This window comes from Leptospira kobayashii, from assembly GCF_003114835.2.
In the GTDB taxonomy this organism is placed as follows: Bacteria; Spirochaetota; Leptospiria; order Leptospirales; family Leptospiraceae; genus Leptospira_A; species Leptospira_A kobayashii.
This window is the reverse complement of the sequence record NZ_AP025028.1, coordinates 2,310,417-2,771,789: the sequence shown is the minus strand read 5'-3', so window position 1 is coordinate 2,771,789 and position 461,373 is coordinate 2,310,417. Positions and strand designations below refer to the sequence as shown.

Below are 461,373 nucleotides of genomic sequence, written 5' to 3'. Positions count from 1 at the left end.
TTGGTAGAAAAACAGGTGTTAGTTTGAAATTTTTGGCTTTGCTCAGTGCAATCATCCTTTCGTAAGCAGCAATAGTGACATTCGGTAGAGGGGGTAATGATTCGGGAGGAGAGGGTTTGTCCGTGCACGGAAATTCACTTGCAAGACTTGGCTCCGGACAGATTTGATTTTCGGTCTCCGATTTTGTCAGGTCGCAGATCGGTTTTTTGGGAGTTCTGGAAAAGGATTCTTTTATATATTGGAGAGGATTTGTGAATAAGGATTGGATTTCCGTTCGGGCGGATGTTTGGGAAATAGCGATCTGGACTTTGGTTTGTTCGTATCCCAACTTCAATGCTTGGAGAAAAAACGAGATTCGGGTAGCTTCGAATTGGATGTGGAAATTTCTTTTCCAAACCAAATCGTTTTCATGAAGTGCATCCGTTTCATCATCGGGAAGAATTCCCTGGTTGCGTAATACTTCCGGCATGGTGAAATCATTCGGTGAAATGAAAAATAAGACTTCTTTAACATTTGTTAATTGGTTTGTCATGTCTTCCAAACGTTTTGCCGCTCCCAGCGAACCGTAAGCATCCACACCTATATTGAGCGCTTGGTATTTTTCGCCGGAGAGTTCCAATTCGTCCAATTGGGAACAAAACGTATCTTCATCGGAGACTCCGAATCCCATGACCATACTGTCTCCCAAACAAAGAAGTTTCGAAGCATTGGGATCGGGTTCTTTTTTGCCTCTTTGTCCCAGAGAGTTTGTAGTGAATCTGCCTTCCCAGGCTCCTGAATAATGCCGGACAAATCTGCTTTCATTCGGCTGTAAACTCACTCCATAATCCGGATGGTAGGCGTGTAATAACTTTACATCTCTATAATACTGTAGGGCGGGAGGGTTGAAAAATCGAAGTGCAAATTCGACGAGGAGAAGGCTTGCGGCGGAAACCAAAAAAAATACCGCAGCACGACGAAAAAACGAATTCATCCCTCTAGAGTTCAATTTTAAGTTCTGGAAGCAAGCATTTCTAAGGTTGTTTCTTTCCCTTAAAATGTTCCGCCATCTTCAACGCAAAATTTTTTTTTCGTTCATGATTCTTTCTTCCGCAAGCCAGGGAAAAAAGAGAATGATCGCTAATAGAAGAAAAACCGTTAGGGAAGATAAGAATATCTTCTTCAAAAGATTTTTTCTATCACCAAATAGGAAATGGCAAGACTACCTGTATATTGAATCATAATCAAAGCCGCCATACCTATTTGGATGATATACGGTCCTCCGGAAAATCCCTGGTATGCCAGATAGCTTACCACACCCAAGATCATTTCAGGAACAAGCACATACAATGCTACATGGCCGATCATCTTTACATTTTGAGCATACCAGGAAGATAGAATCCACATAGTTGCTTCCGATGCACCAAAAATAGCTAAAGATAAAAATGCCACCCATAAGCAGGTTCCTAGTATGGAAACGGACTTTTCTTCCAATTTGATTCCGGTATATACTAATATAAAGAGGGGAATCACCCAAAGTCCTGCCATATAACCGGCGACAGTTCCTATTTTCGGAAATCCGTCTTCAGGAAATACCAAAACACCTAATACTTCGGATAAGAACCAATCCGGTAAAACCATAAGAATGGAAAGAGGCAATAAAAACTTCCAAATTTGAAAAGGTATGTGCCAACGTAACGGTTTCGTCAAAGAAAGGAAACTGATATGAAAGAAAATCGTAAGGGAAAATAATTTCCAACCCGGGCTTAAATCGGTAAAAACCAGGACAGAGCCTGCGACGATGGAATAAATAATAAAATAGAGTACCAGTAAGGATTCTTCTTGAGGCAGTCGGTTCTTCATATGATCCGCTATAATCTAATTTATGATTTTTAGAATGCAATCTTTATCCTTATGGGAGTAAGGATTTTTTTATGTGTCTGCAAATATAAAAACGAATTCATCACCTGTCCCAGGGCGGTCGAAATTTGATAATCCGAACTATTTTGGATTTAAACATTGAAATAATTAAAAAGTGATTGCATTTTGCAAGTGGATTTATGCGAATATTACTTGTATATTGAAAGTAATATAGTGGGCGCCAGAAAAATGAAACAAACAATTCTAGTAACAGGGGCATCTTCCGGTATTGGACTCCTTATCGCAGGCAGGCTGCATAAAAATGGTTATCATGTAATTGGTACGAGCCGTGATCCGAAAAAATACCAATCCCAGTTGCCTTTCAAATTATTACCGTTGGACATTTCCGATGACAACTCGATTGAATCTTTCGGCAAGCAACTATTCAGCCAAATCGATCGACTCGATGTGCTCATCAATAATGCCGGCTATTTGGTAACAGGGCTTGCCGAAGAGACCTCAGTTGCATTGGGAAAACAGCAGTTGGAAACAAACTTTTGGGGAACAGTCAAGCTCACAAATGAGTTATTGCCTTATTTCAGAAAACAAAGACAAGGAAAAATCATCACAATCGGTTCTTTCTTAGGTTTAATCGGTCTTCCTAATGTCGCTTACTACTCTGCCTCTAAACATGCTTTGGAAGGATATTTTAAAGCACTCAGATTTGAATTGAATCAATTTAACATCAAGGTGTGTATGGTGGAGCCGATGGGTTTCAAAACCAATATTGGTGAAAATGCAGCTAGAGCAACCGGGAGCATAAATGAATACGATTTATACCGACAAAAGATTTCAGCATTCACGAAAAGGGAATTCGATAAAGCCCCAGGTCCTGAACCTGTCGTAGACAAGGTAATGAATATCGTTGGCAAAAGAACGCCTAAATTCAGTTATCCTGTAGGAAAAGGTGCATCGATTTTTCTGGCGCTACAACAGTATGCCTATAATATTTTTGAAGGCGCAATTTTGAAGAGAGTGAACCAAACGTAAATAAAACTAAAATGCCATATCTATTCGCTGACCAATCGTAACCTTTGCGTTTGGTCAGCAAATATTGGACATGGTTTGCTTAAAGGTCACGTCCGCTCTAATTCTTTGGTCATTGCTTTGATGAACCCGGGCTTGTCCTTCTTCACCTCTTTCAACATCGCTTTTCTATCTGCGGGTATGGATGAATATTTTTCAGCCCATAGGTTTATTTCAATCAGTATGGGAAGCAAATCTATTCCTTTTCGAGTTAACTTATATAACACTTTTGCTTTGCTATCGGGATGATCATGTTTCTCTATGATCTTATTTTCTTCCAACGTCTGTAATCTTGACGCTAAAATGTTGGTGGCTATTCCTTCCTCTGATTTTAGGAAATCGCCATAGGTACATTCTTTTGCAAACATCAGGTCCCTGACGATCAATAGGGACCACTTGTCTCCCCACATATCGAGGGAGCAACTAATCGGGCAATCTGATCTTTTTTTTATTTGGGTCATAAAAAACTTCTTTATTACTTGCATTTTGCAAGTCTTTTAGTGTAGTGTTACTTGCATTTTACAATCAAAATTTAGCCCCAAGAATGTGAACTAAAAAAAACAGTAACAGCAAACATATTTTAGTATTAAGGAAAATTAAATGAAAGCACAGATTGTCGGTCATTACGGAAAGAAAACACGATTGAAATCGATTGAAATACCGGATCCGGAGATGCAAGAAGACGAAGTATTGATTCGGGTTGCGGCCGCCGGAGTCAATCTTCTGGATTCCAAAATTCGAAACGGAGAGTTCAAACTCATTTTGTCTTATAAAACACCGTTTGTATTGGGCCATGACGTGGCAGGAGTTGTGCTTAAAGTAGGATCCAGTGTAACACAATTTAAAGTGGGGGACGAGATTTATGGACGACCAGCTGACTATAGAATCGGTGCTTTTGCAGAGTTAATTGCAATGAAAGAGCAGGACCTTGCTATTAAACCTAGAGCACTCACTATGGAAGAAGCAGCTTCCATACCTCTGGTTGGTTTGACCGCCTGGCAAGCGCTAGTTGAAAAAGCTAATTTACAGAAAGGACAAAAAGTTTTCATTCAGGCGGGCTCTGGCGGTGTAGGAACATTTGCGATTCAATTGGCAAAACATTTGGGCGCAACCGTAGCAACAACGACAAGTACCCCCAATATGGATTTGGTAAAGAGCCTCGGAGCAGATGTTGTGATCGACTACAAGAAAGATGATTTCGAAAAAGTTCTGAGTCATTACGATGTTGTTTTGAATAGCCAAGACGGAAAGACTCTTGAAAAATCTATAAGAGTACTGAAGTCGGGAGGAAAGCTTATCTCTATCTCCGGACCGCCTGATCCGGATTTTGCGGAAGAAATTCAGGCGCCGTGGTTGGTGAGATTGATTATGCGACTTTTGAGTTTTAGTGTCAGGAAAAAGGCAAAAAGATTTAACATACACTATTCCTTTCTCTTTATGAGAGCAAACGGAAATCAATTGCGTGAGATCACTTCTCTCATCAATTCCGGTATTATACGTCCGGTTATAGATAAGGTATTTCCATTCGAAGCAACGAATGAAGCTATGGCTTATGTTGAAAGCGGACGTGCAAAAGGAAAGGTCGTCGTTAAAATTAGGTGAGAAGTTCTGGTCGTTCCGCTAGGCCAAAGCGGACAAATAAATACCGAGTTTTTGTAGCATTCCTGGGTAGTAGTAAATGTCTTTTTTTGCAGGTGATGCCACAGAAGCCCTTAAGGACGATGGAATTCCAGCACAGAATTAAATTAGCGATAAAGAAGCAGTGCATAATGAACGGTTTATGCCGCGGGAAGTTCACGAAATTCCTTTTAGTACTGCTCTTGCTGTGCCTATGGGACGACTTGCTCAACATGACTCCGAGCAAGATCTTGTTGTCGGAAGCTGTAGCCGACTACTGATTGTTAGATTTGGATTAGGATAAAAAAATGCAGCTGGGCAAACAGGGGGATGAAATGTAAAGTGAACGGGAAGGTACTTTACAAAATCATTTGGGAGATACTGGGATCGAACCAGCGACCTCTACCATGTCAAGGTAGCGCTCTAACCAGCTGAGCTAATCCCCCGAATGTTTTACCATTTCCCCATAGGAAAGGGAGGCGTAAAGCGCCTTTTGTTCTTGTATCGGCCTTCGGAAAATAACGGAATAGTTCGTCTTCCAGTCCTTTTTTAGATTCGGATTTTTCTTTTCCGAGGAGGATGAGTTTGTCTTTTGCACGGGAAAGAGCAACGTATAAGATTCTTCTTTCCTCTTCCATATCGTTTTCATCGGATTCTCCTGTTAGGTTCCAGCCGGAGCTGATATCCGTGATGACCGTTCCGAATTCAAGCCCTTTGGATGCATGGATTGTCAGCACCTTGTCCGGGGAAATTCCCGATTCGATCCATTCTCTTCTTCTGAAATTGGATCTGACGAGCAGAACTGTTTCCGGGTCGGTATCAAAAAAGGTTTTGAGTTTTTCTTTAATGATCTGCCGATCCCTTTTGGGATGTTCCATCACAAGAGATAGATAAAACATCTCTCCTTGTCTGTGAGAGATCACTTCTTTTGTGATTTTGTTTTTATTTCTTAGGATGGGTAAAACGGAAAGGTCGATGATTCCTTTTAAGGAACGATAGTTTTTGCATAATTGAAATACTTTCGTATCGGGAAAATGTTCAGGAAAAGATAAGAATGGTTCCGGTGTAGCTCCCCGAAATCCGTATATCGCCTGCCAGTCGTCGCCAACGATCGTCATATTTTCTATATTCATTTTTTTTAATATTCTTAATTGAAACCAGTCCGTGTCCTGAAACTCATCAACAATTACGGAATCGAATTCATTTGTCAGTTCCTTGGTCCAGCTCTCTCCGGATTCCAATTCCGATAGAACCGTAGTAATCAAATCGTCAAATTCGAATTTTTGTTCTTTTTGTTTGTATTCCAGTAATTCGTTTTGATAGCTTTCATAGACTTCGGGAAATTCCTTTTTGAATAATTTTCCGTTTCGGCTGAACAAAATGGAAAAAGGAATCCCTCCTATCTTGAATTTATGTTTGTTGAGGATATCTCTGGAAAGTTTGTCTTTTTCGACGTCGGTTAAAATCAGGATTCCTCTTTCTTTGAAATGAGGGTGAAGTCTTCGGAGCGATTGAAAACAGAACGCATGGAAAGTGGAAATTCTATATTCGTTTGACAAATGTTTTGTGATTGTTCGATCTCTGAACTCGTCGGTTGCTTTGTTTGTAAAGGTAACGATCAAAGTTCTTTGGGGTAGGATGGTCCTTCTTCTTTCTTGTTCTTCCAAAAGTCCGATCATGGTAGATGTTTTGCCCGAACCTGCCGCTGCGATTACTTGTTTTCTATTTGCTTTGGACTCGATGATTGCCAGTTGTTCTTCGTTCCACATGGAAAAGAAAGGTCGGTTTGACCCTAAATTGGCCCTTAAAAAGATGGTCTCTGGAGAAAAAAATGAATTGGATCGTGTTAATCCTGGCCGGAGTATTTGAAATAGGTTGGCCTTTGGGAATCAAACTTTCGGAATCGAGTGAATATAAAATCCCTTGGATCGGATTTTCCATTTTTTCCATGATCATCAGTGTGTTTTTGCTTTGGTACGCTCAAAAAACAATTCCGATGGGAACGGCTTACGCAGTATGGACCGGAATCGGTGCCACAGGAGCTTTTTTGTTGGGCATTATCGTATTCGGTGAATCTTCCAGTCTTTGGAGGGTATTGTCAGTCAGTTTGATTGTAATCGGTGTTATGGGATTAAAGCTTACGGGAGAGCATTAGAAACCGGACACGGCGCCATATATTCGTTAACGTTTTGTTATACTATCCTGCTAAGAATTTTGCATTTTATTCTTAGCAGGAAAATATCGGGATTAAATTTTTTCCAAATATTTAAGTATTTTTCTGGCGTTCTGATTTTCCGGATCGAGTTCCAATGCTTTCTCCGAAAGAACCTTTGCCTCCTCGTAATTTCCAGTTAGGCGATTTAGGTCGGATAAGTTGACCAGGTTGTTTATATTCTCCGGATGCAATTGGTAAACTCGTTTGGATGCTTCCAGAGAGGATAAATACCTTCCCATCTTCTTTTGAGACAAAGATAAATAATACCACATCTCTTCCGTATCCGGATCCATTTGCAAGTAATGATTGATTACTTCCACAGCAGTTGCATAATCCTTTCCTTTGAAACTCATAAGTCCGAACAATTTGTTCAACTTTTGATTATTCGGTTCAACGGAATGAGCTTTTGTCAGAACTGTGAGAGCTTCATTCACCTGTCCTTCGCGGTACAATTGTTTGCTTCTTCGATATACTTCGGTAATGTCCAGAAGTGCGTCTTCATCCTCTCTGATTTCGAGTTCCTGTTCTTCGAATTTGGAAGAGACAGGTTGTTCTTGAATGTTTTGAATTTCTTCCCGGGTCTCCTGGCCTTGAAAATCAATTCGTAGAAAAGACAAGTCATCCGTGATGTCTCCGATCTCTTTCAATGCTCCTTCGATTTCGAAAATATTTCCCTTTGTTTTTTCGATAATTCTGAGAATTGCAAATTCATCTTCATTGATCGTTCTTGTTCCCGAATTCGGCGTTAGGTCTATATCGTCGCGCCCGTCGGAACCGAGAATGATTATATCTCCGGGTTCCAACTGATATCTATACACTTGGAAACTGAATTCGGATTCCTGGCCTAATTTTCTTAAAAGTAACTCTTGTTCTATGAAACTCGCCTTTCCGTCCCGGTAGAGAATGCTGGCTGGGTGTTCCGCATTGAAATACAACATCTCTCCCGATTTTTCTTCGATGAGCAAAACAGTCGCGGAAATCACCATAGTTCCGTTAAACGATTTGAATACTGAATTTACTTCGTTATAAATATCTGTGAGCCATTCTTCCGGCTTCATGTCCAAAACTTTTTTATTGGATGCGGAGCGGGACATGATTGCATTGAATACAACACCCATTACCAATGCTCCGCCGGCTCCTTGCATGGATTTCCCCATTGCATCTCCGTTTAAGGCCATGATGTAGGTTTTGTAATCGTCCGGTTTTCCGAATTTTAACGTTCCTGTGATACAGATATCTCCACCCAAATCTGCGGTTTTGCTTTTGAATTCGAATTTCTTTTTTTGATGAATCACGAATTCGGTAGGAACTAACTTCGATTTATTGGCATTGAAAAATAAAGGTTTGGCGAGTAGGGAGGTAAGAAAGTAATCACCGTCCTGCTGAATTTTCAACTTTTGGACTTCGTCCATTTTTTCCTGGACTTCTTTGGTTCTGTCTTTCACCTTTTCTTCGAGATTGACTGCATAGTCTTCCAAATCTTTTCTTGCTTCTTTTATGGAGCTTACCATCGAATTGAAAGACCCGGCAAGGTAGCCGATTTCATCCTGAACTTTGATAGGAACTTGAATATCCAGATTGCCTTCGTTCACTTTGGTGACACCGGAAAGCAGGTCGTTCAGAGGTTTGACAAGACTGGAATGAAAAAATCTCGGGAAAATAATCAGAATGAGGAGTGAGGTTGAGAATATGATGTATATCAGTTTAACGGTATTTTTATGCGTGTGTTTCCGATATTCATCGTATGAAAATCCAACTTCGTATTTTGCGTTTTTCGTTATAAGGTCGAAATGTGTATAACGTTTGTCAGCTGTTCTGTAAAGGCGGTTTAAATTGATCTGCGAAGAACTATTCAGGTTCTTATAGGCCCTAGTTTTGCTGAAGCGAGACAAAGCTTCGTCTTCTTCCTCGGGAGTGGGGATATCTTTTTTTAGATTGCGACCGTTCTTTTTCAAAATCTCAGTCAGTAATTCCTTGAGAGTGAAATTTCTGACTTTTTTTTGTTCCGATAATACTTTATCAATGTTCAGTTGATCCGGATGACGATTGAATTCGATTTTTAAGTTTTCGTTAAATGGATCCGCATCTACCGGCTTGCGAATGATGTATTCGATGTCTTCGGCGATTTGATCATACTGTTTGTTCAATATAAAAGGTTTGGAACCTAAAATTTCCGCCCGCTTCTGAGTATCATATTCTTCTTCGCTGAGAGAAAGTGTGATATTGCCCACAAACCCAAGGACAAGAAGAACTGTTACGAGACTCACTCCGACCAATTTCACCATAAACGTAGTAGGTTCGGGAGAATTGTTGAGGTAAGTGATTACAAAGTAAAAGCAGATAATGAGTGTTATATTTGCAAACCCGAATGCATATAAATCGTATGTAACAAGGCCGGATTTATTCAATACGTTTAGGACAGCGATGAATAGAAAGATGATGATCGCTTTTGCAAAACTTTTGCAAGCTTTCGCATCTTCTCCTTTCGGATTTATGAACTTGATCCAGCCGACACAAAACCTGGAGAAAAGAAACATCGGATATTCCGAAAGAGATTTCGGTTTGGAAAGCCATTTTGAAAAAAATCCGCCGTAAGTAGAATATCGGATTGTTTTGCGGATGAGTATGGTTAGGGGAAATATTTGAGTCAAAAGCAATACGACTGCGTGCTGTGCACCGTAATCGAAAGTATAAAAATGTGCTGTGAAATTGTAGATGATGTCCAGCCGGGCTCCGGTATAGACAAGATCGGTAAAGGCAATCAAAAGTATTGTCAATGAGAGAGGTATCGCAATTTTAGCTTCTTTCGGTTGATCAAGTCTTGGAAACGTATAGACGAATCCGATCATTCCCGCATTTCCGAACATAGCGCAGCTGGTAAAAAACCGATGGTATGCGCCCCAGCTCGCATTTACGGAATATGCCAGGACATACCCGAATAGCATAAAGTTATAACCTAAGAACATCGCTGCAAGCCACCAAGTCGTAGGTGTTTTATTTTTTTTGCTTAATAGAAAAATAGCGAGTATCGCACAGATTAGATTTGCTGCAAAAACTCCGACAGAATGATAAGACCAAGCCAACCAATTTAAATCCATTTCGATGAACCCTATATACTTGATATATAGAGACAATCTAAAATGATATTTTCCTGCTAAAATTTACAGATTATCCTAAGGATACCGGATTCGTTCAAGCAAAGGATATGCAATTCATGTTACTCTATAGTTCGGGTGTTTCGAAACTTACTGATTCAAACGGTAGACAGGTATTAATGAGAAAAATATTGACCATGAAAAAAGGGGGACCGGAAGTTCCCAAGACCGAAGAGGGATCGGATCTTTTCCCTGCTTTGGGGGAAGTACGAATTCCAGTCAAGGCAACCGGCTTGAACTTTGCCGATATCATGATTCTGCATGGGTGTAATCGATCTATCGATTACCGAAACCAAAACCGGAAAGACGAATTGATGAAATGAACCGAATTGATTTAAAAAAATTAGGATAAAGAGAATGAAAAAAACGAGCATTATATTAACGGTAATTTGCCTCTCCGGTTTAACGATCTGGGTAACATCGGCACCTCCTTCTTATTACGAGCCGACGGGTCCGCGTTTCATGGAAAAAATTCCCGAGGAATTGACGAAAGCGGATATAGGAGATGTTATTTCTTCGGACGTCATCAGCCTTGTTCGCGAAATACCGGGCCATGATGAAATTTTACCGCTGAAGGGTTCCGACAAAATACTTGTTAGTGCTAGAGATGAATGGATTTGGCTCGTTGATTTAAAAACGGAGAAGGCCGAAAAATTGGCGAAGTCACCTGTTTCACCTACAGGGGCGCATATTGTTCCCGGCAAAGACGATCAGGTTTATTTTTGTATGGCTCGTCTCGATTATAACAGTTATGAGAAAGGTCCCGGATTGTACAGTCTGGACCTTGGCACCAAAAAATTTTCAGAAGTGGTAACTCGTGTTCCGCTAACTGGAATTATGCGTGAAGATGGTCTGGAAATTCCTAATTCAGTAGGCAATGATCGGGTAATCGTATACCCCGAGCCGTTCAAAGAAACAAAAGTAACGGATCTAACGGGAGACGGCAGTCGCCAACTTCAGTTCTGTAACGATCTGGCGGTTTCTAAAGACGGACGTCATGTATATATCACCGAACCGTTCAGTAATCCCAAAGCTTCTTCCGGTCTCGGAGCATTTGCCGAGGGAATTACATTGGCCCGAAACGGCAGAGTCTGGCGTTATGATACCATTTCCAAAAGTATCGGTCTTGTTGTTGAAAATATCATTTTCGCAGACGGAATCCTGATCGAATACGATAAGCAAGGAACAGAAGTTAGTTTGCTTATCAGCGAGACTGTTAATTTTCGGATTGGTCGCGCGCATCTTTCCGGTCCGACTTCGGGAAGTTACGATGTACTTTGGGACAATCTTCCCGGTTTGCCGGATGGATTGGATAGAGATTCATCGGGGCGAATATGGGTTGCATTGATTAAGGATCGCACGGGACTAATGACTTGGATGCATGCAAATCCCTGGATCAAACCGGCAATTCTTCGTATTCCTGCAAAATGGCTACCTAAATCCAAGGGTACAGGATTTTTCGCTTTGTCACCTGATGCGAGTAAAGTGATCGCATTTAGTCATCATAACGGTTCCAAAGTTCTCGATATATCCGTGGTCGTCCCGGGAGGGAACAAATTGTTTTTGCCGAGTTTTTATAAAGACAACACCGGTATTCATTACTTGCCGATTGACTCGGTTATTTCAAAATCGAATGTAGCAAATACAGGAGCCGGATCAAAATGAAAAAGTTTTCAATTATAATAATTATTTTAGTCGCTATTGTCTCTGTTTGGTGGGGAATTACCGCTTCACAAAGTGATTATCATGCGATAGAGAATTCCGATTTTTCTTATGCAACGGTGATCATAAACAGCCCCGATCCTGAGCGTCTTTCCGATTTCTATCGGAATGTTTTCGGAGCCGAAAAAATAAAATCAGGATACGAATGGAATCTGGTAGGTTCGGAAAAAGATTTCATATCTCTGAAAACACCTGGATACAGGGAAGGAGGACCACTCATTACGATTGGAAAGATAGATAAATCGGATGCAAAGCCGCCTTTGGCAAATGATTTGGGTTATGCGCATATTTGTTTTGAAAGTGATAATATCCCCGGTCTCATCAAACAAATCTTAAAGAATGGGGGGAAAATACTCAGCACCTTTGAAGATTTGGAAAAAGTTCCTGCAGCGTATGCAACCGACCCAGACGGGAATGTATTCGAGATACATCTGCCGTTTCCAACTCCTTTGACTCCGAAAACGATTTACCGTAGTTTGAATTCTCTCATACGCACCAACTTCAAGTTATCTCCACCGGAAACAGACATGATTCGTTTTTTACACGTTAACATAAATTCGGCGGATTGGAGCAAAACGGTTGTTTTTTATACCAAAATACTAAGCACGTCTGCGACCGGATTTGAGCGGGATTATAAAGGGGATTTTATAGAGAGACTAACTGGTGTAAGTGGAGCTAAAGTGCGTGGTAGACATGTCACGTTACCAGGTTATAGTGAGGGCGGTCCTACTTTCGAAGTTTTCACTTACAATCAATTTTCTTCCAAGGGACCGCTTAACAAGTCTGAGAAGGGAAGGGTTGCAACGGGTTTTCTGGTTCGAGATTTGAATGCAGCGGTGAATAAGGTTGTGCAAGAGGGAGGAATTCTTATCAGTCAAAACGGAAATCAAACAGCGTTACTCAAAGATATTGATGGTAACTTGCTCGTGTTTGCAGAGAAAAAGTGAATTTTTTGAGAATGAACCGATGAAATACAATGTTCCCATCAAAATGAAAGCACTACACCAACTAGGTCCATTGCCGGAAGACGCAATTTCCAATCCGGACGAAATCAAAAAATATATAAAACTCACCGAAATAGATGTTCCTAAGCCTGGTCCCGGTCAAGTTCTTGTAAAAGTTAACAGGGGTTTGGTGAATTCGGATATTACGTTAATTCCCTTTCTCTTCTTTCCTGATTCCGGTTGTCCAGGGAAGTGATCGGTAACGTGAATGGAATGTTCAAACCAAAGATCCAACGTCTATTCGATTTGACACAAGCTGCGGAAGCCTACGCTTATTACAGTCAACATATGACTGATGGTAAGATACAAATTATCGTGAATGATAACGGATGATTTGTTCCCGTCTTTCCCTCTTTTTTTGTTGATAAAGCCGCTTTCCATCCCAGAATCATTGTTTCGGAACCGAAAGGATTTTTTCTCGCCGAAACAATGGAAGCATAATTGGATTCAAAGAATTTTTTACCTCATAAGGACATCCTTTATCTTTGGAATAGCCGTGTGATCTACGCGACAAACGCGATGCAAACCGATTTTCACGAACATTATGCCGCTACCTTAGCAATTTCTTTGGACAAAAATATCAGTATCGAAACGAAAAAAGGGAAAGAAGAATACCGTGTTGCCTTGGTCGGTCCGAATACCTATCATCGAACCGTTTCTCCCGGTGTAAGAATGATTTCATTGTTGATTGATCCGGAAACATATGAATACGGATCGATCTCCGATTTTGCAAAAATGGGGGAAGTGAAACGTTTGGAAGTTTCAAACTTTCTTCCTTTGATGGAAAGATTATGGGATTTGTATTATGGAAACTTGAGCGATAGTGAAGCTTGGGAATTGCATTTGGAATTACTGCAATGCGTACGCCCTTTTCAAAACTTGGAAAAAAACATAGACCAAAGAATCCGAAAGATCGCACATAAAATCAGAACGGAACTTCCCGATAGCATTCGCATGAAAGAGATAGGAAAAGATTTTTCCATTTCGGAGGATAGATTGATCCGTCTCTTCAAAGAAAATTTGGGAATCCCACTCAGACGGTATCTATTATGGGTCAGGATCTTAAATGCAGTGAAACATCTAAAGGAAGGAGCTAATTTAACAGAAGTTGCTCATGCCAGCGGGTTTTCCGACTCTGCCCATTTTTCCCGCACATTTAAGGAAAATTTCGGATTCACGCCATCCGTTTTTTTCGGTCGTATCAAATCAATTGAAGTTAGGTTTTGCGAATCAGATTGATACTTTTTTTTTGAAATTTTTTAAAAATACCGGATTCATTCAATCTAAAGAACTTCGATACTGCTATTCTTTCTCTATTCAAACCTAGGGAAGAATTTATGCCAATACAAACACAAAGAGGATTCTTATCCAAACTCTCTTCAAAGATTTCAAGATACAGTTCCGAATCAATCAAGACTCCCAGTGAAGAAGAGAAAGCTGGTTTTCTAAAAGCACAGAGACTTGCTTACCGATGTGTTACCGAGATTGAAAAGGAAATGCGGGAAGGATGGACGGAATACCAGACCGCCAAACGTATGGATATGTTCTTAAGGGATCATGGAGTGAAGGTGTTCCTACATCGCCCCTTTGCCTGGTTCGGCGAACATGCCAGGTTTGACGGATACAAACGATTCACTCAGTTTCATCCCGGCAAAAAAAGATTAACCGAAGACGAATCCTTTATCTTAGATGTATCTCCCGTAGTTGACGGATATATCGGAGATATAGGTTATTCCTCCTCTTTGAAGAGAAATCCTGAATTGGATTTCGGGATGGAATATCTTTTGAAACTTAGGAAACAGATTCCCGAGTATTTCGCATCATCTTTGAGTGCTTCTGAGATTTGGTGGAAGATAGATCGGGAGGCCAAAGAAAACGGTTTCGATAATGTGCATTCCTTATACCCCTTTGCTGTGTTAGGTCATCGTGTGTATAAAGTGCATCTACCTAAAGTCCCGTTTCCGTTATTGCCTGTTAGTTTTGCCAGTTGGTTCAGTCTGCAAGGATCTTTTGAATTTCTCACGCATAAGGTTTTGCCTGAACTTTTGACTCCGGATCATGAAGGAGACAAAACCGGTCTTTGGGCGGTTGAACCTCATTTGGGTAGGGGAAAAACAGGGTTTAAGTTCGAAGAGATTTTGGTAGTGGAAAAAGATAGAGCATATTGGTTGGATGAAGAAGTTCCTCATGTAAAGAGAGGAAGGAAACTCGCTGTAGAAGTAATGTAAAAACGAATTTAAAATATTCGAATTTATTTTTATTGCAATAAAAATAAAAATTTTCTCATTCAAAATACTAACTTTTTTTAAATAAATCTCATTAAATTGGTTGAAAGTTCAACCCGGAAAAGTATCTATCAGATATTACGCGTTTTGCGGTGTTTTTGTATTAGAATAAATATAGATTAGTGGTGAGTTTCCAGCCAGGCTGCTAAGACCAGTAAGGTGTAGGATATGCTTTCCATTAAAATGAAGAGTTTAAGATAGATTCTGTTTTTTTCTCCGAGGAATATGGATTTTACTCCTAAAGGAATGCCTGTGATTCCGGTTAGGATTGCCAAGATTTCTGCGGAATAGTGGTAACGGGAAAATAATCCCATGGTCAGAATCTTCGGGATGATTTGGATGAGTGAAAGGATTCCGAATCCACCGAAGGTTAGGATCGTAAAAAACCATGCCTTGGTATTGATCACCAAGATTTCCAGAAAGGAAGAACTGTCGCTAATTAACATGATGCCTGAAACCCGTTACTGTTCAATGGTAGGGTACTTTTCTGAATACGAAATCGAATACAATTAAGTTTGAATACTTCAAAATTATCAAAGGCATTGCATTTTTTATTTTTCTTTTGCTGTTCTCCTGTATAGCACAATCCAAACCCGATCCTTCTTTGGCGTTGTTAATGCCTTGGGAATATGGCGATATGATTTTCCCTGCTCCTCCGGCAGAAGTTGCCAATCAAAATTCTAACAGGGAAGGAGTGGAAGAAGACGTTTGGACAACTTCGAATCCGTTGGCGAAGGGGTATTTGATCAATTGGCTTTTGTTTACTCCTCCTGAGGAAGATGAAACTAGAAGTGAAATGAAAATTGAAAACCTGAAACAATCGGACGCAGTTCAAGTGGATGCATCCAGGCCGATCCCTATGCCTCTGTCTCCAGCCGAAACCTTACAATTGAGAGATCAGGTCCACCAGGATAATTTAAGCAAAGAAATCATCAAACAAGATCCAGCCGAACCGGGAGTCTATCATGCCAGGATTTTTATTTCCAGTTCCATCGAGCTTCAGTATCTGAAAGAATTGATGATACCATACTCTCCATTCCCTTATTTTAAAGAACCATCTTTGAATTACAATCCTGCGGCATCGGATATGGTCGGTTACACTGACTTTTCCGAATACAAGGAAGGCGCTTTCTTCTATGTAATTATGTCGGGATATCATTATAATTTTCTAATTCAAAACGGAATTTTTCAGGCAGTACAGAATATTAGAAAATTGGAATATGATGAATTGGCCATGATAAATTTCAATCTAAGCCTTAGCCCTACAGAGCTGGATCGATATACAGACCAACTCAATATGGATGCGAATGAATTGAAAAAAAGAGATCCTGATTCTCATGCCAAATTGGAAAGATTCCATTCTTTACAGTCAAATTACCAATTTGCAATTTTCGGTATTCTGGCTAACGGGCTGACTCGTATTTTTGCCAATGTTTGGAATGTGGTAAGAGCAGCCGTTATTCGGGCAACAGCTCATGTCATTTCCCATATTAATTTTGATCCGGCCCGATTGAACATTCCTCAAAGCCTTAGAGATAGAATGAAATTCAAACCTGAGGATTTTATTCGAAATGCTTTTACCCCACCGAAGTGGCTTCAAGATAGACTGAAGCCACCAAAATGGTTGACCGATAGGCTTGGGCTAACAGATCACAAACCCTTGCGAGGTATCATCGAAATCTTAGATGGGAATGGGGGAGTTCTGAATTTTAAAAGAAAAGACCGCAAAATGACTTTGGATTTTACTCCGATCACTCTTCTTGGCCCTTCCCTTGCAGGGATTACTCCTTTGCGAGAAGGAACAAGCACATATATGAACGGTTATTTCGATACAACCGTGATGAATAAAGCATTGGGACTTTTTATCAGTTACGATGTTTGTTTTACTTTGGACAATTCATATTCCTTTGTAACTAACAATGGTATTTTGCCTGTTAGTGTATGCAATGGTGCCTTTAGCCCAAGAGAAATACCGCATTATATCCAGGTAAAGAATGTATATGCATTAACTTCCGCAATGACTCAGTATGCTCACGTAGAAGCGATTCATAAGCTTGGAATTGTAACTAAAAAGGCAAGGATTTTCCAAGGTGGTGCCAGCTTAGCAGAATGGCCAAAGCCAGGTGGAAGATTCGGTGCCTTTGCTCCTTGTGGGCAAATTCGCAATCTTCATCCATCCCACCAGCAGGTATTTCTTCATTCCCTGGGGTTATTGGGTGAGTTGCTTGATTATGATATATACCTTCAAAAGACAGAAAATTTTCTAACAGTAGTTCACGAATATTCTCATATAGTGCATTGTTCTTTGATTGGAGATAATAAATACAAGGAACAAATACAAGCATATGCGAATGATATTGTTAGCGGGCAAGAGCCTAGGAATGGGGAGTTTGGTGCTTTGCACGAGGGAGTTGCCAACTATTTTGAGTTCATTATCAATGCAGCCATGGACTATTGCAAAGGATGTAAAAATATAGAAGAGAACATTCATACTGGTTATGTGAGCGGTTTTCATCTCAGTGAGAGTACCGCACTTGGCCCAGAAACAGATTATAATATTTTTGGTGGTCAAAATTTGATAAGATATTATAAGACTATATTATTTAACGACGATCACTCAACGTTTTCGAGTAATAGAGTGGCAGCAGTTGCTAGTTTTCTTTACGATCTGGAAGATAGCTGTCAGGACAATTTTTTAGATGTCGTTAACTTTTCTGATAATGTATATGATTTTGATCGGGTTGCTATGGGAAGAAGTGCGGTGATTAATTCCATCGCAACTCTTCCTTATCCTGCTAAGGTGAGAGACTTAAATGCGCAAGCGTATGCGAGAGGAGTAAGTGTAGCTGATTATTTGGAATTGGTAAATATGCATGGATTGAATCATCTGTCAGCAGGATTAAAAAGTGATGTTAATCTTACTCCAGGACTTTATTGGTTTGAACTTGATTCTTATAATATTCGATTGAGGCCCTATTTTGATTGTTTAGATCAAACGGAAAATACTATTCATCAAAATCTAGCAAGTGCTTCCAATATTAGATCGTTGGGGATTACATCTTCCTATCGTACGGAACGTACTTCTGTTATGGAAATAGATAAATCAAAAAGTTTGTCCAGCGTGATGCAACAGGTAATTCCGCAAGGAGCCATTGCCCCTTCTTGGAAAAAGGAAGGTGGTGACAGTCAAGAAGTTCCAAACTGGATTTCTTTAGGTGCTAATCTTTATTCGACAAACCCAATCACCTGGACTTCCGAATTCGGGATCACATTGCAGGAGTTTATGGAGGAATCGGTTCCTATGAATTCTACAAGTGTAACTTGGGCTCCTATCGGAAAAGAAAATAAAAATATGGGTTATACGAGTTATACTCAGGTAGAAAATTATATTTCTCCCGAAATTGAGCATTATTTTTTTACGAGCCTGGTTCCCGAGTATGCTGCCAATAACGTAAATTTTTATCCCGAATTTCAAGACCAAATCAGTCCGGAAGGATGTCAGAATCGAAATTGGATTCCTATCGGAAAACAACCGCAGGTGATGGGGCTTGAGTGTTGGACGGCTGTTGGATATTGGGGAGTTCCTATTTATGAAGACCATTGCACTCCGGAGCCGATAGAAATCGACCAAAGGGGAAATGTGCAAAAACATCCGGTTCATATCAACGATCACTTCAAACACTTGTATGATGTGAGGAAAGGAAAACTTTCTTGCGATTTTCATATTCCAAGCTACAGTGATTTGATGGAAGTAGACCAGTATGCAGGATTTGGTCTTCCGGGCGGTGCCTATGGCAAAGTCTGGAATCATCTCTATTATCAGAAAGACGGTAAGATTCAATTTTCTAATTCTGGAGATAATACTAGCTTTATCACAAGATCCGGCAATACCGAAGCCAATCTAACATCACAAAAGGAGAAAGGATATTTTGAATACCTTATCGAAAATCTATAAATTTATTGTCTTGGGGATTTTTTCTGTCTTCTTGTTAAATGCCAAATGTGAAACGGATGATAAAGAAAGAAACGGTAAAGAAAAGATTCTTGTCCTTTTATTCAGTGTAGAGGAAGCGAAACAGAGAAATAGAATTTTGTATGAACCAAATAACGATCTTAGCTCTGCCAAATGTGTTACCAAGGGCTTCGAAAGTTATGTGTATCCAAAAGACGATATTGATTTTTACACTTTTACTTTATCTTCCGGTTCTTTGAAACTTTATATTTCCAGCCATGAAACATTAGGAACTCAGAAAAATTTAGGGATGCAAGTCTATGATGATCAGGGGGCTTTGGTTTACGATTTGAACCAAAGAAGTTTTGATGGAACAAATTCGGTTATTCTTGTTAACCGCAACATGAGTCAAAGTGAATGTTCTATAGCAGCTTGTAACGGTTTAGAAAAGTATAGATATATAGAATTTAGTCCTTCCAAACTTAAATTCTATATCAAAATTTATTCATTGAATCAGGAAGTCTATTCTGAAGGCCAACAACTTGACTCGGTTTCGATGCATTCTTCTTACAATCCAACTAATTTAAAGAATCCTGTTCCGGTTTTCCTGCAGGGAGATTTTCAGACTTGTCCTTGATCGTATCTGAGATTTCATTTGTTAGTTTCAAGCTATCACTTATCTTAACAAAAAGAGAAAGGGTATTTTGGATATTTTATTAAAAATTAAAAAAATTCTAATATTCGTTTTTAGTTTCGTATTTTTCGTCAATGGACACTGCAATCCTCCTACGACCAAAGTATCGAAAGAAGTTATTCTTGGTTCGATTATTATCGAAGGTCAAGAAAAGGAAAGACGACAAAATTTGGACGAACCGAATAATGATTTTAGTTCGGCAAAATGTATAGATAAGAGCTTTGCAAATTACATTTATCCAAAGAATGATTTGGATTTTTATCAATTTAGTTTAAAGTCGGGAAACCTAAAAGTATATATTTTGGATTATGAAACATTAGGAAGTCAATACAACATAGGGTTTCAAATTTTCGATGATCAAAGCAATTTGATTTATGACTTAAATCAACGAAGCTTCGATTCGGTAAACTCAGTATTGTCAGTTAATCGAAATTTAAATTCTAATGAATGTTTAATGGAATTATGTCCTGGATTAGAGCGGTATCGGTATATTGGGTTCACTCAGACTAAACTTAAATTTTATATTAAATTTTACGCTTTGAATGAAGTTAACTATAAGGAAAGTTTCCGTAATATTTCAGCGGACAAGATAACAAATCCTACAAACCAGACCTCTTTTTTTAACTTAACCCTGCAAGGAGACTTCGCCGCTTGTCTTTAAAATTTAAAAAACTCAGAACTATATGGGCAAGATGGAAGCAGATGCCCAAAAGAATTATCATCATCTGCCTGTTTTGCATAATTTCTCCCATTGCGAATTTCTTACATCTTTTGTCTCCCTACGGGCTGCATAGGATAAACTGGAATATAATTTATAAGGTGCTTTTCCCTGTTAAGATCTTTTTGCTTATTTTTCCTTTGGTGCTGGCTTACGGTATTTACAAAAGGAGGCTTTTGTCCTTCTACTTATTGCTGTTTTACGGTTGTTTTCTTTTTGCAAACAATTTATATACTACGTCTCAAAATTTCAATTATACAAATCTTTCTATAATTTTTCAAACTGTTCTTTTGTTTGGAATTGTTCCGCTCCTTCTTTATAAGGATCTTCGATCTCCTTTTTTCTCGGAGGACACGAAGCGGGGATGGAGAAGAAAAAAAAGATTCCCTTCTTCGTTTTTGTTTCGGTTGGATGAAGGAGCATTGATCAAATCAATCAATGTTTCCGAATTGGGAATGCTTTTTATAAAACCACCTGATATTGATTTTCAAAAGGAACAAAACATCAGTTTGGTAATGGAAAACGGTTCCGAAAAGAGAAAGATCTCAGGAAGGATAACTCGAATTCATAACGGAAGTTTTGCTGTGGCCATCCCTTCGGAAGATGGTAAATTTTTGATTCAGGAAATCGTTTCGAAATGAAATATCTTTTTTCTTTCTCCGTTTTGTTGAATGTGTTTTTGTTTGTTTTTATTTTCAAAACTCATCTTTTCCCTCGCGATTCGCACGAATCGAATATCATGGAAAACAGAGGCTCCGGCGATTGTTCCGAGACTGGGACCACTTCCGAAAAAAATATTATAAAATATTCCAAACCTGTAAAACAGGAAGTCGCCAAACTTTCCAGAGTATATTTGCTTCCTCATCCTCCCGATTTTTTGGAAGGTAAATATATAAATATTCAAAAATTCGAAAAAATTAACATTGAAGGTAAGATTTTCTGGAGACTGGAAGAAGTAACGGACAATGGAAAGGTTAAATCGTGGGAAGTTGAAGAATCTTCCGTTAGGTGGAAATAGTGGAATATCGATTTATTTTTTTATTTATTTTTGTTTTTGGAAATCTAAATGCCACGGATATCCCGGGTGGTGGTAAGGAATATCAAAAGGGAGTGATTCTTTACGAGGGGAAAAAAATGATCCGGGGTGATTATTTTTTTGCTTCGGATGATAAATTGTTCATCCGAGATGAACAATTTGGAAGATTTATTTCTAAAAGTAAATCGGAAGGGATTGTTAGTGAAGACTACGTGGAATCCATTCGTTCCAAAGAAAGGTGGCAGGCGGTTTCTGAATCGTTTTATTTGTTTTCTTCGGGAAACAAGTATCAGTCGGGCGCATTACAAATATCACCTGACGAAGAAATGTGGACTAGAATTGCAAAAATATCTTTGGTTTTGATCACTGGATATTATTATCAGTCAGCTGTTCGTGCCAATGAACAATTGAGTCATTCTTTCTACGGATTGAATTCCGATCAAAAAAGATCTTTATTTGAAAGAGAAAATACGAAATTTCAATTGAGTTTGGTAGCTACAGTTCTTACTTTTTTAGGCTCTGGTTTTTTTGCCTACTACCGATACGATAGGGACTTGCATTTTAACCAGCTGAATATTCGGGAAAGAGAATTTGTTCCCGTCGAATCAATTCCTGTTTCTTGGAATTTACCTCAGAAAGGTGCGAAAATTGAACTTGGTTACAGCAAAAATTTCTAAAACCAAAAGTTTTGTATTCAGGGTTTTGTTCTTTTCAAAGTTTGCAGTTTATTTTTGCGGATGTTTGCAGGCAAATGTGTCCGATCCGGTTTTTATAACTTCATTATTATTGTTATCGGAACCTGCTAAAGAGGAGCATAGTAATCCGAAAGGTTGGAATGGTTGTAATGCTCGGATCGTAAAAGGTGATCGATTCTACGGAGCTATCTGTTTAGTTGATACTTATGATGATTGCAGTTCTTCTACATTTAATGATATTGTAACAGATACGCAGCGTTTGGATTTTGTTTTCAATTTGGATATTCACGAATTGGCTTATCCCGAGTGTAAGGCTCCTATTTTCGTTCTTCGGAATATTTATTCTGGTACATCGGCACCCATGTCTTTTTTTGCCAACCATATCTTTTCAGAAACCGGCTTGAAAGCAACTGCGATTTCATTCTATTCTTCCTGCGACAATCTACCCTGGGATAAAAACGAACCCAAATCTAAAGATTTGATATTAGTAAAATCATATCGATTAATAATGAATAAATGGCAAGTTCATCTTGCGATTACCGACGGGGTTTCCGCTTCTTGTCTTAGCAGTCTGAATTTGAATACGGAAGAAATGGAGCTAGTGAATTCCTTGAAAGCGAAGAGAAAGGTTATAGGAAAAAAATGTATCTATGATCTTTCCCTCAATGGTTTAAGATGCGAAAATTAGTTTTAGCATTATTCCTTCTGATTCATTTTCAATGCGATATGAAAAAAAACGATGGAGAGGATTCTCTTTCCTTACTGTATCTTCTGACAGTGAGAAATGCCTCCGGTTTTAAAGACTGTAACTTTAGAAGTTTAAAAGCCGGTGAAATTGCCGTCGATTCGGAAAATGATGTTAAAGTATTATCCGGAAACAAAACCTTAACTGCCGTAGAAAGTTATAAGGACATTAAACGATTCGATTGGAGCGTGGACGGATCCTTTTTTTATTCGAATCTTGTTTTAGTCGGTTTTCCGATTCAAGGAATTCCCGTTATTACACCGAAATCAACGGCAGATGTCACAAATGAATATCTTATCGAAGTGAATGATGGAAACAATATATATAAAATTTCCTCCAGAAGAGATTCTTTCCAAGATCTGACTTATTGGCTGCCTACCGGAAATAAAGCGGTTGTTTATATTAACACAAAACAAACCTTTTACTGCGATTTCCCTCTCATCTCTCAAAGTAAGATTTCAATTCAGTGTGATAAATTCCTTCTTCCGTTCTCTACAAATGAAAATATTTTGGTCCGAGCTTATTCTACACATCAGGAACAAACCGACACTTTCCAAGATTGTCTATAAAATCCTAAAATCTTCTTAAAACCGGATTTCCATAAGGGTATTTGGTCCGCAAGTGCTGAATGAATCCTTCGTAACTGAACCATCCCTCCTTACCCTTGTCAGTTGGTGATCTTTCTATATGCATTTCCTGGGCCGGCATAAAACTGAAACCGATAAGATAGAGTTTTTGATTTTTGTATTTTGCTTCGTCCAGAATCATGGAAACATGGCCGATCCCTCCCGTTTCATTTTGTACGAATAAATCTCCCGGTTGTAAATTTTCTTTTGTAACCGGAATGGCTCCTTTTTTTAAAGAATAGGAATTGGAGGAGGCGAATGCATTTCTTAAAAAGCGATTATAATCCTTTTTCGAATCTTTGTAATATCGTTTTTTCCCGGGATAATCGAACAGATACAATTTGTCCAATCTTCCCGATTCTTTGTGGTAATCCGCCCAAAGCCGCATGGAAAAATCAGCGCATTGTTCCAGATCATCCTGAAATAACAATGGTTTGTTGATTACGGCAATCATATCATACCAATCGCTCAGATCTTTTTTTTGGTAAGACAGCACTTTGGCTTCTTTTTTTAAAGGAAGGTTTTGTAAATAATCGGCAAAAGAATTTTTAGGAAAATCAATTCTCTGAAAACCTTCGGGAACAGGTATTTCTTTTACTATGTTCGGAAAAGAATAAAGACAAAGATTGAACGTTATAAATATAAAAACAAATCGAATGTTCATTTTATAGTTTTTAAATATTCCTCAGGACTCAGTCCAATCGTATTTTTAAAGTCTTTGATAAAATGGGCCTGATCATAATAACCAAGATCCAAAGCGAGTTCTGCAAAATTCACCTTCTCCGTTTTTTCTATTTTTTCGGCAACCTCATGAAGTCTGTATCTTTGAATCACCCATTTGGGACTGACTCCCACATATTCTTTGAATAATCTTTGCAAACTTCTTTTTCCGATGGAAAAAAGTTTCACGATTTTGTCTACCGATCGAATCTCACGATCTTCTTTTATTTTATCTATGATGGAATTGATATAAGAAATGTTCGGATCTTTTTCGGGGATATGATTTTTCAACCAGGACTCTACGATCTGAATTCGATCTTCATCATCTTCTTTTTTGAAAATTTCATTTTCCAACCTGGATACGTTTATAGGAAAAACTTGATCGATCTCCAAAGTCTTATCGGTCAATAAGGAGACATTTTTTTTAAAAAAAGGATAAAATGCTCCCGGACGAAACTTGATTCCGAATACGGAACCTTTGTCTTTCAATAAATAGGAAAATCTACCTTTAGTGATTCCGTAGATTTTGGAACCGCTCCGGTCAAATACGATATGAATGCTCGGATAGGGAAGTGTCTCTGCAAGGTAAGGATCTTTGTCACTCAAGTCCCATCTAACAGTCCAATAATGTTCTATGAAAAAATCCAAGTCTTTGTTTGCAAAATACCTTGCATGTTCCGCCTCCAATTCCGCTTTGTTTTGGCGCAAAACTCCTCTTGTCGGTTTTCCTTTTTTTTCCACCACGGATATGATTTTGCATTTTGTCGTGTTTTTACAATCCAAATCTTTCTACTTGGTATATCCTTATGTAGGAGCGAAAGATGAACCAAATCAGCCTAAATCATAATTTAAAACTCAGTATGGAAAAACGAATCAAAGCAAGTCAGGAAACTGTTTGGGAAATTCTCACTAGTCCCAAATACATAAAGGAATATCTGTACGGGACTGATGCGATTTCCGATTGGAAAAAAGGGAGTTCACTTATCTTCAAAGGGGAATGGGAAGGAAAAGCTTACGAAGAGAAAGGAGTGATTCTGGAATTTGAAAAACCTTACATATTCAAATATACTTATTTCACTGCGTTTTTCGAACTTCCCGAATTGCCGGAAAATTATGCAATCATTGAAAACAAGCTAACAACCGCAGGTGAAATAGTTACGATTAATCTGACTCAGTCGGGATTTACCTCCGAGGAAAAACTAAAACATTCCGAAGACAGTTGGAATCATTGTCTGGAAATCATTAAAAAAATTGCGGAGACGATATGACAACCGTTACATTTTGAAAATATCCGAGTCGTCCTCTTCTTCCTTCAAGTCGTAATAACCGTAAATAAAGGAAGGACTCGCCTTCACTTCCATTCCGTAGAAGTATTCCGAAATCCTTCCTGATTTGACAACGTCCAGCTTGTATTCTTCCGCGAGAAATTTCATTTTATCGAGAGATATCTTTTCGTTGATTTTAGGACCGAATCCGGATTCCGTTTTCGCCCAATCCACAATGAACAATCTCCCTCCTTGTTTCATGGAACGAATGAGTCCGTCCATGGCAAGACCCGGATTCGGGAATGTGGAAAGAGATAGGGAAGCAAATATGATTTCAGGGACGGGAATCCAAGTGGGAAGAAGAGGGTGATCGGATTGGTCGATGTAGAAAGGAGTTAGCTTTTCCAATCCTTCCAAAAGTTTTCTTCGCAAAATCATATCGATGATTTCTTGTTGGCATTCCCCCGCCCAAACCCAAACATGAGGAAACCATTTTCTAAATTCGTTGAAGTAAAATCCAAGCCCAGAACCGAAATCCACAAGATTTTGCAATCCCTTCCAATTGAAAAAAGCAAAGACATCATCGGGAGAACAGACCTCTCTTCTATGGCTGGAGATCAAATATTCGTGATATTCAAGGGATCTGTAGTATTCCGTGTCCGACATAATTCCAATTTTAACAGATTCTATTTGAGAGTACAATAGAAAAATTCAATTCCATACGCCGGGAAACCGAAAATGAGACTATGGTGGTCTCATCTAAAAAATGGATTTTGGGAGGTTTATTATTTCTCTCCTTTTTTCCTTTGGCAACCCAAACTATTTTTGAAGAAGGGCGTTATCCATCCAGTGCGCGTGTTCTCAGGGCCAATGTTCTGTCCGATAGGAAGTCTACCTTTCTGGCCTGGGAACCTCCTAAAGAAGAAGGGGAAGTGATCGTCGCCCGCGCCAATACAGTGATCGATACTCCCGACAAATTGTATGTGGCAGATTCTCTCGGTCGCTATAAGACCGGTGGTGCAAGTTCCATCAAAACTTTTTACGATTATAATTTGAAACCGGGAACTTATTATTACGCGGTCGTACTCGTCGGAGATATTCGCAAAAGAGAAGTTAAATTATTTCCGAATCAAAATTATACTGTTATTCCTGTTACTATCGAAGATCCCGACGGAACCGTAACCAATCCCGGATTTCCCAGCTTTCCGGATGATCAAGGGATAGGAAGACTTCCGAGTCATGTTTCCAATATTCATGCAGCATTAGAAAAAAAGAATGTACGAATTGATTGGCAAGCACCACCCGGAGTTGTTTCCGGAAGAACGATCTATACTATATACAGATCTTTGAGTCCGATGACCAGTTTACCATTGATGCAAAAAGCGCAAAAATTGGCAGAAGTAAGTCATCCTACTGTCAGTTTTTTGGATCAGGGATTGGAAAAATCCCAAACGGTTTACTACGGAGTTTCCATCAAAGAACCCAATGGAGAAGAAGGCCTTCCTTTGGAAGATAAAAAATCCTCCATCCGCATATTCTATGTTAAAGATAACGGTAAGAATACTGCGGAAGTGATTGCCGACGATTCCGTTCCTGCTTCTCCAAAAAATAAACCGCAGCAATCCATCGCTCCTCCCGATCCGCAAGGCACCTTACATGTTCGAGGTGTCGGTTATGAAAGAGTAGGGAAAGGTGTTGTGATGAGTTGGCTTGCGCCCGAAGGAGTCGATGATTCTTCGATATATTCCGTTTATGCATCTACCAAACCGTTCAACCAAGGGCTTACTTCTTTCGGGGCGGGTGTTGCCGTAAAGGTAGCGACTGTCAATCATCCTAAAACGAATTTTTATATCAAAGAGTTGAAAGAGATCCCGGAATTGTATTTCGGAGTTACGGTTAAGTCGGGTGTGATTTCGGAAGATTTTAATTTGAAAGAGAATGTTTCTTTTTTCAGATATGACTTTAACAAGGATCTGGATAAGCCGGAAGAAATAAAACCTACGTCGGAACAAACCGTTCAAACGACTCAAACTCCTGCAAAGGTGGATACCGCAGTCAATGAGCACAGTGTGGTACCTCCCGAGATCAGACCTCTTTCCGGAAAAGAAGACGGCCTAATAGATGAAAGTGATGAAAATACTCTTTCGACTGTGGGTTATAACCTTTCCGAAACCGATCTCAATCGGATTTTGAAAGAGACAGTGTTGAAACGCAAATTTGAACTTGCGATCGATCGTTTGGAAAAATATCTGGAACGGGAGAAAAACACACATTTGGTGGGTAAGGCGTATTTTTATTTAGGGATTAGTCACCTAAAATCGGGGGAGTATAAAAAAGCTCTCCGATATTTTATGAAGAGAGATGCTAAAAGTTTCTCTCCTGATCGTACAGAATTTTGGACCAACCAGACTCTTGAAAAGCTGGGCAGAGGTAAATCATGAATCGTTCCATCGTTGCATTGGCTGGCTTTTTGTTTATTTGTGCCGGAATCATCACTGCATTTTATCATACTACAATTTATTCCAAAGAAGATCAAAATCAAGTCGTCTTGGAAAGAATTGCGGAAGGCGAAGAATACTTAAAACAAACAAGTGAGAATAGCAAAGAAAAAGCTGTTTCCATTTTCTCCGAACTTGCCGGTAAAAAAGGCCTAGAGAATTACGAATTCAGAATCAAATACAACCAAGCCCGCGCTCTGGAAAAAAACGGGGATCATTATCTTGCATTGGATATTTACAAAGGTTTGAGAAACAAATCCAACCTTACATCGGAAGAAAGAGACAGCCTTTCCTATTCTTTGGGAAATCTTCTTTTGAAATTGGATCAGGAAGTGGAAGGAAAGGGTCATTTGGAATCAGTACTTCGTTCATCCAATAATGCAAAACTCAGATCGAAAGTATTACAATCATTAGCTGATTATAGCTATAATCACAAACTGCTGGAACCTGCTCGCAAAAATTACGTATTGGCTTTGCAGGAAGACAATACGAATACGGAAGCAAGAATCGGTTGGGGAAGAACTCTCCGCAAACAAGGAAAGGATTGGGCTTCTTTCGATGTGTTTGACGAATACATCGAGACGGAAAATCAACTCAGCGGTGCAAACGGCAAGGTTGTGGATGAATACAAAGATTCCGTTTTTGCGGAAGCGAAATCCCTTTATACCAAAAAGACATATTGGAAATCCATTGAACTTTTTCAAAAAGCGTTAACTTTGAATCCTAGTCCGCAAGTGGAAGAAAATTCTTATTTTTATATTGCTTCCGCCTACGATGCGTTAGGGAAACAAAAAGAATCCTTGGAATATTTGAACAAAACTTTGAATAACAGCAATTATTCTTTGGATCAGGCATCCTTATATAAAAAAGGAACGATTTATTTCAGACAAGGTAAGTTTGAAGAAGCAGCTTCCGTATTTCAAACGATTGTAGATAAGTATCCTAAAAACCATATCACAGACAAAGCACTTGCTTGGAAAAAAGAATCTTTGGATCAGTTCAAAGACAATGATGATTTGGATGATGCCGGCAAAGAGGAAAAAATCGGCCGGTTGAACATTGATGCTTTGAATCAGGAAAGAAAGGGAAGCGTATCTCCTTTGATGGAAAAGAAAAAAGAAACAAGTTCCTCAAATGATTTTGGAAACGACTTGGATTTTTAATCCAAGTCTAATTCGGAAAAAACTCATTATGAGCCAAATTTTCCAAAGCCTCATCCAATCCGAACTTTTTGTAAATAATAGGTACTATATCTTTTAAGGAATGAATGTTCTCCGAATATTCTTCTGCGTCTTTTCCATAAAGAATGGTCGCTACCGGATTTTCGGTATGATTTTTTTGGCTTAGATCTTCCATATTTCCATGATCACTCACAACGATGAGTAGATCTTTTTCCGGATCAATCGACTCCAGGATTCCGTAAAAAAAAGCTTCCAAGGTATGAATGATCTTTTCCGCTTTTTCCCAATCCTGTGCATGTCCCACTTTGTCGGTTAAAAAATATTCGTAAATCGTCAGTCCATAGTCGCCAAACATAGAAAATACGGAATTACCCAGAGTTTTGGGATCTCTCAGTTGCAAAAGAGGATCATCTTTCGGTAAACTCTCGGCGGCAAAATCGCGTAGAATTTCATGAGTAAGATCCATATACAGACCTTTTCCGTTTCTGAGGTCATCCATCGTTTTTAACGGTCTATCGCTTGCTAGTTGGATGAGAGTGGAGGCGGAAACCAGTTTCGGTTTTTCCTGGACATGCCTGAGGTAATGGTCCGTGAAACAATTCAGAAAATCAGCTTTGATATTGTTTTCCGAAAGAATCTTGATCATGGAATATTTTGCGATGATCTTCCGCAAAGTGATCGTAGGAAATCCGCTTACATGACGCCCCAAAGTCCCCGGTCCGTTCACACCGGTCCAAAGTGCCGTTTGTCCCGTAGCGGATTGGGGAAGTCCGGGAATTCCCATATGTGCATCCGTTCTTACATAATGCAGAGTATTTGCCAGTTTGGGGAGTTTGGCATCCGTTTGCGATTTGCCGCCTAGGGGGGAAAGAAATCCTTCCGCGAACTTAGAGAACGGATTTGTCTCCGGGTCGTATTTCCCAAGGCCGATTCCATCTAAAAATGTATAAAATATCATCTGTACCTTGGACTAGAGTCGAATTTCAAAAAATGCCACCGATAATAGTAAAGATGATTCGGAAATTCGGACAAGCCTCTATTCTTCTGGGAATCCTATTTTTTTCCGTTTTTTTAGGTTCCGTATTTTTGGTTTGGGAGAGTCTTTCCGACGGATTCTCCCGAAAAGAAAAATTTTTAGAAGCTCTCGCTATTCATCATTCAGCTACCAAACAGGAATACTTAAAACATCTGGAATTCAATCTAAGAGAAGGTGAACTTCCGTATTATGGAAGTTTGGTGGGAAAGAAGATCAAAGACAGATTGAATATAAGTTCTGTCAAAGTCTATGATGAGTCATTGAGACTTGTTTATTCGGATAAAGAAACGAAAGAAGTGTTTCAAAACGAGCTTCGCCACGATGCGAATCCCCTGGAAAAGGGGATGGCCAGGAGTCTCGCGAACGGAGAGATCGCCTACAGATCCAAAGACGGTAAATTTTTTATCACATTTCCGTTACCTTATATGGCAAAACCGAATTTATCAAATCCTAATCTGGAGTTTGGGTATAATTTTTGGGTATTTGATGAAGTAGTGGGAACGATTTATTATACCAATGATGTTTCCGTTTTGAATGGAGATAGAACGGAAGAGGAGCTCCTCCGAACCTTCCAAGGCAAAGAAGGGAAAAAGATTTCCTGGAAAATCGGAGGAGAAGAAGGAATACTTAATAAATACAAATTCAAAGAATATTCCGTTTATATCATTGAAGATGCAAGTCTGTTTTCCAAATGGATTGTATCCCGATTTCTATTGATAATAAGCGTTAGTATTTCTTTTTGCTTTCTTGCACGCATTACATATCTTTCATTAAAAGGAAAACCTTTGGAATTATCCAATTCCAAACTCATCGGAATCATATCTTATCTGATACTAATCACCTTTTACCAAACTTCCTTTTCCATTTTTCCTGATTTTCGTTATTATATTCCTTGGGCAAATATGCGATTGGAACAAGTTGAAAACGAATTGACTATACTTGAAAAAAACGTATTGGATCAGTTTTCTTCCGGCAAAAACAAACGTGAAGATTTCAGGAATTTTCATTATGATTCGGTAGTGAATGATGTTTATACCTGGTCGGACGGAGAAAACTTCAGATCCATTACGGATAGGTTCGGGTTGGGGATTGTAAATCATTTAACGGAAGTTTACTTGGAAAAATCTTCCCGATTATTGCAAAACGAAAAAGAATATATTTTTATCATTCCTATCAATGAAGAAAACAAAAAGTCCACTTTGGTGGTCTTGGCGTTGAACGGGATTTCCTTTTCCGCTAAAAAAGAGAAAGATAGAGACGAATATTATTATCCTGATGTTAGTTTACGGATTTCAAAAGACAGAAACAACGAATCGTTTTTGCTTCATCCCAAACTTTGGGAGGAAGAATTAGTTTCCGGTAGCAAACATACCGAGTCAGGAGTCAGTTCTTTTTCCATATTGAAAGTTCTGTTTCGTTCCTATTATGTATCCGCACCTACCGAAACCAAAGGTCATTTGGACGGACTTTTTATATTCAAAACGGAAGGTGTTTTATCCCTTGTTACCGTTTGGTCTTATATAACTTTCGTACCCTTGCTTTTGGTTTTCGGTTTTTTCAAATTTCAAATCTTCACGAAAAAAGAGAGCGAGGAAGAAGAGCTACTTTCTCTACCTGAAGAAGATAAAACAGAAGATGAGAGTATTCCCGAAGTTACAAATCCGAGCGCGGGGACAGAGGAATCGAAAGAGTTTGTTCCCTTGGAAATCGATCTGACAAAAGACCATGTTATAATGGAAGAGGTAAAGGAAAATAGAGTGGAATCGGCTGTTTCGAATTTGGAAAATACAATCCCTAAAAAAGAAGCGATTGCAGAGTTACCGACTTCTTTCTATTCTGGGAAAGAAACTGTGAAAAAACAAATCCATCAATACATTCCTCCGGTTTTATGGAAAAACAGAAAAGAGTCTTTCGCACCGGAGATTCAGAAAAAAAGAGAATCCATTTTCAATCCTGAGTTGAAGGATCTTGTTCAGAAAGTCACGTCTCAAGAGACCACGGAAGAGGTCTTCAAACAACCTAACGAAGCGCAGTCGTTGAATTGGCCCATCCCGGAAGAAAAAAAATTCGAATACTCTCTTTTGGATCGGGTTTACCGGGGAGACGGAATTTCATTGGACGGTATAGTCGAATACACTCGAAATTTTATCAGCAGGCTGGGTTCCCCCCGATTCTCATTTTTGTTTTTGAACGATACCATCGGATCCTATCATAGTCAGATTTCTTTCGGTCTGGATTACAATACCAGATCCAATATGATTTTTCTTCATAATGATTCTTTTTTCAATTATGATGAAACAGGATATTCCTGGGTGGATATCGATGAAAAGGTAAGACAGGATAAGTTTATCTCCAAAAAATTTTCGTGGGAAATACTTGCTCAAATCGAAACGATTGTTTCTTTCAAGTTGGATTCCTTCGGATTTCCCGGACTATTTCTCGTTCTTTTGAATAAGTCGGAAAAGGAAAAATTTTTGGATTCGCATAGAAGGATGATCGGCGAAAAGTTAAAACAACTGATTCCTGCATTGAATACTCTATTGGAAAAAGAAGAAAAGACTCCGGATCTGTTTGAAGACAGTTTGTCTTGGATGGTTCGTTCCTTCTTACAGGCGACTTTGGGAGGGAAAAGAGTTGCTCATATATCTCGTGTTATATGGGAAAATTATCATCCTTCTACCGCAAATGAAACGAAAAAAGCGTCTCTTTTGGCAAAGGTTGCCGACGTTTTGCAAAGCAATGATCGGGTCATAGAAAGTTCTCCCAATTCTTTTTTGATCATCAGCGAAGCAAATATGAAAGATACTTTGGAGAAATTGCTCCATTTGTATCCGTTCCCTTACGAATGTAAGTTTATGAAATACCCGGATGACGGTGAAAACTACTATCTATATCTTTAGATTGTTTTTAGGTTTCTTGATTTTCGCGGAAGTCTTGTTTGCCGCTCCTTCCAAACGCAAAGAAGAAACCACTATTCTGAAAAAACAAATCTTCGAATACCATCGGTCCGATGAAGAAACGAAATCCATTCCTTATTTGGAAAAATACCTAACTATCAGCCCGAACGAATTGTACTTCAAATTGGTATATGCCAAAGCATTATTATATCGAACCGATTTGGAAGTTCCCAGAAACGATGAAAATATAGAATCGAGAATCAACAAAACCAGAGCCATCCAAACCAATTATAATCGGGCGTCCAAAATATTTCAAGAGAACGTATTGCATTTGGAAAAGGTGCGTCCCAGAGATCCCAATTTAGGCAGATGGTATTATCTTTGGGCTTTCAGCGAATGGTTTTCGGATAACAAGGAAAAGTCGATTAAATTGTTCCAGAAAGCGGTGAAGTTGGATTACAGGCTTACCGAATGTTATTATAATATTGCGGCACTCTACGAATCTCTCGGGCAATGGAAGGATGCCGAATTGTTTTGGAGAAAGTATGAGAAGGCGGAGAAAGAACTGGAGGAAGAGGAATAATGGCAAAGATAGACAAACGATTCCAAATTCTTTTTTCCGAAGAAGAAATTTTGCTTTTGAAAAATGAAGCCGACAAAAGAGGGATTTCGCAAGGAGAGCTGCTCCGACTTGCGCTTCGGAACGAAATCACCCAAAAATCGGACTTCACCCGAATCAAAGCGCTTCGAACGATTACGGAGTTATTGAATTGAAAATTTACATCTCGTCCACAGTTTGGAAGGCACTTCTATGGAATGAGGATAATAAAAAAATACTTCCTATACTCGAGTCCTATATCCATGAACGCCATCAATTGTATACTTCCGTATATTCGGTGTTAAACGTGTTTTCCGAATTTCCGAAAGATAAAAAAGAAAAGGAAAGAAGTTTCCTTCATTTGGTAAACGAAATCGTAGAGGAAATACTTTCCTTTAGTAGGGAAACTTTGGAAGTTTTGGCAGGCAACGCGGATACTGCAAATGCGAACCCGACTTTGCATTTGCTTTCCGTCGAGTCTTCTATCGCGCTGCTTTCCGGGATGGAAGAGGTTTTGTATTTTGAGAGGGCGAATGCGGATCTTCCCGAATCCAAGCTACCTTTGAGAAACCTCTTTGGGGAAATGAACTGAAATCGGACCGGAGAGACCGCTTTTCTGGTCTCTTCCTTCCCATTCGTCGTGATAACGGTTGTAAGCTGAAATTTTGAAATAATAAGAAATCCCCGATTGAAATAAAGCTCCTCGCCTTTCTCTGTTCGCGGTAAATTTCGGATCTTCCAGTGTTTTGCTGAGAGAAGGAGCATCCGATTCGGAGATATAAATATTGGAAAGTAGGGTGCTTTCGTCCGCACAGAATTTCAGGTTTTTATAATCGTTCTCTTCGGTCTTCCCATCAATGGATTTCAAACCTTCCGTTTGAGAGTTTTTGACAAATAAGGTTCCGATCATTCGGCTCGGTTCCACTCCGTAATGGATCATATAACCTCCTCCGTTTTGAACTTCTCTTTCATGATTGGAGTTCCAAGCAAAACAAATCTTTTTATCCAAAGGTGAAAATTCGGAAATTCGAAATCCTGTGGGTATATTGGGAGGAATGATTTCTTTCAGTTTATATTGGAATGCATGGAATGAGGGAGAAGCGGTTCCTTCCGGATCGGATCGCAACCAAACTTTCCATTGGTGGAAACGGAATTTTTCCAAGTTCGCTGGAATTTTATTTCCATCTTCGATTCGAGTCCAAGGAACGTGAGTTTGTGACTCTGAAAATTTGCGATTGCTACCTCTGAAATATACGTTTACCTGAGAATCCTTAGGTTTTTCGAAAGAAGCTTCAAATTGCATTAGGCTTGCGAAACTATGCTCCGTCATATAGATCGGGGAAATGATCCAACTACCATTTTGACTTGCCAGTTTGGTTTCATCGGAATAAGTCACTCTTGCAAATCGGGAGTAATCTTTGTTTTCCATCGGCTCACCTTTGTGGATATGAACCGCATCCATATTTCCAAAGAAAGATTTACCTATGACCAAATTCGTGGAATCATGTTCCGGAAAACTAACTCCGATTATATTGGAAACGTTTCCTTCGAAACTTGCCGTTTCATAACCGTTTTGGTACAGACTGAACTTCATTTCATTTACATCGAAATAGATGGAGATGACATGCCATTCTTTTCTGGGAATGGAGATATTCGATCTGACTTCTGCGCTCTTTGTTGATCCGTTGGAAGTTTGAAACAAGTTGTTGGCATAAAACACCGGTTTGTTTTCTTCTATTTCCAAACTGAACCCGTATTTTTTCCCTTTGATAAAAACGGTTCTGTCCAGAACGACTGAGCTTGCACCTTGTTCGCTGATAAGCAGGGGAACCGTTATGGAAAAAGATTCGGGATTTGTACCGAAAAGCGGTGAGCCGGATACGGAAACATGGATTTGATTTCTTTTTCCGGAAAAATATGCGGATCTTTTCCCAAAGAAAGAATGTTTTTCATCTATAATGTATGAGGAAGATAGGATGGAAACCGATTTGGGAGATTTGAAATTGGAGCTGGAAAATACTTCTTCTTTTCCTTCGGGAGAACTTACTTCTCCTTCAAAGTCCAAAAACAATTCTTTGTTTTTCGGTGTATTTTCACTTGCGCGAATGATTTCTTTTTTGCCGGGTTTGGTTTCGATGATTGCATCAATCCGTTTCCAATCCGATAATGGAGTTTGTGTTAGGCGGACGATTTCTTTGGCATCCAGATTGAATGCCAAAAATAATAAAGTGATTAGGGTTTTTGTTCTTCGATCAAACCTAGTCTCCGTTCGTGACGGCCGCCCTCGAAATCTGTATCTATCCATTTTTGTACAATCCGAAGAGCCAGATCTGTTCCCAAAACCCTACCTCCCAAAACGATTACATTTGCATCATTATGTCGGCGGGACATTTCAGCAGTGAATTCGTCATGGCAGAGTGCCGCTCTGATTCCCGGAATTCGGTTTGCCGCAATCGAGGCGCCGATTCCTGTTCCGCAGAGGGCGATGAGTCTGGGCACTTCCCCCGCCAAAACTTTTCGGCAGGCATCCCCGATGATGGTCGGGTAATCAACAGAAGCTTCGCTCTTTGTACCATAATCGACCACTTCAAAACTTTCCTCCAGGCTTTTCCTTAGGAATTCTTTTAGGGTAAATCCTCCGTGGTCGGACGCGATTCCTAACTTGGGTTTCATAATGAATTCTCCGTAAATTTTGCTAAATAATTAAGGTAAGATGCTCTGGATTCAATGGAAAGGCTAAACAGGAATTTTTCTCTTTCCCGAACCAAACTTCCGTAACGAGCCCGGATTTCTTCTTCCAGATTCCCTTTTTTGTTTTCCCAATCTTTGTCTGAGTACATTAGACCGTCTCTTGTGAGGTTTCTGATTCCCTCCACAAGCTGGCCTCTCGTTTCGGTCCAATCTTTCACGGACTTCATTTCGATCGGGGTAAGTGGAAAATCCCGTTCGGTAGAAGTGAGAATTCTAAGCTCCAGACGGAATAGATGGTCTTCCCGGGAAATGCCGAATTCATAACCGGATAAGATGGCGTTTTTGTCCGATTCTTTTTTGATGAGCCCCCGCAAACAGGCCAAAGACGACAAACGGAGGTTTGCCGATTCTTTGGCGAAATTTTGAAAGGAATTGGATTCCAATTCATAACTGTTTTTGGAAAGCATTCCTATTCCCCAGTCTTTCAGGGGTTTGTAACAGGATTTTGCTTCCTTTCCCAGTTCCAATTCTTCGGGAATCCAAACGGAACTGGAACTGAGGGAGCTTACCCACAAAGAAAAAATAAATAAGAAAGATACGTTTTTGATTTTCAAAACTAACCTTTGGATCTTTCGAATTCTTTCATATAGGAGATAAGTGTTTCTATACCCGACTTAGGCATTGCGTTGTAAATGGAAGCTCTGAATCCACCTACATCTCTGTATCCTTTGAGCCCTGCAAGTCCTGCAGCTTCCGTTCCTTCTAAAAATTTAGAATCAAGAGAATCGTCTTTCAAACGGAAGACAACATTCATCGCGGAACGGTTTTTTACGGGGACGGGTGCATAATAAAGGGAAGAGGAATCGATCGTATCATAAAGGAGTTTTGCTTTCTCTTCGTTTTCCTTCTCCATCACTTCGACTCCTCCTTTTTCTATCAGCCATTCGAAGACAAGTCCTGCCATATAAATGGAGTAAGTCGGAGGTGTGTTGTAGAGCGATCCGTTTTTTTCCATCAATTCGAAATTCATAAGATTGGGAATAGGATGGTTTTGTTTCGGAAGTTTTTCTTTGTCGTAGATAACAAGTGTTAATCCGGATGGACCTATGTTTTTCTGAGCGCCTGCAAAAATAACGCTGAAATCTTCTATGTTCAACTTACGACTTAAAAGATCACTCGTCATGTCTGCAATGAGAGGGGCCTTTTTCAATTTGGGTAACGTTTTGTAACGGGTTCCGTAAATCGTATTATTGGAAGTGATATAAACATATTTTGCATCATCGGAAATCAGTTCATCCGTAAGTTCGGGGATTTCCGTATATTTGGAATCCTTTCCGTCGAAGATGGTTTTTACATTCGGATAGAATTTTTTAGCCTCTTCTCTGGCTTTCACAGCCCAGACTCCGGTAAGTGCAAAGTCTGCGGATTCCCCTTCTTTCAAATAATTGAGGGGAATCGCTGAGAATTGAAGTGTAGCTCCACCGGGATAATAGACGACTCCGTAACGATCGGGAATGGAGAGAAGAGAACGCAAATAGTGAATCGATCGGTCCAGGATGTCTTGGAAGGGTTTTGCCCTGTGACTCATCTCCATTACAGACATTCCTGTCCCTTGGTAGTTCAGGAATTCTCTTTGGGCTTTTTCCATCACTTCCGTAGGAAGCATGGCAGGCCCTGCGTTGAAATTGTGGATTCTTGAAGTAAATTTTCCCATTCCCTTCCCAGATTTGTTCCATGAGACAAGGGGTAAATATCTTTTTAAATGAGGGAAAACTTGCTTTTCAGATTCCATTCCTTCCTTTAAAATAGCGCTATTCTTTAAAAAAAAATTAAGAGGGTGAAATGAGATTATTTCGCGCGACCGCTATCTTTTTGTTTGTTGTTGTAACAGGAGTTTCCGCACAATCCAAGGCACCGCTTGGGGAATCGGAAATCAAGGGAGCAAAGAAGATTGAGTTTATCAATCGCTCTTTAAAAAAAGCAAACCCTGATATCCTTCAGGAAAATGCCGAAACCGGTAAAAAATTAGCTACTGCACTCAGCAAATCCGACAGTGCTTCCGTCAGCGGAGTTACCGTGCAAAGAATTCAACCGGGCGGGGATGGAAAACTGGGAGCCGATATTTTTTCCATTAGCGAATCTCAATCTTTCGATCACGTAAATTCGATCGTAAGGATCGTAGCTGCATACCTCGAAAGTTCCTTTCAATACAAGGCCGGCGGTGCCGACACTCTCGCACAATATGTGTTATACTACAATGCGGCTCATAGAAAAGATCTCAAATTCGTTACCGGCAAATATACGGAAGAAGTTGTTAAAGCGGTAACGGCTGACAAAATCGGGATTGATACGAATTATAAAAATTGGTCCGGCAAAACCCAACTGATCATTCCGATTGAAAAGAACATTCTTAAGGACAGCGGTAAGGATGTTACTACGGATGAGTTGGAAAAAGATGTCAATAAAATCGTAAAAGACAAAGAGAAAGATCCTGCTACAAAACAAAAGATGCAGGATGAAGCCAAAAAAATGGACAAACTTCAAGATGATAAAATCAAAGAAGAAAAGAAAATTGTCCAAGATAAAAAACAAGAAGTAGCCAAAGAACAAAAACAAGTTGCCGAGAAAAAAGAAGAGCTGGCAAAAAAAGAAGCTACCACCGTTGCCAACCTCAACGAATTGAAAAAAGATCCGGTTAAAAATAAAGCCGAGATCGAGAAAAAAACGGAAGAAGTAAAACAAATCCAACAAGAACAAAAAGCTACCGAAGTCAAAGAAGCCGCTCTGGAACAAAAGAAAGAAGAGCTTGTTAAAAAAGAAGAGCAAGTCGCAGCGAAAGAAGAAGCCAGAAAAGAAGATGGTAAAACCGAAACCGCCACTGCGGAACCTGCAAAAACAACGGAAGCTGTGAAGGCAGCGGAAGAGAAAGTGCAGGAAGTTCAAAAAGAACTTTCTCAAGTCAAAGACGAACTTAAGAAAAAAGAAGAACAAAGTGATAATGTGATCAATAATAAAATCCTTTTCATGAAGTTCATCAAGTATGATGCGGACGGTCACTACTCAAACGAACTTTGGGCGATCGATACAAAAAAAGACGATGCGCTTTTCAAAAGTCCTTACAATAACATCTGTTCCAAGGAATTCAAGGAGATTCCGAACCAAGGAGTTCTTGTTTTGGGTTACGATGGAGAAAAAATCGAAACCAGAAAACACAAATTGGTTTTACTCGATCCGGACAAATTGGGTGTTAAAAAATCCAGTGAAAATGCGGATATCTTCTGGAGAACTCCTATTGTTCCGAGAGAAGACAAAATCTACGTGGTAGAAAAATTCCAAGACAAATACTATGTAGCTCGTTTCAAATCCGATCTAACTTTTGAAGCACGATCTTCCGAAGCAATTGAAGAAAATTCGGAACTAACTTTTTTCAGTGAAAAAATTTATGTAACAGGAAAGCCGAAAGAAGGGGACAAGACGACGATCAAGATTTTCAAAAAAGAAGATCTAACATTGGTTAAAACAATCGCTCCTTAATTTTTAGAATTTTCCGTATAGGGAAAAAGACCGAGCTGAAAGGCTTGGTCTTTTTTTTTGGTAGGGAAGGGGGAAGGAGATCGAAGGTATACCATCCCCGCCCTATAGGCATTGGGTGGGGTTAACCACCCGCCACCCAATGCCTTTCCTTTACCACAAACTCATTGCAAAATCAATCCTATCTTCGAAATTCATTTTTTTAATTTGGAAAAGTTCGCCTTTTTGTCTTAGAGAGGAATTGATTCGAATTCATATCTTTGGTATATTGGGTTCCAAATGAAAAACGGATTCGGCGACCAACTCAGGGAATGGAGAAAGCTTCGTAAAAAAAGCCAATTGGAACTTGCTTTGGATGCGGAAATTTCCAGCAAACATATCAGCTTTTTGGAAACCGGAAGGGCCAATCCCAGCAAAGAAATGATCCATCGGCTTTCCGATGTTTTGGATATTCCTTTTCGGGAAAGAAATTTATTAATGTTAGGTGCCGGTCTTTCCCCTCTTTATTCCGATCAAAAAATAGACGACCCCGCAATGAAATCCGTCTCCGACGCGATTCATTTCATTTTAAAGCAACAGGAACCGTATCCCGCTATACTAACAAATGGTAGTTGGGATGTGCTTCGTGTGAATTCTGCCGCCGGATTTTTATTCGGGCTTTTGTTTCCGGGCTCTCCCGTCATCGGCCAAAATCTCATGGAATTGTTATTTCATCCGGATGGATTTCGAAAATATATCCTTAACTGGGATGAAGTTTGTCCTTTTTTATTGGGAAGGTTGAAGCAGGAAGCTCGTTTAGGAAAAAGAGAAAGTTTTGAATTGTATGAAAGGATTTCTAAATTTTTGCCCAAAGATCAAGTTGAGTTTTTACCGAAGGAAAACCTACCTCTCATTTCGGTTGATATTTCTTTTGAAGGGAAAGTTCTGTCTTTTTTATCCGTTATTTCCGCATTCGGAACACCTTTGGATGTCGGATTACAAGAGTTAAAGATAGAGACTTTTTTTCCCAATGATAAACAAACAGCGGAAACAATGGCATATCTTGCTTCCACTGTTAAAAATTAGATTCGTTTAGTTTGTTTGTGTTTCTATGTTTCGAATTCCCTTAAATTCAAAAATAGCAAATCCCAAAACGGCGAGACCTACTGCGCTGGCAAATGCAAATCCGAAGATATGTATGTTTTCAAAAAAAGCCGAAAGTAGTCCAATCGTTCCCAAAACCCATACCACATCCATGTAGAATATGATATGAGAAATCGTAAGATTCGGTTTTTCTTTCTTTCCGATAAAAAACACAAATCCTCCGAAAAGGACAAGTCCTCCTCCCAATAATGCCGGATAAATACTCGGAAGGTTTCCGTAAAGAGTAGATAAATAATCTGCCAAAATCAAGCAGATGACTCCGGTCGCTCCGGAAAGAAATCCATTGATTAGAAATGTGTTTTTTAAAAGGGAATAGGGTTGGTTCATATACTGTTCTCCAATGAGTAACAGTATAATACGGGAAGAGAGGCGGGTCGATTACCTGAGAGGTAATATTTACATATATTACCTTCGGTTAAAAAATAAAATCGACTTAAACGTTTATTTCACAATCCTCTTCCTTATCAAAAGACGTGACTAAAGTTAACAAATGTTTGTTCATCTTCTCTGGATTTAGCATAGTCAATCATGATGATTGTCGCTTGGTTCCAAGCGATTCGCAGCCCGATCCCTCGTGAATATTTATAACCTTTCCAGCCGATCTTATGTTCGTCGTCCCAAACACGCCCGTAGTCCATAAAAGGAACCAGGTTAAATACAAAATACTCGCTTCCGATTTTTGTCTCTGCGAATTTCCAACGGACTTCCGAGTTTCCCCAACCCATGGTTCTACCCACAAAACGATCTTGTTTGAATCCCCTGAGAGTTCGAAGTCCCCCGAGCCCGCCCATCATACCTTCCGTACCCCAAAGGTTTCTGTATTCGAAAAAGGGAACATCTCCGTCGGTAAGTCCCATAGCAAATCGATTGGCGATGACTAACTTATCAAATAGTTTCGGAAACGGACTCCAGAAAAATTTTCCCTGAACGAAATACTTTTGAAAATTGAAGTCGGAACCCATTGCTTTCGAGTTTTTCTCGTAAGTGGCTTCTAAAAATACTCCGCTATTCGGATCCGGTTCATAGTCTCTTGTATCGTAAACGAGACCAACTCGTAGCGAATTCACATAGCCACCGTTATATCCGCGTAGCTTGCCTGCCTCATTGTCTTCAGTAAGTCTTGTCTTTCCGTTCGGAACTTCGGCTCCGTAATTGAGCGGATCTCCTCCGAGTAAGGGATCTTTTCCCTGAATCAGTTTTCCGTCGTAAGTATGGACGATGTTATTCGAAAATTTTAACCCGGTTACCAAACGGACTGTTCCGCCCACATAGGATCTTTCCGCGCTGGCAGTCGCCATGGGAGTTTCTATCTGATAACGATTGTACATCCGATCCGTTACAAGATAACCTTGGCCGCTGGGAATCCCCGAATAGTTTCGTCCGCCGAACATCACTGAGTCGGAAGGCATGCCTGGTCGGAAGTAGGTCAAATTTCTTTCCTGATCCATATAGCTTGCGTTCTGAATCAATCTTCCGTCCGATTGGTTTCGGTCCAGATAGGACAGAGGTTTTAAACTGTTTTCCCCCAATCCGAAATAGAGAGTAGTCGGTGTGATCGTTAAAAATGCATCCGCACGCAATCTCCATTTGGTATCTGCGATAAAAGGCATATCCAGACTCAATTGGTGGTATTGTGCGTTTTTGTTTGTATTGAAATATTGGGCGAAAAATCGCAATCGGTAAGGGGTATACTCAAATAAGGGATCGGCTTTTTTGCCGTTATTGTACATATAAGCCCGAACCCCATAACCAATCCCTTCGTTAGGGTCCGAGTTGATCAATGGTAAGCCGGTCGGATACCAACCCTCGTTTTTTTGTTCCAGATCCTTTTTACAAAGCTGCTTCGAGGCATCCATGGGAAAGGGGAGGTCTTTTCTCGGTGCCGGCTTTTCACATCCGTCCGAGGGTGCGAATTCTTGTGCTTTCAGTTCGTGACCAGTGAAATATAATGTACAGATAGTACATAGAAAAAAGCTCAGTTGTTTGTGCATCATCGATGTCTCTAAGGTAAAGCTGTCCTAGAGATCATCTTAAAATGGATTTAGTCAATATTAAAAAGTTCTAAAACGGGAGGATCTTTAATCTTTTAGATATTCGATTCTTTCTCGGATGCTTTCGTTGGATGGAATTTTTTTAGCAAGGTCTTCTAACATTTTGATGGCTTGAACTTTTTTGCCCATCAGATCCCAGAGATCGGAGAGTTCGAGAGCCGGTCTAGGATCATTTGGTGATTTGGCCAATAGGTTGACGTAGATTTCTTCCGCCTTGTCCAAGTCTCCGATCAATTTCAGAGCGGCAGCCTTTCCCAAAAGTGCAAAATAATCATCCCCGCTCGCCAGAATTTTATTAAAGCATTCCAAGGCTTTATCGTATTTACCGAGACCTCTGAGAGAGTCCGCATAACGATTGATAATTAATTTATTTTCCGGATCGAATTCCAGAATTTTTTCCCAATAGAGAATCGCAGTTTCAAAATCCTTTTTGCCGCGATAGGATTCCGCAAGTCCGTATAAGGCGAAAAAGTTGCGTCCGTCCAATTCTTTGGCGCGCTCGTAATAAATGATCGCTTTGTCGAAGTCTTTGATCTTGCGGTAACTGTTACCGATTTCCGTCAGAATCTTGATATTGTTCGGTTGTGTGGATAAAAGTTTTTCCCACCATTGGATCGCTTCCGCATAACGTTGGCAGGCAAAAAACAAATGACCCAGTCCTACGATCACATACTGATCGTTCGGATTGATCTGCAACGCCTCCATATAATAAACTTCCGATTCTTTGAAGTTTTTCAATTTGCGATGGGCGTCCGCCACTCGGGAGAGTATACTTGCGTCTGTAATTGTTATATGATGAAATTCTTCCGCAACTTCTATGATTTTTTTCAGGCTGTTCAAATCACGGTAACAATTCATAAGTCCCATCAGGGAAAATTTATTTGTTGAATCTTGCGCTAAACATTTGCGATAATAAATAATTGCTTCGGCAGGTTGTTTTGTTTTGGCATAATAATCGCCTAAGCCCACCAGTCCGTAAGTGTTGGATGGATCTTCTTCCAATAGGATTTCCAGACGTTCTTTCGCCTCTCGAAACCTTCCTTGGTCTAAGAACCGATACGCTTCCTTGGCTAAAGATTTTATTTTTGAAAATTTTTCATCTTCTTGGGGTTTTTCTATTTCTGTTTTGTCCATCGGATAGGCTCAATATCTAGGTTCAAAATTTGGACAGCAAAAATCGAGTTAAAAACGAGAGAACATTGACTTAATGCCCTTTTTTGCAGAAATGGTATTGGGGGAAAACATGACTACAAATACCGAAGCTATCTCAGGTGCCAGATTGATGGTCGAACTCTTGGAAGAGGCGGGTGTGGAAATCGTGTTTGGTTATCCCGGCGGCGCCATCCTTCCTTTTTACGATGAGCTCTATCACAGCAAAAAAATCCGACACATTCTTGTCCGCCATGAGCAGGGTGCCATACATATGGCAGAAGGGTACGCGCGTTCCACCGGAAAACTAGGTGTTTGCATCGCCACTTCCGGTCCTGGTGCCACAAACCTGATTACTGGACTCACCGATGCCAAGATGGATTCCATTCCTATCTTAGCCATTACAGGACAAGTGGCAACCGCAGATATAGGAACCGATGCTTTCCAGGAAGCGGATATTTACGGAATTACAATTCCGATTACGAAATACAATGCTCTCATCAAATCTCCTGACGATCTTGCCCGCCATTTTGAAGAAGCGATGAAAATCGCCATGGGAGGAAGGCCTGGACCTGTGTTACTTGATTTTCCAAAAGATGTACAAATCGGGAAAACTACAGTTCGTAAAGCTCCCTCTCTCAAAATCGCAACTCATCATTATGAACGCCAAAAAGTAAAAGGCGATGCACAGGAATTTGCAGAAGTTCTGAATACAGCAAAACGACCGTTACTTTATGTAGGAGGAGGAGCGATCAATTCGTTCGCTTCGGCCGAAATCAAAGCACTTGCGGAAAAAGCAAATGCACCGGTTACAACAACCTTGATGGGGATCGGGGCATTTCCCGCCACTCATCCTCTCAGCGTCGGGATGCTCGGGATGCATGGAACAGCTTACGCAAATAAGGCGGTTCTTGAATGCGATTATATTTTAAATTTGGGTGCCCGCTTTGACGACCGCGTTGCCAAAAAATACGATTTTGCTCCGAGTGCCATCAGAGCTCATATCGATATAGATGCGGCAGAATTCAACAAACGTGTGAATGTCGATCATGTACTTCACGGGGATTTGAAAGATGCCGTTCGTGAAATTCTACCATATATTAAAACAACAGACAGATCCGAATGGATCGGCAGAATTGCTCAGTTGAAAAAAGATCATCCTTTGGATTTTGATAATTCCAGTGACGTGATCAAACCTCAGGATTTTTTAAAACGGGTCTATGAAAAGACAAACGGTAAGGCGATTGTTTCTACGGATGTAGGCCAACATCAGATGTGGGCCGCGCAGTATTATTTATTTGATGAACCGAACACTTGGCTGACTTCCGGCGGGCTTGGTACTATGGGTTACGGTTTGCCTGCTGCCATCGGGGCAAAATTCGGAAATCCCGATAAGACTGTAATTTGTGTGACAGGAGACGGATCGTTTCAGATGTGCATTCAGGAATTGGCAACGATCGCCCAGTCAAAGTTAGGTGTCAAAATCCTGCTCTTTAATAATAATTTTCTCGGAATGGTCCGTCAGTGGCAGGAATTGTTTTATGAAGAAAGATTCAGTGAGTCGCAATGGACATACAATCCGAATTTTGTGAAACTCGCCGAATCCTATGACATTCCCGGAATGAGGATTGAGAAAAAATCCGAAATTCAAAAAGGGATCGATTTTTTTCTCAATGACGAAGGTTCCGCTCTCATCGAAGTGATGATTCCTGCGGAAGAAAAAGTTTTTCCGATGATCCCTGCCGGCAAATCCCAGAAAGACCTACTTGAATTTAAGGACTTGGCAAAGTTAAAGAAATGAAATATACACTCAGCATTTTAGTGAACAATCATCATGGAGTGATGAGCCATGTTTCCGGTCTTTTCACAAGAAGAGCATATAACATCGATTCGATTGCGGTAGGTGTTACCGACAATCCTGAGATTTCTTCGATGACCATTGTGTTAAACGGAGATGATTTTACAGTGGGTCAGGTGAAAAATCAATTATTGAAATTGCCCGATGTTTTGAAAGTCCAAGACATGGCTTATGCAAGTTCCGTGCAAAGGGAATTGGTTCTTATCTCCGTAACGATCACCGAATCCAACCGAACAGAGGCACTTACCGTCTGTGATGGGTTTGGTGCGAAGGTTTTGGAAATCACGGAAGACTCCCTTCTTTTGGAATTTTCAGGAAACTCAAGACAAGTGGGGAATATGATTTCTCTTATGAAACAATTCGGAATCAGAGAGATTTCCCGCACCGGCCAAATCGCAATCGCATATAGAAATCAAAATTCTTTTTAGAACCTACTTGACTTTTGTTTTAATGTCGAAATCATATCGGCGTTTGGACAAAGGATCAGTATGTTTCAAAAAAAGCCCGTTTTCTTATTTATTTTTGTCATAAATTTATTTCCTGTTTTCGCCCAAGACCCCGGCAGGGTTCGTGTGCCTTACCTCCAGGGAACCAACCGGACCGAGATCTCCCGCTACCAATGGGGCGCTTCCGCTCCCACCCGATTTGAAGATATTTCCGGAATTACCATTCCACAAATTGGTGAACTACGTCTAAAATTTCCTTCCAACACTCCTTCCTTCTATTCAGGACCGGACGGAGGTGAAGTTTATCTTTGGAAAAAAGACAATTACAGATGGAAAAGGACGGATGGGAGCGTACTTACGGAATGGGAAAACGGGACTTGGAAATTGGAGATGCAAGACGGTTCCCAGTTTACTTCCTTCGGGGCGGCGGGATCGTGTAGCGGTTGTTTGCCGAAAATTCAATTGGACTGGAAGGATGGTTCCAGACTGATCCGGGACTGGGTTCCTCACAGAAAGGAATTCGCGTGGGTATTTCAAAAAAGCAACGTATCGCCTGCATTAAATTGGCAATTGATCGATCCTTCCAAAGCGAAACCGGGTCGTTTTTTAGTTTCCAAATATAGTTTTTATCATTCTTCGGATTGGGATTTATACTTACAGGCGTTAAAAGAAAATTTTCCCTCTAACGAATTTTTCGCTTTTGCTAAGAAAGAATTCGATATGGAAAACGTAGGTCAGGTTCCCGTATTATTATTTGATAAAAACGGAGAGATGTCCGCTTACCAAGGAAAGGATTTGCCCGGCGGCTCCGAAGAAGGGGGGTTTGGCGGTCAGAATTCAATTACTATGTGTTGCGGGGAAAAACAAGCAAAGCCGACGGGGAATTCCGTTTTGGACGAGGATGCGAAAAAGAGGGCCTTTCTGGGTACTTTTTACCATGAAGCGGTTCATAACTTGGAACAAATGACTTGTCTTTCTTATAAAGCCGGCCTAGCCAACTTACCGAAAGAAAATCTTCCCGATCCATGGTTTGATGAAGGAATTGCCAATTATATTGCCGCTCAATTTTCCATTTCGAAAAAATACTATATCTACGAAGAATTGGACAAAAGAATCCAAGCAGGCAAAATTCCTACCGGCTATGCTGCATTACTCAAGCAAGGGTATCAGGATTTACTTCCTTATTCTCTGGGCGCATATATGGTCGAGTATATGCATAAAAACTATGGCAGCAAAACGGTTGTTAAATACAATAAGGATACTTGTTTGGGAACGGACTCCGCTCTCGCTTTGGAAAAGGCAACGGGTGTTTCCGCCGATCAATTTATCTCTCTTACTGTAGCCGACTTCCAATCTAAAAAATCCGTCTTACTTTCCGATTCTAAAAAGAAAATTTTGAAAGGCTCTACTGTGATGATGCCGGTGAATGCTAGTATCTATCAGAGTTTTTTAGAGAAAGGTTTTCCTTTGCCTACTTCTCCTTTTGACATTCAGAATTATGAGGATATTCCTTCCGTTCGGGAAACCTTCCTCGCTTCTGTGGAACCGTTTCTAAAAAAAATAGAAGGGGACTTCGATGGTCCGGGAGAATCCACTTTTTTCTTATGGAAATCCGGAATTTACAAATGGCAGGGAAAAACTTGGGAAGCGACTTACTTTCCGGGAAATCAAACTATTTTCAAAAAAGACGGCTGGACTATCATTGAATGGGATGATGGAAAAAGAAGAATGGTTTCTTCGGATGGAACATCTGTTATGTTTTGGACAAAGGACCAAAAAGGGTATTTTGATTCTTCCGGGAAACAAATCAAAAGATAAAAAAAAGGTTAGAATCTTGTGACGAAATTATCGTCACTTCTCTAACCTTTTCGGTTTCAATCGATGTTTCGATTTGGCTTATAACTTACAATTGCAGGTTTTTAGTGACCTTCCAACCATTTCTCCGCTTCCAATGCCGCCATACAACCGCTACCTGCCGCAGTGATCGCCTGTCTGTAGGTTTTGTCCTGTACATCTCCCGCAGCAAAAACACCTTCTATATTCGTCTGAGTCGTTCCCGGTTTTGTAATGATATATCCCGTTTCGTCCAAGTTCAATTGACCTTGGAATACTTGTGTGTTGGGAACATGTCCAATCGCGTAGAAAAGTCCGCCCACTTGCAAATCGGTCACAGCTTTGTTGACCGTGTCTTCCAGTGTAATAGCTGTTAGGCCATTGTTTGCACCCTTCGCTTCAACGATGGTTTTATTCCAAAGGATTTCGATTTTCGGGTGGGAGAGTGCTCGTTTTTGCATGATTTGCGAGGCACGAAGCTGATCCCTTCTATGAACCAAATAAACCTTGGAAGCAAATTTGGTCAGATGGTTTGCCTCTTCCACTGCAGAGTCCCCGCCGCCGATCACAGCAAGTTCTTTGCCACGGTAAATGGGAAGTGCTCCGTCACAAACGGCACAAGCAGAGATTCCTCTTTGCCAAAATAGGTCTTCTCCTTTTACATGCATACGTTTGGCAGTGGCCCCTGTGGCGATGATAACTGACTCCGCTTCGATTTTTTCATCATCAGACCAAAGCACGAAAGGACGTTTGGAAAAATCCACTTTGGTGATGGTTTGTGTGTGGATGGTGGTTCCGTATTTTGTGGATTGTTTTCGAAAAAGTTGTGTGAGTTCGGTTCCGTCGATCCCGTCAGGAAAACCTGGGAAATTTTCCACTTCCGTTGTGGTTGTCAATTGTCCGCCTGCGGCAACTCCACCCGCCATAAAGCCTTCATACATAACCGGACTCAGATTGGCTCTCGCCGCGTAAATAGCAGCAGTGTGTCCTGCCGGTCCCGATCCAATAATAACGACTTTATGTGCCATGTTGTTCTCCAATTTAAAATGATTCTAATTCTTAGACGCTTAAACCGTAAATCGTAAAAAAATCTCAGATTTTGGCCTCGCAGGCCCGCACCCAGGGAGCGTAATAAGGATCCCCGGAAAGGGGGCTTATCTCCAGGAGCTTAAGATAATCTTTTTGTTTGTAGTTTCTTGTCAAACAAAGGTAGGTGGATTCAAAAAAATCCACGATTTCCTTTTTTCCTTCAAAGCGCATTTCTTCCAGGATCTGTAAGGCTTCCTTTTCATAGCCCGTCGTGAGAAGTAAGCGGAATAGTTCCCTTTGGATTTCAGGGTCGTCTTTGTGGGTTTTGTAATATTTTTCCAAATAGAATAGGGATGTGGCGACCGACCGGGGGGACTCGGCGAGGAGCAGTCCCATTCTTTTGAGGACAGGTTCGTAATCCGGATTTTCCCGGAGAGATTGTTCGTAAAAATAAAGCGCTTTTGTCTTTTCTCCCTGAGCTTCCCAGGATTTGCCTTCTTGGAATAGGGCCTTTTCCTTTCCTCCGCAGGAGGCAACTAACAAAGCGATAAGTGCAATTTGGAAAAATTTCATAAAAACGATGACCCTTTCTCCTTTTTTCTCGTAAGTAGCTAATGTGGCAAAAAAAATAATAAGTCTCTTTAGCATTTTTGTCCGACCCTTTAAGTAACTTAAGAGAGTCACAATGGGTTCCAAATTGCCAAGTTCTCAAAATCAGCTATTGCAAACATTCCAAGAATACCTTTCCGTTGAAAAAGGGTTAAGCGATAATTCGATCTATTCCTACGGTTATGATCTCAATAAATTTGCGATCTTTCTGGAAAAACAACATATCAATTTTCTAGAAGTAAAAGCCAACGATATTATGCGCTTTTTGGAAGAAGAGAGAGAACGTAAAATCTCTGCTAAAACCTTGGCACGTGAAGTGGTTGCTATCAGGCAGTTTTATAAATACCTTCGTGATGAAAAACGACTGGATTCGAACCCGACGGAGAAAATCGAAACTCCGGAAGTGGCGAGAACCATTCCTGATTATCTGACTCAATCAGAGATTGATGAACTTTTCAGAAACATAAAAGAAGACAATCTTTATGAATTGAGAGACAAATGCATTTTTGAACTTTTATACTCTTCCGGGCTTCGTATTTCGGAAGCGTGTAACCTTCGCATAGGCGATGTCGATATGGACAATATGGCGATCACTGTGGAAGGCAAAGGCGGAAGGCAAAGGCTTGTTCCTTTTGGTGAAAAATCTTTGGAGATCCTGAAAAAGTATCTGCAGGAAAGCCGCCCTGAAATCTTAAAAAAACGGGTTTGCGAATTCGTATTTGTTTCCAAAAAAGGATCATATATCAACCGTAAGTCGGTTTGGAGACTTTTGAATCATTATATCAAAAGAACAAAGATCAAAAAGAAAGTCACTCCGCATACTCTCAGACATTCTTTTGCAACTCATCTTTTGGAAAACCATGCAGATTTGAAATCTGTACAAGAGCTTCTTGGTCATATTGATATTTCTACAACTCAGATTTATACTCATATGGCGAATAAAACTCTTAAGGAAGTCCATAAGAAGTTTCATCCGCGTGGTTGATGGCTTCCAATTCTCCTAAAAAGGCGGACTATGGAAAACTAGTCCGCTTACAAATACCTTCTCATCCCCGATACATTTCCTATACCCGCAATTATTTTTTTAACCTAGCCTTGGATCATGGTTTCACTCTTTATGAAGCGGTGGATTTAAAACTGATTCTAGGTGAAGCCATCAGTAATGTCATTAAACACGCGTACGCCGGTCATACGGACAAACCGATTTTTATAGATTTTTTGTTCGAAAGGGAAAAGGTTCAGGTAAAAATCCGGGACTACGGAATCAAAACAAAATCCAGAGATTTGAAAAGTTCGGATCTAAGCGACTATCGGGAATCCGGAATCGGATTGTTTCTGATCAAACAACTTACGGATTATTATTTTCTGGACGAGTCCTTCGAAGTCGGAAATCAAATCGTTTTGATCAAAAAGAAGTAAAAAGGCGAACTTATTTTCTAAAAATTATTCAAATTCGGGAAAGGATTTGTCTTTTGCCCCAAACAATGGTAAAGGGAAATCATTGGGCGGCGGGTGGTTTTCCCCACCCAGTCTCAATAGGGCGGGGATAGTATACCTTCGATTCCTGCTCAACCTTCCCGACCGACTAACCATGATCCTAATCATTCACGCCAAACCGAATTCCAAAAAACCGGGAATTGAAAAACTCACCGAAACGGAATGGGTTGTTCGCATCAAATCTCTGCCGGTAGAAGGCAAAGCCAACGAGGAGTTGATTCGAAGGATCGCAGAGGAACTGGATACTTCTCCCTCAAAGGTGCAAATCCTCCAAGGGGGGACGGGAAAGAAAAAGAAAATTCTCGTAGATATCTAGAAAGAATCCGGATCCATTTTCCTCGACAATCTTCGTCACTTAAAGATTATATCCTTATATGGAAGCCATACATGCGACCACGATATTGAGTGTCCGAAAGGACGGAAAAGTAGCCATGGGCGGAGACGGCCAGGTTTCAATGGGCCAAACCGTGATGAAACACACTGCACGTAAAGTGCGGAGATTGCATGGTGGAAAAGTGCTCGCAGGATTTGCGGGATCTGCGGCAGATGCGTTCACTTTATTCGAGTTATTTGAAAAAAAACTAGGAGAACATGGCGGATCTGTTTCCCGTGCAGCGGTGGAGCTCGCCCGGGAATGGAGAATGGATCGAATGCTTCGCCGCTTGGAAGCTTTGTTGATCGTATGCGATGCCACCGAATCCTTTTTGATTTCAGGAACAGGAGATGTGATTTCTCCCGATGACGGAGTTCTTGCTATCGGTTCGGGTGGAAATTACGCACTGTCCGCCGCACGCGCATTATCCGAAAACACTTCTTTTAGCCCGTCGGAAATCATCCAAAAAGCAATGAAGATCACTGCAGATATTTGCATTTATACTAACCATAATTTGGTGCTCGAAGAGTTATAGGAGAATGATGGAACCGAAAGAAATTTTAGCGGAAGTTGTTCCTAATCCTGAAGAGGAAAGTTTTAATTTTGATTTAACACCTAAAGAAATTGTTACTCGTTTGGATGAATACATTGTAGGGCAGTCGAAAGCAAAAAGAGCGGTTGCTGTCGCGCTTCGCAATCGGTCCCGACGCAGAAAACTTCCGGAAGAATTAAGAGAAGAAGTTTATCCTAAAAATATCATTATGATCGGACCGACAGGAGTCGGAAAAACCGAAATAGCTCGCCGTTTATCGAAGTTATGTGGCGCACCTTTTTTGAAAATCGAAGCTACCAAATATACGGAAGTCGGTTACGTTGGTAGAGATGTGGAATCCATGATTCGTGACCTGGCGACAATCTCTCTCAACCTGGTTAAAAATGAATTTAGAGACAGGGTGAAAGAGAAAGCATTCGAAAAAGCGGAAGAAACCATTCTGGATATCATTCTTCCTCCTATTTTTTATAAAAAAGAAGAGGAACTCACCTTGGAAGAAAAAGAACGTTTCGCAAGTTACAAACTTTCTCGCGAAAAGTTCAGAGAAAAACTCCGGGCAGGAAAACTGGATGACCAGGAAATCGAAATCGATATTCCAAAGCCTTCTGCACCTGCAGGCATTCCCATGTTACAGGTATTTGGTGCCGGAAATATGGAGGAAATGGACAATCAGCTTCAAAATATCTTAGGTGATCTGATGCCTAAAAAACAAGGCAAAAGAAAGATCAAGATCTCCGAGGCAAAAAAACTGGTCAGCGAATCCGAAGCCGAAAAATTAATCGATTCGGAAAAGATGCAATCGGAAGCAGTGCGTCGCGCCGAAGAAATGGGAATTATCTTTTTGGATGAAATCGACAAGATCGCAGGAAGGGAAGGAAGACAAGGAGCTGATGTATCCAGAGAAGGAGTGCAAAGGGATCTACTTCCTATCGTGGAAGGATCTACAGTATCTACAAAAATCGGTCCATTGAGAACGGATCATATTTTGTTTATCGCTGCCGGGGCATTTCATATGTCCAAACCATCCGATTTGATTCCTGAGTTACAGGGACGTTTTCCGATTCGTGTTGAGTTGGATACTTTGTCCAGAGAGGATTTTGTAAAAATTCTTTCTACTCCGAAGTCTTCTCTCACCAAACAATACGAAGCCTTACTTGCAACGGAAGGAGTTCAATTGTCTTTTACCGAAGATGGAATCCATGAAATTGCGAATCTTGCTTTTGAAATGAATGAAAAAAACGAAAACATCGGTGCTCGTCGACTGAATACGATCATGGAAAAGTTACTCGAAGAAACCAGTTTTGAAGCACCCGACCTTGCGGAAGATAAAAAGAAAATCGAAGTGAACCGGAATTTTGTAGAGTCCATTCTGAAAGGAATCATCGAAGACAAAGATCTGAGCAGATATATTTTATAAATCTGCTTACATCTTTATTCAATTCGTTCGAATCATTCCCAAGGCCTGATTTTTACCCGTTCCAGTCCTCTGAGTGAGTTTCCTGCGAGCACATAATCGGAGTTAATCAGGTCGTTCGGAAAACAATCGGTTTCTTTCACCCAACCTTTGGAAATCAATTTTTCCCTAAGAGTTCCGGCAAGTCCCCCCGATCGAAGTGTCGGGGTAAACCACTGATTTTCTTTCCGGAAAAATAGATTTCTTACACATGTTTCCGATACAGTTCCGTCTTCTGCTAATAGAATCGCATCTTCACATCCGAATTCCTGCGCTTCCTTAAGCGATTCCGAATAAAAATCCCTAATCGTTGTTTTGTGATAAAAAAACGGATCGGAACTTGGAATTTTCTTTGTTGCCCAGGTTAAACTGATTTTCCTTCTCTTATCCGTTCTAGTATAAGCATAAGTTTCAGCTTTAAATTCTCCTTTCGCATTCAAAAGGAGTCTCACCCGCAAAAGTCCCGAAGCGACATGAGACAATGAGTCCAAGGATTCCCGCGCCTTTACAGGATCAAACGGATATCCGAAACGGGATGCAGACCGTGCCATTCGATTCAAATGCAAATTCAAAAACCGAAATCTTCCGTTGAAAAATCTAATCGTTTCCAGAATTTCAAAATCGGGAATACTTTCCTTTGTCAAAAAGGATAATTTGGATTGGCACTCTTCGTATTCGGTTTCCGGGTCAGACAGCACAGTGATCCCACTTCCAATAGAGTAACTACCGTTATATCCATTTTGTTCTTTTTTTAATTGCACCGTTCGGATTGACACATTCGCAAGTGATTCCAAATTGCCTTCCGTATTTTCCAAACTAAACAAGGAACCGGTATAAATCCCTCTTTCCCTTTTTTCTATATCTTTGATGATTTCCAGCGAACGTATTTTAGGTGCTCCGCTTACGGAACCCGACGGAAAGAGGGTTGTTATCATTTCGGAAAAGGAAATTTCGGGAAGTAGTTCCGATTCTATTTCGGAAGTCATTTGCCATACCGAATCAAGTGCTTCCGTTTCAAATAGAGAAGGTACTTCTACGGTTCCTATTTTTGAGATTTTTCCCAGATCATTTCGAAAGAGATCGGTAATCATCACGTTTTCCGCTCTTTCTTTTTCAGAGGTTTGCAATTGATTTCTAAGATTCAGATCTTCTTCATAGCTGATTCCCCGTTTGGCAGTGCCTTTCATCGGCTTTGTTGTGATTTTGCCGCGACTGACTGACCAAAACAATTCTGGAGAAAGGCTTAGTATGATATCTTCACCTAGCGGAAAGTATACGGAATATTTTGTTTTCTGTTTTCTTTTTAGTTTTTGAAAGAATAAAAAAGGATCGCTATTCAGTTTGAAGTTTGTTTCAAAACTGATATTGAGCTCGTAACTGTTTCCTTCTTGCAGATGATCTTGTGCATTTTTGATTTGGGAAAGATAAGTCTCTTTGGAAATGGGTTGTGAGAGTTCTTCGATCCCTCCTGTGCCTAAAAAAGGCAAATTCGGAGTTTGATAGGAAATCTTTTTTTTGGAACCGAAAACCTGAATAGAGAGTAAAATCGCACCACTCGATATATCTTTTGTTAAATGGTGTAAACTCGGTTCTAAAAAATATCCGGCTTCAAAAAACAAAGCACCGGTTACAAATAGATTTTCTTTGGAATAATTTTCGGCTGTTTGGGTTGCTTTCAGTAACTCGGAACGTATAAAATCAGGATCGGGATTTGAATTAGTAATTTGAATTTGTGCAACCGGATTTTGATACCAATCCGTGTTTGTAAATCCGGGAGAGGAGAGGCAGTCTTCAAAAAGAACTCCCCCCTCCTTCCTGTATTCGTTTAGAAACTCTTGCCAGGAGAGTAATTTATTCGTAGTTAAAACTCCATTTTTTGCAATGCTTCGATCGGATAACTCAAATAAACGGAAGTGGCATGTTTACTGGTTTGGATGCTAAAACATTCCAACGGATCCAATCCCAAATTGTAAAAACCTTCATCCACCATCGCGATTCCGAATCCTGCACTTTCTTTTTCATCTAAAAAGTCGGGACGAAAGAACTCGGCGGATTTTCCTTCTTTGGCAAGCTCGGCATGCAACTGTCTGCTTTTTTGAATTCTGGACAAATCCATTCCCATAATCGGTGAATCATTCCTGATTCGGATATAAAGTTCGGTTTCCCTTATTTCAATTTTCATAGAAATCTTGAGATTGTATTTTTTGGATTTTTCACGAACGAGTTCCAGAAATTCCTGATCTTGCGGAGACAGGTTGATTTTTTTCGTTCTTTTTTTATCCTGCAGAGTCAGAATCTTTTGAACATTTTTTTTGATCTTGTCCGGGACAATGTAACGTTGCATAGCATCGCGTAAAGGTTCCGTTTCAAGAATCGTATCCAATAATTCTTCTGCTTCCTGTTCGGGAGTTTGGCCGGATGATTGCAATTTTGATAAAAGCTCGTCCTTGAAAATCACAAAACGAGTGTTACCTTTTACCGCATTTAGAAGCGCTTCCATTAGTCCGCTGAATAAATGAAAAGAGGTCAAAGGGTTGGCCCCGATTTTATCTAAGATCCTTTGGACTACTTCGTTTACTACATCTCTGGTTGATTTGGTTAGACCCTTTAATTCGAAATGAAAATGGTCTCTTGTTAAGATAGAATCAAGGTTTTCTATGATTTCTTGACCCTTATATTTGATTTTCTCGTTTCCCATAAGGCTCATCAGAACTTTTATGTTAAAAAACTAGGGAAAGTGGTATTTGTAAACCAGTTTTCCTAGAGAAGAGGGTTTATGAGTGATAAAGATTTTTTTCTTAAAACTCCCGATTTAGGTGATACGGAAAAAATAGAACTCATTCAATGGTTATGTAATCAGGGTGATCAAGTTTCCAAAGGACAAGAGTTGATTGAATTGGTTACGGACAAAGCAGCCTTCCCCGTTGAATCTCCTTATGCCGGGCTTTTGAAAGAAGTTCGAGTGAAGGCGGGTTCTGTAGTGAAAAAAGGGGAAATACTCGGAGTTCTTGAAATTATAGAATGAAAATCGTTCATATCTCGGATCTACATTTTCCGACTAAGATTCCTTTTTTCTCGTTAAGAGGAAAATCCATCATAGGATATTTGAATTACGCCGCGCGTAGGCAAAAAAAATATCCGCCTCTTTTGATCGAAACTTTAATTCAAACCATTAAAAAATTAGAATACGATGCATTGGTAATATCCGGAGATTTAACAAACGTATCCCATCCTGCTGAGTTTCCCCAAGCCAAAGAGTGGTTGAAACCGATCTTAGACGATCGTACTTTTATCATTCCCGGCAATCATGATCGTTACAAGACCGAATCCGTACAACCTGTACTCTTATTCGAAAAGGAATTTTTACCGTTTTTAGGTGAAGAAGCTTCGAAAACGAATTATTTGAGAAAAAAGGAAATAGGTGGATTTACTTTGGTTGGCTGGGATTCCAACCGACCCCTCCCTGTCGCAAAAGCAAACGGAGTTGTAAAACCTGAAATCATCTCCGAAACAAATTCGATTGTAAACAAACCTTATATACTGGTTTGTCATCATCCTCTTTGGAATCCCAAATTCCAAGAGGAATCAAGCGGCCATAAGATGGTAAACCGAAAGGAAGTTGCATCGCTTTTGAAAGAAAAACCTCCCGTTTTGTATCTTCACGGGCATACTCATACGAATTGGATCAAAAGGCCCGGGGAAAAAGCTCCGTTTTACATTATTAATTCGGCATCTAGTACCCGTTTATCGGATTCGAAGCATATTTCCGGATTTCATATCATAGATCTGGAAAAAAACGGAAACGCGACTTTTCGGAGATTCGGTTATCATACGGAAACAAATCAATTTTTAGAAAGCCCACTTCTTATTTACGATGAAGAAGATGGTGTGATTTAATCGTTAGCAATTTAATTGGATTAGGAAAAACAAATGGCAAATTCTAAAGCGGATCTTTCCGCAGTGCAAAGACAACTGATGCAAGTAAAACATCCTGAACTCAAGAAGGATATCGTTAGTTTGGGAATGGTTGCAAAAGTGGATAATGGTGAAGAAGGAATTGATATCCTGATCAAAACACCAAACAACGACAGGCGATTGCAAATCGGTTTGGAAGCGCAAGCGAGACAGCTGATATCCAAAATCGAAGGAATCGGAAAAGTAAAAATCAAATTCGAAGTGGATCAATCCATGAAGATGGAAGACGGAAACAAAATCTTCGGTGTCAAAAAAGTCATCGCAGTAGGTTCCGGAAAAGGGGGGGTAGGTAAGTCTACCGTAACTGCAAATCTTGCTGCTGCCTTACTTAAAACTGGCAAGAAAGTGGGCATTTTGGATGCGGATATTTACGGTCCTTCTTTGGGTAAAATGTTCGGAGTGAACGGTCGCGTTGCATTGAAATCGGAAGAAGACAAAATTTATCCTTTGGAAAAACACGGTTTGAAATTGATTTCTTTCGCTTTTTTAGTAGCCGATGACCAACCAGTTGTTTGGCGGGGGCCTATGCTTGGAAAAGCCGTTGAACAGTTCTTATATGATGTTGTTTGGGGAGAATTGGACTACCTACTCATCGACTTACCTCCCGGTACGGGAGATGTTCAATTATCCTTAGCTCAGCTCATAGATTTGGACGGGGCTATCATCGTGACTACTCCCCAGGAAGTGGCGGTGCTCGATGCGGGAAGAGCTGCGGCCATGTTCAAACAGGTAAAAGTTCCGATACTCGGAATCGTAGAGAATATGTCCGGGTTTGCTTGCCCTTCTTGCGGTCATGTAACGGACCTATTTTCCAAAGGGGGAGGGGGGAAGTTGGCCGCCCAATTATCCGTTCCTCAGTTAGGCCAGGTTCCACTCACCGTCGAGGTAATGAAATCCGGTGAATCGGGAATTCCGGCCGTTTTGGGCGATGGAAATAAAGCATTAATTGAGTCCTATTCTAACATAGTGAAGAATCTAGAAAGTCAATTAGCCCTCTGGGAAGATTAAAAATCACTTGTTCCCTGGAGTGGTTCCAGCAGTCTAATTAAGGAATCATTATGAATTTTGAAAGAGGCTCAAAACCGAATCCGACCGGCAACCTGATTGCCTATTGTCATGTGTTTGGAGAAAACCCGATTGCTCCGGGAGGCAAAATCATTGCCTCCAATGTGGTTGTGAGTTTTCTAAAAATCGGAGACAATTACCCGGTTGTGACTTTTCCTCCTGTGGCACTTTCTTCCAAAGAGGAATTGTTAAAAATTCTAACTGAAAACATACATCTTTACGATGTGGTCCAATTGCCTGATTTTCAAATGCCTGATGATAAAGACCAATCCAATCAATACATTCAGGAAAGAATGGAACAGTTCAATTCGATGGTTATGCGTTATGTTGAATATTGTAAAGCCAAGGAAAAAAAACAGGCAACAGGCGAGAATGAAAAATTAGAAGGTTTCAGCCAACCTTTGGAAACTCTTGCCAATCTGTCTTTGGAATTCAGAAGTTCTTCCGGAATTGCAAAAGAAGCGACTCGTTTGAAGATGGATCGTATTGTTGATTATTTTCTGAACCATCACCCTCAGCTGGACATTGATAATTTTCAGAAAGCACTGGCGTTTCCCGGAAAACTAGGAGATGAACTAGTGAGTCTTTACATTCAAAAATTCAACGCGATTCAAATCGAGAATTATGAAGGTGCATCGGATTTACGCCGCAGGATTCTCGCCATTGAATCCATGTCTCCCCAAGCTTAAATAGAAAGAATTGTCAAAAATTTATTGACAATTCTTTTTTTCGGAATCATACTGTTATGCCCCTGTCTTTTCCTGTATCTGTTGAAAAAAATGAATCCTTGAGGAAAAGAATGTCCGCTTTGGACTTACTCGAATCGGATTTGGAAGAGTCCTTTATCAAGTCCGGCGGTAAAGGCGGACAGAATGTAAATAAAGTTTCTACAGCAGTTTATTTATTACATAAACCGACCGGGACGGATGTGAAGTGTTCCGTATACCGAACTCAAGGACTAAACCGTTATAAGGCGAGAGTATTACTTTGCGAAAAAATTGAAATTTTAAATCATCCCAAATCGTCTTCTAAGGAAACGGAACGCTTAAAAATAATTAAACGGAAAAAAGATAAGCTGCGTAAAACAAAGAAGTTAAAAATAGCAGATTTAAAAAACAAAGAATTTGCGGATTCGATTCAGAACGATCATCTCACTTTAGAAGAATGAAAGGGAAGATTACATGAACTTTATAACTTTCTTTAAAAAAGAGAACCTATATTTTCTTGGATTTATTTTTGTTTTGTTGTCTTGTCATCCTCTTGAGAAAACAAGAATCATCGAAGATTGGCGTTTCGGTTGGGAAATGCGTTGGTTGGAGATGGAAGAAATCGATCGTTTTTCCGTCTCGGAGGAGAATCAATCAAAATCCTATCTACCCTATCGGATTCCCTATATATCCATCACACAACCGCATAACAAAATACTTGTGGCAAGACGTAAATGGGAGAAACTTCAGGGAATCGAATCGCCTTCTCTTTTTTTGAGAGGAGGAGTTAGGTTACTTGGTATTTTCTCGGGAAATCAGTTGGTAGCCAGGCAGTTTTATTTTTCTTCGGAAGGAACCGAAACGGAAGGTAAAAAGAAATTGGAATTCGATCCCAATTTTTTCCCGATTGTACATTTGCCTAAGGAAAATGCGGGAGAATACATATATGTGTTATTTCTATCCGAACGAAATTTTCCCATAGGATTCAATGAAACTCCGGTTTATTCCGATCTGATTTCTAATCATAAGATGATGACGAATAGAAATCAATCTTTCGCCGGGCTTGGTTTTTTCTTTATATCTCTCGGCGTTTTTTCGAGTTACTTGTATTGGAGAAGAAAAAAAAGAGCGATCGTCGGTTTTACCATATTTTCCGTGTTATCTGGTCTTCACTTTATGTCACAGATCGGATTCTGGGGATTTTTCTGGTATGATTCCTTTGCCGTTGATTTTTATATTTTTATCATAACATTGTTTTCCATTCCTATTTCCGGATTGTATTTCTTCGATAAACTGTTCGGTATTGGGCGGTGGAATATAATACGAATGATGTGGCAGTTCCATCTTTTGTTCAGTATCGTTATTTTGACTTTGGCTTTTTTTGATGTGATTCCTTTTGCGCTTGCTTTGATTACATTTGCATGGGTGACATTGCCGTCTTTGGTTTTGCAAGTATTGATTTCCTGGGGAGAAATTGCCGCAGGCAAACCGAAGGCATGGATATTGGCTTTGGGTAGTGTGTTTTTACTGATATTCAACGGTCATGATATTTTGGTCGCTATGAATGTATTACAATCCATTACAAAATTAGCACCTTGGGGTTTTTTCCTATTTGTCGTTTTATTGTCATTATACGGAGAAAATTTATTCAGAGATTCCGAAGTTAAGTTCGTATCTTTGCAAAAAGAGATTGTAACGGCCGCTAGAATTCAAAATGCGATTTTACCACCCAGTCCCCCTAAATGGGAAAATATAAATATATCCGTTTATTATCAGCCGTCTCAGGAAGTAGGCGGGGACTTTTACGATTTTCAGGCATTGGGGAATAAAAAATACGGATTACTGATTGCCGATGTCGTTGGGCATGGGTTAGGTGCCTCGATCGTTGCGTCTTTATCGAAATTTTCCTTTTTTCAGAATCATAATTATTGGGAAAACCCTTCTTTTTTGCTTTCATCGATGAACGATGATTTGGTGAAAAGATCGCAAGGTCGTTTTACCACAGCTTCTTATTTTTATTTGGATCGGGAAAGAAAACGATTTATCGTTGCGAGTGCCGGCCATCCTTCTTTTTTTCATTTGGCCAAAAAAGACGGATCTATCAATGAAATCAAACCGAAAGGAAAACCTTTGGGAATACTCGAAAATCTTACCTTCGTTGAAGAAGAATACAATTTCGAGCCGGGAGATCGTTTTTTATTTTATACGGACGGTTTGACGGAAGAGACCGGCAAAGGTGAGGAAGAGTTTGGAATCCAAAATTTGAAAATCCTATTCAATCAATTTTCAAATCTCCTCCCTGACTTAGCTGTTGCTAAAATGGTCGCGGAGTTTAAATCCACTATGAAATTGCAAGGTCTTCCGCATGATGATATCACTTTGATTGTTTTGGAAGTTTGCTGATTTTTGCGCCAAAGGCGATGTTTTTTTACCTACTTAAGGTATGAGAGAATTCACAAAACGGACTTTCGTTCGAAAGGGGAAAGTTCACCGAACACGACTTATCTCTGCTCTGCAAAACAAATCGGGAAAGATGCCTGTAATGTTTCTTATTCCTACGCATTCGGAAAAACATCTGAACAAATTATTGTTCCGAAAGACTTTCCGGCAAGTTTTGCATGAATTATTGATTCAGTATTCCGAGTTTATCGTTTTTTCCCATTGGAATACCAGTGCTTCTGTTTCGAAGAAATACCAAAGCAAGGGTTTGGCTCTCGTTCGGATCGGGGCTAAGGTTCAGTTGGAAGATTTATTGGAATTGAAGGCGATCGCGAATGGTTTGGGGGTTTCTTACTGTTTGCTTTTTTCAAGGATGCTGGAATTGGATGAGTTGGGATGGGGCAAGGAATTGAGGGAGGCGGGGGTGGTTAGAACTCTACCTCACCACCCCCGCCTACTACTCAAAACCCAATTCCTACCCCTTAACCAAATAGAAATGGTCTACCGGATATAAAAAAAAGGCCCGAAGAATTCTCTTCGAGCCTCTTGTTTTCCAAAGAAAAGCCTGGAAAGAATGAATTACATCATTCCGCCCATGCCTCCCATTCCACCCATACCGCCCGGCATTCCGCCGCCGCCTGCGTCTTTTGGTTCCGGTTTGTCAGTGATAGTCACTTCGGTAGTGAGGATCATTGCACCGATGGAAGCTGCGTTTTGAAGTGCAGAACGAACCACTTTTGCCGGATCTACTACGCCCGCTTTGATCAAATCTTCCCAAACCATAGTAAGCGCGTTAAATCCTTCGTTTCCGGATTTAGCTCTTGCTTGCTCTACGATTACGGAACCTTCCAGACCTGCGTTGGAAGTGATCATTCGGATCGGTTCTTCCAAAGCACGAAGGATGATGTTAGCACCTGTTTGTTCGTCGCCTGTTAATTTTAATGCTTTTACCGCATCTTGAGCACGAAGTAGAGTGAGCCCGCCACCTGGAACAATTCCTTCTTCCACAGCTGCGCGAGTTGCAGATAATGCATCTTCTACGCGGGCTTTTTTCTCTTTCATTTCCACTTCAGTCGCCGCACCAACGTGAATCACTGCAACACCACCGGCAAGTTTTGCCAGACGTTCTTGTAGTTTTTCGCGATCGTAATCGGAAGTAGTGTCTTCGATTTGTTTTTTGATTTGGCTCACGCGGCCTTGGATGTCTTTGGAAGAACCTGCACCTTCGATCACTGTAGTATTTTCTTTATCTACTACGATTTTTTTTGCACGACCTAACATTTTTACGTCGGCGTTTTCCAATTTCATACCTAGGTCTTCGGAGATCACTTGACCACCGGTAAGCACTGCGATGTCTTCCAACATTGCTTTTCTTCTGTCACCAAATCCCGGTGCCTTTACAGCCACACATTGAATGGTTTTGCGAAGAGTGTTTACTACGATAGTTGCAAGAGCTTCCCCTTCCACTTCTTCCGCGATGATCACAAGAGGGCGACCCGCTTGAGCTACTTTTTCAAGTACAGGAAGAAGATCTTTCATAGAAGAGATTTTTTTATCGTAAATTAAAATGAAAGGATCTGCAAAAGTTGCAATCATTGCTTCCGGATCAGTCACCATATAAGGTGAAATGTATCCTCGGTCGAATTGCATACCTTCTACGATATCAAGTGTTGTTTCGATTGATTTTGCTTCATCAACTGTAATTACACCTTCTTTACCAACTTTATCAAAAGCTTGTGCAATCAGATTTCCGATTTCTTTATCGTTGTTTGCAGAGATGGTTGCAACGTTTGCGTATTCCGCTTTGCTGTTGATTTTAATGGATCTTTTTTTGATTTCTTCAACGGCAGCGATCACTGCTTTGTCGATACCATGTTTAAGAGCCATAGGGTTTGCACCGGCAGTTACGTTTTTCAAACCTTCGTTTACGATTGCTTGAGCAAGGATTGTTGCAGTAGTTGTTCCGTCACCGGCAATGTCGTTCGTCTTGGTGGAAACTTCTTTCACCATTTGAGCGCCCATATTTTCAATTGCATCTTCCAATTCGATTTCTTTTGCAACTGTTACACCGTCTTTGGTGATGGTTGGAGATCCGAATTTTTTATCGATAACTACGTTTCTTCCTTTTGGTCCGAGAGTAACTTTAACTGCGTTAGCGAGTTTGTTAACTCCGGCTAAAAGTTTTCTACGGGCTGTTTCATCAAATTCTATTGTTTTTGCCATAAATGATTTCCTCTGTTTTATGATTAGTTAACGACTGCTAAAATGTCGCTTTCACGGATGATAAGGTAGTCTTTGCCACCTTGTTTGATTTCAGTTCCGGAATATTTTCCGTAAAGAACCGTATCACCGACTTTCACTTCCAACGGAACAAGTTTCCCGTCTTCGTAACGTCCTTGTCCGACTGCTGTTACTTTTCCTTCTTGAGGTTTTTCTTTTGCAGTATCAGGTACGATAATGGATCCGATTTTTTCTTCACCCTCGGTTTTGGGTTCAACTACGACTCTATCTCCCAGTGGTTTGATCGATGCCATAAGGTTCTATCTCCTTTTGAATTTTTTGATTTGGATGGTTTTTTGTTAGCACAATCTTTGGGGGAGTGCTAAATCCTAATACATATCTTTTTGAACGGCCCTTTTTTGTCAAGCACTTGAGGGTCGAGAGTGCTAACGTTGTTCCAATCAGGAGGAATTATGCAATATTGGTGGCAAACGACAACTATCTATCAAATCTACCCTCGGTCATTCGCAGACTCAAATGGTGATGGGATCGGAGATATTTTAGGAATGATTTCCAAGTTGGATGAAATTCAGGAGCTAGGATTTGAAACCATTTGGGTGTCTCCATTCTATAAAAGCCCCGGTAGGGATCATGGATATGACGTAAGTGATTATTTGGATGTTGATCCGATGATGGGAACTTTGGAAGATGCGAAACTTCTAATCAATGAAGTTCACAAAAGAAAAATGAAGATTCTTTTCGATATGGTACTAAATCATACTTCGGAGGAACATCCTTGGTTTAAAGAATCCAGATCATCGGTTGATAATCCCAAAAGAGATTGGTATCTTTGGGCGAAGGAAAAAAATAATTGGATCTCGATGGTAGGAAAACCCGGATGGAATTTTGACCCTCTAACAAAAGAATATTATTATACTAATTTTTTGTTTTTCCAGCCTGATTTGAACTTCAATCATCCCGAAGTCAAAAAATCAATGTTCGATGCTATGAGGTTTTGGCTCGGTTTGGGAGTAGATGGCTTTCGATTGGATATATTCAATAGCATATTTAAAGACGAATCCAAAAGAGACAATCCATTCGTATTTCGATATTTTCCTACTCCGGATAACAATGACGAGGTGTTCTTTCAGAAAAAAATATATACTTTAAATCATCCTAAAAATTTTGAATTGGCGAAAGAAGTTAAAAAATTAACGGAAGAATTCGGACAGGACCGTTGTCTACTCGGAGAAGTGAGTGGCAATGATTCTGTGTTGAAAAAATTCCTCGGAGAGCCGTCGAAAGATGCTACAGATGGGCTTAACTTGGTATTTCAATTCGAACTTATTCATTATGTTTGGAGCGCTTCTTTTTTTAAAGATCTTCTCGTCAAAAATGAAACAGTTTATCCAAAGCCTTATCTTCCTACATATGTTTTCGGAAATCATGATCAACCCAGAAGTATTGAGAGGATCAACGGTGATTTGGAAAAAGCAAAAATATTAGCGTTATTCCAACTTACCGCAAGAGGAGTTCCTGTAGTATATTATGGAGAGGAGATCGGACTTAGAGGAGGAGATTTCTCTCCGAGAGAATCAACTGATCCGTTGGCGAAAGATCTGGATTGGGCTCCGAAATGGCTATTGAAACTATTGGATGTATTTGTAACCAGAGATGATGCCAGAACTCCTATGCAATGGGACTCTACTTCAACCTCGGGGTTTACTTCCCCACAAACAAAACCTTGGCTTCCGTTTACTGGAGAAAAGGAATTCAGAAATGTTGAATACCAAAAGAAAAATCCGAATTCTATCTGGAATACCTATAAGACATTGATTTCTCTCCGTAAAAGGGAACCGGTCCTTCACACAGGAGGATTGAAGGTATTGGAGACCGGAAATTACGGACTTCTGGGCTATATACGTTTCATCCCCAACGCGCCGGAATTAGGTATTTTTATCAATTTTTCGAATCAACCGATTGATGTAAGCAAGTTCACTCAAAACGGGAAGCAAGTTTATTCAACTAACCAATTGATTGTGAATGAGAGCGGAAACTATTTATCTCAAAATTCCGGAATGATTTGGAAATATGAAGAAAAATAAAAGATCCTATCTCGTTTGATAATCAGATTAATCAAGAGATTCTGTTTTTGCCGGAGAATTTCGATTTGTACATCGCTTTGTCTGCCTTGAGGACCAAATCATCCAAGGTGAGGGAATCCTCCGGGTAGGAGGAAATTCCTCCCGAAAAAGACAGGCTCTTTTTTCCTAAGGTCTCTTTATTGAATTCGATTCGGATTTTTTCGGCAACTGTCATCGCACCCGGAGCGGAGGTATCCGATAGTAACAGAGTGAATTCTTCTCCTCCCGTTCTGCAGGCGATGTCTTCTTTTCTGATATTACTAAGTATGATTTTGCCTAAGTTTTTTAAAACCTCATCTCCCATGGGATGACCGAACTCATCGTTGATTTTTTTAAAATCGTCAATATCGATTACTACAACGGAAAAAATTCGATTATGCCTTCTTGCCTGATTGAAGATTCGAAAAGATGCTTCGTCGAAATATCTTTTATTGTAAAGTCCCGTTAGGTGGTCTACGACCGTCATCCTTTCCTGTTCCAAATAAAGTTTGATCTCAATGACTTTGGGATTGTTCATCCTTTTGTCCTTGCTTAACAATATGTCAAGCAAGGCAACACGGAAATCCACGGGTCTTCCCAAGGATTCGATCAGTTTGGAAGTCAGTTCAAAACTTCTTTTCAAAATATCCCTGGATTCTTCCGCAGGAAAGTTAATATTTGTTAACAGATACAAAAGATGCGAAATCAGAACATCATCTTCCGCAGTGGGCTCTTTCGTAAAAATCGCAGGTAATTCTTTTTCGTTTAACAGCTCATTTAAAATAACATCTAATAAAGCTGTGGCATCTTGAATTTCTTTTTCATATTTCATAATTTTTCAGTTGGTACGTAGAATCTGACGGATAAACGTTTTGCTTAAAGTCCGAAAAGGCCCGTTTTTTTTCTACGTGTTTTTTTCGTGGTGGAAACTCCTAACATTCCTAAAAGACCTCTGGTAACTTCTTTTGCCACCGTTCTTCCCACGTCTCTTGCAAGAGGATTTTTGGAAAGTTGTTCTATAAAACCAGGATCTTCTTTTTGTTTTTTCCGTTTTTCTTCTTTCGGCGAATTTCCTTTCGTTTCTTTTTCTTCCTCTTCTTCGGATTCCGCATAGGACTGTAATTTTTTTTCTAAAATTTCATACGCGGACTCTCTATCCAAATCCTTGGAATATTTTTTTACAAGAGGGGAATCATCGATGATTTTGTCGATTTCGCCTTTGGTTAAAACATCCATTCTGGAACTAGGTGGCAAAAGAAACGTGCGAACGAGAGGTGTAGGAACTCCCTTAGGGCTAAGAGCTGTGATAAATGCTTCTCCGATTCCCATTTTGGTTATCTCTTCATCAATGTCGTAAAATTCGGTGATAGGATAATTTTCGGACGCTTCTTTGATCGCTTTTCGATCGTTAGCGGTAAACGCTCGTAATGCGTGTTGCACTTTCAAACCGAGCTGCGCGAGGATGGGAGAAGGGACATCTGTCGGAGATTGCGTGCAGAAAAACACTCCTACTCCTTTCGAACGGATCAGTCTGACTATACTTTCTATCTGATCGACCAATGTTTTGGAAGCCTCGTCAAAAACCAGATGGGCTTCGTCGATAAAAATGGCGAGTTTCGGTTTTTCCAAATCTCCTTCTTCTGGAAAATTTCCGTAAATCTCCGTTAGAAGGGATAACATAAAAGTGGAAAACAATCTAGGCTTTGATTGAATGTCTGTTAAGCGGATGATATTGATTTTTCCTCTGCCTTTTCCGTCTTTTGCAAGCAAGTCCTCCACATCGAAAGAAGTTTCTCCAAAAAAGATCTCTCCTCCCTGGCCTTCCAGTTCGATGATTTTGCGAAGAATGGTGGAGGCGGAACTGGAAGAGATGGCACCGTATTCTTTTTCTATTTCTTCCTTTCCTTCATTGGTCAGGTATTGAAGTGCCTTTTTTATATCCTTTAAATCGAGAAGTGGAATTCCCAAATCATCGCAGTATTTGAAAATTAAAGAAATAACGCCTGTTTGTGTATCATTGAGGCTTAAGATTCTTGAAAATAAAACGGGACCGAATTCTGTCACTGTTGCCCGTAGTTTTGCCCCCGGTTCGGAGGATAAAGTTAGAAACTCTACGGAGAATCCTTCCTCTTTCCATGTAGCGCCGATTTCTTTCGCTCTTTTTTCAACAGACTCTTTCTTTTCTCCTTCCGCAGCAATTCCGGAAAGGTCCCCTTTGATATCCATAAGTAATACCGGAACTCCGGCGCGGGATAAACCTTCTGCAAGCAATTGTAAGGTTTTTGTTTTTCCCGTTCCTGTTGCACCTGCAATGAGTCCATGTCTGTTTAAAGTTGAGAGTGGAATGGAGACATGTGCTTCGGAGGCAATTTTCTCTTCAAACATACCGCTTCCTAAAAAAATGGACTTTTCTTTGTCCGGGTATCCCGATTGAATCGAATCGATAAATTCTTTGTTATTCTTTTTTGCCATTTGTAATCCTTGCGATTCTCAAAACTTGAAACAATGAGCTGGAATCGGCAAGCAAAGATCAGATTTAGGAATCAGAAATGAATCGAACTATTCCGTATTTCCTGCTGTTTTTATTTTAAAAAGATGTGCTTTTGTATTTTTTCCTTTTATCTTACCAATTACGGGACTGCGGAATCCTGGTTCGGTCCGTTTTTGAAAACAAGTATACTTTCTCTGCAAAAATCAGAGTCGGATGAATCATCGAACGTAATGTTCCTTTCGAAAATTTTTCGAATTACGATTGTTTGGTTTTTGAAATCTTTGCTTTTGAAAAAAAGTTTGTCTGGCTTCGGAAGCTTCCTGATTATTTTTTTCCTTCTTAGTCTTACCTTTCACATTGAAGATTATAAAACATACGTTTATTTCGATTCGGAAAGAAATTTCCAGGACGAGGGAAATTTACCAGGTTCGGAAATATTTTAAAAACTTGCTCGCAGAGGAAAAAAATGTTCTATTCCTGCGCAAATAGGTTTGTATTTACCCGCACTGGATTTAAATGATGATGTACTACACCGCCAAAATGTTAAAAAAGACTGCTCTCATTTACTTCCCATTCCTGACGGAAACATTGAAATCGTTTTGGACGGTGATTCTTTTTCTTTGCAAACGGGAATCGGATCTTTCTCCCGGTAAGCTGCATCTTCTTCTTCTGAATTTTCGGGAAAAGGAGGGCTTTCCGCAGGCGCCGGAGCAAGTTCCGGTAGTTCGGGAGGAGGTTCGTCTTCAAGCGACGGGGGAGGCGGTTGGTGGCTTTACCAACTTACTCAAGTTATGTTTTTCTTTTTCCATTCTCGTTTCCTTTCTTTTCCTGAACTCATGTAAAAAAGACAACGGGATCGTAGTTACCACGATTAAGCCAAAAGGCGGAGTTCTGGATCTAAGAGGACTCGATCTGACCAAATTGGAACCATTTCCTTTGGCAGGAGAGTGGGATGCATTTCCGGGCAAACTCCCCAAATCGGAGAGCGAATTTCTTTCCTTGGAGAAAGAAAAGCCGAAGGCACTTGCTATTCCCGGTTACTGGGTCAATCAAAACCTTCCTGCCCATGGTTTCGTAACTTACCGTTTGAGGATACTGGTGGATGAACCCGGTGGACTCATGGTTTATTTGAGAGAGGCGTCCTCCGCATATAAATTATTTTCCTGGAATCCAGGGCTCGGGCTCAGTGAGTTGGGCAGCGCAGGAAAACTCTCAACTAACAAAGAAGATAGCATCGGTTATTATACGGAAAGTGCGCGTGCCTTTCGGGTCCAGGAAGGCACAGTTCTTTATTTGTTAGTGTCCAATTACCTTTATTCCAGAGGAGGACCTTACTACAGTCCGGTTTTGGGAAGCTCCGGCAAAACGCTTGTTTGGTTGAGATTCAAGGAGAGAAAAAAACTTTTTTTCGTAGGGGTTTTCTTCTTACTCGCACTTTATCATTTCGTTCTATTTTTTCACAGATCCAAGGAAAGATATACGTTTTGGTATGCCTTACTTTGTTTCTCCTGGCTCATTCGTATTTTATTGTTCGAAAGGATTACCAGGGACTGGTTCGAGCCCAGTGATTTTATGGAGATGTTACAGATTCGACTGGAATATCTGGCATTTATTTCCGCACAATTATTTTCGGTCTTATTCTTTTTCGATTTTTTTGCGGCCTTTCTTCGTAGTAAGGTGCGCAATTTATACCTGATTCCGATCGCATTTTTCGGAATCGTAATCAGTTTGGCACCTTATCAGTATTATACGAAACTGCTTCAGGTGACGCAAGCCTATATGGTCATCATACTTTTATCGTCCCTTTATGCTGCGGTAAAATCCATTCAAAATAAGGACACCAGATACACCGGATTCGTGTTTTTGATAGGATCTTTTGTGATTCTTTTCACAACGATTTTCGATTCCATCGTTTTTCTGAAAAGATGGGATCTTCCTTTTTTAACGGACTTCGGGTTTAGTATTTATTCCATCTGTCTTGCCGTTATTATTTCCAGCAGAAATTCATACGCCTGGGAAACCGCAGAATATCTAACATTGAATTTGCGAAAAGAAGTCGATTGGAAAACGATCGAACTTCGTCGTGAAAAGGAAAGGGCGGAAAAAGCAAGTGAAATGAAAGACAAATTCATCTCCATCGTTTCGCATGATATCCGTTCGCCTCTTTTCGGGATTTCTTCCGTAGTCAATCTTCTTACGGAAACTCCTCCCAGCCTTTCTCCCGAAAATACCAAACAGGTATTGGGAGACGCCTCCTCCGGGTTGAAAAACCTGCTTTCCATGGTGGAGGAATTGATCCAGTATTCCCGGTTTCAAAATGCGACGGTATTTCCCGATTATCAACTGTTTGACTATTATGTTCTGGCGGAATCTCTTTTGGAAAAGGCGAAACCGCTCGCGGATGCAAAAAAAATCATTCTGACTACGGATGTTTCGGAATCTTCCGTAGGGATAGGAGATCCGAACCTAATCGAACATCTTCTTTGGAATCTGATTTCCAATTCCATCAAATTTACCCACAACGGAGGTTCCATCCGTTTGAGCCTCTCGGAAGAAGATAAAGTTTGGTGTTTTTCCGTTGAGGATTCGGGGATTGGGATTCCCGAAGTTTGGCTTTCTACTATTTTTGATTCCGGATTTAACTATCTCAGAAAAGGAACCAACGATGAGATCGGAGCGGGAGTGGGGCTTGCTTTCTGTAAGGAAGTGACGGATCGTCATGGAGGAAGGCTGGAAGCTTTGTCTCAAAATGAAAAAGGTTCCACTTTTAAATTCTATCTTCCCAATTATGAAAAAGTAGTTCTTTTGTTAGATGATAATCCAGGATACAGGAACCAACTTAGAAAAATACTAAAGGGCCTTCCTTGTATTGTTTGGGAAGAAGAGTTTCCCGATCATGCGATTCGTTCCATTGGGAAATTGAAACCGGATTTGATCATAGTGGATTATGCAATGCCTGACAAAACAGGCATTCAGTTTTTGCAGGAGTTGTATTCTGATAACGATATGGTGGAGATACGTTCTCTTTTATTGTCCAGCTCTCAAACGGACCCGAACACAGGCAAAAAATTGGAAGAAGATGTAATTGCCATCGGAGGAGATGCTTTCTTGAAAAAGACTGTCTCTGACGAAAGACTCTTAAGTGAAATCAAGAAACTCCTTTCTTTAAATTAACATCTGTTCTTTGGCTCGCCCGATCAGCTCGGCAACGGTTTTGGAATTAAAACGATCTTTTAAGCGGCCTACGTGATATTCTACGGTTCGTTTTGATAAGCCGATTTCAGTTCCTATCTCCTGGTAAGTTTTTCCCTGGCCGAGTAAGGTTAGAATTTGTTTTTCTTTTTTATTTGCAACTTTCCCGTCTTGCGGTTTACGGTTGAAGATAAGTTTTAGATTTTTTGAATATACTGTTTTTCCGGAAGCAATATCGGTCAGGTTTTTGGTAAGACTGCCTAGATCGTCCGATTTTAAAAGATAACCGTCTACCCCTGCCTCAATGGCAGAATGAACGATCGGTTGTTCATCTAACATTGTTAAAGTGACAACTTTCAGGTTTGGAAATTCTTTTTTCCAATCCTTTACCATATTCAGGACATTCTCACCGGGGATTCGTAAATCAAGTAACAGGAAGTCAGGGTCTTTTTCTTTTAAGAGAGACGCAATTTGAGAGGAATGTTCCGCTTCTCCTACAACTTCAAAATCCGGCGAGGAATTTACTACGTGTTTCACCCCAACCCTTGTGACAGCGTGGTCTTCTACAAGGATCACTTTCTTCTTTTGGCTCATTCTTCCCTCGTTTTTTTCGTTTTCCTGTCTAGTTTCTACAAAATCCATATTTTTTACATATTTTTATAGTACTTCTCCGCTTGGCAGTAACTAAAATTCCTAGTATATTAAATATAGAGTTTAGTTCCATCGGTTCTAGACTTTAAGCCTATTCTATGTTTCCACTTAAAATTCCCGCATTTCCCATGTGGGATTTTTTTTATATAGAAAGAGACGTCGGTAATGCCAATTTTCTCTTGCCAAATTGAGAAAATATCCACTTCATCAGGAAATCTAGGAGTTTTCATGAATCCCAAAGTTGAGAGTTTAAAAAAAATATACCTCTTTCACACCCTAAACCAAGACGAAGTTCTTCATATTGCTGAAAAAATTCACGAAATTCACCTACCTCCCAGAAATGTTCTCTACGATATAGGAGAAGAAGCTGAGTCTATGTACATTGTAAAATACGGAACTTTGCAAATTTCCACCTCTACAAGCCAAGGGGACGACGTTCAGCTGGTTACGATCGGAGAGGGGGATCATTTCGGTGAGTTGCCTTTTTTTGATGGAGAAAAACGTGTAGCGAAAGTGGAAGCAAAGGAAAATTCCGAACTTTATGAACTCCGTTACAAGGATTTGCACGATATGTTTGCCAAAAGTAGGGAAATGGAGACCAAATTCTACAAAGAAGTGACCCATTATTATATCAAACGCCTCCGCAAATTGACAAATGATTTGGCTTATGCGCGGGAGTTGCGAAAACGATTTGCTTAATCGGAGTAAATCGAATAAAAAAGACAAAACGGCTAAGGAATGGATATTGGTGTCCGATAATTAGGTGTAGGCAGGGAGAAGGAATGCATGGTGGACCCCGAAATCCTAACCGAGAAGATCGTTACACAGAATAAGACCTTCCTGGTGGATTTAAAGAAAAACCAAGCTGGCTTTTACCTGAAGGTTTCGGAATGGTCGAATAGCAAAAAGTCTTCGATTTTTCTTCCTGCTGAAGGAATCGATCGAATGATCGAAATCTTGCATAAATTCAAAAGCCAAATATCCGATACTGATAATACGAAAGACCCGGAGTTAGGAGCCTTTTAGGAGTGAGTTTCATGGGGAAATTAGGAATGACCAAACTTATGTTAGGCCTCTTCCTTTCAATAGGAATGTTGTATGCACAAGCCGATACCGGTGCGGGCCAACAAGCGGCAGTAAATGATGATGATAGTCCTCTCAAAAAAGTCGTTTTAGATGATTTTGAAGAGGCGGAAGACTGGAGAGTTAAATCAACAACTCCTCTTGGGGAAACCAAAACACTAAAATTAGTGCAACGTGGACTCATTAAGGACGTGTTTGACGAAAAAACTGTTCCGGATGGTGGCGGTGACAAGCTTGAAAAAAACCATATCCTCGGCGTGAAGACACGTTTCGAGAGCAAAGGTTTCGATCGGGTTGAGCTCATGCCTCCGCACGAATTTATAATCAAAGGTAAAGTTCGCCAAATCTCCATTTGGGTTTTGGGAAGAAAATACCGTCACACTCTTTTCGCTAAATTTCGCGATTATAAAGATACTACGCATAATGTTCGTTTAGGGAAATTGGATTTTTTCGGTTGGAGAAAACTAACCGCAACGATTCCCGGTTTCATTCCACAAAGCACAAGGTTTGCTCTTTTGGATAAAAACTTACATTTTGTATCATTATTTGTAACTTCAGATGTTCATGAGGTTGCGGGAGATTTTTACTTCTATGTTGACGATTTACAAGTTCGTACAGATCGTTCGGAAGCAAAATACCCTGGATCCGAGATCAAGGACAACTGGTAGTAGGGCGGTATCATGATGGAAAATAATAAAAAATTAACAGCCATAGCTCTTTCCACAATTACGGGAATTTTTCTAATTGGGTTTGCACAAGCCCAATACAAAATCTCCGGTGGAGTGGCTACATCTATTGGAAATGATATCACTTCCATGGAATTGAAAGCGATCACCATCGAATCCTGGGATGCTCCTACAGGTGCTGCACCTTACGGTTGGGAAGCATTCACGGACAAAGACGGTGTGAATAAAGACGGATCGGGAGATATTAAGTATGATGAGAATAATAAATACTCTCCTTCCTTAAACGATCCTGTTAAGTCGCCTCTGGTAATTCGTGAAGTGAAATTGGTTCCCGGTAAACCGGGAGACGTGAAGAACGTGGATGCAGGTAATGCAAAAGTATTGGGTGTAAAGTTTCAATTCACTTACCCTGGGTACAATGTTGTTACCGTTCGTCCTCCTCGTATTCCTGAATATGAGATCACTCGTGCAAGACCGTATATCGATGAAAACAACCAAAAGAAATTCGAAAAAGTTTACGGGATCGAAACTCCCGGTAACGTAAAAGCGGTTTCGGTTTGGGTACTTGGTCGTGGTAATGAATATCTTTTGGAAGGCTGGATTGAAGACTATACAGGCAACAACCATATCTTTCAATTCGGTTCTCTCGACTTCGTAGGTTGGAGACCGCTTCAAATCGATATTCCTTCTGCGATCCCGCAAGAAGCGAATGCTTTCCCGGCGACAAGAAACCTGATCTTCAAACAATTCAAAATTCGATCCACTCCTCAAACCGGAGGGGAAATGGTTTATCTTTTCTTTGATGAACTGAGAGTTTTGGCAGATACGTTTGAAGTTCATTTTGACGGTGCAAACCTGGACTTCGATGACGAAGATTGCAAAAACAAGGTTAAGCTAGAGCAAATGCTCCAAAAATCCGGTGCTATTTCTACAGGCTCGAAGGTTCGTGACTGTGGCGGTGGACAAGGAAAATAAGTTAGAATCCCCATTCTCCGAAGAAAAACCCAGCTCTACGGCTGGGTTTTTTGTACTTTACAAGAACAAGACTATGCTGGATTCTTACTTATAGGACTGTTCTTTTTGCGTACTCATCGCTAAAAATACCGTAACAACGTTAGAACATTAACCACCCTTTATTGGAAATACGAAGAGGGAGATTCTTCTCATGCCCGAGACTATTACTGAAGACAAAACGAACAAAACAGCCGATTCTGATAAACTGACAGCGCTATTCAACGAAGAGATTTATGTACGCGCGGATGCTAGTTCTGTTCCTGCTTCCAAATTCAAAATCTATGATGATATTATTGAGGCTTACAAAGCCGAAGATAAGCTAGCAGTAGCAAAACAAAAAATAGAAGACCATTTCAAAGAACATCCGGAATCCATTTCAGCAAAATATATGCTGATGATTTTGTCGTTCATGGAAGACCCCATGGGCGATGCGAACTTAGTTAAGAATATTTTAGATTCCTTTAAGGCCCACGGAAAATGGACCATTATCGAATACATCACTGATTCTATCTTGAAGTTCGGTGATCATAGACTTGCCCTTCGCGTGAAAGCGGAAGCTCTTGATAAACTGAAAAAGAATAAAGAACTCAAAGTGGTTCTGGAAAAATTAGCAAAACAAGATAAAAAGAATCCGGAGATCGCTAAAAAATACGCCCTCACCATTATGGAAGAGGACAGACCGAAAGCGATTTCTTATCTCAAACAAGCTGCAGAGATCTTTGCGAAAAATAAAGATTATGCGCAGATGGAAGAGATTTGGCCTATACTCGTTACCAATAATTACGAAGACGTTTCTTTCTTTGATAAGATCGAACGGATTTTATTATCACAACGCGAAAAAACAAGGTTAGTTGGTCTTTTATATCCTATCGTCGAACCATTCAAACAAATGGAAGAATGGGACAAGGTTATCTACTTTCTTAAAAAGATTCTGGAACACGAGCCTGCTTCCCAAAAAGCAAGAAACGAGCTGATCCGTTCTTATAAACAAAAATACGCAAATCACTCGTTACTCGAAGACTTCCTCAAGATGAGTGAACTAGGCAACAACCGCAAACCGGTTAAAGTTTGTATCACCAACTTCGAGAGAAATATCGTATTTGATACGGACAATTACGTAATGCATAGAAACTGGGGAGTAGGTAAGATTACTTCTATTTCCCAAACGGGTGATTCCATCTTCGTTGATTTTGCAGAAAAGAAAGAACATAAACTTTCCATTCAAATGGCGATCACTTCTCTCAAACCTTTGAAGAAAGATCATATTTGGGTGCAACATTACGAAAACAAAGCGGGAGTGATTTCGCTTTTCCAAGACAACTTGGCCGAGTTCCTGACTCAATTATTGAAATCTTATGATAATAAGATGTTAGTTGCTGACATGAAGAACGAACTCATCGGTACTTTTTTGAAAGCGGAAGATTGGTCCAAATGGTGGGCTAAAGTTAAATCCGTTCTGAAAAAAGAAGCTAACATCGGTATGAATCCTAAAAAGAAGGATGAAGTGGTTTACCATGAAAAGGCGATCACTCATTCCGAAACATTGACTCAAAAATTCCAAGCTACTTCCGACGTGAATAAAAAATTGGAAATTGCAATGGAAGCCGTACGTGATGCGGATGAAGCCAACGAAGCAGGTGAATTTTTTATCTCCCATTATGTGGATGAAGAAAACGCAAGGGATTCCGTTCGAAGACTTTCCGCTTATCTTTACTTGGAAGAAGCTGCGAAAGCTTGGCCTACTGAGGAATTCTCTCACAAAATAAGAGAAGCCGAATTGCAATCCTTGATCCAAGGACTTTCCAAAGAGGAAGCTCTCAAGATTTCCAAGTCATTGGAAAACACGGACATCAAAAAAGGATTCAAAGATTTGATCCGGGCGCATCACCCGGAATCGATCAATATTCTGATCGGTTTGTTATTCGAAGTTCCGGTAAAGGTAAACCGTTCCGTTTTCCAAAACCTTGTTTCGGATGAAAAATACGCAGAGTTAAATCTATTCATTGAAACAGTTTCCAATAAATCGAAAGAACATCCCGAGGTTTTCCTTTGGGTGGCAAAATCCATCCTATCTCATACTTGGAAATTCGATTGGATGAATGTTTCCGAAGAAAGTCTGGTCATCAGAGTTTTCCGTATCTTGAAACCTTTGGCTAAAATCGAAGACAAGGGAACCAAGCTCAAAAACCAAGCGATGGATATTCTTTTCGGAAAAGACAATACTCTTTTGAAAGATATTTTGCAAAATGCGGATGACGAGTATGTTCGCAAACTTTATGCACTTTTCAGAGAAGTAACGTATGTTACCGATTTGGAAAAAGACCAATTGTTTTCTCTTATCAATGAGCTCAAACCGAACTTGGTTTGGGATGAATATGAAGGTGAAGACGAGGCAGATGATGATCCACTTTCCAATCTTCCGTCCGATGTGGTGCTTGTAACCCGTCAGGCATTCAACGCCAAAAAAGGAGAATTCGAACATCTCGTAAACGTAGAAATGTTGGAAAACTCCCGCGATATCGGAGAGGCGCAAGAGAAAGGGGACTTAAGAGAAAACGCGGAATACAAAGCTGCGATGGAAAAACAAGTCCAGTTGCAAGCTGCCATTAAAAAGTTGGAAGCGGAACTTAAGAGTGCCCGAATTCTGGACCTTTCCGAAGTAAAATCGGAAAAAGTCGGAATTGGAAATACGGTTAAACTTAAGAACAAAAAAACAGGAGAAGTCGTCACTTACTCCATCTTAGGTGCTTGGGATGCGGATACGGAAAAGAATATAATTTCTTATCAGTCTCCGCTCGCAAAATCCTTATTTGGAAAACATGTAGGTAGCGAAGCCACTCTCGTATTCGGATCGACAGAGACTACTTATGAGGTTTTGGAGATCTCCCGTTATTCGCTTTCGGGACAAGAAGCATAAACGTCGTTTTTCCAACCGGAAGTAACGATTAAATCGGTAAAAGGCGGGGAAATATTTCCCGCAAAATCGAAAGCCCTGACTTCCAAAAGAAGGTAGGGCTTTTCTTTGTACAGGCTTTTCGGAAGAGTCACTTTGATCGCTTTTCTGTCGGGATCATATTCGTAAGGATATGATTGTCCGTCTAACAAAAGATCTACTGTGGTTTTGAACCCTGTTCCCACATCATTCAATGCATAATATCTGTTTTCAAAACATCCGGAACGAATCTCCGGCAATTCTATATGTCGGGCGAGGCTCGTCATAGGAGTGATGGAAGGCGGAGACATATCTTCCAAAACCATCAGGTAACCCAGTTTGGACAGAGCGAAAGAAAAGCCGTTCGCCTTTCTTTTCCCGGAAACCGAAGAAAACTTTTTAATGGAAATATCCCAGAAAAAAAGAGAATCTTTGTTAGTTGGCGGTAAAGGTAAAATCAACTCTCCCTGTCCGTCTCCTTTCCATGTGAAATTGACAGATTCGATTTTATAAATTTTACTTTTTAAAATAAGTCCTTTGGGAATGGAAAAAGGAAGATCAGTCGCATCCTTTTTTTCTTCGATTTCTATTTTTCCGTTTCCGGTGGATTCGTTTTTGGATACGTCAAAACTAAGGGTTCTGTCGGAAGAACTTACTTTTTTGCCAAAATGAGTAGTTGCCTGCGAGACAATAAAACCGTTAGGAGATTCGTTTTTGATCAGGATCTTGATATAAGATCTGTTAAGGGAGGCATCTCTGAGTCCCGCCTCCAAAATATGCCCGCTCGAGGACGGTTCTTTATTCAGATCAAATGAAAACCCTTCTTCTTTCCAATCTTTGGGCTGTTCGTACATATGATAAAAATAAACGGGAGGAGAGAGGGAAGATCTGTTGATATCGTAGAATTGGTGTTTTTTCGCGCCTTCCTCAAAGGATAAATAGGAAAAATCCCTTCTGAAAATTTCCTTTCCGTTTAAAAACAAATCCATTCCGTACACATTGTTCTTATTGCGGGAACGGATGATATCGTATCCGCTCAATCTGACTTTGACTTTTCCGGTTAAGGAAAGTTCTTTGATTTGATTGCCTGTTTCATCAAACAAAGAATAGATTCCTTTTTCCGTTTCTTTCGCTTCCAAAATCAAAGGTTTCGGCAATCCTCCTCCTTCTATGAAGAGAGAACTTATGGTAGGAGGTGTATTATCTTTTTGGTGCAGGTCGGGGAAAAATAAAGGATTGATGATTCCTTTTTCGGTTCTAAATTCCAAATGCAAATGGGAAATCCCAGATCCCGACTCTCCCGTTTTTCCAATCGGGTTTCCTTTTTTAGATGAGAAAAGTCCTTGCGGGAGTTTGACTTGAAAACCTTCTTTTTCTCCCATCATAAGAAGAGCTCTTCTCAAATTTTCCAAATCGGCAAATCCCCCGCCAAACGAGTGTAAATGAGCATATTTGGATTTGATTTTATATTTAGGACTGTAAAAATTCAAAGAAAGCCCGTATCCCAATTTGGAATAACTGATTTCGTCCACATAACCGTCAAAAGTCGCCAAAATACTATGCCCGTTGAGTCCGTAAGACTTGAAATCGGAACCAAGGTGCAAATTATGATTTCTGATTTCCGCGAAAGTCCCTGTAACAGGAGAATAATAGGGAAGGGGAAAACCTACGTCTTCTTTGGGAATCTCAGGGATCGGATGAGGCTCGGAACCAAGAGAAAAATCCGGGCGCAAAAATAAAATTCCCGAAATTAGTAAAAATAAAATGCGAATCATAGAAGGCTCTCCGCAGAATGCGGAAATACTACGGTTCTCGCAAGGAAAAAGAGAAATCCCCGCTCACCCATTCACAAAATTCGAATCCATCCCCAAAACCTTTGACAGAAAAAGAAACTGACCTAAAATGGTAGGGGTTCTCCTTAAATTAGAATATGATGCGACTTTCCCCACTCATCCTTTTGGCAGCTTTGATTACCATGCTGATGGGTTGTGCTACGGAACCGGGAAGGCCGCCGAAGATTGACGGAGTTCCCGTACCAGATATAAAACGAACTCTTTACATCCAAAACGTCAGAAACAATACATATTCGGCAGGCACTCACACAAGGTTGACTCAGATGATTATCGAAGAGATAGACCGGAGAGGAAGATTCTTAGGAACCAGAGACAAATCCAAGGCAACTTACCGGCTCTACTCCGAGATCGTCCACTACCAGGCAGTGGGGGATTTGATGGATCTAGCGGATCAGCAAATCACCACGGAGCTATTTGTAGTCACTAGAATTGAGCTTGTAGAGGCGGAGTCCGGTCGGAAATTACCTTTGGAACGGAATGAAATTCCGGGTAGAGCATTTTATTCTACCCAGATCGGATACAGGGAATCGGAAGTGGAAGCCCAGAATCGACTTCTCAGGATCATGGCTTTGCGGATTGCCGAAGAAGCGGAAAGATCTTGGTACTATTCACTTTCCGGAAAAATCAATTGATATTTACTATAAGTAGGGAGAACGACATTGTCTGAGGAAGAATCGCTTACAGAAGACACTATGAAAGAGATGCAGGCCTTCGAAGAATACTTGAAGGAGAAAGGTTTAAAAATTACAAACCAACGTCTGCTCGTTGCTCAAAAAATTTTTTCATCTCATAATCATTTTACCGCGGAAGGTCTTTTGGATGAACTAAAGGACAATCGGGACCGGATTTCCAAAGCAACCATTTATAGAATCCTATCCATTATGGTGGAAGCGGGCCTTTTGGAAGAACATGATTTTGGGAAAGATTACAAATATTACGAACACATCATCGGACACGCTCATCACGATCATATCATCTGCATCCAATGCGGAAAGATAGTAGAGTTTGTGGATGATCGAATTGAAGAATTGCAAACCAATGCTGCCAAACAAAACGGATTCGTCATCACCGGTCATAGTTTGAATATTTTCGGAATTTGCGAAGCTTGCCAAAATAAAAAGAAATAGTGCCCCTTTCTTTCATTCAAACTTCTAAGGACCCGAACTCCTTCGCGCGCGGAGGAATACTCACTCTGGGCGGAGTAGAAGTGGAGACCCCTGTGTTTATGCCGGTAGGCACCAGGGGATCCGTCAAAGCGCTCTCTTCGGAAGATATATTAGAACTCGGTTATAAATTAATTCTCGGAAATACTTATCATCTCTATTTGAAACCCGGCAAAGAGGTAATGGAAACCTTTGGCGGTTTGAAAAAATTTATGGCTTATCCGAATGCCCTGCTCACTGATTCGGGCGGATTTCAGGTATTCAGTCTTTCTGGATTATTCAAATTCGAGGAAGATGGGGTAAGGTTTCAGTCTCATATCGACGGAAGTCATCATAAATTCACTCCTGAGTCTGTGATCGATATGCAAAGAGCCATCGGTTCCGACATCATGATGGTTTTGGACGATTGTGCACCTTACGGAAGTTCGACGGAAAGATTGAAAGAATCCTTGGAGCGAACTCATCGTTGGGCCAAACAATCTGTTGAGTATTGGCAAAAAAATCCGAATGACCAAAATTTATTCTGTATCGTTCAAGGCGGTGTCAATGAGGCACTTCGCCTGGAAAGCCTACAAACATTGCAAAATATGGACTTCCCGGGGATTGCACTAGGCGGACTTTCCGTTGGAGAGCCGAGAGAAGAGTATGTTCGAATACTGGAATGTCTTTCTCCCCATCTGGACCCAAAAAGGCCCCGATATCTTATGGGTGTAGGGACGGTTGTGGACATTTTGGATGGCGTTAAAAATGGAATTGATATGTTTGATTGCGTTTTGCCTACAAGAAACGCACGAAATGGCCAGGTTTTTACCTCAAAAGGTAAGATCAATTTGAGAAATGAATCTCACAGACTTTCCACAGAGCCAATAGATCCCCTGTGCCAATGCAAGGTATGCAAGACCTATAGTTTAGGCTACCTAAGACATCTTCACAAGGTGAAGGAAATCTTGGCTTTCTCACTCTCCACCTATCACAACTTATATTTTATGAAACAATTCATGGACAATCTTCGAAAATCCATTGAAAAAGGTGAGTTTCAAACTTATTACGACCATTGGAAAAAATTATATGCTCCCTAAAATTATTAGGTTGACGTATCTGATTTTTTTTCATGCAATTGTACCGTCATTTCTACATTGATTGTAGCTTCACTGAGGAGTCTCTAGACACACATGGAAATCACTAGAAGGGAAAAAGATAAAATCGTAATCCTCGACATTAACGGGGAAATCGACCTTTACAACGCGCCAGAAATCAAGGATGTGATAGCAAAATTGATTGAAGAGCAAAAATACTGCATCGTCATTAACCTAGAGAAAGTTTCTTACATCGATTCTTCTGGAATCGGAGCTTTGATTTCAAGTTTATCCAACTTGAAAAAGTACCAAGGTGGATTAAAAATCATTAATGTTGCAGGTTCTGTTCGTAAAGTTTTCGAGTTAACTAAACTGACCTCTTTCTTCGAAATCTTCGATAGCGAAGACGAAGCCACCGCTGCATTTAAATAGAAAAGGAAGCAATTTGCTTTCTTTTCTATCAAAATTCCCAAGAATTAAGGAGTCCCAAATGGTGCAAAAGGAAAAGACAATAGTCTTTCTTTTGGCAGTGCTATTTTCTCTGACAGGTTTTATCAACTGCGGTCAGGAATTGCCTCTGAAAGAATTGCAACTTGCCAAAGAACAAGTAAGTCGTGCGGAAAATTTACAAGCCGAAAGTTATGCTCCGGAAGAATTTGCGGAAGCAAAAAGAAGTTTGAATGAAGCAAATGAATTTGCTTCACAAGAGAAAGCTTCCGATTCCAAAAAGAATGCTGATTATGCTATTTCAAAAGCTTATGATGCTTTGGAAAAAACACTTCCAAAGTTAGTAGCTAAAACCCGCGAAGAAGCGGTAAGTTTGATTGATGCAGCCGACGAAGCAAATGCGGCCGAATACTCTCCCGAAGAATTTAAAAAAGCAAACACTTTGAAAGAAGAAGGGGATGCAAAATTGGCCTCTGCCGATTCATCACTTGCTTCTTATTTGAGAGAAGAAAAAGACGAAGCCAGCAAAGAAACAAAACGTACTCTCGCTTTGAATGAATACGAAGCTTCTTATAATCTATTCAAAGATGCAAAACAAGCAGGGACTGACGCTAAAGTAGTTGCTCTTGAAAAATCAGATGTACTCAGACAATCCGCGGAAGAAATCGAATCCAATCTTGACAAAGCTTCCAAATATACCAACGGAACCAATCCTGCGGTAGAAGAAGAGAAAGCAAGAGTTGCATCCGCATTGGAAGATATTGATGCGGGAAAACTGAAATCCGCCGACGAAAAAATCAAAACTTCAAAAGCGGCTTCGTCAGCACTACTTGCAGGTGTGGTGAAAGATCATGCCAAGGCGAGAAACAGTCAGGCACGTGATGTTGTGGAAGATGCTAATTCCCGTTTTTCAGAGTTAAACTCCGATAGCTTGATCAAGTCTTCCCAATCCAAAGATGCATACGGAAGCGCACAAGAAAACTTGGGTGCTGCCAATGAATCCTTAAGAGCTTCTTCCACTTTGTTGGAACAGGAAAAATACGAAGATTCCATCGGACAATCGGAAGAATCCATTCGTTTGGCTGAAATCTCCATTGATCAAGTTGCAAACCTAAAATCTCCCAAAACGAATTTGGCTGACAAAGGCAAAGATCGCGGAACAAATGTTAAAGTTGATGGAGAGTCTGATAACGGAACCAAAACAACCGATTCTACTCCTCCGACATCTGATGCTGAAGGCGATGAAACGGGTGCAGGTTCTAAAATCATTTCTTTAGGAAAAGGCTGGAAACAATACACTGTTGAAAAACGTGTCCCTGCCGATTGCCTCTGGAGAATTGCTAAAAACAAAGAAGTCTATAACGACTCCAAACTTTGGCCGAGAATTTTCCAAGCAAACAAAGGAAAGATCAGAAACAAAGATTTGATTTTCCCAAAACAAAAAATCAACATTCCTCCGAAAGAAGGAAAAGTGGGAAAACCACCTAAGAAATAGGTCTTTTGTTTTTTGAAAGAAAGGAAAAGCTGTCGTTAAGACAGCTTTTTTTTTGTCTATTTAGAAGGTGATATGACGCACAGAGGCTATACAGAACCGGTTGTTTCGATAGAACCGGATGATTTTTCTTCCCTAGTGGATCTTGCCTGGAATGAGGACCTTCCCTCGGGGGATATTACTACTGATTCTTTGTTCCGCGATTCGGAAAAAACAAAAGCTACCTTACTTGCCAAAGATCCGGGAATTCTCTGTGGAATAGACGTCATCACTTGCCTTCTTAAAAAAACAAATCATACGATCCATTACACTCCCTTTTTGAAAGACGGTGCCCGTTTGGAGAAAGGAAGTAAGATCGGTGAACTTTCCGGTAGTTTATCCTCCATTTTGAAAACGGAAAGGATTCTGTTGAATTTTATTCAGTATCTTTCCGGAATAGCAACTAATGCGGATTTGGTTGTAAGAAAATATCCGAATCTGGTGATCTTGGATACCAGAAAAACTTTGCCCGGTTATAGAAAATTGGCCAAATACGCAGTTCATACCGGGGGCGGCTGGAATCATCGGATCAATCTTTCCGACATGGCGATGTTAAAAGACAATCATATCGCCAAAGCGGGCTCCATCGAAACTGCAGTTTCCTTGATTCGAAATCAACATCCGAATCATCGGATCGAATTGGAAGTCGATCATTTAACACAACTTAAAGAAGCCATTAATGCAATGCCGGATATCATTTTGTTGGACAATTTTTCGGAAGAAGATACAAAAACGGCAATTAGTCTTTTGAAAAAGGAGGCACCGAAAATTTTGATTGAGTGTTCCGGAGGAATCACTCCTGAAAAATTGGAATTTCTTTCCCGTTTTCAAGGAATCGGAGTGAGTATGGGATACCTGACTCATACGGTTCGTTTTCTGGACATCAGTCTGGAGATTGAATAATGGGAATTTACCAAGATATCAAAGACAAGTCTGAATTATTCGAAGCTGTCGACAAAAGATTGGGTCCGGACAAAGGGGACTTGATCAAAAAAGCATTTAGCGTTGCGGATAGAATGCATGACGGACAAAAAAGATTGTCAGGTGAGCCTTATATCATTCATCCCTTGAATGTTGCCTCCATTCTCGACGAACTAGGATTAGACGAAAGGGCGATTGCCGCAGGTCTTCTCCATGACGTAGTCGAAGATACCGAATACTCGAAAGACGATATGGCCGGTGAATTCGGTGATGATATCGCCGATCTTGTGGAAGGGGTAACAAAAATCTCCGAAATCAAATCCCAATCCAAAGAAACGGAGGCTGCAGATAATATTAGAAAGATGTTGCTTGCTACCATTAAAGATGTGCGGGTAATGCTGATCAAACTTGCGGATAAGACCCATAATGTCCGTACACTTAAATTTCAACCTGTAGAAAAACAGAAACGAATTGCAAAGGAAGTCTTGTCTCTTTACGCACCGATTGCCGGAAGGTTGGGGGTGTATAAGGTAAAATTCGAATTGGAAGATTTGTCCTTTCAGTCGCTTCATCCCGAAGAATATCAGGAAATAAAAAAAAGAGTAGCTGCTAAAAAATCGGAAAGAGACGAATACATCGAAAAGATCAAAATCATCTTAAAACAGAGATTAGCCGAGATCAATATAGACGCAAAAATCGACGGCAGAGCCAAACATTTTTATTCCATTTACAGAAAGATGGTTACGAAAGAAAAAACTTTCTCGGAGATCTTTGACTTACGGGCGGTTCGGATCATTACGAATGAAATCAAGGATTGTTACGGTGTTCTTGGAATCGTACATACTCTTTGGACACCCATTCCGGGTAGATTTAAAGATTATATAGCAACTCCCAAAACGAATTTATACCAATCTCTACATACTACAGTATTCGGGCCAGACGGTAGACCGATGGAAGTCCAAATTCGTACGAAAGATATGAATGCGATTGCAGAGAATGGAATCGCAGCTCATTGGGCATATAAGGAATCCGCAAATATTTCCAGAACCAGTGCGATCTTACAACAAGGTGTTGAAAACGCATTCAGAATGAAATGGCTCGAAGTTCTTAAATCCTGGCAGGATCCGAATTTGGATTCGAAAGAATTTATGGAAGAACTTCAGTACGATTTGCACGAAGACGAAGTATTTGTTTTCACCCCTAAAGGAGAAATCGTTGAAATGCCTAAGGGTGCAACGGTTTTGGATTATGCCTTTCGTATCCACACGGATGTCGGACTTCATGCCCGTGGAGGTAAGATCAACGGAAGGATGGTAACTCTTCGCACCGAACTTAAGTCAGGTGATCAAGTGGAGATCATTACGGAAAAAAATTCGAAACCTTCTCCTATTTGGCTTCGAATCGTCAAAACACCTTCCGCCAGACAGAAGTTACGTGCCTATTTCAGAAGAATTCAGGAAGAATCCCAGAAGGAAACGATTGCTTCCGTATTGGAAAACAGCACTCCGGTTATCGATGAAAACACTTTAAAAGAAATTAAAAAAGTTAAAATCAAAAAACCCGCTTCCAAAACATCGGTGGCAAACAAACCGGAATCGAAAGAATTCGGTGTTTCCGTTGCCGGTTGGAACGATGTTCCCGTTCGGATTGCGAGTTGTTGTACTCCTATCCCGGGAGATGAAATCATTGGATTTATCACTCGTGGGAGAGGCGTGAGTGTTCATAAGAAGGATTGTTCGACAGCGGAGAAACAAAAGGAATGGATGAAAACAATTCCTGTCCGTTGGGACGGACCTGGTGAGCCGATTCCGCTTCAGATCGAGGTGCGTGCCAAAGATGTTCAAGGAATTTATCTTTCCATGGTTGAGTCGATTTCCAACACAGAGACGAATATTCTGGAAGCAGGTGCAAGTTCCCATCCTAATGGAACTCTAACCGCCAAATTTATGTTAGAGGTTGATCATCTGGATCAATTGAAGGAAATTTTGGAAAACTTAAGAATGATTCAAGGCGTTGTGTTTGCGGAAAGAGTTAAAAAATAAACCATTGGGATTGTTTGGGATTTAGCCTAAAAAACATCCCTTCCTGTTCTATTTCCGATTCCGGTATTTGAAATATTTCTCCGCTCACTTGGTCCCTTAGAAATTCCCTATAATATTCTTTCATGGGGACTTCGATTCTACCTGAGACAGGGAAGGTTTCCGGGTTCCAGATCAATAGTTCTTTTGCGGTTTCATATTCCAAGATATAACAAATTATCGAAACGGAAACAAACATTCGTAAGGCTGGTATGGTTCTTTCGATTTTCCCTTTCCTTTTTCGAATGATTTCAAAAGCTCTTGTATAAAAATCTTTTATATGAAGTGAACCGGCTTCTTTTTCCATTCTGCCCAATTGCACCGGGACTTTTTTCGTGTAACCTAAATCCTGTTTTGCGTAATAGAGAATGATTCCCGGTAAAAAACTTAAAATTGCAAAATAATCGCATGATGAATTTCCAAAATGATGGAAAGCTCTTTCTTCATCGTGATTTTCCAGGAAACGAATGGATTTGTTTTGGTAGTGCAGGTCAGCTTGCAAATGTTTCAAAACTTCGACCCCGGAGTTTTCTGAAAATCTGTCATACAAAGTTTTGTCGTAAGTACCTTCAAATCCCAAACATTGCAATTCGTATTCTTTATTCCAATAGGCTTCCGCGTAGAATTTGAAATCTGGATAGGCCGACTTGATTTTATCGATCACTCTTTGCCAATAAGGAAGTGATCGGATTCCGTGAGTTCTTTCAAAAACCTCCGGTAGAACTAACATTGCCATATCGCATCTGACTCCATCGCATAGAGATGCAATCTCCATTAGAATGTTTTCATGCAACCTTATCGTTTCTTCTTTTGAAAAGTCCCATTGAACCGTATCCGTCCAACCGTTGAAAAAGGGATCTCTTCCGTGAACATATCTATTTCCGTTCGGATGGAGAAACGAGTTATGATCGTTTTTCTCGGTTTTTAAGAAGCAATTTGGAAAACGATCGATATAGTTCGAATCAACGGAAACATGATTCGGAACAAAATCCAAAATCAGTTTCTTTTTTTTCGAATGAAGTTCTTTCCTAAAGGAAATGAGTCCTTGTTTTGAACTTACATCGGGATTCGGTTCGTAAGAAAAAATCGCATAGGGAGATCCGATAACGTCGGCCTCCTGGAAATCATCCAATGCCTTGCAGTATTCTTTTTGTAAGCCAGGGTGAGTGCTCGCAATCTTTCGGGAAGCGGGGCTATTTTTCCAAACCCCCATAGGCCAGATTTCATCCGCAGTAAGAACGGAAGGATTTTCCCAGAAAGAATTGGGCATTTGGTCCAGTTTACACTTATGTTCTCTACAAAAAATCCTTGAGTGGAACTCGTACAACCAGGTTTGATGGAAGGGGTGTTTCATAAGAGACGACCTAAATTCTTCTAGAAGGAAAATAAATGCGCAAGCCCCTTTTGGTTTCAAAAATATTCGCAGTAGCGTTTCTGTTCGCAACCGTTTTTGTCCATTGTTCTGACTCTGACTCGGATTCTCCCGGTGGAAAGATTGCCAAACTCCAGGAAATTCCTTGGACCGGAGATTTAAATTCCATTCCTCCACTTCTCCAGGCAGCCAATCCTGCTGCAAGCCTGGATGCTAAAAAAGGGGGAAGGATCAGTATCTATTCCCACCAATTTCCCAAGTCTTTGAATTATTATTTGGATCAATTCACCACGACCGCCAGGATATTTACTTCCATGTTCGAATCTTTGGTGATTTATCATCCTTTGACTCTTGAGCCTTATCCTAATTTGGCGAAATCTTGGAAGATATCGACTGACAAGCGTAAGTTTACGTTTTACTTGGATCAAAATGCAAAATGGTCGGATGGAAAATCAGTCACAGCGGATGATGTGATATTTACCTATGATACGATTATGAATCCAGCGAACGCAACAGCAGTATTTCGCATTTCTTTATCGCGATTTGCAAAACCTGTTAAGGAAGACGAATTTACGGTTAGTTTCGAAGCGAAAGAAGTGCACTGGAACAATTTTAATGATTTGGCATCTTCGATTTTGATTTTACCGAAACATCATTTCGAAGGAAAGGATTTCAATAAAGAAAACTTCGAGTTTCCGATTGTATCCGGTCCTTACAAATTGGTTGAGTCCAAAAAAGGAAGATATGTCAAGTTGGAAAGAAGAACGGATTGGTGGAAAAGAGCTTATCCGTTTCATAAAACCACAAATAACTTCGATCAGGTGGTTTATAAGGTTTATAACGAAGAAACAGTCGCCTTACAAGCATTCAAAAAAGGAGATATCGACGTTTATCCAGTGTACAAAGCTTCGGTTTGGGTAGAGGAAGCGAAGGGTGAAGTATTTGATAAAAATTGGATTGCAAAACAGCGTTTTTTCAACTTAAAACCGATCGGGTTTCAAGGCTGGGCGATGAACACCAGAAGGGATATCTTTAAAGACAAACGTGTAAGAGAAGCTATGGCAGTTCTTGTCGACAGAAAGCTCATGATCGACAAACTCGCGTATGGTGAATATGATCCTACGAATAGTTATTATCCCGATTATTATTTCGGCGGTGAAAAAAATCCCAATACTCCCGTCGAATTCAATGTCGAAAAAGCTAGAAAATTACTTTCTGAAGCGGGATGGAAACCGAATGCGAAAGGTTTGTTGGAAAAAGACGGAAGACCTTTCAAATTTACTATCTTGGATAGGGATAAAAGTACGGAAAAATATTTTACTGTCTTTTTGGAAAAAGCCAAAGAAGTGGGAATAGATGCTAACATTGAAACTACGGACTTAGCTGCATGGAGTGCCCGTGTAGACAAATACGATTTTGATATGACTTGGGCTGCTTGGGGTTCGGGAGTTTTCAAAGATCCGGAAGCGCAATGGCATTCCAAATATGCGAGTGAAGAAGGACAACCCAATCTGCCCGGTTTGAAAATTCCTGCGGTCGATGCATTGATCGAAAAACAAAAGGCTGAATTCGATTTGAACAAAAGAAATTCGATCGTAAAAGAAATCGATAAGATCATTTATAAGGAATATCCTTATGTTCTTTTGTGGCATTTGCCTAGTACTCGTATTTTGTATTGGAGAAAATTCTCCGCGCCAACTCTTCCTTTGGGAAAATACGGAACGGAAGATTTTGTTACCGACTACTGGTGGTTTGACGAAACTGCGGATTCCCAATTAAAAGAAGCAATGTCTTCTAAAAAAGCTTTGGGAGAATACAAAGCAGTCATTCCTTGGACTAAGTAGATGCCGGAGGGAGAAAGCCGTTTCAAAACGATAAAAGACAAGGTATTCTCCCTTTGGAATCAATACCCCAAGTGGGGAAAGATTCCTCAGTTTTTGGAGTTATTGGAAAAGGGCCTGGATAAGGAACTTTTCCATGATCCTGAAAAACAAGCGATTCCCATTCCCATCGAAGACCTTCCTGTTGACGAGGTCTTGCGACAATCGGGCCCTCTTCGAAAGTTTTACGAGTGGGCTTTTCCCGTATCCCATGTATTCAGAATCACACACCGATATAACAGGGAGTATTTGGACAATTTTCTTCCTCTATCCCAACATGACTATATAGGAAGGGGTTCTTATAAATTTGTTTATAAACTTCCCTGGAATCAGGTAGTCAAAATCGGAAAATCGAAACTTCCCTCGGACGCACTGTTCGGTTCCCTTTTCAAACAAGTAGGAAGAAACATGGATCAGTTTCTGAAGAAAGAGGAAATTGATTTAAAAAACTATCTTCAGAAACAAACCATCTTCGAATCCAACCGGGACGAGATCGAATTCAAATTCAAACGTTTGGGATTGGAAAGATTGCACTACTGGAAATTAAAATCTTTAATCCCCGATTTGGTGATTCCCACTCGTTTTTTTATGGGGCTTCGCATTCGAAATACTCCCTGGAAAGTTCCGTCGATCACTCTGACTCCTTGCGACCAGCAGACTTTATTGCCCGGAAAACATCTGAAAGAATTTACCATCAGGAATGAAAAGTTGGATCAGAATGCAATCTTGGATAAATTTTTTCCCAAATGGAAACTGAACTTCGATACGCATCGCTTTGGGATCATTTCCAGATCCAAGTTGAAGAAGATTGCTGTGGATTTTAATCGGGTGATTGAAGTAACAAAGTTTCTCGCGGAAGAAGAGAAATTGATATTTGATGTGCATGCTGAGAATATAATCATAACACTTCCCGATTTTGAATTGAAAATATTCGACTTCCACTTGTTTGATGACTTCCTTTACGAACCTTCCGAAGAAAACCCGAATCCTGAAATGGATCATATCAACCTTATTGAAGAATTTATCCGTTCCTTCGAACTGGATAAATAAATCGTTCCCTCATTATGAAATTGAAAATTTTGTTCGCAAAATACTCATTTGTTATCTTATCCGCAGCAAGCATCTTATTTGCTATTTATAAATCGTATTTTTTGCGTTGGCTTTGCGATGATGCATTTATCAGTTTTGTATATGCTAGGAACTTTGCGGAAGGAGCTGGGCTTGTATTTCAATCGGGGGAGAAAGTCGAAGGGTACAGCAATTTTCTTTGGACGATTTTGCTTTCTTTGGGAATCAAATTTTCCTTTTCTTCTCTAAACACTTCCGTCTTTTTCGGTATCTTATCTTTCTTCGGACTACTTACTTATTTTTCCTTCCAAGAGAAAAAAAAATATCCTTCTCTGATCTTTCCTATTTTCACACTCCACCTTTCTTTATTTTATCATAATTGGATCTTTGCAACTTCCGGTTTGGAGACCATGTGTTTCACGTTTTTTCTAAGTGTTGCTTTGCGGGAATGGGAGAAAGATTCAAAATATGCAAGTCTCCTTTTTGCAATTGCGAGTTTGCTCCGCCCGGAAGGTGCTTTATTTTTCGGAATTCATTTCTTATCCCGCTTCCATGAGATCAAATCCATAGTACAATTCAAACAGACATTGTCCAACTATCTTCTGTTACCTCTCGGAGTTCTTGTAGGAATGGAGCTCTTGCGTATTGATTATTACGGAGAGATTTTGCCGAATACATTTTATGCAAAAGCGAATCATCCGGGTTATTTTTCGCAAGGGACGAGTTATCTTTTATATTGGTTTCGGGTTTATCCTGTTTATGCATTGATTTTTACTTTTGCTCTTTATTTGTTGGGAAGAAATCTTTTCTTTCGTGAAAGAAAAAGTTTTTTATCCGCAGCAGTGCTATTGTACATGGCTTATGTAATTTACGTAGGTGGAGATTTTATGGGAATGCGATTTTGGATTCCCGTTATCCCTTATCTGTCTTGGATCGTATATACGCATGTGAATGAATATTTGAAATTGATAAATTTCAAAAATACAAAGAATCGGATTTTACAGGAACAAAAGAAGATCCCGGTTTATCTTTTTTCATTTTTATTTCTAATCTCTCTTATCCTGTATATGGATCCTTTCGGAGGAAAAAATGCGAAAGAGTCTACCTGGAATGGGATCGGAGAAGAGAGGAGATTTTACGGTAATAAACTTACATTTGATAGCGGATATGATCTGAATTCTTTGCAAGGATTTCGTGTTGCATTTTTCGGAGCTCAGGCTCATTTTATATATTGGATGCGTCCCGATTATGCGTGGGAGGCGGAGACTGGCCTAACAGACAAAAGGCTCGCTCGTAAATCTACTAGTACTCGCGGGCGGGTTGGACATGAAAAAAATGCGAGCCTTCTTGAAATGAAAGAACGCAAATTGGATTTAGTCTTGGATGATCGTTTTCCTTCCGCTTCCTTGCCTTATATTACATATCAATGGCGGGATTTTTCTTGGAAAATAATGGTCCTTTATTTCGATCCATTCAAATTTTCCAATTTATGCAAACGGGAATACTGGGATTGTTCCCCGCTTTACAAAGAGATTGCTCGGAGAAAAATGGACACAGCAAAGGATATTGATTTTTTACAATGATAGAAGATTCTCGCACCATTGAAGTTCCCTATGGCAAGATTCATTGTTTAACACTCGGCAAAGATGCGTGGAAGGATACTTTCCCCGGAGGCTCTTTTCCGAAAGAGGATGCAGGTTGGCAGTCTGCGACCAATATTATCGTTTCCAAATATACAAAACTTCCTACGGATAAAATTTTTTCCCTCCAACAGGTTCACAAAAGAGAGATTGCTTTGGTGGAATCCGGGCGTATATCGGATTGGCTTCCCGATCCGGCTCATTTCGATGCGGTGATGGAAGATCATTTTCCGGAAGAATCGGATCGTGCGGGAGATGGTTTAGTTACATTGCAACCAAATACCGGTTTGGTGATTCGCACTGCGGATTGTGTTCCCGTTTTCTGTTATTCGAAAACAAAACCTATGATTGCCGCCTTACATTCCGGTTGGAAAGGAGCACTTCTCGGGATCTCCGAAAAATTAATTCATTGGTTGAAGTCCCAAGGATTCACGGAAGAAGAGTTACAAGTGTTTGTCGGTCCTTCCATTTCCAAGAAAAACTATATCGTCCAATGGGACGTCGCTAAACATTTTATGAGCATGCCGCCGGGTGTTGTGATAGAAGCTCCCGGAATGGGATACCTACTCGGTGTGAAGGAAGCGATTCTTGTGAGACTGAGAAAGGAATTTCACAATTTGGCTTTGGATCCCCAAAACAATGAAGTGTTCCTCTCTCCTAAGTATTTTAGTCATCGTTCCAAAGAAGAGGGTAGAAATTTTAACGTTATATTTTGGGAATCTTAACCAGAGTTTCTTTTATCTTTTCCAAAATCTTTTCTCTTTTGATCGGTTTGATGATATATTCCATCGCACCGTTTTCCAATAGAGTTTTCACTACGCTGGGAGTATTTTCTTCCGAGATAAACATGATACGCGGTAATATTCCCATATCTTTTATATCCCAGAATGCAGCATAACCGTCGACTTCCGGCAAAAAGATTTCTACCGTAATCAAATCGATTTGTTGTTTGTTTTCCTTGTACAATTGTAAAAGTTCTTTGCCGGTTTCTGCAATTCCAATGATCTTGAAACCTTCCGATTCCAGGATTTGTTGCAATTGTTTGGACTGAAACTTTGAGTTTTCCGCGATAAGTATATTATACGGTCTACCCGTTGGCGCTATTCCTGCTTGCATATGTCCCTCTGTCCTAATTCTTTAGATGGCGTTTTGGATTTCTTTCCCAATTTCTTTCGTTCCCAGAATTTTTGCGCCTTGTTCCGCAATATCTCCGGTCCTGAGGCCTTTTTTCAAAACGGTTCGGATCGCATTTTCAATCTTCACTGCTTCTTCTTCCAGACCAAAAGAGTAACGTAATAACAAAGCTCCGGAAAGGATCTGTGCAATTGGGTTTGCGATTCCTTTTCCTGCAATATCCGGTGCCGATCCGCCGGACGGTTCGTAAAGTCCGAATCCCGATTCGGAAATGGAAGCAGACGGCAACATTCCAATGGAACCCGTAATGATGGACGCTTCGTCCGATAGGATATCACCGAACATATTTTCGCAAAGCATCACATCAAATTGTTTCGGTTTTACAATGAGCTGCATCGCTGCATTGTCCACATAGAGATGATCCAGGGAACAATCCGAAAATTCCCTTTTGTGCAAATCAATTACTACTTCTCTCCAAAGAACGGATGTTGTAAGCACGTTCGCCTTATCGATACTGGTTACTTTTTTATTTCTTTTGCGAGCGGCTTCGAATGCTTTGCGTGCAATCCGTTCGATCTCTCTTCTGGAATATTTCATCGTATCGTAAGCAAATTCTTCCGGGCCTTGGCCCTCTCTGCCTTTCGGTTTTCCGAAATAAATTCCCGAGGTAAGTTCTCTTAAGATCAAAATATCCAATCCGTCCCCGATGATATCGGCGCGAAGAGGAGAAGCATTTTTCAATTCCGAATAAATGATAGCAGGGCGTAAATTGGCAAACAAATCAAAATGTTTGCGTAACGGAAGTAAGGCGCCTCTTTCCGGTTGTCTGTCGGGAGGTAGGCCTTCCCATTTCGGTCCGCCTACGGAACCGAAAAAAATCGCTGCCGATTCTTCGCATAATTTCAAAGTTTCAGGAGGTAAAGGAGAACCGGTTGCGTCGATGGCCGCTCCACCAACTAATGCCGGTTCAAAGGAAAAATCGTTCTTTTTCGAACCGAGTGCTTTGTTTACAACTTCCAAAGCCACTTCCATAACTTCCGGTCCGATTCCATCACCTGCGAGTACTGCTATCTTTTTCATTTTTATCCTTTTAATACAGATTCTAAAATATCCAAACCTTCGGAGGCTTTTTCATTCGAGATGGTAAGAGGAGGCATAATTCTAATCACGTTGTTTGCTGTGCTGTTCACAACGAGTCCTCTCTTTAAACATTCTTCCACGATCGGTCTTGAGGGTAGGGTCAATTCCAAGCCGATATGAAGTCCTCTTCCTCTTACCTCTTTGATAAGAGACGAATTTGCCTTCATATTTTCCAATCTTTGGAACATATTTACGGAAAGAGTTTCCACATGTTCCAAAATATTTCTGCTGAGTATGACTTTGAAGGTTTCGTATGCCACGGCACAAGCCAGATGGTTTCCTCCGAAAGTCGTTCCGTGCATACCTTTTCCTATGAGGGGGGCATACTCATCGGATACGATCATGGCACCGATGGGAAATCCGGAACCCAATGCTTTCGCCAGAGTGAATGCATCCGGAGCGAAGCCGTAATGTTCGAAGCAGAACATTTTTCCCGTTCTTCCCATACCTGTTTGTATCTCGTCGAAAACAAGAAGTGAGTTTGTTTCTTCCGTTAGCTTTCGGGCGAGGTTCACAAAACCTTGGCTCATAGGAATGATTCCGCCTTCTCCGATGATAAGTTCCATGATAAGTCCGGCAATGTTTTCTCCGTATTTATCAAACGCAGAGATGAGAGACTGTTGGTCATTTGGAGTGACAAAGTGAACATCAGCCGCCAGTTCACCGAACCCTTCTCTGATCGATGAATTTCCAGTCATCGTCATGGAAGAAAAAGTTCTTCCGTGAAAGCTGGAATGAAGTGCCAATACCACGGGCTTTTCGAGATTTTTATTAATCCCATGTCTTCGGATCAGTTTGAAGGCAGCTTCATTTGCTTCCGTTCCGGAATTGCAAAGAAATACTTTTCCGGGAAAACTGTTTTCGATGATCACTTGTGCGAGCTTTGCCTGTTCTTCCGAATAATACAGGTTAGATGAATGGAAAATTCGATCCGACTGTTCTCTGAGAGCTTCTATGATATCCGCTTCCCCATGTCCCAGGTTTGTAACCGAGATGCCGGATTGAAAATCAATATATTCCTTGTTGTCCTGATCAAACAACAGTTCACCGACTCCGTATTTGAAAGCTACAGGGTATCTATTGTATGTATTGAGTAAATATTTTTCCGTAAGTTCTTTGGTTTCTTGGAATTTGTTTTTTGTTTCGTTCATTTGGTTAATCCTGCCAGTTTTAAAAATTCTTTTTCAGCGACGTTAATCTCTTTCCCGAGTTCATCCCAAAGAGGAGAAATCTGTTCCCCCGTTTTGGGAGAGGAAAGGGAGCGAAAGGACGAATACACTTTTACTTTTGGTTCCGTGCCCGAAGGGCGGATGGTAAGTTTGGCATTCCCTGACAATTCCAATTGAATCACATTTGATTTAGGCATTCCTTTGAAAATACTTGCTTTGGCAGTGCCTGCCACAGTCTGTTTTCCGTAGTCCATTACGGAAACCACCTTTCTTTCTCCGATCTTTAATCCGAGTAAGTTGGTCTTGCGTAGATTTTCTATTGATTCTTTGATCTTTGCCTGACCGGAACTTCCTTCGAGAGTGAGAGAATACAAACTCTCCCGATAAAGTCCGTATTTCAGATAAATTTCATTCAGATACGTGAGTAGATCTTTTTTTTCCGCGAGAATTTCAACAAATAGAAGCGCACTGGAAAGAGAATCTTTGTCTCTTACAAAAGGAACGGGAAGGTAACCGTAAGATTCTTCTCCACCAAACAAAAATTTATCGGATTTCTTTTTGTCCAAAGCTTTCATTTCTTCCGCAATGTATTTGAACCCGGTTAGCACATTCGCCATTTTGATTTTATTTTTTTTCGCAATGGATTCCTGCAGGTCGGTTGTTACGATCGTTTTGATCAGATGAAATTGGGTTTTCGATTTTTTTGAGGATACTTTTTCACATAAGTATGCAGCCATGATGGAGCCGATTTGGTTTCCATTCAGATATTCGTATTCTCCGTCTTTTCTTCTGATCCCAACTCCCAATCTATCCGCATCCGGATCGGTTGCGATAAAGACAGCTGCCTTTTTGATCTTGGCATGTTTTTCACATAACGCGAGAGCATCTTTTTCTTCCGGGTTGGGATATTTGACCGTAGGAAATTCACCGTCCGGTTTTTTTTGTTCGGGAACAATGAATACGGATTTATATCCGAAGTAATTTAGTGTTGCCTTCATCGATTCTCCGCCTGTTCCATGTAACGGAGAGTATACGATTTTCAGATTTTTTCTGTCGGCGGGCTTTGCTTTGGATTGAATATTCGCTTTCTTTAATTCTTTTAAATAAGATGCAAAACAATCTTTTCCTACGGAAGTCACATATTGTTTGTAAATTTTTGATTTGGGATCTACAAATTGGATTTGGTTCCAATCCGTAATGGATACTATATTTCCTATAATCTCCGCATCGTCGGGGGGTACAATCTGTCCTCCGTCCGCAAGATAAGCTTTGAAGCCGTTATAAGCAGGAGGATTGTGAGAAGCGGTGATAACAATTCCGCCGCTCGCTTTGTAATAACGAACTGCATAGGAAAGAAGAGGAGTGGGTGTGACTACCGGAAAAACTTTTACACTCACACCTAGGCTTGCGGCAATGCCTGCCGATACTTCCGCAAATTCTTTGGACATCCTTCTGGAATCATAAGCGATGACAATGGATGCTTTTTTATTTGTTTTGATCAGATGACGCACGAATCCAAGGGCCGCCCGGCCCACTGTGTAGGTATTCATTAGCCCTACACCGTTTCCGATTTTGCCGCGCATTCCTCCCGTCCCGAATTCAAGAGGGATCGAAAATGCATCGGTAAGAGGAGTGGAAATTCCTCTTTCGAATTCAGACAAAGCAAGTTTTGCTTCGTTTATGATTTCGGAAGAAAAAGGAGATTTCGTCCAAGCGAGGATGTGGTCTTCTGGTTTCAACATAGTTTACATACTATCCTTTTGAAACTGGAAAAGCTGGAAATCAAAATTGGAACCTAGAGAATTTTTCATAGAAGAAAGGTTGGAATCTTACCGGACGAATTGTTTTTGCAATTTGGGAGAAAGCGGATTTCACCCAATGGATTTGGGCCAGGCGATGTCGTACGCTGGGCTTGGCCGGGAAGAAATGTTATCCATTCCCTTAAATGACTCTCCCAATCGGGGGAGAGCCGATCTTAGGCAAGAAATTGCCAAACTTTACCCGGGCGTCTCTCCCGATGAGGTGCTTGTAACAACTGGTACAAGTGAGGCGCTTTATCTATTATTTCATTTGTTTCTAAAGCAAGGAATGAAATTGGCTCTCTATTGGCCTGCATTTCAAGCGTTGTATGAAATTCCCAAAATGTTGGGGGCGGAAATCATCAAAGTTCCTGTCGGCAAATCCTTACGGTCTTCCGACTGGGAGCCCGTCGAGGCAGATTTTTATATCCTGAACCAACCGCATAACCCGACAGGTGCTTGTGTTCCCGATGGGGAATGGACAAATCTGAAAGAAGTCCTTCTCTCCAAAAACAAACCGGTATTATTTGACGAACATTACCGGTTCCTTGATCTGAATTCTACCTTAGGTGAAACGGGAGTCTCTCCGAAAGATCGATTTTTCGGAACAGGTTCTTTTACCAAATGTTTCGGTGTGACCGGGCTTCGGGTAGGTTGGCTGATCGCAAACAGGGAAGTCATAGAAAGAGCGCGTTCATTTAAAGATTATCTCACCCATACGGTTTCTCCCGTATCCGAACGGATTGCACTGGGACTTTTGCAAAACCGAAATTCGTTTTTACCGGGGATTCAATCCGAGCAAAAGGAAAATTTGGCATTCTGGAATTCCAGTTTATCGGAACTGAAAGATATTCTGTCTTTCGGAGAAGTAGGAGGGGGACTTGTTGGCTGGGCGAAATTAAAACCAGGCATTTCTTCTGAAAAATATTGCGACTCTCTTCTTCACAAAACAGGTGTTTTTGTGCTTCCGGGAATCAATTTCGAAGAAGAAGGATATTTGCGAATCGGATTCGGAGAAAGGTCTTCCGTTTTTCGGGAAGGGATTATACGTTGGATTCAAAACACTCCGATTCTATGATACGTTCCTGTTTTGAAATCATTTCAGGGATAGGGCCTGTTCTTCAATCCAGACTTTGGGATAACGGGATTCTGGACTGGGATGACTTGTATCGTTTAAGTCCGGAAAATTGGGGAAAAATTCAATTTTTACCTTCCATTTCCTTTCTGCACGAAGAAGCGGAATTTTTGAATTCGAAATGGAAAGAAAAGGATTTTTTATATTTCGTATCCAAACTTCCCAATAAGGAACTTTGGAGATTATGGGAAGATTTTCCGCATAAATTCTGTTATCTGGATATTGAAACTACAGGAATCGATGAAACATCCTTTGTCACTGTGGCCAGTTTTTATTTGAACGGAGAAATGTTCACATTCGAAAGAGGAAAAAATCTCGAATTTATGTTAGATGATCTTTCCGATGATCTGATTTTAGTTACTTATAACGGAAAGAGGTTTGATGTTCCCTTTTTGGAAAAGGAATTCAATCAAAAGATTTCCAATGTGCATTTGGATTTGATGAATGTGCTTCATGATATGGGAATCAAAGGAGGACTGAAAAAATCGGAAATCCAGTTAGGCCTCATTCGCCCGGAAGAAATCCAATCCGTGGATGGAAAGATGGCGCCTCTTCTTTGGAGAGATTATGTGGAATACGATGATTTGGAAAAACTGAATCTTCTGATTGCTTACAACCGGGAAGATACTAAAAATCTGGAATCTATTCTGCGGGAAGTAGTATCCCGCAAAAAAAAGAATTTTGATAATCTTTATCTATAATCGAAGAGATATAAAATTTGCGAAGCGAAAACCGGTTTAGTGGGAACCGTACATATATTCGCGAAGTATATGCATTTCTTTTTCGGTCTTGCTCAATTTCACTTTGACCGCGTCCCCGATGGAGATGAGTCCGATGATCAGATCGTCTTCCATCACCGGCATATGCCTGAATCTTTTGGACAGCATTGTATTTAACACATCATCCACTTCGTCATTCGGATTAGCAACTGTCAGTTGGGTTGTCATCACATCTTTCAGTTTTATCTTGTGCAGACTTTCATGTTTTTCTGCCACAATCCTCATCAAATCCCTCTCAGTGAAAATTCCCGCCAACTTTCCTTGGAAAGTGACCATAATGGAACCTACTTTGGAAGAAACCATTAGCTTTGTGGCTTCCAAAACGCTGTGATCTTCTTCGATGGTGAGAAGAGAGGTTTGTTTTTCTTTCAGAATATCTCTTACAGACATGGCTTCGTCAGGTTTCTAACGAAATTCACTACTAGGCAAGACCTTTTTTCTAGGGAAATCCCATCTTATTTCATGGGAATGGCGGTCTTATGACAATTTCAGGAAAAGGCGTTTTCCTTCCCAACTAAGCTTTCTTGACAGATGGGGGCTGATCTTTAATCTCAGACAAAAATATTTAGCGGTGTTCATTATAAGAAGAGCACCTGAGGACCTCTGCATGATTCCCATTTTGGAAAAATCCACTTCTGTTTCGGAAATAGAAACGAAAGAGAGGAGGGAGCCTGTCAATTTAACAGGACCTGTGAAATCCATTCGCCCCGAGTTGTACCGCCCCAACGTCAAAAAAGCGATTTTATCCGTGATCGTAGGAGTTGTTTTTCATACTTTGAGCTTGGGATTACTTTTTTTTCTCATTCAAAACGATTATACATATCTATTGCCTTTGGGATGGATTCTTGCAGGCACTTCCGTCACTTCTCTTTTTGTTTTGGGTCACGATTGTGCCCATGCCTCTTTTCTGAAAAACAATAAGACGAACGATACACTCGGTCATTTTTTCTTTCTATTTTCCTTTTATCCCTATTACGGTTGGAAATTTTCACATAACGCACATCATGCGCATACGAACCATTTGGATTCGAATGAAGAGGATGTGTATTATGACAATGCATGGTTGCCGTTTACGGTGAATCAGTATCTGGTTCTTCGTGAAAAAAAGCCCATACGCGCGGCGATTTACAGATGGACCAGATATTTGCCTCCTCTGGGTTCTCTATTGCATAATATCATCAATCATGCTTACCCGAGCAAATACATCGATTCTCATAGAAAAAAACTCTATCTATCTTATATAGTTTTGGCTTTGGGAATTGGTGTTCTTTTTGTTTCCGCGTATCTTTTGACCGGCAAGCTGAGCTCCATCTTTCATTTTTTCATAGCACCTGCCCTTGTGTTCCAATTTTGGATGAGTTATTATACTTATCTCCATCATACTTCGGATGAGATCCATTTTTACAAATCCGAAGATTGGAATCCGTACAAAGGTCAGATCCATTCCACATATAATTTTCTAAACCCGAAAATCATTTCGTTTTTGCATTTTCATATTGATATTCACACACCTCACCATCTTTCTACGGCAATTCCGTGTTATCATCTGAAGGAGGCGTACCGGGAGCTTTTAAAATCGGAATATGCAAACGATGTGAAAGAGGGCAAATTCAGTATTTCTTATATCTACAAACAATGGAAACAATGCCATGTTTGGGATGAAGAAGAGAACAGATACAAGAGCTTTCGAGAAGTTCATTGAAGTTCGCTCTAAAATAAAAAAACGATGGTATGTTCTGAAACCGGGAATTCTTCCCGGTTTTTTTATTTCCTTAAGTTAAATAAAAAATCTAAGCAGTAAAGTGTCCGACAAACAGCAGTAAAACGACCAAAGGGGAAAAGTTTCCATTTTCAGGAAGGTCCCACCAAACAGGGAGACAGATGTCAATGGAAAACATGCAGAGGATCGGGAAGGATTTTGGAGCGTATCGGGATCGAACCGATGACCTTCTGAATGCAAATCAGATGCTCTCCCAGCTGAGCTAACGCCCCGTGTAAAAACGGTATCCTCTATGGGCCTGATAAGACTCGAACTTATGACCCCACGCTTATCAAGCGTGTGCTCTAACCAACTGAGCTACAGGCCCGGGATAGGGACAGTATTTTTCGAATAGGGCTTACGGGCAAACCTTTTTCCATACATTTTGTATGAAAGAGCCGGAAAATTTAATCGGAAATAGCAAGCTCCGTAATCAGATCATCTAATATAAGTAATGCGGCGGGTTTCCATTGAAAACGGGAACCATCCCAATCACAGTAATCTTTTGCGGCGAATGCATCCAGACTGGAAATCATTCTTTTCGCAGTTTCCGGTGGTATATGAGCCTCCAGAAAAGAAGGAATGTGGATGGGTAAAAAGAGTCTGAATAAGGAGAGCGCGAGTTCTTCTCTGGGGGAAGAACTCTCTTCCGTGGAAGGTCTGCCCGGATGTTTCAGGTAAGCGCTTGTGTTTCTGGGATTCCCGTATCTGGATCCGTCCAAAAAACCATGTGCTCCGGGTCCGAGTCCGAGATAGGATTCGTAAGTCCAGTAACGTAGGTTGTGGCGGGAAAAAAACTCGTCTTTACAGTAATTGGAAACTTCATACCAGGTATAACCTCTTTTCCGCATAAGAGAAGGGAGCAGTTCCAAAATATCCCTTTGCATTTCTTCGTTGGGAGGTTTTGCTTTTTTATCTTTTACGTTTCTGGAATAGGAAGTTCCTTTTTCCAATGTCAACGAATACAAACTAATATGGTTTAGCTGGAGATCCAAAAAATAATCCAGATCATCCAAAAAATCTTCTTTTTTCGAATCGGGAAGTCCGTACATCAAATCAATTCCGATTCGTTCGATAGGAGAGTTTTGCAAAATATATTTTAGATTCTGGTATTTATTTTCATCATAATATCTGCCTAAAAACTTTAAGTCCCTCGGGCTTCTGGTTTGCACACCGATGTTGAGCCTGTTAAACCCAGCTTCTTTCAAGCTTTGGATAAAATCCAAAGACAGGTCTTCCGGATTCGCTTCTATGCTGATTTCCGGATCGGAACTAAAATCCGATTCTTCTCTGAAAAATTTTAACAATCGAAACCAATTTTCGGGACTGGCTTTGCTGGGAGTTCCCCCTCCCATGAATACGGTGTCTACTTTTGCGGATTTTAGTTCTTTCGAATTTGCTTTTTTAAGCAAAAACTCCTTTTTGTAGGATTCGAATAACAAATCTTCTACGTTGGATCTTCCTTCTCCGATTCCTTCCGAAAAAAAATCACAATAATCGCATTTCTGATAACAAAAAGGATAATGCACATAGATGCCGGTATATCCTTTTCTTGCTTGCAAGCTCCGGGTGCTTTTCGTTGAAATGGAGTTCATGTATAGGACTGTATTTTTTATTCTTGCAATCAGTTCTAGTTTTACAACGATTCTTTCCCAAAAATTACTTCTGAAACCGGAGAAATTCCTATGGGAAGGACAAGAGTTTTCTTTTCCCGAAAATGTGGTGATCAAAGAACAATCCCTTAGTTTTGAAACAACAGCCCATATTTATCCTGCAGAGAGAGATCCGTTTTTCATTGTTTTGCGAAAACTTCCCTTAAATTCTCTTTCTTTTGAAAGGGAAGCTTATGAATCCGAGATATTCTGGCATGGGAAAAACAAATCAAAGGAAACTCTAAATATTTCCGGTTTAAACGTCTTGGTCTACCGTGCGGAGCAAGTCAGAAACCAAAATCTTTTGAAAGCAAATCTCTGGATTTGGTCAAAAGGGCAGAATCATTATTGGGCGTGGATTTTTTGGAGAAAAGAAAGAACGGATTTAGAGGATTTTTTCGAAAAAGGACTCTTTATTCGCTCCATAGGGAGTGAGTAACTGTTTTCTGCTTGTCTCTCCCTTTTTCTGAAAAACATTGGAATGGGTAAAGGGCCTATAGCTCAGTTGGTTAGAGCAGCAGACTCATAATCTGCGGGTCGAAGGTTCGAGCCCTTCTGGGCCCATTTATAATTGCGAGGCAAACAGGTCATCTATGGAATTTTTCGAAGTAAAAATCTCTGATATTAGCCTGACCAATGTTGGCTTTGCCGTATTCCTTAGGCCCAAGGATACCGAAGACAACCGAGTGGTTCCTATCTTTATCGGTCCTCTGGAAACTCATTCCATCACTACTGTGATCGACGGTACAAAACCACCCAGACCGATGACTCACGATCTTATGCTCTATATGCTGACTGCAATGGGAGCTACTGTTCTGAAGATCACAATCGAAGAAATCATAGACAGTACTTTTTATGCAAAAATTCAACTCAGAAGAGATGAAGAGATTTTGACTTTGGATGCAAGACCTTCCGATTCCATCGCACTTGCTCTCAGAGCGAATGCTCCTATTTTTATCGCAAAATCAGTATTAGACGAAGCTGGGATTGTGATGAAAGAGGATGAAATCCAAGGGGACAATATCGTACCAGAGAAAAAAATCCAAGCCCTACCCAAATCCAATCTGCAGATTTTGGAAGAAACCTTGGAGAACGCTCTCCGAACGGAAGATTACGAAACCGCCGCAAAAATCAGAGACCAAATCAAGAAGCTAATCGAAAATAGCTAAGAAACAAAGTAGTTTCTTCCAAAGATTAGAATATTTGGATAAACTTCAGATTATGTCTCTCTACTTTATGGGAAACATTCTTTTTTTAATTGTCATGTGACGAATCATAATCTACTTTTGGGAATCCCGATATAAGGGAACTGACTCCCGAGAGGAATATTGTATGGAAAAATTAGTAATGGATGTAGTAAACGCTGGAATCGCTTTGTTTAGATCCGGTGAAGAAAAGTTAAAAACAGCAGTAGTTGATCTTGAAAAAGTTTACAACGATCTTAAAAGCAAAGGTGAATTGGACAAATCTCCTGATGCTCAAAAAATCAGAGACCTTTTGAATAAAACAATCGCTGATGCACAAGGGGCTATTGGAAAAACAAATGCTAGTTACGATGAAATCGTTGCAAAGCTTCAGGCAAATTATCAAACTATTTATGCACAAATTGATACTGCTCTTCCTCCTCAAGTGAAAGAGAAACTGAAACAAGGTCTTGATGAGTTGAAAGCTTTGATCGATAAAGTAAAAAGCAAATAAGAAGAGTCTTATCCGCTTTTTTTATCATCCCTTTTTGACGGGAAAAAGTCACAGAGTGATCTGTGGCTTTTTTTTATAACCCCTTTTACAAATGCCAAATTCTCAAAAACAAACTAGAGTTATATTATTCTTAATCGTGTTTACGGATATGATGGGATTTTCCCTTCTATTTCCTTTATTTCCCAAAACAATCGAACATTTTCTGCTCAAAGGAAACGATTCCGTCTTTTCCTTATTTTATGATTTAGCCTTACAAATAGGAGGCGATGGAAACAAGGAATTCACCATGGTTTTATTCGGTGGGATTCTCGGTTCCATATATTCTTTTTTGCAATTTTTATCGGCCCCCATTTGGGGAAAACTTTCCGATCGAATGGGAAGAAGGTTCATTCTTATATTCACTACCTTGGGAAGTGTAGTGGGTTACTCGATCTGGTTCTTCTCCTCTCAGTTTTGGATGTTCGTTTTGTCCAGAGTCATCACAGGGATCATGGGCGGGAATTTATCCGTAGCTTCCGCAGCAATGGCTGATACAACCGATGAAAAATCCAGGGCCGCAGGAATGGGGCTACTGGGAGCGGGAATCGGGCTTGGATTCATTATGGGCCCTCTATTCGGGGGAATGAGTTCGGTTCTGACTTTTCTCGATTTTTTGTATTTGAATGGAACTGCTGTTATATTTCCTGCATCCGCTTTTTTCGGAATCGTCGTTTCTTTGATTACATTACTATTGATCTTATTTTATCTGAAAGAGTCGAAAGTTACCGAGGAAAAGTTCAAGGAAATCCATCCCTTGCTTGCTATCTCCAAAATCGAATCCAAGAATCTGATTCGAATTTCCATTCTGAATCTACTTTTTATATTTAGTTTTTCAGGATTTGAATTTGTGATCAATTTTTATCTTTCAGAAAATTTTCATTTTTCTCCGAAAGATATAGGTTTTACTTTTCTTTACATAGGAATGATCATCGTACTCGTGCAAGGCGGGATTGTCAGAAGAATTTCCGGAAAATACCCTGAAAGATCCATAGCAGGAATCGGTTCTTTTTCCGTAGCGATCGGATTTTTGATTTTGATCTTCGGACAAAGTATCGGGTTTACTTTCCTTGCGATTTTCTTTCTGGCATTCGGAAGCGCTCTCGTCAATCCGGGGCTTTCTTCTTTCGCGTCTTTGGAAAGCGGAGCGGGAGACCAAGGTATGTCTCTCGGCTTTTTTAGAAGCTTCGGATCCCTTGCGCGTGCCCTGTCTCCGATCGTATTCGCAATCTTCTATTTTAAAAAAGGAGCGGAATTTACTTTTGTAATCTCTTTGTTGATTCTGATCTTGTTTTGGTACGTTTTGTACGGTACAAAGACCAAAAGAGAATTTTCCAATTAAAGAAAATTTTCGAGTCGGGAGCGTAGCAAAGGAAACATCGTTTTCTCGTCTAACTTCTCTCCAGTGAGGGAAGTTCGGAGCAAAAAACTATCTCTGATCTTTCCGTCGGAACTATTGGCAGTGAAACTGATGATATCGATTCCCAAATGAAAGAGCGCTTCCGTGATTTGAAATAAGATTCCCGTATTGTCTTTCATTCTCAGATCCATTACAGTAAAATCGGAAGAGATCGGGTTGTACAATTTCAAAGAAGCTTCCGGGTCTCCTACCTTTCTGATCAGCACCTCTCCTTTTCCGTGATCACGCAAATACTCTTCTACAGGTTTTCCTTCGTAAAACAGAGAATAGAGATCTTTTCTGATTTGAGAGAGGAGGGATTCCGTCATTTCCCCTCCATTCCAACTGCGGATTACAAATAAATCCTGAACATGACCTTCATGTGATGTTTCCGCGACTGCTTCCAGGATATCCCAACCGTGAATGTACAATACCGAAGTGACTCGAAAAAGAATCCCCAAATCATCCTGGGAGAGCGAGATTTTGAGCAAGGTGGTATCTTTTCTAGGCACGCAAGATACATGTAGAACTGGTTTTTTGGTCTCGTTCATAATTGCAGTAGTAGTCATTCTTTGTCCTCTTTTACGCAAACTGCTTAAATGTTGAGCATGGGGCCCAGAGCGAGCAAAAGAAATAAGCAGTGTGGTCCTTTCGTATACACTCATGCAAGAAAGATACCAATTGGAAGGAATAGCTGTTAAAAAGCGACTTTGGCGCCTACCATCACAGATTGGACTTTTTGAGAAACCATCGCTTCCACTGTAACTTTGGTTAATAATACATTCAGCTCTAACCCTGTAACAAGAAAGCTAGTGGAATTGGGTGCATTGGCTGTTCCTGAAACATCCAATGCCAAAGTCCCTGATTTACTTTGTCCGAGTACGGAGCTGGGAATCAGTGCTTGCACTTCCGCAGGTAAAGAAGAAGCCACGGAACCTGCATCCAGTGCGATTGTCAAAGGGCCTGATCGTTCTATTTTTAGGTTCGTAGAACCGAAGTTAAGTGAAGTTCCCGCACCTGCAAAAAAAGTTAAAAAATAAAACATCCTGAAACCGGTACGCACATCCAAAGGAACACTTGTGAGTGTGCTATTGTAATTGAAAGTAGTGGAACCTCCCCAGGTTCCCATGGCCGGACCTAAAGTGATTGCTTGCGTTTTTCCGTCATTATAAGTAACATCGATGGTTTGCCTTTGGTAGTGCATTCCCATACCGAGTGAGATTCCCGAAAATTCGAAAATACCGATTCCGTCCGAGTAACTATCGAATATATGAAACCGAAGAGTAAATCCCCCCGTTGTTATATCCCCACCTAACTGAACGTTCTTATTTTGTGCTTCGATCGCTTTTTGAACATCTCCTTCGGCAAAGTTGAATTTGAATCCGTGCACATATAGATTGAAACGATGCATGAATGTTTTCAAGTCTTGGTCCGTATCCGAAGGACCGTCTCCGAGTAACCATCCCAAATTGACAGCAAAAACAAGGTTAGGTGAAAGAGAGGCTCCCACGTTGGGAAGTTTGGAAAAATTCAAGTCCCTATAGGAAACATTGATGTCTTCTTTCTTTTGGCCGGCAAGTGCCATGCCTCCCCCGATTTGAAATCTATTAACGATGCCCGATCCCATAAGCGAGGAATTGATGTTTGTGATGACAGCGGATTCCGCCATGGTGGATAAAATCTTATCCGTATACTGTGCCTGTAATGCCTGATCTACCTGGTTCAATTGGGTTTGGATGGTGGTGGGTAAAATCGTACATGCGTCTCCGGAACAGGTGACTTTTGCATCTAGATCTTTCTCTAAAGCAAATAGGACAAATAAGGTAAAGATCGCTCCGGGCAAAATTTGCTTTTTCATCTCATATTTCTCTGGCAAGGAAACATTATAACATATATCGGAGTTCGGTCGAGGCTTTCTTAAGAAGGAATCTCTCGTTCTGTCAGGGCTCCTTCCGGATTCTACCGTTTTCCATGTACAAAGGGCGTACCCCGAAAAAGCCAGGATCGGTCAGATCATGAGAGATGAGTAGGATCGGAACTTGGATCCTTTCCCGGAGAGACTTTAATTCTTCTCTCATTCTTATGCGCAGGTCCGGATTTAAAGCGGTAAAGGGTTCGTCCAGAAGCAATATTTCCGGTTTTCGGGCAAGTGCCCTTGCCAAAGCGACTCTCTGCTTTTGGCCTCCCGAAAGAGTTTTCGGGTAACTTTCCGCAGTTCCTTCCATTTCAAATAGTTGCAATAAATGGTTAACGATTTCTCTGTCGGCTTTGGCGGGCCGGAGAAATGGGAATTGTTTTTTTAATCCGAATTCTATATTCTTTCGAACTGTTAAATGGGGAAACAATCCGTAATTTTGGGAGAGGTATCCTAGATTTCTTTTTTCGGAAGGGATATTTTTACGGGTTTCAGAATCGAAGTAGATCCTTTCCCCGAAAGAAATTTTTCCGGAATCCGGCTTTATCAGTCCCGCAATTGCTTTCAATGTCAGGCTTTTTCCGGCACCGGAAGGTCCGTAGATGATTTGGAAATTTTCAAAAAAAGAGAATTGGACATCGAGCCGGAATTCTCTTTTTCCATCATCTACCTTTTTTTGAATATTTACGCACAGAGTCATTAAGGAAGAATGAATTTGTATTGAGTGAAAATTTCTTTGGCTTCGGCACTTTGCAAAAATTCCAAAAATAATAAGGAAGCTTCAGGATGTTTGGTGCCGGAAACCAGAGTTCCGGGATATAAGATCGGCTTGTGTCCGGAAAGTAGCAGAGCGACTTTTACTTTTCCCTCCGCGATAGTAGCGTCCGTCTGGTATACGAAACCCGCATCCGTTTCTTCCCTGCTAACATAGTCTAGGACCTGTCTTACGTTTTCACATGGGATGAATTTTTCTTTTAACGCTATGAGTAATTTTTCCTTTTCTAATGTTTGTTCCGCATAACGTCCGGCAGGAACACTGTTCGGATTTCCTATCGCAATCCGTTTGAATTCCTGTTTTAACAAATCTTTTAATGTTTCGATCTTGAATATGCTGGCCTGGGGAAGAATTAGAACCAAATTGTTTTTGAGTAGGATTTTTTTGGACTTCGGATCCAAAACATTTTTCTGAATTCCCTTATCTAACGTGTCTTCGTCGGCGGAAATAAAAACGTCTGCAGGGGCGCCTTTTGCTATCTGTTGATAAAGACTTCCCGATGATCCGAAATTGAAAACCGCTTTAACTCCGTGTTTTTTTTCGAATTTTTCTCCGATTTCTTTGAGAACATCTGTTAGGCTGGAAGCAGCCGATACTATGATCTCTTGTTCGTCGGAAAATAAGGGAGTGGATAATAGAAAACTTACGATTATGAAGTAATAAAGAAATTTTTGTTTCATAGGAATAGATTTACCAATGGGGTTTTTTCAAAAGAATTCCCGATAATGTTAAAACTATTATGCAGATAAGGGAAGCAAGAAATACCAAAGCCAGGGAAAAATCATCCTTACCGGATTGAACCGAATCATAAATCGCCAGGGCAATCGTTTGCGTTTTGTCCGGAATATTTCCGGCGATCATCAAAGTGGCTCCAAATTCGCCGATCCCTCTGGCATAAGCTAACATAGATCCTGCGAGAATTCCTCTCCAGGACAAAGGTAAGATCACGAAAAGAAATGCAGTGAGTCCGGATTTTCCCAAAGTCCTTGCCGTTTCTTCATATTCGGGATCCAAGTCTTCGAAAGATGCTTTTGCGGAACGATACACCAATGGAAAAGAAACGATCATAGATGCGAGAATGGCTCCATGGATATGGAATATAATGGAGTAATGAAAGTATTCTAAAAGAGGTTCTCCGAAAATTCCTTTTTTACCGAAAAGGACGAGAAGATAATATCCAAGTACTGTAGGAGGTAACACCATCGGTAGAGTCAAAATCGCATCGATCAAAGTTTTGCCCCAAAAGGCGGACCGACTCATCCAATACGCGAAAAAAATTCCGAGGAAAGTTGCAAAGATCGTGGAAATGATTGTAACTTGTAAAGTGAGAACTAAAGGAGATCGAACGGTTTCCCAGGAAATAGAATCCATATTTCGTTTCCCTTCTATTCCCCGACCTTTTTCTCTTTTATCAAGCGAAAGAAAATGATAAATCCTGGTTTACATTCTTATTTTATTACCTTAATTTACCTGAAATGCCGCAAAGCCAAGATAAACGTAAATTTGTCCGAGTGATCCCGGAAGAGAAAGAGCCTGTGGAAGTGCATCTTATGGGTTCCGTACTATTGGATGTTTTGAAGGCTAGGGATTTGAGTCTCGGAGGGATCGGGATCGTGGCGCCTAATCATTTTGAAGAATGGGATATGAATGAAAAAATTGAAATTCTTGTAGCACTTCCCGGAGATCTTGCGGATTTTTTGGCGCGAGGAGTGATCAAACAAATCGGTAAAAAATCCAAAGAAGAGGGAATTTACGGGGTGCAGTTCACTGAAATCGGACCTAAAGGAAAACAGGATCTTCAAGTCTACATTCATAGAATGGAAAGAAAGGGCAGGATCGCCGGTTAACAGTTAATAAAAGTTATACTGCATTCTTTTTTCTCTCTTCTACAATCTATCTCCAAAAACTTTTCTAAAAATCCGATAAACCGGTTTTTGATAAACTAGGATGGATAAAATCTCCTCAATTTATCGTTGTCAAATTCAGTCGTTCACTTTAGCCTTGAGTTATAACCGTTGGGGGTGGGTTTCGTAAAGAAACTCTGAGAGAGTCCCCATGAACCTGATCTGGATAATGCCAGCGAAGGGAAACGGAAAAGAGCTAAATCTATTTTTGTATAGTCTTATACAAATTCTTCCCTAGTTCTCCCATTTCCACTTTCAGTCAGTTTCGGACGGTTTGGGAGGATATATGAACCAAACTTCACAAACAACTGAGGAATTTATAATTCCAAAAAACGAAATCCGACTAACAGACGGAACAACATTTCATTCCTATCGAACGGAAGGAAGTCTGTGTATGCATCACGAGGAATTCGATTACAAACAAGGCATCGCAAAAATCAGAAAACCTTGGATAGAAAAACGAGAGTCCAGAGGCGATAAAAATTTTTCCCAGATGTATTATGCTAGGCGGGGAGAAATTACGGAAGAGATGCGATTTGTAGCAATGCGTGAAAATGTCAGTCCTGAATTCGTAATGAATGAAGTGAAAATCGGCCGCGCCATTATACCATCTAACAAAAATCACCTGGAACTGGAACCGATGATCATCGGAAAAAAATTCCTTGTGAAAGTGAACGCAAACATCGGAAATTCCGCGATCTCTTCGTCCATTGAAGAAGAAGTGGAAAAATTGCGTTGGGCGCTCAGATGGGGATCCGATACCGTTATGGATTTATCGACGGGTAAAAACATTCATGAAACAAGAGAATGGATCATTCGAAATTCTCCCGCACCCATCGGAACGGTTCCACTTTACCAAGCCTTGGAAAAGGTAAAGGGTAAGGCTGAAAACCTGAACATTGATGTTTATCTGGAAACACTTATCGAGCAAGCGGAACAAGGTGTGGATTATTTTACGATTCATGCGGGAGTGTTGCACGATTATGTCCGTCTTACGGAGAAAAGGGTCACCGGAATCGTATCACGTGGAGGCTCCATTATGGCTCGTTGGTGTTTGCATCATAAAAAAGAAAATTTTTTATACGAACATTTTGACCGGATCAATGAAGTTATGAAGAAATACGGGGTTTCATATTCCTTAGGGGACGGACTCAGACCGGGTTGTATCGCGGATGCAAACGATGAAGCGCAATTTGCCGAACTAAGAACTCTTGGAGAGCTTACCAAAAAAGCATGGGAAGAAGATGTTCAGGTGATGGTGGAAGGGCCAGGACATGTTCCTTTGCATTTGATTGAAGAAAACGTTCGCCTTCAATCCGAACTTTGCAACGAAGCTCCTTTTTATACTCTCGGTCCTTTGGTGACGGATATCGCTCCTGGTTATGATCATATAACATCTGCTATTGGAGCAGCTATGATTGCCTGGCACGGGACAGCAATGCTTTGTTATGTGACACCGAAAGAACATTTGGGTCTTCCTAATAAACAGGATGTAAAGGACGGAATGATCGCTTATAAGATCGCAGCGCATGCGGCTGATTTGGCAAAAGGTCATCCCGGTGCGCAGGAGAGGGACAATTTACTTTCCAAAGCAAGATTTGAGTTTCGTTGGGAAGATCAATTCGCACTTTCTCTCGATCCGGAACTTGCACAGTCTTATCACGATGAAACATTACCTCAAGACGGAATGAAGAAGGCGCATTTTTGTTCTATGTGCGGTCCTCATTTTTGTTCCATGCATCTGACTCAAGAATTACGTAAAGAAGAGGCTAGTAGAAAATAAAGAAAAGGAAAAGAAAGAGCTTAAATACTTTTGTAGCCACAGGCCACAGAAATCTGTGACCTTGTGGTTTTGTTTCGTCAGTTTTCGTATTCGGATATTCGAATTATAATCCGAGTCCGCGTCCGATGATTTCTTTCATAATCTCAGTCGTTCCCGCATAGATGGTTTGAATGCGTGCATCCAAATAAGCGCGTGCGATAGGATACTCCATCATATAACCGTAGCCACCGAAGAATTGCAAACATTCGTCCGTATGTCTTTTTTGCATTTCAGTCGCATACCATTTGCACATGGATGCTTCTACCGTAGTATTTTCACCTTTCATGTGTTCGATGATCACTTTGTCCAAAAATACCTGGGACATTTCCAATTCGGTTGCCATCTCCGCCATCTTGAACTTTGTGTTTTGGAAAGAACCTATCTTCTGACCGAATGCTTTACGTTCTTTGATATATTGTAAGGTAATTCTTTGTACTAGTCTTGTTGCTTCTACGGCCGCGAGTGCCAGAACCAAACGTTCCTGAGCTAGCTTTTGCATCAGGTAACGAAAACCTTGTCCTTGTGTTCCGATGAGATTTGATTTTGGCACCTTGACATCGTTATAGTAAAGCTCTGATGTGTCCTGAGCTTTCAAACCGATCTTGTCAAGGTTTCTTCCTCTTTCGAATCCTTCCATTCCTTCCTCGACCATAAGTAGAGATATTGTTCCGTTGTCATGTTTAACGGCTGTTATGATGAGATCCGACAGTTGACCGTTGGAGATAAAAGTTTTTTGGCCGTTTACAATGTAGTGGTCTCCCTTATCTACAGCACTGGTTCTGAGAGATTTTAAATCCGATCCGGCACCCGGCTCGGTCATTGCAATGGCAAGTATGCTTTCTCCGGAAACACATTTCGGTAGCCAACGTTTCTTTTGTTCATCGTTTGCATAAGTGGAAATATAAGGAGCAATTACATCGTTATGGAGAGAGATAAAAAAACCGCTGTTTCCTACTTTTGCGGACTCTTCAATGATGATAACATTGTATAGAAAATCAGCGCCTGCACCACCGTAAGCGGGATCTACATTCGGACAAAGTAAGCCGTATTCGCCTGCTTTTCTCCAGACTTCTTTCGGGACGATATGATTCTTTTCCCATTCTTCATGATGGGGTTTGACTTCTGTTTCAAAAAATTTCCGAGTCATTTCTCGGAATTGTTGGTGCTCTTCTGTAAAAGGCAGGATTCGATCCATGCGGTTTGACTCCTTTGCATCCCTATGGTAAAAGAATGGCGAAAATAGGTCAATTATAAACAGTGTTCAGTTTCATATAGACGCCTGGATTTTTCTTGATGTATTGGATTGCGTCTTCTTGTCCCAACACATAGAGTTCTGTGCCGGGCCAAGCAATGAATGTATAGCTGGAAGGTAGTTTCTTGGTAAGAGGGTAAATTTCGCCGACAAAGTCACCGGGACCCAATTCGCGGATGGTGCGGTGGTGTTGCATAACTACAACGGTTCCTGATTTTACGATAAATGCTTTTTCGAAGGAATGTCCTTCTTCGATCAGAACATCTTCGGATCTGATTGTTTCAAATTTCAGAATCAATTCCAGCTGAGTCACTTGATAACTGGTAAGTCCCCGGAATGTTTGCGATTCCGTCAGGGTTTTCCAGGTATTTGTTTCCCGAATGGAATTCAATTTGACCAGGTTTTCATGTAATTTCGAGCCACGAATGAATTGGTGGAACCTGGTTTTATCGATTGTCAATGCAACCACATCCGTTTCCGCATAAACATCCGCTTGGCGAACAGTATCTAGTATCAAAGAAGCTTCGCCGAAGTATTCATAAGTACCATATCGTTTTACAGCGGAATGATCCCCTGATAAACCTTCGAACCGGACATTCCCCGAGGCAATGATATAAAAACGATCACCTTTGATGCCTTTTATGATGATCTGTTCTCCTCGGCGGAATTTTTCTTCTTTTACGATTTGTAAAAATTCTTTGGCCTTTTCGATCGGGAAACCGGAGAAAATATCAATCTGGGATAAAATTTCCAAAAGTTTGAAAGCATCCTGGTGTTTCGGTGGAGTGATTTCAGGATAAAGCGTATTTTCAATTCCGAATTTAGCAAGCGTTAGATGAGTGCCCGTCGGCATATCTTTGGAAGCAATATGATAGACTGTAATTCTTTTTTGTACTTCTTCGGGAAGAGTTGCGAGATAACTGATTCTTGTGTGAAGGGGAGGGACTCCTGCTTCATGATAGATGATTTTGCGATCCCAGGGAAAATCTTTTAGAAATTGGAACCTAGTTTCCGGTAGAACTCCCTTTTTATACATATCTTCGAATGCTTCCGGATCATTCAGGTGATCGGAAGTATAATAGAAAGATTGGTCCTGGAAGAAAAATTCGAAACCTACGGAAGGAATGGAATGGATCGCATAATGAAAGTAAAACTCTCCACCGTTGATAATTGTGGGACGACCGATGACTACAGGTATAAAATCGAATAAATCAGTGATTTCTTTTCTGGGAATCTTAGTCAAACTGCAGTATTTGCGTAGGAAAGATTCCATCACGGTTGCAGTTGCATAGATCGTAATCTTTGATTCTTCCAGGATTTTTTGAAATGTTCCCGCATCGTGGTCCGCATGGCAATGGGTGAGAATGATGGAGTTGATGAATTTAGGGTTAACATTGGATTCGCGAAGCCATTCTGTGGAATTCACAGGCGGGTCCACCATAATTCCTTGGCCGTTCAGCCAAATGATAAAACCGGAGGTGTTGTCATTCGGATCAAAACCATGGGAAGGACCGAGGCAAGTGATTCCTATCAGAGGCGGCTGAAACGGTTCCAGTAATCTTTTTCCAATATCGAATTTAACATGGAAATCCACTTCACCGGGGATCTTCGTTTTACGATCCTGATCGACCACCAAAAATTCGTTAGATGGCAGGTGCTCTATGGTAATCCCGCCGAATTTAACTTTTTGATTTTCATCAAACAATATAAATTCCACAACATCGTCCATGGATTTATAACTACGGAAGTATGCCATTTCCGCTTTGATATCGGGAAACCCGAAAGTGGCTTCTCCGTCTATGAATTCGGAAGCAAGGTTGAGCTCTGCAGGACCCATCAGGGATTCACCTAAAACGATTGTTAGTTGTTCTTTCTGTTCTTGGGTGCAGACGATGAAGGTTTTTTTTCCTCCCCGGAAAAAAAAGTTAAAATAGATGGGAAATTCAAGTTCAGCTACGCTGATTCCTTTTTCCACATGAAAGAATTTATTGGGTAATACGAATACGAGGGGAGTCTTTTTTTCAAGACCCATAGTGTCTTTGATCGTTTCGGGAGGAGATCCGAATTGGATGTATCCTTCCGAAGTATCTACTAGGTACCCCCCTCTGGAGAGCGCTATGAAACCGTTTGGTTCTGAACTTACCATGAGGGGAGCGTCGACTTCCTATTTGTGGTTTTCGATGAATTTTTTGATTTGCGGCTTCGGAAGTGCTCCGATCGCTTTATCAACTAAAACCCCATCTTTGTAAAGAAGTAGAGTTGGAATGGATTGAATTCCTAATTCTTGTGCTGTCTTTTGGTTGAAATCAACATTCAGCTTTTTGATTTTGATTTCAGACATTTCAGTGGAAAGCTCATCTAACACCGGCGCAACCATACGACAAGGACCACACCATTCCGCCCAACAATCTACAAGTACCATACCGCTTGCAGTCTCTGCTTTGAAATTGGCGTCATTGACTTCTGTTAATGCCATATTTCTGTTTCTCCTTTGAAAGGTAATGCCCGTTCTAAGTACTAGACTGTGGAAACGGGGGAAAAACGTCGATTATTGTTTCTTTTTTTTCTTTTTGTCATCGGATTCCAGGTCTGCGATCTTTTGTTGGAAGGATTCGATGAGAGTTTTGGTTTTTTCCAGGTCTTCCGTTTCACCTGTGATTTGAAATATTTTTCTATTCATCTCTAACATGACTACAGAGTGTTTCAAATCCGTGGAATCTTGTGTCGACATTTCAAATTTGGAACGAAAGTCCTGTGCGGCGGAGTTGGAGAGTTCGATAATTAAATTAAAATGTTCCCTACGTGTATAATAATAAGGGTTGTCAAGATCTTGTTCTTTTTCATAAGCGATAAAATCGAAGAGATTTTTGGCGCATCCGGCCAATCGATAATGGATATCGGGCCAACTCCATTTCCATTTTGAATTGGGTCCGAAAGCGATATTTGTTTTTTTGATCGCTTCTCTCAGTCCTTTGATCAGGTTCAATCTTTGTGTAGGTGTTATTCTTTCTATTTTGGCAAGTAGATCTTTGTTTTCTGAGAGGGAGCCGTCTATGTTATTGCTTACTGTTTTTTCGATAAATGAAATGCAGTTGTAAATTTCTTTTCTAGCCGTTTCCAGATAGTTGTTATTATTGATTTCTAAAATTGCGGTCGATAACTCGTTGATCATAAGACAGGTGTTAATTGACTTCAGCGAGTTTGTTGCCAGCGCGATATTGAAATAAGGTTCCATGTCCTTGTTTTTTTTGGACTGGAGTTTGTACATATTCGCTTCTTTTTTGAGTTCCTCCAGGTAGTTTTTGAAATCTACCAGTTTCTCATTAAAATCAGCTTTTTTCTCTTTCGTGATCGCCATGGCCTACTTATTTATTCTCGGTAAATCGGAAGATGTTCTCTTTTCTTTTTCAAAAAAGATCCTTTCCTTTAAAAAAACAAATCGACCGTTCCAGTTTCCTACCCAGACTAGAAAAAGTGAACGAATTTCCACGCAAAGAACGCGATTTATTAGATATTCTTGATACCTACAAATATATGAATCAGGCGTATTTTTGGGAATCCGTGGAATCCGACGGGCGTTGGGATCATGCGCAAGGTTGGGTTCAGTTGAATCATCCTGAATCGGAATGGAGATTCCGGTTGGCAGAGAAGTTTTCCCCTCAGGCCCCCGAAGGCGCTAAAAAATAATTTCCTAATTTCTCTTTACACAAAATCCCTTTTAAGCTCATTATTCTTATGAAATTTTTAATCCTCCTGTCGGGACTTTTATTTTCGGGATGTGTCACAACCGGATTTATTTCCCCATTGGGCTCAGCGATTTTTAAAATAGACCAAGAACCTGTGACTCTCGGGCCTTCTCCTATCTTCGTTAAGAAAGGCGAAGCATGTTCCATCAATCTTTTCGGACTTTATGCGGGCGGAGATTCTTCTTTGATTCATGCCATGCAAAAAGGCGGTATTTCCAAAGTCGGAGTTGTGGATCGAAGCGTTACCAATATATTTTTAGTCTATGGCCAAGTTTGCACCATTGTTTATGGGGAATGATATTTCCCATGTTTCGGTATTTTGTCTTTGCCCTTAGTTTTTTCTGTATTTTTCACTGCGGCACCACAGGCTCTCAAACTTCTTTGGGGACAACATCGGCGGTGCTTGCCTATATAGAACCGGTAGGGTCTATTTCTCCGAATGCGGAAACTTATTATAAAAAAGGCGAAGCCTGTTCTTATAATCTTTTGGGCCTTGTTGCATTCGGGAATTCGTCCATTTATAAAGCGGCCCAAAAAGGAAAAATCACCAAACTTGGGATAGTTGATCGTGTGGTTGTAAAATACAGTATTTTATATATATATTATTTCGGTATAGTTTGTACAAAGGTTTCAGGTGAGTGATGTTTCCAATTAATTTTGATATATTCGGTTATCAGGTTCGGGGTTATGAAGGCCATTGGGTATTAGGTATCCTTGTGATGGGATTTTTTTACCAACGCCATAAATCCTTACGGGCGGGTTATTCCAATGAATGGTTTGTAAATGCATATTCCGTGGCGATTCTTATGGGATTTGTTTTTGCCCGCCTATTTCATTATCTTTTCTGGGATACCGCGACATTTTTAAACAATCCTTTGGTTTTATTTCAGCCTTCCGGCGGATTTGCCATTCTCGGTGGAACGATCGGAACAGGATTCGGCGGTTGGTTGTATTGCCAGCTAACAGGAAAAAATTTCCTACATTGGTGCGATTCTCTTATGACACCGATCGCATTGGGGCTTTGTCTCAGTCGTTTTTCCTGCTTTTTGAACGGGGATGCTTACGGGAATCCTACAAATTCCATTTTCGGTGTCGTTTTTTCCGAAAATAGCGTGGATTGGATGGAGAGATGGAACGGATTACATGCGTTATATGCAACTTCGGAAAATCCTCTTGCTGTAATTTCAAATCTGTTCTTGGGACAAGTCAATCTGATCGACATTCCCGTTCCTAAATCAATGGAATCTCTTCGTGCGGAAGGATTTACAAATCTGGCGCAACTTTCTTCTTTTTATCCTCCCGTAGCAACTGGTGATTACAAATCGGTTCTTGTCGCGAAGGGCTTGTTTCCGTTTCCAGTGATCGCTCCTCCCGTTCATCCTGCCCAATTGTATGAAGTGTTTCTTATGGCTATTTGTTATATTCTGATTGTGAAACTGGAATCGGTGGAATTCGCCAAACGAAAGTTATTTTTCGTGTTTTGGATGTATTACGGATTCAACCGGTTTATCATCGAGTTCTTTCGGGGAGATCGAAATATCGCTTTTGCGGATTTGACCTATGCGCAATTGATTTCTTTGGGGGTGCTTGTCAGCGGGATGATGGGGTTTTTCTATTTCACATGGAAATGGAAAAAATATGGAATGCCTGAGGTTAAGTTACCTTAATTTAAAATGGAATCGGCGGGAAAACATTTCCCACGCTTTCATCCCTAATTTTTTCTAATAGACTCCCGGCAAAATTCTCTTTCGTTCCGAAGGGAAACCGGGTAGTTTTTCCAGATACCATTCCCGAGTCCGGTTGCTTCTTCCTGAGAGATAAGCCGTCATAATGATCAGTATGAAAAAGCTATCAATATAAGTGGAAAGAATCGCAAACCCAAGCCAGGAAACCAGCTCAAAAAAATAATGAGGGCAAACCAGTTTTTGAAACAAACCTTGGTTCGGAATTTTATATTCTTTTTCATTTCCCGATCTGAGTTTGGTAAGTAAAATATGATGGTAAAGATTTCCCGTTTGACCAATTAGAAAAATAACCGCACCCAAAATTGTCCACCAAACAGGAATTTGGTTCGCTAGGGATTCGGGAGTATGATTGTGCAAAGACCCGGTAACTAATCCGATATTGCTGTATGCAATCGTGATAAAAAACACTCCGAGCATTCCTATCCTTCCTGAAAATTTATGTAAGAACAATACTTCCAAACATCTTTTCCCGAAATGAATGACGAAGGCGAGTAGAGTGATCCATTGATAGAAAAGTTTGGGATTGTCCGATGAATTCCAAGTGTATAGGTAGGCAAGTATAGGCAAAAAGTAGATGATAAACATCCCAACCTTGGGGGAAACTCCTTGGCCTTTTGCAAATTTACTATAAGGAAGATTGAATGTCCCGGAGGATTCCAATTTAAAAACAAATACAGAAAGAAAGATGTAAAATCCGTAGGTATAAATAACCGCGTCGGTTAACGCGGGAAATGTGATCAGATTCATATCATGCCTTTACTGTGGTAAATAAAGAAAGAACATCTACCGGCCAATCGGGAGTTCCCGATTTTAAAATCTCAATCTGGCCTTCCGTGATTTTTTCTTTTTCCAAAATCAAATTGGTTACCATCTTTGCAGTTACGTTTGTTTTTTCCATAAACACGCAATGATGGGGAACAAAAACCCAGTCTCCTATAAAATATAGATTGTTTACGGGAGATTGGATCTCCGGACGATTTTTTTCATCACCCGGTCTGCAGCCCGTGTAAGTATCCCAACGGTTGATATAGAATTCGGAATATTCGGGAAGTTCCGGTACAACCAGCTTAAGTTCTTCATGGACTTTCTTCGCAATTTCCGCGTGAGAAACTCCGTTGAACTGTTGCCATTTGGCAACCTGCACTTCAATCAGATCGACGCGTTTTTCTTTCAGTTCCGGGATCTGGCGGGAAGACCAATTGGATGTAAATCCGAGTACTTTGTAACCTGTCGGGAAAAAATCATGAGCGTTCCAAAAACTTTTTTCAGGAAAACGTTTTTCCCAAGCATCAGAATTTTCATACATCAGATTGACGCATAATATAGTCGCGGTGGAAAGTTTTTTAACTTTATCGAAATATGCCTGTTTGTCGAGAGAATTGGTAGTGATGAATTTTTTGGCTCCCGGCAAATCCATCGCGGTGATGATATGATCGGCAGTATAGGATTTGATTGGGGAGTTGGCAGGCGTTAAAATTTCAAGCATGGATTCATGCGCGCCACAGAACGGACAATGATCCACATGACCTGCTCCCATGATGTTTCCGCAGACGCGGCATCGTTTCACTTTGCCTTTCGGGTATTGAGTGTTTGTTTCCACTTTGGTGACCCGGTTGTTTTCGACGAAGACGGAGGTGACTTCCGTTCCGAAATGAACTTCACCGCCTTTGCTTCGAATGTAATCCACCATCGGGTTTAAAAAAGTTTCATCAGGCGGCCATTTGTAATAATCCACTCTGGAATCGGACGGTAGGCAACCTAACTTTAAGAAGTTGGCAATGGCAAGTGCGGAACATTCTTTCGTGGACATGAAAAATCCCATTTCGGCTAAGCCTTCGAAATAATGTTTGATATATTGTTCGTTCACTCCCACTTTTTTCGCCCAATCGTAAAAGCTGAGGCTATCGAGGTAATTTCTTTCGTCCGGATTGAGGTAATTGAATCCCCATAATTTTGACGCCGCTTTTAGCGCATAAATCTGATTAGGTGCAGGTTTTCTTACATCTTCGGCCGAGGGAACATAGATTCCGCTGGAAAGCATTTGCAATCTGTCGAAGGGAACCGGCCATGTCGGAGTTTCTATCTTGCTTTGTGTTCCTTGGGAAGACACAAAATAGTAAAAACTATCATGGTCCTGCATTTTGTTGATGGGGAATCCGTGGCGACCTATGAATTCCCTCAGGTTTTTATAAAATCCCCAAATGCCATGTAACCCGTGTTCGCGGGTATAGGGCTGGTTTTGGAATATTTTTTTTGCAAAATGTTTGTCTTTCCAGGATTTTAGTTTTCCTCCTGGAAAAGATGATTTTTCGAGTAGGGTTACTTTGAATCCTCTGTCGGCAAGCTCGCAGCCCGCTTGCAGACCGGCAAGTCCTGCCCCTAAAATCAAAACTGTTTTCCCATTGGGGGAAAAGCTGACTTTGTTTCCCGGAACTTCCGGAAAATCCATTTTGTATTTTCCGTTTGCAAAAAACGAATACCCGAGTCCGCCTAAGAGAGATAAGCCGACACCGCTTCCGCCGTATTTTAAGCCTTTGAGAAGTAATTCTTTTCTGGATAGATTCATTTTGGAAATTGTGTCTCTACAATATAAGTGAAAAATGCGCGAAGTCTGTTTTCATAAATAGGCCATTGGAAATAATGATCATTTCGAAACGAAGGATATGTGACGGCTCCTTCCACGTAACTGTCTGCAAGTAATGTCATTCCGTCATTCGGACCGTATTGGATCAAATGCTCATAGAACGGTCTAGCCCGTTTTGTAACTTGTCGAAACTGAGGAACAGCAATTACATTTATGAGAAGCAAATGTTTGGGAACTTTCAGCTCGAAGTCCAGAGGTTTTCCCGGTCCTGCTCCCATGGAAAGAAATCCGTCGTAATTGTATCCCTTCCAAAAAAAATAGGATCTTGCTTCCCACTTGTATCGCCAGTTACCTTCAATACCGTCTACAAGCAAGGTCCCTTTGTTGAGACCTCCGATATTATACCAACCTTTTGCTTTTTTGAAATAATCTTCTTCTCCGCAAAGTTGTATGGCTTTTTTCAAATCTCCGCTTCCTTTGGAAACGGATGCAAATATGATTCCATTCACATCGGTTCTGTTTTTGACGTATTCGCAAATGACTTTTGCATTTTCTTCCACAGTACCCGTTTGATCTACGGGTATCACATCTTCTTTAAGTCCTAGTCCGGTTGCGAGATCCCTAAGTGCCTTTCCGTCCGCACCCACAGTCGGGTTGTCCTTGTAAAACATTCCGGGAACCATTGCCAAAAGAATATTTTTTTTGGAAAAATCGGGCCGTTTCTTTTCTATTTCTTTTTCTTTTCGATCCAGATAGGAAATGAACTTTTTATTGATAGGTTCTTCCGCAGCTTTCAGATAAAATAGAGCGGACGTTTTGTCCACATCCAAAGTCTCTTGTGTCAGTCGCTGGAGTTCTTCGCGTGTCAGATCTTTCAAAGATTTGTATTTTTTTTGCGCCTTTGCCCAATCCAAATACGCCTTTTCATCATCACATAGATTGCTGATTCCGTATTGATCGGTTTTGCATTCTACTGTTTTTGAAGTCTCCTGCGGTATCTCAAGTTTACGATCTACATGACAGAAATTCAGAACTAAAGGAACCGCTATGACGAAAGTTGTTTTTAAATATTTCATTTGTTACTTAAAAATAAAGTTTGAAACTCGTTTCTTTTTTTATATAAGAGGCAAAGATAAAAGAATGAAGATAAAAACAAAAGATTACCCAAAGTCTGTTGGTAAAAAGTGAATTTTAAAATCAGTGCGATGATCAGCATAAGGAGTCTGATTCCTATCAAATAGAAATATAACTTTTTATTTTTGAAATTTTCATATTTTTTCCAAACGAAAAAATCAATAGGGCTGATTGCAAGCCATGCTATGGTTTCATTCATAAAGCTGAAAGATGTAAATAAATAAACCAGGGTAACGAGAGTTCCTCCGATTCCCGCAACAAATCCGTAAAGTATCTCGGCGATTCTTTCGAATAACTGCAAAAACTTTGCAGGAAAAGAAAAGAGTAAAATAGCGAGAAAAATCACCATCCAAATAGCGGAACTTTTTCCTTCTTTTTGCCATCTGTCTTTCAGAATTATTTTTGTTTCCTGAGGGATGGAAGTTTGTTGCAGAGACTTCAAAAGATCATTGGGAAGATAAATCAATTCATGCGGGTTTCTTTTTTTGTCCGTGTCATGATCGAATAATAAGGTTTCGTTGATATTCAACCAGACGATCGTATTGGAATAAGGATAAACTCTTTCCCGCCAAGTATCTCTTCCTTCTTCTATTTCTTTCAGTTCCAGAGGAGTGAGTCCTTTGGATATAATATCTCTTAAGAAGGTAACGCAGTTATTGGTAAAGTTTTCGTAAGTATAACCTTTTTGATTTGCATCATACGTTTTGATGATCTCTGCAAATAATTTTCTTTTTTGAGTGTTATCTATCTTCAATTCGGTAGCGGTAATTCCTCTACCTGATCCGTCCCAAGTGCGATATGCGGAATCGGTCGGAATCACATTGACAAAGAAAGCGGCATCACCTTTTAAAAAACGCCATAGGAAACCTGGCGAAGGATCATAGACTCCAAAGTCCAAATAATAATCCTTGTCTCCGTATTCCTTTCCTTGAAAGATTCTGAGCGCCGCATGTCCGAATGCGGTAGTTACAGTAACTCCCGGCGACACAGTCCAAAGCTCTATCCTTGTTGCTGATAAATCTTTTTCACTGTCGGATTTAAGTAATTGGATGAGTCCGGTTTCCGCTTTGATTTGCCAGTCTTCTTTGATTTGAGCGGAAAGAGAAAACGTAAATGATATAAGTAATGGTAATAAAACAGAGAGAGAACGATAAAGCATGAATATGATTCGCTAAAGGTTTTTGATTTTAGATGTGAGCTGTAAAAAAAAAGATGAGAGAAGGAAAGATTATGGCTCTGTTTCCAGAGCCATAATTGCTGCGTTGATTAGTCTCCGCGAGCGATTGTACAAGTTTTAGAAATAACAGATCCAAGAAGGTTGTCATTTTTAAAGTCTGTGTAGTAGATTTTTGAAATTCCACCAGCAGCAGCAGCAGCTTTAAGGGATGCATCTCCGCTAGAAACGATTCCAAGATATCCTGTTGCACAAGCTTCACCTGTTTTTGCACCTACTGGAGTACCAGGAGCAAAAGTGTCGTTTCTTAGAGCAAGGCTAGTGTCTTGGATGATAGATCCAGACGGAGCCGAGTAACCACCACCAGAACAAGCGATTGCGATCGCAACTGCGAAAACTGCTGTTAGAGCAATATATTTTTTCATTCAAATTCTCCTTAGAATTTTGAAGTTAGATATTACTCTAAAAAGAAACTTTGACAATAAAAAAAAATCTTGTGTAGGAAATTTTTTATTTTGTAACAATAGATTGATTCTAAGTTTTTTATCGTACAAAGTGTAATTATGAAAAAAAATTTCCTTATACTTGTTTTAATTTTTTATTCCTGTGTTTCTACGTTTATTAAAGAACGACATTCACAATCGATCCCCTTGGGTGCGGTGCAAAAAGAGGTAGCGGATTTATCTAAAGAAGTTTCTAAATTTAGCGACATAAATGATAACGATCGGAAACAGTTATTCCGGTTAATTACTGTTATGTGTGATGTGAAGGAAGCGAAACAAATTAATTTTTTAGGTTATCCTCAATTTGAATTATCAAAAGAATTAAAAGAAAAGGGAAAAGATATATTCTGTGTTTGGAATTATCGAAAGGAATTGATCGGATTCTCAATGAAAACAAGCGGTATTTCCGATTGGGAGTTGGAAACAAGTTGGTTTGACGAACGTCCTACCCGGATTTTTTCAAGACTTACTAATCTTGGTTATGTGGTGGAAAGGCATTGGCAATGGAGTATCATCAAAAACCGTTGGAAAGGTGTGCTTGTATTTTTGAAGATAGAAGATTTGAAAGAAGGCAGAATTCGAACATATAATTTCAGCAGATACGAAGGTGAAATGTTGAAAAAAGAAGAGGTCGTTCTTTCCGATCAGAAATCCGTTCTGGACGGCTGGCAGTTCCAGGATGTCAAAAGCAACGGGTTGCTGTTTGAATGTAAATTTTATTCCCAAGGCAAATTATCAGAAGATCGCAAGGACTGTCAATTGACGGGACAGACTGGTAGCCTGCCCCTGGAAAAAGTTAATTTTGAGTGAGATCCGGCTTTTTATAGAATACTTTGGTTCCCTCGTTGGGAACCACGATACATTCTCTCATACTCTTAAATAGAGAGGCCCAGACGGATTCTTTGGTTTCCCTATAATCTTCTCCCAAATACTCCTTTAAACCCTGTTTGGCAAGCTTGAGGCGGTAGTGAGGGATGGTGGGAAACAGATGATGCACTACATGGGTGCCGATGTTATGATGAATGTTTTCAAAGATACCATAGGATCTATCGATTGTAGACAAAGCCCCATCTACATAATTCCAAGCGTCACCTCTGTACCAGGGAAGGGAGACGTCTGTATGATGCAGATAGGTAACCAAAGAAAGCCAAACTACAAATACCGTGTAAGGTATAAAATAGTATGTAATAAAAAACAGAACCCCATACTGCCAAACGATCCAGGACAAAAAAGAAGCCATCGCTAAAATCCAAATTGTGCTGATCAGTGCGTTTTTTCTTTCTCCATCGGGAAAGAGAGGGCTATTCGGATGAAAATGAGATCCGTCTCTCCCTGTGGAGCGAACGAAAAGATAAAGAGGAAATACGAATAAAAACAGTTTGAAGCGAGCGAACAGAGTCAATGCATCCGCATTTTTATATTGGTCTTCCGTCAGAGGGTGCCAACTTTCATCTTTATCTATATTTCCAGTGTTGTTATGGTGTGTGCGGTGACTTACTTTCCATCCGTGAAACGGAACAAGTATGGGAGTGTGAGCCAAATGACCGATGAAAAAATTCAACCATCTGACCTTGGAAAAAGATCCGTGTCCGCAATCATGCCCGACTACAAATAATGCCCACATCATTGTGCCCGAAGCAAACCAAAAGAAAGGAAGGAACCAAACGCTGTTTAGGTGGAAGGCGGCTAGATAAATAAGAGCCAAAATCCCTATGTCGAAGAAGAAATAAAACAGGCTTAGGAAGAGGGATGGCTGGAATGCTAACTCAGGAATTTGATTTTTGAGTTCGCTTACGGAATAAGAAGGTTTCATATTAGTTCGGGGCTAGAATGTAAATACGGCAGAGATATTAAAGCAAAAAAAAACGAACCCTTTTGGGTTCGTTTTTGGCATCGTAGTCGGAAATATTTTTTAGAAAGTGATTTTTAGATCGCTAATGTCGTAAAATTTACGAAATAAAAGGCTATTTGTTTGCTTTTTCGTGTCAAAGATCAAAACCGCTACCTTATTGAAAGAAAGGAAGTTCGGTCTGTATTGAGTGTAATGGTGAGCAGAGATGGAAGTTTGATACTTATTATTATAAATAGTATAAGTATGTTTCGGTAGTGTTTCATGGACTTGTTTCTTTTTTTCTTCCGGAGTTTGTGCAATGTAATTGTACATTACGATCTTGTCAGGAGAAGGTCCTGTTTCACCAAACAAAGTAAAGGTGAGAGCCTTTGTGTTGTTTTTGCAAAGATAGTCAACTACTTCCGAGAAAGTAGGTTCCGGCATCTCGGTTTCAAAACCTTTCCAATGCATTTTTTCCACTTCGGCTTTTTTCTTATTATAAACTTCTTCTCCCCAGACTTCTTTCGCAGTTACGGGAGTAGGCATTACATTGGTAAAATAGAGCAATTTTTCTTCTTTTTGCGGATCGTTGGTTCTCCATTTAGGATAAGGAATGAGCTTTCTTTCCGACTCATTTACCTTAGGGCCTTCGTAAGCCGCGAGAACATAGATCGCATAAGTTTGGTCTTCCATCACTCTGGATTCGAGATCAACTTGCACATCCAAGAATTCACCCTTTCCCGTATCAGCATGTCGTCTAACAAAAGATACATTTTTTAGTCTGATGCGAGGATCGTAAATGGATAACGGGTAAAGATCAGGGGTGTCTTTCGAGCCGGCGACCTGTGTCCCGGTTCCGGTTGGGGTGCCAGTATTGCCTGATTCCTGAGCGTAAATTGCGCCCAAGACCAAAGAAAGGGAAATCAATATTAAAAGTTTTTTCATGTTCCGACTACCGATTGGGTTATATACTTAAGTATCGAAGAAAGAAGCTAAAAAGATTAGGAAGATTAGGCTTTTTTCGGATGATTGTTTTCATCTACGAAAACGATCTGCGGTTTATAATCTTTGGAAAGCTCTTTTTCGTCGATTTGGCCGTATGTGATGATGATGACTTTGTCCCCTTTCATCCCCAAACGGGCCGCAGCACCGTTCAAACAAATCGTTCCTGAGCCTCTTTCCCCTACAATCAGGTAGGTTTCAAACCTTGCCCCGTTGTTTACATTTACAACGGAAACCTGCTCGTACGGGCGCATTCCGGCAAGATCCATTAAATCCTGGTCTACCGTTAGGCTTCCCTCATAGTGCAATTCGGCTTCAGTGACGATTGCCCTATGGATTTTTGCTTTGCAAACTGTGATCATCATTCCGGAGACCTCTCAAATAAAACCCTAAACATTTTGCCCGACAACTGCAAAAGGCTTTTTTGAACCAACACATGGATTTTGGTATTGATCCTTTCTATTGCAAACGGGATGGAATCATATAATGGTGTGACGACGTAATTTTCATATAAATTGGGGTAATGGCGGCTTTCATCCACGACTTTGCCGCGAAATGCCTCCACTACCTTCATCATGACTCTTTTTTCTTCTCTACTAAGGATTAGACCGTCGATCGGTTGCAAAAAACGGAGGGAAAATCCTTGGATTCCTTTTGCAGAAATCACGGGAGATGCGTCAATATGGCCTTTTTCTTTCAGAAATAGAAGTGCTTCGTTCAGTTTGACCGGATACGGGGAATCTTCCAAATGGATATAGATTCCCGTGGTAATCATGCTTGCATGTTTTTGAAAATGAACTCCGTCCGAATAATAGAGAAGTTTCGCCAAATCCAAGCGGCTCCGTCCGTTCGGGGATTTTTCTAGGATCCAAAGTATCGCATGACAAAGTTTCTCCATTCTAGCAGGTTTCCGTCCTTTTATTTATCTCAGCCTATTTCTTATCATCGGTATCTAAGCTACCAGGAAGTTGCTAGAAACGAGAGAAAGGAATCTATTTTGTTTCTGGAACACAGTCCATCTTTGACAGGAGGGGTCAGCGCGAAAGCGGAAAATCTACTGGTTACGGAAGAGAGTTTGGCAGAAAGGGGAGTGGAGCTCGTTCGCATCCAAAGAGGAGGAGATTTTACGGCACATGAACCGGGCCAAATCGTAGGTTATCCACATATTGATCTGCGACAAAGAGAAATCCGTTTGGGGGATTATCTGCAAAAACTGACTTATTCCATTCGAAACGCAGTGCTTGAAATTTGGAATGTGGAACTTGTGGAAAACCGGGAAGCTCCCGGACTTTATCTGGCGGATTCTCCCGAAAAGAAAATGGTTTCGATCGGAGTGCTCGCAAAGTCGTATTTTACAAGCTTTGGATTTGCTCTCAATGGAGTGAATGACCTTTCCACATTTCGACTGATCAATCCTTGCGGGATGAGTGCAGGCAATATGGTATCTCTCTCCGGATTGGGAAAGGTAAAAGATTGGGAGAAGGAAAGATTGAGGTTTGCCGGTGCGTTTTTATTTCATTTGGATAAGCTCTTGGGATAACTGGGGCGGCTCGGAAAAATGAGAGGATTTGAATTTTTTTAAGGCACGACCGGTCTCTCCGCTGTAATTTTTCCCTTCGGGAAAAGATTTCCGCTGCGATACCTGCCGCTGGAAGGTAAAGATGATAACCCCCTTGGCAAAAAGCCGAACTTTTTTCGTAAAATTTTTATAACAATCCGGGAAGTAGTTGGCGGGTAGTTCGTTTTGTGTTAGGTGGTTTACGGCAGCCCACGAGCCACACCCCCCAACCCGAAACAGGGCGGGGGATTTTAATATCGGCGCCCTTAGTATTATGTCTCCTTTGGGTCTAAAAACACCGCTGACCCCGATCATGAGATTTTTTCAGTTCGTGTTTTTGCCCTGAAATCGTTTTTTTCGGGTCTATTTGGCTGTTTCCGCCGAAGTTTTATCTAAGAGGACGATGCCGTGTTCATTCTAAGATCAGCTATATATTTTGTTTTATTATTCTTTGTCTTTGAATTTGTAGCACTCACCGGAGTGGCATGGTCTTTTTACGAATCCGTAACAACTGCCTTGCAACAAACTTCCGTTTCGTCGAATCATCGGGTTCGCGATTTGGTATTGGCACTTGCCAAAACGGCAGAACCTAGAATGAATCCGGCCGGATACACGGAACTTGCAAAAACATTCCAACGTTATGTGGAAGAGACAAAAAAGGATTCCGAAAAATTTACGATCTCTGAAATTAAACTTTATTCCACGACAGGAATTCTTCTTTCTTCTTCCGTTGAAGAGGATTTGAAAGAAAGTCCGGAAAAAAGAAAACCCGACGAAGAATTAATAAAACAAACATTTTTTAAAAAAGCAATCCGTATGCGTAAATGGGAATGGTCTTCTCCCGATTCGGAAGATTCCAAGTTAGGTGTTAGTTTGCCCAATCTTCCCGATTTCGCAAAAAATCTGTTAAAATTATTTCCTTTGGCACGCGCCAATGAAGTTCGTATTTACGCTCCCATCTATCACGAAACAAAATTAGATGTGTTAGGTGCTGTTGTGCTTAAATACCAAAGGGGAAATCTTTCCCATCTGTTTGAAAAACAATTCGAATTGGCTCTTTGGTTACTCATCAATTACAGTGTGGTTGCATTTATCGGCAGCGCTTTTCTTTGGGTGATCTTCTTTTTGTTTCATTATTTTGCAAGAAAGGAAGGAGAAGGTGTTTCCGAGCTTGCACCCGTACAAGGGGAATTGCCTTCTTTGATTGAGAAAAAAACTATTATCAGTTCGGAAGTTGTTACGACACAAACAACTGCGGTAAAACCTCTTGAAGAAATAAGGGAAACAAAAATTTCAAAATCGGAACCGGATATCATCGTTCCGGAAACATTAACTCAGAAAGAACCGACATCCTTGCATCAATCCAAAGATGTTTTGGATGCCATTTTTTTAGGATAATCAAATGACAAATCAATTGGACAGATCCTCGGAAGGTAAAGTATTTTCCATTCAACTCAAAGGCGCCCTGGACGGAGTCAGCGCGGAAGATCTTTTCCGTTATTTGGAATCTCAAATTGAAAACGGATTCTCTCGATTTTTATTTAACTTCGGTCATGTGGACTTCATTACATCCAATGGGATCAGCACATTGATCAAAATCAGAAAAAGGATGATAGGCACTCCGGGGCTTTCCTATGTGTTTTACGGATTAGGTGGAGAAGCCGAGTCCGTATTACGACTTTTAGGTTTATATAAAAAATTGCCGGTTAAAAAAAGCTTAACCGAAGCGGAAGAATATCTTAGATCACAACAAACACCGGAAAAATCCGCCGCGAGAGCTGCGAATGCGGAGGAAGAAGAACGATCCAGAATTGCTTCGCAGGATTCCAAAGAAAGAATTCGATTTTATTATACAGGTTCTCCTAAATCCAATCGGGGTGAGGAAGTTGTTTCCAAATTGGAATCATATGCTCCTTCGAAAGATGCAGAGTCTGAAATAAAAGCCCCGGAAAAAGGGACAGTTAACGCAGGCCATTCCGTTCCTGAGATAACAAAGCCGTCCGAGATGGAAACGATCTTGGAAGAAAAGATAACAAGTCTGAGAAAGGAAATAAAAGAAACATTGTCCTTTGAATTGGAAAAACGACTTTCCTTTGTTACCGGGAAAGAAACTTCTCCGGAGACATCGGGTCCGATTAAAATCCCCAACTACATTCAACCGAAATCAAAACAAGTGTCTTCCGGGTTTGAGAAAATTTTTCCCTGCGAAGCATGCGGTACTAGACTTCGGGTGACCAAAGTGGGAAAACACCAATGCCCGACTTGCAGAACGGAAGTGTATGTAAATAATACCGGTTCCATTCGATTTTTGGAAAAATTGAATACCTGAATACCGCTCTTAAAAAAACATTTACTTATCCATGATTATCGATAAGGAAACAAATGTTTCCAGTACCAAGCGGAGTTTAGCCCTTTCTTTTTATACTTTTTTATCCCGGATTCTGGGACTCATCCGTGATCATTTTATGGCTGTTAGTTTTGGAACGGGGATGGTTGCTTCCGCTTTCAGTGTAGCTTACAGACTTCCCAATATGTTCCGTAATCTACTCGCGGAAGGAACTCTTTCCCAATCTTTTATGCCGATCTTCTCCGAATACGAAGCTATGGGAAAGAAAGAAGCGAGAGTGATGGCGGGAACAGTTTTGAGTTTTTTGTTTCTATGTTTATCTGTTTTTGTCGGACTTTTTTCTTTGTTAGCTCCTCATTTTTTGCCGGCACTTGTGGGGGGAAGCCCCGAATACGGCGGGCTGGTTGTGGAAATTTCTTTGGTACTTTTCTTTTTGATTATGACTGCGAGTTTGTCCGCAATCTTCATGTCGATCTCAAATTCCCATCATAAGTATTTCGTACCTTCTCTATCTCCGATTATTTTAAACTTCAGTTATCTGTTCGTATTTATCCTTGTGTTTCCTTATTTGAATGATCTTAGAAACAAAGTGTTTATTCTTGCCTATGGAATTGTTGCCGGAGGCGTTTTGCAACTTCTGGTGCAGGGATGGTATGTTTATAAATTAGGATACGGCCCGATTTTCAGATTCAATTACAAACATCCTGCCATAAAAAAGATTTTCAAACTTATGTTGCCAGCTGCGTTAGGCGGTAGTTTTTATCAGATTGGACTGCTTGTGGATATATTTCTCGCAAATTACATTCAGAATGCAAATCCGGGTCTCGGTGCGGTTGTGAGTTTGGATTATTCGCAAAGGCTGGTGCAACTTCCAACGGGAATCATAGGTGTGGCGCTTGCTACCACCATATTGCCTTCTTTGTTGAAGGACTTGAGAAGTGGTTATATTCATCGGGTTCCTAAAGAAATCTTAGATGTTCTGAGTTTTGCCTTTTTTCTGACTGTGCCTGCGAGTATCGGCTTATCATTATTAGGTGAGACGGTATTGGATGCCATCTACTTCGGCGGAAGATGGGATAGTGTTGCTACAGCTACAGCTTTGATCCCTCTGATTTTTTATTCGATAGCGATTCCATTTTACAGTGCAAATAAGGTATTAGTTTCGTCCTACTACGCATTCCAGGACACAAAGACTCCTCTTCGGGTTCAATTTGCATCTTTTATTTCAAGCATTTTCCTTAGTTTATCTTTGATGTTTTTTTTCAAACACGGAGCCATCGCACTTTCTTCAGCGCTCTCCGCCAGTTTGACCGCAGGTCTTTTGATTTGGTTTCTAAAGAAACATTCCGTGGTTTTGCCGTGGAAGGATCTATTCTTTCGTGTTCGGAATATGATTCTTCCTTTGATAGGTCTTACCATCTGGCTTTTGGGAACCGAAGTTTATGTGAAGCCGGTCTGGATGGATTGGGGGAATTCGATTTTGGGACTGGGGCATGCCATGTTATCCCGTATATCTCTCGTTATCTCTATCTTGCCCGCAGTCTTGATTTATTTCGGTATCTCCGTTCTGTTGAAGATCCCCGAATCGGAAATCATTTTGGGAAAATTTCTTCTAAGGTTTAAGAGAAAATAATAAAAATCAAAGTTATGCGACGTGAGATGAAGACCGCATAACCAATGATATCCTAAGTGTAACTATAAGCCCAAAGAATCAGAGGGATTTGCAAAGGAAGTCTTAAGAGCAAGGCCCATTTCGGCGGATCCAGTTTGTTGCGGGAAGTATAATGATAGTAATTGGCCGGCCAAACTGCGATAAGTAGTGCGATCAAACCCCAAGCAGCATAGGATCTCGTTTCGTGAAAGATGACTCCCGCGCCGAGAGCGATTTCAACAACCCCACTGGCAAGAACTGCAAAACGTCGATAAGGAACCCACGGAGGAGTGATTCTTAGGAAAAATTTTTCTAAGAAAAAATGGGAAAACCCCGCTACGATAAAAAGTCCGCCTAAAAAGTAAGATCCGATCATATTTGTTTTCCTTTTGTTTTTACTCGATTAACAACCGATTATCGAACGGCATCTTCGCATCGTTTGCAAAGATCTCCTTCTTTGTGAATGTCCCGAGTGTGACGCCAACAACGGGGACATTCTCCTTCTTTCGGTTTCAAAACCCGTATATCATACAAGTCTGTTCCGAGTTTCGCAAGCTCTTCTTCTTCGGAAGAAGAATTTTTAAGATCCACTTGGGAAACAACGAATGTCAGTTCCAGTTGTTCGTTTGTAAAGGAAGAGAGAGGATTTTTGTTCGGGTATTTGGGAACCAGACTGATCTTTGCTTCCAAAGACTTGCCGATTTTGCCTTTTTGTCTGGCTTCTTCCAAAGCCTTTTGAATCGCTTCTTTGGTTTCAAACACGTTTACAAAGGCTGTTTCCGTTCTATCGTTTTTAAACCGGCTTAGATCGGGGAAGTCATGGAAGAAGACGGAATCCGTTTTGCCGGACTCTTTCCAAACTTCTTCCGCCGTAAAGGATAGAATGGGTGCGGAAAGAACCGCCAATGTTTCCAAAATCACACTGAGCGCATATTCGGAAGATTTGCGGGTCTTGGAATCTTTTGCATCACAGTACATTCTGTCCCTTATGATTTCAAAATAGTCCTGGGATAAATCTACCGTGCAAAACAGTAAAAGTTTTTGATAAACCTGGTGGAATTGGTAAGTAGAGTAATATTTTTTTATATCCTCTGTTAGGTTGTACAGTTTAGAAAGATACAATGCATCTATCTCTTCCAATTCTTCCTGTTTCAAAGGCGTTGCGGATGCGGAAGTGTTCCCCAATAGGTAACGGAATGTATTTCTTAGTTTCCTGTAAGTTTCGGATACGATCTTGATGGAATCTTTTCCGATCTTTACATCGTCTCTGAAATCCTGAGTGGAAACCCAAAGCCTTAAAATATCGGCTCCGTACAATTGGATGATGTCCGTAGTAGGGTTGATCACATTTCCCAAAGACTTGGACATAGCATGCCCTTTTTCATCCAGTACATATCCGTGAGTTAATACCGATTTGTATGGAGGTACTCCTCTGATTCCCATTGATGGCCAAAGAGAAGATTGGAACCATCCTCTGTGTTGGTCAGAACCTTCCAAATAGAGATCGGCAGGTTCCTTTCCGATGGAATCGCCGAACACTGCGAAGCTGGAAACTCCGGAATCAAACCATACATCTAAAATATCCTTGTCCTGTTTAAGTTCGGTAGATCCGCATTTTTCACATTTGGTATCTTTTGGCAAAAGTTCCGCAGCTTCCTTTTCATACCAAACTTCGATCCCTTCTTTTTTTACGATTTCGATAAAATGACGAATCGTATCAGCCGTTAAATGTGTTGCACCGCAAGACTTGCAGGTAAACGAAGGGATGGGAACTCCCCAGTTCCTTTGTCTCGATAAACACCAGTCAGGTCTTGACTCCACCATGGAGCGGATTCTTGTGATACCCCAATCCGGAATCCATTGTACGGAATCGATCGCTTTTAATGATTTTGTCCGTAAATCGTCATGGTCTATGGAAAAAAACCATTGAGGTGTAGCCCGAAAGATCAGAGGTTTTTTACTTCTCCAACTATGTGGGTAGGAATGTTGAAATTCGGAGTAATGAAGTAATAATCCTTTTTCCCGAAGTAATTCCACGATTTTGGGATTGGCATCCCAAATTTTGATACCTTGCATCAATGGAAATTCGTCCGTATAACGACCGTAATCATCTACAGGAGAATAAGCGGGAAGACCCGCTAGGGAACCGACTCTATAGTCGTCCGTTCCGTGACCCGGTGCCGTATGTACGCATCCGGTTCCCGCTTCCAAAGTAACGTGGTTTCCGAAAAGAGGAATGGAGTCCTGATCCAGGAAAGGATGGCGAAACATCATATTTCTCAGATCATCCGTAGAAAGATCTTTGATCTTTGTCAGCGGAACACCTGTTTTCCCTGCAACGGTTTCCGCAAGACCCACTGCCAAAATCATTTTACCTTGTTCGCCACCATCAAACAGTGCATAGTCGAGATTTTCGTTAAAACAAATGGCAAGGTTTGCGGGTAAGGTCCAGGGAGTGGTCGTCCAGATCAGGCAGTAACTGTCCTTTTCTCCTTTGATGGGAAACTTTACATAGATGGAGGGAGAAGTGTGATTTTGGTATTCTATTTCGGCTTCCGCATGAGCAGTCGCCAAATCAATACACCAGTAGACAGGTTTTTTTCCTTTATAGATATACCCTTTTTCAAAGAGCCCTCCGAATACTTCCACGATCTTCGCTTCGAATTCGGGAGCCATCGTCAAATATTTGTTATTCTCATCCCAAAAACAAAGAAAGCGGGTTAAGTCATCACCTTGTTTACCTACGAATTCCGCGGCATATTCCCTGCATTTTTTCCTGAGTTCGGTCGGACTCGTGTTTCTCGCTTCCTTCCCAAGGTTCTTTAACACTTGTACTTCGATCGGCAAACCGTGGCAATCCCAGCCCGGGATCATATCAGTTTGAAACCCTGACATCGATTTTGATTTGATGATAATATCTTTTAAAATTTTATTTAATGAGTGACCTGTGTGAAAATTTCCGTTGGCATATGGCGGGCCATCGTGAAGGACAAATTTCGGTTTGTCCTTTCTTATCTCTTTCATTTTCGAAAAGGTCTTTTCTGTTTTCCAAGTTTGAATTTGTTTCGGTTCCCGGGTTGCGAGATCCGCCTTCATAGGGAAGGCAGTTTGTGGTAAAAGTACCGTTTTGGAATACGGGTTTTCAGATTCAGATTTGGCCATGATAAGACCAAAAAATAGGAAATACCGTCCGAAAACAGCAATTTATTCTCTCTAGTTTTGCGGTTTATAATTTCACGTAAACTTTCGGGAGTTCGTCTCTGAGTCGGGCCACATCCGGTTTTTCCAATTGGACTTTTCCCATTTGTAATTCTTTCAGATGGGAAAGTTTGGAAATATTCCCCGGGAGTTTCGTTACCTTTTTGCAAAGTGTAATGTCTAGAATTTCCAAGTTGGGAATCCGGGAAAGTATCTCTATATCTTCTTCCGTTAAGGAGATTTTCGTTTCGTCCAAAGCCAGAGTTTTCAGATTTTTCAATTGAGGTAGAAACTCCGGAATTTTTGCAATATCCGTTCTTCCTAAAAGAAGGATTTCCAGTTTTTGCAATTTTACCAAAGATTCGGGAAGTTCGGAGAATGAATTGCCCGACAGATTTAAAATTCTAATATTTGTTAGGCTTCCTAATTCTTCGGGAATGGAAGTAATTGAATCATATTGCAAAGTCAATTCTTCGACTGTCTCCAGTTTTGCGATCGAAGCGGGCAAGGGTCCGATTTCCTTACTGGACAAGTTGATGATTTTGTTCGTTTTGTTTTCATGAATCCAATCTTCAAATGAGATCGTTTCTTTTTTGCAATCCGAAATTGCCATTAGACAGATAAGAATGAAAGTGGATTTGAAATAATTTTGATAACAGAACATAATTACAATTTTTCATCCGAATTCTTTCTGGCAAGAAAGGTTTTTAAGATTCGGGTTTTAAGATTCGAATTCCCCGTATTTCTTTAAAAGCTTGCTCGGGTGTTTGAATCGGATCAGATAGTATTTATGAATGAATCTATAATTTATGAAATTTCGGTAAAATCGTTTACCAAAGGTTTGAATAACCTGGTAAAGATTTTGGATAAGGCCGCAGCTCATGCGGAATCCAAAAAATTTTCCATCGATGTTCTTTTGAATGCAAGACTTTATCCGGACCAATTTCATTTGATCAAACAAATTCAAATCGCTTGCGACACTGCGAAACTGGGTGTTGCCCGTATTACAGGAAAAGACGCTCCCGTTCATGAGGACAAGGAAACAACATTGGAAGAATTGAAATCCAGACTTTCTTCCGTGATTCAGTATTTGGAAACATACAAACCTGAAGATTTTAAGGATTCGTCGGATAGAAAAGTAACCCAACCTCGTTGGGAAGGAAAGTATCTTACCGGTTTCGAATATTTAACCCAACATGCTCTGCCTAATTTTTATTTTCATGTAACAACTGCATATGCGATCTTTCGCCATAATGGAGTGGACCTGGGAAAAAGAGATTATTTGGGAGAGATGCCTTACAAAACGTAATTTTATTTGAATCCCGCCATCTTTACCTAATGGCGGGATTGTTTTATTCGGTATTTTATTCCAAATGAAAAGAAGGACATCGGATCGAATATTCTTTCCGATTTCCATCCTTATCTCTGAAAAACGAAGAATGAACCAATCGGTATTCACCGGCTAATTCCCGTTTTTCGGTTGTCCATTCCAGATAGGCTTTGTCCTGTAAAAATGGAAGTTTTGTCTTTCTGAATTCAATTTTTGTAGACAGGTCGGAATCTTGGTAAACCGAAATCCAATTTTCACCGTCTTTTCTTTCTACTGAAAAATAAGATTTCACATCCGGATAACCGATATTAGGGTTTACGGAAGATACAGTGCAACTGACGCTTTCTCCTTTTTTATAATCCGTCCTGTTCGCTTCGTAGACCTTCTGTTCGAAGTTTTCTTTTCCATCCGCATAAGGAATTTCCGTTCCTTCTATTTCCGCGCTTAAGTTTCTGGGGATCGGTCCCGGAAGAGAGGGGGAGTCGGACATGATATCCTTGGCAAGTCTTTCGTATTCCTGACGGAAAGCATTCAGGCTATAAGGGCCATGTAGGGTATGTCCGCCTTCATATTGTTGTGTGGAGTATTCTTCCGTTGTGGTTATGTAACCTGCAAAATCATTGGTTAGTCCTGATAGGATTAAGTCTTTTGTTCTTTCTCCCAGCACTTTTTTTACGGTATCTTTCATCCTGCGACTGGACATTGTAGTGACTTCATTCGGTGAAACCAGTATGGTCAAGTCGCCGAGTAAAACAATTCCCAAAGGTAAAATTTGGGATAGTGCCGGATGGGGTTCCGTTTCTCCCATGGGAAATAGTATTGCTTTCGGTGTTTGGCAGTTTTTTAAATCGTCGGAAGGGGATTTCACCAAAAAGGCAGCAAGAGTATCTATATAAAATTTTCTATCTTTAACGGTAAGGCCTTCTTTGAATAGCCAATGTCCTCCTCCTTCTTCCGTAGAACCACCTGCCCACGCATAACCATAAGCAGACGGACATGTTCTTTCTTCCTTTCCCGTGCCGGAAAATTCCTTTCTTACAACTAATTTGCTTAAGTCGATAAAGGATTGTCTGTAGGACAATCCGGGTGGCAAAACACGGGAAGAATTCGAATTCAGAATGTTTCTGCTTGCCGAGAACTGTCTTTCTCCTATTATGTTCGCACTATCGTATATGTCTTTACCGGGACCGGTGTTGTTTAAATTCAAATTGGGAGAAACGTCTCCTTCATTTGCCTGCGCAAATATGGCGACGAAATCGGGGTTCCCGTTTTCCTTCTCTTTTTTTTCGGAAAGGTAAGATGCGACTCCCTTATTATCCGTTGAAATCAAGTAGTTATCAAACGTTATGTTTGTCGGATGAACTCCATACCAATTGACGAATCCCAGATTTCTTTTTTCAGCTTGAATCGTCAGCTGAAACATCGTTTTGTCTATATCGGAATCATATTTTCTTCTTTCTTCTTCGGGATTTGCCATATAAGCCACAAGAGACCGATTGATTCCCGCACCTTCTATCATAGTTTTTCCCAGAACGATTTTTACAGGTTCTAACTTAGAATAGGCGGTTTTGATGGATTCGAAAATCCTGTCCGTTAGGATTTTATAATAGGTAGGATAAAATTTTGTAGTATAGACATTGTATTTGTAATTATGAAAGTATCCGGAAGGAGTGCTATGCGTATGGGATGCATTGATCAGTACATTTGCAAATGTGAAAGCCGGGTTGACTTCATTTGCAAGTTTCGCTACTACATCTCTTTGTACTTCGAATGGGACGGCTCCCAACTCAGCAGTTACATAAGCCAACAAATTTCCACTGTTTTTGTCTTTGATCACCAAAGAGCGGGCGTATTGTCTGAGATGAATTCCCCCACCTGTTTGATTTTCCTGTGCATATCCCCAAAACATGATCCCCGAAGGAGGACCGGTGATGTCGGTTTTTGCCATTCCCGCTTCATAATGAAAATCCACTTTCGTTTGTTTGGGGGAATCTTCCCGATTGTCACCAATGAGTAAAAAAGGAAAACCGATTAACAAAAATACAAATAACGATCGAATTGAAAAATGTGAGCAATCCTTCATATTTTCTCCATCTTCTTTTCTACGAGTTTTCGAATGGGAAATCGTCTGTCAAGATCTGCTTTGGTCCATTCGGGATATTTGATATAGTAAAAATAACGAAATTTTCACTACGATAAGACGGTTTGGCGGCGCTAGTGATTCGTAGGGAAAAAAATCGAATTCAGTTATGGATTCTACCTCTTGCAAAATTTGAAAAATTGCCGGTTAATTAAGAAATAAATACTTTCCTAAATTAGAGTTACCTCATAAAATTTTCTCCTGCCTAGGAGAGAAAAGATGTCCGCTTTTCAACAATACCTTCCCGTTCAGATCTTTCCCAAAGAAAACAATCCGGAAGGCCATAAATTCCAAGGCATTTTGGAAGCGATGGAATCCAATCGTATGAAAATTAAAATCGATCGGACATTCTTATCTCAAAATCATAGCGGATCGATTCTTGTGGAATTCAGCATGTCCAATTATAATTTTCAATTTGAATCTTCGCTTCTTTCCGAAACGGAAGGAGAGTTTATATTTATTTTGAAACCGAGAGTCATTCATAAAAGTCAGATTCGAAAATCTCCCCGTTTGAAAACATTCATCAAATTCAATTTTACCCTTTGGACGGAAGGGGGTAGATATGACGGTGCGATCACTGATATCAGTACAGTCGGAATAAAGATGACCAGTGAAAAGGAAATTCTTAAAAATACGATTTTAAGTTTGAATGTCTTTATTCCCGGAACAAGTCTTCGGTTTATCTGTCAGGGACTTGTTATGTGGTGTAGGCCTGATCCGAATCAAAATCATCTTTTTTTATCTGGAATTAAATTTACGACTTTATCCATTGATGCGATGAAGAAGGTTGATAAATTCATCCAAGATCAATTGAGAATGGAAGTAGACAATTCGTAGAAAAGTTTGTATACCGATCCGGTAAATTTTGAAGTTTAAAAGATCGGCATATAACATTCGTTTAAGAAGGCGTCGCCGGATTGTATTTGGCGATCGTATTAGCAAAATCGACGATAGGATCGGGACGCCAAATAGTAATACTTTGGAAATCTACCAACTCATTATGGCTTAGAATGGCATCCACTCCTCCGACTTGAATACTGACACCTGATCCGACGTAAGTGATAGTATAATCGCTGTTTTTTGGAATTGCGCGTCCATTTGCTATAACGGAAAAATCAGAACGGTTTACGATTTTTGTGTCCCACATAATTTTCTATCATCCTGGTGTATAATATAGTAATGAAAAGAATTCCAAAAAGACAAGTTAGTGAAAATTTTGTAAAGGTATAATATTAAAAAATAAGATACTATTGAAACTATGTTCTTCTAACCCGCATTCTGTTGTTCCGATTGATGGTAATTTTGCGGCAAAATTGAAAAAATATAGAACGACTGACTAGAGTCATTCGGGGTAGTACTAAAGAATCATATAGTTATAAACGAATATTGTTTATTTTCAAAAACTTTTTTTTCATACAAAAACTGCTTGAAAACTTAACAGCTGGTTATCTGTTAAGTTCTCGTTTTACAGAAAGAAAAGGGTGAGTATGATTCGATTCGATAAAAAATCAATATTGCGTTTCTGTTTTTCATTTGTTATTATTTTTATTTTGCTATCTAGCATACATAATGGTCCCAAACTCTTCTATAATACGATCAAACATTCCGCAAACTCATTATTTTCCAATTCTCCTTTTCCCAAAATTGTATCTACCGAAGTAGGATCGATTCCAGGAAAGTTCACTGTAAACGGAAGCGGGGCGGTGATCTACGCTATCCCGATCGAAGTTCCTCCGGGAACAAACGAAGTGGCACCGGACTTGGAAGTGATTTATGATAGCCAACAAAGCAATGGTTATCTGGGTGTTGGTTGGTCTTTGCGAGGCATTTCTGCGATCACTCGTTGTCCCGCCGACTTGGCAAGAGACGGATACAACGGTTCCATTCAACTGGATTCGAAGGATCGTTTTTGTTTGGATGGAATCAGGCTTCAGGCATTGAGCGGAATCTATGGCGCGGACGGAACGGTTTACCATACGGAGAGAGAAACATGGACTAAGATTATTTCCAAAGGAGTATGCGGAGGCGGACCTTGTTTTTTCGAAGCAATCAATAAAGACGGCGCAAAAATAGAATTTGGAAATTCGGATGACTCGAAAATCCGTGCTAATGGGCAAACCGGTTCGAAAGAAGGAGTGGTCCGGGTATGGAGTTCGAATCGTTATACCGACCTGAATGGAAATTTCGTAACTAATACATACTTTCAAGACAGAAATTCCGGCGAATATTATATTTCTCAAATCGATTATACGGGAAATTCGAATACGAATTTGGCGACACAAAGAAACGTTAAATTTTTGTATGAATCGCGTAATGATGTTTTGCAAGGATACATTGCCGGCTCTTCCATTTTGACAAGCAAACGTTTGAGTGAAATCAGAACATACACAATGTCGGGCGGTGCAAATGAAAAACTCGTTCTTGATTATTTTATAAATTACGAATATAGTGCGTCTACAAGCCAGAGCCTTTTGGCTTCGTTGCAGATATGTGATGCGGATCATATTTGTTTACCGGAAACAAATATTTCCTGGCCGAAAAATGACGGCCCAAAAGGAAACGGATGGGTTTCCAATCAAGTCACCAAATCCTTTGACGTTTCCAAATGTGATGATTTGGTTGCTGGTGATGTGAATGGAGACGGCAAGGGTGATTTGATATGTCCTTATAATTTGGGAAACAATCGGGCCCAAACCTACGTTCAGATTGCTACCGGAAACGAGTTGACCCAGTGGAAAGTATGGGGACCGCAAAACAATAGTTTTAATTTGAAAAGTTGTTATTATCTCAATTCCGCCGATTTTAATGGGGACGGAAAATCCGACCTGTTATGTGTTTATAATTTGGGACCTAGTAGCAGCCAAACATGGGTTCAACTTTCGAACGGAAGTTCTTTTTCCGATTGGACAAAATGGAGTTCCAAGAATACCGCCTTGGATTTTTCCAAATGTTTTTCCTTTCTTTCCACCGATGTCAGTGGGGACGGTCGTACCGATATTATCTGCGTTTATCGTGATAAGGTAAAGGATTTGATCCAAACATATGTCCAGCTAGCAGCGACTAACGGATTTTCCGATTGGAAGGCGTGGGGCCCCAGCAATTCTTCCATAGATTTGGAAAATTGCAAATCCATTCAATATGCTGATTTGAGCGGAGACGGGTTTGCTGACTTGGTATGCGTTTACAGAGACACTCAAAACACTTATACTTATACTCAGATTTCCAATGGAACGGGTCTTACTGCCTGGACCAATTGGAGTCCCAGAGATCCGGGTTCGATCAATCCTTCACTTTGTTCGCAAGTTCTCTCCGGTGATTTTAACGGAGATAGGTTGATGGATTTGATTTGTACTTACAATGCCGGAGGAAACACTTCCCAAACATTCATTCAAATTTCCACAGGTTCCGGTCTTACTGCCTGGAAGGCAAAAAATACGAAAGAGGATTTTTCATTATCAAAATGTTCCGGGATATCATTAGTCGATATGAACGGAGACGGTAAAGCGGATTTGTTGTGCCCTTATGATAAAGGAAACAATGAGACGCAAACTTATGTACAGATTTCGAATGGAATCGCTATGAGCAATTGGACTCTTTGGGGTCCGGAAACAATATTTGATCTCTCCGCTTGCAAATTCAAAACATTCACCGATTTGAACGGAGACGGCTTAACGGAACCTATTTGTGTGTATTCCCAAAGTCCAAATCAAACCCAGACATATACTCAAGTGGCAACTTCCGGATTTGATCTTGTGTCTGTGATCACGAACGGGTTCGGAGGATCGATTTCCATGGAATATTCAACATTGAGCAAAGGCGATGTTTATATGCGTGGAAACGATGCGGTGTATCCGATAAGAGACGAACAGAATTCCTTGCGGGTTTTGAAATCTTATAAAAATAACGACGGGAGAGGCGGCGAATATTCTTTTAACTATAGTTATTCGGGAGCAAAGACGGATCTGTCGGGTTACGGTTGGCTCGGCTTTAAAACCATGATTATGGAGGAAGCCGCGAGTAAACGTAGTTATGTAACGAATTATAACCAAATGTTCCCGAATTCGGGAAACATTGCAACTAAATCCAATTTCAATTCTTCCAAGAAACTACAATCGGAAACGGTATATACTTATTCCGACAAGGCTCCTGCCGGGTATCAAACATTAGGTGTTCATCAGATCCTTAATACGAACGAGACCTATTCTTATTATGAAGGAGATGCTCTCTCGTATAGATTGATACGTGATTATGACTATGATCGTTTTGGAAACTTAGACAGGATTTATGATCATGGAAGTGCTTCCGATCCTTCCGATTCCGTTTTTCAGTGTATGATTTATGCGAACAGTGAAAGTTCATGGAAGCTGGGATATTTATTACAAGCGAAAACGACTGATTCCAAAGCAGGGTGTGATTCCTTTATCTCATCGGCTCCGCAGACAGTCACAAAATGTTCCGATCTTTCCTCTATCCGATGGAATCCGAATACTGACCTGGAATGGAAGCAAAACTGTTATGACGATTCAATGAATCGTATTTCCGTATTTAGCTGGGACGATTCGTTCAACCAATGGTCGGGAGATCGTTTCGGATTTGATCCGTACGGAAACATCATTCAGACCGTTGACATGGCGGGACAGACTACGACTGTAAATTACGATCCCGTATTTCATTCGTTTCCTGTTAAAACAACTTCTCCTCCTAACGAACAAGGAATTCCTTTTGTCACAACTTACGAGTATGATGCGGATTTCGGAGAACAAGCTTCATCGACCGATCCGAATCATGTTACATACTATCATGAGTTAGATGGTTTTGGTCGTGAGGTGAATGTATTCGGTCCTAATCCGAACGGAGATAAAACATTATTGTCCACGATTGTCCGAGGATCTGACAATCTCGGCATATATACGGAAATCAGGGACAGATCCGCCTGGGATGAAACCGATACGAACAAATGGCTCCGCAATAAGACTTATATGGACGGACTGGAAAGGGAATTCCGTAGCGAAAAAAGAGGGAAGGACGAAAATCAAACGGTAGTTAGGGAGATTAAGTTTAACGAAAAAGGGCAAATCGTAAAAACTTCCGTGCCATATTTCAAAAATGACACTCCTGATTGGATTCAAACGGATTATGACGAATCAAACAGACCAATTTTGACAACCGATCCCGACGGAACTAAAGAAGCGGTCGGTTATACAAACGGAGGTTTAACGGTTGTTCGCACATTCTCCTACGGTAGTCCAGAAGCGAAAACGATGATCACAAACTTGAATGCAAGAGGTCTGGTCGTTTCCAAAACCGCTTCCAATTCTATGGTGACCACTTACGGTTATGATGCTTTGGATCGATTGCGTTCGATCAAATCTTCACAAGACAATCAGACGGTAAATCATACCTATGATTCGTTAAGCAGACTTCGCAAAGTGCAAGCTCCCGACTCGGGGACTACCGATTTTGATTATGATTCCAAAGGCAGATTCATCTTGCGAAAGGATTCGTCCGGAAATCAAATACAGTTCCCGTCTTTTGATAATTTGGGAAGGGTTTTGAGGAAAAGATCGGTTTCCGATTCCGTGACTATAGAAACAAATTATAGTTATGATAATAACGGTTCGGATCCCAATATAAAAAACGGAATCGGTCGACTTACCAGGATTCAAATCGCTCGTCCTGAAAATAATACTTGGACCTATCAATTTTCTTATGACGCTTATGGAAAAATCGCTTCGGGAAGCGCAAATACCGGAGATCGAACTTATTCTTATTCTTCCGCATTTGATCCTACCGGGAGACTTGTGCAATATGTATTTCCCGATGGTTCCGTGGAATCTTTTGAATACGGCGGGAACGAAGAGCTTTCCCGTATTTCTTTGCAACCTTATCAATCGATTATAAAAAATTCCTATGTAACTTACTCTAATTATAATGCGTTAGGTGATCCTGGAAAAATAGAGTATGACCAGAATGATTTGGAAATCACTCGAAATTATTATTCTCCGTCGCAAGGCATGAGCAAACTTAAATCAATCGTTGCCATTTCGAAAAAACAGTCCGGTTCTAAGATTCTGGATAAAACATATGTATGGAACACGTTGGACTATCTTAAAGAGATACGAGACGGTTTGAATTCAAATCAGAACGAATCTTTTCAATACGATGATTTGAAAATGGGCTTTCTGAAGCAGGCAAACGGGCGTTACGGCTCTTTAAACTACGGATATGATTCCGTAGGAAATATAAAGGAACAGAACTCGAAGGAATTCAATTATGTTACCGGCACAAATCGGCTTAAATCCAGCACAAACGGAGAATATCAATTTTCTTATCACCCGAATGGAAACTTGAAACGGAAAAAATCGGGGTCTTCTGAATGGACTTATGCTTATAATGCGGAGGATCAGTTAATCAAGACCGAATACAGTTTGGCGGGCAATCCGACAAAAATTGATTCTATGTTATATGATGGCTTCGGGGAAAGGGCATTTTTCCAAGAAGGCGGATCGAATAAAAAAACCTATTGGCCCGTTTCCGGTATGGAAGTGAACAATTATGGAAATGGCAAATGGGAATATACCAGATATATAAACGGATTGCACGGCCCTGTTGCTGCCATCACTTCGGAAGGCGCTGGTAATCTTCTCTCTTTCGCGGAAGTGAACGGCTTATCCGTAAGATATTCTAACTCAAGTTTTGTGGGGAAAATTTTCCTTCCGGTCAGTTTGATCTTTTCCTTATTTTACAGCTATCTTACAATCGGAAATTTGTTATGTATCTTATCGGGATTTGTTCTGCTGCTCGCAGCGGTTCATTTTAAAAATAAAATCGTTTCTTTGCATTCTTTTAAGAAACGTCCTCTTCATTATCTCACCTCTTTCGCGATGGGTTTTATTTTTATATGGATACAAACTTTTCCTTTGTATGCCGAAATGATTCCCGGTGATAACGGTTTCGGTTACCCGGACTTGGGAATCAGCCATTTCGTTCAAGACGGACAAAATAACACGGTGTTAGTTGTCGACTTGGACGGTAAAACATCCGCGAATCTCGGTTTTACACCTTACGGAAGTTTGGACGAGGTCGGTAGTAGCGGCAAAGATAATTTTCGCCCCAAGTATTCCGGAAAAGATTGGGGACAGAATTCAAAGCTTTATTATTTCGGGGTACGCTATTATGACCCTGAGATCGGCCGTTTCATCACTCCGGACCCTGCTCGGCAATTCTTAAGCCCTTATCTATATGCTCAGAACAATCCTAAAAGTTATATCGATCCGAATGGAGATTTTGCATTTCTACTCGCAGTAGTGATAGGAGCGGTACTCGGAGCTTATTCGGGGGCTTCTGCAGTGAATGGCGACATGAATCCGGCTCATTGGAATTGGAAGTCCGGAAAAACCTGGGCCGGTCTGTTAGGTGGAGCTGCTATCGGAGCAGTCGGAGGAGGGATCGAGGCTGTTGCGATGGAAGCGGGAGTTGCGGCGGGAATTGCGGGAGCCACTTTGATTGGTGCAGGAGAAGGTGCTGCCTTCGCAGCTATGGGAGGAGGCAGCGCAGAAGAAATTCTACTGGCCGCGGGAATCGGTGCCACTTTTGGATACGTGTTAGGCGGTGCCGGTGCCTTTGGCAGTTCGGCGCAAAGATTCGGAAGGAAAGGTGCGGCTGCCATAGAAGAAGGGGAAGCCGCAGCAGCTAAAGCGGGAAGAAGAAACGAAACGGAAGCAACTCTTTCCGCATGTTCCAGTTTTCCGAAAGGAACCAAAATTTTGACGGATCAGGGCTCTGTTTCCATCGAAGAGATAAAGATCGGCCAATTGGTTTCCAGTTATGATTTCCATTCCCGATCGAACGGTTATTTTCCCGTAACCGATTTAATTCGATATGAGAAAAAGAATCTGATCAATATCAAGACCTCGGAAGGAAACGAATTCACCGTAACGGACAATCATCCCTTTTATATAAACAATAAAGGTTGGATGACTGCAAAAGATCTTTCCAAAGGAGATTCATTAACAAATAGCGAAGGTAAGTTGGTCGTGATCGCCAAACTCTACCAAGACCAATCCGGCTCACTTCAGAAAGTATATAATTTGGAAGTGGGAGGAGCGCATAATTATTACGCTTCCCAGGATCAGGTTTTGGTTCATAACCCCGGTGGTGGTGTTTGTAGAAAATCTGAGAGGCAAGAAGCTCAAAAGGCCGAAGAAAGCAGAAAGGCTAATGGGGGCCATTATCTTCGTGATCATAGGTTAGCACACGCTAAAATATACAGGGCTAGCAAAGGTGGAGGCGAAGTAGGGGACGGTATGTTAGGCCCGGGACAATATGCGACTGAATCTGTTCCAGGGGATCACACTCGCAATTTTTCTCAAGGCACCAGAGATGACATCAATAGGATCGGTGCCCAATCAGGATGCCATGCTTGTGGGACAAAGACTGCCGGCACAACAACAGGAAATTTCATACCTGACCATGTTCCCGCTCTCTCTCTTGCAGATGCAAATGCAAACATTCGATTGTATCCTCACTGCCTGGCGTGTAGCAATCAGCAGGGGGGAATTCTTGCACAGGTGAAACAAGCAGGATCACACTAATGAGTATAAGCCACCGGAATGCCGGAAGTGGTTTTGTAAAATAGAAGGATTCATTTTTGAATTAAATTAAACAAGAGGTAAAGAAAGATATGCCAGCAACGTTGCAAATAAGCGTAACATCCCATTTCAGATGGATATACGATGATAGAGGAACCGGAGCCAAACAAGACGGATGTTTTTGGAGACCAACACCGGATAAACCTAATGAATGGTTTATATTGGGGGATTATGTTCAAAATGGAAAATACCCTGATCCCACAACCAGCTCTCCTCAGCCGACTGCTTCCGTGACGATTGTAAAAGTTGCAGGAGAAGATGATCCCGATTCTCCGATCTTAAGAGAGCCGATTGATTATGTTGAAATTTGGAACGATCGCAATAGCGGCGGAAAATATGATTGTGCCATTTGGTGGCCAAAACCTCCGGACGGATATTATTCGTTAGGTTATGTTACCACTCCTAACTATTCCAAACCGAGTACTTCTCTCATTCGATGCGTTAGACATGATTACTGCAAAGAAGGGGACCTGAACGCACTAAAAGCGGTTTGGAATGACCTAAAATCCGGGGCGAGTAAGGATGTAAGTACATGGCTTGTTCCCCGAATGAATACATATTACGCACAAGGAGATTATTTTGGTCCAAGAGGGCCTTATTATGTACTAAAAGATTTACACTAGTAGGTACGTTATAGTCCCCTCTACGGTTTTCGAGGGGATTTCCCTAGAAAGTTTCTTTGGATAAAGTATCTTTTTTGTCCTTGTAGATAAATTATAGTTAGGTGGTATTGTTTGTGGTAAATCAAGTTGAAAAAGACGGGGTAATCGATTATCCTATTTATAAAGGCCAGACATTGAATCAAGTATGGTCAATCATTCCGAATCCGAACGGACCTTCCGTAACTCCCGATAACGGTTTTTTACATTACCAGGTTACCAATCAACCGTTGGAAAACCAAAAGGTATCCGTTACAATCAATACTCCTTTGCCTGTCGGTTCTACGGGATCATTACTTGCATTTCGTGTGAGGGCAAATACCATCCAGGGAACGGAAGTTAAATTCGAATTAGCAAATACTATCACCTTAATGTTCTATGATGGAACCGTGAATTGGAAGTATTGGAACGGAACGTCGTTCGAGCAATTGGCAGTAAGCTCAATCCAGTCCGATGGCAAATGGCATGATATCGTTATGATTTTCTCTTCTTCAAGCATTTCTCTTTTGGAAGATGGAAACCGTTTGTTTACATGGGGTGGGCAAGTAGGCCAACAAATAAATCCGATGTTTCATGTGATCGGATACACTAGAGGGTGTAGCCTTTCCTTCGATGTAGGTGATATCTATAGCGTTCCTTCTACCTATGCACCGGGAGTTAACACTCCTTGGGATTATTCTTTTTCGGAAAACTGCGACCCTGTTTCCGAGGCAATGAAGTTTAGAATCGGTGGTGGCGGATCGAAAGTATCCTTCGGAAACGGATACGCGCGTTTTTCCGCCTTTCCATTGACTCAAGTGAACCAGTGGTCATTTCTCGACATTGTTCAAAAGGCACCTGTTAAATCCATTCTCATTTACAGATTGCGTGTGAATGAATCCGGAGGGAGCGAAACCAAGATCACCCTTCCGGGTGATAATATACTGCGTCTGACCGGTGTTGCTGGAGCAACTGCTAGTTGGAATCGATATGATCGTGATTTCGTACAACTCGCAAAAAGCGATATTACTGCGGGAAAATCGGAGTATTCCATTGTAACAATTGTTACAACAAAAACGAGCATATCTTTGTTTGAGAACGGTGTATGGAAATATGATAGGGTATATGGCACTGTTTCCGAGTGGAATCCCGGTTTGGCGGTCCAACATCTTGATACAAATACGAATGTTTCCGTGGATGTAGGAGGGATTCGTGTATTGCCCGGAATCAAACCTCCGGAACTCCTTGCAATTGATCTTCAAGATTCCGTTCTCTGTTTTTTTCCTCTTAAGAATACACTCGAAAATATCGCGTGCAATTGCGACGGATTGAAAGTTGTAAGAGGCACTCCCAAATATGTTCAGGGCAAATTCGGATCTGCACTTGATTTTTCCGCGAATGACACTGTGATTGAGATACCTAGTCTCCCAATGAGTGCTTCTCCATCGTACACATTATCAGTATGGGTGAAAATCAACGCTTATCCGGCGAGCGGACAATTGACTGGAATCGCAGGAGCCTTGCTTTTGGATAGCAATGGAAAACTTAATTTTAAATTCCTATATAATTTAAAAAGCGTTTATCAGAATCAAATATTCCAATCGGCATCTCCGATCAGCAAAGGTGAGTGGCATAATATAATTGTTAGTTATAGTTATGAAGAAACTCGTTTGGGTATTTATGTAGATGGAAAAGTAGATAGTATATTTTATCTGGATAGCACCATTGCAAGTGCTTCAGCTATCATTCCTGGTTACTTTAACATCGGCAGCTTTCAAAATTCATATAACGGAAATTATGTTATTTTGAACGGAGCGGTGGGGGATTTTATTATTTTCTCCAATCATGTCCATCAGCAGACTATCAATATGCTGGCAAATGTCCAAAGTGCACAAGGCAACTTGGCGCTGATTCCGGGTGTTTGGGCTATCGGATTAGTATTGGCTCCATTAGTTGGATATTTTTCTTATTTGATACAGACAACTACGTACAGACCTCCTGTTCCTACTCCACCTCAGTATCTTTCTTTACAAGAAGTAGTCAATCGAATTGTGCAGAGCGTTGGCAAACCTGCCAGAGTAGGTGCAAGAGTTTCGCGTTCTCAATTGCAAATACCGGATGATTATCATATATTTTTGGATATCGGCGGAGAAGGGGAACTTGATGTACATGGCTTTAAATCGGGCTTTTGGAATGCAATCAATATCAATGAAATAGATAAAGTGGAAGCCGGCGGACCAAGCCCAATGTACGGAAAACCGATTCAATATATTGTTCAAGTTCAGAAATGGACTACTAATCCCGGATATCCTTTTGAAGATAATTTCGCGGATAAAATAGCTATGATAGGATCTCCTCTTACCCGAAAGAATGTAGAGGAAATAGCGCGTGTTATCCGAAAAAATGGTGAGATTCATCTTTGGATTACGGAACCGATCGATTATCCGGAGGCTGTTAAGGATCTGGCTAAAAAAGTGAATTCCTCAGTAGAAGTTCTTCCGGAAATTCCTAGGTTTAAAGATAACAATAACGGGGTACAATACCGACGTATCGTTGCCAGAAAGCCGTAAAAAAACTATGAAGTAGAGAAGTGAGTGATCTGGCATTTTTTAAAAGGAAATGTCAGATCAAATTTTTTATCAAATAAGGATAATTTAGGAACGAACTCTTTTTGTTTTGATATTTTCTTTGATGACCTTTTCGGTTTTTTCAAAAATCTCTTCGAAAGTGTAATCAGAAATTTTCAAAGGATCATGTATTTGAAATTCGAGTCTATTTCCCAGACCCAAAGGAAAGTGGCCGAACTTTGACATTTTCCATGAGTGATTGATAGTAATCGGAGCAAAATAAGCGTTCGGTGCATATTTGTATAACATCTTTAGTCCATTGGAGGAAAAAGTTTTAGGTAGGCCTGTTTTGCTTCTTGTTCCTTCGGGAAAAATAACCACGGAATCATTGTTTTTATTAATGGATTCTCCGCATTTTCTGATTTCACTTAGCGATTGTTTTGCGTCCTTTCTATCGATTAGCACGGAACCTCCATGTCTTAAGTTATATGAGACACTCGGAATTCCCTTGCCTAATTCTTTTTTGCTGATGAATTTCGGATGCCAGTCGCGTAGAAACCATATCAAAGGAGGAATGTCATATAGGCTTTGATGGTTTGCAACAAAAATCAAAGGAACGTTTTTGGGTAATTTTTCAGCTCCTCTTATGGAATATGTTGTTCCGAGTATTAGAGTATTTTTTATCAGAAATAAGTTTAATAATGCCACGCTTTTTCGGTGTGCCTCATAACCGAATAGATTGAAACAAATCCACTGTATCGGATGAAAAAAGCACAACCACCATAGAAACAGTAGATAATACACTATAGAAAGTGGGTAAGAAATAAGCTTTTCCATGTCTTACAAAGGCATTTTACTTTGCTTACCAATCAATTGGAAAATAATCTTTTAAAAATTTACCAACCCAATGTTTTTCCGTATTGATCCCGTCGAATAAAGGATCGAGCACTCTCGCCGCGCCGTCCACTATATCCAAAGGAGGCTGGAAATCGTGTAACTCTTGTTTGCGTTTTGATAGTTCCATCGGGTCTTCGTCCGTCACCCAGCCCGTGTCGACTGCATTCATGTAAATTCCGTCTTTTGCGAAATCGCTTGCCGAGGTATGGGTGAGCATATTGAGTGCGGCTTTCGCCATATTTGTATGAGGATGGCGGTCTTCTTTTTTAAACCTATGGAATTTTCCTTCCATTGCGGAAACATTAACGATATGTTTTTTGCCTGTATTTTCTCTTCGCATAATCGAGACAAGACGGTTACAGAGAACGAAAGGAGCGACTGCATTTACTAGTTGTACTTCCAACATTTCAGAGGTGTTGATCTCACCCAATTTTAGTCGCCAACTATTTGTTTTGCGAAGATCAACTTGTTGCAAGTCTACGTCCAATTCTCCTTCCGGAAAAACAGCTTCCAATTCATGGGAATTATCGTGAGAGTAGGGGATTTGGGATAATTGCGCAGAAGAACGGATTCCTATACCGGGAAGTTTTCCGGTCCAGCTCACAGGCAGTGCTTTTTCCTCCGCAAGATTTTCTATTTTCAGGTGGGAGGCGGAAGAAGCAGAGGTTAATTGTTTTTTGCATTCTTCATGAAATACTAAAAGTTTCCGAGCTTCTTCAGGCAAATCGGAATCACTCAAGTTTTCATTTGCAATGAGGTGGCTGTAGAATCCGGGTGGGCGCCTAACCGTTTGCGCAGCGTTGTTGATCAGGATATCCAGTCGATCTAAATGATGCTCCAGATAACTTGAAAAAATTTCCACACTTGGGGTATGGCGTAGATCTAATCCGAAAATTTGAAGTCTGTTTTTCCATTTTCCATAATCATCTTCTTTGGAAAATCGAAGTGCAGCATCCACCGGAAAACGGGTGGTTGCAATTACTTGCGCCCCTGCGCGTAACAACATTAAGGTGGCTTGGTAACCTATCTTCAATCGGGAGCCTGTAATGACTGCGACTTGACCGTCCAATGGTGCAGTCTGAAATCTTTTGCCGTAATTGAGATCGGCACATTCAGGGCACATAGAGTCGTAGAAAAAATGAAGTTTGAGGAATTCTTTCTTGCAGATATAACAGTTGCGAGGCGATTTTAACTCAGGTGCCTTTTCCCAACTCCAGCCCCCGGACTCGTCCGTAATTTGTAATGGTGCCTTGAATACAGCATCCGTTCTAGCGATCCGAATTCCGGTCAGTGATCTGGCCTTTTTCTCTTCTGTAACGATTGCAAGGCGGCGATTGCTTTTTATCGTTTTATTTCGTCTTCGGATTTCATTACGGTCAGGTCGGGAAACCCTTCCGGCCGCAATCATCAGTGCAAGCCTTTCTTCGTCGGGAATGTTTGTGAGTTTGTCCGGGTTATCCGCCAACTCTTCTAAAAATCGAATACACTCTCGAAGATCCATAATGTTCTAGAATGAGTTTAGTTTAAAAGAGGGGTGCTGTGGCAATTCAAATTATCTTTTCATATCTGTGTCGGAAAACAAACGGATAGAAGAGTGTGGCGATGGAACCGGATGTAAATCCATAGATCAATTCTTCGACCGGGACACCGTAGATATTCCGGTTTATGAATTTTTCGGTATGCCAGGTCAATTGGAATAAGTCGGGATAGATTAGTAATAAAACCAAACATAAAAAAGCATAAATAACCGTCGAGAGTAAGCCTCCCAACAGTCCCGGCAGGATCAGATCGTTTCTGATTCCCATAATGCCGATACTCATCAAAATCATAAGGATCGGAGCTCCGTAGATCATCGGAATTTTCCAAACATCAAGAAGAAAAACAAAAAAGAAACAACAAGCAAGAACCAAAAACAGAATCTTGAGAGATGAGATTCCGTTCTTGATGTTTATGGCTATGAGTTTTCTTTTCAGAAAAAAAGGATAAGCCGTAGATGTAAATGCGGATAGTCCCATAACAAAGATTAAATCTTCTATTCCGAACCCGAGATAGTTTACCAGATCAAATAAAAACACAGGTTCCCAGTAACTGGGGTAAAACAAAAATTCCGTAAAACCGAAAGGTAAGGAACAAATGGCAAGAATCCTCATGGGTTTTCGCAAATCTTTCCTAAAAAAATAAATCAAAATCCCCGGAACGGAAAAAATCAAAGATAAAATCAGAAAATTATATTTTAGCATTCTTATCCGTAAAAGAAAAACAGGATGAGTTCGATTTGAACGCTCAGTGCAAAAAAGATGGAAAAGAAAACAAAGACGGAGATGGAAAAACTTCCCGGTTTTCCTTTCCATCCAAATACTGAACCGAATATTCCCAAAAGAGGAATGTAATGATAAAAACCTTCTTCGAAATAAGAGAAGTGAATTTGTAAATAGCGGATGAAAAAAAGATAAGTGATTATTTCTAAAAAAAGTAAAACAGTTTTTGCCAGTGGATTGCCAAGTAATACGGTAAAGGTTTTTTTGTTTGAGATTTTATCCGAAGGTGAATCCGGTAAAGATGTGGCAATGGCGCATGCTAAATTCATCGGAAGCAGAATCAAAAAAAGTTCTTTTGGGAAAAAGGAAAAGTCTCCAGATTGAGCCAAATACCCGTAAATCGGCAACACCAACCCAACACCTAACATTTGTAATAACTCTCCTCCTCCACGGTAAGAAAATCGAAACGGGGGATAAGAATAAGAGTAAAGTAAAAAAATAGCGCATAAATTCAATACGACTAAAATCGGTTGCTTTGTATAAACTGCTGTTAGCGAGGAAACGACTGTGCAGAAAAAAGCCATAAGTATGCCGGCTTTTTTTAAACTTTCCGGTTTCAGCTTTCCTTCCGCAATCACCCTAGATCCGCCGGAAAAAATAGTGAATGTCTCGTTTTTTAAATCCGTATCCCTATCCGCATAATCGTTCGCATAAACGATATAGAGTTGATTGAATATCCCGAAGAGTTGAACAAGTAGGAATGTTATCGGATCTAAGTGATTTTCGTGATAATAATAGAGGGATTGGCCGAGTAAGAGGGGAAGAAAGATATAAGATTGGGAAGGAAGCCGCGATGCCTTGATCCAAGATACGATTTGTTTCATTCCGAACTCCTTCCACTTTTATCGAATAAAAAATTTTTGTAGGAAAAATATCCCAAAAGATAGTAAAATAAAGATAATGCGGATAAAACGGAAAGCTCGAAAAGTATGGAATTCAAACCTTTATCCCACACGAGCAGCCTATCCAATGCCGATTTCATGAGAGAGGTAGGAAGCAAATAAAATACATCAAAACCGAATCCTTCGGTTATACGGAATAACAGTATAGGTTTTGGAAAAATAATTCCTGAGAAAAGTAGGAAAAGAAACATGATAAAACTGGAAGTCAAAAACGCTTGTTGGGACGTTTTCATGAAACTTGCAATGAGTAGTCCCGTTCCTATGCACGAGATCGATCCCAAGAAACAGATCAGAAAAACCAATATAAGTTTATCATGAAATTGATAACCGAGTAATTTTGCTATGGAAAGCGATAATAAAATGGAGATGATTCCGTTGAATAATTGCAGGAAACTGGATCCGATCAGGACTGAAAAAACCGGTGTATTCGACATCTTATAACGCAGGTAAGTTTCTGATTCGATTTCCGCCGTCATCATCATGGAAGAGGAAAAGATCAGCATAATGATGGAAAAAACAAGTAGTCCCGGTATAAATTGTTCAAAGTCCGATCGGATGAACATTTCCCCATTGTTTTTGATTTGAATGGAAAAAGGAAGTTCCGTTTCGGTAGAAAACAGATCCAAAAGTTTTGATTTTAATTCTAAAGAAAGATATTGCTCTTTGGTGTTATTGTCCGAAGTGAGGATTTCGATTTTTATTTTCGGGAATTTATTTTTTATCGAATCTTCTTCGATACTGATTCCTATTCCCAAAAGGATTTTCCCCTCCTTAAGTTTGGTATCGAGTTCTTTTTGAGATAGGATGGGAATGATTTGTATTTCTTTTTTTTGCGATTCCTTTAAGCGGTTTACAATCGAATCCAATATCACCTGATTTTTGTAAGTTGGTTTGTTTTCGGATTTTTCCAGATACAAGCCGATATTTTCCGGCGAAGAATTTCCGATAAGTAACCAGTAAAAGAAAATAAAAAAGGGCGTGGTGAATATCGTCAAAGATAAGTTAAGCGGATTTCTGAATTCTTGCAAAAGCCCCCGGCGGAAAATGGATAAGATTCTCAAGGCTCGTCTCCCCTCGTGTGATAAAGATACAAATCTTTGATTTTTTTCCGTAAAGATTCCGATTTTCCGTATTCGCTGAACTCGGACTGAAAGACAAGATTTCCTTTCGACATGATTCCTATTTCGGAAGAAATCAAGTCTACATCTTCCAGATCATGCGTGGTATAAAGAATGCTAACTTCATCGTTTGTTACCAAACTGTTAATTAGACTTCGAACTAATTCTTTACTTTCCATATCCAAATTGGCAGTCGGCTCATCCAAAATCAAAATCTTGGGATCATGGATTAAGGAAATGGCAAGATTGAGTCGCTTCTGCATCCCTCCGGAAAGTCGCTGAACAATCGTTTTGGCTTTTTCTTCCAATCCTAATGTTTTCAATAGATATTCGGACTTGGCTCGTGCCGACTTTCGATTGAGTCCGTAAAGGTCGGACATAAAAAGAAGTTGCTCTGTACAGTTTAGATTTTTCCAAAAGATGGGTGTTTGCGGACAATAACCTATGATTTGTCTATAATTCCCGCTATGCACTTTTTCTCCCCGAAGAAAGATGAATCCTGAGTCGGGGATCAGTAGACCCGCAAGAATTTTCAGAAGTGTTGTTTTGCCGGCTCCGTTCGGACCCAATAGGCAAAAACCGGATTTAGGAGCAAGGGTGAGGTTGATATTTCGTAGGACTTGCAAATTGCTAAAACTTTTGCAAACTTGTGATACCCTCAGTAAACTTGTCCGGTCAGAGTCCATGATTAATGAACGATTATCCATACATACCTAAGAGCAAAAGAAGTTTAAGTTGAGCCTAGTAGAAAAAATTTCCAAAATGAATCTCTTGGATCGTTGGCTGTATGCTTTAAAAATCAAGAGTTGGCCCAAGTTGCTCGTCCCCTTTTTTTTCGGTCAGACCTTTGGGATGCTGAACGAAGGTTCGATTCATCCCGTTTCTTTTATCGGTGGTTTTGCTTTCACAGTTTTCCTTTTGATTTATATCGTTTTGTTAAATGATTTTGCCGACATCAATGTTGATACGATGAAAAGAAAATTGTTTCCGGATGATTGTTCTCCCAAAACGATTCCGGATCATATATTGCCGAAGAAAAACGTTCTCATCATGGGAATCGTTGCTGCTTTGTTATGCGTTCTTGTTTCCGGATTGATGGAATATTTTCTGCATAAGCCTTATGCCACCGGTTTCTCCCTGCTTTGCGTGTTCGTTTTTGCTGCGTATTCCTTGCCACCGATCCGACTGAACTACCGGGGGGGAGGAGAGTTTTTGGAAATGATCGGGGTGGGATTTATGTTACCCGTATTTCATTTTTATCTTCAGTCGAATTTTTACTTCGGATTTCATTTTTATTCATTTCTGATTCTTTCCACAGTGTTTGCTTTGGCGAGTGCACTTGCCAGCGGTCTAAGCGATGAGGTGAGTGATAAAGAAGGTGGTAAATTCACCTTTGTCACGTTATTCGGGAATAGACCCGTTCGAAAGGCCATTGAGTTCTTGCTGGTTTTCTCCGTATTATATTTTATTATATGTTCTTATTGGTGGAAAGATGTCTTATCTCTCTGGATATGTATCTTTACCATTTTGTATTTGATTTATCATGTGTTTCAAGTTTTGCAAAAAAGTAAGAATGCGGGTACAAACCGGTTTGAAGGTCAAAGAATCTACAAAGACCATATTCATAAAGCGATTTGGGGAACATTGAGCATTATTTCCTTTTGTGAAATCTTAATCTTAATCAAACAATCGGTTCTAAAATGAATCCTTTTTCCGAGATAGACAGATTCCTTGATTTGAGATATCCGACGAGGCGTACACTTTGTCCTAATAGAAATCAGGTTACTCGCTTCGAAGAGATTGGAAATCAAATTTCCGATCTCTTGGGGAATGAGCAAGATTGGAAACATTCGGCTGAGATTACTTATAAAATCGTTGATAGCGTTGTAGATCATTTCCCAGAAAATATCTTTTGGGACTTTGATTATATGATAATGAAAATAGTCGGCAATTCGGCCTATTCCGAACAAGGTTTTCGTCAGTCAATGGATCTGACGGTCGAAAAGATTCTGAATATATTTTTCATATTCGGAAAAAATTCTTCGATTAAGTTCCGTTATATTCATGATTTTATCTATGGTTACGATTGGTTGAAATGGATGTTGGAAAAAAAACATCCGGGGGATGAGATCGACCCTTACGGTGTCAGCTTTCTGGATTATATCGGTCATCGCGGGATGGAAATGATCTCTTTGATCGCAAAAAACGATTCCAACTATCCTGAGTTAAATGGTTTATATCGGAATCCCTTCTTGTTTTCCCGGTCCGATGAGGACGAGATCCATCTTCTTAAGGATCTTGCGGCGAGTGGAAACATTCCTATTGAAGCTTGGGACCGATATGCAAACCCCAAGTCCGATAGGAATTATTCAAAGATTCGTTTGGAAAGATCCGAACAAATGGGCATTCAAAGAAATGATATGCCCGGCTCACATAAAACTTAAAATTCTTCCGCCATCCTGATCCTTTCGAGGGTGGTGGGATGAGAATGATACAAAAACACGTTCAATGGATTCGGGTTGAGACGCGATTTGTTATCCCTTGCCATTTTGATTTCCGTGCTGATGAATGAACTCTTATCTTTAGTCAGAACAAGTGCTTCCAAGTCGGCTTCCTTCTCCTGAAAGCGACTGAGTGAGTTCCAAACGGGAGAGGAAAAAGAACTGATAATTGAGATCAGTAAAAACAAAAAAGGAATGCTTGAGGGAGAATGAATTTCCTTTAAATGGATGCTGTTTTCTTCTTTTGCTTTCAGAAATAAAAAACCCAAAAGAAAACAAAGAAGGGTAGTTTCAATTGTACTTAAGGCGATATCTTTCAACTGGTGATTGTGCGACCAATGCCCGATCTCGTGTCCCAGAACACTTACTACTTCCTCTTCCGTATGATTTTGAATCAAAGTATCGTATAAAAATATTTTACGATTGTCTCCGAATCCGGTAAAATACGCGTTAGTGTGTCCCGAATACTTGCTTTCGTTTATCACATAAACCTTGTCCACTTTGATCTTTGCCAAATCACATAAGGCTACGATTTTATTTTTCAGACTTCCTTCTTCGATCGGTTTGTAATCGTAGAATAAGGGTGTGATCAGGATGGGAAATAAAATCGTAAATAACAGACTAAGTAGAAGAGATCCGATAGGAAGAATCAGTTTCCAAGTTTTTCTAAATTGTTTCAGGATAAATACCGCGAGCACTCCCAGTAAAATTCCTATTCCGATCGTAAGTGCCAAAGTTTTCGAAGTACGGACAACCCAGTCGATGAAACTCATTTTGGAAAAACCGAATTGGTGCTCTAGAACGAATCCGAAATAATAACTGAACGGCAGGGAAAGAACCGCTTTTGTAAAAGCAAAAATCAAGAAGTATAAAACAACTGTTAGATAGAATCTGTCTTTTGTTTTTGCCGTTAGATAATCTTCGATCCGTTTGGATAGAGGAGTGAAAACAAACAAACCGGTAAGAACAAAATCCAGGATTTGAGAAAGGACTGACGCGAAAAATCCCCGCCTGCCGTAATCGATTCCGTTTTGAATGTCCGCTTCGGAAAAGTATTTTAAAATTCTGTCATGCAATTCAGGGGAATTATCACCTTGATAAGATAGATATTTCATCACTAATGTGAAACCTATCTGTAAAAAATATAGAATTAGGATCGTGCTTCGCAAATTTATCATTTCTCACTCTTTTGTTTTATTGTATTTATATTCGCAATTTTAGGAACTGATCGTTTCTTTTTTTTCTTTCATCTTGGATAAAATGGTTCTTATCTCGTTCTCCGCACCGGGAGGTGTAAGTACTAATAGAACATCACCGTCTTCCATTTTCGTTTTTCCCGTAGGGACGATATGGGAATCTCCGCGGTATATCAAAGTGATCAGAGAGTTTTCGGGAAAGTCCAGTTCATATACGAATTTTCCGACGGATGCGGATCCGTAGGGAACGATAAATTCCAAAAGTTGTGTTCCGTTTGTTTCTTTGTTTTCAAATTCGAAAGGATAGGAAGCTCTCTGTTCCAATGGAGTTTCCAGTTTTAACAAACGTACTACGAATGGTATGGTTGCACCTTGCAAAAGAAGGGATGTGATTACTGTAAAAAATACCAAATTGAATATCATTTCCGATTCGGGTAATTGTTTTGCAAAAGGAAATGTGGCAAGTATGATCGGAGCCGCTCCTCTAAGTCCGACCCAGGAGATAAGTGCCTTTTCCTTCCAGGGAATTTTTGTTCCGATAAGCGTAAGGAATACTGCAAGTGGTCTTGCAATGATCATAATAAAAAGAGAGAATGCGAAACCGATTCCTATTACGGCAGGAATTTTGGATGGAAATACAAGTAATCCCAAGGTAAGGAACATGATGATCTGCATAAGCCATGCGATCCCATCCATAAAACGGACGTTAGATCTTTTGTGGACGAACGATCTGTTTCCCAATATCATTCCTGCAATGTATACTGCAAGGAACGGGTTTCCTCCCACAAGTTCCGTTGCGGAATAAACGAATAGGATGGAGGCGGAAAGTAAAACGGGATACAATCCTTCATAATCCAATTTGATCCGGTTCATCCCGCGATAGATTACGTATCCGAAAATCACTCCCGAAATGATTCCAAGACTGAACTGTTGGAAAATTTCCTTCGCTATGCTTGCTACGGTAGGTGAGCCGGAACCGACGAATCCTAAGATCGTCGTTGTTAATAAGACCGCCAAAGGGTCGTTACTTCCCGATTCGAATTCGAGTAAGGATGTAAGTTCTTTTTTCATCCCTGTATTGCTCGTTCGCAAAACATTGAAGACTGCCGCCGCATCGGTTGAGGAAACGATAGCACCTAATAAATATCCCACGACAGGAGGAAAATTCAATACGTAAACGGTAAACGTTCCCACGATCAGACAAGTCAACAGTACCCCGATGGTTCCGAGGGAAATACCTTTTCCCAGAATAGGACGCACCTTAGACCAGTCCGTTTCCAGTCCGCCTGAGAATAATATGAAAGCCAATGCAACGGAACCTACTTTTTGGGCAAGATCCGCGTCCGTAAAAGGAATGCCCAGGATCCCGTCCGATCCTGCAAGCATTCCTATGGAAAGAAAGATGAGTAGGGAAGGAATCCCGAACTTTGTAGATACTCTCAATAGTCCGATACTAACTATGATTAAACTGGAGAGAGCGAATATATTGATTTGGAATTCCATCTAACCTCAATAAAAATTAACTGATTCTTTTTCCTGAATCTTTTTTTTGTAGATACGGATTGTTCGCAATGTTTGCTTTTGTAATCCAAATCTTATTTGTGACAGGGCATATGTATGCCGCATATCTGAAATTTGCCGCCAGGTCTTTTAAAATAAGACATGTTTCGGAGAGATATTGTTCTTGTTCTTTGCGACTCAACGCATTTTCCAATAGAGCGATATATCTCCAGGCCTTTGCTAAAACGTTTTGGGAATCCAAGGAACTGGATTCCAGGTTTTGGATTAAATGATAAATACCTTTTGTATGAATCATTTGATCCGACTTTCCGAAATACAAGTCTCTTTGTATTTGGTCCAAACGTTCGAATAATTTTTCTTCCGCAGGAGCACTGATGATGGAAGAAGCAACGATATAAGTGAATAAAGTACGCATAAATATCTCCTAAAATATAATAAGTAAACGAGTGGGATACTTATGGATTTTAGGTAAGTAGTCGTATGGTACTTAGCGGGCGAAAAAAACTGGAAATCGAATGTTTTCTACGGGAAGAATAGGAAGATTCATTCAGGTGTAGATTCGGAGCTTTTTGCGAATTGTGGCTCGAATCGGAAAATCCGGTCAAATCCAGGCTCGGTCTGTAGATTTCTCCTTCCGGGACATTTCCTAATTGATATGTGATTTGCTCGTTGATTTTTAGCTGGGAAGGCCCTGATTGAATTTCACTCCCGGAAACGGGGGGAAATGCAAGATAGGCAGCCAAAACGGCTATAATCAAATGAACCCACATATGAGGATTAGACTCATGGATTTGAATTTAGAAAACAATTTTTTTGGTCTTATTTTGAGGGCTTTGGATTTGTATAGTCTTGGGAAGATAGTAAATTATGAAAACGGAACGATTGGACAAAGTGCTTTCTCACTTAGGGATTGGGTCAAGAACGGATGTTAAGCGACTTGTTCGTGACAAACTTGTAAAAGTAAATGACGTGGTCGTTCGTGATCCTTCGGTGAATGTATCCCTTGCCGATAAAATTCAATACAAAGACGAAATTTTAAATAGAAAAGAACATTATTATTTTATGATGAACAAGGCTCCCGATTGTATCACTGCAACGGAAGATTCCAAAGAAAAAACAGTGATGGATTATTTATCGGAAAGGCATAGAAATATGAATTTGTTTCCCGTAGGAAGATTGGATAAGGAAACGGAAGGACTTCTTATATTCACTACAAACGGGAAATTTGGTCATCATTATACTTCCCCCAAACACCATGTGGAAAAAGAATACTACGTTGAGGTGAACGGTAAATTGACCGAAGATGATTCGGTTTCCTTTGAAAAAGGGATCGTATTGGAAGACGGTTACAAGTCCATGCCGGCCAAACTGGAAATTCTGGAATCGGGAGAAGTTTCGAAAGGAAGAGTGTATATCAAGGAAGGAAAGTTTCGTCAAATTCGTAGAATGTTTGTTATGCTAGGAAAGGAAGTGTCTTATTTAAAAAGGGAAAAAATGGGGGCGATTCGTTTGGATCCCTCTCTTTCCGTAGGTAAATATCGTGAGCTTACGGAGGAAGAAACCGATTTATTGCAAAACACTTGATTTGAAATGGATTTGTTGCAAAATACCTGGTTTCAACCCGTTTTTTAGTTTCAAAATCCAGTAAGAAAGGATTGCTATTTTATTTTACTTTCTATACTGAAATCCCATGCAACTTAGTACATTCTTTTCCGATTTTTTTCTAAGCATCGTTTCTTTGTATGCCGCTTTCCGGTTGAACCGTTTGTCTTCCGTATCAGGTTTCGCAGGGACCTATGCATTTGCTATCATCGGAATTTCCGCTGGGTTGGGCAGCATTCACTTTTTGGGGATTACGACTCTGGATCCGATCTATCGTTTTTTTGTAGGACTGTCCGGTTATGTGGGCGTTACACTCATCGGTGTTGCCTACTTTCATTTGGGAATCCGCAAATTGGATCGCAATCAACTGTTTCTGATCACCGGAATTTTATTTGTCATCTATATAGTGTTTGGTTACTTTGTCTCTTTCCCTCTTTTGTCTACGATTCTCGGGGGAATATCCATGTTGCTTGTGATTTTTGTTTGTATTCGTAAGATAACGAAGGAAAAAACAAGTGCGGTTTACGGTTTAATCGGAGCGGTTTTGTTTATCCTTGCAGGACTTGTGATCGGAACAAAAGGTTCTACCGGACCGATTTTGAACGTGGATTTATTTCATATAGGTCTTGCGATCGCAAATTACTGTTTGGGTGCTTCTCTCTTAAGATTGAAGTAAAGTGAAAGGAAGTTTTGCGTCTACTTCCGGATGTTTTTCCTTTGTGATTTGTTGATTGATTCGGATCACCTCGGGTTTGTTACCGAGGCGATCCTTTCGTAAATAGTTACTGTCGATCGGATTCATTTTTTTTCTATGAATCTTTCCACTTTTGAGATAAATTCCGGCGGAGCTTTTTTGGGTCTGGATGCGGAAAGGGCAACAAACAACTGTTCGTCTTTCATACTTACCAAAACCTTACCATCTTCGCCGACTATGTCCTGACGAAAATAAAACCTAATCTTCTCGAAAGATTCGATCCAACTATGCAATGTGATTTTGGAACCGGGAGAGGGGAGTTCGCTTATTTGTATTTCTCCTCCCATAAAAAAAGTGGATGTATCCGTGGCTTTGATCAAAGAAAGGTCGATGACTTCGCGGAAGAAAAGAAATCGGCCTTCTTCGAATATTTTCCAGATGGAATCCGAGGGTAGATTCCAAAAACAATTCATGTCACTGAAAGGAATGGGCCAATGATGTTCCAATGTAAATTGCCCTTCCGGTCTTTTGTGAATACTTGACACTTTCCAATTTTCTTCCAAAAGAGGAACGTCTAATATCAGTTTGGTTCCATCTTTGGATTGAAGGTAGGAAGTTGTATAAAGTTCACAGGCAGGTTTGCCGTTTGCATCAATTAGGTTTTGTTTCCAGTAAAGTAATCCGTCTTTATCCCGGGAAAGTTCGGTAACTACTTGTATGTCCGAATTTGCAAATTGTTGTCCCAAAAATCTTACAAATGTGGAATGCGAAATATATTGAATTTCTTCTTCCAAACATTTATGAACGGAATACCCCAAATCTTCCAGAATGGAAAATCTTGCATCGTAACCGAACTTTTCATAGGTGCGGCTTGTGACATGACGATTCCAATCCAAATCGAAGGTATGAGTGCGGAGAGTGATTGTTTTTTGGATGGGCATGGCCAATCCTGAACAGTGTTTTCTTGTGTGTAAAGATAATTTTATCTAAGCAAAAGGCAAAAGCATTTGGTCTTCTTTTAAAGAATTGAAATCGCTAAAAGAGGCGAAGGGTGCCCATATTTCCCGAAATGATGAGGCTAAAAGTTTTCGGTAATAATTTGTGTCCCAATGGATTGTTTTTCCTTCCCTTTTTAATTCCAGTAATTCCTTCACCGCATAACGAGTTTCGCTTACCTTGGCTTTGCTTTTGACAACCAGGTAATGGATTTTTTCTCCCGCTTCCACTTGCATTCCCAAATCTTCCAACTGTAGAAGGGAGATGGCGCTTGGTCCGTGCACTTCATATTCGTTTAAGACTTTGGACGTGGATCTTCGCATGAGTAATTTTCTCCAGGGAACTAGTCCAGCCTTCAGCATATCATCATGCGTTTGGTATATGTATAAAATTTCGTCTTCCGCATCTTTTAATTCTTTGATTGTTGTTTTTGTCGCCATCCATTTCACCATTTCTGCTTGCGCATTGGTAATAAACTGAGGCAGGTCTTTTCTTCTGGAACCGATTCCTCTGGATTTCAATTCTCCCGAGGAAAATCTTCCCATATAACGATTGGCTACAGGCATATTTGCATCTTGCGAAGAGGGTGGGAATAACAACCAAGTATAAACTCCGTCCGTATCCATTTTGATTTTTGTGCGGACTTCGACTTCCTTTGACAAATCATCTAATTCCTGTTTTGTGAATGGTTTTGCGTTTTCCTTTTGGATGAATATACTATCCGTAATGGCGTGAACCAGAATATATCCTCTTTCTTCCGCCACTTCTTTTGCGGTAAGTAATTTTTCCCGACCGAATGCATTTACACTTTCGTGGCTTTCCAATCTCCCGAACTTCGCATTACGATAGCCGAGATAACCGAAAGAAGTGACTAACATCCATTTTAAGCTGGATTGTTTTCTGTCATAGGAAAGAGACCTGTCTCCGGTGGTTTCTTTTTTCATTTTTTTATAATAGGATCTGCGTTCCAATATATGTTCCAGGGCGATGGAAACTACACCTCTTCGTTTGTCGCAAATTTTATAATCCAACTTGGGCACTTGCGGAACATCCGGATCATCTTTGCAACATAGACAATTTACGCATTCGGGAGAAATGTTATGAAGTACCATAATACTCGGATACATTTGAGCAAAGTCCAATTGCGCTACGTTTTCCCAAACATAACCTTTGTATATATCCGGTTGAAAAACCAGACCTCCGCGATCGGCATTGAGCAGTTGTAAGGCTGTCTTCGGAGCTTCAACCGCGCTTTTTTGCCAGGGCACCAAATACCCCATCCGAAGTGCCACATCGATTTCTATATAAGTGAGGGCCTTTCCCGTCGACGCACGTGCCATTTTTTGGATGGGAAGTCTTGATATCCTTGCCAATTCATAGATTCCGTAAAGTTCCGCTTCTTTATGGACAAAGCTGTTTTGGGAATCTATATGCCATCTTCCGAACAGAGGATAGGAAGGTGCCCGGTAAACTATGGTTCCGTATGTGCTGAAACTTGTTCCTTTGGTTTGGATCTGTCTCCGGATGGGCGCTGTTTTATCACGATCGAAGGCGGGCATATACTTTAGCTTTTGTGAGGTGAAAAAAAGATAAGGAAATATAATCTGATCTCCGAAACCGGATAAAATGATATCCGGGTCTTCTTCTATGAGTATTTGGTTCAGCCTTGTTAATAACGTATATGGGTCTTTGGTGGACAATTCATGTTCATCATTTACAATCAGCGAATTGGAAACGATCGGGATGCGGTGGCTTTTCAGAAGAGAGAGTGTCAGTGTTTTCAGATTTGGTATTTCGTATTCCAAATCGGTGGGATATGTCAATGGATTGATGTTTAAAATCTGTTTTCCGGAAGCGGTTTCCTTGTAAGTAAGAATCAATTTGCAAAGCGGAAATATCTTTTTTTCAACCATATAGCTGATGGGTAGATCGATATCGGAATGATATATGTCGAATTTTCCGTACAATGCATAAAGCTTTCTTGTGATTGTAGGGAGAATGGAGGGTTTTGATAAAGTAATTCGCAATACATTTGTTAATCGGTTTTGATAAAACAATCTTTTTTCTTCGAAATAAGGTTTTTCCGCGAGAGCGGACAATTCATACAAACGATGAACCAATTTTTTTAATATTTCAGGAGGGCCGTCCGCATAAATCACAGGTTGGTAAAAATCATAAAACAGTATACTCTTTCCCGCATAATCTTTCATCCAAAGATAAATCCGGTCTTCTATATGATAAACATCGAATAAAAATCCTTCTACCTGTAAAACTTCGTTTGATGGATTCATAGACCTGTCCTCAATGTCTTTCCAAAGAAACCTCTTTTTTGTTTTCCTTGCATTTCTCTATTTCGGTTTTTAAAAAGGAGACTTCTTTTTTCAATTGAATCACCATGGTGAGTAACATGGAATCGACCGGATAGGGAGAAGATGCCATAACTCCCGCTTGCACTTGCAATTTGGCATCCCGGATCAACTCGTCAAATACCTCTTGGTCTTTTTTGCGAAGTCCTCGCCTAAATTCAATTAGGTTGCTTTCTATTTGTTGGATCTGCCTGGAATAGGGGATGACCGTTCTGCCCATACTACCTCAGCAAGGGACTCTTTCTCGTTTTGATGCGGGAAAGTCCGTTTTGAATTTGCAATTCCCAAAAGTTTTCCGATGTTTCCATCAGTTTGGGAAATATGGTTTGGAAATTTTTATGTTTATAACTGATGGATTCGACTACGAGTGTTGGGATTTTCAAAGATCTGATTTCTTCTAAGACGTCCACCATCTTCTTTAGTAAGAATAATCCTTCGTCGTCTGCCACATCTGCATCGAAAAACTGTTTGCACGGCGCCAGTAAAAAGTAAACCATATCGGTATTTCTTTGTTTGGTGATGGAATGCAACGAATCCAAAATCTGATAAGGAGTGAATGCCCTTTGTACGAAGATTTTTTCGAGTATCGGCTCCGGTGCTATGGAATATTTTCTTGTTTCGTTTGTAATCCGAAACGGATTGAAACAAATCGCACAGTCCAGATTGAAAACGGAAAATCCGGAAACCGCAAATACGAACTCCCAATGCAATGCCAAACGATAGACCCCTTGGTCCCTGATTCCGGTGAGCATGGCGATCCCGTTTCTCTCCCATTTTACAATGGGGGCGTCCATTTCTTCTTCTCGCAAATTGAGAATGGCGGTGGTCATACATATACTATATATATGTTACGTATAAATATGTAAAGTAAATAATGGAAAGAGTTCGTGCCTTTCGGGACACGCGCTCTTCCGTTTTATGTAAAAATCAGGTTACTTTTGTTTTTGCGATGAATCCTGCAAAAAACTTTGGAAAATGTTTGTGCAGGAAGATTCCCAATTTTTCTTTCAAACCGGCGATCACTACTTCCAATTTTTCAGAAGCAATTCCTTCCAAGATCTCTCGGGCGCATAAATTAGGATCTAGACCTTTTTCAATCGCTTCATCCGTAACACCTTGTTTTTTATTTTCTTTGGTCAAAGCGTTCTTTGAAATTTGGGTTCTGATAAAGCCGGGATAAATCAATGTGACTTTGATATTTTCATTTCGGTTTTCCGCACGTAAAGCTTCATAGAAACCAGTTAATGCCGATTTGGTGGCGGAATAACCAGTGCGAAGAGGAACGCCGAATTTTCCCGCTACGCTGGAAATGGTGGAAATCCAACCGGTCTTTTTTTCTCTCATCCAAGGTAATACTGCGAGAGTGAGTGCTATATTGCCGAAGTAATTCACCTTCATCAGAGATTCGTAAATTACCATTCCCGTTTCATGGGCAAGCGATCTTTGGCTGATTCCGCCGTTTCCTATCAGAACGTCGATAGTTCCGAATTTTTGAATCACTTTTTTTACGTCTTTATCGAAATCCTTATAATTTTCCAAGTCCAAGGGAAGGATTAAGCTATTATCGCTTGTTAGTTTGTTTTCTTTGGCTACTCTTTCCAGTTCTTCCTTTCTCCGTGCGGAAAGTACGATCTTAGCACCTGTTTGCGCCAATTCTTGTACCAAGGCTTCCCCTATTCCGGACGAAGCACCGGTAATCCATACCACTTTGTTCTGATAAAATTTATTCATTTTGCCCTCCGTAACCTAACTGGAATCTTTTCTATTTCTTCTACAAGTTTAAAAAGTTTCAAATAAAAAGCTCGATTAAAATGATTTTTCCGGAGACACTAGGTCTTTCGAGGGGTTACGAAATGTCCGAATACCTGATTATCTTTACAATCCTCATTCTTTCTCATTCCGATTTGAAGTTGTTATATGAAAAAGTGAATGTAAAAACGAAAACATCTCTCGAAAGAAAGGAATTTACCTTTCCTAATTCGCAAAACGGGTTTGTATCTCTTACGAAAAAGACGGAAGAATTGAAACAGAACGAGCCTACACGCGAATGTCTTTACGATTTAAGCGAAGATGGGGGAGGGTTTCTCGGAAAACTCGCAAAAGTGGAAAAGAAACCTCTGCCCAAAAATATTTTCGATCTTGCGGATTTATGCAAGTTAACAGTAATTAAAAACTGATCTTTCGCTTTTTAAATCCGCAAAAATCTTTCTTTTTGTTAGGGTTCGTTCAATGTCACTGTGAGAGATACTTGGTCCGATTTTTTTTCTATAAAAAAACTCTCCGAACCGCTCGACTCGACCCAAACTATATCGATTAGAATGGAGTTCGCATAACCGTTCTTATCTCTTTTTACTTTGAGGGTTACTTCGCTGGATTCGGCATTTTCTTCGGGAACTTTGATAAAAGATTTTTCATCGGGCAAAGATAACGGGGAAATGTATTTTTTCTCAAGGCCTTTCAATACCAGAAATATTTCTTCGGGAGTTGTATCTTTGAAAACGATCTTTGTTACGGAAGATCCGTCTTTGGAAGAAGTTTTTCCTATGTTCGCACCCACTGATTTAGCATAAGTAAAGATGCTGCTTTCGTCGGAGTCGGAAGGGGTTCTCAATTTACTTAAGAAACCGTCGAACACATAACCAGTATTAGTTCCTGAATCCACCTTGATCCAATAGCCTTGGATTCCTGAAAATTTCCCGGCCTTGCCGCTCACTTCCAGTAGTTTTAATTTTTCCCCGTAGGAAATACTTTGGACAACATCGGATTTGTCGGACGCTTCCTTTCTCATGCGAAGAGAGGATAAAACATGAGAATAAAGGATTTCATTTTTTGTATGTTTGGGAGAAACGGCGTTCCCTTCGGAAAAGAATCCCGATGAAAAGATCAGGACTAGGATAAAAAAATATTTTAGGATAGGATTCATTTGTTCTGCTTTCGTTTCCTTTTTTATTATGTTTGGCAATTGGATTTTATTGAGATCAAAAACTGAATTTGATCCGAGTCAATATTTTTCCGATATTTTCACTGGTTATAATTTTAGAAATCCGCTCCAATCATCGGGAGGAGGGTTTTCTAAAAATTCCTTGGCTCTTTTTGCGTAGGAATGTGCGGCATTGTCTTCCGGACAGGCGGAAATGCATTCTTGAAATAATTCGAGAGATGTTTTGAAATTCCGCATTTTATAATGATGCATCCCCTGGTAAAATACAGGATAACTGCTGTTCTTTGCTTCTCTGATTTCATGAGAATCAGCATCCAATACTTCATAAATTACGACGGGTTTGGTTTTGCCTTTTACGATAACGGAATCAATTTCCCTGAATTGAAGATCGTCGTTTTCATCTATGTTTTTTCTAACGCTATCGCTCGCCAAAATGGGGATTCCGAAATTTTTAGTCAGGCCTTCCAATCTGGATGCAAGATTCACCGTATCTCCGATTACAGTCGTATCCAACCTGTTTGATTCGCCTACGGTTCCGAGCATTACACTTCCGTGATGGATTCCAAAGCCGGCTTCCAGTTGAAATTCACCTGTTAGGTGGTGCCTCATTTCGTCCACTTCCTTTTTCATGGCAATGGATGCGTGTATCGCATTCGCAGGCCCTCCCGGAAAAAGTGCCATGATCGCATCACCGATGTATTTATCGATGAATCCTCCGTGTTTGGCAATGGCGGGGCCAAGCCTTTCCATGTATTCGTTCAGAAGCAAAAACACATCTCTTGCATGATTGGATTCGGACAATCTTGTGAAATTGCGAATGTCGGAAAAAAGAATCGTCATCTCCCTTTCCACCGAATCTCCCCGCATAACTTCGAGTATTGATTTTCGTTTCAGGATTTCCAGAAATTGATTGGGAACAAATCTTGAAATGGAAAGATTGATTCTTTTTTCCTCTTCCAAAGCTCTTTTTTGGGATTCGAGTAACGCCTGTCTTGCTTCCTCTCTTTCTTTTTTGAGCCGGTTGATTCTGTCTCCTATACCCAAACTCAAGAAAACTCCTTCGAACAGACTTCCGTACATCGGACTATAGGAAATAAAACTGGAGTAATCGATAAAACCCAAATTCATCAATATGAATAATAATACGCTGACGATTAGAAAGGACCAGGCTATCAGAAAGTATTTCGCACCTATAAATCCCTCTTTGAATCTGAGGATTGCAGCGATCGTTATGACAATAATTCCGAACATGGGAACTATATTTGCGACCCGGATATGATCGACTATGGATAGGAAGGACAATGACAAAAGGGCAAGTGTGTCCATCAGTATGGAAAATTTTAATAATTTTTTTATTCTGGTACTTTCTTTTTCAGGAAATAAAAACACCCATGTAAAAATGGTCGCTGCAATCGTGGATAATAACGAAAAAACAGGACCTAACATTATGATAAACATGTTTTGTGAAAAATCCACCAGAGGCAACCATTGGTTGTTGCTATTGAAGATAAAGAAGGCAAAACAAAACAGGTAGATGCAGTAAAATAAAAACAACCGGTCTTTAGTGGAAAAGAACAAGACCAGATTGTACATAAGCAATAGCACCATTGCACCGTAATAGGAGCCGGAAATAAAACTGGTGAGTCTGTCGAACTTATCGAAATCCTTATTCGTAAAAAAGCGTAACGGAAGTAAGGTGGCAGATTCCGTTTCCACTTTCAAGAACAATCGGACCGTTTTCCCCTTTGGCAGAAAAAAAGGAAAAACAGGATACCTGTTGGGATAGGCGAGTTCTTCCAGAGGAACTTTTCTTCCTCCCAGTTTTTTTGTGTAAGTATTCGTAATCGGATCTTGAACGTAAAATTCGATTCTTGACATGGACGGAGTGTCCAAAGAGAGCACCCAGTTTTCGATGTCGGTATTTGTTTTTACATCCAAACGATACCAAAGAGTTGTTTCCAAAATTCCGAATGCAGTATTGTGTTTGGAGTGAATCCATTCCGACTCGGGAAGAAGAGAGGCCTTATTTATATCTAATTTTTTTTCTTTATCGAATAAAAAGACTGCGGATGCGTTCCCATATAGCCATCGTTCGCTTGGGATCAATGTAAATACGCCTGATCCATCGTTGCCTTTATAAACCTTGCAATAACCGACGTGGGCAAAAAGAATGAAAATAGTAAGAATTCTAACTGCTTTCTTAAGAAGCATAAGTTTACCTGAGCTTGAAAATTATAAACGGTATCTAGCTTGAGACTATATCCTATTTTTATAAAATAGAACTCAATTTTCTCCGACTACATTGAAAATTAGACTTTTCTTACAGCCGATGGTGTCTATCTTTTGATGTCTAAAAAAGTGGAATTGTAAAATATGAAAAATTTTTCTCTAAAAGATGATTTAATTGCGGGAGCGGTGGTTTTTCTTGTCGCCGTTCCTCTTTGTTTGGGAATTGCTTTGGCCTCCGGAGCCCCTTTGTTTTCAGGATTGATCGGTGGGATTATCGGAGGGATTTTTGTTTCTCTAGTCAGCAAATCCCATACTAGTATCAGTGGCCCTGCTGCCGGTCTTACCGCGGTTGTTTTTAGCGGGATAGCAAGGCTCGGTTCTTATGAAGCATTCGCCTTGGCGGTTTTTTTTGCAGGTATTCTGCAGATATTCGCCGGGTTACTTCGGTTAGGTGTTGTTGCCAATTATTTTCCTTCGAGTGTGATTCACGGACTCATGGCGGCGATCGGTATTATTCTGATTTTGAAGCAGATTCCTCACTTGGTCGGTTTTGACAAGGATACGGAAGGGGATTTCGCCTTTTTCCAATCGGATAATGAAAATACTTTTTCCGAATTATTGAATGCGGCAAACGGATATCAGATCGGATCGCTTCTCATCGGAGTGAGTTCCTTACTTCTTTTGTTTTATCTGACCAGAAGAAAAAAAGGGAATCTGATTCCTCCTTTTTTTACGATCATTCTTTATGCTTTGGCTTTGAATTATTTCCTGGAAAAAATTTCATTTTTTCCTGCAAGCGGATCTCATTTGGTAAACGTTCCGATCAGTTCCAATCTGAATGATTTTTTCGGGTATTTCAAATTTCCCGATTTTTCCCAAATAACAAATTATAAAATTTATATTACTGCTGCGATACTTGCCATAGTCGCTTCTTTGGAAACATTGTTAAATATCGAAGCCGTAGATAAACTGGACCAACACAAAAGGCATACTCCACCAAACAGAGAATTATTGGCACAAGGAGGAGGAAATATCATTTCCGGACTTTTGGGAGGACTTCCTTTGACTTCTGTCATTGTTCGGGGAAGCGTAGGGATTCAAGCAGGCGGACAAACGAAATTCACTTCCTTTATTCATGGAATTTTAATCTTACTGGTTGTCGCATTTTTCCCGAAAATCCTGAATCGAATTCCTCTTTCCGCACTTGCCGCCATTTTGATTGTAACCGGTTATAAACTAGCAAGTGTTTCATTGTTTCGGAATATGTTTAAGAAGGGAAATAACCAGTTTTACCCTTTTCTTGTGACAATCATTTCGATTGTTTTTACGGATCTTCTGATCGGGATTACCATCGGTATCACGATAGGTTTCTTCTTTATTTTGAGAAACAATATGAAGAATGCATTTCAAATCATTGAAGAGAGGCGTTATAATAAAATCACAACTAGGATTCGTCTTTCGGAAGAAGCGACTTTTTTGAACAAACCCTTCTTAAGAAACAAACTCTATGAATTTCCTAACGGATCAAGTGTTACCTTGGATGCTTATTCCGCCGAGTATGTGGACCCTGACATCATCGAGATGATTAAGGATTTTGCGGAAACGGTTGCTCCCGAAAAAAACATAGAAGTCAATTTGGTCGGATTCAAAGAAAATTACAGTTTTATCGATCATTATCAAAAAGTAGATGTTGTCACATCCGAATTACAAAAATCCATTGCGCCGGAAGAGATCCTCCGGATTTTAAAGGACGGGAACGGCAGGTTTGTATCCGGAAATCGGATTGAAAAAGATCTTCTGCATCAGATGAACCTTACTTCCGAAGGACAAAATCCTCTTGCCGTAGTGCTGAGTTGCATGGACTCCCGGACTTCCGTAGAACTTGTGTTTGATATGGGGCTGGGGGATCTTTTTAGCATTCGGGTGGCAGGAAATGTTGTGAATCCTGATATTTTGGCGAGCATCGAATACGCGTGTCAGGTGGTCGGAACCAAGCTCATACTAGTATTGGGGCATACGGGTTGCGGTGCCATCAAAGGAGCTTGTTCCGATGTTAAAATAGGAAAACTTCCCATACTGCTTAAGAAAATCCAACCGGTCATAGCACAGGAAAAATCGATTAAGCTGAATCGAACTGCAAATAACGATGATTTTGTGAATAAAGTGGCTCTACTCAATACAAAAAAAAGTATGCAGGACATTATGGATCAAAGCCCACTCATCCGAAGTTTGGTTCAATCCGAACGGGTCGGTCTCTACGGCGCTATGTATGATATTCATTCCGGAGTGGTGAGTTTTAGTGAAAAATATTCGGGGAAAGTGAAGAGTAAGAAGTAGAGGTTTTTTTGCGCGCGAATCTTTAGTATCCCCGCCCTATATTGGGTGGGGTTAACCACCCGCCACCCAATGGCTTCCTTTACCACGCCGCCTGTATTCTGTAAAGCGATCCCGTTTTTTCACTCAAAATTATTTAAAAAAGTTCGCCTTTTTGCCTCCGATGAAAAGGAGGATTGATTTGCAGAAGGGAAGGTTCGTTCCCTCCCGACAAACTTGTACTAGCTAAATGTTCCCGCTAGTCCTTCTTCAAATCGGAAAGCAATGTCTGTGATCTTCCAATTCGATTTGCCTTCTTTCAAAGTCAGATTCAATTCACCCTCTTTGGAAAAATTTCCGATTGAATAGGAGCTCAAACCTTTTTTGGCAAATTCATCTTTGATTTTCGGTCCGTCTGTCGTTTTTGCGGAGACGATGAAACTTGAACCTGTTTCACCAAACAGAAGTGAATCGATTCGTTTCGTAACGGCTTGCAGGGAAGAAAGATCTACATTCAATCCGATGTTTCCTTGGATTGCGATCTTTGCAAGCGCCACAAGGATTCCACCCAATGATAAATCTTTTGCGGAAGCAATCACTCCGGCTTTATGAAGGGACAGCAAAGTATCGATTGTATTTTTTTCTTTTTCCAATGAAAAGTTTGGAATTTTTCCGGTGTCTTGTTTGTGAAATACGGAAAGATACTCCGATCCTGCGATGCTAGGATCGAAGTGCCCTACTAGGAAAAGGGATAAACCCGACTTGTCGGAAACCTTCGGATAAGTATGAAGCCCCCGGGATACGTCGTCGATGAGCCCCACCATACCGATGGTAGGTGTTGGGAAAACAGGACCTTCGGGAGATTCATTATAGAACGAAACATTTCCTCCTGTCACCGGCAAACCCAAGTAACGACACGCATCTCCCAGTCCTCTTACACATTCGCTGAATACATAATAATTTTCAGGAATATAAGGATTTCCGAAATTGAGATTGTTTGTCACTCCGTAGGGAGTTGCACCGGTAGAGGCTACATTTCTGGCCGATTCACAAACCGCCCATGCCGCTCCCTGATATGGATCGAGGTAAGTATAACGGGAGTTACAATCTGTTGCTACGGCAATCCCTTTTTTCGTTTCAGGAATACGTACAAGTCCTCCGTCTTCACCGGGAGCAACTACTTTTACCAGCCCCACTTCGGTATCATATTGTTCGTATATGGGCCTACGAGAGGATAAATTCCAGGAAGCCAAAAACTTAGGTAAATAAGAATGCGCCCCGTCCAGGGAAATCTCGGGAATGGAAGATTCTGAAAAAGATTGCACCTGATCCAGGTAAGCTGGTCTTTTTTCTTCCCGTACGTATCTGGGAGCACCGCCACCGAGAACAAGCGATTCCGCCGGGATTTCCGCTTTTAATTTTCCGTCCTTTCTGATACGGATCATTCCGTCTCCGGTGACCGTTCCGATTTCTACGGAAGCAAGTCCCCACTTATGAAAAATTTCACTCAGTTCCTTTTCTTTGCCTTCCACGGGAACCACTAACATCCGTTCCTGGGACTCGGACAACATGATCTCGTAAGCGTTCATCCCCGATTCGCGGAGAGGAACTTTGTCCAGATCCACATCCATTCCTGTTTTGCCTTTGGCACTCATTTCGGAAGTGGCGCAGGAAATTCCCGCTGCACCCATATCCTGGATACCGACGAGCACTTTCTTTTGGATGGCTTCGAGAGAAGCTTCCATTAAAAGTTTTTCCATAAACGGATCTCCCACTTGTACTGCGGATCTTTTCTCTTCCGATTCTTTGGACAAATCTTTGGAAGCAAAAGATGCTCCGTGAATTCCGTCGCGTCCTGTGGTTGCGCCTACGATATATACTTTGTGTCCTACCTTTCCGCTTGTGGACGCGGACGCCATCTGGTCGTGTTTGGCGATTCCCACGGTCATCGCATTGACAAGAGGATTTTTTGTGAAAGTAGGGTGGATGAATAATTCTCCTCCTCCCACGGCAATTCCCAAAGCATTTCCGTAATCTCCGATTCCTTTGACTGCGCGGGAAAGCAGATATTTATTGCGAGGCTCAGATGGTTCACCAAACCTGAGTGAGTTGAGGGAGGTGATCGGTCTTGCACCCATGGTGAAGATATCTCTCATGATTCCGCCCACACCGGTTGCAGCACCTTGGTAAGGTTCTACTGCGGTCGGGTGATTGTGACTTTCTATTTTAAAAACAACTGCAAGTCCGTCTCCAATGTCCATGGCTCCCGCGTTTTCCTCTCCCGCCGCAGCGAGTAGTTTGTCCGATTTTGTGGGAAGTGTTTTCAGTTTCAGAATGGAGTTTTTATAAGAACAATGCTCCGACCACATGGCGGAAAAAATTCCAAGCTCTGTTGAATTGGGAACTCTTCCTAAAATATTTTGAATTTGATTGAATTCATCTTCGGTTAACCCGTGTTCTTTGGCGTCCTTCAGTGTTACAGAATCTTTTTCCATTCGTAAGAGATTTCCTTAAATCGTATGATAGTTTCGGTTAAAATAAAGCAGGGGAGCATTTTCGTTTGAATTGCTGTCTTCCACATGTCCGATCATGATCCAATGGTCGCCTGAATCTAAAATTTGAAACAAAGAACAATCCAGGGAGGCTAAGGTCCCGTTCAGAACGGGAGCACCGGTGACCAGGCGAATTGGGTTTTGACCTGCTAAAACTTCTTCTTTGTCCAGGGAACTAGAGGCAAAATCAGCGGAAATTTGTTTTTGTTCCGAACTGAGAATATTCACCGAAAATGCATTTGCGGACTCGATTGCCTCTTTTGCAGGACTATTTTTGTCCAAACAAAAGAGTACCAAAGGGGGATCCAGGGAAACGGAACTAAAGCTGGAAACCGTAATTCCGCCTTTTTTTGCCTTTGATTCGTAACAAATTACGGAAACGCCACTTGCCCAAAGAGATAATGCTTTTTTAAATTTTTCGGAAGAAACTGCCATTCTTTGTCGTCTCCTAGTTCTAAATTTACAGGATTTGGAATCATTCTGAAAAAGAAAATCAATTTGACCATTTTTGACGGGAACCATTCTAATCTATAGTAGGGCCGAAGAGGAAATTAGACTTCATGAAAACTCTGACAAAACACCGAGAACTTGTGCTCCAGGACCTAATGGAGAGAAAAGACCATCCTACGGCAAAGATGGTTTTCGAATCGGTACGTTCGAAAGCAGACCGAATCAGTTTTGCTACCGTTTACAATTCTTTGGAATATCTAGTGGATAATGGAATGGTAAATAAACTCAATATCGAATCCGACTCCGTTCGTTACGATGCATTCCTGGACAAACACTCCCATCTGATTTGCCGTTCTTGTGGAATGGTGATGGATATTCCATCGGTCACTCTTCCCAACTTGGAATTCCAGCATCTTGGATTTGAAGTGGAACACGTAGACATCAATATCATCGGTCGTTGCCAAAACTGTTAATTTGACCAAGCACGCCCGAATTCTTAGCTTGTATATATGGGCATAATCAAAACTCTTTCTGCGGACTTGATCAATCAGATCGCCGCAGGAGAAGTGATCGAATCCTCTCATTCCATCCTCAAAGAACTACTCGAAAATTCAATCGATGCAGGAGCAGAGAAAATTGAGATCCTCACGGAAAATGCGGGTCTCAGTAAAATCATAGTTTCCGATGACGGGCATGGAATTTCCGAAGAGGATTTGCCTTTGGCAGTTCAGCGTTATGCGACTTCCAAAATTCAAAGTTTCCGGGATCTGGAAAATGTATACACATTCGGATTTCGCGGAGAAGCGCTCGCTTCGATCGCTTCCGTTTCCCATTTAACCGTTGATAGCGGTATAGGGGAAGGTAGAACTGCTTTTCGGGTTCATGTGGAAGACGGAAAGATTAAAGAAAAGGAAATGATTCCTCATTTCAGGGGAACTAAAATCGAAATCAGGGATTTGTTTTACAACACTCCCGTTCGCCGCAAATTTCTCAAATCCGAGATCGGTGAGGAGAAAAAAAACAGAAACAGGGTGCAAGTCACGGCTCTCGCAGAACCGTCGATCGGTTTTCGTTATGTGCAAAACGGAAAAGAGGTTTTGAATGTTTCGAAAGAATCCCACTTCGAAAGAGTGCTTTCCGTATTCGGTGAAAACCTAAGAGACCATCTACTCCCCGTTCGTATAGAAAGAAACGGAGTTGTCCTGGAAGGTTGGATCTCTCATCCGGATTTTTACAAATCCAATAGAACGGGACAGTATTTCTATGTGAACAAACGTCCCGTAGAACTTAAGTTCAGCTCTCAAATTTTAAAAAAATGTTACGGAGAGTTGTTACCTTCGGGAGCACATCCTTACGCGTTTTTATTTTTTACAATTCCCCCTGAACATCTGGATGTAAATGTGCATCCTCAGAAAAAAGAAGTTCGTTTCTTGTCGGAAGAAACAATTACGGGGCTACTCTTCCAAGGGATCCAGAATGTTTTACGTTCTTCCACTCCTGTAGAGTTTTTGGAAATGCGTCGCCGACTTTCCATGCCGATTCCTTATGAAAGGGCTGAGGAAAACAGGCAGAGTTTTGGATTTGCAACCGGAGCCGGAGAAAGCCCTGGTCTAGGACTTCCTTCCACTTTGCCGTTTCGATCCCATTATTCTTTGGAAGGAGTGGAACCGGGGATCAACTTATTTCAGTTAAGCGACAATCCTAAAAAACACAATTCCTTCGTTCCTAAAAAACATTACGGAATTATTTTCGAAACATTTATCCTGGCCGAAGCGGAAGACGGACTTTATATCATAGACCAACATACAGCTCATGAACGGATTCGTTATGAAGAAGTGCTTCGCGATCTAAAACAAAAAGCATATAAGGCACAACCTCTTTTGACTCCGATTCGGATCGAGATGACAAAAGAGGAGGCGGAAGACGCGCTGAAACACAGTGAGTCTTTGGAAAAACTGGGGATACTTCTCGAACCTTTTTCGGGAGGAACAATCCTCGTCCGGGAAGTTCCCAGTTATATCGATCCCGGAAAAGAACAGGAAACCATTCTTGATTTTTTCGAACGAAAAGCGGACAAGGATGAATCCGAGTTATACGATGAGATGGCAAAATGCGTGGCTTGTCGTTCTGCAGTGAAAAAAGGAGATCAGATTTCCGATCAGATCATTGCAGAGTTATTGCAAAGGCTTTCCTATTGCGAAAATCCTTCTCTTTGTCCTCACGGCCGTCCTACTCTCATCAAACTTACCCGTTATGATTTGGAAAAAATGTTCCATAGGATTTAGAAAGTTTGCAAAAGCAGAGGTAAGATGGCTTTCTCTGTCCCTAAAAACATTGAATTATTTAACGCCAAAACAATACTTGCTCCAATGCCACGTCCATTAGAAGGCAAAAATATGACCCTCCGGGATAAGGAAAAAATCCTTCTCCAAAAGATCAAATCGGGGGACCCTACCGCCTACATGACACTTGTTTCTCCTTTTCGGGAGAGGCTGTTCCGTAAGGCAGTTTCCATGGTCAAAGACTCCGATGATGCGGAAGATATCGTTCAGGAAGCATTGATTTCCGGCTATCGTTCGATTCAGAATTTTCGCGCAGAAGCAGGAGTTTATACCTGGCTTTACCGGATTGTAGTCAATAAGTCGAAGGATTTGCTCGCAAAACGCAAACGCGGCAAAGAAAAACCCATGGATGATTCCGGGGATAACCAATTTGTAGACGATCGAATGGGTTATGAAAAAAAATTAGAACTTTCTGAAGAGTCAAGTTATCTAATGGATAAGATTGGCCAGTTGGAAGATTCCTACAAACAAGTTTTAGAACTCCGTTATTTCGAAAATCTTTCCTACAACGAGATTGCCGAAATTATGGAAACGAATGTAGGAACAGTCAAAAGTCGTCTCTTTAAAGCGAAGGAGTTTCTAAAACACTTAATCCTCAAAGACGAAAGAGGAGAAGGGTTTTTTGAGAAGTAATATTATGAATATTAGAAATTGGTTACGTGCGCAGTACCCCCACTTATTTTCCGATGAAAAAGAATCGGTAGTTCTCGAATCCCATCTCTGCAATTTATTCAGGGAACTGCGGAAAAAAGAAGAAACCATCATGCCGCGTATGTCTTCCGACTTTGATACCAGACTTGCCAATCTGCTCCAAAACGAAAGAATCGAATCTCCTGGCGCAAATCGCTTTTTGTTTATCAAAAACATTCTCGAAAATAGAAACCTTCAATACTCCTTTTCCACAGTGATGTTACTTAGTCTTGTGGTTGTTTTTGCAAGTCGGTATTCTTCTACAGAAATCAAACTCAATGATTCGGCAGGAGTGGTGATCGACAATACTTCCTATTTGAATGAGCCGACTAGCATTGATTTGAGCGCAGGCAATCAAAAACAAGAATTCATCAATCGTTTGAAAACGGAACCGGCTTCGATCAGCGGCTTAAAGGAATTGGAAACTTATTATTTGAATACGGGTAGGGGAAGTGCCGCAGAGGAAATCCACTATCTGATTGAAGCTGCTACCGAACGTTAATTAAATCTCTTCCAGAATTTTTTGCGCAAATAAAACGGCATCCCTGGCAATTGCTTGCGGTGCCGTTTCTATAATAAAGTAGGCGTATTGTTCGATTCTACATTTGATTTTAAAACTATAACCGCTTCCTTTCTTTGCAGATTCACTGAGTCTTGCGATCTCTTTTTGCCAGGATTTGATATCTTCTATGCTTTCTCTTTTTCCCGTCGCAAATAAACCGCTTTTCCAAGCGAGAACCGGCAGAATTTCCTTTAGTTCATCTTCGGTTTTTACCAAGGTTTTAGCTTCTTCGATGAGGGACAAAAGGGGAGGCCAGCTAACAAGATCCATTCGGAATTGATTGGGATCGTCCAGAAAAGCGGATCTGTATGTTTCGATTCCTTCTTTCTCTTTACCGGTCATACAGTAACTTTCCGCGAGGAAAAACTTTAGATTCGGGGAAAAACGGTTTCTTCCGCTGGAATATTGGATGATTTCGAGAGCGGTTTTGTAGTCTCCGATTTTGATAAGACATACCGCGAGATCTCCCAATGTTTCCGAGTCGAGTGCATTGGCACCTTCCCATTGGTAGGCAAGTTTCAAATGTTGGGCTGCTTCTTCCAAAACACACCTCATACAGGTGTGGTATGGTTCTGTAGTATCCAGATTTCTTTTTTTAGATTCTTCTTCAAATAGGGAAAAATATTCGAGAAGTAGATTCCCCCGGTCTCTTCCCTCTCTGGTTCGCAAAACAAGGTCCAGTCGGTTGTCCCAGAAACTTGCCACGAAGTAGCCGCTTATATATTCCAAATCTTCCGGATCTTTGTCTAAAAGTACGGAATAAACCGATTTTGCTTTTTCGAACTCTCCGAGGGAGAGAGAATGTAGTGCCTCGTCTGATTTTTGGAACATCCTCGGAGAGAGTTTCTGGACTACGCTATCTTAGCGAGAGCTTTTTTTGTCGTGGTGTTTGCCCACTTGAGAGAGAATTTTGTCTTCCAATCCGTCGATACATGCATAAATATCCTTGGATTCGTTATGAGCGTTGAAATGGTTTCCGTCTGCGTTGAGTTTGAGGTTGGCGTGGATTTCTCCGTGGATGGTTTCGAAAGATACGTCGCATGACAATACCTTCCCAACATATTTTGTTACACGTTCCAGCTTTTCATTGCCGTATGTTTCTGCAGCTTCGGAGCGGTCTAGGTGTTTCCAAGTGTAATTAATTTTCATCATTCATCCTTTGTTTGTAATTCGTAATAAGCCAAAAAAATAGAGAGTCAAATAAAAAAGAATTGAAGACCCCCTTCTTCGCAGTTACAACTATAAACGAATTTCCCGGTAAAGGAAACTAAGATTTTTTATCTTCATGGCAGACTCAGATTCAAAAAAGCCAAGTCCTAAAAAAAAGGCCACTGCCAACAAAAAAACTGTACCTACGGATCCGATTGAAAAGATTCAAACGACTTTGGAAACAAGCTCCGGTTATCTGATTTATAATGATCCTAAATTTCTAAAACCGATTCCGCCTGTAGAAAAAGATTTGGTAAAGGTGCTTGTCAGAAATCCGAAGGAAGCATTTGTTTTCTGGAATTTTGATCCGACGAGATTTATTTCCCTTCCGAAGGAATTGGGTGCTCCTTCCATGGAACAAGTTCACTTTAAGTTGAGAATACAATACAAAAAGGAATCAGGTTTTGCGGAGGATTGGTATGATCTTTCGGCTTTCACTTCTTCCTATTATTGCAAATGGGATATTTTCGTAAAAGAGATCAGTGCTTCTTTGTTTGCATTCTTCGGAGAAAGGTCTTGTTTTTGTTTGGAAACGAAGACCGGAGATTTGCCGAAAGCCACCGAATCGTTTTTGTTAGACGAAGAGTGGATTCATCCGAATTGGGTCGAGTCAGGATGGGTAAAAAAAAATGATTCGGGCCATTGGGTTTTTTCCGAAGCATACTATTCCGCCGAATCTAAAAAATTTCTTCGGAGCCGGGAAATAATGGGTGGGTCTTCCGGATTCGCTTCCCATTCTCATATAAACCAATGACAGACCCTAAAGGTTATTTATTACTGATGTTGCATGCCCACCTTCCTTTTGTTAGGCATCCTGGGTATGATCAACCGTTCATTGAAGAAAATTGGTTGAACGAAGCGATTTTGGAAACCTATATTCCTTTGATCCGTGTATTTCAAAATTTAAAAAAAGAAAATGTTCCGTTTCGGATTACAATGTCTTTTACTCCTACATTGTCTTCCATGCTTGTGGATGAATATCTTCAAAATCAATTTCGTAAATATATAAAAAATCTAATCTCTCTTGCCAGAGAAGAAAAAAAAAGAACCAAGTTCGATCCTCATCTGAATTATTTATCCGATTATTATCTTTCTCATTTTGAAGATAGTCTTTCCGTTTTCGAGGAAACAAAAGGAGATTTGACAAAACAGTTTTTACCTTTTGTGGAATCGGGGAATCTGGAGATCATAACAAGTCCCGCTACGCATGGTTTTCTTCCTTTTTACGGGTCGGAACCCAGTATCATTCGCTCCCAACTAAGAAATGGTAGGCGGACGTTTCGTAAGATTTGGGGACGCGACCCGAAAGGGATTTGGCTTTCCGAATGCGGATACTACCCCGGACTGGAAGACGACTTGGACAAAGAAGGTTTTCGTTATTTTTTTGTGGATACTCACGGGATAAATCACGCGAGTCCTAGACCGATGTTTGGAGTCTATTCTCCTGTCGAAGTAGGGTACGGAGTGTTCGCTTTCGGACGAGATACGGAGAGCTCACGTCAGGTATGGAGTTCGATTGACGGTTATCCGGGAGATTTTCATTACCGGGAATATTATCGGGACATCGGACATGATTTGGATTATAATTATATTGAACCGTTTCTGCATTCCAACGGAATCAGAATCAATACTGGAATCAAATATCATAAAATCACGGGTAAAACCGCTTATAAAGAATATTATCATCCGGATGATGCGATGGAAGTTTGCGGCAATCATGCGGAAGATTTTTTAAGAAATAGAATCGCTCAGGCCGAGGCTTTGTATTCCGAAAATAAACAGCCTGCTATCATAGTATCTCCGTATGACGCTGAGTTGTACGGTCATTGGTGGTATGAAGGTCCTCAGTTCATCGAGTTTTTATTCAAAAAAATGCATTTTGATCAGAGTGTGATTCGGCCCATTCATCCTTTGGAGGCAACGAGGGTTGTTCCTAAAGTTCAGTCGGTAAAGATGCAGATGTCCAGTTGGGGAGAGAACGGATACGGAGATGTCTGGTTGAATCCTTCCAATGATTGGATTTACAAACATATCCATTCTTTATCCATCGACATGTTTCATAAAGCGAGCGAGTTGAAAGATTCCAAAGATCCGTTGGTTATCCGAGTTCTCAAACAGATGGGAAGGGAAATCTTGCTTTTGCAAAGTTCCGATTGGGCTTTCATTATGAAAACGGGGACAATGGTTGATTATGCAGTTCGCAGAACCAATGTTCATTCCAATTTGTTTTTACATCTGAAATCGATGTTGGAAACCGGAAAGATAGATGAAGCTTCGCTCGCGAAGATAGAATCCGAACACAACCTATTTCCCGATATTCAAATCAGCGATTTTTGTTAGAAGATAAGATCTCTTAGGCAAAAAGGCGAACTTATTTGTAAAAAATTTCCTTGAAAAGGAAATCGATTTGCATAGCCGACAAATTTGTGTTAAATGAACCGCATTGGGTGGCGGGTGGTTAACCCCACCCAATGTCGATAGGGCGGGGATAGTATTCCAAAAACTCCTTCTCCGATAAACCCCCGCGCCAGGGATCGCAAGCGGGACGGCCGAAGGACGTCGTCCGTAGGACCGAAGCCGGTAGGCGGAGTCGCTGAAGAGCCCGGTCGAGGCTATCGTCCTTTTTTTCTATTAGGACGGCCTTCGAGGCGCCCACAGAAATAGGGGTCGATCCGATAGCAAATTCTCGTGTAAACTGCTTAGAACCATTCTAATGGACTTGTCAAGGAAACGGGGTTTTCCAAACTGGACTTGTTGGGAGGAACTTTATGGCACTTTCGATTCGACTTCCTTTGTTTCTTTCCCTCTTATTTTTCGGAGTGAACTTTGTGCTTTGTGCATGGACTCACATGGAAAAACCAGAAGGACCATTTCGTTTGGGTGATGCTATCATCCGTTATGCGGAAGAGTTGGAAAAGTTTGATTCCAAACCTTCATACACCAAGCTGACTCCACACCACAGCAATCTTCTTTAGATTGTCGTTTGGCGAAAGAGACCTCCGGTAGGGAATTGATCGGAAATTGGTTTTTGCGTGTATCTATGTTCTCACTTGGCCCTGTGGCCAAGTTCTGTTCTTTTGAAACGGGTATTTAAATAGATCCGTTACTTCGGCTTGAAGTCGACATTATCCCAATAATCCTTTCCATAATCAAAAAAGATTTCTTTGCCTTCGGGAATTGTCTTTAATACTTTGAATCTTGCAGTCTTCCAACGAACGGAAGTTACTAGCTCGGCATTCGGTTTGCCGGAGTGATTGATAAATCGGGTGTAATTGGAAAGTTTTCCTTCTCCGTAAATCCACCAATCCTTACAAATCCATAACAGGTATTTGGAATCCACATATTTAGGAGATTCCGCCTCATCGTCAGTTATGATTTTTCCCTGATAATAACCTACAGTATCGCCTTTGTATAATGTCTGTTTTGTGAAAAGTCCCATTCCGATTCCCGGAACCGAGGAGGGTTTTACTTCAAAGTCTTTTTCGGAATAAACAATCGGTTTTCTCTTTTTAGGTGCTTTGGCTTTCTTCTTTGCCTGAGTCTGTTTCTTTTTCATGCCTATAGGACATAACTCGGGATCATTTCCAGTTTGTAAAGCGAATGAGATTTAAGAATGCCATGTTATCCAGCCGATCTTCAAACATACAGAGGTTCTTTTATGTTGAAAAGAAAGGAACAATCGGCTTCTAGGGAGAATGTAGTCAATCTGGCTTTGTATCGGGCGAAAAAAGCCTTGGAAAAAGACGGATTTGAAGTGGTGGAAAATCCGGAAGGCAAGATCACACTTGTCATTCGTCTTGCGAAATAAAACCCCTCTGTTACCTTGGAATTACATGACACATATTCGAATTGAAGGAAATCGTATTGGGAGCGGTCAAAAACATTGTGTGATCGTTTCCAAATTCAATGAATTTATTACCGAAAGCCTTTTGAAAGGGGCTTTGGATGCTTACCGCCAACATGGAATCGCGGAATCGGATGTAACAGTGATTTATGTTCCCGGCGCTTATGAACTTCCCGCTACTGTTTCGAAAGTACTCAGCTCCAAAAAGTTTTCTTTTTCGGCGATCACCTGCCTCGGCGCCGTGATTCGCGGAGCTACCTCACATTATGATTTGGTAGCAGGAGAAGCGGCAAAAGTGGGAAATCTGGCCATTGGTGCTCAGATCCCGGTTATCTTCGGAGTTTTGACCACGGAAACCATCGAACAAGCGGTAGAGAGAGCAGGGACCAAAGCAGGAAACAAAGGTTACGAAGCAGCAACGACTGCGATCGAGATGGCAAATTTGTTTCGTGAGTTAGGATGAGTTCCCGCCATACAGGACGTTCTTTGGCACTGATGTGCCTTTATCAAATAGACCTGGTCGGAGTCGAACCTTCCAAAGCGATGAAGTTCGACTGGTACGACAAAAAAACCTCCAAAGAAGAAAAGGACTACGCCATCTTTCTGGTGAAAGGAGTGGTGGAAAACCGGGAAGAGATCGATACTCTAATTAAGAAATATTCCGAAAATTGGGAATTATCGCGGATTTCCGTTGTGAACCGTTGTATCCTCCGTCTTTCCATTTTGAGTCTAAAAAAGGAACCATTCCTTGCGGCGCCGGTTGTGATCAACGAGGCAGTCGAATTGGCAAAGGAATTTGAAACGGACGAATCGGCGAATTTCATTAATGGTTTGTTAGACGCTTTTTACAAAAAAGAGATCTTGGCGAAAAATCCTAACTAGGGTAGAGGCAGATGGACCCGATCCAGAAAAACAGATTCCGAATGGAAGAGGACAGGAACTCTTCCCAACCCAGCTACTACAAGGAAGATCCTTACTTAAGGAATCTGGGAAGGGATCCTCGTGCGGAAGAGTCCACTTACGGTTCTAATACCGAAACCAGACAACCCGTTCTTTCTTTTTTCTTTTGGCTTACCATCATTCTTTTGTTAGCTGTAGCAGCGACCTCTGCGGTTTATTATTTTTATTATTATAAGAAAACGGATCCCGAAGAACTTGCCAAGTCCCTAAGAGGACTTCCCCAAGACAAAAAATCCTTGGAACTTCTTCTGGACAAATCCTATCTTCCGAAAGATTCCATCAATTCGGATCTTGCCAATTGCCTGAATTCGTATCATGACCGTTATGTGAACAAGGCATTTCGTGTTTGCGAAGAATTTTTAAACACCCCTGGCAAAGATGAAGACAAATCGGTCGCACTCACCGTTCTAGGTGTGATGTTTGACGAAGCGGGGCGTTATATCAGCTCCATCGAAAGATTGGAAAAAGCGATCCAATACGATCCTAAAAATTATTTTGCCTACTACAATCTTGCTTTGGCATTCAAACATTCCGGTAAATTCGAAGAAGCTAGAAAAGCCGCTGCGAAAGCGAAAGAAATCGCTCCGAATGATGCAAGGGTTGCGCTGCTTACCGGAAATCTTTATCAGGAAATAGGTGATCCGAAAGCAGCCATTGATGCTTATAAAGAAGGGCAATCTTTGGCACCGAACGATCCTGTTCTTTCTTACAATCTTGCTATCAGTTATTACAAACAGGGGAAATTACCCGAAGCGATTGAAGAGTTTCAAAAGGCAGCACTTGCTTCTCCCAGCTCGAATGTAGCCGCACTTTCCTACGGACATTTGGGATCTATTTTTTATTCCAGAGAAGACTACGACCGGGCGGAATACTATTTCCGAGAGGCGGCAAGGCTTCGTCCTGCGGATGCAAAAAATTATTACAACCTCGGTTTGATTTTTCTAAAAAGAAAAAATCCGGAAGAGGCGGCAAAGTTCTTTCAAAAAGCTTTGGATTCAAATTCCAACGAGCCGGAAATATATCGTTTTATTGCGGAAGCATTCACTTCCATGGGGCAATCTTCTCTTGCCATCCAAGCTTTGAAAAAAGCGATCTTACTCAAGCCGAATGATACTGACTCCCTTTTCGCACTTTCCGAACTCTATTATAAAAAAGGCGAATTGGTTGAGGCGGAAAATTTGTTCCGCAGAATCATCCGAATGACGCCTGGCGACAGTTATTCGGAAACGGCTTATGTGAACCTGGGAATCATTCTGGATGAAATGGAGCGCTTTACGGAATCCATTCAATCTTTCGAGGGTGCCATAGCTCTCAATCCTAAAAACCAATCGGCGCGTTACAATCTGGGAATAGCTTATTTGCATGCGGGAATGCCTACCAAAGCAATCGAAGAACTCCGAAAGGCGAGCGCTCTTGATCCAAATCACCTGCCTTCCCGTTTGGCGATCGCCGATTATTATCTGGAACAAAAATATTATAACGAAGCCATTGCGGAATATGAAGAAGTCCTTTCCGAAAAAAAAGATCTTCATGAAGCAAGGATCAAACTTGCGGACGCATACATCCAAACCAGAAGTTATCCTTCCGCGGAAAAAAGCCTTGTTTATGTTTTGGAAAATTCCAAAGACCCGAAAGAAATCAAACTCGCTCATAGAAAATTGGCTCTTACCTATGCAGAGGGCGGAAACGGAAGCCAATCCAGAAAGGCAAAAGAAGAAGCGTTCCGCGCTTCTCATATAGATCCGGAAGATATGGAATCAAGACTTGTTCTTTCCAAGATACTGATCGATTCCGGTTCCCTTATGGATCGGGAAAAAGCGGTAGATGAACTAACAACCGTTGTTCGTTCCGACGTGTCGCCTTCCATTGCCGCGAAAGCCCATAATTATTTGGGTGTATGTTATTTTAAGAACGGAGAGTTCAAAAGAGCTCTTCAGGAATTTCAGATGGCAATCGATCTCAATCCCAGTTTGACGGAAGCTTACGAAAACAAAAGAGCTGCTCGTGCAGGTTACGAGAAGGCTTTGGAATCCAAGAAGCGGACTTTCTTTTGAGTTTGTTTTCCTTTGTTCCTTATAAAAAATTTCCCGAGTACTACGATATTTGTTCGAACACAGGGATATTAAAATTTAAAAAAGCAAGTTATAGAGAATACGGTGATTCCTATTTTATGGAAGAATACCAGGCGCAGTATAAAAAAACATACTACGAGGACGAAGCGAATCTGCGTAATCTCGCTACTCGCCGAATCAAAGTTTTGCGCTCGCTTTTTGGAAATAACCCGAAAGGAAAAAAGCTTTTGGAAATAGGTTCTGCTGCCGGTTTTTTTTTGGATGAAGCGAGAAAGATAGGATTCTCCGTGCAAGGTTTGGAACTCTCCGAAAGAGAAGTTGAATATTCTAAAGTTACACTTGGCCTGGATGTGGAAAAAAAATCCGTTTTGGATATTCCACCCGAAAGTTTTAAAAACAGTTTGGACGTAATTGCCGCTTTCTTTGTCCTGGAACATATTTCCGATATAGAATCTCTTTGGGAAAGGTTAGGGTCTTGGACCAAATCCGGAGGGGTTGTTTTTCTTGCAGTTCCTTCTTTTTTCGGACCTAGCTTTCAGACCAATCCGGACGAATGGTTTCGCACCCATCCGGGAGATCACTTTTTTGACTATGATTTGCGCTCTTTGAAAAAACTCTTGTCAAGCCTCGGGTTCGCGGTGAAATATGCTAGACCCATGTCGTACCACCCCAGCCGAGATTTAGGTCTTCTAGGAAGACTTCCTGTTTTGGGGTATAAATTCTACTCAGACCGATTCTGCTATGGCGACACGATTCAAGTCGCCGCAATTAAAAAATAATCTATGAAATTTACCGAACTCCCCTTACACGAACTTCTTCACAAAGCATTAGAAAAAATCGGTTACATTGACCTAACACCCATCCAAGAAAAGTCGATTCCATTTGCAATGGAAGGCAAAGATGTGACCGGTCTTGCTCAGACCGGAACCGGAAAAACGATGGCTTTTTTGGTTCCCACCTTACATAGGTTACTGAACTCTGAAGAGGAAGAGAAACTTCCTTACGCGCTTGTGCTTGCTCCCACCCGCGAGCTCACCATTCAAATCGGAGAAGAGGCGAAAAAACTTTTGCAATTCACCGACTACGGCGTGGCAACGATCATCGGTGGAACGGACTATCGTTCTCAGGAAGAAGCTCTCGGAAACAAAGCTTGCATCATTGTTGCTACACCCGGAAGACTCATCGACTTTGTCAAAAATCACGGCCTGTCTTTGGATGCGGTAAAAGTTGTGATCCTGGACGAAGCGGACAGAATGTTCGATATGGGTTTTGTCCAAGATTTGAAATACATCTTTCATAAATGCAAAAATAGAAAACAAAGTCTTCTTTTTAGCGCCACCTTAAGTTATGAAGTGGTTAGACTTGCCAGCAAATATTTGGAAGATCCGATCGAAGTTCATATCAATCCGGAAAAAGTGATCACCGAAAGAATAGATCAAAGTCTTTTGCATCTCGGACGTGATGAAAAACTTCCTTATCTTGTGAATTCACTTCTCAATTCGTCTTACGAAGGTTTGGGGATCATATTCACGAACTATAAGATGAATATTCCGAGGATCGTATCCAGCCTCCGCAAATACGGAATCACAGCCACAGGACTTTCTTCCGAACTGGATCAGAAAAAAAGAATTCGTTTGCTTCGCGATTTCAAAGCGGGAAAATACAAATATCTGATCGCAACCGATGTTGCCTCCCGCGGTATCGATATCGAAAACATAGATGTTGTTTATAATTATGATCTTCCTCAAGATGCTGAAAATTATGTGCACCGTATCGGTAGAACGGCACGTGCGGGAAGAAAGGGTAGTTCCATCGGGCTTTGTTCCGAGACGGATTATACCGAGTTGGAACGGATCGAAAAATACCTGAATTCCAAACTTCCTGTGGGCGAAATCAACGAAGCATATCTGGAATTTCCCGTCGGCGAATTTATCCCTGCCTTTCCTGAGGAAACCATTCCCGGGGAAAGGAAAGGCCAGCCTCATGACAGAGATCGCAAAGGCGGACGCGGCGACAAACAAGGTAGAGGCGGAAGAGATCGGGATCGTAAAAAGCCGGATCACCCGAGTCATCCTCCTGCGAAAATGTCTCATCATGAACACCATGAGCATCACGCTAGAACTGAAAAAACTTCAGGAAAGGATTCCGGAAAATTTTCAGGACAGAAAAGAAGGGATCACAAACCGCAAGGGCAAGAATCGAAAGGCAAACCGAAACATCATCAAAGTAACAACCAAAATCACAAACAGTCTCAGTCATCTAAGGTGAAGAGAAATTTGTTTGATATCAATGATACGAAAAAATCCCAGCAAAAGAAGAAATCGATTTGGAAAAGAATTATCTCCCTTTTCAAAAAAGACTGATAGGTTCTTGTCTTTTTCTATTAATTCTTTTTGATTCCTCTTCCGTATTTTCTGAAACAGTAAAGCTGCCATTGTACGGCAATGGCGGTTTTGTTTCTCTTCTTGATCTGAATCCGCTTTTCCCCGAACTTAAATTTAGCTCCAAAGAATCCACTTTGGTCAGTCATATTCAATCTCCTCAAGGAAAGATTTCCTTTCGAATCGGTTCCAGTTTTTATACTCTGGATAATAAAATTAACAAAATTCCGAAACCTCCTTTGATCAAAAACGGGGATCTCTATCTTCCTATCGATATAGTAGAGGCCGTTTTTCTAAATCTTCTATCGTATGACATGCGTTATAAATTTAAAGAGAAAGAACTGCTTGTCGATATCCCCAAAGAACCCACTCCGAAAAGAAACATAAACGTAAAGGCGATTATCATAGATGCGGGACATGGTGGAAAGGATCCCGGCACATCCGATTCCGACGGTAATTTCGAAAAAAATATCAGTCTTTCCGTGGCGCGTTATCTTTATCTCTATCTTAGAAAATACTATCCTGAGATTCGTCTTCTTATGACCCGCAAGACGGATCATTTCGTGGAATTGGAAGACCGCTCTAAGCTCGCCAATACGATTCTGAAAGATACCAGGGATTCGATTTTCATCTCCCTTCATTGCAATGCTTCCTTGAATGAAAAGGCGGACGGATTTGAGATCTATTATCTTTCCCAAAGTCCGAGCACGGAACAGGCAAGAGAGACCGCTCTTTTGGAAAACAAATTCATCACTCCTCATTCTCATAAGACAGTGGCTACAATTCAATCTCAGATGTTGTCGAGCGTGACGCAAAGGCGATCCAAAAAACTTGCCGAATCCATTGAGTCGGATTATGATAAGGGAATGGACACGTTGATTACTTCGCGGGGAGTGAAAAAGGCGGATTTTTCCGTCTTGCGGGGAAGCCTAATGCCTGCGGTATTGATAGAAATGGGGTATTTGACTAGTCCTAAAGAGAGTAAAATCCTACAAGACAAGTCTTATCAGAAAAAAATTGCACGTAGTATCATTAAAGGAATTCATAAGTATGCTTCATCCAAAGATTAAAGAATATTCCGAAATCGCAAAAGAGAAAGGATATGCTTGGGGTTCACAGTTTTACCGGCTGGGAACGGGAATCGAAGTCACTACCAATCGGTTTTTGTTTTTATTTTTTTCCTGGTTCTCCCTACTTTTATTTTTCACCTTCTTTATATTAGCTGAAAAAAATCCTTTCAATCTGCTTGTACCTTTCAACGTATTTCAACTTCCCAATTACGACCATAGAAGTAATTTCAAAGTATTCATTTCCGATGGGGCCGATCTTCAGGCACCAATCACCCGTTTGGTTCTTGCAAACGAAAACAAATCCGAATTTATCTATCAATTGATAGAAGAAGTAGGAGCTCCGCCTTATTTTTTGCCGGAAGAAAACAAGGAAGATGCAGAGATTGTTTTTACTCCTAAAAAATTACTTCCGCTTCAATATTCTTTAACTAATATCTGGTTCAGAGAAAAGGAACAAACAATCATATTGGATTGGAATGAAACAAGTCTAGAACAGGTTATGAATCAATACAGATTGGCGAAGAGCGGACAGGGTTCCACTCTGGTGGATGATGAAGAACAAAATCAAGCAGTGGATACGATTACTTATTACTCGGGCCCAGAGCTTGGACCGAAAGAAAGCGAAGAATCGATTCGTGCCAAAAAATTAAAAGCACTCGCCGCAACATTCAAAGCAATCGATGCGACCATTTTGGCGAATTTTTCCGAATTCAAAACCATCCAACATAAGTTAAACGGAGTCTCCAGGGAATTTCCCGGACTTTTGAATTATAGTCTTTCGGAAGATAAAAAATCTTCTAACTAATTTTCAGGATCCACCCACATTCCATTGGACTTGATGAGTTCAATGAGCTTGTCGGCCGCTTCCGTTTCGGCGACACCTTTCATGACTATTTCTTTGCCACGGTACAAGTGCACTTTGCCCACGCCTGCACCCACATAACCAAAGTCAGCATCTGCCATCTCACCGGGACCGTTTACGATACAGCCCATAACTGCAATTTTAACACCTTTCAAATGCCCTGTCTTGGATTTGATAACTGCTGTTGTGGATTGTAAATCGAACATGGTTCTTCCGCAGGAAGGGCAGGAGATATATTCGGTTTTGGTAAGTCGAAGCCTGGTTGCCTGTAAAATATCATATGTGAGTTCGATAAGAGAATTCGGATCAGGCTCTTCTTGGCGGATCCGAATTAGGTCTCCGATTCCATCCAGAAGGAGTCCCCCTAAGTGGATGGAGGAATCGTAAAGGGCGGATTCTTTTGAATCGTAATTGCTGCTGAGAACGATAGGAAAATCAGAATCTTTTAGCAAAAATGCAAATCTACGAACAGTCGTTAACTGAGAGTGGGGAGTTGAAAAAAATACATTTTGGATTTTTCTTTTACGGATCTCTTTTATTAAAAAATCGATTTTGGAAAAATCCTTTTCTTCGATTTGAAATTCGACGGATCTCTGATCTTTTGCATAATTTCGTATAAAATCCAAGAATTCCCCGAAAACATCGGATTCGTTCCCCGGACTGTCATCAAATAGAAACGGGTTTATCACCCATTTTTGCAAAGAGAAGATTTCTTCCGCAAGTCCTTCGTATTGAAACGTCAGATCTTCGGTAAGCTGGAAGGAAACCGGGTTTGGAATCTTTCCTAGTTTTTTAAAGGAAGAGAGTGCTGCGAGAGCCATCTCATCCTGGATTCGGAAGAATACAATTTCGTTGAATTTGGAAGATCTATTGCCTAAAAAATTTTGTTTTAAAATCTCTTCCGTAGTAATCTGACCGGTAAACGGAAATTCTGTCTCCACCCGAACAGGATGCTTGTCGCCTAATTCGAGTTCTCCGATTTTTGTTTCTCTGGAATAAAACCGGGAATATTCATAAGGATCTCTGAATTCACGAAAAACCGATATCGCTTTTTCCTTTTCAAAGATCGTCTCTTGTTCCTTTGCCCAAATCGAATTGTATTTTTTTGCAATCTCTTTTGCTACGGGAATTTCTTCGATCGCTTCCTCAGTGAGGGAAACACGAATCGTATCTCCCAATCCTTCCTCCAGAAGAGAGCCGATTCCTATGGCGGATTTGATCCGTCCGTCTTTTCCATCACCTGCTTCCGTCACGCCTAAGTGGAGAGGGTAGTCCATGCCCAATTCATAAAATCGGGAAACAAGCAAGCGATAGGCGGAGACCATCACTTGCGGATTGGACGCTTTCATGGAGACTACGATTTCTTTATAATTATTTCTTTCTGCGATTCGAATGAATTCCAGAGCGGATTCCACCATACCTTGCGGTGTGTCTCCGAAACGATTCATGATTCTGTCGGATAAGGAACCGTGGTTAGTTCCGATCCGCATTGCCACTCCCAATTCGCGTGCGCGCAAAACAAGGGGAGTGAAAACTTCTTCGATTCTTTCCAGTTCTTCTTCGTATTCCCTGTCTGTATATTCTATGATATCGAATTTTTTTTTGTCTGCAAAATTGCCCGGATTGATCCTTACTTTTTCCACCCATTCCACACATTTCAAAGCAACCTGAGGCGTGAAATGGATGTCTGCAACAAGAGGAACAGTAAGGCCCAGTTCTTTCATTCTTTTTCGGATTTCCGGTAAATTGTCGGCATCGGCTTGACTTGGTACTGTTAGGCGAACGAGTTCCGAGCCCGCTTTTTCGAGTGCGGCGATTTGGGAAATACTGGCTTCCGTATCACGAGTGTTTGATGTAATCATGGATTGGATTCGGATCGGGTTATTTCCCCCGATTCCTACTCCCCCCACCTTTACTTCCCGAGTAGTCCTTCGTTTGTAATAAAAAGGGGATTCGTTGTACTTCGGATTCATCGTATCTTATGGTCTCATTATCTATAAAAATTCTTACTAAATTTTGGGCAAGCAGTTCGAATTTTCATTTCAGCCATCAATTCCGAATCCGTAAGGGTCGAAAATGATCTTAGGGGTTAAGTCCCCGAAAGAAAAGAGATGAGCGCGGAATTAAAAACAGGTTTACGTAGGAAATACAGAGTGCAGGTGACAGTGGCCATCTACAGAGAAGGCAGCTTGTCTTATAAGAGCGAAATTCTCTCTCCAGCCTTTTATTCCAAAAGAACGGAAGCCCGCGATCATATCCGCCAAGAGATTCGGGAAAGGCTGATGCATTCCCGGTTTTTCCGGTCCTCCCGATTGGATTACGATTTGGTTCGTTATACGGAAGAAGCTACTTGTAATACATACCTTCGTTACACGATTCAAGACACGGAAATTTGACCCCGCAAGAAAAACTTCGTTCTTGGTTTTTGCTAAACCAAAGAGATCTCCCTTTTCGTAAAAAGAAACAAGCCTATTCCATCTGGGTTTCCGAGGTAATGCTCCAACAAACCAGGGTTGCAGCCATGCTGCCCTTATATGAAAATTTCATGTCCAGGTTTCCTACTGTGGAAGATTTGGCACGTTCCAGCGAAGAAGATGTTTTGAGCGCTTGGAAGGGATTAGGATACTATACCAGGGCCCGCAATTTAAGAAAAGCTGCCATTTACCTGGAACAAAATTTCAACGGAAGTTTCCCAAAAGACCTGGAGGAAGTTCTAAAAGTTCCGGGAATCGGCCCCTACACTGCGCGCGCGATTCTTTCCATCGCTTATGACCTGAAACATGCAGTACTAGACGGGAATGTGAAGAGGGTACTCGCCCGCCTATTTATTTATGAAAAAAACATTCTGGGAAGCGGTGCCGATAAGGATTTACAAGCGTTAGCTGATAATTTTCTATACCGGGATTTTCCCGGTGATCACAACCAGGCGATGATGGAATTGGGCGCTACGATATGTCTTCCCGAAAATCCGAAATGCCTTCTGTGTCCTTTGCAATCGGATTGTAAGGGGCTCATCAAAAATCTTTTGGATCGGATCCCTCTTCGAACCAAAGAAGATAAAAAGTTAAGTTTGACCGGCCACTTTCTCTGGATTGAAAACGGGGAAGAGATTCTACTTATCAAGGAAAAGAAACCACGCTTTCTAAAAGGTATGTATGTTTTGCCTTATTATTTTGAAGGGGAACTTCCTTCCGGGGAATACCAATCTTCCGAAGTCATCAGAAATTTGTCGGATCGAAAATCTTTGATTAAACTGCCCCGTTCTTTTTCCCATACGATCACTCATCATAAATTTCAATTTTGGGTACATAAGGAAGTTCTTTCCGGGAAAGAATCTGAATCTTTAGTGTCTGTTATGCGAGGAGAAGTGGATTGTAAATGGGTAAAAAAGGAAAATTTGGAAAATGAATTCCCTTCCTCGTTGGCAAGTAAGGTAAAGAAAATCATCGGTTGATACAAAACGTCCGACCGGGACATTCCAATCGGATGAACTATGTAAAGACAGGATTTATTTCGACCAGGTGATTCTGTAAGTAGAGTCCTCTAACTTTTCAACTTTATAGTTTTTAACTTGGCAAAGGTCCATGATTCCCATAAAGACACCTTCCACAGTTTTATCAATGATGTCCGGATTAATTGCCTGCACGATGACTTCTCCTTCCTCAACTTTCAGAAATTTTCTAGGAATGATTCCATCTCCGCGAACATTTTCCAAATATCCTTCCGCTTCGAATTTTAAAAACTCAAGAGGACTTTCCAACAGATGTTTCGGCAAACCTACTGTTGCGTGAACCGTCGGATATATTTTCTGGCCCAAGGTAGTGTAAGCACGGTCTTTGGATATGGATGCCTCTCTGTATTTTTCCACAACGGCACGATAGATTTCCAGATCATACCATCCTTCCGGGTCAAGGTCCTTGAATCCTTTTCCTGTTTTTTCTTTCACAATCTGGTCCGCTTCTTCCTGTTTTGTTTTGTACAAACCCATAAGAGAACAGGTCAAAAAAATGAACTTCCCCCGCAATTCTACCATTTCATTCCACTCCTTTCGATGGGTGAGGTTCACCCTTTGTTTTGGAGTTTTGGACGAGATTTTCATTCTTCTTCCTACAAAAAGAGTCAATAAATTTCCGATAAATTGCAGTAATATTCGATGATTCTTATATTTTTTTATTTTTCGGAAGGCCGGAGACAACCTAACAATTTTTAAGGACAGGTTCCTCCCGTAGATCCTTCCCCCTCCGTGTTCGATCTTCGCGTATTTTACATTATTTGAACCATCACAATCCGGAAAATGCAAACCGAGGGAAGTATTGATTGGTTCTTTACGAGTTCCTGCGTTAACGTTGGTCCTTCTTCGAAGGATGTTATGAAATCGCAAAGAAACAACGAAGGTTCGTTCGGCCAAGGCTGTACCTGTTTTGGGAGGAAACAAAACACAAACGGCAAAATTACTCGGGATTAGGCGGTCTTCTTGGGAATACAGGCTGAGGGGCCGAAAGTAAAGGGCAAAAAGGCGAACTTATTCTAAGAATTTTAAAGGAAATGTAATTAGGAATTGTCAATTCGATAAATATGTGTTAGATGGAACCCATTGGGTGGCGGGTGGTTAACCCCACCCAGTCTGAATAGGGCGGGGATCTTATACCGTTGACTCCCTTCATTTCCCCCTTGCTTGCCACCTATATAAAGTTAGATCTACAACTCCTCCGCGAGAAGGATACGAAGGGCGCGGAACGCGGTCGCACATGCGACGGACACCCCGCAGTAGCCTGACCCCGAAAGATTGAACATTGCTTTCAACAAATAGGGATTAAATGGAAGAAGGAAGATCGGATTTCGGGGACTCGCCCTAATGGTCATGGGTCCCCGAAAGTAGGTGAGATGTTCCTCTCTGTGAATCAGGGCTATCGCATCGCTTACTTTAGCAAAAAACTTGAAACCTATGATTTTTTCCGTACCAGATCGGTGGAGATTATTTCAAAATTTATGGAAAACCGAAAATTCTACTCATGGAAATTTGGATTTTTCCGATCCTCCTATTAGGAATTTTTTAATTTTTTTTTGAAAAAAAATAAAACGCTAAAGTAGGCAAAAACGAATCAATTTTGCTAAAAATGGCCAAATACCTCTAAAAACATGCCGAAATCTTCGGATTAATTTCTCCTACCCAATCACCGACATACAAAAGGAACAAATAGATTTAGGCACCGACAGGGCTTAAAAACCAGACACAAAAACCCAGGAGGGAAGGGATTTCCTCCTGTTTTTCGATCATGTTTCAAGGAGGAAACCAATGATCATAAATCACAATTTAGCCGCGATTAACTCCCATCGCGTACTCAAGTTTCAAAACGAGGAAGTTGCCAAGAATATGGAAAAACTTTCTTCCGGAATGCGAATCAACCGAGCAGGTGACGATGCATCAGGACTAGCTGTTTCTGAAAAAATGAGAACGCAAGTGAGTGGTCTTAGACAAGCAGAAAGAAACACAGAGGACGGAATGTCCTTCATTCAAACGACTGAAGGTTATCTCCAAGAAACCAACGACATCATCCAAAGGGTGCGTGTGTTGGCGATTCAATCCTCCAACGGGATCTATTCGGCAGAAGACAGACAAATGATCCAAGTAGAAGTATCACAGCTCATCGATGAGGTGGACCGTATTGCTTCTCAAGCGGAATTCAATAAAATGAATTTGCTTATGGGTGATTTTGCTCGTGGATCAAAGGCCGCATCTATGTGGTTTCACATCGGTGCCAACCAACACCAAAGAGAAAGAGTATTCATCGCTACGATGACTGCAAAAGCTCTTAACCTGAGACCTCAGACCGGTGGACCTTTGACTCTTTCTACTGCAGAAGATGCTAACGAAGCAATCGGGAAACTGGATGATGCCCTTCAAAAGATCGGCAAACAGAGAGCAAACTTAGGTGCTTACTTCAACCGTTTAGAACATGCCGCAAAAGGTTTGATGAACGCGTATGAAAACACCCAAGCTTCTGAATCCAGAATCAGGGATGCGGATATGGCAGAAGAGACCGTAGCTTTCACAAAGAACCAGATTTTAGTACAATCCGGAACTGCGATGCTTGCTCAAGCGAACGTCCGACCACAAGGGGTTCTTTCTCTTCTTCGTTAAAGAGAAGGCTAAAGCCTTACGCGAGTAAGGCTTGGCCGTTTTTTTTAACCTTAAGAATTGGGTAAATTTCAGAAGTTGTTATAGATAATCAGCCGGCTTTCCCCTGCCAGGTGGCAATCCGAAAGCTCTTCCTTGACACCGGACAGGGATTGTCCGGCTAAGTGCTGCAAGGTGCTTGGTAATACACAAAGGAGTGTAAGCCAATGATTATCAATCACAACCTGAGTGCGATTCAATCACATCGCTCTCTCAAGTTTACACAATGGGACGTAGATAAGTCGATGAGGACATTGTCTTCTGGCCAAAGGATCAACCAGGCCGGTGACGATGCTTCGGGACTAGCTGTTTCGGAAAAACTAAGGACTCAAATCCGAGGTTTGCGTCAGGCCGAAAGGAATACGGAGGATGGGCTTAGCTTCATCCAGACTGCGGAAGGGTTTCTGGAGCAGTCTGCTGAAATTATCCAAAGAATCCGGACCCTTGCGATCCAGACTTCGAACGGAATCTACACACCGGAGGACAGGCAACTCGTGCAGGTAGAAGTATCTGCATTGGTGGACGAGATCGATCGAATCGCTTCTCAAGCTGAGTTTAACAAGTTTAAACTCTTTGAAGGTGATTTCGCTCGTGGATCTAAAAAAGCGTCGATGTGGTTTCACATGGGAGCAAACGCAGGACAAAGAGAGCGTTTCTTCATAGGAACCATGACTTCAAAAGCTTTAAAAGTGTCGAAGGGAGAACTCTCTCTATCGACCCCTGGTAAAGCGGATGCAGCGATTGCTTTAGCGGATTTCGCCTTGGATAAGATCATGAAACAACGTTCGAACATGGGAGCCTACCAAAATAGACTCGAAAGTTCAGCTAAAGGTCTCATGAATGCATATGAAAATATGCAAGCATCTGAATCCAGGATCCGGGACGCGGATATGGCTGAGGAAATGGTTGCGTTTACCACGAAGCAAATTCTGGTGCAAAGCGGTACGGCGATGCTAGCGCAAGCAGGACTCAGAGGTAATACCGTATTACGACTCTTACAGAATACATAAGAGCGTAAGAAGGCAAGAGTTGCCTTAAACTATTGGCCTCTTTTCCCATGGGCAACATGAGAAAGGAGGCTTTTCTGTGTATTTTTGAAATTTATAAAGTACTACTTCGTTTTTATTTGTTAATTTTCTCACAAAATTCCTGCTAGTTGTTAATATATAAAATTGACCTTATCCATGTAGCTTTCATTCTGAAAGAAATGATGAATTTGATTAAAAATATAACAGCCTTTCTGCTTATTTTACTATTTTTATGTTTTTGTAACAAAAAAAACGATGACCCTTTAACGAATAAGGATCTCGGAAATGTTTTGCTTTTATACGTTTTTTTAGACGGGTTATGCAATTATAATATGGTAGCTTCCAAAGGAGCGGACTTTCCTACTATCACGATACCATCAAGCGGTAGATACAAAATCTGCGGAAACATAAGAGCAACTGTACGTGTAAAATTTGACGATTATTCAAAGGCATATAAAATAACTACCATACCAGGAAGTTCAAGTTATTACGATTCTTCATGCCAATATGTAACAACACCTCTTGCTGTGTATATGAGTGAATTAGCGGCCAATACGATCACTCAGCTCGTTTCAGTGGAAGAGCCCAAAAAAATAATTAGACCAAATCAAACTTACTTGTATTCCGTTTCAAGTCCTTCTTCGGGAGGAGTATCACAATGTACAAATAATGGAAAGTTATTGGGATCATCATCTAATTACGTTTTGGAAATTGAAGCAGAATAGAGGTATTCGAACGAAACGATATTTCCTAAAACTAAATTAAAATAAAGACACCATATTCTTTTTCTACGATACTGACTGTCTAAAAGTTTCGGAGGAAGAAACATGAAATTTCTTTCCAAATTCAAAAAATCAAAAGTTCTATTTATTCTTTTATTAGCCGTATTTCTCTTTGGGGGAGCGAAAAACAGGGAACCATCCGAATCACCTGAGTCTCCGGTTTCTCTCACTACAAGCGACGGAGCGGGGCTTGTTTTAAAAAGTTACGAATCAAATACGGTGCTGGACGGCTTTTTCGCATTCACTGAAATTAAATTGAGTTTTTATAATCCGGAAGACAGACAAAGAGAGGGAAGGTTTAGAATCGTCTTGCCGGATAATGCGCATTTGGCGCGATTTGCGATGATGATAGGAAATAATTGGCAGGAAGGGGAGGTTGTGGAAAAAGAGAAGGCTACGCGTGTATATGAGGATTTTTTACACAGAAGGCAAGATCCGGCTCTTCTCGAATCCGATGCGGGAAATGAATTCAGTGCCAGGGTATTTCCAATCACTGCCAAATCCGAAAAAAAAATCATTATATCTTATTCCACTACATTGTCCTCTTTTCCCCCTGTATACGTTCTCCCTCTCAAGGGACTTCCGGAGACCGATCATTTTCAAACCAGAGTTATTTTTGATGAACAGGAGTTTGGTGATAAAAACGGTTTTTTGACGGAGACTTCCGATCTCAAAAACAGCACTAGAAAGATCATTTCTCTGCAAAAGAAAAATTTCAAACCTACGGAGGATCTTCGTTTTGAGCATAAGATCAAGGGAAATCTTATCTCTAGGAAGGGGAATTTATTTGCAGCCGAGTTTGTTCCCATTCCCCAAGATAAGGCCGAGACAATTCCTGTTGAAAAGTTGGTAGTGCTTGTAGATACTTCGGCATCATCAGCAATACAATATTCGGTAACGATTGTACGATTAGAAAAGCTGCTTTCCGATCTGAATCCCAAGGAGTTGCACCTATTCGGGTTTGATACTTCTCTTAAATTTTACGGAACGGGGAAAAAAGGAATTCAAAAGTTAAAGGAAGTTCTTCCTTTAGGATCAAGTAATATAGGTTTGGCGATATCCGGAATCGACAAGGAAATCGATATTAGAGATGGAAGATTACTTGTCGTAAGCGACGGTGTTGCAACGGCCGGTGAAATCCAAAAATCGGAAATAGTGAAAATCCTGAAAAAAGAAAAATGGATTTCCCGATTGGATTTTGCAGTTCCCGGTTCTTACAAAGACACAGGTATGATTCAGGCACTTCTTTCTTTGGGAAAAGAAACAGGCGTTTTGACTCTGTTAAGTGATGATCTTTCGAATGTTGCAAAAAGATTAACCCGGAAAGTTTTCCTAAATCCTGTGGTAAGTGTTTCCGATGGAAAATGGATTTTTACGGGGGATATCTCTTCTTTGCAACCGGGTGATTCGATTACCTTATTCGGTGAGTTGAAATCCGAGGATTCCAAACCGCAAGACTCGATTTTATTCAACGGAAAAAAAATAACAGGCTTTCATACTGTTATTACCGAACCGGTTTTATTCGAACGGGAAGTGACTGCGGCAAGGATCAATCGACTACTCGAGTTATCCGGTAAGGAAGAGAATGAAGATACTGCCAAAGGATTGAGTTTGCAAGCAAGGGAGCTTTCCATTGCCCATAGAGTTCAGTGTCCCTTGACTTCCTTTCTCGTTTTGGAAACGGAAGAAGATTATGATCGGTTTCAAATCACCAGAAATTCTTTGGCGGATATACTTACCATCGGCATCGGTGGATTGGAAGTGATCAATCGAAAGCAGTCCGCAAATTACGTGTTTTTGGATCCGCAGAATGTGGAAAAACGAAAACTGGAAAAATCAAAAGACAGAGAAAAGGTTTCCAAACCCAAAAGAAACGGTAGGGAAAGAGAGGAAAAGGAAGATGCTAAAATGGTTTCCGGCGCTCCTGCCGATACGGATCGCTCCGACGACGAATCATCATCTAACACGGAAAATATTCCTTCCGAAACATCTTCGAACGATGTAAGGGAAGAGGTTTCCGATGCACCGCCTCCTGTCCGACAATCGGATCGGTTGCCGGAAAGAAATAACTTTCGGGTCGAATCCAATTCTGTATCTCCCGAACCTCCCCGGGAAACTCCTGAAAAACGGGAGAAAATAGATCCTCATACCGGTAATTTGAAACAATTTTATAAATTGTTAAGGAATGGTGAAAACGGGAAAGCCCTGGAATTTGCTTGGGAATGGAGAAGAAAAACTCCGGAAGACATTCTTGCCTTACTTGCATTAGGTGATTCTTATTATGCACTGAATGATCTGAATAATGCAACTCGCGCTTACACTTCTTTGATTGATTATTTTCCGCAAAGAGCGGATATAAGAAGATGGGCGGGTGAAAAACTACTGGCGATCGGAAATTATAAAGATGCGATCGATACGTTTGAAATCTCTCTGAAAAACCGACCGGATCATCCTAGCACATATCATCTATTAGCAATATCGTATTTGAAATTGAATTTATGGAAGGATGCTCATTCCGTTCTTCTGAAAGGATTGAACAGGCAATTCCCTTCCCGATTTCAAAATGTACATGATATTTTTTACGATGATTTGGATTTGATTCATACGATTGCGAAAAATTCGGGAGTCACTGTCATTGAACCACCTAATGAAATGGATACGAAAATAAAACCTAAGAATCTGAAAAAAGAGATCCGATTCATACTAGTTTGGGAAACGGATGCAAATGATGTCGATTTTCATATTTATGATAAGTTCGGCAATCACGCATTTTACAGCAAAAAGGAATTGGAATCAGGCGGTGAGTTGTATGCAGATCTAACGGGAGGTTACGGACCGGAATGTTTTCGCATAATAAATCCGAAGGCCTTCCCTTATCGTCTGGAAGCGCATTATTATAGTCGCGGCCCGATGGGTTATGGAATGGGTGCTATGCAGGTGATAAGATTTGACGGAGAGAAAAAACTGGATTTGGAAACTAGAAATTTTGTGATTATGAATGATGGAGCGTATGTAGACTTAGGAATGGTGAAGTAGGAAGAGTTTCAGGAAGGGATTTTTTTCCCTTCCTGGTGTACAGTTTGCCAGAAGGTTTTACTTTAGTTGCTCTTTGTGCAAAAGAGAGCCTGGAAACAATTTTGATTTGTTTCACTTGGTTTTGAATTTTTTCTTCTTTTCGTTCCATAGGAAAACGATCGGAAAAGATTTTCCGAAAAGCAAGCATTTTCTCGGGTATGTGATGCTTTAAACTTTCTTCTTGCCCTAAAGCCGTAAGGGCAAAAAATCTTCCTTCATGGATCAAAATCTCTTTGGTAAAACCGCAGTAGTCACCGGTGCCGCTCTCGGAATCGGAAAAGAAACTTCCTTACTTTTGGCTCGGAAGGGGGCTTTCGTAATTGTTTCCGATATCAATGAAACGGAAGGGAACAATGTAGTCTCCGAAATTCAAAAAGAAGGTGGAAAGGCGGTTTTTATCAAATGCGATGTAACTCAGGAAGGGGAGATCGTTTCCTTACTTGACTTTGCAAAATCCGAAGGCAGACGTTTGGACATTATGGTCAATAATGCGGGAATTGCCAACAAACCCGTGTTTATGCATAAAGTTTCCACAGAAATCTGGAATCAATTGATCTTAATGGATTTAACGAGTGTTTTTTGGTGTCAGAAGTATGCCACCAAGCATATGCTTGCCGACAGAAAGGGCGGTTCCATCATCAATGTTGCATCCATTGCGGGACTTGGTGCGTCTCCGTCTCTCGGCCCTTATTGTGTCGCCAAAGCGGGAGTAGTCGAGCTATCGACAACAGGTGCTTTGGAAGTGGCGAGGTTCGGTGTCAGGATCAACGCGGTTTGTCCCGGTTGGACGGAAACTGCAATCTTACATGTAGCAGGAGAAAGAGGAATCGAGGCTATGCAGAAAAATATTCCTATGGGAAGATTGGGAAAACCTGCGGAAGTGGCAAATTTAATCGCCTTTCTTGCTTCCGATGAGTCCAGCTTTATCACTGGCTCCGTCTACCGAGTGGACGGCGGAACCAGAAGTTAGGTTTTAGTTTTTTAAGAAAATCATGAAACGCCGTGCGGATATGGCGGAAGAGATGGATTCTTATTTATAATGATAATAGTGATTGGGATCATCCCATTTGGATTGTTCTATTTTTCTGATATTCTGAATCTTTTCTCTGTCTAATTCCGCTTTCACTAAATCAGACATGGTTTCGAAAATTCTGGAACGAAGTTCCAATGCGGGAATAAAATTGTTCATTAGAGAGATTGAGATATTACATTCGTTCAGTGCATCCTCGTATCTTCTGTTCTCGAAATGAATTTCCGCTAGAAAAAGATGAGACGCTTGCGTGAAAGAAGGATGAACCTGTTTCAAATATTCCGTCATCGTTTGAAAGGCTAGTTCCGAATTTCCTTCTTCTCGGAGTCGTTCCGCATTTTCCTTTAATTGTATGAGAGAGCGGGAAGACATTTGCTCCTCCTGAAGTGCCGAATTATACTTACAACTAAGTAAAAATAGCCGGTAACCCTTACTTCGAGTTTCCAAAGTAAGGGTTTTGCTTTTAAGTCTTTCTTTGATCTAAGATCGTATTCCATTCGTCTAAGTGAGGTTTGGCGATTTCGAAAACAGATGTAGTGTCTCCGTCTATAATGAGAGCTTCAATACGATCTCCCATTTGGATGCTATTCACAACCTTTTGGTCCTCTTCTCCTACTACCGCTCCGAATACTGTATGTTTTCCATCCAACCAATTTGTAGGTACATGAGTGATGAAAAACTGACTTCCGTTTGTATTCGGGCCTGCGTTTGCCATGGATAAAATTCCCGGTTTGTTGTGTTTTAGGTCGGCAACAAATTCATCTCTGAATTTATAACCCGGTCCGCCGGTTCCAGTTCCCAGAGGGCAGCCACCTTGGATCATAAAATCTTCTATGACTCTGTGAAATTTGAGGCCGTTATAAAATCCTCTTTTTGCGAGGTTTACAAAATTGGCTACTGTGTTCGGTGTTTTATCTGCGAATAGATTGATTTTGATATCGCCTTTGTTCGTTTTGAAAGTTGCGGTCAATTGTCCCATGTCTTTTAGGAAATTGGAACGGGGTAGAGGGGGCAAGCTTAAAAAAACTATTTGTAGCCTGCCGCCTGTAAGGAAAACAAATGAGCGTACCTTCCGTTTTTTTTCAAAAGTTCTTCATGACTTCCTTGTTCCAGGATTTCTCCTTCTTCGATGACTATGATTTTATCGGCCATTCGAACCGTGGAAAAACGATGGGAGATCAGAACTACCATTTTGTTTTCCGTTAGGGAACGAAAATGGTTGAATATATTCATCTCGGCCTCCGCATCCATTGCCGCAGTAGGCTCATCTAACACGAGTATGTCTGCTTTTTTTCGCATAAAAGCGCGGGAGAGTGCGATCTTCTGCCATTGGCCTCCCGAAAGTTCCTGACCTGTTTTAAACCATTTGCCAAGTCTTGTCCCGAACCTCTCCGGAAGATTCTGGATAAACTGCTTTGCCATTCCTTTTTCGGATGCAATTTCCCATTCGGATTCGTCTTCTATGGATTCTATATCTCCTACTCCGATATTTTCCCCGACGGTAAATTGGTATTGAACGAAATTTTGAAAAATCACTCCGATTCTTTTTCTGAGAACATCCACCTCCCAATCGTTCAGGTTCACACCGTCTAACAAAATCCTGCCGGAAGTAGGGGTATAAAGTCTGGTAAGCAGTTTGATGAGTGTGGTTTTACCGGATCCGTTTTTTCCTACGATCGCAAGTTTCTCCCCGTGTTTCAGATGCAGTGAAATGTTTTTCAAAACGGGTTCCTTACTACCCGGATATACAAACGTAACATTTTCAAAAACAATTCCTTCCTGATGGATTCCCTTTTTCAAAGATCCGTTTGATTTGTGAATCGGCTGTTCCAAAAATTCATAGAGGTTGGCAAGATAAAGGTTATCTTCATACATACCTCCGATGGATGTAAGTGCTGCCGAGAAAGTGGACTGTCCTTGCCGGAATACGACCAGATACATGGTCATCTCACCTAATGTGATCTTTCCTGAAATGGTTTCTATCACGATCCAGGCATAGGCAATGTAAAAAGCGGCGGTACTAAAAAGTCCCAGTATATATCCCCAAAGACCTTTCTGCAAACTTAAGTTTCTATCTTCTTTATACAACCTAACGAAAATTTCACGATATCTGGAAAGTAACATGTCTCCCAATTGGTACAATTGCACTTCCTTTGCATAGTCTTCCCGGGCAAGAAGTGTCTCCAAATAGTTTTGTTCGCGAGTTTCGGGAGATCTCCAACGAAACAATCTGAATGCATGTGCGGAAAATTTCGTTTCCGCAATGAACGAAGGAATCGCCGCAATGATCAGAATAAACACGGCCCATACGGAAAGTTGAAGTAATAATCCGATAAATGAAAATAATATCAATCCGGATTGTATCAGTCCGAATGTCCGACTAATTAAAGATAGCGGGCGACTGGATGCTTCCGAGCGGGCTTGGCTCATTTTATCGTAAAACTCTGAATCTTCGAAATGAGTCAGATCCAGTGTAAGTGCTTTTTCCAGGATCATTTCGTTCACTCTTTGTCCCAGTTTTACACGTAAAAGGGATTGGCTAACGACTTGGCCTTTTTGACAGGCGGCAAAGATGGTGATGGCGCAGGCTTCCAAAGCTACGTAACGCAAGGAAGAATAACTTTGTTCCCAGCTATTTCCGATCACAAGTCCGCTCGTGGAAGAAAGAACGACATTGTCAACGATCAGTTTGCCGAGATAAGCTATGATCGCCGGAAGAATCCCGCCTAATATAGTAAAGATGGCAATGGCGAAAGTGAGTTTTTTACTCGTGGTCCATACCAGGTTCAAAGCTTTTCCGCTATAACGGAATACGGAAAGAGAAGGTAATAGGTTGTTTTGGGATACGAAGTCTTTGACGGGATTGGTTTCTTTGTGAGGCATCTTTGATTTTATCTAAATCCTATCTTCCTAAATCATTTTTTTCTTAGCTTGGAAAGTCCACCGTTTCTTAGATCAGGATTTTTTAGTTCCTACTTTCCGTTTATTTTTGAAATTTCTTGATTTTTGATTTTAATAAGTCTAATCTAGACTAAAAGAAAGATAGTTTTTTCTGGGGGTAGTATGAAATTTTGGATTTTGCTATTTTCTCTACTTTTGGTTATGGATTCCGCGTTTGCAGTCTCAAAAAAGAAACCTATAAAAAAACAATCCAACCCCATTCCCAACCGATTGATCGATTATAACGGATTTCAAAAAATCGTTGTGGAATCTTCGGAAGAACGGGAAAACAAACGATTAACAGAAGATAAATTTTTGGAGATGATGGCAGAAGATCAAACCGTACTACTTGATGCCCGTAGTGAAAATCGATACCAACTCCGCCACATCAAAGGCGCTTTCAATTTGCCGTTTACGGAATTCACCGAGGACAGCCTTGCCAAACTGATTCCAAATAAAGATACGAAAATTCTGATCTATTGTAATAATAATTTCGAAGGTAGTCCGGAATCCTTCGCAGCCAAAGCTCCCGCCGCCTCATTGAATTTATCTACTTACACTTCCTTAAAAGCTTACGGATACAAAAACGTATATGAGCTTGGTCCTCTTTTGGACATTCAAAAAACCAAGATTCCTTTTGAAGGAAAGGAATTGGAGAAATAAGAAAAAACGCTATACGTTCCCTTTCTTTTCCTATAGTTTTTGTTTTCTATGAATATTGTACTTTATCAGAATTTATTCAAGGTCACGGCTGTGATCAATATCATCGGAGGGGTTGCTGCCGTTTTCGGAACCCCTCTTTATCTGGAACTTTTTTACGGAGTCAGTGAATCTAATCGACTGCTTCAATTTTATCATATTAATTTTTGGATCATTGTTTTCGCCATGGGAATCGGTTACTGGTTTTTAAGTCTGGACCCGATTCGATTCAGACCGATTGCTCTTCTGGGTGCTATCGGAAAATTAAGCGCAAGCATATCCTGGATCATAATGATATATCTGGGAGAGGGTAGTTTACTGCTTCTCGGTGGTGTGATCTTTGACTTGTTTTTCGGAATACTAATGGCTTTGTTTTATTTTCGATCGAGAGAGAGCATGGTATAGATTTATATCCCTACTTTAGAGACTTTTATGTGGCAAAAATTTTTAAAATACTTCGCTTACTTTTTTCTGGGACTCGGTTTCCTTATCTTTGCATTATTTCTCGGGCTCAAACAGATTTTGGATACGAAAACGGTCAAAGATTCGGTTTCGGATAACGTTCGTAAGTTTGTTAACCTGGATGTAAAATACTCGGAAATAGGATCTTTTGTTTTTCCTTTCCCCGGAATCAAGATTCAAAATCTGGAAATATCGGACCAAGGTCAACCGTTGGCCTATGTAGAATCCATTCGTCTTCAACCGAATTTTTTCGCTTTGCTGCAAAAGGAATTCAAAATCAGTTCCGTTTCCGTAGACAAGGGTAAAATTCAACTAACAAGAGATAACGAAGGCAAGTTTCCCGTTTTAGGAAAATTGCAAAATAAAAACGAAGAAAAAGAAGAACCAGTGAAGGATGATCCGGAATCGATTCTATCTTTGATTCCTTCCTATATCAGGATTAATGACTTGGAATTTATTTTGAATGATCTTCCTACGAATTCCAAACAAACGATTCTGATTCGGGACTTTTTCATTGAAACGGACGACGATGATCGTTCGATTGATTTGAGTTTGAAGTCCGAAATCAATCAGACCGAATTTATTTTGGAAACCAAAACCTATTTAACTGCAAACGAATGGTCTTACGAATCATTACGGACTGAGACGGAAATCCATTGGAATGATGCGAAACTTTCCCAGTTTCAGGATCTTTTGTCCGTATTTCCCGATGCGGATTTTTCAGAATCGAAATTGAATCTGGGTTTGGCACTGAAGAAAGAAAACTCGGATCAAATTCACCTAAGCATAGTTAGGTTTTCTTTGGAAGGAGTCAAAAGAAAAACGACTTTCATCGGGGATTTGTTTTTAAGTCTGCAATCGGATTTTTCCAAAGAGAATGGGAAAATCCAAGTGAATTCGTTTTTTATGGATCTTGGAAAATTCGCTCATTTGGGTGTGGAGGGGAATGTTCTTCTGCGGGAAAAAGAAAGGAAATTGGACTTTTCCGTAAATTCGGATTTTTTCGATTTAAGAAAGGTTCTGTTTTTCAAAGATAGTTTTGCGAAATTCCAGCCGGATAAATTCAAACTGATACGGGAAAAGGAGTCTCCAGTTGTCCTGAAAAAAGAAGATCCGATTCCTCTATTTGCAAATCTGAAATTCGATTTTAAAAATTTAAATATAAACGGGCACTTGATATCGAGTTTGATAGGAAATTTGGAGTATAACCCAAGTCAGATGATATTGTACCCGACAGAGGCCTCTCTTTACGGAGGACAAATCAGAACGGAAGGAAATGTCTCGTTCGCTACTCCTATACCCACTCTCCAGTTGAAAGGAAAAGTCTCAAGAGTCAGCCTGGAGCCTGCCATCGACAGGATGACCGATGATAAATACATAAAAGGTAGATTGAATTCCGATTTCACCGTTAAATGTAAGTTAGGTGATTCGGCAACTATCAAAAACTCACTGGATGTAAAAACAAAGTTTCATGTCACTCAAGGTAAATTGTTAGGTTATGCAAATTTTATCAAACCGGTAGCTACGATCGGCCAAATTTTAAATTTTAATCTGACTTCAAAAGAAAGTACTTCCTTTGAATCCATCACCGGTGGATTGGATTTGTACAAACAAAAAGCGACCTTAACTGATTTTTCCATGAAAGGAGAAGGCCTTTCTGCAACGGGGGGAGGGGTATATCAAACCAATGGAAAAATCGATATGAAATTTACAGTATCTCTTCCTGGAGCAGTGGGCAAAGCAGTGAAACTTCCAATTCTTTATCGTGGTATTATGGGAAGAAATGTCGCTTACATTGATCCTGTTTGGATGGCTTCCGTTTATGCAGGCACTGTACTTCTTGCAGGTCCGGTTGGTACCTTGGTAGGTGGAATGGTCGGATCGGCTGCATCGGATAACGTAGAAAAGGTGGTTGGCAGCGTGAAAGATTCGGTGAATTCAGTTCGGGCCTTTTTTACGGGGAAAGATGAAAAATCGAAAAAATGAACCTAGTTTCGGGCTTCTAGGATTTTTAACAAAACTGTAAGGTATATTGGATAAAAAATCCGCTATTTTGGAAAATTACATAAAATAGTCGATTTTTTTGTTTGCTGATCTCGCCGCTTGGGCAAAATCTTAGTCTAAAAGAAAAGATTATAGGTAGGGTAGTTTATGTCAGGTTTAAAATCAATTTTTGCTGTGGGGCTCGTTCTTGTTTCCCTTTCAGGTATTTCCGCGCAGAATTTCAAAGTGGACAACGCTCATAGTTCCGTCGGGTTTAAAATCAAACACTTAGGAATCGCAACCGTTGCAGGAAGCTTCAAAGATTTCGATGCCAAGTTCAGCTTTGATGAAAAAACTGGTTCTCTCAGCATTGTTGACGCTACTATCAAAGTAGAATCAATTAACACGAATGATGCGAAAAGAGATGATCATTTGAAAAGTAAGGATTTTTTCGACGAAGATAAGTTTCCTACCATCACATTCAAAGCTTCCAAACCGGTTTCCTTGAAAAAAGGTGCTTCTACGAAAGTTCCGGGAGAACTAACGATCAAAGGAGTAACTAAGCCTACTGTTTTGAATGTAAAATATGCCGGGATTGCAAAAGATCCGTGGGGAAATACGAAACTAGGTTTCGAAGCGGATACGAAAATCAAACGTGCTGACTTCGGAATCACTTGGAACAAAGCTTTGGAAACAGGCGGAGTACTTGTAGGCGAAGAAGTTGATATCAAGATCGAAGGTGAGGCTGCTAGCGCTCAGTAATTCGTAAGAACTCATTGTCTTTTATTCTGCAGAGGGAACCCAAACTCTGCAGATGTATATTCCAATTAGGAAATTTAAATTTAAAACAGAAAATCAAAATAAAAATTCTAGCCAGTGAAGGCTGAATTAAAATTCTTTAGCCAATGGCGAAAGTTCTGCTTCTATTTGTTCATCCCAGTCTTGAAAAGTCAAAAGTCAATCGTACGTTAATCGATTTTATACCTACCCATGATGATTTGACCTTTCATGATCTGTATGAAGAATATCCGAATTTTCATATCAACATAAAAAAAGAGCAGGATCTATTGACGGATCATGACATCCTGCTCATCCAACATCCTCTCTATTGGTACAGCGTACCTGCTTTATTCAAACAATGGATTGATTCCGTTTTGGAAAAAGGTTGGGCATATGGAGAAGGAGGAGATAAATTAAAAGGTAAAGTCTGGAAACATATTATTTCCACGGGCGGTGGTGAAGATGCATATCAGCTGGGGGGATTTCATAATCATCCCATTGAAAACTTTTTACTTCCTTTTCAGAGAACTGCGGAACTTTGCCAAATGAATTTTGAATTTCCATTTTTAATCCAAGGAAGCTTTCGTCTTTCCGAGGCGGCAACTTACGAAGCCGGCCTTCGTTATAAAAATCTTTTGTCCGGACTATTGGAAAAATAATATGAATGATGCTAATTTTTTTATACAGGCCTTAGTTTATTTAAGTGCAGCCATCGTTATTGTCCCGATTGCCCAAAGACTGGGACTGGGATCGGTTTTGGGTTATCTTCTTGCAGGTATAGTCATAGGTCCGGCCGTACTCGGGTTCGTCGGTTCCGAAGGCCAGGATATGCTGCATTTCGCCGAATTCGGCGTAGTGATGATGTTGTTTGTGATCGGTTTGGAGCTAGAGCTAACTTTGCTTTGGCGGCTAAAGTATTGGCTTTTGGGTTTGGGCGGTTTGCAAATCATACTAACGACTGTCATATTTACTTCTTTAAGTTGCTTTTTTGACTTGGAATTCAAACAATCCTTGGCACTCGGCTTGATCTTGTCCTTATCCTCCACAGCTATCGTATTACAAACGTTAAAAGAAAAAGGTTTGATGAAAACATTGTCGGGGCAAGCGTCCTTTTCCGTTCTATTGTTTCAGGATATGGCGGTGATTCCGATATTAGCTATTTTTCCTCTGCTTGCCGATTCGAATGCGGAAGGAGGAGCCGGACACGGAACAAGTCTGATTCATCATTATCCGGGTTGGATACAGGCGTTGATTGTCATCTCCGTCGTTGTATCCATCATACTAGCGGGAAGATATCTTCTCAGTCCTTTGTTTCGCATTTTGGCTTCTACGGGACTGCGGGAAGTTTTTACCGGAGCGAGTTTACTTTTGGTAATAGGAATTGCACTTCTTATGAGTGCGATTGGTTTGTCTCCCGCACTTGGAACTTTTCTTGCGGGAGTGGTTCTTGCGACAAGTGAGTTCCGACATGAATTGGAAAGTGATTTGGATCCGTTCAAAGGATTGTTGCTCGGTCTTTTCTTTTTAAGCGTCGGAGCTTCGATGAATATCTCGGTTGTGGTGCAAAATCCGGTCTTTGTATTCGGGATCGTATTTGCAGTGTTATTCGTAAAGGCGCTTATACTTTTTATACTGGGGCTTTCCTTTCGATTGCCTTTGGATCAGAATCTTTATTTTTCAATCGCCTTATCTCAGGTAGGTGAATTTTCCTTCGTATTATTCAGCTATTCGGAAGAAAACGGAATTTTACCCAAGGATAAAGTTTCTCTTATGGTTGCCGCAGTTGCCATCAGCATGGCTTCCACTCCTATTTTTCTACTGATCTATGAAAAATTATTCAAATCAAGATTGGAAGATAAAGGCACTCCCAAAAGAGAAGCGGATAAGATTTACGGAGAGGAAAACGCGATCATAGTTGCGGGCTACGGCAAATTCGGGAACATGCTCGGCCGGTTCCTTCGAGCCAATAAGGTAGGAATTACCGTACTTGATGACGATGCATCCCGAGTGGATATGTTAAAAAGTTTCGATTTCAAAGTATATTTCGGAGATGCGACAAGGCATGATCTATTACACTCCGCAGGTGCCGAAAGAGCGAAGATTCTGATCGCAAGTATGGATAGTTTGGAGAAACAGGAAGATCTGATTCGGACTGCAAAAAAACATTTCCCCCATTTGGAAATTTTAGCGAGAGCGGGGGATCGGGAAGAAGCATATATTTTAAAAGAGTTGGGCGCACATCGTATTTATCGGGAAACAAGAGAAACTGCGATACGTTTGGGTGTGGATGCCATGCGCTTATTGGGTTATCGGGCTTACCAAGCGGAAGTTTCCGCACAAACTTTTATGAAACACGATGAAGATACGTTTCATGAATTATTCGAACATAGATCCGATCGCAAAACATATATTAGTTTGGCTAAACAGAGAAATGCCGAACTGGAAAGGCTTATGAAAGTTGATGAGGAAGAAGATGAAGTTTTCGAAGAAGAATGGGATGAGATCGAGAGATCTTAAGAAGATAACGGCAACAAAATCCTGAATACGGTTCTACCCGGTTTTGTTTCGAGTTCCAGAATCCCCTTATGTTTAGCTGTGATTTTTTGAACTATATCGAGCCCAAGTCCTGTTCCTTCGCCCAAAGGTTTGGTTGTAAAAAAAGGTTCGAAAATTTTATCTCGAATCGAATCCGGGATTCCCGGGCCTGTGTCTTCTATTTCAACACCTAAATATTGTTTTGTGTCCCTAGTTTCATCTTTCAGAGTTAATGTCAATTTACCCCGGTAGTTCATGGCTTGTAAGGCGTTTTGAATCAAATTTGTCCAGAGTTGAAGCAAATCATCATAGTATCCGTAGATCTCTGGATCGTAGGAAAAATTACGAACAATTTCGATTCCCCGTTTCCAAAGATTTTGATAGAGGGTGATTACTGTTTCCAATGAATCTGAAATTCTGATCGGAGTTTTTGTAGCATTCGGATTGCTATGGATAAAGTTGCGTAAGGAATAAATGATCTTGGAAGTTCGGATTACCGCAAACTCGATCAGTTTTGCTCCGCTATAAACGGAAAGGCATTTCAGTGTAAAGTCGACTGCCGGTTTGAATTTTGTTTCTTGCAGAAGATAATAACAAGACTCGGGGATTTCGTAGATCCCTACTGCGATCATATCTTCAGCGATGTCGAAAGGATTTTTGATTCCTAGTTTTTGCAATTCGTTACTGAGTTGTTGCCTTCGGATTCTAAAATCATTTCCTACCGGATTTTGCAGATCCGCAGGAATCCGGCTGATTAGGATATGTAAATTTTGAATGTCTTTTTCAGTAAGTAGTCTGAAGGAATCAATGGCGTTTAGTATGGTGTTTGGAAAGGATTCCAGGCTTTCGGAAATAATATGATTGGTTGCTTGAATGGCTGCGATCGGATTATTGATTTCATGAGCGATCCCGGATACTAAATTTCCCAGGCTTGCCATTTTTTCCGACAGGATCAATTGATTTTGGGCTTTTTTTAGATTGTTGATCGCTTCTTCCAATTCATCCTTTTGTTTTCGTATAATCTCTGTTCGTTGAAATGCGAGCTTACTTTCCGTAATATCTTTCAAGATGATCGTATGATAGATGCTTTTCTGTTTGAAAACATCCTGTGTGGAGACGATAAAGGTTCTGTTTTCACCCTTGAAATTTTTTGTCCATTCTCCTTCCTTCCAATTATTGATTTTCATTGTATAAAGCAGGTTGTGTAAATCGGGAGAGATGGAAGAAATCGAACTTGCAATGATACTTCCAAATCCGCTTTCAAATAGGGAAAAAGCAGCCCTATTTGCATCCAAAATATTCCATTTATCGTCTGTTACAAGCAATGTGTCTTTTAGATTTTCGAAAATGGCGTCCCTTGCAAGAGGAATCAGATCAAAAAAACGGATATGATAAAACCCCAATGCCCAAATGATATTTGCTACCGAAAATGCAAGAGGAGATAAATCCAATTGCGGATTGATATAAGGAACTAGTCCGAAAGAAGTCATTACCCCCGTGGAAAAAGGAAGCCACAGTCCTATCATTACGATTAGAATCTGTCTTTTGAAAAAACCTCTGGTGGAAAATCCGAAATAGAGGAGGATAACGGAGGAAAGAAGCAATACGAACAGTGCAAATCCCGCATTGATATTCATCCATATTTCCCATTTGTATTGGAAAAATACTCCTAACTCGCTATTGATTAATTTTAAATTGCTACGGACCAGATCCGGAAAAAACCAAACTATACATTGGTTGATTAGAATGAATCCGATTAACGGTATTAATATCAGTTTTGTCTGTTTGTTCCATTTCCCGACCAAAGACAAAATAAGAAGAGGTGGAAATAGAATTAAAAGATCGGTGCCTATAAATTGGATATTGTCCCAGAAGAGCGCTTGTTCGACAGTTTCGCAATTGAGCTCTATTAGATAACCGAAAGAGTAGATAATAATTCCCGTGATGATTCCCAAAAAAGGAAGCGAGCCGGGAATATTTCTGTTTCTCCAAGCGATCATTCCATTAAAGCCTCCGATTAAGAAGGCAAAAAACGGAATGATGCTGATCCAGGACATTCTTTGTTTGAATTAAAGTCTAAGAAAGGAGCTTAACGATTTTGAAAAACCGCTTCCACAACTCCACGCTTAGAACCTATGATGTTTAAGGTTTTTGTAGCAAGGAATTTGAAGCTGGAATCTTTTTTATACATCAATTCTTCCGCGAACATGGTTTCTTTTCCCGGATAGGTGAGTTCCCATTCTGAGCCACTTGCGTCTGTTTTGCGATCATTGATTTGTTTTACGGAAGTATATTCCATCAAATCGTTTTTGAAACCGATAGCAGTTTCCAAATCCAATCCTTTGAACTTCAATATGATCGTGTTTTGTTCGGTAAGTTTGAACCACTCGTCTTTGATTTGTTTTGCGGACTTGTCGGAGACTACTTTTGACCAGTCTTTAACCGCTTGTTCCCGGGAAACTTCCTGAGTGATGTCCGCACCTCTTCCTTCGTGAGATCCGGAACCGAAAATTTTCCCATCTCCCCAAAGTTGGATGATTCGATAAGGTCCGGTTGCCGCTGAACTTAAAAAATCCGTTTTTTTGCCTCCGGGTAATACGATCGGTTTTTGATCCGTAGTATTTACCTGTCCGATGATGAGCACTTCGGCTCCTGCGTCTTGTGCTAAAGAAAGAAGAGGACTGCCTTCTTCCACCGAAGTCAGATCCAGTTTGGCAAGAGAGGGATTTTTTCGAAGTAGCGCTGTTAGTTGAGAGCTATCTACGACTTTATTTCCCTTGTTTCTCAGTTTTTCGATTAACTCCGCTTCGGCGATATTTGTAGCGGACCCGATAGGGAAAGATTTTCCATTGATGGTGGTTTGGACGAGTACTGCGATTCTGGGATTGCCCACATCATCCAGCAACTGATCCACAGCAGTGGAAAGTTTGGTAGCTTCCACTTCGCAACGGACATTCAATCGGATCATGTCTTGCGTGTCCAGTTTCCAGTTTTCTTCGCTGATGATTTCGTATTTTTTTACGAATGCGTCTGTTTTTCCGTAGAGTTTGGTGCCTAGGGATTGGCCGTCGGCGACTCCTGATTTTTCCGTGATTTGTTCCCCAATGAGTTTACGGATTGCATTGAGTTTTGCATCTTTCAAAGCCTTATTTCTGGCAAGTGCCAAGTCTCCCTGGTAGATGGGAGCCTCTCCCATTGCAGTTACCACGTTTTCAGGTAAATTTCCTGATTTTTGTGCAGATGCACCGCTCGTACAACCGAGCAAAAGAACCAAAAAGACGGATATCGGGAAATTCAGTTTAAGTCGTTTCGACATAAGGAAGCAATTCTCCTTGAAGATTTGCCATATAGTATAATCTTCTACTTACATGACCAAATACTTTTTTAGGTTTTCCGCTCTCTTTATTTTGGCCGCTTGTCAAGGAAACACTGTTCCTCAGTTCCGGGTTCACCCCCAGGATTCGAAGTTAATTCCGTCTAGTGAAATTTTTTACTCATCCATCCTTCCCACTCTCTCGGGAAAGAAGGTGATGCTTGTGACTAACCCTTCGGGTATCGGAAACAACCCCGGGAAAATCATTCGAGAATTCGAAAAGAACCAGGTCATACTGGAACATTTGATCGGTTTGGAACACGGATTTCTCGGTTTGGAAGAAGAATTTAGCCAAACGCCTGTTACGATGGATACTACCTTTGACAGACCATTGTATCATATCTACCGTATCAAAGATTCCGATCTTCGCGTTCTTTTGAACGAAGTGGATGTAGTTCTATTTGATGTGCAGGATGTGGGAATGCGATGTTATACATACGTAAGTGTGCTCAAACGACTGCTTGACGGCGTAGGAAAGGCTAAAACTAAATTTATCGTTTTGGATCATATCCATATTGCAATGCATCTTCCTCCGAGAGGAGAAAAGATGAGTCCTAAACATTTGAACTTCGCAGGCGAATTTCCTTCTCTCTTAATTTCCGGAATGACATTGGGCGAATCTGCATTGTTTTACAACAAGGAATATCTTTCCGGTTCCGTGAATCTGCAAGTAGTTCCCGTATCCGGTTATCAAAGAAGCCAATACTTTGAAGATACCGGTCTTCCCTGGGTGACTCCTTCACCTAATCTGCCTATGGTGGAATCCGCGAGAAATTATATGGCTCTCGTGATGCTTGAAGGAGTGAATGTTTCCGTCGGGCGGGGGACGCAAGCTCCCTTTGTTTATTTCGGTGCCCCTTGGATGATTGATCCTGAGATTCTCGCAAAAAAATTGGGAGAAATATCCAAGTCCTATTATTTCACTCCGGTGTTTTTCAAACCTACTTTCGGACCGCATAAGGGAAAAATTACAAGTGGTCTGCGTATGAATTTAGTGAGAGCGGATTATGATCCGATTGAGCTTGCTTACGAATTGATCCGTCTCATGAAAGAAACCTATCCGAAAGATTTCAAATGGAATAAAGGAAGTACGAATTATTGGGTGGATCAGCTTTGGGGAAATGATCATTTTCGAACGGCGATCGGTGAAGGTAAAACTTATTCCGAGTTTCACTCTTCATTTATAAAATCGGAAGCCGATGAGAAAAAAAGAATCGAACCTTATCTTCTTTATTAATCGGGAAGGACATATGTTTTTTAAAAAAAAGATCTTACTTTCACTCATTCTAGGGCTTTGGATCAGCCCGAATTTCGCCACACCGAACGAAGTTGCGAAATTCAATCCGATTTCCAAAAAACAATTTTCCTCCAAATTGAAAGGAATTGCTTTTGCAACGATCCGATCTACGATCACCAAAGACTATTCATTCACCGAATCAAGGGAGGTGAAATACGTCCCTTGCAATGATGAGTTTCCTAAATTGCCGGGAGATTTTCCTTGCAGTTTGCTCAGTTGGGACGAGGATTTGATAGTTATAGATGATAAGAAAAAAACGGAAGATGCGGAATCCGTTGACCTCGAAGTTACCGAAGAGCACGAATTAGGTGGGAAAGTGATGGTATTACTTTCTAAAATAAAATCTCCCAATCAAAACGGCAAGGTGGTCCTCTTTGGAGAGGGGGAAGAAACTCTCAAACTTTTTTATCAACCTAGCGGATTTATATCCCATTATCAATTCAAAGAGGAAGTGGTCGCATTCAAATGGGAAACCAATTCAGGTAAACTCACTCTTGTCGGGATTGTTATTTTGAAATTGGACTCGGATTCCTTTCCTGTCAGCGGAAAAGAACTCAGTTTTGATAAAAAATGAAACAGATGGTCGGATATTTGAGAATGATGGAGCACGAAGGACTGGTTCCGGTTCAGTATAAGTGGTGTTATGCTACGTATGCTGATGAGGCGGAGTCAAGAAGACCGGAAAAATCCGACGCCATAGAGAATTTATCGGAGTTTACGATCAATACTTGGATCGGGAAAAAACTCCATCTTTCCACCAATGGAAAGATCCGTTGTGTGGACTGTGGCAAACTCACGAGCAAATCCTTCAACCAAGGCAGTTGTTTCAATTGTTTTTCCACAAAGGCCTGCAACGATCTTTGCATCATGCGTCCTGAAACCTGCCACCATCATAAGGGAACTTGCAGGGAGCCGGAATGGGGTGAAACGAATTGTTTTAAAAAACATACGGTTTACTTTGCAAACTCAAGCGGTTTGAAAGTAGGAATCACAAAAGAAAATCCGGTTAGCAACCGTTGGGTGGACCAAGGAGCAAGGTTTGCTGTTCCGTTAATGGAAGTGGAATCCCGTAGAGAAGCAGGAATCATAGAAAACTATCTATCCGGTTTTTTGCCGGACAAAACCACTTGGCAAAAGATGGTAGCGGGAGATCCACCCGATATAGATTTAAAAAAAGAAAAGGAAAAGTTCTTACGTCATTTGGAAAAGCAAAGTTTTGAAATGGAGATGAAGACAGGCAAAAACAAGGAAATTGTTTGGAAGTCCGATCTTTCCAAAGAGATAGTCGAAATTCAATATCCGATTCTTTCTTATCCTAAAAAAATCAAATCCTATAAATTGGAAGAATCCAAACCGATAGAAGATGTTTTAGTGGGAATCAAAGGTCAGTATCTTTTGTTCGAAAACGGGGTCATTAATATCCGGAGCTACGGCGGATACCAGACCGACTTTCATGCGTTATAACGTAGAACTAGGGTTTGGTTTTCAAACCGAGGTGCTTTGGGAAGACGATAGTCTACTGATTGCAGACAAACCTTCCGGAATTCCGGTTCATGAAACAAAAGATACGAATCGTCCGGATTTCACTAGGTTGTTACAAAAGGCATTGGGCTTAAAACAATTGAGAACGGTCAATCGTTTGGACTTCGGAACAAGCGGAATCGTACTTCTCGGAAAAGAAAATTCGGATAATGTACATTTGGATGAACTGTTAAAAACTTCCGACAAAGAATATATTTTCATATCCCATGGGATTCCCGATTGGAAGGAAAAAAGAACGGAATCTTTTCTGAAAGAAGGAAAGATGCGAATGATGACTGTGAGAAGCGGTGGTAAAAAAGCGATTACCGAATTCAAAGTTCTAGGTATTTTGCAAAAAGAAAAACTTTTTCTGGGATCTGCTAAACTAATCACTGGTAGGCGGCATCAAATTCGGATTCATATTTCCGAAGAAGGGTTTCCCATTTTGGGAGATGAGGTTTACGGAGATGCGAAGAAGGGAAACCCGAAACGAATGTTTTTGCATTCCTGGAAATTCCAATTCGAAGATGCACCGGATCATAAAACTGGGGTCCGATCTTCCGTTCCAAAGGAATTTTTACATTATTTTTCAGAATCATACTTAGAGGAAAGAGTAGATTGAATAGTAATATGGCGATTTCAACGGATGATTTGGTATTTGAAAGTTATTTGAAAGAAAGAAGATTTGAGAAAAAAATTTCAAAGATAAGACAGTACATCTACTTCGGTTATCTGGGCCTTTTTTTGTATTTGTTATTTTCTTCAAAATACACTGCAAGTCCTTTGATCGTACTGATCAATTATCTTGCGATGTATACTTCCTTTTCCGGAATCATTCACTTCAAATTTTTCGAAGTTCCTAAAATTTTGACGGAGCTGATTCATCCCGAAAAAGTAGGAGTCTTTCATTCTCTATCCCCGGACAAACGTGCCATCATTTTGGAAAATACATTTCATGATATGGGCATCTATCCCATCCCTGAAAATCTACCGGAAATGAATGTTTCCGAAATCATTTCCAGGATGAAATTGGATGATAGATATCCATGGAAGCGGATCGGTTGGATTTATCTCTTCAAATACATTGCCATCTTGGGTGTGGGTTCCGTTTATCTGGCTTACACCTATTTTCAAACCGGTTTTTTACTCAATTAACCGGGAAACATTTTTCCTTGTCCGCTTGCGCTCTCTGAAAAATCTATCCGTATGGGATTGAATTGTGGAATCGTTGGTTTACCCAACGTTGGAAAATCGACTATTTTTAATGCATTGACCAAAGCCGGCGCGCAAATGGCCAATTATCCGTTTTGCACCATAGAACCAAACACCGGTATTGTGGAAGTTCCCGACAGACGTTTGGAACGGCTTGCTTCGATTTACAAACCAAAACGCACAATCGCTACCACGATCGAATTTGTCGATATTGCAGGCCTTGTAAAAGGGGCGAGCCAGGGAGAAGGGCTCGGCAATCAGTTTTTATCCCATATCAGGGAAGTAGAAGCCATCTGCCATGTGGTGCGTGCCTTCGAAGATGAAAATATAACACATGTTCACGGGAAAGTAGATCCTATCGAAGACATTACCGTTATCAATTACGAATTGATTTTGGCCGATCTGGACAGTTTGGAAAAACAATTCCAGAAAATAGCGAAGTCCGCGAAGGCGGGAAACAAAGAAGCGATAGAAATCGGATCCGTAATGGAAAAGATTTTGGATGGTCTGAAAAAAGGACTACGCGCAGCCGCAGTTTCTTTGACGGAGGATGAATTCAAAATCGCCAAAAAATTCAATCTTATCACAATCAAACCCGTATTATATGTTGCAAACATTCTCGATTCGGATGTAAAAAATACGAATAATCCTCATGTAAACACTATCAAAGACTATGCCGCCAAAGAAGGTGCCGAAGTGGTAGTGTTATGCGGTCGTTTCGAAGAAGAGATTTCCGGATTGGAGAAAGACGACCAACTCGCTTTTTTGGAAGAGATCGGAGAAACAGAATCTGGCCTTTCGCGGATGATTCAGGCTTCTTACAAACTACTTGGCCTTATCACATTTTTTACCGCAGGAGTGGAAGAGGTGAGAGCTTGGACCACTGCCAAAGCGAGTACCGGACCCATCGCGGCTTCCGTGATTCACTCTGATTTTGAAAAGGGATACATCCGGGCGGAAGTGATGCGTTATGAAGATCTGGACAGGACCGGCGATGCGGCGAAAGTCAAAGAAGAAGGAAAACTTCGCATCGAAGGAAAAGAATACATCGTCCAGGATGGAGATGTAATTTACTTTAGAGTGAACAGTTGATCTAAGGAAAGCCCTAGGGGATGATCCCTTGGCCGCACTCGGGTAAATATTTTCTATTGACGGAAATTTTCCTGATGATAAGGTTGTGATTGATCAATCAATAATTTAAGATGCAAACGAAACCGAACAGCCATCTCTACGAAGAAAGAAGGGCAGCCATTTTGGAAGCAGCCATTGAAGTGTTTGCCAAATTGGGCTATCATAAAGTGACTACTGCGGATATTTCCGCGAAAGCAGGCATTTCTCAGCCCTATGTCTATCGTTTCTTTGAGAGTAAGGAGGCTTTGTTTCTGGAAGTGGTCGAATTGATTTACGACAGGATTGCGGCCGAATTTGCGAAAGTAGAATGCAAAAATGACACTCTGCTGCCTGATCTGATTTCTTCCTACGAAGAATTGATGAGGCGCAATCCGAATGAGATTCTACTTCAGATCCAGACTTGGGGGATTGCTGAGGAAAACGTTCAGAAGGTAGTAAAAAAGTCTTTGGAAAACCTTAAGAAACTAGTGCAGCAAAAATTCGATGAGGCAGGACTCAGCGATACGGAAATCCTGGCGAAGGATTTTTTGGCACGCGGGTTTTTATGCAATTTGGCTTTTGCGCTTAATTCCTCGGAGCTGAGCTTGAACAATGGCGGTAGGGTTTGAGATTTTTTTTTGATTCTAGTTGTGATTGATCAATCAATAAAAGGAAGGATGTTATGAAGAAAGCATTGGTGCTCGGGGGAACAGGCGGAAGTGGGAAGGCGATCGCAGAGGAATTGGTCCGTAGGAAGATTCCTACGGTGATTCTGGGGAGGTATCAAACCAGCCTTGTAAAATTGGCGGCAGAATGGGGAAATCCGAAAGACCTGGAACTCGTGGTCGGGGATGTATTTTCGCCTGAAACTTTAATTCCTTATTTTGAAAAGGCTGATGTCGTATTTCAGGCGGCAAATGTTTCCTACCAAGAGATGGAAGCCAAACTATTGTTAATTGGTAAAAGCGTGATGGAGGCCGCGGAGAAGACCGGTAAAAAAATAGTATTTGTCGATGGAGTTTATGTTTATGGGAAAAATCCAGGTTACCCGGTTGAGGAAGATTATCCCTACTTTGCTCATACGAAAAAGGGAAAGATCAAAGTGGAGTTTGCAAAGATGATATTCTCCGGCATTTGGAAAAAAGCAAAGCCGTTGATTGTTCGTCTTCCCGATTACTACGGACCTACTAGCAAGCTAGCTTATCTCAATCCTACTTTGGACGGACTCGCCTTGGGAAAATTGGGGATTTTCTTCGGGAGTTTAAAACCCAAAAGGGAATATGTTTATCTTCCCGATGCAGCAAAGATGATTGTAGAGATCGCCTTACAAGAAAAATCGTTCGGTGGAAATTGGAATATTCCCGGTGCAATGATTTCGGGAAATGAAATCGTTCGAATCGCGGAAACTCATTTGGGCAGAAAGTCCAAAGTGATTTCACTCGGAAGATTTACAGTGACCTTACTGGGAATCTTCGATTCTTTTTTAAGGGAAGTTGTGGAAATCATGTATCTTATGGAAGATCCTTTGCAATTGAGTGGCCGCAAATATACAGAAACCATCGGACCGATTCCCAGGACGTCGTTTGAAGATGGAATCGCTGAAACTTTGGATTTCATTCGAAAGAGAAGTTCTGTAAAATAAAGAACAACATATCTAAGGAATACTTTCTATCTGAATGACTTTGTAATTTACGTTCAACATGTAAGTTCTTTCATCTTTTGCTTTCATTTCAAATATCTCTTTGAAATGAAAGCGGTATTCGGATAATGTATAAGTCCAAAGATCGGAATCGATATGCGAAGGGTCGGTGTCGTTATAAGATTCTTTGGTTTCTAAAATCAAAACTAAAAGTCGATACAACCTGTCCGGATCTTTCGCCAGATTTTCCCAAATGTCTTTTGCAAAAAACAAATCCGGATAAAAAGAAGATACACCTGCAATTTCTATAAAGGTTTGTTTTTGCGGGATGAATGCATCGGAAAGTTTATGGTCGTTATAGTCTGATAAAATCAAAAAGGATATTTGTTCCGGAGTTAGATTTTTTTCCCGTTTGGTTTGGAATAGTTTCAGTAAATCGAGAGCATTTTTATTTTCAGGCAGGAGCGAATCCGGCAAGTCGAACTTTTCATTCAGATGATTTAGTAAAAAACAATACCATTTGGCAAACGATTTTAATTCATTTATATTTTTGTTTCTACGTTCGATCGTTTGTATTTGTCTGATTTGAGATTGGATTTTTTCTTTTTCCGATTTGTCTTTGTGCACGGAACCGATGTTTCGTCCGGATGGGGAATAGTTAGGGTTTGATCTTTTTAATTCGAAATAAACTGAAAAAGTATGAACTGTAAGAAGGATTAGCGCGAATCCGAATGAATAAGCAAATAGGGGTAAAAAGTGGTCGAAGTTGAAATATTTGGAGAATAAATTTTTAAGGAAAGCCATGTCGTTTTTAGTTTTAGAACGGATCTCCCCGCCCTGAATTGGGTGGGGTTAACCACCCGCCACCCAATGAGGTTTCTTTAACATATCTTTGGTGATAATACAAGTCAATCTCTGCCGAATGAAAATTTTTTACGAAAAAGTTCGCCTTTTTGCCATTCGTTTTTCATATATCGGATTCCCGACCAGGGATGCGCAGGGCTTGGTCGCGATTAGCGACCGCAGCGTTAGCGGAGCCCGGAGCAGCCCGGTCCCGAATCCGGAGGATTCGGGAGGTCGCAAAAACAAACGTAAATTAACGTTTGTTAATTAAGGAAAGAATAGTGTTTCTAATTTATCGAATTGTTGTTCCCAACCCAATTTCGCCATTAACTTCATAATGTAAGGGATACCGACTTCTTCCACAGTGACTTCCGTCTTTCCATTCGATTCTTTGAATTCAACAGTTACCGAAATTTCATCCGGCCATATACCGGGAACTTTTACTTCTGCGCCGGGGACTATTTTTCCGTTCTCATCAGAAAAAGCCATCATGGATACGATCTTTTTGCTAGGAATGATTTCTTTGTATGTTCCGGAATTCCAAAACATTTCACCTGAAGGAGATTGCATAGAAAGTAAAAAACTACCTCCTACCCGAAAATCATTCTTTATCACGGGAGCGGTGTAATCTTTCGGTCCCCACCATTTTTTCATGGATTCGACATCGTTCCATACATTCCATACTTTATCAAGAGGCGCATTGAATGTTCGACTAACATGAACAGTTGAACTTGTTTTTCGCGCTATAAAAACGAATAGAAACAATGCGATCACTACACCGATTATAATTTTAACAGCCATTCTCATGGGAACATCCTTGAAATGCAAACTCCGCATATTCGAAGGTTTAAATCGATGTTTGTAAACACAAAAAGTGCCGGATTATTTTCTTCCTTCGGAAATACCTTGGGGATAAAAAAAACCCGACTTACGTCAGGTTTATAAATTCAACTAGCTTGGAAAAGAGAGTACAAACGCTTTTTAGGGAAATGAACTCTACTAATATAAAGATTACCGAAACTATTTGAATTATTGCAAAGAATGGAAAAAAAGAGAGCTAACTGTGCAAAAGTAAGTGAAATCTTCCGATTTCTTTATTTTTGTCCAGAAGAACGATTTCGGGAGAAGTATCCCCCGTAATCGGAGAATCAAAGACTTTTCCCTTTTGTAGATCGGCGATCGTTTCAATCGTATCTCCGTCTAGTTTGAGTTGTACTTGGTAGGAAGCCGGCGGATTGACATCGACCGAAAGAAAAACTTCAGTTCCTTCCTGATTGGGAGAAAGAATCAAAGAGATATCTTTATCATCCATTTTATAAGAAAGTAAAAATTGAGGTTTTTCTTCTCCTCGAAACGCGAACGAAAGGGGAGGAATTTCAGTTTCGGATTTTTCGCTCGTAGTTACAAATAGCTTTCCGGCTAAGAACCTCAGAATCAATACAAAGCCCGATTCCTGTTTCGGGATCACATTTGCTAAGATTTGATCCATTGTATCCGAATCCGCTTCTTTACCTCTTCCCATTAAATAGAATGCTTCTTTTAACTTAACTTTATTCATAAAGGTGTTAGGATCAAATGGTTCCATATAATTGATTTCCTCCTTTCACCCGTTTATTTCATTTTTGACGATTTTTTTTATCTTTTCTTTTGCCCGACTAGCGCGTGCTAATACAGTTCCCAGAGGTAAAGATAAAATTTCGGCTATATCTTTGAATTTATAACCTTTGAGTCGGAAGAATAGAATTTCGCGAGAAGGTTCGTCCAATGAGGAAATGTGCTGATAAAACTCATTTTTCTCCTCCATCTCAAAATATATGGTTTCCGGAATGGGTCTATCATCTAACACGTCAATCGCGACATCAAGACTGATTCCTTCGCGGAAGTCCTGTCTTCGTATTACCCTTGTTTGGGAAAGGCTTACGTTTTTCGAGATTTCACTTAAATAGACGATAAATGCGGGAAGACTTTCTCCTTTGAATTTTCTTAAAAGTTGGTAGTTGTTATGCGTTAGTCGTAAATAGACCAATTGTATCGTATCGGCGATTTCCGATTGCGGAATATAATGTGCAACAGTTCCGGAGATAAGTTTATGAAATTTCGCGATGAAGGATTTCCATGCCGTTTCTTTGGCAAGGATGCAATCATCTAATAATTGTCGGATTTCGTCACTCATGTTCAAATTCGGTTTCTTTGCAGGTTTTACCTATCTGATGTAATCTTTTTTCGAAATGATGTGACTGGTAAATTGTTTTTTTCAGATAAGATAAGACCGATTTTTCTTCTTTTAGGAGTTCTGCACCGAGATTATTCCAATCCATACCGTAATCATAAAAAAAACCGTAAAAAAATAGCAAACGCATGTTTTCCTTTCCTACTTCATTGATGTTTTTCAAACAATTCAAAAGCTCTTCCAGTTTTGCTTTGGCATCCGTCGGAAAATCAGGATCGGATAAAAGTTTTTCGCTTCGTTCCCGATAGAAAGTAAAACTCTCACGATTCTCATCCGAGAGCGAAGTTTTGTTCCAGGGATTTTCCGCGGAATATAGAAACATTAAGTATAATTTTTTATTCGCTTGAATCGTATCCTCTTTGATTCGATTCAATTGATTTGCTTTCCTGTGTACCGGTAAATCCGAATATGCGATTCTATTAATTTCCTCAGTGATCTCTTTTTCATAGCCGAGCCATGCGAGAGAATGGGGAGAATAAAAATTGGAAAACAAATATACCCGATCTTCCCAGATTCGCTTCAGTTCTGAGAAGGAAGACAATACTTCCTTGTCTGCAAGTTCCGTTTCGATAATTTCCAATTTGGGAAATCGGGATAGTTCGAATAATTTTTGTTTTACGGTCGATTCAAAGCTCGATGCTTCTTCCTTTTTCGTTTCCGAGCATTGTTTTAGAAATAACAGGCTGTCCACAGGAGAGAATAATTTCAAAATTCGGGTTAGATTTTTTATTTTCTTATATTTGCATTTGGCGAGATAATATTCGATATCCTTTTCCAAATCGTTATTTTCCGAAGGATCATTTTGAAAATGGGAATAGGAATCTTTTTTAATTTTGGTAAGAATGGATTTAGTTACGAGAAAATCTTCGTATTCTTTGACCGGGTTCGGTTTTTCGGCATTCATCGGAACAAAACCAAACAAAATAAAGGCGAAGATCGGGATAAATTTTTCCTTTTTCATTCTTCTAACCCCGATCTTCTTTTGAATTCGTAAAATTTTCTATCTTCGGAAATCTCAGTTTCCAGAATTTCCAAAACCAAACGATGCCTTGCTTCCGAATCCAAAAGAGGATGATCCTCCTTTAAAAAAGTTTTGATTTGCCTTTGAAAATTTTGGTCTGTTAAAAGGTTGATTCTGTTTGTGAGAGGATTGTCTGAAATCCGTGAAGGAGGTGAAAGGTTTGTTTTCGTTTTTGTTTGTTCGAAAGTATTTTCGACTTTGTCAGTTTCAACTGCCTTCATCTCCCTTTTGTCGAAAGGAAAAACTTCCTTTTCGCGGATCAAATTCCATCCGAAAAGAAATAATCCTATGAGAACTGTTACGAATACGGCGGAAAGCAAGGGAGGATATTTTTTTTCTTCCAAAGGAGCAAAACACAAAAAGGATAATTCTGCCACCTGGTATTTGTTATCCGATTTGTTTAGTTCGAACTTTGTTCTTTCGAATGCTTTTTTTGCTGATTTTGTTTTCAGATACTCCGTCCAGAAGATTTTGGAAGTAAGTTCGGCAACTTCCGTTTCCACCGGTGTTAAAAATCCCAATACGAATTCGGCCCCTGCTTTTAAAAAATTGGCCGCAAGCCCGGTAGTGTTTTTCGATTCATGGGCGGAATAACAGCTGTTTAAAAATACGATTTTCAGATTGGAGAGTTTTGTTTTTCCGATTTCGTCTCCGATCATTCTATTTTCTTTCGGAAAAGGGATTCCCTCCGGCAAAGAATGTCCCGCATAATGTAAGTAAGATGCTTCTGAGATTTCCTCCCAGAACCGGACAGTTTTCAGATGATCCGGCTTTAAGGTTTTGATAGGGGTTTTGGATTGGGATTTCCAAATCTCCCGGATCACCGATCCTTCTTTTTTCACACTTGGAATCAGGTCTTCCCGAATCGGATTTTCGATGAGTAGGAAACCGTTTTTGGATTTCGGTTCGAAATGAAATACTTCCGATCGTATTCCTCTGTAGACGGGCCATTCATAGAAAAAACCTTTATGAGTCGTGAGTATTTCCCACGGAAAAAAAGTAAATTCCGGATCTGTCTGGATCAGTATTTCTTCCGAAAAATGGATTTCTTTCCAGGGAGGAGTTTTTTTCCCGAATACGATTTGTTCCAATGCATTCGCTTTTTTTGAAATTTTTTCCCGAAGTTCCTTTTTGCCGATATTGCTCGGAAGGACTTGTCTGAGAAATCTTTCCCAGTCTTTTTGAAATTCCAATAGGGATTTCCCGTCGATGGAACAGATCACTTCTACCGGTCGGAATTTTTTTTCTTCCCAGAAAAGCTCCGCATCGAATTGACTCGGGTTTCCATCTTTACTTGGTTTGGTGAGGATTCGGATCTTCATTGAAATTAAAAACTTTTGAATTTTATAATCAGTTCTTCCGCAGCTTTCAGTAAAAAATCAACTTCATCTTGGGTTGTATTAATTCCCGTCGAAATGCGAATGCAACGGAGGGCCTCTTCCTTTGAATATCCCATGGCAATCAGTGAAGAGGACGCCTCTCTCGCTCTGGACTTACATGAGCTGCCTGTCGAGATGATCGTATTTTTCTCTTCCATTCCCAGTAGGAAAAAATCTATATCTTCCAAGGGAAGCATCACAAAACTGGTGTTTGGTAGCCTGGGGGAGTTTTTGGCAATGATTTTGCATCCTAGTGCTTCGAGTTTTGTTTCCATCTGAATTTGGAATTCCCGAAGTCTTTCTTCTTTTCGGGAAAGATGTTCCATTTGAAATTCAGTTGCCTTTTGAAAAGATAGAAGTGCTTGTATGTTTTCCGTTCCGGCTCTGTGTCCGTTTTCTTGGTTCCCACCGCCAAATACGTGATAGTCGATTTTGCCATTGGGAACGAAGCTGAGGGCCGCACCAAGTCCTCCTCCGATTTTATGAGAGGAAAAACTGAAACCGTCGAATAGGGAAAAATCCAGATGAATCTTTCCGAATGCCTGCATAAGATCGCTGAAAAAAGATACTCCGAATTCTTTCGTAAGTTCTGCAATTTTTTCCACCGGTTGAAGAACACCTGTTTCATTTCCTGCATACAAACAAATCACGGGAAGAGGGGTTTTTTCTAGTAAGGAACGTAATGATTTCAGATCGATCACTCCGGAAAAATCCGTTTGGATGAGAACGGGGGAAAATCCGAGATCCCGAATGGCGGAATACATACTCGAATGTTCGAACGGACTTACGATCAATTCTTTCAGATCGGGATTGGTTTCCCGCAGGTATCTGAGTAGCAGATAATTTGCCTCGGTACCCGTTGAGGAAAAAACAAATCCTCTTTCGTTTTTCCCGGTTAGTCCGGCGAAATATTTTCGAACGGATTCGATCTTTCCTTGGTTGCGTAAGGAAAATCTGGTAGCTCCCGAAGGATTATAATATTCTTCTGCGTATTCGTTTAGGGACTCTGTTAGAAAATTTAAAAAAGGAGGATGAGTCGCATTATAATCAAAGTAAAAAAACTTACTCCGTGAGGGGGCTTTCATCTGCTTCCTCGAATCGACCCAGTTTACGGAGAACCGTCCTTTTTGTTTCTCTGTAACTTTGCACAATCTCCCGTTTTATGCCGCCTACACTCCGTTCATCTACGTTTCTCAATTTGGAGGTAAGTGAATCTAGAATCTGAAGTGATTTTTTGTTCTCACTCAATTTTTGGTAACATTGGGCTTGTTTTAAAATAGATTCGAACTGATGAACGAGTAATAAAGGAAGATTCGCCTCTTCATCTTCCAAAGCCAATTTGATATTGGATGCTTCGTTGAATTCCCGAATTGCTTTTTTGTAATATTCGGGATCTTCCGATCCCAGCTGATAAAATAGTTCCGCACGTCGGAATCGGAATTTCAGATACTCCCTTTCGCTATTTCCCACGAAATACAGAATCCTTTCGAACACAGAATCCATTTCGCGGGGGGAAAATGATTTCATTCCTGTCAGTAAAATTTGTCTGAGCAAAGATTCCAGATAGTCATTCGGATTTACTTCCGGAAAAAATCCTTTTTTGATTGTAGATAGGGCGATACTTCTTCTTTGAACATCCGTTAGGTTGGATGGGAGTTTGTCTTCTTTGGCGAGTTTTGTTATCACATAATTTTCAGTTTCCATCATATGTGTTTTATATGCCAAAAGAATTTCCGCAGGACGACAAACGGCCCAAGCTACGGATTCTATTTTTTTAGGAACGATAAAGTCAGGACCTGAAAATCGAAGGGCGCGTTTGTAATAATCCAAAGCTTCCAAAACATCTTCGATATGGGAATTCCAGTAATCTTTAGGATGGGGGCCGAGTACGATTTCTCCCGGAGTGGTGACCTTCGTAAATAAAGGAGATCCCCATTCCATCGCCTTTTCCCGCCAAGTAAGTTCGAGAAAGGTTTCTTCCACATGGTTTTTGGACTGATAGTACAGACAGGATTTTTCCATAAGGCGTAGATCCAAAGGAAGAGCTGTCGATTTTTGGTTTTCTTCCGATTGGAAAAAAGAAGTGATTTTTAAAAAGAAGTTGGAGCTGCCTTCCTTTCTTCCTTCCAGGATGGCATCTCCTTTTGCCACTAACTCGCGAGTTATGCCGGGATTGGGATAACCGAAGAGAGCATTGTATCGAAGGGTAAGATCGGCAAGTATGGTGTCCTTGTTTTGTAAAACGAACGGGAAAGTGATTGCCCATACAAGTAGAACGGCCAGAATGTATTTTAAATTTTCTCGGAAGATCTGGTTCAAGGAAGTCCCTGTTCCCGAACTTTGTCGGAATACACGGATGTTTCAAGCAATTAACGATATACGACCTTATTTCATTCGATTTTTATCCATTCTTTTGCTGGTTTCGGGTACTTTGTACGGAGCTCCACCGACGGAGGAAGTAAAAGATACAAAAAACTGTAGTCTTTTGGAAAAAGGCGTACCGGAAGAATATCTGCTTTCCCGCGGCTTCCAGGAACAAGTGGATGCCTTTCAATCCGCAGCAAGAAGGAAACCGGAAGAGGCAAAAAAGCAACACGAGGCAGCTGTAGGATTTTTTGAAAAATATCATAACTGTAGAAAAGAAAAAAACGAGGAACCGACTTTCTTAAGCGCTTATTCCATCGGTGTTAGTTATTTGGAGTTAGGTGAGCTTGATCTTGCAATGCGTTGGAGTGAGACGGCTTATAAGAAGTTTCAGCCGCCAAACCCTCCTTCCCGGGAAAGTATACTTCTCAAAACGAGAGTGGAGATCAGAAAGGGAGAATTGGAAACCGCGTCGGATACTTTGGAGAAAGATCTAAAGGATTATCCTTATGATTCCGATTTTCTTTACCTTTTGGGCAATTTGAATTTCGAATTGAAAAGATGGACCAAATCCGTTCTATATTATACTTCTCTTTGGGATCTCATTCAGAAAAGAGATACGAATTCAAAATACAAATCCACCGTTCTTAAATCTTTAGGTGAACTGAATTATAAATTGGATAATCCTAAGAAATCCCTTTATTATTATCTGGCCTATCTGGATTTGGCGCGTAACGATACTGAGGTGATTTTTCGTGTCGCACAGATCAATTATCTGTTGGGTGACTTTTCCAATACGAAAAAATATTTGAATTGGATCCGGGAATCCAATCCCCGTGAAATTGACGCCTCACATATGCTTGGTGAGATTTACTTTTTGGATTCGCGGGTGATGGCGCCTGGTTATTTCGTAACTCTTGCTCATGAGAAAAAAATTCCTAAAGAAGGGCTGATTTCCATCTTGGACCGTTTTCTGAAAGGAAGGAAACAGGGACTTGCGGATGAGCTTTCTTCCTTTATCGAAAAAAATCCGGGGAGGCTTGCGGCGAGAGTCGCTTATCAGGAATCGGTAGCTTCGTCGGAAAAAGAAAGACTGTACAAAGCAATGTTGTCCACAGCGGCCTTGGCGTTTCAATACAGACAGTACGTAGTTTCCGAAAATGCATTTAATTCCGCGATCCGTTTTGCTGAAAAGGAAGAAGGTCTGGCAGGAGATATTCCCGGGTTACTGGAAAGAGTGTCTCATTGCGAAGAAGCGATGGGATATCCCAACAGTGCGATTCTTTCCGTTAAAAAAGCGATCCTGACAACTCAAAGCGAAGAAGAAAGGAACAATTTGAAATTCCGACTCGCTTATCTTCTGTTAAATCCTAGTATAAAAAATTACGATGCTTCGCTTGCGATCGGTAAGTTTCTTCTTGAAAAAGAACCGAAAAACGCAGCCTATTATTATCTGCAAGGGCTTGTGTATTTTCAGAAAGAGGATTACAAGCAGAGCCTTGCGAATTTTTCCAAAGCGGTTGAACTTGAACCGCAAAACAATAATTATCTTTTTTACAGAGCAACGGTTTTCGATAAATTGAAAAATTTCCCCAAAACCGAAACGGATTTGCTCGCATCAATTCAAACGAATCCTGAGAATCCGAACGCATATAATTATTTGGGATATCTTTATGCGGAACGCGGAATTAAAAAAGAAGAAGCACTTTCCTATCTGAGAAAGGCAGTGGATCTGGAACCGGACAATGCGGCCTACCAGGATAGTTTGGGATGGATTTATTTTAAAACGAACCAGTGGAAAGAAGCGTTATTGCATCTGCATTTTGCCGAGCAGATTTCGGTGAATCGCGATGCGGAAGATCCGGTGATCTTTGATCACCTGGGGGATGTGTATCTTGCCAAAAAAGATTTGGTAAAAGCCGGGTTTTATTGGCAAATGGCCCTCCCTCTCACAAAAGACGATATGGAATCGTCAAAAATCAAAACAAAACTAACAACTGTTCAGAAGGAACTTGCCGAATGACTTCTCTTTTCAAATTTTTTAATCTTTTTATATCCTTATCACTCGGAATCTTTTTTTCTTTTTGTTCCGCAGGAGAAGTGGAAGACGTGGATTTTATAGGAAAAAACAAGGATCGTTACGTATCGACTAGCGATGCAAATGCGAAAGCGCTACTTTCCGAAATCAAATCCAAAGAAACCAATTATTCTTCCTTTAAGGGAGAGTTTGCCATGAACATTCAGGTATTCGTCCCTAAAAAAGACAATTTTGCAGTGGATGGAAAGATCTTTTATTCCAAAGAAACAGGACTTGTAAAGATCCAATTGATGGATACTTTTTTTGGACTTGTTTTTTCCGAACTGATCGCGAGCCCGACTGAAATTCAAATCAAACCGACGAGCACAAATAAGGTGACGACGCAAGCAATGGGAGATCTTTTGTTGCAAGATCCCAATACAAAAAAATCCATTCAACTTCCTTTCCCTGTGATTTACCAATATCTTACCGGATCTTTTCAGCCTGAGATTACTTCTCCGAAAGCCAGGTTTCTGACAAAGGAAAACCGCATTCTATTGGAAAAGAAGGACGGGGTTTATGAGTATTTTTTCGAAGAAGGGGAGCTTAACCGGATCGAGCTTGTCAGTCCTCTTCGCAAACTCAAAGCAGTGTCCCTTGTCAAAGAAAAAGATCCTAAATCGAAACACCCACCCAAATCAATCTTAACCAAAGTGATCCCTTTGGGAGAAGAGAAAGAAAACGTTCTGATTCTTATCAAAATGAAAAAGGTTACCAAAACGGAAATCCCCGAGTCAGTATTCCGTTTTTAATTTCTTACGGTTTTGTTTGCGAACGGGAAAGATTGAATTAAAAATGAAGATTTATTTTCTTTTGTTTTTTTATCTATTCTGTGTTTTCCCTTCGTTTCTTTTTTCCGAAGATGGGCCGGAGCAAACGGAAGAGGCAGAACCCAGGGTCATCGCTCCGATCCGGGATTATTACAGGTTCAAAACGGAAACGGGGCAGGGGTTTCGTTTTCCCGAATCCACAAAGCTATGGTTTGGTGGAGACGTGATGTTCAATTGGGGAGTGAGAGATTCCATCCGTAAGGATGATCCGAGTTTTGCATTCCGAAGTTTCACCGGTCTGCTTGCCTCCATGGACTATCGTGTTTTGAATCTCGAAACACCCATTCTCAGGAAACAACCGAGTGCCGATAAATTGAAGTCCTATGTATTCTACGGAACGGGAGAAGATCTATCCATTCTGAAGGAATTGCAAATCGACGGAGTGACTCTGGGCAACAATCATACTATGGACTTCGGAGAACCGGGTCTAAAGGATACTTTATCCTTACTTGCGGAAAATAAAATCTCTTCCGCCGGCGCAGGAGATAACGAGTCTTTGGCGATGGTCCCTTTGCTTTATAAATCGATAGACAATGAATTTCGTATTTTTTCTTTTTCAGATACGGGGGAGACCAGGTTGTTTGCCGGTCCTCGAAATCCCGGCGCCGCCTATTTCCGTGTAGGCGTTGCGGAAAGACTTGCCCGCAAAACCAAACCGAACCAAGTTAATATTTTAGCGGTTCATTGGGGAGTGGAATACAATCCGGAACCTACGGAAACCCAACGTAAAGCCGCAAAGTATCTGATCGGTGCAGGTTATCAGGCAATCATCGGTCATCATCCTCATATCCCGCAAGGGATTGAAGTGTTTCCCAAAGGAGTCGTGATTTACTCGCTTGGTAATTTTTTCTTCGGATCCAAAAACCAATACTTAAAACACAATATATCGGCAGTTTTGCATTTCCAAAAAGGAATTCTCGCTGTAGTGGAAGTGATTCCTATTTTCGGTCGTCACCAATCCATGTCAGGCGATCATTTTTTCAGTCCTCTCGGGCCCAAGGAAGCGGATGAATTTTTAAAAGAATACGCTTTTTTGTGTAAAAATTTGGGCACCGAACTTGTGATCAGCGGAGGACGAGGTTATGTTTTTTTGGATAAGGAGCTGAAAGCCAAACTGAATCCGTAATGAAACCAGGTCAGAGCAAGACCCAATGCGAAAAACGGAAAACACAATTCCAAGAGATTGGTTTTGAAAATGGAAAAAAGTCCCAGGAAAAAAGCGGTTACAAAAAGAACGGATGTGATTCTGAGTAGCGGTCCTTTCTCATATAACCAGAAGTAAATGCCCACTGTGGCAGAGTAGGCGAATAAACAAAACCATTTCAATTGAGCTGTCGGTTTTAAATATTCCAAAGAGGAGACCATTTCTTCCGGATTTTTTGCATCCAAAAGATTGAGGATCAGGATGTTTTCCACAATGTCCGCAAATCCCCCGAGCACAAGAACCGCAATCATTCCCAAAAATATTTTTAGAAAGATAGGCCTGACCCTTCTCCCCGCATAATGTCCGGTATAAGCCAAAAATGCCATATAACAGAAGATAAATCCGAAATCAAAATAATGCAGAATCCTGTATTGGGAAGTGAGGGCCGGAAATTCTTCGTTTTCATAGACCCCGATCAGATCCTGAACCTGTTTGGGTGTTTCCGCAGTCTCCAAAGCAAGCACCGGCGAATGGAAACCGGAATGGGTTTCGGAAAACGGCTCACTGGGGGAAACGTGGTTTAAAAAACCTGCATAGAGTGATAAAAATAGACCGAGGCCTAGGCCCCAAATCTCCGGAAAATTGATTTTTTCGCTCATAGCCCTTGAGTATTTGTCATAGAAATCCGGTAAATGGATAGAACCAAGAAGAAATTCCATTGACCCCCACCTGGTAACGAAAATCCTAACCAGGAATACTAAAATTATTCTTCTACCCCCGCCCATTTCGGTCAAGGGGGTATACCCATAGGAGAAACATGAGAAACTACGAGATCACGAACATCATTCGTGAAGGGGCAGTCGAGGAAACAAAGTCCGCAGTAAAGGACATCCTCGCGAAACACTCCGTCACGATCCAAAACGAAGAAGATTGGGGTTCCAAAAGACTTTGGCATCCGGTCGGACAAGACGAACAAGGCCATTTTACATTGATTAAATGCCAAAGTGCTCCGTCTGAAATCGTTAAAATCGAACACGAATTCAAACTGAATACGAACATTTTAAAAACACTAGTCGTCCGTTCCAATGGCTAACGATCTAAACAAGATCCTTCTAATAGGCCGCCTGACACGCGACCCCGAATTTAAATCGATTAACGGCAGTTCTGTGGTTAACTTCTCAGTCGCCAATAATCGCATTTATGTTTCCAACGGGGAGAAGAAAGAGGAAACTCATTACTTCGATTGTGTCGCATGGGGTAAGTTAGCTGACATACTCAAGCAGTATGCCGGAAAAGGAAAACAAGTTGCGATTGAAGGAAGACTTCAGCAGCAATCCTGGGAAACTCCCGAAGGAAAAAAAGCATCCAAAATCCGTATCTTCGTTGAGTCTGCTCAACTATTAGGCGGACAAGGCGGCGGTTCTTCTTCCGGCGGTGACCGAGGTAGTGAATTCCCACCATCCCAAGATTCCGGTATGGGCGGTGGTGATTATGATTATGCCGGAGACGATGACATTCCATTTTAATAGGTAATTTATGAGTGATTTAAAAGACGATTCAAGAGATTCACGCGACAATATGGACGCGATGGATGACGACGAAAAAGGTGGTTTTCGCGGTAAAGACGGCGAAGGCAAGTTCGGACGTAAAAACGCGAAATACAAAAAGAAAGTATGTAAATTCTGTGCTGACAAAGCGTTGTTAGCCGGTCTTGACTACAAGAGAGTTGATATTTTGGAAAGATTTGTAACCAACAGAGGGAAAATCATTCCTCGTCGTATTACAGGTTCTTGCGCGAAACACCAAAGAGTTCTTGCACGTGAAATTCGTAAGTCAAGATCGATCGGTTTACTACCATTTAAGGTTCTTTAGGAGATAAACATGAAAGTGATTCTACAAAAAGACGTTTTAAACTTAGGTGATGCGGGAGATATCAAAGACGTTGCAGACGGTTATGCACGTAACTTTCTTCTTCCTCGCAGACTTGCCGTGCGTGCTAACGACGGTAATACAAAAGTGGTCGTTCACCAAAAAAGATTGGCGGATTTGAAACGCGACAAGAGAACAAAGGTTATGAAAGACCTGGGTGCTTCTATCGACGGTAAAGTTTATGAAATCAAAGTAAAGGTCGGTGAAAACGATCGTTTATTCGGTTCCGTTACTGCCGGAGATATCGCTCTTGCCATCAAAAAAACCGGTATTGAAATCGATAAAAGAAAACTGGATTTAGGTGAACCTTTAAAAGCTTTGGGCGAATACAAACTGAAAGTTCGTTTGGCAGAAGGCGTAACCCCTAACATCCAAGTAAAAGTGATCGGAGAAGCTTAATTCTTCTCCAGACCTTCTATGAATTCTAACCCTCTCCAGGAGATAGAATCCGAGAAGAACCTAATTGGCTACCTGCTCATGCGCGGTGTCGCAGGGCAGGAAGACATGGGGCTTGCCCCCGACGACTTCTACTTCGAATCCCACAGACGAATTTTCGATGCCATGGTGGATCTGATCCAGGAAGGCGTGTCTTTAGACATTGTTACCGTAACAAATCATATGCGGGAAAAACATCTCTTCAAAGACGAGATGCGCGATTTGGAATACATCACTTCCTTATACAAAGATACCGTTCCTTCCCAGACTCTCGATTATTATATCAAACGCGTAAAAAGAGTTTCCGATCGTCGCAAGTACGTTGAATCCCTAACAACTGCTATTGATAAAGTCAAATCCGAGCCGGGGGAAAATGATACTGTATTCAGTTTCATCGAACAATCCCTTATGGATATCTCCAGGCAAGAGAGATCCAAAGGACTCAGGCGGGTCAGAGACGATGCCAATACACTCATTGATTATATCAAAACCGTTGTTGCCAATAGCCAGAGCGGCGGAGGTATCAGCGGTCTTAAAACCCATTACGAAGGTTTCGATCAAAAGACTACCGGACTCAAAACCCATGAGCTTATGATTCTTGCGGCAAGACCGGGAAACGGTAAAACAACCTTTGCTCTGAATATTGCCGCAAATGTTGCCTTGAAAGAGCGCAAAACAGTTGCTATATTTTCTTTGGAGATGAGTCGGCTGGAGCTTCTTTTGAAACTTCTCAGTGCGGAAGCAAGGATCGATTCCTATTCGATCAAGTCCGGGACTTTGACTCCTACTCAGATGAGTCAATTGAAAGATGCCGTGGCGACGATTACCACTTCCAGTATTTATATTGATGATTCCGGTTATTTGACCATTCAGGAATTTTCGGCAAGGGTGCGTCAACTTCGGACTACGGAAGACATCGGACTTATCATAGTGGATTATTTGCAGCTCATGAGTGATCCCAGAGCAGCACAAGGTGGCAGACAACAAGAGGTTGCGAATATCTCCCGGGGACTGAAGCAGATGGCGAGAGAAGTAGGCTGCCCCGTAATTGCACTTTCCCAGATGAACCGTTCCATCGAGTCCAGATCCAAAGACCAAAGACCTCAGCTTTCCGACTTACGGGAGTCAGGTGCTATTGAGCAGGATGCGGATATTGTTTGTTTTATTTACAGGGAGGAAATGGTGAAACCTCCCGAAGAACTAGAGCCTAGTAAAAAAGGTATGGCGGAAATCATCATCGCCAAAAACAGAGCAGGGGCAACCGGCGATTTCCCTCTGATGTTCAACCCAAAAATCAGCCGTTTCGATAACGTCCCAATTTAAAAGGAAAAGAACTTTGAAAACCTGGATACAAGAAGAGTATAAAAATAGAATTTCTGCGGAATCTGTAAATGATTCTCAAGTCGGCAAACAGTTGTTTTTTGCCGGTTGGGCGTTTCGTTTTAGAGACCAAGGTGGGGTCATATTTATTGATTTGAGAGATAGATCAGGTATCATTCAAATTGTTGCCCGTAAGGAACTTCTCGGTGAGGCATTTTCGGCCGCAGAAAAAGTCCGTTCGGAATATGTGATCGCGGTTTCGGGTAAACTTTCGCTTCGAGATGCGGACTCGGTCAACCCTAAGATGAAAACCGGAAAGTATGAAATCATAGTGGAAAAACTGGAAATTTTAAACGCATCCAAAACTCCTCCTTTTGCTCTCGATGAATTCGATCCGAGCGGGGAAGAAGTCCGATTGAAATACCGTTACTTGGATATGAGAAGGGAAGAATTGAAAGATCGCCTGATTCTTCGCCACAAACTAACATTTGCTTTGCGAGAGTATCTCGACAGCAAATCCTTTTTGGAAATCGAAACTCCTATTTTGAACAAATCCACTCCCGAAGGAGCCAGGGATTTTTTGGTTCCTTCCCGACTCAACCAAGGGCAGTTTTATGCACTTCCTCAATCCCCTCAGTTGTTCAAACAAATCCTTATGGTCGGGGGAATGGAAAGATACTTCCAAATCGTAAAATGTTTCAGAGATGAAGACTTACGTGCGGATAGACAACCTGAATTCACTCAGCTGGATATGGAGTTTGCTTTCGTTTCGGAGGATGACATTCGTCGAGAGATAGAAGAGATGTGGAAGTTCTCTTTGAAAAAAGTATTCGGACTCGAAATTACTACTCCTTTTGCTACCATGCCTTATCATGTAGCGATGGACGAATACGGAAGCGACAAACCGGACATTCGTTTCGGAATGAAACTAGTCAATGTATCGGAAATTGTAAAAACTTGCGACTTTCAGGTGTTCAGCGGTGCCATTTCTTCGGGCGGTGTTGTGAAAGCGATCTGTGTTCCGGGAGGATCGGTTATTTCCCGTAAAGAAATCGAAGATTTGACTGCTTGGCTTTCCCGTGATTTCCGCGCCAAGGGTCTTGCTTATATGAAACATGGTTCTGCAGGTTTGGAATCAACGATTACCAAAAGGTTTACGCCGGAAGCATTGGAAGCGATTGCCAAAGCGGTGGGTTCCAAAGAAGGAGATATGGTTTTCTTCGGTGCGGATTCTACAAAAATAGTAAATGCATCTCTCGGTGCTCTTCGATTGAAACTTTCGGACAAGTACGATCCTCCTAAGTCGGAATACAGTTTTCATTGGGTGGTTGACTTTCCTATGTTCGAAGTGGATGAAACTACCAAATCCTGGACTTTTTTACACCATCCTTTTACTTCTCCGAAAGAGGAAGATTGGGATCTTTTGCGGGATTGGAAAGCCGGGAAAAGCGTTGACCTTTCTAAAATTTCCGCCAAAGCTTATGACTTAGTATTGAATGGTACCGAAATCGGTGGGGGAAGTATCCGTATTCACAACGCTGAAATTCAATCTTTAGTTTTGGAAGCGATCGGAATCGATAAAGAATCCGCAAATGAAAAATTCGGATTCCTTCTCGAAGCACTTACGTTTGGCGCTCCTCCTCATGGTGGAATTGCATTCGGGGTGGATCGTATTATGATGATTCTTACCAAAGGTCAGTCTATTCGTGACGTGATTGCTTTTCCTAAAACGCAAAAAGGAACATGTATGATGAGCGAAGCTCCCGGTTTTGTAGAAGCAAAACAATTGGAAGAGTTGAAACTCAGAGTAGTCACTATTTAATATTCCATATGGACACAAGTTTCACATTCGGGGAAGAATCTCTTTACCAGGTCATCTGCGGTATCGGCGACTCGCAGCTTCCCCTTTGGGAATCCAGACTCAAAGTCAAACTCATTCCTCGCGGTAAGTCCTTGATCATTCAGGGAGATTCCGACTTTGTTCAGTTAGCTGTTGAGACATTCCAGAGAGTGGAAGAAAATTTCAAAAAACGTCCTGATAAAAATGATTTTTCCCTGTTTGATATAGATTATCTTATGGGGCAGGCAAAGGATGCTAACAAAGGTTGGCCGACCCCCGGCAGTCCCGAATTTGTAAAAAATGAATCTGACGGAGATTGGACTCCTAAAGATAAAGTGTTTGTTACCTTTAAGGGCAAACCGATTTTTCCCAGAACCAAAAACCAGGAATTCTTCGTAGAAAGTTTAAAGAAAAATTATATAACAATTGCTATGGGACCGGCAGGAACAGGCAAAACATTCCTATCTATCGCCACCGCCTGCAGAATGATGCAAACCGGGGAAGTGGATAGACTCGTACTTACACGTCCCGCGGTGGAAGCGGGAGAAAACCTGGGTTTTCTTCCGGGGGATTTGACACAAAAAGTGAATCCGTATCTTCGTCCCATCTATGATGCGTTACACGAATGTATTGGTTTTGAAAAAACCACGGAATACATCCAAGTGAATAAAATCGAAATCGCTCCGATCGCTTTTATGAGAGGACGCACACTTTCCAATTCCTTTATCATTCTGGATGAAGCGCAAAATTGCACCTTACCTCAATTAAAGATGTTTCTTACCCGTTTCGGTAAAAATTCGAAAATGGCGATTTCCGGTGATGCGACTCAAATTGACTTGGCGCACGGCAGATCGGGACTTGAAAAAACAGTCTATACTTTAAGGGGTTTAAACGGGGTGGAAGCGATCACTTTCGGAAGGGAAGACATTACCCGCCATCATATAGTGGAAGCGATCGTTCGTAGATTTGAAGAAAATGAGGGGCTTTTTACCAAAAGATCATGAATCAGTTGTTTGAAAATACAATGGCGAAATTGACTGATATTCTAACTAAAGTTAGACCTGTGTCCTTTGTGCGAAACATTCAGATCATCCTTGTTTTTGTCACACTGATATTCGTTACATACAACCTAGCCATTCCTTTTTTCGGGCAACAAAAGATCAACATTGAACAGGACGGACCTTTTTCTGAAGGGAAAATCGCTCCCGAAACGATTCAATCCGTAAAAGAATTTTTCTATGATGATCCTGAAAAAACAAGTCAGGAAAAGGGAAAGGCTTCCGGAAATATTCCGATTTCTTTCGATAAGGATTTCAATGTTCTAACCAACGGAATCGATGTAAATCTTTCGGAAGATATGGATTTGTTAAAACAAATCGTCTCCGAAGGAAGAGGGACACCTGCCGTAGTAAAAGAAAAAATTCCTAGATGGCGAAATCGAACCAACGAAGAGATACAAGCTATTTTGGATTACGGAAGAAAGGACAAGGTAAAGTCCTTTATCCAACAATACATCAATTTGATTTTTTCCAGATATTGTATCGTAAAGGAAGAATTGGATTTTCAAAAGGATCTGGATAAATCCGGTGCAAAGGTTCGTAATCTGGGAACTCAGGAGCCCGCAGCTGTGATCGACGGGAATTTAGTGATTCCCAGATCTCAAATTTACAAAGAAGGTCCGATCCTTTCCACGTTGCAAAAGTTAGCTGAGGATAAATTGAAGAATGTATCTCCCGATTTGTTAAAAGCAATTTCCAGAATCGGGCTTTATTATGTTTATTCCTATCCTGCTTGTACTTACAACTCGGAGGAAACGGAAGCGGCAAGACAAAAGGCGGCCGATTCGATCGCAATACAGAAAAGCCGCATTCAGGTAAATGAAATCATAGTTCGTGCGGGGGAAGTGGTGACTCCTACGGTTCGTTTGAAATTGGAGATGATGAACCGTTATGCGACACGAGCCAATCTTGCCTCCATCACATCCATTTTTATTTCTCAATGTGTTTTGATTGCGATCATCGGTTTTTATCTGATTCGTTATCGTCCGAACCGATTGAACGATTTATCCAGTAATCTTATTATCTTTATCACACTTTGGATTGTTGTGGTGGCGATCTATTTTGTATCCAAAACATTTTATATCAATGACGTGGATTGGGAAGGTTCTTATTATTTCGCACTCTTTGTTCCTATCGGGATGATTTGTCTGCTTCTCGGATTCGTCTATGACGAACAATTGGGGATCGCACTCGGATTTTTCCTATCCTTCACCGTATTTTTTGCCTCCAGATACAATCCCACTTCGTTTATGTTGGCGTTTACCGTTGCAGTAGTGAGTGCGGTTTACGGCAGAAAGTTAAAGAAACGAATCGATTTTTTAAAAGCAGGATTTATAATCAGCTTTGTTCAGATTCTGATTTCAACTGCGGGTTATCTGTTTGACGGAAGAGAGTTTTGGGTGACCAGCAGCAGCGGAAGTTTTTATTTTGATCTGACTCATTCCAATATCTTTCGTTTGGTGATGCTTTGTTTCATCAACGGATTTGCAAGTACGACTACGGTTCAGTTTTTACTTCCCATCTACGAATATATCTTCAATATTCCAACCCGTTTCAAATTGATCGAGCTTGCGGATACGGGTCATCCTCTTTTGCAGGAACTACTTACCAAAGCTCCTTCGACTTATACTCATACCTTTATGGTTGCCGCCATGTCCGAACGGGCAGCGCAGAATTTGAATTTGGATTGGCTTCTCGTTCGGGTGGGTGTTTATTTTCATGATATAGGTAAAATTCCGAATGCGGGATTTTTTATCGAAAACCAGCATTTGATTCCCAAACCGGAACACATTGATAAGAACAATCCCGCGCTCGCCGCGAAAACCGTCATTGATCACGTGTTAGATGGGATTGAGATGGCGAAAAAGGCAAGATTGCCCCGAGAGATCATTGATTTTATACCGGAACATCACGGAACTTCTACGATGGCTTTTTTCTATCATAAGGCTTTGCAGACTCTTTCTTTACAGGCAAGAAAGAAGATCCGCAAATCCGATTTCCAATATCCCGGCCCGAAACCCAGATCGAAAGAAACGGGAATCGTGATGATTGCGGATTCTTTGGAAGCGGCATCCCGGTCTTTGGATGAAGTATCTCCTGAAAGCTTGGACGAGCTGATTCGAAAGATCATCAATTCCAAGTTAGCTGAGAATCAACTGGATGAAAGCGGTTTGACACTTGGTGATTTGGAAGTTATCAAATCCAGTTTCAAGGAAGTTCTTCTGTCTAGCCTTCATCAAAGACCGAAGTATCCTAAACCGGAAGATACGAAAGCTTTGGAAGAGACGACCAAAGCTAAAAAAGTTTCGAAGTAATGATTCCTCCCTTTCTTTCTATCCGTTGGAATGAGAATGTAGAGGGGTCGTTTCTGGATGAAAATCTTGTTAAAAAAAATCTGGAACTTATCCTTCCCCGGATCAAACCCAAGTTCTTAAAATCCATAGAGTTGGACATTTTGATCGTTTCCGATTCTGAAATGACAAACATCAATCGGGAAAGAAGAAATATCGATCGTACTACCGATGTACTATCCTTTCCTTTGTTTCAGGAATTTCCTCCTCTCCCCCATCAAATGATAGGAGAAATCGTTATTTCTCTGGACACTTGCAGAAGGCAGGCAATTGAAATAGGTCATAATGACGTGGATGAGTTTTACAGACTGCTTGTTCACGGAGTATTGCATCTGTTCGGTTATGATCATGAGACTTCTCCCGACGACGAGATCGTGATGAAAAAGAAAGAAGACGAATGTTTGGCGATGATTTTCGGCGAAGACGATGGCACTTAAAAAAGAAAAAGGTATCGTAATCGAGAGCAGAGACATCGGAGATAGCGATCGTTTGATCAGTCTTGCCGGTGAAAATCTAATCAGGATGAAGTTTTTATCGAAAGGAATCCGTAAGTCCAAAAGAAGGGCGATAGCGGGAACGGAACTAGGCTCCCTTGTTGAAATCGATTTTTACGATCAGGCGGAAAAGGAATGGAAGTCCGTAAAGGAAATCAATCTGATCAATCGATATGATGAATTGAAATCGGATTATTTAGGTACACTTTTTCTTATGTATTTATGCGAGTTGTCTTTGCATTTATTTCCAGAGGGAGAGGAACATCCGTTTATCTATCAGTTGTTATCAGGATGTTTTGAATACTGTTCCGAACATGGATTTACTTATGAAATTTTACCTTTTTTCAAGTTAAGAGCACTCGTCAATCTGGGACATTTTCCCAGGGACTTCTATTGTGTTTCTTGCGGAGAGGATATCTTCTCCAAATCCAAAGCGTTCTTTTCCTGGGAAAATCGGGAATTTCATTGCAGCGATTGCCATAGTATTCCCAAAGATCATATGAGCATATTACGGTTGTTTGATATGATTCTCCGATTAAAGTTCGGAAATTTGATTTTGCAAAAACCAAACCAGGACCAAGTCCGAGAGGCGGATTTTGTTTTGAATCAATATTTGCGTTCTATTACCGGTAAAGAAATGAAATCTTACTTTGAATTTTACAAAACCCTGGGAAACTGAGTCATCGTGAGCCAATTCCCCAAGACGATCTTATTTATCATGGTGTTTACTCTTTTTACCGCTCTCTTTCAATTGCTTCTGAAAGCGGAAACAAAAGCGACAAATCGGGTAAATCCGAAAAAAACGGAAAATTATAAACCTACACTTAGAAGTGATGGGGAACCGATCCATGAGTTTGTCAAACGATATCAAAAACAGGCATTTGAAACTTGGGGGAAAGGATATCCCAATTATTGAAATCTATGAAAAAAGAAAATTTATTAAAATATAAAGTATTAAACATTCTAACCAATTCGATTAAAAAGTATCTGGAGTCGGAAAACCAAATCGAATTATTTCCCGATTTAAAAATTCGAATCGAATATTCCAGAGATGAAAAGTTCGGAGATTATTCCTCTTCGTTTGCTTTGGAAAACAAAAACTCACTTGGAAAATCTCCCCAAGTTATTGCAGAAAAAATCATCAGCTTGATAACAACGGATTCCTTTATCGAGTCAGTGACTTTTTCCCAACCTGGATTTATCAATTTCAGAATCTCTCCTCTTTCTTTGACAAAGTATGCTAGCGAGTTCCGGTTGGGGAGTGATCCTTTTGCCAAAGAAGAAAAAACGAAAAAAGTTTTACTGGAATTTGTTTCCGCCAATCCCACCGGACCTATGAATATAGTATCTGCAAGATCGGCGGCCTACGGAGATGCCCTTGCGAATCTGATTTCCACTTTGGGACACACCGTAAAACGGGAGTTTTATGTGAATGATTATGGGAATCAGGTATATTTGTTAGGGGTCGCCGTATTACTTCGTTATAAGGAACTAAACGGAGAAACCATTAGTTTTCAAGAAGAGGAAAGCGATGCTCCCGTTTTTCAATTGGTGGAATCCAATATTCTACCGAAAGAGAGTTATCGCGGAGAGTATATCAAAGATATTGCCAAACGATATTCATCGGATGGTTCTAAAAAATCATCTTTGGATATGAAAATTAAAAACAAGGATTGGGATTCCATTATCCGGGAATTATCCTTATTCGCTATTAATTACAATCTGGAAGGACAAAAAAAAGATCTGGATCTTTTCGGAGTTAAGTTCGATGAATTTTTCAGCGAACGTTCGTTGCATGATGCAGGAGAGGTTGAAAAAGTTCCCGCTAGATTGAAAGAAAGTGATAAAAAAACGGAAGAGGGTAAATTATTCTTTTTATCCACAAACTACGGAGACGATAAAGATCGGGTAATACTAAGGGAAGACGGCCGACCGACTTATCTGATGGCGGATATTGCTTATCATAAAAACAAATACGATCGTGGATTTGAGGAGATCATCGATATTTGGGGTCCGGATCATTACGGATACATAGCAAGACTGAAGGGAGCTATCCAATCTTTGGGCTTTGGTGCCGATAGTTTCCGAGTTCTAATCGCTCAACAGGTCAACTTGATCGAAAACAAAGAAAAGGTAAAGATGAGCAAACGTTTGGGCGTATTTCAGACCATGACGGATCTTCTTTCTTATCTGGGAAAAAGTGCCCGTGATGTGGGGCGTTATTTTTTTCTAATGCGTTCTTCCGATGCACCTCTTGATTTCGATCTGGATTTGGCAAAAGATGAATCCGAAAAAAATCCGGTATTCTATATTCAATATGCCTATGCCAGAATTTGTTCCATATTTAGAGAGTTAGGTGAAGTATCCGGCGATCCGGTCTTTTCCGATACTGATTTGGAATTTCTAAAATCGGACGAGAGGGCGAGATTGTTATTTTGGACTGCGAGATTTCCGGAAGAGGTAAATGACGCTGCAGTCTCCTTTGAACCTCACAGGCTTACCAATTATCTGCAATCGTTAAGCCGTTCCTTTACCAAATTTTATTCAGGCAAAGACAATCGAATCAAAGAAAAATCAGGAAGAGAAAGAGAAATTCTTTTGCAAGTTTGTAAATCGGTTCAGTTTAATTTGAGAGAAGGATTGCAATTATTGGGAATTTCCGCTCCCGAAAGAATGAGTAAGGAAGAATCAAAATAGATTCAAAACAAACCGGTATCAGTAAATTATAATGAAACAACCTCAAATCACGATCATAGCCACAGGTTCCGAAATCACAGCCGGAAGAAGTATCGATACCAATTCGGGGTGGATCGCCAATCGTTTGTTTGAGGAAGGTTGGAAAGTAAGAAACTTTATCGCCCTCCCCGACAACCCGAAAACCATCTTGGAAGAATTGATGCATTTGAAAAGAAAAGCTGAGAATGATCCCGACAATCCCGTCCTTGCCATCATGACGGGCGGGCTTGGCTCGACGGAAGACGATTATACTTTGCAGACCGTATTGGATTTGCAGAACAAAGAAAAGGAAGTCGTTGAAAAAGCCAGGATCAAATTGCAAAGATTTTTCGAGTCCAGAGGAAAATCTTACTCGGATATCCTTCCCGCTATGCTCAGACAAGTGTACGTTCCGTCCGGATCTTATACTTTGGATAATTCCGCAGGAATCGCAGTGGGATTTGCGGAAGAGATAGCACCTTCTTCGTTTCTGGTATGTATGCCTGGTGTTCCGAGTGAGATGAAGGAAATGTTCAATCGCAGACTTTTGCCTTTTCTGAAACGAAATTACGGTATTGAAAATTTAAAACAAGCCACTCGCTGGGTATGGTCGATCGGAGAGTCTCTTTTTCAGGAAGAGTTTATGAAAAACCAGAAAGATCTTCTCTCTGCAGGGATGGATTGGGGAGTGACTGCACAAAAAGGTTATATCAAAGCAATTTTTAACGCGAGCGATGAATCTCTGTTAAATGAGGTGGTTCTCAGGATTCGAAATTTTTATAAGGAACTTTGCACCGAAGATGTTTTTACGGAAGTACATGAGTCTTTGAGTCTATCGGGAAAAAGCCTGGCTGTTGCGGAAAGTTGCACGGGTGGGTTACTTGGAGCCAAGATTACGGATATAAAAGGTTCCAGCGCCTATTTTCTGGGAGGAGCCATTACCTATTCGAATGATCAAAAGGTCAGTTTACTAGGAGTAAGCGAGGATACGATTGCGAAATACGGTGCAGTCAGTACCGAGACTTGTTCGGAAATGGCGGACGGTCTTTCCGATAGAACCAATGCGGACTATTCATTATCTATCACCGGAATCGCCGGGCCGGACGGTGGAACTGACGAAAAACCTGTCGGACTCGTTTGGATCGGAAGAAAGGAAAAAGGAAAACCTTCCGAAACATTCCGTTATTTATTTCCGGGAAACAGGGAAACCATTCGGGAAAATGCAGCTAATACCGCTTTGTTTTTGTTACATCAAATTTTGCCAGAAAGGAAAATAAAATAATGTTCCAATTTTTTCTATCCGTATTCGTATTCTTCACTCTTTTCTTTTTTCTTTGGGATATTCATTTGCCTATGTTGTCTTCTGTCAAAGAAACTTGGGTTTGGAACAAAGAAGGTGGTTTCGGAACTTCGATTCCCAAAGACGGGGAAAATCCCTTAAAAACTTTGAACGGATACCGGATAGGGAATAAGTATTTTTCTTTCGTTACAAGTAAATTCGTCGATTACGAAGAGCCCAATCGGGTTGATTTTGCATTGCTCGCGCCGGGACATATCGAATATCAAAAGATAGGTGATGAAGTTAATTTTTTCGACGATTCGGGAGAACTGTTTTGGAAAAAACCGATCAATTCCTATCCCAGATCCGGTTATTTTTCCTCACCCGTATTGTACTTGTCAGGTGATAATAATACGGTTTTTCTTTTGGATAGTAGTGGAAATCGTGTAGGGCTCGGTGAATTGAACGGGCGATTTTTAACCGATTTCGATTTTGACCATGCAGGCAAAGGAGCGGTAGTTTTGTTTTCCGGCGGAGAAATCTACCGGGTGGATGAAAAGGGAAACTCTTTGTATTCTCTGGATTTGTCCGTTGATCGCAAAGAATCTTTTTTCAAATCCCTTGCCATCTCACCAAATGGAAGTTTTGTCGTTGTTCATTTTTCTACCGGAAAAAAAGATTCTTTTCTGATTTTGGACGAGAAAGGCGAAGTAAAGGAAGAATGGGAGACGGAACATTATTTTCCTCATAAGGTTTATTTGTCTATAGCGGATAACGGAAACACTCTTTTGAATTTACCTAATGGTTTGGAATTTTACGAAGAAGGAAAGATGTCCTGGGTTGAAAAAAAAGATAAGACCGGATCCGTTTACCAAGCTGTATTTGCAACAGGAAACGGATTTGTCTACGGGCAAGACAAAGGGATTGTATTCTTAAATGCGGATGGAAAAAAAATCAGAACCAAAACTTTAGCGTCGACCGAATCTCCGATCCGGTTTTTTCCGGGAAAAGATAAAAATACATTCTATCTCGAAACCAAAAGAGATCTTTATCAATTGCGGATTTTTTAAACTTCGTAAATGGAAAGAGACTTGAATCCGGTTCTTCCTTCTCGATTGATCATTGCAATCGTCTCGGTACATTTTCCCGGAGTGATGTTGAAGATCAATTGATCCGAAATCTCACGACAGATATAAAGTCCTCGTCCGTGCGAATCCTCCAGACCTTTGGGAAATCCGGTAGTTTCATCAAGGCTGATATGACGATCCAATCTGTGCAAGATCTCTTCTTTTTTTAAGGAACCAAACTGGTCTTTGACGACAATAAACAAAGTCGTGTTTGTCGACCCGTATCCGATCTGAAAATAATCCTCCGGAGATAGTTCTATATTATCCACGGGAACCACCATATCATGAGAAGGAATTTCAAACTGATATTTATAATCGCCTGTAATCGTTCTGGGAGCACGAATCATTGCGTTCGAAGTGAGCTCTTCCAACACCTGCTGAATTGCTTTCGGAGCTCCCAATTGGATCAGATATTTTGAGATTTTGCCACATAAGATCGAACGATCCTGGTCGGACCGGATCTGCTTGTAGATCACTCCGTTTTTAGGGGCTTCTTCAAATCCGCCCAGTAGTGATTTGTCATGGATGGTGAAGTCCTTTCCGAAATACTTTTCAACTCCGAATATGTCGTTGGAAAGCAGCTTTTCCACCATAACCTCGATTAAGTGAATATCCAGAAAGGAATACTTCGGAATGATATTCCAAATGTGATATTCTTTCGCATAACGTATGTAATCATTGATATTGTAAGCTGTCATTAGGGCGTACAATACGTCCGGATATTCCTTTTGAATGAACTTGACTACATCAATCCCCGACTTTCCCGGTAGGCGAATGTCTGTGATTGTCAAATCAATCTGCTGGTTTTGGAGATGCCATGCAGCCTCTTCAAAATGTTCCGCTCCGAATACTTCGTACTTTATGGATAAGAGATCCAGAATGGCTTCCCGAATGGAATGAATGTCTTCTACGATCAGAATGGATTTTTTTTTCATAACGGATCTTCCGTATTTTCCCCCGAAGCGGGAAAAGAAATAGTAAATCTTGTTTTTCCTTCCGTGGATTTGACGGAGATGGTTCCGTCATGTTCTTGAACTATGGAATAACAAATGGAAAGGCCAAGACCTGTTCCTGTTCCGGACTTGTTATTTGTAAAAAAAGGATCGAATATTTTTTGAATGATTGCTTCGGGAATTCCTCCCGCATTGTCTTCCACAATGATGTGAATCCAGTTTTTGGTTTTTCTCACGTCGATTGTGATCTCTCCGGGTCTGTAATCAAATGCCTGGAGTGAGTTTCTGAATATATTCATAAACAATCGTTCCATCTTCTGAGGGTGGAACGGGAATTGATATTCGTGATCGAATAGAATTTTCCAATTTATATTTTTGCTTAAGTGGGGATAGAGTCTGACAACCGTATCTTTTGCACGATTGATCGTATCTATAATATCTCCCAGAGTTACTTTCACCCGATCCGATTTGGCAAATGAAATGATGTCCGACACTATGATTGCTGCGCGTGAGATATCGTTTTTGATCATCTCAAGTCTTTTCTCGATTTGTTCGGGACTTGCATTCTGCCAATTCGCTTTTAAATTTTGTAAAGTTAGGCTAATCCCTGTTAGCGGATTGTTCAACTCGTGGGCAATTCCCGATACAAGAATCCCTAGAGACGCAAGGTTACGCATACGGAAGGATTCTTCTTCTTTTTCTTTTTGTTTTGTAACATCGGATATCTTTTCAACAATCCAATGTTCCCCTTCATTTTTAGGATAAGGATAAAATTCCAATTGTAAGGTTTGTTTCTTTTCACCCACTTTGAAAAAAATCTCTCTGGACTTCGGTGTTAAAAAATTCTGAAATCCGTTTTCTTTTTTGTCTACGGTTTGCGCGGCAGGGCAGTAGGGACAGATATCCGTTCTTTGATACAATACTTCATAACAAGGTTTGTTCAAGACACTTTCGAAATCATGATTTTTCGCAAATTGAATCGTTGCAAGATTTGCTCTTTGGACTTTAAAATCCGAATCGATGAGCACTAACGGATCCTGAACCACGTCGTAGATAGCTTCCAATTCCCTTGCTTTTTCCGTAATCTTTTCAATGGATTCGGGAATATCCGGACGTTTGCGAATCACTGGCTCGATCATAAAATCAATACTTCAAAGATCCGTTCAGTTGTTTTAACATATTCTTCTGACCTTTGAGTCCCTGGTTTTTTTGAGATGCGATAATCGAGGAAATCTGAGAATGAAAATCCAATAAAAATTTAATATAAAAATCTTTTTTAAAATTATTTCGTTCCGGTTTTACATCATCGTTTTGAAAATCCGCGAGGGTAAATCTGGAAAGACCGTCTAACCCGGAAAAACGAATCTCCATGTCATTCAAATTGTCATCCAATGGAGACGTATCTATGATCAGGGTTTTCGATTTTTGTTCTATTTGCACATCTTCCGAAATGACGGATACTTCCACGCGGGAAAGAGTGGAACCGTTGAATTCGAGTAGGATTGATTTTTCTTCGGAAGATTTGACCCTGCCTTTAGGCCCTGGATCTGCATCGATATTGAATTTTCTAATTTTTACACCGGTTCTGTTCGGGTAAGTGCCTACAAAACTTACAGTGGTATTGCCCGGAACCGTTTGGATCTTATCGTAAGATAGAAGTTCTCTTGCTCGGGAAAGATCTTTGTAGAGGGATAGAATTTCTTGGTCTAATTGTTTTTCCCGAACATTATGCGTGGTCTCGGCAGTGAGCGAGACAACGCATAAGGGGATAAGGCTACTTAGCTGGGCTAGAAGGAGTAACCGGTGTAGCTTCATTTGTATTTGTTGCATCCACTGGAGTTTCAAGTGTTGGTTCTACTTCGGGAAGCAATACATCGTCTTTTTTTGCAAAAAGAAAGGACAATGTCAAAGAGAGTAGAATGAAGAGGATCGCAGCCACTCTTGTTGTTTTGGTCATTACGTCCGCAGTCGATGCACCGAATACGGATTGACTTGCTGTAGATCCGCCAAGCATCCCGGCAGATCCCCCTTTACCGGTTTGAATCATCACAAGAAGAATCAAAAACAGTGATAGAAGTACGAATAGAGTAACGATTGTTCCGATTAAAAATCCCATAGTTTTTCCTTTAAATAATCAGTGATAAAAATGAATCTAATTTTTGGCTTGCGCCACCCACGAGGCCGCCGTCTATATTCGGTTTGGCGAGTAGGGAAGCGATATTGTCCGATTTTACGGAACCGCCGTAGAGAATTTGGATGGCTTCCGCAATCGATGCGGCACCCACAAATAATCCCGCTACTTCTTTGCGAATGAAAGAGTGAGCTTCTTCCGCTTGTTCCGGTGTAGCTACCTTTCCGGTTCCGATTGCCCAGACAGGCTCATAGGCAATGATGAGTCTTTCGAATAGGGAACTTTCGATCCCATTCAATCCCTGTTTGATTTGAGTGCTTAATACGTTGAAAGTATTTCCGGCTTCTCTTTCGCTTAAGGTTTCGCCGATACAATAAATGACTCGAAATCCTTGGCTGAGTAAAAACTTTACTTTTTCATTTAGGATCGCGTTTGTTTCCCCTAAAAATTGTCTTCTTTCCGAGTGACCTACGAGAGAAGTCGAGATTCCCAATTCTTTCAACTGAACCGGAGAAATCTCCCCCGTCATGGCAGTGAGTCCCGACTGGTATGCGTTTTGCGAACCTACGATCACATTTGTGTTTTGCAGGATTTCGCTTACACTAGGTAAGTGGATAGAGCTTGGAAAGACCATAACTTCCGGCCCGGTTTGTCCGAGTTTTCCGGCAAGACCGGAAGCAATCGTTTTTGCTTCCGACAATGTAAGATTCATTTTCCAGTTTCCAGCGATGATCTTTCTTCTCATATCAATCTTCCTTTTTTACCAAACAGGCAACACCTGGTAGGGTTTTTCCTTCTAAAAATTCAAGAGAGGCACCGCCCCCGGTGGAGATGTGAGTGATCTTATCGGCAACACCGGCTTTGTTCACCGCTGCAATCGAGTCTCCACCGCCCACAATCGTTTTCGCCTTGGACTTACTGACTGCTTTCGCAATTTCAATCGTTCCTTTGGCAAATTTATCCATTTCAAAAACGCCCATCGGACCGTTCCAAAGAATCGTTTTTGCGTCTTTGATGACTTTGATATAGTTGTCGATGGTCTTCGGACCTATGTCCATCGCCATCCAACCGTCCAAAATTCCCATCTTATCCACATTCTTTGTTTTGGCATTGGCATCGAATTTATCCGCGATCACATGATCGACTGGGATCTGTAAGTCGATCCCGTTGACTCCCGCACGGTCAATCAATTGGAAGGCTTGGGATTCGAATTCTTTTTCAAAAAGAGAATTTCCGATCGGGACAGCTCTTGACTTTAGAAAAGTATAGGACATTCCTCCGCCGATGAGCAGATGATCCACTTTGTCACTTAGGTTTTTGAGGATTGCGAATTTGGAAGAAACTTTGGAACCGCCTACGATGGCAACAAACGGGCGTTCGGGGCGAGCCAGAAGTCCGCCCAACATTTCGATTTCCTTTCGCATGAGAAGTCCTGCAAATGCAGGAAGCAAATGCGCCACACCTTCCGTAGATGCGTGAGCTCTATGAGCGGCACCGAAGGCATCGTTGATATAAACATCAGCCAGTTCCGCTAATTTTTTGCAGAAACCTTTTTCGTTTTCTTCTTCTTCCGCATGAAAACGAAGGTTTTCCAGAAGGAGGATTTCTCCGTCTTTCAACTCTTTGGAAAGTGCAACCGCTTTCGGTCCGATTACATCTTCTGAAAATAATACTTTTGCATTTGTCAGTTTCGAAAACGCCTCGTAAACGGGACGCATGGAATACTGAGGATCAGGTTTGCCTTTGGGACGTCCCAAATGACTTCCTATGATCACACGAGCCCCTTTTTGTATAAGGAGCTCGATTGTGGGAAGAGTCTTTTCTATCCGGGTTGTGTCCGTTGTTTTGCCGTTTTCTACGGGAACATTGAAATCAACTCGTAAAAAGACTCTTTTGCCTTTGAAATTTTCGCTTTCGATTTTAGGAAGATTCATCTTAACCTTTTTTGGCCATGTAACGGATGAGATCAAGAACCCGGTTGGAGTATCCCATCTCGTTGTCATACCAAGATACTAATTTGAAAAAGTTTGAATTGAGCTCGATACAAGCATCGGAATCATAGATGGAAGATAGTTTTGAACCAAGAAAATCATTGGATACTACCATCTCATCCGTATAACCCAAGATTCCTTTCATGGAACCTTCGGAAGCTTCTTTCATCTTTTTGGAAATTTCCGCAAGACTAGTCGCTTTTTCCGTACGAACTGTCAAGTCCACAACGGATACGTCAGGAGTGGGAACACGAAAACTCATACCTGTGAGTTTTCCACTCACTTCGGGAATACAAAGTCCTACTGCTTTCGCAGCACCGGTAGATGCAGGGATGATGTTTTGAGCGGCGCCACGACCACCACGGAAATCCTTTTTAGAAGGTCCGTCCACAGTCGGCTGAGTCGCAGTCATTGCATGGATCGTAGTCATAAGTCCTTCTACGATTCCAAAATTGTCTAACACCACTTTGGTGATCGGAGCCAGGCAGTTTGTTGTGCACGATGCGTTGGAAACTACATTGTCTACGGCAGGGTTGTATTTTTCATTGTTTACACCCATTACGAAAGTAGGGATGTCCTTATCTTTTGCAGGAGCCGAAATCACTACTTTCTTTGCTCCCGCTTTGATATGTTTTTCCGCACCTACACGATCAGTGAAAAGTCCTGTAGATTCGATTACGAAATCCACTCCCAATTCTTTCCAAGGGAGTTTTTCAGGATCGCGCTCGGAAACAGTTCTAACTTTTTTTCCATCGATGATGATTTCATTATCAGTGTGAGAAACTTCTCCGTCATAACGGCCATGAGTGGAATCGTATTTGAATAGATAAGACAAATTGTCCGGGGTTACAAGGTCATTGATTGCCACAAATTCGAGATTTGGGTCTTTGATTCCGGAACGAAGCACGAGACGTCCGATACGTCCGAAGCCGTTGATTGCGATTTTTACCATGAAATTCTCCTAGAGATGGTCTATTTTTATTAAATTACAGGGAATTAATTAACAAAATTACGGATTAGGGCACTCTGTCACTCATTTTATGGGCGCCATTCCCGGCTATCGGTCGACGGGGGCGCTCCCTCTATCCGGGGCGCGGGGGATTGTTCGGCAAAAAGGCGAACTTTTTCTTAGAATTTTCTGATAAGTTCAAGGAGAAGTTGCCATTTCGATGCGGATGTGTTAGTTGGAACTCATTGGGTGGCGGGTGGATCACCCCACCCAAATCAGGGCGGGGATACTAAACTCCCATCTTATAAGAAGGCCCGGCCTCGTACAAAAAAACTTGCTCCTCTCTGGTTTTTAGGTCGAAATTTGGCATTTTTGGCCTTGCTAGGAACAAACATGTACTTTCCTCTTTTTTTAGTGGAATAATTAAGGCTTTATTCTTTCCTTACCTTACTTTTCCCGGGTCTATATCTTAAGTTTGCCGGGAGATATTTAAGAGTATCATAATATGGACGAAGATTTACAAATTGAGCGCTCGATCACTTTCAGAGGAGAACGAATTGTTACCAATGTCCGATTTTATCTCTCGGCGATTTTTGCCTTAGCTACAGGCATAGGAATCTCCAGTGTGGGATTTTCTTCCGTTAACCAGTCTTATGTGGGTGGGACCGTTTATTTTCTCATTTGCACCATCATCAGTTACATTTTGTTAAAATACAAAAAATTACCCATGTGGGTGATTTATTATAATGCAATCAGCGATATCATAGTTGTTTTCGTCCTCCGTTTTATGAATGTTATGTTCACTTCCAACGGAATCGACGAAGTGGGAAAAGGAAAGAATATCTTTATGATATCCATTCTATTCATTACACTTTTACCTCTTCGAAACAATTTGAGGTTTAGCATTATTGTAGGTTCTTTTATTTTTCTCACGGAAGTGGTTCTTCAGATTTGTTTGTACTTTCACGGAATGAAATTCACCGTTTCCAGTTTCGCCAAATCGGAAATCGGACTCATTGATACGATCAATGCGGATATCTTTCTTGCGACTGCCGTTTTTATCGCATGTATCGCAACGAGACTGATGAACGGATACTTGAAGGAATCCAGACAAAACGAAAGGATCGCACTTGCTACGATTCAAAAAAACGAATCGATCCTGACCGGATTGAAAGATTCCAGGGAACAGATCCAAAAGGTAAAATCGTTTGCGAGCGAATTCCTAACGGAATTGCAAAAAGGTTTGAATACGCAAGCTGCGGTGTCGGAAGAATCTTCTGCAAAGATGGAAGAGATTTCTTCCGCCGCCAGATTTATCTCCGAATCCACAAATCATCAACAAGACGAAATCGATACTGCAGGAAAACAAACTCATAAATTACAAAATGATTTTACCGAATTGAAAAAAATGATTTTGGAAACACAAAACCATTTGAAGGTACTCAGCAAAGATCTCGACAAGGGAAAGGAAGTGATCGGCGGAACCAATCTTACTATGGCGGGTATCAAACAATCCGCGGAAGAGATTGCAAAAACCTTGCAGGTGATGAACGAACTTGCTTCCCGTACCAACTTACTTGCATTAAATGCTTCGATCGAAGCGGCAAGAGCGGGGGATTCCGGCAAAGGTTTTTCCGTGGTGGCGGACGAGGTGAGCCACCTTGCCACAAGATCCACAAGTCATACCAAAGAGATTGCGGAAAAAATCAAAAACAGTCTGGAAAAGTCCAAAGAAGGCACGGATTCCGTTTTGGGAGTGGAAGAGATCTTTCATTTGATCTTTTCCGGATTCGATCTCATCAACCGGAACCTGGAACAAAGTCTTTCGTCTTTGCAAATTTTCGAGTCGGAAAAGGACAAGATCGTAAAGTCGATCGAGATCTTAAGTACTCAAGCTGGGTTAGTCCGTGATTCCACTAAAGAGCAGGAAATCGCCCTGGAAGAAGCCAATCTCAATATCTCGCAGCTTTCCCAGTCGGCATCGTCTTTGACTACCTGGATCGAGGAATTCGACACATTGTATTCTTTTTTGGAGAGAACGGAAGAGCTTCTTGCCAAAATCTCTTAAGGGAAAATCCGTAAAGACAGAACAAACGATGGACACAGTTTAGAACTTCCTTATACTTTCCCAGATTATGAATCTTTGGGAAAAATACAAAGAAACCGTAAGAAAGAATTGTTCCGGTTCTGCAGGTACGGTCTTGGATCTGTCCGGCTGGAGGAATCGTCTTTTTGCGGATCTGATTCTTTACATACTTCCTTTCAGTCTGATCGCTCTCATTCCGGGAGTCAGCGCTTCTCTGGAGACAGGCGTTCCTCTGATCGCATTTTTCGATACAATCGTAGTTCTTTTCGTAGTAGTCATTGCGTTTAGCAAAGGTTTGCCTGTATGGCTCAGAAAGTCATTCTTCATACTTGCCTGTTATCTGTTAGCGATCGTTTTACTGTATTACCTCGGTATATTCGGGGTAGGTTTGCTTTATCTTTTGGCAATTACTATGATTGCCATTTTGATTTTCCCCCAATGGGTTTCTATTTTAACAGTGGGAATCAACGCCCTTTTATGTACTGTTATGGGTCTTTTGATTCATTTGAGGGTTTTGAATAGTCCCATTACGATTCCGTTTGCATTTGAAACCAGCGTTGCCGTTTTTTCCAATTTGATTTTTTTATCCGCATTGTTCAGCGTACTGGTTCCCATGTTATTCAACGGATTGCAAAAGATCATCTCTGAACAAAATCAATTGCAAAAGGAATTGGCTGAAAATGAAAAACGGTTTCGATCTTTGGTCGAAAACGGAACCGATGCGGTTGCGATTTTAACCCCGGATATAAAACCGATTTATATTTCACCTTCCATTAAAAGAGTGTTAGGTTATACGGAAGAGGAATTTTTACAAGCCGATTTGACTACCTTAGTTTATCCCGATGATTGGAGCCAATTAACGGATGGGATAGGACGCGCTTTGGTAAATCCGGGTATACCTTTGCCCGGTTGCACTTCCAGACTGCTTCATAAGAATGGAACCTGGCGTTGGTTTGAGTCCACAGTGACCAATTTGATTCATGAGCCTTCCATTGCCGGGATTGTGGATAATTTCAGAGACATCACCGAAAAAAAGGAAGCGGAAGAACTCAAAGAATTTGAAAGAAGGGATAAGGAAGCACTGATCAACGGGACTGAAGATTTGATTTGGAGCGTGAATACAGACTTCCAATTGATTGCAGCAAACCAATCGTTTATTAATACCATCAAAAATTATGCGGGAATCACATTTAAACCCGGCGACTATGTTCTACCGGAAGATGCATTTCCTAGGGAATTTCTCACTCTTTGGCGAGGATACTACGAACAGGCATTAGCTGGTGAAGCTTTCAGAAAGGAAATTTATGCACCAAAAAGCGAAATAGGAGATGAATCCTGGTCTGAGGTGAGTTTTAATCCGATCTACAATAACGGTGAGATCATCGGCTTGGCTTGTTATGCAAGAGATACTACCGATCGGAGGATTGCGGAAGAGAAACTCAAACAAAGCAATGAGTTCCTGCAGAAAATCACAGAGAATGTTCCTGCAGCTATTTACCAATTCGAAATGAATTCGGACGGAAAAATGAGATTTCCATTTATGAGCAAAGGTCTTCTTTCCATTTTACCGGAATTGGATATCGATGCGGTAAAACAAGACGCAACTTCCGCGTTCGATAGAGTGCATCCTGATGATCTTCAAAGTTTGGTTTCTTCCATTCAGCACTCCAGACAAAATCTGACTGATTGGAATTTGGAATATAGAACTTTAACAAAAGGCGGCAGGACGGTATGGCTGAGAGGTGCGTCTCATCCCGAAAGTAAGGAAGGAGATTCCGTTGTTTGGTACGGTTATATCATGGATATTACCCACAGAAAACAGCAGGAACAGGAGTTAGCCGAATACAATGGTAAAATGATTTCGATTTTGAATAGTATTCAGGACGGATTTTATTCATTGGATAAGGATTACATTATTACATACTGGAATGATGAAGCTGAAAAATTACTGGGAGTCAAACGGGAAACGATTATTGGAAAGAGTATATACGAGTTGTACAATGACGAACCTTCCAAAAAGTTTTTCGATCAGTTCGAGATAGCAACGGAAACCGGCGAACCTGTTCGTTTTCAGGATTATTATGACCCTCATGATAGATGGTATGATATCAGTGTATTTCCATCTCATGAAGGACTGACGGTTTATTTCAAAAACATTACCAATTTGAAAAATACGGAAATGTTATTGAAAACTGCAAACTCCGATTTGAAGCATAAAAACTTGGAACTTGCGATCTCCAATAGAGAACTGGAACAGTTTGCTTACATCGCTTCTCACGATTTGCAGGAACCTCTTCGAATGGTTACCAGTTTTCTTTCCAAAATAGAGGAAAAATATAAACCTTTGTTAGATGAAAAGGGAAGGAAATATATTTTCCTGGCTGTGGACGGAGCGACCAGGATGAGACAAATCATTTTGGACCTTTTGGAATATTCACGCGCGGGAAAAACGACAGACAACCTAATAGAAATTAACGTAAATGATTTGTTAGTTGATATTTCGGGACTTTATCGGGATGTCATCGAGGAAAAAGGCGCGATTCTTAAGTTCGGCTCGCTGCCGAAGATCACCGGTTCCAAACCTGCGATCCATCAGCTCTTTCGAAATCTGATCGGTAACTCCCTGAAATATGCCAAAAAGGGGGTAAAACCGATTATCCGAATCGAAGCCACCGAAAATCCCACTCATTTCCAATTTACTGTTTCCGATAACGGAATTGGAATTGATCCTCAGTTTTTCGAGAAAATTTTCGTATTATTTCAAAGGTTACATGACAAATCCGAATATTCAGGAACGGGGATCGGGCTTTCCATTTGTAAAAAAATTGTGGAACGACATAAGGGAGAAATTTGGGTGGACTCTTCTGAAAATGAGGGAACAATATTTAATTTTACAATCAGTAAAGATCTATCTTAGGTTTTGAGAAAATAACATGAAACCGATTAACATTCTTTTGGTAGAAGACAGTGAAGGGGACATTATGTTGATCACAGAAGCCCTGGAAGAAGGTAGAATTGCGAACCAAGTCACTGTTATGAAAAATGGCTGGGAGGCTGTTCAATACCTGGAAAGAAAAGGTGATTATCGTAATATGCCATCCCCCGATTTGATTTTACTCGATGTGAATTTGCCGAAATTGAACGGGCACGAAGTACTTAAAAAAATAAAATCCAATGAAAATACGAAACATATTCCGGTCATCATTTTGACCACTTCTTCGGAAGAAAAAGATATTTTCGAAGCATATAAAAATCATGCGAATTGTTTCATCAGCAAACCTATATTAGCTGAAGATTTTCTTAAAGTTGTGATCTCGATAGAAGATTTTTGGATCACGGTCGTCAAACTTCCTCGCAATGTGAATGAATGAAATGGCTCGTTCTGCGGAAAAATTAAAAATACTAGTGGTAGAAGACAGTGAAGGGGATTTCATTCTCCTTGAGGAAAGTCTGAGGGAAGAATTTTTAGAACCGGAAATAGAGAGAGCAGTTACATTTTCTGCAGCGGCAAAATTATTAAAATCAAGATCCGATTACGATACCATTCTACTGGATCTTACCCTTCCGGATGCGAGAGGAACCGAGCTTGTAACGGATATACTGGAGTTGGCGGGTCAAATTCCGGTCATCGTACTTACCGGTTATCTGGATAAAAATTTCGGGATTCAAACTCTATCTTTGGGAGTTTCCGATTACCTTTTGAAAGATGAAATCGAGCCGATCCAATTGTACAAAAGTATTTCGTACAGTAGGGAGAGAAAACGAATTGTAAATCAGCTGGCACATTCCGAAGAAAAGTATCGCAATCTTTTCCAACTCAGTCCTCAACCTATGTGGTTATGCGATCTGGAAACTTTCCGATTTTTAAATGTGAATGAGGCCGCGATCAAACATTACGGTTATTCTCTGGATGAATTTTTATCAATGACCATTAGGGACATTTATCCGGTGGAAGACATTCCTATTTTGGAAGAACGAATCAGAACTACCAGTGCTTCGGGATCATTGTATTTCAGGGGAACGGTAAGACACAAAAAGAAAAACGGTGAAATCATCGATGTGGACTTACAAAGTAATATAATCAATTTTGATAATACCAAAAATCAATTGGTACTTGCAAACGATATCACTGAAAAATTAAATTATATATCTTCCATTCAGAGTCAAAACGAAAAACTAAAAGAGATCGCTTGGATTCAATCCCATGTTGTTAGAGCTCCCATTGCGCGAATGATCGGTTTGATCGACTTGATTAAAAATTTCGGAGACGGAGAAGTAAACAAAAGGGAATTGATCGAACATCTTTTGAATTCCGCCTACGAATTGGACGGTATCGTAAGAGATATAACGAATAAAACGGAATTGATCGAACTTGGGAATAAGGAATGAGTTTGGAAGTTTTGGTAGTCGATGACGATTTTGTTATTATTTTTCATCATAAGATGATGATCACCAAAAGCGGATTTCATTCCGAGCCTGCTTCTTTTGCCAACGGCAAAGATGCTTTGGAATTTCTTATGGAAGAGGGTTCATCGGAGAAAACCTATCTTGTGTTATTGGATATCAACATGCCCGTTATGAACGGATGGGCGTTTTTGGAAGCAGCCCATCAGCTTCCTATTTCCAAACAAATCTTGGTTGTTATGGTAACCTCCAGTATCGATGCCAGGGACAAGGAAAAATCCAGTCAATATCCCGAGGTGATCGGGTTTGCGGAAAAACCGATCGATTTTGCAAAACTGGACGAATTTAGACAATACAAAGAACTGAAACCGTTCTTTAGTTAAGAAACCGGTTTTCCTCCGATGCTACTTTCCCCATATTTAAAACGATTCGGAATTCAAAACTTTCGTACTTCCCAAGAACAGATCATAGAGGATGTGATTTCGGGGAAAAACTGTATGGTACTAATGCCTACAGGTATGGGAAAATCCATATGTTACCAAGTGCCTGCACTCGCTTTGGACGGATTAACAATCGTTATATCTCCTTTGATTGCTCTCATGCAGGACCAAACCTTGAAATTGAAACAATTGGGGATTGATGCGGGGTATATCAATTCTTCCTTGTCCAAAACAGAAAGAATTCAATCGTATTCGGATTTGAAAAATGGAAAATATAAAATCATCTATGTCTCTCCGGAAAGATTCCGAAAGGAAGATTTTATAGATGCATTGAAAGATAGAAAAGTATCCTTACTTGCAATCGATGAAGCACATTGCATCAGTCAATGGGGGCATGATTTTCGTCCGGATTATACCAAGATCGCGGAATTTCGTTCCATTCTGAAAAATCCGACTACCATTGCACTGACGGCTACAGCTACCAAAGAAATTCAAAAAGATATGATCTTGCAGATGGGTTTTTCCGAGTCGGAGATAAATATATACGATGAAGGGATTTGTCGACCCAATCTGTATTTGAACGTGGAAACTTTTGTGGATGAAGAGGATAAATTCAATGCTATCGTCGGTTTGCTTAAAGAAAATAAAGAAAGCGTCATCGTTTATTTTAATCTGATCAAAACTATGGAAAAGTTTTCGGAAAAACTGGATGGAAAAAAAATCCCTCATAAAGTTTATCATGGCAAACTACAAACGGACCAGAGGAAAAGAGTCCAAAATCAATTTATCAAATCGGATGATTCGATCATGCTCGCTACCAATGCGTTCGGAATGGGTGTGGACAAACCGAATATAAGAAAGATCATTCATGCGGAACTTCCTTCTTCTTTGGAGTCCTATTACCAGGAGATAGGTAGGGCGGGAAGAGATGGAAATCCATCGGATTGCCATGTATTTTACAACCAAGACGATTTAACTGTGCTTATGGATTTTATAGAATGGCAAAATCCCGATGCTCAATTCATAAAAAGAACCTATGGCACCATGCAAAGATTAGGTGAAAAACTATCCGCCATCGATTACGAGGGATTGCAATCCATGGTTGTTCATAAGAACAGAGGTGATCATAGGTTGCAAACTGTTTTGAATTTATTCGAACGTTACGGAGTGACTCGGGGAGATTTGGAAAAACATTCTTTGGAACTGGTTGGTGAAATTCCGGAATCGCTTAGCTCCAAAGAGGAATTGGAGAAAAAAAGGCAAACCAGTCTAAGAAGACTCTATCAGATGTTAATGTATTTAAAAACGGAAAAGTGCAGAAGAGAGTTCGTATACGAATACTTCGGAACCTCTCTTCCAGTTTGCGGAAATTGTGATTATTGCAAAGGTGTATAATGAAAGACCAATTTTCCAAACAATCTGATTTGTATGTGAAATTCAGACCTAGTTACCCCCAAGAAGTTTTTGATTTTATATTGAGTTTGGTATCCGCAAGACACTTAGCTTGGGATGTTGGTACGGGGAACGGTCAAATTGCGGAAGTTTTATCGACTTACTTTGATCAGGTGATCGCAACGGATATCAGCGAAAAACAAATTTCAAATGCGAAAAAGAATGAAAAGATCATCTATAAATTGGAATCTGCGGAAAAAACGGATTTTCCTGACAATCATTTTGATTTGATTACAGTCGCCCAGGCGATTCACTGGTTTGATTTTTCCGCATTTTATTCCGAGGTAAAAAGAACCGGAAAACGAAATGGAGTTTTGGCAGTGATCGGTTACGGACTTCTCACGACGGATTCGGAAATCCAAAAATGGATTTTGCATTTTTACTCCGGTGTCCTGGGAAAATATTGGGATAAGGAAAGAAGGTATATCGACGAAAGCTACAAAACTATTCCTTTTCCTTTTGAAGAAATACCTGCCCCTGCGATATCCAACGATTTCGAATGGTCCGTAGAACAAATGATAGGCTATCTGAAAACCTGGTCCGCCATTCAAAACTATATAAAAGAAAAAAATCAAAATCCTTTGGAATCCGGTTTGGAGGATTTGAAATCCATATGGGGCGAAGGTAAAAAAAGAAAAGTTCGTTTTCCAATACTACTTCGAATCGGAAAAATTTAAACTTTAAACTTTAAACTTCGTAATTTGCGATTCCTAACTTATTTCTTTGCAAACAAAAGAGGGATTATAATACTCTTTTCTAGGAAAAAATATCGACATACAACGGCTATGTTCTTAAATCCTGTAGAACGGAGTAAGTTATGCCCGATATTAAATATGTCTGTCTCTCTGATATGCACTTGGGAGCGGAAAACAGTCTTCTCACTAAACTCTCGCTAGACGGTTTAAAAAAGGATTTTACCGCACCGAGCCCTGTTCTTGTTTCCCTTGTGGAGAGCATTCGTACATTTATTTCTTCGAATCAAAATTCTACCAAAAAACCTACATTGATTCTATTGGGTGATATCCTCGAGTTGGCATTGGCGGAAACTCAGGAAGCGGGCATGGTATTCGATCAATTCGTGGATTTGATTTTACCGGACGGAAAAGAGCTTTTTGAAGATGTGTTTTATATCCCTGGAAATCACGATCATCATCTTTGGGAGATTGCAAGGGAATCCCAATACATCAAATACATAGAAAGGAAGGAAGACAAAAAGGAACTTCCCGAAATGTGGCATACTACCAATATTTTCATTGAGAATGATCTGTTTCCCACTCGCTGCGATTTTATGACTGCCATTGTTCAGAAAAAAGATCATTTGAAAAAACGAATGATCAAAGTAGCATATCCTAATTTTGGAATCCTTTCCGAAGATTCGAAAAAGGCTGTGATTTTGCATCATGGACATTTTTTGGAAGATATATATCTTTTGATGAGCACAATGAATACTACGATTTTTCCCAACCAGAAAATGCCGGAAATGATTTGGGATATAGAAAAGGAAAACTTTGCCTGGATCGATTTTTTTTGGTCTGCCATGGGTCGTTCCGGAAATGCTGGCAAAGGCGTTGAACTTATCTACGATAAGATGACCGATGAGAAAAAATTCGCCGAGCTTTTGCAAAATATCGCTAAAAAAATAGTAGAGAGTATGAAAGCCAAAGAGACGGAAGAGGCGAGTTCCATTTGGAAAAAGATCATGCTGTTTTTGATCCGACTGATCCCCGGCAGAAGTCTGGTGAAGATTGTTTACGGAATCCTTCAGATGACTTTAGGATTTATCGCCAAACAGGAAAGATCGGATTCCAACGACAGTTTGTCGGATGAAATGAAAAATAAATTGGTTTCCTATTTGGATGTCACTCTTTTCAAACAGCTTCTTGCCGAGAAAGAAGAGAATGCGCCTAAGGAAATTCAATTCGTATTCGGACATACTCATAAACCATTTGCGGAAACATTTGCAAATAGCAAGTCTTATGTGAGGCCGGTTGATTTGGTGAATACCGGTGGCTGGGTTGTTGATACTGTGGAACGAAAGTCAACTTGCGGAGGAGCGGTCATACTGATAGATGAGGATTTGAATATTGCTCCCGTTCAGATATATAAGGAAGCCTATTCGGGGAACGAGGAAAAATTGGGAATTCTCCCTGGCGCCCAATCCAATCCCTTAGTGACTAAGATTCGGGAATTGATTTCCAAAAATACCGAAGACTTTGACAGCTTTTCCAAGTTAGCTGATAGGGAAATCGAGCTTAGAATCGTAAACCTGAAGGCAAAGATCAACGCTTAAACGAAAATGTCCAATCCCGAAGATATGATTATTTATCATATCTTCGGAGTGATTTTTTAGTTTTTATGTTTGTTTAAAAATTCAACAAATCTCGGAAAAATGTCTTTTGCGGAATTTTTCCCCATCAAAGTGTCCTGGTGACCGTAACCTTTTGCGATAAACAGTTCGTTTTTATTTTCCGGTTTGATCTTATTCAATGTTTCGTAAGTTACTACGTTCGCATCATTGAACACTCTGTTTTGATCTCCCGTCATAAATAAAGTAGGCACGTTTATATCCGAAGCGTCATCCAGATAATTATTCGGTAGTTCCGCATAATGTTCGTTTCTCGTTTGGTATTTGACTGCGACACCTCTGTTTACCATCTTACGAATATGTCTATGGTAGTTCATTGAGGTTGCCCCGAATAAATCGCCGACCCTGTCATGGGTTACGGAAGACAATTGGGAATGTTCGTAACAAGCAGGGAATCCCGTCCCCCACATCATGCTGAGCATATGACATGCAGGGTTATTGCATTCTCTATGAAACAAATTGACTACTTTGGCAAGACCTTTGCCAAGAGCGGGTCCTGGGTTATAAGCAAAACGAGGATTTATATTCGGAAATCTCAATACGTATTCGATTAAAAACGGTGCAAGTGCAAGTTTGATTTTCGACCAAGCCGCCACTCTGGGGGTCAATGATACGCTATTGGAAATGATGCTACTGATGCCTGAGATTTGTTTTCCATACAAACTCATAAAGAATGTAACCGAACCGATGCAATGAACGATCGCATGGATTCTTTTTTTTGGACCGATTTCCTTTCTTATTTTTTCAATCGCCAATGGCAAATCGTACAATGCTACATCGTCCAAATTGAATCTATGGGGAAAAAGATTGTAGTTATGTCTTAGGCTTCCTCTCCAATCGAGAGACCACACGTCTCCGAATCCGTGATCGTGCAGGTAATTTACAAGATTATAATGTTCCGGCATGATGTACATATCCGTAGAAGTGGTTAATCCGTGAGACAAAAGGATCACATCATCGGAATCCTGTTTCAAAAATCTTGTAAGACTGATATTTAACTTGTCTTTGGTGGAGATGGGATGGGTTGTGATGGAGCAAGGATTTACCCCTGCAAGAGTAAATAAAGGAATGTTTCTTTGGTTCCAGATTTCGGGTTCCGCTTTTTTGATGTGGGGGGCATATACATCCCATAAATTTCCCAGAAATAATTTTCCGAATTTTAAAATGGCATCTTGTCTTTCCCATAAGGTTTTGCCGTTGGATCGGAAAGTAGTCATCTGTTTGATGAAGTCTTTTACATAGATTTCCAAGATTCCGGTAGCAACTAATTTTGCAGAAGCTTCTTTTCCTTCCTCGACAATACCTTCGTAGAGTTTTGTATAAAGGGTGGTGGTATCTTTCCAGATTTCAAGTGGTCCTGTTCCTTCGTTTTTTACGATCTTATGGCCGGACATTGTGAAGGCTTTGCCAGTTTTGTCTTTTAAAAACAACCGATAGAACATTCTCTTTTGGTTTTCAATGGCTTCACCGGTATCCACAAAGCAGTTGAATACTCCGCTATCGATTGTGATTTTGCCCCCGAGTTTTTTGCAGTCGATATACCCTTTCAGATTACCTGTTTCTTTCGGGTCATTGATAAAAAAATCCACATCGGGGATAATAACTGTTAATTGAAACATGAAGGCGTTTTTTGCTTTTTTGCCGGCTTCATACGCTTCTTTATAATCGATATTGGAATCGGAAAAGGATAAGAACCCTTTCATTTCTTCTGTAAATTCTACGCTTGTCGGTTGGGTCTTTACGGATGTGCTCATTGGTTCTTCCTTATAATACTTCTATCGAGAGTAGAGTAATATCATCTTGTTGTCCCGAGGGTCCGACATGCTGTTCTATTTCGAACAATAGTTTGTCTACTACATGTCCCATTTCCGAATCAAGGCTCAGTAGTGAAAAGACACGATCCGCTCCGAATTCGATTTTATCCTCGTCGAATTCTTCGTAGATTCCGTCGGAAAAAAGAAAAATTCTGTTTCCTGTTTCGATTTCCAAATCAACGGATTGATAGTTTGCGTTTTTCTTCAACCCTATGATGGAACCGGCCGCATTCAATACATCAGTGTTAGACGATTTTTTGAAAATCTGAGGAGGATGGCCTGCGGAAGCAAAGGAAAGGCTTTTATTGTTCAAGTCGATATCCGCGATGATTGCGGAAAATAATAAATTCATGCTTTTATATTTCATGAAACACTCGTTATTTAGAGTTTCCATCAGGTGTGCAGGTTTTGTGCGGATGTTTTTAATTCCTTCGTATTCCGCTTTGATCGTCATTGTAGATAAAGCAGCCTGTACTCCATGACCTGTCGCATCTACTAAAAAGATTCTGAAGTATCCAGGTTCCAGTTCATGGATGTCGTAAAAGTCTCCGCCTATCTCCGACATTGGCAGATAATGAGTGAGTATGGATAAGTTTTTACCTTCCAGATTTAATTTAGGCAAAGTCTTCTGTTGAAGTTTTTTTGCCATGGAAAGATCCGCTCTGATTTGTTTCAAAGTTTCATTTAAATCCCTAGTTCTTTGTTCAACGGTTTTTTCCAAAGATGCATTCATTGCTTTATAGGAGTCAGCGAGCAAAGTTTGCATTTCTACGGTTTGTTCCTGAGCAATTTCTTTTTCCCGTTTGAGGATATTGATTTTGTCCACCAAAGCAAAAGATAAAAGTATCACTTCGATGGTAGAACCTATATACAATCCGTTCTCAGTGAAAAAATTGGACGGTAATATATTGGCATACATCAAGGCGTTACAACTTGCTGCGATTAGGATCGCTGCGAAAGAGATGGAAAAATAACGTGCCGGAGTGTATCCTCTTTTCATCGCAATCAAAGGAGCGATAAAAACGAGTACCGCAAAAGGCACCGTCAAACAAAGATTCAAAGTGATTTCCTTATCATAAGGAAGTAGTAGAATCAATAAAAAGTTCAAAGGCTGCAAACAGATGAGGAAATTGAAAATTTTATCCAATAGAGGAATGATTTCTTTGGTATTTAAAAACTTTTTGGTAAACAAAGAAAGGGAAATGATGATTGAGATATTGAAAACGGGGAAAAAATTCAAATCAATCCATCCGTTCTTTTCCCATATAAACATTTTCCCATACCCGAGAATTCCAATCTGAAGAAAAACTACCGATGTGGTATACATTACATAATACAAAAAGGCGACGTCTTTCAAAGAAAAGAAAACGAACAAATTGTACAATGCCATCACAAACATCACCCCAAAATACATTCCGAATGCGATCTGTTCGTGGTAGATGTATTGGAGGAATCTTTCTTGAGTGAATATGCGGATGGGTACTGGCAAGCCCCCGAAAGTTCTGGTATTCAAATAGAATACCTGTTCCTTTCCGGGAGGTAAGTCCAAATAATATATTTGATTTCTATGTGTTGATTTCGGTCCGTTCGGGTTTAAGTTGCCCGGACTTATTTTTTTAAAATCTTTTGTATTCTGATCTTTGAGCTGATAGAGATCGGAATATATGACCCCTGGGTGATCGAATTCCAAAATCCATACGGAGGATTTCGTTTCGTTTTTTACTTTAAAACGAAACCAGTATTCCGAACGGGAAGGTCCGAAATTGGGAACATCCTTATTGAGAGGAATAAAATGATTATTTGTTTCATTGGAATGTACTCTTCCGATCGTATAACTAAGAGTAGGGTCTAAAAAATATTCAAGATACTTTCCGATCGTAATCTGTTCTGTATTTTCAGTAAGAACGACTGTTGTTTGGTGACCGGTTTCTGCAGAAAGACCGTAATGAATTGTGAAAAAAATGAACGATGCGTTGAGTAGCCATTTCATGAACGTCTTTCGCATCTTTCTTTCAAATTTGTATTCATTTCTTCCTGAACGATCTTTACATTGTTTTTGATTTTCGAAAAAGATAAAGAAATGGTCATGAATATTCCCGAAAAAATCCCTCTGTGGGAAAAACGGGTAACATTTTCCGAAACTTTTTCGAACTCGAATATATGATAACCGTAGGAAAAGATGGCGAGAATCCAAGGAACCCTTCCGCACCAACTAATCTCTCTTTGTTGTTTGAAGTTTAGGATCTGCATCGGCAACCAGGTATAGATTCTTTTTCCAAAGAGATTTCCCAGAAAGACTTTCTCCCAAACTTTACCAGTGGTTAAGTCTACAGTGACCTTCGGTAAAAAAGGATTCCATTCGGGGAATTCGGAAAATTTTGTAAATTCCTCCCATACTTTTTCGACCGGTACATTTATCTCTATTGATGTATATAATTCGTTAATGGAAATCATTGAATGACCGGGATGGATCTTTAGATGCACCCCGCAGATTTACTTATTAACCGTGTATGCTTTGTATTGATCAATACTATTTTAAAGAAGCAGAGTTCTCTAAACCAATCCAGAATCAGGTTCAATCCCAGTGATCCCTTCGGCCACTCGTTCACTAAGTGCACTGATAGTGGCAATCGGATTTGCTCCAACGGCAGTCGGAAGAAGGCTTCCATCCGCAACAAATAAATTTTGATATCCGTACACTTGCCCGAATGTTTTCGGATCTGAGCTTGTTACTCCCGCTTCTGGATGATCGGAAAGTACGCAACCTCCCAGGGAATGTACTGTAATATTACTTTTGGAGAAAAAGTTCCAGGTAAATAGAGGGAACCATAATTTTGCTTTTGTAATTTTATAAAACTCTTTAGAAGTTTCTAATATCTTTTGGTACAAAGGCATACTTTCTTTCTGAGTCCATCGGATGTTGAGCTGGCCCTCTTGCAAAAACATCTTTCCGTGGGAATTGTCCACTCCCATGAAAAGCAGAACGCTGGAATTTTGTGAAATATCGTTTGCAAGTAAGTCTTGGAATAGATAACCCGATCTTCCGTACAAGCTGCCTACCTTTGTGAGTTTGTACCAGATATCTTTCAGAAGTGATTTGAGCGACTTCCAAATGGACGGGGTAGGGATGAAGTTCACCGCCCAAGAGCCGAAACTAGGATAACTTGCGTCCTCCAAAATAAAAGCCCGTTTGGGATCGGGGTCTTTGAAGAGATTGAAGTCGGTGCCTTGGGTGATCACCGGCCCGTAATTGGGATTGGACTCTTCTTTTCCTTTCAGAACGAAGGACAGAAAGTCTCCGTTTCCCGAAAAATGTTCTCCGAGTTTGGAAGAAATTTTGGGAAGGGTTTTCCATTCCTCTTTACACCTTAACAAGAGTTCTGTGGTTCCCAGAGTTCCCGCGGAAACGATCACTCTTTTGGTATCGGCATAACTCAATCTGTTTCCTTTCAGAGTCAGATCTAAAAAATAAATCCGATATCCGTTTTCCCCTTGGGAGTTCGGATCTTCGTTTCCTTGCAAGTCCAAAGGAACGATCTTTTGGACAAGATGTTCCGTTTTGATTTCGGCCTTGTGAACATGTTCTGCAACATGCAAATAGTTCAGATCTACCGTATTTTTGGAATGGGAATTACACCCCACATCGCATTCCCCGCAGTAGGTGCAGGAAGTTTGAAGTGCGCCGTATCTGTTTTTTTCCTGCACTCCGATCGGAGTGGGATTTTGAAAATCATTGCCGAAAAATACGTTGATATCCAAAAGTTTGGACTCTCGACCGAGAGATTCCGCTACTTGTTTGAATCTTTCCGTTCGAATGATCCTTCTTCTGGGATCATTGTTCGTAGGAACGGGTCTTGCACCTAATACTTCTTTGGCGATCTTGTAATAAGGAGTGAGTTTGTCTTTTTTGCAGGACTCCGGCCAACGTGCATCTGCGAGGACCCAATCGGGCGGTTCCAAAAACACATTGGCATAAATCAAAGAACCTCCGCCGAATCCGGCAGAGATGACTGCGTCCATTTTTTCAAAATGACGGATGTCGAATAATCCGTGGGTTTCTTCATCTTCGGGATTTCCCCCTTTGGTTTCTGTGGGAATATTCCAGAAGTTTTTGGACATTTCATGAGGAGTGCGTGCGAAGGAATACATCGGGTAACGTTTTCCTCTTTCCAAAACCAAAACCTGGCCGTTCGGCCATTTTTTACTCAGTCTACAGGCGGAAATTCCTCCCCCAAAACCACTTCCAATTACTATAGCTTCATACATTTGTTTCGTCATATCGTTCCCGTTTAGCGGAAAGTCTTACGGGCAAATAAAAGAAAGTCTAGTGAAAAATGGTTTATTTAAGTTCTTTTTTGTTTTGGTCGTACAAGCCGACTAACAATTTGTCTCCGTCGTCATCAACACGAACTCCTGCAAATTTCGCTTCTTCGAAAACTTCTCCTTTTCCTTCTTCAAAGAAAAAAGATTCGGCACCGATCCGAACATCATAATCATGTTTGAAATATTTGAGACAATGTTCACCCGGCTTTTTTTCCGAGCCTATTTCGGAAAATCTTACTAAGCTTAAGACGTTTTCGGGGGAAAGATTGAAAACGATACATCCTCTGCTCGGGATGTTCTCCGTGGAAATCTGGCTCCAATCGTAACGTAAAATCATATAATCGCCCTGGAAGAGGGAACGGGGGTCTTGCGGTGCGAGGGGAATCAAAACCAATTTTCCATGATTTCGGATCCCTTCCTTTTTGATTACCGAAAATAAGACGAAGCCGATGACGAGTAGGGTATTTACCAGGATGAGGATAGGTCTGATATTTTTCATTTCTTAAGTTCCTGTTTCGGCAGACGGAATTGCCAAATATAATAGGCGAATAAAAACAAGGCTCCTGTCCCCAGCAACTGATAGGACTTGGCCAGAAGAGTCACTTGTAAATTATAATAGTAGTATATTATAAATCCGATGAGCGAGAGAATTCCCCAAATTTGGATGGATTTTACCGAATAGGCAAATCCCAAAAACAGAATGAAAATCCCTCCGATGATACCTGGGCTATGAATCGTCGGATATAGAATCAAAAAGAAAAACAGGTAAAATCCGATGATGAACTCTTTTCGCAGTCCCAATCGGACATATAACTCTTTCCATAATAGAACAATGAATATGGAATGAATGAGTAAAGAGGAAACGATAGGAACCCTGAACTCATAACCTAAAAATCCTTCGATATAAGGAGAGATCAGGTTGGCGATGAAAGTGATCACTAGGGCATCCTTGCCGACGGAAAGATGAAGGGAAACAGGTTCTCCTTTTCTTTTGTTTCGGGAGTATTTATCCAAAACAAAATAGAGGAGTATGGCAGCGGTATAGAGTAAGATCGGAAAATACAAATTCAGTTTCAGTTGATAGAGAACTCCTGTCAAACTGGCAAATCCGATGGGAACCGATAAAAATTTCTGAACACCCGATTGGAATACGCTGAACAAAACTACCTGGATGATAAATACAAGGAAGAAGATCGAAGTAAAATCTTCTCTGACTGATTCGGAGATTCCGAATACAAACAATCCTTGTCCTATATTTACAAAACTGACTAGAATCGGTTCCAAAAAGACGGACGACTCTTCATTTTGAGCTAAGCGTGATGCGGCTGTGGTTCCGAAGAGAAAAACAAGTCCGATTAGAATCGAAGAAGTGGAAGAGTTTAATAAATCCAATGCGGCAAGAAAGAGTAAAAACAATCCTCCTGCAATGAATGCCCCGAAGAAAGTGAGGATACGAATGTACCAAGGTATGGATGAATTCATTTCGATTCCTCGCTTGAGTGTTCTTTTCTAATCTGCAAAAGATGCATCACCATACCTGTTGTTAATCCCATGATAATGAAAAAGCCGAGGAAAGAATCTCCCACGGTGTCACCACCTGTCAGATACTTTATATAAAGTGAAAAAACAAATCCCAATCCAGAGAGTAGCGTGAAGGAAAGGCAGGCAAGATCGTATATGAAAAAGCGGTAAAAAGTGTAAAGCCCGGCCAAACCTACAATCGTAATCAAGATATAAGGGAGAGCGATTTGACCGTCTTCCCGTAAAAAGAATATGGCTTGATTTGTTCCGTAATTTAACCAACCTAAGGCGATGACAAGAATCAGAGGAGAAAACCAGGAGGATCTTTCTTTCTGTGCTTTGAGCCTCGTCCAAAATTCGTAGATCGAAATTGCCGCTAAGTTTAAAACGAATGCGGAATAAACGGCCCAGACGGGAGGAGTGAACCGAAGGACTTGCTCCCAGTAAAGATCAAACGTAATGTTGAGTAACAAAATCCATAAAAACCAAACAACCGACGAACCGGAGATAGCAACAAGTAAGACACTGAAGACAGCCCAACCGAAAAACAAATCATAAGCATTTGCCCCTGTCTGGTAAATCTGCCCGAATACCAAAAGAATCTGACCTACGAAAAAAAAGGCCAATGCGCCGAGTAATTCCCGAACCCATAGTTTTTCGAAATTTCTAGTATAAGCAATGTTAATTGCAATCATTCCCAACGCAACAAGAGATAATTTGGAATAACGATGAAGTCCGTTCCAGTTGAATGCGAAGAAAAAGATCACTCCCGCCAAAAAGAATAAGGCACCGAAAACAAGCAGGAATCTTTTCCCGAAATCGGACCAGTCGCTTAGGTTTGGTAAGTCTGTTGATTTTCTTTCTAATAACATGATCTTACCATACCTTCCCGATAATCAATGATTCCGGAATCGGTCCGAGTTCTCTGGAATCGATTCCTATTTCTCGGTTGTCGCATAACAAGAAGAAAGTTTTTTCCGGAACTATGAGTTTCGGTTTTTCATCACTTTCCGTTTTTCCAGTAGGAAGTATGGGAAGGTTTTGGGATTTGGGCTTGGGAAAAATCTCATCGGAAACAGGATTTCCGTTTCGGTATGCTTCTCTTGCGGAAATATAGACTTCGTCTCCCGGTTTGCCTAAGATTCTGGCTAAGATATAACTGTTTTCATCCAAAGGGGATTTTGCCAGAACCACATCTCCTACAAGTAGGGATTTTACCGACGTTAACTTGTTGATATAAACCGTTTTGCCTTGGGAAAAACTAGGTTCCATAAACGAATTAGAAACTTCTAATGGAGTAAGAACTTTTAATTTAAAAATAAATGCCAGTATCAGGGCAATCAAGAGGGGTGCCCCTACCTGGAAAAAACGTGCCTTAACGGAAATCTTTTGGCGTGATTTGGACATGGCTATAAGGGCTTTTTATTTTCTACACTGTAAAGCCTTTTTTACCTTTTTAAGTCTTGCTTGCAGTTTCTTTCCGTTTTTGAAACCGTGAAATAGAGAAACCGATAAACAAAATGAAGGATCCGTTCGTTCTTAAATCCATCCAAGAGAAGATCAAAAATCTAGGCTCCGTATCCGGATGTTATCTTTGGAAAAATGCTGAGAATGAAGTCATTTATGTGGGAAAAGCGGTCAAACTCGAATCGAGAGTCCGCTCCTATCTCAATCCGAACCACTCCGATCCCAAAACCCGGGCCTTATATCTGGAGTTGCAGGACTTTGATTGGATTGCTACAAGTACTGAAACGGAAGCTTTGATTCTCGAAGCAACTTTAATTAAAAAATACAATCCGAAATTCAACGTTCGCCTAAAGGATGATAAACGATATCCTTTCATTACCGTTTCCATGAGCGAACCTTTTCCGATGGTTTTTCTAACCAGAAAAATAAAAGATAATGGAGACCGTTACTTCGGTCCGTTCACCGATGTAAAGGCGGCCCGCGATACATTGGAACTCATCCATCGTATTTTCCCTGTTCGTAAAACCAAACTCAAGCTTCCCTTGGCAAAGCCCGGAAGACCTTGTTTGAATTTTCATATGGGGCGTTGCCTGGGTCCCTGTCAGGGAAATGTTCCCGAGGCCACCTATAACGAGTTAATCGATGAAATTCTCAGTTTTCTGGAAGGTAAAAAAGAAGGACTTGTTCAGAAACTGAAGAGATCAATGTTGGAAGCTTCCGAAAGATTGGAATACGAAAGAGCCGGTTATCTTAAAAACCGGATCGACCAAATCGTTCAAATCCGGGAAAAACAAACGGTTGTAAGTTTGGATGGAGGAGACGAGGACATCATTGCATTCGCAAGAAGAGATAATGAAGGTCAGGTGATACTCCTAGAAGTCCGAGGAGGAAGATTGGAAGGTAAAAAATCCTTTCCGATCACGGGTTTGGAATTATCTACGGAGGAGGAAGTCATCGAAGCATTTCTCAGGGATTATTATTTAAAAGTCACATTCCTTCCTTCTCTCATTATTTTACCTTCGAAAGCGAAAGCAAATTATTCCGTTACTCTGGAAGCGATTAAGGAACATACGGGAGTACTTCCCAAGTTGAAATTTCCCGACGGAGGCCAGAAAAAATCGTTACTTCGTCTCGCGGAAAAAAACGCAGAACTCTCGTTAACCGAAAGAATCCTCGCAACCAAACTAAGGGATCAGACGGTGGCGATGAAAGAGATCCAGGAGAAATTGAAACTCCCCCATCTTCCGCGTGTTATCGAATGTTACGATATTTCCCATTTCCAAGGCTCACTTCCGGTGGCGAGCGGTGTCATGTTCGTAGAAGGAAAACCGTATAAGTCCGGTTACAGGCATTATAAAATTCGAGGTTATGAGGGAATCAATGATCCGGGTATGATGCACGAAGTGATCGGTCGCAGACTTTCCCATCTTTTGAACGAAGAGGAACCTTTGCCCGACTTGATCGTAATCGACGGAGGGTGGACCCAACTTTCCCGGGCTGCGGAAGCTGCGAACGCTTTGGATTTGGGGCAACTTCCTATGGTGGGACTTGCCAAAAAAAGAGAAGAGATTTATTTTCCTGGTGAAAAAGAGCCTTATACATTCGATATTCATTCCCCTATGATGCGTCTCTTGAGAAATGTAAGAGACGAAGCACATAGATTCGGAGTGACTTACCAAAGGACTCTCCGAAAAAAGAAGACACTCAAATCTTTGTTAGATGATATTCCCGATATAGGGGCCGTTCGTCGGAGAGCGTTGTTGCGTTATTTTCAGAACAAAAAGAAAGTCGAAGATGCGACTCTTCTGGAATTAGGCACGGTTCCCGGTATCGGAGAAAAGTTAGCCGAAAAAATCTGGGAAGCATTGCAGAAGCTAAAAAAATCCAGGCTTGCCAATCAAAAAACCGAATAGCTTCCTCTTCTCTTAAAAGCAAGTGAGATGTTTCTCATGTGAGGCATCGAACGTTTCAAAAAGGCGAACTTATTTGTAAAAAATTTCTATAAATAGGAAGTCCGCTTTACAACCAAAAGGCGGTGTGGTATAAGGAGCACATTGGGTGGCGGGTCTAGTTCCCCACCCAAATCAGGGCGGGGAAATTATCGTTTTTTCCTATAGACTAAAGAAAAACTAAAAAACAATTTTAGATTCACCTAAACTACATTTTCATAAGATATCTTGATCAGCTTCTCGCTTGGAAAACAAAACCTGAAATAAAAAAACCGATCAAACCTAAAGGTCGCTAGCTGGTTATAAAAACTAACCCCCAGCGCCAACGATCGCAGCGAAAATCCTTTGCGGAGCAAAGATTGAAGCGGAGAGCGTGGTCGTGTTGAGGAACGGAGGGACGGTAATGGAAAGAACCGAGGCGCCCAATCGAACTAAAATAGAATAGATTTTCTCTTCTTCTCTTAAAAGTAAGTGAGATGTTTCTCGCGGTGGCGGAGGCAGGGACGCCGGAGCTCGTGCGTCGCAACACGGAGGTTACGCGCACGAGAGCGTGAAACATCGAACGTTTGGCAAAAACCCGAATCATTTTTTATTTTTTAAAACCAAACTTACTACATTTTTCTCCTTACCTGGCAGAGGGAAAGATGAGATTACAAAACCTTGTCCTTGGATTTTTGTTTATTTGGTTTTCTTTGTCTTGTATGCGAAAGGGAAATTCGGATTCGATTTTTCCTGTTGTGTCCGGGCCTTCACTTGCTTATCCTGATTTTCATTTCAGTTACGGGGAAGGGGTTTCGGATCATGAATATTCCGAGGAGCGTTTTTTCGATTCTGGAGAAAATGGTTTTTGTCTTTTGTCCCTTCCCAAGTTTTTATTCGACCGGGAAATAGGTGCTAAATTTAAAGTTTGCCTTCCTGTGGATTCCGATACGAAACCTTATTGGGAAAATTCGTTTTCTATTTTGGACGAGATGATTCCGTCGGAGCACCCGAGAGAGGGTTGGGGAAAAGGTTGGCATGCGAAACATCTGAAGTTTTCGGAATGGGAAAAAGAACATAAAAACCAAATCCCGATTTTATCTTACGCAAAAAACCTGCTTTCTGACGGAACAGTCGCCTATTCCCGGTTTGATGTTCCGTCCGCGGAATTTTACAAATGGTCGGATAAAGAATGCGAGATTTTATTTCCTTCACGAATACTTGCAACTACAGTTTCGCAGATTCGTTTTGTCTCTTTGGAATTTGCATGTTCGGGTCCGATTTCTTTGAAAGAAAAGATTATTGAACAGAACCAAAAATGGTTACAGATATGTAAGCCGGATTCACCGATTGTATCAGAATCATTCCGTCATTCGGATTCGATTTACAAGCGTTATTTGGAATGGGAAAATCCTTCAGATGAAGTGATTTGTCCCGAGTATGAATCTTTCGGTTTTGAAGAAACGGATGCAATGCCGGACGGTAAAATTTTCGCGAAAGATTTGTTTTTTTTTAAATCATTTCACAAATTGATTCTTCCTAAATCCGTTTTTCTTTTCCGTGATTCGGACACAATGTCCGGTTTGAAGTTGGATTTGCTTCTGGCGGAAAAGATAGGGAAAGAAGGATTTTGGGATTTGAACGGAAGTTTGTCTGTTGAGCCGAAATATATCTTTTCGCAAGGAGGGGAATATTTTGCAAGCAGTCGTCGAAAATCGAGTTGCAGAAATACTTTTAATTTTTATATCACAAAAGATTCGTTTTGTGGTAATCCCGGCCTTCCGAACGAATTAACTGGTGCCGTTTTAGAGGCTCGATTTCCGGAGAGGTCCTGCACCATTGAGAATATCCGACTCACTGAGTATTTTCCGGGCACTTCCTCCGGTTCTGCATTTCAGTTGGGCGCTTACCTGGAGTGGGTCAATGACGGTGAAGTTTGCGATCTTTCCTCTCTGGAACTGATATATGAAGGAGAAGTCTTTCCATTCCAATCCAAATCAAAACCGTTGTCGAAAGGAGAAGTGTTTTTAATTTCCAGGTCGGCCTGGGACGGTTGGTCTTTTTTTTCTTTGGCAAGACCGTTTAGCACCAAACAAATCAAGTACAGAATTCCCGATCTTAGGATTGCGGAACGGGAATCAGAGAGAAGCAAAACGATTGATCGTTCCGAAAATAATTACTCTTTAACTCACAGGGCCGGGAATCCGGAAAGATCGATTCTGATTGATTCGGATGGAAATTCTGTACCTCATCCCAATTCGAATTCTCATCCTTATTTTGCTGCAAGAGAATTGTACATTAGTCCGGGAGAGGTTATTGCTTTTGATAGACATTCGTATTTGCCTTTGGAGATCTCCGAAGTTTTATTCAAAGGAACCAAAGACGGAACAGGGTCTTATCCGGAAAAATTTCTGGAATGGAAAAGTCCTTCGGACCTGGAAGGTTTCGTATATTTTTCCATTGAAACGGATGTGAGAAGAAATTTTGTGTTTTGGAAGGAGAAAGGTAATCTTTTTCCTTTCGTACATTCGGGTCCTTATGTATGTGTACCGTTAGTCGGTTTAGACCTTCCGGAAGGAATTTTAAACGATCGAATCACTACGATTGCCACTTCCGATTCTTTTTACCGGAATTTATATTCCGAAAATCCCAAGTTTCAATTCAATTATAATCCTCTTATCTACCAGGACCTTGGCACAGATCCAAATCTAAGAATAAGCCTTCATCCGGAATCGAATCCGTTTTATGCCGCTCTTAGCAAACAAACGGATATTAGTTGTTCCGTTTATACTTACTTTAGTCCCGGCGCGCCGAATCGAAAGGGAATACAAATGGCAGGTTTGGAAAATCAGGTCTCCGGATCGGGAAAAATTTTACAAATGAGTACGTATTTTGTGTTATCCGAAAACCGGATCGAGGGAACATCGAGACTTTTTTCCGAGACCCATTCAATTTCGCTTCCGCTGATTTTCGAACCAATTCTCCCGGAGAGAAAACTTACAAATCCGGAATTTCAAAATCTAAGTTTATTTCATCCGGACGAAATGATCTTTTCCGAATTTTCTTTCCCTTCCGAGATATTTCACCAAACAATGATTCATAGACAGGGAAACATCACCATCGAAGGAGTTTTTCCGAATCCCGCATTGCCCCAGAACGAATGGGTTTATATTTGCAATCGTTCGAATCATCCGGAAGATTTAAGTCTATTCTCCATAGAAGATGAAAACAGTTCGGACGGAATTGTTTCTTATCAGACCAGATTTCCGAGCAAGATACCGCATTTTCTTTCGAATTCCTATTTGGATTTTGGGTCCGGTGTTTTGAATCCGGGAGATTGCGGATGGATCGTTGATCCTGAAGGTGAGAATTGGTATTTCCCGCCGATCCTCCGTAATACGGACAAATTACTTACCGTGATTTCCACATCGACCATAGGAAACGGAATCGCCTCACAGGAAAAATTGGATCTTTATAAAACAGTTAATGGCGGTAGAATTCATATTTCCAGTTACGGAAAAAAAGGAACTATTTCTTCTTTTTCGGTAAAGACGGATACGGATCAGTATTCTTTGCTGAGTCCCGGTAAGATAGGTAATGACTCAAAAGATTTTCAAATCTTTCAGGTTCAAAATTGAAACTCTTATATATTTTGGCGTTTTTATTTTTCCAAATTGGTTTTTTATATGCCGATAAACAAGGATTAAGTGTAAGTGCGGGATCCAGAACGACGGAAGTTCAGATTCTTTATGAAAGATTAAGATCCGGCCTAGTCGAGCCACCGGGTTGGTTTCTACAAAACGGTTTTCCGGCATCGAATGATTTGTCCGGGCAATATTTGAATCGAAATACCGAACAAGTCCATTTCGGAGGTTTCGGATATTCCGTTTCCCGAGAGCGTTCGGAAGTCCATTGGAATATGTTAGTTGCCGCAAAAGGAAATTCTTCCCAGCCGGAAATCTATTTGGGAAAAAACAGTTATATCGCTGGTAAGTTATGGGGGCTTCTCATCGGTGTGGGTCGCAAAGAACATTCCTTTCGTTCTTCACCTTTTATAGGTTATTCGGACGGAGGGGAAGGAGTTTTTTTCGAGAAAATATTTTCCGAACATTTGAAAGCGCAGGTATTTCTTTGGGATTACTACCAAGGTTACAGACTTTTTGAAAAAGAATTTTTATCTCCTGAGATCATTTCAAACGGGAAGAAAGAGCGGGCAACCGGTCAAAGAAGAAGGCATAGTTTGGGATTAACCTATGGAAAGAAATCTTCTTTATCTTTGGGAATCCAATATTTGGAACAAGGTTCTTGGGGAAAACAATCAAGAGAGATCGAACCGGATGTGAAAGAAAAGGGAGGAGACGGGGATTCTCTGGTTACAGGTGTTATAGGAGGAAAATTCGATTGGAATGAATTTTATCTATTGGGAGAATTTCTTTGGGCGAAAGGAACGGACAGAACTTACTCAAAATCGATTCAAAACCAGGGTTCTCTTCCGGTCGAGGGGGAAGCCGTATCTTTCGGAGTGGGTTGGAAAAATAGACTATACGGTGTAAGGTGGTCTCATTTTTTAAACGATTCCGACAGACGTTCCGACACAAATAAATTATACAGTTTGGGATTTATCGGAACGGGAACTCATCTCGGATCAACACTATTTCTCTCTCAAGTATTGCAGATTTATCCGGGAGGATTTGTTACGGGAAATGGCTTGGAAAGAAACCAAACATTGCTTAATGGAAGAACGCCTGCTTATTATTCCGAATTGATTTTATCATACAATACCGATTTGTTTTCCTTCCGTATGATCGGGGCCTATTTTTTGCCTTATCTGGCGGAAGGAAAATCGGATGGAAAAATCAGTTTTAAAAAAGAGCGTTTCGAAATGTTTTTTTTGGCGGAGTCGGGTTTGGAAACAAGCATTCATTTGGAAGGAGTTTTGGAATTGGGGGTCTTGGTAAGTTATCTGTGGTCTAGTGAAAGTTTGGGGCTTCAGGGCACGATGGTCAGTTCGTTCGGGAGAATTCAATTCTGATGAAAAATCTAACGATTCTTTTTATTGCTGTCTTATTTGTGAATTGCAAACCGAAATCCAAAAACGACACGGATCTATCCGCATTATTAACCGGGATTTCTTCCGTCGAAACTTTTTTCTATTTTGCCTTTCCGGGAAGAGATACTCCGGAAGATAGCAAATTTAAAGTTAGGCGGAAGGTTGTCAGTTTTATCGATAAAGCCAAGTTCAGAATCGACGGATTTATTTATAGTTTGGATGATTTGGACAGTTTGATCGCTTTGAAAAAAGCGAAATCGAGAGGAGTGAAAATCAGCTTATTGGGGGACAAGGACGAATCTTACGAAGAGGCGGAAAAATTCGGGATTCATGTGACTCCCTGGAAAGGATCGGGAATCCACCATACTAAGATTTTATTCGCAGATGATGAGAAAGTGTTTCTTGGCACCGGAAATTTCAGCGGGCACGGACTGATTCGAGACAATAATGTTTATTGGGAATGGGCATTGCCCGCATCCGAGATCATTAAATTCAGAGAACATTTGGAAGAAATCGATTTGTCAGGTGTTTTCCTATTTTCCAAAGGAATGATTTTGTTTTCTCCCGAAGCGGGAAAACAGATCCAAGACAAAATTTTAGATTCCATTCTAAATGCAAAAACAAGCATCCGTTATATGATTTATACTCATTATGATCCCGTGATTAGTTATGCGTTATTTGCCGCAAGCAAGAGAGGAGTTCTCGTGGAAGCCGTATATAATTTCCCGATCAATGACGGCGGAAAAATTCTCGGAGATCTATTATCTTACCCTTCCAAAATCTATGTAGATGGAAACGAAGATGTGGAAGTAAAGGAAGGAAGTTTTCGGGGAGGATTATTACATCATAAAACAATGATTATCGATGAGGAAAAGGTCCTCGTCGGGTCTTATAATTATACCGTATCGGCAAGAGATGATAACCGTGAGTTTTTCATTGAATTCAATTCACGAAACATTGCCAAAGAGTTTTTAGGAGAATGGGAGAGAGTCAAATCCATCGCCACCGAATACAATCCCGATCCTGACGAGGAAAAGACACACTATCATATCACTCGAATGGGTTCCAAATTTTTGAACTCTTTTCTTCTGACTAAACAAACCGGCGCTTCCACTTTCGTTGACAAAAATTCTTCGGGACTCTCCAGCATTCTGAATGTTTCTTTAGGCATAACGGAAGACGACTTTTATAAACAGATCTTTCCCGACCGGTTTAGGACCAGAGATTATGCTTTGCCGCCCGGGTTTCAGTGGATGAATGAACCATTACGATCTCATTCCGGTTGGTCTTTTCTGACGTTTTGGGATAGATATAGATGGACTACGGATGAAAATATTCAAATTCGAAAATTGATCTTATGGGACGGGAAAAAAGAACCGTCCGTATTTTATCCGGTTTCCGGAAATGATTTTGATCTCAGTTTGAAAACAAAGATCGTCGGAGAAAATTGGATCGTTCTCGAAACGAATTTAGGTTATCTGAATATTTGCACGAAAAGGAAAAATACGGAGATACCCGCCTGGATTCGATATCTTCAGCAGAAACAAAAAATAGAATCTAAGGGGAGTGGTGTTTCTGTATGTCGGGAATTTTAAAGATCAGTCCAGTTTATCTTCCAGCAAAGGAACGATGATTTTGGCAATATCGTCGTTCAATCGCATGAAATTATTAATTCCCAAATGCGCAATTTTAGTATTCACTTCGGTTAACATCGTTTTGATGATCTTTTCCAGTTCTTCCTTATGGGTTGCGGAAAGTTTTGAATCGTGAATAATATTGCTCATAATTATCTCTAATCTTTTTCTATTGTAAATTTTTTTCCATCACTTTTTAGACCCAATCTTTGAGCTCTAATTTGCGAAGTTTGGGAATGAACCTTGTTGATATTATGACGATCAAAATCGTCATAATTCCTCCGAATAATACCGAACCGACAGGTCCCATCGCTTCGGCAGTTGTTCCCGATTCGAATGCACCGATTTCATTGGAGCTTCCGATAAAGATTTTATTGATGGAGCTGACTCTGCCCCGCATGTCTTCCGGAGTCATCGTTTGCATAATGGTGGAACGTATAACTACGGAAACACTATCGAAAAAACCGGAAAGAAATAATGCAATAAGTGATACCCAAAACAAACTGGAAAGCCCGAATACCAACATACAAATTCCGAACCCTAAAACACTTCCCAAAAGTAGTCCTCCCGATTTTTTAAGAGGAGGTCTATGGGTGAGAAAATATGCCATTACGAAAGCACCGAGGGAAGGTGCCGCACGCAAAATTCCCAAACCTTCCGATCCCACATTTAGAATATCTTTTGCAAATACGGGAAGCAGTGCGATCGCTCCTCCGAATAAAACCGCAAACATATCCAGTGCCATAGCACCTAACATAATTTCGTTTTTCCAAACGAATTTGAGCCCTGCGGCAAGACTTTGTAGCAAAGGTTCTCTTGTCTTTTTTTCAGGAAGAGGTCTCGGCGCGATGAAAATGGTCATAAAAAAAGGAAGTCCGATGCAAACGCAGTCCAAAATATAAGCGGCTTGAATGTTGATCCAACCGTAGAGCAAGCCACCGACTGCCGGTCCGAGAACTGCGCCTGCCTGAAAGGAAGTTCCCATCCATGCGGCGGATTGTGCGTATTTATCTTTGGGAACGATTTGGGTCACAAAACTAAAGATAGCCGGTGAAATGAATCCTCTGGCAATCCCTGAAATAAAAATTACGATAAAAATAGGATACGCTTTGAATTTTTCCAAAAGAAAGTAAAAAGGTCCCGTAAAACTAAGTAAAGCAAGAGAACAGAGGAATAAAACGAACAAACAAATCAACATAATGCTTCTTCTTTCTTTAATGTCTGCTAAATGGCCTGCATATAAAGCCACTATAATAGAAGGAATGGCTTCTGCAAGACCGATGAGACCCAGATCCAATGTGCTTCCTGTTAGATCGTATACCTGCCAGCCCACGATTGTGGCTTGTATGTTGATGGCGATTACCATGAAAAATCGGGAAATGATGAAAAAGCGGAAATCTCTAAACTGAAAGATGGAAAAATTGGAGAGGTATTTTGCCATGAAAGGTCTCTACCTTCATTAGTTTTTTCGTCAGGAGTTCTGTCCAGTCAAACAATCCCGCATTTTCCGCTTTCTTATTTGAGTCATTGGTTTTTGCGATACAACCTAACGGATATTATCCTTTTTTTGTTATACTTAATCCTAAAATCAACTTTTTGGTTTCGAACTATTTTTCTCCGGGGAATTGAGGAACAGAATAAATATCTTTCCTCTTTCCCCGGGTAATTTTTCATTTCTTTAAGCGAGGAAAATCCGACTCATATGTCATTAGAAAGAAAAACTTCATTTTTTTGGGCTCCTAATTCCATTCTGTTTTTTGTCTTTTTTATTGGTTTTTTCTTTGTTTTTGGCTCGGTTTCGGCGGAGGAAGAGGGGGGAGCAGCACCCTATCATGTGGGAAACCGAAAGGGGAAATGGACACTCCAGTGGGGTTACAACAGATCGAACTATACCCAAAGTGATATCAACTTTCGGGGTCCGGGTTATCATTATACTTATAAATCCGTAGATGCAAAGGACAAACCTGAACGGGTTTCCGCAGTGTACATTGATCCTACTAAATTTGAAATTCCTCAGTACAATCTCAAAGCTTCCTATTTTTTTTCTGACCATTTCTTTTTGGCATTCGGCCAGGATCATATGAAGTACGTTGTCACGCAAGGACAGCCGGTGGCTTACTCGGGTTATGTGGATCCGCTAGTCATCCAAAAAAATAATCTTCACCCCGCAATTGAGTCGATTGCATTCCAGTATTTATTTCCAGGTCATATTGCGCAGATGGCAGGTTACCACGGGGGGGAGGAAGTGATCACATTGACCCCCGACATTCTCAAATTCGAACATACGGACGGTCTCAATTTTCTTTTCCTGGATGCAGGATACCTGATTCCTCTCTGGACTGCTGCCAATGGGGAATCCGCTTTGAGCTGGGTATCGTCCGTCGGTGGCGGAATGGTCGTTTGTCGGACGGATGCCAGAGTGATGGGAAAGGGGCAAAATAATAATTTTCATATTTCCGGTTACGGAGTTTCGGCATATACTGCGGGACGTTATGAATTTATGAAAACCTATTTTTTGGAGTTAGGTGCAAAAGCCGGGTACATTGATTTGACCGATATTCTTACGAGTGGAGGTTCCAATCGGGCTTCCCAAAATTTTGGGTTCATCGAATTGGTTTTTTCGGGTGGAATTGCCATTTAATATGATAAGATATGCTACAATGAGCCAGGATTTCACCTATCATTAAACATAAAAAAAATAATCAAACTCGGACAAATTCAGTTACGAAAGTTTCTATTTTTCCCGTTTTTTTCGTCTGATTTCCTTAAATCATGGATTTCCATATATACCAAAGTCTGATTGAAGGCCTTCCTTACGGATTCGCCTACCACCGTCTGATTTTGGATGAGGAAAAACAACCGAAAGACTATCAAATCTTAGCCGTTAATGCGGCTTTCGAAAATTTAACAGGTGTTTTCTCCGAGAAAATTGTCGATCGGTTTGCTTCCGAGATAACCGATTTATTACCAAAATCGGATTTTGATCGAGTCCAGGTTTACGGAAATATTACAATTCACCGAACCAGAAGAGAAATCGAATATTTCGTAAAGGAAAAAAATCGCTGGTTCAAAGAAACCGTTTATTATCACGAACCGGATCATTTTGCTGTGGTTCTGGAAGATATTACGGAGAAGAAAAATACCAAAGGTGCTTTGCGGGAAAGTGTTACCAAATGGGTTAAACTTTTCGATATTCTTCCTATCGGAGTTTCCATCGTCGATAAAAACCGTACCTTATCCGAGTTCAACCAAACTCTAAGCGATATAGTAGGCATTACCAAAGAAGGTCTGGAACAAGGTTTATATAAACAAAGAAAATATTACGGATCAAACGGCAAACTCTTGTCATCTGATGATATGCCGACTGCAATAGCACTGAGAGAACAAAGGCCTATTCACGCGATGGAAGTGGGGATTGAAAAAGAAGACGGTTCTTTTATCTGGACGGAAGTGAGTGCCATGCCTCTTCCGTTTGAAGATGAATCCTGTGTGATCGTAACAACCGATATTACGGAAAAAAAACAATCCGAACAGATTTTATTATTTGCGAAGGAACAGGCTGACGCTGCAAATCACGCCAAATCGGAGTTTGTTGCGAATATGAGCCATGAGATCAGAACTCCTTTGAACGGAGTGATCGGCTTTTCCGAGTTATTATCAAATACCGAACTTGATCCTTTGCAAAAAGAATACGTTCATAATACAATCGTTTCCGCAAATTCCTTGCTTGGGATCATCAATGATATCCTGGACTTTTCCAAAATCGAAGCACGCAAAATGGAACTCGATGAAGTTGAAGTGGATTTGATCGAGCTTTTGGAGCAAATCATCGATATTCTAAAATACAAATCCGATGAGAAAAATTTGGAGTTATTATTAAATTACGAACTAGATCTACCTCGTTTCATCATCGCCGATCCGGTTCGCTTGAAACAGATACTTATGAATCTTTTGAGCAATGCAATCAAATTTACCGATACCGGTGAAGTCGAATTGCAAGTGGTATTCGAAGAAACAGATACTCCTAAAGGGCGATTTTTGTTTTCGGTAAGGGATACCGGAATAGGAATCAGCGAAAAAGATAGAAAAAAATTGTTCAAAGAATTTTCCCAAGGGGATGCCTCCACTACACGCAAGTTTGGCGGGACCGGTCTCGGCCTTGCTATCTCCGACTCACTTGTGGAAATGATGGGTGGATCTTTGAAACTTGAAACCGAAGTCGGAAAAGGAAGTGTATTTTATTTCGATTTGGTCTGTGAATTTTTTAAAGATGATAAGAAACCATTGGGTGAATTTGGATATTCCAAACGAGTCTTGATCGTGGATGACAATGCCAACAATCGTAGAATATTATCCCAAACTCTGATCGGTTCGAGCCAAATCGTTGAGGAAGCGGAAAATGGTAAGGAAGCATTGGAGAAAATCATGAACTCCGATCCTTTCGATGTCGTCATTATGGATTATCAAATGCCGGCTCTTGACGGATTGGAAACAAGCAGATGGATTCGGGAAGAACTTAAACTTTCTCCTACGGATCTTCCCATCATTCTTCTTCACAGCTCATGTGAGGATATGAAGATCATCAAATATTCCGTAGATTACGGAATCAACCAAAAGCTTGTTAAACCGGTAAAGTCTTACGATTTATTCAAAGCGATTAGTTCCATTCATCAAGCTGAGTCAAATCATAGATCTACGGTTTTTTCGGAAGAAGATACTTCGACAAAGAAAGATATATCAGGCCCTAATATTTTACTTGTGGAAGATAATTTGATCAACCGGCAATTGATGAAAAAATTCCTCAGCCAATGGTATCCGAATGCTTCGTTAGTGGAAGCGGAAGACGGACAAGCCGCCGTTACCCAATTCCAATTGAAAAAACCCGATCTGATACTTATGGACATTCAAATGCCGGTAATGGACGGCCTTACCGCAACGAAGACTATTAGAGAATTCGAAAATTCAAATGGAACAAAGGTCCCTATCATTGCACTGACTGCAGGTGCGTTCGTCGAAGAAAAGGAAAGATGTTTTTCCGCAGGTATGAATGATTTTTTAACGAAGCCGATTGATACGAAAGCTTTGAAGGAAATTTTACAAAAGTATTTATAAAATAGTTTCCTATACAAAACAAATTGGAATTCTAATAATATATGTCGATTCAAAACGAAAAAGAATTGCAAGGGATTTTAAAAGCGGGGAAATTTGTGGCCCTCGTTCGTGATGTTTTGGTTCAATTGGTAAGACCTGGGATCAGTACAAAAGAATTGGATTCGGTAGCTGAAGGCTATTTTCATAAATTCGGAGCAATGTCTGCTCCTAAATTCGATTATAATTTCCCCGGCTTCACTTGTATTAGCGTAAATGAAGAAGCGGCACATGGAATTCCTTCCGAAACGAAAATATTACAAGAAGGTGATCTGGTAAACATCGACGTATCCGGAAAGTTAGACGGCTTTTATGCGGATTGCGGTATTTCCATAACGGTAGGCACTTCCCAAAAGGAAAGAGTTCATCTTTGCCAGGCAGCCAAAAACAGCACCCTCGCAGGAATTTCCCAGGCGAAAACAGGGAACTATTTGCGAAATATAGGGAAGGCGATGCATCTTTCCGCAAAAAACGACGGTTATACGATGATAAAAAATCTGGCAGGCCACGGAACAGGCCGTAAATTGCACGAACCTCCTCAAGTATTGCCTTATGAAGATAAAAAAGAAACCTTCAAGCTGAACGAAGGTTTGGTACTGGCAATTGAGTCCTTTGTTTCAACGGGAGCTCATTATGTATATGAAATGAATGACGGTTGGACATTGAAGACAAGAGACGGATCTTTTGTCACTCAGTTCGAACACACTGTGATTGTTACCAAAAACGGAGCGATCATCGCAACTAAGTAGTAAAAGCAGGGCTGATTGTATCAGCCCCGGTCATTCGGATTTAAGATTTAAGGTTGGTTCTTTTTCTCTTCCGGAACAGTCGCTACTGCCAGAGAACTGTAGTTGATTTCAAATACTTGTGTTGCTTCTTTATTTCCTACTTTATCCACCGAATATACAAGCAAACGATATTGGTTTTTGCATTCGGAGAAACTGTCTTTCAACGATATAGGAGAAGTATACTTTTGGAAAGAGGCGGATCCGGAATTTGCACACTGAACTGCATAAAAACTTTCCCTGATACCACTTCCCAAATCAATGGAATTCAAACTGAGCTTGGTTTCGGGGGAATAATAACCCGATGATTGTCCGTTCGTTTGTTTTTCATCCAGCCACACCAAATCAGTCTTAGGCGCCAATGTGTCCTTGATAAAATGAACGGAACGGGTTTCTTCCTTGTTTCCTACCCGATCCACTGAGTAGTATTGCAGATTGTAATCACCTTCGTCTGAAAAACTGAGGAACTCGCCAGCGGGCAGAGTCTGCCAAATACTATCATTGATCTTGTAATGTGTTACAAGAGTTCCTGCCATCGAGTCGGCAGTCGTGATGTTTAATTTTTCGCGAGTAAGATAAAGGGTTACGTTTCCTTTGTCGGGAACGGCTACAAAACTACCTGTATCGCTCGGTCGTTCTACCACCGGTTCTTCTACCTTTGCAAATACTTTGGGAGCTTGTTTGAATTCATTGGGTACGGAAAGAGGGGAGCCTGGATCAACATCCGCAGAATACACTTGGGTCCAAAATCCTTTGGCTCCGAAATTTCCGATTCGTCTCACCCGAAAGAAAACGAATTCGTCTTTCGGATTGACTTTGATTTTGTTACCGGTGAATAGAATTACTTCCGGAACGGATTTGGTGATAGCATCGCCGTCTCCGGGATTTTCTTTCCAGAGTTCCAATTCGAAATTTGCGTCGTTCGGAGCATCAATTAGGATACTGAGTTCCCTTCTTGCTGTTTGCGAATAAACAAATGAAAGCGAAGATGCTAAAAGTAGAAGAATCGAAATCTTTTTCATTCGTATCTTTATTCGGCTTTTAGTTTGGGAGCTTCAGGAATTAAGTAAGGTTCTACCGGAGCTTTTCCTTTTTCTACGAAAGTCGCCATACCTTGAGTCACAGTGACTGTTTTTCCTTCCGCATTCACATCCACAATTCCTTCAAAACAGGAAGTTGTGCTATTGAGTTTGGAATCCAATTCCACACGGAACTCTGTTCCTCTAACCCCCGCAGTCGCTGATGGATTTACGATCGTTAGTTTGTAATCGCCTTGTTTGTTCGCTGACTTGTTTACCTTCGCATCCAAGCTCCCCTTAAAGAGTGCTACTGATACAGCAGAGTTAGGAGTTTCTTTTCCTTTTACTTCGAATAAGCTATCATGGAAAACTCGAATGAGTCCCACTTCGCGGATTTGAATGTCCACTTTACCTTTATCGGAAGTTTTGATTTGGTCTTTCGCGTGTAGTTCTTGTCCCAGTTTCACGGGAGTCCAAGGTCCCGATCCTCCGGCCCCATTCCATTCTACTTTGCCTACTACGAAACTGGCAACTCCCATCACAGGTTTACGAAGGAAGACAGGAATTGTTAGAGTCATTCCCGGTTTGATTAAGTTGGGGTTTGGAATTTTATTGTATTTTAAAAGTTCTGACCATCGATTGGAATCTTCCAAATATTTTTTGGAGATGAGAGAAAGGTTTTCTCCTTTCTGCACTGTAATTGTAATCGGTTCTAATTTGGGTTCTTCATCCGCAGTTAAAAACTGAGTTTGAGAAAATAGGATTAAACACAAAATCAAGATGTAGCGTGTCATTTTGTTCACCATAAGTCCATTATGATCTATGGAACGAAAATTTCTAGTTCTTTCGTATTTGTGGCGGATTTTTTGCTAAGATTTGCTGGGGATGCGGGAAATATTCTCGTAGAAACCCTAAAAATCCAAGCGACCTATCCTGTTTTCCCATCAGGTCTTTCTAATATTAGTATCATTGTATAAGAAACTAAGAAGATAAGAAAGCTAACGAATAGGCTCAACCCGGAAAGAGAGTAGGCTAAAGAAGATTGCCCAAACCACGGTAAACACACTCGTATAAGTACGGAAATGTTAATTAGGATGTAAGCAAACACGATCGATTTGCCTACTTGGATTCTCCTGCCGGTATGACCTAAAGAAACTCTGGTAATCATTCCATAGATAAATACTCCGATAGCACCTAATCCGAAAATATGGATGCAGGAGGAGAACGGGAACTTTCCTAAATGATAAAATCCTAGGCCCAAGAATCCCAAGATCATCCATAAATAGCCCGAATTCAAAACCCATAAAATGGGTATTTGACTTGAGCTCCATGGTTTCCAAAGACAGAAACGAAATGAATGAACTAGGAATAGGATAAAGCAAGATATAGATGATAAGATATAAATTTGGGGAAAATAATAAACTGAAAATTCGGAAGCGAGAAATAGTAAGCATAAACCTGAGATGATTTTTTCGATGTAAATGTTTTTGGTCGGGTTAGCGCCTTTTACTGCGTTTGTCGTAAAGAGGGGAATGATCCTTCCTCCGATAATCATAATATAACAGATAACGTTAAATAACCCAAGATGGATGAAATGCAAGGAATACCCGGACGGAAAATATTGCGATAGGGATAAAATCGCCAATAGGTGAAATAAAGAAAAGAGTGTTTGTAATATGATGATAATCCGGTTGTGTTCCTGTCCTTTCTGCAGCAAAGGAGGAGCCATATAATATAGAATACAAAAATCACAAAGAAGATCCAAACCGATGGCAATGGATGATATGATTGTATTTTGTGTAAATCCGAAACGCCCCAATAACCAGAGAACGAAGATTAGTTGTAGCTTTTTCTCTCTTAATAAAATTTTCCCTGTCCAGTTTTGAGCAGCAGTAAACAAAAAGCCGATCAAAATGGCCCTTGCAAATCCAAAGATCATTTCGTAGGAGTGCCATTCGATGGAAGAAATCACGAACGGTGAATTAAGAATTGAAAATAAAATGGAAAGCCAAACCAGGATCGCAATAAAGATATGAATGGATCCGAATAAAAAGAAAGGTCGGAATGCCGTTTTCCAGAAGGTATGATTGGAGTTTAAAAGCATCATGATATGATTTTAATATCCGTTTAAAATAGGGTCAATACTAGCTCCTATCCCCTCGACTCTCGTTAGTATATTTCCTTCTTTGGAAATCAAACTGATGATTGCGGAATGATTGAAATCTCCCGATCCTAATTTTTTATAATTGATTCCGAGAATGACGGATAAAGTTCTTACTTGTTCCTCTTTTCCATGTAGCAAATACCAATCGGAATCCAGTTTCATTTTGGAATGATATTCTTTTAACCTTTCCGGTGTATCTTTTTCCGGATCAAAACTCACTAATACGATCTTTGGCGATTGATTCGTTTTCTTTTTGATTTCACCGGAAATCCTTTTCAAATCATCTATGATTCTCGGGCAAACACTTTGACAGGAAGAATAAAACATACTGATGAGAAACGGTTTTTCCTTTAATTCAGCGAGCCGGAAAGTTTGATTACCGGGTAATGTCCAGTTTTCATCCAATTCGAAAAGACTTCCTTGGGTTTGGACACCGGACGGTAGAGAATGATCCGTTCCCAAATGATGACTCTCTTCTTTGCAGGAGGAGATTGTCATATAAAAAATCAGAAAAATAAAAATCGTAAATTTCATGAGTATATCCTTATTTGTTAATTATGGGGGTGGAGATGATGAAGCACATCGAAATCCTAAATACTTTGCAGTATATTTTCCCGACAAACCGGAACGATATCCGAAACGCATATAAGATGCATAATCTTCGAAATCATTTGCTTGTAAAGCGCCGCCACCGCAAAAAAGATTTCTTTCCAAATCTTTATCTGCACGGGAGTCTTCTGTAACGGAACTTGAGTTAAAATCATAAACCCATTCCCAAATGATTCCGTGCATATCGTAAATACCCCATCTATTTTTATATTTTCCTCTTTCGGGTAGACTTTCCGGTCTTTTTTCTCCATACCAATTTAAGATCACGGATTGAATGAATTTTTTATCTTTGTTTTTTGGCGGGATAGAAGCAACATACTCCCATTCATCCGAACTGGGAAGTCTTTTACCGTAGAACTCACAATAGGCGGTCGCGGAAAACCAGGAAACGAATGTTACGGGGGAGTTTCTTTTTTTCGAATCAGAGCCTAGCATATTCGAATCCAATTCGGCAAGATAAGTTTCATCCGCAAAAAGCGGGGAGGGAAGTCCTTTTCTCCACTTGGGATTTTTTTCTAAAAACTGAGAGAATTCCAAGTTACTGGTTGGATATTGATCTAAATAAAAACCGGGGATTTTGATCTTTCGTTTTGATATCGTTTTTTTATCCGAAAGAAACGGTGTATAAGTTCCTGAAGGAATATAAACCATTTTCACTTCTGAAAGCAAATTACCATATAAACTTAGGTAGAAAAAGATCAAACGGCTGTGTTTTAGCCCCTTGAAAAGTAAGCGGAACAAATTAATTCCTTTTCACTTCTTCTGATGAAATCTCATAACCTTTGTTATCCCAACTATTATATAAATAGGTAAGTACGTTCGCTATGTCGTCGTCGGAAAGTTCCAGGTGAGGCATCACATTATTGTATTTGATTCCATTCACTTTGATTTCTCCGCTCAATCCGTTTTTAAGGATTTTGATCGCTCTGGCCTTATCCGCATTCAAATAATCCGATTTTGCAAGCGGGGGGAAGGTTCCGGGTAGTCCTTTTCCATCCTTCATATGACATGCGGAGCAGACTGCGTTAAATACTCTGGATCCATCCGCAATCTTTTCTTCTTTCGTTTTTGGTCTGGGTTCTTCCTTTGTATCCGACTTCATCTTTTGAATCGCACCACCTTCCGGTAAATAAACTGTTTCTCCTTGTTTTCCAGAATAGATCTGCGTATTTGTAGCTCCGGATACTTTTAACATTCCCAACGCACCTTTATTAAATGCTCGGAATATGGAATGATCGACTAATATGTAAGTTCCGGGAACCTCTACTTTGAATTCGACGATCGTAGCTCCACCTGCAGGAATGAGAGTCGTTTGTACGTTTTTTTGGTTTGCTTCAGTGCCTGCTTCCGTATAAACATGATCGAATACTTCGCCTATCACGTGAAAGGAGGATATCAAATTCGGCCCGCCATTCCCGACGAAGAGTCTGATTGTCTCTCCTACATTTGCTGTAATTGCTTTTTCTTCCGTCAAAGCTCCTACCGAACCATTGAAGACAATATAGTCGGGATTTTCGGAAATGGCTTTTTCCATATTGAATCCCTGTAGGCCGGGGGCACCATGTTTTCCGATCGTGTAAAATTCACTTTGCAAAACATAGTATTCCTTATCTGCTTTTTTTAAAGCTTCTTTGGGCTGAACATAGATTAGTCCGTACATTCCGTTCGCAATATGCATCCCTACCGGTGCTGTTGCACAGTGATAGATAAAAAGCCCGGGGTTGATGGCTTTGAAAGAAAACTTGGAGGATCTTCCCGGAACAGTTAAAGAAGAGGCCGCGCCACCTCCCGGCCCGGTAACTGCATGTAAATCAATGTTATGCGGCATCTTGCTGGACGGATGATTTTTTAAATGAAATTCTACTTCATCTCCTTCTCTGACTCTGATCATCGGTCCCGGAACAGTTCCTCCGAAGGTCCAAAAAGTATATTCAACTCCATTGGATAGTTTGCCAACTTGTTCTACAGTTTCCAAATTGATGATCACTTTCGCTTCATTGTTTCTTTCTATTACAGGCGGGACTTCAGGGGCGGTCGTTAATCTTGCTTCTTCCTGAACCACTTCATTGCAATTGAGTTGAAATAATAAGGTTAAGGTGAGTAAGAGGATTCTGATTTTTGAGTCCATGGTTACCTCTAAGTGTAGCATGGAAGTACAATAAGAAAAATTGATCTAAATCAATGCTTTTTCTTCAAATCTCAAAAAAGATGACACTAACCTCTTTCTTGCTTTAGAAAGTACAATCCTAGTGCGGCTGCCATATGAGGGTGATGGATTTTACCTTCGATTAAATACTGTTTCACTTCTTCAGGAGAAGCAAGTAGGATCTCTATGTCTTCTCCTTCGTCAAATTCCACAGGGTCCGTTTTTTCCACATCTTTTGCAATATAAGAGTAGGACCAGTTGGTGAACATGGCAGGGTTTCCTGAGAATTTTGAGAGTAGTTCGTAATTTTCCTCTTTGGCAGTGAATCCGGTTTCTTCGCGTAACTCTCTTTTTGCGGAAATAAGAGATGCATCTTGTCCGTCTTCATCTACAATTCCCCCGGGGATTTCCAAACTGATTTCTCCCAAACCATGGCGGAACTGTCGAATGAGTAGTATCTTTCCCTCTTTGGTAATCGGAATCACATTCACCCAATCTCTGGATTTCAATACATAGTATGTTTTTATTTTTTGGGTTCTGGGTAGTTCCATATCGAAACTGGCTAGAGTGTAAATAGGAGTGGGGTAGATATCTTTCCAGTTTTTGCGTTCGTGTTTTGCCATGAGCCTATTAGTTAAAAATTTCGGCGGTGATTCTGAAAACACATTTTCGGAATGGTTTTCGAATCGGATCTTGTCTAAGCTCTACGTTATAAACGAAAACAGGAGTGCTTTCAAATGAAACAGTTTCTTTCTTTTTTAACCTTAGTCTCGATTTTCACATTTGCGAATTGCAAAGAGGAACCTAAATCCAAAGTTTTTACCATTTCCTTTTTAAAAGGGGAAGCGGAAAAAAGCCAAGAACCGAAAGCCCTGAAGACATACGATGTACTTCCTCAATCGGAAGTGATAAGAACCACAAAAGGCTCTACATTGGATCTTGCATCTGATCTGGGAACTATGCGTTTGCTTGGAGACACAGTTGTCAGCTTGGACACTCTTACGCAAGATGCCCTAACTCTTTCCGTTTCCGAAGGAAACATACTTGTCAAAGCGGCCAAATTGAATAAGGGACAGTCTTTGAAAGTGATCACTCCTACGGTAGTTGCTGCGGTAAGAGGCACTCAGTTTTGGGGCCAGGTCAATAAGGAAACCGAAACCGGTACATTTGCCGTCCGGGATGGTGCGGTGGAAATCACCCGAAAGTCGGATAATGTTTCTTTTACAGTTGAGAAAGGGAATGCCTTGGACATTGATCCGAAAAACAAAGACTGGAAGATCCGCACCGCCAAACAAGGCGAATTGGATGCTATGTCTCAGATCGATGAAATTAAATAAACCGGTTTAAAGTTCTCTCAAAAATACCGAAAGGTCGGCCTTTCGGGGTATTTTTCTGGTTTTCAGGTAGAACTTTGTACTTTTTCTGGATTATGTCCCTTACCCGGGCGACCTAAAGAAAAAGAATATGAAACTCAACCCCGCCCAAATGGAAGCAGTCAATACGATACAAGGTCCCCTCCTTGTATTTGCGGGAGCAGGTTCCGGAAAAACCAGGGTGATCACAAACAGGATCGCCCATATGATTCAAAATAAAGATATCTCCGCCGGAAAAATCGTAGCCCTTTCCTTTACTAATAAAAGTGCAAAGGAACTTGCGGAAAGACTTCGTAAAATGGTTCCTCGTGAAAAACTGAAAGGGATTATTCTTTCCACCTTTCACTCGTTAGGTCTCAGAATACTTAAGGAACATATTGCTAAACTCGGTTATCATGAAACTTTTTTGTTATTCAACGGAGGAGATCAAGAGTCCTTTGTTTCCGAACTTCTCAAAATCAAAAAAATAGATCCTAAAAAAGTTCCTCCGAAAGAAATTCTCAGAAGAATTTCCTATGCTAAAAATACGATGGGACTTTCGAGAAACGCTTCGCTCGATGTTTCGGAAGAGTTTAGCCTTGTAGCACAGGAATTGTTTCCTATGTACGAAGACGGACTAAAGGAAAAAAATGCAATCGACTTTGACGATTTGATTTTGCTTCCCAAAAGGATTCTGCAGGAGTTTCCGGAAGTTGCGGAAGCCTATCATAAAAAATACCAATACTTTCTTGTAGATGAGTTTCAAGATACAAATCAATTGCAGTATCAATTTTTATCATTGTTTCGGGGTGAAAGCGATAACCTCTGTGTGGTGGGAGACGACGATCAGAGTATTTATGCGTTTCGCGGATCAAATGTGGAACTCATTCTCAATTTTGAAAGAGAGTTCCCTCATGCAAAGATTGTCAGACTACTTGAAAATTACCGTTCTACAAGACCCATCATCGAAGCCGCGCATTCACTTATCAAAAACAACAAAGGCCGTAAGGAAAAACAACTTTTCAGTCGAATTCAATCCGATGACAATGTGGAGTATTACGAAACAGCGGATGAAAAAGAGGAAGCCATATTTGTTGCCAGTCGCATTCAGTCTGTGCTTATCAAAAACGAATTTCAGGGAAATGAGATTGCTATTTTGTTCCGTACCAATTTTCAATCGAGACCGTTTGAAGAAGAACTTAGAAATAGAAATATTCCTTATAAGGTAGTAGGCGGTTATAATTTTTTCGATCGTAAGGAAGTCAGGGATTGTATCTGTTACCTTCGTTATGTGGCAAACCCGAAAGACGACTATTCTCTTCTTCGTATCATCAATTATCCCAAACGGGGAATCGGTCCGACGACTGTAAATAAATTACAGGAAGAAGCATTCAGCAAAGGGATTTCCATCTTCGATGTTTTCCTGAAAATCGTAGAAGACGTTGATTATTTAACGGAAGTTAAAACCAAGGTGCGCCAGGAGATTTATCATTTCGTGGAACTTGTGGAAACCTTCAAAAAGAAATTTTCACTCTCTCCGAAACTGGCTCCTGTTTTGAAAGAAATGATCACTCAGATTGGTTTCGAAAGGGAGATTTCGATCGAGGAGTCCGACGAAAAAGTGTCCAAGGCACGGATTTTCAATCTGAGCGAACTTGTCAATATGCTCGCCTTCTTCGAAAATGAAGAAAGAGAGGAAAAACCGAAAATTTTCGACTTTTTGCAGCGCCTGGCGCTCATGATGGAGGACGAACCCAAGGAGGAGGAGAAGGACCGGAGGGTTCAACTGCTCACCATGCACCAGTCCAAGGGACTGGAATACGATTTAGTTTTTTTAGTTGGGTTGGAAGAGGGAATTTTACCGAACTCGCGTGTTATAGAAGAAGGAGAAGCTGTCGATGAAGAAAGAAGGCTTCTCTACGTGGGAATGACTCGGCCAAGGCGAAAATTATACTTGACCGCGGCCCGTTCCAGGCGTAAATTCGGAGAACAAATCGCGAGCGACCCGTCTCGATTTATAAAAGAGCTTTCCCGGGACGTGGTTCTCTATTTTCCATTGGAAAAAGAGGATCGGGAAGCGGAAACATTGAATTTCCTAGAGGAATTAGAGAAACTGAAGGTAGGCTAATGAAACGACTTTTCCCACTAACCCTGTTTATGGCGTTGGCGGTTGTGTTGAATTGTGCATCCACGGACGATTCCGTGCGCACGGTAGGGGGATATCCTAAGATCAACACAAGTTCCCATTTAGCTCAAATCGAATCCATCGACAAAGAGCTTAATAACTCCAATGCATCCGACGAAACAAGATCCAAACTTTATCTTACGAAAGGAAGACTTCTTTTAGAGCTTGGTAAATACGACGATTCTATTGGGACTTTGAATCAAATTTTTTCTTTAAAAAATGCAAATGCGAATAGCCCGGAATTGAATTTATATCTTGGAAGAGCTTATATTGGCAAAAACCAGTATGCAAAAGCGATCCAATACTTAAACCAATCCGAGAAATTAGACAAAACCTATAATCCTGAGCGCAAAAAACTGGTAGTTCAATCTTTGGTAGCGGAGAGGGAATATTATCCTGCACTCGCTGCTTTGACAAAAACCTACCACAAAGGCAATCAGAAGAAAGACGAGTTCTATTATGAAACAGCGGCAAAAACCTATTTAAAAATGGGATACGATTACAAAAACGCCGGGTTTTACCAAAAAGGACTCCAAGTGGCCAACTTAGGTCTGGAGGAGTTTCCTGAAAACGAAACTCTACGTTCCATCCAAAAAGAATGTATGGAAGTTCTTCAGCCGGAGGGAAAACTTTAATCTCCCTTGAAGTTTCCAATCGCCCTTCTATCTGAAGAAGATCTAAGGGCTTATTTCTCCATCTTCTTATCTATCCTTCGAAAGCATCAAAAAACCATTTATTCCTTCCTTGCGTTAGGGGGAGTATTCGTTTTACTTTCTTTGATCTATATCGGCTTTGAGTATTACCTCAAAACGAAACGTATCCCGTTGGTTTCCGTAAGAGCCATTGTAACGGAAACCATCAATAAAGAAATCGGGAAAGCAGTCGATTTGGGAGTTGTCGATTTTTCCCTCAGGGAAGGCCTTATCCTGGAAGATCTTGTGATTTCCAGAGAAGAAGATTTTTCATTCAATGCACATCTTTTAAAAGTAAAAAAAGTTACCTTTCGACTCTCGTCCTATTTCTCTAACACTCCTTATGTGGAGAGGATCGATTTTTTCAGCCCGAATTTGGTTTTGGAAAATGATGAGGAGTTGGAAAAAAAACTTATCGAATACTTTCAAAACACAAAGATCAAAGAAGTCGTTTTTCATAATACCAGGATCAATTATAAAAAGGGAAATTCCACTATTCTCGATTGGAGGGAAGGGTGGGATATTTCCTTTCGAAGGAAAAACGGCAAAATTCTCGTAAGTTATGATAACGGTTGGTTCTGGGTTCCTAATGCAACGCGCGTTAAAGGAGAAGGATACTTTACGGAAGGAAAATTCAGCGAATATAAATTTGAATTTTTCTGGAAGAACTATCCCTCGGAAGAAGCCCCTTTACTTGTAAACTACCTTTTCGGCACAAATGTACAATCTTCCGTTTTGTCGGGAGAAGCGATCACCGAAAAAACATCTGACGAAAGTTATGTGATCAAAGGTGAAGTAGAATACGAAAATACGAATTTTTATCTGCCGTGGATCAATTCCTACCTGGTCAAAGGTCTTCGTTTTAAGGAAAACTTTTTATTTCAGGAAAATAAAGAAACCCGCGAATACAGTTCCTATGATTTCCAGATTACGATCGAAGACATAGTGACATCCGGAAAAGAAATTCTTTTGCAGAAAAATATCCGATTCGATATAAGCGATTTGGAACCTCTCGCCGAACTATTGCAAGACTCTCAAACCGGAAATAAAGTTCCTCTTTCCGGTAAATTGAGAGGCAACTTGGAGATAAAGGAAACGGGAGAAAAGAATAAGTGGTTTAAGGTGGCTGGAGAAATCTCAGGCGATTCTTTGAGCTGGAATTCTCCCTTACTTCTGATCGGAAATGCAAATTTGAATTTGAAACTGACGGAAGGAAATAACCTGAACTTACAGGCGAAGGGTGAAGTTTTCGGTAAACCTACCAGCCTTGAACTTTTATCCCAGTTGGATTGGACCCGGCAGAAAAAAACGGACGGATCTTTTTATTATCCTCTTTATTCAAAATCAAAAGGGAATTTGCTGATTCAGGATCTTGTTGCAAACAATCTATCGGAGTTATTTCAGTCTTGGAAAAAAGAAACAAACGAAGAGATCAAAGAAAGACAGGAGAAATTGATTCCGGAAGAGTATTTTTATCAAAAAAAGATTTATAAATACTTTTTGGAATCCATGAATTTGGATTTGGGTTTGAAGATTTCTTCCTTTTATCCTTATGAGGGTGCGGCGGACCAAGGGGAAGCGAAAGGTAGTTTCGTCATTAAGGACGGTAGGCTGAGTTTTGTTTTCGGGCTGGAGAAATCAACATCCAAGTTAAACATCAGCTCTTATTTCGCTACAAAAACACCTAACTTTAGTTTTGCTTTGTTGCTGGATCGTTACCCTTGGAACGAATCCTGGATGAAGGTCTGCGGCTTGGAACTCAAACCCGGGATAGTCTCCATGGATTATTCGTTTGCGAGTCAGGGGAGTGATTATTACACTCTTTCCAAAGACGGTAGGATTAATTATTATTTGAAGTTGGAAAATGTCATTTGGGAAGGTGAGGAACTTTGGTTTAAAATGAATTTGCCGGACGCACTCTATAAAGAATCCTATACCATCGAATTCAATTTGGATCATTATTTCGAATCGGATTATGTTCGAAATCTTTCAGTCATTTCCACTTCTACGGATTTAAAAGGATACGGACAAAACAAATCCGGTTTTTTTCAGTATTCATTTTACGGGCTTATGGGAGAAAATAGAGGAAACTGGTCTTTTACGGAAGACGATACAAGGTGTGTGATCAAATGAATCGGATTTATCTATCAGCATTTTTATCCAAATATTCTCTATTTATCTTTTTCATTTTTCTTGCCGGTTTCCAGAACTGTTCCGAAAAATCCAGAGTTGCAGATACTCCTCCCGATCTTTCCACTCTACCGGATTTTTCAGGTAAGTGGCAATTGGAAGGAGAAGGAAACATTGTTGTCATTGACATAGACAAAGAGGCAAAGATCGCAAGTTTTGGTGAAGAAAAATTGGTTTTGGAAATGGATTCTTTAGGAGTTCGATTGCGCCCGGATGACAGAGAGAATGCGATCGGTTATTTTTTGTATTCGGAAATCAAAGACAAAACTTGGATCGGAACCTGGGATGATAGGGTCGTTCGTTTGACTCGTCTTTGATGTTAAAAGAATAGAATCAGCGGGGTCGAGCGGGCTTTTTAGGATTCTTCGGTGCCTAGCGAATCTATAAAATGAGAAATCTCTTTTGCTGCGAGTTTTCCTCCGTTGCTTGCTCCCAATTCCCTGTCTTTTGTTTCTTTCAGTAAACGTATCATTTTGTTTCTGAACTCGCTGTGATCCAGGATTCTTTTCGCTTCTTCAAAAATATATTTGGGTTTGCACTCATTTTGTGTGAGTTCTCTGCATACTTCCTGACCGGAAAGTATATTCGCAAGTCCTATGAACTTGGATTTCATAAGTAACGAACCGATAAAATAAGTGAATAAACTCACCTTATACAAAATAACCATCGGCTTTTCGAAATACAAACCTTCCAGAGTTGCGGTGCCAGATGCAATCAGTAACAAATCACTTGCATTCATTACTTTTAAAGATCCGTCCCAAACATAATGAATTTCTATCGAAGGCTCCTCTATTTTAATTTCGGCTAACTTCTGTTTAATGAAATCTTCCTGTTTGGAGTTGATATTGGGAAGTAGGAATACTATTTTTTTACCTTGAGCGGTTATATGTCTGTGCAATAAAACTGCTGTTCCGAGGATAGGATCGAGTAATTTTGTGATCTCTCCCGTCCTGGAACCAGGCAAGAGACCGACGACAAATCCTTCGTCCGTATGGGGTAGCCCCGTAGGCAAAGGACTTTCTTTTTTTAATTTTTCTGGGATTCTTTTTACGATCGGATGACCGACGAACTTCGCATTGACTCCGTATTCTTTGTAGATGGATTCCTCGAAACGAAACAATGTCAGCATCAGCTCAATGTGTTCTTTGATGAAAAAAATACGTTTAAACTTCCATGCCCAGATTTGAGGGGATACGTAAAATACAGAAGGGATTCCTATCTTTTTTAATTCCTTCGCCAAGCGCAGGTTAAATCCAGGATAGTCTATCAATATGGCGAGCTTTGTGTTTCTGTATTTTGCTTCTTCAACGATTTGAAACAGAACTCTTTTTAAAAAACTGTATTTTTTGATTGCTTCCGAAAATCCGATTACACTCAATGCTTCGATATCTTCTAGAGACTCGAACCCGTGTGCTTTCATGGAATCTCCTCCGATTCCATAATAGGAAAAACCCGGTTTCATGGATTTCAGTTCGCCTAATAAATCTCCGCCCAATAAGTCTCCGGAATGTTCTCCCGTTAGGATGAGGATGGAAGAATCGGAGGACTTTGGTTTAGAGTGGCTTGATTTTTTTTTGGCTACCATTGATTCCTTTTGTTTTGGAGGATCCGTACACTACAAAGTTTAATTTGGATTTTGTAGCGTAGTCTACAACTTCCTCCGGATTTACTACCAATGTTTCTCCTTCCCGGATACAAAGCGTTTTGCATCCGCTTTCTTTCATAATCTGTAGAGTATGGACTCCTACGGTCGGAAGGTCAAATCTTTCGTCTTGCTTTGATTTTGCGGATTTGCAAACAACGGCGGAACCTTTTTTTTTGGTATATTCCCCGCCTCGTCTGATGGTAACGTCTGTTCCTTCGACCGCTTCGACTGCAATGATGGACTCGTCACAAACAACGACTAGTTGTCCTATGTCCAGGTCTGCCATTTTTTCAGCATACATCATTCCGAATTCTATATCTTTGAGATCGGAGGAGCTGAACTTTTTGGGAGTGTATCTTCCTTCTTTTAAAAGCAAGGATTGCAGATATTTTTTTTGAGAGATGACTGTAACTCCCATCCTTTGGAATTCATCTGCGATTGCCAAAAAGATAGGGTAATCATTTCGGTTGATGGTTTTGGCTAAGATGGAAAGTGCTTTCAGATCGAACTTGAGTCCCTGAAATAAAAGATCTTTGCGAACCTTTCCAAGCATAAGCACCCGATCTACATTTTGTTTTTCAATCGTTTTTAGAATTTTCCCTACTTGAGTGATATGAACCGGAATGGTTCTGGATTCGTGGCTTCTAGGTGAAAAATCGGATTCTTTGAGTCCGAGGAAGATAACATCTTCGCCTGCCGCAATCGCTTCCGACATACCTACGTGCGGTAATTCCCCGCCTCCTGCGATGATGGCTAACTTACCCATTGATCGTCAGTTAGTTGGTAGCTGCTGGTTTTGTTTCGGCTGTGTTTGTCGGATTGGAAGCGGAAGGTTCCGATTTGGGAGCGGATTCCGCACTCGGTGCTGCTTGAACCGGTCCGGTACTCTCAGTAGGTCTTTTGGAAGATTCTTTTTTATAATCCGTAACGTAGAATCCTGTTCCCTTGAAAATAATTCCGCCCGTACTCGTAATCATTCTTTCCGCAGTCTCGGCACCACATAATATGCATTTTGTGATCGGATCATCCTTCATCGACTGCACATATTCGAATTGTTTTCCGCAAGTTTTGCAATTGTAATCGTAAGTTGCCATTTTGCTCCTGATAATTAATGAACACCGGTTCTGATTTCGAATAATATAACTTTTTCCCGATTGGGAGAAATCGCTTGGGGAAGGCATACTTCCCAAGAATCATTTCCCTGTTTTAGGGAAGACTCATCCATCGGAGAGGAATCTATCTTTTGAAGTAGGACAGTATTTCTCCTCCAAAGACTTGCCAAAAGTTTGTTCCCTTTCCGGGATTCAATGTGCAATGACAAATTCTCTCTTCCGTTTCTATCGTCCAGGATATATCTGTTTTTACCAATCGAAATTGATTCTTTGTCTGCATGAATGGAATAGGCGGGATGGCTGATCCCCGAAGATACCAGGCGGATTTCAAATAAGGGAATATTTGTTTGTGAGTCGGTCGGCTTGTAAGAAAACTCAAAATAGTTTTTTTCGCCCTCAATCTTTTTGCAGATCAATTCCCATTTGTCGGTTTTAGATCCGAAGAGAACAAATCCCGGTTTTCCGGAATCAACTTCTCTTTCTCTGGGAATGTATTTTCCGTAAAAACCGGAAGGAATTTTTTCGCCGGTCCAACCTTCAAAATCGATTCTGGTTTCGTCTTCAATTGATTTGAATCGTTTTTGAAACTCGCCAACATAACTTTGATTAGGTTCTTCTTTTGATAAAAATCCTGAAAATAACCAGGCGGATTTTCCCAAGCCGGGAAAATAACATTGAACCCAATGTCCTGTTTTGCCGGCCAAAGTTTCTTCCGTATTGTCTTTTTCGAAACAGAAAGTTGTTTCGGGATTGCTGACTTTTCCAACTTCCTTGTTTTCTTTGCCGGGACCGCTTCTCAAATTTACGTTCTTTCCATTTACGGAATAATAATTTTCAAAAAATAAGGAAGTAGTGGAGGTACTTAGCAAATGAAGGGTTTGCAAAAGAAATCCTGTTTCTATTTCGCCGATGGAATCGAAAGGGTAACGAAGGATATTTGCGAGCGCTTCGCCGTAAGTTTGTTCCAATCCTCTGGGATCTTCTAAAATCAAGAGAAGCAGATAATAGGCCGCTTTGTCCTTGGGAATCATTTTTGAAAACGAAGAGACTTTGGTAACAAGAGCTCTTTTATGATAAGTGCTATGTTTCTTTAACAAAGGAAAATACGGATCTTCGATATGATTGTAGATTCCAAGACCGGTTTCCCATTCTATGACTTTGATCTTGGGAATTTTTTTTAAAAAACTCAAAACGGCATCTCTGTCTTTCGAGTCGTTTGCCTTTCTTTCCAATCGCGAGATGGATTCCGAGAGTAGGGCGAGAACACCTTCCGAATCGACGGAAAGATCTTCTTTGTAAAGATCGATCACTTCTTCGTATTGTTTTTCGGAAAAGTAGGCGTAGGCTTTGTCTTCCTTCTCACGAAAATCTACAAATGCATAGATGAGAAGGAAGGTAAGTAAAAGAAAAGTTCCTAAAGCGAAAAAAACACGGGACCTAATCACAATGAATAGTTCCCCCCTTTTCTTTTATTTTTGGAATCCTTCCGGAAGTAGTCGGGCGCGATCCACTCCGTATTCTTCAAAGAGAGCGTTTTTTGAAACATAATAGCGATGTAAGTTGATGTTGAAATCCACTTTTGCACGAACGAGTGCTAGTTGGTCTTGCACCAATGTGTCCAATGAATTTTTAACGGTAAGTGCATTGAATCTTCCTTGTTGGAAGGATCTTAGAACACCTGCGTAATACTTTTTTGCTTCATCTTCCGTCTTTTTGGCATTTTCCATTACTTTATAAGAAGCTTTTAAAATATCGATTCTAGTTCTTACGTCATCGGCTACGGATTTTGTCAGGTCTTCTTCTTCCAATCCAACCTGTCTTTTTTGAATCTCCGCATCACGTAAACCGGCTTTGACACCTGTGTCTCCGATCGGGTAACTCATGTCGATTGAACCTTGCATCACAGGATAAGATCCGGTAAACACACCGTTTTTATCTGCTGTGTAATTAGTAGATCCGCCTTGTAGGTTCTGCGCTTGGTATCCGTAAGTACCTGCCGCCTTCAAAGTAGGCAACGCATCGTTTTTGGCATTTTTTAGTGCTAGTTCCGCATTTTCTTTTTTGCGGGCGATGCTTTTGAAATCAGCTCTATGCAAATAAGCATAATTGATATCGGTTTCATAATTGATATTGGGAGGAAGTTCTTCGGAAAGAGGAGTTGTCTTAGAAAAAACAGTAGTTTCGGGAAGATTGAGTGATCGAATTAATTTTCTTTTTGCTTCTTCTCTTTCCGCTTCTGCTTGAGCCATCTGTCCTTCCACTTGTGCGAGAAGCGCATTCCATTGATTGACTTCAAAGGACTCAGAGAGACCTAATCCTTGTTTGCGGATAGTTAGGTCTCTTACCGTTTTTGTATTTTTTAAAAGTTGTTCGAATGTTTGGTAACTGGAATCTTTTACATTATAATTCCAATAGTCAACGAGTGCATTGATTACCTTTTGGGAAACTTGTTCTTCCAATTGGTCTTTGAGGATCAAAGACTGGTTTTCAAGCATGGTCTCCACATTTCTTTCTTTGTAACCGAATGCGTTCTTCAGCAAATCTTGCGAAATGGTCACGTTGATGGAATCGGTAAAAAGAGGAGGAATTCCCAATGCTCCGAATCCGGCAGGAGTTTTCAAAGGATCTTCGAATGCGTTCGAGTCAAATCTGGTTTGTTTTGCTTCGAGCTTGAAATAAGTTCCTGTAGTAAAAAGTTTATCAATCCCCGCAGAATAGTTGTTTGTTTGGGTTTTTGTTCCTGTGAACAAATTGTTTTGGTTATAAGGAAATCTATTTTGTTGAATGTCGGTCCCGGCTAACGCTCTCCAGGAATATTTACCTTCGTTCTTCAAATAATCCGTATCCGATTTTGCAAGTTCCAGTCTGGCTCGCATCACATCACGGTTGTTATCTATTGCATAACGAACTGCATCTTTTAAGTTGAGTTCGAAATTTTTATCCGACTCTGCAGCGAGCAAAGCCAAGGATGAGAGAGTCAAAAAAAGAACTGAAATTGCTGAACGACGTTCCATATATACTAGTTTGACTCTCTCCCTTAAAAAATCGCTCTATTTTCCTAGAGCAGCCTTCATTTTTTCACCTACTTCTCCGATATGCGCGCAAATGCTCACACCCGCGTCTTTCATTGCGGCAATCTTGGAAGTTGCAGTTCCCATTCCCCCGGAAATGATGGCACCTGCGTGCCCCATTCTTTTGCCAGGAGGAGCAGTTTGACCTGCGATGAATCCCACAACCGGCTTTTTCACGTGAGCTTTGATATAAGCTGCAGCTTCTTCTTCGGAAGTTCCGCCGATTTCGCCGATCATCACGATTCCCTCAGTGTCCGGATCTTCGTTCAAAAGGCGAACTGCTTCGGTATGATTCATTCCCGGAACTGGGTCTCCTCCGATACCGATACATGTGGATTGACCGAGTCCTGCTGCAGTGAGTGCTGCTACGGATTCGTAAGTCAAAGTTCCGGAACGGGAAACGATTCCGATTTTACCAGGGTTGTGGATAAATCCGGGCATAATCCCCATTTTCACTTTGTGAAACGGATTGATGACTCCTGGGCAGTTTGGTCCTACCAGCTTTGTCTTAGAGTTACGAAGAACGCTGTAAACTTTAAGCATGTCGTGAGTAGGAATTCCTTCCGTAATACATACCACAAGAGGGATCTCGGCAAAAATGCCTTCCAAAATGGCGTCAGCGGCAAACGGAGGCGGAACAAAGATGATTGCAGCATTGGCTCCGTCTTCTTTCATCGCGTCTTTGATTGTGTTACGAACAGGAACGGACTTGCCGGTTTCAGAAGTCCAAGTTTGGCCACCTTTTCCGGGAGTCACTCCCGCAACAACTTTGGTGCCATAATCTAACATCTGTGTTGCGTGGAAAGTTCCTTCTTTACCGGTAATCCCTTGGACTACCACTTTTGTATTAGCATCTACTAAAACAGTCATATCTTCTCCCTACTTCCCTATGAGCGAAACGATCTTGTCGGCCGCATCACGGAGTCCTTCCACTCCTACGATATTGAGTCCTGATTCGTTCAGGATCTTTTTACCTTCTTCCGCGTTGGTTCCTTTCAATCGAACGACAACTGGAACATGGATGTTTACTTTTTTTGCAGCTTCGATCACACCGTTTGCCACTCGATCGCAACGAACGATTCCACCGAAAATATTTACAAAAATACCTTTTACGTTCGGGTCGGATAAGATCAGACGGAAACCGTTTTCTACCGTTACAGGGTTCGCTCCGCCTCCCACGTCCAGGAAGTTAGCCGGTTCTGCACCCGCTAATTTTACTATATCCATAGTCGCCATAGCAAGACCCGCACCGTTTACCATACAACCGATGTTTCCATCGAGTTTTACGTAGTTTAGGTTGAATTCTTTCGCTTTTACTTCGTAAGGATCTTCTTCCGTAACGTCGCGGTAAGCTTCGTTTTCGGTGTGTCTGTAAAGTGCGTTTTCATCCAGATCCATCTTGCAGTCACCTGCAACGATTTCATTTCCTTTGGTAAGGATCAGAGGGTTGATTTCAAGTAGCGCCGCATCTTCTTTGATATAAGCGTTGTAAATGGAATTTACAAGACTAGTGAAGGATTTTTGAGCTTCCGTAGGAATTCCCAATGCAAATGCAAGTTCTCTGATTTGAGAACCTTGAACACCGATACCCGGATCGATTTGGATTTTGATGATTTTTTCCGGATGGGTTTCCGCAACTTCTTCAATCTCCATACCACCTTCGGTGGATGCCATAATGATTGTTTTGCGGAATGCTCTGTCCAGAAGAATAGAAATATAATATTCTTTTGCGATGTCGATTCCTTGTTCCAGGTAAACCTTAAGGACTTTTTTTCCTTCCGGACCGGTTTGAGGAGTGATGAGTTGCATACCTAAGATTTTGTCTACGGCTGCTTTCGCATCGTCTTTGGTTTTGGTAACTTTTACACCGCCACCTTTTCCACGCCCACCGGCATGGATCTGCGCTTTCACCACCACTACGGGTGATTTTTGAACTACTTCATTGTATGCTTTTTCCCAGTCAGCGGCATTATCGATGACTTTTCCGAAGGGAACGTTAGCATTATGTCTACGTAGGATTTCTTTTGCCTGGTATTCGTGGACTTTCATGGATTTCCTTGTCTCATTTGTGGAATCTAGCGTGCTAGCACTAGGTAACTTGGTTAAAAGTCGAATCTAAGGGCAGATTGTCAAGGCAGAAGATGGGGGAAAATCTGAGGAAAGATACTGTGAAAGGAATGGGCATCCGAGTTTGGGTGAATTGGCAAAAACAGTGAATCAAATTCAGGTTTTGTTCTGCCGGGTGAATAGATTAACGAGTGTAATTTGTGAAGTTAAGGGTTGGTTTTGGTTTAGGACGGATTTCCCCGCCCTGATCTGGGTGGGGTTAACCACCCGCCACCCAATGAGTTTCCTTTAGCATGAATTAGGCGGATTTGCAAGCTGGTTTTGTATTTCCGAAAATTTATTTGAAATAAGTTCGCCTTTTTGCCAAAGAAAAGTGGTTTTCTAAAAAGAAGAAACGCAACGGGTAAACAGTGTATTTGTAGATTTTAACATATAGGAATGTTCTCCCGCACCAAACCCTACGAACCATGCATTGGTCGGAGCTGTTACGGTTGTTGATGAAGTCCAATAATAATTGCCGGTACTCGTATTTGGAAAGTAAGTTGGATTGACGGTTGCAGGATCGGGTGTTCTGTAAAAATCCACAAGACTTTCCAATTCCCTTGCATTGGGGAGTCTCCAGGTTCTTCCTGCAAGACTTAAGGAATTGCAGGTATTCATTGCAGTCAACCAATTGGAAGGAGTTGCACTTCCTCCCGTACAATTTGTAACATTGGAAAATCCTACGGAACATTTTTGCCACACTAAGGAAGTGTTCAAATCGGTAACAGTTCCATTCTGGTTGTCTAAAAGTCTTTTGGTCGAATCGAAGGTATTTGTAACACACCTTAGATAATGTCCGTCCGTAAATGATCCCGCTCCGTATGCCCCTTCTATTAAAGTCGGATACCAGGTGTTACCCGGTGAGTTCGGGGGAATGGTATTCGTTTTATAATTGTATGAAATTGTTTGAGGGAAATACGCCGAAAAAACAGGAGGATTACTTACCGCGAGATTAATTATATGCGGATATTCTTCCCGTTCGGGAACCCTCCATCCTTTTAAATTAGCATACCCGGCTCCTGAGTTGGCGGAATCCAAACTGCTACAAGCGGCTTGAGCAGTGCTTAAAGTATATGTGTTGGCAGAGCCGGTAAGACAGTTGATATCCGATTGACCCATATTGCAGCTTGTCCATGTAAGTCCTGTTATATTGTCTTTGGTAATCGTATCGGAACCGACCAGTGTCGGCCCGGTAAAATCGCGGGTTGTTCCTATTCTTAGAGAACCATCTTGGCCTACCGGGCTTGTACAAGTAGGATCGGAAGTACCGGAGCTATCCCAGCAGCTTGTGATATTGGTCGTAAAGGGAAGCTTTCCCATAAACTTAGGAGTGAAAGTGCAGGAAGCGGTTCCGAGGGAATTGGAAGCTGTAATTGTGTAGTCTTTGAAAAAGCCCTTGTATGCCGTGTAAGAGCCTGTAATCTTTCCGGAGGATTTGTCCAATGTAAGCCCGGCGGGAAGATCGGAGCTTATGGAATAATTGAGTTCCGTTCCGTTCGTTGTAACTTGCATGGAAACGGAACTGCCGTTTACAATCGGAACTGAATCCGATGGGCATTGAAACTGAGTGGCTGCTACTATAACTTTGTTGCTTAGGGAAGAAGAAGCCTTTCCGCAAAAAACACTATTATCTCCTAACAGTGTTCTTAGTAAGATGGTGGATTTGTTTTTTTCTCCGAATGGATCGCATTCGTCATCCATCGAAGGTTTGCAAAACAAAATCGTGAGTAAAACCATAATGAATAAATATGTTTTTCTACTCTTAAAACCCTTATGGCCCCGAATCATAAAATAGAAGCTAAAAAAAAGATTCTTCCCAAGAAAGCAAAATATATAATTTTTTGACAAAATTAAAATTGGCAATCACTCAAATGAGTAGTTCGTTCCGCATGGTATTTTTTGGATTTTTGGAGCCCGAAAAAGCATAAAGTTTAAGCAGTCTGCAATTTTATCAGTCCGTTAGCTTCATTAACACGTCTGCATACCAAGCACAGTTCAAATTCAATCTTTCATCCTCACTTGCATCTCTTGTACTTACATCCATTCTAGACGTATGGATGCCGATAAGACTCCAGTCAAAATCTCCTCTTTTAGAAACTCCCGAATGGGTTTTCACAACCACCGGAGCTCCGCTGGAACCTCTATGCATTTGCGCATCGGTTAAAAAATAACCGTGACCTTGGAAGCGAATTCCAAAAGAGGAAGAGATGAGTGCTTGTCTTGCCACAGGAAGTTTATGAAGAGTGTCATAAAATCCCAAAGGAAATCCTACGATCACGGCCGAAGTACCGACTTCGATTTGATCCAGTTGTTTGATCAGGTGGTTGACCGTAAAAGCACGCAAGAAAGTAGTTTCTCCCAATGCTTTTCTATCCAATTCAATCACACATACGTCCACGGCTCCGCCTGAATCGTATCCTTCTTTCCAAACAGGTTTGCCGTTTTTATAAAGAGGTATGGAGAAATCGGTGGTAATCGTTATGTTCTGGCGATCTATATGAAGGTTGATGAGTAGTGAGTTGGGTTCGTGGTTTGTTTGTTTGTCGAATACCACATGTCTTGCTGTAACTAGATATAGGCGATTTTCTCTTTCAAAGAAAAATCCAGTGGCTTTGGTAAGTTCCGCCTGATTGAATTTTGTCGTAATGCTGGTGAGCGCTAATAATAAGGGTTCTATCAAGTATGTTTTGCCTTCTTTGCAATATTTATGAAAGCGAAGGAAAAAGGCAAGAATAGAGTTTTGTTTTTAGAATTTGTTTTATTACCTTTTTTCTTTCGACAATATGTGTATTTTATAATCAGAGAGCCGTATTTTACTGTTTATTCCAATAATAGGAAAGACGAATGGAGTCGCAAAAACTACCGACTGACTTCGTATCTATATAATAATAATTATCTATATTATGAGGAGCGAGATAAATTTTCCCGTCGGAGGCAAGCGCTCCTCCCCGAAATGTAGTGTTTGTCGGTGAATTGGGATTGGTTCCGAAATTAGTTATAGTATCGTTTGCAGTATCAATATATGTGAAAGTAGCGTTATTATAAGGTATCAGATAAATTCTTCCGTTCGGGGCAAGAACGTTTCCGTTGAATTTTCCGGAAGGGGATGATGACAATGGGGTTTCGAAATCAACTACAGTGTTATTGTTCGTATCTATATATCTGAATTGAGTTTCGTCATACGGAGTGAGATATATTTTCCCATTTGGTGCTAAGGTGGCGTTGATGTATTTGTTTGCATTGGGAAGGGTAGGTCCGATCGAATGAATCGTATCATCCTTTGTATCAATGTATTGAACGGAATTGCTACCGAAAGGAATAAGATAAATGAAACCGTTGGATGCCAAAACTCCTGCAGAAAAACTCCCGGCCACTGTTGTTGCGATTCTTCCGATTGAATTGTCCTTTGTGTCAATGTAACGGACATACGGTTCGGAGTTTGGAACAAAATAAATCTTTCCGTTCGGTGCTGACACAGAACCGCTGTAAGCTTGCGATCCGATTCCTAAATTGGTATCAGTTCCATAATTTTCAATAGAGTTATCGTTCGTATTGATCGACCTGAACACATTGTCCTGATGAGGTGCCAAATAGATTTTTCCGCCCGTCCCTAAAGATCCTCCTATGGAAGCCGCATATGCAGGAGTTGAACCGAATGCGTTAGGAATACCCGTAGATGAATCCAATTCATGGTATTTCGAACTTGCATAAGGAAGGAAATAGATCTTTCCGTTCGGAGATGCGATCCCTCCTTGGAATGCTTCCGAGGAACTTCCCCCCAAAACAGATGTTACAGAAGAACTGAATTGAACGACTGCTTCCGAACCGTTCACACCTTTTGCAATTTGCAGATTCATTTCTTTTTTTACAATTTCCCAATGTGCGGCATCGGCAATTTGGGTGTAACTTAAGTTACATGCTTTGGTCTCGGAAGAAGTAGAAGTTTGGGAAGTATTTCTTTTGTTCCAACAAAGGGAACTATGGTCTTCGAGAATGTCTTTGAGCAAAATCAAACTCAAAAATTTCGTTTGAGTTGTGTCGCATGCATTGGAAGAGGGGAGTCGGATACAACCCGGGAAGATAAGTAGAAATAAAAAAAAGAAAATATACCGCGTCATAAAACCTTTTAGACAAAACTATGCTGTCGAAAAAACACTAGTCTTCGGACTGAACGAGTTGAGGGGCTAAAAACAATAAATCGTTGTTTTGCGCTGGTCCCAACGGAAATCAGTTCGAATATTTGAACAAAAAGAATGAGCGGATGTTTATATTTGTGGCCAGTATTGGATAGAGTGCGGGAAAGTAAAATATATATTTTATAGTTTTGTGTTTTTTGCCGGCTTCTTTTATTTTAAAATAGCAATCCAGATTTCTTCCAAAGTCGCGACGATAGTTCCTGCTTCGTTTTTTGCTTCAGAGCAGATGATGTATTTTCTTTTGTCTTTTTCTTTCAGCCAGGTTCTTATCTTTATTTTTTCTTCCGATACAGGGGCTAAATAACGTATAGTAGCGGTTCCCGTCGCTCCGTATCTATAAATATCTTCCAGTATATAATGGATAAAAGCTCCCTGACTGGAATCCATCACTGTATAAAGCGCACCTCCGTGCAGGATTCCGTTCGGATTAAAATGTTCCGAAGAAGCAATGTATTCATACAGACATTCTTCCTTAGAAACAGAAATACATTTCGATCGGAATAGACCACCTAACTTATCATTCGTTTCGAAATGTCTAATGTAATCCAGAGTATTTTTTTCCATAGATCGTTTTCAGACGAAAATATTTTAACCTTCTTTTTTCACAGGAACGAAAGTTCTGCAGGATCCCTTTGTTTTGCAAAATTGTTTTTCCACCATATAGGAGATGACTGCCTGAATCCTTTGTGTATAAATCGGCCATGCAAAATAATGATCTTCTCTCCAAAGCGGGAAGGTTATATTTCCGGGGATATAACTGTCTGCGAGTAGAGTCAGTCCGTCACTCGGACCCAGATGGCGGATCTCTTCGAAATAAGGTCTGGCTCTTTCGGTAACATGTCTGTCTAGAGGAACACCCATGATATTGACTAATAGAATATGATCCGGTTTTTCCAATTCACCTGCTACGGGAGAATTGTCTCCACCCTGCATATCGATGAAGCCCTGCCAATTGTAACCTTTGGTCCAGAAATAAAATTTGCCTTCCGTGCGATAACGCCAGTTATTTAATATGGCATTGATTGCAAATGTGCCTTTGTTCAATCCGCCTATGTTGTACCAAGCCCGGATCGTTTTGAAAAAAGGTTCCTTCCCGCAAATCTGCATGGCTTTCTTTACATCACTGCTGCCTTTGCTGAGAGAAGCCAGTATAACACCGCTTATTTCCTTGTTTTCACTCAATTCTTTTATATAGGAACATAAGAACTTACCATTGTCTTCTATGGTTCCTGTTTGATCGATCGGTACTATCGTTTCTTTGATTCCCAAATCGGCAGCGATCGTTCTTAGTAATTTTCCATCGGTCCCCAGGTTGGGATTGTCTTTATAGAACATTCCCGGTACGAATGCAAAGAGAATTTTTTCCTTTTCATAATTGGGAAATTTTCCTATATACTCTCTTTCTTTTTTTACAACATAATCCAAAAAGGATTTTGACAACGGGTCGTTGATCGCTCTGTGGTAAAACAAAGAAGCTGCACGATCTACGTCTCCCGAATCTTGCGCCACTTTTTGCAGCACCTCTCGGGTAAGATCGGCTAACTTCGGATATTCTTTCGTTTTGGCAGCAAAATCAAGCTGAGCTTCTTCATCGTCACATATATTTTCAATATAATATTTGTTTTTTAAACAACTGAGGCTACTCTTCGGCCCGTTGGTAAGTGAAACATTTTTATCAATATGGCATTGGGTTAGGAAAATCAGTAAAAGCGAGATCGTATATTTTGATTTCATAGTTTAAAAAGTAGGGAATATCCAAGCCTTTTTAGGATTTTGGACTCGGTCTACTAAAAATCATATGAATCCCGATTCCATGTTCGGGAATTTTAAATCTTTTTAGGGATCGAAACTTTTTGATCAGCTATTGCATTTCCGAAAGGACCGCACTTCTCGTTTGAAATTTTTTTCCTTCGGGAGTAATGGTCGGGAAAAATCCCTCTTCCGTTTCTTTTTCCCTTGCCAAAGTTTTTATTTTTTGAATCTGGATATAACATTTTTCCATAAACAATTGATGTCCGCATCCGAGCATGTGGTATCCTTCATGGACCAATGTGGATTCGGGGCTTGTGAATAATATCTGTAAGGTGGAGATGTATTTGGATTTGATATATCCTCTCGAATGGGTTTTCGAATCGACTGCACCATGGATTTCCAGTTTCAAACCCACTCCCAGAAAAATTCCTAGAGTGAAAAACTCGTAAACTATATCTCCTATGGTTCTACCTTTCAGATAAAGAATCCGATCACACCCAGGTTCCAACTCCAAATCATAAAGATAAGAAAAGATAGCTCCTCCCGTAAATCCGGGTCTTGCCATTTTCCGATAAATCAAAGGAATAACTTTCAAAGAATATAAATTCAACTCCTCGTTCCAATAATCGAATAACTTGTTTGTTTCTTCTTCCGAAACCCCTGTTTCCAGGATGGTGCAGATTTTGATTTCCGCAGGAGGACCGAAGTTGATAGCGGCTCTTTGGGAATCACTGTGAAAACCGACTGTTGTACAATGGTTTAGAACCATTAACCATAAGAATAAGGATCTTTTTCCAAATCGAAAACAGAGAGATAAGTAGGATCGGTAAAAAGACATATTATGAATCTAAGTTTGTTTTGGTTTTTTCCAAATCAATTCTTTATTGTTTTGTCTTCAAGTTCGGTTATTCTCTTGATAAGGTAAAAGATATCAGAGTGGAACCAAACTCGCGTATTACGTCCGATTTTATTAGAATCATTCTAGTTAAAAGCAACTAAACATTCTTAAACGGTGTATGGGTTTTTAAGTTTTGTAATCGATTTGAAACATGGACTGGTTCAAAAAAAAATTTTTCGATTGCTATTGCTCTTCCCAAGTGCCAGACTTCGTTACAATGAAAAAACTAATCACCTCCACTCTAATTGTTTGTGTGATCACTCTGGGATCTTTGATGGCTCAAACTGCTCCGAAGGAGACGCCTAAAAAAGATGCGCCTAAAGAAACTCCGAAAGAAGCTCCTAAAAAAGAAGCTGCCAAGGACGCACACAAGGATGCTTCGAAAGAAGCTCCTAAAAAATAATTCAAATTCTCTAAGTCTTTAGAGTCGTTGAAGGAAGACCATCGATCCAAAGTCGGTGGTTTTTTTATTTCCTTTTCTCTTTGAGACTCGGTTTCAATTTACTAATTTCGTTTCTCTTGCCAAAACTGTGTCATTTTCTTTGTTTGGATGGAATGAAATCTTTTCCTCATCTACTCGCACCTCTCGATTTAGGATTCACTACACTTAAGAACAGAACCTTGATGGGTTCCATGCACACAGGACTCGAAGAAGCGGAAAACGGCTACCAAAGAATGGCAGCCTTTTACGGCGAACGGGCGAAAGGAGGATGCGGGCTCATCGTAACCGGTGGAATCGCTCCGAGTGAAGCCGGCCGCGTCGGAAAAGACGGAAGTGTTCTGGATACTTTGGAAGTCGCGCTTCACCACAAACCCGTGACGGAAGCTGTTCATAGAGAAGGCGGAAAAATCGCCCTTCAGATTTTACATACGGGAAGATACGGTTATCATGATAAGATCGTAGGAGCTTCCACACTTCGCGCACCCATCAATGTATTCAGGCCGCATCCTTTGACGGAAGAGGAAATTTGGAAAACCATAGATGAATTTGCGACTTGCGCAAGCCTTGCCCGGGAAGCGGGTTACGATGGAGTGGAAGTGATGGGGTCGGAAGGATATCTGATCAACCAATTCATTGCTAGGCGAACCAACGATAGGACGGACGATTGGGGCGGAAGTTTTGAAAATCGAATCCGTTTTCCTTTGGAAATCATCAAAGCGGTTCGTAAAAAAGCAGGCAAAGATTTTATCATCATCTATCGACTCTCTATGCTCGATCTTGTGGAAGACGGGGGAAATATAGAAGAAGTACTTCAACTTGCCAAAGAAGTGGAAAAAGCGGGTGCAACGATCATCAATACGGGGATCGGTTGGCATGAAGCGAGAATTCCTACGATCGGCATGATGGTCCCTCGTGCTGCGTTTACATGGGTAACTGCAAAGGTAAAAGGCCATGTCGGGATTCCTTTGGTTACGTCTAACAGAATCAATACGCCCGAAGTTGCGGAAGAAGTTTTGGCAAGAGGAGATGCGGATATGATTTCCATGGCGCGTCCGTTTCTTGCCGATCCGGATTTTGTCAACAAAGCGAAAGCGGGCAAACCGGAAGAAATCAATACTTGTATTGCATGCAACCAAGCCTGCCTCGATCATATCTTTGTGGGAAAAATCACAAGTTGTCTTGTCAATCCGAGAGCTTGCCATGAAACGGAGCTTATCATTGAGCCGACGACGAAAAAGAAAAAGATCGCTGTAGTCGGTGCTGGTCCCGGAGGAATGTCTTGCGCTTCCACTTTGGCGGAAAGAGGACATGAAGTCGTTCTTTTCGACGCTCATGAAGAGTTAGGCGGTCAATTGAATATCGCCAGAAGGATTCCCGGTAAGGAAGAATTCAAAGAAACGATCCGTTATTTCGGAAACAAAATCAAACAAACGGGTGTTCAGTTGCATTTGGGGAAAAAAGTATCCGCGGAAGAATTGATTTCAGGGAAATACGATGAAGTGGTTCTTGCGACAGGAGTTGTTCCTCGTATGCCTTCCATTCCCGGTATGGAAAAATCGAATGTACTCAGTTATGTGGATCTTGTATTGAATGGAAAACCTGCCGGAAAAAACGTAGCTGTCATAGGTGCCGGCGGTATCGGGTTTGATGTGAGTTTATACCTTACCGATGCGGGACATCCTTTTACAAAAGAAAATTATTTGAAAGAATGGGGAATCAACACCTCCATCAGTGAAAACGGTGGTTTATCCGTTAAGCAGGAAATGAAATCGGATCGTAAAGTTACAATGTTGAAACGCTCCAATAATAAATTCGGTTCCACACTCGGTAAGACCACAGGTTGGATTCATAAAACATCTTTGGAAGACAGAAAAGTCGATCAGATTTCAGGGGTGACTTACAAAGAAATCGATAAGGAAGGAATCCTGATCGAAGTGAAAGGAAAAGATAGAAAGGTGGAAGCGGACACGATCGTAATCTGTGCCGGTCAGGATCCCAATCGGGAACTTTTGGAGTCATTGGAAAAAGCGGGTGTTAATGTACACTTGATAGGTGGTGCGGATTTGGCTGCGGAATTGGATGCCAAACGTGCCATAGATCAGGGAACAAGACTCGCGGCCAGATTATAAACTTAGTTTGGGGATCGCCCCGATTAGCAATGTTTTGGCAACATCGGGAAGGTGATCCAGGATAGGATGATCTTTCCCGTAGGTTTGACTTGCGGTGTAAGCACCTTCAATTAAAAAGGCAAGCCCTTCTGCCAAAAGTTTCGGCCTGGGTGCTTTTGTTTTTTTTGCAGTTTCAAACAAACGAAGAAACAGTTTTCTTTTGTTTTCCGCCACCATCAAGCGGGCAGGGTGGTCTCTGTCCGGAAATTCCACGGCGATATTGATAAAGGGGCATCCTCTATAGTCGGGATTTTTCGCTCTCTCCATCAAATCGATAAAAAACTGTAGCAACTGTTTGGCGGGATGATCGGGATGTTTGGAAAAACTCGCTTCCAGATAATTCCAAAATTTTTCATCCCTTCGTTTCAGGTATTCCAATAACAAAGCATCCTTGGATTCGAATTGTCTGTAAAGAGACATCTTATTGACTCCCGCCAATTTGACTACCGCATCGACACCTATCATGCGTGCCCCTTCCTTATAGAATAAAATTTCTGCGGCGTCCATGATCTGAGCCTGGGCTTCCAGTTTAGGAGTGAACTTTCTTGGGGATTTTTTCTTAGAGAGTCGGGAAGATATTTTTTGTTTCATATGTTTCTCCTTGACTTGTTACCGATCGGTACAGTTTTTGGAATAATTGTTACTGCTCGGTAACAAAATTGGATTTCCTGGAAATTCTGGCAAGGGGAAAATATATGTTATCATTCACGAGCTGGCTTGCAAAAAGAACTGTAGAAAGGTTTCATTATGCTTGGGTTGTAGTCGGTATTACTTTTTTTATTATGCTGATCACAGCAGGGACCAGAGCCACTCCCAGCGTTTTAATGGTTCCTTTGGAATCCGCGCTCGGTTGGGATAGAGCGACGATTTCATTCGCACTTTCCATCAACCTGGCACTATTCGGTTTGATGGGACCTTTCTCCGCGGCGGCTATGGAAAGATTCGGGCTTAGAAAGACGATTCTTTCCGCCTTGGTAGTTCTAGGTATCAGTGTGGGACTTTCCAGCCTAATGTTGTACAGTTGGCAGATGTGGGTGGTATGGGGAGTGATCGTAGGTTGTGCTACCGGTGTCACTTCTACAACGCTCGGAGCCACGATTGTAAGTCGTTGGTTCAAAGAAAAAAGAGGGCTTGCCATGGGGATTTTAACAGCAAGTTCCGCTACAGGTCAGCTTATTTTTTTACCTCTGCTTGCAAAGATAGTGGAAGTTTACGGTTGGAGGCCTGTGATTCTTACGGTCGCTTGCGGGATAGCTCTTATCTTTCCTCTTGTGTACCTTTTGTTACCGGAATCACCGGACTCTTTGGATCTATCTCTTTATGGAGAACCGGAAGGAACCAAACAGGTTCCCGGTGATTCCAAAAAAAATCCTATCCTGATCGCCTTCGGTGCATTAGGTCGCGCCGTAAAGGTAAAGGATTTTTGGTTGTTGTTCTTTAGCTTTTTTATCTGCGGAGCAACTACCAACGGTTATATTGGAACACATTTCATCGCAATGTGCGGTGATTATGGGATGGGTGCGGTGGAAGGTGCGAGCATTCTTGCCATTATGGGCGGATTGGATTTGATAGGAACTACATTGTCCGGATGGCTGTCAGATCGTTGGAACAATAGGGTTTTGCTATTTTGGTATTACGGACTGAGGGGACTCGCGTTGTTATTCTTGCCTACCGCATTCGGTATCAGTTATTTCGGACTTCCCGTCTTTGCATTGTTTTATGGGCTGGATTGGATTGCAACGGTTCCTCCCACGGTTCGGTTGACAAACGATGTTTTCGGTGCGAAAGACGCTCCTATTATTTTCGGATGGGTTGTCGCAGGGCATCAATTGGGTGCGGCTTTCGCCGCTTTATTCGGAGGTTTGGTAAGGGATAATTTCGGAGCTTACACGATTGCGACCATGGTTGCGGGAGGATTATGCCTGATTTCCTCGGTCTTGGTATTAAGAATCAATCGGGTCAAAATAAATCCTGTCGCTTTAGCAATACATAACTAACAATTCTAGTTATAATTCCTTCCGGATGGCGGGGTCTTTCCCTTTTCTTTGAAAGAGAAAAACCCCTTTACAATCCGTTCCCAAATCATATAGATAGATTCTTATACATGAATCTTTTGGAAAAGGAAACCCTGTGAATCTATTCAATCCCAGAACTGAAACATTTTCTCACTTAGATGAAAAATCTAGAAACCTTATGTTGAAAACCGTAAAGTTTTTCGAAACGAAAGGAAAACGAAAACTCATGCAAGACGACCATGATAAAGTGTGGTATGCTGACTTTTTGGAATTTGTAAAAAAAGAAAAGGCTTTTGCGATTCTTATGACTCCGAGCGGATACGGAGCAAGTGATTCCCGTTGGGACTGCAACCGGATTATGGCCTTTAATGAAATCCTAGGATTTTACGGACTTTGTTACTGGTACACCTGGCAGGTTTCCATGCTCGGACTCGGTCCGATCTGGATCAGCAAAAACGAAGAGATCAAAAAGAAAGCCGCCAAACTTTTAGAAGACGGTGAAATTTTTGCGTTCGGCTTATCCGAAAAAGAGCACGGCGCCGACCTGATCGGAAGCGATATGATGCTCATTCCCAATGGGGACGGAACTTACAAAGCGAGCGGAGATAAGTTTTATATTGGAAACGGAAACAAAGCGGCGATCGTATCCACATTCGGAAAGATGCAAGATACGGGAGAATTCGTATTTTTCGGAGTGAATTCACAACATAAAAATTACGAACTCAAACAAAATATTGTAACATCTCAAAACTATGTAGCGGAATTCGAACTTCATGATTATCCGATTACGGAAGCTGATATCATTTCAAAAGGAAGAGCAGCTTGGGATACTTCCCTTGCAACGATCGCATTTTGCAAATTCAACTTGGGTTGGGGATCGGTCGGAATCTGTACTCATTCCTTTTACGAAGCACTCAATCATGCGGCACATAGAAGACTCTTCAATCAGTATGTAACCGACTTTCCTCATATCAAACAGATCTTTATGGATTCTTATACACGGCTCATCGCAATGAAACTTTTCTCCATAAGAGCGACCGATTATATGAGAACAGCTTCAGCAACTGATAAGCGTTATTTGTTATTCAATCCGATGGAAAAGATGAAGGTGACTACGCAAGGTGAGGAAGTAGTGATCGGACTTTGGGACATCATTGCTGCAAAAGGACTGAATAAAGACGCATATTTTGAAATGGCGATTCGAGATATCCAGATGCTTCCGAGACTGGAAGGAACCGTACATGTAAATATGGTTCTCATTATGCGGTTTATGCAAAATTATTTTTTCAAACCGGAAACAAACCTTCCTGTGATTCCAAGAGTTTATGACATCAAAGATGATAATTATCTATTCAACCAAGGTGCAACAACCAAAGGATTCGATAAGATTTTCTTTCATGATTATAACATTGCTTATAATTCCTATAATCTTCCCAATATATCCATCTTCAAAGAACAGATCGCGGTATTTAAGGAGCTATTGGAAAAGGCAGCTCCTACGAAAGAACAGAATGCCGATATAGGTTTTATGCTTACAGTCGGTGAGATGTTCACTCTTGTAGCTTACGGGCAATTGGTATTGGAAAGTGCGAAATTGGAAAAAACCGAAGAAGATATCATCGACCAGATCTTCGACTTTTTAGTAAGGGATTTCTCAAAGTTCGCAACTCAATTGTATTCCAAGCCGACTAGTACGACGGCTCAGCAGGAATATTGTTTGAAGATACTCCGTAAACCTGTGTTAAATGAAGAAAGATTCAATCGTATCTATAAGGACAAATTACTTGCCTTGGTGGATACTTACGAGATGAATCCTTAACGAAAGTGATGTTGGCAGTTGTTGTCCGAATTTGGGCAACAACTGTTAAGTTGATTGTTTTTGCCGGTTTAGCTCATCTGCAAGTTGCAACGGTTCCGTCCGGGTTGTACTTAACACTTGCTCCGGATGTGAACTGAATGTATTTTACCCCGTCAACACAGACTTCATCGTATCCAAAATATTTGGCACACCCTCTCGAAATACTTCCGCAACCGACAAGTAACAAAGAAGAAAATAATATTAATTTTTTCATGGGTTTGTATTGATCCTGTTTTCCTTGATATAATTGGCAACTGATTTCGGGATCTCCCGGCAATTGCAATTTTTACTGTGAAGTAGATGCCAGCTCACCCTTTCTTGCATGGAGGGATTTTTAGGCATGCGATGTTTTTCATGCCATTCGCGATTGGTTTTGGGAGAAGATACTGTTTTTTTCATACGGCACCTAACGAAAGATCCTCTATTTCCGATTTGGTAATTTTATAAGGGTATCTTTGGATGAACTCATTCTAGCGGATTTGTAGGAAAGGGAAAGAGAAAAAACTTTACTTATAGAGGATTTCGTCGGATAAAAACAAGCAATGAGTTTAATCATTCAGTCGGTATTGGGCTATGGAATTTTGGTTTTGATTCCATTTTTACATAGAACTGTTGAACCCGATCCTACCGGACGGAGGTTTTCTTTATTATGGATGGCTGCCGGCGCGGGCGCTTTGAGCTTGTTTTTTACCGTACAAAGTCATTTCGGAATATTTTTTGCCGTATTATGGTTGTTATGGTGTATCGGTAATTCTATTACGAAATTTTTGAAATTTCTGATTTGGGGACAGGATCATTTCGGAGTTTTTTTGAATTTCATAGCATCCGTTCTGCTTGTTGGAGGAAGTATCTGGCTTCTTTCCACTAGATTTTCCTTTCCGTTTTTAGGCTTCGGCGAACCTTGGAAAACTTTAACAGCAGTTCATTTTCATTTTTCGGGATTCCTACTTGTTTCCGTTTTTGCAGTTTATAGAGATAAAGTGCGCAATTGTTCCTCGATTCTTGAATCGAAAATTTACATTGCATTCAATTGTTTTTATCTTTTCGGTTTTGTATTGGTTGCTATCGGTCTTACGGGACTGCGGACTATCGAGCTTTGGGGCACATCGGTTTTATTCTGTTCCGCACTAGTCAATCTATATCTTTTATTAAAGTCGGTTTGGAAAGATTCGCTTATCTACGATCAGGCGGTGATTCTTTGCATCGGAGTTTCCGGCTTTATTTCTTTTTCTTTGGCATTGATGTATTCATGGCGAATTTTTCCCACGTTGAATGTTCATTGGATGATTTTGACTCATGGAATATTGAATGCGTTTTTGTTACTGCCTTTGCTCTTTTACTTAACGGATAGGCAGAAAATTAGATTTCCCGTTCGCAAATTTTCTTTTAGCAAAATCCGTTCGAATGGAAAAATAGAATCCGATTTTTTTCATTCCTATCTTTCCGAAGAGAATCAAAAGGAAGGTTTGACGGATGATTTTTCGGAATTCAGAAGAGAGGATTTTGATCCGGATTTGATTCATCCTTCCGTAAGAAATTTTTATGAATCTACTAACAAATATGAACTGAATGTAAAAGTAGCGCCGAATCGTTTCTTTCGGTTTACCTGGAAATTTTTGGTAAAACCTTTTTTTGCGAAACTGCAGCAGTTGAATTTACCGGACAAAGATAAAAAAATTCTGGGAACTATAAATTCGATCTCCTGCGAAAAAGACGGCCGTCCTTCTCCCAGAGGATGGATGAGAGTCGATGCAGAAACAGGAAAGCCGATTTATGCGGCGGCTTATTCCATGCATAAAACGGATCGGACAACTTATATGAATATCGCATTTCCGCTTCCTTATTTCAATATGACAAGTGTTTTGCATATTGAATATTCGGATCGCCCTTCCGGGATTCAACTAACAACGATTCATACACTGCATCCTTTGGGAGACCAAGGTGTGTATTTGGTATTTGCTGGTTTAGGAGTTCGGTTGCCTTTGGATGAAACCATTGAAGTTTGGTTTGACCAGGGACTCAAAGCGAGGCATAAGATGTGGTTTTTGGGTTGGCATTATTTAACTTTGGATTATACGATGGATTTAAAACATAAGTAACCGGTTGAAATATGAAAAAGGAAATTCTGCGTTCCCCCAAATCCAAAACTAAAAAAATCCGATTTGAAAACACTTTCGTTGCTGAAGTGTTTGCCGGATATCCTGAAAAGATCAGGGAGAAACTGCTTTCTCTGAGACAGCTCATCTTAGATACAGCTTCCAAAAGTGAAGAGGTCGGGAATCTGGAAGAAACTTTAAAATGGGGTGAACCTAGTTATCTAACTACCCAAACGAAATCGGGAAGCACGATTCGCATCCATACGGTGCGGGAAAATCCGGAACAGTATGCTGTTTATTTCAACTGTCAGACGAATTTAGTCGGTAGTTTCAGAAAGAAATACCCCACCAAATTTACATTTGGTGGAAATAGAAGTATTATCTTCCATTTGAAAGACAAGATTCCGGTTAAGGAGCTGGAAGATTGTATTTCGCAGGCTTTGACTTATCACAAAAGGAAAGCTTGAGTATTTATCTACCTTCCGCCCAGGATTCCTTTCTAGGATCGCCCGCTCCTTTTAAAGCTCCTGTTTCCGGATCTTTTAGTGAAATACAAGGAGCGCCGAAATCATATTCCCACTTGGGTCGGCCGATCACATCATAACCTTTTTCCTTTAAAGCGGTTCCGTATTTTTCATAAATTTCTTCTTCCAATTCGATTCTTCCCGGATAATAGGAATGAGGTGAAAAGGAGTCCGGCCAATTGAGGGATCGAAATCTGGGGGAATTAACTGCTGTTTGCGGGTTCATTCCGAATACGAATAGATTTAAAAAGACTTGCACTGTAGCTTGAGTTTGCATATCTCCTCCCGGTGTTCCGAAACTCATTAGGAATTTTCCCTTATGAAATACCAAAGAGGCATTGGGAGTGATCGTAGGTCTTTTGCCGGGAAGTAGAGCGGACGGATGATTTTGATCCAGACGAAACTGAGTCATTCGTATTCCGAGTGTGATATCTCCCGGAATCATGGGAGATTGGGGAAAATCGCTAGGAGTGAGTGAAATGGAATTTCCTTTAGGGTCGATGATGCTTAAATACGTTGTATCTCTTCCTACTTTTCCACTATCCGTTCTTTCCCAAAAATACCGTGTAGGGTTATTGTTTGATAAACTAACTTCACTTATACGGTTTTCTTCGTAAGAATTTAATTTTGTATTTCTTTTTGGAATTAAATTCGATTGAGTTTTGTTTTTTTGTCTTTCGAATTGGAATGGATTTCCGAAAGGAGGAGTTTTCCCGAATGCGTTTTTCTGAATCAAACTTCTTCTTTGTTTGGCATATTCTTTGCTGAGAAGCCCTTCCACTGGAACTTCTACAAAATCAGGATCCCCGAAGTATTTGTCCCGGTCAGCCATGGCAAGTTCAATTGCCTGAATCACTGTATGGATGTATTCCGGTGAATTGTGGCCCATAGATTTCAAATCGATTCCTTCCAGAATTTGTAACACAATGGGAACTATTCCTCCCTGGTTCCAAGTCCGGTTGGAAAATATCGTATAATCATTATAAGTTCCTTGTAGCGGCTTTTCCCAATGACCGGAATAATTTTTCAAATCATCCAATGTCATCGTTCCGTCATTTTCGCTATGTGCTTTTGCGATTTTTTCTGCGATTGTTCCTTTGTAAAAATAATCTCTAACAGAGGTTAATGCTTCGTTTCTGGATTTACCCAAAGCCAAGGATTTTTTTTCCGCGTCAGCAAGTTCGGATAAAGTATCCGCAAGTTCGGGTCTCGTGAATTTTTCCTTATGAAACAAAGGTTTCCACCATTTTCCTTTGAGATAGACTTCGGCATTATAAGGCATAAGCAGTGAAAATCCGAATCGTTTGATAGGATTCATATTCAGGTTTCTCATTAGAATTTTATGAACGGGAAAACCTTGTTTTGCCAATTGAATGGCAGGTGAACTGACTTCGGAAAAACTCATGGTTCCGTATTTTTGAAGTAAGGCGATGATTACGTCGGGGGAAGCAGGAACCAATTGAGAGGAGTATTTGAGAGTGGGGATGGTTTCATAACCTCTGGATCGGAAATAATCGATAGTGGCAAGAGAAGGTGCGACTCCCGCACCGGTATAACTTTCCACTTTTCCCGAGGCGGAATCAAAATAGAGAAGAGGTGCGACCCCCGGAAAAGAAGCTTCCTCTCCTTGTGTTACATTTAATACAAGTAATGCGGCAACTCCTGCGTCCGCAGCGTTTCCGCCTTTTTCCATGATCGCAAGAGCGGCTCGTGTGGCATAAGGATGACCCGTAGCGGCTATCATTTTTTTTCCGGAGGCAACCGGTCTATCTGTATGGTAAGGATCATCGAATTCCAAAATTTCTTCCGGTCTGGAATTGAAATAATAGAGTAAGAAGGATAGGATAAAGAATGTTAATAACGAAAAAATGATTTTTTTCAGTTTGGATTTCATAAAATACATCCAAGATTTAAATTAGATTTTAGATTAGGAAATCATAATATTAATTCGGATCAAGCGATTTCATACATAGGATTGTTTTTTTAGACTGCGTGGTTTTCAGATCCTATCGGAAGTTTCTTTTGCAGAGAATAAGCCCGGATTGTCCAACCGATCCATGATTTCCCGTTCGGGAAAATGTCCGAATGATTTTAGAGTTTCCTCATTTTCCTGAAAGCTGGTGTATAAAATATCCAAAGAAAATCTTTCTTGGGAGTAATCTCCTCTATGCAGTAGATGGGCCGAGAATACGAGTAGATCCCTTTTTGTATGAGGGACTTTGATGCTTCCGTAAATCTCTTCGTTATTTTTATGACCATCTAACTCCAGTCTAACGATTCTTTCTTCCTCAGTGTCCCATCTGGAATGGGAACCTGGAATGAAATCCAAACCCGGATCATCAAGGAATGGAATCCGGAAATGAATGACTGAATCTTTACGAATGATTTTTTTCTGTTCTTCTTCGGAAACACCTAAGTATTGTACATCGCGGTGCCAATATGGTGTTTTGGATTTGTCTTTCGGGTTATAAAATATCTGCGTATTTAGAAAGTAGGGATCCGTCGGTATCATCTTTTTTGCGATGGAAAAAAGTTTTTCCCGAGAGATCCATCGGAAGAAACGAATCCTGTCTTCTTTGTCTTTACAATAACGAATCGAGGTAAGGTAATTGCTATTCACGTAAGATGGATGAAAATTTACCTTTTGCCATTCGTCGTTTGCTTTCGAAAGAATCTCACTTAAATCATCAAGTTCTTTTTGGGAAAAGAAATTTTGGAAAAGATAAAATCCTTTTTCTTCGAATTCCGGATAAAAATCAATCATCGAAGAGAAACCACCTAACTTAAGAGAGTTTTAAATCGGATTGTAAATTGATAAGCATCTCCCGGCCATCTGGCGGAAAGATATTTTCCATCCAAAACGGTAAAACCTACATCCGGATCATCCAAACTATCCCTTTGAGACAAACTTCCGCCTGTCTTGAATTGTTCTTTTGATTTTAAAAGTCCGGTCACTTCCGCTTGTACGGTGAGCGGATAAGTTTTATAATAATTTCCAAGCCAAAGTCTAGTAGCGTAATATGCGAGTAGTTCCTGTTTTTGCAAAAGCGCGGTCGTTTGTTTGTCATATAACACTGATTTGTTTGTTTTCGGGTCGATGCTTCTTGCCGCAAGTAAAACTCCGTGACAGATGGCTGCCACAGGTTTTTCCGAATGAAAAAAATCCACCACCGTCTTTTGTAAGATTTTTGATTCCAGATACTCTTTCATGCCCGGCGCATGTCCTCCGGGCAGAAGAAGAGCCTTGTAATCTTTTTCTTTGATACTTGAATAAGAAATCGGATTTTGAAACTCTTTCGAATTTTCCATTTCCGCATAAGCGTCTCTTGCGTCTTTTCTGGCAATAAATCCCGGTTTTAAAATTCCCAAACCTTTTCCGGTTAACATTCTTTCGTCGGCTTTCGCTTTTTTACCATTCGGTGTGGCGAACTGAAATGTAAAGCCGGCACTAGATAATAACTTCCAAGGAATGGATGCTTCACTCGGATCAAAATCGTTACTTGGGAGAGGAATAAGGATCATCGTTGTTTTTCCTTTGCTTGGGAATTCGAAGCAATAGGTAAAACTTGATCATACCGAATATAAAATCAAACCATTACGGGAGCTTCTTTCTTGATTTGAGAAAGAATTTCGTAAGAACGGATTCTCTTCTCATAATCGTAAACCATAGTATTTACGATCAATTCGTCCGCTCCCGTTTTTTCTATAAAATCGTTTAATTTTTGTTTTACGGTAGAAGGGGAGCCGAGAACGGAAGATCCCAGTCTTTGCTCTATATGTGCTTTTTCCATCGGTGTCCAATGACCTTCCAGGCTTTCCAAAGGAGGGCCCATTTGTTTCGGATTTCCGCGAAGTAGTCCCAGAAAACTTATGATTTGCGAAGTAGCAAGTTTTTCCGCTTCTTCATCGGATTCGGCCGCCACAAGATTGACACCTAACATAATATAAGGTTTATCGAGGACGTCGGAAGGAGTGAAAACCCGTTTGTAAAGATCTATGGCATACATCAATTGTTCGGGGGCAAAGTGGCTTGCAAAGCTGAATGGCAGACCGAGTCTACCTGCGAGCTCCGCACTGTATCCGCTGGATCCGAGTAACCAGATCGGAGTGCTGGAACCCATTCCCGGAACGGCCCTTACTTTTTGTCCGGGAAAACCGGGAGCCAAAAAATATCTCAGTTCGTCCAATTGATCGGAAAATTCCTGACCGCCTGAGATTTTATCCCTTCGTAGTGCATGCGTTGTTAGTTGGTCTGTGCCGGGTGCTCTACCCAAACCCAAATCGATTCTACCCGGAAAAAGCGCCTCCAGGGTTCCGAATTGTTCTGCAATCACCATCGGGGCATGATTTGGCAGCATGATTCCGCCGGAGCCCACTCTGATCTTAGAAGTTCCGTTCGCCACATAACCGATGATAATTGAAGTGGCGGCACTTCCGATCCCGAGCATATTATGATGTTCTGCAAACCAAATCCGATTGTATCCGAGAGCTTCCGTCTTTTTGGCCAAATCCAAACTACGTTGGATGGACAGGGAAGGACTTGTTCCTTCCGTTATAGGAACTAAATCCAAAACGGAAAGAGGGATATTGGAAATGGATTTGGCAGCTGGGTTCATGCTATTTGTTTTCGTTTAACGGTTGTTTTCTGGAGATTGTAAATCGTTTCGAGAAGACCGGGAAACTTGGAGTCTATCTCATCTTTACGAATTACATTCATCACTTCGATTCCCTTTTTTTCGGAACGAACCAAGCCTGAATCTCTAAGCACTTTGTAATGAAAAGAAAGAGTGGAAGGAGCCAGGTTGTCACAGGTTTGGCTACAGCTTTTTCCTTCGCATCCTATCAAATTGAAAAGGATCAACCTTCTCGTCGGGTCGCTCAATGCGTGAAGCAATCCGTCAAGTGTGATTTCTTTCAGTGATGGATGATAAAATGGTCGTGGCATAAAGAACAGTTTTTCCTTGGTTCTAAATTGTTACAAATAATTCTTCTTTCGGTCTTCTTACTTTTTTTGCGGACACAAGCGGGTCCGTTTCCTGGTTACGATAACCTAATGCAAGTAAAACTACCGATTTTAATCCTTTTTCCTTCAAACCTAAAATATCGTCCAAAGCATTGGAATCGAATCCTTCCATCGGAGTTGCATCTACTTTTTCCAAAGCGGCTGCGGCAATTCCGGTTCCTAAGGCGATATAAGCCTGTCTCGCAGTCCAGCTAATCAATTCTTCGGACGATTTGTTTTGCAATTCCTCGGCAATCTTATTTCTAAAAGGGGCAAGGCTTTCCAATGTCACCGATCTTTCGTTCGCGATAAGTTGCATGTATCTGTCCACATTTTCCAAACTCGGATTGGTCCATGCGGCAAAAACAATCAGGTGGGAACTCTCTGTGATTTGAGGTTGTTTGGATGCCTTTAAGGAGATTTCTTTTTTTGTGTCGGGATTTTCGATTACATAAATGGTATAGGGCTGGAAACCCATGGAAGAGGGGGACAGTTGGATTGCTCCTAAAATTTTATCCAGTTTTTCTTTAGGGACTTTTTCTCCGTTCATTCTTTTGGTAGCGTAACGCCATTGCAATTGTTCTATCAGTTCCATATAGGCTTTCATCCTTTCACTTCAATACTTCAAGAATATTGAAATAATGATCTTGATGCCAATAAAGAAACCCATACTTTTTTTGTCAAGAAAAGGATAAGTAGGGGTTTCTTAAGTCAGGTAGCCGAATCATTCGAAACCAATTTGGTTTCGAGGCCAGCCCAAATGGAATCCAATTTTTCCAAATGCCAATTGAGTTGGTTTTTGTGATACAGGATCGTATTGTTTTTTTTCAGATTGTGAATGCTTTTGGGAATGGTGGTGAGTTTGTCCAAAAGTACAATCGAATCTTCCTTGATGTCTATGTACTTTTCCCGGATCAGTTTTTTAAAAATAGGATCGAGCCCTTGTCTGGAGAAATTTTTTCTCAGGCTAGAACCTTTTTTCAAACCGGGATATTCCTTTGTAATGCGGTCGTTGAAATCATTCAAAACCAAATTCAATTTTTCCGTAGAAGTCTTTACTTGGTTTTCCAACTTGAATAGAATATAAGACAATAAATTTCCCGTCGTTAAAACATAACCGCTTCCCAGTTTTTCTTCCACCAATTGGGTAACCGTATCCGCATCCATTCCTTCTTCCAAAGAGAAAGGATTTCCATAGGAAATATGGAGTGTGGATTTGTCCGTAGAAATGGAATCATAAGTGAATGTAAAAGAATTGAATTGTAGATTTCCTATTTTGGATTTTAGATAATAAGCACCTTTTCTGATTTGATTGAGATATCCATCATGGTTGTAAGTTCCTTCCGGAAACATAAATAAATTTCTTCCGTCTTTGATTTTGGAAACAAGGAAACTCCATTCCGCTTCCACGGTTTCTCTCAATTCTCCTTTTTTCATCAGATCGCGGGCATTGTCCCGAAAGGGACGTTTGATCGGAGCGCATCCTATATAGTTCAGTAAAAAAGGAATGATATGGGATTTGTCAATGGCGGTAAGAATCAATTTTAGAATTCCCTTTGTACGGAACTCCTTTTGCAAAAAATCCTTTTTCAGGATATCTTCCCTGGCGGGAATGATGACTTTGACTCTGGGACTTAGTCTTCTGTAAACGGCGGAGAGTGCGGAGATGTCCGCCTCGGAAACATGGTTTGCGATTAATGCGGATGGGTAAGGGGAAGCGAAACTATCTCCCTCATCCGAAAAATGTTCTTCAATGGAATGGAAAATCAGTCCCCTGGACTTATAAACGAGGTTGATTAAAAAATCATAGGGAAGGGTCGCACGGATCGGGTTTATTTTTTCTGGTTTCATTTTGTACGGTTTTGCCAGTCTCTGTCTTTGGTAAGAAATAGTTTAACATCAATCTTTTCAGTCAAGGATTCTTTAACTGAAATTTTAGAGTCTTTCTAATGCCGAGTCATGCAACGGGAATGTAGTTTCCACAAAAAATTTTCGTCCGATAGTTTATAATTAATTTCTGGAAAAAGAAAAGAAAATTCGAAGCTAATCCAGATTATGGTTTTAGAAAGTAATTATTTTAATTAGTGGAGACTGTTATATCATGTCGGATCAAAACATTCAATTCAGAGAAAAAGGAACATTGCTCGCCAATAAGGTAAGGATCGCTTTTTCTAGCATGATGGTATCCATCAATGTGTTTGCTCTTTTCACGATTCCCTCAGATGATATTACTAACAGTGTGATCAATACCTTATTGGAAGGCTCCGTTTTATTATATGGAATATATTTAATTTACTTATCCAAAAAAGGTAGATTCTCCAACAGACTTGCAATCAGTTCGGTCATTCTCGATATGGCGATTTATTCTCTGGTATTCAATCTTCTGGTAATTAACGCAGCAACGATTCCCGAAAAAGTTTCCATGGCAAATCTGCCTTTCTTTATGATGGCATTGATTTTCATCGTTATGTATTCCGGATTTTTATTATCGCCTGCCGTTACTTTGGTTGTCGGTTATCTCGGAGTTCTTTCCTTGGCGTCTATGGCATCTTTGGCAGTCTATGCCGGCGCAAAGATTCCATTTCTGGCAGCCTCTCCTGCAGATATGTCCGCTCTACTTGTGGGAGTGAATCTCATGGCATTCTGTATGGGAGTGCATATCACTAGTTCCGTAGTTCGGTTTATGGCATCTGCGACGGAAGCCGCAGGAAAATCCGCAACGGAATCATTGAAAAAATCGGAAGAAGCACTTCAAACAAAAACCCGCATCCAGACCGAAGCGGACTCTTTGAACAAGAATGTATCCAAGATGCAAAAGTCCATGGATTCTTTGAATACCGAAATCCAAACTCAAGTTTCCAGTGTGGAAGAGATCAGCGCCTCCATGGAGGAGCTCGCAGCGTCTATGGACAATGCCTCTCAGTTTGTTCGGACTCAATTCAAGAAGATTGAAGAGTTGAATATGGAAAGCAATACATTGAATCAAATCCTGAAAGAAGTCCGCTCCGCTACCGAATCATTAGGAGAAACCACTCTTGAATCTCAAAAGTACGGAAAAGAAGTTTCCAGTGCAATGGATTCATTGAATGAAAATTTCCATGAAGTGGAAGGCTCTTTCCAGAAAGTGGAAGATGTAAACCAAATCATGCGTGAAATCGCGGACCGAACCAACTTACTTGCATTAAATGCTTCGATCGAAGCCGCTCGTGCAGGAGATCAAGGTAGGGGATTTGCGGTCGTTGCACAAGAAGTCGCTAAGCTTGCGGATAGTGCCGCGGAAAACGCATCACTTATTTCGAAAATTATCTCGCAAGCCGCCAAACAAATTCAAAACGGAAATAAGGCAGCACTTGATACGAAATTGAGAGTCGGCACGCAAGAGAAAGGGTTTTCCACATTAGTGACTCATTTGGATCAGCTGAAGGATCGGGTAGGCAAACAAGGAGAGATTCATAATTCCTTTTTGACATCTTTTCAGGATTTATATTCCATATCGGAACAACTCGAAACGATTACTTCTGAGCAAAAATCCGGAACTGCGGAAGTGTCACGGGCTTTGCAAACGATAGAACAATCTTCTTCTCTCATTGCAGATAGTTCTTCGAACTTCCGTGAAAATCTGGAAGAACTCGCTGTACAATCGGATCGCCTTATAAAAGGGGATTAAATTTTGAAAGGAAGTAGTTATATTTAAAAATAGCTTCTTCCTTTTTCCGTCAATATACCTTTGAAAAAGATCTGTATGAAAAATTGGTAAGCGGAACTTACGTTCATATTGTACTTTGATAAAGGTTCGTAAGATATGAAATTCCTTACATAATAGATGAAAAAATCGGCAATTAATTCTTTGTTGATGTCTTTGGTAATATAACCTTTCGATATACCTTCGTTTAGTACTTTCTTAAATAATGCGGGGAATTTCACTCTTCGAAACTCCTGCACCTCTTCCCATACTTCCGGGGCTTGAAATTCCAATTTTTTCAAAAATTCTTCATCGGCAAAATGAAGGTCTTCGTGGAAGACATTTAGGATATCTTTTATCTTCTCGGAGTATTCTTTTTTGGTATTCATAATAGAATCCATTTTTGTAAGAATATCCGTGTTTGTTTTGTTAAGCGCTTTGGAGAAAAGCTCTTCTTTGCTTTCGAAGTATTTGTAAAGAGTCGGTTTTGTGATTCCGATTCGGGCTACGATTTCATCAACAGTAATCCTACTGACTCCTTTTCGCAGGAACTCTCTTTGAAATAGGGAGATGATTTTGGCGGATTTTTCTTGTGCCATTTTGTTTCTTTGTTTTATATTTCGTCATTCGATCGAGACGGGAAGAAAAATCTTTGTTTTCGCTGGTTTTTTTGTTTACGAGCTTAGACAAACTTTACTAAAATTACTAAAATAGTAAATATAGGTGTATTCATGAGTCTGAATGCTTTCGAATCTTTGTTTCATTTTTCTGCCAAACATCTTTCCTCACTTTCCAAAGATTCTTCCTGGTTGCCTAGCCCGGCTGATTTGGAAGGATTTCGCAAAGCGCAAAATCTGGCTTATTCCGCAGCAGTAACCGTCTCCAAAGAATTGAGACCCGGTATGACTGAGAAGGAAGCCGCAAAACTTTTAAAATCATATCTGCATGATCATGGTGCCAGATCTTTTATACATCGTCCTTTTGCCTGGTTCGGAGATCGTTCCCGATTTCTCAACTTGGGTTTTTACATGAGGTATTTGCCTTCGGATAGAAAATTAAAAGAAGATGATGTTTATATCCTGGACGTTTCTCCCGTTGTGAAGGGATATACGGGTGACATCGGTTATACGAACTCGTTATCACCTCATCCGGAACTCACACGGGCCAAAAACTTTTTATTGGAACTTAGGAAAGAAATACCCGTATTATTTCTAAAAGCGAAAACCCCCGGAGAGGTTTGGAGACGGGTGAATGAAAGGGTATTGGAAGCGGGATTCGCCAATTGTCATGCACTTTACCCTTTTGCGGTTTTGGGACATAGGGTCTATCGCAAATTCCCGTTCGCAAATTTCAGTTCCTATCTTCTTCCCGTAAGCTATGTTAGTTGGTTTAGCTACCAGGCTTTATTGTCTTTTAGCAAAAGGGGAGTGTTTCCTGAAACGTTGACGGAAGAACACAAAGGAGAAAAATTAGGTCTGTGGGCGATTGAACCTCATATCGGAGGAAACGGTTTCGGTGCCAAGTTTGAAGAAATCATCGTTGTCGAAAAAGATAGGGTTTATTGGCTTTCCGATGATGTCCCCCATATTACGGAACAGAAAGGATAAATACATATGAAAATGATAAAAATTGTTTTTTGTACAATCGCAGTATCTTTCTTTAGTTATTGTTCGACGGGGAATATAAAAGTAGGCGAAAAATATTCATTAGGTGATGTTCCGAAGGAAATTTCGGATGTGGAAGCCGGGAACGATCCTTTTCTGACAAAGTTACAAGTGGATATGAAAGAGCTTGTAGGTCATGACGATTTGATCTTTGATTCCGATTCAAAATCGGGATATGCTTCCGGGATGGACGGTTGGATTTGGAAATTGGATTTCCAAAAAGACATCGCGGAACAGTGGGTGAAACCTCCGGTTAACCCTGCCGGTATGAGTTTTTCCAATGCAGTTAAAGATAAAATCGTATTTTGTGCCTCCAGACTAGGAGGAGAGTCGTATTCGGAAACGGACCGTGTAGGTTTGTATGAAGTGGATATAAAAACAAAAACAATAAAGGCATTGGTTACAAATCTGCCTAAGACCGACAAACAGGAGTTTGAAAAGATTTATCTTTCGGAGGAAAGACAAGCGTTTTCAAAAAATCAATTGAATTCGTCAAACTCTCGACCTTTTTCCTTGTGCAATGACCTGGCCGTTTCCGGAGATGGCAAACGGATTTATATTTCGGAACCGTTTGAAAGAGAAGATGCTTCTATGGGTAGCGGTGCAGTTCCCGAAGCAATCGGACTTTACCCTCACGGTAAACTGTGGTTATACGATCGTGAAAAGGATTCCATTTCCCTTGTTCTAAACGGATTTACTTTTATCGACGGAATTCTTTTGGAAGAAGGCAAAGGAGGAAGAGAAGAATCGGTTATCTTTACGGAAACGACCAAGTTCAGAATTTTAAGAGCAGATATTTCCGGGAATCATTCAGGTAAGGTGCAGGTATTGTTTGAAAATCTTCCCGGTTTAGCGGATGGATTGGAAAGAGATGAAAAGGGTAGAATTTGGGTGGGGATCATCAAACCAAGATCGGGGCTTGTCAATTTCGTACATAGAAACCCCTGGGTGAAATCATTCTTACTTTCTTTGCCTCAGAAATTATTGCCCATCGCTAAAAAAACGGGGATTCTTGTTTTGGATGCAAAGGGAGAGAAGGCTCTTTATTATGTAATGCACAACGGAACCAAGATCAGAGATATATCCGTTGTCGTTCCGTACGGTAAAAAAGCATATTTTCCCGTGTTTGATAAAACATCAAAAGGACTTTATTCCATTCCTCTCGAGACATTTCCACTAGGGAATTGAAATGTTTACGGAAGACTATATGCTTATATCTATTTTTAAAACAATACCAATTGTCCTGAGAAGAAATCGCGTTTATTGATATAAAACAATTCAATCCTGTCGTGGAACACATTGACTTTTCGTGCAGTTAGAAATCGCTGATAAGTAGAATCAACATTCAAACAAAATATTATTGGAGTTCTACTTATGCTATTATTCGAAACGATTCCCTGGTTTTCCGCTCTCATGTGGATTTGTGTTTGTTTATGCCTTATGATAATAAGTGAAATCACAAGAGCGAATAAATGGTTATCTCTTATCGTCTATCTTGTGGTTCCTATCGTTTTAACCATTTTTGTTTGGCCACATACTGCGGTAAAAGGTTCAAGTGTCGGTACTTGGTTTCATTGGGTAAAGGTATATTCCGCATTGGCGGGATGCCTCGGATTTATGGCTTTGCGCTTTTTGCCAGGTTTTGCTAAAAATAAATATTTGCTGTTGTTCCCTCCTTTGATTCTCGCTTTGAATATTTTGGAAGCAGTTGTTAGGGATTTTCAAATTGACCGAGTGAACGGGATTGTCGACGGAATGCTGATTATTGGCGGACCTTGGAATATTATGAATGGAATCGCAGGCATTTTGAATATTTTGACTATTTCGGGTTGGATGGGTATTTTTATAGGCAAAGATAAAAAGAGAGATATGCTTTGGCCCGATCAGCTTTGGTTTTGGATTATCGCATACGATCTTTGGAATTTTGCATATGTATACAATTGTGTTCCGGATCATTCGTTTTATGCGGGAGCGGCGCTACTCGCTTCTTGCACGATACTCGCATTTGTAGTTAAAAAGGGAACTTGGCTGGAACATAGGGCTCAAACTCTTGCCATATGGATGATGTTTGTTATGTGTTACCCTCTTTTTGTGGACAGTTCCGTTTTTGCAGTGAAATCATCTCATAATGAAGTCGCACTATGGTTGGTTAGCGGACTATCTCTTGCTTCCAATATAGGAGTATTTGTTTATCATTTCTATCGAATTCGAAAATATAAATTGAATCCGTTCCAAGAGGAAGTTTATAAGGATTTGGCTGCCTATCAGGCAGTTGTAAAGAACCGAGCCTAAGACCGGTTTTTGATTTATTAGAAATAGGAATCAGCGAGAGGGATAGGAAGGGCCGCATATGCGGGTCGCATGCGACCGAAGCGTAAGCGAAGCCCGCACTAGCCCGGCCCCAAACGACTGTTTGGGGACTCGCCCGAAGATATGAAACCAAATATAAGGTAAATTCAAGGTTGGGAAGGTTTGCCCTTCAATGTGACTACCAAGCTAGCGTTTGTTAACGTGAGTCCTGTTTTCTCCAGATAACTCTTAGAGAGATTCTCGAAGATTTGTTTTTCCAGATCTTCTTCCAGTTCTATATCCGTAATTTCGCCGGTTTCTTCATTGAAGGCATGATGGTGGCGGTCCATGTTGGAATCAAAATGAGTGATCCCCGATTTTAATTCCAAGGTTCCGATCACTCCTTTCTCTGCAAAAAGTTTCAGGTTATTGAAAATGGTCGCTCGGGAAGCATGGGGAAAATGCATATTGATCAGCTGAAATACTTCATCGGCTTGGAGGTGTTGGTGTTTGGAAAGGATTAGATGTGCCATTTCCAGCCTTTGGGAAGTAGGGCGAATTCCGGCTTTCTCCAAAATTTCCTTGGTTCTTTCGTAAGCTTGGTCCATACCACTAAACTCCTATTTTTTCTTTTTTTGTCAACATTTAGACTGAATCTAAAAAAAGTTCTTGTCTAAATCTTTACATTTTTTAGACTTAATCTAAATTAATACTAAGTCTCGAATCAGCTCTTGACTTCCTTTTCGGGATAGAGAAGCGGTCCAGGGACGAAAGGAGCCGGAAATGGAACAGACAATGTTGGCAAAACAGGGGGAAGGGCCGGGAGGAAAATCACCAGCTTCGACCTGGGAAACTTTCCGTTCTACATTTGTAAATCCCGACAAGAGACAGGCAGAAATTTTCGATGTCGCTCGAAAAGGGGATCTGATCGGTTTTCTGGCTCTGGGAATCACTCGCGAAGAATTGGAAATGAAAAATGACAAAGGTTATACGGCGCTTATGTTGTCCGCTTATAACGGCAGAGAGAATTTAACTCGTGTTCTGTTAGAATACGGGGCAAATCCCAACTCGGTTGATCATTCGGGGAATTCCATTTTGATGGGAGTAAGTTTCAAAGGAAACCTTGACCTGGCAAAGATTTTGATAAGGGCAGGCGCGGATTTTCGTTATATAAGCCCGAAAGGACAGACTGCACTGCAAATGGCTGTATTATTCGGAAGAACGGATTTGGTCGAATATTTGGAGAGTTTGATACATTCCGATTCGAAAGAAGAGGGAATGAATTCGAAACCTCCGTCACTATACCGGTCTTTCGTCCGGTTCGCAAAAGCTTGGGCTCAGTATTTGTTTTCATTTGTTTTTCAAAACCAACTCTATAAAAGCAAAAAAGGAGGCTTAAGATGAGTAATAAAACTTTAACAACCGCAGGCGGTCAACCGGTTCCGGAAAACCAGCACAGTGTAACTGCAGGACCCAGAGGGCCGATCCTTATTTCAGATACTCATCTGATTGAAAAATTAGCGCATTTCAACAGAGAAAGAATTCCGGAAAGAGTCGTACATGCAAAAGGGGCGGGCGCATACGGAGTCTTAAAGATCACAAAAGATATGTCAGCTTATACTCTTGCCAAAGTTTTTTCGGAAGTAGGTAAGGAAACTCCTCTCTTTCTTCGGTTTTCCACAGTGGCGGGAGAGAAAGGTTCTGCGGATACGGAAAGAGATCCACGTGGTTTTGCGATTAAGTTTTATACCGAAGACGGAATCTGGGATGTAGTAGGAAACAATACTCCCGTATTTTTCGAAAGAGATCCTTCCAAATTTCCGGACTTTATCCATTCTCAGAAAAGAGATCCGGTCACCGGTTATAAAAATCCGGTTCGTATGTGGGACTATTGGTCGCAAGCTCCGGAAGCGTTACACCAAATGACGATTTTATTCAGTGACCGGGGAATTCCCGATGGATATCGTTTTATGGACGGATTCGGATCCCATACATTCAGCTTTTGGAATAGAAAGGGAGAAAGGTATTGGGTGAAGTTTCACTTTAAATCCAAACAAGGAATCAAAACCTTAAGTCCGGAGAAAGCATCCGAGCTTGCTGGGTCTGATCCTGATTATGCGACTAGGGATTTGTTCGAAGCGATTGAGAGAAAGGAATTTCCCGAGTGGAGATTTTGTGTTCAGATCATGCCGGAAACGGATGCGGAAAAATACAAAGTCAATCCTTTTGATTTAACAAAAGTTTGGTCTCATAAGGATTACCCTTTGATCGAAGTAGGGACTTTGAAATTGAACAGAAACCCGAAAAATTATTTTGCGGAAGTGGAACAGGCGGCTTTCTCTCCTTCCAACTTGGTACCGGGAATAGGTGCTTCTCCCGACAAGATGTTGCAAGGAAGATTGTTCGCATATCCGGATGCGCAAAGATACAGATTAGGAGGAAATTATCAGCTAATTCCGGTAAATCGACCTAGGAATTCGGTGAACAATTACCAAAGGGACGGAGTTCGCTTCGATGAGAATGGTAATTATGATAATTACGAACCGAACCATTTCGGCGGACCTGTGCAGGATGAAAATGCGAAAGAACCTCCTCTTCGCATTTCCGGGGATGCGGACAGGTACAACAGTCATTTGGGGAATGACGATTATTCCCAAGCGGGGGATTTGTACAGATTGTTAACTGCTGACGCGAGAGAAAGATTAACATCCGTTATTGCCGGAACGATGAGAACGGTACCGGAAGATATTGTGAAAAAGAATCTTTCTCATTTCTCAAAATGCGATCCTGAATACGGCAAAAAGATTGCCGATAAGTTGGGAATCAAAGTTTAAAAATAAACGAACCAAGGTCTTTCTGTTTGGAAGGGAAGGCCTTGGTTTTTAGAGGCTCGAATTTGACTGGAATGATTTCCTGGAGATTGTCAGTTTGTACAACTTGAAGATTTTTCCAGCCGTGCCAGAAGATCATTTCAAAACAATCAAAGACAAGTTTGCAAATGGAAAGATCGTTTCCGATTCGGAATTCGATTCGATTTATCCCAAACACTTGAGCGAGATTTCAAAGTACCAATGGAGTCCGGTCGAAGTGATTTTGGAAGCGGCGATATTTTTGGCAGAGGATCGAAATGCGAAAATTTTGGATGTCGGTTCCGGTTGTGGTAAGTTCTGTCATGTAGGAGCCCTTTTCCGGAAATCCGAATTTTACGGAGTGGAGGAACGTTTTCATCTTTATGAAGAGGCAAGTCGGATTTCTAAAAAATTAGGATTGAATTCGAATCTATTTCTTCATGCAAATATGAAAGACATTGATTGGAGTCCGTACGATTCCTTTTATTTATTCAACCCGTTTTACGAACATATCACGAATAAAAACAGTATTGATGAAACGATCCCTAAAAAGGTAAGCCAATTCTTCGCATACATTGAGATTGTAAAAAGAAAACTATTCAGTTTGAAATCGGGGACGAAAGTTGCCACCTATAATTCGTTCGGTGGAAAAATGCCTTTCGGCTATAAACGAGTTAAATTGGACAAACGATTTGAATCGGAATTGGAGTTCTGGGTTAAAGAATAAATATTCCATATAATAGAAGTTTATCGATCCTGTTTGCTGTGCTTTCAATCCTGAAAGACCGGCTTCTTTTGTTCCTGTTTGAAATGAGGAAATCTTTTCTTTGGATCGGAAAAACATATCCTCATCAATGAATCTTTAAAAAATGGGCCGAGGAAAAAAGAAATCATATGAATGCGTTAGAAAAAAAATTTTATGAGATGAGAGATAAAAAGAACAACTCGACGGAAGATTCTTTTGCACTTTTTGATCGTCTGGATACGGTCGATATCGGTTTTATGATGGGGCGTTGGCATGGTTCCGGGTTTCATACCGGACATACTATGGACGGGGCGTTGGAAACATTCAATTGGTATGGAAAAGAATTTGAGGATCCCGATAATGTTCATCCCTTGGTTTTTAAGTCGTTTGGAAAAACTTTATTTAAAGTAAATCCTTCCTTAATGCCTGTTCGTCTGGCAACTTTGGTTCCCTCAACGAAGCTTTGGCCGTTAAGGTATTTGTTTTTAGCAGTTCGGTTTTTGTTTCAAACGGGAGAATCCAAAGCCCGCGTCCGATCGCTTGAATTCAGGGGAAAATTGACGGCAGCGATGATCTACGACAATTTACCAATCCATGATATATTTAGAAAGGTGAATGAAGATACTCTTCTCGGATGTATGGATTACAAGGGAATGAAACAACCTTTCTTTTTTGTTCTGGAACGGGATCGTATTTCCTGATCTTAGGATGGGGATATAGGTTGAATTAATGTTCGTTAGTTTATATGTGGGTTTCCGCGAAAAGGATGCGAAGGGCGCGGGCACGCGGTCGCGTTATGCGACCGAAGCGAACGCGAAGCCCGGAGCGGCCTGACCCCGAAGGTCAAAAAGGCGAACTAAAAATTATTTTTTCAAATGAAATTTGAAATTGTGTCTACAAAAACGGTGGGCCGTGGTATAGGAAGCCATTGGGTGGCGGGTGGTTAACCCCACCCAAGATCAGCTACGCTGATGGTTCTTCGAACACTTCTCCGCTTCTATTGGCGCGAAGAAGGGGCGGGGATATTATACCGTTGAACCCCCTCCCGCAACCTAACGAAAAATAATCACCCGGTTCTTCCAGGTGATTCCCCTGTGCTCCAACACAAATCGCAATGCGCGCGCAAGAACTACTTTTTCTATATCCCTTCCGTGTAACATAAGTTTATCTTTCGTGAAGCTATGATCCACCGATACCACATCCTGAGCAAGAATTGGTCCTTCGTCTAATGATTCCGTAACAAAGTGGGCTGTAGCGCCGATCAGTTTGACCCCCCGTTCGTAAGCTTTCTGATAAGGGTTCGCGCCTATGAATGCGGGAAGAAAGGAATGATGTATATTTACTATCTTTTCCGGAAACCGGGATACGAACTCTTTCGATAAAATCCTCATGAATTTCGCAAGGACGATATAATCAAACTCCTGTTTACTTAATATGTCCAGGAGCATGGCTTCATGTTCTTCTCTGGTAATCCCTTCGTGCCCCACATAACGGAATGGTAGGTGAAAATCGGTGACGAGTGATTCCAACTCTTTGTGGTTGGAAATGACCACAGGAATATCTATCTCCAATTCTCCCGATCGATGACGAAGCAATATATCACCCAAACAATGTGTTTCTTTGGTGGCAAATAGAATCACTTTTTGTCTTTTTTCCGTATGGATTTGAATCCAGGCTCCTTCGGGCAATAGTCCCGCCAAACGGGCTTTCAACTCTTCCGACGGAATCGTTCCGAAAAATTCGGTGCGCATAAAAAAAACGGAATCGATCGGTTCCACAAATTCGTGATTGGAAACGATATTACATCCTTTTTCCAAAAGTAGGCCGGTAATGGAATGGATGAGTCCGGGGCGATCTGTACATCGGATCAGCAAAACTTCTCTGGAGGATTGGGGCATGTGCACAGAATAAGTATCGGAAATCAGGCTCCGGTTCTTCTAAAAATGGCCCGGAAAGTAGAGTTCAGTGATTGAACGCTTTGCTTGACGGATGGTGCTCGGTTTTACATTTTGAAAAGCACATGGGACTTAAGGGGCGAAGCTTTGCTCTTGGGCCTGAAAAGAGAAAAGGTAACAAAACCAAATGAAAGGGATCATTCTTGCCGGCGGATCTGGGACCCGACTGTATCCAATTACCAGGGGAGTTGTAAAACAACTGCTTCCCGTTTACGACAAACCTATGATCTATTATCCTTTGTCCGTACTAATGCTTGCAGGCATCCGGGAGATTTTAATCATTTCCACACCTCTGGATACGGACCGGTTCAAAGAAATGTTTGGGAACGGATCCGATCTGGGTTTAAGAATCGAATATAAAGTGCAACCTTCACCGGACGGTTTGGCACAAGCTTTTCTTTTAGGAGAAGAGTTTTTGGATGGGGATGACGCCTGTCTAGTTTTGGGGGATAATATTTTTTACGGACATGGGCTCACCGATTTACTCCGCAATTCCGTGAAAAAGGTAAAGGAAGAAGGTTCTTCCGTCGTATTCGGTTATTTTGTAAACGATCCGGAGAGATACGGAGTTGTCGAATTCGATTCTACCGGCAAAGCATTGTCAATCGAAGAAAAACCAAATCAACCTAAGAGTAATTATGCGGTAGTCGGGCTTTATTTTTATACTTCCGATGTGGTGAAGGTGGCAAAGGAAATCAAACCTTCCGCCAGGGGAGAATTGGAAATCACTACGGTTAACCAGGTTTATCTGGATCGCGGTAAATTGGATGTAAAACTTATGGGTCGCGGATATGCCTGGCTTGATACAGGAACTCACGAAAGTCTTTTAGAAGCATCTAACTTTATTGAGGTGATTGAAAGGCGGCAAGGTTTGAAGATCGCTTGCCTCGAGGAAATCGCCTTTGAAATGGGATATATCGATCGGGAAAAATTATTGAAACTCGCGGAACCCCTCAAAAAAAACCAATACGGCCAGTATTTATTGAAGTTAATCGAAAGAAAAAACACCAGCGGCAAAAAGTAAAATCCAGTGATAATAACAGAAACAAGTTTAAAAGATGTCTATTTGATCGAGCCTAAGGTTTTAGGCGACCATCGGGGTTATTTTTTCGAAAGCTTTCGGGATGATATACTGACTGAAAAAATTCGAAAAATCAACTGGGTTCAGGACAATGAATCCCTTTCCGTGAAATCAGTGTTACGTGGTCTTCATTACCAATTGCCTCCTTTCGCTCAGACAAAATTGGTTCGCATCATAAAAGGCCGTGTTTTGGATGTGGCTGTGGACATTCGAAAGGGATCTCCCAATTTCGGAAAACACATCGTTGTGGAATTGTCTGATGAAAACAAAAAACAATTATTCATACCTCGCGGATTCGCTCACGGATTCGTAGTATTAAGCGATACTGCCGTGTTTTCCTATAAAGTGGATAATTATTATTCAAAGGAAGCCGATAGATCCATTCGTTGGAATGATCCTGAAATCGGAGTGGATTGGCAGGTAAAATTGGAAGATGTCCAACTCTCGGAAAAAGACATTCAGGCAAAACTACTGAAAGATTCGGATCTGTTCACTTATACCGAAAATCTATATGCATAATGTACTTGTAACAGGCGCTAACGGACAACTTGGTTCCGAGCTGAAGGATATTTCCGAAAAATACTCCGATCGATTTGTTTTTCATTTCGTAGACCGATCCGGTTTGAATCTTTCCGATGCAAACGAAGTAGATAAATTTTTGAAGGAAAAAAAAATCCAATCCATCATCAATACGGCTGCATACACCGCAGTTGATTTGGCGGAGTCGGAAAAAGAGAAAGCGAGTGAGGGAAATGTTCTGATTCCGAAACTTTTGGCGGAATTATCCTTTCAACATCGAATTTATCTCATTCATTTTTCCACAGACTTTGTGTTTGATGGAAACTCTTCGGTTCCCTATAAGGAAGAAGATTTGAAATCTCCCGTTTCGGTTTATGGAAAAACCAAGTCGGAAGGAGAGGATTTTGTTTTATCTTCCAACCCGAATGCTACGATCGTTCGCACTTCCTGGGTGTATTCGAAGTATGGCAAAAATTTTCTGAAAACAATTCTCAAACTTTCAAGTGAAAGACCTGAATTGAAAGTGATATTTGATCAAGTGGGAACTCCTACCTGGGCTAACGATTTAGCAGGTGTTTGTATTTCATTTCTCTTGAAACCTACACCGGGAATATTTCACTATTCGAATGAAGGTGTGGCAAGTTGGTACGATTTTGCAAAAGAGATCGTTGATATAAGCAAAAACAACTCACGTGTATTGCCGATAGAAACAAAAGATTATCCTACACCGGCCAAGAGGCCGCATTATTCCTTACTAAACAAATCCAAGATCAAAACTTCTTTGGAAATTTCCATTCCCCATTGGAAAGACAGCTTGAAAGAGTGTATGAAAAGTTTGAGCGGAGCTTAAAACAAAGTGGCAACCTATTATTCTTTAACCAAAAGAAAAAATCCGAAACTTCTGTCTTTAGTTATACCTTGTTATAACGAAGAAAAAGTGATTCCTTTCCTGCAAGATTCTTTGAATGAGATTTTGCCTAAAATTCCTGCAAATACGGAAGTCATTCTTGTGAATGACGGAAGTTCTGATAAAACGATAGAATTTTTGATTTCCTGGGCAAACAAAGATAAAAGAATCAAAGTCATCAGTTTCGCGAGAAATTTCGGCCACCAAATTGCTGTTACAGCCGGGATGGATCATGCTTTGGGTGAGGCGATTGTCATTATGGATGCGGACTTGCAAGATCCACCTGAAGTGATTTTGGAGATGCTCGCCAAATACAGAGAAGGCTATGATGTGGTTTACGGTAGAAGGGAAGAGAGAGCGGGGGAAACATTTTTTAAAACTGCATCCGCTTGGCTGTTCTATCGTTTGATGAAGATTCTGGTTCATAAGGATTTACCTTTGGACTCGGGAGATTTCCGACTGATCTCCCGCAAATGCCTGGATGTTTTGAAAGATATGAGGGAAAATCACAGATTCCTTAGGGGGATGGGTGCTTGGGTCGGCTTTCCGCAAACACCTGTTATTTATAAGAGGGCTCCGCGCGCTGCGGGAGAAACCAAATATCCTCTTAGGAAGATGTTGCGTCTTGCGATCAACGCTGCGGTTTCTTTTTCTCCTTTGCCACTTCGGTTCAGTTTATCTTTCGGGATATTCATTGCATTTATAGGATTCTTGGTCGGGATAAGCGCCGTAGTAAAAGTGCTGATGTATTATTCCGGGCTTTATCCTAACTTTGTTTACAACCCCGGATGGGCGACTGTAGTTACTTTGCTTTGTATTATAGGCGGTGCGATTCTCATTGCGATAGGAATTTTGGGAGAGTATGTCGCTCGTATTTTCGAAGAGGTGAAAGGTCGGCCTTTGTACGTAATCGATTCTAAAATCAATATTGCAGATAGGAAGAATAGGAGATAGTCTTGAAAAGTATTTTGGTTACCGGCGGAGCGGGATTCATAGGCTCCAATTTTCTTCCCTTTTTTATTGAGAAAAACCAGGATTTTAAAATCATCAATTTGGATCTTTTGACTTATGCGGGTGATTTGGAAAACTTACGTGAGTTAAGTGGCCATCCTCGCTACGAATTTGTCAAAGGGGATATACAGGATAAAAATCTAATCCGAGATCTTTTCCAAAAAGAGGACATCCGAGGAGTAGTTCATTTTGCCGCAGAAAGCCACGTGGATAATTCGATCAAAAACCCAGAAGTGTTCCTGCAAACGAATGTGATCGGAACTTTCGTTTTACTGCACGAGGCTTACCAGTATTGGATGGACAAACCGTTTCATTTCAAATCCGGTTACGAGAATTCCCGTTTCCTTCACGTTTCCACGGACGAAGTGTACGGAACTTTGGGGACTGAAGGCCTGTTTTCCGAAACCACACCTTATGCGCCGAATTCTCCTTATAGCGCAAGTAAGGCGGGTAGCGACTTTGTAGTCCGTAGCTATCATCACACATACGGATTGAATGTTGTTACTACGAACTGTTCCAATAATTACGGACCGAAACAGCATTCCGAAAAGCTGATTCCTACGGTAATCCGTAAAAGTCTATCCGGTGAACCGATCCCCGTATACGGACAAGGAACTAATATTCGTGATTGGTTGTATGTTTTGGATCATGCCAAAGGAATCGATCTTGCTTTTCACACGGGGAAGGCGGGCGAGACTTATAATATCGGCGGTCGTAACGAAAGGAACAATAACTATATCGTAAATAAAATCTGCGAGATTTTGGATAGGAAAAAACCGAAGTCGGACGGTAAAAGTTATAAAACGCAAATCACTTATGTTGCCGATCGTCCTGGACATGATCTTCGTTATGCGATTGATGCGACCAAGATCGAAACCGAACTGGGTTGGAGGGCGGAAGAAAACTTCGAATCCGGTATTGAGAAAACTGTGGAATGGTATTTGTCTAAGAAATAGGGTAGATAGATATTCTTGTGGTTAGGTGTGATCGGATGTTTTGATAGGCGAAAAGCCAAAGACCTTTTTGGTTGACAAATCATAGAATCGGATCAATTTTAAAACGTGGCAAAAAAAAAATCTTCTGAATTGACTCCGGAAGTCCTAAAAGGAGCGGCTGATGCCGCTCGCAGGAAAGCATTTAAAAAAAACCTGCCTGTTGCAATTCTCAAGGACGGTAATGTAGTTCTTGTCTACAAAGATAAGAGTGAAATCATTGTTACATCATCCACGCAAAAACAGGTGCAACCACCCGCTAAAAAAAATATTTCCAGACAACCCAGAAAAATTAAGTGATACCTCGTTTTCGCATGTTTGCCGGACCGAACGGGTCGGGAAAAAGTTCATTATACGATTATCTTAGGAACAGAAAAATCATCCATACTGAAGTTTATGTAAGCGCAGATAGGATTGAAGCTGAACTTAGGACCAGAAAGTATTTTGTATTCAACGCATATAGAATTTCCACCACGGAAGAGGAATTTTTTCTACATGTTATTTCTTCCGGTTTGTGGAATAACAAATCAATCAAACAATTAAATGATTGGTTTCAGTTGAAAAATGGAGTTTTACGAGTTAAATCGAAAGGGATTAATTCTTATACGGCCTCTTTTATAGCAAGTTACCTCGTTGATAAACTACTATTAACTAAACAGTCGTTTTGTTTTGAAACCGTAATGAGTCATGATTCTAAAATTTCAATACTCAAAGAAGCGAAAAAGAACGGCTATCAAACTTATCTATATTTTGTTTTTACTCGAGATCCCGAACTCAATATTCAGAGAGTCAACTTAAGGGTTAGGCTAGGTGGTCATAATGTTTCTTATGCAAAGATTAACGAAAGGTATTCCAGATCTATTCGTTTGTTTCCCAAAGCACTCGCTATTTCCGATCGGGCGTATTTGATCGATAACTCCCTTTATTTTGAAACAATAGGGGAAAAGAAAAACGGCTCTTTTTTTTGGTCAAAAGGTAAGAAATCGAAATTGTTCCCTAAGCTCTGAATCATTTCGGTTTCGAAAGCCAAAAACTTTTTCTATCACAAACTGCGCTGTCCTATTTCCGTCATTTAGCCCTTTCCCCGTAAGTATTATGTCCCATATATTCTTTGTTCAAACTTTGAACAAAACTGCTTGCCTTATCTAGTTCAACTTTTGAACATGGGTGGAATTCTTGTTTTTTTATAAGAATGGGACTCATGGGGCGAAGCTATGCACCCTCTGTTTCGAAATTCGATTTTATGTCTGAATTGGCTGAATTACATAATTATAAACTTTTAAAGTTGTTGGATGATAATCCGAACCTTTCCCAAAGAGAAGCTGCGGATGTTCTCGGGATTAGTCTTGGTAAGGTCAATTATTGCCTGCGTGCCTTGATTGATAAGGGATGGGTAAAAATCCAAAACTTTAAAAATAACAAAAACAAACTGGCATACTCGTATCTTTTGACTCCTCATGGAATCGAAGAAAAAGCAAGGCTTCTTCGCGAATTTTATGAAATCAAAAAGAAGGAATATGAAGAGCTTAAGAAAGAAGTCGAACTTCTAAAAACCGAGGAATAGATGGATTTAAATTCAAAGATATACGTTGCAGGTCACAAAGGTTTGGTCGGTTCTGCTCTGGTTCGCATTTTGCAACTGGAAGGATTTACCAATATTATAGGAAAAACAAGAACTGAGCTGGATCTGACGGACCAGGGAAAGGTGAGTTCTTTCTTTGAAAAAGAAAAACCGGATTATGTTTTTTTGGCCGCTGCGAAAGTGGGGGGGATTCATGCTAACAACAGTTTTCCTGCCGAATTCATTTTTTCTAATATTCAAATTCAAAACAATATCATAGATGCTTGTTACCGTTATCAGGCAAAGAAGTTGGTATTTCTCGGCTCTTCCTGCATCTATCCCAAATTCGCAAAACAACCGATGGACGAAGGTCAACTTTTGGACGGAAAACTGGAACCAACGAACGAACCTTATGCGGTTGCGAAGATCGCAGGGATCATTATGTGCCAAAGTTATAACAGGCAATACGGTACAAATTATATTTCTGTGATGCCTACGAATCTTTACGGTCCGGGAGATAATTACCATCCTCAAAACTCGCACGTTTTACCCGCACTTATCAGAAGATTCCATGAAGCGAAAGTAACGAACGCACCCGAAGTGGTGGTTTGGGGAACCGGCAAACCTTTGAGAGAATTTTTATATTCCGATGATATGGCGCGGGCTTGCGTTTATCTTATGAAAAACTACGATGTAACAGGTGATCCGAAAGGCGGAGAACATGTGAATGTCGGTTCCGGGATTGAAGTCAGTATCAAGAAACTAGCTGAAACAGTTAAAGATGTAGTAGGTTATTCCGGTAAATTGACTTTTGATCTGACAAAACCTGACGGAACTCCCAGAAAACTTTTGGATGTATCCAAATTGCATCAGATGGGTTGGAAACACCAAGTGGAATTGAGAGAGGGGATTAGCGTGGCTTATGATGATTTTTGCAAAACAGGCGGAGTGGAAAGGTAATACCTGTCCGGATCAAACCGACTCTATTCTTCCATTATCAATATGAATCATCCAACCTCTTTGAAAAGTTTAATCCTGTCCGTCTTTAAGAACCGTCAGCTTGTTTTGCAAATGACAAAACGTAATTTATTGGGAAAATACAAAGGGTCTTTTTTCGGATTGCTTTGGTCTTTTATCAATCCTTTGTTTATGTTGGGGATTTATACTTTTGCATTCAGTGTTGTGTTTAAAGCGAAATGGGGACTCAAAGAGGAAGGTCATATCGACTTCGCATTGATTCTGTTTGCAAGCCTTACCATATTCAACTTGTTCGGTGAAATCCTGAAAGAATCGCCTCTTTTGATTGTAAGCCAACCTAACTTTGTTAAGAAGGTAGTGTTTCCTTTGGAGATTTTACCTATCATCAATCTTTTATCCGCTTTGATTCATTCGGCTATCAGTCTTTGTGTTTTTCTCTTATTTTACGGAATCGCTCATTTGGCACTTCCCGTAACGATACTGCTCTTACCATTGGTGGTGATTCCTTTGGTTTTGATCTCTCTCGGGATTTCCTATATCCTAGCTTCTTTGGGAGTTTTTTTACGCGATATAGGATATTTTATGACCCACATCATTACTATTTTATTATTTACAAGCCCGGTATTTTTTTCTTTGGATCGAATCCCTGAAAAATTCAGATACTTGATGCTTGCAAATCCTCTGGCTTATTTATTGGAAGATGCGCGCTCCGTCATGATATTCGGAAAATATCCCAACTGGAATGTATTAGCTGCTTATACCGCTCTGGGTCTTTGTCTTCTTATACTGGGTTATTGGTGGTTTCAAAAAACCAGAAAAGGTTTTGCGGATGTGCTCTGAAGTTATGTTATTAGAATTAATACTGGAAAAATGGAATGCTTAAAAACAAATCAATTTTAATTACCGGCGGAACCGGATCGTTTGGAAAACAATTTGTGAAAACGATTTTGGAAAAATATCCTGAAATAAAAAAGGTAATCGTTTTTTCTCGTGATGAGTTGAAACAATTTGAGATGGCTCAGGAGTTCAGTCCTTCCCGTTATCCTCAAATCAGATATTTTCTGGGAGATGTTCGGGACAGATCCAGGCTTGATTATGCGTTAGACGGAGTTGATATCGTCATTCATGCCGCGGCATTGAAGCAGGTTCCCGCAGCGGAATACAATCCGTTCGAAGCGATCAAAACGAATATCTTGGGTGCACAAAACGTAATAGAAGCATGCCTTGAGAAAGGTGTGAAAAAGGTAGTCGCTCTTTCTACGGACAAAGCTGCCGCTCCGATCAATTTGTACGGGGCTACCAAACTTTGTTCGGATAAACTCTTTGTTGCGGCAAACTCTTATCGCGGAAGTCACGATATCAAACTTTCCGTGGTACGTTATGGCAATGTAATGGGAAGCCGTGGAAGTGTGATTCCCTTTTTCTTGGAAAAGAAAAATACGGGAGTATTGCCCATTACCGATCCGAAGATGACCCGTTTTAATATCACTCTCAGCGAAGGAGTGGATTTGGTTTTGTTTGCCTTGGAGAATATGTGGGGTGGGGAAGTGTTTGTTCCTAAAATACCAAGTTACAGGATTTTGGATGTCGCTGAAGCGATCGGCCCTGACTGCAAAAAGGATATCATAGGAATTCGTCCCGGTGAAAAAATTCATGAAGAAATGATCACTGAAACGGACGCTTTGAACACTTTGGAATTTGAAAAGTATTTTGTCATATTACCTTCCTTCCAACCGACTTGGAGCATTGATGAGTTTAAGAAAACATTCAAAGGTGAGTTTTGTAAATACGGCTTTAGATACAATAGCGGTGAAAACTCCGAATGGCTGAGCGTTCCCGATCTCAAAAAACTGATTTCGGAAAATACTTAATCCTGACCTTAATTGAAATAACAAAGATTAATTTATATGAATAAGCCAATACCTTACGGCAGACAAAATATTACGGAAGAAGATATCTCGGCGGTAGTTGAGGTTTTAAAATCCGATTTTTTAACACAAGGTCCGAAGATACTTGAATTTGAGCAGAAATTTGCAAACTATGTAGGTTCCAAGTATGCTGTAGCCGTATCAAACGGTACTACTGCATTGCATCTTTCCGTATTGGCGCTCGGCTTAAAACCAAAACAAAAAATCATTACAACTCCTATCACTTTTGCGGCCTCCGCAAATTCCGCGTTATATGTAGGTGCTGAAGTTGAATTTGCGGATATTGATCCTGATACGGCACTCATTGATTTGAAAAAAGTCCGTAAACTTTTGGAATCTTCTCCTAAAGGAAGTTATTCGGGACTGATTCCCGTAGACTTGGCGGGTTGTCCCGTAAATATGGAAGAAGCTAGAAAGATAGCGGATGAATTCGGTCTTTGGATTCTGGAAGACGCATGTCATGCCCCTGGTGGGTATTTTACGAATGTTGCCGGAGAAAAATCATTCTGTGGAAACGGTCGTTATGCGGATGCTAGTGTATTTTCTTTCCACCCTGTGAAACACATAGCCTGCGGGGAAGGGGGAATGATTACTACAAATTCCGCAGAAGTTTACGAAGAACTCCTACTACTTAGAACGCACGGAATCACCAAAGATTCCAATCGATTTCGACTTTCTTCCGAAGAAATCGCACAAGGAGGTTGGTATTATGAAATGCAGGAGCTTGGTTATAATTATAGAATCCCCGACATTTTGGCGGCTTTGGGTGTTTCTCAATTAAATCGTGCAAACGAAGGTTTGGCGAGAAGAAGAGAGATTGCTGAAAAATACGATCTTGCTTTTTCAAACCAACCACAGATTAAGCCACTGACTACTTTTAAAGATTATCCGGGACATGCCTATCATCTGTATATAATTCAAACTAAAGATAGAAAAGAATTATATGAAAAGCTGAAAGCCAATTCCATCTATTCTCAAGTTCATTATATTCCTCTTCATCTGCAGCCTTATTACAAGTCCCTAGGATTTAAGAAAGGTGATTTTCCATTGGCGGAAAAGTATTACGAAGAGGCTTTAAGCATTCCCATGTATCCTAGTTTGAGCGATTCCGAACAGGATTTCGTAATTCAGAGTATTCTTAAAGACTAATGGAAAAAGCAGTCGCTATCATTACTGCCCGGGGTGGCTCCAAACGGATTCCTAGAAAAAATATTAAGGAATTTGCCGGAAAACCGATGATTGCCTATCCGATCCAAACTGCTTTGGATTCCGGAATATTCGACGAAGTAATGGTCTCAACCGATGATAAAGAGATTGCCGACCTTGCGATTCGGTTCGGTGCCAAGGTTCCTTTTTTCCGCTCTGAGGCAAATTCGGATGATTATTCGGGAACTGCCGAAGTTTTATTGGAAGTTTTGGACGAATACAAAAAGATAGGTCGAAATTTTCAATATTGTTGCTGTCTTTATCCTACGTCCCCTTTGCTCGGTAAACATAGATTAATCGAAGCATATCGCTTATTGCAAGAAAATCAGCTGGATAGTGTATTTCCTGTTCTTCGGTATTCCTCTCCGATCGATAGATCGTTAGTTGTGAATGACCATGGATTTGTCGCTATGCGATGGCCTGAAAATTTGAACAAAAGATCTCAGGATTTGCCTACTTCGTATTTTGATGCGGGCCAGTTTTATTTTTTAAATGTGAACAGTTTTTCGAAAACGAAAGAGTTATGGATGGAAAAAAGTTCTCCCATCATTTTGAAAGAGATGGAAGCCCAAGACATAGACAACTTGGAAGATTGGGAAATCGCGGAATTCAAATATAAGTATTCAAGATCTTTGTATGGGATATCTGATTTTCACTGAGCTTCTTTCTTCAACAGGGCTTGGTCATTTTACAAGATGTTCATCTTTGTATGATGCACTTGTTTTAGAAGATAAAAATCCTGTTTTTGTGTTAAATCATGATGGAACCGCTGAAGATTTTTTAAGTGGGTATCGGATTAATAAAAGTCGTTGGATTTCCTTGAATGTCCTTGAGTCTTTTCTGAAAGAAACGAGGCCGATCGTTTCTTTCGTTGATTCCTATCTTGCTAGTGAAGATGCTTATTCTTTAATTGCGAAGTATAGCAAAAACATAGTATGTTTGGACGATACGATCAGGATTACCTATCCGAAAAATTCTATTATTTTCAATCCTAGTTTGAGTGGAAAGTTCCTTCCTTATCCGCAAACTTATAAAGTTTTTGCCGGAGGGGAATATGCATTACTTCGGAAACCTTTTCGACGTAATATTGAAATTCGAATTCCTTCCGAAAAAATCGAATCGATTCTGCTTAGCACGGGTGGCAGTGATTCCGAAAATTTAACACCTGTTTTGATCAGAGAGATCAGAAAGGTTTATCCGTTTCAGAAATTATACGTCATCATAGGGCCTTCTTTTCATAACCTGAAAGAAATTGAAAAAGAAGCGGATGTTAATGTCGAATTGGTTTTGCAACCGAATGCGGATAAGATGTTTGAAGTCATGTCGAAAATCGACTTGGCCATCACTGCCGCAGGTCAGACTACTTATGAATTGGCTAGGCTGGGTGTACCGATGATCAGTTTTATGACAGATGATAATCAACAATCGAATATAGAAGGATGGCTTGGAATAAAAGCGATTCTGCATACAGGAAATTATTTAAAAAAGGAATGGCACGATCTTTTGAACTTTAACTTGAAATTGGTTTCGGATTTTGAAACCAGAAGAAAGTTAGCGGAAGTTTGTCGCCGATCCATTGACGGACAAGGAAATCAAAGATTTATAAAAAGTCTTCTCGGGCTTATAGGAAATTAGAATATTATGAACCAGATTATAGTGGGCGGTGGACTCGCCGGTGTTGTTGCCTCGATTCTTCTCGCGAAAAAAAACAAAAAAGTCGTTTTGATTGAAAAAGATGAATCGTTAGGCGGTCTTCTTCGTTCCTTTACGGATGATGCGGGAGTCTCTTATGATTTCGGAACTCATGTTCCTATGCAATTCGGGAATTCCGCTTTGGATGAAATTCTCTTCGGAGGAATGACGGAAAACGAATGGCATTATTTGGATATCTTAAAGCCGTGCAATTATACGTCCGGAAAGATGTACAATTTGTCCCAACTACCTTATATTCCGCATTTCCCAAAGGATATTCTCCAATCCGCATTTTTCGAAATTTTAAATCTTCCTGATTTTGAGATACAAAAATGCAAAAATGCGGATGAATATCTAAGGCATGAATATGGAAATACACTGACTGAATCATTTTTCGCGCCTGTGATAAAGAAATTAATGTCGGAAGATCTGGTCAATCTTCATCCGATGGTGCACACTTTGTTCGGATACCAACGTTTGATATTAGGCGATCCTTTGTTTTCAAGAGAAATAAAAAAATCCGCCTTCTTTGATCGCAAAATCGCATTTCATAGTTTCAACGAAGGTTCGGGGGGCAAAACCAATTTTTATCCCAAACAGGGAGGGATTGGCAAATGGATCGAGTTGCTTGGTAAAAAAGCAAAAGATGCCGGAGTGGAAATACTAACGGGTACTACGATTCAATCTTTGGATACCGACGGTTCCGTTCTTAAGAAAGTGAAAACCGATAAAGGTGATTTTGAAATAGACAGATTGATTTGGACGATTCCTCCTTCCTTGTTCTATATGACTCAGAAAATGCCTATTCCCGGTGAAGCGCCGAAATTTCAAGGAATGTGTCTTTTGAATCTCACTTTTAATAAGAGATTCAATACTGACAATTATTTCGTATATTGCAATCAGCCGGAATTCAAAAGCTTTAGAATTACATTATATCCTAATTTACAACAGAGACCTGATTCAGGCCCCTTTAATCTGACAGTAGAAGTTCTTGATCGGGAAATCGGAGACCTTGCCGCTTTAAAATCCAAGGTATTGGATGAATTGATTCAAATGAATCTAATTGATAAAGGTCATTCGGTTCTTTCGGAAAAGATCATTAAAATTAGTAACGGATTTCCCATTTATACGAACAAGTTTGTAGAAGACAGTGAAATTCAACGCAATAAAATTTTAGAAAATTTTTCAAACATCACATTACTTGGAAAAGCATCGGGTAAAAACTTTTTTATGCACCATGTTCTCCAGGAAGTCTACGAGGTATTGTTATGAATCACACAAAGATTAAGATTAGAAATCAAGAAATCTCCAGATATTCCCAGCCGTATATAGTTGCCGAAGTAGGTATCAATCACAACGGAAATCTTGAAAACGCCTTTAAGATGATTGAAGTCGCTAAAGACGCGGGAGTGGACGCGGTTAAGTTTCAAACATTTAAAGCGGAAGAGTTTGTAAGCGATAAGACTCAGATGTTTACTTATTATTCGCAAGGCAAAGAAGTTACTGAGTCCATGTTGGAGATGTTTCTTCGTTACCAATTCACTCCGGATGAATGGCAAAAAATCTATGACAAATGTAAGGCGACAGATATAACTTTCCTTTCAACTCCGCAGAATCTAGGTGATTTGGAATTGCTTTTGAAATTGGGCATTGAAGCGATCAAAGTCGGATCGGATGATTTTGTAAATATTCCCTTGTTGCAAGACTATGCTAAAAAAGGATTACCTCTGATTTTATCTTTGGGTATGAGCAATTTAGGAGAAGTATACCACACTCTCGAATCGGTGAATGCGTTCGATGGTTTTCCCGTAATTTTATTATTATGCACTTCTTTGTATCCGACTCAACCGGAAGATGTGAATCTCAAAAAATTGGATACGCTGAGAGGCGCATTTCCGGGACTCATTCTCGGATTTTCCGATCATACGCAAGGGCCATTGGCATCTTCTTTAGCTGTTGCGAAAGGCGCTGTTTTCTTTGAGAAACATTTTACCTTGGACCATAATATGGTCGGTCCCGATCATTGGTTTTCCGAAAATCCGGAAGGGTTGAAGGTTTGGGTGGATAACATCCGGACCGCCTATAAAATGTTAGGTACTCCGATCGTTCGGCCTACCGAAGGGGAATTGTTCAATCGAAAGGAATTCCGAAGATATATTGTTGCCTCCAAGGAAATTCAAGCTGGTGAAATTTTGTCAGAACAAAATTTGACTCTGCGCAGGGTCGCAGGTGGTGCGGGTCTTCCTGCAAGTTTTTGGCAACATCTTCAAAATGCAAAGGCGTCCAAAAAGTTCAATAAAGGAGAAGCGATCACACTTTGATGAGAGTTTTGTTTCTATTAAATAAATTAAATGAAACAGATCTCTCTTCGTTGATCGAACGTTACTTAGGTGGATTTCAAGTAGAGGTTTCCGATATTGTTCCGGAAGAGACAGCCGATTACGATTTAATCGTTCTTTGGAATTATAAAAAAATTCTCAAAGGGATCGGCCGAAATCGAAATGTAATGGTGTTTCATTCCACGGATCTACCCAAAGGAAAAGGTTGGGCACCCATATACAATACAATCATCAGAGAAGAGAAGGAATATTGTATCACCGGAATTCTGGTCAATGATGAGATTGATGCAGGCGAATACATTGTGAAAGCTAAGTTTTCCATGAAGCCGAATTATTTGGCTAAACATTTGAGAGTCTGGGACGAGGAGCTTTGTTTTTTACTCATTGGAAAAATATTGAATCGATTTCCCTCGGGAGGTCTGAAAGGAATTCCTGAGACGGGGGAAGGTGATTTTTATCCCAAACGGAAAGCAGAAGATAACCGGATGGATGTAAATACTTCTCTACTTCAAAATATAAACCATTTGAGAGCTTGTGAAGACGGACACCCCGCTTATTTCATTCAAAACGGAATCAAATATACTCTCAAATTGGATGTGGCAGAAGAACCCGAATTTCCAACGGATATAACAATTCAATTTTATGATCAACCACAATCGACCTAGTCTGGGACAAGAGGAAATTGACGCTGCCGCAGCAGTCATCAGATCCAATTATCTCGTCTCTTCCGAACAAATTGAACGGTTTGAAAACGAATTTTGCGATTACCTGGGACTTGATCACGGGTCTGCCGTTGTAACGTCCACCGGAACCTCCGCATTATTTCTCGCTTTGCTTGCGTTAGATGCTAAATCCAAAAAGGTCGCATTCCCCAGTTATGTTTGCAGTGCTCTTCGGAATGCAGTGGCATTGGCTTCGGGAAATGAAGTTCTTCTGGATATTGAAAAAAACGGACCGAATATTGACATTGAAGCGCTAAATAAATCCAAACCTGATATTGCAATCATTCCTCATTTGTACGGACAACCTGTCACTTTGGATAAGATAGATAAGGATATTCTGATCATCGAAGATTGTTGTCAATCTATCGGGGGAACTTATAAAAGCAAATCTCTCGGGACGATCGGTGATATCGGTATTTTCAGTTTTTATGCTACGAAATTACTCACCAGCGGTGGCCAAGGCGGCATGGTGGTTTCGAAAGATAAATCGAAGATCGCAAAGATCAAAGATTATCTTGATTTTGACGGAAGAGTGGAGCAGGCAAATCGTTTCGGCTTTCCTATGACTGAAATGCAAGCTGCGATAGGAAGAGTTCAATTGAAAAAATTGAACGGATTTCTTTCCAGGAGGAAAGAAATCTTTCACGAATACGAATCAGCAGGTTTGAATATGATGAAGAGCGTTCCCGGATCGATTTACTACCGTTCGGTGATGTATTCGGAGAATCCTGTTTCCGTCATTGAAAAGTTGAAACAAAATGATATCAAAGCAATAGTTCCGATTGAAGATTGGGAAATTTTGGGAAAAAAAGAAGATTTTCCCAATGCACTTCGAATGTCCAAGAACACCGTATCGTTGCCTTGTTATCCTTCTTTGACAGATGCCGAATTGGAAAAGATCATCAAGGTATTAAGATGATTGTCAGCATTCATCAGCCCGCTTTCAACGGATGGTTGGGTTATTACGAAAAAATCATCCGAAGCGATGTATTCGTGTATTTGGATACGGTTCAGTTCGAGAAAAACAGTTTTACGAATCGGAATAAAATCAAGACGAACGCGGGGGAACTTTGGCTTACCATACCTGTCAAATTAAAAGGGCATATTGATCAGACTATCAAAGATATTCAAATAGATAACTCCACTCCTTGGAGAAAAAAACATCTCAAAACAATCGAGCTGAATTATAGGAAAGCTCCGAGATTCGATAAAGTATTCTCTTCTTTGGAATCAATATACAATTCGGAACATACCGATTTTGCTTTATTCTGTTATGAGTTTTTGATTTGGACCTTGAAGGATTTGAATATCAAAACGAAAATTGTTCGCGCAAGTGATTTGGAGTTTGAAGGAAACAAATCCGATTTGGTATTAAACATCTGTAAAAAACTAAATGCTAAAACTTATATTTCGGGAATCTTCGGGAAAGATTATTTGAACTTGGATGATTTTCAATCCAACCAAATCGAAGTATTGTTTCAAGATTACAAACACCCTCTTTATCCTCAGATCGGTAAGGATTTTATTTCCCATTTGGGTATCTTGGATTTTTTATTCAACACTGATGATCTTTCAATTATATACAAAGGGTGATACATGTCATTTTCAACTGATTGGGATGTGACTTATAAATCGGGAGGTCATCGTAGTCGCTGGCCCTGGAGCGATTTGGTTAGTCTTTTTTTTCGATACCTTCGGGGAAAAGATTTTTCGAAACTAAGGGTTTTGGAACTGGGATGCGGCGCAGGCGCAAACATTCCATTCTTACTTTCGTTAGGTGTGGACTATCACGCCTTGGAAGGAAGCGAACATATAGTAAACGAATTGCGGGAAAGATTTCCCGAAATTCAATCGAAGATAAAGAACGCTGATTTTACAAAGGAGATTCCCTTTGAAGGAAACTTTGATATCATCATTGATCGTGCATCTCTCGTTCACAATCATTCGGAAGCAATCACGCATGCGATCGAACTTTGTTATGGAAAGCTGGAGAAAGACGGTTTGTTTATCGGAGTCGATTGGTTTTCCGATTCGCATACCGATTTGAAAAGAGGGGAGGCGGCGGAAGATCCGAATACCAGAACCAAATTGGAAACGGGAAGTTTTGTAGGTTTGGGCAGAGTTCATTTTTTTTCCAAGTCGGAGCTCTTGCGGACTTTCGATAAGTTCGAGGCCTTATATCTTGAACATAAAAAAAACGATGTTTTGATTCCTGCTTCCGATTATACTGTCGCAGCTTGGAATTTTATTTTTAGAAAAAAATAATTATGAATAAAAAAGATATCATACTGGTTATCGCCGCTCACCCGGATGACGAAATTTTAGGATGCGGTGGTACGATTGCCCGTCATGCGGAGGAAGGTGCGGAAGTGCATGTTCGCATTATGGCGGAAGGATTAACCAGCAGAGATCAAAAAAGAAATAGGGATAAATTGAGTAAAGAATTATCCGAGCTTGCTATTATCGCTGAAAAGGCGAATCGTCACTTGGGTGTAACAAGCTTTAAACTATTTGATTTACCCGACAATCGGATGGACTCTCTCGATTTGTTGGATATCGTTAAAATCATAGAAGATGAATTGTCTATAGTTAAGCCGAATTTAATATACACTCATCACGCCTGGGATTTGAATATAGATCACCGTCTTGTTCAACAAGCAATTGTTACCGCAGCAAGACCGATACCGGGACAAACTTTGAAAACATTATTATTCTTTGAAGTTGCATCCAGTACGGAATGGCAACCTCCCGGCAGCGGAATTCCTTTTCAACCGAATTGGTTTGTCGATTTGAGTCGGAAAGGAAGTAGGGGAAAAACATTCTTCGAATTAAAGAAAGAAGCATTGGAAATTTACTCTTCGGAAATGAGGGAATGGCCTCATGCAAGGTCTATCAAAGCTGTTGAACATTTGGCTTCTTGGCGAGGAGCAAGTGTCGGCGTTGAAACTGCGGAATCTTTTATGCTCGGTCGCAATTTGTTATAATTATATGGAAAGAAATATTTAATGATACAAAATGAAACGGTAATCTCACTGCGAAATGTATCCAAAGCATACCGGATATTCAATAACCCGACCGACCGCTTGAAACAGATGTTAGTTTCTCCTATTTCCCGTTTTTTTCCTTCTTTGAAGGGAAGAAAGTATTTTCAGGAATTTTGGGCATTGAAGGGAATCAATTTAGAAATCAAAAAGGGCGATTCCATCGGAGTTTTGGGCAGAAACGGAGCGGGTAAATCGACTCTACTTCAGATCATAGCGGGAACTCTTTCTCCTTCGGAAGGAGATATTGATGTGCAAGGAAAGATCAATGCTCTACTTGAACTGGGAAGCGGTTTCAATCCCGAATTTACGGGAAGAGAAAATGTTTTTTTAAACGGAAGCATTTTGGGTTTTTCCGAAAATCAGATTTTGAATAAATTTCAGGAAATAGAAGAGTTCGCCCAGATCGGAACCTTTATCGATCAGCCTGTAAAAACTTACTCTTCGGGAATGTTCGTTCGTCTTGCATTCGCCGTACAAGCGTTACTTGAACCTGAGATTCTGATTGTGGACGAGGCATTGAGTGTGGGAGACGTTTTCTTTCAACAGAAATGTCATACTTTGATAGAGGGGTTATTGAATAAGGGCAATACCACTTTTCTGTTTGTGACTCATGACACAGGAAGTGTAGTCAAATATTGCAGCAAAGCCATCGTCCTTAAAGAAGGGGAAATTTTCTATGAAGGCGATTCCACCAAAGCATCTTACATCTATTATAAGATAGATAGTTTTAAAAACGTTCAAATGGTGAATGAATATATCGAGAAGATAGAAAATGCGAATTCAGGGTTGAATCAAAATCTCAGAACGGACGGAAAAAATTCTTCCGTTGAGATTGAAAACTGGCCATCAGATTCCGAGTTTGTCTTTCCTGCGAATATCAAAGTTAATGAAGTTGGTTTGGGTGAGATCGAATTAAAAAGTTATATCATCAAAAATCATAAGGGAATTGCCACAAGCCAGTTAACCACCGGTGAAGAAGTTACTTTTTATTTTAAATTCAAAGTTAATAAAAAAATCCTAAGACCTTGTTTTGCAATCTTTATCAATACGAAAGAAAACGTCACAGTTTATAGCAAATACGATTTTCAATTCAAAGTAAATCAAGGAAAGGCGGATTACCTTCTTCCGGGAGATGTCGTTTCCGTTTGTTATAGATTGAAATTGAACCTGCTTCCTCTTGAATATTCCTTTGGGATCGTAGCGGGTGCTTTGCCCGAAAACGAACTACTCAACATAGAATCTATTTCTATGAGCAGGTTTTCCGAAAATTTGAAATATATTTATGCGGCAACGTTGGATACTCTCCAAGTGCAAAACCAAAATGAAAGTTTGTTTTTGCCTTTTATGGGTTTATGCGATTTGCCCGGAGAGTTTGAAAATCATATCATTCGCAATGGAGAATTAATAAAATGAGCTCAATCGTTTCAAATCCAGATAATGTAAATTACTCCGTTCATCCGGCCTATAAAAGCTTAATCAATATAAGTATTAATCAAAACGGTTTGAATGAAGAGATACTTTCTATTTTGAAATCACTTGATTTGATCATTGATCAATTTGCAAAAAATCCGAAACAAAGCAAAATCCATCATTTGAGGATAACTGAGGTAAATCCGAAAATCGATAGATTATCTTCTTTGCTGATTCTAAATTCTCCGGAAAGATCTAGAATTAACAAAGGGATTCGAATCTCTTTGGATTTTTTGGAAGCGGAGATTTATAAACTACTTCTTCATTCTTCGGAAGCTTCCGTTTACACCCCTGAAAGGAAAAATTCAAAATCGGAAATCATTACGAACAAATTGAAAGAAAGTGGCATCGCGAAACTTTCCGTTCCGAATCAAATCATCGAAGAGTTGTTTCTGAAAACAGAAAACTTTCGCAATCAGCTCAAAACAAAAAAGCTGACGATGCCGGAAGATATGAATTGTTCCATCTCGTTACCGTTAGAAGGTGGATACTTCGAGATCATTCGGAAAATATTGGATGAGAACGGTGTCATCGAAGGAGTTTCCAACTATTACGGTAAAAAGTTGGATTTGTTTTACTGCGCGCTTCAATATTCGAATTCAGCGGAGTCTTGGTATAAGAACTGTTATGCTGATAAGAATATTCCCACGGGCAAACTTTCTTATTTGCATTCCGATGAAGCATTTTATGCGATCAAAAGTCTATTATATCTTTCTAAAGTTGAGAAGGAAAACGGTCCGTTTTCTTATATAGAAAATTCACCTAACCTAAATACCGTTAAATCATTGACCCTTTTTTACAAAGGGATGGATTACGGAATGCGTGATGCCTACCGAGGAGTGGAAAAACAAAATCATCCTTATTATAGAAAAAGATATTTGGAAGAAGAATTTAGAAAGGAATTTGTGAACTTATTACCGCCTGTGTTGCAAGGTAGTAGCCATTTCGGAGATGACCTGACGGAGGAGATGGAACAATTCAAATCTCTTTCCGATTCCGAAAGGGCTATCACTTCCGATGAATCCAATTTTTTCATATTTGACGGATGTTACCTTTTGCACAGGGGAGGGCAGCCGGACAAAGGAGAGAGATGGGCAATGCAAATTGCCTATGCGGACACTAAAATGTTTTCCGTCGCTTATTCGAGAGAGTCCGCGAAAGTGGCTACAAGCAAACAATCATTAGGTTTGAAGGCGAGAATCAAATCTTTACTTCCCGGCAGAGTTAAAGCTTTTTTAAGGGATTCTTTGTTCTTCCGCTTCAAACTGATTTTAAAGGTGCTACTTCAAGGCAAAAATTATGCAGCTTCACTTCGACATAGAGAGGCGCCGGTTTTAAATCAACCTTATCCTTATCACACCGGAGATGTTTCGCAAAAACCTGTGTCTTTAAGAGAAGAATATCTTAAGATCAATAACGGCGAAAAAATTCAAGTAGTCGATATTGGAGGAGCCCATTCCTTACAACCTAGCTGGTATAAGCTGATCGGTTATGCGGATTATCTGATTTTCGAACCGCACAAGGAATCTTTCGATGTGATCCAAAAACTATACCAACGTCCCGAATACGAAGGATCCAAATTCATACTTTCAAGAGCAGGAATTTCTGCAACCGGCGGTAAACAAACGTTAAATATAACGAATACTCCTACAGGCAGTTCGTTGTTGGAACCAGATCTGGATTCTGATTATGTAAAAAACTCGAAATATTTTTTTCCAATGCGAAAGGAAGAGATAGAGACGGAAACACTGAATTCCGAATTGAAACGTAATAATGTTTTGCCTTCCGCCATCAAATTGGATGTGCAAGGAATCGAGCTGGATATAGTAAAATCCATCGACAAAGAATATTTAGACGAACTTTTACTAATCGAAATGGAAGTCAGTGTCATGGGCTCCATGAAAAAATCGGCAACGGTGGAAGATTCGCTTATTTTCATGAAAGAGAACGGATTTGAAGTTTTGGATTTCAGAACCAATCGGGGGAGTCGCAGCCCGAATGCGGATGGAGAATTGTATTATACTCATTTGTATTCGGTGAAATACGGAAATCCGTCGATAGCGGAAAGATTGATTGAAATCGATTTGATCGCGGTCAGAGACTATCGGTTGTTAATTAAGCAAAAAGATACGAAGAAGATTTTGAAATTGATCAGTTTGTACTGTGCCTATAATTTTTATAATGAAGCTGCATTTTTGGCGGTGAAAACCTACGAAGAAGGCTTGATCGATTCGGAAAAATTGAAATCGATTTTAAGTTCTTTGAAAAATCTACATAGATTCAATCGCTCTCAGTTACATCAGTTGGAAAAATTTTTAGAAACCACTGAAAATCAGAATTGGGCCCAATATATGTGGGTTCCTTCTCCTTCTTTTTGATTTTCCCAATATGAAAATTCTATTTTATTCTCCTTTCTCTGCGATTTGGGTACATTCTTTTCCGGAAGCCATTATCGCGGATTCGCTCAGAAAACAAGGACATGAAGTGGTATTCATCAATTGCGACACGCAATTCAAAGAATACTGCGTGTCCATGAGTGCTTACGGATTGAACCAAAAATCGAATGAATCGGATAAAACGTCCGTTTGTCGGGATTGTCTTAAGCATAATTTTTTGCTTAGGGAGTTTTTCGGATTCAAATACGATTTTTTAGAACGGTATATATCGGATTCCGAAAAAAAAGAAGCTCTTCTTCATTTTGATCGTCTTAAGGCTGATTTCGATATTCAAGGAAAGATAGATTATCTTCCCATTATACAATATGCGGTATATGATATTTTATTGCAGTTCAAGAAGAATAATCTCGAGTTTACGGAAGAGGAAAAAAACGCATTTAATATAAATCTTAAAAATTCGATACTTACTTATTTTGGTGCTACCAATGTAATGAAGAAGTTCGATCCCGATGTTGTCTTGATTTATAATAATGCCTACGGAGTGAATCGGGTATTTACCGGAGTTGCCGAACATTTCGGTAAACCGGTCTATTTGCTTCATGCAGGTGAAAATCTTTCGGAGAGACTTGCGACTATGATATTCACAAAACATCATATTCGTTTTTATCGTTCGGAGCAGAGGAGACATTGGGCGGAACATTCGAAATTGCCGGTCAGTTCGGAAGAAGCGAAACAAGTCTCTAACCATTTTTTAGAAGTAATAGAAGGCAAACATTTCATTGCATATTCCGCAAGCAAATCCACTTGCGATTCCGTAAAAGACTTTTTCGGAGTGAGCACCAATCAGAAGTTAGTTGTTGCGACTTTGAGTAGTTACGACGAAAGATTTGCCGCAGAAGTGGTCGGGATGTTGAAAGAGGAAGAAGAACTGGTTTTTTCCAGTTTGATCGAATGGGTTCAAAATCTAATCCGATTTTTTGGCGAAGAAAAGGATATGTTTTTGGTTGTGCGCGTTCATCCGCGTGAGTTTCCGAATAAAAGGGAAACCGTTCGATCCAAACATTCCCTTGAATTTGAAAGGTTATTTCAAAACCTACCTTCCAATGTTAAGATCAATTATCCTTCCGACAATATTTCCATTTATGATATCGCGAAGGAAGCGGATTTGTTTTTGAACGCATGGTCCAGCGTAGGCGAAGAGATGTCTATGTTGGGAATACCAGTACTTCTCTATTCTCCGAACCTTGCCATTTATCCCGCTTCCATCAATGTAGTTGCTTCGGATAAAGAGGATTATTTTGCGAAAATCAAAAGTCTGATCCGGTCCGGTTGGGACATCAATTATAGTTTGTTTTCATTTAGGTGGCACGCGGTTAAGTTCAATCGTTCCGTTTATCGTATCTCCGATAATTTTCAATATAGGGAACGCAATGAATACATTCCCGCTTCGATAGGATATTTTAGAAAATTAAAAAACAGAATCATTTGGAAATGGAAACGTAAAAAATTCGAATCGCAAGGCATTGTATATAACGATTTTGTAAGAGATTGTTTGGACTATAAACCTTTTGATGCGAAGCAGTTTTCTTTGCAGTTGAATCGTGATTTTAATACCAGATTGGATTGTTATGATGAGAAGCCGGTCCGTAGTGAGGACGAATTGATCTATATAAAGAGAGAGATTCGTAGAATCAGAGAGTCATTATTTTCGCAGGAAGAAATTTCGAAAAATGAAAAACCGCTTTTGCTTCATTTCAACCGATTTCTTAAGGACTGATTTTTAAATGGGATTTTTTTCGAAAAAACAAAAGATAAATATATCGGAACAAACAGGATTTCCTTCCTTTTCTCAGGAAGGGGAAGACATGATCCTTCGTGAAATCTTTGAGAACAAAAATGAAGGATTTTACGTTGATATAGGCGCTTATGATCCAATTCGTTTTTCAAATACGAATTATTTTTACCAGCTGGGTTGGAATGGTATCAACATAGAACCTTCTCCTGATGCGATAGCAAAATTCAATAATTTGAGGAAACGCGATATCAATTTGAATTACGGAGTATCGAGGTCTTCTGGAAATTTAGAATATTATAATTTTGAAGAAGCCGCTTTGAATACATTCGATCCTGAAAGAGTGAGTTTTCTTGAGAAAAATTCCCCTTACAGATACAATAAGAAATTGAATATTCCGGTTGCTCCTTTGACTGAAATTCTTACGAAATATTCTAAAAACCAAAAGATCGATTTTATGAATATAGATGTGGAGTGGCATGAATTGGATGTTTTGAAATCCAATGATTGGGACTTGTTTCGCCCTAAAGTTTTACTGGTTGAAATTTTAAATTTCGATTTGAATACAATATCGAAAAACCCCGTTCACATTTTATTAAAAGACTTCGGATATCATTTTGAATGCAAGACTCCGAGGACTTCGTTTTATTTAGATACGAAGAATCAATGAACCCAGCTCCTATCGCATTATTCGTATATAAAAGGCCGGATCATCTGGCGCAAGTGATCGAATCTCTTTTAAAAAATGAAGAAGCCGGAAAAACCGATCTTTATATTTTTTCAGATGGTCCTAAAAACCATCTTGAAAAGGAAGCCGTACAATCCGTACGTGATTCTATCAAAGGGATTTCCGGGTTTGCTTCTGTTCGGATAAAATTGCACGAAGTCAACCAAGGTCTCGCCCAATCTATCATTTCCGGTGTAACCGACGTTACAAGAGAGCACGGAAGAGTGATCGTTTTGGAAGATGATATCGTTGTAGGAAAGTATTTTCTCCATTATATGAATACCGCTTTGGAAAAATATTTCCATAAGGAAGATGTAGCAAGCATTCACGGATACAACTTGCCGATCGCAGACAAAGGATTGCCTGAAAGTTTTTTCCTGCGCGGAGCGGATTGTTGGGGATGGGCTACCTGGAAACGTTCCTGGGATCTGTTTGAAACAGACGGCACAAAATTATTGAACCGGCTCGAAAGTGAATCTCTTACCGGTTTGTTCGATTTGGATGGCAGTCATCCTTATACTCAGATGTTAAGAGATCAAATTGCAGGTAAGAACAAATCCTGGGCGATCCGTTGGCATGCATCCATGTTCTTAGCTAAGAAGTTCACTTTGCATCCTACTGCGAGTCTTGTACAGAATATCGGCTTGGATAGTAGCGGAACTCATTGCGGGGAAGATGCATATTTAAGTCCTTATATTTCTCATAAAAAGATCTTATCTTATCCCGATCTTATCGAAGAAAATAACGAAATCAGAAACTTGATAATCGAATTTCATAAGAATCCTACCGGAATGGATTCGAACCAAGTCCGTTTTGTTTTCTTTCGAAAAGGACTTGAATTCCTTAAGCATCAAGTCCGTCGGGTTTTGAATTTCATAAAACGAAATCTAGCGAAAGATCGGATGCAAACCGATAAACAGAAAGAATGGTATCGAGGCGACTATGTTTCCTGGAAGGATGCAGTTGCAGATTGTTCCGGATATACCGCTCCGAATATATTGGAGAAGGTAAAAAATTCCCTTCTTAAGGTTAAAAACGGGGAAGCAGTCTACGAAAGGGACTCGATATTGTTCGATGAAGTCCAATATTCCTTCCCCTTGTTAGTCTGCCTTTTGTATGTTGCAAGCGCTTCGAATAATCGGTTGAAGTTGATCGATTTCGGCGGATCTTTAGGAAGTTCTTTCTTTCAAAATCGGAAATACCTAAATCATATTACCGATCTTAGTTGGTCGATCGTTGAACAAAAACATTTCGTCGCATGCGGTAATGAATTTTTCAAGGATCAACATCTGAGCTTCTTTGAAACGATTTCCGAATCTAAGGATATTAAAAACCCGAATGTTATCTTGCTTTCCAGCGTTTTGCCCTACTTGGAAGACCCGTATCGAATGATTGAAGAAATTTTGACATTTGATTTCGATTTTATCATAATGGATCGGACCCCTTTTCTTTTTGATGATACTTCGGACAAACTGCTGATACAAATTGTTCCGCCCGAGATATACGAAGCGGAGATTCCGATTTGGTTTATTAATTATAAGAAATTTATATCCCTGATGAATAGGAAGTATGTTCTACATAGTTCGTTCGATTCAATGGAAGAAGATTTTCCGAAAAATTTGAATATAAAGAATAAGTGTTTATTGTTTGAAAAGGAAAAATATGCAAATAAGTAGTCCTATTACCGGTAAAGATAATGTAAAGGTACTTAGAGAATTTTCGACTGGTGATATTGTTCGCAGGTGGAGCGAACTTTTCGGTTTGAATATTGAAAACGAATTCCATGGTCATGATAAAATCTACTTATGCTTATGCGTTGAATCGGGACTTAGATTTTATTTTCCATCCGACGTTGCAGGATCCGATTCTCTTTATAAAAGTCTTTCTGAAAAATTCGATTGGTATTATGGCAGTGAGAAATGGGAATTCGATATCGCTTTTGATATAATGAAACGGTTTGCTCCGAAGTCATTGCTTGAAATCGGAGCGGGGCGGGGGCATTTCATCGAGAAGATCCAAACACTGGGGATTTCCAGTTTGGGATTGGAATTCAATAAGGAAGCGCTTGCTTTTACAAAAAAGAAAAATTTACCGATTATAAATTCCACTATGGAAGCCATGATTCGGGAAAAGAAAAACTACGATGCGGTAGTGAGTTTTGAAGTCTTTGAGCATTTGACAAATCCGAAAGCTTATCTGGAAGAGTCATTAGCTTTGTTAAATAAAGGTGGTTTGTTACTCATCGCGGTTCCGAATGCCAAAAGTTTTATAAGACATGCCGATGTGGCATTGGAGATGCCTCCGCATCATATGTTGAGTATGGATGTAGGTTTTTTCAAATACATAGCCAAAACATACGATTTGGAAATTTTGAAGGTTTTATACGAACCTTTGGCTGAATATCATATCGATTATTATATTTGGATGATAAAACAAGGATACTTTTCCTTTACTCCTAGTAGAAAAGTGAATAAAGTAATATCCGTTTTCTTAAGTGCGTTCAGGAAATTGTTGGAATTCAAAACAGTCCGATCGTTTTTCCGAGGACAAACGATCATGGTTGTCTTTAGAAAAAAATAAACCAACTCCTATCAATTTTACAAAGGAATTTATTTGAAAATGATATCGAATCACTTAGACTTATCAGTTGTAAAAGAAATTGTATTTCAAGACCATAAGGATGATCGGGGGAGGTTGACTTCCGTTGAGTACGGAAAGAATATTCCTTTTGAAATCAAGAGGACATTCCTCGTCCATCAGGTAACTCCCGGCGGTCTGAGAGGTCGTCATGCACATACTGACACCGATCAGGTGTTAACTGTTGTTCACGGATCATACGAAATTTTTGTGAGCAACGGAATTGAATCCAAAACTTTTTTAATGAACAATCCGGGAGTTGGAATCTATATTCCTGCGATGTTTTGGATACGCATGGGTAAATTTGAGAATGATGCTGTTTGTCTCGTTTATGCGAGCACAATCTACGATATGAAAAAATCAATCAGAACATGGGAAGAATATCTTTCTGCCTTGGGAATCGAACAAAGACCGGAAGATCTATGAATTATTCGGAAAAAATATCAATCTCCATAGAGGCGATAAAAGGTGAAAATTCCATGGATGATTTTTGGTCCTGGTATAACACTCGTCTTGCGAAAAATGCATTCGATATCACCGAGATTCCTTTAAGAGATGTTTCAAATTGGAACTATAATGACGAGTCCGTTTCCCATTCTTCCGGAAAGTTTTTTAAAGTCTACGGAATCGAAGTTGAAACGGATTTTTACGGGAAAAGAAAATGGGATCAACCTATTATATCTCAACCGGAAATAGGAATACTCGGTTTTATCGTTAGGGAAATCAAAGGAATATTGCACTTCTTGGTTCAGGCGAAAATGGAACCCGGGAATATCAACATACTTCAGATTTCGCCTTCCGTGCAAGCAACTAAGAGTAATTATACGAGGGTTCATGGAGGCAATTCGACCCCTTTTATAGAGAATTTTCTTTTTAAGAAGGACGAGTCGGTTGTTTACGACCAGTTGCAATCGGAGCAAGGATCCAGGTTTTTAAAGAAAAGAAATCGAAATATGATTTTGGATCTTACTAATGTTGACTTTCCCGATTCTATTCCCGATGATTTTTTTTGGTTAACACTCGGGCAATTGAAAGCGTTATTGAATGTGGATAATATTATCAATATGGATTCACGGACTGTGCTTTCGGGACTTCCCAATTATACCGTTGGCAATACGTCTTATAAGAAAAACATATATTCGGATTCCCTCCGAGCGGATGATGAAAAATCATTTCGTCCTCTATCTTATTTATTCTCATGGATTGCCAATCTGAAATCCAATTTCGAAATCAAAGCGAATTTAAAACCTTTGATCGAAATGAAAGGCTGGGTTACATCGGATGAAAAAATTTCCTCTTCTGGTGATCGCTGTTTTGATGTGATCGGTGTGAAAATAGGCGCTTCCAATAGGGAAGTCAAATCCTGGTCACAACCGATTCTAGCGTCAAAACATGTACTGTTGAACGGGATTGTCATGCAGAAGTTAGGCGGTGTGCCTCATTTGTTATTTCAGGCGGCTTTTGAACCAGGCAATTTCGACGGAGTTGAATTGGCTCCTACCGTACAAAGCTCTCTTTTGGAATTCGATCATGATCCTTCGAATCCGAATTTGTCATTTGCAGGTTATTTCGATAAAGACTTTTCGGATAAGGAAGTATTGTATGATTCTCTTCAGTCAGAGGAAGGTGGGCGTTTTTATCACGATCAAAATAGATACAGTATCATTCATCTGAAAGAAAATACAATTGATAAGATCCCCGAAAACTATATGTGGATCACATTGAATCAGGCTAAAAAATTAATTTTGATTAATAATATATTCAATGTCGAATCCCGTAGTCTTCTATCTTGCATGATTTAGGCGAATACAATGAATTTGTTGATTATCGGATATTCTTCACTCGTTGCGAGAAGGGTTCTTCCCGCCGCTTTAAAAATTCAAAAGTTAAAAAAAATAATCATCTGTACCAAAAAGAAAATTCAAATAGAGAGTGAATGGACAAAGGCCAAAGAAATTGTTTTTTATGATCACTATGAAGTAGACTTACCTTCTCAAGATACATTCGTCTATATTTCCACACCAAATTCTTTACATTCTTATTTCGCGAAATACTATCTGAATCGTGGTTTTCATGTAATCATAGACAAACCTGCGGTAATGAATTCCGCCGAAGCAAAGGAGTTATCGGAACTTGCTTTGAAGAACCGATCGCTTTTGGCGGAAGCGAACGTTTGGTACAGACACCCTCTCGCAAAAGCTTTCAAAGAAAAATTAGATGCGAGTTCTAAGAATCATAATCTAAGAATTTTTCAGTTTTTTACCAATCCTCCTCTCGATAAAGATAATTTCAGATATGATACTGATTATGGCGGCGGAATACTTTATGACAGGGCTTCCTATACAATCAGTTTAAGTCGATTTTTGTTGTCCGAATATCCTGATGAAATTGATGTGCACATCAATGAAAGGAATGAAAAGGGTTTGGATCTTTCTTCGGAGATATTTTTTCGATACAAAGACAGAAGCATACTTCTTTCTTCCTATTTCAGTCTCAATGCCCAATATCTGAATCGCCTTCAATTGTTAGGTGAAAATATCTCTTTGGAAACCGAACGGATTTTTACTCCACCCGATAATTACTACGGAAAGATTCTATCTTCCAGCCAAGGTAAAAACGAAACAATCGATGTTCCCACGGGAGATTCGTTTCAGTTGTTTTTGGAAGAGGTTTTGGATTCGGTTGCCGGGGACGGATACGATAAGTATGCGAATGAACTCTACAGCGATTCTATCATTTTGGATAAGATAATTAATTTTAATAAATAAGGTATTTATGAATCAAATCATTAAAGTTTGGGATTATCTGGAAGAACTCCAGGTGGAAAAAGAAGACATTCTAAAGATCGTAGAGAAAGTTCTTTTTTCCGGTAGACTTATATTCGGTGAAAGTTTGATTTCTTTCGAGAAATCGTTTGCCGACTACATCGGCGTAAAACATGGGATAGGTGTCGATAACGCCACGAATGCTGCGATGCTTGCGCTTAAGGCACTTGGTATCGGTGAAAATGACGAAGTCATCACAGTATCGAATACCGCAGTTCCGACGGTGAGTGCTATCGTTAGCACGGGTGCAAGACCTGTTTTTGTCGATATCGATCCGGACACTTATTTGATGGACACAAATCTGATTCGAAAAGTTATCACCGCCAAAACAAAAGCGATTATTCCCGTACATCTCTACGGGCAATCGGTCGATATGGATCCGATTCTGGAAATAGCAAAAGAGTTTAATCTTAAAATTTTGGAAGATTGTGCACAGTCGCATGGAGCAGAGTATAAAGGTAGTAAGGCGGGGGCTTTTTCCGACTGTTCTACTTTTTCCTTTTACCCAACGAAGCCGCTCGGCGGATTCGGTGATGCAGGTATGATTTTAACAAATCATTCGGAAACAAATGATAAGCTGAGACGGCTGCGTTTTTACGGAATGGATAAGACGTATTATGCGGAAGAACACGGTTATAATTCCCGGGTAGATGAACTTCATGCAGCCATACTTGATTTCAAATTGAAGAAGTTGGATGAGAACAATGATAAAAGAAGAAGCATCGCTGTTCGATACAACGAAATCCTAAAAAATACGGGATTGAAACTGCCTATTGAAAAAGAATACAATAAGCATGTTTATTATCTATATGTCGTTGCTCATCCCGATAGGGATCGAATTTTGGAGGAGCTGAAGAAAAAGAACATTTTATTGAATGTTAGTTATCCTTTCCCCATCCATACGATGAGGGGGTATGCACATTTGGGTTATAAGGAAGGTGATTTTCCAATAACCGAAAAGATGTCCAAAGAGATTTTTTCCATACCGATGTATCCTTATCTTCCGGAAGAGTCTCAAATCCGTGTTTGTGAAGAATTAAAATCCTTAATCGGCTGAACTTCCGGCTGATGTTTGATTTTTCGTTACTTATTTTTTAATGCAAAATTACTGTACTTTATTTAATTCGAAATATCTTTCCCGCGGATTGGCTATGCTGAAATCTTTGGAGGAAAACACGAAAGACTATCATGTTTATGTCTTCGGGTTTGATGATGATACGTACAATGTATTGAAAAAACTCGCTCTTCCGAATGTAACTCCTATTTCCATGCAGGAATTTGAAGGAGAGGAGCTGCTTAAGATTAAGAAGGAGAGAACATTACAGGAGTATTGTTGGACTTGCACTTCTTTTTCCATTTCCTATGTCATTTCGAAATATAATCCATCACAGATTACTTACATAGATTCCGATCTTTTCTTTTTTTCCGATCCGATTCGATTGTTGGAGGAAATGGGAAGTAGTTCCGTTTTGCTTACTGATCATCGTTATACGAAGAAATACGATCAGTCCGAAGAAAGCGGGCGGTATTGTGTACAATTCCTTTCTTTTAAAAACGATGAATCCGGTATGGAAGCACTTCATTGGTGGAGAGATCGTTGCGCGGAATGGTGCTTTGCAAGACATGAAGACGGCAAATTTGGTGATCAGAAATATTTGGATGATTGGACGACACGGTTTAAACGTGTTCACGTATTGCGGCACTTAGGTGGAGGAATCGCACCTTGGAACTCCCAACAATATGATTTTTTCGAAGAAAACGGGAAATTGTCGGGAAGAGAAATTGAAACAAATGAGTCATTTCCTGTCGTATTTCATCACTTTCATGATTTCAAATTTCCTGACGAAGGTGCTTGGGGACATTCGGGAGATTATTATTTAAAATTCGATGTATATCAATTTATTTATAAAAAATATCTGCTTAAATTATTAGAACTCAATTCGATTTGTAAGGAAGTAAAATCGGATCTGATCAAACTTCCCAAAATTGTTTCAAAGTATGAATGGGAAAAATTATATTTACCGAAATTAAGTAAAGCGGATAGGGAATACTTTCGTTCCATTTATCAAAGTCATCATTCGAATTTCGTACTGAATGACGACTTTGATCGGATGGATGTTTCAGCGATTCGAAAACTGATACAATTCGATTTTCGATTGGAGCAAGGATACAACGATTATCAAAAAATACAGGAGTTGGTTTCCGAACCGAACGAACTCGCAGATTTATGGAATCAGAAGATTGCCAGAACTTCATTGTATCTTGAAAAAGAGAACGGTTACGACTGGAACAATTATATATCTACGAATGTAAATTCTTCATCGGAGATGAAATCCTTTGAAATAAAATTTGAGATTCGTGAAAGTCTAAAAGGTTTTCTATGGATGCCTATGTGGAAAAATTCCTGTGCAGTTCGAATCCGAACTGTCTTCCATCAAAATGGTGGAAACAAAGTTGAAATCGCTTTAAAGCCCGATCATACGAACGGGATTTACAAAGAAGATGTTTTATATTTTTTTCACTCTCACGCCACTCTTCAATGGGAGAGATTATCTCTTTCCGAAGGATCCATTGTTATTTCGGGAGAATGGAAGTCATTGAATACATGGGATGCTTATTTGGGAATCCGCGGACTATTGGAATCTCATGGTTCGAAAAGCGAATTGTCGATTCACGGTCTTATGGTTCGTTTCAAGTCGAAGTTGGTTAATCTTTATCGAAGGTTAGTTGGTAAATAATGCCTTTATTTTCTATCATTTCAGTCAGTTATAATAACAAAGATGGATTAAGGAAAACCTTAAAAAGTCTCGAAAGACAACGTTGCAGGGACTTTGAGGTTATCATCGTGGATGGAGGCTCTTCCGACGGAACGCAGGATTTTATCAGGGATGTGATGACTCCTCAGATCCGATTCATTTCCGAAAAGGATAAAGGAATTTACGACGCTCAAAATAAAGGAATCGGTTTTGCCTCCGGTGAGTATCTATTATTTTTAAATGCAGGCGATTCTTTTGAGAATGAGCATGTACTTGGGAAAATAAAAGACTCATCTGACAATGCTGAGGATATCTTATACGGTGATATCCTTATGATTGATAGAAAAAAAGACAGGTATTACATCAAATACCCCGATCAGATTTTTTACAGATACTGGTATCGTGAAAAATACTTATGCCACCAGGCGGTATTTTTCCATAAAAGGGTTTTTCAAAAACACGGAGTTTACGATTTAAAATATCGGTTTGCAGCTGATTTTGATTTGTTGCAAAGAGTTTGGTTTTTGCCTGAAACAACAAAAAAGAGAGTGGATACGGTTGTAGTAATTTATGATCTGGAAGGCGTCAGTGCCAAAAAAGAAAATGAGATCATTATATTCAGGGAATATAGGGCGATTAGAAAAGAACATCATCCTCTTCCTGTTTTTCTATTCTATTCTCTTTTTTATGATACAAAACTATTTGAAATTATACGTTATTACTCCGTTCGGATCTTCTTTTTAATCACCAAACCGTTTGTTATTTTTTCTTATCTTTTGAAACGGGTTTTGATCCGGAGTGATAAAAAATTATACAAAAGCATAATCATAGATAAACGGAAAAAACCGTTTGTCTTGCATCTTTCCACTTCCGATCAATCGGGAGGGGCGGCAAAAGCGGCGTTCCACATTCATCAAAGTTTATTGGAAGCCGGTCAAAATTCCTTGATGTTGGTTTCTAAAAAAGCGACTAAAGACGATCACGTGATACTTGCAAAAGAAAGCACCGGATTCGGCTTTCTCATCGATTTGATCGTTCATTTTAAAAGAAACCGGAGTTATAAGAGAGCCGTTTTCAAAAAAGAAGTAATGCACTCTTTTCAAAATTATTCCTTTCTGGACATAAAATTAATACTTCAAGTTTTAAAGCCTGATATCGTTCACTTACATTGGATTGGAAATAATTTCATAAGCATTGAGGCCTTGCAGGAGATTCAAATGCCTATCGTTTGGACGATGCATGATATGTGGCCTTTTCTCGGAGCCGAACATGTTTGTTTCGACGAATCCTATAAAACAGGGTATTCCTCCGATAATGTAAATCATACCGTTTGGGAAAGAAAAAAGGAAGCTTATTCCAAACTGGACATTCATCCGGTAGGTGTTAGTCGATGGATTTCCGATATCGCCAAAGAAAGTCTTTTATTTTCAAAATATCCGACTAATGTGATTCCGAATATTATAAGAACCGAGATTTTTTTTCCGAGAGATTCCGATTCATCGCGTGAATTTTGGCGTTTTCGTTCTTCCGAAACTTTATTATTATTCGGATCCGATTATAGGGATGGAAACAAAGGTTACTTTGTAATAGAAAATTTAATCAAAAAATACGAAGAAGAAAAAAGAAAAGATATTACGTTTATCGTCTTCGGTTCTATCCCGATCGAATTGAAAACGGAATTTGTAAATGTTATCAATATCGGTTATGTCAAATCTTCCGAAGAGCTTGCGATTCTGTATTCCTCAGTTGATATTACGCTTGTTCCTTCCAAAATCGAATCTTTCTGCCTAACTGCTGCGGAGTCGATTTCTTGCGGAACCCCCGTTGTTTGTTTCGATACATCCGGATTGAAAGATATAGTTATGGATGGAGAGACCGGATACAAAGCGGAATGTTTTAGTCAGTCATCCTTTGAGGAAAATTTGGATAAAACTATCATCGCTTCTAAGCGAGATGGTCTTTTTAAGAAAGAACGATTACATGATTTTATTAAGGAAAGATTCGGGGCATCCGTCGCTTCCGGAAAGTATTTGGAATTGTACGATAGTGTTTTAAAAAATAAAGGTGTCAGTGTATGATATTATTCATTGTTCATAGTGTTTTACTTTTTGTTTTTTCCTATTCCATCATCAGATTTTTAATTCCTGAAAAAAAGAATTTTGAAACGATCCTATATTCTTATCTACTCTTTTGGGCAAATATACTTTTTACCAGTTTCATACTTTCCTTTTTTAATATTCTGGATTGGAAAATTTTATATTTTTCCTTATCCGTATCGATTCAATTCGTTGTTTTTATCGTTCTGTTCAGAAAGAACATAGGATTTCGGATCGGGTTTCCGGAGTTTAAAATTCCAAGGCTTCGGTTCGATCTGTATTCGCTTGTTATCGTATTTCTTTCATTGATCTTTGTATTGCAGTTGATTCTTTGTTTCTCCTATCTTCCTTTAACACCTGATACACTTTCAAGCAAGCTGGTGAAAATTTACGCTTTTTTGCAGAATCATACTCTTCTTCCGAACCCCGACTTTGACGGAGATTTGGTATTCATGTCTCCTATCAATACTGCAGTGACATGGATGTATTTTATCATATATAAAGTATCGTTCAGGGCATTGCATTTTTTTTCCCTATTCAATTGGGTAACAATCGGATTCTCTTCTTATTTTTTATGTAGAAAACTGGAGATTAGCAAGTTAGCATCCGTTATGTCCACAGCGCTCCTTATCTGTTCCGATGTATTTCTTTTAAATGCCACCGGAGATAATGACGATATTCTTGCCGCATCCAGTTTCGCAATCGGAGTTTTGGCATTTGTAAATTGGTATTCCGAAAAACGGATGATTTATATTTTGTTAGCTGGTCTCGCCCTGGGAATTAGTTTGGGAATTAAACCTTTTGCGGCTTTATATTATCAACTTGTTATCGGTATTATTGTTTTTTATTTTATTAAATACGGGATCAAATCGACTTTTTCGTTTGTTCGGAAATTCCTATTTCACGGCATCGTATTCGTATTTGCGGTTCTTTTTATGTTATTCGGAGTTTTCTACGAAAATTATATGATGAGAGGAAATCCGGTTAAGTTTTCCAAAGTGGTAAGTGCAGTAAATAATTCGCCGTTTAGTTTCAAGATCGCAGGAATTAATCTGGTGAGCCAAAATATGGAATTATTTCTCACTCCTGCTTTGGTTCCTACGGGAGTAGGTCATCGGGAAGAATTGTCAGATGTGGCAAACCATCTGTCAAAAACCGTTATCAATAACCTTTTCAATACCACTCAGGAAGAAGTGAATACGAAATATTCCGCGCATACGAATATGACTACGATCGCATACCCTTTGTTTTATGATCATTCCGTGAATTTCGGTTTTTACCCTCATTTACTTTTGATTTCAGCACTGATAGGTTTTTTATCCTTTAATAAGGTTCGGCCGATCGTTTATGTATTGGGACTCTCTTTTCTTTTTGCGGATATAGGGTATTGCATCCATAATAAATATGTTATGGGTATTATGAGATATTGGATGATAGTGTTTACTATTACAGCTCCTTTGATCGGTTTTGCATTGGACCGTCTGAGAAAATTAAAATCCTCCTTCGTTTATAAGATCGGTTACCCTATTTTCTTTATCGCTTTCGCCTATTGCATATTCACTTCGTTTTACGGTTTGTTTAATAATTATTACAGATCCATCGGTGCGATTATAAGTTATACGAATTTCAATTCATACCGAAAACAAATATCCGATAGAGTCGCGGAAATACTTCCCAAAACTCCCGAATTCAATGTGGTTTATGTGAATAATTACCCGAATGCTTTGATTCATAATCTTGCTCCGGATTCCAAGATTTTATCGAAGAATCAAGTGCAGGAAGCGATTCCAAATATCATCATATCCCAGTTGATTCCATTGGGTATACAAAACTATTCCTCCGCCAGAAGGATTGTAAATCTTACAGTTGATGAATTGAAGGAAGATTATTTTATTCTTATCGGTAATTTCTTCGACGCGAAATTTTTTATGAATCGGGTTCCGAAGCAATTGCAACTGACTGATGAGAAGAAAGAAGTTCTATTCTATTTTTCCCAGCCTGTAGAAGCCAAGTCTGGCGAAAATATAACAAATACCGGGCTTGTATCCAAATTCAAAGAAATGGATTCCTTCGAATCCGCTTATTTTAAAACGGATAATGAAAATAAGGAAATTCAGATTTCTCCGTGGACGGATTTCAGAGAAACAAACTTGAAGTTTGGTAAGAAAGACAAAACAATCATAGTTAAGATCAGAAACAAAAAAACAAATAAGACTTATTCGAATTCATATCCTATTTGAATCGAATCGGATTCTTTAACGCTGAAAAGTATATTAAAAAAGGGAAACAAATACAATCGTGGACAAAATCGCAGTTATTTTACCGGCATATAACGAAGAGTTAACGATCAAGGATACGATTCTTGATTTTGCAAAAAAATTCACTTCCGCTCAAATTGTTGTTATCAACAATAATTCGAGTGATCGCACGGAAGAAATTACCCGCAAAACATTTAAAGAATTTAAAATCAACGGAACATTGATCAACGAAAAGAGGCAAGGAAAGGCTTTTGCCGTCAGAACTGCATTTCATGAGATTGAAGCTGACATATATGTGATGTCTGACGCGGATTGCACATACCAGGCGTCCGATCTGCCGAATCTGATCAAAGCTTTGTCGGAAAATTCAGCGGATATGATTGTTGGTGACCGACATCATAGCGGTGCTTATAAGAATGAAAACAAACGTAAATTTCATTATTTCGGCAATATGCTGGTGAAATGGTTTATCAATACTTTGTTCCAATCTAAATTGAATGATATCATGTCGGGATATAGGGTCTTTACCAGAAGATTCGTAAAAACATATCCTATTTTATGCAAAGGATTCGAATTGGAAACGGAGATGACCTTGCATGCCTTGGATAAAGGATTCAAAGTCATTGAAGAGAAAATCGTTTATAAAGACAGACCGGAAGGCAGCTTTTCAAAGCTAAGTACTTTTAAAGACGGTATTAAAGTAATAAAGACTATCATCTGGATCTTTAAGTTTTATAAACCTTTCCATTTTTTCGGCTATCTTTCCGCATTATTGTTCTTTTCCGGTTTATTGTCCGCTTATCCCGTATTCGAGGATTATTACCGTGAAAAATACATCTATCATGTTCCGCTTGCGATCCTTTCCACCGGACTTATGATTACATCCTTGATCTCACTCTCAATCGGTTTGATTTTAGATACCAGTTCCAGATTTCATAAGTTTGATTTTGAATTGTATCTCTTGAATTATAAAGATAAAAAACCTAGTGAACGAAAGTAAGGCGAAAAAATGAGTTTTAACAGTTTGAAACATATGTTTGGCAACTCCAGGAAATGGTTTAAATATTCGGTTGTTTTCTGTGTTATGATTCATTTTATATATTTGATTTCCTTGCCTTTGTATATTTCTCCCGACGGCTTTGATTATATCCGCCTGGCGAATCTTTTTTTTACGGATAAGATGTATGTGGATTGGAATTATCTACGAACTCCTCTTTTTCCTCTGATGCTTCGACTTTACGGATCTGTGGTAGGATTTAACGCTTTTACACATATATCCTTTTTGACTCTATTGGGTCTTTTTTCCGCGTTAAGTTTAGGTTATCTTGTAAAAGAAAAATCCGGAGCAGGGGTAGGAGCTGTGATTGTTTTCGTTCTCAGTTTGAATCCGGTTTTAATCGCGTTCGAACATTCTCTTCTGATGGAGACGTTGTTATGTTTTTCCTTTTGCCTGTTTTTGGTATTATTAAATCTTAAGATAAAAAATATATTTTATCACTCGTTGTTAATGGGGATATACGTAGGGATACTCTATTATATCAAACCCAACTTACTCGTATTTGTGTTACCTGCCGGACTTTTTTTGTCTTATGTATTTTGGATCAGAACGAATGAAAAATTGCTTAAAAAAATAACTCAACTTATCTTTGTTAACTTAATTGTTGTTTTGATTCCTATCATCATTGCGTCCCCATGGGCGAAAAAAGCTTCGGGTAAAAATGACGCCGCAAAACGGGGGTTTTTACTCGCCGGACTTCTGATTCAGGGAGTCTTTCCGAAAGATTCGGAAATGTTGGGCAAAAAGAAGACCGAATATGAAGAAGCTTTGAATCGGTTTTCGAAAACGGGTAAGTTGGAAATTCAGGGAATCATCGGTGATCCGAATTTTTACGGCATTTTGGATCAGTTATTTATCATTACACCGAATCCGGGACTCGATTTTGTATCTGTGGTTCGGGCAAATCCGAGCGCTTACTTTCACGGGCTTTTAAATAATATAAAACTTATGCTTGAGTTCGATCATCCTTATAATGAGACCGTAAACTTCGGCTTGATGTTATTTCATTCTCATAAAAACCTGATTTCCGATATTCGCGACGATCGGGTGTTATACGATTATGTTCAGGAAAGATATTCATTTTCCGGTGGTGTCAACAGAGTGCAAAGAGTTCTGACTCATAGTGTAGATCTTTATCGGATTCTATTGAGGATGGGATGGTTTTTTACGGTTTTGGTTTTTTTGTTGGGGCTTTGGAAAAAAAATCCGTTCTTATTATCCGTCTCCTTCGTTCCTTTATTTTGGGCTTCCGTGAACTTAGTTCTCCTTTTGTCTTCCGCAAGGTATTTTTTCCCGGTCAGCTTAATTGTTATATCGAATAGTTTTATTTTTCTATTTTATATGTATTCGTTATTGAAGAAGAATGAAAGACTCAGATTCCCTTTTTGATTTTAAATTCTTTAAAGTCATCAATAAGAAAAAATTCGGATGGTTTGTATCGGTCGAACCAGCCGTCGTTATCATTCCCGTTATACGGGAAAATGAACTGTTTAAATTGGGTTTGATCCGATGTACGAGACCTGCCATTGAAAAGACAAGCTGGGAGTTCCCCGGAGGCGGAATCGAGGAGGGTGAAATTCCGGAAGAAGCTGCCATTCGGGAGTTAAAGGAAGAAACCGGTTTCTCATCCGATGTTGCGGTTAATATCGGTTCCTTTTATGAATCTCCCGGCAAAATGGATTTCCTACATCATATCATTTGTGTGTTGGAGCCTGTTGAAGCAGGTCATGGTTTTTCTTATCCCGAATCGGAAAAGATTTCGGATTTTAAGTTTTTCGAATGGGAAGAGATTGAAAAGAAGATAATGAGCGGTAAGATCGTTTCCGGGCCTACCATTAGCGCATTACAGATGTTCGTAATTTTTTTAAAGAATAATCCTAAGGGGCTGACAGTTGATTCAAAAAAAAGATAAGATATTTATTTCCGGACATAAAGGAATGGTAGGTTCTGCCTTCTTGGACCATTTTAAGAAAGAGGGTTATTCCGAGATTATCATCAAGGATAGAAACGAGTTGGATTTAAGAAACTCGGTTGCGGTCGGTGAGTTTTTTGAGAAGGAAAGGCCCGACGTTGTTTTTATCATCGCTGCCAGAGTGGGTGGAATCAAGGCGAATATGGAAAAACCCGCCGATTTCATTTACGATAATTTGATGATTGAGAGCAATTTGATTCACAATTCCCATCTTTTTGATGCCAAAAAAGTGATATTTTTCGGAAGCTCCTGTATTTATCCTCGTGAATGCCCGCAACCCATGAAGGAAGAATATCTGCTGACCGGACCATTAGAGCCAACAAACGAAGGTTACGCTTTGGCGAAAATTTCCGGTTTGAAAATGATGGAGTATTACAAAAAACAGTACAATCTGAACGGTCTGAGTATTATGCCGAGCAATCTATATGGTCCCGGTGACAGCTTTCACCCGGAACATTCGCATGTATTGAGTGCGCTTGTTAAAAAATTTACGGATGCAACAAGAGACAATCTTTCCGAGGTTGTTATTTGGGGAACGGGATCGGCAAAAAGAGAATTCTTCCATGTTTCCGATTTGGTTCGCTCAGTCCTATTTTTATTGGAACATTGGAAAGAGGATGGGTTTATCAATGTAGGTGCCGGCGAAGATATCTCGATCAAAGGATTGGCCGAACTCATTGCAAACATGACAGGGTACCAAGGCAAGATCGTCTGGGATCATTCGAAGCCTGACGGGATGCCTCGAAAGTGTATGGATGTTGGTAAACTTACGAAATTGGGTTTTAAACAATCCGTTACTTTGGAAGATGGGATTAGAGATGTTATACGGGATTATAAAACTAAAATGGAAACGAAATAATGAAAATCACTTTAGTCATTTTAACTTTAAACGAAATCGTGGGGCTTAAGGAGATCTTTAGCAAGATCCCTTTAAAGTCGGTAGATGAAATCATTGCAGTCGACGGAGGCTCTACCGACGGTACCGTTGAATTTTTAAAAGAGAAAAAAATTCCCGTTCATTTTCAGGAGATCAAGGGCAGGGGCGAAGCATTTCGTGTGGCTTTTAAAAAGGCCAAAGGAGATGCATTGATACTATTTAGCCCGGACGGAAACGAAGATCCGAATGATATTCCTAAATTCAAACCCTTGTTGGAAGCTGGTAACGATATAGTCATTGCAACCAGAATGACAAAAGATGCGCATAATGAGGAAGACGAACAATTCTTCAAATGGCGAAAATGGGTAAACAACGCTTTTACGATACTTGCAAATATCATTTGGAATCGTAGCAAATATGTTACGGATACGATCAACGGATTCCGGGCCATTACCAAAAAAACGTGGAATGAAATCGCTTTAGACGGACCAGGTTATACGATCGAATTTCAAGGGTCCATTCGTGCATTTAAGAAGAAACTCAAGATTGCGGAATTCCCTACTTACGAAAGTTGTCGAATCGACAATGGTTTCGGATCACCTAGTTTGGGAACAGGGGTTGCGTTTTTGAAAATATTCTTTTATGAGATTTGGATCGGTAAGAAATGGCTTCCGTTGGATCGAGCGGAAGAGGACATTAAGAAAAAAAGCCTATTCAGGACATTCTGGAACGGTTGATATGTTTTTGAAAAATCTCGGCCCGTTGACTAACGGGCGTTTTTACATGGCTTTACTCGCTCTGCCGTTTTTGTTATTGGGCATGCTTCTATATACGAAAACGCTGCCCGAGTTTGCCATATTTCATGTATTGAATTACGATCCGGAATACATATATTTGTTGAACGGGCTCAGTTATGCGTTATATGAACAAATCGGATATATTGACCATCCGGGTACTCCTACAATTGTTATAATCAGTTATTTGATTCAACTTAAATACTTTCTCGTCTCGACCTTCTTTCCCGATCGAAACGTCGTAGAGGATTTAATCCGAAACTCGGATCAATATTTGCATTTTATCAATATATTTATAGTAACTTGTTTTTCTCTGCTACTTTCCGGATTCGGAATTTATATTTATCGCAAAACAAATAACTTGCTACTTGCTGTTTTCTATCAGATCGTAAATCTTCAATCTTCCGTATATATTGTTTTTTTACCAAGGATGACGAGCGAGTATTTTGTCATTATCGCATCGACGATCATTTCTTTTTTACTCTACCTGATTTTCTTGCGAAAAGAAAAAGATCGGTTTGTTTTGATTTTGCTTTTTGCGGGTTTTACGGGTTTTGCATTAGCTATCAAAATTCTTTTTCTGCCTGTCATCATCCTCGTATTTTTGATTTCTTATAAATACTACAGGGATTATTTTACGATTCTCGCCATTATGATTGCGGTTTTCTTTATCTCCATTTCCCCTGTTCTTGATAAGCTACAAGTGATGTATGAATGGTTCTCCGCGATTTTCACTCATACTGCGGTTTATGGAAGCGGGGAAAATAGAGTTTTCGATTTTTCAATGATGTTGAAAAACTTCATCCGTTTCGTTCGGGACGAAAAATTCTTTTTCGCTATCTTTGCATTCAATTCTGCTTTTTTTGTAAAAGCATTCCTATCTTATTTCAAAAACGGAAAATCCCGTAAAGATAGGGATTATCTTATGTTTTCTGGAGCAGTCTTAATATGTATCGGCTGTTTTATGGTCCAAGCTCTTAAACATTATGCGGGAGGCAGATACTTTATTCCTGCATTCCATTTAAATGCCATTTTAATCGTCATCAATCTGGCTGCTTTGGAAAAGACTGCTTCTTGGATGCAAATCAGATATGCTGTAGCTGGATTGATCTTGCTTTTGTTAGCTGCTAGGATTTTTGATTACAGAGCTTTGCTTGAGGAGCGAACCGATCTTTATGCCGATTGGCGGAAAATGCAATCGATTCAGGAAAATTTGGAAAAAAATTCCAGAATCTATAATGTCTACCAAGGTTATAATTACGAATCCTCTTTTGCTTTCGGAAATCATTATACCAAGTACGCTAACGGTGTTTTCACCCCTCATTTGAAAAAAGTTTTCGGAATGAAATATCTTTTTTGGGGCGGGGATAGAGGATTTGCCGATTGGGATTATAAAAACATGCAATCTCTGGAAGAAGTGAGAAAAAGTTACAAAGGAAAGATTTATATAATTGGAACTTTTGTTTTGGAAAATCCGAATTTTAAATATCGTTTAATTGAAAATAATAAAGTCTGGTACGTTTATGAAATATTGGATTAGATGACTTTTTATTATTCGTTTTTGTATTTCAAGTTTATATTTAATTTACTACACACGAGGTTATAATGATTCCTTTAATGAAAAATGCTTTTTTGAATGAAGTTGAGACGAAAAAAGCTCTCGCCGACTTTATTCTGAATGCTCCGCGCTTGAGTATGGACATCAAATGTCTGGAATTCGAAAAGAAGTTCTCTCTTTTTCAAAAAAGAAAAGAAGCGATTTTATTTAACAGCGGCGGAAGTGCCAATTTGGCGATTATGCAGGCTTTAAAAAATCTGGGAAGACTGAAAGATAAAGATAAAGTAGGATTCTCCGCTTTGACATGGTCTACAAATGTCATGCCGATTTTACAACTTGGTTTTGAACCGGTTGCAGTAGACTGTTCCGTGAAAACTTTGAATGTGATGGTGGAAAGCCTTGATCGTGTTCATAAAAAAGAAAAACTCAAAGCATTCTTTTTGACGAACGTTTTAGGACTCGTCGGTGACTTAAACCTGATCAAAGAATATTGTGAAAAAGAAAACATCATTCTGATTGAAGATAATTGTGAAGCTCTGGGAACCGAAATCCCTTCCGGAAAAGCGGGAAATTTCAGTGTTGCATCCAGTTTTTCCTTTTTTGTTGCACATCATATGTCAACAATCGAAGGAGGGATGGTTTGTACTGACGATACCGAACTTGCGATCATGCTACGAATTGTCCGTGCAAACGGGTGGGATAGAAATTTAACTTCTCACCAACAAATTGATATTAGACGAAAATACGATATTAGCAATGAATTCGAAGCGAAGTATACATTTTACGACTTGGGTTACAATCTAAGACCTACTGAGATTACAGGTTTTCTCGGAACATACCAGCTTCAGTTTTTAGATGAGAATATCAAAACGAGAGAAAAAAACTTCCTTCATTTTGAAGAGATCATCAAAACCAATCCGGATTTTCTTCCCGTTGAACATTCGCATATTTCTTTATTATCCAGTTTCGCAATTCCAATCGTTTGTAAAACTCCGGAGTTAAGGGAAAAATACATAGCTCAGTTTACCGGCGGTGGAATTGAAATCAGGCCTATGATCGCTGGAAATATCCAAAGACAGCCCTTCTATCATAAATACGTTAAGAATAGAATGGAATTGCCCGAAACCGAGTTTCTTCATTTTAATTCTTTTTATTGTGGGAATTATCCCGAATTGACAGAGATTGAAATTGAAGCAATTAGTAGTTGTTTAACGAATTATTAAGATTCCTTGAAACTCAGATCTCTCGTAAATTTTTGGATTACGATTTTCTCCTGTTGTTTCTTTGTTTTGATACTCTATCAATCTCTGACGCAACAGGAAGTCGGGATATTTCACGGAGAGAATGTTTCCTACGATACTTATTTATTAGGTGAGGATACTCTTTTTAGAAAAGTATTCAATATTTATAAAAACGATACTTTTTACAGAGGAAGAGAAATTGGAAATATATTCAATTATTTGGATATAAAATTCATTGAATTAAGTTATAATTCAGGTCATCTTACTTTTCTTTCCGTAGTTCATTATTCCGTTCTGACGATCGCCTTTCTCGGAGTTTTGTTTTTTCCTTTGGGGGGAGTTGCCAGGGAAAAAAAGAGAGTAATTCTCCTTTTGCTTTTTTTTATATTTTTACTCAGCCCTACGATCTTTGTGTCAGGGATCCTTCATTTTAGAACTTCCAAGATCATCGTTTGTTTTTTAATTTTTGTTTTGATGTTTTTGTTTTTTGAAACCAGGTTGGGATTTGTTTTAAAGAATAAATGGTTTCTGTTCACTCTGTTCGCTTTTCTTTCTCTGGTTGACGAGCAAGGTTATTTTGTTCTGCTTTTTTTAGTCATTAGTTCGTTAGGTTATTATATTTATTCCAATAAAAAAAGATTCTTCACTGTTTTTTATATCGGTCTTGCCGCAATCCTATTCAGGCAGATTTATTATTATCTGATTGGCCCGTATATTTACGAGTCATTGACGGGCAAAGAAGTTGATTTCGATTCTACCGCCAATCTCGTTTCCTCTGTTATTGTTCGTATATGGACATCTACTTTTTACGTTAGCTCCCTCCATCAATCCGTAATGAATGTAAGATCTTTTTTCGGTTTCGAAGCCGAGAATGCTGGTTCTATTGTTACGGGAGTTGCTTTTTGTTTTCTTCTGGCAATTGATATTTCCGATTGGAAAAACAGGTACAGACATCTCTATTATTTGAATTTATTCAATCCTTACTCTTACCGTTCCGTTTCTTTTTTGATATCGGTATTTGCATTCGGAGTTATGACTTTTTTAATCGGGAGTCCCATCAATGGGTTTTATTACTCCATTCCGCTGGCAGGTATCGTTTTTGTTTTATCCGTTTATGTATTGTTATATGCAAGCCGGAAGCAAGGATATCTTTTCCTTCCCGTATCTTTGTTTCTTGGCGGTATTTTATTTACAGTGTATGCCGGGACGTTCACTCATAAACTGAGCAGGTTCAATGTCGATATCGCCATGTATGAAAGGGAAACCGTAACCCTGAAAGCATGTTTGGAAAATCCGGAAAAACCGATTTCAGAATTCCCATTTAAAAATCCCCGATTTGAGTGGAATTACGATCACGAAATAATGATGGGTAATTTTTCTCATCTTTGCAAGTTCCTGAGAAGAAGGCATTTGATAGATAAAGCGGATCAGTTACACTGATTTGCAATCATTCATAAGAGAGTTATTCTGTTGGCAATTGAAAATAATAGATCCTTCTTCCGAACCATATCTTTTGTAAATGGACCTGCTTTACTGGTTTTATACGAAGCGGTTATACTGAATTTACTTTCTTACTTCATGGAAGTGACTGATCTTTGGGTTTTATTTTTTCAATTGCCGGTTTTGTATTTTTTTTATAAGTTCTTTTTGCAAAAAACGACTTTTCGGATCATAAAAAAATATTCGGTTCGGCCCGAGTTTTTATACTTTATTTTGCCTTTTTTTCTGACAATCGTATACGTTTCCGTTCTTTATCCTCCGAACAATTGGGACAGTATGACGTACCATATGGCGAGGGTTGCTCATTGGTTACAGAATCAATCGATCGGTTATTATTTTTCTTATATTGACCGGCAGAACGCAATGAATCCTGGAGCTGAGTTTTTGATTTTAATTCCGCAGGTCATCTTTCATTCGGATGTATTTGCAAATTTAATTCAAAGCTTTGCGTGGTTGTACTGTATTGCGATTGTGTTGCTCATTGCTTCTATCATTAAGGCGGAAAATTACAAAAAGATATTTGCTACTATTTTTGCCGCGTCCCTTCCAATGGGAATTTTGCAGGCCACAAGTACGCAGAATGATTTGTTGGCATCCGCATTCTGCTTGTCTTTGATCGGGAACCATTTCTTTCTGAAAGAACAAATCGTAACAGGAAGATTTCCAAAGTCCAAATGGGTTCTGTTGATCGCGTATTCAATATCCATCTTTTCCGCTTATTTGGTGAAGCCTACATCGGTATTATTCGCATCTTTCTTTCTTCTCGCTTCTTTGTTTCATTTGATTGCTTTTTTTTGGAAGAATAGGACCGAACTCGGTTTTATCGGAAGTTTACTGAAGTTAGTTCCTGTTTTTGTTATTTCCGGATTGATCGTTCTTGGTCCTGATCTATTCCGAAAGTACAATCAGTACGGAAGCCTTACTGGGAATCGTTCCGAGGTTTTTTCTTTAGGCCAAGGTTTGGAAGTTCGATTTGCAAATACTTTAAAAGGTATGTTCTATCATTCTCCTTTTTTCTTTATTTGTGATTCCGATTTTTATCTGCATTTGAATTCAAAAGTGGACAATCCGCATGGAACCGGTGATAATGTATGTTTGAATGTAAACAGACCGGATGAAGACTATATTGGAAATTCAATACACTTTGTTTTCATTGCATTCGTTTTTTGCATTCTGGTTTTCCGAAAGCTACAAAGGAAAAAAACAGTTCATTCCGAACTTGCTTTGGGAATCTTATTCTCCTGGGTGATTTTTCATTTTATGATAAAAGACCAACCTTGGATATCCCGTTTACAACTTCCTTTTTTTTATTCCTCATCTCTTCTGATTTTTACACTTCCTAAATACAATTTTAATCGGTTCCGCATTTTATTTTATGTTCCCATCGTTCTTATGATTCTCCAGTCTTGGACTGTTTTGGCTTTGAATGCAAGCCGTCCTTTTCTGATTGCTCATGGTAACTGGAATCGAGAATGGCATTATTTTAACAAGAGGCCTGAATTAAGAAACGTTTATGCTAATTTCATCGAATATATAAAAAGGAATCATATAGAAGACGTCGGCCTGGTGCTGAATGGCGATTCGTGGGATTATCCTCTTACCTGGCAGTTGATGCAAAACGGTACAAAGGTAAATCATGTGAAGGTACCTGTTTCGGCTAGGGTAGTGATTTCGGATTCGTTGGATAAAATTGACGGTTACAGTGTTGTTGCCGAGGGGCAAGGTTTCTTCCTATTTTTAAGAAATTCAAACTAAACTGTCTTTGTTTTGGATTTGTTTTTTTAAATTTCCCTCAGGGATGAATGAATTGATTGGTTTGCACAGAGTAAAAAGGAAACAAAATTGGTAATATTAATATGAAAGTAGTTATATTGGCTGGTGGTTACGGAACTAGAATCAGTGAGGAATCACATTTGAAACCCAAACCAATGATTGAAATCGGAGAAAGACCGATTCTTTGGCATATTATGAAAATATACTCGCATTACGGGTTCAATGATTTTGTCGTCTGCCTGGGATATAAGGCGTATGCGATCAAAGAATACTTTGCCAATTATTTTCTACATGAATCGGATGTGACTTTCGATTTTAGAGATTCCAATCGTATGACGACCCATATTCATAAAGCGGAACCTTGGAAGGTCACTTTGGTGAATACCGGATTGGACACTATGACCGGTGGAAGGGTGAAACGAATTAAAGATTATATAGGCAATGAAACGTTCATGTTAACTTACGGTGACGGAGTTTCCAATGTGGATCTGCCGAAGTTATTGGCATTTCATAAAAACCACGGTAAGGCGGCTACTTTAACTGCGATTCAGCCTGGAGGTCGCTTCGGAGCTCTGGAGATCACCGAAAACAATAGTGTAACAGGCTTTAAAGAAAAACCGAAAGGAGAGTCAGGATGGGTGAACGGGGGGTTTATGGTAATGGAGCCTTCCATTTTCGATTTGATCGAAGATGATAAAACCGTTCTGGAAAAGGAACCTTTGGAATCTCTTTCCCGATCGGGAGATTTGTTTTGTTATAAACATGATGATTTTTGGCAACCTATGGATACCATTCGGGACAAAATGTATCTGGAAGGGTTATGGCAATCCGGAAAAGCACCTTGGAAGGTTTGGACTTGAACAAAAGTTTTTGGAAAGGGAAATCCGTTTTTCTCACCGGCCATACCGGTTTTAAAGGCTCTTGGCTTTCGTTGTGGTTATCTTCCTTAGGTGCTAAAGTCACCGGTTACTCTTTGGAGCCACCAACAAACCCGTCTTTGTTTGTGATAGCTTCCGTACAATCCGCGATAGAAAAATCGGTGATTGCCGACATCCGCGACTTAGCTCGGCTTCAAGATGCTATGAGGGCCGCCAAGCCGGATATAGTGATTCATATGGCGGCACAACCCTTGGTACGGGATTCGTATAAAATACCTGTTGATACTTATTCTATTAACGTAATGGGCACTGTTCATATTTTGGAGGCGATTCGGACGGACGGTCCGAATGTGAAGGCTTTCGTAAATGTAACAACTGATAAAGTATATGAAAACAAGGAATGGTCTTGGGGTTATCGTGAAAACGAAACTTTAGGGGGATATGATCCTTATTCCAATAGCAAGGCATGTTCCGAATTGGTAACATCCGCTTACAGAAATTCATTTTTTCATCCGGAAAAAATCAAAGAACACGGAGTGGCGATCGCTACCGCAAGGGCCGGGAATGTGATTGGTGGCGGTGATTTCGCTTTGGACCGGCTTATACCCGATATCATCAGATCCATAATGGAAAACAAAAAACTTTCGATTCGTAATCCTAATTCAATCCGTCCATGGCAACATGTATTGGAACCTTTGAGCGGTTATATGGAGCTGGCAGAGGGATTGTACAATCACGATACTAAATTTATAGACGGTTGGAATTTCGGTCCGAACGAAGGAGATGCCAAATCTGTACTTTCCATCGTAGAAATTTTGAATCAAAAAATTTCGGAGAATGGAAAAGAGAAAAAATCACCTCTCCATTTTCCTGGATTCGAAATAGACAAAGGTCCGCATCCTCATGAGGCAAATTATCTTAAACTTGATATCTCCAAAGCCAGGTCAATCTTGGGCTGGAGTCCTCGTTGGAATCTGGATACCGCTTTGGGTAAAATCATCGAGTGGACCGAGTCTTATTTAAACAAAGAAAAAATAGATTCGGTTTGTATCCGTCAGATCGGCGAGTACATGAGTGCTTCCGGACAGTAAGAAATCATTAATTAAAATCCTTTCAGGTTATCATCAATGCAAACACGTGCAAAAATTTTAGTACAAAAAAGCGATAAAGGATTAGGCGAATCTTTGGTAATCGCTATCAACGATCCTGATTCAAATTCCGAATTTGAAGTTTATCCTTTAAAGACAATCCAGGCGGAAAATTCGATTTCCATCGATTCTAAAGATCTTCAATCGGGAGAGGTTGATTCCGGGATGTATGTGGATTTGAATCGATCCTATTATCTAAAAACGGATTCAGTTTTAAAGGAAGTCGCTTCCGTAAAAGAAGAATATTTGGGAGTCATATTTAAAGAACTCACTCTTAAATATTCGAAACAACATTATCGCGCGGTTCATTTGCCTAAAAAGGAAGCGGAGTTTGTTCCGGGAGTTTCGAGAGTAACTTATGCAGGTAGAGTATTCGATGAAGAAGAGATCGTAAACCTGATCGATTCTTCTCTTGAATTCTGGCTCACTACAGGCAGATATGCCGATGAATTCGAGAGAGGATTCGGAAGACTACTCGGTGTTAAGAATGCGATTTTGGTAAACTCAGGTTCTTCCGCAAATTTAGTTGCATTCAATACGATTACTTCTCCTTCCTTGAAAGAAAGACAGTTTAAAAAAGGAGATGAATTGATTACTGTTGCTGCAGGATTTCCGACTACGGTCGTTCCTGCCATCCAATACGGAGCAGTTCCCGTATTTTTGGACATTACATTTCCTACTTATAATATTGATGTTAGTCGATTGGAAGAGGCTCTTTCTCCTAAAACAAAAGCGGTGATGGTTGCACACACTCTTGGCAATCCGTTTGATTTGCAAGCGGTGAAAGATTTTTGCGTTAAACATAAACTTTGGTTGATTGAAGACAATTGTGATGCTTTGGGAAGTCGTTATTTTTATAACGGAGAATGGAAAAACACGGGAACAATCGGAGATATAGGAACGTCCAGTTTTTATCCTCCTCACCATATGACAATGGGTGAGGGTGGTGCCGTTTATATGCAAAGCAGTCGTTTGAAAAAAATTGCAGAGTCCATTCGGGATTGGGGTAGGGATTGTTGGTGCCCGTCAGGGAAAGACAATACCTGTGGCAAACGATTTAACTGGGAGTTAGGTGAACTACCGGAAGGATACGATCATAAATATATTTATTCACACTTCGGTTATAATTTGAAAGTGACCGATATGCAAGCGGCGATCGGTGTCGCCCAATTGAAAAAAGTTTCCTCTTTTGTTGAGGCACGTTCTAAGAACTGGAATACTCTTCGAAAAGGTTTGGATGATCTTTCCGAGTTTTTTATTCTGCCGGAGCCTACTAAAAACTCGGAACCATCCTGGTTCGGCTTTTTACTTACAATCAAAGACGGAACGAAGTTCAAACGAAAAGAGATTGTTGACTATCTCGAATCGGCAGGCATTCAGACTAGGATGTTATTTGCAGGAAATTTTCTCCGACATCCCGCATTTGATGAAATGCGAAAGGAAAAAACAGGTTATCGGGTCATCGGTAATTTGGAAAATACGGATAAAGTAATGAATGATACATTTTGGCTCGGTGTTTATCCTGGAATGAAACCGGAAATGTTGGATTTTATGATTCAAAAGATAAGAACCTTCGTTGGAAAATAGATGAAACCATCCTTATTAAACAGACCACTTTCTTCGGAACGACTTAGAATCAATGTAATCAATATGGCGAAGAATGGAAATTCCGTCCATATCGGTTGTGCATTTTCCATGATAGAGTTGTTCGCAGTCTTATATGAAAAATTTGTTTCTATCGATCTAAGTGATCTAAGAAATCCGGACAGAGATCTGGTTTGTTTGAGCAAAGGTCATGGGGTTATGGCCGTTTATTCCTGCCTTTACGAATTAGGTGTTTTGGACGAAGTCCATATAAAAAATTATTTCTCCGACGGAAGCTTATTGAAAGGACTTTCCGATTCGCATGTTCCCGGAATTGAAGTCAGCGGCGGTAGTCTTGGACACGGAATTACCGTATCAACAGGATATGCATTGGCGATACATTTGAAAAAACAAAATAGAAAAGTATTTTGTTTTGTGGGTGATGGGGAGATGAATGAAGGCAGTGCTTGGGAATCCTTATTATTTGCAGCTCACTGGAAATTGAAAAACTTCATACTGGTGATTGATGCAAATGATTTTCAGGCAATGGGAAGATCGAGCGATGTTCTAAATTGCGAATCTTTTTCGGATAAACTGAATGCATTCAATTTTGAAACTTGGGAATGCGACGGCCATTCCAGAAAAGAATTGGAAGAAGTATACACCAAAGCGACACAGAGTATTGATCCCAGACCGAAGGCGATTATAGCGAGAACCGTGAAAGGAAAAGGTGTTTCCTTTATGGAAGACGATAACATTTGGCATTATACCCGCTTGGATGAGGATACATTTCAAAAATCCTTAAGCGAATTGAAGGCGAATGCATGAGAGATATAATATCCAAATTTTTGACAGACAAAGCCACTGCCGATAAGAACGTACATGTTTTTTCGGGAGATCACGGTTATGCGTTGTTCGATGAGCTGAGAAAAAAAGCCCCCGACCAATTCATCAATGCCGGAGTTTCGGAACAAGCTATGGTTGGTTATGCGGCAGGAATGGCTAAAGAAGGAATGATTCCTTTTGTTTACGGATTGTCCGCATTCATTCCCGTAAGAGTTCTTGAATTTATCAAAATGGATGTATGTTACGAATCCCTCCCTGTAATTTTCCTGGGAGACGGAGCCGGCTTGGTTTATGCGACTCTCGGTCCGAGCCATCAATGCGCGGAAGACATTGCTTGCGTGCGGACTTTACCTCACATGACCATATTTTCTCCCGCCGATTCCTATGAGATGTTAGCTTGTTTAGAATATGCGTATACTCTAAAATCTCCTTCCTATATTCGGATCGGTAAAGCGGACAAAACCGTCATTCATTCCAAAAAACTGGATTCGCTTGAATTGGACGTCCTTTCGGTAAAAGAAACAAATTCGAATGTTTGTATTATTGCAACTGGTTCCATGATGGATGTAGGAATGAAACTATCCCAAAAATACAATCTATCTTTATATTCCGCTCCTGTGATTCATCCATTGGATCGGGATAAGATCATAGGAAGAATTCAAAAATATAAAACCGTAATTTCACTGGAAGAACATTCGATTGTAGGCGGACTCGGGTCCGTTTTATCGGAGTTTATTGCTGAATCGGAAACTCCGTCTCCAATCCGATTGATTCGTTTCGGAATCAGGAACCGTTTTACCGAAAGATGCGGTAGTTACGATTATGCTATTAAGGAACACGGTTTGGATTACGCAACGATCGAAGAAAAATTGATAAAAGAGAAAATCCTTGGATGAAAATCGAGGACTCCTTTCCTGTTGAAGATCTTGATTTTGTTCTTTCTCATACGGATTTTCAAAAACTAAAAAATGAAAAGATATTTTTAACGGGGGGAACCGGATTTATCGGAAGATGGTTCTTGGAAAGTTTTTTACATGCAAACCGGGTACTAAACCTGGATGCCCGACTCACTGTATTAAGTAGGGACCCTGAATCTTTCCTTCGGAAATATCCGAAGTACAAATCGCAAAATCAGATCGATTTTCGAAAAGGTGACGTCCTGGAGTTTCCGGCTTTAGAAAAAGATTTTACTGTTTTTATCCATGCCGCAGCGGAATCGGATTCCCGATTGGACTCTGAAAACGCTCTAGCTACGTCGCAAATCATCGTTCAAGGAACAAAGAATGTTTTGGACTTTGCAGTCGATTGCAATGCAAAATATTTCCTATATTTGTCTTCCGGTGCCGTTTATGGTTCGTTAATCGACCCTCATATAACGGAAAAATATGCAGGGGCACCGTTAATCGATCCGAAATTTACATACGGTGAATCCAAGCGTTATGCGGAGCTACTTTGCCGCATATACGCCGGAAAATCCAAAATAAAAATTTCAATTGCAAGATGTTTCGCATTCGTGGGTCCCGGGCTTCCATTGAATTCAGCATTTGCCATCGGTAATTTTATAAATAATATTTTGGAGCAAACCAAAATCCAGATACAAGGCGACGGAACTCCTTTCCGATCCTATATGTATCCTTCCGATCTTATGATCTGGCTTTGGACTATTCTTTTCCATTCCGATTCTTCGGAGATTTATAACGTAGGGTCCGATGTCGGTATTTCCATTTTGGATTTGGCGAAAGAAATCTCGGATATGGAAGGACTTTCCGATAATGTAGTAGTTCATAAGGAAAAAAATCCGAATGCACCAATCAGCTATTATGTGCCTTCCGTACAGAAAGCAAAAGAAGAGCTCGCTCTGAAGATCAGAATCAATCTACATGAATCTATTCGAAAAACAATACGATTCCATAGGGGAACAAAATGAAATCAATTTCCATAGTTACACCGTGTTATAATGAAGAAGAAAACGTAGAGGAAGTCTACAAGCAAGTAAAGGATGTATTTGCCGGATTAAAAAAGAATTATAAATACGAACATATATTCATAGATAATGCATCCAAAGATAACACGCAAAAAATCCTGCGTGAAATTGCTAAAAAAGATAAAAATGTTAAAATCATCATCAATGCACGCAACTTCGGTCATATTCGTTCTCCCTATTACGGATTGCTTCAGGCAAATGGAGATGCCGTTATATTGATTGTTGCCGATCTGCAAGACCCGGTGCATATGATCAAAGATTTTTTGGCAGAATGGGAAAGCGGATTTAAGCTGGTTGTAGGTGTAAAAAATGAGAGTATGGAATCTCCTCTGTTTTTTGCCATTCGTAAGTTGTATTATAATTTGATAGGAAGACTCTCCGATGTTCCGTTGATCAAAAATTTCACAGGCTTCGGATTGTATGATAGAAAGGTAATAGAAACTCTTCGTGAAATCAATGATCCGTATCCTTATTTGCGCGGATTAATCTGTGACATAGGTTTTACGATTAAAACGATTCCTTATGTTCAACCGGTTCGGAAAAGGGGATTTACCAAAAATAATTTTTATACTTTGTATGATATCGCTATGTTGGGGATCACGAATCACTCAAAGATTCCGTTAAGGTTAGCTGCATTTTCCGGTTTTGTTTTGTCCGCCCTCAGTTTCGTTGTGGCGGTTATGCAAGTATTGTTGAAAATGATTTTTTGGGAAACGTATTCCATTGGAATTTCCACTCTTGTCGTAGGCTTATTTTTCTTTGCTTCCGTTCAACTTTTCTTTATCGGGATATTGGGCGAATACATAGGTTCCATTCATACTCAGGTTTTAAAAAGACCCCTCGTAATAGAGAACGAAAGAATAAACTTTTAATTATACTTAGGTGGAATTTGTGGAAAAATATTTTTTTCTGATAGTTGCTTTATCAACTTACATTTTGGTTTTGATATGGGCGGTTCTTTTTAAAGTAGGGAAAGGTGATTCTCCTCTGACTGCATTCAATCAATTGCATATTCGCTTTTCATTGTTTTATCTTTTGGTATCTGCCGCCTTGTTTTTAGCATTTTACACACCGGATTTATATACGGTCTTTGATTTTTCTATCGGATATTTTTTTTATCTGGGTTTTCATTATGCGATATTCCAGAATTTTTACGGATTGGCGCAAAGAAGTATTTCCGCATCCTTACTGATTCTTTTGAAGCATAATGGCGGAGAAATGCGGGTAAACGATTGTTTGAAAAACTATGCCGACGGCAAAGGATTCGGTTATATCAAGAAAAGCCGTTTGGAAGATATGGTTCATTTGCAATTTGTTTCTTTGGAGAATGGTGTTTATAAAATTACATCGAGAGGCAAAAAAACTTCGTTCGTTGTCAGATCTATTTTAGGTTTTTGGGGATTGCGCCAATTAGGTAAATAATCATGTCATATTTATTTTTATTCAGTATTGTTTCTTTTCTCCTATTGATTATCATCCATTGGATTTTATGCAGACTTACCGGAAGTGAAAGATTTGTTTTGAAATCTTTGTCGGTAAATTTTCTTTTTATTGTTTTCAGCTTCTATTTCTTTTTTCTCCATTTTGGAATTTTGGATTCCTTGTTTATTTATTTAGGCCTTGTTATACTTTGGAACTCCTATCTTGTTTTCTTTATTAATCTGCAAAACTCCATTTCTTTTCGGATTTTGCTTACTATTTTCGATTCGAAAGAGAAGTCGCTTTCCTATGCAGAGATCACGAAATTTTATTCCGATGAAGAGAGTTTGAGAGATAGATTGAGTTCTATGGAGATTAATCAGTTTATTAGCTTAAATAAGGATTCGATAAAAATTCTACCTAAGGGAATTACGTTTGCGAATGTTTTTCTCTTCTTTCGCAATTTGTTCGGAATTCGTAAATTCGGCTGATCTTCGTTTCCTATCATAAACAAATTTAAATGCCTAAACTTTCGATTATCACAATCAATTTTAACAATAGAAAGGGATTGGAAAAAACAATCGAGTCCGTACGATCCCAATCGTGGAAAGATTTTGAACATATTATCATTGATGGCGGTTCAACGGACGGTAGTGCCGAATATCTGAAAAAGAATGCTCACTTATTTTCTTATTGGGTGAGTGAAAAGGATAATGGTATTTATCACGCAATGAACAAAGGGATCGTTCATGCGAATGGGGACTATTGTCAGTTTCTGAATAGCGGTGACGTATTGAATCGAATGGATTCTTTCAAGAATCTCTGGGAAAAATACGAAGAGGTAACCGGTGAACAGGTTTATGATTTAATCTATTCGAATATGGAGACTCATTACAACGGAAAGAGCCCGGAGAATAAATTATATCTAAGCGAACTTTCCCCTTTTTATTTGGCCATCGAAATCATAAATCATCAGTCGCAATTTATCAGCACTAAGATTTTAAAAACTATCAATGGTTATGATGAGACGTACCGATTGGCTTCCGATTATGAACTTTTTCTAAGATTGGTATTGATTGAGAAAGTAAAATACATTCACATACCCGTTATAGTATGTAATTATGATATGATCGGTTTAAGTTCCAGTCCGGAAATGGGAAAAAAATACCAAAAGGAAAGAGACGAGATAAGAAGTAGATACTTTCCCGATGAACTTAAGAGAGCTAAGGAAATGGAATTCTTTCAAACTTCATCTTCCTTTTCACTGGTAAAGCCTGATGATCTTGCATTGTCTTTGGCAAAAGTAATTTCAAACAAGTTGATAACTGCCGTATCTTCTTCGGGGATTCTTTCCAAATTGGTTCGAACGCTGGTTAGAATTTGTTATTTTACTTTTAATATTCTTCGACTGAGGTTCATTAAATAGGATACCAAAGTCATCCTTTTTTCGATCGGATGTATCGGATCCATTCAATTATGAAAATTCTTTGTTATATCAATCATTACTTCGGCCATAATCGATATTTTACAGGCCAATCTTCCTTACCTTTGAATACAACCGCGGAGGAAATGGCACTAAGAGCGGTTTCTCGAAAAAAAAACCTGGAAGATTGCATAGATCAATTGAAGAAACTCGGCGATATTGATATCAAAATCTGCGGGATGGGCAACAACTCACTTGTGCCGATTGATTTTGATTTTTCTTCCATTCAAAAAAATCCTATATTTTTGGTTTACGAGAGTTTGACAAAGATGGCGGACTCTTCGGATAACTACGATTATTTTATTAATATCGAAGACGATATTTTTCTACCGAAGGAAACATTTCAGAACATAGTGGAGTTTGATAAAAATTCACTCGTTAATGAAGTGATTCTCCCGAACCGTCTGGAAAAAGATACAGAAGGTAACAACCATTGTGTGGATTGGTCCGCCTTGCCCGGTTGGACACAGCAAAACAAATCTATCCAGGGTAAGTCGTTTCGGGTTGCGCTGAATCCTCATTCTGGTCTTTTGATTCTATCAAAGGAAAAATTTAAATACGCCATTTCTCAGATTGATAAAAGCTTTCGGGGAATCACCGTAGGTACCGGAATGGAATCCGCCTTTGCACATTTTCACTCTCCGTTTGCGTTATTCCGATGCGAAGATATAAGCTATCATCATATCTATCATTTGGATAAGTGGATGAATGTGATCCATAAAACTACTTTGCCCTTTAAAGAAAGGGTGATTCTGTTCGTAAAAATTCTAGTTAAGGATATGACGCCTCCTTTCCTTTTCCGATCAGCAAAGTTCGTAATCGGTAAAATCTTTCATTAATAAATCACAGATACATGAAATTATTGTTATATACTAAATCAATCTATAAGCTTTATACACAATTGGGATGGAAACGCTTTTTCTCTCTCGTTCGATCCAAACTCTTGAGATTTCTCTTCGAGAAAAAAAAGACCCGTGAGAGTTTGTTTCCTGCTACAACCGGAAATTTCGAATACTCACTTTGGTTACAGAAATATTTCCCGAGAGAGTCGGACTATGAAGGTATGAAAGAAGTATGCAAGATACTTGCATACAAACCTTTGGTATCGATCATTACTCCCGTTTACAATCCTCCTATTACATTTTTTAAAGAAGCGATCGATTCCGTTTTGGCGCAGGTTTATGAAAATTGGGAATTATGTTTGGCTGATGATGCCTCCACGGATACTGAAATCAAAAAAATAATCGAGGCATATAGAAAGGCGGATTCCAGAATCAAAGTGATCTATAGAAATAAAAACGGCCATATTTCGGATGCATCCAATTCGGCCCTCTCCATCGCCAAAGGTGAGTTTGTTGCTCTCCTTGATCAAGATGACCTTCTTACTAAAGATGCTTTGTTTCAGAATGTTCTTGCGTTGAATCAAAACCGTTCCATTGATATGATCTATTCCGATGAAGATAAAATCACGGAAGATGGAAAATTATTCAGCCCTTTTTTTAAACCCGATTGGTCGCAGGAATCTTATTTATCGCGTAACTATACCTGTCATTTTTCACTTTATCGCAAAAAGATAATCGATAGTATTAACGGATTTCGCAAAGGCCTCGAAGGAAGCCAAGACTATGATCTGATGCTTCGTTTTTCGGAAAAAACCGATCGTATCCATCATATTTCGAAAATACTTTACCATTGGAGAACTCATAATAATTCCACATCTCTCAATGCAGGTGCGAAATCTTATGCTGCTGTCGCCGGTGAAAAAGCCCTTGCCGATGCTTTGGAAAGACGAAAGGAAAAGGGGACTGTGGAACCTGTTTCCGGTTATGCGGGAAATTTTAATATTAGATATGCTTTGAAAAATGATCCTAAAATTTCGATTGTTATTCCCAGTAGAAATCAAAGCGGCTATTTGGAAAAATGTCTAAACTCGATATTTGAAAAATCTAATTATAAGAATATCGAAGTGGTTTTGGTGGATAATGGAACCGATGAAGAGAAAGCGATAGGTCTTATTCGGTATTGGAAAGAAAAGGAACCGGATCGTTTTGTGTGGTTAAAGTACGGTATCCCGTTTAATTTTTCCAAATTGATTAATTTCGGATGTGAGAAAGCAAGCGGAGACTACTTTATCATTTTGAATAATGATACGGAAATCATTTCACCCGACTGGATCGAATCCTTGTTAAGCCAGGCACAGAGGAATGAGATTGGAGCTGTCGGATGTATGCTTCTTTATCCCGATAATACGATCCAACATGCAGGAGTGGTCTTGGGAGTAGGAGGGATTGCCAATCACTTTATGTTAGGTGAATTTTCCGAATCAACCAAACATTATTGTTATTTGAAATTAACTAATAATGTTTCCGCCGTAACGGGTGCCTGCTTTATGATTGCCCGTAAAAAATTCAAGAGAGTCGGCGGTCTTGATGAGAATTTTGCCGTTTCCTACAATGATATAGATTTCTGTTTAAAATTGGGAAAAATGGGTTATAGGAATTTATATCTTCCTTATGTTCGGATTTTTCATTATGAATCGAAATCAAGAGGATCGGATATGAGCCCGGAAAAGAAAATCCGTTTGGATCGCGAGTCGGAAATGATGAAAGAAAAATGGAAGGATTTGATTGATAATGATCCTTATTACAATCCCAATCTTTCCAAATCCAGATTTGATTTTAGTTTGAATGTTTAAGCCATAGGCCGGTTTCGTTTTGCAAATAAAGATACATCAGATTTATTTCCATGAAGACCAAAGGTCTTCTCTTTTGGACGGGTTTATCCCGTATTTCAATCAAAGTAAAAATGACAGGCAACTCTATGAAACGGAAGTTTTTTTTAATCTGTTTCGTGAATCGGAGTTAGTTGACGCTGATTTTTACGGTGCAGTATCATGGAAGTTCGGAGAGAAAACAGGTCTAACTGGAAATGATTTTTTCCAATTTCTAAATTCGAATCCCAAACATGACGTATACTTGGCAAACCCTTATCCCGAACTGATTCATTTGTATGATAACCCTTGGATACAAGGGGAGAATGTTCACCCGGGACTTTTGAAGATTTCTCAAACCGTTTTCGATCTTTCGAAGTATAAGGTGGATTTGAATCAGATTCGATTGGAGAAGGAAAGACAGCTTTATTGCAATTACTTTGCAGGTTCGGGAGCGTTTTGGAAATCGTATCTTATCTTTTTAAGGGAAATCGTTTCCATCGTTGAGACGAATCCTCAGATTCGGAAGCACATAAAAAAGAAAACCTCATACATTTACGAAGCATCCTTTTTACCGTTTTTTTTAGAAAGATTATTGCCGACGTATTTGTATTTAAATCCTGAAATCAAAACGATTAGTTATAAATATAAGGACGAATTTCTACTCAATAGATATTTGAAAGTGATCAAGGAAAAGGAAGATGCTCTTTTTCGGCATCAAAGAATTTTCCGAAAGATTCCTTTTTTGAGCTTACTACGTAAATTGGTGAAATATTGAATCGTTTCTCTCTGCTTACTGTTCATTGGAATACCGCCGAACTCACATTAAAGTTTGTTGATCTCGTAATGCCTTATGTCATCGCAAATGATTGGCAATTGTTCTTATTGGAAAACGGTTCGAGTGATACGGAGAAAAAAATCCTCAAGGACGGACTTCGGAAAAATGGACTCAATCAAAACGATTTCTTTCATCTGATAGAAAGTGACGAGAATCTCGGTTTCGCCGGCGGAATCAATTTGATTGCAGATCATGCATTTAGGCGGTTTCCGAAAAATCATTTTTGGGTTTTGAATACGGACATCACAATCCCGGAATCGACGATGAATTACATACATACCAGGCTGGAATTAAATGATCGTTTGGTGGGCTCTTTGGTTTTTGACGAAACTGGAGACAAATTATTGTTTTCCGGCGCATCCTTCCCTTTGACTATTTTCGGAGTTCAGTATTCCAAAACAAAGAAAATTTCACCGAATGAAAAATGGGACACCTCTTATTGCGAAGGTTCTAGCTTAGTTATAAACAATTTCATATATAAAGATCTAATCTCGGAAAGAAAAACTCTTTTCGATGGAAAGCTTTTCTTGTATTGTGAAGATCTTGAACTGGGTTTAAAGGCGAAACAATTGGGATATCATTCCGAGTTAGATACAAATCTGATTATCTATCATAAACATTCCCAAAGCGGAGGAGGTTCGGGAAATTTTTTAGCTTTTTATTATATTACAAGAAATCGGATTTTACTTGCGATAGACTATCTGTCTTTGCCTGTTTATATATTCTATATTTTATTTTCAATTATCACTCGTTTAGCGATCAATATTGTTTTGATCCGAAAAAGAAGCGCTAAAGTTCGTTCCGCTATTTTTGCCGGAATTTTGGACGGTATGCTTGGGAAAACGGGAAGATGGAAAAATCATCCTGTAAAATGAAGATACTGATTGTTCATACTTCCGGAATCGGCGATTTTGTTTTTTTCTCTCCGGTGATTTCCTTTTTAAAGGAAAAATTTCCGCAATCCAGTTTTCATCTGATATTGGGTACTCCAGGCACCAAACAAATCACCGATATGTATGATTGTTGGGATGCGACTGAAGTTTTTAATGTTAGAACAAGGCCATTTGATTTTTTTAAAATAGCTTTCGGTTTAATTCATATTAAATTCGATCTCGTTATTTTTTCTTCAGGGATTAATTTTTACAAATCGTTATTTGCAAGTTTTCTAATTCGCTTTAAAAAATTATGCATTGTCAGCGATTCGAATACCTTCGGAATCAGAGGATATGTAGGAGTACGTTCAAATATTCATTCGGTTGAAAAAAATAAATCAATCATTGAATATTTGGGAGGGGATAAGGATAAATATCAACCTTTTCTACCCAAACAGAACTCTTTAATTGCTGAAACCGGATCCGTGGATAAAATCTGGATTCATCCGGGATGTGACCCGAAATTCAAATTCAAACGGTATCCTGCCGCGAAATACATAACCATTATAAAAGAACTGATTCGGAGTGGGCGTTCCGTTACGGTTGATATCGGTCCTGGCGAAGAAGACCTGTTAGCCGATTTTTCAGTCATAAGGAATACTCCTTTTTTTCAGTTAAAGGAAAATCTTTCCATTGTTAATTTAGTCAGTGAGTTGAGTCAATATTCACTTGTACTTACAAATGATTCCGGGATAGGTCATATTGCCGCAGCATTGGATCTACCTGTCTTAAGTATTCATGGTGCGACAGACCCTAAGATTTACGGTCCTTATTCTCCTAAATCCGAATTTATTATTTCTGCGAATCCCCCCGATTGTATGCCCTGTTTTCGAAAAGGTGGACGATACGGATGTGAAGAGATTCCTTGTTTGACATCGATATCGGAAGCGGAGATATTAAAAAGAATAGATATGATTTTGGTAAAAAATAAATGAAAACAGTTTTAGTTACCGGTGGCGCCGGATTTCTCGGATCACATTTGGCTTTGCGTTGGAAAGAAGAAAATCCGAATGATAAAATCATCTCCTTTGACAATCTCAAAAGAAGAGGTTCCGAATTAAATATTTCAAGATTACGCTCCAAATCCATTGAGTTCTTTCATGGAGATATCAGAATTAAGGAGGATCTGCTGGCACTTCCTAAGATTGATTTGATTTTGGAATGTTCTGCGGAGCCTTCGGTTATGGCGGGTATCAATAGTTCTCCCGATTATCTCATTCAAACCAATTTAATCGGAACTTTGAACTGTTTGGAATTGGCGAGAAGGGACAGATCAGATTTCGTATTTTTTTCAACTAGTAGAGTTTATCCGATTGAATCTTTGAATCAAGCTGAATGGAAAGAATCGGAAACTCGTTTCGAATGGACCGATAAACAGGAATTAAGCGGAGTTGGTCCGCTTGGAATTTCCGAATCGTTCCCATTGGATAAACCTAGATCTCTTTACGGAAGTACAAAACTCGCTTCCGAATTGATCATTCAGGAATACGGAGATACTTACGGTTTAAGGACTCTTATCAATCGATGCGGTGTTCTTACCGGTCCTTGGCAAATGGGAAAAATCGACCAAGGTGTCGTTGTCTTTTGGTTAGCTTCTCATATCTATAAAAGAAGTTTGAAATACTTCGGGTACGGTGGAAAGGGAAAACAAGTGAGGGATTTGCTTCATGTGGAAGATCTTTATTCGTTACTTAAATTACAACTTGGCAACTGGGATTTGAGTGACGGCCAAACTTTCAATGTAGGCGGGGGTAGGAAAGTAAGTGTAAGTCTTTTGGAACTCACTGAAATCTGCCAGAGAATCACAGGAAACAAAATTGAAATTGATTCCGTTCTTGAAGACAGGCAGGCGGATATTCGAATTTATCTTTCCGATTGCACTAAAGTAAAAAATACTTTCGGTTGGCAACCGAAGTATGACCCCGAAACGATTTTGAAGGAAATCCATGTATGGATTCAAGAAAACTCTTTGATTTTGGCTAATATATTATAAAGGTAAGTAAAATGGGTGTAGTAATCATAACAGGATCAGCAGGTTTAATCGGTGCGGAGTCCGTCCGATTTTTTGCAAACAAGGGATATCAGATCGTCGGAATCGACAATGATATGCGTAAGGATTTTTTCGGAGAAGAAGCATCAACTCATTGGCAAAGAAAACAATTGGAGGAATCCATTCCGAATTACAAACATTATTCGGTCGACATTCGAAATCAGGAATCAATTTTTCCCATTTTTAAAGAATATAATGATGATATCGAACTTGTGATTCATACCGCGGCGCAACCATCTCATGATTGGGCCGCTAAGGATCCGTTTAAGGATTTTACCGTCAATGCGAACGGGACTCTCGTTCTGCTTGAGGCGGTCAGGCTTTATTCTCCCAAATCGGTTTTCATCTTCACTTCCACCAACAAGGTTTACGGTGACACCCCCAACTACTTACCGTTAGTGGAAAAAGAAAAACGCTGGGAGATTGATGAAAAACATTCTTTCTTTCAATACGGGATCGACGAATCCATGAGCATCGATCAAACGAAACATTCCCTGTTCGGCAGTTCAAAAGTAGCAGCCGATGTAATGGTCCAGGAATATGGAAAATACTTCGGGATAAGAACAGGTATCTTCAGAGGCGGATGTTTGACAGGGCCGGGCCATTCCGGCACCGCATTACATGGGTTCCTTGCATATCTGATGAAGTGTGCAATCACCGGTCAGCATTATAACGTATTCGGATATAAAGGCAAACAAGTTCGGGATAATATTCATAGTTATGATTTGGTAAATATGTTTTATCATTTTTTTAAAAATCCCAAGGCAGGAGAAGTTTATAATGCTGGAGGAAGCAGACATTCCAATTGTTCCATGATGGAAGCGATAGAACAATGTGAAAAAATAACCGGCAAAAAAATGAACTATACTTACATGGAAGACAATCGAATTGGAGATCATATTTGGTACATCAGTGATGTCCGCAAATTTCAAAAACATTATCCCGATTGGAAATACAATTACGACTTAAACGATATCCTTGTTCAGATTTACGATGCCACTTCTTTGCGGATTTAATCATGATTAAGAAAGATAAACTCAGCATTATCATTCCCGCTTATAATGAAGAGGAAAATATCATTCCTACCGTTTCTCAGATCGTTCCTTTTTTAAAACAGGACAAGATCCCTTTTGAGATCGTGATCGTAAATGATAATAGTAAGGATAAAACTCCGGAGAAAGTAAAGGAATTACAAAAATCATATCCTGAAGTCAAACTGGTTTCGAGAACAGCACCCGGAGGATTCGGAAGAGCGATTCGGACCGGATTGGAAAATTTTACTGGCGATGTAGTTGTTATCGTAATGGCGGATTTATCTGATGACCCGGAAGATATAGTCAGATACTATAATAAAATACAGGAAGGGTATGATTGTGTATTCGGAAGTCGTTTCCGAAACGGATCCGTTGTAAAAGAATATCCCATAGTGAAATATTATGTAAATAGAATCGTGAATTCTTTTTTACAATTATTGTTTTTGACCCGGCATAATGATTTAACGAATGCATTCAAAGCATACAGGGCTTCCGTTATTAAAAACATACATCCCTTACATGCCTGTCATTTTAATATTACAATCGAGCTTTCTCTTTCCGCATTGATCCGCGATTATAAAATCGCATCCATTCCTATCAACTGGTACGGAAGAAAGTGGGGTCAGTCCAATCTAAAACTTCGCGCTATGGGCAGAAGATATCTTGCTACACTACTTAAGATTTGGTTTGAGAGATTGCTCATTCTTGATGATCTTTTGGCGGAGAAATCGGATATAAAATGACCTTCTTTCATTTGAAGAAAAAAATTCAGAAGTTTCAAACATTCTTAACAGTCTTCTTTCTGGTTTGGTCCGCTCGGTTGATCTGGATCGGCCTGTATGGCGTGGATGTTCCTTTCTGGGATCAGTGGGATGGTGAAGCGGATTCCATTTATTTGCCGATTTTACGTGGCAATTATAATCCATTGCATTTGATTTCCCAACATAATGAACATCGTATTTTTTTTACAAGAGTCCTGAGTATCGCTATTTTTTTGTTAAACGGTTATTGGAGCACTGTAATTGTGATGCAGATCCAGGCAATGATTCCTGCGGCGATCGCAGGTTTTTTTGCTCAGACTATTGTCAATCGTTCTTATCCGGCGTGTTTGGGTATTGCAATATATTTTGCCGCTCCTTTAGGAACGGAAAATATGTTGTGGGGATTTCAAAGTCAATTTTACTTTATGATTTTGTTTTCCGTTATCTCCCTCTATTATTTCTCTTTGGGAGAATCAAATTCCAAATCCATTTTATTAGCTTTCGTATTTTCCGTATTCGCTTTTTTTAACATAGCAAGCGGAGCATTGGTAGCCTTTGTCATATTTACCGTTTCCTGTTTGAAAATCATTTTCGGTCTTTCTGAAAATAAAAAGAAAACCGCCCTTATCTCAGCCTCATTTTTATTATTATTTATCTCTGAAATATTTTTTACAAAATTGCCATCGGGCCATGAAGGACTTCATGCTTCCGATTATCATTCCTATTTGAATTCATTATTGTTTTATTTGCGTTGGCCGGGTGTGAATAAAATGGGCTTGGGATATTTGATTCACGGATTCACATTCATTTTGTTTTTTATCCTCTTGGTTTTTAAAAGAGAAAAATTGAAAGAGTTGCGCATTCAATATCTGATCAGTTTGCAAATTTGGATCTATGCTCAAATTCTATTGCTTGTGTATGCAAGGGGTGGCGGTTCGGAAGTAAGCATCGCAAATCGTTATTTGGATATTTTATTTCTTGGTCCTTTGTTTTCGTTTTTTGTCTTTGTGAACCTGGTAAATCGAAGAAAGATCGTTTTGTTTGCCAATCTTAGTTTCCTGATACTAACCGCTGTTTTTGCCCATCGGATTATAAGGGATGGCTTTTTTGAAAGGGCGGGTTTGTTTTTGCAAAGGGAGAAGATGTTATCTGTATTGGTTACTGCAAAACGAATGGAAGTAAAAGAGAAAGGTTCTTCCTTGCCGTTTCTTCTTGCAAAGACTCCGGTAGTGGAATTGCCTTATCCTGATGCGGTTCGGCTGCACACGTTACTGACTGATCCGCTATTTGATAAGATGATGCCGATTTTGTTGTATAGAGAATGAACCTTTCGATTTCGCAAGCCTAGAGCCAGGTTTTGCCAATATCTTTCTTTAAACGATAAACTCAAAGAGTTTTGTAAAATATTTGGAATAGATTTTGAAATAGTTTGTTTTGATCCCTAGTTCGTCGCAGGCTTCTTTGATTTCCCTATTGATAAGCAGATTGCTTTTGATACTTTTCGTACTTTCCCCTCCGGTTTGCATAACCACCCAAGTTTCAGGAATGTATTTATAACGGATGTTTGCTTTAAAAAAGCGGGCAAGTAATTCAAAGTCGGCGGCAATTTTGAAATTTACGTCGAATAATCCCAAACGATCGTATATTTCTTTCTTTGCATAAAAACTGGGATGGGCCGGCATTTTTCCATAAGCAAAATCGTTAGGTTTGAAATTACCGGATTTGTATCTGCGAATTAATTTGCCGGTTGAATTTACAAAAATAATATCCGCAAAAACCGCATCGATATCCTCTTTTGAAAATGTTTCCGCAATCCTAGCGAGAACTAAATCGTCCGCAAATCTGTCATCCGAATGAAGTAGCCCGATCACATCTCCCGTCGCGGCACGGAACCCTTTATTCAACGCATCATAAATCCCTTTGTCCGGTTCTGAGATAAATTTTTGAATCTTGTTTCCGTAGGATTCTATAATTTCCTTTGTTCCGTCTTTCGATCCGCCGTCTACTATGATGTATTCGATCGTTATATTTTTTTGGGCAAGAACGGACTCAATGCATTGACGGATTGTGTCTTTTCTGTTATAAACAGCTGTTATAATGGAGATCTTCATTCAAGTTCTATTTGTAAGAAAAACGAAAATGGATTGTTTTAACAATGTTTTTATTTGAAAATGATTGAGAAAAGAAAACGATTATGAAACCCTTTAAGATTTTTGTATCTACATTCCCTTTCGGCAAAGTAGACCCCAGTCCTCGTAATTTGCTGAAAGAAGAAGAGGGATTGGAAGTTATATACAATCCCCATTCCCGTAAACTTTCCAAGTACGAAATAGCTGAATTCGCATCCGATTGCGACGGGTTGATTGCAGGGACGGAAGATCTGGGCGAATTGATTTCCGGGGCTTCCAGGCTGAAGTTGATCTCCAGAGTTGGGATAGGGCTTGACAGTGTGGATTTATGGAAGTGCAAAGAAAAAAACATTAAGGTCTGTTATACGCCTGATGCGGTTACTATGGCGGTAGCAGAACTTACAATCGGACTTATTTTGAGTTTAACCCGTAGAGTGGGGCTTGCCGATCGGGAGATTCGGAACGGGAAGTGGGTCCGTCATTTCGGAAAAAGAATCGGGGAGTCCGTCATTGGGCTTATAGGATTCGGCAGAGTGGGAAAAAACGTGGCACGGCTTCTTTTGCCTTTCGGTCCCAAAATACTTGTAAATGATAAGAAGGATATCGTTTCGGAAATGCAATCTCTCGCGGACTTGGGACTCGATATTCATTTTGCATCGAAAGAAGAAATTTATTCCAGATCGGACGTGATCAGTTTGCATGTCCCCGCTTATAAACTGACTAAAGAACTTATCAATAAAGAGAGTTTGAAATTTTTTAAACCGGAATCATTTCTTATCAATACGGCGCGCGGAGAACTTGTGAATGAAAAAGATTTGTACGAATCTCTGAAGCAGGGCAAAATCGCGGGTGCTGCATTGGACGTTTTTGAAAAAGAACCGTATAACGGAGATTTTATTTCTCTGGACAATGTGATTCTGACCCAACATATGGGATCTTGTTCTTATGATTGCAGATTGAATATGGAAAAACAAGCGGCGGAAGATATGATTCGTTTTAAAAAAGGCTTACCATTGTTACGCGAAGTTCCTATATCGGAATACGAATACCAATGAAGCAAATACTATCCTTAATGCGTTTTATTTCAAGATATCCTTTTATCGTATTTTTGATTATTTCTTTGCCGGTAGCTTTTTTGTTAGCTCCTGATTATGGAATCTCATATGATGAAACGTTTCATAAAAATTACGGTAACTTTATCATTGATTACTATTTGTCTTTCGGTAAAAATCCGGTTTCAGTATCTTATATAGATCTTTTCTATTACGGCGGATTCTATGATGTGATTTCGCAAATATTTACAAATTCGATTTTATATTTATTCAAATCGAATTCCATTTACGAAGTAAGACATTTTTTCAACGGATGGATCGGACTTCTCGGATTTTATTTCGTATACAAAGTATGTGAAATTTCTTTTTCCAGGCGAGTAGGGCTTTTCGCATGTCTTTTTCTTTTGGGAATTCCCGAATACACGGGTCATATATTTTTTAATCCTAAAGACATTCCCTTTTCCAGTTTTTATATAGGTGCTGTTTATTTTTTCATTCGTTATACTAAGCAGAAGTCTCCTAAGTTTATCGACTTTCTTTTATTTTCGGTCTTTACCGGCTTTGCCATTGGGGTTCGGATTTTAGGAATTTTACTCCTGCCTCTTTTCGGATTGTTCCTGATTGTATTTCTTTATCGCAAAGACTCCGATTTAAAGGAAAATTTGAAAGTATGGATCGGCAAGGGATTACAATTCTTTCTGATTTCCTATACGACCGCTCTTCTTTTCTGGCCCTATTTATTGAAATCGCCTGTCTTGAATGCGATTCAAACTTTCAAAACCATGTCTCAATTTCCCTGGGCAGGTGCTGTGATGTTTGCAGGAGAAAAAATAAAAGCCCCTGAAATCGGAAGAAAATATCTCCCTACCTTTTTTGCTTACACTCTGCCGGATTATCTATTTCTGATTTGTGTCATTAGCATCGGCATACTGGTTTATTTGATTCTGTTTAAAAAAGAATATTTTCGGAACCTGAAGATGGACACAGGTTTTCTGGTATTGGTAGGCGCCGGGCTAGGTGCTCTTCTTATCATTATAATCAAAAAGCCAGTTTTATACAACGGATATAGACAGGTATTTTTTGTGATCCCGCCGATCATTTGCATCTTAGCGAAAGTTTTTTCAGATCTCACGGACCAGCTTGGTAAAAGACTGCGAATTTTATCTTTAGTCCTTGTCGCCATTTCGATGTTAGATGTATTTTTCATTATGTATAGGATGCATCCTTACGAGTATGTTTATTTCAACCGTACGTTTAGTTCGGGAATGGAAGAGGGTTGGAAAAAATTCGACTCGGACTATTGGGCGACAAGTATCAAAGAGGGGAGTCTTTGGCTGAAAGATCATTTGAAGGATGATTCGAGACAGGTAAGAGTCGCCAATTCCGCTACGGCAAGCCAGTCGGATTATTATTTCAACAAACAAGAGTTTTATCAATCGGAATTGGAATACAGGCAGTTTGCAAGCTCCCGCACAAAAGCGAATTTATTTACAGAGGAGAGTATGGAGAAGATCGATCATTTCGATCGAATGAAACATTCCGGCAGACAAAAATTCCTTTTTGTAAAAAGAGATGAGTCTTCCGATTATTTATTAACAACCAGAGTGTTCGATCTGCATAAAGAATACCACGGTGAAATCATTCATACTGTGGAAAGAATGGGAATTCCCATTCTTTATGTAATGAAAAGGAAATAGATTTATTTTCTTTTTTTCGGCTTCGAATCCGTTTTGAAACCGATCGTTTCACTCACCAAATAGACCGGCCTTTGTTTCACTTCGTGAAACACTCTCGCTATGTACTCACCCAAAACACCGATTCCTATCAGCTGAATCCCGCCTAAAAAAAGTACGATTACGATCGTAGAATCGTATCCAGGAACATCTATCCCTCGAATCAAAACCCGAACGATCCGAAAGATCAGATAAAAAAAAGCGAATCCCGAAACCGCAAATCCGATATAACTCCATATCTTGAGGGGTATCGTGCTAAACATCAGAATTCCATCCAAAGCAAAATTCCACAACTTCCAATAATTCCACTTCGTATTTCCTTCAAACCTGGCGTCTCTGTCATATTCGATGAAAGTATGTTTGAATCCCACCCAAGCGAAGATCCCCTTCATAAATCTGTTTCTCTCTCCCAGGCTATTGATCGCATCAACCACCTTACGGTCGATTAGGCGAAAATCTCCCACATCTCTCGGTATATCCACGTCACTCATGTAGCTGATGCTTTTGTAAAAAAAATTCGCAGTCAATTTTTTGAACCAAGTTTCTCCGGCCCTTTCCTTTCGTTTTGCGTAAATAACTTCATAACCTTCTTTCCATTTTTGAATCATATCCGGGATGATTTCCGGAGGGTCTTGCAAATCGGAATCGATGGGAATGATCATATCTCCGCTGCTGTAAGCGAGTCCGGCCGAAAGTGCGGCTTCTTTTCCGAAGTTCCTGGAAAAATTCAGCAGCTTTATTTTAGGGTTTCTTTTTTGTTCCGAAAGTAAAATCGGGAAAGTGTTGTCACGACTTCCGTCATTGATTGCGATGATTTCGTACGAGTAAGGGAGTTTGGAAAGAACGGATTCCACTCTTAAAAAAAATTCTTTTGCTCCGGTTTCTTCGTTATAAAAAGGGGCAATGACACTGATTTGGGGAAGGGAGGATTTCATCGTTTACAAAGATTAGTATTTGAAACTTTCCCTCTTTGTCCAGAGATTCTTTGTTAAACCATTGACGATATATAGCAAACACTAAATTAGTAATAACCATGGCTTCATCTGAAATAAAAAAAACTACAAAATCACCCAAATCGAATTTAATTACTACTTCACTCATCATTCCCATCTATAACGAAGCGGGTCATTTGTTGGAATTTTTAGAGAAGGTCGATGCTTTAAAAATCCCCACCGCGAAAGAATTGGTGTTCATTGACGATTGTTCTAAAGACGAATCCAGAACTATCTTAAAACAGTTTTCTTTTCGTTCTCAACACCAATTGATTTTCCAAGAAAAAAATCAGGGCAAAGGTGCTGCCTTACAAAAAGGCATCCAAGCTGCCAAGGGAGAGATCATCATTGTTCAGGATGCCGATTTTGAATATGATATGGAAGAGATTCCTATGTTGATTGAACCTGTAGCTTTAGGAAAAGCGGACGTGGTGTTCGGTTCCCGTTTCAAAAAGGACGGCAGGCAAGTCCATCGCACATTTCATTATCTGATCAATCGTTTCCTGACCATTCTGTCGAATTTTTTAAGCGGGCTTTATCTTACCGATATGGAAACTTGTTATAAAGTTTTCAAAGCGGAGATCATCAAGAACATTCGTTTGGATTCGAAACGTTTTGGGTTCGAACCGGAAGTGACTGCAAAAGTCGGAAGATTGAAAGTCAGAGTTCAGGAATTTCCGATTTCTTATTATCCTAGAAACTATCTGGAAGGCAAAAAAATCACTTGGAAAGACGGAGTGGCTGCCCTTCGCCACATCATTTATTACAATTGGTTCGCACCAAAGAAAGATTTTTTTACAAAAGATATTCCCGGAAAATATATCCCCCGCGGAGCTAACTGGCTTTAGATCTATTTGGTAAGTACATAGACTTTGATTCCCCAAATGGGAATTGTTTGCGAACTACTTACCTGTTTTTCAATTCGAACTCTTTCCGCTTCCGGAAAAACGGACTGCATATTCGATTCCACCAGAAATATTTTTCCGCCTTTGGGAATCGTTTTTAATATCTCCAAATCCAATTGGTTTTCTTTTTTCGGAAACTCCAAAACACGCATATGATTGTGTTCCGGCATTTGTTGGAAATAATAATTAAAAAATCGATCCTCTTCATAAGAGTAAATACTTGCACCTTTCGCTTCCTGTAATAGAAAAGTTACCGTTTGTTTGTAATGTTCTTTGAAGGGTTTATAATAACTTCGGGTAAAAGAAAGAATGAAAAACAAGGAAAAGAAACAAACCAGAACTAGTTTCATATTTCTCTTCGGTTTAACGAATATTTCGATCGTGATCGAAACGAACAAAATCAGAGGATAAGACAATACGAGTAAGTTTCTGCCGGTTAGCACCGGTTTGTATATGGAAATGATATTTGTCGTGGCAAGAAACAACAGAATGATTCCTCCGAGAAGGTATAGATTTTCTTTGGTCCGGGAATTTGATTTGTCTTTTAGATAAGAACGAACCTCTTTGAAATTGATTCCTATGGAAACGGCATACAGTAGAAAACAAATCAGAATGACCTGGACTCCTTTATAAGGGAGAAGGAAAAAAGTGTAATTGAATATTTCGAAAAATACAAAGATACCTGTGGAAGGAATCCATGAAATCCGATCGGTTTGAGGCAAAAGAAAAATCAGTTTGTAGATCTCCGGGAAATACAACAACAACTGCAGGATGCCTGCCGTTATAAGAGTGGGAATTTGCCTGAATTCTTTCTTTAATAAAAGATAAACAAACAATGCAAAGTAGAGATGTGCGGAATACAAAAGCCCAAAATAATGCGTGTAAGATGCCAGAGTTCCGAACAAAATAAAAAGGCCGTAGGTTTTGTAGTTCGTCCGTTTTTCAGAAGATTCCTCTGCAATTCTTAAAAAGTAGATTGTAGTTAGGATGGAAAAAAATACCAAAAGGGAATAAGATCTGGCTTCTTGGGAATAATACACCGCGCCGAAACTCGCTGATAAGAATAAAAAGGAATAAAGATCCGAGTCTTTCTTTGAAAAATAAAATTTGATGATCAGCACGAGTAAGGACAAAATTCCGAAAAACGCACTTAATGACCTAACGGACGTAGGTGAATTGGAAAAATAATATATCCAGTAATGCAATAGGATCCCGTGCAGAGGAGGGTTCGTTTCCTGTTCGAATGTTTTTAAAGTATCCGAAAGATTCGGAAGGGATGAGTTCAATACGGAAAAAAGTTCGTCCGCCCATAAAGATTGAAGATCTATGTTGTGGAGCCTGAAATAGATACCGATCAGTAGAAAAACAGGAACAATGATATATAAGGAAAAATTTTCGTAGCTGAGTGCAAAACGAACACCGGTTTTATTATTCATAAATCTTACTTGGAAATATCTACAGGACCGTTTTGTTTGTCACGATAAAAACGGATGTTTGCGCTCAAAATTACAAGTTGACCATTCCGCCCCGAGATATTTTTTTACTGGTATCGCTATGCCTCAGTTTTCCCTTATTTTACCCACTTACAATGAAAAGGAAAATCTCATCCTTCTCCTTCCCAAATTAGTTACTTTATTCAAATCGAAAAAAATCGACTATGAAATCATTATCGTGGATGATGATTCTCCCGATTTAACTTGGAAATGGTTCCAAACAAAGGAAAAGGATTTTCCTTCCGTCAGACTGATTCGTAGAATCCATGAAAAAGGATTGAGTTCCGCCGTCCTGACCGGCATGGCATCCGCCCAAGGGGAATATCTGGGTGTTATGGATGCCGATCTTCAACATGATGAGAACATTTTGCCTGAGATGATTTTAAAATTATCCTCCTCCGATATAGTGATCGGGTCGCGTAGAGTGGATAACGGAAGTTATGGGGAGATGTCCTCGGTTCGAAAGTTTATCAGTTATTCGGCGACCTTGCTTGCAAAGATTTTTTTACCATTGCCTACAACGGATCCTATGAGCGGATTTTTTGCACTTCGCAGGGAAGTTTTTGAAACTGCAAAATCCAAAATCAATCCCCGTGGGTTTAAAATCCTGCTCGAGTTTTTAGGAAGAACCAAAAACCTGAAAGTCAGTGAAGTAGGTTACTCCTTTCGAAAAAGAAACCATGGAGAAACCAAATTGTCCGGCTCGGTGATGCAACAGTATCTGATTGCACTCTTCGAGATGCGGTTCGGTTCTTATATTTCTTTGGAGTTTATCAAATACGGACTGACCGGATTGTCCGGGGTTGTTGTCAATTTGGGAGGCCAGTTTGTATATAACAACGTTTTGGCGATCAATGTGGCAAATCAAATCAGATCCGCGATTTCCTTGCCCTCGGGAGCAATCGGATTCGGATTCGAATTGAGCGTCCTCACCAATTATCTGTTAAATAATTTTTGGACTTTTTCGGATCGGAAAAATATAGGATTTATTAACAATACGATCGGATTTTTCAAATTCAATCTGATCAGCCTTCTAGGATTTGTGATTCAATTTTCGACCTGGTTTTTCCTAGTTCAATACTTTCAGTTAAATTATCCTGAATTTTTAACGAGCTGGATCACTTATATCGGAAATGCAGTCGGAATTGTTTTAGCAACTGCTACCAATTATTTTCTAAACAGAAATTTCACTTGGAAATCGTAAGTCTGACCTAGAACCTAACGAAAATTGTACAAACTATTTCTCTGTCTTTCGTTTGTACAATTTGACATTATAAGCAAATTCTTTGTCCAGGTAGAAACTGTTTTTCAAAAGATAGTCTCTTAATCTCAGTTTATATTCATCAATGGATTTGAAGTCGCCTGAAAGTAAGTCCTTATCCGCCCATTGAATCCAGTGGACATTCGCACCGCCCAAATCCGAAAACATCCCGTCCAAATCCACGTTGAACTTGCTTCGAAAAGGAGCGCTCGTATAACAACTGGGTTGGATATAGCGGACGGGAGGTAACATATCCAAATACACATACGATGCATGCCAACCTTTACCCACAAATAAGGTGGCTTTTTCGTCTTTTTCCTTGATGTATGTGGCCACTTGTTTTGGGACGTCTTCGAATTTATGAAATTCTTTGTAGGAAGACTTGATCAATTGAAATGATAATACGAGTAAGGCGGCAAATCCGAGATAAGTTATGATTTTTTTCTCACGAGTACGCGCGGGCAAAGAAAAACGTAAAAAGCCGAAAGATAATAGAATGGAGAAAGGTAAAACTTGCAGATAATAATGATCGAAAAGGTAACCGGTCCAGGTAGATGCATACAATGATGTCAGGTTCAATCCGATTAAAATTAAAAAACGGTCGGATCGTAAAATGCGAAAGCACCTTTTGAAAGGGATGGTGGCAAAACCTAACAAAAAAATCAGAACGAGTGGATAAATGAATTTGATATAAGAAAAAATAAAATCCAATTTCGTTCTTTCCAAATCACCCGTTCCGTATTTGGAAATAGCGATCAGGATCGGTTCCAGGTAAGCATTCCAATTTCCGGTGATGAAATAAGCAAAAGCCACGAGCGAAAATGGAAATACAAACCCAAGTCCGTACAAAACAGGTTTCAAAAATTCTTTATAATTTTTTGTTCCGTAAACCAGTCGAATGGTCGCGAATGAAATGATACATCCTAGGAAGAATGCATCATAGACAATTATGTATTTTACGATAAATGCGATTCCGAAAGATAATCCCGATACGAAGTATCTTCTTCCCGTGAAAAAATAAAATCCCGCAATCTCAAAAGGTATAAAAAAGATCTCTGTGTTCCCCGATAACCCGGAATCTCCCGATTTTGTAATCAGGTATAAAAACAAAAAACCACCAATAATGGCTGTCAGTCGGTCTCTCTTTTTTAGGATTAAAAAAAGCAAATAAGCGGATAATCCGGAAAACAAAACGGTGGCGATCCGAATGGTGAAAATATCATATCCGAAAAAAAGAATGAATACGCTATAGATCAGATAAGTGCCGATCGGCTTTAAATCCCAATAATAAACATAAGGAAAATGACCGTCGACGACTGTTTTTCCCAAGATCAGGTATGTGGTTTCATCCCAGTCGACTGTGGAGAGATTTAAAACGGGAAGTCTGAAAAGGAATGCAGCTACGATAAATAGAACGGGATAGAGCCCGTTCACCCAGTTCGAATTTTGTTTCATTAACCTTTAAATGCCTTCTCCAGCAAATCTATCACCATTTTTCTATCCCCGTCGGCAAACTCAGGTACTGTAAGTTTCTCCAACTGACTCAGAATCTGAGCCTCATCAATCACCTTCCCATCCACCCATTTTCCGATCATCTCACTCACTACCGGAAACACTTGCGCGAATTCCAAATGTCCTCTTGCGTGCAAAATAACACTCATTCCCAAAGAACTTTCCGTTCCGAAAAATGCGTCTTCCTTTACGAACACCTGTTCCCAGATGTTTTCCGGAAGAGCTTCCTTCACGAGTTTTACCATCTCTTCGTGTTTCGGTCCTTTTTCCGTTTGGTTGATCAGTGAGAGTGTAACCGGATTTAGGCGGCCATGGATGCGAACGTTTTCTTCACCCAGTTTCCGAATCCTTCTGGCCGCATCCCTAGTGATCGCATCTCTTCCTAAAAAATTCAAATCATAGAGATAATCTTCCAATGCATCGCCTTCGATTTTTCCCAAACAAATCAATTGGTAGAGAGTGAAGATCATATAATCGGATTCGGTATTGTCACCCATCAAAATCTCTTTGGAGTTTGTCGGCTGGAAAACCCTGTCATAAAGTAATATGGAAAGTTTATAAGCCATCTGATCGAAAAGACTTTGGTAGGAAGCCCCTAGGAATTTTTTGGTTCTGGACCAAGCAGGTTTGAATCCGTTCTGCAAAAAATCAATCGGGTTGAAGATGGTATCGACTACTTTGTCGAATACTCCTTTGATCGTTCCTTCCAAATACTTTAAGTGCAAAGATTCGATTTCGATTTTATGAGTGGCAATGGTCGCAAGCATGGTTCTGCGGAAAAAATGAGGACTTGCCGAGATAAATGCGAGTGGGGCGTTGTTCAGTCCCTTTCGCAGTTGGTGGTAAAGTTCCGGCATTCCCGGTAGCGCCCGTTTTTGTTCGGGAGTTTCAAAAAGTGTGGAGAACTTTCCTTTTCCGGAATGAATGTCCGTTGCAAGATAAGTTTGGTCTATGTCGGAAGTAACGATATAACCGGAGTATTCTTCTGCCAGGATTCTGAGTTTTCCTTTTCCCACGATCGTGGTTTTGCCCAGGATGGAGTCTTCCGTGGAATTGAGATGTGCCAGGTCTTTTGAATATTGGCGGAAGCTATCCAAACCTTCCAGGATTACATGGAACGTGTGTTTGCCGACAGGAAGACGGTCTCTGATTTCGCAGGAAAAAAATCCGTCTTCATCCGCTTTTACTTTTCCAGAGCTGAATATCTTAGCTCCCGATTCATTGAAGATTTCGATCCGAAGGACCGGTTTTCGAACTGGAGCCAGGGAAAAATCCAAAAAGGGAGTGATTCTTTTTTCATCTCCCGAAAAAAGACCGGTCACTAAATCCCAGAGCCCTTCCGCACGCATCAAATCAGTGATTCCTATGTCCACCACCTGCCCTCGGATAAAGGACCTGCGCTCTCGGCCAAGAGAACCGCCACAAACAGCGATTCGTTTGATATCTGTGATGGAAGGACTTTGCGAAGATGGATTTGATTCAGACATATAATGAAAAACTTGTCCGCCTAGTCTAATGGAGGAAATTTAGTTTTCCAACCCTTTTTTATGCCAAACATTCGTTCCACACATGATTTTATCCAAGTTCTAAAAAGAGAAGGGGAAGTTTTCGTTTTCCCGAAGGAAGTCGATCCATACCTCGAGCTCGCGGAAATCCAGAGAAGGGTTGTGGAAAGAAAAGGTCCTGCACTTCTGTTTCCCCAGGTGAAAGGCACAAGGTTTCCCGTGGCGACCAATCTGTACGGATCGGAAAAAAGAATCCATCTTGCTTTCGGAGAGAAACCTGTAAAAACGATTGAGAGACTTGCTAAACTTGCCAAAGAAATTTTACCACCTAAGATCGGTAAAATTTGGAAGGAAAAATCTCTCGCACTCCTTCCCTTTATGGTGGGGATGAAGAGAGTTTCCAAGGCTCCTGTTTTGGCAAATAAGCTGGGACCCAAGGGACTACTCGAACTTCCTAATTTTGTATCTTGGCCCGAAGACGGAGGCCCTTTCGTCACACTTCCGTTAGTCTATACGCAACATCCCGAATCGGGAAACGGAAACTTGGGAATGTATAGGATTCAATTATTCAATGAAACCACCGCAGGGATGCACATTCAGATCCATAGAGGTGGGGGCTTTCATTACTACGAGGCGGAAAAAAAAGGAAATTCTTTACCGGCACATATTTACGTGGGAGGACCTCCTGCGCTTACCATTGCGGCAGTTGCGCCTCTTCCGGAAGAGATCCCCGAACTGGTGTTTGCTTCCTTTCTTATGGGAGAAAAACTAAGGATCACTAGAAACGAAAAAATTTCACCTTACCCTCTCGTTGCCGATGCTGATTTCGCCATCATCGGAAATATTCCTCCCTATAAAAGAAAGCCGGAAGGACCATTCGGAGACCATTACGGTTATTATTCCTTGCAACATGATTATCCCTATCTAGATGTAACAAATGTTTATCATAGAAAGGATGCCATCTGGGCCGCGACCGTTGTAGGAAGACCTCCCCAGGAAGATCATTATATCGCGGAGTTTTTGCAGGATTTGCTTTCTCCTATGTTTCCTTTGGTTATGCCACAGGTGTTAGGTGTATGGGCTTATGAAGAATCAGGTGTTCATTCTCTTGCTGCAGCCATTGTGAAAGAACGTTATTTCCGGGAAGCGTTTATGGGAGCACTTAGGATTTTGGGAGAAGGACAACTCTCTTTAACAAAATGTTTGCTTGTTACCAACGAAAGAGTGGAGTTGAAAAACTTTTCCGAAACATTCAAAACGATCGTGGAAAGATGTGATCCTGAAACGGACATTCATGTTTTCAATCATATCAGCCAGGATACCTTGGATTATACGAGCGGTAAGGTAAATAAAGGAAGCAAGATGTTGATTATGGGGCTCGGCGAACCAAAATTCAAAGATCTTCCTTCTTCGTTTAACACTGGTTTTAAAGACAAACGGTTTACAAACCCGAAAGTTTTCATGCCGGGAGTCCTAGTTGTGCAAGGGAGTTCGTTTTTAAAAGACGATCGGTTAGCGCTTTCCCTTCTGGAAGAAAATCTAGGGGGATTTCGGTTTGTATTTTTGGTGGATGATGCAAATGATTCCGTGAAATCGGATCATGATTTCATTTGGACTATGTTTACCAGAATGGAACCTGCATCCGATTTTTACTCCAAACAAATTGTAGAAAACAATCATATTCGTTTTATGGTTCCTCTTGTATTCGATTGCAGGATGAAACCTTGGATTCCGGGGGTGTTAGTTCCCGATCCAGAGACTGTAAAAAATGTAGATGAAAAATTCGGAAGTATTATCGATTCCATATTCCGATAGATTTGATAAGACTTTCCTAATATGATAGAATCCTACTACCAAGGCTTAAGCGAATCTCTTTTGCAAAAAACCGGAATCCGGATCGATGCAAAGGAAAAATGGGATCTCATTCGGAATCATTTTCAGGAATTCCAATTGGTTCCCCTTTTGGAAAATCCGAATCATCCTCTTTGGGACAAGTTATTCAACGTATTAAATATTTCCGAAACCTATTTTAACCGGGATCCCATTCAACTTAGGTCGATCTTCCGCCGGATTTTACCTGAATATATAAAAAAAACAAACAAGCGGACGTTATCCGTTTGGAGTGCAGGTTCTTCCACGGGGGAAGAAGCATACACTCTTGCATTGTTTTTGCAAGTGATGAAAGAAGAGGGAGAGATCGAAGATTATCGAGTGTTAGGGACCGACTTACAAAAAAAGTCGATCGAAATCGCGGTCAAGGGAGAGTATTATCCTTATTCGATTCGAAATGAATTGCCGAAAGGTTTCTCCGATTTTTTAATCATCTCCGAAAATTCGGTTCGTGTTCATTCCGACATCCAATCCAAAGTGGAGTTTCTTGAAGGAAATTTACTCAGCCCCATGCATGCGTCTTTCGATTTGATCGTATGCAGGAATGTATTTATCTACCTGGATGAAATTTCCAAACAAACGATACTTTCCCATTTTACTGATTCCATCCTTCCTTGGGGGAATATCATTTTGGGACATGCTGAATATTCCAATATTCCGCCTAATGATTTAAAGGTGATTTCGATTGCTTCCGAAACTTCCTATTTTCAAAAAATAGGAAAACCGGAAAATCCCCCGAAAGAATCCTCAGTGCGTCCGGAAGAAAATAATCCTGCGAAACATCCCCCCGCTCCGGACAAGCCGGTCTCTGTTCGAGAAAACCATTCTTCCCGTGATTTGGGAAGTTCGCCTCTTTCCGAAAGGGAAACCATTTCCGCCGGTTCTCAGGACAGAGGTAATGCCATCGGAACAGGAAATTCCCTCTCTCTCGCTTTCCAAGAAAAGGAGAGGGGAAATTGGGAACAGGCGCATTTTTTCTGGAAACAGGCGTTGTACGAAGATCCTTATGCGATTTCGGCCTATTATGAGCTGGCGAATTACTTTTGGGAAAAGGGAGATCGCAAAACCGCGAGGTCTTATCAGGCACAAGCGCAGACTGTCCTCAAGAATGACCCTACTCGGGTCGATTTTATAAAGAAGAGTGGGAATTGGGTCTCGGAATGGGATGAATTTTTGAACCACTCTCTTTAAAAATTATGACTGAAATCTCAGACTGGCTTTTATTCGAAATGCGAGACAGACAATTTGCGGTGGAAGCGCAAGTTGTAAAAGAGATTTTATGGTTACTCCCTCTGACTCCTACTACGATGGGAGGAACCGGATTTTTCGCCACATTCCCTTTGCGGGGAGAAATCGTTCCGGTCTTTGATCCGTTTTTTTATTGGGGAACGAAACCTTCACCTTACGAAAGTTCGTATCAATTATTATTATTGAATTCAGGCACAGCCATTCCTATTGCAAAAGTATCCGAAGTGATCTCTTGGGAAAATCCTAAAAGAAAATCGGATTCGGATTCCAGCGGAGTTTGGGAAGAAAGGGTTTGGAAAAATAAAGTGGTGACCTTGCTGGATGTGGATCATTTCCACCCAGGCGGCAGAAAGAATTTTGACCTGACCGAAGATGGATCGGAAGAGGAAGACGGAGATCCAGAGCCTGAAAAGTCTTGGGATGAGTTTTTTATCAAAGGTGAAGAAAGATCCAAGCTGGCTTGGTTTGAAGAAACCTACGGACAAATTGAGGATGATGAAGTCAGTGAATTGGAATTTCGGGCCATTTCCTATTCCGACTCAGTGACTCCGGTGGATCATGGCGGTTTGGAGCCGATCTCCATTGTAAAAGTGGCTGATGAGAGTTATGGAATTTCATTGGATTCGGTTTTGGAATTTTCCGATCCAAGTCATTTAACGCCTGTTCCTGGAATGTCTCCCGTATTGAAAGGATGCATGAACTTAAGAGGCGAAGTTTTGCCCGTTCTGGGTTTGGATGAAATTTTGGGAAACCAAATCAAAAGACCTTTCGGATTCGGGAAAGTGGTAATTATTAAATCGGAAACCAGTCAATTCGGACTACTTGTGGATGAATTGGTGGATGTTGTTTATAAGAAAGAAGATGAAAAGAGGACTCCTCCTCTTGGAACGAAAGATTATGGCGGGGTATTGGAATCTTCCTACCGACACGGGGACGGATTTATCAATCTGTTGAGTATCCCCACCATATTAAAAAAAATAAAACAAGAATTAAGTTAGGGCAGGGACGCGTATGGATGGAAATTTACTAAAGAGAAGATTGCAAGGTTTCAGCCTAAAGATACGGTTGCTTATTTTTTCCATAGGTTCCGTGGTTCTCGTTTCTGTTAGTTTGTCTTTCATGTATCTCTATATTGCAAAAAACGCAATCGTAGAAAACTTCGAACTCCAAATGAACAGTATCAGGGAAGCGAAAAAACTTCAGATTGAGACTTATTTTAAAAACAAAAGATCGGATCTGACTGCATTTGACGGCTCACTGGATATCATCATTGCTTATAACGAATTTAAAGCTGCGTATCAAATTCTTCGCGCACAATCTTCCCGCGCAGGTGCGGAAGCTTACTTACAGGAAAAATATATTTATCAAAACCCGAATCCTATCGGGAAAAAAGACCAATTGGAAGATGCTTTGGACGGATCGGAATACAGTAGGGTCCACAAAAAGTTCCAATCGTTCTTCAGAAGTTATATCAAACAAAAATACTTTTACGACCTCTTCATCGTGGATAATGACGGAACTTTATTATATACCGTTTTTAAAGAAAACGATTACGCTACCAATCTTTTGGAAGGAAAATACAAAGACACGAACATAGGAAGACTCTTCCGTAAAGCGCGCACATCGAATGATCCGGGTGAAGTACTGTATGTTGATTTTGAAAACTATGCTCCTTCCAATGGAGATCCCGCTTCTTTCATTGCCATGCCCATCGTGATTAACGGTAAAACGGAAGCGGTGCTGATGGCACAAATGCCGATCGATGAAATCAACGAGTCCATGAAAGATAGTTTTCTCGGACAGAACGGAGCGGTTTATCTGGTAGGCAAAGATAAATTATTCAGAACTTACGATTACAGATATCCGAATGAGGAATTCATCTTAAGAAAAAGGAATGATTCTCCCGTGGTCGATTTGGCATTCAGTGACCAAATCGGTGTTAAACAAACATTGAATTATCGTGGTGAAGAAGTATTCACTTCCTATATGCCGATCGAAATTATGGGAACAAAGTATGCTTTGATTTCCGAATACGAAGCAGATGCAGCCCTGGTATTATTGAAAGAGATCAAAGTGAAAATACTTTCCGCCTTTTTGATTTTGATCGGAGTCATCGTAGCAATTACATTTTTCGTATCGCGCGCCATTTCCAATCCTATCGTTCAGGCAGTAACCATCCTTTCTTCTTCTACACGGGAAATCGCCGCAACCATCGAACAACAGGAGAAAACGGCACAGATGCAATCCGCATCCGTCAACCAAACAAGTACTACGATGGCGGAACTCGGTTCCAGTGCAAAACACACCGCAGAACAGTCGCAAACGGTTTCGGAAAAATCAAGAGATGCGCAGGAATCCGCAAAAGACGGAACTCATAAAATCACAGAGATGGTTCATTCGATGGAAGATCTGAAAGACAAGGTTCTTGTCATTAGCGATCAGATCCTTCAATTATCTGAGAAAAACAATCAAATCGGAAATATCATCGGACTTGTTTCCGATATCGCCAACCAAACCAATATGCTCGCATTGAATGCCGCTGTCGAAGCTGCGAGGGCGGGAGAATATGGAAAAGGTTTTGCCGTTGTGGCGGGTGAAATTCGCAAACTCGCTGACGAATCGAAAAGATCGGCGGAAAAAATCCAAGATATACTTTCCGAAATCAAAAAGGCGACAGATTCCACCGTAATGGCGGCGGAAGAGGGCAATAAAAAAGTGGATCGATCGGCAACGCTCGGGCAGGAAGTTGTACGCGCGTTTGACGGAGTATACCAATCCATCAACGGGGTGTTTACAAGCACGGAACAGATCACTTTGAATGTAAAACAACAATCAATTGCGATCAACGAAGTTGTGCAGGCCATGACCAGTCTGAATCGCGGCTCGCAGGAAACTTCAACTGGAATTACCCAAACGAAACAGGGAATCCAACAAGTGAAAGAAGCAACTTTAAGTCTGAAACATACGGTCGATGGTAACAAAACAACAATTATATGATGATCGAAGATGCGGAGTTTCGCGAACTCTTTCAGATTGATAGTGATGAACATATTCAGAAAATAGAATCTGGTATTTTAGAACTCGAATCTGATCCCAAAAACGCAGATGTATTAAAAACCATCTTCAGGGAAGCCCATAGCATGAAAGGTGCTGCGGGGCTACTAGGCCTGAAAGAAATCGAAGGAATCACACATGTTATGGAAGACCAACTTGGTAAGCTTACCAAAGGTCTTACGGAATATCGTGCAAGTGATGCGGATCGGATTTATTATGCATTGGATATGTTGAAGCTTCTTGTGGAAGAAGCCGTAACTGGAAAAAAAGCCGATGTCGATTTGGCAAAGACGATTGCCATCCTGAATGGTACGGAACAACTTGCCGTTTCCTCCGTGCAATCTTCGGCACGTGCCGTGGCCGATACGGCTTCTCATAAAGAAGTTGCTCCCGTATTGAAGAACGAACCTCCCTCGGAAAAAAATTCCGATGCTAAGGAGTCCGAAAAAAAAGATACCAAACCACCTGTTAAAAAAGCGGAACCTAGCAAATTCAAAATCGATACAATGCGTGTGGATCCGGTCAAATTGGATTCTTTACTCGGTTATGCGGGGGAACTTACAGTTAGCAAGAACCGAATCCAAAAAAGAGCCACTGAGATATTCGATTTGCTTTTTCTTGCGGAAGATCAGACGAAACAATGGAACGATAAGAAGAAATTATTTTCGGAATGGGAAAGATATGCAAAACATTTCCAACTCCCTCCCAGTTTTTTAGAAGCCATCCGGTCTCTTCATGCGGATGAGAAAAGAAAATGGGACGGGTTTACCCAAAAACTTTCTTCCCTAAAAGTAAAATCGATCCAAGATTCCGCAAAACTCGATTTGATTGCACAAAAAATGGAAGAGGGGATACAGAATGTACGGCTTCTTCCTCTTTCCTCCGTGTTTGATATTTTTCCCAGAACCGTTCGGGATATGAGTCGTGAATTGGGTAAGGAAGTTTATCTGACTCTTGAAGGTGGAAATGTCACTGCGGACAAATTGGTCATTGAAGAATTGAAAGATCCTTTGATGCATCTACTCAGAAATTCTTTGGATCATGGAATTGAAACAAGAGAAGAAAGAGAAAAGGAAAACAAGCCTAACCCCGCCCGCATCAGAGTGGGAGGTAAGCAAATCAATAACGCGATTTGGATAGAAATTGAGGATGACGGTCGCGGTTTGGATCTGGCTAAGATCAAAGCTCGTGCAGTTCAAAAAGAAATTTATACGGAAGAGGAAGTGAATTCTTTTTCCGAATCCGAAATACAGGAAATTATCTTTCATCCCGGTTTTTCCACGAGAGAGCAAGTAACGAATGTTTCCGGGCGTGGAGTGGGAATGGATGTGGTTAAATCCTTTGTGGAAAAATTCAAAGGATCCATCACGATTGATTCCACACTTCATTTGGGAACCAAGTTTACATTAAAACTTCCGATCAATTTCAGCACAAATCATGTTTTAATCATCCATCTGAACGGATGGAAATACGGAATTCCAACCGAACACATTGACCAAAGTTTATTTATCAAACCGGAACAAATTTTATCCGTAGAAGGAAAACCTGCAATCTCGCTCGGAGAGGAACCGATCCGATTGGTTTATCTGAATGATTATCTTCCTTTGCGATATCCCAAAGAAACAAATTCCAAATCGGGCAAAAATCTATCCTGCATGGTTCTTCGTTATAACGGGGAAAAACTTGCGATTATCATAGACTCTATTTTGGATAAACAGGAAATTCTTTTGAAACCGTTTACAGGAATTCTGGAAAATGTTCCTAAGCTTGCTGGAACCACCATACTTGAGTCAGGTGAGATATGTTATATGATTCAGGTTCCCGAACTGATGATTGATGTAAAAGGCAAATCAACGGATCATTCCCGAGTTTTTGATGAAACGCAAGTAAAAACGGTAAAAACCATTTTGGTAGCCGAAGACAGTTTAATTACAAGAGCGCAAGTACAAAGGATTTTGGAAGAGAACGGATACCAGGTTGTCACTGCGGTGGATGGGCAGGATGCATTTGAAAAATTCCAAAAATCGGATTTTTCTCTGGTCATTACCGACGTGGAGATGCCCAGAAAAGACGGAATCACTCTTGTCAGAAATATAAGAGATACAAAAGATACTCCTATCATTGTTTTGACCAGCCTCGGTTCCGAGGAACAAATTCAAAAAGGGAAGGATGCCGGTGCCAATAGCTATTTAATTAAATCCCAGTTTGATCAAAACGTGCTTTTACATACAGTAGAAAGACTACTCGCAGAATAATTAAATGACTGAAACCATCAAAGTATTAATAGTCGAAGACAATCCCCTCATCCAAGCCGCTTATAAAAAAGCACTTTCTTCCGTGGGAGGGATTGAAGTCGTAGCAACAGCTTCCAATGGAAAAGAAGGGATTCAATTCGTTCATTCCGCCAATCCGGATGTAATCATATGTGATTTGAACATGCCAGTGATGGACGGATTTGAATTTACAAAGATCGTTATGGAAGAAAATCCGAAGCCGATCCTGATCATCTCCGACTTGGTTCAAAAAGAAGACGAAATGAATATATTCAAAGTGTTGCAGTTAGGTGCAGTGGAAGTATTACCTAAACCTAAAGTAGGCGGTGATATATCTTTGCTCGCCGAGGAATTGGGTCGCAGAGTCAAAATACTAAGCGGAGTGGTTGTCTTTAAAAAAAGAAAACCGGATGATCTAATCGCCGCTTCCCGTCCGGCCGCATTCGATCTTAACCAAAAATTCAAATTACTTGTGATCGGCGCATCCACCGGTGGTCCTCAAGCATATTTGGAAATCCTAAAGGATATACCTGCGGGATTTCCATTACCGATTGTGTGCATTCAACACATAAGCACCGGATTTTCCGAAAGTCTGGTGGATTGGTTGAAACAAATTTCAAAGTTGAAAGTCGAAATTGTAAAGGAAACGATCAGTTTGGAAAAGGGAAAGATATACTTTCCTTTGGATGATCACCATCTGGTAATTGATTCCGATCATTTATATGTCAATCAAGATCCTACCATCAAAGGGCATAGGCCTTCTGTTGATGTTTTATTCAAATCCGCTTCCAAATCATTCCAGAATCAGGTGTTAGGTGTTTTATTGACCGGGATGGGGGATGACGGAGCACAAGGATTGAAAGAGATAAAAGATCACGGCGGTTATACGATTGCCCAGGATGAATCCAGTTCCGTAGTATACGGAATGCCTAGAGTCGCTTCGGAAATAGGTGCTACGAAGGAAATTCTACCATTGAATCAGATCACACGTAGGATATTGGAGTTATGCCATGTCTAAAAAGATTTTATTTGCAGAAGACAACTCCATACAAGGCGTCGTATTAAAACGATTATTAACAGCACAAGGTTTCACTACGGTTTGGGGTAAAAACGGAAAAGAAGCGTTACATCTTTTGGAAACATTCAAACCTGATTTGATCATCACGGATGTGGAAATGCCCGAGATGGACGGATTCGAATTTTGCCAAGCGGTCAAATCCCATCCGGAAGATAAAAAAATCCCTTTGATCATTTGTTCCTCTCTTTCCGATCCGGAAGATATCATTCGGGGAATCGAAGTAGGTGCCAACGGATATGTCACCAAACCTTACGAAGAAACATTTTTGATGTACAGAATCAATGCCTTATTGAACAATCCGATCGGGGATTCGGAAGACGAAGCACCGGTTAACGTCAATTATGCCGGCAAGGAATATCAAATCACTGCGGATAAGATGCATATTTTGCAGATGCTTCTTTCCATTTATGAAAATACGATCAAACAAAATAAGGAACTTATGGCGGCCCAAATCGAGATCACTCAAAAAGCGCAAGCCTTGGAAAAAAGTTTGGATGAGTCGGAACGATTGTTGAAAAATATTCTACCGATTAAAATCGCAGATCGTTTGAAGCACCAAGGATACGACGAACCTGAATCTTTTTCCAGTGTCTCGGTATTATTCACCGATTTCAAAGGTTTTACCGATGTGGCTGAGTTTCTTTCTCCCAAAGAACTAGTGGAACAATTGGATTTATGTTTTGCGCAGTTTGATGCAATCACCGAAATGTACAATTTGGAAAAGTTAAAAACAATCGGTGATTCTTACATGGCGGCAGGCGGACTTCCTGAAACCAATTCCACACATCCGATTGATACGGTTCGCGCAGCTCTTGAGATTAAGGATTTTATGGATACTACCAAGTCCATTCGAATCAACCAAGGACTTCCTTATTGGGAACTTAGAATCGGAATTCATTCCGGACCTGTAGTCGCGGGTGTGATTGGAAATAAAAAATTCGCTTACGATATGTGGGGAGATACTGTTAACGTTGCAAGTCGAATGGAATCTTCCGGCGAAGTAGGGAAGGTCAATATTTCCCGCGCAACTTACGAATTGGTAAAAGATTTTTTCGACTGCGAGTATCGTGGAAAAGTTGAAGCAAAAAACAAAGGTACAATCGATATGTTCTTTGTGGAAAGAATCAAACCCGATTTGGCACGTGATCCGGAAGGAAAAGTTCCCAACCAAAAGTTCATGGAAATGTACAACAAAATCAAATCTCAAAATCTAATTCCTGATATATGAAAAGAAATAAAATATTAGTTACCGGCGGAGCAGGTCTCATCGGCTCCCAAGTCATCCAAGACTTAAACGAACAAGGTATATACGACATCATTGTTTGCGATCATTTGGGAACTTCCGAAAAATGGAAAAACCTGAGACGAAATCAATATCTTGACTATATTGAAAAAGATACTTTGCAGAAATATATAAACGATCCTAAGGATTTTTTCAAAAACATATCCCATATCATTCATTTGGGCGCTTGTTCCGCCACAACGGAAAAGGATTCAACGTATCTGATCCATAACAATTATACTTTTACGAAAGATCTGGCACATATTGCAGTTAAAAATAAAACCTCTTTTGTCTATGCATCCAGTGCGGCGACGTACGGCGATGGGGAATACGGCTATGATGAAGTCATTTCTTTGGAATTTTTAAAACCTTTGAATATGTACGGTTATTCCAAACACCTGTTCGATTTATATGCACAGAGAACGGGGCTTATCGACGAGATTACCGGGATAAAATACTTCAATGTATTCGGTTTCGGTGAAGAACATAAAGGCGATATGCGTAGCCTAGTATTGAAAGGTTACGAGCAAATTAAAAATACGGGAAAGTTGAATCTTTTCAAATCTTATAAGCCCGAATACAAAGACGGTGAACAAAAAAGAGATTTCCTATATGTAAAAGACGCAAGTAAGATCACTTTATACCTGTTATGGGAAAGGAAAACAGGGATTTATAATTTGGGAAGAGGGATCGCGGAAACCTGGAATGATTTGGCCGCAGCTCTTTTCGGAGCTATGGGAAAACCGATTCAAATCGAATATGTGGATATGCCCGAAACATTAAAGGCAAAATACCAATACTATACTTGCGCCAACACTAATAAATTGATGAGTACCGGTTATGATCAAGGTTTTACTAGTTTGAGGGATGCTGTTGCGGATTACATGGTCCTTCTCGGAAAAGAAGGACCGGAATGAGTTTTTTATTTTTTGTAAATCTTCACAATGGTGTTGATTAATTCTTTGAACTTAGGGTCTTTCAAAGAATAATAAACTTGGTTTGAAGACTTTCTTGAGTCCAAAATTCCATTGTTTTTCATTTTGCTTAGGTGTTGAGACGCAGCTGATTGGCTTGTCCCTAACAATTCTACAAGTTGACCCACTGACTTTTCTTCCTTTGCAAGTGTGTAAAGGATAAGAAGTCGTATGGGGTGAGCGATACCTTGGATCCCCTTGATAGCAAGATCCAATTGTTGTTTTGTTAATTCTGTTTTTATTTTCATCTTTGGCGAATTCCAATATTCTCTTATGACGAATATACCCGCAAAGGGACTACGCATTTTTTTTTAGTTTGGAAAAAAATTTACTAAATTAAGTATAAATCGTACAAATCCCAAACTAAAATGTTATCTTTGTGAGTAGAATCATAATTTCTAATATAGAATATGTTAAATCCTAACACCGCCGGAAATTTCCAAAACAACACCGGTGACTAAATCGTTTTCGATGATAAATTGAGCTGTTTGTGCAATTTCATCTGGTTCTCCCAGTCTTCCGATCGGGATCACTGATTTCCATTTTTCCAAAGCTTCCGGATTCATATCTTTTAAAACCATTTCCGTGCCGATAAAGCCGGGTGCAATTCCAGCTACTCTGATTCCGAAACGGGAAAGTTCTTTCGACCATGTTACAGTCATTGCTGCGACACCTGCTTTTGCTGCACTATAATTGGTCTGACCTGAGTTGCCATGCATTGCAATCGAAGCGATAGGAATGATCACTCCTTTCTTTTGTTCAGCCATATGAGCCGCCGCTTCTCTTGCTGTTAAAAAAACACCTGTTAAGTTGACATCAATGACGGATTGCCATTGGTCGATTCCCATCTTTGCTTTGACTTTGCCCGTTTCTTTGTCGACTCGAATGAGTAATCCGTCGCGTAAGATCCCTGCATTCAAAATAGCTACGTCCAATGTTCCGAATTTAGAAACAGACTCTGCAATCAAACGCACGCTATCTTCTTCTCTTGCCACATTGGCAACAATACCGATCGTTTCGATTCCTTCTTTTTGAAATTCAGAAACGGTTGCATCCAGTTTTTCTTTTTGAATGTCGGATAATATAATTTTGGCGCCTTGTTTTCCCAAACGATGCGCCATTGATTTTCCAAGTCCACCGGCAGAACCGGTTACTAAAACACTTAAACCTTTTAATTCCATGCCCTCCAAAATAGAAAGCCCGTCCGGAAACGTCGAGGGCAAAAAGGCGAACTTATTTGAATAAAATTTTTTTTAAATCCCTCTTCGATTTACAACGAAAAGGCGGTGTGGTAAGTAGGACGCATTGGGTGGCGGGTGTAGTTCCCCACCCAAACTAGGGCGGGGATACCAGAATAAAATCCAATACAGCGATAATCAATATTCAAAAAATCATCAGGGGATACCAGAATCCCATTAGTAAGGATGAACCGCTTTTCCCGCGGCGAAGTTCCCCTTAGTTCAGGTCGGCAAGTTCTCCGCTGCGAATGGAAACATAGTTTTCTGTAAACGGAATCTCCACCCGGGCGATTGTCTTGTCCGGATAGGTGATGATTCTAAATAGATTCGGATCGACTCCTTCGTTTTTCAAAAGAATCATAATCAGTGCAATTCCAAGACCTGCGCCTTCCGTATTGTCCATATTGTCCATATAGAACTCTGCGATATCATTGTATCCCATGGACTTTTTCATTTTTTCACGCATTCTGGTCTCTTCGGCTTTTATAACAGGGGTGTTGTTTGTGACTTCGACCATCAGTCCGTCTTTGCAATAATTGAATTTCAGATGAATGTAGACTCCTCGGGCAAGGCAACGTCTTCCGTATTGGTCCGCCATTTTTTCCGAGAACTTTTTGGAATAGTCTTTGATCCCTTTTTCGTAGTCTTCTGTGTTTGTGATGTCCAGACCCTCATCTTCAAAGAAAACACGCTTCTGGTTGGCTTTGATTCCATTGATGGTAAGTTCTTTGGTAATGGTGTAGAGCATCTCGATAAACCGCTCCTGGCCCATTTCTACCAGGATTTTGGTGAGTAGGGCGAGAACGTATTGCTCCAGTTGGCGGTTCATCCGCGAGGAACGGACAGAAATTTTGGAATTTGCCTTTACCAATTCCGGGATCTGTGCTTCTAATTCTAAAAAGGGTTTTGCCACTAGGAAATCCTGCTCAAATATCTATGGGATGCATTATGATTATCGAACTTGCAATCCTTAAAACTGAGTTTAAGGGAAATTCGCTCACGATTTCCTAAAATTTAGCATTCTATTGGAAATAAAAGCAATTTCCATTGACCAAACAGGCTCATTTAAAATAGTGTAAAAAACCTAGCCCTGCTTGGGAGCTCTGCGCTTTGGGCGGGAATTAGAAATTGCCCTCTTAGCTCAGTGGTAGAGCACTTCCATGGTAAGGAAGGGGTCACCAGTTCAAGCCTGGTAGAGGGCTTGTAATAGGGCTGTAGTTTAGTGGTAGAACTAGGATCTCCAAAGTCCTTGGTGGGAGTTCGATTCTCTCCAGCCCTGCCAAAGAACGACGGAATTTCAAAGAAAAAGAGAATTTTAGGATCACGATGAAAGCTACAAGTTTCATTCAAGAATGCAAAGCGGAACTAGAAAAAGTTCATTGGCCAACTCGCCAAGAAGTGGTTAGTTCTACAATTGTAGTCCTTGTAACAGTTATTATATTTTCAGTATTTTTATCTACATCAGATTATCTTTTTCTAAAACTTTTGAAATGGTTTTGGTCGGTAGCGGCGTAGGGAACGGGATTCAGTCACCAATGAGCGAGTCTGCGGAAAAAAAATGGTATGTCCTTCAGACCTATTCAGGTCATGAGAATAAGGTCAAAACCAATATTGAAAAAATGGTTCAACAACAGAAGTTGGAGGATCAGATTTTCTCAGTAAAGATTCCTTCTATGGATGTTGCTGAGATGAAGAACGGTAAAAAGAAAGTAACCAAGAAAAAGCTTATGCCTGGTTACGTGTTAGTTGAAATGAATATGACGGATGATTTGAGATTCAAAATTCAAAATCTTCCGTCCGTTTCAACGTTTGTTGGCGGAAAAGGAAAGGGTCCTGAACCTCTGTCTTTGGATGAGATCAAAAATCTATTCAGTGATGTAGGGGATGTGGAATCGGAAGAAGTCTCCCGTCCTCGTTTCCTTTTCAAAGTTGGTGAAACTTTAAAAATCATCGATGGTCCGTTTGCCAATTTCAGTGGGCTTGTGGATGAAATTTTTCCTGATAAGGGAAGATTACGTGTAAGAGTAGAGATCTTCGGGCGTTCAACTCCTGTAGAACTCGACTATTTGCAAGTGAAATCAGAACCGTAATAGATAGTTGTTAATTAAGGATTTTTAGCGAGATGGCTGCAAAAAAAGTAGTAAAACAAATTAAACTCCAAGTGGAAGCAGGAAAAGCAAACCCAGCTCCTCCAGTTGGTCCCGCACTTGGACAAGCTGGTTTGAATATCATGGAATTTTGCAAACAATTCAATGAAAGAACCAAAGCTCAAATCGGACTTAAGCTTCCCGTTGTTATCACGGTATATACAGATAGAAGTTTTACTTTTGTTACAAAATCACCTCCAGCGGCGTTATTAGTTCTCAAAACATTGGGAATTCCGTCCGGTTCCGCAACACCTCACTTAGTGAAGGTGGGAACCATCAAACGCGCACAATTAGAAGAAATTGCTAAAACAAAAATGGAAGATCTAAACGCAAACGACCTGAACGCAGCCGTGCAAATCATTGCAGGAACATGCCGTTCTATGGGCGTAAACGTAGAGCTCTAAGGATTCTGGTAATCATAAAATGAAACACGGTAAAAAATACATTCAACTGAAAGAAAAAGTCGATCGCGTAAAGGCTTATGCACTTCCTGAGGCAGTGAGTCTTGCGAAGAGTGTTTCTTATTCCAAGTTCGACGGAACATTGGAAATTTCGACTAAAATCAATTATAAATCCCTTCAAAACGTAAGAGGAACTATTTCTCTTCCGCATGGAACCGGTAAGACGATCAAAGTTTTGGTTTTCTGCAAAGGAGACAAACAAAACGAAGCTCGTGCCGCTGGTGCTGACTTTGTTGGCGACATGGATCTGATTGAAAAAGTTGCCGGTGGATGGACTGATTTTGACGCCTGCGTTGCTACTCCTGATATGATGAAGGAAGTAGGTAAGCTAGGACCTGTTCTCGGACGTAAAGGTCTTATGCCGAAACCGAAAGCAGGAACGGTAACTACGGATGTTACACGCGCTGTAAAAGAACTAAAAGCAGGACGTATTGAGTATCGCCCGGACAAAGGGGGAGTGGTTCACTTAGGTGTTGGAAAAGTTTCCTTCCCTGATGACAAACTTCAGGATAATATCAATGCAGTCGTTGCCACTCTTATGAAAGACAAACCATCCGATGCAAAGGGTGATTATCTTCGTTCCTTTTCCGTTTCCGCTACTATGGGAATCGGTGTAAAGGTTGATGTGAAAGAATTAGTAAACGCTAATATATAACGAGTATTAAAATGGCAAACGCAGCAAAAATAGAAGCAGTAGCGGATTTAAAAGAAAAACTGGAAAAAGGACCGAATTTTATTTTGGCTTCTTACAGTGGTTTGACGGTAGAAGACATGACGAATTTGAGAGCGAAACTTCGTAAAGAAGGTTCGACTATGAAGGTGATTAAAAACAATCTTTTCCTTCGTGCTCTGAAAGAGTCTTCCGCTCACAAAGACAAAACAATCGAATTTGGTGATATTTATAAAGGGCCGCTCGCGGCGATTTTTTCAACTGAGTCTCTTCCTGCTGTTGCGAAAGTTTGCAAAGACTTCGCAAAAGACAAAAAAGAATTAGAAGTGAAAACCGGCTTTATGGATGGCCAAGTTTTAGACAAAACTGGAGTGGAGGCAATTGCCGGTCTTCCTTCCAAGCAAGAGCTTCTTTCTCAAGTGGCTCGCGGTCTAAACGCACCTGCAACGCAGATTGCTTCCGGGGTAAACCAAATTATGGCAAGCCTCGCAAGAGCTATCAACGCAGTTGGTGAGAAAAACGGTTAATTTTACAACAATTGAATAGTGATTTAGTTTAAGGAGAATATAGGATGGCTGTTGACGCGCTATTAGAACAAATTGGAAGTCTTACACTGGTTCAGGCTGCTGAACTCGTGAAAAAGATGGAGGACAAATTCGGGATTTCTGCTGCTGCACCTGTTGCGGTTGCTGCTGTTGCGGGTGGTGGAGCTGCGGCTGCCGCTGAAGAACCTGCAACTTTCAATGTAATCTTGAAAGCACACGGAGATAAAAAAATCGACGTGATTAAACTCGTAAGAGAAATCACTGGTCTTGGTTTAGCTGACGCTAAAACTCTTGTTGAAGCTGGCGGAAAACCAGTGAAAGAGGGCGTTTCTAAAGATGAGGCTGCTGATCTTAAGAAAAAACTCGAAGGTGCTGGGGCTCAAGTAGAAGTTGCTGCTGCCGGTTAATCACCAGCTTGCAGGATATTCCATCCCCTTTCTTCAAATTGATAGAGGCAGGGAGGCCGTAGGCTTTCCCACCTCTATTTTGTTATTTATTTTTACACCTATACTTTTGTCGTTCCTAGGGAGAATGTTCCATGAATACCCGGATACAATCTAGAAAGCGGGTAAATTTCGGTAAAATTACCGACCTCAATTTACTTCCGAATCTAATTTATGTACAGAAAAAATCCTTTGATTGGTTTTTACAGGCAGAAGCCAAAGATCCAACCAAACGAGCCAACCAAGGCTTGGAAGCTGTATTTCGTGAATCCTTTCCTATTGAAAGCCCAAACAATGACATGGTCATGGAATACGGTCATTATATTTTGGGGGATGCAAAAAGAAACCCTCAAGAATCCAAAGATACAGATTCCTCTTATGCCGCTCCGTTAAAAGCAGTTATACGATTAATTATCAAAGAAACGGGTGAGATCAGAGAGCAAGTGGTTTATATGGGAGACCTTCCTATTATGACCGACCACGGGACTTTTATCATCAATGGCGCTGAGCGCGTTGTGGTAAGTCAATTGCACAGATCTCCCGGTATTTTCTTTTCTTACGACCAAGCAAGAGATACATTTTCAGCACGAGTGATTCCTTACCGAGGATCCTGGCTTGAATTTGAAATGGACAATAAGGGTATACTTGTTGCCAAAATCGATCGTAAGAAAAAATTCCCGGCTACACTTCTTGTGAAGTCCATGGGAATGGGAACAAACGAAGAAGTATTACGTTTGTTCTACGGTTCTTCCAAAATGAAGATCGCAGGTGCGGGTCCGAAAGAACTCAAAAGACTCATCGGAAGAAGAACGATTGCAGATATCATCAACATGGAAACAGGCGAGGTAATGCTCGATGCCGGTTCCAAAATCAACGAAGATAATATTTCCATCCTTCGTGAGATGAAAGTGAAAGAAGTGGATGTCATCGAATTTCCGAAAGGAAAAGACAATCCTGTTCTCATCAACTGTCTTGAAAAAGACGGAGTGAACGATTACGAAGACGCGATCAAAAAATTTCACACAATTATGCGTCCGGGCGAACCGTCTACGATTGAAAATGCGGAGTCCGAGTTAAAGAGACTTTTCTTTTCTCCTAAAACTTTTGATTTGGGAATCGTCGGTCGTTACAAAATCAATAGCAAATTCGAATTCAACAATCCGAAAGATTTCAATAAAGTGGAAGATAGAGTTCTTCGTAAAGAAGACATCATAGAAACGGTTCGTTATCTTGTGATGCTTATGTCTGATGCGGAAAACTTTTATCCGGATGATATTGACCACTTGGGAAACAGAAGGATTCGTTCTGTGGGAGAACTTATCTCCAACCAGTTGAAACTCGGTTTTTCCAGAGTGGAAAGAGTGATCAAAGAGAGAATGACGGTTCAAGAACCGGAACAACAAACTCCTCAACTTTTGATTTCTATCAAACCTATCACAGCTGTGATCAATGAATTTTTCGGATCATCGCAGCTTTCTCAGTTTATGGATCAAACAAACCCTCTGGCGGAATTGACCCACAAACGAAGATTAAACGCTCTTGGTCCTGGTGGTCTTTCTCGTGACCGCGCCGGATTTGAAGTGCGTGACGTTCATTATTCCCATTACGGCAGAATGTGCCCGATTGAAACACCGGAAGGCCCGAACATCGGACTCATTCTTTCCATGTCGAGTTTTGCCCGGGTGAACGATTACGGATTCTTGGAAACTCCTTATAGAGTGGTTAAAAACGGAAAAGTAATCAAACAAATCGAGTATTTAACGGCTGATAAAGAAGAATACCATTACATGGCGCAAGCTTCTTCTGCTGTGGATGAGAAAGGAGAATTCCAATCCAAACTCATTTCCACTCGTCATAGAGGCGATTTCCCTTTCAGAAGCCCAAGCGAAATCCAATATATGGATTTGGCTCCTCTGCAAGTAGTGTCCGTATCTACGGCACTCATTCCTTTCCTGGAACATGACGATGCGAACCGCGCGCTTATGGGTTCTAACATGCAACGTCAAGCTGTACCTCTTCTGATCGAAGAAGCACCTTTTGTGGGAACAGGAATCGAATCCAGAGCAGCTTATGACGCGGGAGTTTGTATCGTTGCGAAAAAGGACGGAGTCGTTTCCAAAGTCGACGCATCCGGAATTTGGATCAAAGAAGACGCTTCCAAAGAAATAGTAAATTATTCTTTGATTAAGTTCAAGAAAACCAACCAAGGAACTTGTTTTAATCAAAAACCGAACGTAAGCATGCTTCACAACCTGGAAGGTGGTAAAGTTTCAAAAGTTTCTAAGGAAAAAATTGAAATCACACTGAACAACGGTGAAAAAGTTCCTTACGATTTGATCATCTCCGATGAATTGCAATATGCTCCTGTTGTGAAAGAAGGACAAGAAGTTCCTTCCGGATTTGCAATTGCAGGTCAAATCATCAAAGGTGAGAAAGTAGGGGAATACGGCGCCATCCTTCAAAAAGGAACCGTACTTGCCAACGGTCCATCCACTGACGAAGGTTATTTGGCGCTGGGACGAAACGTTCTGGTTGCTTTCATGCCTTGGGAAGGATACAATTTTGAGGATGCGATTCTGATTTCGGAACGTATCATCAAAGAAGACGTATTTTCATCCATTCACATTGAAGAGTTCGAAATCCAAGCTCGTGAAACGAAACTGGGACAAGAACAAATCACTCGGGATATTCCAAACCTTTCCGACAAAGCTTTCCGCGACTTGGACGAATCCGGTGTGATTCGAATCGGCGCGGAAGTAAAACCGGGAGATATTTTGGTAGGTATGGTAACTCCTAAAGGGGAAACCGACCTCACTCCTGAATACAAACTACTTCATTCCATTTTTGGAGAAAAAGCAAAAGAAGTAAGAGATTCTTCTCTTCGCATGCCAAATGGGTTTGAAGGAACAGTGATCGATATTAAAAGATTTTCACGCGACAACGGTGACGAACTCGCTGCCGGTGTGGAAGAAATGGTTAAGGTTTATGTTGCCCGCAAACGTAAACTACTCGTTGGGGACAAGATGGCGGGACGCCACGGAAACAAAGGGGTTGTCGCTCGGGTTATGGCTCAAGAAGACATGCCTTATATGGAAGACGGCACTCCTGTTGATATCGTGCTAAACCCACTCGGGGTTCCTTCCCGTATGAACTTGGGCCAGATCTTTGAAACCCAACTTGGTTTCGCTGCAAAAAAACTAGGATTGAATTTCGAAACACCTGTATTTGACGGTGCAACGGAAGATGACGTTCAGGAATTCTGCCGCCAAGCAGGACTTCCCGGTAACAGCAAATTCAAGTTATACGACGGAAGAACCGGTGATAGTTTTATCAACCCTGTATTCTGCGGTTATATCTACATGTTGAAACTGGCTCACTTAGTGGATGACAAAATCCATGCTCGTTCTACAGGACCATACTCGCTTGTGACTCAACAACCTCTCGGTGGTAAAGCACAGTTCGGTGGTCAAAGATTAGGAGAGATGGAAGTTTGGGCATTGGAAGCATACGGTGCTTCTCATACCTTACAAGAATTACTTACAATCAAGTCGGATGATATGTTGGGTCGTGCTCGTATTTACGAAGCGATCGTTAAAGGGATCCATTCCATTAAACCTGGAATTCCGGAATCTTTTAACGTTCTCGTTCAGGAATTGCGAGGTCTCGCTCTTGACATCATCATCAAAGACTCCGAAGGATCGGAAGTGGATATTTCTGATTACGAAGATGAATTCTCGAAAAACAAAAAGAAAATCAAATTCGAGACCATCGAAAACGCGTAGGGGAAAAACGGATAAGCATGAGAAATTACAATACTTTTGAATCAATCACGATTCGTTTGGCTTCACCCGAACGAATCAAAGAATGGTCGTTTGGCGAAGTTAAAAAACCGGAAACCATCAATTACCGTACTCTAAAACCGGAAAGAGATGGTCTGTTCTGTGAAAAGATTTTTGGAACGACTAAGGATTGGGAATGTTACTGCGGTAAATTCAAATCCATTCGTTACAAGGGTGTTGTCTGCGACAAATGCGGAGTGGAAGTAACTCACTCCAAAGTGCGTAGAGAGAGAATGGGGCACATCGAACTCGCCGCTCCAGTTTCTCATATCTGGTATTACAGATCCGTTCCTTCCCGTATGGGCCTTCTTTTGGATATGACCATCAACCAATTGAAGAGCGTTCTCTATTTTGAAAAATATGTAATCATCGACCCTGCTGATTCCGGCAGGAACAGAGGGGAACTCATCGATGAAGACGAATATCACAACTACCTGGACGAATACGGCGACAAATTCATCGCAGGTATCGGCGGGGACGCCATTAAGGAACTACTTGCACGTATCGATGTAGATGCGGAAGCGAGAGTGATCCGTCAAAAGATCCAAGACAGAAACAAAATTTCTGACAAACGTATTTACAAAAGATTAGAAGTTCTGGAAGCATTCCGTGATTCCGGAAACCGTCCGGAATGGATGGTATTGGATGTAGTTCCAGTGATTCCACCGGAACTTCGCCCTATGGTTCAATTGGAAGGGGGAAGATTTGCAACTTCCGATTTGAACGACTTATACAGAAGAGTGATCAACCGTAACAACCGATTGAAACGACTTCTTGCTTTGAAAGCGCCGGAAATCATCGTTCGTAACGAAAAACGTATGTTACAGGAAGCTGTGGATGCTCTTTTCGACAACAGCCGTCGCAAAAGAACTGTTAAAGGAAAGGGAAATCGTCCTTTGAAATCCATTTCCGATATGTTGAAAGGAAAACAAGGCCGATTCCGCCAAAACCTACTTGGTAAGAGGGTGGATTATTCCGGTCGTTCCGTAATCGTTGTCGGTCCTGAACTCAAATACCACCAAATGGGTCTTCCTAAAAAGATGGCTCTCGAGTTATTCAAACCTTTCATTATGAAACGTTTGGTTGACTTGGAACTTGCTCCGAACATCAAGTCTGCGAAGAAAAAAATCGAGACGGAAGACAAAGAAGTTTTCGATGTTTTGGACACTGTAGTGAAAGAACACCCTGTTATGTTGAACAGAGCTCCGACTCTGCACAGATTGGGGATCCAAGCATTTTTACCAATCCTTGTAGAAGGAAAAGCGATCAAACTTCATCCTCTCGTATGTCACGCGTTCAACGCCGACTTTGACGGGGATCAGATGGCGATTCACGTTCCTCTTGCTCCGAAAGCGCAATTGGAAACTTGGATGCTTATGCTTTCTCCTCACAATATCCTGAATCCTGCGAACGGCCAACCGATTTGCGGACCGACTCAAGATATCGTACTTGGAATTTACTACCTAACTTCCGAAGTGAAAGACGCAAAAGGCCAAGGGAAATTTTTCACCGGTCTTGACGAAGTGATGTATGCGATCGAATCCAAGACCATAGAGATTCGAACAAAAATTTCGGTTCTTCACGAAGGTAAAATCATCGAGACAACACCTGGTAGACTTATTTTCAACCAAGTGATGCCGAAAGGTTATGTTTACGTAAACAGAGTTCTTGGTGACAAGGAAACTAACAAAATCATCGCGGATGTTTACGAAAAATTCGGTCCCGGCCAAACTGTAGTTATGCTGGACGAAGTGAAACGTCTGGGTTATAAATACGCGACTTATTTCGCTCCGACCATATCTATCGAAGATATCCGGGTTTCTCCACATAAAGAAGGTTTGGTGACTGATGCCAACCGGGAAGTGGAAAAAGCCGACATGGAATACCGAAAAGGTATTATCACCAACGAAGAACGTCGTAAAAAGGTAATCGAGATTTGGACCAAAACCAATGACAAGATCACCGACGGGATGTTCAAGGAATTGGAAAAAGACCAAGGCGGGTTCAACCCTGTTTTCGTTATGGCTGCCTCAGGTGCCCGCGGATCGAAACAACAGATTCGTCAGCTTGCCGGAATGAGGGGACTTATGGCGAAACCGAGCGGTGAGATCATCGAGCTTGCAATTCGTTCCAATTTCCGTGAAGGTCTGGGAGTATTAGAGTTTTTTATCTCCACTCACGGTGCTCGTAAAGGTCTTGCCGATACGGCTCTAAAAACTGCCGATGCGGGTTATTTGACTCGTCGTTTGGTGGATATTTCCCAAGACGTAATCGTTTCGGAAGAAGATTGCGGAACAAAAGACAATATCACTCTCGGCCTTGTAAAAGAAGGGGAAAACATCATTGTTTCTCTTGCGGATCGTGTGTTCGGTCGTTATACGGCGGAAGATTTGATCGATCCTGTAACAGAAAAAGTAGTATTCCCGAAAGACACTGTGATCACTCGAGCGATCGGTCAAAAGATCGAAAACCTAGGATACGACAGAATCAAAGTTCGTTCTCCTCTGACTTGCCGTTCCCGCCAAGGTATCTGTACAAAATGTTACGGTATGGACATGGCTCGACTCGTGCCTGCGGAAATCGGAGAAGCAGTGGGAACCATTGCGGCTCAGTCGATCGGCCAACCGGGAACTCAGCTTACGATGAGAACTTTCCACGTAGGTGGAGCCGCTTCTGCAACGATCCAGGAAAAAGAACACAAAGTTCCTTACCGCTCTCTGGTAAAATCGGTAAACGGCCGTTTGGTGAAAAACCAATCAGGTTCTACCGTATTTGCCCGTCGCGGGACAATCGTAATTCAAAGATTAGTACAAGAATTCCAAACAACGGATCTTTCCAATGTCAGAGTCGTTGACGGACAAAGACTGGAAAAAGGGGAAGTATTCGGAACTCAACTCACTGAAAACGGTGAGCAAATGGTAACTGCCGATCAACCGGGAACCGTTTCCTTGCAAGGTGCAAGACTTAGAGTTCTCGGGGAAGAAGTAGTAATCCCTGTAAAAATCGGAACGATTGTAAAATGCAAAGAAGACGAAATTGTAGAAGAGAACAAACCTCTTGCAGAGTTTGATCCGTACAATGAAGTAATCGTTGCCGAATTGGAAGGAACCATTCATTGGGAAGATTTGGAAGTAGGAAAAAACGTCAGAAGAGATGTGGATCCTAAAACTTCCAATATCATCCTAAAAGTGGTAGAGCAGAAAAAAGATAGACTTGTTCCACAGATCATAGTGGGCGGGGAAGCTTATGCGGTTCCAATCGATGCATTATTGCAATACCAATCCGGTGATAAGGTAAAAGAAGGAGATATCTTATTTAAGATTCCTTCCGTTGCTGAAAAAACCAGAGATATCACCGGGGGTCTTCCTCGAGTAGACGAACTTTTCGAAGCTCGTCGTCCGAAAGATGCCTGCACACTTGCAGAGATCGACGGTAAAATCGAAGATCGTGGTGAGATCGTAAAAGAAAAACGTATCCTTTATATCATTTCAGAATCTGCGGATGTGGAAAAAGTAAAAGTAGCGATCCCGATCGGTAAACAACTTCGTGTTCGTCACGGAGACTTTGTTAAGACCGGGGATCAAATCGACGAAGGAAACTTCGATCCGCATGATATCCTTAGCATCAAAGGACCGAATGCACTTCATAACTATCTTGTTTCCGAAGTTCAGGAAGTTTATCGTTTGCAAGGGGTTCATATCAATGACAAACACATCGAAGTAGTGGTTCGCCAAATGCTTCGTAAGGTGACAATCACTGATAGTGGGGATACATCTTTTGTAAATCAACAACAAGTGGATAAATTCCAATTCCAAGAGGAAAACGATCGAGTGATCGGAGAAGGGGGAAGCCCGGCGCAGTGCCAACCGATTTTACTCGGTTTGACAAAAGCATCTCTTAACACTGAATCTTATTTCTCTGCGGCTTCTTTCCAGGAAACGACTAAGGTTCTTACCGATGCGGCGATCAAAGGAAAAACAGACGTACTTGCGGGACTCAAAGAAAATGTGATCATTGGTCACATGATTCCTGCGGGAACCGGTATGAAAAAATACCGAGATGTTGAAGTTTTCAAAGACATTCCTGGGGATTTGGATTGGGATCTGGATTCGGAAGATGACGAAGAAGAAGTTTCCGAACTCCCTGAATCCACTCCTGTTTCTACTGCCACACTCTCCCGTTTGGTAGAAGAAGAGGACGAAGATGAAGACGAATTGGAGTCGGACGATGACGACTCGGAAGAAGAGGATGACGACGAATAGATCGTCGTCATCACCTATAGGATTTTTTGGGTTTTCGTTTACAAAATAGCCATTTCCAGGATTTTGGACAAAACCGTCATATATTTTTAAGTAGATAGAGAGTAAGAAGGAATCGAATGCCTACAATCAATCAGCTCATCCGCCACGGAAGAGACGCACAAAAGAAAAGAACTAAATCTCCCGCTCTAAAGGCATGTCCTCAAAGAAGAGGTGTTTGCACTAGAGTAATGACATTTACTCCTAAAAAACCGAACTCTGCCCTTAGAAAGGTAGCAAGGGTTCGATTGACTACCGGGATCGAAGTAACTGCTTATATCCCAGGTGAAGGTCATAATTTACAAGAGCACAACGTGGTACTGATCCGCGGTGGAAGAGTAAAAGATTTACCAGGGGTTCGTTATCATATCATTCGTGGTACACTGGATACTCTCGGTGTAGACAAACGTCGCAAAAGCCGTTCAAAATACGGTGCGAAAAAACCTAAGGCTTAAGTAAGGGAAAGATCATATGTCAAGAAGAAGAGGAAAAGTAGAACCCCGCGAAATCATTGGTGATCCGAAATACAATGATAAAGTGATTACTAAGTTCATCAACTGCCTTATGGTTGATGGAAAAAAAAGCGTAGCAGAATCCGTGTTCTACGATGCTTTGGAAGTTATTAATAAAAAAACCGGCGCTGATCCGTTCCAAGTTTTCCAAGAAGCTTTGGAAAACGTAAAACCACAAGTGGAAGTAAAATCCAGAAGAGTGGGCGGGGTGACTTATCAGGTTCCTATCGAAGTACGTCCGGAAAGAAGACTTGCTCTTGGAATCAGATGGTTGATTCGTTATAGCCGTGACAGAAACGAAAAATCGATGAAAAACAAATTAGCTGCAGAATTTATGGAAGCTCAAAAAGGTACCGGATCTGCAATTAAGAAGAAAGAAGATATCAGAAAAATGGCAGATGCTAACAAAGCATTCTCTCATTACCGCTGGTAGTCAGATAAATTCGATTCTAAATTTGAGGAAAAAGCCGGGTTCAAACTCGGCTTTTTGTTTTTATGGACTACAGAACCGTTGGAATATTCGCTCATATCGATTCTGGGAAAACCACCCTCACCGAACGGATCTTATTCGAGGCAGGTAAGATTTCCGCCGTAGGCTCGATTGAAGACGGAACTACGGAATCCGACACATTAAAGGAAGAGATCGAGCGCGGGATTTCCATCCGGACCACGTTCCATTCCATCCAATGGAAGACCACTTTCGGAGAATACTGTCTTCAGATTGTAGACACTCCGGGCCATATTGACTTTAAAAACCAAATCACAGACATTCTACCTGCCATCCAGATTGCGATTGTAATTCTGGAGGGAGGTTCCCCCGTTCAGTCACAGGCAAGACTTGTTATTGAAGAACTGCGGGCAAACAGTATCCCCATTGTTTTTTTCATCAACAAACTGGATCGCTTTCGTGATGATTATTTGGATTCTTTGATTTCTCTGGAAGAGATACTGGGGAAAGCTCCCGAAGTCCTTTTTGAAGAAAATAAGGAAAAACCGGGAGAGTGGGTCTACTACCTGGAATCGGAAAATTCCTTCCCGCTTTCCGTTCATGAAAATTTAATCAAATGGTCGGACGAGTTATTATTATCCCAATGGAATGATCCCGAGAGCAATACCAAATGGAATATGATCGGATTGTCGCAAGGGACAAGAGACAATTTCATTTTTCCTGTTTATGGTGGATCGGCAAAGACGGGCCAGGGTGTGAAGGAACTTCTCAATTTGATTTCCTGGATTCATCCTAAGGAAAAAAAATCCGATTCGAACTTATCCCAATACACTCTTTTCCGTCGAGTTCATCCACAATACGAACGTTATGCCATCGTCTTTGGTGAAAAAGAGATCAACCTACCTTTTCTTCTGAAAGAGGGAAAAAGAGAGGCTAGGATCCAACAAGCGTACCGGGAAGAGAATGGGGAGTGGTTGGAAATCTCCCAGGTTCCACAGGGGATGCTGTATTACATCCGGGAAACCAGAGAATTGGATACAACTCCCGGGAATTATCTATCCCCTGTTGATTCGGGCAAAAAAAGAGAGTTAGGAGACATAATGTCCGTTAGTCCCTTTTCCGTTACGATTGAACCCGAGTCGGAAGGAGACAAGCCGGATTGGCTTAAGGCCCTGAGCAATCTTTCCTGGGAAGACCCTGGTTATCATTTTGAAGAGGATCCTGATACGGGACAGATCCATCTTTGGGGGAGAGGGGAGCTACATATCGAGATTGGACTCCGTAGAATCCAAGAGAATTCACAAAAAAAAATACAAACAGGATCTATAAACATTGCTAGATTTGAGCGTTTGAAAAAAATGGCTTCTAAGGTTGCACTAGAGCACCGTGCCTTTGAAGATTCAAAGTCGAGTGGCACGCTCATCGCAGTCCTGGAAGATACTGCCGACTTTTCAAAGCAAATTGCCTTTGAGGTAAGTCTTCCGGAAGAAGTAAAAAATTCTATCGAAACAGCTTTCTTTGAATCCACATTATTCGGGTTCTACGGAAGAGAGGTCATCGGCTTACGGCTGGTAGTCCTTGGTTTTGAGTTTCCTGGTAAAGATAAGGAACATTTGCCCTCTTTGCTTAAGGTTGCGATCCATTCAGGAATGAAGGATCTGTTTCGTGAGAACACCATTTTGGTTGGTCCTTTGACTGAGATTGAAGTTTCAGTCGATACAACACAACTCGGTGTAGTTCTTTCTGAGCTAAATCGCCGTTCCGCGAAAATCCATTCTGTGGATGAGGAACGAGCGGGTAAGAGTCGCTTAAAAGCCAAAGCATCGGCAGAAAACCTGCTTGGCTTTTCAGGGTCTCTTAGAAATATGACCAAAGGGATAGGCATTTCTTGGGAAAGGACTGCTTTTACCTCTGAATTTTACGCAGTTTTAAAGGAGTAAAGAACCCGAATCGGGTCTTTGAACCACGATTGAGGAGTAGATTTTAACAATGGCTAAAGAAAAATTTGACCGTTCAAAACCACATTTAAACATCGGAACAATTGGTCACGTCGACCATGGTAAGACCACTCTAACTGCCGCTATTACTACAACATTAGCGAAAGTAATCGGTGGAAAGAACAAAGCAATTGCTTACGACCAAATCGATAACGCACCAGAAGAAAAGGCTCGTGGGATCACTATTGCTACTTCCCACCAAGAATATGAAACTCCTAACAGACATTATGCTCACGTAGATTGTCCAGGTCACGCCGACTATGTTAAAAACATGATCACCGGCGCGGCGCAAATGGACGCAGCAATCCTTGTGGTTTCTGCAACTGACGGTGCTATGCCTCAGACAAAAGAGCACATCCTTCTTGCTCGCCAAGTAGGTGTTCCTTATATCGTAGTTTATCTTAACAAAGCAGACATGTTAGCTGCTGATGAAAGAGAAGACATGATTGAGATGGTAAAAGAAGAAATCAAAGACCTTCTCAATAAATACAACTTCCCTGGTGATAAAACACCTTTCGTTCACGGCTCTGCATTGAAAGCTCTTGAGGGCGAAGATACCGACCTAGGAATGAAATCCATCATCAAACTTATGGAAGCGGTTGATACTTACGTTCCAAACCCTACCCGTATTATTGACAAACCTTTCCTTATGCCTGTTGAAGACGTTTTCTCGATCACTGGTCGTGGAACTGTTGCAACCGGCCGTGTAGAGCAAGGTGTTCTTAAAATCAACGACGAGATCGAAATCGTTGGAATCCGTGATACTACTAAGTCTGTTGTTACAGGAATTGAAATGTTCCGTAAACTATTAGACCAAGCAGAAGCTGGTGACAACATCGGTGCACTCCTTCGCGGAACTAAAAAAGAAGACATCGAAAGAGGTCAGGTTCTTGCGAAACCGGGAACAATCACTCCGCACAGAAAGTTCAAAGCGGAAGTTTACGTTCTTACTAAAGATGAAGGTGGACGTCACACTCCTTTCTTCAATAACTATCGTCCACAATTCTACTTCAGAACTACTGACATCACTGGTGTTTGTAACCTTCCTGGTGGAATGGAAATGGTTATGCCAGGTGACAACGTAACGATGTCAATTGAATTGATTCATCCGATTGCGATGGACCAAGGACTCAAGTTTGCAATTCGTGAAGGTGGAAGAACCATCGGATCGGGTGTTGTAGCGGAGATCGTTGAGTAATCCAAATGGCTGGACAAAGAATTCGCGTTAAATTGAAAGCTTTCGATCATAGGCTGATTGACCAATCAACCTATGAAATCGTAGCGACAGCGAAAAGGACCGGAGCAACAGTTTCCGGTCCAATCCCGCTTCCTACTAAAAAAGAAATCTATACTGTATTACGTTCTCCCCACGTGAATAAAAAAGCTAGAGAACAATTCGAAATGAGAACTCACAAGAGACTCATAGATATTTTAAATACTAATGAAGATACTGTAGAAGCTCTGATGAAGCTTCAACTCCCCGCCGGAGTTTCAGTAGATATCAAATCCTAAGGGATAGGATCCATGGCAAAAGGTTTACTCGCAGAAAAATTGGGCATGGCCCACATCTTTAACAACGAAGGTAAAATGGTTACTGTAACCGTTTTGCGCGTGGGTCCTTGTTTTGTTTCACAAATCAAGACAACAGCAAACGACGGTTACGAAGCTGTTCAGCTTGCGTTTGCTGAAGCGAAAGAAAAAAATCTTTCCAAAGCAGAACTAGGTCACTTGAAAAAAGCAAGTATCGGAGCAAAACGACACTTAGCTGAGTTCAAAGGATTTGATTCCGTTGCAGTCGGAGCTGAACTAAAAGCGTCCGATATTTTCGCTTTAAATGATACTGTTAAAGTTTCAGGAACTTCCAAAGGGAAGGGAACACAAGGTGTTGTAAAAAGACATGGTTTCGCAGGTGGTCCTGCAGGTCACGGTTCCAGATTCCAAAGACACCCCGGTTCCATCGGTTCCAACACAACCCCTGGCCGCGTTTTCAAAGGTTTGAAGATGGGTGGTCGTATGGGAAATGTCCAAAGCACTGTTAGAAATCTGAAAGTTGTTAAGATAGAAGCGGATCAAAATTTAATCTTCGTTTCAGGATCAGTTCCTGGCCGCGACACTTCTATCGTTACAATTGAGAAAATTGGTAACTAGGTAAATATATGAAAGCACGTAAATATAATAAAGAAGGCGTGTTCCTGAGTGAAGTGGAGCTTCCTGCTGCACTTTTCGAAACAGGAATCAGCCAAGGTGCTATTTATGACGCAGTGAAAGCAGAAAATGCTAACCTTCGTCAAGGAACTCACTCTACAAAAGATCGTTCTGAAGTCCGTGGTGGTGGTAAAAAACCTTGGGCGCAAAAAGGAACAGGTCGTGCGAGACAAGGTTCGATCAGAGCTCCTCATTTCGTAGGTGGTGGTATCATTCATGGACCAAAACCTAGGGATTATTCTTCTAATCTTTCCCGAAGTGTAAAAAGAAAAGCAGTTCTTTCCATCTTAAACAAGAAAGCGGAAGAAAATAGAATTTCTATCATCGAGGACGTGGAACCTGCTTCTTATTCTACAAAATCCATTTTCAATATTTTGAAAAAGATGGAGATTGCTGAAAAAGGAAATGTAGGCTTTGTAGTAGCTGGTGAAAACCAATTCCTCAAAAAATCCACTCGCAATATCGAAAACTTAAAGTATGTAAACAGCAAACGTATCGTTTGCCGGGACATCCTTTACAACAACAATCTGGTAATTTCTGAAAGTGCTTTGAAAGAACTACTTTCACAATACTCAAAGAAGCAGGGATAGATTCGTGAATTTAGAAAATGTAATCCTCTCTCCGGTTGTGACTGAGAAGTCGCAAGATCTTCAAACTATTGGAGAACGTTTAGGAAAAAGAACCGTAAAATATACTTTTAAAGTTCATAATGATGCGAACAAAACACTCATCAAACAAGCATTAAAGAAAATGTATGGTGTTGTTCCAAGCGCAGTAAACGTTTCTGTTTTTCGCGGTAAAATGAAAAAGTTTAGAAACATGCCGGCTCCACGACCACATTACAAGAAAGCGGTCGTGACTTTCGCAGACGGCGCAAATTTGGACTTCGCTAAGGTTTAAAAATGGGAATTAGAAAATTAAAACCAACTACCCAGTCTTCACGTTTTTACTCTGTACTGGATTTCAAAGAAATCACAGAAGTAACTCCGCACAAAGCCTTAACTCTCAATCTCAGCTACAAAGCGGGTAGAGATAACCAAGGTAGAATTGCGGTTCGTAGAAAGGGCGGAAGAAACAAAAGAAAATTCCGTATTATCGATTTCAAAAGAAACAAAGTCGGAATCCAAGCGACTGTGAAAACAATCGAATACGATCCGAACCGTTCTGCGTTTATCGCACTCGTTTGTTATGCGGATGGAGAATACAGATACATTCTTGCTCCAAACGGCCTCAAAGTAGGGGACAAAGTTCTTTCCGGTCCTACGGCGGAAATTAAACTAGGGAACACTCTTCCTTTGGATAAGATTCCTGCAGGAACGAACGTACATAATATCGAATTACATATCGGTAAAGGTGGTCAGATCGCTAGAACCGCAGGTTCTTTTGCTGTGATCGCTGCGAAAGACGGTGACTATGTAAGTTTAAGACTTCCTTCTTCGGAAGTTCGTAAAATTCGCAAAGAATGTGTAGCAACGATCGGAGAGCTTTCCAACAAAGACCACAACCAAGTCATCATTGGAAAAGCAGGAAGAAACCGTTGGTTAGGAAAACGTCCAAAGGTTCGCGGGGTGGTAATGAACCCGGTGGATCACCCACTCGGTGGTGGGGAAGGTAGAACTTCCGGAGGTCGCCATCCAGTGACTCCTTGGGGTAAACCGACAAAAGGTTTCAAAACTCGTAAAACGAAACCAAGTGAACGTTTCATCGTACAAAGACGTAAGAAAAATAGGAATAGGTAGGATCTAGGATACCATGGCTAGAAGCTTAAAAAAAGGTCCGTTCATAGACGACCACCTCATGAAAAAAATCACTGCACTTAACTCTGAAGGCAAAAAGACTCCTTTCAAGTCTTGGTCTCGCAGAAGCACGATCTATCCTGATATGATCGGGCACACAGTAATGATTCACAATGGAAAGTCATTTGTTCCAGTTTACATCAATGACAATATGATTGGTCATAAACTTGGCGAATTTGCTCCTACTCGTACCTTCCGAGGTCACGGTGGAGACAAGAAAGTAGCGAAGAAATAGGTAAGGAAATGGAAGCTAAAGCAGTCGCAAAACACGTAAGAATTTCTGCCAGAAAAGCAAGGTTAGTTGCTGATGAAATTCGTGGTTATGATTACAAAGAAGCTATTGATATTCTTCGTTTTACCAATAAAGCCGCGAGTCCGATGATTATTAACTTACTCAACTCGGCTGTTGCCAATGCCATTCAAATGAATGAGGGATTGGATCCGGCGAGTCTTTTTGTTAAGAAGATTTACATAGATGACGGTCCTATCATGAAAAGATACAGACCGAGAGCACGAGGACGTGCATCCAGAATTCGTAAACGTTTAAGCCACATCACTGTGGTAGTTGCAGAGACAGAAAAGAAGGCAAAATAAGATATGGGTCAAAAAGTAAATCCAATCGGGCTTCGAATCGGAATCACAAGGAATTGGGATTCTATATGGTATTCTAAACAAGATTATATTAAAAACCTTCACGAAGATATCAAGATTCGTAGATTTCTTTTAAAGAAATTCAAGAATGCTTCTGTTGTGAAAGTTGTAGTAGAAAGATTTCCCGAAAAAATCAACATCAATCTTCATACATCTAAGCCGGGTATGGTGATCGGTCAAAAAGGTCAAAACATCGAAGCAGTGAAACAAGAGCTGAAGAAGATGGCTGATAAACCGATTGGCATGAACATCATCGAAGTTAAAAAGCCTGAGATCATTGCTCAAGCGATTGCCGAAACAGTTGCTTTGCAAATTGAACAAAGGATGCCTTTTAGAAGAGTTATGAAGGCTGAACTTAGACGCGCTATGCGAGGTGGAGTAGAGGGTGTAAAAATCCAAATCTCCGGTCGTTTGAACGGTGCGGATATGGCTCGGACTGAAAAATATATGGAAGGCCGGGTTCCACTTCATACACTTCGTGCGAAAATTGATTTCGGTTTCAAAGAAGCCCTTACCACTTTCGGTCAAATCGGTGTGAAAGTATGGACTTATACTGGAGATTTCTTCCCGACAAAAGAAGAATCCGAAGAAGATAAATACGCTGTAAAAAGAAGAACAAGTTAAGAACTTTTAAAGAGATACTAAGATGTTAGCACCAAAGCGAGTTAAATTTAGAAAGCGCCAAAGAGGACGCCTGAAAGGTAAGGACGAAAGAGGTTCTTACGTTGCTTTCGGAGAGTATGGTTTAAAAGCAGTTGAGTCGGGCAGAATGACCGCTCGTCAAATTGAAGCTGCAAGGATTACTATCAACCGCCAAGTGAAACGTGGTGGGAAACTCTGGATCAGGATTTTTCCACATTTACCAATCACTAAAAAACCTGCGGAGACTCGTATGGGTAAAGGAAAAGGAAATCCAGAGTTCTGGATTGCTGAAATCCGCCCGGGACGTGTTCTTTTTGAAATGGCAGGGATCGATGAAGAAACAGCAAGAAAGGCACTTCACCTGGCTTCGTTTAAACTCCCTATGGAGACTGTATTTGTGAAGAGGAACATACTATGAAAGACAACTTTCGTTCCTTATCTGTAGAAGAACTAAAAAAAGAAGTACAATCCGCTTCCGAAGAAGTGAGAAAGGCTCGTTTTCAATTTGGGGTCACTAGATCTCTTGAGAATCCGAAGCTGATTCACAACCAAAAGAAGAGAATTGCGCAAGCGCTTACCATCCAACGAGAGAAGGAATTAGCGGCGGCGGGAAAATTAAAACAAATCCCACCTAAAGCTGGTAAAGCGGCACCGGTTGCGAAAGCAGCCAAGGGCAAGAAGAAGTAGGTTATGGAAGCAAAGAATTTAAAGAAATCTTTAACCATTCAAGGTGTTGTAGTTAGTGATGCGATGGAAAAAACTGTGATCATTGAAGTGATCACCAGAAAAACTCATCCTCGCTTCAAGAAGATTATGACAAGAACTTCACGTGTGAAAATTCACGATGAAAAAAACGAATGTCAAGTAGGGGACAAAGTGATCGCAATCGAAACTCGTCCTCTATCCAAACAGAAACATCACAAGCTTTTAAAGGTTGTTGAGAAGGCGAAACTAGTATGATTCAGCAAGAAACTATTTTACAAGTTGCCGATAACTCGGGTGTAAAAAAAGTCATGTGCGTAAAAGTTCTTGGCGGATCTAAGAAACGATACGCTAGTCTCGGCGATGAAATCATAGTCGCTGTGAAAGATGCACAGCCTGCTTACGGTCTCCGTGACGGGCAAGGTAAAAAAGTACACAACAAAGCGGTTCAAAGAGCAGTTGTCGTGCGAACTAAAAAAGAAGTTCGCCGTGCGGACGGAACTTACATCCGTTTTGATGACAACGCGGTTGCTATCATTGATGATAAAGGCAATCCTAAAGGAACTCGTATTTTCGGGCCGGTGGCTCGCGAACTCCGTGATAAGAAATATATGAAAATCATATCACTTGCTCCGGAGGTTTTATAATATGCCAGTAAAATTAGCTTATCGTGGTTCAGAACCTACGAAATTCAAAAAAACTAAAATCAAAAAAGATGATGAAGTTTTAGTTATTTCCGGAAAAGAAAAAGGAAAAAAAGGAAAGGTTCTCGCGGTTGATAAAAGAAAAGACCGAGTTTACATCGAAGGTGTGAACAAGAGACGCAGATACGTGAGACCGACTCAAGAAAATCCACAAGGTGGAGCGATCGAGATCGAATTTCCGATTCATATTTCCAATGTAATGTTTA

The 461,373-nt window shown here is 40.4% G+C and carries 429 protein-coding genes, 6 tRNA genes, 1 pseudogene and 1 riboswitch (2 of these 437 running past the window's edge); of the genes and pseudogenes, 279 read left to right on the top strand and 157 right to left on the bottom strand.

The window, feature by feature from the left end:
- A protein-coding gene (locus DI077_RS12500) for an LA_2490 family SGNH/GDSL-type esterase (protein WP_109019068.1) crosses the window boundary here: on the bottom strand, positions 1-973 show its 5' portion. 284 nt of this gene lie to the left of the window's left edge; 973 of the gene's 1,257 nt are visible here — the first part of the coding sequence; the start codon lies at positions 971-973; the stop codon falls past the left edge of the window.
- 188 nt (positions 974-1,161) lie between these two features.
- Complete coding sequence (locus DI077_RS12495) at positions 1,162-1,842, bottom strand: DUF6989 domain-containing protein (RefSeq protein ID WP_109019069.1); 681 nt, start codon at positions 1,840-1,842, stop codon at positions 1,162-1,164.
- Positions 1,843-2,088: 246 nt separating this feature from the next.
- Here DI077_RS12495 and DI077_RS12490 point away from each other — a divergent pair, with 246 nt between their 5' ends.
- On the top strand, positions 2,089-2,889 hold the full coding sequence (locus DI077_RS12490; protein ID WP_109019070.1) for an SDR family oxidoreductase: 801 nt from the start codon (positions 2,089-2,091) through the stop codon (positions 2,887-2,889).
- Between the two features lie 86 nt (positions 2,890-2,975).
- On the opposite strand, the gene DI077_RS12485 is transcribed toward DI077_RS12490, so the two are convergent.
- Complete coding sequence (locus DI077_RS12485; RefSeq protein ID WP_109019555.1) at positions 2,976-3,386, bottom strand: winged helix-turn-helix transcriptional regulator; 411 nt, start codon at positions 3,384-3,386, stop codon at positions 2,976-2,978.
- A 139-nt stretch (positions 3,387-3,525) separates the two neighbouring features.
- Here DI077_RS12485 and DI077_RS12480 point away from each other — a divergent pair, with 139 nt between their 5' ends.
- On the top strand, positions 3,526-4,527 hold the full coding sequence (locus tag DI077_RS12480) for an NADP-dependent oxidoreductase (protein WP_109019071.1): 1,002 nt from the start codon (positions 3,526-3,528) through the stop codon (positions 4,525-4,527).
- A gap of 387 nt (positions 4,528-4,914) precedes the next feature.
- Here DI077_RS12480 and DI077_RS12475 read toward each other — a convergent pair.
- A tRNA-Val gene (locus tag DI077_RS12475) sits at positions 4,915-4,988 on the bottom strand.
- On the bottom strand, positions 4,953-6,311 hold the full coding sequence (locus tag DI077_RS12470; RefSeq protein WP_109019073.1) for an ATP-dependent helicase: 1,359 nt from the start codon (positions 6,309-6,311) through the stop codon (positions 4,953-4,955). The genes DI077_RS12475 and DI077_RS12470 overlap by 36 nt, the downstream gene beginning before the upstream one ends.
- 62 nt (positions 6,312-6,373) lie before the next feature.
- Here DI077_RS12470 and DI077_RS12465 point away from each other — a divergent pair, with 62 nt between their 5' ends.
- Positions 6,374-6,697, top strand: coding sequence for a DMT family transporter (locus DI077_RS12465; RefSeq protein ID WP_109019074.1), 324 nt, complete (start codon positions 6,374-6,376; stop codon positions 6,695-6,697).
- 92 nt (positions 6,698-6,789) lie between these two features.
- Here DI077_RS12465 and DI077_RS12460 read toward each other — a convergent pair whose 3' ends face one another.
- A complete protein-coding gene (locus DI077_RS12460; protein ID WP_135354836.1) occupies positions 6,790-9,855 on the bottom strand; it encodes a SpoIIE family protein phosphatase in 3,066 nt (1,021 codons plus the stop codon).
- 414 nt (positions 9,856-10,269) lie between these two features.
- On the opposite strand from DI077_RS12460, the gene DI077_RS12455 reads away from it, so the two are divergent.
- The 5 genes from DI077_RS12455 (at position 10,270) to DI077_RS12435 (ending at position 14,866) form a co-directional block, all read left to right on the top strand.
- Positions 10,270-11,577 carry an SMP-30/gluconolactonase/LRE family protein gene (locus DI077_RS12455; RefSeq protein WP_109019077.1) on the top strand — a complete coding sequence of 436 codons (1,308 nt, stop codon included), beginning with the start codon at positions 10,270-10,272 and terminating at the stop codon, positions 11,575-11,577.
- The gene (locus DI077_RS12450; RefSeq protein WP_109019078.1) at positions 11,574-12,581 is read left to right on the top strand and encodes a VOC family protein; all 1,008 of its coding nucleotides are present in this window, start codon (positions 11,574-11,576) and stop codon (positions 12,579-12,581) included. Before DI077_RS12455 ends, DI077_RS12450 begins: the two co-directional genes overlap by 4 nt.
- A gap of 19 nt (positions 12,582-12,600) precedes the next feature.
- On the top strand, positions 12,601-12,834 hold the full coding sequence (locus DI077_RS12445; protein WP_242935189.1) for a hypothetical protein: 234 nt from the start codon (positions 12,601-12,603) through the stop codon (positions 12,832-12,834).
- Between the two features lie 305 nt (positions 12,835-13,139).
- Positions 13,140-13,877, top strand: a complete 738-nt coding sequence (locus DI077_RS12440) for a helix-turn-helix transcriptional regulator (protein ID WP_109019556.1) — start codon at positions 13,140-13,142, stop codon at positions 13,875-13,877.
- 98 nt (positions 13,878-13,975) lie between these two features.
- Complete coding sequence (locus DI077_RS12435; RefSeq protein WP_109019079.1) at positions 13,976-14,866, top strand: M24 family metallopeptidase; 891 nt, start codon at positions 13,976-13,978, stop codon at positions 14,864-14,866.
- Positions 14,867-15,042: 176 nt separating this feature from the next.
- On the opposite strand, the gene DI077_RS12430 is transcribed toward DI077_RS12435, so the two are convergent.
- Entirely contained in the window at positions 15,043-15,369 is a 327-nt protein-coding gene (locus tag DI077_RS12430; RefSeq protein WP_109019080.1) for a hypothetical protein, read from the bottom strand.
- 191 nt (positions 15,370-15,560) lie between these two features.
- On the opposite strand from DI077_RS12430, the gene DI077_RS12425 reads away from it, so the two are divergent.
- The 8 genes from DI077_RS12425 to DI077_RS12390 all read left to right on the top strand — a co-directional run bounded on the left by DI077_RS12425 (position 15,561) and on the right by DI077_RS12390 (position 23,332).
- The gene (locus DI077_RS12425; protein ID WP_109019082.1) at positions 15,561-18,878 is read left to right on the top strand and encodes a hypothetical protein; all 3,318 of its coding nucleotides are present in this window, start codon (positions 15,561-15,563) and stop codon (positions 18,876-18,878) included.
- Positions 18,879-18,909: 31 nt separating this feature from the next.
- Positions 18,910-19,512, top strand: a complete 603-nt coding sequence (locus tag DI077_RS12420; RefSeq protein WP_135354839.1) for a hypothetical protein — start codon at positions 18,910-18,912, stop codon at positions 19,510-19,512.
- Between the two features lie 67 nt (positions 19,513-19,579).
- Positions 19,580-20,230: a hypothetical protein gene (locus DI077_RS12415; RefSeq protein ID WP_109019084.1), complete on the top strand. Its 651-nt coding sequence runs from the start codon at positions 19,580-19,582 to the stop codon at positions 20,228-20,230.
- 455 nt (positions 20,231-20,685) lie between these two features.
- Entirely contained in the window at positions 20,686-20,928 is a 243-nt protein-coding gene (locus DI077_RS12410; protein ID WP_242935188.1) for a hypothetical protein, read from the top strand.
- The gene (locus DI077_RS12405) at positions 20,925-21,305 is read left to right on the top strand and encodes a hypothetical protein (protein ID WP_109019086.1); all 381 of its coding nucleotides are present in this window, start codon (positions 20,925-20,927) and stop codon (positions 21,303-21,305) included. The genes DI077_RS12410 and DI077_RS12405 overlap by 4 nt, the downstream gene beginning before the upstream one ends.
- On the top strand, positions 21,305-22,000 hold the full coding sequence (locus DI077_RS12400; RefSeq protein ID WP_135354841.1) for a hypothetical protein: 696 nt from the start codon (positions 21,305-21,307) through the stop codon (positions 21,998-22,000). The genes DI077_RS12405 and DI077_RS12400 overlap by 1 nt, the downstream gene beginning before the upstream one ends.
- Entirely contained in the window at positions 21,978-22,706 is a 729-nt protein-coding gene (locus DI077_RS12395) for a hypothetical protein (protein WP_109019088.1), read from the top strand. Before DI077_RS12400 ends, DI077_RS12395 begins: the two co-directional genes overlap by 23 nt.
- A gap of 38 nt (positions 22,707-22,744) precedes the next feature.
- The gene (locus tag DI077_RS12390) at positions 22,745-23,332 is read left to right on the top strand and encodes a hypothetical protein (protein ID WP_135354842.1); all 588 of its coding nucleotides are present in this window, start codon (positions 22,745-22,747) and stop codon (positions 23,330-23,332) included.
- A 4-nt stretch (positions 23,333-23,336) separates the two neighbouring features.
- On the opposite strand, the gene DI077_RS12385 is transcribed toward DI077_RS12390, so the two are convergent.
- Both DI077_RS12385 and DI077_RS12380 read right to left on the bottom strand, forming a co-directional pair.
- The gene (locus tag DI077_RS12385; protein WP_109019090.1) at positions 23,337-24,053 is read right to left on the bottom strand and encodes a DUF4846 domain-containing protein; all 717 of its coding nucleotides are present in this window, start codon (positions 24,051-24,053) and stop codon (positions 23,337-23,339) included.
- Entirely contained in the window at positions 24,050-24,892 is an 843-nt protein-coding gene (locus DI077_RS12380) for a helix-turn-helix domain-containing protein (RefSeq protein WP_242935187.1), read from the bottom strand. Before DI077_RS12380 ends, DI077_RS12385 begins: the two co-directional genes overlap by 4 nt.
- Positions 24,893-24,930: 38 nt before the next feature.
- Between DI077_RS12380 and DI077_RS12375 the strand changes: the two genes are divergently transcribed.
- Complete coding sequence (locus DI077_RS12375; RefSeq protein ID WP_109019091.1) at positions 24,931-25,377, top strand: SRPBCC family protein; 447 nt, start codon at positions 24,931-24,933, stop codon at positions 25,375-25,377.
- A gap of 6 nt (positions 25,378-25,383) precedes the next feature.
- Here DI077_RS12375 and DI077_RS12370 read toward each other — a convergent pair whose 3' ends face one another.
- Positions 25,384-26,040, bottom strand: a complete 657-nt coding sequence (locus DI077_RS12370; protein WP_109019092.1) for a class I SAM-dependent methyltransferase — start codon at positions 26,038-26,040, stop codon at positions 25,384-25,386.
- Between the two features lie 80 nt (positions 26,041-26,120).
- Here DI077_RS12370 and DI077_RS12365 point away from each other — a divergent pair, with 80 nt between their 5' ends.
- On the top strand, positions 26,121-27,815 hold the full coding sequence (locus DI077_RS12365) for a tetratricopeptide repeat protein (protein ID WP_109019093.1): 1,695 nt from the start codon (positions 26,121-26,123) through the stop codon (positions 27,813-27,815).
- Positions 27,812-29,035, top strand: coding sequence for a tetratricopeptide repeat protein (locus DI077_RS12360; protein ID WP_109019094.1), 1,224 nt, complete (start codon positions 27,812-27,814; stop codon positions 29,033-29,035). Before DI077_RS12365 ends, DI077_RS12360 begins: the two co-directional genes overlap by 4 nt.
- A 7-nt stretch (positions 29,036-29,042) precedes the next feature.
- Here the strand turns inward: DI077_RS12360 and DI077_RS12355 are convergent, their stop codons facing one another.
- Positions 29,043-30,011 carry an alkaline phosphatase family protein gene (locus tag DI077_RS12355; RefSeq protein WP_109019095.1) on the bottom strand — a complete coding sequence of 323 codons (969 nt, stop codon included), beginning with the start codon at positions 30,009-30,011 and terminating at the stop codon, positions 29,043-29,045.
- 32 nt (positions 30,012-30,043) lie between these two features.
- Here DI077_RS12355 and DI077_RS12350 point away from each other — a divergent pair, with 32 nt between their 5' ends.
- From DI077_RS12350 to DI077_RS12335, 4 genes are read left to right on the top strand one after another with little or no spacing between them, the layout of a single operon-like run.
- Positions 30,044-32,989 carry a hypothetical protein gene (locus DI077_RS12350; protein WP_135354843.1) on the top strand — a complete coding sequence of 982 codons (2,946 nt, stop codon included), beginning with the start codon at positions 30,044-30,046 and terminating at the stop codon, positions 32,987-32,989.
- On the top strand, positions 32,958-33,569 hold the full coding sequence (locus DI077_RS12345) for a hypothetical protein (RefSeq protein ID WP_109019097.1): 612 nt from the start codon (positions 32,958-32,960) through the stop codon (positions 33,567-33,569). The genes DI077_RS12350 and DI077_RS12345 overlap by 32 nt, the downstream gene beginning before the upstream one ends.
- Complete coding sequence (locus tag DI077_RS12340) at positions 33,569-33,760, top strand: ribbon-helix-helix domain-containing protein (protein WP_109019098.1); 192 nt, start codon at positions 33,569-33,571, stop codon at positions 33,758-33,760. The genes DI077_RS12345 and DI077_RS12340 overlap by 1 nt, the downstream gene beginning before the upstream one ends.
- Positions 33,757-34,176: a hypothetical protein gene (locus tag DI077_RS12335; RefSeq protein WP_109019099.1), complete on the top strand. Its 420-nt coding sequence runs from the start codon at positions 33,757-33,759 to the stop codon at positions 34,174-34,176. Before DI077_RS12340 ends, DI077_RS12335 begins: the two co-directional genes overlap by 4 nt.
- Here the strand turns inward: DI077_RS12335 and DI077_RS12330 are convergent.
- The 4 genes from DI077_RS12330 to serC are packed head-to-tail and all read right to left on the bottom strand — an operon-like array spanning position 34,141 to position 37,989.
- The gene (locus DI077_RS12330) at positions 34,141-35,802 is read right to left on the bottom strand and encodes a LamG-like jellyroll fold domain-containing protein (RefSeq protein WP_242935186.1); all 1,662 of its coding nucleotides are present in this window, start codon (positions 35,800-35,802) and stop codon (positions 34,141-34,143) included. The two genes, DI077_RS12335 and DI077_RS12330, sit on opposite strands and share 36 nt — an antisense overlap.
- Positions 35,803-35,816: 14 nt before the next feature.
- Positions 35,817-36,257 (bottom strand): ribose 5-phosphate isomerase B, encoded by a 441-nt coding sequence (gene rpiB, locus DI077_RS12325; RefSeq protein ID WP_109019101.1) that lies wholly within the window; start codon positions 36,255-36,257, stop codon positions 35,817-35,819.
- A complete protein-coding gene (locus DI077_RS12320; RefSeq protein ID WP_109019102.1) occupies positions 36,254-36,889 on the bottom strand; it encodes a hypothetical protein in 636 nt (211 codons plus the stop codon). Before DI077_RS12320 ends, rpiB begins: the two co-directional genes overlap by 4 nt.
- 2 nt (positions 36,890-36,891) lie before the next feature.
- Positions 36,892-37,989: a 3-phosphoserine/phosphohydroxythreonine transaminase gene (gene serC / locus DI077_RS12315; RefSeq protein WP_109019558.1), complete on the bottom strand. Its 1,098-nt coding sequence runs from the start codon at positions 37,987-37,989 to the stop codon at positions 36,892-36,894.
- A 128-nt stretch (positions 37,990-38,117) separates the two neighbouring features.
- On the opposite strand from serC, the gene DI077_RS12310 reads away from it, so the two are divergent.
- Both DI077_RS12310 and DI077_RS12305 read left to right on the top strand, forming a co-directional pair.
- Positions 38,118-39,809, top strand: coding sequence for a P83/100 family protein (locus DI077_RS12310; protein ID WP_109019103.1), 1,692 nt, complete (start codon positions 38,118-38,120; stop codon positions 39,807-39,809).
- A gap of 276 nt (positions 39,810-40,085) precedes the next feature.
- Positions 40,086-40,871, top strand: coding sequence for a helix-turn-helix domain-containing protein (locus DI077_RS12305; RefSeq protein ID WP_109019104.1), 786 nt, complete (start codon positions 40,086-40,088; stop codon positions 40,869-40,871).
- A 6-nt stretch (positions 40,872-40,877) separates the two neighbouring features.
- Here DI077_RS12305 and DI077_RS12300 read toward each other — a convergent pair whose 3' ends face one another.
- The 3 genes from DI077_RS12300 to DI077_RS12290 all read right to left on the bottom strand — a co-directional run bounded on the left by DI077_RS12300 (position 40,878) and on the right by DI077_RS12290 (position 44,134).
- Positions 40,878-41,276, bottom strand: a complete 399-nt coding sequence (locus DI077_RS12300) for a hypothetical protein (protein WP_109019105.1) — start codon at positions 41,274-41,276, stop codon at positions 40,878-40,880.
- Between the two features lie 137 nt (positions 41,277-41,413).
- A complete protein-coding gene (gene omp85, locus DI077_RS12295) occupies positions 41,414-42,943 on the bottom strand; it encodes an Omp85 family outer membrane protein (RefSeq protein WP_423241747.1) in 1,530 nt (509 codons plus the stop codon).
- A gap of 84 nt (positions 42,944-43,027) precedes the next feature.
- A complete protein-coding gene (locus DI077_RS12290; protein WP_109019107.1) occupies positions 43,028-44,134 on the bottom strand; it encodes a tetratricopeptide repeat protein in 1,107 nt (368 codons plus the stop codon).
- 109 nt (positions 44,135-44,243) lie between these two features.
- Between DI077_RS12290 and ilvB the strand changes: the two genes are divergently transcribed.
- The 3 genes from ilvB to DI077_RS12275 are packed head-to-tail and all read left to right on the top strand — an operon-like array spanning position 44,244 to position 48,271.
- Positions 44,244-45,950 carry a biosynthetic-type acetolactate synthase large subunit gene (gene ilvB / locus DI077_RS12285; protein WP_109019559.1) on the top strand — a complete coding sequence of 569 codons (1,707 nt, stop codon included), beginning with the start codon at positions 44,244-44,246 and terminating at the stop codon, positions 45,948-45,950.
- On the top strand, positions 45,947-46,435 hold the full coding sequence (gene ilvN, locus DI077_RS12280; protein ID WP_109019108.1) for an acetolactate synthase small subunit: 489 nt from the start codon (positions 45,947-45,949) through the stop codon (positions 46,433-46,435). The genes ilvB and ilvN overlap by 4 nt, the downstream gene beginning before the upstream one ends.
- Before the next feature lie 60 nt (positions 46,436-46,495).
- On the top strand, positions 46,496-48,271 hold the full coding sequence (locus DI077_RS12275) for a peptidase MA family protein (protein WP_109019109.1): 1,776 nt from the start codon (positions 46,496-46,498) through the stop codon (positions 48,269-48,271).
- Positions 48,272-48,372: 101 nt separating this feature from the next.
- Here DI077_RS12275 and trxB read toward each other — a convergent pair whose 3' ends face one another.
- Together trxB and DI077_RS12265 are read right to left on the bottom strand one after the other, a co-directional pair.
- The gene (trxB, locus tag DI077_RS12270) at positions 48,373-49,314 is read right to left on the bottom strand and encodes a thioredoxin-disulfide reductase (protein WP_109019110.1); all 942 of its coding nucleotides are present in this window, start codon (positions 49,312-49,314) and stop codon (positions 48,373-48,375) included.
- Positions 49,315-49,378: 64 nt separating this feature from the next.
- Entirely contained in the window at positions 49,379-49,888 is a 510-nt protein-coding gene (locus DI077_RS12265; protein WP_109019560.1) for a tetratricopeptide repeat protein, read from the bottom strand.
- 124 nt (positions 49,889-50,012) lie between these two features.
- Between DI077_RS12265 and xerD the strand changes: the two genes are divergently transcribed.
- The 5 genes from xerD (at position 50,013) to hslU (ending at position 53,764) form a co-directional block, all read left to right on the top strand.
- Positions 50,013-50,909: a site-specific tyrosine recombinase XerD gene (xerD, locus tag DI077_RS12260; protein ID WP_109019561.1), complete on the top strand. Its 897-nt coding sequence runs from the start codon at positions 50,013-50,015 to the stop codon at positions 50,907-50,909.
- On the top strand, positions 50,909-51,343 hold the full coding sequence (locus DI077_RS12255; RefSeq protein ID WP_109019111.1) for an ATP-binding protein: 435 nt from the start codon (positions 50,909-50,911) through the stop codon (positions 51,341-51,343). Before xerD ends, DI077_RS12255 begins: the two co-directional genes overlap by 1 nt.
- A 172-nt stretch (positions 51,344-51,515) precedes the next feature.
- Positions 51,516-51,737, top strand: a complete 222-nt coding sequence (locus DI077_RS12250) for a DUF167 domain-containing protein (RefSeq protein WP_109019562.1) — start codon at positions 51,516-51,518, stop codon at positions 51,735-51,737.
- Positions 51,738-51,795: 58 nt separating this feature from the next.
- Positions 51,796-52,329, top strand: a complete 534-nt coding sequence (gene hslV / locus DI077_RS12245; protein WP_109019112.1) for an ATP-dependent protease subunit HslV — start codon at positions 51,796-51,798, stop codon at positions 52,327-52,329.
- Positions 52,330-52,336: 7 nt separating this feature from the next.
- Entirely contained in the window at positions 52,337-53,764 is a 1,428-nt protein-coding gene (gene hslU / locus DI077_RS12240) for an ATP-dependent protease ATPase subunit HslU (protein ID WP_109019113.1), read from the top strand.
- Between the two features lie 32 nt (positions 53,765-53,796).
- Here the strand turns inward: hslU and DI077_RS12235 are convergent, their stop codons facing one another.
- Positions 53,797-55,419: a chorismate-binding protein gene (locus tag DI077_RS12235; RefSeq protein ID WP_109019114.1), complete on the bottom strand. Its 1,623-nt coding sequence runs from the start codon at positions 55,417-55,419 to the stop codon at positions 53,797-53,799.
- Positions 55,420-55,661: 242 nt separating this feature from the next.
- Positions 55,662-56,498, bottom strand: coding sequence for a hypothetical protein (locus DI077_RS12230; RefSeq protein ID WP_109019115.1), 837 nt, complete (start codon positions 56,496-56,498; stop codon positions 55,662-55,664).
- Positions 56,499-56,576: 78 nt separating this feature from the next.
- Here DI077_RS12230 and DI077_RS12225 point away from each other — a divergent pair, with 78 nt between their 5' ends.
- The 7 genes from DI077_RS12225 to DI077_RS12195 all read left to right on the top strand — a co-directional run bounded on the left by DI077_RS12225 (position 56,577) and on the right by DI077_RS12195 (position 62,500).
- The gene (locus DI077_RS12225; RefSeq protein ID WP_109019116.1) at positions 56,577-56,825 is read left to right on the top strand and encodes a lipoyl domain-containing protein; all 249 of its coding nucleotides are present in this window, start codon (positions 56,577-56,579) and stop codon (positions 56,823-56,825) included.
- Positions 56,822-57,697: a metallophosphoesterase family protein gene (locus DI077_RS12220; RefSeq protein ID WP_109019117.1), complete on the top strand. Its 876-nt coding sequence runs from the start codon at positions 56,822-56,824 to the stop codon at positions 57,695-57,697. The genes DI077_RS12225 and DI077_RS12220 overlap by 4 nt, the downstream gene beginning before the upstream one ends.
- Before the next feature lie 33 nt (positions 57,698-57,730).
- A complete protein-coding gene (locus DI077_RS12215) occupies positions 57,731-58,783 on the top strand; it encodes an Mrp/NBP35 family ATP-binding protein (RefSeq protein ID WP_109019118.1) in 1,053 nt (350 codons plus the stop codon).
- Positions 58,784-58,833: 50 nt separating this feature from the next.
- The gene (locus tag DI077_RS12210; protein ID WP_109019119.1) at positions 58,834-59,529 is read left to right on the top strand and encodes a hypothetical protein; all 696 of its coding nucleotides are present in this window, start codon (positions 58,834-58,836) and stop codon (positions 59,527-59,529) included.
- Positions 59,530-59,639: 110 nt separating this feature from the next.
- Entirely contained in the window at positions 59,640-60,008 is a 369-nt protein-coding gene (locus DI077_RS12205) for a peptide chain release factor family protein (protein ID WP_423241746.1), read from the top strand.
- A gap of 13 nt (positions 60,009-60,021) precedes the next feature.
- Positions 60,022-61,950, top strand: coding sequence for a PP2C family protein-serine/threonine phosphatase (locus DI077_RS12200; RefSeq protein ID WP_109019121.1), 1,929 nt, complete (start codon positions 60,022-60,024; stop codon positions 61,948-61,950).
- A 40-nt stretch (positions 61,951-61,990) separates the two neighbouring features.
- A complete protein-coding gene (locus DI077_RS12195; protein ID WP_109019122.1) occupies positions 61,991-62,500 on the top strand; it encodes a DUF1564 family protein in 510 nt (169 codons plus the stop codon).
- 65 nt (positions 62,501-62,565) lie between these two features.
- Here the strand turns inward: DI077_RS12195 and groL are convergent, their stop codons facing one another.
- A complete protein-coding gene (gene groL, locus DI077_RS12190) occupies positions 62,566-64,209 on the bottom strand; it encodes a chaperonin GroEL (protein WP_109019123.1) in 1,644 nt (547 codons plus the stop codon).
- A gap of 23 nt (positions 64,210-64,232) precedes the next feature.
- A complete protein-coding gene (gene groES / locus DI077_RS12185) occupies positions 64,233-64,520 on the bottom strand; it encodes a co-chaperone GroES (RefSeq protein ID WP_109019124.1) in 288 nt (95 codons plus the stop codon).
- Positions 64,521-64,679: 159 nt separating this feature from the next.
- Between groES and DI077_RS12180 the strand changes: the two genes are divergently transcribed.
- Positions 64,680-66,311, top strand: a complete 1,632-nt coding sequence (locus DI077_RS12180; RefSeq protein WP_109019125.1) for an alpha-amylase family glycosyl hydrolase — start codon at positions 64,680-64,682, stop codon at positions 66,309-66,311.
- A gap of 31 nt (positions 66,312-66,342) precedes the next feature.
- Here DI077_RS12180 and DI077_RS12175 read toward each other — a convergent pair whose 3' ends face one another.
- The gene (locus DI077_RS12175) at positions 66,343-67,161 is read right to left on the bottom strand and encodes a GGDEF domain-containing protein (protein ID WP_109019126.1); all 819 of its coding nucleotides are present in this window, start codon (positions 67,159-67,161) and stop codon (positions 66,343-66,345) included.
- 44 nt (positions 67,162-67,205) lie between these two features.
- A complete protein-coding gene (locus tag DI077_RS12170) occupies positions 67,206-68,801 on the bottom strand; it encodes a helicase HerA-like domain-containing protein (protein ID WP_109019127.1) in 1,596 nt (531 codons plus the stop codon).
- A 123-nt stretch (positions 68,802-68,924) separates the two neighbouring features.
- Between DI077_RS12170 and DI077_RS12165 the strand changes: the two genes are divergently transcribed.
- Both DI077_RS12165 and DI077_RS12160 read left to right on the top strand, forming a co-directional pair.
- Positions 68,925-69,263: a hypothetical protein gene (locus tag DI077_RS12165; RefSeq protein ID WP_109019128.1), complete on the top strand. Its 339-nt coding sequence runs from the start codon at positions 68,925-68,927 to the stop codon at positions 69,261-69,263.
- A gap of 97 nt (positions 69,264-69,360) precedes the next feature.
- Entirely contained in the window at positions 69,361-71,994 is a 2,634-nt protein-coding gene (locus DI077_RS12160; protein ID WP_217351553.1) for a hybrid sensor histidine kinase/response regulator, read from the top strand.
- On the opposite strand, the gene DI077_RS12155 is transcribed toward DI077_RS12160, so the two are convergent.
- Positions 71,986-72,654: a response regulator gene (locus DI077_RS12155; RefSeq protein ID WP_242935184.1), complete on the bottom strand. Its 669-nt coding sequence runs from the start codon at positions 72,652-72,654 to the stop codon at positions 71,986-71,988. The genes DI077_RS12160 and DI077_RS12155 overlap by 9 nt on opposite strands.
- Positions 72,655-72,891: 237 nt before the next feature.
- Here DI077_RS12155 and DI077_RS12150 point away from each other — a divergent pair, with 237 nt between their 5' ends.
- From DI077_RS12150 to greA, 5 genes are all read left to right on the top strand, one after another.
- Positions 72,892-73,362, top strand: a complete 471-nt coding sequence (locus tag DI077_RS12150) for a cyclic nucleotide-binding domain-containing protein (protein WP_109019130.1) — start codon at positions 72,892-72,894, stop codon at positions 73,360-73,362.
- Positions 73,363-73,452: 90 nt separating this feature from the next.
- On the top strand, positions 73,453-73,689 hold the full coding sequence (locus DI077_RS12145) for a DNA-binding protein (protein ID WP_109019565.1): 237 nt from the start codon (positions 73,453-73,455) through the stop codon (positions 73,687-73,689).
- A gap of 11 nt (positions 73,690-73,700) precedes the next feature.
- On the top strand, positions 73,701-74,414 hold the full coding sequence (gene flaA2, locus DI077_RS12140) for a flagellar filament outer layer protein FlaA2 (RefSeq protein ID WP_109019131.1): 714 nt from the start codon (positions 73,701-73,703) through the stop codon (positions 74,412-74,414).
- Positions 74,415-74,426: 12 nt separating this feature from the next.
- On the top strand, positions 74,427-75,407 hold the full coding sequence (gene flaA1, locus DI077_RS12135) for a flagellar filament outer layer protein FlaA1 (protein WP_423241745.1): 981 nt from the start codon (positions 74,427-74,429) through the stop codon (positions 75,405-75,407).
- Between the two features lie 190 nt (positions 75,408-75,597).
- Positions 75,598-78,363 (top strand): transcription elongation factor GreA, encoded by a 2,766-nt coding sequence (gene greA, locus DI077_RS12130; RefSeq protein WP_109019132.1) that lies wholly within the window; start codon positions 75,598-75,600, stop codon positions 78,361-78,363.
- On the opposite strand, the gene DI077_RS12125 is transcribed toward greA, so the two are convergent.
- The gene (locus DI077_RS12125) at positions 78,336-80,153 is read right to left on the bottom strand and encodes a M23 family metallopeptidase (RefSeq protein ID WP_109019133.1); all 1,818 of its coding nucleotides are present in this window, start codon (positions 80,151-80,153) and stop codon (positions 78,336-78,338) included. The genes greA and DI077_RS12125 overlap by 28 nt on opposite strands.
- 158 nt (positions 80,154-80,311) lie before the next feature.
- Here DI077_RS12125 and DI077_RS12120 point away from each other — a divergent pair, with 158 nt between their 5' ends.
- From DI077_RS12120 to DI077_RS12090, 7 genes are all read left to right on the top strand, one after another.
- A complete protein-coding gene (locus tag DI077_RS12120) occupies positions 80,312-80,863 on the top strand; it encodes an LPS assembly lipoprotein LptE (RefSeq protein WP_109019134.1) in 552 nt (183 codons plus the stop codon).
- Between the two features lie 60 nt (positions 80,864-80,923).
- Positions 80,924-81,358: a Fur family transcriptional regulator gene (locus tag DI077_RS12115; RefSeq protein WP_109019135.1), complete on the top strand. Its 435-nt coding sequence runs from the start codon at positions 80,924-80,926 to the stop codon at positions 81,356-81,358.
- Positions 81,358-82,473, top strand: coding sequence for a tRNA guanosine(34) transglycosylase Tgt (gene tgt / locus DI077_RS12110; RefSeq protein ID WP_109019136.1), 1,116 nt, complete (start codon positions 81,358-81,360; stop codon positions 82,471-82,473). The genes DI077_RS12115 and tgt overlap by 1 nt, the downstream gene beginning before the upstream one ends.
- Before the next feature lie 93 nt (positions 82,474-82,566).
- On the top strand, positions 82,567-82,902 hold the full coding sequence (locus tag DI077_RS12105) for an STAS domain-containing protein (protein WP_109019137.1): 336 nt from the start codon (positions 82,567-82,569) through the stop codon (positions 82,900-82,902).
- A 58-nt stretch (positions 82,903-82,960) separates the two neighbouring features.
- Entirely contained in the window at positions 82,961-84,412 is a 1,452-nt protein-coding gene (locus DI077_RS12100; RefSeq protein ID WP_109019567.1) for a LysM peptidoglycan-binding domain-containing protein, read from the top strand.
- A gap of 72 nt (positions 84,413-84,484) precedes the next feature.
- Positions 84,485-85,351 (top strand): carboxylating nicotinate-nucleotide diphosphorylase, encoded by an 867-nt coding sequence (nadC, locus tag DI077_RS12095; protein ID WP_109019138.1) that lies wholly within the window; start codon positions 84,485-84,487, stop codon positions 85,349-85,351.
- Entirely contained in the window at positions 85,351-87,411 is a 2,061-nt protein-coding gene (locus DI077_RS12090) for a RelA/SpoT family protein (RefSeq protein ID WP_109019139.1), read from the top strand. The genes nadC and DI077_RS12090 overlap by 1 nt, the downstream gene beginning before the upstream one ends.
- Here DI077_RS12090 and DI077_RS12085 read toward each other — a convergent pair.
- The gene (locus DI077_RS12085; protein ID WP_109019140.1) at positions 87,401-88,717 is read right to left on the bottom strand and encodes an alpha-amylase family protein; all 1,317 of its coding nucleotides are present in this window, start codon (positions 88,715-88,717) and stop codon (positions 87,401-87,403) included. The genes DI077_RS12090 and DI077_RS12085 overlap by 11 nt on opposite strands.
- A 119-nt stretch (positions 88,718-88,836) precedes the next feature.
- On the opposite strand from DI077_RS12085, the gene DI077_RS12080 reads away from it, so the two are divergent.
- From DI077_RS12080 to DI077_RS12065, 4 genes are read left to right on the top strand one after another with little or no spacing between them, the layout of a single operon-like run.
- Positions 88,837-90,663, top strand: coding sequence for an extracellular solute-binding protein (locus DI077_RS12080; RefSeq protein ID WP_109019141.1), 1,827 nt, complete (start codon positions 88,837-88,839; stop codon positions 90,661-90,663).
- Complete coding sequence (locus tag DI077_RS12075; RefSeq protein WP_109019142.1) at positions 90,664-91,749, top strand: hypothetical protein; 1,086 nt, start codon at positions 90,664-90,666, stop codon at positions 91,747-91,749.
- A 14-nt stretch (positions 91,750-91,763) separates the two neighbouring features.
- Positions 91,764-93,350, top strand: a complete 1,587-nt coding sequence (locus tag DI077_RS12070; protein ID WP_109019143.1) for a hypothetical protein — start codon at positions 91,764-91,766, stop codon at positions 93,348-93,350.
- Complete coding sequence (locus DI077_RS12065) at positions 93,347-94,132, top strand: purine nucleoside phosphorylase YfiH/LACC1 family protein (RefSeq protein ID WP_109019144.1); 786 nt, start codon at positions 93,347-93,349, stop codon at positions 94,130-94,132. Before DI077_RS12070 ends, DI077_RS12065 begins: the two co-directional genes overlap by 4 nt.
- On the opposite strand, the gene DI077_RS12060 is transcribed toward DI077_RS12065, so the two are convergent.
- Genes DI077_RS12060 through DI077_RS12045 form a run of 4 tightly spaced genes read right to left on the bottom strand, consistent with a single transcriptional unit; the run spans position 94,113 to position 98,592 of the window.
- Positions 94,113-94,523, bottom strand: coding sequence for a response regulator (locus DI077_RS12060; RefSeq protein ID WP_109019145.1), 411 nt, complete (start codon positions 94,521-94,523; stop codon positions 94,113-94,115). The two genes, DI077_RS12065 and DI077_RS12060, sit on opposite strands and share 20 nt — an antisense overlap.
- Positions 94,524-94,544: 21 nt before the next feature.
- Positions 94,545-95,621, bottom strand: coding sequence for a 3-isopropylmalate dehydrogenase (gene leuB / locus DI077_RS12055; protein ID WP_109019146.1), 1,077 nt, complete (start codon positions 95,619-95,621; stop codon positions 94,545-94,547).
- A 2-nt stretch (positions 95,622-95,623) separates the two neighbouring features.
- Complete coding sequence (locus DI077_RS12050; RefSeq protein WP_109019147.1) at positions 95,624-96,832, bottom strand: aspartate aminotransferase family protein; 1,209 nt, start codon at positions 96,830-96,832, stop codon at positions 95,624-95,626.
- Complete coding sequence (locus DI077_RS12045; RefSeq protein ID WP_109019148.1) at positions 96,829-98,592, bottom strand: phospho-sugar mutase; 1,764 nt, start codon at positions 98,590-98,592, stop codon at positions 96,829-96,831. The genes DI077_RS12050 and DI077_RS12045 overlap by 4 nt, the downstream gene beginning before the upstream one ends.
- Before the next feature lie 46 nt (positions 98,593-98,638).
- Here DI077_RS12045 and DI077_RS12040 point away from each other — a divergent pair, with 46 nt between their 5' ends.
- Together DI077_RS12040 and DI077_RS12035 are read left to right on the top strand one after the other, a co-directional pair.
- Positions 98,639-99,727, top strand: a complete 1,089-nt coding sequence (locus tag DI077_RS12040) for a pyridoxal phosphate-dependent aminotransferase (protein ID WP_109019149.1) — start codon at positions 98,639-98,641, stop codon at positions 99,725-99,727.
- Positions 99,700-100,485: a ribonuclease H-like domain-containing protein gene (locus DI077_RS12035; RefSeq protein WP_242935183.1), complete on the top strand. Its 786-nt coding sequence runs from the start codon at positions 99,700-99,702 to the stop codon at positions 100,483-100,485. The genes DI077_RS12040 and DI077_RS12035 overlap by 28 nt, the downstream gene beginning before the upstream one ends.
- 36 nt (positions 100,486-100,521) lie before the next feature.
- Here the strand turns inward: DI077_RS12035 and DI077_RS12030 are convergent, their stop codons facing one another.
- Positions 100,522-100,953, bottom strand: a complete 432-nt coding sequence (locus tag DI077_RS12030) for a CBS domain-containing protein (RefSeq protein ID WP_109019151.1) — start codon at positions 100,951-100,953, stop codon at positions 100,522-100,524.
- 217 nt (positions 100,954-101,170) lie between these two features.
- Between DI077_RS12030 and DI077_RS12025 the strand changes: the two genes are divergently transcribed.
- The gene (locus tag DI077_RS12025) at positions 101,171-102,265 is read left to right on the top strand and encodes a fatty acid desaturase (protein WP_109019152.1); all 1,095 of its coding nucleotides are present in this window, start codon (positions 101,171-101,173) and stop codon (positions 102,263-102,265) included.
- Between the two features lie 217 nt (positions 102,266-102,482).
- Here the strand turns inward: DI077_RS12025 and DI077_RS12020 are convergent.
- The 3 genes from DI077_RS12020 to hemW form a co-directional block, all read right to left on the bottom strand.
- Positions 102,483-102,555, bottom strand: a tRNA-Ala gene (locus tag DI077_RS12020).
- 21 nt (positions 102,556-102,576) lie between these two features.
- Positions 102,577-102,650: transfer RNA gene (locus tag DI077_RS12015), tRNA-Ile, on the bottom strand.
- A gap of 79 nt (positions 102,651-102,729) precedes the next feature.
- Positions 102,730-103,917: a radical SAM family heme chaperone HemW gene (gene hemW, locus DI077_RS12010; protein ID WP_109019153.1), complete on the bottom strand. Its 1,188-nt coding sequence runs from the start codon at positions 103,915-103,917 to the stop codon at positions 102,730-102,732.
- On the opposite strand from hemW, the gene DI077_RS12005 reads away from it, so the two are divergent.
- The 5 genes from DI077_RS12005 to DI077_RS11985 all read left to right on the top strand — a co-directional run bounded on the left by DI077_RS12005 (position 103,916) and on the right by DI077_RS11985 (position 107,050).
- Entirely contained in the window at positions 103,916-104,413 is a 498-nt protein-coding gene (locus tag DI077_RS12005; RefSeq protein WP_109019154.1) for a hypothetical protein, read from the top strand. The two genes, hemW and DI077_RS12005, sit on opposite strands and share 2 nt — an antisense overlap.
- A 51-nt stretch (positions 104,414-104,464) precedes the next feature.
- Positions 104,465-104,538 (top strand) — tRNA-Ile (locus DI077_RS12000).
- Positions 104,539-104,567: 29 nt separating this feature from the next.
- Positions 104,568-105,143 carry a bifunctional nuclease family protein gene (locus tag DI077_RS11995; protein ID WP_109019155.1) on the top strand — a complete coding sequence of 192 codons (576 nt, stop codon included), beginning with the start codon at positions 104,568-104,570 and terminating at the stop codon, positions 105,141-105,143.
- Positions 105,144-105,306: 163 nt separating this feature from the next.
- Positions 105,307-105,672 carry a phasin-related domain-containing protein gene (locus DI077_RS11990; protein WP_109019156.1) on the top strand — a complete coding sequence of 122 codons (366 nt, stop codon included), beginning with the start codon at positions 105,307-105,309 and terminating at the stop codon, positions 105,670-105,672.
- 91 nt (positions 105,673-105,763) lie between these two features.
- Entirely contained in the window at positions 105,764-107,050 is a 1,287-nt protein-coding gene (locus tag DI077_RS11985) for an MFS transporter (RefSeq protein ID WP_109019157.1), read from the top strand.
- Here DI077_RS11985 and DI077_RS11980 read toward each other — a convergent pair.
- The 5 genes from DI077_RS11980 to modB all read right to left on the bottom strand — a co-directional run bounded on the left by DI077_RS11980 (position 107,047) and on the right by modB (position 111,168).
- Entirely contained in the window at positions 107,047-107,676 is a 630-nt protein-coding gene (locus DI077_RS11980; protein WP_242935182.1) for an ACT domain-containing protein, read from the bottom strand. The genes DI077_RS11985 and DI077_RS11980 overlap by 4 nt on opposite strands.
- Positions 107,677-107,804: 128 nt before the next feature.
- Positions 107,805-108,965: an Lsa36 family surface (lipo)protein gene (locus DI077_RS11975; protein WP_109019158.1), complete on the bottom strand. Its 1,161-nt coding sequence runs from the start codon at positions 108,963-108,965 to the stop codon at positions 107,805-107,807.
- An 82-nt stretch (positions 108,966-109,047) separates the two neighbouring features.
- The gene (locus DI077_RS11970; RefSeq protein ID WP_109019159.1) at positions 109,048-109,722 is read right to left on the bottom strand and encodes an ATP-binding cassette domain-containing protein; all 675 of its coding nucleotides are present in this window, start codon (positions 109,720-109,722) and stop codon (positions 109,048-109,050) included.
- The gene (gene modA, locus DI077_RS11965) at positions 109,722-110,477 is read right to left on the bottom strand and encodes a molybdate ABC transporter substrate-binding protein (RefSeq protein WP_109019160.1); all 756 of its coding nucleotides are present in this window, start codon (positions 110,475-110,477) and stop codon (positions 109,722-109,724) included. The genes DI077_RS11970 and modA overlap by 1 nt, the downstream gene beginning before the upstream one ends.
- A 10-nt stretch (positions 110,478-110,487) precedes the next feature.
- Positions 110,488-111,168, bottom strand: a complete 681-nt coding sequence (gene modB, locus DI077_RS11960; protein ID WP_109019161.1) for a molybdate ABC transporter permease subunit — start codon at positions 111,166-111,168, stop codon at positions 110,488-110,490.
- A 104-nt stretch (positions 111,169-111,272) separates the two neighbouring features.
- On the opposite strand from modB, the gene DI077_RS11955 reads away from it, so the two are divergent.
- Together DI077_RS11955 and thiC are read left to right on the top strand one after the other, a co-directional pair.
- Positions 111,273-111,644, top strand: a complete 372-nt coding sequence (locus DI077_RS11955; RefSeq protein ID WP_109019162.1) for a PilZ domain-containing protein — start codon at positions 111,273-111,275, stop codon at positions 111,642-111,644.
- Between the two features lie 160 nt (positions 111,645-111,804).
- Positions 111,805-111,902, top strand: a riboswitch (TPP riboswitch).
- A gap of 85 nt (positions 111,903-111,987) precedes the next feature.
- Positions 111,988-113,484 carry a phosphomethylpyrimidine synthase ThiC gene (gene thiC / locus DI077_RS11950; RefSeq protein WP_109019163.1) on the top strand — a complete coding sequence of 499 codons (1,497 nt, stop codon included), beginning with the start codon at positions 111,988-111,990 and terminating at the stop codon, positions 113,482-113,484.
- A gap of 103 nt (positions 113,485-113,587) precedes the next feature.
- Here thiC and DI077_RS11945 read toward each other — a convergent pair whose 3' ends face one another.
- The 4 genes from DI077_RS11945 to DI077_RS11930 are packed head-to-tail and all read right to left on the bottom strand — an operon-like array spanning position 113,588 to position 118,133.
- Positions 113,588-114,718 (bottom strand): acyl-CoA dehydrogenase family protein, encoded by a 1,131-nt coding sequence (locus tag DI077_RS11945; protein ID WP_109019164.1) that lies wholly within the window; start codon positions 114,716-114,718, stop codon positions 113,588-113,590.
- Between the two features lie 49 nt (positions 114,719-114,767).
- Entirely contained in the window at positions 114,768-116,921 is a 2,154-nt protein-coding gene (locus DI077_RS11940; RefSeq protein WP_109019165.1) for a cAMP/cGMP-dependent 3',5'-cyclic-AMP/GMP phosphodiesterase, read from the bottom strand.
- Positions 116,922-116,939: 18 nt separating this feature from the next.
- Positions 116,940-117,278 (bottom strand): thioredoxin, encoded by a 339-nt coding sequence (gene trxA / locus DI077_RS11935; protein ID WP_278321686.1) that lies wholly within the window; start codon positions 117,276-117,278, stop codon positions 116,940-116,942.
- Between the two features lie 45 nt (positions 117,279-117,323).
- On the bottom strand, positions 117,324-118,133 hold the full coding sequence (locus DI077_RS11930) for a hypothetical protein (protein ID WP_109019167.1): 810 nt from the start codon (positions 118,131-118,133) through the stop codon (positions 117,324-117,326).
- A gap of 32 nt (positions 118,134-118,165) precedes the next feature.
- Between DI077_RS11930 and DI077_RS11925 the strand changes: the two genes are divergently transcribed.
- From DI077_RS11925 to DI077_RS11910, 4 genes are read left to right on the top strand one after another with little or no spacing between them, the layout of a single operon-like run.
- A complete protein-coding gene (locus tag DI077_RS11925) occupies positions 118,166-118,462 on the top strand; it encodes a hypothetical protein (RefSeq protein ID WP_242935181.1) in 297 nt (98 codons plus the stop codon).
- Positions 118,463-118,510: 48 nt separating this feature from the next.
- Entirely contained in the window at positions 118,511-118,819 is a 309-nt protein-coding gene (locus tag DI077_RS11920; RefSeq protein WP_109019168.1) for a TRL domain-containing protein, read from the top strand.
- Between the two features lie 8 nt (positions 118,820-118,827).
- Positions 118,828-119,163: a TRL domain-containing protein gene (locus DI077_RS11915; protein ID WP_167837099.1), complete on the top strand. Its 336-nt coding sequence runs from the start codon at positions 118,828-118,830 to the stop codon at positions 119,161-119,163.
- A complete protein-coding gene (locus DI077_RS11910) occupies positions 119,163-120,188 on the top strand; it encodes a prolipoprotein diacylglyceryl transferase (RefSeq protein ID WP_109019170.1) in 1,026 nt (341 codons plus the stop codon). Before DI077_RS11915 ends, DI077_RS11910 begins: the two co-directional genes overlap by 1 nt.
- A 54-nt stretch (positions 120,189-120,242) precedes the next feature.
- On the opposite strand, the gene DI077_RS11905 is transcribed toward DI077_RS11910, so the two are convergent.
- The 5 genes from DI077_RS11905 to DI077_RS11885 all read right to left on the bottom strand — a co-directional run bounded on the left by DI077_RS11905 (position 120,243) and on the right by DI077_RS11885 (position 125,583).
- A complete protein-coding gene (locus DI077_RS11905) occupies positions 120,243-121,013 on the bottom strand; it encodes a DUF1295 domain-containing protein (RefSeq protein ID WP_109019171.1) in 771 nt (256 codons plus the stop codon).
- A 1-nt stretch (position 121,014) separates the two neighbouring features.
- Positions 121,015-122,832 carry an FAD-dependent oxidoreductase gene (locus DI077_RS11900; protein WP_109019172.1) on the bottom strand — a complete coding sequence of 606 codons (1,818 nt, stop codon included), beginning with the start codon at positions 122,830-122,832 and terminating at the stop codon, positions 121,015-121,017.
- A complete protein-coding gene (locus tag DI077_RS11895; protein ID WP_109019173.1) occupies positions 122,829-123,926 on the bottom strand; it encodes a hypothetical protein in 1,098 nt (365 codons plus the stop codon). The genes DI077_RS11900 and DI077_RS11895 overlap by 4 nt, the downstream gene beginning before the upstream one ends.
- Positions 123,923-125,143 carry a lipoprotein N-acyltransferase Lnb domain-containing protein gene (locus DI077_RS11890; RefSeq protein WP_109019174.1) on the bottom strand — a complete coding sequence of 407 codons (1,221 nt, stop codon included), beginning with the start codon at positions 125,141-125,143 and terminating at the stop codon, positions 123,923-123,925. The genes DI077_RS11895 and DI077_RS11890 overlap by 4 nt, the downstream gene beginning before the upstream one ends.
- A 107-nt stretch (positions 125,144-125,250) precedes the next feature.
- The gene (locus DI077_RS11885; protein ID WP_109019175.1) at positions 125,251-125,583 is read right to left on the bottom strand and encodes a TRL domain-containing protein; all 333 of its coding nucleotides are present in this window, start codon (positions 125,581-125,583) and stop codon (positions 125,251-125,253) included.
- Between the two features lie 138 nt (positions 125,584-125,721).
- On the opposite strand from DI077_RS11885, the gene DI077_RS11880 reads away from it, so the two are divergent.
- The gene (locus DI077_RS11880; protein ID WP_109019176.1) at positions 125,722-126,471 is read left to right on the top strand and encodes a hypothetical protein; all 750 of its coding nucleotides are present in this window, start codon (positions 125,722-125,724) and stop codon (positions 126,469-126,471) included.
- Here DI077_RS11880 and DI077_RS11875 read toward each other — a convergent pair.
- From DI077_RS11875 to DI077_RS11860, 4 genes are all read right to left on the bottom strand, one after another.
- Positions 126,458-127,474: a fatty acid desaturase gene (locus DI077_RS11875; RefSeq protein ID WP_109019177.1), complete on the bottom strand. Its 1,017-nt coding sequence runs from the start codon at positions 127,472-127,474 to the stop codon at positions 126,458-126,460. The two genes, DI077_RS11880 and DI077_RS11875, sit on opposite strands and share 14 nt — an antisense overlap.
- Positions 127,475-127,573: 99 nt before the next feature.
- Positions 127,574-128,437, bottom strand: a complete 864-nt coding sequence (locus DI077_RS11870; RefSeq protein WP_109019178.1) for a hypothetical protein — start codon at positions 128,435-128,437, stop codon at positions 127,574-127,576.
- Between the two features lie 65 nt (positions 128,438-128,502).
- A complete protein-coding gene (panD, locus tag DI077_RS11865) occupies positions 128,503-128,859 on the bottom strand; it encodes an aspartate 1-decarboxylase (protein ID WP_109019179.1) in 357 nt (118 codons plus the stop codon).
- On the bottom strand, positions 128,856-129,392 hold the full coding sequence (locus DI077_RS11860) for a type II toxin-antitoxin system antitoxin SocA domain-containing protein (RefSeq protein WP_109019570.1): 537 nt from the start codon (positions 129,390-129,392) through the stop codon (positions 128,856-128,858). The genes panD and DI077_RS11860 overlap by 4 nt, the downstream gene beginning before the upstream one ends.
- On the opposite strand from DI077_RS11860, the gene lipB reads away from it, so the two are divergent.
- The 4 genes from lipB to murJ all read left to right on the top strand — a co-directional run bounded on the left by lipB (position 129,375) and on the right by murJ (position 134,032).
- Positions 129,375-130,034 carry a lipoyl(octanoyl) transferase LipB gene (gene lipB, locus DI077_RS11855; RefSeq protein WP_109019180.1) on the top strand — a complete coding sequence of 220 codons (660 nt, stop codon included), beginning with the start codon at positions 129,375-129,377 and terminating at the stop codon, positions 130,032-130,034. The two genes, DI077_RS11860 and lipB, sit on opposite strands and share 18 nt — an antisense overlap.
- Before the next feature lie 426 nt (positions 130,035-130,460).
- Positions 130,461-131,450 carry an LIC_12071 family protein gene (locus DI077_RS11850; protein ID WP_109019182.1) on the top strand — a complete coding sequence of 330 codons (990 nt, stop codon included), beginning with the start codon at positions 130,461-130,463 and terminating at the stop codon, positions 131,448-131,450.
- Positions 131,451-131,454: 4 nt separating this feature from the next.
- Positions 131,455-132,381 carry an STAS domain-containing protein gene (locus DI077_RS11845; RefSeq protein ID WP_109019183.1) on the top strand — a complete coding sequence of 309 codons (927 nt, stop codon included), beginning with the start codon at positions 131,455-131,457 and terminating at the stop codon, positions 132,379-132,381.
- 31 nt (positions 132,382-132,412) lie between these two features.
- The gene (gene murJ / locus DI077_RS11840) at positions 132,413-134,032 is read left to right on the top strand and encodes a murein biosynthesis integral membrane protein MurJ (RefSeq protein WP_109019184.1); all 1,620 of its coding nucleotides are present in this window, start codon (positions 132,413-132,415) and stop codon (positions 134,030-134,032) included.
- Between the two features lie 52 nt (positions 134,033-134,084).
- Here the strand turns inward: murJ and DI077_RS11835 are convergent, their stop codons facing one another.
- The 3 genes from DI077_RS11835 to DI077_RS11825 all read right to left on the bottom strand — a co-directional run bounded on the left by DI077_RS11835 (position 134,085) and on the right by DI077_RS11825 (position 137,912).
- Positions 134,085-134,426: a DoxX family protein gene (locus DI077_RS11835; protein WP_109019185.1), complete on the bottom strand. Its 342-nt coding sequence runs from the start codon at positions 134,424-134,426 to the stop codon at positions 134,085-134,087.
- A gap of 38 nt (positions 134,427-134,464) precedes the next feature.
- Positions 134,465-137,212: an isoleucine--tRNA ligase gene (gene ileS, locus DI077_RS11830; protein ID WP_109019186.1), complete on the bottom strand. Its 2,748-nt coding sequence runs from the start codon at positions 137,210-137,212 to the stop codon at positions 134,465-134,467.
- 64 nt (positions 137,213-137,276) lie between these two features.
- A complete protein-coding gene (locus DI077_RS11825) occupies positions 137,277-137,912 on the bottom strand; it encodes a leucine-rich repeat domain-containing protein (RefSeq protein WP_242935180.1) in 636 nt (211 codons plus the stop codon).
- Positions 137,913-138,050: 138 nt separating this feature from the next.
- On the opposite strand from DI077_RS11825, the gene DI077_RS11820 reads away from it, so the two are divergent.
- Positions 138,051-138,557, top strand: a complete 507-nt coding sequence (locus tag DI077_RS11820) for a DUF1993 domain-containing protein (RefSeq protein ID WP_423241792.1) — start codon at positions 138,051-138,053, stop codon at positions 138,555-138,557.
- Positions 138,558-138,612: 55 nt separating this feature from the next.
- Here the strand turns inward: DI077_RS11820 and DI077_RS11815 are convergent, their stop codons facing one another.
- Positions 138,613-140,661, bottom strand: a complete 2,049-nt coding sequence (locus DI077_RS11815) for a neutral/alkaline non-lysosomal ceramidase N-terminal domain-containing protein (RefSeq protein ID WP_109019188.1) — start codon at positions 140,659-140,661, stop codon at positions 138,613-138,615.
- A gap of 276 nt (positions 140,662-140,937) precedes the next feature.
- Between DI077_RS11815 and DI077_RS11810 the strand changes: the two genes are divergently transcribed.
- Positions 140,938-141,555 carry a PilZ domain-containing protein gene (locus tag DI077_RS11810; protein WP_109019189.1) on the top strand — a complete coding sequence of 206 codons (618 nt, stop codon included), beginning with the start codon at positions 140,938-140,940 and terminating at the stop codon, positions 141,553-141,555.
- A 61-nt stretch (positions 141,556-141,616) separates the two neighbouring features.
- Here the strand turns inward: DI077_RS11810 and DI077_RS11805 are convergent, their stop codons facing one another.
- Positions 141,617-141,865 carry a hypothetical protein gene (locus tag DI077_RS11805; protein WP_109019190.1) on the bottom strand — a complete coding sequence of 83 codons (249 nt, stop codon included), beginning with the start codon at positions 141,863-141,865 and terminating at the stop codon, positions 141,617-141,619.
- Positions 141,866-142,268: 403 nt separating this feature from the next.
- Between DI077_RS11805 and DI077_RS11800 the strand changes: the two genes are divergently transcribed.
- From DI077_RS11800 to DI077_RS11790, 3 genes are all read left to right on the top strand, one after another.
- Positions 142,269-149,312: an FG-GAP-like repeat-containing protein gene (locus DI077_RS11800; protein WP_242935179.1), complete on the top strand. Its 7,044-nt coding sequence runs from the start codon at positions 142,269-142,271 to the stop codon at positions 149,310-149,312.
- Positions 149,313-149,401: 89 nt separating this feature from the next.
- Entirely contained in the window at positions 149,402-149,992 is a 591-nt protein-coding gene (locus DI077_RS11795; protein ID WP_109019192.1) for a Vps62-related protein, read from the top strand.
- A gap of 113 nt (positions 149,993-150,105) precedes the next feature.
- A complete protein-coding gene (locus DI077_RS11790; RefSeq protein WP_135354844.1) occupies positions 150,106-152,577 on the top strand; it encodes a LamG domain-containing protein in 2,472 nt (823 codons plus the stop codon).
- Between the two features lie 84 nt (positions 152,578-152,661).
- Here DI077_RS11790 and DI077_RS11785 read toward each other — a convergent pair whose 3' ends face one another.
- The 6 genes from DI077_RS11785 to DI077_RS11760 all read right to left on the bottom strand — a co-directional run bounded on the left by DI077_RS11785 (position 152,662) and on the right by DI077_RS11760 (position 158,435).
- Positions 152,662-153,282, bottom strand: coding sequence for a lysophospholipid acyltransferase family protein (locus tag DI077_RS11785; RefSeq protein WP_217351551.1), 621 nt, complete (start codon positions 153,280-153,282; stop codon positions 152,662-152,664).
- A 154-nt stretch (positions 153,283-153,436) separates the two neighbouring features.
- Complete coding sequence (locus DI077_RS11780) at positions 153,437-154,972, bottom strand: SDR family oxidoreductase (RefSeq protein ID WP_109019195.1); 1,536 nt, start codon at positions 154,970-154,972, stop codon at positions 153,437-153,439.
- 46 nt (positions 154,973-155,018) lie between these two features.
- A complete protein-coding gene (locus DI077_RS11775; protein WP_109019196.1) occupies positions 155,019-155,711 on the bottom strand; it encodes a lycopene cyclase domain-containing protein in 693 nt (230 codons plus the stop codon).
- 2 nt (positions 155,712-155,713) lie between these two features.
- A complete protein-coding gene (locus tag DI077_RS11770; RefSeq protein ID WP_109019197.1) occupies positions 155,714-156,613 on the bottom strand; it encodes a prenyltransferase in 900 nt (299 codons plus the stop codon).
- Entirely contained in the window at positions 156,610-157,752 is a 1,143-nt protein-coding gene (locus DI077_RS11765; protein ID WP_167837100.1) for an ABC transporter permease, read from the bottom strand. The genes DI077_RS11770 and DI077_RS11765 overlap by 4 nt, the downstream gene beginning before the upstream one ends.
- The gene (locus DI077_RS11760) at positions 157,749-158,435 is read right to left on the bottom strand and encodes an ABC transporter ATP-binding protein (protein WP_242935178.1); all 687 of its coding nucleotides are present in this window, start codon (positions 158,433-158,435) and stop codon (positions 157,749-157,751) included. Before DI077_RS11760 ends, DI077_RS11765 begins: the two co-directional genes overlap by 4 nt.
- A 109-nt stretch (positions 158,436-158,544) precedes the next feature.
- On the opposite strand from DI077_RS11760, the gene DI077_RS11755 reads away from it, so the two are divergent.
- Both DI077_RS11755 and DI077_RS11750 read left to right on the top strand, forming a co-directional pair.
- A complete protein-coding gene (locus DI077_RS11755; RefSeq protein WP_109019200.1) occupies positions 158,545-159,513 on the top strand; it encodes a prenyltransferase in 969 nt (322 codons plus the stop codon).
- Positions 159,510-160,253, top strand: a complete 744-nt coding sequence (locus DI077_RS11750; protein ID WP_109019201.1) for a hypothetical protein — start codon at positions 159,510-159,512, stop codon at positions 160,251-160,253. The genes DI077_RS11755 and DI077_RS11750 overlap by 4 nt, the downstream gene beginning before the upstream one ends.
- On the opposite strand, the gene DI077_RS11745 is transcribed toward DI077_RS11750, so the two are convergent.
- The 4 genes from DI077_RS11745 to DI077_RS11730 are packed head-to-tail and all read right to left on the bottom strand — an operon-like array spanning position 160,250 to position 163,797.
- Positions 160,250-161,488, bottom strand: a complete 1,239-nt coding sequence (locus DI077_RS11745) for a M48 family metallopeptidase (protein ID WP_278321635.1) — start codon at positions 161,486-161,488, stop codon at positions 160,250-160,252. The genes DI077_RS11750 and DI077_RS11745 overlap by 4 nt on opposite strands.
- A 39-nt stretch (positions 161,489-161,527) precedes the next feature.
- Complete coding sequence (locus tag DI077_RS11740) at positions 161,528-163,009, bottom strand: potassium/proton antiporter (protein WP_109019202.1); 1,482 nt, start codon at positions 163,007-163,009, stop codon at positions 161,528-161,530.
- A 16-nt stretch (positions 163,010-163,025) separates the two neighbouring features.
- Positions 163,026-163,442 (bottom strand): LIC13259/LIC11441 family protein, encoded by a 417-nt coding sequence (locus tag DI077_RS11735; protein WP_109019203.1) that lies wholly within the window; start codon positions 163,440-163,442, stop codon positions 163,026-163,028.
- A 49-nt stretch (positions 163,443-163,491) separates the two neighbouring features.
- A complete protein-coding gene (locus DI077_RS11730; protein WP_109019204.1) occupies positions 163,492-163,797 on the bottom strand; it encodes a hypothetical protein in 306 nt (101 codons plus the stop codon).
- Between the two features lie 97 nt (positions 163,798-163,894).
- Between DI077_RS11730 and DI077_RS11725 the strand changes: the two genes are divergently transcribed.
- Both DI077_RS11725 and DI077_RS11720 read left to right on the top strand, forming a co-directional pair.
- Positions 163,895-164,611: a pseudouridine synthase gene (locus tag DI077_RS11725; RefSeq protein ID WP_109019205.1), complete on the top strand. Its 717-nt coding sequence runs from the start codon at positions 163,895-163,897 to the stop codon at positions 164,609-164,611.
- Positions 164,612-164,717: 106 nt separating this feature from the next.
- Positions 164,718-165,305, top strand: coding sequence for a DUF6962 family protein (locus tag DI077_RS11720; protein ID WP_109019206.1), 588 nt, complete (start codon positions 164,718-164,720; stop codon positions 165,303-165,305).
- Here DI077_RS11720 and DI077_RS11715 read toward each other — a convergent pair.
- The 6 genes from DI077_RS11715 to DI077_RS11690 form a co-directional block, all read right to left on the bottom strand.
- Complete coding sequence (locus tag DI077_RS11715) at positions 165,291-165,431, bottom strand: hypothetical protein (RefSeq protein WP_167837103.1); 141 nt, start codon at positions 165,429-165,431, stop codon at positions 165,291-165,293. The genes DI077_RS11720 and DI077_RS11715 overlap by 15 nt on opposite strands.
- Positions 165,428-166,264 (bottom strand): acyl-[acyl-carrier-protein] thioesterase, encoded by an 837-nt coding sequence (locus tag DI077_RS11710; RefSeq protein WP_242935177.1) that lies wholly within the window; start codon positions 166,262-166,264, stop codon positions 165,428-165,430. The genes DI077_RS11715 and DI077_RS11710 overlap by 4 nt, the downstream gene beginning before the upstream one ends.
- A 45-nt stretch (positions 166,265-166,309) precedes the next feature.
- The gene (locus DI077_RS11705) at positions 166,310-168,610 is read right to left on the bottom strand and encodes a DNA polymerase domain-containing protein (RefSeq protein WP_109019208.1); all 2,301 of its coding nucleotides are present in this window, start codon (positions 168,608-168,610) and stop codon (positions 166,310-166,312) included.
- 10 nt (positions 168,611-168,620) lie between these two features.
- Positions 168,621-168,905 carry a DUF8156 family protein gene (locus DI077_RS11700; protein WP_109019209.1) on the bottom strand — a complete coding sequence of 95 codons (285 nt, stop codon included), beginning with the start codon at positions 168,903-168,905 and terminating at the stop codon, positions 168,621-168,623.
- A gap of 1 nt (position 168,906) precedes the next feature.
- Positions 168,907-169,479, bottom strand: coding sequence for a hypothetical protein (locus tag DI077_RS11695; protein WP_242935176.1), 573 nt, complete (start codon positions 169,477-169,479; stop codon positions 168,907-168,909).
- Positions 169,480-169,612: 133 nt separating this feature from the next.
- The gene (locus tag DI077_RS11690; protein WP_109019211.1) at positions 169,613-170,416 is read right to left on the bottom strand and encodes an SDR family oxidoreductase; all 804 of its coding nucleotides are present in this window, start codon (positions 170,414-170,416) and stop codon (positions 169,613-169,615) included.
- Between the two features lie 122 nt (positions 170,417-170,538).
- On the opposite strand from DI077_RS11690, the gene DI077_RS11685 reads away from it, so the two are divergent.
- On the top strand, positions 170,539-170,862 hold the full coding sequence (locus DI077_RS11685) for a hypothetical protein (protein WP_135354846.1): 324 nt from the start codon (positions 170,539-170,541) through the stop codon (positions 170,860-170,862).
- A gap of 38 nt (positions 170,863-170,900) precedes the next feature.
- On the opposite strand, the gene DI077_RS11680 is transcribed toward DI077_RS11685, so the two are convergent.
- Together DI077_RS11680 and DI077_RS11675 are read right to left on the bottom strand one after the other, a co-directional pair.
- On the bottom strand, positions 170,901-171,608 hold the full coding sequence (locus DI077_RS11680; protein WP_109019213.1) for an SH3 domain-containing protein: 708 nt from the start codon (positions 171,606-171,608) through the stop codon (positions 170,901-170,903).
- A 105-nt stretch (positions 171,609-171,713) separates the two neighbouring features.
- Complete coding sequence (locus tag DI077_RS11675; RefSeq protein ID WP_109019214.1) at positions 171,714-173,837, bottom strand: 7TM diverse intracellular signaling domain-containing protein; 2,124 nt, start codon at positions 173,835-173,837, stop codon at positions 171,714-171,716.
- 162 nt (positions 173,838-173,999) lie between these two features.
- Here DI077_RS11675 and DI077_RS11670 point away from each other — a divergent pair, with 162 nt between their 5' ends.
- The gene (locus DI077_RS11670; RefSeq protein ID WP_109019215.1) at positions 174,000-176,192 is read left to right on the top strand and encodes a bifunctional SulP family inorganic anion transporter/carbonic anhydrase; all 2,193 of its coding nucleotides are present in this window, start codon (positions 174,000-174,002) and stop codon (positions 176,190-176,192) included.
- 218 nt (positions 176,193-176,410) lie between these two features.
- On the opposite strand, the gene purL is transcribed toward DI077_RS11670, so the two are convergent.
- Positions 176,411-178,663: a phosphoribosylformylglycinamidine synthase subunit PurL gene (purL, locus tag DI077_RS11665; RefSeq protein ID WP_109019216.1), complete on the bottom strand. Its 2,253-nt coding sequence runs from the start codon at positions 178,661-178,663 to the stop codon at positions 176,411-176,413.
- A 15-nt stretch (positions 178,664-178,678) separates the two neighbouring features.
- The gene (locus DI077_RS11660; protein WP_109019573.1) at positions 178,679-179,155 is read right to left on the bottom strand and encodes a flavin reductase family protein; all 477 of its coding nucleotides are present in this window, start codon (positions 179,153-179,155) and stop codon (positions 178,679-178,681) included.
- Positions 179,156-179,280: 125 nt separating this feature from the next.
- Between DI077_RS11660 and DI077_RS11655 the strand changes: the two genes are divergently transcribed.
- The 4 genes from DI077_RS11655 (at position 179,281) to DI077_RS11640 (ending at position 182,704) form a co-directional block, all read left to right on the top strand.
- Entirely contained in the window at positions 179,281-179,643 is a 363-nt protein-coding gene (locus tag DI077_RS11655) for a Fur family transcriptional regulator (RefSeq protein ID WP_109019217.1), read from the top strand.
- 36 nt (positions 179,644-179,679) lie between these two features.
- Positions 179,680-181,455, top strand: a complete 1,776-nt coding sequence (gene mutL / locus DI077_RS11650) for a DNA mismatch repair endonuclease MutL (protein ID WP_109019218.1) — start codon at positions 179,680-179,682, stop codon at positions 181,453-181,455.
- Between the two features lie 84 nt (positions 181,456-181,539).
- On the top strand, positions 181,540-182,145 hold the full coding sequence (locus DI077_RS11645) for an RNA polymerase sigma factor (RefSeq protein ID WP_174705618.1): 606 nt from the start codon (positions 181,540-181,542) through the stop codon (positions 182,143-182,145).
- Between the two features lie 4 nt (positions 182,146-182,149).
- Complete coding sequence (locus DI077_RS11640; RefSeq protein WP_109019219.1) at positions 182,150-182,704, top strand: hypothetical protein; 555 nt, start codon at positions 182,150-182,152, stop codon at positions 182,702-182,704.
- On the opposite strand, the gene DI077_RS11635 is transcribed toward DI077_RS11640, so the two are convergent.
- Positions 182,705-183,595, bottom strand: coding sequence for a tetratricopeptide repeat protein (locus tag DI077_RS11635; protein ID WP_109019220.1), 891 nt, complete (start codon positions 183,593-183,595; stop codon positions 182,705-182,707). It abuts the gene before it with no gap.
- 30 nt (positions 183,596-183,625) lie between these two features.
- Positions 183,626-183,913 carry a ribosome hibernation-promoting factor, HPF/YfiA family gene (gene hpf, locus DI077_RS11630; RefSeq protein WP_109019575.1) on the bottom strand — a complete coding sequence of 96 codons (288 nt, stop codon included), beginning with the start codon at positions 183,911-183,913 and terminating at the stop codon, positions 183,626-183,628.
- A gap of 136 nt (positions 183,914-184,049) precedes the next feature.
- Here hpf and DI077_RS11625 point away from each other — a divergent pair, with 136 nt between their 5' ends.
- From DI077_RS11625 to DI077_RS11615, 3 genes are all read left to right on the top strand, one after another.
- A complete protein-coding gene (locus tag DI077_RS11625; protein ID WP_109019221.1) occupies positions 184,050-184,727 on the top strand; it encodes a hypothetical protein in 678 nt (225 codons plus the stop codon).
- The gene (locus tag DI077_RS11620; protein WP_109019222.1) at positions 184,724-186,313 is read left to right on the top strand and encodes a glycoside hydrolase family 57 protein; all 1,590 of its coding nucleotides are present in this window, start codon (positions 184,724-184,726) and stop codon (positions 186,311-186,313) included. Before DI077_RS11625 ends, DI077_RS11620 begins: the two co-directional genes overlap by 4 nt.
- A 428-nt stretch (positions 186,314-186,741) precedes the next feature.
- Entirely contained in the window at positions 186,742-186,948 is a 207-nt protein-coding gene (locus DI077_RS11615; protein WP_109019223.1) for a hypothetical protein, read from the top strand.
- 128 nt (positions 186,949-187,076) lie between these two features.
- On the opposite strand, the gene DI077_RS11610 is transcribed toward DI077_RS11615, so the two are convergent.
- Positions 187,077-187,529: an SET domain-containing protein gene (locus tag DI077_RS11610; protein ID WP_109019224.1), complete on the bottom strand. Its 453-nt coding sequence runs from the start codon at positions 187,527-187,529 to the stop codon at positions 187,077-187,079.
- A 102-nt stretch (positions 187,530-187,631) separates the two neighbouring features.
- On the opposite strand from DI077_RS11610, the gene DI077_RS11605 reads away from it, so the two are divergent.
- From DI077_RS11605 to DI077_RS11570, 8 genes are read left to right on the top strand one after another with little or no spacing between them, the layout of a single operon-like run.
- Entirely contained in the window at positions 187,632-187,781 is a 150-nt protein-coding gene (locus tag DI077_RS11605) for a hypothetical protein (RefSeq protein WP_242935175.1), read from the top strand.
- A gap of 25 nt (positions 187,782-187,806) precedes the next feature.
- Positions 187,807-188,280 (top strand): 6,7-dimethyl-8-ribityllumazine synthase, encoded by a 474-nt coding sequence (gene ribH / locus DI077_RS11600; protein WP_109019226.1) that lies wholly within the window; start codon positions 187,807-187,809, stop codon positions 188,278-188,280.
- Positions 188,277-188,699 carry a transcription antitermination factor NusB gene (gene nusB, locus DI077_RS11595; RefSeq protein ID WP_109019227.1) on the top strand — a complete coding sequence of 141 codons (423 nt, stop codon included), beginning with the start codon at positions 188,277-188,279 and terminating at the stop codon, positions 188,697-188,699. Before ribH ends, nusB begins: the two co-directional genes overlap by 4 nt.
- A gap of 11 nt (positions 188,700-188,710) precedes the next feature.
- A complete protein-coding gene (locus DI077_RS11590) occupies positions 188,711-190,831 on the top strand; it encodes a tetratricopeptide repeat protein (RefSeq protein ID WP_109019228.1) in 2,121 nt (706 codons plus the stop codon).
- On the top strand, positions 190,828-191,628 hold the full coding sequence (locus DI077_RS11585) for a class I SAM-dependent methyltransferase (protein ID WP_109019229.1): 801 nt from the start codon (positions 190,828-190,830) through the stop codon (positions 191,626-191,628). Before DI077_RS11590 ends, DI077_RS11585 begins: the two co-directional genes overlap by 4 nt.
- A gap of 3 nt (positions 191,629-191,631) precedes the next feature.
- Positions 191,632-193,212 (top strand): DEAD/DEAH box helicase, encoded by a 1,581-nt coding sequence (locus DI077_RS11580; protein ID WP_109019230.1) that lies wholly within the window; start codon positions 191,632-191,634, stop codon positions 193,210-193,212.
- Entirely contained in the window at positions 193,176-194,300 is a 1,125-nt protein-coding gene (locus tag DI077_RS11575) for an N-acetylmuramoyl-L-alanine amidase (RefSeq protein WP_242935174.1), read from the top strand. Before DI077_RS11580 ends, DI077_RS11575 begins: the two co-directional genes overlap by 37 nt.
- Positions 194,281-195,105: an LIC_10740 family protein gene (locus DI077_RS11570; protein WP_109019231.1), complete on the top strand. Its 825-nt coding sequence runs from the start codon at positions 194,281-194,283 to the stop codon at positions 195,103-195,105. Before DI077_RS11575 ends, DI077_RS11570 begins: the two co-directional genes overlap by 20 nt.
- On the opposite strand, the gene ispG is transcribed toward DI077_RS11570, so the two are convergent.
- Positions 195,102-197,135, bottom strand: a complete 2,034-nt coding sequence (gene ispG, locus DI077_RS11565; RefSeq protein ID WP_109019232.1) for a (E)-4-hydroxy-3-methylbut-2-enyl-diphosphate synthase — start codon at positions 197,133-197,135, stop codon at positions 195,102-195,104. The two genes, DI077_RS11570 and ispG, sit on opposite strands and share 4 nt — an antisense overlap.
- A 138-nt stretch (positions 197,136-197,273) precedes the next feature.
- Here ispG and DI077_RS11560 point away from each other — a divergent pair, with 138 nt between their 5' ends.
- A complete protein-coding gene (locus DI077_RS11560; RefSeq protein WP_109019233.1) occupies positions 197,274-197,558 on the top strand; it encodes a hypothetical protein in 285 nt (94 codons plus the stop codon).
- A complete protein-coding gene (gene mutY / locus DI077_RS11555; RefSeq protein WP_109019234.1) occupies positions 197,555-198,616 on the top strand; it encodes an A/G-specific adenine glycosylase in 1,062 nt (353 codons plus the stop codon). The genes DI077_RS11560 and mutY overlap by 4 nt, the downstream gene beginning before the upstream one ends.
- 54 nt (positions 198,617-198,670) lie before the next feature.
- Here the strand turns inward: mutY and DI077_RS11550 are convergent, their stop codons facing one another.
- Positions 198,671-199,261 carry a hypothetical protein gene (locus tag DI077_RS11550; protein WP_135354847.1) on the bottom strand — a complete coding sequence of 197 codons (591 nt, stop codon included), beginning with the start codon at positions 199,259-199,261 and terminating at the stop codon, positions 198,671-198,673.
- Positions 199,262-199,583: 322 nt separating this feature from the next.
- On the opposite strand from DI077_RS11550, the gene DI077_RS19880 reads away from it, so the two are divergent.
- The 6 genes from DI077_RS19880 to DI077_RS11525 all read left to right on the top strand — a co-directional run bounded on the left by DI077_RS19880 (position 199,584) and on the right by DI077_RS11525 (position 207,195).
- Positions 199,584-199,667, top strand: a complete 84-nt coding sequence (locus DI077_RS19880; protein WP_109019236.1) for a helix-turn-helix domain-containing protein — start codon at positions 199,584-199,586, stop codon at positions 199,665-199,667.
- Between the two features lie 791 nt (positions 199,668-200,458).
- Positions 200,459-201,304, top strand: a complete 846-nt coding sequence (locus tag DI077_RS11545) for a flagellin N-terminal helical domain-containing protein (RefSeq protein ID WP_109019237.1) — start codon at positions 200,459-200,461, stop codon at positions 201,302-201,304.
- A 203-nt stretch (positions 201,305-201,507) separates the two neighbouring features.
- On the top strand, positions 201,508-202,350 hold the full coding sequence (locus DI077_RS11540) for a flagellin N-terminal helical domain-containing protein (RefSeq protein ID WP_109019238.1): 843 nt from the start codon (positions 201,508-201,510) through the stop codon (positions 202,348-202,350).
- Positions 202,351-202,556: 206 nt separating this feature from the next.
- Complete coding sequence (locus DI077_RS11535) at positions 202,557-203,093, top strand: hypothetical protein (protein ID WP_135354848.1); 537 nt, start codon at positions 202,557-202,559, stop codon at positions 203,091-203,093.
- Between the two features lie 102 nt (positions 203,094-203,195).
- Positions 203,196-206,186: a VIT domain-containing protein gene (locus tag DI077_RS11530; RefSeq protein WP_109019240.1), complete on the top strand. Its 2,991-nt coding sequence runs from the start codon at positions 203,196-203,198 to the stop codon at positions 206,184-206,186.
- Between the two features lie 256 nt (positions 206,187-206,442).
- On the top strand, positions 206,443-207,195 hold the full coding sequence (locus DI077_RS11525) for an SDR family NAD(P)-dependent oxidoreductase (protein WP_109019242.1): 753 nt from the start codon (positions 206,443-206,445) through the stop codon (positions 207,193-207,195).
- A gap of 60 nt (positions 207,196-207,255) precedes the next feature.
- Here the strand turns inward: DI077_RS11525 and DI077_RS11520 are convergent, their stop codons facing one another.
- The 3 genes from DI077_RS11520 to DI077_RS11510 form a co-directional block, all read right to left on the bottom strand.
- Positions 207,256-207,627 (bottom strand): tetratricopeptide repeat protein, encoded by a 372-nt coding sequence (locus DI077_RS11520; protein WP_109019243.1) that lies wholly within the window; start codon positions 207,625-207,627, stop codon positions 207,256-207,258.
- A 91-nt stretch (positions 207,628-207,718) separates the two neighbouring features.
- Positions 207,719-208,234 carry a peptidylprolyl isomerase gene (locus DI077_RS11515; protein WP_109019244.1) on the bottom strand — a complete coding sequence of 172 codons (516 nt, stop codon included), beginning with the start codon at positions 208,232-208,234 and terminating at the stop codon, positions 207,719-207,721.
- A gap of 47 nt (positions 208,235-208,281) precedes the next feature.
- The gene (locus DI077_RS11510) at positions 208,282-210,138 is read right to left on the bottom strand and encodes an ABC transporter ATP-binding protein (RefSeq protein WP_109019245.1); all 1,857 of its coding nucleotides are present in this window, start codon (positions 210,136-210,138) and stop codon (positions 208,282-208,284) included.
- Between the two features lie 219 nt (positions 210,139-210,357).
- Here DI077_RS11510 and DI077_RS11505 point away from each other — a divergent pair, with 219 nt between their 5' ends.
- From DI077_RS11505 to DI077_RS11480, 6 genes are all read left to right on the top strand, one after another.
- A complete protein-coding gene (locus DI077_RS11505) occupies positions 210,358-210,858 on the top strand; it encodes a rhodanese-like domain-containing protein (protein WP_242935440.1) in 501 nt (166 codons plus the stop codon).
- Positions 210,859-210,906: 48 nt separating this feature from the next.
- Positions 210,907-211,299, top strand: coding sequence for a hypothetical protein (locus DI077_RS11500; RefSeq protein ID WP_135354850.1), 393 nt, complete (start codon positions 210,907-210,909; stop codon positions 211,297-211,299).
- Positions 211,300-211,326: 27 nt separating this feature from the next.
- Positions 211,327-213,342, top strand: coding sequence for an AsmA family protein (locus DI077_RS11495; protein WP_109019248.1), 2,016 nt, complete (start codon positions 211,327-211,329; stop codon positions 213,340-213,342).
- Positions 213,343-213,507: 165 nt separating this feature from the next.
- Positions 213,508-214,101, top strand: a complete 594-nt coding sequence (locus tag DI077_RS11490) for a YceI family protein (RefSeq protein WP_109019249.1) — start codon at positions 213,508-213,510, stop codon at positions 214,099-214,101.
- A gap of 143 nt (positions 214,102-214,244) precedes the next feature.
- A complete protein-coding gene (locus tag DI077_RS11485; RefSeq protein WP_109019250.1) occupies positions 214,245-214,778 on the top strand; it encodes an NAD(P)H-dependent oxidoreductase in 534 nt (177 codons plus the stop codon).
- Position 214,779: 1 nt separating this feature from the next.
- Positions 214,780-216,636 carry a monovalent cation:proton antiporter-2 (CPA2) family protein gene (locus DI077_RS11480; protein WP_109019251.1) on the top strand — a complete coding sequence of 619 codons (1,857 nt, stop codon included), beginning with the start codon at positions 214,780-214,782 and terminating at the stop codon, positions 216,634-216,636.
- Here DI077_RS11480 and DI077_RS11475 read toward each other — a convergent pair.
- Both DI077_RS11475 and DI077_RS11470 read right to left on the bottom strand, forming a co-directional pair.
- A complete protein-coding gene (locus DI077_RS11475; protein WP_109019252.1) occupies positions 216,633-218,711 on the bottom strand; it encodes a histidine kinase N-terminal 7TM domain-containing protein in 2,079 nt (692 codons plus the stop codon). The genes DI077_RS11480 and DI077_RS11475 overlap by 4 nt on opposite strands.
- 32 nt (positions 218,712-218,743) lie before the next feature.
- Positions 218,744-219,970 (bottom strand): lipoprotein LipL46, encoded by a 1,227-nt coding sequence (locus tag DI077_RS11470; protein ID WP_109019253.1) that lies wholly within the window; start codon positions 219,968-219,970, stop codon positions 218,744-218,746.
- Positions 219,971-220,022: 52 nt separating this feature from the next.
- Between DI077_RS11470 and DI077_RS11465 the strand changes: the two genes are divergently transcribed.
- The 8 genes from DI077_RS11465 to DI077_RS11430 all read left to right on the top strand — a co-directional run bounded on the left by DI077_RS11465 (position 220,023) and on the right by DI077_RS11430 (position 226,809).
- Positions 220,023-221,264, top strand: coding sequence for an exo-beta-N-acetylmuramidase NamZ family protein (locus tag DI077_RS11465; RefSeq protein ID WP_109019254.1), 1,242 nt, complete (start codon positions 220,023-220,025; stop codon positions 221,262-221,264).
- 13 nt (positions 221,265-221,277) lie between these two features.
- Positions 221,278-221,898 (top strand): LIC_11883 family protein, encoded by a 621-nt coding sequence (locus tag DI077_RS11460; RefSeq protein WP_135354851.1) that lies wholly within the window; start codon positions 221,278-221,280, stop codon positions 221,896-221,898.
- Positions 221,895-222,788 carry a DUF2797 domain-containing protein gene (locus tag DI077_RS11455; RefSeq protein WP_109019256.1) on the top strand — a complete coding sequence of 298 codons (894 nt, stop codon included), beginning with the start codon at positions 221,895-221,897 and terminating at the stop codon, positions 222,786-222,788. Before DI077_RS11460 ends, DI077_RS11455 begins: the two co-directional genes overlap by 4 nt.
- On the top strand, positions 222,778-223,467 hold the full coding sequence (locus tag DI077_RS11450; protein WP_109019257.1) for an RluA family pseudouridine synthase: 690 nt from the start codon (positions 222,778-222,780) through the stop codon (positions 223,465-223,467). The genes DI077_RS11455 and DI077_RS11450 overlap by 11 nt, the downstream gene beginning before the upstream one ends.
- Positions 223,468-223,475: 8 nt before the next feature.
- Positions 223,476-224,000 (top strand): hypothetical protein, encoded by a 525-nt coding sequence (locus tag DI077_RS11445; RefSeq protein WP_109019258.1) that lies wholly within the window; start codon positions 223,476-223,478, stop codon positions 223,998-224,000.
- 51 nt (positions 224,001-224,051) lie between these two features.
- Complete coding sequence (gene ychF / locus DI077_RS11440; RefSeq protein WP_109019259.1) at positions 224,052-225,149, top strand: redox-regulated ATPase YchF; 1,098 nt, start codon at positions 224,052-224,054, stop codon at positions 225,147-225,149.
- 110 nt (positions 225,150-225,259) lie between these two features.
- Positions 225,260-225,796 carry a TetR/AcrR family transcriptional regulator gene (locus DI077_RS11435; RefSeq protein ID WP_109019260.1) on the top strand — a complete coding sequence of 179 codons (537 nt, stop codon included), beginning with the start codon at positions 225,260-225,262 and terminating at the stop codon, positions 225,794-225,796.
- A 53-nt stretch (positions 225,797-225,849) separates the two neighbouring features.
- A complete protein-coding gene (locus DI077_RS11430; RefSeq protein WP_109019261.1) occupies positions 225,850-226,809 on the top strand; it encodes an NAD-dependent epimerase/dehydratase family protein in 960 nt (319 codons plus the stop codon).
- A 12-nt stretch (positions 226,810-226,821) separates the two neighbouring features.
- On the opposite strand, the gene DI077_RS11425 is transcribed toward DI077_RS11430, so the two are convergent.
- From DI077_RS11425 to DI077_RS11390, 8 genes are all read right to left on the bottom strand, one after another.
- A complete protein-coding gene (locus DI077_RS11425; protein WP_109019262.1) occupies positions 226,822-227,610 on the bottom strand; it encodes a hypothetical protein in 789 nt (262 codons plus the stop codon).
- Positions 227,611-227,916: 306 nt separating this feature from the next.
- A complete protein-coding gene (locus DI077_RS11420) occupies positions 227,917-228,450 on the bottom strand; it encodes an SRPBCC family protein (protein ID WP_167837104.1) in 534 nt (177 codons plus the stop codon).
- 256 nt (positions 228,451-228,706) lie between these two features.
- Positions 228,707-229,234, bottom strand: a complete 528-nt coding sequence (locus DI077_RS11415) for a hypothetical protein (protein ID WP_109019265.1) — start codon at positions 229,232-229,234, stop codon at positions 228,707-228,709.
- 18 nt (positions 229,235-229,252) lie between these two features.
- Positions 229,253-229,822, bottom strand: a complete 570-nt coding sequence (locus tag DI077_RS11410; protein WP_109019266.1) for an RNA polymerase sigma factor — start codon at positions 229,820-229,822, stop codon at positions 229,253-229,255.
- Complete coding sequence (locus tag DI077_RS11405) at positions 229,815-230,840, bottom strand: hypothetical protein (protein WP_109019267.1); 1,026 nt, start codon at positions 230,838-230,840, stop codon at positions 229,815-229,817. The genes DI077_RS11410 and DI077_RS11405 overlap by 8 nt, the downstream gene beginning before the upstream one ends.
- Complete coding sequence (locus DI077_RS11400; RefSeq protein WP_109019268.1) at positions 230,837-232,222, bottom strand: CHAT domain-containing protein; 1,386 nt, start codon at positions 232,220-232,222, stop codon at positions 230,837-230,839. Before DI077_RS11400 ends, DI077_RS11405 begins: the two co-directional genes overlap by 4 nt.
- Before the next feature lie 5 nt (positions 232,223-232,227).
- On the bottom strand, positions 232,228-233,364 hold the full coding sequence (locus DI077_RS11395) for a cysteine desulfurase family protein (RefSeq protein WP_109019269.1): 1,137 nt from the start codon (positions 233,362-233,364) through the stop codon (positions 232,228-232,230).
- Positions 233,342-234,598: a hypothetical protein gene (locus DI077_RS11390; RefSeq protein ID WP_109019577.1), complete on the bottom strand. Its 1,257-nt coding sequence runs from the start codon at positions 234,596-234,598 to the stop codon at positions 233,342-233,344. The genes DI077_RS11395 and DI077_RS11390 overlap by 23 nt, the downstream gene beginning before the upstream one ends.
- A gap of 37 nt (positions 234,599-234,635) precedes the next feature.
- On the opposite strand from DI077_RS11390, the gene DI077_RS11385 reads away from it, so the two are divergent.
- From DI077_RS11385 to DI077_RS11375, 3 genes are read left to right on the top strand one after another with little or no spacing between them, the layout of a single operon-like run.
- Positions 234,636-236,666: a tetratricopeptide repeat protein gene (locus DI077_RS11385; RefSeq protein ID WP_167837105.1), complete on the top strand. Its 2,031-nt coding sequence runs from the start codon at positions 234,636-234,638 to the stop codon at positions 236,664-236,666.
- The gene (locus DI077_RS11380; RefSeq protein ID WP_242935173.1) at positions 236,663-237,472 is read left to right on the top strand and encodes a hypothetical protein; all 810 of its coding nucleotides are present in this window, start codon (positions 236,663-236,665) and stop codon (positions 237,470-237,472) included. The genes DI077_RS11385 and DI077_RS11380 overlap by 4 nt, the downstream gene beginning before the upstream one ends.
- Positions 237,473-237,515: 43 nt before the next feature.
- Positions 237,516-238,676: a CapA family protein gene (locus DI077_RS11375; RefSeq protein ID WP_109019271.1), complete on the top strand. Its 1,161-nt coding sequence runs from the start codon at positions 237,516-237,518 to the stop codon at positions 238,674-238,676.
- Here DI077_RS11375 and DI077_RS11370 read toward each other — a convergent pair.
- Complete coding sequence (locus DI077_RS11370) at positions 238,631-239,353, bottom strand: hypothetical protein (RefSeq protein ID WP_242935172.1); 723 nt, start codon at positions 239,351-239,353, stop codon at positions 238,631-238,633. The two genes, DI077_RS11375 and DI077_RS11370, sit on opposite strands and share 46 nt — an antisense overlap.
- A gap of 158 nt (positions 239,354-239,511) precedes the next feature.
- On the opposite strand from DI077_RS11370, the gene rpsF reads away from it, so the two are divergent.
- The 14 genes from rpsF (at position 239,512) to DI077_RS11300 (ending at position 253,185) form a co-directional block, all read left to right on the top strand.
- Positions 239,512-239,787, top strand: a complete 276-nt coding sequence (rpsF, locus tag DI077_RS11365; RefSeq protein WP_109019273.1) for a 30S ribosomal protein S6 — start codon at positions 239,512-239,514, stop codon at positions 239,785-239,787.
- Positions 239,780-240,220, top strand: coding sequence for a single-stranded DNA-binding protein (locus tag DI077_RS11360; RefSeq protein ID WP_109019274.1), 441 nt, complete (start codon positions 239,780-239,782; stop codon positions 240,218-240,220). Before rpsF ends, DI077_RS11360 begins: the two co-directional genes overlap by 8 nt.
- A gap of 61 nt (positions 240,221-240,281) precedes the next feature.
- Positions 240,282-240,566: a 30S ribosomal protein S18 gene (gene rpsR / locus DI077_RS11355; protein WP_109019579.1), complete on the top strand. Its 285-nt coding sequence runs from the start codon at positions 240,282-240,284 to the stop codon at positions 240,564-240,566.
- 9 nt (positions 240,567-240,575) lie between these two features.
- Positions 240,576-241,022, top strand: coding sequence for a 50S ribosomal protein L9 (rplI, locus tag DI077_RS11350; protein WP_109019275.1), 447 nt, complete (start codon positions 240,576-240,578; stop codon positions 241,020-241,022).
- Positions 241,023-241,040: 18 nt separating this feature from the next.
- On the top strand, positions 241,041-242,381 hold the full coding sequence (gene dnaB, locus DI077_RS11345) for a replicative DNA helicase (protein WP_109019276.1): 1,341 nt from the start codon (positions 241,041-241,043) through the stop codon (positions 242,379-242,381).
- 13 nt (positions 242,382-242,394) lie between these two features.
- Positions 242,395-244,200, top strand: coding sequence for an aspartate--tRNA ligase (aspS, locus tag DI077_RS11340; RefSeq protein ID WP_109019277.1), 1,806 nt, complete (start codon positions 242,395-242,397; stop codon positions 244,198-244,200).
- A gap of 8 nt (positions 244,201-244,208) precedes the next feature.
- Positions 244,209-245,222, top strand: a complete 1,014-nt coding sequence (locus DI077_RS11335; RefSeq protein ID WP_109019278.1) for a PhoH family protein — start codon at positions 244,209-244,211, stop codon at positions 245,220-245,222.
- Positions 245,219-247,591, top strand: coding sequence for an HD family phosphohydrolase (locus tag DI077_RS11330; RefSeq protein ID WP_109019279.1), 2,373 nt, complete (start codon positions 245,219-245,221; stop codon positions 247,589-247,591). The genes DI077_RS11335 and DI077_RS11330 overlap by 4 nt, the downstream gene beginning before the upstream one ends.
- A 2-nt stretch (positions 247,592-247,593) precedes the next feature.
- Positions 247,594-248,064, top strand: coding sequence for an rRNA maturation RNase YbeY (gene ybeY, locus DI077_RS11325; RefSeq protein WP_423241791.1), 471 nt, complete (start codon positions 247,594-247,596; stop codon positions 248,062-248,064).
- Positions 248,054-248,800 carry a DNA repair protein RecO gene (recO, locus tag DI077_RS11320; protein ID WP_109019281.1) on the top strand — a complete coding sequence of 249 codons (747 nt, stop codon included), beginning with the start codon at positions 248,054-248,056 and terminating at the stop codon, positions 248,798-248,800. Before ybeY ends, recO begins: the two co-directional genes overlap by 11 nt.
- A 6-nt stretch (positions 248,801-248,806) precedes the next feature.
- Entirely contained in the window at positions 248,807-249,037 is a 231-nt protein-coding gene (locus DI077_RS11315; RefSeq protein ID WP_109019282.1) for a hypothetical protein, read from the top strand.
- 5 nt (positions 249,038-249,042) lie between these two features.
- A complete protein-coding gene (gene argS, locus DI077_RS11310) occupies positions 249,043-250,818 on the top strand; it encodes an arginine--tRNA ligase (RefSeq protein ID WP_109019283.1) in 1,776 nt (591 codons plus the stop codon).
- Positions 250,819-250,849: 31 nt separating this feature from the next.
- Positions 250,850-252,118 (top strand): nicotinamide-nucleotide amidohydrolase family protein, encoded by a 1,269-nt coding sequence (locus tag DI077_RS11305; protein ID WP_109019284.1) that lies wholly within the window; start codon positions 250,850-250,852, stop codon positions 252,116-252,118.
- Complete coding sequence (locus DI077_RS11300) at positions 252,118-253,185, top strand: hypothetical protein (RefSeq protein ID WP_109019285.1); 1,068 nt, start codon at positions 252,118-252,120, stop codon at positions 253,183-253,185. The genes DI077_RS11305 and DI077_RS11300 overlap by 1 nt, the downstream gene beginning before the upstream one ends.
- Here the strand turns inward: DI077_RS11300 and DI077_RS11295 are convergent.
- Genes DI077_RS11295 through gap form a run of 7 tightly spaced genes read right to left on the bottom strand, consistent with a single transcriptional unit; the run spans position 253,182 to position 259,269 of the window.
- Positions 253,182-254,177, bottom strand: coding sequence for a response regulator (locus DI077_RS11295; RefSeq protein WP_109019286.1), 996 nt, complete (start codon positions 254,175-254,177; stop codon positions 253,182-253,184). The two genes, DI077_RS11300 and DI077_RS11295, sit on opposite strands and share 4 nt — an antisense overlap.
- Complete coding sequence (locus tag DI077_RS11290) at positions 254,174-255,334, bottom strand: LIC_12097 family sensor histidine kinase (protein ID WP_109019287.1); 1,161 nt, start codon at positions 255,332-255,334, stop codon at positions 254,174-254,176. Before DI077_RS11290 ends, DI077_RS11295 begins: the two co-directional genes overlap by 4 nt.
- Positions 255,335-255,338: 4 nt before the next feature.
- Entirely contained in the window at positions 255,339-256,010 is a 672-nt protein-coding gene (locus DI077_RS11285; protein WP_109019288.1) for an LIC_12096 family protein, read from the bottom strand.
- A complete protein-coding gene (secG, locus tag DI077_RS11280; protein ID WP_109019289.1) occupies positions 255,970-256,311 on the bottom strand; it encodes a preprotein translocase subunit SecG in 342 nt (113 codons plus the stop codon). Before secG ends, DI077_RS11285 begins: the two co-directional genes overlap by 41 nt.
- 10 nt (positions 256,312-256,321) lie before the next feature.
- Positions 256,322-257,071: a triose-phosphate isomerase gene (gene tpiA, locus DI077_RS11275; protein WP_109019290.1), complete on the bottom strand. Its 750-nt coding sequence runs from the start codon at positions 257,069-257,071 to the stop codon at positions 256,322-256,324.
- A gap of 1 nt (position 257,072) precedes the next feature.
- Positions 257,073-258,260, bottom strand: a complete 1,188-nt coding sequence (locus DI077_RS11270; RefSeq protein ID WP_109019291.1) for a phosphoglycerate kinase — start codon at positions 258,258-258,260, stop codon at positions 257,073-257,075.
- Position 258,261: 1 nt separating this feature from the next.
- Positions 258,262-259,269, bottom strand: coding sequence for a type I glyceraldehyde-3-phosphate dehydrogenase (gene gap / locus DI077_RS11265; protein ID WP_109019292.1), 1,008 nt, complete (start codon positions 259,267-259,269; stop codon positions 258,262-258,264).
- Positions 259,270-259,771: 502 nt separating this feature from the next.
- On the opposite strand from gap, the gene DI077_RS11260 reads away from it, so the two are divergent.
- The 8 genes from DI077_RS11260 to DI077_RS11225 all read left to right on the top strand — a co-directional run bounded on the left by DI077_RS11260 (position 259,772) and on the right by DI077_RS11225 (position 269,938).
- On the top strand, positions 259,772-261,334 hold the full coding sequence (locus tag DI077_RS11260; RefSeq protein WP_109019294.1) for a methyl-accepting chemotaxis protein: 1,563 nt from the start codon (positions 259,772-259,774) through the stop codon (positions 261,332-261,334).
- A gap of 67 nt (positions 261,335-261,401) precedes the next feature.
- Positions 261,402-264,269, top strand: coding sequence for a PAS domain S-box protein (locus DI077_RS11255; protein WP_109019295.1), 2,868 nt, complete (start codon positions 261,402-261,404; stop codon positions 264,267-264,269).
- A gap of 16 nt (positions 264,270-264,285) precedes the next feature.
- Positions 264,286-264,723 carry a response regulator gene (locus DI077_RS11250; protein ID WP_109019296.1) on the top strand — a complete coding sequence of 146 codons (438 nt, stop codon included), beginning with the start codon at positions 264,286-264,288 and terminating at the stop codon, positions 264,721-264,723.
- A gap of 1 nt (position 264,724) precedes the next feature.
- Entirely contained in the window at positions 264,725-265,741 is a 1,017-nt protein-coding gene (locus DI077_RS11245; protein ID WP_109019580.1) for a PAS domain-containing response regulator, read from the top strand.
- Complete coding sequence (locus DI077_RS11240) at positions 265,738-266,139, top strand: response regulator (RefSeq protein ID WP_109019297.1); 402 nt, start codon at positions 265,738-265,740, stop codon at positions 266,137-266,139. The genes DI077_RS11245 and DI077_RS11240 overlap by 4 nt, the downstream gene beginning before the upstream one ends.
- 18 nt (positions 266,140-266,157) lie before the next feature.
- The gene (locus tag DI077_RS11235) at positions 266,158-267,591 is read left to right on the top strand and encodes a RecQ family ATP-dependent DNA helicase (RefSeq protein ID WP_109019298.1); all 1,434 of its coding nucleotides are present in this window, start codon (positions 266,158-266,160) and stop codon (positions 267,589-267,591) included.
- A complete protein-coding gene (locus DI077_RS11230; protein ID WP_109019299.1) occupies positions 267,591-268,325 on the top strand; it encodes a class I SAM-dependent methyltransferase in 735 nt (244 codons plus the stop codon). Before DI077_RS11235 ends, DI077_RS11230 begins: the two co-directional genes overlap by 1 nt.
- A gap of 140 nt (positions 268,326-268,465) precedes the next feature.
- Positions 268,466-269,938 (top strand): metallophosphoesterase family protein, encoded by a 1,473-nt coding sequence (locus DI077_RS11225; RefSeq protein ID WP_109019300.1) that lies wholly within the window; start codon positions 268,466-268,468, stop codon positions 269,936-269,938.
- Between the two features lie 56 nt (positions 269,939-269,994).
- On the opposite strand, the gene DI077_RS11220 is transcribed toward DI077_RS11225, so the two are convergent.
- From DI077_RS11220 to lepB, 8 genes are all read right to left on the bottom strand, one after another.
- Positions 269,995-271,767: an alpha/beta hydrolase family protein gene (locus tag DI077_RS11220; protein ID WP_109019301.1), complete on the bottom strand. Its 1,773-nt coding sequence runs from the start codon at positions 271,765-271,767 to the stop codon at positions 269,995-269,997.
- A gap of 10 nt (positions 271,768-271,777) precedes the next feature.
- Entirely contained in the window at positions 271,778-273,817 is a 2,040-nt protein-coding gene (locus tag DI077_RS11215) for a 7TM diverse intracellular signaling domain-containing protein (RefSeq protein ID WP_167837106.1), read from the bottom strand.
- The gene (locus tag DI077_RS11210; RefSeq protein WP_109019303.1) at positions 273,814-274,281 is read right to left on the bottom strand and encodes an SRPBCC domain-containing protein; all 468 of its coding nucleotides are present in this window, start codon (positions 274,279-274,281) and stop codon (positions 273,814-273,816) included. Before DI077_RS11210 ends, DI077_RS11215 begins: the two co-directional genes overlap by 4 nt.
- Before the next feature lie 99 nt (positions 274,282-274,380).
- Complete coding sequence (locus DI077_RS11205) at positions 274,381-276,105, bottom strand: GMC oxidoreductase (RefSeq protein ID WP_109019304.1); 1,725 nt, start codon at positions 276,103-276,105, stop codon at positions 274,381-274,383.
- A gap of 61 nt (positions 276,106-276,166) precedes the next feature.
- Positions 276,167-276,649 carry a GDYXXLXY domain-containing protein gene (locus DI077_RS11200; protein WP_109019305.1) on the bottom strand — a complete coding sequence of 161 codons (483 nt, stop codon included), beginning with the start codon at positions 276,647-276,649 and terminating at the stop codon, positions 276,167-276,169.
- A complete protein-coding gene (locus DI077_RS11195) occupies positions 276,646-277,632 on the bottom strand; it encodes a DUF4401 domain-containing protein (protein ID WP_109019306.1) in 987 nt (328 codons plus the stop codon). The genes DI077_RS11200 and DI077_RS11195 overlap by 4 nt, the downstream gene beginning before the upstream one ends.
- A complete protein-coding gene (locus tag DI077_RS11190; RefSeq protein WP_109019307.1) occupies positions 277,629-278,543 on the bottom strand; it encodes a DUF2157 domain-containing protein in 915 nt (304 codons plus the stop codon). The genes DI077_RS11195 and DI077_RS11190 overlap by 4 nt, the downstream gene beginning before the upstream one ends.
- Positions 278,544-278,547: 4 nt before the next feature.
- Positions 278,548-279,078 carry a signal peptidase I gene (lepB, locus tag DI077_RS11185; RefSeq protein ID WP_109019308.1) on the bottom strand — a complete coding sequence of 177 codons (531 nt, stop codon included), beginning with the start codon at positions 279,076-279,078 and terminating at the stop codon, positions 278,548-278,550.
- A 113-nt stretch (positions 279,079-279,191) separates the two neighbouring features.
- On the opposite strand from lepB, the gene uvrC reads away from it, so the two are divergent.
- The 4 genes from uvrC (at position 279,192) to DI077_RS11165 (ending at position 287,711) form a co-directional block, all read left to right on the top strand.
- Complete coding sequence (gene uvrC, locus DI077_RS11180) at positions 279,192-281,051, top strand: excinuclease ABC subunit UvrC (protein WP_109019309.1); 1,860 nt, start codon at positions 279,192-279,194, stop codon at positions 281,049-281,051.
- A gap of 680 nt (positions 281,052-281,731) precedes the next feature.
- Positions 281,732-284,704: an LIC11755 family lipoprotein gene (locus tag DI077_RS11175; protein ID WP_135354854.1), complete on the top strand. Its 2,973-nt coding sequence runs from the start codon at positions 281,732-281,734 to the stop codon at positions 284,702-284,704.
- Entirely contained in the window at positions 284,701-286,098 is a 1,398-nt protein-coding gene (locus DI077_RS11170; protein ID WP_109019311.1) for an LA_2168 family protein, read from the top strand. Before DI077_RS11175 ends, DI077_RS11170 begins: the two co-directional genes overlap by 4 nt.
- A complete protein-coding gene (locus DI077_RS11165; RefSeq protein ID WP_109019312.1) occupies positions 286,098-287,711 on the top strand; it encodes a phospholipase D-like domain-containing protein in 1,614 nt (537 codons plus the stop codon). Before DI077_RS11170 ends, DI077_RS11165 begins: the two co-directional genes overlap by 1 nt.
- A 3-nt stretch (positions 287,712-287,714) precedes the next feature.
- Here the strand turns inward: DI077_RS11165 and DI077_RS11160 are convergent, their stop codons facing one another.
- Both DI077_RS11160 and DI077_RS11155 read right to left on the bottom strand, forming a co-directional pair.
- Entirely contained in the window at positions 287,715-287,900 is a 186-nt protein-coding gene (locus DI077_RS11160) for a hypothetical protein (RefSeq protein WP_109019313.1), read from the bottom strand.
- Positions 287,901-287,946: 46 nt separating this feature from the next.
- Positions 287,947-289,191, bottom strand: coding sequence for an MFS transporter (locus DI077_RS11155; RefSeq protein WP_109019314.1), 1,245 nt, complete (start codon positions 289,189-289,191; stop codon positions 287,947-287,949).
- Between the two features lie 261 nt (positions 289,192-289,452).
- Here DI077_RS11155 and DI077_RS11150 point away from each other — a divergent pair, with 261 nt between their 5' ends.
- The 3 genes from DI077_RS11150 (at position 289,453) to map (ending at position 293,647) form a co-directional block, all read left to right on the top strand.
- Positions 289,453-290,391: a hypothetical protein gene (locus DI077_RS11150; protein ID WP_109019315.1), complete on the top strand. Its 939-nt coding sequence runs from the start codon at positions 289,453-289,455 to the stop codon at positions 290,389-290,391.
- Between the two features lie 131 nt (positions 290,392-290,522).
- On the top strand, positions 290,523-292,862 hold the full coding sequence (locus DI077_RS11145; protein ID WP_109019316.1) for a response regulator: 2,340 nt from the start codon (positions 290,523-290,525) through the stop codon (positions 292,860-292,862).
- A 41-nt stretch (positions 292,863-292,903) separates the two neighbouring features.
- Positions 292,904-293,647 (top strand): type I methionyl aminopeptidase, encoded by a 744-nt coding sequence (gene map / locus DI077_RS11140; protein ID WP_109019317.1) that lies wholly within the window; start codon positions 292,904-292,906, stop codon positions 293,645-293,647.
- A gap of 47 nt (positions 293,648-293,694) precedes the next feature.
- Here the strand turns inward: map and DI077_RS11135 are convergent, their stop codons facing one another.
- From DI077_RS11135 to DI077_RS11105, 7 genes are all read right to left on the bottom strand, one after another.
- Complete coding sequence (locus DI077_RS11135) at positions 293,695-294,705, bottom strand: LBF_2017 N-terminal domain-containing protein (protein WP_109019318.1); 1,011 nt, start codon at positions 294,703-294,705, stop codon at positions 293,695-293,697.
- 8 nt (positions 294,706-294,713) lie between these two features.
- The gene (locus tag DI077_RS11130) at positions 294,714-295,496 is read right to left on the bottom strand and encodes a FecR family protein (protein ID WP_242935171.1); all 783 of its coding nucleotides are present in this window, start codon (positions 295,494-295,496) and stop codon (positions 294,714-294,716) included.
- Between the two features lie 134 nt (positions 295,497-295,630).
- Complete coding sequence (locus tag DI077_RS11125) at positions 295,631-296,809, bottom strand: NnrS family protein (protein WP_109019320.1); 1,179 nt, start codon at positions 296,807-296,809, stop codon at positions 295,631-295,633.
- Positions 296,810-296,818: 9 nt separating this feature from the next.
- A complete protein-coding gene (locus DI077_RS11120) occupies positions 296,819-297,400 on the bottom strand; it encodes an SCO family protein (protein WP_109019321.1) in 582 nt (193 codons plus the stop codon).
- A 21-nt stretch (positions 297,401-297,421) separates the two neighbouring features.
- Positions 297,422-298,126, bottom strand: coding sequence for a formylglycine-generating enzyme family protein (locus DI077_RS11115; protein ID WP_109019581.1), 705 nt, complete (start codon positions 298,124-298,126; stop codon positions 297,422-297,424).
- A gap of 91 nt (positions 298,127-298,217) precedes the next feature.
- Positions 298,218-299,603: a copper-containing nitrite reductase gene (gene nirK / locus DI077_RS11110; RefSeq protein ID WP_242935170.1), complete on the bottom strand. Its 1,386-nt coding sequence runs from the start codon at positions 299,601-299,603 to the stop codon at positions 298,218-298,220.
- An 86-nt stretch (positions 299,604-299,689) separates the two neighbouring features.
- A complete protein-coding gene (locus tag DI077_RS11105) occupies positions 299,690-300,244 on the bottom strand; it encodes an NUDIX hydrolase (protein ID WP_109019323.1) in 555 nt (184 codons plus the stop codon).
- Positions 300,245-300,358: 114 nt separating this feature from the next.
- Between DI077_RS11105 and lsa19 the strand changes: the two genes are divergently transcribed.
- The 5 genes from lsa19 to DI077_RS11080 all read left to right on the top strand — a co-directional run bounded on the left by lsa19 (position 300,359) and on the right by DI077_RS11080 (position 306,357).
- On the top strand, positions 300,359-300,958 hold the full coding sequence (gene lsa19, locus DI077_RS11100; protein ID WP_109019324.1) for an adhesin Lsa19: 600 nt from the start codon (positions 300,359-300,361) through the stop codon (positions 300,956-300,958).
- Between the two features lie 127 nt (positions 300,959-301,085).
- Positions 301,086-303,101 carry an ATP-dependent helicase gene (locus DI077_RS11095; RefSeq protein WP_109019325.1) on the top strand — a complete coding sequence of 672 codons (2,016 nt, stop codon included), beginning with the start codon at positions 301,086-301,088 and terminating at the stop codon, positions 303,099-303,101.
- Positions 303,101-303,793: a tetratricopeptide repeat protein gene (locus tag DI077_RS11090; RefSeq protein ID WP_109019326.1), complete on the top strand. Its 693-nt coding sequence runs from the start codon at positions 303,101-303,103 to the stop codon at positions 303,791-303,793. The genes DI077_RS11095 and DI077_RS11090 overlap by 1 nt, the downstream gene beginning before the upstream one ends.
- A 6-nt stretch (positions 303,794-303,799) precedes the next feature.
- The gene (locus DI077_RS11085) at positions 303,800-305,983 is read left to right on the top strand and encodes an LIC_12586 family protein (protein ID WP_242935169.1); all 2,184 of its coding nucleotides are present in this window, start codon (positions 303,800-303,802) and stop codon (positions 305,981-305,983) included.
- Entirely contained in the window at positions 305,980-306,357 is a 378-nt protein-coding gene (locus DI077_RS11080; RefSeq protein WP_109019327.1) for a hypothetical protein, read from the top strand. Before DI077_RS11085 ends, DI077_RS11080 begins: the two co-directional genes overlap by 4 nt.
- Positions 306,358-306,395: 38 nt before the next feature.
- On the opposite strand, the gene lpxB is transcribed toward DI077_RS11080, so the two are convergent.
- From lpxB to DI077_RS11015, 13 genes are all read right to left on the bottom strand, one after another.
- On the bottom strand, positions 306,396-307,625 hold the full coding sequence (gene lpxB / locus DI077_RS11075) for a lipid-A-disaccharide synthase (protein ID WP_109019328.1): 1,230 nt from the start codon (positions 307,623-307,625) through the stop codon (positions 306,396-306,398).
- Complete coding sequence (locus DI077_RS11070; RefSeq protein WP_109019329.1) at positions 307,594-308,451, bottom strand: LpxI family protein; 858 nt, start codon at positions 308,449-308,451, stop codon at positions 307,594-307,596. Before DI077_RS11070 ends, lpxB begins: the two co-directional genes overlap by 32 nt.
- 10 nt (positions 308,452-308,461) lie before the next feature.
- On the bottom strand, positions 308,462-308,779 hold the full coding sequence (locus DI077_RS11065) for an FmdB family zinc ribbon protein (protein ID WP_109019330.1): 318 nt from the start codon (positions 308,777-308,779) through the stop codon (positions 308,462-308,464).
- Between the two features lie 14 nt (positions 308,780-308,793).
- Complete coding sequence (locus tag DI077_RS11060) at positions 308,794-310,242, bottom strand: SH3 domain-containing protein (protein ID WP_109019331.1); 1,449 nt, start codon at positions 310,240-310,242, stop codon at positions 308,794-308,796.
- Positions 310,243-310,266: 24 nt separating this feature from the next.
- The gene (locus tag DI077_RS11055; RefSeq protein ID WP_109019332.1) at positions 310,267-311,811 is read right to left on the bottom strand and encodes a TolC family protein; all 1,545 of its coding nucleotides are present in this window, start codon (positions 311,809-311,811) and stop codon (positions 310,267-310,269) included.
- A 36-nt stretch (positions 311,812-311,847) separates the two neighbouring features.
- A complete protein-coding gene (sucD, locus tag DI077_RS11050) occupies positions 311,848-312,738 on the bottom strand; it encodes a succinate--CoA ligase subunit alpha (RefSeq protein WP_109019333.1) in 891 nt (296 codons plus the stop codon).
- Positions 312,739-312,747: 9 nt separating this feature from the next.
- Positions 312,748-313,917, bottom strand: a complete 1,170-nt coding sequence (gene sucC / locus DI077_RS11045) for an ADP-forming succinate--CoA ligase subunit beta (RefSeq protein WP_109019334.1) — start codon at positions 313,915-313,917, stop codon at positions 312,748-312,750.
- A gap of 399 nt (positions 313,918-314,316) precedes the next feature.
- A complete protein-coding gene (locus DI077_RS11040) occupies positions 314,317-315,714 on the bottom strand; it encodes an Lcl C-terminal domain-containing protein (protein ID WP_167837107.1) in 1,398 nt (465 codons plus the stop codon).
- 214 nt (positions 315,715-315,928) lie between these two features.
- Entirely contained in the window at positions 315,929-316,657 is a 729-nt protein-coding gene (locus tag DI077_RS11035; protein WP_109019336.1) for a S1 family peptidase, read from the bottom strand.
- A gap of 133 nt (positions 316,658-316,790) precedes the next feature.
- Entirely contained in the window at positions 316,791-318,095 is a 1,305-nt protein-coding gene (locus tag DI077_RS11030) for an NHL repeat-containing protein (RefSeq protein ID WP_109019337.1), read from the bottom strand.
- 228 nt (positions 318,096-318,323) lie between these two features.
- Positions 318,324-318,737 carry a PaaI family thioesterase gene (locus DI077_RS11025; RefSeq protein WP_109019338.1) on the bottom strand — a complete coding sequence of 138 codons (414 nt, stop codon included), beginning with the start codon at positions 318,735-318,737 and terminating at the stop codon, positions 318,324-318,326.
- A 24-nt stretch (positions 318,738-318,761) separates the two neighbouring features.
- The gene (locus DI077_RS11020) at positions 318,762-319,907 is read right to left on the bottom strand and encodes a hypothetical protein (protein ID WP_109019339.1); all 1,146 of its coding nucleotides are present in this window, start codon (positions 319,905-319,907) and stop codon (positions 318,762-318,764) included.
- A 127-nt stretch (positions 319,908-320,034) separates the two neighbouring features.
- Positions 320,035-320,763, bottom strand: a complete 729-nt coding sequence (locus DI077_RS11015; protein WP_109019340.1) for a hypothetical protein — start codon at positions 320,761-320,763, stop codon at positions 320,035-320,037.
- A gap of 277 nt (positions 320,764-321,040) precedes the next feature.
- Here DI077_RS11015 and DI077_RS11010 point away from each other — a divergent pair, with 277 nt between their 5' ends.
- On the top strand, positions 321,041-321,226 hold the full coding sequence (locus tag DI077_RS11010; RefSeq protein ID WP_135354855.1) for a hypothetical protein: 186 nt from the start codon (positions 321,041-321,043) through the stop codon (positions 321,224-321,226).
- A gap of 152 nt (positions 321,227-321,378) precedes the next feature.
- On the top strand, positions 321,379-323,394 hold the full coding sequence (locus DI077_RS11005) for an NADPH-dependent 2,4-dienoyl-CoA reductase (RefSeq protein ID WP_109019342.1): 2,016 nt from the start codon (positions 321,379-321,381) through the stop codon (positions 323,392-323,394).
- On the opposite strand, the gene DI077_RS11000 is transcribed toward DI077_RS11005, so the two are convergent.
- Positions 323,389-324,024 (bottom strand): TetR/AcrR family transcriptional regulator, encoded by a 636-nt coding sequence (locus DI077_RS11000; RefSeq protein WP_109019343.1) that lies wholly within the window; start codon positions 324,022-324,024, stop codon positions 323,389-323,391. The genes DI077_RS11005 and DI077_RS11000 overlap by 6 nt on opposite strands.
- A 104-nt stretch (positions 324,025-324,128) precedes the next feature.
- Between DI077_RS11000 and DI077_RS10995 the strand changes: the two genes are divergently transcribed.
- On the top strand, positions 324,129-325,430 hold the full coding sequence (locus DI077_RS10995; RefSeq protein WP_109019583.1) for an MFS transporter: 1,302 nt from the start codon (positions 324,129-324,131) through the stop codon (positions 325,428-325,430).
- Positions 325,431-325,563: 133 nt separating this feature from the next.
- On the top strand, positions 325,564-327,267 hold the full coding sequence (locus DI077_RS10990; protein ID WP_167837108.1) for an acyl-CoA dehydrogenase family protein: 1,704 nt from the start codon (positions 325,564-325,566) through the stop codon (positions 327,265-327,267).
- 73 nt (positions 327,268-327,340) lie between these two features.
- On the opposite strand, the gene DI077_RS10985 is transcribed toward DI077_RS10990, so the two are convergent.
- Together DI077_RS10985 and DI077_RS10980 are read right to left on the bottom strand one after the other, a co-directional pair.
- The gene (locus DI077_RS10985; RefSeq protein ID WP_109019344.1) at positions 327,341-327,520 is read right to left on the bottom strand and encodes a hypothetical protein; all 180 of its coding nucleotides are present in this window, start codon (positions 327,518-327,520) and stop codon (positions 327,341-327,343) included.
- Positions 327,517-327,705 carry a hypothetical protein gene (locus DI077_RS10980; RefSeq protein ID WP_109019345.1) on the bottom strand — a complete coding sequence of 63 codons (189 nt, stop codon included), beginning with the start codon at positions 327,703-327,705 and terminating at the stop codon, positions 327,517-327,519. The genes DI077_RS10985 and DI077_RS10980 overlap by 4 nt, the downstream gene beginning before the upstream one ends.
- Positions 327,706-327,848: 143 nt before the next feature.
- Between DI077_RS10980 and DI077_RS10975 the strand changes: the two genes are divergently transcribed.
- On the top strand, positions 327,849-329,405 hold the full coding sequence (locus DI077_RS10975; RefSeq protein WP_109019346.1) for a YndJ family transporter: 1,557 nt from the start codon (positions 327,849-327,851) through the stop codon (positions 329,403-329,405).
- An 11-nt stretch (positions 329,406-329,416) separates the two neighbouring features.
- The gene (locus tag DI077_RS10970) at positions 329,417-329,869 is read left to right on the top strand and encodes a DUF1801 domain-containing protein (protein ID WP_109019347.1); all 453 of its coding nucleotides are present in this window, start codon (positions 329,417-329,419) and stop codon (positions 329,867-329,869) included.
- 4 nt (positions 329,870-329,873) lie between these two features.
- Here DI077_RS10970 and DI077_RS10965 read toward each other — a convergent pair whose 3' ends face one another.
- The 7 genes from DI077_RS10965 to DI077_RS10935 form a co-directional block, all read right to left on the bottom strand.
- Positions 329,874-331,820: a gamma-glutamyltransferase family protein gene (locus tag DI077_RS10965; RefSeq protein WP_109019585.1), complete on the bottom strand. Its 1,947-nt coding sequence runs from the start codon at positions 331,818-331,820 to the stop codon at positions 329,874-329,876.
- A 105-nt stretch (positions 331,821-331,925) separates the two neighbouring features.
- Complete coding sequence (locus DI077_RS10960) at positions 331,926-332,690, bottom strand: phytanoyl-CoA dioxygenase family protein (RefSeq protein WP_109019348.1); 765 nt, start codon at positions 332,688-332,690, stop codon at positions 331,926-331,928.
- A 14-nt stretch (positions 332,691-332,704) separates the two neighbouring features.
- A complete protein-coding gene (locus DI077_RS10955; protein ID WP_109019349.1) occupies positions 332,705-333,448 on the bottom strand; it encodes a type 1 glutamine amidotransferase domain-containing protein in 744 nt (247 codons plus the stop codon).
- Positions 333,449-333,513: 65 nt separating this feature from the next.
- A complete protein-coding gene (locus DI077_RS10950) occupies positions 333,514-334,542 on the bottom strand; it encodes an LLM class flavin-dependent oxidoreductase (RefSeq protein WP_109019350.1) in 1,029 nt (342 codons plus the stop codon).
- Positions 334,539-334,871: an ArsR/SmtB family transcription factor gene (locus DI077_RS10945; RefSeq protein ID WP_109019351.1), complete on the bottom strand. Its 333-nt coding sequence runs from the start codon at positions 334,869-334,871 to the stop codon at positions 334,539-334,541. The genes DI077_RS10950 and DI077_RS10945 overlap by 4 nt, the downstream gene beginning before the upstream one ends.
- A 22-nt stretch (positions 334,872-334,893) precedes the next feature.
- On the bottom strand, positions 334,894-335,523 hold the full coding sequence (locus DI077_RS10940) for an NAD(P)H-dependent oxidoreductase (protein ID WP_109019352.1): 630 nt from the start codon (positions 335,521-335,523) through the stop codon (positions 334,894-334,896).
- Positions 335,524-335,639: 116 nt separating this feature from the next.
- Entirely contained in the window at positions 335,640-336,779 is a 1,140-nt protein-coding gene (locus DI077_RS10935) for a 1-acyl-sn-glycerol-3-phosphate acyltransferase (RefSeq protein WP_109019353.1), read from the bottom strand.
- A gap of 250 nt (positions 336,780-337,029) precedes the next feature.
- Between DI077_RS10935 and DI077_RS10930 the strand changes: the two genes are divergently transcribed.
- Positions 337,030-338,595, top strand: coding sequence for a methyl-accepting chemotaxis protein (locus DI077_RS10930; protein ID WP_109019354.1), 1,566 nt, complete (start codon positions 337,030-337,032; stop codon positions 338,593-338,595).
- 23 nt (positions 338,596-338,618) lie between these two features.
- Here the strand turns inward: DI077_RS10930 and DI077_RS10925 are convergent, their stop codons facing one another.
- Positions 338,619-339,209 (bottom strand): TetR/AcrR family transcriptional regulator, encoded by a 591-nt coding sequence (locus DI077_RS10925; RefSeq protein ID WP_109019355.1) that lies wholly within the window; start codon positions 339,207-339,209, stop codon positions 338,619-338,621.
- A 132-nt stretch (positions 339,210-339,341) separates the two neighbouring features.
- Between DI077_RS10925 and DI077_RS10920 the strand changes: the two genes are divergently transcribed.
- The 3 genes from DI077_RS10920 to DI077_RS10910 all read left to right on the top strand — a co-directional run bounded on the left by DI077_RS10920 (position 339,342) and on the right by DI077_RS10910 (position 342,566).
- Positions 339,342-340,217, top strand: coding sequence for a M24 family metallopeptidase (locus tag DI077_RS10920; RefSeq protein WP_109019356.1), 876 nt, complete (start codon positions 339,342-339,344; stop codon positions 340,215-340,217).
- Between the two features lie 6 nt (positions 340,218-340,223).
- The gene (locus DI077_RS10915; protein ID WP_109019357.1) at positions 340,224-341,462 is read left to right on the top strand and encodes an SMP-30/gluconolactonase/LRE family protein; all 1,239 of its coding nucleotides are present in this window, start codon (positions 340,224-340,226) and stop codon (positions 341,460-341,462) included.
- Between the two features lie 186 nt (positions 341,463-341,648).
- A complete protein-coding gene (locus tag DI077_RS10910) occupies positions 341,649-342,566 on the top strand; it encodes a DUF5692 family protein (protein ID WP_109019358.1) in 918 nt (305 codons plus the stop codon).
- Positions 342,567-342,730: 164 nt separating this feature from the next.
- Here DI077_RS10910 and perRA read toward each other — a convergent pair whose 3' ends face one another.
- Positions 342,731-343,171: a peroxide-responsive transcriptional repressor PerRA gene (gene perRA / locus DI077_RS10905; protein ID WP_109019359.1), complete on the bottom strand. Its 441-nt coding sequence runs from the start codon at positions 343,169-343,171 to the stop codon at positions 342,731-342,733.
- A gap of 175 nt (positions 343,172-343,346) precedes the next feature.
- Between perRA and DI077_RS10900 the strand changes: the two genes are divergently transcribed.
- The 4 genes from DI077_RS10900 to DI077_RS10885 all read left to right on the top strand — a co-directional run bounded on the left by DI077_RS10900 (position 343,347) and on the right by DI077_RS10885 (position 346,858).
- On the top strand, positions 343,347-343,967 hold the full coding sequence (locus DI077_RS10900; RefSeq protein WP_109019360.1) for an ankyrin repeat domain-containing protein: 621 nt from the start codon (positions 343,347-343,349) through the stop codon (positions 343,965-343,967).
- Positions 343,964-345,397, top strand: a complete 1,434-nt coding sequence (locus DI077_RS10895; protein ID WP_109019361.1) for a catalase — start codon at positions 343,964-343,966, stop codon at positions 345,395-345,397. Before DI077_RS10900 ends, DI077_RS10895 begins: the two co-directional genes overlap by 4 nt.
- 103 nt (positions 345,398-345,500) lie before the next feature.
- On the top strand, positions 345,501-346,139 hold the full coding sequence (locus DI077_RS10890; protein WP_242935168.1) for a class I SAM-dependent methyltransferase: 639 nt from the start codon (positions 345,501-345,503) through the stop codon (positions 346,137-346,139).
- Positions 346,140-346,306: 167 nt separating this feature from the next.
- A complete protein-coding gene (locus DI077_RS10885) occupies positions 346,307-346,858 on the top strand; it encodes a DUF4334 domain-containing protein (RefSeq protein ID WP_109019363.1) in 552 nt (183 codons plus the stop codon).
- A 351-nt stretch (positions 346,859-347,209) separates the two neighbouring features.
- Here DI077_RS10885 and purU read toward each other — a convergent pair whose 3' ends face one another.
- Positions 347,210-348,055, bottom strand: coding sequence for a formyltetrahydrofolate deformylase (purU, locus tag DI077_RS10880; RefSeq protein WP_109019364.1), 846 nt, complete (start codon positions 348,053-348,055; stop codon positions 347,210-347,212).
- A gap of 184 nt (positions 348,056-348,239) precedes the next feature.
- On the opposite strand from purU, the gene rfbA reads away from it, so the two are divergent.
- From rfbA to DI077_RS10570, 63 genes and pseudogenes are all read left to right on the top strand, one after another.
- Positions 348,240-349,136, top strand: a complete 897-nt coding sequence (rfbA, locus tag DI077_RS10875) for a glucose-1-phosphate thymidylyltransferase RfbA (RefSeq protein WP_109019365.1) — start codon at positions 348,240-348,242, stop codon at positions 349,134-349,136.
- 6 nt (positions 349,137-349,142) lie between these two features.
- On the top strand, positions 349,143-349,712 hold the full coding sequence (gene rfbC, locus DI077_RS10870) for a dTDP-4-dehydrorhamnose 3,5-epimerase (protein ID WP_109019366.1): 570 nt from the start codon (positions 349,143-349,145) through the stop codon (positions 349,710-349,712).
- The gene (gene rfbD, locus DI077_RS10865; RefSeq protein ID WP_109019367.1) at positions 349,705-350,562 is read left to right on the top strand and encodes a dTDP-4-dehydrorhamnose reductase; all 858 of its coding nucleotides are present in this window, start codon (positions 349,705-349,707) and stop codon (positions 350,560-350,562) included. The genes rfbC and rfbD overlap by 8 nt, the downstream gene beginning before the upstream one ends.
- A 6-nt stretch (positions 350,563-350,568) precedes the next feature.
- Positions 350,569-351,573: a glycosyltransferase family 2 protein gene (locus DI077_RS10860; RefSeq protein ID WP_109019368.1), complete on the top strand. Its 1,005-nt coding sequence runs from the start codon at positions 350,569-350,571 to the stop codon at positions 351,571-351,573.
- 2 nt (positions 351,574-351,575) lie between these two features.
- Positions 351,576-352,586 (top strand): dTDP-glucose 4,6-dehydratase, encoded by a 1,011-nt coding sequence (gene rfbB, locus DI077_RS10855; RefSeq protein ID WP_109019369.1) that lies wholly within the window; start codon positions 351,576-351,578, stop codon positions 352,584-352,586.
- A 105-nt stretch (positions 352,587-352,691) separates the two neighbouring features.
- Complete coding sequence (locus DI077_RS10850; protein WP_109019370.1) at positions 352,692-352,922, top strand: hypothetical protein; 231 nt, start codon at positions 352,692-352,694, stop codon at positions 352,920-352,922.
- Entirely contained in the window at positions 352,919-353,629 is a 711-nt protein-coding gene (locus tag DI077_RS10845) for an ATPase (protein ID WP_135354856.1), read from the top strand. The genes DI077_RS10850 and DI077_RS10845 overlap by 4 nt, the downstream gene beginning before the upstream one ends.
- 236 nt (positions 353,630-353,865) lie before the next feature.
- Positions 353,866-354,186, top strand: a complete 321-nt coding sequence (locus tag DI077_RS10840) for a MarR family EPS-associated transcriptional regulator (RefSeq protein WP_109019586.1) — start codon at positions 353,866-353,868, stop codon at positions 354,184-354,186.
- Positions 354,187-355,143: a GDP-L-fucose synthase gene (gene fcl, locus DI077_RS10835; RefSeq protein ID WP_109019372.1), complete on the top strand. Its 957-nt coding sequence runs from the start codon at positions 354,187-354,189 to the stop codon at positions 355,141-355,143.
- A 42-nt stretch (positions 355,144-355,185) separates the two neighbouring features.
- On the top strand, positions 355,186-356,001 hold the full coding sequence (locus tag DI077_RS10830) for an ABC transporter permease (protein ID WP_109019373.1): 816 nt from the start codon (positions 355,186-355,188) through the stop codon (positions 355,999-356,001).
- 35 nt (positions 356,002-356,036) lie between these two features.
- Positions 356,037-357,032, top strand: a complete 996-nt coding sequence (pseB, locus tag DI077_RS10825) for a UDP-N-acetylglucosamine 4,6-dehydratase (inverting) (RefSeq protein WP_109019374.1) — start codon at positions 356,037-356,039, stop codon at positions 357,030-357,032.
- A gap of 36 nt (positions 357,033-357,068) precedes the next feature.
- Positions 357,069-358,238, top strand: a complete 1,170-nt coding sequence (pseC, locus tag DI077_RS10820; protein WP_109019375.1) for a UDP-4-amino-4,6-dideoxy-N-acetyl-beta-L-altrosamine transaminase — start codon at positions 357,069-357,071, stop codon at positions 358,236-358,238.
- Positions 358,238-358,954 (top strand): pseudaminic acid cytidylyltransferase, encoded by a 717-nt coding sequence (pseF, locus tag DI077_RS10815; protein WP_109019376.1) that lies wholly within the window; start codon positions 358,238-358,240, stop codon positions 358,952-358,954. Before pseC ends, pseF begins: the two co-directional genes overlap by 1 nt.
- On the top strand, positions 358,932-359,930 hold the full coding sequence (locus DI077_RS10810; protein WP_109019377.1) for a PseG/SpsG family protein: 999 nt from the start codon (positions 358,932-358,934) through the stop codon (positions 359,928-359,930). Before pseF ends, DI077_RS10810 begins: the two co-directional genes overlap by 23 nt.
- Before the next feature lie 6 nt (positions 359,931-359,936).
- On the top strand, positions 359,937-361,259 hold the full coding sequence (locus DI077_RS10805; RefSeq protein ID WP_109019378.1) for an NAD(P)-binding protein: 1,323 nt from the start codon (positions 359,937-359,939) through the stop codon (positions 361,257-361,259).
- Entirely contained in the window at positions 361,256-362,308 is a 1,053-nt protein-coding gene (locus tag DI077_RS10800) for an N-acetylneuraminate synthase family protein (RefSeq protein ID WP_109019379.1), read from the top strand. The genes DI077_RS10805 and DI077_RS10800 overlap by 4 nt, the downstream gene beginning before the upstream one ends.
- Positions 362,308-362,991 carry a formyl transferase gene (locus DI077_RS10795; RefSeq protein ID WP_109019380.1) on the top strand — a complete coding sequence of 228 codons (684 nt, stop codon included), beginning with the start codon at positions 362,308-362,310 and terminating at the stop codon, positions 362,989-362,991. The genes DI077_RS10800 and DI077_RS10795 overlap by 1 nt, the downstream gene beginning before the upstream one ends.
- Positions 362,969-363,967, top strand: coding sequence for a DegT/DnrJ/EryC1/StrS family aminotransferase (locus DI077_RS10790; protein ID WP_109019381.1), 999 nt, complete (start codon positions 362,969-362,971; stop codon positions 363,965-363,967). The genes DI077_RS10795 and DI077_RS10790 overlap by 23 nt, the downstream gene beginning before the upstream one ends.
- Positions 363,964-364,641: a WbqC family protein gene (locus DI077_RS10785; protein WP_109019382.1), complete on the top strand. Its 678-nt coding sequence runs from the start codon at positions 363,964-363,966 to the stop codon at positions 364,639-364,641. The genes DI077_RS10790 and DI077_RS10785 overlap by 4 nt, the downstream gene beginning before the upstream one ends.
- Positions 364,642-364,644: 3 nt before the next feature.
- Positions 364,645-365,313 carry a class I SAM-dependent methyltransferase gene (locus tag DI077_RS10780; RefSeq protein WP_109019383.1) on the top strand — a complete coding sequence of 223 codons (669 nt, stop codon included), beginning with the start codon at positions 364,645-364,647 and terminating at the stop codon, positions 365,311-365,313.
- A 2-nt stretch (positions 365,314-365,315) separates the two neighbouring features.
- Positions 365,316-366,032, top strand: coding sequence for a PIG-L deacetylase family protein (locus DI077_RS10775; RefSeq protein ID WP_109019384.1), 717 nt, complete (start codon positions 365,316-365,318; stop codon positions 366,030-366,032).
- Between the two features lie 21 nt (positions 366,033-366,053).
- Positions 366,054-367,505 (top strand): ABC transporter ATP-binding protein, encoded by a 1,452-nt coding sequence (locus tag DI077_RS10770; protein ID WP_109019385.1) that lies wholly within the window; start codon positions 366,054-366,056, stop codon positions 367,503-367,505.
- Positions 367,502-369,940, top strand: a complete 2,439-nt coding sequence (locus tag DI077_RS10765; protein ID WP_109019386.1) for an FkbM family methyltransferase — start codon at positions 367,502-367,504, stop codon at positions 369,938-369,940. The genes DI077_RS10770 and DI077_RS10765 overlap by 4 nt, the downstream gene beginning before the upstream one ends.
- Positions 369,941-369,950: 10 nt before the next feature.
- Positions 369,951-371,735: a hypothetical protein gene (locus DI077_RS10760; protein WP_109019387.1), complete on the top strand. Its 1,785-nt coding sequence runs from the start codon at positions 369,951-369,953 to the stop codon at positions 371,733-371,735.
- Between the two features lie 7 nt (positions 371,736-371,742).
- Positions 371,743-372,420, top strand: a complete 678-nt coding sequence (locus tag DI077_RS10755) for an FkbM family methyltransferase (RefSeq protein WP_109019388.1) — start codon at positions 371,743-371,745, stop codon at positions 372,418-372,420.
- A pseudogene (locus DI077_RS19875) lies at positions 372,417-373,334 on the top strand (hypothetical protein); the annotation flags it as partial. The gene DI077_RS10755 and the pseudogene DI077_RS19875, both read left to right, overlap by 4 nt.
- A gap of 45 nt (positions 373,335-373,379) precedes the next feature.
- On the top strand, positions 373,380-374,153 hold the full coding sequence (locus DI077_RS19870; RefSeq protein ID WP_423241790.1) for a methyltransferase, TIGR04325 family: 774 nt from the start codon (positions 373,380-373,382) through the stop codon (positions 374,151-374,153).
- Complete coding sequence (locus DI077_RS10745; protein WP_109019389.1) at positions 374,140-375,057, top strand: class I SAM-dependent methyltransferase; 918 nt, start codon at positions 374,140-374,142, stop codon at positions 375,055-375,057. Before DI077_RS19870 ends, DI077_RS10745 begins: the two co-directional genes overlap by 14 nt.
- A 39-nt stretch (positions 375,058-375,096) precedes the next feature.
- Complete coding sequence (locus DI077_RS10740) at positions 375,097-375,540, top strand: sugar 3,4-ketoisomerase (RefSeq protein WP_109019390.1); 444 nt, start codon at positions 375,097-375,099, stop codon at positions 375,538-375,540.
- Positions 375,537-376,916, top strand: a complete 1,380-nt coding sequence (locus tag DI077_RS10735) for an NDP-hexose 2,3-dehydratase family protein (protein ID WP_167837110.1) — start codon at positions 375,537-375,539, stop codon at positions 376,914-376,916. The genes DI077_RS10740 and DI077_RS10735 overlap by 4 nt, the downstream gene beginning before the upstream one ends.
- 9 nt (positions 376,917-376,925) lie before the next feature.
- On the top strand, positions 376,926-377,882 hold the full coding sequence (locus DI077_RS10730; protein WP_109019392.1) for a Gfo/Idh/MocA family protein: 957 nt from the start codon (positions 376,926-376,928) through the stop codon (positions 377,880-377,882).
- 7 nt (positions 377,883-377,889) lie between these two features.
- The gene (locus tag DI077_RS10725; protein ID WP_109019393.1) at positions 377,890-378,996 is read left to right on the top strand and encodes a DegT/DnrJ/EryC1/StrS family aminotransferase; all 1,107 of its coding nucleotides are present in this window, start codon (positions 377,890-377,892) and stop codon (positions 378,994-378,996) included.
- Between the two features lie 94 nt (positions 378,997-379,090).
- On the top strand, positions 379,091-380,677 hold the full coding sequence (locus tag DI077_RS10720) for a hypothetical protein (RefSeq protein WP_109019394.1): 1,587 nt from the start codon (positions 379,091-379,093) through the stop codon (positions 380,675-380,677).
- Positions 380,677-382,773, top strand: coding sequence for a glycosyltransferase (locus DI077_RS10715; RefSeq protein ID WP_109019395.1), 2,097 nt, complete (start codon positions 380,677-380,679; stop codon positions 382,771-382,773). Before DI077_RS10720 ends, DI077_RS10715 begins: the two co-directional genes overlap by 1 nt.
- On the top strand, positions 382,770-385,031 hold the full coding sequence (locus DI077_RS10710) for an ArnT family glycosyltransferase (protein ID WP_109019396.1): 2,262 nt from the start codon (positions 382,770-382,772) through the stop codon (positions 385,029-385,031). The genes DI077_RS10715 and DI077_RS10710 overlap by 4 nt, the downstream gene beginning before the upstream one ends.
- Before the next feature lie 58 nt (positions 385,032-385,089).
- Positions 385,090-386,049 (top strand): glycosyltransferase family 2 protein, encoded by a 960-nt coding sequence (locus tag DI077_RS10705; RefSeq protein WP_242935166.1) that lies wholly within the window; start codon positions 385,090-385,092, stop codon positions 386,047-386,049.
- A gap of 9 nt (positions 386,050-386,058) precedes the next feature.
- Positions 386,059-387,495, top strand: coding sequence for a glycosyltransferase family protein (locus tag DI077_RS10700; protein ID WP_135354858.1), 1,437 nt, complete (start codon positions 386,059-386,061; stop codon positions 387,493-387,495).
- Complete coding sequence (locus DI077_RS10695; RefSeq protein ID WP_109019399.1) at positions 387,470-388,018, top strand: NUDIX hydrolase; 549 nt, start codon at positions 387,470-387,472, stop codon at positions 388,016-388,018. Before DI077_RS10700 ends, DI077_RS10695 begins: the two co-directional genes overlap by 26 nt.
- Complete coding sequence (locus tag DI077_RS10690) at positions 388,002-388,937, top strand: GDP-L-fucose synthase family protein (RefSeq protein ID WP_109019587.1); 936 nt, start codon at positions 388,002-388,004, stop codon at positions 388,935-388,937. The genes DI077_RS10695 and DI077_RS10690 overlap by 17 nt, the downstream gene beginning before the upstream one ends.
- Entirely contained in the window at positions 388,937-389,692 is a 756-nt protein-coding gene (locus tag DI077_RS10685) for a glycosyltransferase family 2 protein (protein WP_109019400.1), read from the top strand. The genes DI077_RS10690 and DI077_RS10685 overlap by 1 nt, the downstream gene beginning before the upstream one ends.
- Position 389,693: 1 nt before the next feature.
- Positions 389,694-391,289 (top strand): hypothetical protein, encoded by a 1,596-nt coding sequence (locus tag DI077_RS10680; RefSeq protein ID WP_109019401.1) that lies wholly within the window; start codon positions 389,694-389,696, stop codon positions 391,287-391,289.
- Between the two features lie 77 nt (positions 391,290-391,366).
- Positions 391,367-392,530, top strand: a complete 1,164-nt coding sequence (locus tag DI077_RS10675) for a DegT/DnrJ/EryC1/StrS family aminotransferase (protein WP_109019588.1) — start codon at positions 391,367-391,369, stop codon at positions 392,528-392,530.
- Between the two features lie 6 nt (positions 392,531-392,536).
- Positions 392,537-393,988, top strand: a complete 1,452-nt coding sequence (locus DI077_RS10670; protein ID WP_109019402.1) for a hypothetical protein — start codon at positions 392,537-392,539, stop codon at positions 393,986-393,988.
- Between the two features lie 30 nt (positions 393,989-394,018).
- Positions 394,019-395,803 carry a hypothetical protein gene (locus DI077_RS10665; protein ID WP_109019403.1) on the top strand — a complete coding sequence of 595 codons (1,785 nt, stop codon included), beginning with the start codon at positions 394,019-394,021 and terminating at the stop codon, positions 395,801-395,803.
- A 101-nt stretch (positions 395,804-395,904) separates the two neighbouring features.
- Positions 395,905-396,681, top strand: a complete 777-nt coding sequence (rfbF, locus tag DI077_RS10660; RefSeq protein ID WP_109019404.1) for a glucose-1-phosphate cytidylyltransferase — start codon at positions 395,905-395,907, stop codon at positions 396,679-396,681.
- Positions 396,642-397,790, top strand: coding sequence for a CDP-glucose 4,6-dehydratase (rfbG, locus tag DI077_RS10655; protein ID WP_109019405.1), 1,149 nt, complete (start codon positions 396,642-396,644; stop codon positions 397,788-397,790). Before rfbF ends, rfbG begins: the two co-directional genes overlap by 40 nt.
- A 36-nt stretch (positions 397,791-397,826) precedes the next feature.
- Positions 397,827-399,434: a lipopolysaccharide biosynthesis protein RfbH gene (gene rfbH, locus DI077_RS10650; protein ID WP_242935165.1), complete on the top strand. Its 1,608-nt coding sequence runs from the start codon at positions 397,827-397,829 to the stop codon at positions 399,432-399,434.
- On the top strand, positions 399,435-400,259 hold the full coding sequence (locus DI077_RS10645) for a transketolase (protein ID WP_109019406.1): 825 nt from the start codon (positions 399,435-399,437) through the stop codon (positions 400,257-400,259).
- Positions 400,256-401,173 (top strand): transketolase family protein, encoded by a 918-nt coding sequence (locus DI077_RS10640; RefSeq protein ID WP_109019407.1) that lies wholly within the window; start codon positions 400,256-400,258, stop codon positions 401,171-401,173. The genes DI077_RS10645 and DI077_RS10640 overlap by 4 nt, the downstream gene beginning before the upstream one ends.
- Positions 401,170-402,204 carry an NAD-dependent epimerase/dehydratase family protein gene (locus DI077_RS10635; protein ID WP_109019408.1) on the top strand — a complete coding sequence of 345 codons (1,035 nt, stop codon included), beginning with the start codon at positions 401,170-401,172 and terminating at the stop codon, positions 402,202-402,204. The genes DI077_RS10640 and DI077_RS10635 overlap by 4 nt, the downstream gene beginning before the upstream one ends.
- Positions 402,201-403,133: a glycosyltransferase family 2 protein gene (locus tag DI077_RS10630; RefSeq protein ID WP_109019409.1), complete on the top strand. Its 933-nt coding sequence runs from the start codon at positions 402,201-402,203 to the stop codon at positions 403,131-403,133. The genes DI077_RS10635 and DI077_RS10630 overlap by 4 nt, the downstream gene beginning before the upstream one ends.
- 19 nt (positions 403,134-403,152) lie before the next feature.
- Positions 403,153-403,683, top strand: coding sequence for a hypothetical protein (locus tag DI077_RS10625; RefSeq protein ID WP_135354859.1), 531 nt, complete (start codon positions 403,153-403,155; stop codon positions 403,681-403,683).
- 2 nt (positions 403,684-403,685) lie between these two features.
- Positions 403,686-404,171: a hypothetical protein gene (locus tag DI077_RS10620; RefSeq protein WP_109019411.1), complete on the top strand. Its 486-nt coding sequence runs from the start codon at positions 403,686-403,688 to the stop codon at positions 404,169-404,171.
- 29 nt (positions 404,172-404,200) lie between these two features.
- Positions 404,201-405,106: a glycosyltransferase family 2 protein gene (locus tag DI077_RS10615; RefSeq protein WP_109019412.1), complete on the top strand. Its 906-nt coding sequence runs from the start codon at positions 404,201-404,203 to the stop codon at positions 405,104-405,106.
- Positions 405,107-405,156: 50 nt separating this feature from the next.
- Positions 405,157-406,002, top strand: a complete 846-nt coding sequence (locus tag DI077_RS10610) for a hypothetical protein (RefSeq protein WP_109019413.1) — start codon at positions 405,157-405,159, stop codon at positions 406,000-406,002.
- Positions 406,003-406,016: 14 nt separating this feature from the next.
- Entirely contained in the window at positions 406,017-407,858 is a 1,842-nt protein-coding gene (locus tag DI077_RS10605; protein WP_109019414.1) for a glycosyltransferase family 2 protein, read from the top strand.
- A gap of 19 nt (positions 407,859-407,877) precedes the next feature.
- The gene (locus DI077_RS10600; RefSeq protein WP_135354860.1) at positions 407,878-408,651 is read left to right on the top strand and encodes a hypothetical protein; all 774 of its coding nucleotides are present in this window, start codon (positions 407,878-407,880) and stop codon (positions 408,649-408,651) included.
- Positions 408,648-409,586 (top strand): glycosyltransferase family 2 protein, encoded by a 939-nt coding sequence (locus DI077_RS10595; RefSeq protein WP_109019416.1) that lies wholly within the window; start codon positions 408,648-408,650, stop codon positions 409,584-409,586. The genes DI077_RS10600 and DI077_RS10595 overlap by 4 nt, the downstream gene beginning before the upstream one ends.
- A complete protein-coding gene (locus tag DI077_RS10590) occupies positions 409,583-410,578 on the top strand; it encodes a glycosyltransferase family 9 protein (RefSeq protein ID WP_242935164.1) in 996 nt (331 codons plus the stop codon). Before DI077_RS10595 ends, DI077_RS10590 begins: the two co-directional genes overlap by 4 nt.
- The gene (locus DI077_RS10585) at positions 410,575-411,636 is read left to right on the top strand and encodes an NAD-dependent epimerase/dehydratase family protein (RefSeq protein WP_109019418.1); all 1,062 of its coding nucleotides are present in this window, start codon (positions 410,575-410,577) and stop codon (positions 411,634-411,636) included. The genes DI077_RS10590 and DI077_RS10585 overlap by 4 nt, the downstream gene beginning before the upstream one ends.
- 11 nt (positions 411,637-411,647) lie before the next feature.
- Complete coding sequence (locus DI077_RS10580; RefSeq protein WP_109019419.1) at positions 411,648-412,709, top strand: NAD-dependent epimerase/dehydratase family protein; 1,062 nt, start codon at positions 411,648-411,650, stop codon at positions 412,707-412,709.
- Positions 412,710-412,711: 2 nt separating this feature from the next.
- Complete coding sequence (locus DI077_RS10575) at positions 412,712-413,470, top strand: glycosyltransferase family 2 protein (protein WP_109019420.1); 759 nt, start codon at positions 412,712-412,714, stop codon at positions 413,468-413,470.
- Positions 413,467-414,813: a hypothetical protein gene (locus DI077_RS10570; protein ID WP_109019421.1), complete on the top strand. Its 1,347-nt coding sequence runs from the start codon at positions 413,467-413,469 to the stop codon at positions 414,811-414,813. The genes DI077_RS10575 and DI077_RS10570 overlap by 4 nt, the downstream gene beginning before the upstream one ends.
- Positions 414,814-414,861: 48 nt before the next feature.
- Here the strand turns inward: DI077_RS10570 and DI077_RS10565 are convergent, their stop codons facing one another.
- Positions 414,862-415,599: a glycosyltransferase family 2 protein gene (locus DI077_RS10565; RefSeq protein ID WP_109019422.1), complete on the bottom strand. Its 738-nt coding sequence runs from the start codon at positions 415,597-415,599 to the stop codon at positions 414,862-414,864.
- An 83-nt stretch (positions 415,600-415,682) separates the two neighbouring features.
- Here DI077_RS10565 and DI077_RS10560 point away from each other — a divergent pair, with 83 nt between their 5' ends.
- Together DI077_RS10560 and DI077_RS10555 are read left to right on the top strand one after the other, a co-directional pair.
- Positions 415,683-416,672, top strand: a complete 990-nt coding sequence (locus DI077_RS10560; RefSeq protein ID WP_109019423.1) for a phosphoglycerate dehydrogenase — start codon at positions 415,683-415,685, stop codon at positions 416,670-416,672.
- Positions 416,669-418,366 (top strand): glycosyltransferase family 39 protein, encoded by a 1,698-nt coding sequence (locus DI077_RS10555; RefSeq protein ID WP_109019424.1) that lies wholly within the window; start codon positions 416,669-416,671, stop codon positions 418,364-418,366. Before DI077_RS10560 ends, DI077_RS10555 begins: the two co-directional genes overlap by 4 nt.
- A gap of 2 nt (positions 418,367-418,368) precedes the next feature.
- Here the strand turns inward: DI077_RS10555 and DI077_RS10550 are convergent, their stop codons facing one another.
- Positions 418,369-419,337: a glycosyltransferase family 2 protein gene (locus tag DI077_RS10550; protein ID WP_109019425.1), complete on the bottom strand. Its 969-nt coding sequence runs from the start codon at positions 419,335-419,337 to the stop codon at positions 418,369-418,371.
- Positions 419,338-419,435: 98 nt separating this feature from the next.
- Between DI077_RS10550 and DI077_RS10545 the strand changes: the two genes are divergently transcribed.
- Positions 419,436-420,242, top strand: coding sequence for a glycosyltransferase family 2 protein (locus tag DI077_RS10545; RefSeq protein ID WP_109019426.1), 807 nt, complete (start codon positions 419,436-419,438; stop codon positions 420,240-420,242).
- A gap of 2 nt (positions 420,243-420,244) precedes the next feature.
- Here the strand turns inward: DI077_RS10545 and DI077_RS10540 are convergent, their stop codons facing one another.
- The gene (locus tag DI077_RS10540; protein ID WP_109019427.1) at positions 420,245-421,735 is read right to left on the bottom strand and encodes a glycosyltransferase family 39 protein; all 1,491 of its coding nucleotides are present in this window, start codon (positions 421,733-421,735) and stop codon (positions 420,245-420,247) included.
- Positions 421,736-421,853: 118 nt separating this feature from the next.
- Between DI077_RS10540 and DI077_RS10535 the strand changes: the two genes are divergently transcribed.
- Positions 421,854-422,996 (top strand): glycosyltransferase, encoded by a 1,143-nt coding sequence (locus DI077_RS10535; protein WP_109019428.1) that lies wholly within the window; start codon positions 421,854-421,856, stop codon positions 422,994-422,996.
- A gap of 33 nt (positions 422,997-423,029) precedes the next feature.
- On the opposite strand, the gene DI077_RS10530 is transcribed toward DI077_RS10535, so the two are convergent.
- Positions 423,030-424,508, bottom strand: coding sequence for an ArnT family glycosyltransferase (locus DI077_RS10530; RefSeq protein WP_109019429.1), 1,479 nt, complete (start codon positions 424,506-424,508; stop codon positions 423,030-423,032).
- Positions 424,508-426,052 carry a phosphatase domain-containing protein gene (locus DI077_RS10525; protein ID WP_109019430.1) on the bottom strand — a complete coding sequence of 515 codons (1,545 nt, stop codon included), beginning with the start codon at positions 426,050-426,052 and terminating at the stop codon, positions 424,508-424,510. Before DI077_RS10525 ends, DI077_RS10530 begins: the two co-directional genes overlap by 1 nt.
- Before the next feature lie 60 nt (positions 426,053-426,112).
- Between DI077_RS10525 and DI077_RS10520 the strand changes: the two genes are divergently transcribed.
- Genes DI077_RS10520 through rfaD form a run of 8 tightly spaced genes read left to right on the top strand, consistent with a single transcriptional unit; the run spans position 426,113 to position 437,812 of the window.
- Positions 426,113-427,885 carry a UbiD family decarboxylase gene (locus DI077_RS10520; protein WP_109019431.1) on the top strand — a complete coding sequence of 591 codons (1,773 nt, stop codon included), beginning with the start codon at positions 426,113-426,115 and terminating at the stop codon, positions 427,883-427,885.
- A 21-nt stretch (positions 427,886-427,906) separates the two neighbouring features.
- Positions 427,907-429,151, top strand: a complete 1,245-nt coding sequence (locus DI077_RS10515) for a CheR family methyltransferase (protein ID WP_109019432.1) — start codon at positions 427,907-427,909, stop codon at positions 429,149-429,151.
- A gap of 5 nt (positions 429,152-429,156) precedes the next feature.
- Positions 429,157-430,206 carry a chemotaxis protein CheW gene (locus DI077_RS10510; protein ID WP_109019433.1) on the top strand — a complete coding sequence of 350 codons (1,050 nt, stop codon included), beginning with the start codon at positions 429,157-429,159 and terminating at the stop codon, positions 430,204-430,206.
- Positions 430,207-430,219: 13 nt separating this feature from the next.
- Positions 430,220-432,205 (top strand): methyl-accepting chemotaxis protein, encoded by a 1,986-nt coding sequence (locus DI077_RS10505; RefSeq protein ID WP_109019434.1) that lies wholly within the window; start codon positions 430,220-430,222, stop codon positions 432,203-432,205.
- Positions 432,202-434,517 (top strand): hybrid sensor histidine kinase/response regulator, encoded by a 2,316-nt coding sequence (locus tag DI077_RS10500; protein WP_109019435.1) that lies wholly within the window; start codon positions 432,202-432,204, stop codon positions 434,515-434,517. The genes DI077_RS10505 and DI077_RS10500 overlap by 4 nt, the downstream gene beginning before the upstream one ends.
- A 4-nt stretch (positions 434,518-434,521) precedes the next feature.
- Complete coding sequence (gene cheB / locus DI077_RS10495; RefSeq protein ID WP_109019436.1) at positions 434,522-435,553, top strand: chemotaxis-specific protein-glutamate methyltransferase CheB; 1,032 nt, start codon at positions 434,522-434,524, stop codon at positions 435,551-435,553.
- The gene (locus tag DI077_RS10490) at positions 435,546-436,841 is read left to right on the top strand and encodes an adenylate/guanylate cyclase domain-containing protein (protein WP_109019437.1); all 1,296 of its coding nucleotides are present in this window, start codon (positions 435,546-435,548) and stop codon (positions 436,839-436,841) included. Before cheB ends, DI077_RS10490 begins: the two co-directional genes overlap by 8 nt.
- Complete coding sequence (rfaD, locus tag DI077_RS10485) at positions 436,838-437,812, top strand: ADP-glyceromanno-heptose 6-epimerase (RefSeq protein WP_109019438.1); 975 nt, start codon at positions 436,838-436,840, stop codon at positions 437,810-437,812. Before DI077_RS10490 ends, rfaD begins: the two co-directional genes overlap by 4 nt.
- A 5-nt stretch (positions 437,813-437,817) precedes the next feature.
- On the opposite strand, the gene DI077_RS10480 is transcribed toward rfaD, so the two are convergent.
- The 3 genes from DI077_RS10480 to DI077_RS10470 form a co-directional block, all read right to left on the bottom strand.
- Positions 437,818-438,117 (bottom strand): ArsR/SmtB family transcription factor, encoded by a 300-nt coding sequence (locus DI077_RS10480; RefSeq protein WP_109019439.1) that lies wholly within the window; start codon positions 438,115-438,117, stop codon positions 437,818-437,820.
- A 165-nt stretch (positions 438,118-438,282) separates the two neighbouring features.
- Positions 438,283-439,050: an SDR family NAD(P)-dependent oxidoreductase gene (locus DI077_RS10475; protein WP_109019590.1), complete on the bottom strand. Its 768-nt coding sequence runs from the start codon at positions 439,048-439,050 to the stop codon at positions 438,283-438,285.
- 274 nt (positions 439,051-439,324) lie between these two features.
- Complete coding sequence (locus DI077_RS10470) at positions 439,325-440,020, bottom strand: histidine kinase (protein ID WP_109019440.1); 696 nt, start codon at positions 440,018-440,020, stop codon at positions 439,325-439,327.
- A 217-nt stretch (positions 440,021-440,237) separates the two neighbouring features.
- Here DI077_RS10470 and DI077_RS10465 point away from each other — a divergent pair.
- From DI077_RS10465 to rplX, 27 genes are all read left to right on the top strand, one after another.
- Positions 440,238-440,309, top strand: a tRNA-Thr gene (locus DI077_RS10465).
- Between the two features lie 6 nt (positions 440,310-440,315).
- Positions 440,316-440,389 (top strand) — tRNA-Trp (locus DI077_RS10460).
- A gap of 44 nt (positions 440,390-440,433) precedes the next feature.
- The gene (gene secE / locus DI077_RS10455; RefSeq protein ID WP_109019441.1) at positions 440,434-440,622 is read left to right on the top strand and encodes a preprotein translocase subunit SecE; all 189 of its coding nucleotides are present in this window, start codon (positions 440,434-440,436) and stop codon (positions 440,620-440,622) included.
- A gap of 20 nt (positions 440,623-440,642) precedes the next feature.
- Entirely contained in the window at positions 440,643-441,197 is a 555-nt protein-coding gene (gene nusG, locus DI077_RS10450) for a transcription termination/antitermination protein NusG (protein ID WP_109019442.1), read from the top strand.
- A 32-nt stretch (positions 441,198-441,229) separates the two neighbouring features.
- Entirely contained in the window at positions 441,230-441,658 is a 429-nt protein-coding gene (rplK, locus tag DI077_RS10445; RefSeq protein WP_109019443.1) for a 50S ribosomal protein L11, read from the top strand.
- A 19-nt stretch (positions 441,659-441,677) separates the two neighbouring features.
- Positions 441,678-442,370, top strand: a complete 693-nt coding sequence (gene rplA / locus DI077_RS10440; protein WP_109019444.1) for a 50S ribosomal protein L1 — start codon at positions 441,678-441,680, stop codon at positions 442,368-442,370.
- Positions 442,371-442,381: 11 nt separating this feature from the next.
- The gene (gene rplJ, locus DI077_RS10435; protein WP_109019445.1) at positions 442,382-442,912 is read left to right on the top strand and encodes a 50S ribosomal protein L10; all 531 of its coding nucleotides are present in this window, start codon (positions 442,382-442,384) and stop codon (positions 442,910-442,912) included.
- A gap of 44 nt (positions 442,913-442,956) precedes the next feature.
- A complete protein-coding gene (gene rplL, locus DI077_RS10430) occupies positions 442,957-443,337 on the top strand; it encodes a 50S ribosomal protein L7/L12 (RefSeq protein WP_109019446.1) in 381 nt (126 codons plus the stop codon).
- Positions 443,338-443,468: 131 nt separating this feature from the next.
- Entirely contained in the window at positions 443,469-447,155 is a 3,687-nt protein-coding gene (rpoB, locus tag DI077_RS10425) for a DNA-directed RNA polymerase subunit beta (protein WP_109019447.1), read from the top strand.
- A 17-nt stretch (positions 447,156-447,172) separates the two neighbouring features.
- Positions 447,173-451,474: a DNA-directed RNA polymerase subunit beta' gene (gene rpoC / locus DI077_RS10420; RefSeq protein WP_109019448.1), complete on the top strand. Its 4,302-nt coding sequence runs from the start codon at positions 447,173-447,175 to the stop codon at positions 451,472-451,474.
- 116 nt (positions 451,475-451,590) lie between these two features.
- The gene (gene rpsL, locus DI077_RS10415) at positions 451,591-451,965 is read left to right on the top strand and encodes a 30S ribosomal protein S12 (RefSeq protein WP_109019449.1); all 375 of its coding nucleotides are present in this window, start codon (positions 451,591-451,593) and stop codon (positions 451,963-451,965) included.
- Positions 451,966-451,981: 16 nt separating this feature from the next.
- Positions 451,982-452,455 (top strand): 30S ribosomal protein S7, encoded by a 474-nt coding sequence (gene rpsG / locus DI077_RS10410; protein WP_109019450.1) that lies wholly within the window; start codon positions 451,982-451,984, stop codon positions 452,453-452,455.
- A gap of 62 nt (positions 452,456-452,517) precedes the next feature.
- Positions 452,518-454,410, top strand: coding sequence for an elongation factor G-like protein (locus DI077_RS10405; protein WP_109019451.1), 1,893 nt, complete (start codon positions 452,518-452,520; stop codon positions 454,408-454,410).
- A gap of 49 nt (positions 454,411-454,459) precedes the next feature.
- Positions 454,460-455,665 (top strand): elongation factor Tu, encoded by a 1,206-nt coding sequence (gene tuf, locus DI077_RS10400; protein ID WP_109019452.1) that lies wholly within the window; start codon positions 454,460-454,462, stop codon positions 455,663-455,665.
- Positions 455,666-455,670: 5 nt separating this feature from the next.
- Positions 455,671-455,979, top strand: a complete 309-nt coding sequence (gene rpsJ, locus DI077_RS10395; RefSeq protein WP_108973166.1) for a 30S ribosomal protein S10 — start codon at positions 455,671-455,673, stop codon at positions 455,977-455,979.
- A 12-nt stretch (positions 455,980-455,991) separates the two neighbouring features.
- A complete protein-coding gene (gene rplC / locus DI077_RS10390) occupies positions 455,992-456,615 on the top strand; it encodes a 50S ribosomal protein L3 (protein WP_109019453.1) in 624 nt (207 codons plus the stop codon).
- An 8-nt stretch (positions 456,616-456,623) separates the two neighbouring features.
- The gene (gene rplD / locus DI077_RS10385; RefSeq protein WP_109019454.1) at positions 456,624-457,262 is read left to right on the top strand and encodes a 50S ribosomal protein L4; all 639 of its coding nucleotides are present in this window, start codon (positions 456,624-456,626) and stop codon (positions 457,260-457,262) included.
- A 4-nt stretch (positions 457,263-457,266) separates the two neighbouring features.
- Complete coding sequence (locus DI077_RS10380; protein WP_109019455.1) at positions 457,267-457,572, top strand: 50S ribosomal protein L23; 306 nt, start codon at positions 457,267-457,269, stop codon at positions 457,570-457,572.
- 2 nt (positions 457,573-457,574) lie between these two features.
- Entirely contained in the window at positions 457,575-458,411 is an 837-nt protein-coding gene (gene rplB / locus DI077_RS10375; protein WP_109019456.1) for a 50S ribosomal protein L2, read from the top strand.
- Between the two features lie 13 nt (positions 458,412-458,424).
- Positions 458,425-458,703 (top strand): 30S ribosomal protein S19, encoded by a 279-nt coding sequence (gene rpsS, locus DI077_RS10370; RefSeq protein WP_109019457.1) that lies wholly within the window; start codon positions 458,425-458,427, stop codon positions 458,701-458,703.
- Between the two features lie 8 nt (positions 458,704-458,711).
- On the top strand, positions 458,712-459,062 hold the full coding sequence (gene rplV / locus DI077_RS10365) for a 50S ribosomal protein L22 (RefSeq protein WP_109019458.1): 351 nt from the start codon (positions 458,712-458,714) through the stop codon (positions 459,060-459,062).
- Between the two features lie 3 nt (positions 459,063-459,065).
- A complete protein-coding gene (rpsC, locus tag DI077_RS10360) occupies positions 459,066-459,743 on the top strand; it encodes a 30S ribosomal protein S3 (protein WP_109019459.1) in 678 nt (225 codons plus the stop codon).
- Positions 459,744-459,765: 22 nt separating this feature from the next.
- Positions 459,766-460,179: a 50S ribosomal protein L16 gene (rplP, locus tag DI077_RS10355; RefSeq protein WP_109019460.1), complete on the top strand. Its 414-nt coding sequence runs from the start codon at positions 459,766-459,768 to the stop codon at positions 460,177-460,179.
- On the top strand, positions 460,176-460,448 hold the full coding sequence (gene rpmC, locus DI077_RS10350) for a 50S ribosomal protein L29 (RefSeq protein WP_109019461.1): 273 nt from the start codon (positions 460,176-460,178) through the stop codon (positions 460,446-460,448). The genes rplP and rpmC overlap by 4 nt, the downstream gene beginning before the upstream one ends.
- Before the next feature lie 3 nt (positions 460,449-460,451).
- A complete protein-coding gene (gene rpsQ, locus DI077_RS10345) occupies positions 460,452-460,721 on the top strand; it encodes a 30S ribosomal protein S17 (RefSeq protein WP_109019462.1) in 270 nt (89 codons plus the stop codon).
- Entirely contained in the window at positions 460,718-461,110 is a 393-nt protein-coding gene (rplN, locus tag DI077_RS10340) for a 50S ribosomal protein L14 (protein ID WP_109019463.1), read from the top strand. Before rpsQ ends, rplN begins: the two co-directional genes overlap by 4 nt.
- 1 nt (position 461,111) lies before the next feature.
- Positions 461,112-461,373: the 5' portion of a 50S ribosomal protein L24 gene (gene rplX / locus DI077_RS10335; protein ID WP_109019464.1), read on the top strand. The gene runs 122 nt beyond the window's last position; 262 of the gene's 384 nt are visible here — the first part of the coding sequence; it begins with the start codon at positions 461,112-461,114; its stop codon lies off the right edge, out of view.

Bases quoted from the DNA above. Each gene is read 5' to 3' on its own strand.
- DI077_RS10790 (WP_109019381.1), top strand. From the start codon at position 362,969: ATGATCAACCACAATCGACCTAGTCTGGGACAAGAGGAAATTGACGCT.
- DI077_RS11215 (WP_167837106.1), bottom strand. From the start codon at position 273,817: ATGAAATGGCTACTCAACGCATCGTTCATTTTTTTCACAATTCATTAC.
- DI077_RS11810 (WP_109019189.1), top strand. From the start codon at position 140,938: ATGTCCGCTTTTCAACAATACCTTCCCGTTCAGATCTTTCCCAAAGAA.
- ilvN (WP_109019108.1), top strand. From the start codon at position 45,947: ATGAAATATACACTCAGCATTTTAGTGAACAATCATCATGGAGTGATG.
- DI077_RS12100 (WP_109019567.1), top strand. From the start codon at position 82,961: ATGGTGCAAAAGGAAAAGACAATAGTCTTTCTTTTGGCAGTGCTATTT.
- DI077_RS10700 (WP_135354858.1), top strand. From the start codon at position 386,059: ATGAGTTTTAACAGTTTGAAACATATGTTTGGCAACTCCAGGAAATGG.
- DI077_RS11835 (WP_109019185.1), bottom strand. From the start codon at position 134,426: ATGATCGGATCTTACTTTTTAGGCGGACTTTTTATCGTAGCGGGGTTT.
- DI077_RS10785 (WP_109019382.1), top strand. From the start codon at position 363,964: ATGATTGTCAGCATTCATCAGCCCGCTTTCAACGGATGGTTGGGTTAT.
- DI077_RS11500 (WP_135354850.1), top strand. From the start codon at position 210,907: ATGAATATTGTACTTTATCAGAATTTATTCAAGGTCACGGCTGTGATC.
- rfbD (WP_109019367.1), top strand. From the start codon at position 349,705: ATGCATAATGTACTTGTAACAGGCGCTAACGGACAACTTGGTTCCGAG.
- DI077_RS11335 (WP_109019278.1), top strand. From the start codon at position 244,209: ATGGACACAAGTTTCACATTCGGGGAAGAATCTCTTTACCAGGTCATC.
- groES (WP_109019124.1), bottom strand. From the start codon at position 64,520: ATGGCATCGATCAAACCACTGGGAGATAGAGTCGTAGTTGAACCCAAA.
- lepB (WP_109019308.1), bottom strand. From the start codon at position 279,078: ATGTCCAAATCACGCCAAAAGATTTCCGTTAAGGCACGTTTTTTCCAG.
- flaA1 (WP_423241745.1), top strand. From the start codon at position 74,427: ATGATGGAAAATAATAAAAAATTAACAGCCATAGCTCTTTCCACAATT.
- DI077_RS12430 (WP_109019080.1), bottom strand. From the start codon at position 15,369: ATGTTAATTAGCGACAGTTCTTCCTTTCTGGAAATCTTGGTGATCAAT.
- DI077_RS11470 (WP_109019253.1), bottom strand. From the start codon at position 219,970: ATGTCGAAACGACTTAAACTGAATTTCCCGATATCCGTCTTTTTGGTT.
- DI077_RS11295 (WP_109019286.1), bottom strand. From the start codon at position 254,177: ATGAAAAAAAAATCCATTCTGATCGTAGAAGACATTCATTCCATTCGG.
- tpiA (WP_109019290.1), bottom strand. From the start codon at position 257,071: ATGAGAAGAAAGATCATCGCTGGAAACTGGAAAATGAATCTTACATTG.
- DI077_RS12225 (WP_109019116.1), top strand. From the start codon at position 56,577: ATGAGTGATAAAGATTTTTTTCTTAAAACTCCCGATTTAGGTGATACG.
- DI077_RS11475 (WP_109019252.1), bottom strand. From the start codon at position 218,711: ATGTCCTGGATCAGCATCATTCCGTTTTTTGCCTTCTTAATCGGAGGC.
- DI077_RS11985 (WP_109019157.1), top strand. From the start codon at position 105,764: ATGCCAAATTCTCAAAAACAAACTAGAGTTATATTATTCTTAATCGTG.
- DI077_RS12090 (WP_109019139.1), top strand. From the start codon at position 85,351: ATGGGAATTTACCAAGATATCAAAGACAAGTCTGAATTATTCGAAGCT.
- DI077_RS10950 (WP_109019350.1), bottom strand. From the start codon at position 334,542: ATGAACCCAGCTGCCAAATCCATTTCCAATATCCCTCTTTCCGTTTTG.
- DI077_RS12180 (WP_109019125.1), top strand. From the start codon at position 64,680: ATGCAATATTGGTGGCAAACGACAACTATCTATCAAATCTACCCTCGG.
- DI077_RS12050 (WP_109019147.1), bottom strand. From the start codon at position 96,832: ATGAACGAAACAAAAAACAAATTCCAAGAAACCAAAGAACTTACGGAA.
- DI077_RS11485 (WP_109019250.1), top strand. From the start codon at position 214,245: ATGGCGAAAGTTCTGCTTCTATTTGTTCATCCCAGTCTTGAAAAGTCA.
- DI077_RS10745 (WP_109019389.1), top strand. From the start codon at position 374,140: ATGCAAATAAGTAGTCCTATTACCGGTAAAGATAATGTAAAGGTACTT.
- DI077_RS12215 (WP_109019118.1), top strand. From the start codon at position 57,731: ATGGCAAATTCTAAAGCGGATCTTTCCGCAGTGCAAAGACAACTGATG.
- DI077_RS11590 (WP_109019228.1), top strand. From the start codon at position 188,711: ATGGACCCGATCCAGAAAAACAGATTCCGAATGGAAGAGGACAGGAAC.
- DI077_RS11380 (WP_242935173.1), top strand. From the start codon at position 236,663: ATGACTTCTCTTTTCAAATTTTTTAATCTTTTTATATCCTTATCACTC.
- DI077_RS11460 (WP_135354851.1), top strand. From the start codon at position 221,278: ATGTTTTTTAAAAAAAAGATCTTACTTTCACTCATTCTAGGGCTTTGG.
- DI077_RS11615 (WP_109019223.1), top strand. From the start codon at position 186,742: ATGGCACTTTCGATTCGACTTCCTTTGTTTCTTTCCCTCTTATTTTTC.
- DI077_RS12230 (WP_109019115.1), bottom strand. From the start codon at position 56,498: ATGGGAAACGAGAAAATCAAATATAAGGGTCAAGAAATCATAGAAAAC.
- DI077_RS12195 (WP_109019122.1), top strand. From the start codon at position 61,991: ATGAGAGAATTCACAAAACGGACTTTCGTTCGAAAGGGGAAAGTTCAC.
- DI077_RS11375 (WP_109019271.1), top strand. From the start codon at position 237,516: ATGAAGATTTATTTTCTTTTGTTTTTTTATCTATTCTGTGTTTTCCCT.
- DI077_RS11795 (WP_109019192.1), top strand. From the start codon at position 149,402: ATGCCAGCAACGTTGCAAATAAGCGTAACATCCCATTTCAGATGGATA.
- DI077_RS11655 (WP_109019217.1), top strand. From the start codon at position 179,281: ATGAAAACTCTGACAAAACACCGAGAACTTGTGCTCCAGGACCTAATG.
- DI077_RS10505 (WP_109019434.1), top strand. From the start codon at position 430,220: ATGGATGGAAATTTACTAAAGAGAAGATTGCAAGGTTTCAGCCTAAAG.
- rfbA (WP_109019365.1), top strand. From the start codon at position 348,240: ATGAAAGGGATCATTCTTGCCGGCGGATCTGGGACCCGACTGTATCCA.
- DI077_RS10630 (WP_109019409.1), top strand. From the start codon at position 402,201: ATGAAATCAATTTCCATAGTTACACCGTGTTATAATGAAGAAGAAAAC.
- DI077_RS11020 (WP_109019339.1), bottom strand. From the start codon at position 319,907: ATGAAATCAAAATATACGATCTCGCTTTTACTGATTTTCCTAACCCAA.
- DI077_RS10585 (WP_109019418.1), top strand. From the start codon at position 410,575: ATGAAAACAGTTTTAGTTACCGGTGGCGCCGGATTTCTCGGATCACAT.
- rplD (WP_109019454.1), top strand. From the start codon at position 456,624: ATGAAAGCACGTAAATATAATAAAGAAGGCGTGTTCCTGAGTGAAGTG.
- DI077_RS11525 (WP_109019242.1), top strand. From the start codon at position 206,443: ATGGATCAAAATCTCTTTGGTAAAACCGCAGTAGTCACCGGTGCCGCT.
- DI077_RS11000 (WP_109019343.1), bottom strand. From the start codon at position 324,024: ATGAAACAAAAAATATCTTCCCGACTCTCTAAGAAAAAATCCCCAAGA.
- DI077_RS12200 (WP_109019121.1), top strand. From the start codon at position 60,022: ATGAACTTTATAACTTTCTTTAAAAAAGAGAACCTATATTTTCTTGGA.
- DI077_RS11480 (WP_109019251.1), top strand. From the start codon at position 214,780: ATGAATGATGCTAATTTTTTTATACAGGCCTTAGTTTATTTAAGTGCA.
- DI077_RS12080 (WP_109019141.1), top strand. From the start codon at position 88,837: ATGCGCAAGCCCCTTTTGGTTTCAAAAATATTCGCAGTAGCGTTTCTG.
- DI077_RS12355 (WP_109019095.1), bottom strand. From the start codon at position 30,011: ATGATATTTTATACATTTTTAGATGGAATCGGCCTTGGGAAATACGAC.
- DI077_RS10605 (WP_109019414.1), top strand. From the start codon at position 406,017: ATGAAATTATTGTTATATACTAAATCAATCTATAAGCTTTATACACAA.
- DI077_RS10965 (WP_109019585.1), bottom strand. From the start codon at position 331,820: ATGAAATCCAAACTGAAAAAAATCATTTTTTCGTTATTAACATTCTTT.
- DI077_RS10780 (WP_109019383.1), top strand. From the start codon at position 364,645: ATGTCATTTTCAACTGATTGGGATGTGACTTATAAATCGGGAGGTCAT.
- rpsJ (WP_108973166.1), top strand. From the start codon at position 455,671: ATGGCTGGACAAAGAATTCGCGTTAAATTGAAAGCTTTCGATCATAGG.
- DI077_RS11745 (WP_278321635.1), bottom strand. From the start codon at position 161,488: ATGATAAATTTGCGAAGCACGATCCTAATTCTATATTTTTTACAGATA.
- DI077_RS10755 (WP_109019388.1), top strand. From the start codon at position 371,743: ATGGGATTTTTTTCGAAAAAACAAAAGATAAATATATCGGAACAAACA.
- tuf (WP_109019452.1), top strand. From the start codon at position 454,460: ATGGCTAAAGAAAAATTTGACCGTTCAAAACCACATTTAAACATCGGA.
- DI077_RS11510 (WP_109019245.1), bottom strand. From the start codon at position 210,138: ATGCCTCACAAAGAAACCAATCCCGTCAAAGACTTCGTATCCCAAAAC.
- DI077_RS11740 (WP_109019202.1), bottom strand. From the start codon at position 163,009: ATGGAATTCCAAATCAATATATTCGCTCTCTCCAGTTTAATCATAGTT.
- DI077_RS11270 (WP_109019291.1), bottom strand. From the start codon at position 258,260: ATGAATCTTCCTAAAATCGAAAGCGAAAATTTCAAAGGCAAAAGAGTC.
- DI077_RS12375 (WP_109019091.1), top strand. From the start codon at position 24,931: ATGAACCAAATCAGCCTAAATCATAATTTAAAACTCAGTATGGAAAAA.
- DI077_RS11145 (WP_109019316.1), top strand. From the start codon at position 290,523: ATGGATTTCCATATATACCAAAGTCTGATTGAAGGCCTTCCTTACGGA.
- rpsL (WP_109019449.1), top strand. From the start codon at position 451,591: ATGCCTACAATCAATCAGCTCATCCGCCACGGAAGAGACGCACAAAAG.
- DI077_RS12305 (WP_109019104.1), top strand. From the start codon at position 40,086: ATGAAAAACGGATTCGGCGACCAACTCAGGGAATGGAGAAAGCTTCGT.
- DI077_RS11135 (WP_109019318.1), bottom strand. From the start codon at position 294,705: ATGAAAAAGATTTCGATTCTTCTACTTTTAGCATCTTCGCTTTCATTT.
- DI077_RS11915 (WP_167837099.1), top strand. From the start codon at position 118,828: ATGTTTCGGTATTTTGTCTTTGCCCTTAGTTTTTTCTGTATTTTTCAC.
- DI077_RS11845 (WP_109019183.1), top strand. From the start codon at position 131,455: ATGACAAATCAATTGGACAGATCCTCGGAAGGTAAAGTATTTTCCATT.
- leuB (WP_109019146.1), bottom strand. From the start codon at position 95,621: ATGAAAAAGATAGCAGTACTCGCAGGTGATGGAATCGGACCGGAAGTT.
- DI077_RS12125 (WP_109019133.1), bottom strand. From the start codon at position 80,153: ATGATTCGCATTTTATTTTTACTAATTTCGGGAATTTTATTTTTGCGC.
- DI077_RS11190 (WP_109019307.1), bottom strand. From the start codon at position 278,543: ATGTTATTAGAAAGAAAATCAACAGACTTACCAAACCTAAGCGACTGG.
- DI077_RS12160 (WP_217351553.1), top strand. From the start codon at position 69,361: ATGTTAAAAAAGACTGCTCTCATTTACTTCCCATTCCTGACGGAAACA.
- DI077_RS10590 (WP_242935164.1), top strand. From the start codon at position 409,583: ATGAAGATACTGATTGTTCATACTTCCGGAATCGGCGATTTTGTTTTT.
- ispG (WP_109019232.1), bottom strand. From the start codon at position 197,135: ATGAATCCGAAGTACAACGAATCCCCTTTTTATTACAAACGAAGGACT.
- DI077_RS10720 (WP_109019394.1), top strand. From the start codon at position 379,091: ATGCTGAAATCTTTGGAGGAAAACACGAAAGACTATCATGTTTATGTC.
- DI077_RS11330 (WP_109019279.1), top strand. From the start codon at position 245,219: ATGAATCAGTTGTTTGAAAATACAATGGCGAAATTGACTGATATTCTA.
- DI077_RS11255 (WP_109019295.1), top strand. From the start codon at position 261,402: ATGAATCTTTGGGAAAAATACAAAGAAACCGTAAGAAAGAATTGTTCC.
- DI077_RS10930 (WP_109019354.1), top strand. From the start codon at position 337,030: ATGTCGGATCAAAACATTCAATTCAGAGAAAAAGGAACATTGCTCGCC.
- DI077_RS11930 (WP_109019167.1), bottom strand. From the start codon at position 118,133: ATGGCGATCACGAAAGAGAAAAAAGCTGATTTTAATGAGAAACTGGTA.
- flaA2 (WP_109019131.1), top strand. From the start codon at position 73,701: ATGGGGAAATTAGGAATGACCAAACTTATGTTAGGCCTCTTCCTTTCA.
- DI077_RS12480 (WP_109019071.1), top strand. From the start codon at position 3,526: ATGAAAGCACAGATTGTCGGTCATTACGGAAAGAAAACACGATTGAAA.
- rpsQ (WP_109019462.1), top strand. From the start codon at position 460,452: ATGGAAGCAAAGAATTTAAAGAAATCTTTAACCATTCAAGGTGTTGTA.
- DI077_RS10620 (WP_109019411.1), top strand. From the start codon at position 403,686: ATGTCATATTTATTTTTATTCAGTATTGTTTCTTTTCTCCTATTGATT.
- DI077_RS10895 (WP_109019361.1), top strand. From the start codon at position 343,964: ATGAGTAATAAAACTTTAACAACCGCAGGCGGTCAACCGGTTCCGGAA.
- DI077_RS12265 (WP_109019560.1), bottom strand. From the start codon at position 49,888: ATGAAATTTTTCCAAATTGCACTTATCGCTTTGTTAGTTGCCTCCTGC.
- DI077_RS11195 (WP_109019306.1), bottom strand. From the start codon at position 277,632: ATGAATTCATCCATACCTTGGTACATTCGTATCCTCACTTTCTTCGGG.
- ileS (WP_109019186.1), bottom strand. From the start codon at position 137,212: ATGGCCAAATCTGAATCTGAAAACCCGTATTCCAAAACGGTACTTTTA.
- DI077_RS11405 (WP_109019267.1), bottom strand. From the start codon at position 230,840: ATGAAAAAGGAAAAATTTATCCCGATCTTCGCCTTTATTTTGTTTGGT.
- DI077_RS10520 (WP_109019431.1), top strand. From the start codon at position 426,113: ATGCCAAACATTCGTTCCACACATGATTTTATCCAAGTTCTAAAAAGA.
- DI077_RS11995 (WP_109019155.1), top strand. From the start codon at position 104,568: ATGGAATTTTTCGAAGTAAAAATCTCTGATATTAGCCTGACCAATGTT.
- lipB (WP_109019180.1), top strand. From the start codon at position 129,375: ATGACAAAGTTTCTCCATTCTAGCAGGTTTCCGTCCTTTTATTTATCT.
- DI077_RS10975 (WP_109019346.1), top strand. From the start codon at position 327,849: ATGAGTTTAATCATTCAGTCGGTATTGGGCTATGGAATTTTGGTTTTG.
- lsa19 (WP_109019324.1), top strand. From the start codon at position 300,359: ATGAAACAGTTTCTTTCTTTTTTAACCTTAGTCTCGATTTTCACATTT.
- DI077_RS11400 (WP_109019268.1), bottom strand. From the start codon at position 232,222: ATGAAGATCCGAATCCTCACCAAACCAAGTAAAGATGGAAACCCGAGT.
- DI077_RS11285 (WP_109019288.1), bottom strand. From the start codon at position 256,010: ATGAAGCTACACCGGTTACTCCTTCTAGCCCAGCTAAGTAGCCTTATC.
- secG (WP_109019289.1), bottom strand. From the start codon at position 256,311: ATGGGATTTTTAATCGGAACAATCGTTACTCTATTCGTACTTCTATCA.
- DI077_RS11065 (WP_109019330.1), bottom strand. From the start codon at position 308,779: ATGGCAACTTACGATTACAATTGCAAAACTTGCGGAAAACAATTCGAA.
- rpsG (WP_109019450.1), top strand. From the start codon at position 451,982: ATGTCAAGAAGAAGAGGAAAAGTAGAACCCCGCGAAATCATTGGTGAT.
- DI077_RS11220 (WP_109019301.1), bottom strand. From the start codon at position 271,767: ATGAGCACATCCGTAAAGACCCAACCGACAAGCGTAGAATTTACAGAA.
- DI077_RS11805 (WP_109019190.1), bottom strand. From the start codon at position 141,865: ATGTGGGACACAAAAATCGTAAACCGTTCTGATTTTTCCGTTATAGCA.
- DI077_RS12390 (WP_135354842.1), top strand. From the start codon at position 22,745: ATGAAAAAAAACGATGGAGAGGATTCTCTTTCCTTACTGTATCTTCTG.
- DI077_RS10570 (WP_109019421.1), top strand. From the start codon at position 413,467: ATGACCTTCTTTCATTTGAAGAAAAAAATTCAGAAGTTTCAAACATTC.
- DI077_RS11070 (WP_109019329.1), bottom strand. From the start codon at position 308,451: ATGGGTAAGTTAGCCATCATCGCAGGAGGCGGGGAATTACCGCACGTA.
- DI077_RS11250 (WP_109019296.1), top strand. From the start codon at position 264,286: ATGAAACCGATTAACATTCTTTTGGTAGAAGACAGTGAAGGGGACATT.
- DI077_RS11725 (WP_109019205.1), top strand. From the start codon at position 163,895: ATGAAAACGGAACGATTGGACAAAGTGCTTTCTCACTTAGGGATTGGG.
- DI077_RS11130 (WP_242935171.1), bottom strand. From the start codon at position 295,496: ATGACACGCTACATCTTGATTTTGTGTTTAATCCTATTTTCTCAAACT.
- DI077_RS11975 (WP_109019158.1), bottom strand. From the start codon at position 108,965: ATGAAAAAGCAAATTTTGCCCGGAGCGATCTTTACCTTATTTGTCCTA.
- DI077_RS11410 (WP_109019266.1), bottom strand. From the start codon at position 229,822: ATGAGTGACGAAATCCGACAATTATTAGATGATTGCATCCTTGCCAAA.
- DI077_RS11910 (WP_109019170.1), top strand. From the start codon at position 119,163: ATGTTTCCAATTAATTTTGATATATTCGGTTATCAGGTTCGGGGTTAT.
- DI077_RS10635 (WP_109019408.1), top strand. From the start codon at position 401,170: ATGAAAATCGAGGACTCCTTTCCTGTTGAAGATCTTGATTTTGTTCTT.
- DI077_RS11940 (WP_109019165.1), bottom strand. From the start codon at position 116,921: ATGGTAAGTTCAGAACCAAACGGTTTCATAGCGCTCTCCAGAGGGGGG.
- DI077_RS11385 (WP_167837105.1), top strand. From the start codon at position 234,636: ATGTTTCAAGCAATTAACGATATACGACCTTATTTCATTCGATTTTTA.
- rplC (WP_109019453.1), top strand. From the start codon at position 455,992: ATGGCAAAAGGTTTACTCGCAGAAAAATTGGGCATGGCCCACATCTTT.
- DI077_RS11675 (WP_109019214.1), bottom strand. From the start codon at position 173,837: ATGCTTCTTAAGAAAGCAGTTAGAATTCTTACTATTTTCATTCTTTTT.
- DI077_RS11700 (WP_109019209.1), bottom strand. From the start codon at position 168,905: ATGGGCAGAACGGTCATCCCCTATTCCAGGCAGATCCAACAAATAGAA.
- hemW (WP_109019153.1), bottom strand. From the start codon at position 103,917: ATGAACTCCATTTCAACGAAAAGCACCCGGAGCTTGCAAGCAAGAAAA.
- DI077_RS10915 (WP_109019357.1), top strand. From the start codon at position 340,224: ATGAAAATGATAAAAATTGTTTTTTGTACAATCGCAGTATCTTTCTTT.
- DI077_RS10515 (WP_109019432.1), top strand. From the start codon at position 427,907: ATGATAGAATCCTACTACCAAGGCTTAAGCGAATCTCTTTTGCAAAAA.
- uvrC (WP_109019309.1), top strand. From the start codon at position 279,192: ATGAAGGATCCGTTCGTTCTTAAATCCATCCAAGAGAAGATCAAAAAT.
- DI077_RS12350 (WP_135354843.1), top strand. From the start codon at position 30,044: ATGCCACCGATAATAGTAAAGATGATTCGGAAATTCGGACAAGCCTCT.
- DI077_RS10535 (WP_109019428.1), top strand. From the start codon at position 421,854: ATGCCTCAGTTTTCCCTTATTTTACCCACTTACAATGAAAAGGAAAAT.
- DI077_RS11690 (WP_109019211.1), bottom strand. From the start codon at position 170,416: ATGAATAAATTTTATCAGAACAAAGTGGTATGGATTACCGGTGCTTCG.
- DI077_RS10955 (WP_109019349.1), bottom strand. From the start codon at position 333,448: ATGATCCTTATTCCTCTCCCAAGTAACGATTTTGATCCGAGTGAAGCA.
- DI077_RS11875 (WP_109019177.1), bottom strand. From the start codon at position 127,474: ATGAAACCTTCTTATTCCGTAAGCGAACTCAAAAATCAAATTCCTGAG.
- DI077_RS12450 (WP_109019078.1), top strand. From the start codon at position 11,574: ATGAAAAAGTTTTCAATTATAATAATTATTTTAGTCGCTATTGTCTCT.
- DI077_RS10765 (WP_109019386.1), top strand. From the start codon at position 367,502: ATGAGCTCAATCGTTTCAAATCCAGATAATGTAAATTACTCCGTTCAT.
- DI077_RS11680 (WP_109019213.1), bottom strand. From the start codon at position 171,608: ATGAATCCTATCCTAAAATATTTTTTTATCCTAGTCCTGATCTTTTCA.
- DI077_RS10770 (WP_109019385.1), top strand. From the start codon at position 366,054: ATGATACAAAATGAAACGGTAATCTCACTGCGAAATGTATCCAAAGCA.
- DI077_RS11010 (WP_135354855.1), top strand. From the start codon at position 321,041: ATGAAAAAACTAATCACCTCCACTCTAATTGTTTGTGTGATCACTCTG.
- perRA (WP_109019359.1), bottom strand. From the start codon at position 343,171: ATGGACCAAGCTTACGAAAGAACCAAGGAAATTTTGGAGAAAGCCGGA.
- DI077_RS10900 (WP_109019360.1), top strand. From the start codon at position 343,347: ATGGAACAGACAATGTTGGCAAAACAGGGGGAAGGGCCGGGAGGAAAA.
- DI077_RS10715 (WP_109019395.1), top strand. From the start codon at position 380,677: ATGCCTTTATTTTCTATCATTTCAGTCAGTTATAATAACAAAGATGGA.
- DI077_RS11825 (WP_242935180.1), bottom strand. From the start codon at position 137,912: ATGTTCTGTTATCAAAATTATTTCAAATCCACTTTCATTCTTATCTGT.
- murJ (WP_109019184.1), top strand. From the start codon at position 132,413: ATGATTATCGATAAGGAAACAAATGTTTCCAGTACCAAGCGGAGTTTA.
- DI077_RS11990 (WP_109019156.1), top strand. From the start codon at position 105,307: ATGGAAAAATTAGTAATGGATGTAGTAAACGCTGGAATCGCTTTGTTT.
- DI077_RS11705 (WP_109019208.1), bottom strand. From the start codon at position 168,610: ATGAATCCATCAAACGAAGTTTTACAGGTAGAAGGATTTTTATTCGAT.
- DI077_RS11230 (WP_109019299.1), top strand. From the start codon at position 267,591: ATGAAAGACCAATTTTCCAAACAATCTGATTTGTATGTGAAATTCAGA.
- thiC (WP_109019163.1), top strand. From the start codon at position 111,988: ATGAACCAAACTTCACAAACAACTGAGGAATTTATAATTCCAAAAAAC.
- DI077_RS19870 (WP_423241790.1), top strand. From the start codon at position 373,380: ATGCAAACCGATAAACAGAAAGAATGGTATCGAGGCGACTATGTTTCC.
- DI077_RS10830 (WP_109019373.1), top strand. From the start codon at position 355,186: ATGAATCATCCAACCTCTTTGAAAAGTTTAATCCTGTCCGTCTTTAAG.
- rfaD (WP_109019438.1), top strand. From the start codon at position 436,838: ATGAAAAGAAATAAAATATTAGTTACCGGCGGAGCAGGTCTCATCGGC.
- DI077_RS11040 (WP_167837107.1), bottom strand. From the start codon at position 315,714: ATGGTTTTACTCACGATTTTGTTTTGCAAACCTTCGATGGATGACGAA.
- DI077_RS11715 (WP_167837103.1), bottom strand. From the start codon at position 165,431: ATGAATCCGATCGACAGTAACTATTTACGAAAGGATCGCCTCGGTAAC.
- DI077_RS11550 (WP_135354847.1), bottom strand. From the start codon at position 199,261: ATGAAAATCTCGTCCAAAACTCCAAAACAAAGGGTGAACCTCACCCAT.
- DI077_RS12495 (WP_109019069.1), bottom strand. From the start codon at position 1,842: ATGAAGAACCGACTGCCTCAAGAAGAATCCTTACTGGTACTCTATTTT.
- DI077_RS11980 (WP_242935182.1), bottom strand. From the start codon at position 107,676: ATGACTACTACTGCAATTATGAACGAGACCAAAAAACCAGTTCTACAT.
- DI077_RS11150 (WP_109019315.1), top strand. From the start codon at position 289,453: ATGTCATTAGAAAGAAAAACTTCATTTTTTTGGGCTCCTAATTCCATT.
- DI077_RS12385 (WP_109019090.1), bottom strand. From the start codon at position 24,053: ATGAACATTCGATTTGTTTTTATATTTATAACGTTCAATCTTTGTCTT.
- DI077_RS11005 (WP_109019342.1), top strand. From the start codon at position 321,379: ATGAAATCTTTTCCTCATCTACTCGCACCTCTCGATTTAGGATTCACT.
- DI077_RS10525 (WP_109019430.1), bottom strand. From the start codon at position 426,052: ATGTCTGAATCAAATCCATCTTCGCAAAGTCCTTCCATCACAGATATC.
- argS (WP_109019283.1), top strand. From the start codon at position 249,043: ATGAAAAAAGAAAATTTATTAAAATATAAAGTATTAAACATTCTAACC.
- dnaB (WP_109019276.1), top strand. From the start codon at position 241,041: ATGAATTCTAACCCTCTCCAGGAGATAGAATCCGAGAAGAACCTAATT.
- secE (WP_109019441.1), top strand. From the start codon at position 440,434: ATGAAAGCTACAAGTTTCATTCAAGAATGCAAAGCGGAACTAGAAAAA.
- trxB (WP_109019110.1), bottom strand. From the start codon at position 49,314: ATGGCACATAAAGTCGTTATTATTGGATCGGGACCGGCAGGACACACT.
- DI077_RS12085 (WP_109019140.1), bottom strand. From the start codon at position 88,717: ATGCCCAATTCTTTCTGGGAAAATCCTTCCGTTCTTACTGCGGATGAA.
- recO (WP_109019281.1), top strand. From the start codon at position 248,054: ATGGCACTTAAAAAAGAAAAAGGTATCGTAATCGAGAGCAGAGACATC.
- DI077_RS11125 (WP_109019320.1), bottom strand. From the start codon at position 296,809: ATGATGCTTTTAAACTCCAATCATACCTTCTGGAAAACGGCATTCCGA.
- DI077_RS11095 (WP_109019325.1), top strand. From the start codon at position 301,086: ATGAAACTCAACCCCGCCCAAATGGAAGCAGTCAATACGATACAAGGT.
- rpiB (WP_109019101.1), bottom strand. From the start codon at position 36,257: ATGAAACCCAAGTTAGGAATCGCGTCCGACCACGGAGGATTTACCCTA.
- DI077_RS12115 (WP_109019135.1), top strand. From the start codon at position 80,924: ATGAAAGAGATGCAGGCCTTCGAAGAATACTTGAAGGAGAAAGGTTTA.
- DI077_RS10800 (WP_109019379.1), top strand. From the start codon at position 361,256: ATGAATCACACAAAGATTAAGATTAGAAATCAAGAAATCTCCAGATAT.
- ilvB (WP_109019559.1), top strand. From the start codon at position 44,244: ATGACTACAAATACCGAAGCTATCTCAGGTGCCAGATTGATGGTCGAA.
- DI077_RS11120 (WP_109019321.1), bottom strand. From the start codon at position 297,400: ATGAAATTTACGATTTTTATTTTTCTGATTTTTTATATGACAATCTCC.
- DI077_RS11620 (WP_109019222.1), top strand. From the start codon at position 184,724: ATGACAGACCCTAAAGGTTATTTATTACTGATGTTGCATGCCCACCTT.
- DI077_RS11570 (WP_109019231.1), top strand. From the start codon at position 194,281: ATGCTTCATCCAAAGATTAAAGAATATTCCGAAATCGCAAAAGAGAAA.
- DI077_RS12300 (WP_109019105.1), bottom strand. From the start codon at position 41,276: ATGAACCAACCCTATTCCCTTTTAAAAAACACATTTCTAATCAATGGA.
- rplA (WP_109019444.1), top strand. From the start codon at position 441,678: ATGAAACACGGTAAAAAATACATTCAACTGAAAGAAAAAGTCGATCGC.
- modA (WP_109019160.1), bottom strand. From the start codon at position 110,477: ATGAAACAAAAATTTCTTTATTACTTCATAATCGTAAGTTTTCTATTA.
- DI077_RS12150 (WP_109019130.1), top strand. From the start codon at position 72,892: ATGAATCCCAAAGTTGAGAGTTTAAAAAAAATATACCTCTTTCACACC.
- DI077_RS11770 (WP_109019197.1), bottom strand. From the start codon at position 156,613: ATGAAACAAATCGTATCTTGGATCAAGGCATCGCGGCTTCCTTCCCAA.
- DI077_RS10695 (WP_109019399.1), top strand. From the start codon at position 387,470: ATGAAAGACTCAGATTCCCTTTTTGATTTTAAATTCTTTAAAGTCATC.
- DI077_RS11955 (WP_109019162.1), top strand. From the start codon at position 111,273: ATGCCGCAAAGCCAAGATAAACGTAAATTTGTCCGAGTGATCCCGGAA.
- DI077_RS12045 (WP_109019148.1), bottom strand. From the start codon at position 98,592: ATGTTGAAACCAGAAGACCACATCCTCGCTTGGACGAAATCTCCTTTT.
- DI077_RS11605 (WP_242935175.1), top strand. From the start codon at position 187,632: ATGTTGAAAAGAAAGGAACAATCGGCTTCTAGGGAGAATGTAGTCAAT.
- DI077_RS10490 (WP_109019437.1), top strand. From the start codon at position 435,546: ATGTCTAAAAAGATTTTATTTGCAGAAGACAACTCCATACAAGGCGTC.
- DI077_RS11905 (WP_109019171.1), bottom strand. From the start codon at position 121,013: ATGAATCTGATCACATTTCCCGCGTTAACCGACGCGGTTATTTATACC.
- DI077_RS11015 (WP_109019340.1), bottom strand. From the start codon at position 320,763: ATGTCTTTTTACCGATCCTACTTATCTCTCTGTTTTCGATTTGGAAAA.
- DI077_RS11925 (WP_242935181.1), top strand. From the start codon at position 118,166: ATGTTCTCTTTTCTTTTTCAAAAAAGATCCTTTCCTTTAAAAAAACAA.
- DI077_RS11435 (WP_109019260.1), top strand. From the start codon at position 225,260: ATGCAAACGAAACCGAACAGCCATCTCTACGAAGAAAGAAGGGCAGCC.
- DI077_RS10795 (WP_109019380.1), top strand. From the start codon at position 362,308: ATGAGAGTTTTGTTTCTATTAAATAAATTAAATGAAACAGATCTCTCT.
- DI077_RS12025 (WP_109019152.1), top strand. From the start codon at position 101,171: ATGATTCCCATTTTGGAAAAATCCACTTCTGTTTCGGAAATAGAAACG.
- DI077_RS10995 (WP_109019583.1), top strand. From the start codon at position 324,129: ATGTTATCATTCACGAGCTGGCTTGCAAAAAGAACTGTAGAAAGGTTT.
- DI077_RS12255 (WP_109019111.1), top strand. From the start codon at position 50,909: ATGGCTTCCAATTCTCCTAAAAAGGCGGACTATGGAAAACTAGTCCGC.
- DI077_RS11165 (WP_109019312.1), top strand. From the start codon at position 286,098: ATGAAAAATCTAACGATTCTTTTTATTGCTGTCTTATTTGTGAATTGC.
- DI077_RS10675 (WP_109019588.1), top strand. From the start codon at position 391,367: ATGAAAAATGCTTTTTTGAATGAAGTTGAGACGAAAAAAGCTCTCGCC.
- DI077_RS11560 (WP_109019233.1), top strand. From the start codon at position 197,274: ATGAGCGCGGAATTAAAAACAGGTTTACGTAGGAAATACAGAGTGCAG.
- DI077_RS11695 (WP_242935176.1), bottom strand. From the start codon at position 169,479: ATGGACGCCCCCATTGTAAAATGGGAGAGAAACGGGATCGCCATGCTC.
- fcl (WP_109019372.1), top strand. From the start codon at position 354,187: ATGGATTTAAATTCAAAGATATACGTTGCAGGTCACAAAGGTTTGGTC.
- DI077_RS10510 (WP_109019433.1), top strand. From the start codon at position 429,157: ATGACTGAAATCTCAGACTGGCTTTTATTCGAAATGCGAGACAGACAA.
- DI077_RS12005 (WP_109019154.1), top strand. From the start codon at position 103,916: ATGTATAGGACTGTATTTTTTATTCTTGCAATCAGTTCTAGTTTTACA.
- rfbH (WP_242935165.1), top strand. From the start codon at position 397,827: ATGCAAACACGTGCAAAAATTTTAGTACAAAAAAGCGATAAAGGATTA.
- rfbF (WP_109019404.1), top strand. From the start codon at position 395,905: ATGAAAGTAGTTATATTGGCTGGTGGTTACGGAACTAGAATCAGTGAG.
- DI077_RS11640 (WP_109019219.1), top strand. From the start codon at position 182,150: ATGAATATTAGAAATTGGTTACGTGCGCAGTACCCCCACTTATTTTCC.
- greA (WP_109019132.1), top strand. From the start codon at position 75,598: ATGCCCGAGACTATTACTGAAGACAAAACGAACAAAACAGCCGATTCT.
- sucD (WP_109019333.1), bottom strand. From the start codon at position 312,738: ATGACTGTTTTAGTAGATGCTAATACAAAAGTGGTAGTCCAAGGGATT.
- DI077_RS11775 (WP_109019196.1), bottom strand. From the start codon at position 155,711: ATGCTAAAATATAATTTTCTGATTTTATCTTTGATTTTTTCCGTTCCG.
- DI077_RS11860 (WP_109019570.1), bottom strand. From the start codon at position 129,392: ATGGAGAAACTTTGTCATGCGATACTTTGGATCCTAGAAAAATCCCCG.
- DI077_RS11240 (WP_109019297.1), top strand. From the start codon at position 265,738: ATGAGTTTGGAAGTTTTGGTAGTCGATGACGATTTTGTTATTATTTTT.
- DI077_RS11900 (WP_109019172.1), bottom strand. From the start codon at position 122,832: ATGAATCTATCCAGAAAAGAATTACTTCTCAAAGGCTTAAAATACGGC.
- DI077_RS11885 (WP_109019175.1), bottom strand. From the start codon at position 125,583: ATGAAAAAATATATTGCTCTAACAGCAGTTTTCGCAGTTGCGATCGCA.
- DI077_RS10685 (WP_109019400.1), top strand. From the start codon at position 388,937: ATGAAAATCACTTTAGTCATTTTAACTTTAAACGAAATCGTGGGGCTT.
- DI077_RS11720 (WP_109019206.1), top strand. From the start codon at position 164,718: ATGCAACTTAGTACATTCTTTTCCGATTTTTTTCTAAGCATCGTTTCT.
- DI077_RS11880 (WP_109019176.1), top strand. From the start codon at position 125,722: ATGAAAAAAAATTTCCTTATACTTGTTTTAATTTTTTATTCCTGTGTT.
- hpf (WP_109019575.1), bottom strand. From the start codon at position 183,913: ATGAAAATTAATTACACTTGGAAACACCTAGACCGCTCCGAAGCTGCA.
- DI077_RS11260 (WP_109019294.1), top strand. From the start codon at position 259,772: ATGGACGAAGATTTACAAATTGAGCGCTCGATCACTTTCAGAGGAGAA.
- DI077_RS12075 (WP_109019142.1), top strand. From the start codon at position 90,664: ATGCCGGAGGGAGAAAGCCGTTTCAAAACGATAAAAGACAAGGTATTC.
- DI077_RS11945 (WP_109019164.1), bottom strand. From the start codon at position 114,718: ATGGATCGAATCCTGCCTTTTACAGAAGAGCACCAACAATTCCGAGAA.
- DI077_RS12290 (WP_109019107.1), bottom strand. From the start codon at position 44,134: ATGGACAAAACAGAAATAGAAAAACCCCAAGAAGATGAAAAATTTTCA.
- DI077_RS10740 (WP_109019390.1), top strand. From the start codon at position 375,097: ATGATATCGAATCACTTAGACTTATCAGTTGTAAAAGAAATTGTATTT.
- DI077_RS11870 (WP_109019178.1), bottom strand. From the start codon at position 128,437: ATGAAAAAACTTTTAATATTGATTTCCCTTTCTTTGGTCTTGGGCGCA.
- DI077_RS11815 (WP_109019188.1), bottom strand. From the start codon at position 140,661: ATGAAGGATTGCTCACATTTTTCAATTCGATCGTTATTTGTATTTTTG.
- DI077_RS12210 (WP_109019119.1), top strand. From the start codon at position 58,834: ATGAATTTTGAAAGAGGCTCAAAACCGAATCCGACCGGCAACCTGATT.
- DI077_RS11305 (WP_109019284.1), top strand. From the start codon at position 250,850: ATGAAACAACCTCAAATCACGATCATAGCCACAGGTTCCGAAATCACA.
- DI077_RS11625 (WP_109019221.1), top strand. From the start codon at position 184,050: ATGGCAGACTCAGATTCAAAAAAGCCAAGTCCTAAAAAAAAGGCCACT.
- hslU (WP_109019113.1), top strand. From the start codon at position 52,337: ATGGAACCGAAAGAAATTTTAGCGGAAGTTGTTCCTAATCCTGAAGAG.
- DI077_RS12470 (WP_109019073.1), bottom strand. From the start codon at position 6,311: ATGTGGAACGAAGAACAACTGGCAATCATCGAGTCCAAAGCAAATAGA.
- DI077_RS10985 (WP_109019344.1), bottom strand. From the start codon at position 327,520: ATGAAAAAATTAATATTATTTTCTTCTTTGTTACTTGTCGGTTGCGGA.
- DI077_RS10810 (WP_109019377.1), top strand. From the start codon at position 358,932: ATGGGATATCTGATTTTCACTGAGCTTCTTTCTTCAACAGGGCTTGGT.
- DI077_RS12360 (WP_109019094.1), top strand. From the start codon at position 27,812: ATGAATCGTTCCATCGTTGCATTGGCTGGCTTTTTGTTTATTTGTGCC.
- ribH (WP_109019226.1), top strand. From the start codon at position 187,807: ATGACACATATTCGAATTGAAGGAAATCGTATTGGGAGCGGTCAAAAA.
- DI077_RS11415 (WP_109019265.1), bottom strand. From the start codon at position 229,234: ATGGAACCATTTGATCCTAACACCTTTATGAATAAAGTTAAGTTAAAA.
- DI077_RS11245 (WP_109019580.1), top strand. From the start codon at position 264,725: ATGGCTCGTTCTGCGGAAAAATTAAAAATACTAGTGGTAGAAGACAGT.
- DI077_RS11155 (WP_109019314.1), bottom strand. From the start codon at position 289,191: ATGGCAAAATACCTCTCCAATTTTTCCATCTTTCAGTTTAGAGATTTC.
- DI077_RS10840 (WP_109019586.1), top strand. From the start codon at position 353,866: ATGTCTGAATTGGCTGAATTACATAATTATAAACTTTTAAAGTTGTTG.
- rpmC (WP_109019461.1), top strand. From the start codon at position 460,176: ATGAAAGACAACTTTCGTTCCTTATCTGTAGAAGAACTAAAAAAAGAA.
- DI077_RS11090 (WP_109019326.1), top strand. From the start codon at position 303,101: ATGAAACGACTTTTCCCACTAACCCTGTTTATGGCGTTGGCGGTTGTG.
- DI077_RS11645 (WP_174705618.1), top strand. From the start codon at position 181,540: ATGCCACGTCCATTAGAAGGCAAAAATATGACCCTCCGGGATAAGGAA.
- rplJ (WP_109019445.1), top strand. From the start codon at position 442,382: ATGGCAAACGCAGCAAAAATAGAAGCAGTAGCGGATTTAAAAGAAAAA.
- DI077_RS11080 (WP_109019327.1), top strand. From the start codon at position 305,980: ATGAATCGGATTTATCTATCAGCATTTTTATCCAAATATTCTCTATTT.
- ychF (WP_109019259.1), top strand. From the start codon at position 224,052: ATGGGATTGAATTGTGGAATCGTTGGTTTACCCAACGTTGGAAAATCG.
- DI077_RS11495 (WP_109019248.1), top strand. From the start codon at position 211,327: ATGTGGCAAAAATTTTTAAAATACTTCGCTTACTTTTTTCTGGGACTC.
- rpsC (WP_109019459.1), top strand. From the start codon at position 459,066: ATGGGTCAAAAAGTAAATCCAATCGGGCTTCGAATCGGAATCACAAGG.
- DI077_RS11710 (WP_242935177.1), bottom strand. From the start codon at position 166,264: ATGCCCATCCAAAAAACAATCACTCTCCGCACTCATACCTTCGATTTG.
- DI077_RS11465 (WP_109019254.1), top strand. From the start codon at position 220,023: ATGACCAAATACTTTTTTAGGTTTTCCGCTCTCTTTATTTTGGCCGCT.
- DI077_RS11175 (WP_135354854.1), top strand. From the start codon at position 281,732: ATGAGATTACAAAACCTTGTCCTTGGATTTTTGTTTATTTGGTTTTCT.
- DI077_RS11685 (WP_135354846.1), top strand. From the start codon at position 170,539: ATGTCCGAATACCTGATTATCTTTACAATCCTCATTCTTTCTCATTCC.
- DI077_RS12345 (WP_109019097.1), top strand. From the start codon at position 32,958: ATGACGGTGAAAACTACTATCTATATCTTTAGATTGTTTTTAGGTTTC.
- DI077_RS12175 (WP_109019126.1), bottom strand. From the start codon at position 67,161: ATGAAATATGAAAAAGAAATTCAAGATGCCACAGCTTTATTAGATGTT.
- DI077_RS11455 (WP_109019256.1), top strand. From the start codon at position 221,895: ATGAAACAGATGGTCGGATATTTGAGAATGATGGAGCACGAAGGACTG.
- pseF (WP_109019376.1), top strand. From the start codon at position 358,238: ATGGAAAAAGCAGTCGCTATCATTACTGCCCGGGGTGGCTCCAAACGG.
- DI077_RS11030 (WP_109019337.1), bottom strand. From the start codon at position 318,095: ATGACGCGGTATATTTTCTTTTTTTTATTTCTACTTATCTTCCCGGGT.
- DI077_RS11540 (WP_109019238.1), top strand. From the start codon at position 201,508: ATGATTATCAATCACAACCTGAGTGCGATTCAATCACATCGCTCTCTC.
- DI077_RS11530 (WP_109019240.1), top strand. From the start codon at position 203,196: ATGAAATTTCTTTCCAAATTCAAAAAATCAAAAGTTCTATTTATTCTT.
- DI077_RS10805 (WP_109019378.1), top strand. From the start codon at position 359,937: ATGAACCAGATTATAGTGGGCGGTGGACTCGCCGGTGTTGTTGCCTCG.
- DI077_RS11505 (WP_242935440.1), top strand. From the start codon at position 210,358: ATGGATTCCGCGTTTGCAGTCTCAAAAAAGAAACCTATAAAAAAACAA.
- DI077_RS12205 (WP_423241746.1), top strand. From the start codon at position 59,640: ATGTCCGCTTTGGACTTACTCGAATCGGATTTGGAAGAGTCCTTTATC.
- rpsS (WP_109019457.1), top strand. From the start codon at position 458,425: ATGGCTAGAAGCTTAAAAAAAGGTCCGTTCATAGACGACCACCTCATG.
- nusG (WP_109019442.1), top strand. From the start codon at position 440,643: ATGAGCGAGTCTGCGGAAAAAAAATGGTATGTCCTTCAGACCTATTCA.
- DI077_RS11200 (WP_109019305.1), bottom strand. From the start codon at position 276,649: ATGAAAAATATCAGACCTATCCTCATCCTGGTAAATACCCTACTCGTC.
- DI077_RS12490 (WP_109019070.1), top strand. From the start codon at position 2,089: ATGAAACAAACAATTCTAGTAACAGGGGCATCTTCCGGTATTGGACTC.
- DI077_RS10545 (WP_109019426.1), top strand. From the start codon at position 419,436: ATGGCTTCATCTGAAATAAAAAAAACTACAAAATCACCCAAATCGAAT.
- DI077_RS10935 (WP_109019353.1), bottom strand. From the start codon at position 336,779: ATGAAACCAGAAAAAATAAACCCGATCCGTGCGACCCTTCCCTATGAT.
- groL (WP_109019123.1), bottom strand. From the start codon at position 64,209: ATGGCAAAAACAATAGAATTTGATGAAACAGCCCGTAGAAAACTTTTA.
- serC (WP_109019558.1), bottom strand. From the start codon at position 37,989: ATGGGAAAATTTACTTCAAGAATCCACAATTTCAACGCAGGGCCTGCC.
- DI077_RS10530 (WP_109019429.1), bottom strand. From the start codon at position 424,508: ATGAAACAAAATTCGAACTGGGTGAACGGGCTCTATCCCGTTCTATTT.
- DI077_RS10980 (WP_109019345.1), bottom strand. From the start codon at position 327,705: ATGAAAAAAACAGTATCTTCTCCCAAAACCAATCGCGAATGGCATGAA.
- DI077_RS10885 (WP_109019363.1), top strand. From the start codon at position 346,307: ATGAATGCGTTAGAAAAAAAATTTTATGAGATGAGAGATAAAAAGAAC.
- nirK (WP_242935170.1), bottom strand. From the start codon at position 299,603: ATGGACTCAAAAATCAGAATCCTCTTACTCACCTTAACCTTATTATTT.
- DI077_RS11610 (WP_109019224.1), bottom strand. From the start codon at position 187,529: ATGAAAAAGAAACAGACTCAGGCAAAGAAGAAAGCCAAAGCACCTAAA.
- DI077_RS11635 (WP_109019220.1), bottom strand. From the start codon at position 183,595: ATGTTCCAAAAATCAGACGAGGCACTACATTCTCTCTCCCTCGGAGAG.
- rplB (WP_109019456.1), top strand. From the start codon at position 457,575: ATGGGAATTAGAAAATTAAAACCAACTACCCAGTCTTCACGTTTTTAC.
- DI077_RS11300 (WP_109019285.1), top strand. From the start codon at position 252,118: ATGTTCCAATTTTTTCTATCCGTATTCGTATTCTTCACTCTTTTCTTT.
- DI077_RS11370 (WP_242935172.1), bottom strand. From the start codon at position 239,353: ATGAGCGAAAAAATCAATTTTCCGGAGATTTGGGGCCTAGGCCTCGGT.
- DI077_RS10920 (WP_109019356.1), top strand. From the start codon at position 339,342: ATGAGTCTGAATGCTTTCGAATCTTTGTTTCATTTTTCTGCCAAACAT.
- DI077_RS12425 (WP_109019082.1), top strand. From the start codon at position 15,561: ATGATTTTCCCTGCTCCTCCGGCAGAAGTTGCCAATCAAAATTCTAAC.
- lpxB (WP_109019328.1), bottom strand. From the start codon at position 307,625: ATGGTAGCCAAAAAAAAATCAAGCCACTCTAAACCAAAGTCCTCCGAT.
- DI077_RS12070 (WP_109019143.1), top strand. From the start codon at position 91,764: ATGAAATTGAAAATTTTGTTCGCAAAATACTCATTTGTTATCTTATCC.
- DI077_RS11025 (WP_109019338.1), bottom strand. From the start codon at position 318,737: ATGGAAAAAAATACTCTGGATTACATTAGACATTTCGAAACGAATGAT.
- hslV (WP_109019112.1), top strand. From the start codon at position 51,796: ATGGAAGCCATACATGCGACCACGATATTGAGTGTCCGAAAGGACGGA.
- DI077_RS10500 (WP_109019435.1), top strand. From the start codon at position 432,202: ATGATGATCGAAGATGCGGAGTTTCGCGAACTCTTTCAGATTGATAGT.
- DI077_RS10680 (WP_109019401.1), top strand. From the start codon at position 389,694: ATGTTTTTGAAAAATCTCGGCCCGTTGACTAACGGGCGTTTTTACATG.
- nusB (WP_109019227.1), top strand. From the start codon at position 188,277: ATGAGTTCCCGCCATACAGGACGTTCTTTGGCACTGATGTGCCTTTAT.
- rplV (WP_109019458.1), top strand. From the start codon at position 458,712: ATGGAAGCTAAAGCAGTCGCAAAACACGTAAGAATTTCTGCCAGAAAA.
- DI077_RS11210 (WP_109019303.1), bottom strand. From the start codon at position 274,281: ATGATTTCCATTAACGAATTATATACATCAATAGAGATAAATGTACCG.
- DI077_RS11920 (WP_109019168.1), top strand. From the start codon at position 118,511: ATGAAATTTTTAATCCTCCTGTCGGGACTTTTATTTTCGGGATGTGTC.
- DI077_RS11115 (WP_109019581.1), bottom strand. From the start codon at position 298,126: ATGGTTTATATTCCTTCAGGAACTTATACACCGTTTCTTTCGGATAAA.
- DI077_RS11660 (WP_109019573.1), bottom strand. From the start codon at position 179,155: ATGGCAGTTTCTTCCGAAAAATTTAAAAAAGCATTATCTCTTTGGGCA.
- mutL (WP_109019218.1), top strand. From the start codon at position 179,680: ATGGGCATAATCAAAACTCTTTCTGCGGACTTGATCAATCAGATCGCC.
- DI077_RS10725 (WP_109019393.1), top strand. From the start codon at position 377,890: ATGAATCAAATCATTAAAGTTTGGGATTATCTGGAAGAACTCCAGGTG.
- DI077_RS11425 (WP_109019262.1), bottom strand. From the start codon at position 227,610: ATGGCTTTCCTTAAAAATTTATTCTCCAAATATTTCAACTTCGACCAC.
- DI077_RS12060 (WP_109019145.1), bottom strand. From the start codon at position 94,523: ATGCAAGCAGGAATAGCGCCAACGGGTAGACCGTATAATATACTTATC.
- DI077_RS11395 (WP_109019269.1), bottom strand. From the start codon at position 233,364: ATGAAAGCCCCCTCACGGAGTAAGTTTTTTTACTTTGATTATAATGCG.
- DI077_RS11895 (WP_109019173.1), bottom strand. From the start codon at position 123,926: ATGAAATATTTAAAAACAACTTTCGTCATAGCGGTTCCTTTAGTTCTG.
- DI077_RS11520 (WP_109019243.1), bottom strand. From the start codon at position 207,627: ATGTCTTCCCGCTCTCTCATACAATTAAAGGAAAATGCGGAACGACTC.
- purU (WP_109019364.1), bottom strand. From the start codon at position 348,055: ATGCCCCAATCCTCCAGAGAAGTTTTGCTGATCCGATGTACAGATCGC.
- DI077_RS11055 (WP_109019332.1), bottom strand. From the start codon at position 311,811: ATGGAACGTCGTTCAGCAATTTCAGTTCTTTTTTTGACTCTCTCATCC.
- DI077_RS12105 (WP_109019137.1), top strand. From the start codon at position 82,567: ATGGAAATCACTAGAAGGGAAAAAGATAAAATCGTAATCCTCGACATT.
- DI077_RS10480 (WP_109019439.1), bottom strand. From the start codon at position 438,117: ATGAAAATAAAAACAGAATTAACAAAACAACAATTGGATCTTGCTATC.
- DI077_RS10550 (WP_109019425.1), bottom strand. From the start codon at position 419,337: ATGAAATCCTCCCTTCCCCAAATCAGTGTCATTGCCCCTTTTTATAAC.
- DI077_RS10405 (WP_109019451.1), top strand. From the start codon at position 452,518: ATGGACTACAGAACCGTTGGAATATTCGCTCATATCGATTCTGGGAAA.
- DI077_RS12340 (WP_109019098.1), top strand. From the start codon at position 33,569: ATGGCAAAGATAGACAAACGATTCCAAATTCTTTTTTCCGAAGAAGAA.
- DI077_RS11430 (WP_109019261.1), top strand. From the start codon at position 225,850: ATGAAGAAAGCATTGGTGCTCGGGGGAACAGGCGGAAGTGGGAAGGCG.
- DI077_RS11490 (WP_109019249.1), top strand. From the start codon at position 213,508: ATGTCAGGTTTAAAATCAATTTTTGCTGTGGGGCTCGTTCTTGTTTCC.
- pseB (WP_109019374.1), top strand. From the start codon at position 356,037: ATGCTTAAAAACAAATCAATTTTAATTACCGGCGGAACCGGATCGTTT.
- DI077_RS10775 (WP_109019384.1), top strand. From the start codon at position 365,316: ATGAATAAAAAAGATATCATACTGGTTATCGCCGCTCACCCGGATGAC.
- DI077_RS11420 (WP_167837104.1), bottom strand. From the start codon at position 228,450: ATGGCTGTTAAAATTATAATCGGTGTAGTGATCGCATTGTTTCTATTC.
- DI077_RS11730 (WP_109019204.1), bottom strand. From the start codon at position 163,797: ATGTGGGTTCATTTGATTATAGCCGTTTTGGCTGCCTATCTTGCATTT.
- DI077_RS11780 (WP_109019195.1), bottom strand. From the start codon at position 154,972: ATGGATCTTCGAGAGTGTATTCGATTTTTAGAAGAGTTGGCGGATAAC.
- DI077_RS12485 (WP_109019555.1), bottom strand. From the start codon at position 3,386: ATGACCCAAATAAAAAAAAGATCAGATTGCCCGATTAGTTGCTCCCTC.
- DI077_RS12170 (WP_109019127.1), bottom strand. From the start codon at position 68,801: ATGGCAAAAAAGAATAACAAAGAATTTATCGATTCGATTCAATCGGGA.
- DI077_RS12435 (WP_109019079.1), top strand. From the start codon at position 13,976: ATGCCAATACAAACACAAAGAGGATTCTTATCCAAACTCTCTTCAAAG.
- DI077_RS11235 (WP_109019298.1), top strand. From the start codon at position 266,158: ATGCTACTTTCCCCATATTTAAAACGATTCGGAATTCAAAACTTTCGT.
- DI077_RS10910 (WP_109019358.1), top strand. From the start codon at position 341,649: ATGCTATTATTCGAAACGATTCCCTGGTTTTCCGCTCTCATGTGGATT.
- DI077_RS11450 (WP_109019257.1), top strand. From the start codon at position 222,778: ATGCGTTATAACGTAGAACTAGGGTTTGGTTTTCAAACCGAGGTGCTT.
- DI077_RS12165 (WP_109019128.1), top strand. From the start codon at position 68,925: ATGTGCTTTTGTATTTTTTCCTTTTATCTTACCAATTACGGGACTGCG.
- rpsR (WP_109019579.1), top strand. From the start codon at position 240,282: ATGGATGACGACGAAAAAGGTGGTTTTCGCGGTAAAGACGGCGAAGGC.
- DI077_RS10645 (WP_109019406.1), top strand. From the start codon at position 399,435: ATGAAACCATCCTTATTAAACAGACCACTTTCTTCGGAACGACTTAGA.
- DI077_RS11545 (WP_109019237.1), top strand. From the start codon at position 200,459: ATGATCATAAATCACAATTTAGCCGCGATTAACTCCCATCGCGTACTC.
- purL (WP_109019216.1), bottom strand. From the start codon at position 178,663: ATGGAAAAAGATTCTGTAACACTGAAGGACGCCAAAGAACACGGGTTA.
- DI077_RS10945 (WP_109019351.1), bottom strand. From the start codon at position 334,871: ATGCCACGACCATTTTATCATCCATCACTGAAAGAAATCACACTTGAC.
- DI077_RS12155 (WP_242935184.1), bottom strand. From the start codon at position 72,654: ATGGATTTTGTAGAAACTAGACAGGAAAACGAAAAAAACGAGGGAAGA.
- DI077_RS10615 (WP_109019412.1), top strand. From the start codon at position 404,201: ATGCCTAAACTTTCGATTATCACAATCAATTTTAACAATAGAAAGGGA.
- rpoB (WP_109019447.1), top strand. From the start codon at position 443,469: ATGAATACCCGGATACAATCTAGAAAGCGGGTAAATTTCGGTAAAATT.
- DI077_RS10960 (WP_109019348.1), bottom strand. From the start codon at position 332,690: ATGATTGATTTTTATCCGGAATTCGAAGAAAAAGGATTTTATCTTTTC.
- omp85 (WP_423241747.1), bottom strand. From the start codon at position 42,943: ATGATGCACAAACAACTGAGCTTTTTTCTATGTACTATCTGTACATTA.
- DI077_RS10575 (WP_109019420.1), top strand. From the start codon at position 412,712: ATGATTAAGAAAGATAAACTCAGCATTATCATTCCCGCTTATAATGAA.
- DI077_RS10940 (WP_109019352.1), bottom strand. From the start codon at position 335,523: ATGGAACTGATAGAACAATTGCAATGGCGTTACGCTACCAAAAGAATG.
- DI077_RS11225 (WP_109019300.1), top strand. From the start codon at position 268,466: ATGCCCGATATTAAATATGTCTGTCTCTCTGATATGCACTTGGGAGCG.
- DI077_RS10730 (WP_109019392.1), top strand. From the start codon at position 376,926: ATGAATTTGTTGATTATCGGATATTCTTCACTCGTTGCGAGAAGGGTT.
- rplL (WP_109019446.1), top strand. From the start codon at position 442,957: ATGGCTGTTGACGCGCTATTAGAACAAATTGGAAGTCTTACACTGGTT.
- rfbG (WP_109019405.1), top strand. From the start codon at position 396,642: ATGGCAATCCGGAAAAGCACCTTGGAAGGTTTGGACTTGAACAAAAGT.
- DI077_RS12445 (WP_242935189.1), top strand. From the start codon at position 12,601: ATGAAATACAATGTTCCCATCAAAATGAAAGCACTACACCAACTAGGT.
- DI077_RS12220 (WP_109019117.1), top strand. From the start codon at position 56,822: ATGAAAATCGTTCATATCTCGGATCTACATTTTCCGACTAAGATTCCT.
- rplN (WP_109019463.1), top strand. From the start codon at position 460,718: ATGATTCAGCAAGAAACTATTTTACAAGTTGCCGATAACTCGGGTGTA.
- DI077_RS11515 (WP_109019244.1), bottom strand. From the start codon at position 208,234: ATGGGACAATTGACCGCAACTTTCAAAACGAACAAAGGCGATATCAAA.
- DI077_RS11290 (WP_109019287.1), bottom strand. From the start codon at position 255,334: ATGATCGAGCCAGTGATTCGCAAACGTCCGGATATTCCCGAATCCATT.
- DI077_RS10560 (WP_109019423.1), top strand. From the start codon at position 415,683: ATGAAACCCTTTAAGATTTTTGTATCTACATTCCCTTTCGGCAAAGTA.
- DI077_RS10970 (WP_109019347.1), top strand. From the start codon at position 329,417: ATGAAAAAGGAAATTCTGCGTTCCCCCAAATCCAAAACTAAAAAAATC.
- DI077_RS12370 (WP_109019092.1), bottom strand. From the start codon at position 26,040: ATGTCGGACACGGAATACTACAGATCCCTTGAATATCACGAATATTTG.
- nadC (WP_109019138.1), top strand. From the start codon at position 84,485: ATGACGCACAGAGGCTATACAGAACCGGTTGTTTCGATAGAACCGGAT.
- DI077_RS10710 (WP_109019396.1), top strand. From the start codon at position 382,770: ATGATATTATTCATTGTTCATAGTGTTTTACTTTTTGTTTTTTCCTAT.
- rplP (WP_109019460.1), top strand. From the start codon at position 459,766: ATGTTAGCACCAAAGCGAGTTAAATTTAGAAAGCGCCAAAGAGGACGC.
- sucC (WP_109019334.1), bottom strand. From the start codon at position 313,917: ATGAAAGTCCACGAATACCAGGCAAAAGAAATCCTACGTAGACATAAT.
- DI077_RS12275 (WP_109019109.1), top strand. From the start codon at position 46,496: ATGTTTCAAAAAAAGCCCGTTTTCTTATTTATTTTTGTCATAAATTTA.
- DI077_RS12120 (WP_109019134.1), top strand. From the start codon at position 80,312: ATGCGACTTTCCCCACTCATCCTTTTGGCAGCTTTGATTACCATGCTG.
- rplI (WP_109019275.1), top strand. From the start codon at position 240,576: ATGAAAGTGATTCTACAAAAAGACGTTTTAAACTTAGGTGATGCGGGA.
- DI077_RS12465 (WP_109019074.1), top strand. From the start codon at position 6,374: ATGAATTGGATCGTGTTAATCCTGGCCGGAGTATTTGAAATAGGTTGG.
- cheB (WP_109019436.1), top strand. From the start codon at position 434,522: ATGACTGAAACCATCAAAGTATTAATAGTCGAAGACAATCCCCTCATC.
- DI077_RS10640 (WP_109019407.1), top strand. From the start codon at position 400,256: ATGAGAGATATAATATCCAAATTTTTGACAGACAAAGCCACTGCCGAT.
- DI077_RS12455 (WP_109019077.1), top strand. From the start codon at position 10,270: ATGAAAAAAACGAGCATTATATTAACGGTAATTTGCCTCTCCGGTTTA.
- DI077_RS10760 (WP_109019387.1), top strand. From the start codon at position 369,951: ATGAAAATTCTATTTTATTCTCCTTTCTCTGCGATTTGGGTACATTCT.
- rpsF (WP_109019273.1), top strand. From the start codon at position 239,512: ATGAGAAACTACGAGATCACGAACATCATTCGTGAAGGGGCAGTCGAG.
- DI077_RS12250 (WP_109019562.1), top strand. From the start codon at position 51,516: ATGATCCTAATCATTCACGCCAAACCGAATTCCAAAAAACCGGGAATT.
- DI077_RS10555 (WP_109019424.1), top strand. From the start codon at position 416,669: ATGAAGCAAATACTATCCTTAATGCGTTTTATTTCAAGATATCCTTTT.
- DI077_RS12310 (WP_109019103.1), top strand. From the start codon at position 38,118: ATGAGATTATTTCGCGCGACCGCTATCTTTTTGTTTGTTGTTGTAACA.
- DI077_RS11445 (WP_109019258.1), top strand. From the start codon at position 223,476: ATGGCGATTTCAACGGATGATTTGGTATTTGAAAGTTATTTGAAAGAA.
- DI077_RS11750 (WP_109019201.1), top strand. From the start codon at position 159,510: ATGAATCCTTTTTCCGAGATAGACAGATTCCTTGATTTGAGATATCCG.
- DI077_RS10925 (WP_109019355.1), bottom strand. From the start codon at position 339,209: ATGGCACAAGAAAAATCCGCCAAAATCATCTCCCTATTTCAAAGAGAG.
- map (WP_109019317.1), top strand. From the start codon at position 292,904: ATGTCGATTCAAAACGAAAAAGAATTGCAAGGGATTTTAAAAGCGGGG.
- DI077_RS11580 (WP_109019230.1), top strand. From the start codon at position 191,632: ATGAAATTTACCGAACTCCCCTTACACGAACTTCTTCACAAAGCATTA.
- DI077_RS11890 (WP_109019174.1), bottom strand. From the start codon at position 125,143: ATGCTTTATCGTTCTCTCTCTGTTTTATTACCATTACTTATATCATTT.
- panD (WP_109019179.1), bottom strand. From the start codon at position 128,859: ATGATGATCACAGTTTGCAAAGCAAAAATCCATAGGGCAATCGTCACT.
- DI077_RS11670 (WP_109019215.1), top strand. From the start codon at position 174,000: ATGAAAAATTTTTCTCTAAAAGATGATTTAATTGCGGGAGCGGTGGTT.
- DI077_RS11970 (WP_109019159.1), bottom strand. From the start codon at position 109,722: ATGACTCTGTGCGTAAATATTCAAAAAAAGGTAGATGATGGAAAAAGA.
- DI077_RS10580 (WP_109019419.1), top strand. From the start codon at position 411,648: ATGGGTGTAGTAATCATAACAGGATCAGCAGGTTTAATCGGTGCGGAG.
- DI077_RS10565 (WP_109019422.1), bottom strand. From the start codon at position 415,599: ATGAAGATCTCCATTATAACAGCTGTTTATAACAGAAAAGACACAATC.
- DI077_RS11160 (WP_109019313.1), bottom strand. From the start codon at position 287,900: ATGAGCAATATTATTCACGATTCAAAACTTTCCGCAACCCATAAGGAA.
- DI077_RS10540 (WP_109019427.1), bottom strand. From the start codon at position 421,735: ATGAATAATAAAACCGGTGTTCGTTTTGCACTCAGCTACGAAAATTTT.
- DI077_RS11205 (WP_109019304.1), bottom strand. From the start codon at position 276,105: ATGACGAAACAAATGTATGAAGCTATAGTAATTGGAAGTGGTTTTGGG.
- DI077_RS10735 (WP_167837110.1), top strand. From the start codon at position 375,537: ATGAATTATTCGGAAAAAATATCAATCTCCATAGAGGCGATAAAAGGT.
- DI077_RS11105 (WP_109019323.1), bottom strand. From the start codon at position 300,244: ATGGCAAAACACGAACGCAAAAACTGGAAAGATATCTACCCCACTCCT.
- DI077_RS11360 (WP_109019274.1), top strand. From the start codon at position 239,780: ATGGCTAACGATCTAAACAAGATCCTTCTAATAGGCCGCCTGACACGC.
- modB (WP_109019161.1), bottom strand. From the start codon at position 111,168: ATGGATTCTATTTCCTGGGAAACCGTTCGATCTCCTTTAGTTCTCACT.
- DI077_RS12030 (WP_109019151.1), bottom strand. From the start codon at position 100,953: ATGTCTGTAAGAGATATTCTGAAAGAAAAACAAACCTCTCTTCTCACC.
- DI077_RS10610 (WP_109019413.1), top strand. From the start codon at position 405,157: ATGAAAATTCTTTGTTATATCAATCATTACTTCGGCCATAATCGATAT.
- DI077_RS12460 (WP_135354836.1), bottom strand. From the start codon at position 9,855: ATGGATTTAAATTGGTTGGCTTGGTCTTATCATTCTGTCGGAGTTTTT.
- DI077_RS11735 (WP_109019203.1), bottom strand. From the start codon at position 163,442: ATGCGTACTTTATTCACTTATATCGTTGCTTCTTCCATCATCAGTGCT.
- rpoC (WP_109019448.1), top strand. From the start codon at position 447,173: ATGAGAAATTACAATACTTTTGAATCAATCACGATTCGTTTGGCTTCA.
- rplK (WP_109019443.1), top strand. From the start codon at position 441,230: ATGGCTGCAAAAAAAGTAGTAAAACAAATTAAACTCCAAGTGGAAGCA.
- pseC (WP_109019375.1), top strand. From the start codon at position 357,069: ATGAATAAGCCAATACCTTACGGCAGACAAAATATTACGGAAGAAGAT.
- gap (WP_109019292.1), bottom strand. From the start codon at position 259,269: ATGGTAAAAATCGCAATCAACGGCTTCGGACGTATCGGACGTCTCGTG.
- DI077_RS12405 (WP_109019086.1), top strand. From the start codon at position 20,925: ATGAAATATCTTTTTTCTTTCTCCGTTTTGTTGAATGTGTTTTTGTTT.
- DI077_RS12365 (WP_109019093.1), top strand. From the start codon at position 26,121: ATGGTGGTCTCATCTAAAAAATGGATTTTGGGAGGTTTATTATTTCTC.
- DI077_RS12065 (WP_109019144.1), top strand. From the start codon at position 93,347: ATGATAGAAGATTCTCGCACCATTGAAGTTCCCTATGGCAAGATTCAT.
- DI077_RS10475 (WP_109019590.1), bottom strand. From the start codon at position 439,050: ATGGAATTAAAAGGTTTAAGTGTTTTAGTAACCGGTTCTGCCGGTGGA.